This window comes from Oscillospiraceae bacterium (assembly GCA_015065085.1).
Classification (GTDB): Bacteria; Bacillota; Clostridia; order Oscillospirales; family SIG627; genus SIG627.
In genome coordinates this window covers 173,014-581,165 of record SVQW01000001.1, presented here as the reverse complement: position 1 = coordinate 581,165, position 408,152 = coordinate 173,014, and the positions used below count along the sequence as shown (strand labels likewise).

324 protein-coding genes, 3 tRNA genes, 3 other RNA genes and 2 riboswitches (1 of these 332 running past the window's edge) are annotated in these 408,152 nt (G+C 41.4%); of the genes, 160 read left to right on the top strand and 170 right to left on the bottom strand.

Annotated features, from left to right (window positions below; genetic code table 11):
• The first annotated feature begins 1,481 nt into the window (after positions 1–1,481).
• On the top strand, positions 1,482–2,126 hold the full coding sequence (locus E7588_02505) for an HAD family phosphatase (protein ID MBE6688131.1): 645 nt from the start codon (positions 1,482–1,484) through the stop codon (positions 2,124–2,126).
• A gap of 60 nt (positions 2,127–2,186) precedes the next feature.
• Here E7588_02505 and E7588_02500 read toward each other — a convergent pair whose 3' ends face one another.
• On the bottom strand, positions 2,187–2,417 hold the full coding sequence (locus E7588_02500; GenBank protein MBE6688130.1) for an HPr family phosphocarrier protein: 231 nt from the start codon (positions 2,415–2,417) through the stop codon (positions 2,187–2,189).
• A 90-nt stretch (positions 2,418–2,507) separates the two neighbouring features.
• Positions 2,508–3,377, bottom strand: a complete 870-nt coding sequence (locus tag E7588_02495) for a helix-turn-helix domain-containing protein (GenBank protein MBE6688129.1) — start codon at positions 3,375–3,377, stop codon at positions 2,508–2,510.
• Between the two features lie 135 nt (positions 3,378–3,512).
• Between E7588_02495 and E7588_02490 the strand changes: the two genes are divergently transcribed.
• The 8 genes from E7588_02490 to E7588_02455 all read left to right on the top strand — a co-directional run bounded on the left by E7588_02490 (position 3,513) and on the right by E7588_02455 (position 11,567).
• Complete coding sequence (locus E7588_02490; GenBank protein MBE6688128.1) at positions 3,513–4,532, top strand: Gfo/Idh/MocA family oxidoreductase; 1,020 nt, start codon at positions 3,513–3,515, stop codon at positions 4,530–4,532.
• Between the two features lie 218 nt (positions 4,533–4,750).
• The gene (gene yajC / locus E7588_02485; protein MBE6688127.1) at positions 4,751–5,050 is read left to right on the top strand and encodes a preprotein translocase subunit YajC; all 300 of its coding nucleotides are present in this window, start codon (positions 4,751–4,753) and stop codon (positions 5,048–5,050) included.
• Positions 5,040–5,633, top strand: a complete 594-nt coding sequence (locus tag E7588_02480) for a 5'-deoxynucleotidase (GenBank protein MBE6688126.1) — start codon at positions 5,040–5,042, stop codon at positions 5,631–5,633. Before yajC ends, E7588_02480 begins: the two co-directional genes overlap by 11 nt.
• A 45-nt stretch (positions 5,634–5,678) precedes the next feature.
• Entirely contained in the window at positions 5,679–6,476 is a 798-nt protein-coding gene (locus tag E7588_02475) for a sugar phosphate isomerase/epimerase (protein MBE6688125.1), read from the top strand.
• Positions 6,473–7,138: an HAD family hydrolase gene (locus E7588_02470; protein ID MBE6688124.1), complete on the top strand. Its 666-nt coding sequence runs from the start codon at positions 6,473–6,475 to the stop codon at positions 7,136–7,138. Before E7588_02475 ends, E7588_02470 begins: the two co-directional genes overlap by 4 nt.
• Before the next feature lies 1 nt (position 7,139).
• Positions 7,140–7,994, top strand: a complete 855-nt coding sequence (locus E7588_02465; GenBank protein MBE6688123.1) for an SDR family NAD(P)-dependent oxidoreductase — start codon at positions 7,140–7,142, stop codon at positions 7,992–7,994.
• A 172-nt stretch (positions 7,995–8,166) separates the two neighbouring features.
• Entirely contained in the window at positions 8,167–10,839 is a 2,673-nt protein-coding gene (locus E7588_02460) for a cation-translocating P-type ATPase (protein ID MBE6688122.1), read from the top strand.
• Positions 10,839–11,567, top strand: coding sequence for a hypothetical protein (locus E7588_02455; protein ID MBE6688121.1), 729 nt, complete (start codon positions 10,839–10,841; stop codon positions 11,565–11,567). The genes E7588_02460 and E7588_02455 overlap by 1 nt, the downstream gene beginning before the upstream one ends.
• A 44-nt stretch (positions 11,568–11,611) precedes the next feature.
• Here the strand turns inward: E7588_02455 and E7588_02450 are convergent, their stop codons facing one another.
• Genes E7588_02450 through E7588_02440 form a run of 3 tightly spaced genes read right to left on the bottom strand, consistent with a single transcriptional unit; the run spans position 11,612 to position 15,295 of the window.
• The gene (locus tag E7588_02450) at positions 11,612–12,325 is read right to left on the bottom strand and encodes a sulfotransferase (GenBank protein ID MBE6688120.1); all 714 of its coding nucleotides are present in this window, start codon (positions 12,323–12,325) and stop codon (positions 11,612–11,614) included.
• 25 nt (positions 12,326–12,350) lie between these two features.
• Positions 12,351–14,387: a polyphosphate kinase 1 gene (gene ppk1, locus E7588_02445; protein MBE6688119.1), complete on the bottom strand. Its 2,037-nt coding sequence runs from the start codon at positions 14,385–14,387 to the stop codon at positions 12,351–12,353.
• A gap of 2 nt (positions 14,388–14,389) precedes the next feature.
• Positions 14,390–15,295, bottom strand: a complete 906-nt coding sequence (locus E7588_02440; GenBank protein ID MBE6688118.1) for a hypothetical protein — start codon at positions 15,293–15,295, stop codon at positions 14,390–14,392.
• 169 nt (positions 15,296–15,464) lie between these two features.
• On the opposite strand from E7588_02440, the gene E7588_02435 reads away from it, so the two are divergent.
• The gene (locus E7588_02435; protein ID MBE6688117.1) at positions 15,465–16,166 is read left to right on the top strand and encodes a sigma-70 family RNA polymerase sigma factor; all 702 of its coding nucleotides are present in this window, start codon (positions 15,465–15,467) and stop codon (positions 16,164–16,166) included.
• 3 nt (positions 16,167–16,169) lie between these two features.
• Here the strand turns inward: E7588_02435 and E7588_02430 are convergent, their stop codons facing one another.
• Positions 16,170–17,078 (bottom strand): LD-carboxypeptidase, encoded by a 909-nt coding sequence (locus E7588_02430; GenBank protein ID MBE6688116.1) that lies wholly within the window; start codon positions 17,076–17,078, stop codon positions 16,170–16,172.
• 125 nt (positions 17,079–17,203) lie between these two features.
• Between E7588_02430 and E7588_02425 the strand changes: the two genes are divergently transcribed.
• From E7588_02425 to E7588_02415, 3 genes are all read left to right on the top strand, one after another.
• Positions 17,204–19,141: an ABC-F family ATP-binding cassette domain-containing protein gene (locus tag E7588_02425; GenBank protein ID MBE6688115.1), complete on the top strand. Its 1,938-nt coding sequence runs from the start codon at positions 17,204–17,206 to the stop codon at positions 19,139–19,141.
• Between the two features lie 52 nt (positions 19,142–19,193).
• Positions 19,194–19,712 carry a DUF4830 domain-containing protein gene (locus E7588_02420; GenBank protein ID MBE6688114.1) on the top strand — a complete coding sequence of 173 codons (519 nt, stop codon included), beginning with the start codon at positions 19,194–19,196 and terminating at the stop codon, positions 19,710–19,712.
• A 203-nt stretch (positions 19,713–19,915) separates the two neighbouring features.
• Entirely contained in the window at positions 19,916–20,629 is a 714-nt protein-coding gene (locus E7588_02415) for an rRNA pseudouridine synthase (GenBank protein ID MBE6688113.1), read from the top strand.
• Here the strand turns inward: E7588_02415 and E7588_02410 are convergent.
• Entirely contained in the window at positions 20,612–21,271 is a 660-nt protein-coding gene (locus E7588_02410; GenBank protein MBE6688112.1) for a ComF family protein, read from the bottom strand. The genes E7588_02415 and E7588_02410 overlap by 18 nt on opposite strands.
• 122 nt (positions 21,272–21,393) lie before the next feature.
• On the opposite strand from E7588_02410, the gene E7588_02405 reads away from it, so the two are divergent.
• The 9 genes from E7588_02405 to E7588_02365 all read left to right on the top strand — a co-directional run bounded on the left by E7588_02405 (position 21,394) and on the right by E7588_02365 (position 35,388).
• Positions 21,394–21,466, top strand: a tRNA-Pro gene (locus E7588_02405).
• A 275-nt stretch (positions 21,467–21,741) separates the two neighbouring features.
• The gene (locus E7588_02400; GenBank protein ID MBE6688111.1) at positions 21,742–22,638 is read left to right on the top strand and encodes a glycoside hydrolase family 32 protein; all 897 of its coding nucleotides are present in this window, start codon (positions 21,742–21,744) and stop codon (positions 22,636–22,638) included.
• Between the two features lie 585 nt (positions 22,639–23,223).
• Positions 23,224–26,376 (top strand): extracellular solute-binding protein, encoded by a 3,153-nt coding sequence (locus tag E7588_02395; GenBank protein ID MBE6688110.1) that lies wholly within the window; start codon positions 23,224–23,226, stop codon positions 26,374–26,376.
• Positions 26,377–26,451: 75 nt separating this feature from the next.
• Positions 26,452–27,354 carry a sugar ABC transporter permease gene (locus E7588_02390; protein ID MBE6688109.1) on the top strand — a complete coding sequence of 301 codons (903 nt, stop codon included), beginning with the start codon at positions 26,452–26,454 and terminating at the stop codon, positions 27,352–27,354.
• Positions 27,355–27,356: 2 nt separating this feature from the next.
• Positions 27,357–28,229 carry a carbohydrate ABC transporter permease gene (locus E7588_02385; protein ID MBE6688108.1) on the top strand — a complete coding sequence of 291 codons (873 nt, stop codon included), beginning with the start codon at positions 27,357–27,359 and terminating at the stop codon, positions 28,227–28,229.
• A 15-nt stretch (positions 28,230–28,244) separates the two neighbouring features.
• Positions 28,245–30,434 carry a hypothetical protein gene (locus E7588_02380; protein ID MBE6688107.1) on the top strand — a complete coding sequence of 730 codons (2,190 nt, stop codon included), beginning with the start codon at positions 28,245–28,247 and terminating at the stop codon, positions 30,432–30,434.
• A 24-nt stretch (positions 30,435–30,458) separates the two neighbouring features.
• Positions 30,459–33,329: a hypothetical protein gene (locus E7588_02375; GenBank protein ID MBE6688106.1), complete on the top strand. Its 2,871-nt coding sequence runs from the start codon at positions 30,459–30,461 to the stop codon at positions 33,327–33,329.
• A 16-nt stretch (positions 33,330–33,345) separates the two neighbouring features.
• Positions 33,346–34,326, top strand: a complete 981-nt coding sequence (locus tag E7588_02370) for a sugar ABC transporter permease (protein MBE6688105.1) — start codon at positions 33,346–33,348, stop codon at positions 34,324–34,326.
• Between the two features lie 15 nt (positions 34,327–34,341).
• The gene (locus E7588_02365; protein ID MBE6688104.1) at positions 34,342–35,388 is read left to right on the top strand and encodes a carbohydrate ABC transporter permease; all 1,047 of its coding nucleotides are present in this window, start codon (positions 34,342–34,344) and stop codon (positions 35,386–35,388) included.
• A gap of 55 nt (positions 35,389–35,443) precedes the next feature.
• On the opposite strand, the gene E7588_02360 is transcribed toward E7588_02365, so the two are convergent.
• A complete protein-coding gene (locus E7588_02360) occupies positions 35,444–36,148 on the bottom strand; it encodes a tRNA 2-thiocytidine biosynthesis protein TtcA (protein ID MBE6688103.1) in 705 nt (234 codons plus the stop codon).
• A gap of 246 nt (positions 36,149–36,394) precedes the next feature.
• On the opposite strand from E7588_02360, the gene rplM reads away from it, so the two are divergent.
• The 17 genes from rplM (at position 36,395) to argH (ending at position 55,225) form a co-directional block, all read left to right on the top strand.
• A complete protein-coding gene (rplM, locus tag E7588_02355) occupies positions 36,395–36,820 on the top strand; it encodes a 50S ribosomal protein L13 (GenBank protein MBE6688102.1) in 426 nt (141 codons plus the stop codon).
• Between the two features lie 18 nt (positions 36,821–36,838).
• Positions 36,839–37,243 (top strand): 30S ribosomal protein S9, encoded by a 405-nt coding sequence (rpsI, locus tag E7588_02350; protein MBE6688101.1) that lies wholly within the window; start codon positions 36,839–36,841, stop codon positions 37,241–37,243.
• Positions 37,244–37,276: 33 nt separating this feature from the next.
• A complete protein-coding gene (locus E7588_02345; GenBank protein MBE6688100.1) occupies positions 37,277–38,281 on the top strand; it encodes a DUF348 domain-containing protein in 1,005 nt (334 codons plus the stop codon).
• Between the two features lie 66 nt (positions 38,282–38,347).
• The gene (gene mscL, locus E7588_02340) at positions 38,348–38,767 is read left to right on the top strand and encodes a large-conductance mechanosensitive channel protein MscL (GenBank protein ID MBE6688099.1); all 420 of its coding nucleotides are present in this window, start codon (positions 38,348–38,350) and stop codon (positions 38,765–38,767) included.
• A 79-nt stretch (positions 38,768–38,846) separates the two neighbouring features.
• Complete coding sequence (locus E7588_02335; protein ID MBE6688098.1) at positions 38,847–40,034, top strand: hypothetical protein; 1,188 nt, start codon at positions 38,847–38,849, stop codon at positions 40,032–40,034.
• A 6-nt stretch (positions 40,035–40,040) separates the two neighbouring features.
• Complete coding sequence (gene rlmD, locus E7588_02330) at positions 40,041–41,399, top strand: 23S rRNA (uracil(1939)-C(5))-methyltransferase RlmD (GenBank protein MBE6688097.1); 1,359 nt, start codon at positions 40,041–40,043, stop codon at positions 41,397–41,399.
• Positions 41,400–41,401: 2 nt separating this feature from the next.
• Complete coding sequence (gene rlmD, locus E7588_02325) at positions 41,402–42,550, top strand: 23S rRNA (uracil(1939)-C(5))-methyltransferase RlmD (protein ID MBE6688096.1); 1,149 nt, start codon at positions 41,402–41,404, stop codon at positions 42,548–42,550.
• The gene (locus E7588_02320; GenBank protein ID MBE6688095.1) at positions 42,551–43,135 is read left to right on the top strand and encodes a hypothetical protein; all 585 of its coding nucleotides are present in this window, start codon (positions 42,551–42,553) and stop codon (positions 43,133–43,135) included.
• Between the two features lie 38 nt (positions 43,136–43,173).
• Complete coding sequence (locus E7588_02315; GenBank protein MBE6688094.1) at positions 43,174–45,120, top strand: LTA synthase family protein; 1,947 nt, start codon at positions 43,174–43,176, stop codon at positions 45,118–45,120.
• 29 nt (positions 45,121–45,149) lie between these two features.
• Positions 45,150–46,526, top strand: coding sequence for an FAD-dependent oxidoreductase (locus E7588_02310; GenBank protein MBE6688093.1), 1,377 nt, complete (start codon positions 45,150–45,152; stop codon positions 46,524–46,526).
• A gap of 69 nt (positions 46,527–46,595) precedes the next feature.
• Positions 46,596–47,702: a polyprenyl synthetase family protein gene (locus tag E7588_02305; GenBank protein ID MBE6688092.1), complete on the top strand. Its 1,107-nt coding sequence runs from the start codon at positions 46,596–46,598 to the stop codon at positions 47,700–47,702.
• Positions 47,703–47,717: 15 nt separating this feature from the next.
• Positions 47,718–49,049, top strand: coding sequence for a D-alanyl-D-alanine carboxypeptidase (locus E7588_02300; protein MBE6688091.1), 1,332 nt, complete (start codon positions 47,718–47,720; stop codon positions 49,047–49,049).
• Positions 49,046–49,909 (top strand): 16S rRNA (adenine(1518)-N(6)/adenine(1519)-N(6))-dimethyltransferase RsmA, encoded by an 864-nt coding sequence (rsmA, locus tag E7588_02295; protein ID MBE6688090.1) that lies wholly within the window; start codon positions 49,046–49,048, stop codon positions 49,907–49,909. Before E7588_02300 ends, rsmA begins: the two co-directional genes overlap by 4 nt.
• 115 nt (positions 49,910–50,024) lie before the next feature.
• Positions 50,025–51,800, top strand: a complete 1,776-nt coding sequence (locus E7588_02290; protein ID MBE6688089.1) for a Na/Pi cotransporter family protein — start codon at positions 50,025–50,027, stop codon at positions 51,798–51,800.
• Between the two features lie 106 nt (positions 51,801–51,906).
• Positions 51,907–52,476: a glycerol-3-phosphate responsive antiterminator gene (locus E7588_02285; protein ID MBE6688088.1), complete on the top strand. Its 570-nt coding sequence runs from the start codon at positions 51,907–51,909 to the stop codon at positions 52,474–52,476.
• A gap of 121 nt (positions 52,477–52,597) precedes the next feature.
• The gene (locus E7588_02280; protein MBE6688087.1) at positions 52,598–53,818 is read left to right on the top strand and encodes an argininosuccinate synthase; all 1,221 of its coding nucleotides are present in this window, start codon (positions 52,598–52,600) and stop codon (positions 53,816–53,818) included.
• 18 nt (positions 53,819–53,836) lie between these two features.
• On the top strand, positions 53,837–55,225 hold the full coding sequence (gene argH, locus E7588_02275) for an argininosuccinate lyase (GenBank protein ID MBE6688086.1): 1,389 nt from the start codon (positions 53,837–53,839) through the stop codon (positions 55,223–55,225).
• 67 nt (positions 55,226–55,292) lie between these two features.
• Here argH and E7588_02270 read toward each other — a convergent pair whose 3' ends face one another.
• Positions 55,293–56,678, bottom strand: coding sequence for a citrate synthase (locus E7588_02270; GenBank protein MBE6688085.1), 1,386 nt, complete (start codon positions 56,676–56,678; stop codon positions 55,293–55,295).
• A gap of 113 nt (positions 56,679–56,791) precedes the next feature.
• On the opposite strand from E7588_02270, the gene spoIID reads away from it, so the two are divergent.
• Complete coding sequence (gene spoIID / locus E7588_02265) at positions 56,792–57,787, top strand: stage II sporulation protein D (GenBank protein MBE6688084.1); 996 nt, start codon at positions 56,792–56,794, stop codon at positions 57,785–57,787.
• A gap of 65 nt (positions 57,788–57,852) precedes the next feature.
• A complete protein-coding gene (locus E7588_02260) occupies positions 57,853–58,560 on the top strand; it encodes a M23 family metallopeptidase (GenBank protein ID MBE6688083.1) in 708 nt (235 codons plus the stop codon).
• Positions 58,561–58,611: 51 nt separating this feature from the next.
• Here E7588_02260 and coaW read toward each other — a convergent pair whose 3' ends face one another.
• Genes coaW through E7588_02230 form a run of 6 tightly spaced genes read right to left on the bottom strand, consistent with a single transcriptional unit; the run spans position 58,612 to position 65,552 of the window.
• Positions 58,612–59,433, bottom strand: coding sequence for a type II pantothenate kinase (gene coaW, locus E7588_02255; GenBank protein MBE6688082.1), 822 nt, complete (start codon positions 59,431–59,433; stop codon positions 58,612–58,614).
• Positions 59,434–59,448: 15 nt separating this feature from the next.
• Complete coding sequence (locus E7588_02250) at positions 59,449–60,720, bottom strand: aminotransferase class I/II-fold pyridoxal phosphate-dependent enzyme (protein MBE6688081.1); 1,272 nt, start codon at positions 60,718–60,720, stop codon at positions 59,449–59,451.
• A 38-nt stretch (positions 60,721–60,758) separates the two neighbouring features.
• A complete protein-coding gene (asnS, locus tag E7588_02245; GenBank protein MBE6688080.1) occupies positions 60,759–62,159 on the bottom strand; it encodes an asparagine--tRNA ligase in 1,401 nt (466 codons plus the stop codon).
• A gap of 4 nt (positions 62,160–62,163) precedes the next feature.
• Positions 62,164–63,030, bottom strand: coding sequence for an NAD(P)/FAD-dependent oxidoreductase (locus E7588_02240; protein ID MBE6688079.1), 867 nt, complete (start codon positions 63,028–63,030; stop codon positions 62,164–62,166).
• A 24-nt stretch (positions 63,031–63,054) separates the two neighbouring features.
• Positions 63,055–64,305, bottom strand: coding sequence for a replication-associated recombination protein A (locus E7588_02235; GenBank protein MBE6688078.1), 1,251 nt, complete (start codon positions 64,303–64,305; stop codon positions 63,055–63,057).
• Positions 64,305–65,552, bottom strand: coding sequence for a serine hydroxymethyltransferase (locus tag E7588_02230; GenBank protein ID MBE6688077.1), 1,248 nt, complete (start codon positions 65,550–65,552; stop codon positions 64,305–64,307). Before E7588_02230 ends, E7588_02235 begins: the two co-directional genes overlap by 1 nt.
• Positions 65,553–65,737: 185 nt before the next feature.
• Here E7588_02230 and E7588_02225 point away from each other — a divergent pair, with 185 nt between their 5' ends.
• Both E7588_02225 and rpmE read left to right on the top strand, forming a co-directional pair.
• Positions 65,738–66,760, top strand: coding sequence for a hypothetical protein (locus E7588_02225; GenBank protein ID MBE6688076.1), 1,023 nt, complete (start codon positions 65,738–65,740; stop codon positions 66,758–66,760).
• A gap of 100 nt (positions 66,761–66,860) precedes the next feature.
• Complete coding sequence (gene rpmE / locus E7588_02220) at positions 66,861–67,061, top strand: 50S ribosomal protein L31 (GenBank protein ID MBE6688075.1); 201 nt, start codon at positions 66,861–66,863, stop codon at positions 67,059–67,061.
• A 72-nt stretch (positions 67,062–67,133) separates the two neighbouring features.
• Here the strand turns inward: rpmE and E7588_02215 are convergent, their stop codons facing one another.
• Positions 67,134–67,343: a hypothetical protein gene (locus tag E7588_02215; protein ID MBE6688074.1), complete on the bottom strand. Its 210-nt coding sequence runs from the start codon at positions 67,341–67,343 to the stop codon at positions 67,134–67,136.
• Between the two features lie 29 nt (positions 67,344–67,372).
• On the bottom strand, positions 67,373–68,392 hold the full coding sequence (locus tag E7588_02210) for a hypothetical protein (GenBank protein ID MBE6688073.1): 1,020 nt from the start codon (positions 68,390–68,392) through the stop codon (positions 67,373–67,375).
• Positions 68,393–68,455: 63 nt separating this feature from the next.
• Between E7588_02210 and E7588_02205 the strand changes: the two genes are divergently transcribed.
• The 10 genes from E7588_02205 to E7588_02160 all read left to right on the top strand — a co-directional run bounded on the left by E7588_02205 (position 68,456) and on the right by E7588_02160 (position 79,167).
• Positions 68,456–68,698, top strand: a complete 243-nt coding sequence (locus tag E7588_02205) for a hypothetical protein (GenBank protein MBE6688072.1) — start codon at positions 68,456–68,458, stop codon at positions 68,696–68,698.
• A 2-nt stretch (positions 68,699–68,700) separates the two neighbouring features.
• Complete coding sequence (locus tag E7588_02200) at positions 68,701–69,933, top strand: hypothetical protein (protein ID MBE6688071.1); 1,233 nt, start codon at positions 68,701–68,703, stop codon at positions 69,931–69,933.
• On the top strand, positions 69,908–70,903 hold the full coding sequence (gene phoH / locus E7588_02195; GenBank protein ID MBE6688070.1) for a phosphate starvation-inducible protein PhoH: 996 nt from the start codon (positions 69,908–69,910) through the stop codon (positions 70,901–70,903). Before E7588_02200 ends, phoH begins: the two co-directional genes overlap by 26 nt.
• Positions 70,900–71,364: an rRNA maturation RNase YbeY gene (gene ybeY / locus E7588_02190; protein MBE6688069.1), complete on the top strand. Its 465-nt coding sequence runs from the start codon at positions 70,900–70,902 to the stop codon at positions 71,362–71,364. Before phoH ends, ybeY begins: the two co-directional genes overlap by 4 nt.
• A gap of 1 nt (position 71,365) precedes the next feature.
• A complete protein-coding gene (locus E7588_02185) occupies positions 71,366–72,268 on the top strand; it encodes a GTPase Era (GenBank protein MBE6688068.1) in 903 nt (300 codons plus the stop codon).
• A 2-nt stretch (positions 72,269–72,270) separates the two neighbouring features.
• Positions 72,271–73,035, top strand: coding sequence for a DNA repair protein RecO (gene recO, locus E7588_02180; GenBank protein MBE6688067.1), 765 nt, complete (start codon positions 72,271–72,273; stop codon positions 73,033–73,035).
• Complete coding sequence (locus E7588_02175; protein MBE6688066.1) at positions 73,022–75,397, top strand: endonuclease MutS2; 2,376 nt, start codon at positions 73,022–73,024, stop codon at positions 75,395–75,397. Before recO ends, E7588_02175 begins: the two co-directional genes overlap by 14 nt.
• Positions 75,398–75,549: 152 nt before the next feature.
• Positions 75,550–76,410 carry a sugar phosphate isomerase/epimerase gene (locus tag E7588_02170; protein ID MBE6688065.1) on the top strand — a complete coding sequence of 287 codons (861 nt, stop codon included), beginning with the start codon at positions 75,550–75,552 and terminating at the stop codon, positions 76,408–76,410.
• Positions 76,411–76,437: 27 nt separating this feature from the next.
• Positions 76,438–77,895 (top strand): rhamnulokinase, encoded by a 1,458-nt coding sequence (locus tag E7588_02165; GenBank protein MBE6688064.1) that lies wholly within the window; start codon positions 76,438–76,440, stop codon positions 77,893–77,895.
• Between the two features lie 21 nt (positions 77,896–77,916).
• A complete protein-coding gene (locus E7588_02160; protein MBE6688063.1) occupies positions 77,917–79,167 on the top strand; it encodes an L-rhamnose isomerase in 1,251 nt (416 codons plus the stop codon).
• Positions 79,168–79,226: 59 nt separating this feature from the next.
• On the opposite strand, the gene E7588_02155 is transcribed toward E7588_02160, so the two are convergent.
• Positions 79,227–80,270, bottom strand: coding sequence for a hypothetical protein (locus E7588_02155; GenBank protein MBE6688062.1), 1,044 nt, complete (start codon positions 80,268–80,270; stop codon positions 79,227–79,229).
• Positions 80,271–80,438: 168 nt separating this feature from the next.
• Between E7588_02155 and ilvB the strand changes: the two genes are divergently transcribed.
• Both ilvB and ilvN read left to right on the top strand, forming a co-directional pair.
• Positions 80,439–82,100, top strand: coding sequence for a biosynthetic-type acetolactate synthase large subunit (ilvB, locus tag E7588_02150; protein MBE6688061.1), 1,662 nt, complete (start codon positions 80,439–80,441; stop codon positions 82,098–82,100).
• A 1-nt stretch (position 82,101) separates the two neighbouring features.
• Positions 82,102–82,602 carry an acetolactate synthase small subunit gene (gene ilvN / locus E7588_02145; protein ID MBE6688060.1) on the top strand — a complete coding sequence of 167 codons (501 nt, stop codon included), beginning with the start codon at positions 82,102–82,104 and terminating at the stop codon, positions 82,600–82,602.
• A gap of 28 nt (positions 82,603–82,630) precedes the next feature.
• Here ilvN and E7588_02140 read toward each other — a convergent pair whose 3' ends face one another.
• Entirely contained in the window at positions 82,631–83,413 is a 783-nt protein-coding gene (locus tag E7588_02140; protein ID MBE6688059.1) for a helix-turn-helix domain-containing protein, read from the bottom strand.
• A 116-nt stretch (positions 83,414–83,529) separates the two neighbouring features.
• Here E7588_02140 and E7588_02135 point away from each other — a divergent pair, with 116 nt between their 5' ends.
• Entirely contained in the window at positions 83,530–85,605 is a 2,076-nt protein-coding gene (locus E7588_02135; GenBank protein ID MBE6688058.1) for a hypothetical protein, read from the top strand.
• 58 nt (positions 85,606–85,663) lie between these two features.
• On the opposite strand, the gene ychF is transcribed toward E7588_02135, so the two are convergent.
• On the bottom strand, positions 85,664–86,767 hold the full coding sequence (gene ychF / locus E7588_02130) for a redox-regulated ATPase YchF (GenBank protein ID MBE6688057.1): 1,104 nt from the start codon (positions 86,765–86,767) through the stop codon (positions 85,664–85,666).
• A 251-nt stretch (positions 86,768–87,018) separates the two neighbouring features.
• On the opposite strand from ychF, the gene E7588_02125 reads away from it, so the two are divergent.
• On the top strand, positions 87,019–88,329 hold the full coding sequence (locus E7588_02125; GenBank protein MBE6688056.1) for a metallophosphoesterase: 1,311 nt from the start codon (positions 87,019–87,021) through the stop codon (positions 88,327–88,329).
• A 283-nt stretch (positions 88,330–88,612) separates the two neighbouring features.
• Here E7588_02125 and E7588_02120 read toward each other — a convergent pair whose 3' ends face one another.
• Positions 88,613–89,431, bottom strand: a complete 819-nt coding sequence (locus tag E7588_02120; protein MBE6688055.1) for a helix-turn-helix domain-containing protein — start codon at positions 89,429–89,431, stop codon at positions 88,613–88,615.
• 113 nt (positions 89,432–89,544) lie between these two features.
• On the opposite strand from E7588_02120, the gene E7588_02115 reads away from it, so the two are divergent.
• From E7588_02115 to E7588_02090, 6 genes are all read left to right on the top strand, one after another.
• On the top strand, positions 89,545–90,564 hold the full coding sequence (locus E7588_02115; GenBank protein ID MBE6688054.1) for an NAD-dependent epimerase/dehydratase family protein: 1,020 nt from the start codon (positions 89,545–89,547) through the stop codon (positions 90,562–90,564).
• A gap of 585 nt (positions 90,565–91,149) precedes the next feature.
• The gene (locus E7588_02110) at positions 91,150–93,798 is read left to right on the top strand and encodes an S-layer homology domain-containing protein (GenBank protein MBE6688053.1); all 2,649 of its coding nucleotides are present in this window, start codon (positions 91,150–91,152) and stop codon (positions 93,796–93,798) included.
• 648 nt (positions 93,799–94,446) lie between these two features.
• Positions 94,447–95,313 carry a hypothetical protein gene (locus E7588_02105; protein MBE6688052.1) on the top strand — a complete coding sequence of 289 codons (867 nt, stop codon included), beginning with the start codon at positions 94,447–94,449 and terminating at the stop codon, positions 95,311–95,313.
• Positions 95,314–95,326: 13 nt separating this feature from the next.
• Positions 95,327–96,805, top strand: a complete 1,479-nt coding sequence (locus tag E7588_02100) for a DUF2075 domain-containing protein (protein ID MBE6688051.1) — start codon at positions 95,327–95,329, stop codon at positions 96,803–96,805.
• A gap of 910 nt (positions 96,806–97,715) precedes the next feature.
• On the top strand, positions 97,716–98,057 hold the full coding sequence (locus E7588_02095) for a hypothetical protein (GenBank protein ID MBE6688050.1): 342 nt from the start codon (positions 97,716–97,718) through the stop codon (positions 98,055–98,057).
• A 69-nt stretch (positions 98,058–98,126) separates the two neighbouring features.
• Complete coding sequence (locus E7588_02090) at positions 98,127–99,971, top strand: hypothetical protein (protein MBE6688049.1); 1,845 nt, start codon at positions 98,127–98,129, stop codon at positions 99,969–99,971.
• Positions 99,972–100,516: 545 nt separating this feature from the next.
• Here E7588_02090 and E7588_02085 read toward each other — a convergent pair.
• Entirely contained in the window at positions 100,517–108,310 is a 7,794-nt protein-coding gene (locus E7588_02085; GenBank protein MBE6688048.1) for a hypothetical protein, read from the bottom strand.
• A 167-nt stretch (positions 108,311–108,477) separates the two neighbouring features.
• On the opposite strand from E7588_02085, the gene E7588_02080 reads away from it, so the two are divergent.
• The gene (locus E7588_02080) at positions 108,478–109,230 is read left to right on the top strand and encodes a helix-turn-helix domain-containing protein (protein MBE6688047.1); all 753 of its coding nucleotides are present in this window, start codon (positions 108,478–108,480) and stop codon (positions 109,228–109,230) included.
• A gap of 473 nt (positions 109,231–109,703) precedes the next feature.
• Here the strand turns inward: E7588_02080 and ssrA are convergent.
• Positions 109,704–110,052, bottom strand: a transfer-messenger RNA (tmRNA) gene (ssrA, locus tag E7588_02075).
• A gap of 154 nt (positions 110,053–110,206) precedes the next feature.
• On the opposite strand from ssrA, the gene E7588_02070 reads away from it, so the two are divergent.
• Positions 110,207–111,133, top strand: coding sequence for a hypothetical protein (locus E7588_02070; GenBank protein MBE6688046.1), 927 nt, complete (start codon positions 110,207–110,209; stop codon positions 111,131–111,133).
• Between the two features lie 15 nt (positions 111,134–111,148).
• On the opposite strand, the gene E7588_02065 is transcribed toward E7588_02070, so the two are convergent.
• The 5 genes from E7588_02065 to E7588_02045 all read right to left on the bottom strand — a co-directional run bounded on the left by E7588_02065 (position 111,149) and on the right by E7588_02045 (position 117,846).
• A complete protein-coding gene (locus E7588_02065) occupies positions 111,149–113,353 on the bottom strand; it encodes a hypothetical protein (protein ID MBE6688045.1) in 2,205 nt (734 codons plus the stop codon).
• A gap of 62 nt (positions 113,354–113,415) precedes the next feature.
• Positions 113,416–114,387 (bottom strand): 50S ribosomal protein L11 methyltransferase, encoded by a 972-nt coding sequence (locus E7588_02060; GenBank protein MBE6688044.1) that lies wholly within the window; start codon positions 114,385–114,387, stop codon positions 113,416–113,418.
• Between the two features lie 115 nt (positions 114,388–114,502).
• On the bottom strand, positions 114,503–114,913 hold the full coding sequence (locus E7588_02055) for a hypothetical protein (protein ID MBE6688043.1): 411 nt from the start codon (positions 114,911–114,913) through the stop codon (positions 114,503–114,505).
• Positions 114,914–115,059: 146 nt separating this feature from the next.
• The gene (locus E7588_02050) at positions 115,060–116,412 is read right to left on the bottom strand and encodes a glucose-6-phosphate isomerase (GenBank protein ID MBE6688042.1); all 1,353 of its coding nucleotides are present in this window, start codon (positions 116,410–116,412) and stop codon (positions 115,060–115,062) included.
• Between the two features lie 63 nt (positions 116,413–116,475).
• The gene (locus tag E7588_02045) at positions 116,476–117,846 is read right to left on the bottom strand and encodes a hypothetical protein (protein MBE6688041.1); all 1,371 of its coding nucleotides are present in this window, start codon (positions 117,844–117,846) and stop codon (positions 116,476–116,478) included.
• A gap of 220 nt (positions 117,847–118,066) precedes the next feature.
• On the opposite strand from E7588_02045, the gene E7588_02040 reads away from it, so the two are divergent.
• From E7588_02040 to E7588_02005, 8 genes are read left to right on the top strand one after another with little or no spacing between them, the layout of a single operon-like run.
• Positions 118,067–118,828 carry a WecB/TagA/CpsF family glycosyltransferase gene (locus tag E7588_02040; protein MBE6688040.1) on the top strand — a complete coding sequence of 254 codons (762 nt, stop codon included), beginning with the start codon at positions 118,067–118,069 and terminating at the stop codon, positions 118,826–118,828.
• Positions 118,829–118,841: 13 nt separating this feature from the next.
• Positions 118,842–119,369 carry a DJ-1/PfpI family protein gene (locus tag E7588_02035; protein MBE6688039.1) on the top strand — a complete coding sequence of 176 codons (528 nt, stop codon included), beginning with the start codon at positions 118,842–118,844 and terminating at the stop codon, positions 119,367–119,369.
• Positions 119,369–119,953 (top strand): 5-formyltetrahydrofolate cyclo-ligase, encoded by a 585-nt coding sequence (locus tag E7588_02030; protein MBE6688038.1) that lies wholly within the window; start codon positions 119,369–119,371, stop codon positions 119,951–119,953. Before E7588_02035 ends, E7588_02030 begins: the two co-directional genes overlap by 1 nt.
• Positions 119,946–120,896 carry a CPBP family intramembrane metalloprotease gene (locus E7588_02025; GenBank protein MBE6688037.1) on the top strand — a complete coding sequence of 317 codons (951 nt, stop codon included), beginning with the start codon at positions 119,946–119,948 and terminating at the stop codon, positions 120,894–120,896. Before E7588_02030 ends, E7588_02025 begins: the two co-directional genes overlap by 8 nt.
• Complete coding sequence (gene mltG / locus E7588_02020) at positions 120,886–122,325, top strand: endolytic transglycosylase MltG (protein MBE6688036.1); 1,440 nt, start codon at positions 120,886–120,888, stop codon at positions 122,323–122,325. The genes E7588_02025 and mltG overlap by 11 nt, the downstream gene beginning before the upstream one ends.
• A gap of 14 nt (positions 122,326–122,339) precedes the next feature.
• Positions 122,340–123,506: a DNA recombination protein RmuC gene (gene rmuC / locus E7588_02015; GenBank protein ID MBE6688035.1), complete on the top strand. Its 1,167-nt coding sequence runs from the start codon at positions 122,340–122,342 to the stop codon at positions 123,504–123,506.
• Positions 123,457–123,951, top strand: coding sequence for an NfeD family protein (locus E7588_02010; protein MBE6688034.1), 495 nt, complete (start codon positions 123,457–123,459; stop codon positions 123,949–123,951). Before rmuC ends, E7588_02010 begins: the two co-directional genes overlap by 50 nt.
• 22 nt (positions 123,952–123,973) lie before the next feature.
• Positions 123,974–124,906, top strand: a complete 933-nt coding sequence (locus tag E7588_02005) for an SPFH/Band 7/PHB domain protein (protein MBE6688033.1) — start codon at positions 123,974–123,976, stop codon at positions 124,904–124,906.
• Between the two features lie 62 nt (positions 124,907–124,968).
• On the opposite strand, the gene E7588_02000 is transcribed toward E7588_02005, so the two are convergent.
• Together E7588_02000 and E7588_01995 are read right to left on the bottom strand one after the other, a co-directional pair.
• Positions 124,969–125,634: a DUF4956 domain-containing protein gene (locus E7588_02000; GenBank protein ID MBE6688032.1), complete on the bottom strand. Its 666-nt coding sequence runs from the start codon at positions 125,632–125,634 to the stop codon at positions 124,969–124,971.
• Positions 125,627–126,361, bottom strand: a complete 735-nt coding sequence (locus E7588_01995; protein MBE6688031.1) for a polyphosphate polymerase domain-containing protein — start codon at positions 126,359–126,361, stop codon at positions 125,627–125,629. Before E7588_01995 ends, E7588_02000 begins: the two co-directional genes overlap by 8 nt.
• 154 nt (positions 126,362–126,515) lie before the next feature.
• Between E7588_01995 and E7588_01990 the strand changes: the two genes are divergently transcribed.
• Positions 126,516–127,070 (top strand): hypothetical protein, encoded by a 555-nt coding sequence (locus tag E7588_01990; protein MBE6688030.1) that lies wholly within the window; start codon positions 126,516–126,518, stop codon positions 127,068–127,070.
• 185 nt (positions 127,071–127,255) lie between these two features.
• Here the strand turns inward: E7588_01990 and E7588_01985 are convergent, their stop codons facing one another.
• The 15 genes from E7588_01985 to E7588_01915 form a co-directional block, all read right to left on the bottom strand.
• A complete protein-coding gene (locus E7588_01985) occupies positions 127,256–128,314 on the bottom strand; it encodes a LytR family transcriptional regulator (GenBank protein ID MBE6688029.1) in 1,059 nt (352 codons plus the stop codon).
• A gap of 37 nt (positions 128,315–128,351) precedes the next feature.
• Positions 128,352–129,671 carry a tRNA (N(6)-L-threonylcarbamoyladenosine(37)-C(2))-methylthiotransferase MtaB gene (mtaB, locus tag E7588_01980; protein ID MBE6688028.1) on the bottom strand — a complete coding sequence of 440 codons (1,320 nt, stop codon included), beginning with the start codon at positions 129,669–129,671 and terminating at the stop codon, positions 128,352–128,354.
• The gene (locus E7588_01975; protein ID MBE6688027.1) at positions 129,668–131,950 is read right to left on the bottom strand and encodes a cation-translocating P-type ATPase; all 2,283 of its coding nucleotides are present in this window, start codon (positions 131,948–131,950) and stop codon (positions 129,668–129,670) included. The genes mtaB and E7588_01975 overlap by 4 nt, the downstream gene beginning before the upstream one ends.
• Before the next feature lie 6 nt (positions 131,951–131,956).
• The gene (locus E7588_01970) at positions 131,957–132,964 is read right to left on the bottom strand and encodes a carbohydrate kinase family protein (GenBank protein ID MBE6688026.1); all 1,008 of its coding nucleotides are present in this window, start codon (positions 132,962–132,964) and stop codon (positions 131,957–131,959) included.
• Positions 132,961–133,839: a CPBP family intramembrane metalloprotease gene (locus E7588_01965; GenBank protein MBE6688025.1), complete on the bottom strand. Its 879-nt coding sequence runs from the start codon at positions 133,837–133,839 to the stop codon at positions 132,961–132,963. Before E7588_01965 ends, E7588_01970 begins: the two co-directional genes overlap by 4 nt.
• 1 nt (position 133,840) lies before the next feature.
• The gene (locus E7588_01960) at positions 133,841–136,003 is read right to left on the bottom strand and encodes a DNA topoisomerase III (protein ID MBE6688024.1); all 2,163 of its coding nucleotides are present in this window, start codon (positions 136,001–136,003) and stop codon (positions 133,841–133,843) included.
• A 162-nt stretch (positions 136,004–136,165) separates the two neighbouring features.
• On the bottom strand, positions 136,166–138,124 hold the full coding sequence (gene hflB / locus E7588_01955; GenBank protein ID MBE6688023.1) for an ATP-dependent zinc metalloprotease FtsH: 1,959 nt from the start codon (positions 138,122–138,124) through the stop codon (positions 136,166–136,168).
• Positions 138,125–138,196: 72 nt separating this feature from the next.
• A complete protein-coding gene (gene hpt / locus E7588_01950) occupies positions 138,197–138,733 on the bottom strand; it encodes a hypoxanthine phosphoribosyltransferase (GenBank protein ID MBE6688022.1) in 537 nt (178 codons plus the stop codon).
• Entirely contained in the window at positions 138,730–140,088 is a 1,359-nt protein-coding gene (gene tilS, locus E7588_01945; protein ID MBE6688021.1) for a tRNA lysidine(34) synthetase TilS, read from the bottom strand. Before tilS ends, hpt begins: the two co-directional genes overlap by 4 nt.
• Positions 140,081–141,427 (bottom strand): replicative DNA helicase, encoded by a 1,347-nt coding sequence (gene dnaB, locus E7588_01940; GenBank protein MBE6688020.1) that lies wholly within the window; start codon positions 141,425–141,427, stop codon positions 140,081–140,083. The genes tilS and dnaB overlap by 8 nt, the downstream gene beginning before the upstream one ends.
• A 23-nt stretch (positions 141,428–141,450) precedes the next feature.
• The gene (locus tag E7588_01935) at positions 141,451–141,900 is read right to left on the bottom strand and encodes a 50S ribosomal protein L9 (protein MBE6688019.1); all 450 of its coding nucleotides are present in this window, start codon (positions 141,898–141,900) and stop codon (positions 141,451–141,453) included.
• Between the two features lie 23 nt (positions 141,901–141,923).
• Positions 141,924–143,933 carry a hypothetical protein gene (locus E7588_01930; GenBank protein MBE6688018.1) on the bottom strand — a complete coding sequence of 670 codons (2,010 nt, stop codon included), beginning with the start codon at positions 143,931–143,933 and terminating at the stop codon, positions 141,924–141,926.
• A complete protein-coding gene (locus E7588_01925) occupies positions 143,930–144,904 on the bottom strand; it encodes a hypothetical protein (GenBank protein ID MBE6688017.1) in 975 nt (324 codons plus the stop codon). Before E7588_01925 ends, E7588_01930 begins: the two co-directional genes overlap by 4 nt.
• 22 nt (positions 144,905–144,926) lie before the next feature.
• Positions 144,927–147,146 carry a topoisomerase IV gene (locus E7588_01920; GenBank protein MBE6688016.1) on the bottom strand — a complete coding sequence of 740 codons (2,220 nt, stop codon included), beginning with the start codon at positions 147,144–147,146 and terminating at the stop codon, positions 144,927–144,929.
• Between the two features lie 23 nt (positions 147,147–147,169).
• A complete protein-coding gene (locus E7588_01915) occupies positions 147,170–149,218 on the bottom strand; it encodes a DNA topoisomerase (protein ID MBE6688015.1) in 2,049 nt (682 codons plus the stop codon).
• A 180-nt stretch (positions 149,219–149,398) separates the two neighbouring features.
• Here E7588_01915 and E7588_01910 point away from each other — a divergent pair, with 180 nt between their 5' ends.
• The 10 genes from E7588_01910 (at position 149,399) to E7588_01865 (ending at position 167,662) form a co-directional block, all read left to right on the top strand.
• Positions 149,399–150,565 (top strand): hypothetical protein, encoded by a 1,167-nt coding sequence (locus tag E7588_01910; protein ID MBE6688014.1) that lies wholly within the window; start codon positions 149,399–149,401, stop codon positions 150,563–150,565.
• Positions 150,566–150,702: 137 nt separating this feature from the next.
• Positions 150,703–153,063, top strand: coding sequence for an ATP-dependent DNA helicase PcrA (locus tag E7588_01905; protein MBE6688013.1), 2,361 nt, complete (start codon positions 150,703–150,705; stop codon positions 153,061–153,063).
• A gap of 6 nt (positions 153,064–153,069) precedes the next feature.
• Positions 153,070–155,304, top strand: a complete 2,235-nt coding sequence (locus E7588_01900; GenBank protein ID MBE6688012.1) for a hypothetical protein — start codon at positions 153,070–153,072, stop codon at positions 155,302–155,304.
• Positions 155,301–156,644: a CapA family protein gene (locus E7588_01895; GenBank protein ID MBE6688011.1), complete on the top strand. Its 1,344-nt coding sequence runs from the start codon at positions 155,301–155,303 to the stop codon at positions 156,642–156,644. The genes E7588_01900 and E7588_01895 overlap by 4 nt, the downstream gene beginning before the upstream one ends.
• A gap of 86 nt (positions 156,645–156,730) precedes the next feature.
• Positions 156,731–157,543, top strand: coding sequence for an ABC transporter ATP-binding protein (locus E7588_01890; GenBank protein MBE6688010.1), 813 nt, complete (start codon positions 156,731–156,733; stop codon positions 157,541–157,543).
• Positions 157,527–160,295 carry a hypothetical protein gene (locus E7588_01885; protein ID MBE6688009.1) on the top strand — a complete coding sequence of 923 codons (2,769 nt, stop codon included), beginning with the start codon at positions 157,527–157,529 and terminating at the stop codon, positions 160,293–160,295. Before E7588_01890 ends, E7588_01885 begins: the two co-directional genes overlap by 17 nt.
• Entirely contained in the window at positions 160,285–161,634 is a 1,350-nt protein-coding gene (locus tag E7588_01880) for an ABC transporter permease (protein MBE6688008.1), read from the top strand. Before E7588_01885 ends, E7588_01880 begins: the two co-directional genes overlap by 11 nt.
• 132 nt (positions 161,635–161,766) lie before the next feature.
• The gene (locus tag E7588_01875) at positions 161,767–165,519 is read left to right on the top strand and encodes an S-layer homology domain-containing protein (protein ID MBE6688007.1); all 3,753 of its coding nucleotides are present in this window, start codon (positions 161,767–161,769) and stop codon (positions 165,517–165,519) included.
• A gap of 87 nt (positions 165,520–165,606) precedes the next feature.
• Complete coding sequence (gene cysK, locus E7588_01870; GenBank protein ID MBE6688006.1) at positions 165,607–166,545, top strand: cysteine synthase A; 939 nt, start codon at positions 165,607–165,609, stop codon at positions 166,543–166,545.
• Positions 166,496–167,662, top strand: a complete 1,167-nt coding sequence (locus tag E7588_01865) for a GNAT family N-acetyltransferase (protein ID MBE6688005.1) — start codon at positions 166,496–166,498, stop codon at positions 167,660–167,662. The genes cysK and E7588_01865 overlap by 50 nt, the downstream gene beginning before the upstream one ends.
• Before the next feature lie 59 nt (positions 167,663–167,721).
• On the opposite strand, the gene E7588_01860 is transcribed toward E7588_01865, so the two are convergent.
• The 7 genes from E7588_01860 to E7588_01830 form a co-directional block, all read right to left on the bottom strand.
• A complete protein-coding gene (locus tag E7588_01860; GenBank protein ID MBE6688004.1) occupies positions 167,722–169,125 on the bottom strand; it encodes a hypothetical protein in 1,404 nt (467 codons plus the stop codon).
• A 167-nt stretch (positions 169,126–169,292) separates the two neighbouring features.
• Positions 169,293–171,605 (bottom strand): hypothetical protein, encoded by a 2,313-nt coding sequence (locus tag E7588_01855; protein MBE6688003.1) that lies wholly within the window; start codon positions 171,603–171,605, stop codon positions 169,293–169,295.
• Between the two features lie 79 nt (positions 171,606–171,684).
• Positions 171,685–172,653, bottom strand: a complete 969-nt coding sequence (locus E7588_01850; GenBank protein MBE6688002.1) for a sugar phosphate isomerase/epimerase — start codon at positions 172,651–172,653, stop codon at positions 171,685–171,687.
• A gap of 20 nt (positions 172,654–172,673) precedes the next feature.
• Positions 172,674–172,991 (bottom strand): hypothetical protein, encoded by a 318-nt coding sequence (locus tag E7588_01845; GenBank protein ID MBE6688001.1) that lies wholly within the window; start codon positions 172,989–172,991, stop codon positions 172,674–172,676.
• Positions 172,992–172,995: 4 nt separating this feature from the next.
• Positions 172,996–174,066, bottom strand: coding sequence for a 6-phosphofructokinase (locus tag E7588_01840; protein MBE6688000.1), 1,071 nt, complete (start codon positions 174,064–174,066; stop codon positions 172,996–172,998).
• Positions 174,067–174,201: 135 nt separating this feature from the next.
• Positions 174,202–175,371 (bottom strand): aminopeptidase P family protein, encoded by a 1,170-nt coding sequence (locus E7588_01835; GenBank protein ID MBE6687999.1) that lies wholly within the window; start codon positions 175,369–175,371, stop codon positions 174,202–174,204.
• 27 nt (positions 175,372–175,398) lie between these two features.
• On the bottom strand, positions 175,399–176,298 hold the full coding sequence (locus E7588_01830) for a hypothetical protein (protein MBE6687998.1): 900 nt from the start codon (positions 176,296–176,298) through the stop codon (positions 175,399–175,401).
• A 423-nt stretch (positions 176,299–176,721) separates the two neighbouring features.
• Here E7588_01830 and E7588_01825 point away from each other — a divergent pair, with 423 nt between their 5' ends.
• From E7588_01825 to E7588_01775, 11 genes are all read left to right on the top strand, one after another.
• Entirely contained in the window at positions 176,722–177,003 is a 282-nt protein-coding gene (locus E7588_01825) for a co-chaperone GroES (protein MBE6687997.1), read from the top strand.
• A gap of 23 nt (positions 177,004–177,026) precedes the next feature.
• Entirely contained in the window at positions 177,027–178,667 is a 1,641-nt protein-coding gene (gene groL / locus E7588_01820) for a chaperonin GroEL (protein ID MBE6687996.1), read from the top strand.
• Positions 178,668–178,890: 223 nt separating this feature from the next.
• Positions 178,891–180,738, top strand: a complete 1,848-nt coding sequence (gene glgB / locus E7588_01815) for a 1,4-alpha-glucan branching protein GlgB (GenBank protein ID MBE6687995.1) — start codon at positions 178,891–178,893, stop codon at positions 180,736–180,738.
• 15 nt (positions 180,739–180,753) lie between these two features.
• Positions 180,754–181,965 carry a glucose-1-phosphate adenylyltransferase gene (locus E7588_01810; protein ID MBE6687994.1) on the top strand — a complete coding sequence of 404 codons (1,212 nt, stop codon included), beginning with the start codon at positions 180,754–180,756 and terminating at the stop codon, positions 181,963–181,965.
• Entirely contained in the window at positions 181,956–183,086 is a 1,131-nt protein-coding gene (gene glgD, locus E7588_01805) for a glucose-1-phosphate adenylyltransferase subunit GlgD (protein ID MBE6687993.1), read from the top strand. The genes E7588_01810 and glgD overlap by 10 nt, the downstream gene beginning before the upstream one ends.
• Positions 183,083–184,513 (top strand): glycogen synthase, encoded by a 1,431-nt coding sequence (locus E7588_01800; protein MBE6687992.1) that lies wholly within the window; start codon positions 183,083–183,085, stop codon positions 184,511–184,513. Before glgD ends, E7588_01800 begins: the two co-directional genes overlap by 4 nt.
• A gap of 1 nt (position 184,514) precedes the next feature.
• Entirely contained in the window at positions 184,515–186,938 is a 2,424-nt protein-coding gene (locus tag E7588_01795) for a glycogen/starch/alpha-glucan phosphorylase (GenBank protein ID MBE6687991.1), read from the top strand.
• Positions 186,935–188,830, top strand: a complete 1,896-nt coding sequence (locus tag E7588_01790; GenBank protein MBE6687990.1) for a glycoside hydrolase family 13 protein — start codon at positions 186,935–186,937, stop codon at positions 188,828–188,830. The genes E7588_01795 and E7588_01790 overlap by 4 nt, the downstream gene beginning before the upstream one ends.
• 89 nt (positions 188,831–188,919) lie before the next feature.
• Complete coding sequence (locus E7588_01785; GenBank protein MBE6687989.1) at positions 188,920–190,281, top strand: MATE family efflux transporter; 1,362 nt, start codon at positions 188,920–188,922, stop codon at positions 190,279–190,281.
• Complete coding sequence (locus E7588_01780; protein ID MBE6687988.1) at positions 190,278–191,129, top strand: patatin family protein; 852 nt, start codon at positions 190,278–190,280, stop codon at positions 191,127–191,129. Before E7588_01785 ends, E7588_01780 begins: the two co-directional genes overlap by 4 nt.
• A complete protein-coding gene (locus E7588_01775) occupies positions 191,122–191,769 on the top strand; it encodes an HAD family hydrolase (protein ID MBE6687987.1) in 648 nt (215 codons plus the stop codon). The genes E7588_01780 and E7588_01775 overlap by 8 nt, the downstream gene beginning before the upstream one ends.
• 644 nt (positions 191,770–192,413) lie before the next feature.
• Here E7588_01775 and ruvX read toward each other — a convergent pair.
• The 9 genes from ruvX to E7588_01730 all read right to left on the bottom strand — a co-directional run bounded on the left by ruvX (position 192,414) and on the right by E7588_01730 (position 201,443).
• Positions 192,414–192,833: a Holliday junction resolvase RuvX gene (gene ruvX / locus E7588_01770; GenBank protein ID MBE6687986.1), complete on the bottom strand. Its 420-nt coding sequence runs from the start codon at positions 192,831–192,833 to the stop codon at positions 192,414–192,416.
• Positions 192,814–195,054 (bottom strand): polysaccharide pyruvyl transferase CsaB, encoded by a 2,241-nt coding sequence (csaB, locus tag E7588_01765; protein ID MBE6687985.1) that lies wholly within the window; start codon positions 195,052–195,054, stop codon positions 192,814–192,816. Before csaB ends, ruvX begins: the two co-directional genes overlap by 20 nt.
• A 28-nt stretch (positions 195,055–195,082) precedes the next feature.
• Positions 195,083–195,724, bottom strand: coding sequence for an HAD family hydrolase (locus tag E7588_01760; protein ID MBE6687984.1), 642 nt, complete (start codon positions 195,722–195,724; stop codon positions 195,083–195,085).
• Positions 195,725–195,781: 57 nt separating this feature from the next.
• Complete coding sequence (locus tag E7588_01755) at positions 195,782–197,179, bottom strand: oxaloacetate decarboxylase subunit alpha (GenBank protein ID MBE6687983.1); 1,398 nt, start codon at positions 197,177–197,179, stop codon at positions 195,782–195,784.
• A 22-nt stretch (positions 197,180–197,201) separates the two neighbouring features.
• Positions 197,202–198,392 (bottom strand): sodium ion-translocating decarboxylase subunit beta, encoded by a 1,191-nt coding sequence (locus tag E7588_01750; GenBank protein MBE6687982.1) that lies wholly within the window; start codon positions 198,390–198,392, stop codon positions 197,202–197,204.
• 54 nt (positions 198,393–198,446) lie between these two features.
• Positions 198,447–198,827 carry a biotin/lipoyl-binding protein gene (locus E7588_01745; protein ID MBE6687981.1) on the bottom strand — a complete coding sequence of 127 codons (381 nt, stop codon included), beginning with the start codon at positions 198,825–198,827 and terminating at the stop codon, positions 198,447–198,449.
• 18 nt (positions 198,828–198,845) lie between these two features.
• Positions 198,846–199,205: a hypothetical protein gene (locus E7588_01740; GenBank protein MBE6687980.1), complete on the bottom strand. Its 360-nt coding sequence runs from the start codon at positions 199,203–199,205 to the stop codon at positions 198,846–198,848.
• Positions 199,206–199,220: 15 nt separating this feature from the next.
• On the bottom strand, positions 199,221–200,699 hold the full coding sequence (locus E7588_01735; GenBank protein MBE6687979.1) for a hypothetical protein: 1,479 nt from the start codon (positions 200,697–200,699) through the stop codon (positions 199,221–199,223).
• Between the two features lie 123 nt (positions 200,700–200,822).
• Positions 200,823–201,443 (bottom strand): hypothetical protein, encoded by a 621-nt coding sequence (locus E7588_01730; protein ID MBE6687978.1) that lies wholly within the window; start codon positions 201,441–201,443, stop codon positions 200,823–200,825.
• 180 nt (positions 201,444–201,623) lie between these two features.
• Here E7588_01730 and E7588_01725 point away from each other — a divergent pair, with 180 nt between their 5' ends.
• On the top strand, positions 201,624–202,469 hold the full coding sequence (locus E7588_01725; GenBank protein ID MBE6687977.1) for a helix-turn-helix domain-containing protein: 846 nt from the start codon (positions 201,624–201,626) through the stop codon (positions 202,467–202,469).
• Positions 202,470–202,511: 42 nt separating this feature from the next.
• Here E7588_01725 and E7588_01720 read toward each other — a convergent pair whose 3' ends face one another.
• The 11 genes from E7588_01720 to E7588_01670 form a co-directional block, all read right to left on the bottom strand.
• The gene (locus E7588_01720; protein ID MBE6687976.1) at positions 202,512–203,438 is read right to left on the bottom strand and encodes an exonuclease domain-containing protein; all 927 of its coding nucleotides are present in this window, start codon (positions 203,436–203,438) and stop codon (positions 202,512–202,514) included.
• Between the two features lie 233 nt (positions 203,439–203,671).
• Positions 203,672–204,403 (bottom strand): hypothetical protein, encoded by a 732-nt coding sequence (locus E7588_01715; GenBank protein MBE6687975.1) that lies wholly within the window; start codon positions 204,401–204,403, stop codon positions 203,672–203,674.
• 151 nt (positions 204,404–204,554) lie between these two features.
• Positions 204,555–205,619: a hypothetical protein gene (locus E7588_01710; protein MBE6687974.1), complete on the bottom strand. Its 1,065-nt coding sequence runs from the start codon at positions 205,617–205,619 to the stop codon at positions 204,555–204,557.
• A 134-nt stretch (positions 205,620–205,753) separates the two neighbouring features.
• The gene (locus E7588_01705) at positions 205,754–206,485 is read right to left on the bottom strand and encodes a hypothetical protein (protein ID MBE6687973.1); all 732 of its coding nucleotides are present in this window, start codon (positions 206,483–206,485) and stop codon (positions 205,754–205,756) included.
• Positions 206,486–206,534: 49 nt separating this feature from the next.
• Positions 206,535–208,049 (bottom strand): hypothetical protein, encoded by a 1,515-nt coding sequence (locus E7588_01700; GenBank protein MBE6687972.1) that lies wholly within the window; start codon positions 208,047–208,049, stop codon positions 206,535–206,537.
• A 35-nt stretch (positions 208,050–208,084) separates the two neighbouring features.
• On the bottom strand, positions 208,085–209,092 hold the full coding sequence (locus tag E7588_01695) for a hypothetical protein (GenBank protein MBE6687971.1): 1,008 nt from the start codon (positions 209,090–209,092) through the stop codon (positions 208,085–208,087).
• A 112-nt stretch (positions 209,093–209,204) separates the two neighbouring features.
• Positions 209,205–210,755: a recombinase family protein gene (locus E7588_01690; GenBank protein MBE6687970.1), complete on the bottom strand. Its 1,551-nt coding sequence runs from the start codon at positions 210,753–210,755 to the stop codon at positions 209,205–209,207.
• The gene (locus E7588_01685) at positions 210,739–211,317 is read right to left on the bottom strand and encodes a KilA-N domain-containing protein (GenBank protein MBE6687969.1); all 579 of its coding nucleotides are present in this window, start codon (positions 211,315–211,317) and stop codon (positions 210,739–210,741) included. The genes E7588_01690 and E7588_01685 overlap by 17 nt, the downstream gene beginning before the upstream one ends.
• Before the next feature lie 60 nt (positions 211,318–211,377).
• The gene (locus E7588_01680; protein MBE6687968.1) at positions 211,378–211,839 is read right to left on the bottom strand and encodes a hypothetical protein; all 462 of its coding nucleotides are present in this window, start codon (positions 211,837–211,839) and stop codon (positions 211,378–211,380) included.
• 330 nt (positions 211,840–212,169) lie between these two features.
• The gene (locus tag E7588_01675) at positions 212,170–213,048 is read right to left on the bottom strand and encodes a Gfo/Idh/MocA family oxidoreductase (GenBank protein MBE6687967.1); all 879 of its coding nucleotides are present in this window, start codon (positions 213,046–213,048) and stop codon (positions 212,170–212,172) included.
• Between the two features lie 11 nt (positions 213,049–213,059).
• Positions 213,060–214,130 carry a Gfo/Idh/MocA family oxidoreductase gene (locus E7588_01670; GenBank protein MBE6687966.1) on the bottom strand — a complete coding sequence of 357 codons (1,071 nt, stop codon included), beginning with the start codon at positions 214,128–214,130 and terminating at the stop codon, positions 213,060–213,062.
• A gap of 144 nt (positions 214,131–214,274) precedes the next feature.
• Between E7588_01670 and E7588_01665 the strand changes: the two genes are divergently transcribed.
• The gene (locus tag E7588_01665) at positions 214,275–215,108 is read left to right on the top strand and encodes an AraC family transcriptional regulator (GenBank protein MBE6687965.1); all 834 of its coding nucleotides are present in this window, start codon (positions 214,275–214,277) and stop codon (positions 215,106–215,108) included.
• 69 nt (positions 215,109–215,177) lie between these two features.
• Here the strand turns inward: E7588_01665 and E7588_01660 are convergent, their stop codons facing one another.
• Complete coding sequence (locus E7588_01660) at positions 215,178–216,938, bottom strand: Na+/H+ antiporter NhaC family protein (GenBank protein MBE6687964.1); 1,761 nt, start codon at positions 216,936–216,938, stop codon at positions 215,178–215,180.
• 690 nt (positions 216,939–217,628) lie between these two features.
• Between E7588_01660 and E7588_01655 the strand changes: the two genes are divergently transcribed.
• Positions 217,629–218,636 carry a helix-turn-helix transcriptional regulator gene (locus tag E7588_01655; GenBank protein MBE6687963.1) on the top strand — a complete coding sequence of 336 codons (1,008 nt, stop codon included), beginning with the start codon at positions 217,629–217,631 and terminating at the stop codon, positions 218,634–218,636.
• Between the two features lie 281 nt (positions 218,637–218,917).
• On the opposite strand, the gene E7588_01650 is transcribed toward E7588_01655, so the two are convergent.
• The 4 genes from E7588_01650 to E7588_01635 all read right to left on the bottom strand — a co-directional run bounded on the left by E7588_01650 (position 218,918) and on the right by E7588_01635 (position 222,274).
• Positions 218,918–218,993, bottom strand: a tRNA-Thr gene (locus tag E7588_01650).
• A gap of 56 nt (positions 218,994–219,049) precedes the next feature.
• Positions 219,050–219,679, bottom strand: coding sequence for a formate/nitrite transporter family protein (locus tag E7588_01645; GenBank protein MBE6687962.1), 630 nt, complete (start codon positions 219,677–219,679; stop codon positions 219,050–219,052).
• Positions 219,676–220,338: an HD domain-containing protein gene (locus tag E7588_01640; protein MBE6687961.1), complete on the bottom strand. Its 663-nt coding sequence runs from the start codon at positions 220,336–220,338 to the stop codon at positions 219,676–219,678. The genes E7588_01645 and E7588_01640 overlap by 4 nt, the downstream gene beginning before the upstream one ends.
• A 649-nt stretch (positions 220,339–220,987) precedes the next feature.
• Entirely contained in the window at positions 220,988–222,274 is a 1,287-nt protein-coding gene (locus tag E7588_01635) for a hypothetical protein (GenBank protein MBE6687960.1), read from the bottom strand.
• 254 nt (positions 222,275–222,528) lie between these two features.
• On the opposite strand from E7588_01635, the gene E7588_01630 reads away from it, so the two are divergent.
• A complete protein-coding gene (locus tag E7588_01630) occupies positions 222,529–224,766 on the top strand; it encodes a hydratase (protein ID MBE6687959.1) in 2,238 nt (745 codons plus the stop codon).
• A gap of 48 nt (positions 224,767–224,814) precedes the next feature.
• Here E7588_01630 and E7588_01625 read toward each other — a convergent pair whose 3' ends face one another.
• The 4 genes from E7588_01625 to E7588_01610 all read right to left on the bottom strand — a co-directional run bounded on the left by E7588_01625 (position 224,815) and on the right by E7588_01610 (position 232,480).
• On the bottom strand, positions 224,815–227,820 hold the full coding sequence (locus E7588_01625; protein MBE6687958.1) for a hypothetical protein: 3,006 nt from the start codon (positions 227,818–227,820) through the stop codon (positions 224,815–224,817).
• A gap of 155 nt (positions 227,821–227,975) precedes the next feature.
• Positions 227,976–229,088, bottom strand: coding sequence for a sn-glycerol-3-phosphate ABC transporter ATP-binding protein UgpC (gene ugpC / locus E7588_01620; protein ID MBE6687957.1), 1,113 nt, complete (start codon positions 229,086–229,088; stop codon positions 227,976–227,978).
• Between the two features lie 253 nt (positions 229,089–229,341).
• Entirely contained in the window at positions 229,342–231,486 is a 2,145-nt protein-coding gene (locus E7588_01615; protein MBE6687956.1) for an RNA-binding transcriptional accessory protein, read from the bottom strand.
• 121 nt (positions 231,487–231,607) lie between these two features.
• Positions 231,608–232,480 carry a hypothetical protein gene (locus E7588_01610; protein ID MBE6687955.1) on the bottom strand — a complete coding sequence of 291 codons (873 nt, stop codon included), beginning with the start codon at positions 232,478–232,480 and terminating at the stop codon, positions 231,608–231,610.
• A gap of 144 nt (positions 232,481–232,624) precedes the next feature.
• Here E7588_01610 and E7588_01605 point away from each other — a divergent pair, with 144 nt between their 5' ends.
• Complete coding sequence (locus tag E7588_01605) at positions 232,625–233,512, top strand: 30S ribosomal protein S1 (protein ID MBE6687954.1); 888 nt, start codon at positions 232,625–232,627, stop codon at positions 233,510–233,512.
• Here E7588_01605 and E7588_01600 read toward each other — a convergent pair.
• The 6 genes from E7588_01600 to E7588_01575 are packed head-to-tail and all read right to left on the bottom strand — an operon-like array spanning position 233,487 to position 239,964.
• On the bottom strand, positions 233,487–234,320 hold the full coding sequence (locus E7588_01600; protein MBE6687953.1) for a hypothetical protein: 834 nt from the start codon (positions 234,318–234,320) through the stop codon (positions 233,487–233,489). The two genes, E7588_01605 and E7588_01600, sit on opposite strands and share 26 nt — an antisense overlap.
• Positions 234,317–235,555, bottom strand: a complete 1,239-nt coding sequence (locus E7588_01595) for a hypothetical protein (protein ID MBE6687952.1) — start codon at positions 235,553–235,555, stop codon at positions 234,317–234,319. The genes E7588_01600 and E7588_01595 overlap by 4 nt, the downstream gene beginning before the upstream one ends.
• Positions 235,548–236,555 (bottom strand): M42 family metallopeptidase, encoded by a 1,008-nt coding sequence (locus tag E7588_01590; GenBank protein MBE6687951.1) that lies wholly within the window; start codon positions 236,553–236,555, stop codon positions 235,548–235,550. Before E7588_01590 ends, E7588_01595 begins: the two co-directional genes overlap by 8 nt.
• Entirely contained in the window at positions 236,552–237,580 is a 1,029-nt protein-coding gene (locus E7588_01585; protein ID MBE6687950.1) for a M42 family metallopeptidase, read from the bottom strand. Before E7588_01585 ends, E7588_01590 begins: the two co-directional genes overlap by 4 nt.
• Complete coding sequence (locus tag E7588_01580; GenBank protein ID MBE6687949.1) at positions 237,573–238,616, bottom strand: M20/M25/M40 family metallo-hydrolase; 1,044 nt, start codon at positions 238,614–238,616, stop codon at positions 237,573–237,575. Before E7588_01580 ends, E7588_01585 begins: the two co-directional genes overlap by 8 nt.
• A gap of 19 nt (positions 238,617–238,635) precedes the next feature.
• Entirely contained in the window at positions 238,636–239,964 is a 1,329-nt protein-coding gene (locus E7588_01575) for a UDP-N-acetylmuramoyl-L-alanine--D-glutamate ligase (GenBank protein MBE6687948.1), read from the bottom strand.
• Positions 239,965–240,096: 132 nt separating this feature from the next.
• Between E7588_01575 and rnpB the strand changes: the two genes are divergently transcribed.
• The 18 genes from rnpB (at position 240,097) to E7588_01485 (ending at position 257,736) form a co-directional block, all read left to right on the top strand.
• Positions 240,097–240,438, top strand: an RNA gene (rnpB, locus tag E7588_01570) — RNase P RNA component class A.
• Positions 240,439–240,461: 23 nt separating this feature from the next.
• Positions 240,462–240,986 carry a crossover junction endodeoxyribonuclease RuvC gene (ruvC, locus tag E7588_01565; protein MBE6687947.1) on the top strand — a complete coding sequence of 175 codons (525 nt, stop codon included), beginning with the start codon at positions 240,462–240,464 and terminating at the stop codon, positions 240,984–240,986.
• Positions 240,987–241,592, top strand: a complete 606-nt coding sequence (ruvA, locus tag E7588_01560; GenBank protein MBE6687946.1) for a Holliday junction branch migration protein RuvA — start codon at positions 240,987–240,989, stop codon at positions 241,590–241,592.
• A 3-nt stretch (positions 241,593–241,595) separates the two neighbouring features.
• On the top strand, positions 241,596–242,660 hold the full coding sequence (gene ruvB, locus E7588_01555) for a Holliday junction branch migration DNA helicase RuvB (GenBank protein MBE6687945.1): 1,065 nt from the start codon (positions 241,596–241,598) through the stop codon (positions 242,658–242,660).
• A 4-nt stretch (positions 242,661–242,664) separates the two neighbouring features.
• The gene (locus E7588_01550) at positions 242,665–243,516 is read left to right on the top strand and encodes an SAM-dependent methyltransferase (GenBank protein ID MBE6687944.1); all 852 of its coding nucleotides are present in this window, start codon (positions 242,665–242,667) and stop codon (positions 243,514–243,516) included.
• Between the two features lie 21 nt (positions 243,517–243,537).
• Positions 243,538–244,395, top strand: a complete 858-nt coding sequence (locus tag E7588_01545; GenBank protein MBE6687943.1) for an energy-coupling factor transporter ATPase — start codon at positions 243,538–243,540, stop codon at positions 244,393–244,395.
• Positions 244,358–245,257 carry an energy-coupling factor transporter ATPase gene (locus E7588_01540; protein MBE6687942.1) on the top strand — a complete coding sequence of 300 codons (900 nt, stop codon included), beginning with the start codon at positions 244,358–244,360 and terminating at the stop codon, positions 245,255–245,257. Before E7588_01545 ends, E7588_01540 begins: the two co-directional genes overlap by 38 nt.
• A 3-nt stretch (positions 245,258–245,260) precedes the next feature.
• Entirely contained in the window at positions 245,261–246,088 is an 828-nt protein-coding gene (locus E7588_01535; protein ID MBE6687941.1) for an energy-coupling factor transporter transmembrane protein EcfT, read from the top strand.
• 5 nt (positions 246,089–246,093) lie between these two features.
• Complete coding sequence (gene truA / locus E7588_01530) at positions 246,094–246,825, top strand: tRNA pseudouridine(38-40) synthase TruA (protein MBE6687940.1); 732 nt, start codon at positions 246,094–246,096, stop codon at positions 246,823–246,825.
• Between the two features lie 163 nt (positions 246,826–246,988).
• Positions 246,989–248,008 (top strand): hypothetical protein, encoded by a 1,020-nt coding sequence (locus E7588_01525; protein ID MBE6687939.1) that lies wholly within the window; start codon positions 246,989–246,991, stop codon positions 248,006–248,008.
• A gap of 1 nt (position 248,009) precedes the next feature.
• Entirely contained in the window at positions 248,010–248,741 is a 732-nt protein-coding gene (locus tag E7588_01520; GenBank protein MBE6687938.1) for a CvpA family protein, read from the top strand.
• Positions 248,742–248,759: 18 nt separating this feature from the next.
• Positions 248,760–249,335 carry a CDP-diacylglycerol--glycerol-3-phosphate 3-phosphatidyltransferase gene (gene pgsA, locus E7588_01515; protein ID MBE6687937.1) on the top strand — a complete coding sequence of 192 codons (576 nt, stop codon included), beginning with the start codon at positions 248,760–248,762 and terminating at the stop codon, positions 249,333–249,335.
• A gap of 21 nt (positions 249,336–249,356) precedes the next feature.
• A complete protein-coding gene (locus tag E7588_01510; protein MBE6687936.1) occupies positions 249,357–251,645 on the top strand; it encodes an ATP-dependent Clp protease ATP-binding subunit in 2,289 nt (762 codons plus the stop codon).
• On the top strand, positions 251,642–254,209 hold the full coding sequence (locus tag E7588_01505) for a cation-transporting P-type ATPase (protein MBE6687935.1): 2,568 nt from the start codon (positions 251,642–251,644) through the stop codon (positions 254,207–254,209). Before E7588_01510 ends, E7588_01505 begins: the two co-directional genes overlap by 4 nt.
• Positions 254,210–254,277: 68 nt before the next feature.
• Positions 254,278–254,481: a DUF1858 domain-containing protein gene (locus tag E7588_01500; GenBank protein MBE6687934.1), complete on the top strand. Its 204-nt coding sequence runs from the start codon at positions 254,278–254,280 to the stop codon at positions 254,479–254,481.
• Positions 254,459–255,193 carry an SAM-dependent methyltransferase gene (locus E7588_01495; protein MBE6687933.1) on the top strand — a complete coding sequence of 245 codons (735 nt, stop codon included), beginning with the start codon at positions 254,459–254,461 and terminating at the stop codon, positions 255,191–255,193. The genes E7588_01500 and E7588_01495 overlap by 23 nt, the downstream gene beginning before the upstream one ends.
• Positions 255,194–255,203: 10 nt before the next feature.
• On the top strand, positions 255,204–255,971 hold the full coding sequence (locus E7588_01490) for a Nif3-like dinuclear metal center hexameric protein (protein ID MBE6687932.1): 768 nt from the start codon (positions 255,204–255,206) through the stop codon (positions 255,969–255,971).
• Positions 255,972–255,984: 13 nt separating this feature from the next.
• A complete protein-coding gene (locus E7588_01485; protein MBE6687931.1) occupies positions 255,985–257,736 on the top strand; it encodes a fibronectin/fibrinogen-binding protein in 1,752 nt (583 codons plus the stop codon).
• On the opposite strand, the gene E7588_01480 is transcribed toward E7588_01485, so the two are convergent.
• Positions 257,733–258,038 (bottom strand): YlmC/YmxH family sporulation protein, encoded by a 306-nt coding sequence (locus E7588_01480; protein MBE6687930.1) that lies wholly within the window; start codon positions 258,036–258,038, stop codon positions 257,733–257,735. The genes E7588_01485 and E7588_01480 overlap by 4 nt on opposite strands.
• A gap of 87 nt (positions 258,039–258,125) precedes the next feature.
• On the opposite strand from E7588_01480, the gene E7588_01475 reads away from it, so the two are divergent.
• Together E7588_01475 and E7588_01470 are read left to right on the top strand one after the other, a co-directional pair.
• Positions 258,126–259,268 (top strand): AI-2E family transporter, encoded by a 1,143-nt coding sequence (locus E7588_01475; protein ID MBE6687929.1) that lies wholly within the window; start codon positions 258,126–258,128, stop codon positions 259,266–259,268.
• Entirely contained in the window at positions 259,249–260,442 is a 1,194-nt protein-coding gene (locus E7588_01470) for an AI-2E family transporter (GenBank protein ID MBE6687928.1), read from the top strand. Before E7588_01475 ends, E7588_01470 begins: the two co-directional genes overlap by 20 nt.
• A gap of 43 nt (positions 260,443–260,485) precedes the next feature.
• Here E7588_01470 and E7588_01465 read toward each other — a convergent pair whose 3' ends face one another.
• A complete protein-coding gene (locus E7588_01465; GenBank protein MBE6687927.1) occupies positions 260,486–261,454 on the bottom strand; it encodes a recombinase XerC in 969 nt (322 codons plus the stop codon).
• Between the two features lie 143 nt (positions 261,455–261,597).
• Between E7588_01465 and E7588_01460 the strand changes: the two genes are divergently transcribed.
• From E7588_01460 to rpmB, 10 genes are all read left to right on the top strand, one after another.
• Positions 261,598–262,122 carry a hypothetical protein gene (locus tag E7588_01460; protein ID MBE6687926.1) on the top strand — a complete coding sequence of 175 codons (525 nt, stop codon included), beginning with the start codon at positions 261,598–261,600 and terminating at the stop codon, positions 262,120–262,122.
• Between the two features lie 45 nt (positions 262,123–262,167).
• Positions 262,168–262,914: an N-acetylmuramoyl-L-alanine amidase gene (locus E7588_01455; protein MBE6687925.1), complete on the top strand. Its 747-nt coding sequence runs from the start codon at positions 262,168–262,170 to the stop codon at positions 262,912–262,914.
• A 16-nt stretch (positions 262,915–262,930) separates the two neighbouring features.
• On the top strand, positions 262,931–264,310 hold the full coding sequence (gene radA / locus E7588_01450) for a DNA repair protein RadA (protein MBE6687924.1): 1,380 nt from the start codon (positions 262,931–262,933) through the stop codon (positions 264,308–264,310).
• A gap of 247 nt (positions 264,311–264,557) precedes the next feature.
• Positions 264,558–265,253: a hypothetical protein gene (locus tag E7588_01445; protein MBE6687923.1), complete on the top strand. Its 696-nt coding sequence runs from the start codon at positions 264,558–264,560 to the stop codon at positions 265,251–265,253.
• A gap of 93 nt (positions 265,254–265,346) precedes the next feature.
• Complete coding sequence (locus E7588_01440; protein MBE6687922.1) at positions 265,347–266,660, top strand: phenylacetate--CoA ligase; 1,314 nt, start codon at positions 265,347–265,349, stop codon at positions 266,658–266,660.
• Positions 266,661–266,682: 22 nt separating this feature from the next.
• On the top strand, positions 266,683–268,428 hold the full coding sequence (gene iorA, locus E7588_01435; protein ID MBE6687921.1) for an indolepyruvate ferredoxin oxidoreductase subunit alpha: 1,746 nt from the start codon (positions 266,683–266,685) through the stop codon (positions 268,426–268,428).
• Between the two features lie 16 nt (positions 268,429–268,444).
• Positions 268,445–269,017: an indolepyruvate oxidoreductase subunit beta gene (locus tag E7588_01430; protein ID MBE6687920.1), complete on the top strand. Its 573-nt coding sequence runs from the start codon at positions 268,445–268,447 to the stop codon at positions 269,015–269,017.
• Positions 269,018–269,026: 9 nt separating this feature from the next.
• On the top strand, positions 269,027–269,443 hold the full coding sequence (locus E7588_01425; protein MBE6687919.1) for an ACT domain-containing protein: 417 nt from the start codon (positions 269,027–269,029) through the stop codon (positions 269,441–269,443).
• A 58-nt stretch (positions 269,444–269,501) separates the two neighbouring features.
• A complete protein-coding gene (locus E7588_01420) occupies positions 269,502–270,377 on the top strand; it encodes an RluA family pseudouridine synthase (protein ID MBE6687918.1) in 876 nt (291 codons plus the stop codon).
• Between the two features lie 132 nt (positions 270,378–270,509).
• Positions 270,510–270,701 (top strand): 50S ribosomal protein L28, encoded by a 192-nt coding sequence (gene rpmB, locus E7588_01415; GenBank protein ID MBE6687917.1) that lies wholly within the window; start codon positions 270,510–270,512, stop codon positions 270,699–270,701.
• Positions 270,702–270,790: 89 nt separating this feature from the next.
• On the opposite strand, the gene nadC is transcribed toward rpmB, so the two are convergent.
• From nadC to E7588_01340, 15 genes are all read right to left on the bottom strand, one after another.
• Positions 270,791–271,621 carry a carboxylating nicotinate-nucleotide diphosphorylase gene (gene nadC, locus E7588_01410; protein ID MBE6687916.1) on the bottom strand — a complete coding sequence of 277 codons (831 nt, stop codon included), beginning with the start codon at positions 271,619–271,621 and terminating at the stop codon, positions 270,791–270,793.
• A gap of 15 nt (positions 271,622–271,636) precedes the next feature.
• Positions 271,637–273,190: an L-aspartate oxidase gene (gene nadB / locus E7588_01405; GenBank protein ID MBE6687915.1), complete on the bottom strand. Its 1,554-nt coding sequence runs from the start codon at positions 273,188–273,190 to the stop codon at positions 271,637–271,639.
• Positions 273,191–273,362: 172 nt separating this feature from the next.
• Positions 273,363–276,434, bottom strand: coding sequence for a hypothetical protein (locus E7588_01400; protein MBE6687914.1), 3,072 nt, complete (start codon positions 276,432–276,434; stop codon positions 273,363–273,365).
• Between the two features lie 16 nt (positions 276,435–276,450).
• The gene (locus E7588_01395) at positions 276,451–276,906 is read right to left on the bottom strand and encodes a DUF4430 domain-containing protein (GenBank protein ID MBE6687913.1); all 456 of its coding nucleotides are present in this window, start codon (positions 276,904–276,906) and stop codon (positions 276,451–276,453) included.
• A gap of 119 nt (positions 276,907–277,025) precedes the next feature.
• On the bottom strand, positions 277,026–278,234 hold the full coding sequence (locus E7588_01390) for a Gfo/Idh/MocA family oxidoreductase (protein ID MBE6687912.1): 1,209 nt from the start codon (positions 278,232–278,234) through the stop codon (positions 277,026–277,028).
• Positions 278,235–278,356: 122 nt separating this feature from the next.
• Positions 278,357–280,753 carry a phenylalanine--tRNA ligase subunit beta gene (locus tag E7588_01385; protein MBE6687911.1) on the bottom strand — a complete coding sequence of 799 codons (2,397 nt, stop codon included), beginning with the start codon at positions 280,751–280,753 and terminating at the stop codon, positions 278,357–278,359.
• A gap of 12 nt (positions 280,754–280,765) precedes the next feature.
• Positions 280,766–281,785 (bottom strand): phenylalanine--tRNA ligase subunit alpha, encoded by a 1,020-nt coding sequence (gene pheS / locus E7588_01380; GenBank protein MBE6687910.1) that lies wholly within the window; start codon positions 281,783–281,785, stop codon positions 280,766–280,768.
• A gap of 45 nt (positions 281,786–281,830) precedes the next feature.
• The gene (locus E7588_01375) at positions 281,831–283,018 is read right to left on the bottom strand and encodes a homoserine dehydrogenase (GenBank protein ID MBE6687909.1); all 1,188 of its coding nucleotides are present in this window, start codon (positions 283,016–283,018) and stop codon (positions 281,831–281,833) included.
• 173 nt (positions 283,019–283,191) lie between these two features.
• Positions 283,192–284,349 carry a 3-phosphoglycerate dehydrogenase gene (locus E7588_01370; protein MBE6687908.1) on the bottom strand — a complete coding sequence of 386 codons (1,158 nt, stop codon included), beginning with the start codon at positions 284,347–284,349 and terminating at the stop codon, positions 283,192–283,194.
• Complete coding sequence (serC, locus tag E7588_01365; protein ID MBE6687907.1) at positions 284,349–285,428, bottom strand: 3-phosphoserine/phosphohydroxythreonine transaminase; 1,080 nt, start codon at positions 285,426–285,428, stop codon at positions 284,349–284,351. Before serC ends, E7588_01370 begins: the two co-directional genes overlap by 1 nt.
• 119 nt (positions 285,429–285,547) lie before the next feature.
• The gene (locus E7588_01360) at positions 285,548–286,312 is read right to left on the bottom strand and encodes a hypothetical protein (protein MBE6687906.1); all 765 of its coding nucleotides are present in this window, start codon (positions 286,310–286,312) and stop codon (positions 285,548–285,550) included.
• A 32-nt stretch (positions 286,313–286,344) separates the two neighbouring features.
• The gene (locus E7588_01355) at positions 286,345–289,302 is read right to left on the bottom strand and encodes an S-layer homology domain-containing protein (protein ID MBE6687905.1); all 2,958 of its coding nucleotides are present in this window, start codon (positions 289,300–289,302) and stop codon (positions 286,345–286,347) included.
• 15 nt (positions 289,303–289,317) lie between these two features.
• Positions 289,318–290,061 carry a hypothetical protein gene (locus E7588_01350; protein MBE6687904.1) on the bottom strand — a complete coding sequence of 248 codons (744 nt, stop codon included), beginning with the start codon at positions 290,059–290,061 and terminating at the stop codon, positions 289,318–289,320.
• A gap of 372 nt (positions 290,062–290,433) precedes the next feature.
• Entirely contained in the window at positions 290,434–293,496 is a 3,063-nt protein-coding gene (locus E7588_01345; GenBank protein MBE6687903.1) for a hypothetical protein, read from the bottom strand.
• Between the two features lie 19 nt (positions 293,497–293,515).
• Complete coding sequence (locus E7588_01340; GenBank protein ID MBE6687902.1) at positions 293,516–294,811, bottom strand: aminotransferase class V-fold PLP-dependent enzyme; 1,296 nt, start codon at positions 294,809–294,811, stop codon at positions 293,516–293,518.
• 342 nt (positions 294,812–295,153) lie between these two features.
• Here E7588_01340 and E7588_01335 point away from each other — a divergent pair, with 342 nt between their 5' ends.
• The 3 genes from E7588_01335 (at position 295,154) to E7588_01325 (ending at position 296,890) form a co-directional block, all read left to right on the top strand.
• Positions 295,154–295,681: a 50S ribosomal protein L10 gene (locus tag E7588_01335; protein MBE6687901.1), complete on the top strand. Its 528-nt coding sequence runs from the start codon at positions 295,154–295,156 to the stop codon at positions 295,679–295,681.
• Positions 295,682–295,742: 61 nt separating this feature from the next.
• Entirely contained in the window at positions 295,743–296,123 is a 381-nt protein-coding gene (locus tag E7588_01330) for a 50S ribosomal protein L7/L12 (GenBank protein MBE6687900.1), read from the top strand.
• 80 nt (positions 296,124–296,203) lie between these two features.
• Positions 296,204–296,890: a DNA alkylation repair protein gene (locus E7588_01325; protein MBE6687899.1), complete on the top strand. Its 687-nt coding sequence runs from the start codon at positions 296,204–296,206 to the stop codon at positions 296,888–296,890.
• Positions 296,891–296,928: 38 nt separating this feature from the next.
• Here the strand turns inward: E7588_01325 and E7588_01320 are convergent, their stop codons facing one another.
• From E7588_01320 to E7588_01185, 28 genes are all read right to left on the bottom strand, one after another.
• Positions 296,929–300,174 (bottom strand): hypothetical protein, encoded by a 3,246-nt coding sequence (locus E7588_01320; GenBank protein ID MBE6687898.1) that lies wholly within the window; start codon positions 300,172–300,174, stop codon positions 296,929–296,931.
• 196 nt (positions 300,175–300,370) lie between these two features.
• A complete protein-coding gene (locus E7588_01315) occupies positions 300,371–301,594 on the bottom strand; it encodes a tyrosine--tRNA ligase (protein MBE6687897.1) in 1,224 nt (407 codons plus the stop codon).
• 22 nt (positions 301,595–301,616) lie between these two features.
• Positions 301,617–303,299 carry a DNA repair protein RecN gene (gene recN / locus E7588_01310; protein MBE6687896.1) on the bottom strand — a complete coding sequence of 561 codons (1,683 nt, stop codon included), beginning with the start codon at positions 303,297–303,299 and terminating at the stop codon, positions 301,617–301,619.
• A gap of 21 nt (positions 303,300–303,320) precedes the next feature.
• Positions 303,321–303,776: an arginine repressor gene (gene argR, locus E7588_01305; protein MBE6687895.1), complete on the bottom strand. Its 456-nt coding sequence runs from the start codon at positions 303,774–303,776 to the stop codon at positions 303,321–303,323.
• Between the two features lie 3 nt (positions 303,777–303,779).
• A complete protein-coding gene (locus E7588_01300) occupies positions 303,780–304,652 on the bottom strand; it encodes an NAD(+)/NADH kinase (GenBank protein MBE6687894.1) in 873 nt (290 codons plus the stop codon).
• The gene (locus tag E7588_01295; protein MBE6687893.1) at positions 304,652–305,380 is read right to left on the bottom strand and encodes a TlyA family RNA methyltransferase; all 729 of its coding nucleotides are present in this window, start codon (positions 305,378–305,380) and stop codon (positions 304,652–304,654) included. Before E7588_01295 ends, E7588_01300 begins: the two co-directional genes overlap by 1 nt.
• Positions 305,377–307,227: a 1-deoxy-D-xylulose-5-phosphate synthase gene (dxs, locus tag E7588_01290; protein ID MBE6687892.1), complete on the bottom strand. Its 1,851-nt coding sequence runs from the start codon at positions 307,225–307,227 to the stop codon at positions 305,377–305,379. The genes E7588_01295 and dxs overlap by 4 nt, the downstream gene beginning before the upstream one ends.
• A gap of 4 nt (positions 307,228–307,231) precedes the next feature.
• The gene (locus E7588_01285; protein MBE6687891.1) at positions 307,232–307,825 is read right to left on the bottom strand and encodes a hypothetical protein; all 594 of its coding nucleotides are present in this window, start codon (positions 307,823–307,825) and stop codon (positions 307,232–307,234) included.
• Positions 307,826–308,597: 772 nt separating this feature from the next.
• Entirely contained in the window at positions 308,598–308,816 is a 219-nt protein-coding gene (locus E7588_01280; protein MBE6687890.1) for an exodeoxyribonuclease VII small subunit, read from the bottom strand.
• Entirely contained in the window at positions 308,803–310,101 is a 1,299-nt protein-coding gene (locus E7588_01275; protein ID MBE6687889.1) for an exodeoxyribonuclease VII large subunit, read from the bottom strand. Before E7588_01275 ends, E7588_01280 begins: the two co-directional genes overlap by 14 nt.
• Positions 310,055–310,981, bottom strand: a complete 927-nt coding sequence (locus E7588_01270) for a peptidase M22 (GenBank protein MBE6687888.1) — start codon at positions 310,979–310,981, stop codon at positions 310,055–310,057. The genes E7588_01275 and E7588_01270 overlap by 47 nt, the downstream gene beginning before the upstream one ends.
• Positions 310,978–311,394, bottom strand: a complete 417-nt coding sequence (nusB, locus tag E7588_01265; protein ID MBE6687887.1) for a transcription antitermination factor NusB — start codon at positions 311,392–311,394, stop codon at positions 310,978–310,980. The genes E7588_01270 and nusB overlap by 4 nt, the downstream gene beginning before the upstream one ends.
• 36 nt (positions 311,395–311,430) lie before the next feature.
• The gene (locus E7588_01260) at positions 311,431–312,588 is read right to left on the bottom strand and encodes a hypothetical protein (protein ID MBE6687886.1); all 1,158 of its coding nucleotides are present in this window, start codon (positions 312,586–312,588) and stop codon (positions 311,431–311,433) included.
• 14 nt (positions 312,589–312,602) lie between these two features.
• Entirely contained in the window at positions 312,603–313,202 is a 600-nt protein-coding gene (gene recR / locus E7588_01255; GenBank protein ID MBE6687885.1) for a recombination protein RecR, read from the bottom strand.
• Positions 313,202–313,549: a YbaB/EbfC family nucleoid-associated protein gene (locus E7588_01250; protein ID MBE6687884.1), complete on the bottom strand. Its 348-nt coding sequence runs from the start codon at positions 313,547–313,549 to the stop codon at positions 313,202–313,204. Before E7588_01250 ends, recR begins: the two co-directional genes overlap by 1 nt.
• Before the next feature lie 26 nt (positions 313,550–313,575).
• Positions 313,576–315,168, bottom strand: a complete 1,593-nt coding sequence (gene dnaX, locus E7588_01245; protein ID MBE6687883.1) for a DNA polymerase III subunit gamma/tau — start codon at positions 315,166–315,168, stop codon at positions 313,576–313,578.
• An RNA gene (ffs, locus tag E7588_01240) (signal recognition particle sRNA large type) lies at positions 315,165–315,429 on the bottom strand. Before ffs ends, dnaX begins: the two co-directional genes overlap by 4 nt.
• A 98-nt stretch (positions 315,430–315,527) precedes the next feature.
• Complete coding sequence (rpiB, locus tag E7588_01235) at positions 315,528–315,959, bottom strand: ribose 5-phosphate isomerase B (GenBank protein MBE6687882.1); 432 nt, start codon at positions 315,957–315,959, stop codon at positions 315,528–315,530.
• Between the two features lie 13 nt (positions 315,960–315,972).
• Positions 315,973–316,653, bottom strand: coding sequence for a tRNA (adenosine(37)-N6)-threonylcarbamoyltransferase complex dimerization subunit type 1 TsaB (gene tsaB, locus E7588_01230; protein ID MBE6687881.1), 681 nt, complete (start codon positions 316,651–316,653; stop codon positions 315,973–315,975).
• Positions 316,650–317,078: a tRNA (adenosine(37)-N6)-threonylcarbamoyltransferase complex ATPase subunit type 1 TsaE gene (gene tsaE, locus E7588_01225; protein ID MBE6687880.1), complete on the bottom strand. Its 429-nt coding sequence runs from the start codon at positions 317,076–317,078 to the stop codon at positions 316,650–316,652. Before tsaE ends, tsaB begins: the two co-directional genes overlap by 4 nt.
• Positions 317,078–318,745 (bottom strand): formate--tetrahydrofolate ligase, encoded by a 1,668-nt coding sequence (locus E7588_01220; GenBank protein ID MBE6687879.1) that lies wholly within the window; start codon positions 318,743–318,745, stop codon positions 317,078–317,080. The genes tsaE and E7588_01220 overlap by 1 nt, the downstream gene beginning before the upstream one ends.
• Before the next feature lie 101 nt (positions 318,746–318,846).
• Positions 318,847–319,542, bottom strand: coding sequence for a DNA/RNA nuclease SfsA (gene sfsA / locus E7588_01215; protein MBE6687878.1), 696 nt, complete (start codon positions 319,540–319,542; stop codon positions 318,847–318,849).
• A gap of 3 nt (positions 319,543–319,545) precedes the next feature.
• Positions 319,546–320,529, bottom strand: a complete 984-nt coding sequence (locus E7588_01210) for an ABC transporter permease (GenBank protein ID MBE6687877.1) — start codon at positions 320,527–320,529, stop codon at positions 319,546–319,548.
• Entirely contained in the window at positions 320,526–321,641 is a 1,116-nt protein-coding gene (locus E7588_01205; GenBank protein ID MBE6687876.1) for an ABC transporter permease, read from the bottom strand. Before E7588_01205 ends, E7588_01210 begins: the two co-directional genes overlap by 4 nt.
• On the bottom strand, positions 321,634–323,163 hold the full coding sequence (locus E7588_01200) for an ABC transporter ATP-binding protein (GenBank protein ID MBE6687875.1): 1,530 nt from the start codon (positions 323,161–323,163) through the stop codon (positions 321,634–321,636). Before E7588_01200 ends, E7588_01205 begins: the two co-directional genes overlap by 8 nt.
• A gap of 24 nt (positions 323,164–323,187) precedes the next feature.
• Positions 323,188–324,426 carry a BMP family ABC transporter substrate-binding protein gene (locus E7588_01195; protein MBE6687874.1) on the bottom strand — a complete coding sequence of 413 codons (1,239 nt, stop codon included), beginning with the start codon at positions 324,424–324,426 and terminating at the stop codon, positions 323,188–323,190.
• A 56-nt stretch (positions 324,427–324,482) separates the two neighbouring features.
• Positions 324,483–325,052 carry a xanthine phosphoribosyltransferase gene (locus E7588_01190; GenBank protein MBE6687873.1) on the bottom strand — a complete coding sequence of 190 codons (570 nt, stop codon included), beginning with the start codon at positions 325,050–325,052 and terminating at the stop codon, positions 324,483–324,485.
• A 130-nt stretch (positions 325,053–325,182) separates the two neighbouring features.
• On the bottom strand, positions 325,183–326,391 hold the full coding sequence (locus E7588_01185; protein ID MBE6687872.1) for a DNA polymerase IV: 1,209 nt from the start codon (positions 326,389–326,391) through the stop codon (positions 325,183–325,185).
• A gap of 138 nt (positions 326,392–326,529) precedes the next feature.
• Between E7588_01185 and E7588_01180 the strand changes: the two genes are divergently transcribed.
• The 6 genes from E7588_01180 (at position 326,530) to E7588_01155 (ending at position 334,342) form a co-directional block, all read left to right on the top strand.
• Positions 326,530–327,612 carry an ATP-grasp domain-containing protein gene (locus E7588_01180; GenBank protein MBE6687871.1) on the top strand — a complete coding sequence of 361 codons (1,083 nt, stop codon included), beginning with the start codon at positions 326,530–326,532 and terminating at the stop codon, positions 327,610–327,612.
• A gap of 14 nt (positions 327,613–327,626) precedes the next feature.
• Positions 327,627–328,406, top strand: coding sequence for a hypothetical protein (locus E7588_01175; protein MBE6687870.1), 780 nt, complete (start codon positions 327,627–327,629; stop codon positions 328,404–328,406).
• A 2-nt stretch (positions 328,407–328,408) separates the two neighbouring features.
• The gene (locus E7588_01170; protein MBE6687869.1) at positions 328,409–329,629 is read left to right on the top strand and encodes a hypothetical protein; all 1,221 of its coding nucleotides are present in this window, start codon (positions 328,409–328,411) and stop codon (positions 329,627–329,629) included.
• A 155-nt stretch (positions 329,630–329,784) separates the two neighbouring features.
• Positions 329,785–330,045, top strand: coding sequence for an IreB family regulatory phosphoprotein (locus E7588_01165; protein MBE6687868.1), 261 nt, complete (start codon positions 329,785–329,787; stop codon positions 330,043–330,045).
• Between the two features lie 13 nt (positions 330,046–330,058).
• Positions 330,059–330,343 (top strand): hypothetical protein, encoded by a 285-nt coding sequence (locus E7588_01160; GenBank protein MBE6687867.1) that lies wholly within the window; start codon positions 330,059–330,061, stop codon positions 330,341–330,343.
• A gap of 159 nt (positions 330,344–330,502) precedes the next feature.
• A complete protein-coding gene (locus E7588_01155; protein ID MBE6687866.1) occupies positions 330,503–334,342 on the top strand; it encodes an S-layer homology domain-containing protein in 3,840 nt (1,279 codons plus the stop codon).
• A 66-nt stretch (positions 334,343–334,408) separates the two neighbouring features.
• Here the strand turns inward: E7588_01155 and E7588_01150 are convergent, their stop codons facing one another.
• Together E7588_01150 and E7588_01145 are read right to left on the bottom strand one after the other, a co-directional pair.
• Positions 334,409–334,891, bottom strand: a complete 483-nt coding sequence (locus tag E7588_01150) for a YbaK/EbsC family protein (protein ID MBE6687865.1) — start codon at positions 334,889–334,891, stop codon at positions 334,409–334,411.
• Positions 334,892–334,898: 7 nt separating this feature from the next.
• The gene (locus E7588_01145; protein ID MBE6687864.1) at positions 334,899–336,287 is read right to left on the bottom strand and encodes a M20 family metallopeptidase; all 1,389 of its coding nucleotides are present in this window, start codon (positions 336,285–336,287) and stop codon (positions 334,899–334,901) included.
• A 148-nt stretch (positions 336,288–336,435) separates the two neighbouring features.
• Between E7588_01145 and E7588_01140 the strand changes: the two genes are divergently transcribed.
• Entirely contained in the window at positions 336,436–336,780 is a 345-nt protein-coding gene (locus E7588_01140) for a type II toxin-antitoxin system PemK/MazF family toxin (protein ID MBE6687863.1), read from the top strand.
• Positions 336,781–336,862: 82 nt separating this feature from the next.
• Here E7588_01140 and spoVAE read toward each other — a convergent pair whose 3' ends face one another.
• The 6 genes from spoVAE to E7588_01110 all read right to left on the bottom strand — a co-directional run bounded on the left by spoVAE (position 336,863) and on the right by E7588_01110 (position 347,663).
• The gene (gene spoVAE / locus E7588_01135; protein MBE6687862.1) at positions 336,863–337,219 is read right to left on the bottom strand and encodes a stage V sporulation protein AE; all 357 of its coding nucleotides are present in this window, start codon (positions 337,217–337,219) and stop codon (positions 336,863–336,865) included.
• Positions 337,212–338,213, bottom strand: a complete 1,002-nt coding sequence (locus E7588_01130; protein MBE6687861.1) for a stage V sporulation protein AD — start codon at positions 338,211–338,213, stop codon at positions 337,212–337,214. The genes spoVAE and E7588_01130 overlap by 8 nt, the downstream gene beginning before the upstream one ends.
• A complete protein-coding gene (spoVAC, locus tag E7588_01125; GenBank protein MBE6687860.1) occupies positions 338,201–338,698 on the bottom strand; it encodes a stage V sporulation protein AC in 498 nt (165 codons plus the stop codon). Before spoVAC ends, E7588_01130 begins: the two co-directional genes overlap by 13 nt.
• A gap of 39 nt (positions 338,699–338,737) precedes the next feature.
• A complete protein-coding gene (locus E7588_01120; protein MBE6687859.1) occupies positions 338,738–342,436 on the bottom strand; it encodes an S-layer homology domain-containing protein in 3,699 nt (1,232 codons plus the stop codon).
• Positions 342,437–342,600: 164 nt separating this feature from the next.
• Positions 342,601–345,363, bottom strand: a complete 2,763-nt coding sequence (locus E7588_01115) for a hypothetical protein (protein ID MBE6687858.1) — start codon at positions 345,361–345,363, stop codon at positions 342,601–342,603.
• A 98-nt stretch (positions 345,364–345,461) separates the two neighbouring features.
• Positions 345,462–347,663, bottom strand: coding sequence for a cupin domain-containing protein (locus E7588_01110; GenBank protein ID MBE6687857.1), 2,202 nt, complete (start codon positions 347,661–347,663; stop codon positions 345,462–345,464).
• A 557-nt stretch (positions 347,664–348,220) separates the two neighbouring features.
• On the opposite strand from E7588_01110, the gene E7588_01105 reads away from it, so the two are divergent.
• Positions 348,221–349,093 carry a DMT family transporter gene (locus E7588_01105; protein ID MBE6687856.1) on the top strand — a complete coding sequence of 291 codons (873 nt, stop codon included), beginning with the start codon at positions 348,221–348,223 and terminating at the stop codon, positions 349,091–349,093.
• Here the strand turns inward: E7588_01105 and E7588_01100 are convergent.
• Complete coding sequence (locus tag E7588_01100; GenBank protein MBE6687855.1) at positions 349,061–350,254, bottom strand: nucleotidyltransferase family protein; 1,194 nt, start codon at positions 350,252–350,254, stop codon at positions 349,061–349,063. The two genes, E7588_01105 and E7588_01100, sit on opposite strands and share 33 nt — an antisense overlap.
• Before the next feature lie 134 nt (positions 350,255–350,388).
• Here E7588_01100 and E7588_01095 point away from each other — a divergent pair, with 134 nt between their 5' ends.
• The 3 genes from E7588_01095 (at position 350,389) to E7588_01085 (ending at position 353,758) form a co-directional block, all read left to right on the top strand.
• Positions 350,389–351,621, top strand: coding sequence for an acetate kinase (locus E7588_01095; protein MBE6687854.1), 1,233 nt, complete (start codon positions 350,389–350,391; stop codon positions 351,619–351,621).
• A 207-nt stretch (positions 351,622–351,828) separates the two neighbouring features.
• A complete protein-coding gene (locus E7588_01090) occupies positions 351,829–352,569 on the top strand; it encodes a hypothetical protein (protein ID MBE6687853.1) in 741 nt (246 codons plus the stop codon).
• 46 nt (positions 352,570–352,615) lie between these two features.
• Positions 352,616–353,758, top strand: a complete 1,143-nt coding sequence (locus E7588_01085; GenBank protein MBE6687852.1) for a class I SAM-dependent RNA methyltransferase — start codon at positions 352,616–352,618, stop codon at positions 353,756–353,758.
• 37 nt (positions 353,759–353,795) lie between these two features.
• Here the strand turns inward: E7588_01085 and E7588_01080 are convergent, their stop codons facing one another.
• Together E7588_01080 and E7588_01075 are read right to left on the bottom strand one after the other, a co-directional pair.
• Positions 353,796–354,545 (bottom strand): alpha/beta hydrolase, encoded by a 750-nt coding sequence (locus tag E7588_01080; GenBank protein MBE6687851.1) that lies wholly within the window; start codon positions 354,543–354,545, stop codon positions 353,796–353,798.
• Between the two features lie 21 nt (positions 354,546–354,566).
• Positions 354,567–356,114: an alanine:cation symporter family protein gene (locus E7588_01075; GenBank protein ID MBE6687850.1), complete on the bottom strand. Its 1,548-nt coding sequence runs from the start codon at positions 356,112–356,114 to the stop codon at positions 354,567–354,569.
• A 95-nt stretch (positions 356,115–356,209) separates the two neighbouring features.
• Positions 356,210–356,287, bottom strand: a riboswitch (glycine riboswitch).
• Positions 356,288–356,290: 3 nt separating this feature from the next.
• Positions 356,291–356,374, bottom strand: a riboswitch (glycine riboswitch).
• Between the two features lie 72 nt (positions 356,375–356,446).
• Here E7588_01075 and uvrC point away from each other — a divergent pair.
• Positions 356,447–358,315 carry an excinuclease ABC subunit UvrC gene (gene uvrC, locus E7588_01070; protein ID MBE6687849.1) on the top strand — a complete coding sequence of 623 codons (1,869 nt, stop codon included), beginning with the start codon at positions 356,447–356,449 and terminating at the stop codon, positions 358,313–358,315.
• Between the two features lie 49 nt (positions 358,316–358,364).
• On the opposite strand, the gene prs is transcribed toward uvrC, so the two are convergent.
• The 10 genes from prs to yunB all read right to left on the bottom strand — a co-directional run bounded on the left by prs (position 358,365) and on the right by yunB (position 369,318).
• Positions 358,365–359,522: a ribose-phosphate diphosphokinase gene (gene prs / locus E7588_01065; GenBank protein ID MBE6687848.1), complete on the bottom strand. Its 1,158-nt coding sequence runs from the start codon at positions 359,520–359,522 to the stop codon at positions 358,365–358,367.
• A gap of 15 nt (positions 359,523–359,537) precedes the next feature.
• Positions 359,538–360,629 carry a hypothetical protein gene (locus E7588_01060; protein MBE6687847.1) on the bottom strand — a complete coding sequence of 364 codons (1,092 nt, stop codon included), beginning with the start codon at positions 360,627–360,629 and terminating at the stop codon, positions 359,538–359,540.
• 38 nt (positions 360,630–360,667) lie between these two features.
• On the bottom strand, positions 360,668–361,951 hold the full coding sequence (gene purD / locus E7588_01055; GenBank protein ID MBE6687846.1) for a phosphoribosylamine--glycine ligase: 1,284 nt from the start codon (positions 361,949–361,951) through the stop codon (positions 360,668–360,670).
• A complete protein-coding gene (purH, locus tag E7588_01050; protein ID MBE6687845.1) occupies positions 361,951–363,495 on the bottom strand; it encodes a bifunctional phosphoribosylaminoimidazolecarboxamide formyltransferase/IMP cyclohydrolase in 1,545 nt (514 codons plus the stop codon). Before purH ends, purD begins: the two co-directional genes overlap by 1 nt.
• Position 363,496: 1 nt before the next feature.
• Entirely contained in the window at positions 363,497–364,123 is a 627-nt protein-coding gene (locus tag E7588_01045) for a phosphoribosylglycinamide formyltransferase (GenBank protein ID MBE6687844.1), read from the bottom strand.
• Between the two features lie 27 nt (positions 364,124–364,150).
• Positions 364,151–365,560: an amidophosphoribosyltransferase gene (locus tag E7588_01040; protein ID MBE6687843.1), complete on the bottom strand. Its 1,410-nt coding sequence runs from the start codon at positions 365,558–365,560 to the stop codon at positions 364,151–364,153.
• A 4-nt stretch (positions 365,561–365,564) separates the two neighbouring features.
• Entirely contained in the window at positions 365,565–366,275 is a 711-nt protein-coding gene (locus tag E7588_01035) for a phosphoribosylaminoimidazolesuccinocarboxamide synthase (GenBank protein ID MBE6687842.1), read from the bottom strand.
• Positions 366,276–366,313: 38 nt separating this feature from the next.
• A complete protein-coding gene (gene purE / locus E7588_01030; GenBank protein MBE6687841.1) occupies positions 366,314–366,811 on the bottom strand; it encodes a 5-(carboxyamino)imidazole ribonucleotide mutase in 498 nt (165 codons plus the stop codon).
• A gap of 69 nt (positions 366,812–366,880) precedes the next feature.
• Complete coding sequence (locus E7588_01025) at positions 366,881–368,425, bottom strand: hypothetical protein (GenBank protein MBE6687840.1); 1,545 nt, start codon at positions 368,423–368,425, stop codon at positions 366,881–366,883.
• 194 nt (positions 368,426–368,619) lie between these two features.
• The gene (gene yunB / locus E7588_01020) at positions 368,620–369,318 is read right to left on the bottom strand and encodes a sporulation protein YunB (GenBank protein MBE6687839.1); all 699 of its coding nucleotides are present in this window, start codon (positions 369,316–369,318) and stop codon (positions 368,620–368,622) included.
• A gap of 190 nt (positions 369,319–369,508) precedes the next feature.
• On the opposite strand from yunB, the gene nifJ reads away from it, so the two are divergent.
• From nifJ to E7588_01000, 4 genes are all read left to right on the top strand, one after another.
• Positions 369,509–373,057 (top strand): pyruvate:ferredoxin (flavodoxin) oxidoreductase, encoded by a 3,549-nt coding sequence (nifJ, locus tag E7588_01015; GenBank protein ID MBE6687838.1) that lies wholly within the window; start codon positions 369,509–369,511, stop codon positions 373,055–373,057.
• 150 nt (positions 373,058–373,207) lie between these two features.
• Positions 373,208–374,509: an SPFH domain-containing protein gene (locus E7588_01010; protein MBE6687837.1), complete on the top strand. Its 1,302-nt coding sequence runs from the start codon at positions 373,208–373,210 to the stop codon at positions 374,507–374,509.
• Positions 374,506–375,579, top strand: coding sequence for a hypothetical protein (locus tag E7588_01005; protein MBE6687836.1), 1,074 nt, complete (start codon positions 374,506–374,508; stop codon positions 375,577–375,579). Before E7588_01010 ends, E7588_01005 begins: the two co-directional genes overlap by 4 nt.
• Before the next feature lie 12 nt (positions 375,580–375,591).
• Entirely contained in the window at positions 375,592–376,422 is an 831-nt protein-coding gene (locus E7588_01000) for a hypothetical protein (GenBank protein MBE6687835.1), read from the top strand.
• A gap of 132 nt (positions 376,423–376,554) precedes the next feature.
• Here E7588_01000 and E7588_00995 read toward each other — a convergent pair whose 3' ends face one another.
• The 5 genes from E7588_00995 to E7588_00975 all read right to left on the bottom strand — a co-directional run bounded on the left by E7588_00995 (position 376,555) and on the right by E7588_00975 (position 380,916).
• Positions 376,555–377,397 (bottom strand): sugar phosphate isomerase/epimerase, encoded by an 843-nt coding sequence (locus E7588_00995; GenBank protein MBE6687834.1) that lies wholly within the window; start codon positions 377,395–377,397, stop codon positions 376,555–376,557.
• Between the two features lie 31 nt (positions 377,398–377,428).
• A complete protein-coding gene (locus E7588_00990; GenBank protein MBE6687833.1) occupies positions 377,429–377,989 on the bottom strand; it encodes a hypothetical protein in 561 nt (186 codons plus the stop codon).
• A 141-nt stretch (positions 377,990–378,130) separates the two neighbouring features.
• Positions 378,131–378,709: a hypothetical protein gene (locus E7588_00985; protein ID MBE6687832.1), complete on the bottom strand. Its 579-nt coding sequence runs from the start codon at positions 378,707–378,709 to the stop codon at positions 378,131–378,133.
• A gap of 10 nt (positions 378,710–378,719) precedes the next feature.
• On the bottom strand, positions 378,720–379,985 hold the full coding sequence (locus E7588_00980; protein ID MBE6687831.1) for a D-alanyl-D-alanine carboxypeptidase: 1,266 nt from the start codon (positions 379,983–379,985) through the stop codon (positions 378,720–378,722).
• 7 nt (positions 379,986–379,992) lie between these two features.
• Positions 379,993–380,916 carry a bifunctional riboflavin kinase/FAD synthetase gene (locus E7588_00975; GenBank protein MBE6687830.1) on the bottom strand — a complete coding sequence of 308 codons (924 nt, stop codon included), beginning with the start codon at positions 380,914–380,916 and terminating at the stop codon, positions 379,993–379,995.
• Between the two features lie 151 nt (positions 380,917–381,067).
• Here E7588_00975 and ligA point away from each other — a divergent pair, with 151 nt between their 5' ends.
• From ligA to E7588_00955, 4 genes are all read left to right on the top strand, one after another.
• Complete coding sequence (ligA, locus tag E7588_00970) at positions 381,068–383,047, top strand: NAD-dependent DNA ligase LigA (GenBank protein ID MBE6687829.1); 1,980 nt, start codon at positions 381,068–381,070, stop codon at positions 383,045–383,047.
• The gene (gene proC, locus E7588_00965) at positions 383,047–383,856 is read left to right on the top strand and encodes a pyrroline-5-carboxylate reductase (protein MBE6687828.1); all 810 of its coding nucleotides are present in this window, start codon (positions 383,047–383,049) and stop codon (positions 383,854–383,856) included. The genes ligA and proC overlap by 1 nt, the downstream gene beginning before the upstream one ends.
• A gap of 172 nt (positions 383,857–384,028) precedes the next feature.
• On the top strand, positions 384,029–384,460 hold the full coding sequence (locus E7588_00960) for a hypothetical protein (protein ID MBE6687827.1): 432 nt from the start codon (positions 384,029–384,031) through the stop codon (positions 384,458–384,460).
• 21 nt (positions 384,461–384,481) lie between these two features.
• Positions 384,482–385,453: a DUF624 domain-containing protein gene (locus E7588_00955; GenBank protein MBE6687826.1), complete on the top strand. Its 972-nt coding sequence runs from the start codon at positions 384,482–384,484 to the stop codon at positions 385,451–385,453.
• Positions 385,454–385,582: 129 nt separating this feature from the next.
• Here the strand turns inward: E7588_00955 and E7588_00950 are convergent, their stop codons facing one another.
• A complete protein-coding gene (locus E7588_00950; GenBank protein MBE6687825.1) occupies positions 385,583–389,320 on the bottom strand; it encodes a hypothetical protein in 3,738 nt (1,245 codons plus the stop codon).
• Between the two features lie 346 nt (positions 389,321–389,666).
• Here E7588_00950 and E7588_00945 point away from each other — a divergent pair, with 346 nt between their 5' ends.
• The 5 genes from E7588_00945 to E7588_00925 all read left to right on the top strand — a co-directional run bounded on the left by E7588_00945 (position 389,667) and on the right by E7588_00925 (position 394,649).
• Positions 389,667–390,254, top strand: coding sequence for an adaptor protein MecA (locus tag E7588_00945; protein ID MBE6687824.1), 588 nt, complete (start codon positions 389,667–389,669; stop codon positions 390,252–390,254).
• 1 nt (position 390,255) lies between these two features.
• Positions 390,256–390,822: a uracil-DNA glycosylase gene (locus tag E7588_00940; protein MBE6687823.1), complete on the top strand. Its 567-nt coding sequence runs from the start codon at positions 390,256–390,258 to the stop codon at positions 390,820–390,822.
• An 87-nt stretch (positions 390,823–390,909) separates the two neighbouring features.
• Positions 390,910–392,049 carry a methionine adenosyltransferase gene (locus E7588_00935; GenBank protein ID MBE6687822.1) on the top strand — a complete coding sequence of 380 codons (1,140 nt, stop codon included), beginning with the start codon at positions 390,910–390,912 and terminating at the stop codon, positions 392,047–392,049.
• A 46-nt stretch (positions 392,050–392,095) separates the two neighbouring features.
• Entirely contained in the window at positions 392,096–392,437 is a 342-nt protein-coding gene (locus E7588_00930) for a hypothetical protein (GenBank protein MBE6687821.1), read from the top strand.
• A complete protein-coding gene (locus tag E7588_00925) occupies positions 392,388–394,649 on the top strand; it encodes an ATP-dependent RecD-like DNA helicase (GenBank protein MBE6687820.1) in 2,262 nt (753 codons plus the stop codon). The genes E7588_00930 and E7588_00925 overlap by 50 nt, the downstream gene beginning before the upstream one ends.
• Before the next feature lie 40 nt (positions 394,650–394,689).
• Here E7588_00925 and E7588_00920 read toward each other — a convergent pair whose 3' ends face one another.
• From E7588_00920 to E7588_00895, 6 genes are read right to left on the bottom strand one after another with little or no spacing between them, the layout of a single operon-like run.
• Positions 394,690–395,412: a hypothetical protein gene (locus tag E7588_00920; protein ID MBE6687819.1), complete on the bottom strand. Its 723-nt coding sequence runs from the start codon at positions 395,410–395,412 to the stop codon at positions 394,690–394,692.
• A gap of 33 nt (positions 395,413–395,445) precedes the next feature.
• Positions 395,446–396,168: a hypothetical protein gene (locus tag E7588_00915; protein MBE6687818.1), complete on the bottom strand. Its 723-nt coding sequence runs from the start codon at positions 396,166–396,168 to the stop codon at positions 395,446–395,448.
• Positions 396,169–396,184: 16 nt separating this feature from the next.
• Positions 396,185–396,898 (bottom strand): hypothetical protein, encoded by a 714-nt coding sequence (locus tag E7588_00910; protein MBE6687817.1) that lies wholly within the window; start codon positions 396,896–396,898, stop codon positions 396,185–396,187.
• A gap of 10 nt (positions 396,899–396,908) precedes the next feature.
• Positions 396,909–397,277 carry a DUF1667 domain-containing protein gene (locus E7588_00905; GenBank protein MBE6687816.1) on the bottom strand — a complete coding sequence of 123 codons (369 nt, stop codon included), beginning with the start codon at positions 397,275–397,277 and terminating at the stop codon, positions 396,909–396,911.
• Positions 397,278–397,286: 9 nt separating this feature from the next.
• Positions 397,287–398,543, bottom strand: a complete 1,257-nt coding sequence (locus tag E7588_00900) for a pyridine nucleotide-disulfide oxidoreductase (protein MBE6687815.1) — start codon at positions 398,541–398,543, stop codon at positions 397,287–397,289.
• Between the two features lie 14 nt (positions 398,544–398,557).
• Positions 398,558–399,991: an NAD(P)/FAD-dependent oxidoreductase gene (locus E7588_00895; GenBank protein ID MBE6687814.1), complete on the bottom strand. Its 1,434-nt coding sequence runs from the start codon at positions 399,989–399,991 to the stop codon at positions 398,558–398,560.
• A gap of 216 nt (positions 399,992–400,207) precedes the next feature.
• On the opposite strand from E7588_00895, the gene E7588_00890 reads away from it, so the two are divergent.
• Positions 400,208–402,124 (top strand): hypothetical protein, encoded by a 1,917-nt coding sequence (locus tag E7588_00890; GenBank protein ID MBE6687813.1) that lies wholly within the window; start codon positions 400,208–400,210, stop codon positions 402,122–402,124.
• A gap of 48 nt (positions 402,125–402,172) precedes the next feature.
• On the opposite strand, the gene E7588_00885 is transcribed toward E7588_00890, so the two are convergent.
• From E7588_00885 to E7588_00870, 4 genes are all read right to left on the bottom strand, one after another.
• Entirely contained in the window at positions 402,173–402,604 is a 432-nt protein-coding gene (locus E7588_00885) for an ACT domain-containing protein (GenBank protein MBE6687812.1), read from the bottom strand.
• A gap of 20 nt (positions 402,605–402,624) precedes the next feature.
• A complete protein-coding gene (locus E7588_00880; protein MBE6687811.1) occupies positions 402,625–403,932 on the bottom strand; it encodes a phenylacetate--CoA ligase in 1,308 nt (435 codons plus the stop codon).
• A 468-nt stretch (positions 403,933–404,400) separates the two neighbouring features.
• A tRNA-Leu gene (locus tag E7588_00875) sits at positions 404,401–404,484 on the bottom strand.
• Positions 404,485–404,588: 104 nt separating this feature from the next.
• Positions 404,589–405,395, bottom strand: coding sequence for a helix-turn-helix domain-containing protein (locus E7588_00870; protein MBE6687810.1), 807 nt, complete (start codon positions 405,393–405,395; stop codon positions 404,589–404,591).
• A 283-nt stretch (positions 405,396–405,678) separates the two neighbouring features.
• Here E7588_00870 and E7588_00865 point away from each other — a divergent pair, with 283 nt between their 5' ends.
• The gene (locus E7588_00865; protein MBE6687809.1) at positions 405,679–407,376 is read left to right on the top strand and encodes a DUF4091 domain-containing protein; all 1,698 of its coding nucleotides are present in this window, start codon (positions 405,679–405,681) and stop codon (positions 407,374–407,376) included.
• A gap of 70 nt (positions 407,377–407,446) precedes the next feature.
• On the opposite strand, the gene E7588_00860 is transcribed toward E7588_00865, so the two are convergent.
• Positions 407,447–408,152 carry the 3' portion of a metal ABC transporter permease gene (locus tag E7588_00860; protein ID MBE6687808.1) on the bottom strand. 137 nt of this gene lie beyond the right edge of the window, so the window shows 706 of its 843 coding nt (coding positions 138–843); its start codon lies beyond the right edge, outside the window; it ends in the stop codon at positions 407,447–407,449.

The window sequence follows — 408,152 nt, the reverse complement described above, 5'->3', positions numbered from 1 at the left end:
GATTAGCGGATTTTCATAGTTTTGGATATGCTGTAGCTGAGGCTATGGGAGGGTACGGAAAATGCTTTAATGAGTGTATAGCTAGAAACAAAGATATACAAATGGAAGTAGTTGACGAAAACTTTGACATAGTAAGAATAGTGATAGATTTTCTAAAAGAAAATGACGGAGAATGGTGTAGTACCGTAAGTATGTTTTATAAATCACTTAGGGATTTTGTCATACTTGCAGAAGATGGGAAATATGATAAAAAAGCTATGCCTAAAGCTCCTAACAAACTATCACTAGCACTTAGTAATCACGAAGCCCATTTAGCAAAAAGGGGTTATCGGTATGAAATAAAGAAAAACGGTATCGGAAACCACGTTATAACTTTCCATACTGACGTTATGATTCGTAAACCTATTACTGGAATTAGAAAACCTATAATACTAAAAGACAGTACAAGAGAGTTGACCTCTCAACTTATAGACAGCTTGATAGCTGATATAGAGGAATCCGAAGAATGAGAGGGATACCCTAATTAAATTTTAAAATTAACCCCTTTAACCATTAAAAGTGTTTAAGAAACACAAGGCTACCATTAAATACGGCTTAAACTGACTTAAAAACCGTTAAAAATGGTAGCCTTTATTTGTGGGCTGAGTATTAAATTTGATACCCGATAAAAAACTTTTACTCACCTTTTGTTGTTCCTTACAGCGTTTTTATAGTGCAATCGTAAACTTTTAAAAAAACTTTTGGGGAACCACTTTACTTTTCGTAAGACTTTAGATATAATTACTATGAAATGAGGCAAAACGTTCTTGGTGGAATGCGAATAAGACTTTCCTCAGGAATCGTGAAGTCTTACGAGTGAAAAAGCGTAATAGTCTTACGCAGGGTTACATTATAGGTACAAAATTTTTCGGATAAGTGGTAGGATAGAACACTCGTAAAATTCAGGTTTTTACACCATTTTTGACGAGTTTCCGAACCGCCGAAATATCCCGAAAAGACTGGCATTCTCAGCAGAAAAGCGGTGTGCGGTTGGCACGTAAGATTCAGGTTCTAGTGAGCTCGCGCTCATACAGGTTCAAGTCCTGCTACCCGCATTTAAAACTGACGGACTGTGTCTGTCAGTTTTTTGTTATTATTGCGGATGTATTCAGCGAAAATATTCCGTTTCATCCGCTTTACGATATTTTAAGACTGGTATTATTGGAAAAATGCCGCAGATGAGGTGTTCGAGGCTTCAAATGGAAAGTATACCGTTGTCAATCACGGGTTCGGCGGTGCGACTGTCGATAGCTTTTGTTGGCAGTTATGAGGGCTTCCGTGATATTTTCTGTCCCGACGGTTTGCATTTGCGCCCTGAAATATATCGTGAATTTGCAGCCTATTTTGTGAAAAAGCTTGAGGCATTGTCGATATGAACCGAAAATATTTCATATCGGTATAATGCATGGACATGAGTAAATTGTAATTGGAGGGTGATTTTTATGGAACATTCGGTATATATTTTTGATTTTGACGGAACTCTCGTGGATTCGATGCCGCATTGGGCTGAGCGCATGCTTGACATACTGCGTATGAACGGGGTAGAGTATCCCGACAATGTAATTAATATAATCACTCCGCTAGGAAATGTAGGAACGGCTGAATACTTCAGAAAAGAGCTGGGCGTTACCATGAGTGTCGAAGAGATACTCGAAATCATGGCAAAGATTGTCTTTCCGGATTACCGTGATGTTATCGGTTTCAAGCAGGGAGTTGAAGAATATCTGCGCAAAATGAAAGCGCAGGGATGCAGTCTGAACATACTTACTGCAAGTCCTCACAGATCTGTCGATGCTTGCCTTAAACGCTTGGGAATGTTTGATATATTCGATAATATCTGGAGTACGGATGATTTCGGTATGCCAAAATCCAATCCGGACATTTATCGCCTGGCAATCAAACGTATAGGCTGCAATATTGATGATACTGTATTTTTTGATGATAATTACGTTGCTCTTGCGACTGCTTCACAGGCAGGAATGTATACTGTGGGCGTTTATGATTCTTTTTCCGAAAGAAGTATTGAGCAAATCAGAAAAATAAGTAATATTTACATAAACACCTTTGACGAAATTGGCAGGGTGTAGGCAATTACGTATAAATGAAAACAGCGTGCGGTTTTCCGCACGCTGTTTTTCGTCGTTCTGTTACTTAACTATGAATTTGTCCAAATCTGCAAAAAGCTTGTCTGTATCCTCTGAATGTGCGGTGAGTTCTATCGGTTTTAAAAGATCGAGACTGAAAATACCCATGATGGATTTTGCATCAACCGTGTAGCGTCCTGATGCAAGGTCTATATCCATATCGTAAGCGGTAACGGTTTCAACGAATTTGCGCACATCTTCGATGGTGGATAATTTAATGGAAACTGTTTTCATTGTGTATCATCCTTTCAAGAAAACTTTTATTCTTATGAGTGCTGACATGCATAGCCTACACGCATATTATACCAAAAAAAACAGTGTTTGTCAATCTATTTTTACAGAATTTGAGTACTCACGGGGTGACATACCGCTTACTTTTTTAAAAACCAGTGAAAAGTAATGCGGATTGTTGAACATCAGCATATTCGATATTTCGGTAAAATTGTAATTCTTTTCGCGGATAAGCTTTTTAGCTTCTGCAATTTTAAGCATGTTGTAGTATTCGATTATGGAATATCCGTTCATGTTTTTGAATAATGTACACAGATATGTTTTACCGTAGTTGATTTCTGAGCAGATCTGAGAAATGGAAATATTGTTGTAAATGTTCTTTTCAAGTATTGCCAGAATTTCCGCATTTATGTGATCGTTCATGGTTTCACGGGAGGAAAAGTATATAATTTCGTTCTCCAGACGCAGAATTTCTATAAGTAAAGCTTCAAGGTTAATGCGTATAAGCTGCTCACCGCCGAATACGGGGTTTTCGATAAGCTCCAGCTTTACGTTTTCGCTTCGCACCATTGGCTGTGTAAATGTTTTTTTCGCTTCTTGTATGATCTTTGAAATATGAGTGCGTATGGCTTTTGGAAGCGTTATGTATTTGCCGATTAATCCGTTTATTGCAGAGGAACGGCACTCGAATGATATTATAAAAACGTTCGGTGCGGTAATACCGTTGGCTTGTATATTATGATACTCGCCCGGCGGATGAAAAATAATTTCGCCCTGCTTCATGCGAATATCGTTTTCGCCTGCCGTTACAACAATTTCACCTTTATCAACGTATACCATCTCCCAGAAATCATGCGCTTCTCCGCTGAATTTGTAGTCTTTGTTGAACTCATAATAATGAATAGTGAATATTTTTGAAATGCTGATTACATTTGAAATTTTGTGTGTAGCATATATAGACAAGTTTGTCACCTCGGCTCTTGCGAACGATTTTGTACTTTTTGCGGAAAATAGTGTGTATAATGAAAACCATTATTAGTATATCATAATATCAGGCAAAAAACAAGTCAAAACTTATAAATTCAGGAGGAAATAATTATGTTAAAAGCAGGACTTATAGGCATTGGATCGATGGGCAGAGGTCATTTGGATAACTATGTAAGACTCATTAATGAAAAATCCGACATCAAGCTTGTCGCTATCTGCGACATCAGACCCGAAAAATTCCAGAATTCCAAAGGTACACTCAACATCAAGGGCGTAGGCGATTCCAATTATGACTTCAGCCAGTTCAATACATATACGGATATGGACGAAATGCTGGAAAAGGAAGAGCTTGACCTTGTTTCCATTGCGCTCCCCACATTCCTTCACTGTGAAGCGACCGTTAAGTGCCTCAATAAGGGTATAAACGTATTCTGCGAAAAGCCTATGGCTCTCAACCCCGAGCAGTGCCAGCTTATGATCGATACCGCTAAGAAGAATAACAAAAAGCTTATGATTGGTCAGGTGCTTCGCTTCTGGGGAGAGTATGAATATCTTAGAAATGCTGTTAAGAGCGGTGAATTCGGCAAGCCTGTTGCCGGCTACTTCTTCCGTGGTGGTTCCACTCCTTCCGAAAGCTGGAATCAGTGGATTATAAAAAAGGAATGCGGCGGCGGTGCAATTTACGACCAGCACGTTCATGATGTAGATATAATCCAGCATATTTTCGGTAAGCCCAAGGCTGTTTCCACAATCGCTCAGAAGCTTATCGAATCAAGTAGTTATGACACCGTTTCCACAAACTATTTCTACGATGGAATGGTTATCAACTCTCAGAACGACTGGACCATTGCCGGAACTCCTTTCATGCATTCCTTCCGCGTTAACTTCACCGGCGGTACAATCATTATGGACGAAACCGGTTTTAAGGTTGCAAAGACAGGTGAAGAATTCCGCACACCCGAATTTTGCACCGAAAACGGTTACTACAAGGAAATCGTATACTTTGCAGACTGCATAATGAACAATAAGGAAAATACCATTAATGCTCCAGAAAGCTGCATGGAAACCATCAAACTTGTTCACAAAGAGCTTGAATCTGCGGATAATGGCGGTAAGATAGTAGAACTTTAATTTTAGCTTTTGAAGTGTCGGCGCTTTTGCGCCGATACTTTTTTTATTTTTTATTGAAAAGGCTTGATTTTGTCATAAATTTGAAGTATAATAATATAAATCAATATTTGGAGGAAATTATGAAAAAAATTTTATTGACATTTGCTTTGGTTTTGTCCTGCACTGCAGTGCCTGTTCTTGCTGAAGGTGAAGTGGGTGCTGAAATGGGCGCAGGCGGTATGATGGCTTCCTTTTCCAGCCTTCTTATTCCTATCGGACTTCTTGTTGTTATGTACTTTTTCCTTATCCGTCCGCAGAAAAAGCAGGAAAAGCAGATTGCCAGCATGAGAAATAACCTGGTTGTGGGCGATGAAATATCCACCAATGGCGGTCTCATCGGCAGAATTATCAAAATTAACGAAGAAAACGATATTATTACAATAGAAACAGGCTCCGACAAGACAAGACTTAAAATTTTCCGTTGGGCTGTAAGAAATGTTGAAGTTCCATTCAACACTGACGATTCCGATGGCAAGTAAGGATAATACCGGCAATTTTTTTGCCTTGCTTTTTCGTATGAAAAATATTGCGCGTTGGGGGCTTATGCAGTGTACCCGAACGGAAAACCTCAGCGAGCATTCTTTGGAAACGGCATTTCTGGCTCATTGCCTTGCGGTAATAGGTGTTACAAAGCTGGGTAAAGATTATGATCCCCAGAAGATAGCTGTGGCGGCGATGTACCATGATATGAGCGAAGTGCTCACCGGCGATATGCCTACTCCCGTTAAGTATTACAACGATGATATAAAGAAGGCATATAAGCAGATTGAAGCTGTGGCGGAAGAAAAGCTTTTTTCTCTTATGGAGCCTCAGTTCCGTGAGTATTTTGAGTCGGTCGTAAAATCGCTGACAGGCGAAGAACGCAGCGTTGTTAAATCGGCTGACAAGCTTTCCGCACATATAAAATGCCTGAATGAGCTTAAAGCCGGAAACAAAGAATTTGAAACGGCATGTGAGTCAACGCTCCGTTTGCTTAACGAAAATTGTACTCCGGAGCTTAAAATTTTTATTGACAATTATCTTGATGTGTTTACCAAAGAGCTTGATAAAGTGACAATTTAGAACATTAATCTGAAAATAAAAAATGTTAGAGGTAGTGTTATGGCTATGAAAATAGGTGTTAGAATTGAATCTTTCAGGCAGGGCTTCGAGGGCGGTGTCAAGGCTGCTGCGGCTCTCGGTATAGAAGGAATTCAGGCTAACGCGACTTATAATGAACTGGCGCCCGAAAATATGACTCCCGAGCGAATAAGGGAGGTTAAGGATATTCTTAATTCCAACGGCGTTTGTTTTTCTGCTGTCTGCGGCGACTTGGGTAAGGGATTTACCAATGCTGAACTTAATCCACAGCTGGTTGAAAAATCAAAACGTATTCTGGATCTTGCAAAAAAGCTTGACTGCAATATTGTTACAACTCATATAGGCAAAATTCCTGCAGAAGAAAATGAAGTTAAGGAAACAGCGCGGAAAGCTTGCCGTGAGCTTGCACTTTATGCGGACAGCATCGGTTCTTGCTTTGCGGTCGAAACAGGTCCTGAAAAAGCAGAAATTCTGGCAGATTTTCTTGACAGTCTGGGCGCAATGGGCGTAAGAGTGAACCTTGACCCTGCAAATCTTGTAATGTGCTCTTGTGACGATCCCGTAAAAGCTGTATACACACTGAAAAAATACATTGTTCATACCCACGCCAAAGATGGTGTAAATCTTTGTATGGATCCTGTAAGCTGGAAAGAAATGCCACTCAGCCAGGGGGATGTAGACTTTGATAAATACCTGATGGCACTTCATGATATCGGTTTTGACGGCTTTTTGACTATCGAGCGCGAGTGTGGCGAAGACCCTGCTGCGGATGTCAAGCTTGCTATGGACTTTTTGAATTCAAAAAAGGCGCAGTATAACATATGAAAATCAAAGGTGTACTTTTTGACCTCGACGGAACTCTTGCAAATACTCTTCAGGACCTCAAGGACAGCCTTAACATGGCTATGTCTGATCTGGGTTTACCTTTGCACGACGATGAAGGCGTTATAAAATGTCTCAATAACGGCATGAAAATGTTTATCATGCGTTCGGTGCCGGAAGAGCTCAGAACCGACGAGTTGCTGGAGCGGGTCTCGGAGAAATATCATCATTATTACAGCCTTAATCATATAAAAAAAACATACTTTTATGATGGAATTAATGAGCTGCTGCACCGTCTTAAAGCTGTTTACGGCATGAAAATTGCCGTAATCTCAAATAAGGATAACCTCTATACCAAAAATATAGTTAACGCGCTTGATACGGAACACTGCGTTGATATTGCGTATGGCTTCAGAGAAGGAATTCCGCATAAGCCGGCGCCCGACAGTGTTTACGGAATTATCGAGGAGCTGGGCTTGAAAAAGGAAGAGGTTGTTTTGGTTGGGGATTCCAACGTGGACGTGAAAACTGCCAGAAACGCTGGAATAACTTCGTTTGGTGTGCTTTGGGGTTTTAAAGGAGCACAATCTTTTACAGATGAACAACCTGATTATTTACTTGAAAAACCGTGTGAAATTGAAAAATTTTTATTGGAGATGAAATAAAATGATACCATTCAAAATTGATTTGACAGGCAAAACAGTAGTTGTAACCGGCGGCGGTGGAGTGCTTTGCTCCGCTTTTGCCAAGGCTCTCGGTGAGACCGGCGCTAATATCGCTGTACTCGACCTTAGACTTGAAGCCGCACAAAAGGTTGCTGATGAAATCGTAGCGGCGGGCGGAAAGGCTATCGGTCTCTCTGCAAATGTTCTTGAGAAAGCAAGCCTTGAAGCCGCTAAAGCAGAGGTTGATAAGGCGTTCGGCGGATGCGACATTCTCATCAACGGCGCCGGCGGTAACAACCCCAAGGGTACTACCACAAAAGAGTATCTTTTCCCCGAGGATCTCAAGGGTGTTGATAAGGATATTACAACTTTCTTTGAGCTTGATCCCAACGGAATTCAGTTCGTGTTTAATCTCAACTTCCTTGGCACTTTGCTTCCAACTCAGGTATTCGCAAAGGACATGGCTGACCGTGAAGCACCCGTTATTCTCAACGTGTCTTCAATGAACGCTTTCCGTCCTCTTACCAAAATTCCCGCATATTCTGCGGCTAAAGCAGCAATTTCCAACTTTACTCAGTGGCTTGCAGTCCACTTTTCCAAGGTTGGCATTCGAGTAAACGCGATCGCTCCCGGTTTCTTTGTAACCGACCAGAATCGTGCGCTTCTCTTTAATGAGGATGGCACTCCCACAGCGCGCAGTAAAAAGATTCTTGACCATACACCCATGAACCGCTTCGGAGACCCGTCTGACCTTATCGGAACACTTCTGTGGCTGTGCGACAACAAGGCTTCCGGCTTTGTAAATGGTGTTGTGGTTCCTGTTGACGGTGGTTTTGCTGCATATTCAGGTGTATAGTTTTTAATTATAATTTAATACCCATGAGGGAGTAATTCTCACCGCTGTTTTGCGGTGTGGTAAATCAACATCATGATGGCAATAATATTGCTGTCTGGTTTACCTTAATGAATGAGACTCATGTACGAGGTGACCCGTACATGAGTCTTTAATTTTAGAAAGGAATTAAGTTATGAAACATTACCTTGAAGAAAAAGAAAATGTGCTTCGCGAGTGCGGTACGGATGCCGATGGGCTTACTTCCGCTGAGTCTGCGGAACGTCTTGCAAAGAATGGAAAAAATAAGCTCATTGAGGGCAAAAAAGAATCACTCTTGCACAAATTTTTTAAACAGCTCGCCGAACCTATGACGATAATTCTTCTCGTTGCTGCGGCGATTTCTGCCGGAGTTGAGATATATGAGGGTATCGCTTCGGGTCACATGGGTTTCCCGTCCGACGTAGTTATAATACTTGCAGTTGTTCTTATTAATGCAATTCTTGGCGTTTTTCAGGAAAGCAAGGCGGAAAAAGCTATTGAGGCACTTCAGGAAATTGCCGCTGCAACTTCCAAGGTTATCCGTGATGGAAAGCTGATTGCGGTAAAGAGCGAAGACCTTGTTGTGGGTGATATAATTGTTCTTGAGGCAGGTGATGCTGTTCCTGCAGATGCACGTATTATTGAATGTGCAAGTATGAAGATTGAAGAGGCAGCACTCACCGGTGAGTCGGTGCCTGTCACTAAGCAGGAAGAGGTGATTGCTCCCAACGCAAACGGCGACGTTGCACTTGGCGACAGAAAAAATATGGTTTTCATGGGCAGTACGGTTGTTTACGGACGTGGTAAAGCGGTTGTAACTGCTACCGGAATGGAAACTGAAATGGGTAAGATTGCGGACGCTCTTGCACAGGCAGAGGACGGAAAAACTCCTCTCCAGATAAAGCTAGCCGGTCTTTCCAAAATACTGACCTACCTTGTTATAGGTATCTGCGTTGTTATTTTTGGTGTCAAGCTTATTCAGGATGGTCTGGCATTCACAACGGTGATTGATTCGTTCATGCTGGCCATTTCTCTTGCGGTTGCAGCTATTCCCGAGGGACTTGCAACAGTTGTTACCATCGTTCTTTCCATCGGTGTTACCAACATGTCCAGAAGAAGTGCAATTATCCGTAAACTCACGGCAGTTGAAACGCTGGGATGTACACAGATAATTTGCTCGGATAAGACGGGTACACTCACACAGAACAAAATGACGGTTGTAGACCATTATGGCGAAGATGAGAGCCTGCTCGCAAATGCAATGTCACTTTGCTCCGATGCGGAATTTGATTCCGAAATCGGAACTGCAGTAGGTGAGCCTACCGAATGTGCACTTGTAAACTATGCGGAAAAGCTGGGCCTTTCAAAAAACGAAAAGAAAAAAGAATTTGTACGTGTGGGCGAAGTACCATTTGACTCCATGAGAAAAATGATGTCCACCGTTCACAGAACACAGGACGGCGCACTTGTACAATTCACAAAGGGTGCCCCCGATGAAGTACTCAAAAGATGCACCAAGGCGCTTATTAACGGTACTGTCAGTGATGTGACGGATGAAATAAGAACTCAGATTCTTGCGGCCAATAAAACTATGGCTGATAAGGCGCTCAGAGTTCTTGCTGCTGCTAAAAAGGATCTTACCGCAGAGCCTGCCAAATATGAGCCCGAAGAGGTTGAAAATGACCTTTGCTTTATCGGACTTGTTGGTATGATAGACCCTGTGCGTCCGGAAGTTAAGCCTGCGATTGATGAGTGCCGTTCTGCCGGAATACGTCCGATTATGATTACAGGCGACCATAAGGATACCGCTGTTGCTATCGCTATGCAACTTGGAATTATCGAAAGTGCGGACAACGCAATAACCGGCGCAGAGCTGGATAATATTGCGGATGAGGACTTTGATACCGAAGTTGAAAAATATTCCGTATACGCGCGTGTTCAGCCCGAGCATAAGACAAGAATTGTAAATGCCTGGAGAAAAAAGGGCAGAGTTACTGCTATGACAGGTGACGGTGTTAACGATGCACCCTCTATCAAAAACGCCGATATCGGCGTAGGTATGGGTATCACCGGTACAGATGTCACTAAAAACGTTGCCGATATGATTCTTGCCGACGATAACTTTGCAACGATAGTTTCTGCAGTGGGTGAGGGCAGAAGAATTTACGATAATATCCGTAAAGCAATTCAGTTCCTGCTTGCTTCAAATCTGTCTGAAGTGCTTTCCATATTCTTTGCAACACTTCTTGGCTTTACAATATTCCAGCCTGTTCATCTTTTGTGGATCAATCTTATAACCGACTGCTTCCCGGCACTTGCGCTGGGCATGGAAAAGCCGGAAGCAGATGTTATGAACCGCAAGCCGCGCGAATCCAGAGAAGGTATTTTTGCAGGTGGTCTTGGTGTAGCGGTTGCATACCAGGGCGTACTCGTGACCTTGATAACCCTTGTTTCTTATTTTGTAGGAAGAGACATCCTGTTTGCACAGCATCTTGCCGAAAGTGTTGAGCTGCACTATACCGCCGAGGGACTGGGCACGAGCATGGCATTCCTTACACTCTCTATGTGTGAAATTTTCCACGCTTTCAATATGCGTTCCCTTCATGGCTCCATTTTCAAAATGAAACACCAGAATATGTGGCTGATTGGTGCGGGTCTCTTGTCATTTGTTCTCACCACCGCGGTTGTTGAGATTGATTTCTTGGCAAAAGCATTTGATTTAGCGCATCTTAATCTCACTGAATATGTAATCGCGATGCTTCTTGCGGTTTCGATTATACCCATTGTTGAAATAGTAAAGCTTATACAGAGAAAGCTGAATAAATAATGGCGTATACATTACAAAAAAAGATATATTCCTATGAGCTTTGCCATAACGGTACCATAAAACCATCGTACCTTATGAGGTATATGCAGACTGTCGCAGGCTTGGACAGTGACTCGTTCGGAGCCACATACAAGCTTTTGCGTGAGCATGATATGGTGTTTATCATAACCAAGCTCAAGTTGGAAATGTTTGACAAAGTAAAAACAGGGGATATTATAGATATCAAAAGCTGGCAGAAAGAAATCAAAGGTGTCACATTTATACGTGACTATGAGATATCATGCGGCGATAATGTCGTTGGGTATGCCTCGGCACAATGGGCTCTTATGAGCTTCAGCCGAAGAAGTCCCGTACGTCCGTCTCAACTGCCGGTTCCTGTTGCAGGCAATCCGGAAATACCCGCAAGGGATGTAGAGCTTGAACGTCGTATAGTTCACCCTGATGAGGCCGCTTTCTGCGGTACGTTCAGCAGAAAGGTTATGCTGTCTGACCTGGATGAGAATATGCATCTTAACAATACCAATTATGCCGATATAATGCTGGATTTTATCCCACGAGGTATTGGAGCAGATTATTTTAAGCTTCTGCAGATTAATTTCCGCGGTGAGGCATTACTGGATGATGAACTTGAAGTCAGTGTGTATTCCTTCGGCAAAGAAGTGTATTATTATGCTGAAAACCTTACCAAAGGGCACACTTGCTTTGAGGGAAAATTTGTTCTTGAATAAAAAAGTGCTGAGTCAAAAGACTCAGCACTTTTTTTGTTTTATATTCAATATTCGTATCCGCACTCATCCATGTCATCTTTGAAAAAGTCAAACATATGAATATCGGTATCGTTTTTGTATCTTCCTACGGAATCGGGACGCATTTCAATTTTTGCAAGCGGAGTGCCCAGAAATTCGCCTATTCGCTTAAGCTGGTTGTCCTGGTCAAAAACAAAATCCTCGAATCTTACGCTGATGCAGTTTTTGGGCTCAGGTGTTGCGTGCATTATTTCACGTTGGTATTTCCAGCTGATGGCACGTTTTATGCGAATATTGTCGGTAGTATCATAATCAATGTTGAAGTCGTGCAGGTCGTCGGTGACGTGACCGGAAAGAATACTGTCACGGGGGTCGCGTACCCACTTGATATACTTAATATCCGGGAACATTTTAAGTATCCATGGAAAACACAATACGGTTTCCGGAAGCTTCCAGCCTTTGTTTGGATTATCGGACTTGAGAACGCTTGATAAAAAGCTTTCTACCAGTCTTACAAATTCTGGGGTGGGATCCATTTCAAGAACCTTTGAAAAATCCCATTCGAAATTACCTTTATATGTTACATATTTGCCAAAAACACGGCAAGCCTCGTACATATCGTCGGGAGGTATAAGATCTCCGGATTTGTTGATATTAGCACCCATATAGTATCCGCTCTGGGTAAGAGTATGCGACATGGCACGTGTACCGCCGTGTCCGCGTCCGATGATAGTTACCATTTTTTAAAATTCCTTTCCGGTGAAGTTAGTGATTGTAAAATTCCATTTGAGAATTGATTTCCTCTCCGTCCTGCGGAGCACATATTTTTTCATAGCTCTTGTCCGATAACAGTCTGTGCGCTTTAACATTGTCGCTGAATTGTAATTCCAGCATTTCTTCGAGACGGTCAGCTATATCGGAATCAAGTATTGGAGCAGCTATTTCAACTCGTCGAGATGTGTTTCGCGTCATAAAGTCGGCGGAACTTATATAAAGCTTGCGTGAGCGCTTTTCACCAAAGACATATATACGTGAATGCTCGAGATAACGGCCGACAATACTGATAATATCAATATTTTCCGTAACATTTTCAATGCCGGGGCAAAGACAGCATATACCGCGTACGAGCATTTTGATTTTTACGCCGGCCTGTGCGGCGGCAATGAGCTCAAGCATAATCTCTTTGTCAGTAATACTGTTCAATTTCAGCTTTATGATACCTTTTCTGCCACGGCGTGCTTTGTCTGCTTCGGCACGTATCAGCGAAATGATTTTTGTTTTAAAGCTGTGTGGGGCAACAAGAAGTTTTTTATACCTTCCGTTAAGGTTTGAAATTGTAAGATCATGGAAAAATCGAACTGCATCTTCCGCTATTTCCTCACGTGAAGTGAGAATGCCGACATCTGTATACAGCCGTGCGGTCTTTTCGTTGTAATTTCCCGTTCCTATATGAACGGTATATTTAATGCCATCGTCCGTTTGACGGGTTACAAGTGTTATTTTTGAGTGTACCTTGTAGCCCTCGATTCCGTAAATAACACGGCATCCGGCGTCCGAAAGGCGCTTTGACCAGTGAATGTTGTTGGCTTCGTCAAAGCGCGCTTTAAGTTCAACCAGTACCGTTACTTCTTTGCCGTTTTCAGCCGCATCGCAAAGATGCTGAATTACCTGAGAAGAAGAGCTGAGGCGGTAAAGTGTGATTTTGATACTTACCACCTGTGGGTCAAATGCTGCTTCGCTGAGCATATTAAGATATGGCTTCATGCTGTCATACGGGTAACGCAGCAGAAAATCTCGCTCATCAACCTGATTTATGACCGACATTTTTTGGCGTATTTCCTGCGGCCATTGAGGAGATAGCGGTTTATGAAGTAATGAAATCTTCATGCTTTCGGTCAGCTTGTCCTCAAGCGACCAGATATAACTCATATCAAGCGGTGCGCGGGCAGTGTAACACTGAGCAGGGGAGAGCGAAAGCTTGGAACGTAAATATTCCTCAAGTTTTTCACCGCCTTTTACAATTTCAAGACGTACAGGCGCAAGCTTTTCACGTTTTTTCAGTATTTCTTTCATATATGCACGGTAATCTATGTCGTCGTCCGAAAAAGTATCGGCAACGGCAATATCGGCATTACGTGTTACACGGATTATAGCAGATGAAGTTACCTTGTATACCTTGAAAATCTGCTTGATGAAATACTCTAAAATGTTTTCCGCAAGGACATATTTTATTCTGTCCTTGCTTGTGTCAAGGAAAAACAATCTCGGTATAACATTGCTGAGCGGTATAATACCCACGCTTTTTTTATCACCCGATAATAGGTCAGCGACAATGTATATTTTTTTGTTTTCAAGATGCGGAAATGGGTGGGTAGGGTCTATTATCTGAGGTGAAAGCAGTGGGAAAATATCTTTCTTAAAAACCTTTTTTATCTCTTCCTTTTCATTCTTGGAAAGAGAAGGAATATCGCAATATTCGATGCCGTTTTGTTTCAGTTCTTCGCTGACTTTTTCAAAGCAGTTGTCGTATTCCTCGTACAACGGCTTGACTGCTGAAAATATATCTTCAAGCTGTTCAAGCGCATTGAGTCCGGTTTTATTGTCTACGGGGATTTCGCTGAGAAGCGAACGGTCGTGAAGGCTTCCTACGCGTATCATGAAAAATTCATCCAAATTTGAATTAAAAATTGAGACGAATTTAATTTTCTCAAATGTCGGGTTGGTGGGGCAGAGGGATTCTTTAAGAACCCTTTGATTAAATTTCAGCCAGGAAAGCTCACGGTTTATAAAAGAATTATACACATTTACCTCCTGAGTTTGTCAGATAAATAACCCTCGCGCACGCCTTCGGTGCTTATGATTATTTTATCGCAATTTATAAAATCTGAAATGGCTTTTATGGCCACAATGCCTGGGTATATAGTTTTTATTCTTCCGTTCAGCGCCCTGAAAATAAAGTCGGTATATTTTTTGTCAAAAGAAGTAAAAGCGTTGTAAAGAGCGTTGAATGCTTCTTTTGTGAGAGTGTAATTGGAAAGCGGAAGAGCTTTTTGATTAAAAAAGTTATCCATCTGAGCGACTGCTCTGGCGGTTCCGCCGGTCATAATAAGAACTGAATTGTCTTTTAGCCAGCAGGTTTTTTGTATTTCGTTTGTTACGTGATTGTATATATCGGTTATTTCTTCACTTTTCGGGAATTCGTCTCCGCTTACAAACATTTTAAAGAGCTTTACGCACCCGAATTTGAAACTAGTATGCTCGGTGGGAGTGCTTTCGGAAAAACGGATAAATTCGCACGAGCCGCCGCCAAGGTCGGAGACAATTCCGCGGCTGCAACCGGAAATTGAACTAATTACGCCTTTGAATGAATACAGAGCTTCTTTTTCCTCTGAAAGAACTTCAATTTCTATGCCTGTTTCGTCAACAATACGCTGTATGACCTGCGCAGAATTGGAAATTACTCTCATAAATGCCGTTGCGAAAGCCATAATAACGGCACCTTTTGGAGAGCTGTTTTTGAAAAAAGCCAGGGTTTTGCAAAGCTCATCGACAGCTTTTTCCTTGAGTACATCGTTTTCGATTTCCGAAACAAGCCCCAAGGCTCTGTAATCTGTGTATACCGCTTTGCAATTATTCTTTGACAAATCGTATGTCACAAGTCTGATGGTGTTGGAACCTATATCTATTACAGAATATAATATTGTAATCACATCCCGATTGTTTCATATATATTTATTATATGTCAAATCACGAATAAATGCAATAGTTTTGCAATATTTTTAAAGCAAATAACGAAAAAAAACAAATCACATAAAAAACGGTGTATTTTCTTTTCGACGCGGCATAAGATATTACTAACTATTTCGGAGGTGAAATGCTATGCTTATCGGTGTTATGGCTTCTTTGCTCAGCAATTTTTTGTTTCTGTTTCTAAAAATTACGGGTAATTCCGCATTTCCGCCACCTCTCAGTGCGGAAGAAGAAAGAAAATTTTTTGTGTTAGCACGGCAGGGGGATGCTGACGCGCGCAGAATATTGATAGAGCGCAATCTTAGACTTGTGGCGCATATTATAAAAAAATATTACACTTCCTGTCGCGATCAGGAGGATTTAATATCCATAGGAACTATCGGACTTATAAAGGCAATTGATTCATATGATATCAATAACGGAACAAGATTTGCAACATATGCAGGCAAATGCCTTCAAAATGAAATTCTTATGTATTTCAGAAGTCAGAAGAAAATTTCAAATGAAACCTCTATCAATGAGCCAATAGAAGTCGATAAGGATGGGAATCCGCTTACATACATGGATATTATCAGCTATGATGACGATATTGTCGAAAACATTGATATCAAGAGTAAAAGTGAACTTATAATCCGTGGAATAAGTACAAGGCTCACCGAGCGCGAAAAAGATATTGTTACGCTTCGTTACGGGCTGGGTTCTTCACCGCCCATAACTCAGCGTGAAGTTGCTAAACGACTGGGAATATCGCGCTCTTACGTATCACGATTGGAAAAATCGGCACTGGACAAACTAAAAGAATATATCAATAAGACGCGAAATTATATATAGATATCAATCTGCATTTACTGCAGACGATGTATATAAAACATGGTTTTTTATATATCCCGCAATTCCCATTGGAATTGTGGGATTGTTTATTATATGCCCGAACATGGCACCCGTCATAATCGGCTTACCGCATGGCACTACAATATCTTCGATAATCTGACCGACAGATATATTTCCGTCTTGAATATGGTCGTCCCCTTCAGTGAATTGTCCGAAGATAACAGCACGACATTTGTCAAAATAACCGGCCATTTTCAGGTGGTTCAGCCGACGGTCAATGGAGTAGTTTTTTTCACCTACATCCTCAAGAAGCAGAATTTTATCTGATACATCAACTTCGTACGCAGTTCCGATCAGGGACTCGACAAGAGTGAGATTGCCTCCGCATATGATTCCACGCACCGGCTTGTAATTGTATTCATGTTTCCACTTTAAATAAGAATTTCCGCCGCTCAGAACACGTATGCATTCTCTGAATCTGAAATCATAGCTGCCCCATTGGCAGTTTGTAACCGATGGCCCGTGAAATGTCACAAGCTTGCAAAAACGGTTTATTGAATTATGCAAAGCTGTAATATCGCTGAATCCCAAAAAAATTTTCGGATTGTTTTTTATTATTTCAAAATCAATCATTTCCAGTATTCTCGTACATCCATAACCGCCTCTCAAACAAAATACCGCGTTCACTTCGGGATTTTCAAACATATTCATCAGGTCGTTGGCACGCACCTTGTCACTTCCTGCAAGGTACCCGTTGCTGGCTAAAGAGCTTTCTCCCAGAAGTACGTTGTAACCGCAGGAAGATAGCATTTTGCAGTATTTTTCTGTTATATCCTGCGCTCTGGGACTTGCCGGGGCAATCACTCCTATTGTGTTTCCTGGTTTCAACATTTTCGGCTTGATAATGCTCATTTTCTCCTCCGTTGTTGACAAAAAATAATAATTGTGATAAAATAATAAATCGGTATAATAATGTATATACGTTTTTAATCGTTTGAATTACATTATTGTTCAGTAACACGAAAGGCAACATCTCTATGATAAGATTAAGCGCAAGCGACGTTTCTTTGTCCTACGGTGTGGACGTTATACTGGATAAAATCTCTTTCTCAATCGAAGAAAATGATAAGCTTGGAATTATTGGTGTGAACGGCGCCGGTAAGAGCTCGCTGGTTAAAATAATAACAGGCGAATATAAAATGACCGACGGCAGTGTATATATTGCCAAGGACAGCAAGGTTGGTTTTCTGGACCAGTATGCAGTAGGGGACTCCGAGCGTACGGTTTTTGAAGAAATGCTGTGCGTTTTTTCGGAGCTTTTGGAGCTTGAGGCACAGATTTCACAGCTTGAGGAGCAAATGCGCTTGGAAGCAGACGGCGAAGAACATCTCAAAAATGCCCGCCGTTATTCCGAGCTTACGGAAAAATATGCCCGTGACGGAGGATACGAGTTTCGTTCAAAAACGCGCGGTGTGATTAAACAGTTGGGACTTGAAAAGTATATTGATTCTCCTGTAAGTATTTTGAGCGGCGGTCAGAAAACAACAGTGGCTATGGGCAGGCTTTTGCTCGTAGAACCGGAACTTCTCATTTTGGATGAGCCTACAAACCATCTCGATATGAGCAGCGCGGAATGGCTGGAGGAATATATAAAGAATTACCGCAAAACGGTTATAATTGTATCGCATGACAGATATTTCCTTGATAACACCGTGAATAAAATCCTTGAAATAGAAAACACTCACGGTAAAATGTACAACGGAAATTACACAAGTTTTACCGAGCAAAAGAAAAAAGACCGTGAAGTTCAGATGCACCACTATAATAATCAACAAAAGGAAATAGCTCGCATAGAGGCGTATATCGAGCAACAGCGCCGTTGGAACCGTGAACGAAATATAATTGCGGCGGAAAGCCGACAGAAGGCTCTTGACAGAATGGTAAAGGTGGATAAACCCGAAAATCTTCCCGATAAAATAAGATTTTCATTCAATAATGCGCCACCGTCGGGTAACGATGTGCTTTCTGTGCGCGGACTGGGCATGAGCTTCGGAGAAAAATGCCTTTTTCGTGATTTCTCCCTGGAAGTAAAAAGGGGAGATAAGGTATTTGTGATTGGTTCAAACGGTAGCGGAAAATCTACCTTTCTTAAGCTTTTGCGTGAAAAATATAAACCGGAAAGCGGTATGTTTACCTTTGGTACAAATACGGTTATAGGGTACTATGACCAGGAGTATCAGGGCTTAATTCCCGAAAACACCGTGCTTGACGAGCTTTGGAACTCGTTCGAAGATATGACCCAGACACAAGTGCGTAATCTGTTGGCACTTTTTCTGTTCAAGGGTGACGATATAGAAAAGAAGGTCAAAAATCTTTCGGGCGGAGAAAAAGCAAGACTTACTCTTGCAAAACTTATTTCATCCCGCATAAACGTATTGCTTCTTGATGAGCCTACCAACCACTTGGACATTAACTCCCGTGAGGCGCTCGAAGAGGCTCTTGAAGGATTCGAGGGAACGGTTATTGCAGTTTCACACGACAGATACTTTATAAAGAAGTATGCTACGAAAATAGTCGAAATGATTCCTGCCGGTTCGCCGTTTGAATACAGCGGTTCATATGTTGATTTTGTTGAATATAAAAAGAGAATAAACGATTTTTCCCGCACTTGCGGAGAAAAAGGTAACACAGCAGATAATATCACGTCAAAACAACAATATATTCTCTCAAAGGAACTGAAGTCAGCGCGCAGTAAACTTGAAAAGCGTCTGGCAAAACTGGAGGATGCAATATCCGAAACCGAAAATAAAATTTCAGCTTCGGATGCTGAAATGATTGAACATGCCACAAATTATGTCAAGCTGGCGGAAATCGAGAAAGAAAAACAGGAATTGGAAGCGAAGCTTGCGGAGCTGTACAGTGAGTGGGAGAACACCTCGATTGAGTACGAGGAATTTTTAAAAACATCGGAATAATTTTCTTTAACCCGAAATAAAATGTAACAACAAAATTTCGGGAGGAAAAGAAATGTTTGTATATTCAATCAAAGCCGCCAACGCTAAAATGTTCGGACTTCTTCTGCTGTCCGTGGCGGTGGTTATTGCGGTTGTAGCTGTTATACCCGGTTACCGTTCCGGAAGTGTAAATGCTTCCGACACATTCGAAATACCTGTTATAAAAGAGGTTTCGCCAAAATCCTTCAAGAATGTAAAATCCAATAATGACAGAGTTGCGTTTCTTAAAAATTATGGTATCGAGGTTCAGAACGACCCGTCGGAAATACTTGAAGTAACCGTTCCGGGCGAATTTGACGGTATATATTCAAAGTATAATGAAATGCAAAAGGTAGAGGGGCTTGATTTGGAAAAATACCGTAATAAACAAGTAAAAAGGTATACTTACATCGTGACCAACTATAACTACGACGGTACGGTATACGCCAATTTGCTGGTTTATAAAAACAATATAATCGGTGGAGATATCTGCTCGGCTGATATTAATGGGTTTGTGAGAGGCTTTACCGAGGGTAATAACATATTAGGTTGATATTTAACAGGAATGTAACCTTAACTATTGCGCATCGGCATACAATAGTACAGGGTGATGCTGTGAGACAGTTTGCTTTGGCGTTTGCGATTGCCGCAATCGTATTTATGATATGCTTCGGCGCGGCAGTGTATCATCTTAGTGTGTTCTGGTGAATAATTAAACGGAGAAAGCAGCGCGGTAACGCGCTGCTCTGTCAAAAAATGAGACTTGATAAATTTTTGTCAAATATGGGGATTATATCCCGTCGTGAGCTGAAAGGCTACATAAAAAAAGGAAAAGTAAGCGTTAATGGTATTTCTGCCGACAGTGCTGACATGAAAATAGATGAAAAAAACGATGTTGTTGTGTTTTGCGGCGAAAGGATTGAGTACAGCGAGTTTGTTTACGTAATGCTGAATAAGCCGTCCGGTTATCTTTCGGCTACCGAAGATTTCAGGGATAGAACCGTGCTTGAACTTCTTGACGAGCGCTTAAGAAAGATAGAGGTTTTTCCGGTGGGACGTCTTGATAAAGATACCGAAGGTCTTCTTATAATGACAAATGATGGCGAGCTTTGCCACAAATTGCTGTCTCCCAAATTCCATGTTCCAAAAAAGTATTATGTCGAGAGTGAAAAGCCGTTGACCGATGATGAGGTTGTCAGATTCCGTGAGGGTGTGTATATTGACGGCGGTTATAAAACAATGCCTGCAATACTGGAAATCTGTCGGGATGCTCAAAAATCCTTTGTCACCATTCACGAAGGTAAGTTTCATCAGATTAAGCAAATGTTCCGCGCGGTGAACAACACTGTCGTGTATTTGAAACGTATGGAGTTCGGCGGAATAAAGCTTGATGAAACACTTGCGAAAGGGGAGTGGAGGTATCTTACCGATGATGAGCTGGAGCTTTTGCGCTCAGTCCAGAATAAATAATGCCGAAACCTGACGTGCACCTGCGCGTTTTAATACACTTGCGCATTCAATGGCGGTTGAACCTGTGGTTATTACGTCGTCTACAATGAGCACACGTGTCTTTTTTACCGGGTACTTGGTATTGTGAAAGAATTTGTTCTTTACATTTTTCTTTCGTGCTGATACACTTTTCATTTTCTTTTGTTCTCCGCCTGTTTCGCGCCGCTTTACAAGTTCAAGATAGGGCTTACCCAGCATTTGAGCAAGGTACTTTGCAAATAACTGAGAATGGTCGTAGCCGTTGATACGCTTCTTGGCGGGCTTTCTCGGACAGTGCGTTACCACGTCGAAATCCGGAAATGTTACGTCTTCGGATATGCATTTGGCTGCAATGGTGGCAAACAGCTTGCAGGCTTTGCGTATGGTATGGCTTTTCATCTCCAGCACCATTTCAAGAGCAGTGCTGTTCGAGTAACTGAAAAGGAACTTATCAGCGGTAATATTTATATCATTGATTGAAATTACACCGTTTTTTAGTTTTTGATTAAGCAGTTCAATACACTTTGCATGTGCGAGGGAACTGTCAGTGATCTCCATTGGCTGTCTGCACACCGGACATATGTTTCCGAAAATAATATTATTGAGAAGTTTGATAATATCCATGTAAACCCTTTAAATAAAATTAAAAAAACATTTTGAAAAATTTTCAAAAACTATTGACATTTGCATAAAGTTGTGATATAATAATCACGTTGCGAAAAAAGCAACATAACCCCATTAAGTATCTGGGTGTGGCGCAGCTGGTAGCGCGCTACCTTGGGGTGGTAGAGGCCGCTGGTTCAAGTCCAGTCACTCAGATCGGAATCCGCTGACAGCCGTAAGGCAGTCAGCGGTTTTCTTTTTACATTTTAACATTTTTTTATGTTTTTGTCAAGCGCATGATATGCCGAAAACTTTTCAAAAGTATTGCTTTTTTGCGTTTTTTATTGATAACGCTTGACAAATACATACGATTATGTTAATATATTCTTGTATGAACAATTTACATTATTATTTTACAGAAACGAGGAAAGACAATGCTCAAAGATTTTAATATTGCTTTGAAAAACTCAAAAATTCCCACAAGGAAAAGAATGGTGAAAAAAGGTACCCTTGCAATAAATGTTGTTGAGGCTACACCGGTTGTGTGGCAAGGTCAGCTTTACAGATTTGAATGGGTTAGAAATGAACAGTGGGGAGGAAGAGGTGGTATTACCAGAAAAGAAGGTGCTTACCACTTTGTAAATATGGAGACTGACGAGGCTACTCCCGAGTTTGCGCTCGACCATTCTTTCGGTTGCTGCTATACCGAAAACGGTGTGATGTACGCCCATGGAACACGCGGCCCCGGCGGCGGACATATTCTGGATGCGTTCTGGTCAAAGGACCTTGTAAATTGGGAAAGTAAGCAGATACTTGAATTTCCCGAAGATATCAACCTCTATAACACCTCCGTATGCAAAGGCCCCGATGGCTATATAATGGCGATCGAGATAGGCGGTTCAAATCCTATTGTGGGACGTCAGTTCACTATTGTATTTGCTAAGTCTGCCGACTTGATCAACTGGGAGCTTCTTCCTATGGAAGACCATATTTACGCTCAGGACAGATACACAGCTTGCCCGAGTATAAGATATTACGACGGATATTACTATATGGTATACCTTGAGGGCGCGCCCTGTCACAGATGGATACCTTATATAGTACGCTCCAAGGACCTTTCTGAATTTGAACTTGGAATTACCAATCCCTTTATGGTCTTCGACGATGATGACAAAATCGTGCAGCATCCCGAAAAGTATACTGCAGAACAGCTTGAATACATCGAAAACTCCGTTGACTGTAATAACAGTGATGTAGATTTCTGTGACTACAACGGAAAAACCGTTATACTTTACAGCTGGGGTAACCAGTACGGCAAGGAATTTCTCGCGGAAGCAGAGTATGACGGCACACTTGAGGAACTTTTGAAATCGTTTTTTGCAGATTGATAATTTTTGCCGAAAATAACAACAAATTCATAAAAAGTTAATTTTTTCGAGAATTGTCGATGTAGAAAAAATATATGTTTTTTTGTGCAATGTGCATAACGCACATTGCACAAAGTTATATATGACGTTAATAATCTGTGACCGACTGACTTTCAGAAGTGACAGATGATATATTTTGCGTGTTGATAAACACACTGACAAAATATATAACTCAAAATTTAACTCGATTTACTTTTTTGAAAAAATCCTTGTTTTATCGGTGTAAATTTCAAATGTATAACTGTGTCGAAAAATGCATTATATTATTAATCAGTGTTTTGTGCATTTTGAAAAAGTATAAAATTTACTTGTTAACAGAACGTAAATTCGAGCTTGGAAAGCAAAATTAATTCCGTTTTTTCACACAAAAAAATTTAACTTTTATAGTCATGCTTGACAAAAAACGTACGTTATGTTATGATAAATGTATAAAATTATGGGGGTGGACGTGTACTAAATCACTAAAGCGTCCGCTTCTTCAATTTGTGTCCGTACGAAGATTACGGATTTTAAACCATGAAAATATTAATTCAGGAGGAACTGTAAATGAGATTTTCCCAATTTAAGCGGATTACGGCGTTTGTGCTGGCGTTGCTTACGGTGATTCCGTGCTTTGTGTTCACTTCACTTGCTGTTGAAGACACAGGCAAGGAAAGCAACGTTACTTCTGCAACCTTTGACGAGTTTAAAGATTTGCTTAACGCTGTTTCCTACGACGAGTATCTGAAGGAACATTCCGATACTCCTGACGGCAGCGATGTCATTGTTATCAAAGGCTCCGACTATAATGCAGAGCTTTCCACTGACAACGCGGACGATGTTTTTATCATCGAGAAGGGGACAGCGCATTATGATGATATAATTGCTACCGATCCCTCGAAAGATGGTGAGAAGTTTGCGTACACTTCCGAAAATGACGGTGTCAAGATTACTTGGGATTTCACTATTAAAAAGGAAGGTATGTACAATATCGCCATCGAATACTTCCCGATAATAGGACGTCATTCTGCCATTGAGCGCAAGATAATGATTGACGATGAGTATCCTTTCAAGGAAACACGTTACATTACTCTTACAAACATCTGGACATTTTCATATCTTTCCGATGTACGTGACGGCGCGTTCTTTATGGATATGACCGGAAACGAAATTCGTCCTTCCGAGGCACCCGAAGGTCTTACTGCGAGAGAAGCTACTGAAAAATTCGGAAAATCTTATCGTGAAGAAAAGCCTGAGTGGAGAACTGTTTATATCGGCGACTCCACCGGCTATTATAATGAGCCCTTCAAATACTATCTTGATAAGGGCGAGCATACCATTTCATTTATTACTTCAAAGGAACAGCTTGCTGTAAATGAAATCAGAATAGAAGCGGCAGAGTATGTTCCTACATATGAAGAATACTTGGCGGAACACAAGAATGCCAAGGATGTTGAATGCGAGCCTATAAAGATTGATGCCGAAATGCCTTCGGCAACTTCTGAAGCATACATCGTACCTCAGTACGACCGCTCATCCGCCATAACCGATCCTCAGGACGCTTCCCGTATTCGTCTGAACACCATCGGCGGTTCCAAGTGGGCTAACGCGGGTCAGTGGATTCGTTGGGAAGTTGAAGTACCTGAAGATGGATTTTACTCCATCGTTCCCCGTTCCAGACAGAATGTATACGCAGGTATCTACGCTACTCGTATGCTTCGAATAGATGGAGTTGTTCCTTTTAAGGAAGCCAACCTTCTTCGCTTTAATTACAGCGATGAGTGGAAAACAGGTCCTCTCACAGACGGCGTTACCGATTTCAAATTCTACCTTACTAAAGGTAAGCATGATATTGAAATGGAAGTAACTCTCGGTTCCATGGGTGACTTACTGCGTCAGCTGGATGAATCGCTTGTTAACATCAACTCAATGTATCGTCAGATACTTATGATCACCGGTGCAAGCCCTGACTTGTACCGTGACTATGAATTCGGTAAGCTTATTCCCGAGGTTCTTGAGGGAATGATAAACGAAGCCAAATTCCTTACCAGCGTTTCCAAACAGCTTGAGGAAGCAATCGGTCAGAAAGGTGAACATTCCGTTACACTTGACAAGGTCGCTTTCATTCTTAACAGAATGGGTGGAGATACCGATAAGGTTGCTTCCAATCTTGGCAATCTCAAGGATAATATCGGTACACTGGGTACTTGGATTAACAACTCCAAGAACCAGCCGCTTGAGCTTGACTATATTATGATTCAGCCTGTTTCTGCTGAACCTCCTCGTGCGGAAGCAAACTTCGGCGAAGCTTTCATGCATGAAATTATCGCATTCATTAAGAGCTTCTTTGATGATTACAGCAGCATGGGCTCCAAGGAAGAACTCTCCGAATCCGATAATGAGATACTTCAGGTGTGGGTTGCCGCAGGACGTGACCAGTCTCAGATAATTCGCGAAATGATTGATGATGACTATACGCCCGAAAGCGGACGTAAGGTTAACCTTAAGCTTATCGTTGCAGGAACTCTTATGCCGGCTACTCTTTCCGGAACCGGTCCCGATGTTTCTCTTATGAATGCTCAGTCCGAGCCTGTTAACTACGCTATCCGTAAAGCTGTTAAAAAGCTTAACGATATGCCGGATTTTGAAAAGATAACAAGCGAAAGATTTACCGAAGCGGCTCTTGTTCCCATGACATTGTATGGTGACACCTACGGTCTGCCGGATACCCAGAGCTTCTCAATGCTGTTCTATCGCAAGGATATTTTTGCTGAGCTTGGTATTGAAGTTCCCAAAACATGGAATGATTTGTTCGACATAATACCTATCCTTCAGAACAATAACCTTGAAGTGGGTCTTCCTAAAGATTTGGCTGGTACAATACTCCAGCTCTATCAGCGCGATGAACCGCTCTACACACCGGCGCTTACTCACGAACAGGTTGAAGCGTATGCCTCCGAATATGGCTTTGATGCTCAGGCTGTTATTGATAAGTATGATATGAAGCTTGATGACAACGGGGTATATCCTACCACCGAGGGTATGTCCATAAATCTCGATTCCAACGTTGCTCTTGATTCGTTCAAGACGATGTGCGAATTCTTCACATTATATCAGTTCCCGCCTACTTATGATTTTGCAAACCGTTTCAGAACCGGTGAAATGCCACTGGCGGTAGCAGATTACACCGCATACAACCAGCTCCAGATATTTGCTCCCGAAATCCGCGGCTTGTGGGAGTTTACCACGCTTCTCGGACATGAGAGGGAAGATGGTACTATTAATAACAGCTCTCCGGCAACTGTTACCGCAATCATGATGATGAAGGATGCCAAGGACGAGCTTGCCGCATGGGACTTTATGACATGGTGGACTGACAAGGGTGCGCAGAGCCGTTATGGTAATGAACTCGTTGCGTTGCTGGGCGCTTCCGGTCAGTATGCAACTGCAAACAAAGAGTCTCTCGAAGAACAGCCCTGGGCTACTTCTGATATGAGAAAACTTCAGGCACAGTTTGAGAATCTCGCCGCAACTCCCGAAATGCCAGGCGGCTACATTATAACACGTAACGTACAGTTCGCTTACAATGCGGTTTATAACGAAGGCGACGATCCTGTTGAATCCATCCAAAATTACATTGAAGCTATTAACAAAGAGCTTTCTCGTAAGCGCCAGGAATTCGACCTGCCTGTATTGGAAGACTTTGTTCTACAGTCTTAAATAATAAAAAAGGAGTGAATTGTCTTGTCGGCTAAAACAGATACAAAAATCGAAAAAGCTGTTCACAGAGGCGAAATGACAAAATGGCAGGCTACCGTCAGAGATATGAAGGTAAACCGTGTTGCTTATCTCATGGTTGCTCCGTTCTTTCTGGTGTTCTTCATATTCACCGTTCTCCCTGTAATTCTGTCGGTCTTCTTCAGCTTTACAATATTTAATATGCTTGAAGCGCCGAAATTCATCTTTATGGATAACTACATAAGATTGATTTTGGACGACGATATATTCTTGCTTGCAATCAAGAATACACTTATTTTCGCGGCTATTACAGGTCCTGTATCTTATCTTCTTTCTCTGTTGCTCGCATGGTTTATCAACGAGCTTACTCCCAAGATAAGAGCAGTTGTAACCCTTATATTCTATGCCCCCAGTATTTCCGGTCAGATTTACTTGATTTGGACAATCCTTTTCTCGGGTGACCAGTACGGCTATGTAAACGGTCTCTTGATGAAAATGAACGTTATCACTTCTCCTATCCAGTTCTTCCAGAATCCAAGCTACATAATGCCGTTGGTAATCATAGTTGCATTGTGGACTTCGCTGGGTACAGCGTTCCTTTCCTTTATCGCAGGTTTCCAGACCATCGACCGCTCACTGTATGAAGCGGCGGCTGTGGACGGCGTAAAGAACAGATGGCAAGAGCTTTGGTATGTTACACTGCCTACTATGAGACCTCAGCTGATGTTCGGTGCTATCATGGCTATTACTCAGTCTTTCGGTTTCGGCGGCGTTATTACCGCACTCTGCGGATTCCCAAGTACCGATTATGTTGCGCACACAATAATGCATCATTTGGAAGACTACGGCGGACAGCGTTTCGAAATGGGTTACGCTTCAGCAATAGCTACCATATTATTCTTCTTCATGGTGGGTGCTAACCTGCTTGTAAGAAAAGTCTTGTCGAAGGTAGGTAATTAAGTATGAGTAAGTTAAGAATCAGAAAATCTAATCATGCTATGAACCGTTCCCTCGGCGGCGACGTAGCCATTAACGTTATTCTTATAATTTTTGGTGCATTCATGTTTCTTCCTATGTTCTATGCGATATGCCAATCCTTGAAACCTCTGGAAGAATTATGGTTGTTCCCCCCGAGATTTTACGTTGTAAATCCTACGTTGAAGAACTTCAGTGACCTTTTTAAATTGATGTCTTCTTCTTGGGTTCCGTTTTCCAGATACATTTTCAATACTGCATTGATTTCTGTATCAGGTACATTCGGAAACGTTATCTTCTCTTCCTTTGCGGCTTATGCTCTTGCAAAGATTAAATTTCCCGGACGTAATTTCCTGTTCCAGGTGGTTGTTTACTCTCTTATGTTTAACTCCACCGTTACTTCTATCACAAACTTCATCACTATGTCTACCTTAAATCTCGTTGATACCTATTGGGCAGTTATAATTCCTGCTTGGGGTTCTACCACAGGTCTTTACCTGATGAAGCAGTTTATGGAAACCTCCGTTCCGGACTCTGTTCTTGAATCTGCGCGTCTTGATGGCGCGAGCGAACTTCGTACCATGTGGACCATCGCAATGCCTATGGTAAAACCTGCATGGCTCACACTTATCGTGTTCTCTTTCCAGGGCCTTTGGAACAGTGGTGCTTCCATCTACGTGCACTCCGAACAGCTCAAAACCTTTAACTACGCTATCAACCAGATACTTGCCGGCGGTATCGTTCGTGCAGGTGCCGGTGCAGCTTCAACGGTTATTATGATGCTTGTTCCTGTTACCGTATTCGTAATTACACAGAGTAACATCATTGAAACAATGTCCTCATCGGGCATGAAAGATTAAGGAGGGTAATATAATATGAGCAAAATATTCAGAACTGTTGTATTAGCGCTCCTGATTTGCGTAATGGTGCTTCCTTATGCATCGGCTATCGTACCGTATACCACATATACATACGATATTGATGGTGAAATGATGCCATCACCTCACGCATTCGTTCCCGATAAAATAATCGGTTCTTCCGATATTGCTCTTCGCGATATGCCGGAGGACGAAAAGGCTGCTTCAAAGATCGGTATCGGTCTTGCTACACCTTTGAATGACCCTCAGGATATTGTGGTAGATGCTGATGAAAACATCTATATTGCGGACACAAAGAATAATCGTATCGTCATTCTTGATACTAATTTCCAGCTTATTGGTGTGTTGGACACATTCCTTAATGAGTTTGGTGTTCCGGATGCCCTTGATCAGCCCAATGGTGTGTTCGTGACGGAAGACGAAATCTATGTTGCGGATACCGAAAGTAACCGTGTTGTTATTTTCAATCGTAATGATTACTCTTTCTCGAGAATAGTACCTGAGCCAAAGTCTCAGGTGTTCCCCGAAGGTCACATCTATAAGCCGGTTGCACTTTCGGTTGACCGCGCAGGCCGTATTTACGTTGTTTCTTCTACCACGCATTACGGTATCATTTCCATGAACAACGATGGTGGCTTCAATGGATTTTTGGGAGCACAGAAGGTCAAAGCCAGCGCTTTTGACGTATTGTGGCGTCAGCTCATGACCGCTGAACAGCGTTCTTACTCCGAAAAATTCGTTCCTACCGAATATAACAACATAACCATTGACTCTACAGGATTTATTTACGTTACCACCTCTTCCATTGACGCTGCTGCACAGCAGAACGCTATGGACAGTAAGAGCCGTGCTGCCGATTATGCTCCTGTAAAGAAGCTTAATCCTCTTGGCGAGGACGTCATGGCTCGTACAGGTTTCTATCCGCCTTCCGGTGAAGTTACCGTAAATAATTTTGCAACACCTCAAAATACCATTTTCGGTGCTTCTAAAATTATCGATGTAGCTCTCGGCCCCAACGGTATGTGGAGTATTGTCGATGAAAAGCGTCAGAAGATATTTACATATGATGAACAGGGTAAACTGCTGTTTGTATTCGGCGATATCGGTATGCAGGTTGGTAACTTCCAGTCAATTTCTGCAATCGCCTACAAAGGAAATGACCTTCTTGTTCTTGATGATACTTTTGACAGCATAACTCTTATGAAGCGTACCGAGTACGGCGATATAATCGCAGGGGCTCTCCAGAATCACAGAGACCGCGAATATGACAAGGCCGTTACATTCTGGCAGGATATTCTCCAGAGAAACTCCAACTTCGATATGTCTTACGTAGGTATCGGTGATAGCTTGTACCGTGAAAGAAAGTATACCGAAGCTATGGAAACTTACACTTATGCTTACGCAACCGAGGATTACTCCAACTGCTTTAAGAACATTAGAAAACAGTGGGTTGAAAAGTGGATACTTCTCGTTCCCATCGTAATTATAATTGTTTGCGTTGCTTGCAGTAAGTTCCTTGGCTATGCTGCTAAAGTGAACAAAGCAGGTCAGGTCATTAAGGAAAAGAGAACCTTTAAAGAAGCGTTCCTTTATGCTTTCCATGTAATCTTCCATCCATTTGACGGTTTCTGGGATTTGAAGCACGAACGACGCGGTAATCTTAAAGCAGCGTTGTTCATAGTTCTGCTTACAATACTTGGATTTATTTATAATTCACTTGGTAAGTCCTACATATTTAATCCGAATATGGAAGGCAACGGCATACTCATGGAAGTTCTGGCGGTTATTCTGCCTTACGTTTTGTGGTGTGTTGCCAACTGGTGTCTTACAACACTGTTTGACGGTGAAGGCAGTCTCAAGGATATTTTCATAGCAACAGGCTACGCATTGCTTCCTATGCCTATTATGCTCGTTCCGGCTACAATGCTGACAAACTGTCTTGCTCTTGATGAAGGCGGTATCATAACATTGCTTGTTTCCGTCGGATATGTTTGGGCAGGCTTCCTGATTTTCTTCGGAACAATGGTAACTCACGACTACTCACTTGGTAAAAACGTGCTTACCGTTATCGGAACAATCGTTGCAATGGCTGTTATCATGTTTATTGCGGTGCTGTTCTCAGGTCTTATAACCAAGATGTTCTCGTTTGTTTACAATATTTATATTGAGCTTTCTTACCGAATGTAATTACAGAAAAGGAGAGATATAGAAATGAAAAAGAATTTGTTATTATTCATTCTCGCGGTTGTTATGATAACCGGCTGTGTTTGCTCCATTCCTGTTTTTGCAGCGGATGATGAAGAAGAAACAGTAGATTATCTTAACCTCGGTTTTGAGGATTTGATGCTCACAAAGGGTATCAGAAATGTTGAAACACTTACAGATAAGGACTTGGAATCAAGACTCAGCTCACTCTTTGTCGGCAGCAAGATCGATAATGAGGCTGATAAACTGGAAGACATGTATCTGGTTTATTCCGCGTATGGTTACGATATGTACTACGACAGAATTTCTGCCGAAGTTGCAGTCAAAAACACCAAAACAGGTCAGATACTTTTCACAAACCCCTATGACGTTAACACCGGCATTTCTTCTGAAGCTGTAAAGCAGAAGCTTATGTCGCAGATAATTATCAAGTATACCGATATGTCCAGTGGTAACGAATTTGAAATGCTTTCGTTCGTTGATGCGGCTATCAAGCGTCAGGTTACTGCTAAGCGCATTAGAGGCGGTATCCGCGTTGAGTATACCATGGGTCGTGAAGAAACCCGTAAGTTGGTTCCCAGACGTATTGAAAAAACCCGTTTTGAGGATATAATTCTCAGCAAGATTAAGGATACTAAAGAAAAAGAATATCTCGCAGCATTCTTTACTCTTATGGACCTTTCGGACCCTACACTGCCTGAAACCGCGCGTGCCGAGATCCGTGCCAAGTATGAAGTTGCTGACCAAATGGCACTGTATGTTATTGACCCTAACATTAAAGAGCGTGAGCTTCTCATACTTGAAGATACTATCAAAAAGTATACCCAGTATTCTTTTGATGATATGCTGGATGACCACTCTCAGACGATGTACGAGGGTACTGAAAATGCTTCCGCACTTTTTAAACTTGCTCTTGAGTACTACATTGACGAAGATGGTTTGCGTGTAAGACTCCCTGCAAAGGGTATCAGATATGACTCTGCAAGCTTCACTCTTAATAACATGGTTATTCTTCCTTACCTCGGTGCAGGAAGACAGGGTAACACCGGTTATACGATGATTCCCGACGGATCCGGTGCTTTAATTAGATTTGAAGATCTTGGAGTTAGCTCTGCGGCTGTTACCGGAAAAATCTACGGTCAGGATTACGCATTCCACGAAATCTCCGGTCAGAATATGGAGACATGGCGTCTCCCCGTATTCGGCGTAATCGAAGATTATGTTTATGACGAAAGCGGAGAGCAGATCCTCGACGAAAACCTTGTTTATGAAGAAGAAGGTATTGATGACGAGGAAGAAGACGATGAGGACGAGGAAGACGAGGCAGAAGAATCTGCAGCGTTCAAGACAGAGAGCAGGGGATACGTTGCCATCCTTACCGAGGGCGACAGCCTTGCCGAAATAACTTCTGAACACGGCGGTGCACTTCATAAGTATCACTCTGTATATACAACATTCTATCCTCGCCAGAAAGACTCTTACATGCTTGACGGTGTTTCGGCGACCGGTGCCAATGCAATGTGGACCGTCGAATCTCCCAGAAAGTATGTCGGAAACTACACTCTTAAATTTATAATGCTTTCGGGCGAAGAGGCTAACTACACCGGAATGGCAACCAAATACCGTGAGTATCTCGAAAAGAACGGTTATTTGACCAAGCTTGAAAAGGATGACAGTGATATTCCTTTGTACATCGAAAACTTTGGTGTTGTTCAGACAACCGAAAAGCGTTTCGGACTTCCTGTTGAAGTTGATACTCCTCTCACCACATTCGAGCAGTCCGTTGAAATTCTCCAAGCTCTTAAGGACAAGGATATCAACAACATCAACCTTATTCTCAGAGGATGGAGCAACGGTGGCTTGAGAACTGAACCTGTTTCCAAGCTTAAGGTTGAAAAGGTACTTGGCGGTGAGAAGGAGCTGAAAGCTCTCAATGCATACGCAAAAGAAAACAATATCGGATTATTCCCCAGCTTTGATTTTACTTATGCAAGACGTGGTACCGACGGAAGTTTTGACGGCTTTAATGCAAAGGAAGATACTTCTAAGACCATTGATAACCGTACCGCCGGTAAAAAAGAGTACGATCCTCTGTACCAACAGTTTGATAAGACAGGCCTGATGCTTATTTCTCCCAACAGAATACTTCCTTTCTATGAAAAGATAAGCGATAAGTATCATAAGCTTGGTATTGCGGGAATCTCCGTTCCCACCCTCGGCTCGGATATCAACTCCGACCACAACGAGGACGATCCTCTCAATCGTGAAGACTCCAAAGAGCTTATAGTTGAGCTTCTGCAGAGATTCAAGAATGATGAGTACGAGGTTATGGTCAATGCAGGTAACTCTTATGCGTTTAAGTACGCAGACCACATAGTTGATGTACCTCTGGATAGTAGTGAAAGACAGACAACCAGCGAATCCATACCTTTCTTCGGAATGGTTCTTCACGGCTATACAGACTTTGCCGGTACAGCCATCAACCTTGCAGGTGACTACAAATATAACCTTCTCAAGACTATTGAAAATGGTGCAAACCCTTACTTCATACTTTCTTACGACAACACATCAAATCTTAAGAACACTGTATTCAATGAGTACTATTCTGTAAGATTCGGTACATGGTTTGGCGAAGAAACCGATGATGAGGGCAATGTTACTTACACAGGCGGCGATGTTCTGGAAACATATAACACCTTGAACGAAGCGCTTAAGCCTGTAAGAAATTCTGTAGTAGTTTCTCACGATTATATTGCAAATAATGTTGTAAAGATGATCTACGATAATGGTATCAGCTACATCCTCAACTACAACAACAACCCTGTTGAAGTAGAAGGCTATGAGCTTGGTGCTCTCGATTTCGTAGTTATTAAGTAAGGAAGGGGTGTTAAAAATGAACGGTCAGGCAATAAATAATACAAAGGTGGCTACACCAAAAAAGAAGAAACCTAAGTCCCTTGAACGCAGCAAAGCAAGGGCAGGATGGCTTTTCGTATTACCGTTTTTGGCAACTTTTGTTGCTGTTTACATCCCGATAATTTACGATTCCATCAAGTTCAGCTTTAACCGCATTGAAATGCTTAAAGGTGGCGGATACGCACTTAACTTTGTAGGTTGGCAGAACTATTCCGAAGCGCTGTTCGTTAATCCCAACTTCGTTAAAGTTCTTACGTCAGGTATTCAACAGCTTATTTTCGATATCCCCGCAATAGTAATATTTGCACTCTTTATCGCAGTTATTCTTAACCAGAAGATGCCCGGACGTGCGGTATTCAGAGCAATATTCTTTATCCCGGTTATAATTTCTACCGGTATTATCGAATCTATTGACTCTTCCAACGCAATGTTGGACTATATGGGTTCTACATCCAGTATTGATACCGGTACCGATACCCAGGCTCAGGCAGCAGAAATTATTTCCGCAATGGATATCCAAAAACTGCTTTCAAACATGAAAGTAGGTACCGAACTGGTTGATTACGTTGTTCAGCTTGTTAACAACATCTACAGTATTATCAATCGTTCCGGTGTACAGATGCTTATTTTCCTTGCAGGTTTGCAGAGTATTTCTCCTGCTATTTACGAATCCTGCAGTATTGACGGTGCCTCCGCATGGGAAACCTTCTGGAAGATTACTTTCCCCATGATTTCCCCTATGATTCTTGTTAACACGGTTTACACAGTTATCGACGCCTTCACTTCGGAAAGCAACCAGGTTATGACGTTTATCAACAGTGTTTACAACGGTGGCGAGCCCAACGGAGACGTTATCAGTTCAGCAATGTCGTGGATGTACTTCCTGATAGTAATACTTATTCTGGCAATTGTAGCACTTGTTCTGTCCAGCTATGTATTCTATCAGAGACGAGACTAATAAGGGAGGAGGATAATGATGAACAATTCAATAATGAATAAAACAAAAGAGTTCTTAACTCGTAATAAGAAACCGCGCGTTGAATTTGAACGTACACCTTTACTGGAACGTTTGAAGCTCAAATTGCTTTCGGCAAGATTTGCTCAGCAGGTTGTCTGGGTTCTGTTCAGATTCATACTCCTTCTTGGTATTTCCTATGTTATTCTGTTCCCGTTCTTTGTTAAAATTTCTGCATCATTCATGTCTCCCGCTGACTATACCGACGTAACGGTAAAACTTATCCCCAAGTATCCCACTTTGGATACATATAAGGCGATTATAAGCGAAAACCAGTACTTCAAGGCTATGTTCAACACAGCAGTCCTTTCACTGCTTTGCGCTGTTGTTCAGACTTGTATTTGTTCCATAGTCGGTTACGGTTTTGCAAAGTTTAAGTTCAAGGGACGCGGCATCCTGTTTATGTGTGTTATGCTCACAATGATCGTACCTCACGAAACACTTATGCTGTCAATGTTCATGAAGTTCAGATACTTTGACGTGTTTGGCATTTACGGCGGTTTGAACACCTTGTTCGGTTTTGCAAAGGAAAACTATATTAACCTTATCAACTCTTACTGGCCTCTCGCAGTGCTTTCTTTCGGCGGTCTGGCATTTAAGAACGGTCTTTACATATTTATGATGCGTCAGTTCTATCGTGGTGTACCTGATGAACTTGAAGAAGCCGCTTATATCGACGGCTCCGGCGTTTTCAAAACATTTGTAAGAATTATCGTTCCCATTTCCGTTCCTATGATGATTACCATATTCCTTTTCGCTTTCTCTTGGCAGTGGACTGACTCGTTCTATACAACACTGTTCTTTACAAAGCAGGGAATATACCTTATGCCGAACATTATCGAAATCCCCAGAAGCTTAAATACAAACTTTGCGGCAACTGCCCTGTATAACTCGGGTATCAGAAATGCCTGCGGTTTGTTGATACTGCTTCCTCTGTTGGTTGTATATCTCTTCTGCCAGAGATATCTCATCCAGGGTATCGAACGTTCCGGTATCGTAGGTTAATTGAACAAAAAAACAAGCCTCATGAGAGGCTTGTTTTTTTGTGTTAAAACAAATATCAGAATAAATTGCTGCGTTTCATGGCGTTGAAAACTTTTTCTTTTATATCATGATTTTCACGCTGCAGCTCTGAAATAAAATCTTTCATCTTTTGTCTGTGTGTGTTTCCGTCGGCTTTGCAGGCGCTTCTTTGAACCGGCAGATTTTCTTTAATCGCAAACGAGCGTATATCTTTTTCATCTACATAAAGCATGGGGCGTAACACGGTAAGGTCTTTACGACTGAGGTATGTGACTGCCGAAAAACATCCGAGTCTGCCTTCCTGGAAAAGATTGAGAAAAAATGTTTCCACAGCATCATCGTGGTGATGTCCGAGGGCAACCTTGTTGCACCCCAGCTCTTTTGCGGCATCGTTCAGTGCACCGCGTCTCATGTTTGCGCAAAGTGAACATGGGCTTTTTTCCTGACGTATATCAAAAACAACTTCGGCAATGTGAGTGTGTATAACGTGATAAGCAACATCAAGCTGTTCACAAAGAGCTCGAATGGAAGCAAAATCATCCTGCTTGCCGTCGAAACCCATATCAACAGTAATCGCAACAAGCTCAAATTTTTCCGGGTAGAAGCGAGATAATGCCGCCATTGCACATAAGAGTGTAAGCGAGTCCTTCCCGGCAGAAACGCCAATTGCTATTTTGTCGCCATTTTTTATCATGTCAAAATCCTGTACGCATTTGCGGACGGGGCTGAGTATTTTTTGTATATTCATATGCTCTCCGATTTTCAGAATGATACTTTTGATATATTATACAATAATATTTCCGAAAAAGCAATAAAATTTTTTTAAAATTTAAAACGAGTAAACTTTAGAAAAAAAGAGTAAAAACGAGTAAAATCGAGATATAAATTCTTAAATTAAAAAAATGCGAAAAAACTATTGACAAAACAGAAAAAACAGTGTATAATATGCCCGTTGTAAAAAATATATATAATTACGGAGGTTAACGTAATGTCAACATTTATGGCAAAACCCGAAAGCATTAAGCGCCAGTGGTATGTTATTGATGCTAAGGGTAAAACTCTCGGCGACGTAGCCGTTGTTGCTGCGAACATTCTTCGCGGAAAACATAAGCCCGAATTCACTCCTCATGTGGACTGTGGCGATTATGTAATTATTCTCAACGCTAAAGATGTAGTTCTCACCGGTAAGAAGCTTGAACAGAAAAAGTATTCTTATCACACCGGTTATATCGGCGGTCTGAAGCAGATTTCCTACAAGGAACTCATGGCGAAAAACCCCGAAAAGGCTGTTTGGCTGGCTGTTAAGGGCATGCTTCCCAAAAACTCCATCGGTGCAAAGAGCATCACTCGTGTAAAGATTTACGCTGAAGGCGAACACAACCAGCAGGCTCAGAAGCCTATTGAAGTTAAATAATCAGAGGGGAGAACGAAAATGAATTATCAGAGCGCAAAACCGTATTTTTACGGTACAGGAAGAAGAAAAAGTTCGGTAGCACGCGTTCGTGTATATCCCGGAACCGGTGCTATCACTATAAACGGAAGAGATATTGACGATTACTTTGGCTTGGATACTCTTAAGCTCATCGTTCGTCAGCCTTTCGGTGCTACTGCAACCGAGGGTAAGTTTGATATTGTTTGCAAGGTTGTAGGAGGCGGTGTTTCCGGTCAGGCAGGCGCTATACGCCACGGTCTGGCACGTGCACTTCTGCAGGCTGATGAAGCTTTCCGTCCTGCACTTAAGAAAGCGGGCTTCCTCACCCGTGACCCCAGAATGAAGGAAAGAAAGAAGTACGGCTTGAAGGCTGCAAGACGTGCATCCCAGTTCTCCAAGAGATAACACCCGAATGGGTTTTCTCAAAGAAGCAATTTGATGTCTTTTTTAAAAAAAGCATCCACCACCCGCGCATTTTACCTTATTTTAATTTGTATCACCGTTGCTATACTCGCAGCCGTTATATTGTTCGGTCTTGCATTTATTAATGCTGAGGAAGAAGTACCTGCCGATCCCGCTCCGTTTTCGTTACGGAGCGGAGTCGCAGAAGTAATAAGTGATTTTAATTTCAGAGTAACGCTCTCGTATCACGGGGCGTCGCGTGAAGTTATTGTCAATAAGTACACTGTTGAGCAGCTCTTGAAAAAAGAGGGTATTGTACTTGAAGAACAAGATGTTATTAACGTTGATCTGCACGCCGAATTGACGCCGGATATGTTTATCTGCATCGATAAGGTGCGATTTGAAACGGAATACGAAGAAATTGTACTGCCGTTTAATCGAGTTGTAGAAGCTTCAGGCGATGTGCCTGAAAGAACAAATGTCACTATCGCCAAGGGCGAAAGTGGCTTACGAAAAGACACTTACAGCACAAAGTTTGTCAATGATGTTCCCGTTGAAAGAAAATTGGTTTTCCGTGCAATTACTAAAACACCTGTTGATGAAGTTATAAGGTGCGGTACGATGGCTAAACAGCCTTCCGCGGTTGTGACTACAAATACTGCAGGTGCAGGTGTTGGGTCCGTACAAGGAACCAGTGCCGGAGGTGTGTTTACAGCACCTGACGGTACGGAATATAAATACCGTTATTATGTTGATGTCAAAGCAACAGCTTACAGCGATAATGTTGGAGATATTACATACACCGGAAGACATGTTGAACTTGGTATTATTGCGGTTGACCCCAGGGTCATACCGCTTCATTCCAAAGTGTATGTCATTGGTGATTACGGTGATTACGGGATTTGCGACGCCCAGGATATAGGCGGAGGAATCAAGGGCAACAGAATTGATGTTTATCTTAAATATGAAGATGTGTGCCGTCAGTTCGGAGTTCGTCAGATGCGTGCATACGTACTCGATGTACCGGAAAAAGCAAAATGAAAAGCGCCGAGCGACACAGGTTGTTGCTCGGCATTATTTTTGTAAAATATTGAAAGGATTTACCAAATGGGAAAGTTTTTTGCTGATTTCAAAAAATTTGCCATGAAAGGCAACATTGTTGATATGGCTGTCGGTGTTATTATCGGCGGCGCATTCGGAAAAATAGTTACTTCTCTTGTAAATGATATTATAATGCCTACTGTCGGAATGCTTATGGGCGGTGTAGATTTCACCTCTCTTAAGTATGTTATCACCGAAGCAAACGAAGAACTCGGTATCGTTGAGGCTGCAATTAAATACGGCAGCTTTATTCAAACCATTGTCGATTTCCTTATTATTGCACTTTCTGTTTTCTTCTTTGTTCGTCTTATGGGCAAGCTCCAGAGAAAAAAAGAAGCTGCACCTCCTCCTGCACCGCCAAAGCCTACACTTGACCAGGAACTCCTTACTGAAATCAGAGATCTGCTCAAGAATAAGAACGATTAATTTTTCAAAATGTATTGCATAATATGGCTGAGTATGTTATAATACCGATATATGCGATAGCTATTAATTTTATTAAGGAATGGTTAAATCAATGAAAAAGAAAAATTCTGTTATTGTCACACTTATAGTGACATTAGTTATTCTGGCACTTGCCGCATTTATTTTCGTTCAGCCTTATCTGAATACTACCGCTTTTACCGCTGATGAAAATATAGCTTCCTTTTTGGGACAGGCTTTCGGCAAGTATCCTCGTTTTATAAACGAAAAGGATTTTGAAAAAGTTGAAGTGCTGGAAATCGGATCCAGCGATGGATATCAGTTCGTTTCCATCGGTCTTGATGGTTTTATAGAAAAACGCGATGCATACCTTGAAGCATATGATAATGCGACTGCGGAAGGCCTTGAAGCTCCTGAAATGCCCGACTTTTCCAAAGAACTCTTCAGCTTCCAGACTGATGCGGGTGTTGAAAACTTTGTAGGTATTGAAAAATTCAAAAACCTTGTTGAAGTAAGTGTTATGGCTGAAGCTTTCCCTGTAACTGCAAATCTTGAAGAATTCAAGGGTGCGGCTAAGCTTGAATCTCTCAGCATTACTTCTGACCCTGCAGAGGACGCGGTTAAAATTGACGATATATCAGCGCTCGCAGACAAGACCGCCCTCAAAACCCTTTCTCTCGCAAATAACAATATTTCCGATATCAGTGCACTGTCCGGTCTTGTAAATCTTGAAGCTGTTGCTCTTGACAGCAATGCTATCTCCGATATTTCTGCTCTTAGCGGAAAGGACAAGATCACCTCACTTTCTCTTACTACCAATGACATCTCCGACATTTCTGTATTGTCCACCATGCCGGCGCTGGAAACCGTTTCTCTTGACGAGAACCAGATTACCGATATTTCCGCAATCAGCAATATTGAGACTATAACCACACTCTCCGTTGGTAACAACAGCATTACTGATATAACTCCTATTACAACACTTAAGAATCTGTACATTGTAAGCCTCAGTGGTAACGCAATTACCGATATTTCTCCTTTGTCTGCTTTTAAGGACAGCACCGCCCAGATGTATATCCTGCTCAGCGAAAATGAGGGCATCAATGATTGGAGCGTTGCAGATGCACTTCCCGAGAATATTATGATTGTTGGTAAACCCGAGGCGCAAGCAACAACCGATGAAACTGTTGCACCCGACGAAACCGCCGAAGCACAGCCCGAAGCAGAAGCGACTGAAGAACAGGCTGAACAGACCGAGGTTAACGAGTAATTTATTATGAACAAAAACCAAACGCTTACCGTAAGAATTGAATCGCTGACCGGTAAGGGGGTAGGTATAGCCAGATGCGACGGACAGGTCATTTTTGTGCCTGCCGTCGCACAGGGCGACCTGTGTGAAATCAAGATTATCAAGCTTACATCGTCTTACGCCGTTGCGAAGCTTGAAAAAGTAATTGAATATTCACCCGAAAGAATAATGAACAGTTGTTCCGCATTTCCAAGATGCGGAGGCTGTTCTTTTCGTCATGTTTCATACAATGAAGAATTGCACGTAAAAAAACAAACTGTTGCGGATGCACTAACCCGTATCGGCGGTCTTGAGGTCAGCGTCGATGATGTAGTATCGACAGGTGAAACCGATAATTACAGAAATAAAGCACAATACCCGATAGGCGTCAAGGATGGAAGAATTGTATTTGGCTTTTACTCAAACCACTCCCACAGAATCATTCCGTGTGATGATTGCAAAATTCAGCCGGATATTTTTAACGAAATTATGCGGTACGCAACAGTATTTTTTAATAATAACAAACTTTCAGCCTACGATGAATTGACAGGTAATGGATTACTGAGACATTGTTATTTGCGCATAAACAAATCAGGCGGTGTTATGTTTTGCCTGGTTGTAAATTCAAATGGCTTTAAATACGAAAAAGAGTTTGCCGAATATCTTTCAAAACGAAAAGAAATTGTCAGCGTTTTTATTAACTTCAATCAGATGAATTCCAATGTTATATTATCCGACAATTTCAAATGCATATACGGCAATGAATATATAGAGGACGAGTTTTTCGGACTTGCACTCAGAATGTCACCGGATTCATTTTATCAGGTGAATCGCAAAGCTGCGGAAATTCTTTATAAAACTGCTTTTGACAAGCTTGAACGAAAAGCGTTTGAAAATGTCTTCGATTTGTACTGTGGTGTGGGTTCTATTGGACTGTCGCTTGTGAAGTATGCCAAGGAGAATGGTATATCCGTAAAACGTGTTATTGGCTACGAAGTGGTGGAAAAGGCAATTGCAAGCGCTAAGCAAAACGCTGCCAATAACGGTATACAAAATGCAGAGTTTTATGTAGGTGACCTGAATAGCGCTCCCACTCGGATTATGGAAGAAATTCCGCCTTCGCTGGTAATAGTCGACCCGCCGCGAAAGGGATGCTCTAAAGAACTTGTTGATATGTTCCTTGAGCTTGATGTGCCTTATATACTCTATATTTCCTGCGACCCCGCAACGCTTGCGCGGGATTTAAAAATTTTGAGCGAAAAGTACAATATTTCATCTGTCACCCCTGTTGACCTTTTCCCCAGAACCGCTCACGTAGAGTGCACAACCCTCCTTGAAAGGAAATAATGATGGAATTAAATTTCACTTGCACTTCATATAAAAAATGTGGCGGGTGCCAGCTTGACGTACCATATAAGCAACAGCTTTCATATAAACAGAAAACTATAATTAAAATGCTTGGACGTTATTGCCGCGTTTCTCATATTATCGGTATGGAAAACCCAAACAATTACCGTTGTAAGGTATCAGCTGCTTTCGGATATACACGTGGTCAGGTGATATGCGGTGTGTGGCAATCCTCTTCGGGAAAAATTGTGCAGGTAGGACAATGTAATCTTGAAGATGAAAGAGCCGCAAGTATCATAAAAACCATAAAGCGGCTTTTGCCGGTTTTTAATCTCCGAACATATGATGAGGTTTCGCAAAAAGGCTTTTTGAGATTTGTGACTGTCCGTGTTGGTAAGGCTACGGGAGAGATTCTTGTTGCTCTCGGAACAGGCAACGGTAAATTTCCTGCAAAAAAAGATTTTGTAAACGCGCTTGTCAGGGAGTGCCCGTACATTACTACTGTTACGCAAAATGTCAGTACCGATAAACTTAATCTAATGCTTGGAAAAAAGGAAAATGTTCTTTACGGACGTGGTTTTGTCACTGATAATCTTTGTGGACGTTCATTCTGCATTTCCGCCCGTTCGTTTTTTCAGATAAATCCCATTCAGACCGAAAAGCTTTATTCGATAGCTGTGGATTTTGCCGGGCTTGACGGAACGCAGACTGTCATTGATGCCTATTGCGGAGTCGGCACTATCGGCATAATCGCTGCTTCAAAGGCTAAAAAGGTTACAGCCGTGGAGCTTAACAGTGATGCGGCAAAGAATGCCTTGGAGAATGTAAAACTTAACGGTATCGAAAATATGGATGTTCTTACGGGCGATGCGGGTGAGTTCATGAAAAAAATGGCGAAAAACGGTGAAAAAGCTGATGTTGTATTCACCGATCCGCCCCGTGCCGGTTGTACAAAGCAGTTTTTAAAATCCTTAATTGAGCTTGCACCGCAAAAAATAGTATATGTTTCCTGCAACCCGGAAACTCTTTCACGCGACCTGTATTTCCTGACCAATAACGGGTATAGTGCAGAAAAAATCCAGCCGGTTGATATGTTTCCTAACACAAAACATGTGGAGTGTGTTGTACAGCTTTCTCGAAAGGAGCACTAAATGAAGAAAAAATTAAGCGGTCCCGCTGTTTTTATGTACAGTACAATCTTATTAACTGTACTAACTTCTCTTTTGTGCTTTTTACTGTATTACTCAGGAATACATAAAAACAATGTCATTTTGTGGACAGGCATTGTATCGTTTATGATATTATACCATTTTGGTTTAAGAATTCTTATGGGTAAATGGACTGAGCACTTGGAAATCAATTATTCTCATCCTTGGTACAGGACGCGTAAATTTGAAAAATCTCTGTACAAGCTTCTTAAGGTCAGAAAATGGAAAGATAAGGTTCTCACTTTTGAACCCGACAAATATGACTTCAAAAACAGAACTCTCGAACAGCTTGCAACCACCATGGCAAAATCTGAACTTGACCACTGGATAAATCAGATAATTTCACTATTAAGCATGCTCTATGCGTTTTTATGGGGATGTGCTCCGGCTTTTGTGATTACCGCTGTTCTGGCAATGCTTTTTGATGCGCAGTTTATTGTTGTTCAAAGGTATAACCGTCCGATTGTGCTTCGTCTGATGAAAGCGAAAGAGCGCATAAACCACCAATTAACCGATGCACGTATCTGAAGTACAGATTTTTACAGAGTGTAATGAAAGGGATATAAGTGAATTCGATTAAATCAGTAGTTAAATTCAATAAACGCAAGGGAATTGCAGGTATCATTATTGCGTTACTTTTCCTTGCTGTAAGCTTTACCTGGTTTGACCGGCAAACAGGTTTTAAGTTTGCGTTAATGTTTGTTGTGGTTGGACTTTTGGAGTTTGACTTTAAGTTTGATATAATAAACATCGCCGCTAATTTCATATGGGCAATGGGCGTGATTGTAGCTACATGGTATATTTCATACACTTCCACATGTACTTTGAGTGACATTTCCAAAAGTGATGAAAAAATGCTTCTTAATTCGCTGTGCATTGCCGCAGTGTGTATGTTCATAATGGCAATAGCGAATAACTGGAAATTTTCAATAAGCTGTGCTTCTGCATTGTTGTGTCTGCTTGCGACAGCCAGCGGTTTTTTAAATCAGTTCCGTGGCAAGGAGCTTTCCCCGGTAGACTTTCTTTCCTGGTCGACAGCGTTGAACGTGGCTGATAAATATACACCGAAGGTGCACGCTGAGATGTTTTTCGGCTGGATGCTTTGCGCCTTGCTTATATTTGCGTCACTTTCCTTGCCGACTATGCCTAAGCTTCACAGAGTATGGACGCGCGTTGTTGCACTGTTTTCTTCGGTTGTTTTACTTGGCTTAATGTTCCATGGTGCACGTGATGTGAAGATACAAAGCTGGGGCGATTTCGGTGCACGCTTTAACGGATATTACCTTAACTTTGCTTTGGGAATAAGGGACCTTTCCTTCAATAAGCCCGAACAATACAGCATACGCACTGTTAATCAGCTTGAGAGCGAATATACTGCCGATGCAGGAAATGATGCTAAACTTCCGAATATAATTGTTATTATGGATGAGGCTTATGCCGATTTTCGTGTATATGAAAATGCTCCGATGACAAATATCCCCGTGACGCCGTTTATTGACTCTTTGAATGATAATACTGTGCGGGGATTTGCACTTGCATCTGTTTTTGGCGGAAATACTGCAAATTCCGAGTTTGAATTCCTTACAGGCTGTTCTTTGGCATTTTTGCCGCAGAATGCTATACCGTATCAGCAGTACATAAAAGGCGAGCTTCATACACTTGCGTGGTTTCTCAACAAAAAAGGGTATATAAGTACTGCTACCCATCCATGTCCTGCAGGCAACTGGTCACGCGGGCGCATTTATCCTTATTTCGGGTTTGAAAATAACACCTTTGAGGATAGTTATCCCGATGGCGGGCTTGTCAGAGAATATGTCGGCGATAACGCCGTGTTTGAACATATACTTGAAAAGCTTTATGCAAACGACAGCGGAAAACCTATGTTTGAATTCGCCGTGACGATGCAAAACCACAGCAGTTATAATTACAGTGGCGATAATTACATTAAAACTGTTGATTTAGAGGGATATGACAGGGAATACCCCGCTGCTGAACAGTATCTTTCACTTCTCAATGAAACCGATAAAGCGATGGAGCGGTTTATAACTTCTTTGCAGGAATATAAAGAAGATACAATTGTTCTTGTGTTCGGCGACCATCAGCCATCGGTCGAAAGCGAATTTTACGAAAAGCTTAATGGTGGAGCTATTGATAATCTCAGCGAGCAAATGCTTAAATATACCGTTCCGTTTTTTATTTGGGCAAACTTTGACATAGAGGAAGATTATATTGACTGTACTGCCCTTAACTATCTCCCTTTACATTTGCTTGAAGCCGCAAACATTGGTTTCTCGCCTTATTATAAATTCCTCTCTGATATCCAATCGGTTGTTCCGGCTGTAAATTCTTTGGGCTATTACTCGAAGGAAAATGGTGTTTTTAAAACGCTCGAAGAGGCAAAAAATGACGAAGCAGATGCACTTAGTAAGTACTCAGTTATGCAATATAACAATCTTTTTGACACAAAAAACAGAAGCGACTTTTTCTTTGACAGCTACATTGAATTTAGGTAATATTTTTTCGTTTGAAAGGTGAAGTGATTATGAAAAATTACGATGTCCTGATAATCGGTGGCGGTATAGGCGGTCTTATGTGTGCCTATCGCCTTTTGGAGCGCAAACCAAATCTTAAAATAGCAATACTTGAAAAGGGTAAAGCAATTACCCAAAGAAATTGTCCCATCGTAACAAAAGCTGTTGAACGTTGTATAAACTGCAAATCATGCTCTATTATGGAGGGCATGGCAGGAGCAGGAGCTTTCAGCGACGGCAAGTATATTATTTCAACTGAATACGGTGGATGGCTTACCGATTTCATGGAGCCTGATAAGGTTATAGATTATGTAGAACAGGCAGACGCAATACTCGTGTCGTTCGGCGCCACTACCGAGCGTTACATGCCAAGCGAAAAGCTTCGTACCAAATGTCTGCAATATGACCTGCATATGAGCAGAGCAATGGTTAAGCATTTGGGTACAGATTCCAATTTCCAGACGATGAAGAAACTTATCGAATCACTTCAGGACAGATGCGATATAATCACCGAATGCGAAGCACGTGAAATAGATAAGGACACCCATAAAGTTACAGCTTTTAAAGGCGGCAATATGGAAGAATTTACGGCGGAACATATAATTTTTGCCGTGGGTAGAGTTGGAAGCGGTTTTCTTGCGGAATGGTGTCGTAAAAACGATATTGAGCTTAACAATAACCAGGTCGATATCGGTGTGCGCGTTGAGCTTCCTGCATGCATATGGGAAGATTTTTCGTCTCAGGTCTACGAGCCGAAGATTTGGTACCGAAGCAAGCAGTATGGTGATGTAACAAGAACCTTCTGCTTCAACGAGCGAGGTAATGTTGTTACCGAAAATACAGGCGGCATACTGTCAGTAAACGGCCATTCCTTCCGCGACCCTAAGCTTAAAACCGAAAACTCAAACTTTGCACTTCTTTCAACAATGCGTTTTACCAAGCCTTTCCGTGAGCCTATTGCGTATGCAAAACATGTTGCCGGTCTTGCTAATCTTATAAGTGGTGGAAGTGTGCTGGTTCAGCGACTGGGGGATCTTGAAATAGGACGCAGAACCGAAGAAAAGCGACTTGCTCAATCTACTACACGTCCTACTCTCAATGCTGTTGCTGGTGATTTGAGTCTGTGTCTGCCCAAACGTCAGCTTGATAATATCATCGAGACTTTACATGCTCTTGATAAAATTGCACCCGGAACCGCAAATTACGATACACTGCTTTATGGTGTTGAGTGTAAATACTATTCCGCACGTCCGCAGACAGAGGACTTTGTTCTCAGCGGATGCAAGAACATTTATGCGCTGGGTGACGGTGCAGGTATAACACGTTCTTTGGCGCAAGCGGCTGCAAACGGATTATATATCGGCGATAAAATCACTTCGGGTAAGTGATATATCGGAACATTAAGTAATTACCATTGTCTAAGTTTATTATTTGATAACAGAATCGGGGAGTGTAAAGTGAAGCCTGAACTTAAAGCGTATATTAACGAAAAAATAGAACAAGTGAATAACTATCTCAAAACGTATAACATAGAATTCTTTGCACCGCAAGATCTTTTTGATGCAGCTGTTTCATATCCAATGAGCGGTGGCAAAAGACTTCGTCCTGTTGTGGCAATGCTTTGCGCGGGTATATTTGGCGGAAAGGAAGCTGAAACTACTGCGCTGCCGGTAGCCTGCGGAGCGGAACTGTTTCATAATTGGACACTTATCCACGATGACATAATTGATAACGACGATTTTCGCCGCGGTCAGCCTACGGCTCATAAGAGAATATCCGCCGACAGCTTAAAATACGGAATGCCGCAAGATATTACAGATGAGTACGGACGAGATATTGCCATTTTGGCAGGAGATCGCCTGCACGCGTTAAGTATTTGCATGATGAGCGAGCTTCGCAAGAACAGCAATGTCGATCCCCGCGTTGCACTGGAAATCATTTCAATGGCTGAAAATGAATATGTGGGCGAGCTTATTACAGGCGAAGCACAGGATGTCTGCAACGGTATGATGTATGACACTTCTTATGAAGCGCTTGAACACTTTTCTTCCAACGAAGATGAAATTATTTCTATGATGCGCGGTAAAACAGGTATTTTATACGCATTCTGTTGTGTTGCGGGCGGTATGATAGGTCTTAACACATATGATGCGGAAACACCTGTTCTGAGAGCTTTAAAGAAATTCGCGATAGATTGCGGAATTGCTTTTCAGCTTCAGGATGATATACTTGGCATAGTTTCTGATGAAAAGACACTGGGTAAACCTGTCGGTTCGGATATTCGCGAGGGCAAAAAGACCACGATTCTCACCGAAACATTCCGCAATTCCGATGAGTGCGAACGTGCCCTGATTGCTCGCACTGTCGGAAATAAAAACGCTACAAAACAGGATGTTGAGGCTATAAAATCTTTGTTTTATAAAAAAGGCGGTATTAAATACACGGAGGAACTTGCCCAAAAGTATATCAGAACTGCTCTTGAAAGCTTGAAGCTTGTGCCTGACAACGAGTATAAGGAACTGCTTGTTCAGTGGGCAGATTATATGACCAGCCGTAAATATTGAGGCGGAAGGAAAACAATGAAAAAAACTCTATTTTTTGCATTTCTGCTGTTTTTACTTTGCGTTACATGCCTTGCAGAGGGGATAGATGAACTTGAGATTAATTCCAAAGCAGTTTACATGGTGAATTTGAATAACTCTCAGGTTATGCTCTCAAAAAATGCTGAACTTGAGATGGAGCCCGCATCACTGACAAAGATTATGACAACCCTGATTGTGCTCGAAAACTGCAAGGATATTGAAAATGAAAGAATATATATTTCCGACGCTTCATTATTCAACGAAATTCGCCGGGAAGGCGGCTCAAATATTTCTCTCAAGCAGGGCGAAACACTTACCGTTAAGGATCTTTTGTACGCAACCATGCTTCCTTCAGCCTGCGATGCGGCAGAATTGTTGGCTTATCATTTTGGCGATGGTGACATTGATTGCTTTGTCGACAAAATGAATGCCAGGGCACAAATGATTGGTGCTGCCGATACGCATTTTGAAAATGCACACGGACTTAGTGCAAACGGACACACTACTACTGCGTATGACATGTATCTGATAGCGGCAGAAGCATTAAAGAATGAAACGTTTAGAGAAATAATATCTTCCGCTGCGTACACGATTCCTGCAACCGAGGTAAGCGCCCAGCGAAACATCAAATACAGTGTGGAACTTGTCAACAAAAGCAGCTCCAACTATTACAGATATGCCTCCGGAATTAAGACCGGTTTTACGGACCAGGCGGGAAGGTGTCTTATAACAATGGCGACGAAAGACGATGCATCATATCTTATCGTTCTCATGGGAGCTAATCTTGATGGTGTTTCAAGCCCGATAAAAACATTTCCCGATGCAACAACACTTTTTGAATATGTTTTCAATGCATATTCATTAGTACATTTGGCAAACAGCAATGAGGTTATAGCGCATACCGAACTGGTATTCAGTGAAGATAATAGAAAGACACTTGATATTCTTGCAGAAATGGATATGGAACTGCTTCTTCCTCATGGCGTTTCACCAGATATGCTGCAACGTGATTATAAATTTTACGACAATCCGGAGCTCCCGATTTTAAAGAATGACAAAGTCGGAACTGTTACTTATTCGTACGATGGCAAAGAAATCGCATCCTTCGGACTGCTGAGCGGAACCGACATATATGATACGCTGCCTGAAAACGGAAATATTGTGTTTTATCCCGCAAAAGGTATTAATCGTATTTCGGTGTATAAGATGTTGCTTATTGCCGGTGTGGTATTGTGTATAATCGGCATTGTATCTCTCCTGAGACCAAAGAAAAGCAAAAGAGCCGTCAGGCGTTTACCGCCGGCTCGGAAAAGGAACATCAACAGATGAAGTTGTCAAATCCGACTGAAATAAAAGCCTTGCTTGAAAGACACGGCTTTGAATTTCAGAAAAAATTCGGTCAGAATTTTCTTATAAATGAAGCAATTCCACAAAAAATAGCCAATGCATCTTTACCCTATGATGCCTCCGAGTGTGCCTGCCTTGAAATAGGGCCGGGAATAGGTGTAATGACAGTAGAACTTTCAAAACTCTACAAAAAGGTCTGTGCGGTAGAAATAGATAAAAATCTGCTGCCTTTGTTGGATGAAACGCTTGACGGAGTCGATAATGTTGAAATAATTAATTCCGATGTCTTGAAGCTTGATATTGCTTCTGTGGCAAAAGAAAGATTTGGAAACATGCCCTGTGTTGTATGCGCAAATTTGCCGTATTATATAACTACTCCGGTTTTGATGCATCTTCTCGAATCGCGGTTTCCGTTCGATAATATAACGGTTATGGTTCAAAAAGAGGTTGCTGACAGAATATGCTCTCCGGCAGGCAGTGATGGTTATGGCGCTATTACTGCTGCAATATCCTATTATGCCAAGCCTAAGAAACTGTTTAATGTCGCTGCGGGAAACTTTATTCCGCGCCCCGATGTCACCTCTGCTGTTTTGCGTCTTGACTTGCATAAAACACCGCCTGTATGTGTTGAAGATGAAGAAATGCTGTTCAAGGTTATACGAGGTGCTTTCGCGAGAAGACGTAAAACACTTCTCAACTCAATGCCCGGTGAATTCCCCGAGCTTTCTAAGGAAAAACTGCAACATGCTTTTTACATGTGCGGTTTGAAGGGAAGCGAGCGCGGTGAGACGCTTGACTTGGATACCTTTGCCAATATTGCAAACGCTATCTGTAAAATTTAAACCTGCTAAGTAAAATTGCAGTAAAACCACTTGTTAAAATTAATTAAATATGTTATACTAAGTGTGTGTGGAGTCCATACACACTTTTTACATATTCATAAGAGAGGTATAAAATTTGGACGTATTTCAGGTATTAAATGCTTTCAGCGGTCTTGCGTTGTTGCTTTTTGGTATGGAGGTAATGGGAAGCGGACTTGAGAAGGTTGCGGGCGGTAAGATGCAGCGTATATTGGAAAAGCTTACCGGAAGCCGTTTCAAGGGATTGCTTTTAGGTACGTTTGTTACGGCAATAATTCAGAGTTCAAGTGCCACCACCGTCATGGTTGTAGGTTTTGTAAACTCGGGTATAATGAAGCTTACACAGGCTGTGGGCGTTATCATGGGTGCCAATATCGGTACTACTATGACTTCTTGGATTTTTTCGCTTGCAGGAATAAAAGGCGGCGGAAATGTATTTTTGAATTTGCTTAAACCTTCTTCATTTGCCCCCGTTTTTGCCGTTATAGGCGTGGTACTTTATGTTTTCTGCAAGAAATCCGAAAGCAAGAAGAATGTCGGACAGATCATGATAGGTTTTGCCGTTCTTATGATAGGTATGAACACCATGTCCGATGCGACAAGCTCACTCTCGGAGATACCTGCGTTCCGTGATATCATGGCCGCTCTTTCGTATAATCCAATTCTCGGACTTCTTGCGGGTTGGGGAATAACAGCTGTTATTCAGTCCTCTTCGGCATCTGTCGGTATCCTACAAGCACTTTCGGCTACTGGACTTATCAGTTTTTCTGCCGCTATTCCGATAATTTTGGGACAGAATATCGGTACTTGCGTTACTGCCATGCTTGCCAGTGCAGGCGCAAACAGAAACGCAAAGAGAACTGCAATGATTCATTTGTATTTTAATGTTATCGGTACAGGATTGTTTTTACTCCTTTTTTACGGTGTATATGCCATATTCCCTCATGTTATGCCGTTTTACCACGATACAATCAACACAACCCAGATTGCGGTTGTTCACACACTGTTTAATGTGCTTTCAACACTTATTTTGTTCCCGTTTGGCAATCTGCTTGTAAAGCTTGCTACACTTACTCTTTCTGATACTAAGAGTAAAGCGGATGAAGTTTATGAGCTTCTTGATGACCGTTTTTTGAACATGCCCTCTGTCGCTCTTGAACAGTGCAAGAAAACTCTTATCGCCATGGCGGAAATGGGTTGCGAAAACATCAAAAAAGCAATCGGACTTCTTAATTCCCACAATGCGGATGAATATCGCAAAATATATGAAATGGAAGATTTGGCCGACGGGATAGAGGACAAGCTCAACACATATCTTTTAAAGCTTACCGATCGCGATCTTACAGCTATGGAAAGTAAACAGGTTTCAAAGCTGCTTCATTCGGTTTCCGACTTTGAACGTATTTGCGACCATTCTATAAATATAGCTGACCTTTCTGTAAGAGTTAAGGAAAAGGAAATCGTGTTCTCCGAGGGCGCGCTTAAAGAAATTAAGGTTTTGCGTGATTCCATGAATGAAATACTTGATTTGACTTACGATGTATTTACACGTGACGATTACATTATGGCGGAAAATGTAGAGCCCCTTGAAGAAACTATCGACCAGATGACCGATTATCTGAGAGAAAATCATATTTCACGTCTAAAATCCGGATTGTGTACAATTGAATCTGGAGTGGTATTCCTTGACCTTCTCAATAACATTGAGAGAGTTGCGGATCATTGCTCGAACATTGCGGTTTATGTTATTGAGCTGAAGAATTCCAGACTTGACGCCCACGGATACCTCAAAGAGGTTAAGAGCGAGGGATCTGAGGACTATCGACAGATGCTTGAATTTTATAAGAATAAGTATATTGCGGAACTTGATTAAAAAAATGTAAAAAGCGTGTGATAAAAACCACACGCTTTTTTATGTTAATAAATTTATGTAGATTTATGCGCGTAACTGTGTTATAATACTGTGGAATAGAGGTGTTATGATGAACGCTGAAAAAATACTTATGCAGATTAATTCAAACCCTGTGATAGCCGCTGTGCGGAGTTGCGAAGAACTTGAACGTGCTGTCGCTTCGCCTGTCAAAATTATATTCCTGCTCAATTCTGAAATATCGAAAATCGGTGAATATATTGAGCTTTGTCACTTGAATAAAAAGATTATACTTGTTCATTTTGATCTCGTTTCAGGATTGGGAAATGACGAGGAAGCTGTGCGGTTTCTGTGCTCTTTTAATCCGGACGGAATTATTTCGACCAAGAATAATATATTGAAAATTGCTTCGGAACAAGGCGTATTTACCGTTCAGAGATTTTTTATTGTAGACAGCCGTTCCTGCGACACCATGCGACGTGCTTTGAATGTATACAGGCCCAACATGGTTGAAATCATGCCGGGAGTTATTTTCAAGGAAATTGAAAGAATTATTTCCGACGGTGTGGAAAACGTTATCTGCGGCGGAATGATTGACGATAAGCAGACCGTCATAAAATTGCTTTCTGTCGGTGCAGTAGGTGTTTCTACATCACACAGTGATTTGTGGACAATATAATGTTTATTTATGCAAATAAACTTATTTTAATGCAAATTTATGCATAAATATGTATTGACAAAAATGTATTTTTGTGATATAATATCCCTTGTTAATATAAATATTAAAGGAGAACCACACTATGGAAAACAAAATCAAAAAAATCGTTCTTGCATATTCCGGCGGTCTTGACACTTCTATCATTATTCCCTGGCTGAAGGAAAACTATGAGGGCTGCGAGGTTATAGCTGTTGCCGCTAACGTAGGTCAGGCTGATGAACTTGACGGCCTGGAAGAAAAGGCTATCAAGACAGGTGCCTCCAAAATCTATATTGAAGACCTTACCAAGGAATTTATCGAAGAGTATATTTATCCCACCGTTAAGGCGGGCGCAAAGTATGAAAATCAATATCTTCTCGGTACTTCATTTGCACGTCCTGTTATAGCTAAAAGAATTGTTGAAATTGCAAAAGCTGAGGGTGCTGATGCTATCTGTCATGGTTGCACAGGTAAAGGTAACGACCAGGTAAGATTTGAACTCACCATCAAGGCTTTTGCTCCTAATATGAAGATAATCGCTCCCTGGCGCGAATGGAGCATTAAGAGCCGTGATGAAGAAATCGATTACGCTATAGCTCACAATGTTCCTCTTAAGATTAATCGTGAAACCAACTATTCCAAAGATAAGAACATTTGGCATCTGTCTCACGAGGGTCTCGATCTGGAGGATCCCGCAAATGAACCTATGTTTGATAAAATTCTCGAAATGGGTGTGTCTCCCGAGAAAGCTCCCGATAAGGCAGAGTATATAACTCTTAGCTTTGAAAAGGGTATTCCAGTTGCACTCAACGGTGAAAAAATTGGCTCTGTCGAGCTTCTCAAAAAGTTGAATGAATACGGCGGAAGAAACGGTATTGGTATTCTTGATATGGTTGAAAACCGTCTTGTAGGCATGAAATCTCGCGGTGTTTACGAAACTCCCGGCGGAACCATTCTGTATGCCGCTCACGATGCTCTTGAAACTCTCACTATCGACCGCGATACAATGCACACCAAGCAGATGCTCTCCGGCAAATTTGCTGACCTTGTTTACTTTGGTCAGTGGTTTACACCTCTGCGCGAAGCTCTTTCAGCATTTGTTGATAAGACTCAGGAGGATGTTACCGGCGATGTAAAACTTAAGCTTTACAAGGGTAATATTATTATTGCATCTCTCACTTCTCCCAATTCTCTCTATGACGAAGATATTGCCACTTTTGATGAGGATGAAGTATATGACCAGAAGGATGCTAACGGATTTATCAATCTTTTCGGTCTTCCTATCCGCGTAAAAGCGCTCAGAGACGAGAAAAACAAGAAATAATAAGAGGTACACTGTTTTATGAAAATGTGGCAGGGACGCTTTAAAAAAGAAGCGGACAGCTCGGTCAACGATTTTAACAGCTCCATTTCCTTCGATTCGCGAATGTACCGCGAGGATTTGCAGGGCAGCATGGCGCATGCTGAAATGCTTGGCAAATGCGGTATTATTGAAAAAAGTGAAGCTGACGCGATTATAGCAGAGCTTAAGAACATCCTTTCTGATATTGAAAATGGAAAGCTTATGTTTTCCTCCGATGCAGAGGATATACATATGTTTGTTGAGCAGGTGCTCACGGAACGTATAGGCGACACAGGCAAGCGTCTTCATACAGCGCGCAGCAGAAACGACCAGGTTGCACTTGATATCAGAATGTATATTAAAAACCGTATTGCGGATATAAGCGGCTCAGTCGTGAATTTGCTGGAGATTATATACAATAAAGCATGCGAAAATACAGACACCGTCATGCCCGGTTATACCCATCTTCAGCGTGCTCAGCCTATCACATTTGCACATCATCTCTGTGCGTATGCATTTATGTTTATGCGCGATATGGAGAGAATTTGGCAGACATATGACCGCTGTAATGTTATGCCTCTTGGCTCGGGAGCAATTGCGGGAACCACATATCCTATCGACAGAGAATTTGTTGCCAAAAAGCTTGGATTTGACGGCGTTACACTCAATAGCATTGATGGTGTCTCTGACCGTGACTTTGTTCTTGAGCTTTCCGGTAATCTTACACTTCTTATGATGCACCTCAGCCGATTCTCCGAGGAAATGATTCTTTGGTGCTCGAGTGAATTTGCGTTTGTGGAATTGGATGATGCTTTTTCTACCGGTTCTTCCATAATGCCTCAGAAAAAGAACCCGGATATCGCTGAGCTTGTAAGAGGAAAAACCGGTCGTATTTACGGTAATAATACGACTTTGCTTACCATGATGAAGTCTTTGCCGCTCGCTTACAACAAAGATATGCAGGAAGACAAGGAAGCAATTTTCGATTCGATTGACAACGTTTTGATGTGCGTCGATATGTTCGCGAAGATGCTTGATACAGCACAAGTCCGCAAGGATAATATGCGTCGTGCTGCGGGAAAGGGATTTATCAATGCCACCGATTGTGCAGATTATTTGGTGAAAAAAGGCTTACCGTTCCGTACGGCGTACAAAATTGTCGGACAGTTGGTTGCATACTGCATTGACAATGACAAAACTCTGGAAACCCTTACATTGGATGAGTATAACATTGCTTCCGATGTTTTCGCACAAGATGTGTATGATGCTATTAATCTTGAAAACTGTGTTTCCGGACGAGATATCATTGGCGGTCCCGGTAAAACATCTACCGAAAATCAGCTTTCTTCCATAAAGGCATCCATCGATAAATACAAACAGAATATCTGAAACAAATATTAAAAGAGCTGATACACCATATGGTGTATCAGCTCTTTTGAATTGTCTGTAATATTTATTATTCTCTGTCTTCCAGTGCTATATAATTCTTGGCTTTAGAAATGGACTTGTAAGCAGGACGGATAATTCTTCCACCCGTGGTTATTTCTTCCATACGGTGAGCGCACCAACCTGCAACACGTGCAATGGCAAAAAGTGGTGTGTAGAGCTCAGCAGGTATTCCCAGCATTCTGTAAACCATACCGGAATATAAGTCCACATTCGCGCATATATTTTTTGTAGAGTTACCTTTGAATTCCATGAAGGCTTGAGGAGTAAGCTTTTCAACTAACTCGATAAGATGGAATTCATCTTCAAATCCGCGTTCAATGGCAAGCTTTGAAGCATATTTCTTGAGTGTGACGGCACGAGGGTCGCTGTAAGTATAAATGGCATGACCCATTCCGTATATTTTTCCGCTTTTATCTCCTGCTTCACCTTTAAGAATTTTTATCAGATAATTATAAACCTCTTCTTCATCAGCCCAGTTTGAAACATTAGCTTTAATATCATCAAACATCTTCTCAACCTTGATATTGGCACCGCCATGCAATGAACCCTTGAGAGAGTTGACAGCACCGCTGATAGCAGAATATGTATCTGTACCGGCTGATGAAAGTACACGGCAAGTAAAAGCGGAGTTGTTACCGCCACCGTGTTCTGCGTGAAGAACAAGGCAAAGGTCAAGAAGCTTTGCTTCCTCATCCGTAAAGGAACTGTCCGGACGAACAATTCTTAAAAAGTTCTCAGCAGTAGATAGCCCGGGCAGGGGATAGTGCAGAGTCAAACTTTCATTTAAAAACGCATGTCTTGCAACTGAATATGCCTGAGCGGCAATAACAGGCATTTGTGCCATTATCTGAATACTTTGACGCATAACATTCTCGAAAGAACAGTCATCCGGATTTTCGTCATAAGCATAAAGTGAAAGAATGCTGGAAGAAATTTTATTCATTATATTCTGCGTTGGAACACGCATTATAACGTCCTCGGAAAAATGAGCAGGAAGCTGTCTGTTTTCGTTGAGAATGGTGTTAAATACCTTAAGCTGCTCTTTTGTAGGGAGTTCACCGAAGAAAAGAATATAAGAACATTCCTCGTAACCAAATCTGTTTTCACGAACATATGCATCTACAAGATCTTCGACACTGTGTCCGCGGTAGTAAAGCTTTCCTTCAATGGGTTCAACCTCGCCCTCATTGAGCAGATAACCGTGAACCAGCGCAATTTTTGTAATGCCCGCAACAACACCCGTACCGTCGATGTTTCTGAGACCTCTTTTTACATTAGTCGTCTGAAAAGAAGCGGGGGGAATTGAGTAATGGTCGCGTGCTGTGGCAATTATATCTTTAAGCTCATTCGCGGAAAATTCATCATGAGTAATTTCGTTTATTAATTTTTGCATACTTATACTCCTCGTCATGTTTATTAATAGTTATATTATAGTATAAAATGTATATTTTTGCAAGATACAAATTGTAAAAATTCAAAAATAATATTTTGGATGTTAAGTGTAATATGAACAAAAAAATTCTGTTTTTAATATTTTGCTTTATTTTTATATGGAATACAGTGCTGTTGCTGTTCAAAGACAGTGTGAAAGTTGAAAAGAGTTTTGAGATTCTTGCAAAAAGTACACCGGATACAGAAATGAATGGTGTGGCAGAGCTAATTGCAGTTTATAACCATACAAACGGTGTGGTAGAGGATATTCCACTTGAAGAATACATAGCTCGCGTGCTTTCTGCAGAAATGCCTGTTTCATACGGTCTTGAGGCCTTAAAAGCGCAAGCCGTAGCGGCACGCACTTATACGCTCTATTGTATGAATAAAAATCGCGAAAATATACACAGTGCAGACGTTTGCACAGATTACAAACACTGCCAGGCGTATAAATCTTCAGATGAATTTTCAGAACAATTTAACAAATCGCAAATAGATCTGATTTACAGAGCCGTTGAGGAAACGAAAGGCGAAATACTTACTTTTGAAAATCGCCCGATAAACGCCGTATATCACGCCTCTTCAGACTGTTACACAGAGGACGCGGAGCAAGTGTGGGGGAGTGAGGTGCCTTATTTGCTGTCAGTCTCTTCTCCTAACGAAAACGGTATGCCGGGTTTTTACAGTAAAATTTCGCTCTCGTTTGATGGTTTTATAGAAAAACTGGAATATGCCGGATATGAGTGCCATTTCCCAACCGGGAATATTAATTTGCATAGAAACGACAGCGGAAGAGTAAAGTATATTGTTGTTGAGCAAATTGGAGGTAATAATGTAACAGTACCCGGAACAGAGGTTCGCAAGATTTTTTCGCTTCGATCTTGTACATTTGATGTTACAATTGATGAAAATAACGTTGTGTTTGATGTGAGCGGGTACGGGCACGGTGTAGGAATGAGCCAGTATGGTGCAAAGATAATGGCGGAGTCGGGAATTGCTTATAGTGATATACTTAAACACTATTACAGCGGATGTGAAATTGTTAATATGGATACCATCGTAAATATTTGATATTTGCGTATATTTTCCCTTTTAAGTGTTAACAATATTGACAACAACTTGAAAGGGTGAATAAAATGGAGAATCGCAAAAAGAAAAACTTGCTTGCAACAGGAATTTACATTATCATATCCTTCTGCTTCCTTATTTTTCTAGGTCTGGGGATTTTTGCATCACTGAGAGCGGCGTTTACACAACCGCCTGAAGAACAAATTTCGTCACCGGATACTCGTGCGGAAGATATAAAACTTGCTCCGGTAATTCCCGATATACCTCAGATTGCGGAAAATAACGAGGTTTTCGAACCTGAGCTCGTCCCCGAAGAACCGATTGCAGATATCGTGGAAGAACCTGTAATCATCGAAGAAAAAAAGTACTACTTTCCTGTCAGCGGTGATGTGACAAAGGATTTTTCAAAGGATGTACTTGTGTTTTCAAAAACAATGAACGATTACAGAACTCACGCAGGTGTTGATATAGGCTGCGAATACGGTCAGGCGGTCATGAGTTTTACAGATGGAACCGTGGAGGAATTTTACGACGATCCTCTTAACGGTATGACACTGGTAATAAGCCACGATGATAATATTATAACACGCTACTGCAACCTTTCTTCAGAACTTCCCGAAGGTCTCGGGGCGGGTGTTGCCGTCAGTGCGGGTCAAAATGTGGCTTTTGTCGGAGACCCGGGTATACTTGAATGTGCCGAGGGATATCATCTTCATTTTGAAGTTATAAAAGACGGAAATTATGTAGCCATAAATGATTTCAATCTTGAAGAATGAAAAGACAGCAGAACGCTTATGCGTTCTGCTGTTGTTTTTTTGCGTTGGTCTTTACGCCAATAATGCAGCACCTATTACGGTACCATATTGAGATTTATCAGGAATTATAAAGTTAATGTGAAACATTTCGGAAAGATCTCTGAAGGTATCACTGCATTGAGGTATACGCGTGAGATTACCCGTGAGCACAATATCCTTTGCATTTCTGCTTCGTGCGGCAAAAATAGAAATAACGGCAATGGTTTCAAACACAAGATTTATAGTTCCTCTTGCGATATCCGCATTTGTGGCTACGTCACTTACTTTTCCAAAGTTTGAAGCAGTGGTGTGCCCCGGAAGATTAGGGATAATATCCTTTTTTGTAATATCGGCTATTCTGAGATCGATATTTGAAATGTCACCCTCGCATGCAAGCGCGGAAATATGGTCAATGCTTTCGACATTTATGAGAAGCTTAGAAAGACCCAGCAGAGTGCCGCCACCCATTCCTGTACCACCCAGGTAATCGGTAGAATTTCCGTTCACATGTACTATGGCAGTTCCTGTGCCCATACTTACGACAATGGCGTTCTCTAAGCGTGAAAGAAATTTTCCTCCCAAACCGATTGCATTGAACTCTTCAACGTGCTGAGTGGGCAGACCATAGACAGTGTTCGAGGATATGAATGACGAACCTACGCCGGTTATCATTACCTTGTCTATTTCGCTGAGGGGAATTTTGTTTTCGTCGGTGAACTTTCCGAAGGCACCGTAAAATGAAGCGAGAGGATCGGTTGCTTTCACAAAAAGCGGTGTGATGAGTTTTTTGTGAGAATCGAAACCGCAAATTTTAGTTGTAGAACCACCGATGTCAACGCCGATAACAATACTCATGAAGTGCTCCTTTTATTATTTCGTTTTTTGCTCAAGATAAGCAAGACGTGCGCACAGACAAAGTACGTTCATGGCCTGCTGAAGCTCATCATTGGGCGGGAAAGAGGGGGAAATACGCAGATTGCTGTCATCCGGATCGATACCATAGGGATATGTCGCACCTGCGCCTGTAAGTACAACACCTGCCTGTTTGCATAATTCAGCGGTGCGCTTTGCACAGCCACCTGGCAGGAAAAGGCTTACAAAGTAACCGCCGTTAGGACGCTTCCAATTGCCCAGTCCATACACTTTAAGCTTACTCTCAAGAGTGTTGCAGACTATGTCAAACTTAGGCATAAGTATCTCTGCGTGCTTTTTCATGTGAATAATTATGTTATTGTATGTTTTGAAGAATCTCACATGACGGAGCTGGTTGATTTTGTCATGACCGATGGTCTGGAAGAATAAAAGCTTTTTCAACCATTCAAGGTTCGCCTGCGAAGCACCCATGAATGCGACACCTGCACCCGGGAAAGTAACCTTGGAGGTGGAACCGAACATGAAAATCATATCCTGCTTGCCGTTCTTTTTAAGCTCGTCAAATATATTCATGAGAGTATCGGGGTCAGAAAAATCATGAATAGCATATGCGTTGTCCCAGAAAATTCTGAAATCTTTTGCTTTGGGCGAAAGATTAGCCATTCTCTTGACGACAGTATCGGAATAAGTAATGCCGTCCGGATTACTGTACTTGGGGACGCACCAAATGCCTTTTATGCTGTCGTCTTGTGCGACCAGCTTTTCAACAATATCCATGTCCGGCCCGTCGTTTTTCATGGGCACATTTATCATTTCGATACCCATTGCTTGACAAACAGCAAAATGACGGTCATAACCGGGAACAGGACAGAGAAATTTTACTTTATCCAGTTTACACCAGGGGGTGTTTCCCATGATGCCGAATTGCATTGCTTTTATTATGGTATCATACATTATGTTGAGAGATGAGTTGCCGAAAATTACAATTTCATCTTCGCTTACTCCGAGAACCGGGGCAAACAGTTTTTTGGCTTCGGGTATACCGTCTAAAATTCCGTAGTTCCTGCAATCAAAGCCGTTTTCAGCGCAGAGGCTGTCACTGGCAGAAAGTGTGTTAAGCATTTCATTGGTAAGATCAAGCTGTGCTTTGCAAGGCTTACCGCGCGACATATCAAGCTTTAGACCCTTTTTGACAATCTCGCTGTAATCAGCACTGACCTTTTCATATTCCGATTTCAATTCTGCAGGGGACATTTGAAGATAATTCATTCTTTTTTTGATTCCTTTCTGGATTTTGAATGTTTATATTAGAAATCCGCACTGCCAACTGTACGGGGGAAAGCTTCGACATCTCTGATATTGGTTATACCGGTGAGGTACATAATGAGACGCTCAAAGCCCAAACCGAAACCGGAGTGCTTAACTCCGCCGAATTTGCGAAGTTCCAGATACCACCAGTAGTCCTTGGGATCAAGCTCGAGTTCCTGCATACGCTTTTCAAGAAGCTCCAGACGTTCTTCACGCTGGCTTCCGCCGATGAGTTCTCCTACGCCCGGAACCAGCATATCCATAGCCGCAACAGTCTTTCCGTCATCGTTAAGACGCATGTAAAATGCTTTTATATCCTTTGGATAATCGGTAACAAAAACAGGCTTTTCAAATATTTTTTCTGTAAGATAACGCTCGTGCTCGGTTTGCAAGTCAATACCCCACTCGACGGGATATTCGAATTTCTGACCGCTGTTTTTGAGGAGTTCAACCGCTTCAGTGTAGGTTACGTGAGCGAAATCAGACTCGACCAGCTTGTTGAGTCGTTCGATAAGGCCCTTGTCAACAAAATTGTTGAAGAAAGCCATGTCCTGAGGACATTTTTTAAGTACATATGAGATTACGTATTTGATCATATCCTGTGCCAGCTGCATATCGTCCTCTAAATCGGCAAACGCAATCTCAGGCTCCATCATCCAAAACTCGGCCGCGTGGCGGGGAGTGTTGGAGTTCTCAGCGCGGAAAGTAGGACCAAAGGTATATGTTCCCGCATAAGCCAGCGCAAAGCACTCTGCATTGAGCTGACCCGAAACGGTAAGATTTGCTTTTTTGCCAAAAAAGTCCTCGGAATAATCAATGTCACCGTTTTCCGTTCTGGGAGGATTTTCCATATCGAGAGTGGTTATCTTGAACATTTCGCCGGCACCTTCACAATCACTGGCGGTAATGATGGGAGTGTTTGCGTATATAAAGCCTCTTTCCTGGAAGAAGGAATGTATTGCAAAAGCCGCTACCGAACGTACTCTGAATACTGCATTGTAGGTGTTCGCACGTGGACGCAGATGCGCAATTGTTCTGAGAAATTCGGGAGAGTGGCGCTTGTTCTGAAGAGGATAATCAGGGGTGGAGGTTGCTTCAATGCTTATTTTTTCAGCTTTGATTTCAAAAGGCTGTTTTGCTTCGGGGGTAAGAACCAGTGTACCCTCGCAAAGAATGGCTGCACAGATATTCTGTTTTTCAATTTCGTCGTAGTTGGATATAAACTCACGCTCGAAAACTACCTGAATATTGCTGTGGCAACTTCCGTCATTAAGCGCAATAAAACCAATTGCGTTATTTGCGCGCATGGTTCGTATCCAGCCTGCAACGGTTATTCTTTTGTTTTCGTATGCTTGGGGGTCGGCGTATATTTCCGAAATTCTTGTTCTTGTAGGAAACATTGTGTTAATCCTTTCTGATGCTTCTGATATATTTTATCATTTCAGTTCCGGCTAAAGCGCCTTCGTAAACTGCTTTTGAAATTTGTAAGAGACCGCCTGTACAATCTCCTGCGGCATAAATTCCGGGAAAACCGCAGGACATGTTATTGTCAGTTATTATTTTACCGTTTTCAACGGCAATGCCGAGCTTTCGTGCTATATCAGAACTGCCTGCTGTTCCGCAAGCAACAAACAGCCCGTCTGTTACAAGTGTTTTTCCGCTTTCGAATGCAATACTGTCCACTTTGTCATTTCCGCATATTTCCACAATTTTATCGGTTATGACGGGAACGGAAAAATCGGTTTCCGGCTGTGAACCGTCTGTAAGAACGGTGACGGAAGAGGCAAGGGGAATGAGCTCGGCAGCTTCATGCTTGGCATATTCCGAATTGCCCAGTACAGCAACATTTTTACCTCGGAAGAAAAACGCATCACAAACAGCGCAGTAGCTGACACCGCGCCCTTCAAACTCGGTAATACCTTTGATCAAGGGGGCTTTACGTGAAGTACCCATTGCAATTATGACACCGTCGGCGTTAAAGACACCGCCGTCTGTGCTGACGGTGTAGTTGCCGTTGTAGCTGACGTCAAATACCTCAGCTTTTACAAATTCGACACCGAGTAAAGATGCCTGTTCAACACCATTTTTTAGTAAATCCTGACCGCTGATAGGGTTTGGAAATCCGTAATAATTGTTGACCCAATGTGCTTTTTCAAGCGCGCCTGAGGATTTTGAAATTACTATGGTGCGTATGCCGGCACGCTTTGTATAAAGCGAAGCAGATACGCCCGCGGGTCCTGAGCCTATAATGATAACGGTTTTGTCATTCATTGAAGTTCCTCACATGTAAGAAGATTATGCATCGGAATCGGTAATTTTTTTTCTGTATTCGTAAGCCGCTTGCTCGGTTTTGTTGTCACCAAAGGTATAGTAAACCCTATTCTTTAAATCGTCCGGCAAATATTGCTGCTTGACGTAATGATTCTTAAAATCGTGCGGATATTTGTATTTATCGTATGTTGTTCCCTCGGAAGGACAGTGATTGTTTTTTAAGTGCTCCGGCATGTCGCGACCCTTACCGGATTTGACATCCTCAAGAGCCATATCAAAAGCAAGATATGAACTGTTTGATTTGGGAGAGGTGGCGAGAAGTACAACAGCCTGAGCCAATGGAATTCGGGCTTCAGGCATTCCAAGGCGTATCGCACTGTCTACACAGGAATTAACGATGGTTGCCGCCATCGGGTAAGCAAGCCCGATATCCTCCGAAGCTATAACCAACAAACGTCGGCATGCCGAAAGAAGATCTCCGCCGTCCAAAAGACGTGCAAGATAGAACAATGCCGCATTCTCGTCCGAACCGCGTATGGATTTCTGCAATCCCGAAAGAAGTTCGAAATGAACATCGTCATCTCGGTCAAAGGTCATGTAATTATTGCCGGATACGCTTATTACATTTTCAACTGTGATTTCGTCACCGCTGATGTAATACGAAAGCTCCAGAATGTTGAGCGAGCACCTGACGTCTCCGCCGCTTCTTTCACATAAAGCCTTGAACGCATCATCGGAAATGATTTTTTTCGTTGGATTGTCATTATTGAGAACATCCAACGCACGCCGTACGGCAAGAAATATATCGTCCCTTGAGACAGGCTTGAATTCAAATACACTGGAACGTGAAAGAATAGCCTTGTGTACGTAGAAATATGGGTTCTCGGTGGTAGAGGCTATAAGTGTGACTCTTCCATCTTCAATATATTCGAGTAAGGTTTGCTGTTGTTTTTTGTTAAGATATTGAATCTCATCAATATACAGCAAGATTCCGTCGGCTCCGAAAAAAGTGTTACTCTGCTGAAGCACTTCTTTTATGTCACTGCCGGAAGCTGAGGTGGCATTTAATTTTTGAAACGTTATTTTTGCCTGCGAAGCGATAATCTGCGCAACGGTTGTTTTGCCGGTTCCTGGAGGACCGTAAAAAATCATATTGGGCAGAATACCGTTGTCAAGCAAGCGCTTTAACGGAGCGTTATCATCCAGCAGATGCCGCTGTCCCACAACCTCATTGAGATTTTGCGGTCGGAGACGGTCTGCAAGCGGTGTGTTCATCAATAAAGGGGATGCTTACCGCAAAGCTCGGTTACAGCGGAACGTATCTTGTCTTGACTTGCTTCAAAGTCAGTAGCAGCAAGCTTTATAAGGTGAGCGATGCATTTCATGTCTTCGGTATCAAAGCCGCGAGAGGTGGCTGCGGGAGTACCTATACGAACACCACTGGTTACAAAGGGCTTTTGAGGGTCGTTGGGAATAGCGTTCTTATTAACGGTTATATAAACTTCGTCAAGGCGATGCTCGAGTTCCTTTCCGGTGATATCCATATTGCGAAGATCGAGAAGCATAAGGTGATTGTCAGTACCGCCGGAAAGCAGGTTGAAGCCTTCTGCCATCAGAGCGCCTGCGAGAGCGTCGGCATTGGCGCGCACACGGCTCTGATAATCCTTGAAAGCGGGTTTAAGTGCTTCGCCGAGGCAAACAGCTTTTGCGGCAATTACGTGCATAAGGGGACCGCCCTGAATGCCGGGGAAAATTGCTTTGTTTATCGCCTTGTTCATTTCTTCGGTGTTGCAAAGTATCATACCGCCTCTGGGACCGCGAAGAGTTTTGTGAGTGGTGGTGGTTACAACATCGGCATAGGGGACGGGCGAAGGATGAAGCCCTGCTGCAACAAGACCTGCGATGTGAGCCATATCCACCATGAGATATGCACCAACCTTCTTGGCAATATATGCAAATTTTTCAAAATCAAGAACCCTGGGGTAAGCACTTGCGCCTGCAACAATAAGTTTAGGCTTGGTTTCTGTTGCAATACGCTCTACTTCGTCGTAATCTATAACAGCGGTGTCGGGGTCAACGCCGTAAGAAACAAAATTATAGTAAAGACCGGATATGTTTACGGGGCTTCCGTGTGTAAGATGACCGCCATGCGCAAGATTCATACCGAGAACGGTATCACCCTGCTTAAGTAAAGCAACATAAACAGCAGTGTTCGCCTGAGAACCGCTGTGAGGCTGAACATTTGCATACTGAGCGCCGAAAAGCTCCTTTGCACGTTCGATAGCTATGTTTTCGACAACGTCAACTTCTTCACATCCGCCGTAGTATCTCTTGGCCGGATATCCTTCAGCGTATTTGTTGGTGAGAACTGAGCCCTGAGCCGCCAAAACAGCGGGGGAAACAAAGTTTTCGGATGCGATGAGTTCAATATTTCTGCGCTGTCTTGCAAGCTCGCGCGTAACGGCGTTTGCAACATCTTCATCGCATGATTTCAAGTAATCAATATTTTCTTCTATAAACATTAGAACCTCCAAATAAATATATAATAACATCATACATTATACTTCATTTTTTTCATTTTATCAATAGTATTCTCAAATATTCGTGCCTTTTTTTGCTAAAATAATAATTTGTTTTCAGTTTGTTAACAGAACATATAAATAGAGATGATAAAATACCCGTTGATTTTATTGAATAGGAGAAGGCTTTGCTTAGTACACATATATCTGAAAGATACAATAATACGATATACCCTACAATGGTTATCACCGGTCCTGAAAACAAAATGAAAATTCAGTGGCTTGTAAGGCCCGACAAACGCTTTTGCGATTTGTGTCGCTTGTACGGTACGGAGCTTAAAAAAATAGCATCAGATAATCCTCGTAAAATTGAAAATATTTTGATGGATGATGTAAGGTATTACTTTTTTACCGAACATTTTCGTGAAGGTCTTGTCAATTACTGCGTTTTTGTATTTCTTTATTCAATTCCGCGCAAAAATGAGGAAGTAGTCACATCGGTGGATTTTGTTCAGAAGCTGTACAGCTCATGCACCATTCCGTCATTAGCTCCGATTTCATATCACAGTTTAAAGCTTTCCGAATATGTTCGAAATTCCGGAAAGATTTCAACCAACATTTCCGAACTCATGTCGGTAGCTCTGGACGAGCGTGCCGATAACGAAAAAGAGTATTTTTATCCGATTGAACAAGTGGGAAACAGAATTATAAAGACGTGCTTCGATAAAGAGGGTTCACCGTGCCGCTTTAAAACAGTGCGGTCAGACAGCAATATGTACATACAAGTTGCTTTGATGAAATTCAGTTTTTTTCTGACCAACGTTATGCTTATGATTGCAAAGTTTTCACTGCGCACCGTAGAAGTGTCGTTCAAGAACGAGATCGAAACACTGAGAATACTTTTCAGATGTCCGTTCCATAACTCATTTTTCGGTTTTGAAAATGACAGAAACAGTGATGTTAATTTCGGTGAAATTTGCGAATTGAATTGCTCTCATCCTGCGTTTGTCGACTATGAGCTTTTAAAACGTATTGCAAATGATTTTGGCGCTGCATTTACACTTAGGTTTGACGGCAAAAACTATGGTCTTGTGGAAATTGTGTTTTCCAAAGCTGATGTTCTTTTTAAGAATGTCCTGCATGCCGCATGTATACCGGAAGGGGAAACCGATATACCGATTTATGCAGTAGATGTTGATAATTTACTGTGAAAAGCAAAAAAAATAAAAAAATTTCATTAAACTCTTGATTTTTTACCAAATGTGTGATATAATGCAAGAGATGTAGTTATTTTTAAGTGAGGTGTAAAGTATGAAAGCAGGAATTCATCCCGAGTATAAAGAAACCAAAATAATTTGTGCTTGCGGCGCGGAGTATCCCACCAGATCCACCAAAGAGGATATTCACGTTGAAATTTGTTCCAAGTGCCACCCGTTCTTTACCGGCAAACAGAAATTTGTTGATGCCGGCGGACGTGTTGACAAGTTTAAGAAGAAATTTAACCGTGCATAATAAGCATAGGGCATCTGCGTCGCAGATGCCCTATTGTTTTAATTTTTGATTTTTTGGCGTGAGTGACCGATTTTATATTTTGAAATCACTTTCATCAAATGCAGTGTTGGCAAATCGGACGGAAATATCTTTTTTCAGCGGGTCAAAGATAAATGCAGAGCATGAAAAATCGGGAGTTACTACTCCTTTTTTTTTGCACAAAAAGCTTTCGCCGTCAAGTATTGCATTTGAGTATTCACAATAATAACAACATTTATCGTATTTTTTGTTAGCTTTTTTCATCTTCGCAACCTCATGCATATTATTCGACATTATTTTACACTATTATTCTGAAAAATGCAATAGATAATAATAAAAATTGTCAATAAAAACAAAATTCCGCAGTTTTTTGTATCGTATGTGTATGAAACGCTTTCATGATATACACGTACGGCCGTGTCGATAGGTACAATCATTGCAGTGAGCATTGATATCGCCATATGGATAAGCTTTCCCGTGAAATACGGTCTCATGGAAAGCTCACCCGTAACGGCGCGTACCTGCATGTGAACGCTCAGGCCGCCCCAGGATAAAAGACCGTTTGCTGCAACGAGCGAATATCTGTCAAATGCACCCGTTAATTCGCTTGATGCTGAAGTGATTTCGCATATACCCTTGACGATAAATGAAAGGCTACCGGGGAGAAAAAACATCACTACTTCTGTAAGAACCGCAAAGAAAACAATATATCCGCATATGTATGCCATGTTGATCACAGAGGATTTTACAGATTTGACAATAATGGGAATTATAGGCTGATTTGCGGAATCTTGAAAAGAGAACTCCGTAAATTTTGCTTTTTTGTTTTTAAGAATTATTCCTACCAACAGTGAAGAAATCATTTGAATAAGAAATATAGAAATACCTGCTTTTATACTTCCGAAAACCGCTCCGCCCAGAAATCCGAATATGAATGATATCCCGCTGTTAGAGCAGAAAGAAAGCAGATACTCCGCTTCACCTTTTGTTATTTCTCCTTTTTTGTAAAGCTCATGGCAAAATGAGGCACCGATGGGAAATCCTGCTGTAAGTCCAAGAATTATTGCTGTACTGCTGCATTTACTGGTGCCGAATATAAATCTGAACAGCGGGTAAAAAGGCTTTCCTATTATTGCCGCACTGCCGCTCAAAACTATCAGTGAGGAAATAATGAGGAAAGGGAATACCGATGGAAGAATAGAATTAAGGCAGGCAAAAACCGTATTTTTAACTGATGCCTGTACGGCTGTATGGTTGATAACAATCAAAAGGGACATGACTATCATTATAACGGCCATAAAATATTTTTTCAATCAAATCACCTGATGAATTATATTATTCCGATATACATAAAATGTTAAAACGAGGTGATAATCTTGAAGAATATTTTTAAAAACAGTATGTGCTTTATGAAGGAGAGGTCGTTGATACAGATATGCGGTGATTGTGAAATGTTGGCAGAAGGGTGCGGAAAAGTTATTGGCTACGATGAAAAACAAATAGTGTTTGTTGCGGGAAGAACAATAGTGGTTGAAGGCGAAGGACTGACTATGACCAACATGGAAAACGGTGCTGTCCTTGTAAAAGGAAAGTTTTCTGCCATAAAGTTTGAGGGGTAGCTATGCTTTTATATAGTTTTCTGAATTTTATTTTCGGTTATACTCTTGTATCCGTGGAACGCGGGATGGGATGTGAAAAGCTGTTGAGCTTTCTCGTTAACAAAAATATTTCATTTTGGGATATGGAAAACGTACATACAAGAGCTTTTTTTAAGGTAAAACCGTGTTACAGGTCAACTCTTCTTACTGCGACTAAAGAGCTGGGATTGCCCTCGGGTGATATTACGTTCATGAATATGGGTCTGCCGTTCATTATCATGAGGCATAAGCTGCGTGTAGGCATGATAATAGGTGCTTTTTTCGGGGTAGTTGCTGTAATATTTTCCACAATGTTTGTGTGGAAAATAGAGGTCAGCGGAAATGTTAAACTGAATTATGCTCAAATTTCTCATATGCTTGATAAGCAAGGCTTCTGCGAGGGCACATTTTTGCCGGGAAAGAAGCTGAAGCGCATTGAAACAGCAGTGATGGCGGAAAATGAAGATGTTGCATTTATTGCCATCAACATGCGCGGAACAACTGCTAAAGTTCAAGTACACGAAAGGGTATTGCCCGGAGATAAAGAGGATCTTACTACTCCCGTGAATTTGGTGGCTTCGTATCCCGGTCAAATTGTTAAAACTGAGGTTGTTTCCGGAGAGACGGTGGTAAAGCGGGGAGATGCGGTGACCCAGGGACAGCTTCTTGTCAGCGGAGTGATTGACAGCAATACAGTCGGATATCGTGTAAGGCGTGCTTCCGGGAAGGTTATGGCTTCCACCCGGCATAGTCTTGAATACAAAATTCCGCTTTTGCAGACCGAAAAACACTATACCGGTAAGGAAATTAAAAGAAAATCTATAAAAATTTTAGGAAAATATATTAATTTTTTTATAAATAGTGGAAATTTATATGAAAAATATGATACAATATATGACGAAGAGTCGGTAATCGTTTTTGATACTGTTGAGTTGCCGATTTATTATGCGGTTACAACATATGCAGAGTACGAGGAACGCGAGATAGAAATTGACATTAAGCGCGCCAGAGAACTTGCGTACGACTGTTATGCTTCTTTCATAGGAAGCCGCAAATCCGTTTCTGTGGAGAGCGAAAATCTTAACGAGGAAGTTCGTGACGGATATTTTGTGCTGAGCGGAACGGTCGATTGTATTGAAGATATAGCGCAGGAAAAAATATTTTATTATAATCAGGAGCAAAACACCAAAAATGACGGAACAAATAATAACGTTTGAAAATCCCGATATTCTTCCTAAAATCCTGGGTGACTTTGACAAAAATCTGGAAATTATTGAAAATGAATTTAATGTAACGCTTGTAAGTAGGGGACCGGAGTTGAAAATCTCGGGATCATCTGAGGATGTTAAGGCAGCGTCTGATGTTGTCGGTTATCTGAAAAAAACGGCGAAGCTCAGTGAAAACATAACCGAGCAAAATGTAACCTATGCTGTCAGCATGGTGCAAAGCTCCAGAACTGATGAACTGATGAGCTTCGACGGCGACTGTATATGTATTACCACAAAGGGTAAGCCTGTCAAGCCAAAAACGTTGGGGCAAAAGCAGTATGTGGATACCATCAACAAAAATACGATAACAATAGGAATCGGACCTGCGGGCACGGGTAAAACTTTTCTTGCGGTTGCGATGGCCGTAACTGCACTGCGAAATAAAAGGATAAACCGTATAATTCTTACCCGTCCTGCAGTTGAAGCTGGCGAAAAGCTGGGCTTTTTGCCGGGTGATTTGCAAAACAAAATAGACCCATATCTTCGCCCGCTTTATGATGCACTTTACGAAATGATGGGAGCTGAGAGCTTTAACAAGAACGTCGAAAAGGGCGTTATAGAAGTTGCACCGCTTGCTTATATGAGAGGACGTACACTGGATGATTCATTCATCATCCTTGACGAAGCACAGAATACTACTCCCGAACAGATGAAAATGTTTCTTACACGTCTCGGTTTTAATTCAAAAGCAATTGTGAACGGCGATATCACACAGATAGACTTACCTGACGGTAAAAGCTCCGGCTTACGTGAAGCGGTCAAAATATTGCAGGATATTGACGATATAGGCATAGTGACACTGAGCGACAAGGATGTGGTCAGACATACGCTTGTAACCAAAATAATACGTGCGTATGCCGGCTATGAGGAAAAGAAAAAAGCAGCTATGAATATGAAATACAAGAGGGTAAAAAAATGAAAACATATGTTTACTTCGGCGGAAAGATAAAAGCAGATGCCGACATGAAAAATCTTATAAGAAAAGCTGTGCGTACAACGCTCAGGAGTGAAAAGTTCCCGGACGATGCCGAGGTTTCGGTGACACTGACGGACAACGAGGAAATTCATGTTATGAACCGGGAATACCGCGGCGTGGACCGTCCGACCGATGTACTTTCCTTTCCCATGGCGGAGGATGATGATAACATCGGTGATTTTGACATGGATAAAGGCGCAGTTCTTTTGGGGGATATCGTTATTTCGGTAGAGAAAATAGAGGAACAGGCCAAGGAATATATGCACAGCTTTGAACGTGAGCTTGCGTACTTGACAATTCATTCTACGCTTCACCTTTTGGGTTACGACCATGTTGACAACGAGCAGGATGAAAAAGAAATGACGGAAAAACAAGATAAAATTATAGAAAGCATGGGATTATAATATGGATTTAACACCTAAAACCTCTTTTATAGCAATTGTCGGACGCCCCAATGTCGGCAAGTCCACATTGCTCAATCATCTTCTGGGCGAAAAAATTGCAATAGTGTCGAATAAGCCCCAGACAACCCGAACAAGAATAACGGGTATACTCACAAAAGAAGACACTCAGTACGTATTCTTGGATACTCCGGGTATGCATAAGCCCAAAACAAAGCTCGGCGAAACAATGATCAAAGAGGTCTCGCAGGCTGTCGGTGATGTGGATTGCGCTCTGCTTCTGTGTGAAGCTGATTCATCTGTTCATCCTGCCGACCGTGAGCTGCTTGAACGTTTTGACCGTGACGGCACGCCTGTGATACTTGTAATAAACAAGACCGATATTACAAAAAAGGAGCTTATACTGGCCACCATTCAGGCTTATACAAGTGAGTTTGAGTTTAGTGCTGTTATACCGATAAGCGCGCTCACGGGTGACGGTGCAGATATAATTTTTGATGAACTCAAGCCTTTTGTTCATGAGGGTGACTGGTTCTTCCCTTCAGATTATGTTACCGACCAGCCCGAAAGACAGATTGTGGCAGAGGTTATACGTGAAAAGATGCTCCGATTGCTCAGCGATGAAATTCCTCATGGTACAGCCGTTGTCATTGAAGGGTTTAAGGATGTACGCGGCCATCTGCTTGATATACGTGCTGAAATCTTTTGTGAACGCGAGAGCCACAAGCGCATAATAATAGGCAAAAACGGCTCAATGCTGAAAAAGATAGGTTCATATGCCAGAGAGGATCTTGAAGAATTCTTTGGGGTCAAAGTCAATATTAATTTATGGGTTAAAGTAAAGGAAAATTGGCGCGACAGTGACATTATGATAAGCAATTTCGGATTTAACAACAGGGATGACTAACCGTGCTGGTATCTTTTAACGGTCTTGTTGTACGCGAAGAAAAAAGTGGAGATTATGGTAAATTTATAACTGTTCTCACAGACAACTGCGGACGTGTGCAAATGAGCGCAAAGGGTGTAGGATCGGTGAAAAACCGTAATGCCGCTGCGTGCTCAATTTTCACATACGGAGAATTTGTTGCATATTACCGTGACGGCAGATACACCCTTAAAAGCTCTTCTCCCGAAAGATATTGTATAAGACATGACGGCAAGCTTGAACAGCTTGCCCTGGCATCGTATATCGCAGAGTTGGCGGATATTTTCGGACGCGGTGAGAATGACACCTCTGAAATAATGCATTATTGCATAAATGCACTGCACATCCTGTATAAGGATGACAGACCCCGCAGAATGATTAAAGCAGTATATGAGCTTCGCATGCTTTGTGCGGCAGGATATATGCCAAACCTTGAAGAATGTGCGGTATGCGGCGGTGAGTTATGTGATGAAGAAATGTATTTTTGCTTTGTTGACGGTGTTTTTGTGTGCAAATGTTGTACCACAGAACCGTATGTGAAAAAAAGACTTGTCAGCTTATCCTGTTTTAATCTTATGAAATATGTTATAAGCTCTCCGGAAAATAAAGCTTATGCCGTAAAGGTGCCGGAAAAAACGGAAAAGGAATTTTGCAGTGTTTGCTGTGATTTCCTGCTGGCACAGCTTGAAAAAAAGCCGGATACATTGGATTTTTACAATACTGTAGAGGATAGCAATGGAAAATTTTAAAAAAGCAATAAGTGTGCTGGAGTTTGATAAAATACTTGGTATGCTTGCTGAATGCGCTTCGCTCGAAGGCGCAAAAAATGTAATTTCGGGTATAATGCCCGATACTGATGTTGCTGTAATTAAAAAGCTGCAAAATCAGACGAGCGATGCAAAGGCTATGATGGTTACCAAAGGCACTCCTTCGTTTATGGGAGTAAAACCTGTGGAGAACAGTGTCGCAAGAGCAGAAAAATCTGCTGTTCTGACCGTAAAGGAGCTTTTGAATATTGAGGCACTTTTGGGAGCAGTAAGAAATCTGCGAACCTACTCAAATGATATGAGTTCGGAAAGCAGTCTTTATGATTTTTTCAATGTGCTTGTACCCAATAATGCTCTTGAAGATAAAATCAAAAAAACATTCATGAATGAAGAGCAGATTGCCGACGATGCCAGCGAAAAGCTTCATGAAATACGTATAAAAATCCGCCGCTCACATAATAAAGTGCGTGAGAATATGCAAAAATATATTACAGGAACGGCGTACAGCAAATATTTGCAAGAAAACATCATAACAACACGCGGCGGCAGATTTGTAATTCCTGTCAAGGCAGAAGCTCGCAATGAGATAAAGGGCCTTGTTCACGATACTTCTGCTTCGGGTGCAACGTTGTTTATCGAACCACTCAGCGTGGTGGAGCTCAATAACGAAATTAAAGTGCTGGAGAACGAGGAAAAGCATGAGGTAGAGCGTATTCTCTACGAACTGTCCGCCGATTGTGCCGCGTTTTCCGAAGGCATAAGACTAAACTATTCCATGCTGGTTGAAATATGTGTAATATTCGCCAGAGCTGAGCTTTCATACAGACTGGATTGCGTTTCACCGATTATATCTGATAAAAAAACGGTAGACTTTATACATGCCCGTCATCCTCTTCTTGATAAGAAAAAAGTAGTACCCATAGACGTAAAGCTTGGAGGTACTTTCAGCAGTCTTATTATTACCGGTCCCAACACCGGCGGTAAGACGGTTACCCTTAAAACTTTGGGGCTTTTGTCAATGATGGTGCAGTGCGGCTTGCATATACCTTGCTCTGAAGGGTCGAAGGCGTGTGTCTTTGATAATATTCTTGCGGATATCGGTGACGAACAGAGCATTGAACAATCCCTTTCCACTTTTTCTTCACATATGAAAAATATAGTGTCAATGCTTGATGAAGCTACCGAAAATACACTGGTTCTTTTCGATGAGCTGGGCGCGGGTACTGATCCGGTAGAGGGAGCGGCTCTTGCTACTGCTATTCTTGACGGTATCCGCCAAAAGGGAATACTTTGTGCGGCAACTACACATTATGCCGAATTAAAGGCGTATGCCATAAACACCGACGGTGTTGAAAATGCATCCTGTGAATTTGATGTGGACACATTAAAGCCTACCTATAAGCTTGTTATAGGTACTCCGGGTAAGTCCAATGCATTCCTTATTTCTTTGAAGCTCGGTCTTTCAGAAGATATAATCAATACCGCAAAAGAGTATATTTCTTCTGAAAACCGACAGTTTGAGGGTACTATCGAAAACCTTGAAAAGAAGCGATTTGAGATGGAGGCATTGCGTGCTGAAGCACAGCGTATGCGAGATGAGATTAAGCGCACTCATGACGAAACAGTTGCCGAACGTGACAAACTTCTCAACGCGGCACAAAAGGAAGTCGATCGCGCTCGTGCCGAAGCAAACCGTATTCTGAAAAGTGCCAAAGCTACAAGTGATTATGTACTGGACGAGCTTGACGCCATTAAAAAGAAACGTGAGGAAGAACGCTATAACGAGGAATATGACAAGGCAAAGGAAGAAATGCGGCGCAGGATTCGCACCAGCGAAAAAGATGTAGATAATGTGTCGGTGGAGCACGAGGAAGAATATGAGCTTCCGCGCGAGCTTCGTGAGGGTGACAAGGTTATTATCGCAGGTGTTAATCGAGAGGGCACCGTAATTGCCGTTTCGGGAGATGATGTTCAGGTTCTCAGCGGCAGTGTTAAAATGAAGGTCCCTAAGAAAAATCTAAGACTGGTTACGGGTATTGATACATCAAAAACAAAAAAGCAGGTTAAAAAGACATCGGGTATGATGGGACAACGCTCGGAAATCCGCAGTGAAATAGACCTGCGCGGACAGATAGGCGACGACGCATGGTTTTTGGTTGATAAGTACATTGATGACCTCCAGATGGCTGGATTGCACAGCGCCACTTTGATTCATGGCAAAGGAACGGGCGCACTGCGTGCCGCACTGTGGCGTTATCTGAAAAATGACAAGCGTATTTTAAGCTACCGAATGGGCATGTACGGCGAGGGAGACAGCGGTGTAACCGTAATTGAAATCAAATAATCTGTACGTGATAATGCAAATACCTTAAAATGCTTTCAAATAATGTTAATAAAATATTAATTTATGTTTTAACCTCTTTTAATTCCGAGATTTATTTGATATAATTACTGTGATATGTTGTAAATTTATCATTTTTTACGAAAGGCGACAGAATGAAGAATTTTATTTTCAGCGGTTTCGGCGATGAAATATGCAGCAACTTCCGTGAGCAGGCTCAGAACCTAAAGAAAATGGGTGTTTTTTGTATTGAGCCACGTAAGCTTGACGGAAAATCGATTATTGATATTACAAAAGAAGAAGCAGTGGGCTTTAAAAAAATTCTTGATGAAGAAGGCGTTGGTGTTTCTGCCATCGGTTCCCCGATAGGTAAAATTGACATCACAGATGATTTTGAGGAACATTTTGAAAAATACAAGCACATTCTTGATCTTGCCGAGATTTTCGGTACGAAGAATATAAGAATGTTCAGCTTTTTTATTCCTGAGGGACAGGAGCCTGTGAGATACCGTCCTGAAGTGATGAAAAGATTGCGTAGGCTTCTGGATGAAGCTAAACGCCGCGGAATGGTGTTGTGTCACGAAAACGAAAAGAGTATATATGGCGAAAAACCCGAGTATTGCCTCGATATTCTTCGTGAGTTCGGCGGTGAAATGCGTGCCGTGTATGATATGTGCAACTTTATAATGGCAGACGCGCAACCTTATCCTTATGCATTTGAGCTGGTCAAGGATTATGTTGAATATATCCATATCAAGGATGCGGATGCAGAGCATAATATCTGTCCGGCAGGTGAGGGCATAGGCGGTGTTTACGAAACCCTGTGTGCAGTCAGCGAACTCAGACAAGGTAAGCCTACATATGTAACCCTCGAGCCTCATCTGACTGTGTTTGACGGTTTGGATCAGCTTTCGGCCCACGAGGTACTCAAAAGAAAGTATACATATTCCTCTGCATATGAAGCATTTGAGACAGCGGTTAAGGCTTTGTTTGCAATCAATGAAAGAGTAAAATAAAATTTGTATAAATGAAAGGGAATTATTATGGCTAATTTAAAAATGCTTGCTATCGACCTGGGCGCCTCCAGCGGACGCGGTATAATCGGTAGCTTCGACGGCGAAAAGCTTCACCTTGAAGAAAATCACCGTTTCCCCAACGAACCTGTTTTGGTTAACGGTACCTTCAGATGGGATATACTGAGAATTTTTCACGAAATCAAGACTTCTATCCGAAAAACCATTAACGATAATGTCGGCATTAAGAGTATTGGTATTGACACATGGGGTGTTGACTACGGTTTGATTGACAAAAACGGTCAGCTTATGGAAAATCCCTATCACTACCGAGATGTTCGCACTGCCAATTTTGAGGATGCATTCAAAATCGTTCCCAAGTCCGATGTTTACGGAATAACAGGAACTCAGTTCATGAATTTCAATACTCTTTATCAGCTTATCAGCGCTGACAAGGATGCACTTAGCCGTGCTGAAAACATGCTGTTTATTCCCGACCTTCTCAACTATTTCCTCACCGGAAAAATGGCAACCGAGTATACAATTGCTTCCACTTCTCAGATGCTGGATGCCAAGAAAAGGGATTGGTCCTATGACCTTCTTGATAAATTCGGCATCCCGACCAAGCTTCTCGGAGATATAGTTAAGCCCGGCACAAAGCTTGCACCTCTTTCTCAGGCAGTTATCGATGAAATCGGTAAGACTGATGCAACTGTTATCAATATAGGTGCACACGATACTGCTTCTGCGGTTGTTGCCGTACCCTCAAAAACAGAAGATTTCGTATTTATCAGTAGTGGAACATGGTCTCTTATGGGTACCGAAATTCCCGAACCTATCATCAATGAAGGTTCCGAAAAGTATGACTTCACAAACGAGGGCGGTTACGGTAATACCATCCGTTTCCTCAAAAATATTATGGGTCTGTGGCTTGAACAGGAATCCAAGCGCCAGTGGGAACGCGAGGGTGAAAAAACCACCTACGACGAGCTTTCCAATGCAGCAATGGCAAGTGAACCCTTCAAGTGCTTCATCAATCCCGATGATGCGTCCTTTATGGCACCCGGCAACCTTCCTAAGAGAATTGCCGAGTTCTGCGAAAAGACAGGCCAGTACGTTCCTCAAACCAAGGGCGAGATAATCCGTTGTATCTTTGAAAGCCTTGCGCTTAAGTACAGATATACTGTTGAAAAAATCGACGAGCTCAAGGGCAAGAAAACTCCCTTTATTAACATTGTCGGCGGTGGAACAAAAGAGGCTCCTCTTTGCCGTTTCTGTGCAAGTGCTTGCGGACGTCCTGTATTTGCAGGTCCCGTTGAGGCAACAGCTATCGGTAATATTGTTGTGCAGGCTATTTCCATGGGTGAAATCAAGGATATCGCGGAAGCGCGCCATATAATCAGAAATTCCTTTGAAATAGTAAAATACGAACCCGAAAACACCGAGGCATGGGATGCCGCATACGAAAGATTTATTAAATTGATATAAAATTAAAGGAGAAACAAAACAATGAGCAACCAGGCTTTTGAACTCGCTAAAGCGAAATATGCCGCATATGGCATAGATGTCGAGAAGGCTTTCAAACAGCTTTCTGAAATTCCTGTATCTCTGCACTGCTGGCAGGGCGATGACGTTATTGGTTTTGACCATGACGGTCCTCTCAGCGGTGGAATCCAGACAACCGGTAACTATCCCGGTAAAGCAAGAACTCCCGAGCAGCTTATGGCTGACATGGCTAAGGCAATGTCTCTTTGCCCCGGCAAGAAGAAGCTTAATGTTCATGCTTGCTACGCTATTTTTGAAGAAGGCGGTTATACCGACCGTGACAAGCTTGAACCCAAGCACTTTGCTAAATGGGTAGAGTTTGCAAAGGCGAACAACATGGGTATCGACTTCAACCCCACTTTCTTCTCTCATCCCAAGGCTGATGGTCTTACACTTGCAAGCTCCAATGAAGAAATCAGAAAATTCTGGGTTGAACACGGTAAGGCGTGCGTTCGTATTTCTCAGTATTTTGCTGAAGAAACCGGTATCCCTTGTGTTATGAACATCTGGATCGGCGACGGTCTTAAGGATGTTCCCGCTGACCGCATGGGTCCTCGTATGCAGTACAAGAAGTCCATCGAGGAAATTATGTCCGAGCCTTTTGATCCCGCTAAGGTTAAGATTTGCGTAGAGTCCAAGGTGTTCGGCATCGGTGTTGAGTCCTATACCGTAGGTTCTGCTGAATTCACTCTTACTTTTGCTGCTACCCACGAGGGCTGTCTGCCTCTCATGGATAACGGTCATTATCATCCTACCGAGGTTGTTTCCGATAAGATTCCTGCACTTCTTTGCTACTTCCCTGAGGTTGCTTTACATATTACCCGTGGTATCCGTTGGGATTCCGACCATGTACTGCTCCTTGATGACGAAACCAAGGAAATGGCTAAGGAAATCGTTCGTTGTGATGCTCTCAACCGTGTTTACATGGCGCTTGACTATTTTGATGCAAGCATAAACCGTGTATCCGCATGGGTTGTAGGTTTCAGAAGTTGGCAGAAGGCGCTTCTCATGGCGCTTTGCACACCTCATGCGATGCTTAAGGAACTTCAGGAGAAGGGCGAATTTACAAAACTGATGGTTCTTCAGGAAGAACTCAAGATGATGCCTTTCGGCGATATCTGGGCACAGTATTGTGAAAACTGCGGCGTTAAGGCTGATGCATCATGGTTTGACGAAATCGAAAAGTACGAAAAAGAAGTACTTTCCAAGAGATAATTACACATACAAAAATCGGTCAGGTTTAACCTGACCGATTTTTATATACTGTTAATCGCTTATTTTCCGCTTGCTGTTTCAATTTTCTGTCTTACTTCGTAATCGCTGCCGCCTATGGTGACGCTAACACCGGGAGCACAGAGCAAATTTCCCTGCATGTCATAAATCGTTCCTTCCATGCCGTGGTACATTATTAAATCAACATTTCTGCCATTTTTGTCAATTTTCTCAATATCAACAAGAACGCGGTGACGCAGACCGTATGTGTCTACGACTTCAACGTACAATTCGTAAATACTATCGTAAGGTATTGCTGCAGTTTTATCATAAAAATAGTAATACGGGTCAGTTGCTTTATAACCGTCGACAGGCACAGCAGCTTCTTGCGTTGCGTGAATGGTACTACCCGAAGTTGAAAGAGTACGCTTGTGATTTTCGGGGATTTCTGTTGTTGCTATGAGCTCGCCGTTGATGTACTCGAGAAGCATGATTTTTTCAGCTTTAACCTCTCTGCCTTTGGATTCAAGTCGGATTTCAATGTCACCGTTATATTTTTTCTGATACACTTCATTTGCGTACACGCCTCTGCTGTTGCCGATATAATGAGCATAGACGCTGGGAATGAAATCATATTTTGGAGAGTAGTAATCTCTCACGGATTGTGTACGTATAGTGCCGTTGTCGTCAAGCTGTACGGCTGTGATTTGTGATTCTTCAAACAAGGGCAATGTAATATCGGCAATATACTTACCATTTTCGTATGTCATAGGGTAAGGTGTATCGTTACAAATAACACACACGGCGGTTGTATCGGGGGCGAACTGCTTGGGAAGTACAGAATAACGAAGAACCACGGTTTTGTTGGGAATGTCGGGCTTGATATACTCACTTTCCGTAGATGAAAGAAGATTTGCTTGCTGTTCGAGTTTATTGTCAATTGAGGAATGTATATTATTTATTGATCTCGAAATGTCATTGATAGAATTGTTATATGCTGTTTTAAGATTTTTCACTTCATCATTCAATTCACTAACGTGAAACAGTGAGATTATACTAAATAAGCAGGTTAGAACAAGAAGTGCTATCGGAATGTACTTTTTCATAATATCTCCTCGAATTTTATTAATTTTAACGTGTTCATTATAACATGTGAAAAAAGATAAGTCAATATTTATACATAATTTGTTACAAAATATTTAATTTAGTTGTGATATACTATTGAAAATTGTGGTATTTTTGAAGTTTATAAAACTATGTAAAGGAGAAGCGCAATGGTGCTGTCAGGAGCTGATATAATTGTCAGAACGCTTATTGAGCAGGGTGTTGACACCGTTTTTGGATATCCCGGCGGTCAGATAATAGATGTATATGACTCGCTGTATAAATATCAGAACGAAATAAAGCATATTCTCACGGCACATGAGCAAGGTGCGGCGCATGCCGCAGACGGATACTCACGCACTACGGGTAAGGTGGGTGTTGTTATTTCCACCTCGGGTCCGGGTGCTACAAATCTTGTTACGGGAATCGCAACCGCTCATCTTGATTCTGTACCACTCGTGGCAATTTGCGGGAATGTTCCTACTTATCAGCTCGGCACCGACGGATTCCAGGAAATAGATATCACGGGTATTACTCTTCCCATTACAAAGCATAACTACGTTGTTGACTCTGTTGATAAATTGGCAGATACTATCCGCGAAGCCTTTTTCATTGCAAACTCCGGCAGACCTGGCCCTGTTCTTATTGATGTACCTAAAGATGTACAAACAGCAGAATGCGAGTATGAATCGAAATCAGCCGTTAGTCAACAGGAGAAGTATGGTTGTGAGGATATTTCGGACGCCGTTAAGTGTCTGAGATCTGCCAAACGTCCTTTTATATACTTTGGCGGCGGTGCAATAATTTCGGGTGCAGAAAATGAGATAATTCGGCTTGCTGATTTGATTGATGCACCGATAGGGTGCTCTTTGATGGGTATTTCGGGTGTTCCGTCCGATCATCCCCGTTTTCTTGGTATGCAGGGTATGCACGGCAGATATGCTTCTTCGGCGGCTATGGCAAGCGCAGATTGTATACTTGCACTGGGTGTGCGTTTCAGTGATCGTGCCACAGGTGATGCATCCAAATTTGCTCCGTCTGCAAAAATAATACATATTGATGTCGACAGTGCCGAGTTTTCTAAAAATGTTTTTCCTGCATTTGAATTAAAGGGCGATGTTAAACTTACACTTGAAAAATTCATATCTGCTCTTAAGAAGAAAAAGCGCACTGAATGGATGATGCAGGTGTCAAAATTCAAAGAATATGAAAACTCTTGTGCGGATAACCGCAATTTTCTTACACCTCACATTGCTCTTAGTGCTTTAAATAAATATCTTGACGCAGACACTCCTGTTGTAACCGACGTGGGTCAGCATCAGATGTGGGCAGCACAGATAGTGAAATTTTCAAAAACCAGAAGATTTGTTACCAGCGGGGGTCTGGGAACTATGGGCTTTGGCATCGGTGCGGCAATTGGTGCATATTTCGGAACAGGTAAGAGGACAGTTCTGATTACGGGAGATGGAAGCTTTGGTATGTCGCTCAATGAAATTGCAACTGCGGTTTCAAACAAGATACCGGTTGTTATACTCATGCTGAACAATGGTGTTCTTGGAATGGTGCGGCAGTGGCAGACATTTTTTTACGATAAACACTACTCTGCTACTGTTCTTGACCGAAAAACAGATTTTATTGCAATCATGAAGGCTTTCGGCGCAGATGCTGTTTGTGTGAACAGTCCTGACGAATTAGGTCGCGCATATGAAAAAGCGTTTGCTTCCGACTGCCCGTTTTTGATAGACTGCAGAATTGATAAAGACGAACTGGTTCTTCCAATGATGCCGCCCGGCGGCACGGCGGAAGAAATCATAGTAAAGGTTGGTGAATAATATGCCTAAATACACAATAGCTGTTTTGGTAAAAAACCAGGCAGGTGTTCTTAACCGTGTGACCAGCATGTTCCGCAGAAGACAGTTTAACATTAACTCTCTTACCGTAAGTGAAACCGAATCGGATGAGTATTCGCGTATCACGGTTACATATAACGGTGAAGAAGAGTTAAATAATCAGATTATAAATCAGCTCTGCAAGCTTCCGGATGTGCTTAAAGTCAAGGAACTTGAGAACGAAAACAGCGTTAACTGTGAGCTGATGCTCATTAAAGTGAAAAATGAGGCTTCCACACGTGAAGACATACGTGCGGCGGCTGAAGCGTTCAAGGCAGAAACCGTTGATTACACGTTGGATTCTATGGTGATGCGCATAACCGGCAATAGCAAGCGAATTGATGCTTTTATTGCACTCATGAGAGAATTTACTATTCTGGAAATATGTCGCACAGGAGTTGTCTCACTGGAACGCGGTAGCAAAACCATTTCTGAGGCTGATTAAAAAAAGCTGAATTGTCTGTAATGACAATTCAGCTTTTCTGTTTGATTTTGGAAAATTTTGCAGGTGTTGTTCCGACAACGGCAGTGAACACCTTTGAAAAATGATATACATCGCAGTAACCAAGCTCATATGCCGTCTCTTTTATTGAAAATAAATGACTGGAAAGCATTTCTTTTGCAACCGTAATTCTTAATGAATCACGATAACCGGTAATATTCGTACCAATCTGTGAACGAAACCTCATGCGAAGATTTGATTGGGATACACCGCAGTAAGATGCAAGTTCTTTTCCGGAAAAATTGGTTTTGAAGTTTTCGCGTATAAACTTTACTGCCTTAGAAACAATTTCATCACATGTGTTTTGCGTGTTTTGGATGCTACTCATTAAATCCAGATAAAAATTAAGTATGCACAGCTTGCAACGCATGTAGCTGTCGAGATTTCTGGATTGCCAATGGTCAAGTATTTCCTCAATTTCGTATTCCTGAGATTTGGAACAGGTAATAACTTTAGGCAGGGGAGCGAATGTATCATTGTCTTTTGCCATAAAACTAAATGCACTTGTTATATAGCTGTACTCACCAACGATGTCAAATCTGTATTTGTCACCAATTTTTAATAGAACAAGCGTCGAATCACCGACACTGTACGCGTGACCGCTTTCATCCGTGAATGTACCATTTCCTTTGGTGAAATATACAAACCCATCGGCTTCACGTCGAGGACAATCAAATACAAATCCTTCACTGCCACCGCTTTTACGTATAATAGTCAGGATGTTATTAATATAAAAATCAATAGCATTATCCATTTAATCACCCGAAGGAATTATATCACAAAGTGTATTATTTTTCAATATAAAAATCGTTTTATACAAAAAAATGTCGTTGTATATATTGCTTAAGAAGCAAATATGCTGTATTATTAATGTGTAAAAACGGGATGTTAAATATTATATATTTTTGTAATAAGCGGTTAAATCAGGGAGGAACTCAAATGAAAGAAAAAGTTATGGCACCATGGACCCCCGTAACGGTAAATGAAGATGGCAATTCAATAAAAGCCGGTGTATGGGGAAGGGAATATGCTTCGGGCAATTATTCGTTTTTGCAATCTGTAATCTCACAGAATCAAGAGATTCTTGCAGGTCCTGTTCGCTTCGTTGGAACAGAGGACGGCATTGACTGTGAATGGAAAGATTGGATGAACTTTGTAATGGATGACTCCGACGAATCCTTTGCTGAAATTTGTTCCACATCTCAAACAAGCCGTTTTATCATTAACACGGCTATGCACATTGAATATGACGGTTGCATTGATACCACTGTGAAAATTGCGCCTCGCGGAAATCTTATCAATGTAGAGACAATGGGTCCTTACGATTACCGACTTACGCGCTTGTGGTTGGAAATACCTATTAAGACTGAGTGTGCAACATACTTCCAAAATCATGTCTGGGGCAATGACGAGGGCATGGAAGCCTTTGAACGAGCGGGACTTCTCACCAAGGATCTATCATTGCCGTTCAGAGAACAGATATTCCTTTCCAATGATAATCTCGGCTTTTTTATCTGCTTCGACAGCCAGGTGAACTTTGAACCGTTTGATAATAAGGACTGCATGGAAATCCTTAAAAAAGAAGATCATGTCTTACTTCGCATAAGGCTTTTTGATGAAGAACCTCATTTCTGGAAGGAGCATACACAGGCACAGGGTATAAATCTGTTCCCCATAACATTCCGTTTCGGCATGATGGCGACACCGATAAAACCAATGCCTAAAAATATTTTCAAGGAAAAAGCTGTTCACATCGATTGCTTCAAAAAAATCCCCGATGACTATGAAGAATTCCTTTCCAAGCCTTTTGGCGACACGGATGAAATCACGTTTGACCGCCTTGAAAGACTGGGAGTTAATGTACTTTATCTCCATGAAAAGTGGAATGATATGCAAAATTCTCCAAGGCTCACGACACGTACCGCACGCAGAATCCGTTACATAGTCGATGAAGCACACCGTAGAGGAATGAAAGTTGTTCCGTATTTTGGATACGAAATGTCAACGCTGGCACCGTATTTTCATGAGAAATACCACGAAACGATAGCGTTGTCAACCGAGTCAAACAATCGGTGGTATTGGAATCGCAGACCTCCGCAGAGAGATATACAGGTTTGCCAGAATTCCGATTGGTCAGAGTATTTTACGGAAAATCTGGAAAAACTCATAGATGAATTTCACTTTGACGGTGTTTATCTTGACGGAACGCCTTATCAGCGCGTTTGTCTCAACACTAAACATGGTTGCGGTTTCCGCACACCCGACGGTAAATTGCACTATACGTACCCTGTTTGGGGAACGCGCAAAACCATGAAGAAATTGTACGAAATTATTGTAGAAAAACGAGGCGGTATCATTAACTGTCACGCAGGCTCGGTGTTTAATCTTCCCGCACTTTCGTTTGCCACCTCTCTTTGGGATGGTGAGGCATTCCAATCGGCATTTATGAATGGTAAGCTTGAAAAGTTGCCGGATGATTATTTCAGGGGTCTTTACACCGGCAGAAATATGGGTATTCCCGTTTACATGCTTTGCTATCTTAATCCGCCTGTATGGGATTTCAATATGGCTCTTGCTACCTGCCTGCCTTTCGGAATCATTCCTAAATCTAATGACGCCGGTGAACCGCTTGAAATCATGTCGAAAATATGGAAGATCTACGATCGATTTGATGTTGAAAAAGCGCAGTTTATATCATATTACAGTGATATAAAGCCTGCCATTAAGTGCAGTAACCCTAACGTCAAGGTGAGCGTTTTCCAATTTGATGATAAGCTTTTGGCAATATGCGCATCGTTCGAAAAAGCTTTTGATGCATCCTTCAAATTGGAAAGTGAATATAAAAACGTAACCAATGCAATGACCGACGAAAAACTTAGCTCAGACGGTACGTTTGAAGTGTCGCTTAAGGGCTTTGATTATATCATCATCGAAGCTCACAAATAATTATCTTAACAAAACAAATACCTCACCGTTTTCGGTGAGGTATTTGTTTTATCACGAATTAAACATTGAAACGGAAGAGGACCACATCTCCGTCTTTCATCACGTATTCTTTTCCTTCACTGCGTACAAGACCTTTTTCCTTTGCCGCGGTCATTCCGCCACAGCTCATGAGGTCGTTATATGAAATAACTTCGGCACGAATAAAACCACGTTCAATATCCGAGTGTATTTTACCTGCTGCCTGTGGAGCTTTTGTGCCGTTTGTAATTGTCCATGCACGAACTTCAGGCTGACCCGCCGTCAAAAAGCTGATGAGACCAAGAAGCGAATAACTTGCTTTAATAAGCTTGTTGAGACCGGATTCCTTAAGTCCCAGGTCGGCGAGGAACATTTCTTTTTCATCATCATCAAGCTCTGCCAACTCAGCCTCAATTCCTGCGCAAATCGGAATAACACCCGAGCCTTCCTCACGTGCATGTGCAACAACTGCGGCGTAGTAGGGATTTTTGTTCTCAAGGTCATCAATGTCCGCAATTTCATCTTCGTTAATGTTTGCGGCGTAAATAACAGGTTTGCGGCTGAGCAAAGGAACGGTGTCAAGAATTTCCTTTTCGTCTGCAGTCAACTCGATTGTACGCGCAGAAACACCGCTATCGAGCACTTCCTTAACGCGTTCGAGTAATTTAAGCTCGGGCTCTATCGTTTTGTCACCCTTAAGAACCTTGCGGTCCTTGTCAATACGTCTGTCTACAATTTCAATATCAGACAGTATAAGCTCCATGTTGATTACGTCTAAGTCACGCTTTGCGTCGATTGAGCCGTCGACATGAATTATATTGCTGTTTTCAAAGCATCTGACAACATGAACAATTGCGTCAACCTCGCGGATGTGAGAAAGAAACTTGTTTCCCAGGCCTTCACCCTGAGAAGCGCCTTTTACAAGCCCTGCAATATCCACAAATTCAATAATAGCCGGAGTGATTTTCTCGGGAGAATACATTTCAGCTAACTTATCAAGTCTTTCGTCAGGAACACACACAACACCAACATTGGGGTCAATAGTGCAAAAAGGGTAGTTGGCGCTTTCAGCACCTGCACCTGTTATCGCATTAAAAAGAGTACTTTTTCCCACATTAGGGAGTCCTACTATACCAAGTTTCATTTTTTGCATCTCCTTTATTTTAAGGAATTACCCTTACTTTTACAAATGGTTACTTTTTGATATTATAACACATTATGCCGTTTTTTTCAATAGATAATATATTTTTGATTGTAAATTTATTAAAATCGAAATCTCAATATATCATAATTGTTAAAAGTGATGTGTTACTCATTTTCGTATTGAATTTAAACTAACAGTATGCTATAATATTTGTATTAGATTTAAATTACGCGCTTGGAAGGAGAAACAGCATGGATACCGGTAATAAATTAAGAGTAGGAATAATAAGCGATCTGCATATTGGCTTTAACGGTCATAATGACCCTAAATACTTTGGTCATTTGGGAAAAATCGGATACTACGGTGAAATGCAAAAGGAATGGTGGAGATACACGCTTTATTGGTTTAAAAACCGCGGTGTGGATCTTATTCTTGTTCCCGGTGATATGTCAAATGCCTGCGATTACGAGACTTGGTCACATGAAAAAGGAACATTGAATTCGAGGAAAGAAATCGGCACATTAAAGGCGATTTTTGATGAAGTGTTTTCAGGAACATCAACCGTACTTATGTGTATTTACGGCAACCATGATAATCGGGTTCAAATGCAGGAAAAACTTAATGGCGGTGATTTTGAACACTGGCTTGCTGTCTTCAGCGAACAATACAGTCCGGTTGTCAAAAAAGAAGTTGGTGGGTACACTTTTATAGGTGCACATTGGGGAAAAGAAACGCTTGCAGAACCATTTATCGAACAAGCCTGCAGAGAAAATGCGGGAAAGCCGGTGTTCTATATTCAGCATGATATTTTAAAGAATACAACACCAGGTAAATATAAACTGGCATCCGATCCCGAAAACGTGCGTGATTTTGAGAACCTTGTAATTTTTACAGGTCATACCCATACTTCAATTGTAAACGAAGCCGCTATATGGCAGCCAAGCGAAGAGGGTGCACCAAATTATACTACCGTAAACTGTTCTACTCTGAATTACGGACATGACGGTGAAAAACCTATAAATGGTGAAAATTTAAGAACCAAACATGCTCTTTATATGACTGTTGAAGATGATGTGGTAAATCTTGAGCGTTTAAGCTTCTGGACGGATGAAATGATAGCGCTTACCGAAGGTAAAAAGAAGGAACAGGATTTTTCGGTTTGCACCAAATCATGCGGAAAAGACTGGCATTTTAAAATCGGTGAAAAAGTATATGACGTCAATAGCAGAAAGGCCGCATCTGTTCCTGCAGAATTTGCGAAAACAGCATATATGGGAATAGATAAAAAGGATACATATGCAACGCTTTATTTTCCGGCTGCGGAAAAGAAAGACAATATACATTCATATCTCCTTGAGGTATACGATATGGACGGTAACTTGGTTGGTGAAAATTCCGTTAATGCAGAATTCCACATAGATGCTTCCTGCGAGTTTTACAGTGATTACTATTCTATTGCAATCGGCGGACTTAACCCCGGAACAGCATATGAATTTAAGGTGTACGCAAGAGATTGGTTCTTTAACAAAAGCAAAACACCGCTTGTTGTGAAAGCAAAATGAGTATTTTATAAAATCAGCAATAGGCATTGAAGAGTGAAGAAATTTGAAGATTTGTATTGAAAAAATTTTATGTCAAATGAGCTCTCTTGAATTTTCAAAACAATAATGACAGCTGAAAAATCACACACCCCGAGGCTTGATTTGCCAAAGGGTGTGTGCATTTGTTTTAGTTTCGGTTTTCGAAGATTTCAGTTGAATTTCTGTTCAAGGCTATCGGGGCAGGGAAAAGCGATGCGCCGCATGCAAGTAAAATATGTGTTGGATTTGATTGAAAAATATGTTTTTACATTTCGTCTTTATACATCATATAGTTTTTCGGCAACACTCCTGTGTGTTCCTTAAAAGCCTTGAGAAATGCAGAATAGGAATTGTACCCGCATTCAAAGGCTGCCTCGGTTGAATTAAATCCGTTATATTTCATCAGTTTTACAGCATACGTTATTCTTAATTCCGAAAGATATTTTTTAAAGCTTTTTCCAATTCTTTGGTGGAATATTTTTGAAAAATACTGTGGAGTGAATCCAACATGTCTTGCAACGGATGTAAGGTCTATATGGTCACAGAAATTCTCGGAAATAAAATGAAGTGCATCCGCAAGCTCGTCCTGTCGTTTTGGGGTAAAATCCCAGTCCATTTTTCGCATTATAATTCTAAGTATTACATTTGCACACCCCTGCATAATACCTACGTCGGGTTTACCTTTTTGCTGTTCATTCTCCATTACCATAAAAACCGACAACACCATATTTATGTCTTCTTCATCCAAAACAGCAATGTTTACTTTTTTGCCAAAAAGCACGGGAACAGATAATTCCTTAAAAAAGGTGCCCTCAAGAAAGGAAATGTTCATTATTTCAAGGCTTTTATCCGGCAAAGCACAAAGGCTGTGAACATCGGAAGGCTTGAGGATATACACGCTTCCTCGTTTCAGTTCGATTTTTTCGCCATTAAGCACCGATTCACCACTTCCGCTCGCAATCATTTCCAGCTCATAATGATTATGGGAATGTGGTATACTTTTACAAGTGATTCTTTTATCAGCAAATAGATTTATAGGTTTTTTCTGTTTATCATCAAATTTTGCGATGGGCACACTTTTCATATGTTTCACTCCTTTTTGGTTAAAAAATAGGTATTTTACATTAAAAAAACAATATACAGAAGCAGTATAAATGTTTATAATAGAAGTACAAACAACATGGGAGGTTTTAAGAAATGAAAGGTAAAATACTTATTCTCTGTGGCACCGGTTCAATCGGTTCACATACAGTCCGTGAACTTTCGGAGCTTGGATACTCAATTGATGTAACAACCCAAGATAGTCTTGAAAACAGCAGTCAGGTAAGATACTTCAAAGTAAATTCATACGACAACAACGTATTGAAAGATATTTTGCAAGGTGAAAAATACGATGCTATCATCGACTTTCATCACTACAATCCCGAAATGTACACTGAAAGACTGAACTTGCTTGCAGACAACGCTTCACAGCTTATCTTTCTCTCATCATATCGTGTTTATGCCGATCTTGAACACCCGATAAAGGAAACTTCACCCCAACTCATTGATGTTACAGATGATCCGTATTTACTCAATGAAGAAAATTATGCAATGTACAAAAGCCGTTGTGAAAGAATTATAAACGCTTCACCGTATAAGAACAAGGTGACAATCATAAGACCTGTTATATCGTTTTACTACCGCAGTCTTTCTCTCATTACAACACCTGCTCCCATTCTGATACCGAGAAGCTTAGAAGGAAAGAAGGTTCTATTGCCAGTTGAAGGCAAAGACGTAGTAGCAGGTTACAACTGGTCAGGCAACACCGCGAAATACATTTCTCGCCTTGTCCTGAATCCGAAGGCTTACGGTGAAGCTTTTACCTTGGCAAGCCACGAAAAACTTACATGGGGTGAATTTGCTGAATATTACAGAGAATACTTAGGAACAGACTATGAATGGGTCGACAAAGAAACCTATTTGAAATACGGAACTTCAAACACGAGAGGGGACATTTTTGGTCTTGATCAGGACAGGCTTCTTGACAGAAGTGTTGATATTTCAAAAGTATTATCAGCAACCGGATTGTCAGTACAGGATTTAACTCCGCTGAAGGATGCGATAAAGCTGGAGTGCGAAAAAATCAAGGAAAGCTACAGCTCGATTTCCGACATCTTCATTAATGAATCGGCAACTAAAATCAACTGTAAGCTTGATGAATACTTCAACAAATAATTTTACATACCGCATGTCCGCAGGATGAGCTTATGAAGCCGTCTTTCATATTCATTAAAAAATCTTAGCTCATCGCGCAAAAATGAACATTTTAAAGTGAAGGTATCGTTGAATTCACCTCTTATTACGATTATCAAGAGGCTTGATTTCCACGGTACCTTTTTTCGCTTGCCTAAATGCTTCTGTGTTTCCGGTCGTCTGTTTCGGCACTGCAGCTTTTTGAAACACAGTTTTCATATTTCAAACCATTATCTGTGAGATTTTAATTTTTTTCATAATTTTTGCTGACGCATTTTTTAATTTTAAGTGCACACTACTTGACTTTAAAAGGCTTTTTTATTTTGATACAAATATTCTTTTTTTAACATTATACCTCAACACAATAATTTTGTCAACATGCACAGCCACCTTTTAAAGCGTTCTATATACTGATGTGCGTAAATGGTATAATATAGGGATATACATTCTTTTAAAGATGGGTTGACACTTTTACGCTATGGTGGTATAATATGAATTGATAAATATTACAGTAACATTTTTAGCTGATTAAACATTGTTTGATTAAAATTTAGGAGAAATTATGTTATGAAAAGAAGAATTTTTAGTATGCTTTTATGTGCATGTATGCTTATGGGGATAGTAAGTGTTACAACTATGGCAGCTTCTCCTGTGAGCATTTTCAATGTTACGGTAGAGGCGCCCAAAGCAGGTGCAAAGCCTGCGGAAACCGCATCTGTGCCCGAAACCGCAAGCACATATGTAACAGATGTTGAGTGGAAGGGGACATTCGACAATAACGGCAACTTTATGAAAGGAAAAACATATGTAGTACGTGTTACCATCCGCATTAAGGATGGTCAGGATAAATACATAAAGTTTGTTTCCGGAAAAGCAAAAATCAACGATTTAACTGCGAATGTTATTGATATATCCGCCGATAAACAGCAGGCGGTAGTAACCCGCTCCTTTGCTGTGGGAATAAATTATGATAAAGCGGCGGAGCTTATGGCAGAGGCTGACGTTAATCTGATGACGATTACCGTTCCCGAGCCTACCGCCGGTCAGCTTCCCTCAAAGACTGCCTCGCTTCAGAAAGGAGCAAAAACAACAGTAAGCAATGTTGAATGGACAGGAAGATTCAGTCACGACGGCACATTCATTGCAGGTGCGGAATACTCCGTTAAATTCAAGGTTGTCATAAAGAGTGAGTTTAAAGAAGATAAGTATACCTTGACCGATGCTTCAAAAATCACCGTAAACGGCAATCAGGCGACCGTAAAGAAGGAAAACAACCGTGAGGCATATGTAACATATAAATTTACAACCCCTATTCCTGAGGGTCAGATTGATATGAGCTACGTGCTTACCAAGGAGCAGGCAGACCATTATTGTGTGGACAATCATAATGACGATTTAATATTTAACGATGAATTTGTTGACTACATAATGGACAATCCTTATGTTTTTGGTCTTGATATGCCGCTTGACCGTTATCTGGCAAATGCGCATAATTACAAGGATCCGGAATATCAGTTGTCTTACATAAAACGTATACTGCTTGATTTTGAAAAAAATGCTCAATACAGTGGCGGCTTTGCCGAATGGACCCATGAACTGAAAGAGCTGTGGATTGCTCCGAATATTAACATCGATATAATAATCAATATTAATGCAGCAGTAGGCGACAGCTATTACGGCAGCGGCGGAGCAAATGTCGGAACATTTAAACTCTTTTTGTCAAAGGATGTTTATCCTGACGGATGGTATTCCATCATGTCGCAATCAATTAAGGAGATCGATACCGATGAGATAAGAAACTATTCGTACTCCAACTACCAGCTTTATCTCTATGAGGGAGATGTGTATGAGGCATTCAAGAAGGGTGAATCAGCCGCAGAGCTGTGGTGTCCCGGTCATAAGTTTATCAATCCCTTAATCACCGCCGACCGCGTGGCAGAGTATGTGAACTGTCAGCACCCCACAACCTATTACTATTCCTGCAAATTCTGCAATATCTGTGAATATGACCCCAACCACACCTTTAAGGAAGCCGACGAGTATGACGTTTACAGCATAGAGCGGATGGAACACGTATACGGCGACAGAGTGCTTGCCGATAAGAACTACGCAGGTCTCAATGCCGACGGCGAAAAAGTATACTTCAAGCAATGTGTTTACTGCGGAATCAATCCGAAAGAGGACTTTTTCAACTATTCCGAAGAGGATTTCAAAAAGGAATTTGCTGAGTTTTACGGTAAGCCCGGATATGAGTACGTAACGTATGAATGGCACATGGATCGTCTTAACACTCAGTGGAATGATTATTGTTCAAAAATGGTTATGAGTGCAACCACTAAGAAGGCCGCACCTCATGGCTTTGCGGTATATCCCGATAGAGAAACCACCGCGAAAATAAGCGACTGGGCAACAGATGAGGTACGCTGGGCAACCCAGCTTCAGCTTACCGACAAAGCACTCCTCGGTGAAAACTATACAGCTTCCTGCACAAGAGAACAGTTTGTTTCGGTTGCAGTTAAAATGACCGAAAGAATGCTGGGCAGAGAGATTGAAGCCGCTCCGTCAGGTTCATTCTCCGACACAGACAGCATATATGTAAGAAAGGCTGTCATGGCAGGTATTACCAACGGTACCGGCCCCGATACCTTCTCACCCAACGATACTTTGACCCGTGCGCAGATGGCTACTTTCCTCTACCGTGCACTTCAGTTTGTCCGTAATAATTCGGATATAAGATATACTGTATATGATTCTGCTCTGGGCAATTACTCGGACGGTAATCAAATTCCCGACTGGGCAAATAAAGCAATGGCATTTATGAATGCTTTGGGACTCATCAAAGGCACTACCGCTACCACCATAGCTCCGAATGATACCTGTACCATCGAGCAGGCACTTGTCGTGGCATACAGAAGCCTTGATGCAGACGATATAGGCTGGTACCAGTCGCTTAACGAATTCCATAACAACTCCCGCGGCTATCTCGGCGGTACATTAAATAAGTTTTTCTCGGTAGGTATAGGCGGCACGGCGGCTTTTTCCAGTTACACCAACGCAGATCGTTATTGGAGCAATAAGCCCCATACCCCTGCAAATCTTCTGGATGGCGAGGATACGTGGAGAGAGAGCAATGCCCTTCCCGTGCTCGAGCCTTACACAGGCATCCAGAGTGCGGTACCGTTGGAAGATTTTATGCCGATTAAGGATGTTGACTGATTGTACCGGCAAAGCAAATGGCATGATGACGAACTATGACACATTGATAATTACTAATGCCGTTTTAAAATGAATCACAAACAGCGCATAAACGCACACATCCCAAGGCTTAATTTGCCAAGGGATGTGTGCGTTTGCTTTAAGCTCAATTTCCATAGATTTTTGTAAAATTACTATCCAAGGCTATCGAGGGTAGGGAAAAGCGATGCGCCGCATGGCAAGTAAAGCTTGCTTGTGCGACGCATTTTTTGATTTTATCAATTACTTGATATTGAGTTATGGAGGCGAGGCATACAATATCACTTTCAAGTAAAAAATATATACCTTTACTTGCCATCTCGGATATCGTCTCAGAAATGGCGACTAAAACCATAACCGTATTTTATCGTGATTTACTTGATTTATAGTGATATTCAACTTACACTGAAAGTATCCTGTATTGAAACCGATGACTGTCACCCCCCGCACCCTTGCAGTTTCAATACAGAAACTTTAAATGATATATTGACACATAACGACAATGATGGTATAATACTATTGAAGAATATGTTGCATGAAAGTTTACTAGTGTTTTGATTATAAGGTAAAGAATAATTGTTGATTAAAAAAGATTAAATGGAAATTTATAAACAAAAATGAAGGTGTATTATGGCTAAATTGGTAAAATTAGAAAAAGTATCATTAAAAAACAATGCAGAAATAAAAGAAGATATGATTCAGAGTTATATATTTAACAATCCGAGTGTCTTAGGCTTGGGAGATTTAACTCCTATACAGAGAGAAAAAATCCAACCAATGGGTGGTAGATTGGATTTATTGATGGCTGATGAAAACGGAACAAGATATGAAATAGAAGTTCAGCTCGGCGCGACAGATCCAAGTCATATTATTAGAACAATAGAGTATTGGGATACAGAGAAAAAGAGATATCCACAGTACGATCACTGTGCTGTAATAGTTGCTGAAGAAATAACCGGGAGATTTATGAATGTAATCTCGCTATTTAATGGTTCGATTCCTTTGATTGCCTTACAAGTATCTGCATACAAGATGGATGGCGATAGTATTTCTCTGGCATTTACAAAAGTTTTGGATAGATTAACAATGGGAACAGAGGAAGAGGAGGCTTATGAAATTACAGACAGGAATTATTGGGAAAGCAAAGCCACAATAAAAATGATGAAAAATGTCGATAGCATTTTTGACGATTTGCAAAATGTTTTCACCGGATATGAGCTGAAGTATAATAAGTTTTACATTGGTTTAGCTAAAGATGGTGTTGCTAAAAACTTTGTTGCATTTAAACCTAAGAAGAATTATCTTTACTTTATAATTAAGGGAGAAGAAGACTCCAAACGAATTAAGTTGATTGAAGAAGCAGGTCTTGAAGTTACATATTACGCTCGTTGGAGAGAATTTGATATTAGACTTAAAGATTACGATGATTATAAAAAGCACAAAGAACTTATTGATAGTCTAGTTAAGGAATCTATGGAGTATTATAATTTGATATAAAACATTATACTATATGAAAAACAAAGTTTTCTCATTAATGGATATTATAAAATTATCTCATGATCCTGTATTGTCTGAGAATTATGTAAGATATTTGTGTGGTTTTACTAAGCAATACAGACACCAGGAAATTATTGATATAAAGTTATTGGTCGATAGCATCGGAAAAAACGATGTTAACTTTGACGGCTTTATATACGGATATAGTGTCCCACAGTTAAACAGGGAATTTGATTTGCTCAAAATAACATCATCGTACTGCTTGAACATCGAATTAAAAAGTAGCGAAGTATCCGATGAAAAAATCAAACACCAGCTATTGCAAAATTTACATTACTTAAAACTAATTAACAAGCCAAACACTTTTGCATTCACTTTCGTATCATCTAGTAACAAACTTTATACTGTTACGAACACAAGAGAACTTGTTGAAACGTCAATAATCCAATTGAAAAATATAATGGCTTCTATGGAGGAAAACGAAAAAATAGATCTTGATAAAGTTTTTCTTCCAGCAAATACTCTTGTCCCTCCTTTAAATTCTCCAGAAAAATTTTTGAAACGTGAATATTTGCTCACCGAAAATCAAGAAAACATTAAGAAGGCAATAATTGAGTTATTTTGGAATAATACGCAGGGGTGTTTTTCTGGTATAACAGGTGGTCCTGGAACTGGAAAAACACTTTTGGTATATGATATTGCTCGTGATTTGTCAGCGTTCTATAAGGTACTGATTGTTCATAGTGGTATTATATGTGAAGGTCATCACACTCTAAATGCGTGCTTAGATAATATTAAAATCATTCCGGCCAAGGAACTGCTTTTCAGAGAAATTAGAGATGTAGATGTTGTTATTGTGGATGAAGCACATCGTCTTTATAGCGATACTTTTAACGAGATACAACGCTGGGTGTCAAAAACAAAAGCCTTATGTTTATTTTCATATGACGGTGGACAAGTACTTTCTAAGTCCGAAGTGAGAATGGAGACTGCGAAAAAAATTGAAGAATTGTGCAAGAAACATGTCTATAAACTAACAAATAAGATAAGGACTAATCCTGAATTGGCATTATTTATTACATGCCTTAGAGATTTGACGAAATACAGAAGTGAATATGCTTTTCCCAATGTGAGGCTGTTTTATGAGAATGATAAGTTAGCTGCTCACTTAAGAGCACAAAGTTTAGCCGAAGAGGGTTATACGTATATTTCGTATACACCTTCGCGATATAAACATAAGTTGGATTATCAGGCAAGCAAGTACAACACACACAATGTTGTCGGACAGGAGTTTGAGGCTGTTTGTATGGTGTTGGATGATAATTGGCGTTATTTGAATGGCAAGCTAATATCTAATTTACACCCAAATCCTAACTATCTGTTTGAACAATTGTTGTATCAAGGACTAACGAGAGTTAGGAGTAAGTTAGCCATAATAGTTTGTACTGAGAATTTGCTAGAAAATATTATTAAATTAATGAATTGTACTTGACAATTTACAACATATAGCTTTTATAGTCACAATTACTCGTCTTGAACCCCTGTCGGAAAAGCAGGTTAGATTAGTGCAAAAAGACACACATCCCAAGGCTTAATTCGCCAAGGGATGTGTGCTTTTGTTTTAGTCACAATTTCCATAGATTTTTGTAAAATTAATGCCCAAGGCTTTTTAGGCTAAGAAAAAGCGATGCGCCGCATGGCAAGTAAAGCTTGCTTGTGCGACGCATTTTTTGATTTTACAATTACTTGATATTGAGTTATGGAGGCGAGGCATACAATATCACTTTCAAGTAAAAAGTTATATGACTTTCCTTGCCATCTCGGATACGTCATCCGAAACGGCGTCTAAAACCATAACCGTATTTTATCGTGATTTACTTGATTTATAGTGATATTCAACTTACACTGAAAGTATCCTGTATTGAAACCGATGACCCCTTGCAGTTTCAATACTCAAACTTTAAATGATGACTTGACACTTAATTCCAATAGTGGTATAATGTGAGTGCATCTTTAAGATTATTATAGCAGATGAGTTCTTAGAAATTAATACACTTTCATGTTTTGATTAATTACTTGAGGTTGTGGAGAAAGAAGTTGGTGAAAAATGAAGAGAGCAAAGAGTAAATTATCATCTGTCTTGCCTGAAGATATCAAACAGTATTTACATAAAAGAAAAATCTGTGTGCTTTTAAAATGTATCGGTGTGGATATTTTAATAACTATTATTTATATTTTTTGTTGTGGTTACAGCAATTTATTACGGAACGAAATAATACACATTTGTGTATTACTTGCCCTGCTGAGCACAACCATGGTTATCTAAAAACACGTTAAATACGCTTTTTGTAACCTCGTGGAGGGGTGTAATTGTTGATGTTTGTATAAAAAGCTGTATAGGTGTGCGTAGTTTAGGAAGATTAACACGGCAATATGCCCAGGTTGATAATGTTATAGTTCTTGTTATAAAAAAGGATAATGGAAAAATTATAGAAAAAGAAATTTTATCATCAAATGAAAAAGAAATTAAGAATTATATACAGAATCCCGAAAATAGTGAGAATTATGCGTGTGAATATTGTGTTGGGGATGTTGTGTATTTTTTTAGTGCGCTTAAAGAATTGCTGGTAGATCATAATAGAAAAATAGAGAAAAACAGATGTGTTATATGTGGGACAGAGAATCCAAAAGAAAATAATATGTGCTTGTTATGTGGCCACTCACTGTTTAAATTTAAAGAATAATGTAATGAAGATTAGTCTTAAATCTGATTTGATATGAATCAAATTACATCTAAACATAGAGGTGTTTATATGAAAGAAATTGCTATTAAGGATATTTATTCTGGAAAACCAGACGCAAAAGATGAGATAAATTTCAGTGTTTCTGATGAGTTTATTAGGACGTTTGTTGTTGCTGAACATTTTAATTTAGACTCTTTGCTAACGGGTTCTAATTGTTTTATTACTGGTTTCAAAGGAACTGGAAAAACGGCATTATTGTATTACTTAGATAATAGGTTTAAAGAAATGGATGAAGCCTCATGTTCTTCTTTTATATTTTTTAAGGACGATTTTACAGATATAAAAAGAAGTGAATTAAATGAAATTTCACGGCGCATTTTAACTTCAATAACTGTTGAAAAAAATGCATTGGTCGATAGTTGTGATTTTGAATATATATGGAGATGGTTATTTTTTAAAAGAATTGTTTCCGACAACGAAGACTGTAGTAGAAATTTATTTGTTGATGATGAATATTGGAAAATGTATGAAAAATTAGTCAGTAGTATAAAAGATCCAATAAACACAAAGAAAAGTATCATCCCTAATAAAATTAAAATGGCTTGGCCTTTTAAAGATAATTCTACTATGACAGAAACGGGTCCTGAATTTGAAGTTGATTTAGAAAATATATCTGAAGAAAATTATAAAAAATTTACCTCTCTAATCGATGAAGCTGAAAAAGCTTTTTCTAAAGTAAATAGGACAGATATTCCTTATAATATATTTGTTGATGAATTGGAGGCATATTTTGGCGATGAGAAAATATTCAAGAGAGATTTGTGCTTAATAAGAGACTTGATTTTTACAGTTAAACGTTTAAATTCCGTTATTACTAAATCTCGGCATTTCAAAATGAAAATTATATGTTCCGTTAGAAGTGAAATTCTTAATGCAATTTCAAGATTTGTTATTACTAAGGAGATAAACAAAGTAATAACAGGTTTTTCCATGCCGTTAAATTGGAATTATAGTAATACAAGTTCGTATGCACACCCTATAATTCAGATTTTGTTGAAAAGAATTGCTGTATGTTCAGATTGCGAAGAAGTTGATAGTTTTGAAATATATAAAAAATGGTTCCCCGAGGAAATACATGGCGTAGAAGCGGCGGCATATATATTGAACAATAGTTGGTGTAAGCCTCGTGATATGGTTAGACTTATCACATCTGCGCAGAATTGTATCTATAACAATAATAAATCTTTTTCTGTTGCTGTGTTAAATAGTTTGACTAAATCGTATTCGGATGAGAGCTTGGGTGAAATAAGAGAAGAATTACGTGCCTTGTACAGTTCAGCTGACATTGATACAATTATTAGTTGTTTTACAGGGTACAAAACCGTGTTTTCTGTCGCGCAACTTAAAGAAAGAATATCAAAATATTATTCAAATACTATTTTACAAACAGATTTTCTTCAAGTATTAAATGATCTTTATCGCTTGGGTTTTATTGGGAATTTTTTACCTAAAAGCAAAAGTTATCATTGGCAACATAAGGGAGATGGCATGCTGATTTTATCTGATGAATGGAGATTAGCAGTACATTTTGCATTACACAGAGCATTGTCTTTGGGAAGTAGAAACAACATTGGATTAAATATCAATCAAAAGCCAGAAATTGGAGATGTTACATGTGCTGTAGTTACAAAGATAATCAAGTACTTTGTGTTGGTTAAATTCGATTTATATGGCAAAGAGTTTGTAGGTAGTATTCATATTTCAGAATTTAAAAAGCTTGGTCATGGATTTATAGAGAATTTATCTAATATAGTTAGCACTGGTGAAGAGTTTGATGTTGTTGTTGTTGGATATAACAATAAATATGAATCATGGAATTTAGAAATCAATGCACAAACAGATAAAATAGATTAATAATTATTAAAAACAAACAATAGTTTGTTTTTTAATGTGTCCATAAGTTTGGGAAGATGAACGAAATGCGATGTTTTTTCTTCTGTGATTTGTTGCACAAATGGGGTCGTACATTTTCTGTCATCTTTTAATCGTATTGAACTCCTGTTGAAAAGGCATGGGAAAACAACACAAAAAAGCACACATCCCAAGGCTTGATTTGCCAAGGGATGTGTGTTTCTGCTTTAGCATAGACTTCCATAGATTTTTGTAAAATTAATGTTTAAGGCTATCGAGGGTAGGGAAAAGCGATGCGCCGCATGGTAAGTAAATGTTACCGATGCGACGCATTTTTTAATTTTATCAGTTGCTTGATATTGCGATAAACGAGGTTTACACACCTCTTACTTTTAACTTAGAACACCTCATTCGACGATTGCTACGCAAAACCCACATTTCCCTCAAGCGGAAAGCTTATATATGTTAAAAACAGCGGACTAAGTCCGCTGTTTTTAACAGAAAGCTCACTCGTGAGATTTCGTGATTAGCTAATTGCGCATTGTTTATCAGTCTGCGTTTACAAGATCGTTCATGGAGCAGGTCAGAGTCTTGTAGCTGTACAATCTCTGTACCTCGCCGCCGTTTACAGTGTAGTCAACGTATGCTCTTGCCATAATCTGTCTGGAGTATGCAGCTTCGGTTTCGGGTATGCCGTGGATAACAACGGTAAAGTCTGTTCTGTTTTCGTCGTTATAGTACATAGCATCGCTGCACTCTTCAACTACAACCATATCTTCAAGCTCTGTGCCTTCGAACATATCTGCAGTTACTTCAATGCCTTCTTCAACTACGTCTGCGGGAACAAGTACCATACCGTAACCCTGAACCTTGATTTCGTCGTCAAAGTTTTTGTAGCTCTTGGAGAGTGTCATCTTGAAGCGCATACCGAGATTCTGGTTACTGCCTGCTTCTCTAAGCTCGGTGCCGACTACATTGAGTGCGGGCTTGGCTTCAATATCCTTGATAGTATGTGTCTGCTCATTTACAGAGCGGAAGAATGAATCGTGGAGAGGAGAATATACGTAGGTGTGCATGGTCTTGCCGTCGTCCTCGAACAACATCATGAAGATAAGTCCCTCGTCTGCACCGAAAGCAGCTTCGTTAGCCTTATCGGAGCCGTAAGCATAGGTTACGCCGTCGGGATAGTTGAGTGCGTATGCGGAGCAGTCGGCAAGTATCTGTATAGCATCGCCGCCGAAGTCGTTGGCGGTGGGAGAATCCGGGTAGTCGCTGCCGCGGTTGTGGGGATGCTGCTTGGTTTCGGGGCCCTGAGTGTGTCCGCAGGTAACAATGGCTACGTTGGGATACTTGGTAACTATCTTGTCGTAAATATCCTGACCCTCGTTGGCATCGGCAAACTGTGCACTGGAGCTTGCGGTGGTAAGTGTACCGTCCATGTTGAGGTAACAGTGAGTAGCAATAATTGCATATCTGTCGGGATACTTGGTAAGCACCTCGCCTGCCCAATCCAGCACTTCATCACGGGGACCGAATTCCAGTGTGAGAATAATGTAATCCACTCCGCCGACGGTAAACAGGCTGTAAACGTTGGTAATATCCTTTTCGCCACGGAAGGTGCCGCCAAAAGTGTTCTTGGCATTACCGACACCGTTTTCGCCGTGGATGGAAACATACTCATCATACGGGAAAGCATAGCGGTACATGGAAGAATCACGGAATTCTGCACCTACACCGTGTGAAGTAGAAGGATAGTCATGATTTCCGAGAGGTATGGAGTAAGGTGCAACGCCGTCGATGTGAGCATGCGCTTCACGTACTACATCCCACTCGAAGTAGGTGTTGTTCTGAGTTGCGTCGCCCAGAAGTGATATATAACCGATATTGTATTTCTGCTGATTTTCTGCCATCCACTTGAACATTTCGGGCAGTCTGTTGTAATCGCGGGGAGCGATTGCAAAGTAGCTCTGGGTATCGCCGAACTGAATGATGGAGTAATCGCCCTGCATGCCTGCTTCCATCTTGTACCAGCCTGTACTCTTGAAGGTTGCGTTGTTTTCGTTTGCAGAGGAATCGAAGTATTCCAGCCATTTATAGCTTGCCGCATTCAGCATCCAGTTTGCCAAAAGTCCGTCGCTGTCGGTACGGGCTTCCATGTTAGCCTTGATTTCAGCTTCGGTGCGTATATCGCTCCAGAAGCGTACGTCATACAGGTGACCCGCGTACTTTTCACCGATAACGGGTGCGGTTGTAGAGAACGCAACTGCACTGCCGGTCTTATCAAGTACACCGTTGATGTACAGCTTGCCGTCTGCGGTGATTGCAACGTGTGTCCAGGTATCAGCTTCAAGTACAGTATTTGCAACCAGAGAACCAACGGTAAGCTTACCGTCAACCAGTTTGACTACGATGGGACCGTTCTTAAGAATGTTCATTTCGCCGATTAAAAGACTGCTTTCAGCCATCATTTGGAATTCAAGAGTCTGAGGAACAGCGGAGAAGTCATTCTGAGCAGTGATGGTGTCATAGCCCAGGAAGCGGTGACCCTTGCTGGTTTCAACTTCATCAGCTTCATAGGGGTCAACTGCCAGCTTTGCAGTATAGGTAACGTCTGTGTAGTAGGTAGCTGTTCTGTCGCCGTAAGACAATGTAACCGTTATGTCAACCGAGCCGCCCTTGGTGGCAGTGGAAGCAACATATTCGCTGTAGGTAAGCTGTGCGAATCCAACGTCGGTGCCGGAAAGCTTTTGGGGAACGTAAGTTCCGTAGGTGTATGCCTTTGCATCAGCAAGAGTCTTGCTGTCTGCAGCTGCATAGCTGTGAGAGCCGTTGAATGCCGCCTTTGCATCGGTAAGTGCGGTGGGAATTGCATCAAAGTTGTAAGCATCAGCTGCGGTATCGTCTGCGAAGAAGCCAAGTGCAACAATCTGTGCGTCTGCATCCTCGAAGGTGAACTCAACAGTGTCGATTGCATCGGTAACTGTGCTGATGTCAAAGTATCCGTCGGCATCCGCATTAACAGTAACTGTACCGTTGATAAGTGCGGTAACGCTTCCTGTGTAGGTTGCGTCAAGTGCCATAACAGCGTAAGCCTCGGAAACGTTGGGATTATCTGCACCTACTTCCAAGGTGAAGCTGTTGCCTGTAAGCTTCATAGACTTATAGTCATATTCAGCCTTTGCGCCCTTGATGGTTTCTATAAATGCAGGGTTGGTAAATCTGTATACAACTGCGCTGTTGTCAGCGTCCTTACCAATGGTAAGAGTAATTTTGTCAGTGGTGTAAACAGTTTCGCCGTCAAGAGTTACCTTTGCGGTGAATACGTAGCTTCCGTCGGTTTCGCCAAGTACAGGTGCGGTGTAGCCTGCGGTGATTACGGCTACTGTTGCATCCTTGTGAGAAAGCTTATCCTCAATGATAGCCTTCGCCTTAGCTTCGGCTATTGCCTGAGTGTTACCGTCGTAGTAGGATACGATGTCGGCGGTGTAATTCTTGAGTTCAACAGTGGTATCGCTGATTGCGTCCTCAAGTGCTTCCATGTTCTGAACATAGTTTCTCGCATCCGCCATGGAGGGGAAGAATGCGATGTATTCAACTTCCGCGCCACGCTTTGCAAAGATACGGTTGCCGAGATTAAACGTAAAGCTCTTCGCCGTTCCTTTGAACGCAGGTGCGGCAGGATGAGGATACAGAGGAGTTGAGGTAAGCTCTTCAAGCTTATTTGTAGCAAGGTTGTAGCTGAACGTCCAGGGTGTCACATTATCACGGATGGAGGCATCGTACAGAGTATAATACCATTCGTCCGCATACCAGCCTATGCCGATATAGTTAACAGTTCCGGTTGTTCCCTCCTGAGTGTTAAAGGTGAAGGAAGCAGGGGAGGTATCGCCCAAACGCTTATGCTTCATAAGTATGAAGGAATAGTTTTCCAGGTCAAAGGGAGCGATTCCCAGCTTCTGAATATCAACCGTCACATTGAACTGTGAACTGTGTCTGGGATCGGTGAGGTCAATCTTGAGAAGGTTGTCCTCAACCGTTGTTTTGTTTACGGTGGGAACAGACAGCTTGGAAACAATCGCGGGGTCATTGAAGCGGACCATAATGTAATCGTCCGGCTTTTTACCAACGCCGACACGTACATTTTCTACGACTTTTCTCTGATAACCGCTTTCCAGAGCAACGTCGAATACATATTCGCCGTTGGTGGTTGCGGTAGGAGCTACATAGCTCTTTATATCAGCAACGGCGCCAACGCCGAGATAAGAATCTACCCACGCTGCAAGACCGTTGGCTGCAGTAACCGTCTGTGTCTTGACACCGGCATAATCAAAGCTGCCGTCGGGCTTATAGGTTGCTCTTTCGTCGCCGATTTCGGTTCTTTCCATGGCAACCTTACCCCAGTTAATTACAATATCCTGAGGATTACTGTTTTTGAGTGCCTGTTCAGCTTCGGTGAATCTTCTCTGTGTGTCGGTAACGGAGTCGAAATTCTTTGCCTCGTCGAAGGAAGCGAAGAATGCCACGTATGCAACCTCTGCTTCACGGGGAAGATTTGCCTCACGTGCTAAGTTGAGACGTATCTGGGTATAATTGGTGTTGGGAGTTCTCTTTACATTTTCACAACCCTCTTTATCGTACTCGTAACGGGGGCTGGAGAATTTGTAACCGGTGTACTCGGTTTCGCCCTTGGTAATATTTCTTACCCAGAAACCGTTTGCTTTGCCTTTTTCCGTTGCAGGCACATAGGAGGTATCCATGATAAGCTCTATTTCATCGCCGTCCTCAAAGCTGCCGCCGTAGGGACGGAAGCCGAGGCAGGGAATCTGAGCGTTGGCTATGGCAGGATTGGTGGAGTCAGTCATCCAGAAGAAGAACTGTGCATAAACGGTTGCAGGGTCAACAGGATTGCCGTTGGCATCCTGACTGATACCGCTTATCTTATATCTCATCTTAAGGTAAGGAAGCTGTGTGGCGCTGAAGCGATCGGCAGTGCCGGGGAATCGGGTCAGCAGGAAGAAGCCGTCGTCATTTTCGGCATTATTTACGGTCATCTTGATTACGCCGTCTTCCAGAGTGAGAGCGGCATTATCGCCGGTGATTGTGTCAAGCACCGTATAAGAATCCAGATATACAATAGTGGGCTCGGGAAGCTTAGCCATCGTTACGGTAACAGTAACAGTGTACTCTTCTTTTCTTTCACCGCCGAACCATACGTCAACCGCATAAGTACCTGTGCTTGCAGAAGAAGGCGCAGTAAATCTTGCGTTTGCAGTATCAATATTGTAGTTGGTTGCAAATACGAGGGTCTTGAGGTGTTCCTCAACCAGCTCCTGAGCCTGAGATTGAGTTATAACACCTTCGGAAGCGGTGAGAGTGTTTGCCTTGGAAAGTGTTTCAACGTCGTAGGTTGCATTTTCCGGAAGTGCCTGAGGATACATCTTAGCCTCATCCTCGGAAGCGAAGAATGCTATGTATTCATAGTCTATCGTACGGTTCTGAGTGCCATAACGGCTCAATCGGATTCTAACAGGATTATTGTCTGTAACCTTTAATTGATCCCATATAGAATTAGCAGGACTCTTTTGAAAGGTTCCGTATACGGGAGCAACAGCACCATCTTTATAGAATGCAATCTGCTTAGTAGTTTCATCGCGTAAATCGATTATCATCTCTTCCCAATATGGATTGTCATAATCGGAAACAGGGTATATCATATAATAAGAAGAATAGTTAGGACCGTACATGGTTATTGCCTCAGTTGCAGCTTTTCCGTCGACACCGGTAAGATTTGCAGGGACCTTACGTCTATAAGACATTTTTACATAAGGATAATCTTGGAAATTAAACTTCTTATTAGTGTTTTCGTAGAACTTGGAATATTCAAGGTCAACATCGGAAGTACCGTTACCGGGAGAAACGCTCATAAAGGAACGGTCGCCTTCGGTCACGAAAGTTGCACCACTTACGCTTGCTGCGGTAACCTGTTCCTGAGAATCAAATCTCATAACAACAGGAGCGGGCTTTTCCTCAAGGTTCATGGTAACACTTGTAGAAATAAGAGAGCACTTGAAGGGCTCGTTACCTACGAGAACCTGTGCATCGAGAGTATACGTACCCTTGCCGGTAGGAGATGCACGGGTGTATTTAGCATTTGCAATGGCAAAATCAACGATGCTGTAATCAGACTTAAGCTCTTCAACAGCGCTTGCGGTCAGCTCGTTAATCATGGTAAGTGCGGTCTGAGCGGCAATATCTTCCTTTTCAGCCTGGCTGAACTTGATGGAGAATTTACCGTCCACTTCAGCCTTTTCAATAGCATCGATAATAGGCTGAGCCGCGTCGTCATCAGGCATTTCACCTGCATATGCCTGAGCCACTTCCAGTGTGGGGAAGAAACCTATGTATTCAACATAAACAGGCTTGCCCACATTGTACTCACCGTTTGTAATGTCAAAGCGAAGAGCAGTCAGTTTTCCTTTATACGGCTTATCAAAGCCACTCGCGGGAGTGAGTTTGGTGGTATCGACAATTGTCTTGGTAAAGCCGCTCTTGCAGGCGGTTGCAATACCGGTGTATGCAGTGGAGAAACCGTAGGTGGTACTGGTATCGTAAATGTCGGTACCCATATATACGTCAAGATTGTTGTAATCATGCTGAGGGTAGCTTGCGCTTACTACGATGTAGGGATATGCCTGAACGTAAAAATCATTTACGTAGTTTGCAGCCAGAGTGAGCATACCGTCGTAGTTGGGGGTGGGCGAAGCACCGTCAAATTTGAGCGCAGTCTTGCCGTCGATATTTACAATTTCCTTGCCGGTAGCGGAGAAGTATTGCAGGTCCTTATCACTGTTGAATTTGAAAACAACAGGCTCGGTTGGATAACCGACCGTAACAACAGCAACACAGCTAAGTGCTTCGTCACCGTTTACAACTACCTTGTAGTAGCTTGTGCCGACTGTTTCACTGCCGGCTACGGTATAGGACGCACCATCGGCACCGACAATTTCAACGGGATTTGTTCCCTCTGTATCGGTGCAGGTGTACCATTTGTATGTCTCGGCGATCACGCCGTCCTTAAGCTCCGCAGTGAGAGTTACACCTTCGCCGATACCTACCGAAACGTCGGGCAGGAATACATCTGTCTGGGGCTTAGCCGCCAGAGTCATGGTGAATTCCTTTTCAACGATGGTACGGCGGAATGTCTTATCACCCACAACCAGCTTTACGCAGAAGGTGTATTCGCCTTCCTCGGTACTTACGTCAGAGGGCTTGTACTCACCGCCGTTAAAGGTAAGAACGGTGGTAGCGTCAATACCGTCGATAATATCTGCGGTAAGAGTCTCAACCAGCTCTTGGGCATAAGCCTCCACGGTCGCTTTGTCGGAGGCGGTACCATAGGGCATGGAAAGCGCACCCTCTTCTTCGAGAGCCGCAAAAATGCTTGCTGCATCGTCGTCATGAGGCATTTCGCCTGCATAATTAAGCGCCATATCTTTTGTGGGGAAAAAGCCTACATATTCAATGTAGCAGGGCATGCCGGTGTTATTGTTGGAAAAGTCGACACGCAGCTTTTGGTCTCTCAGCATACCCTTCCAGGCGGAACCGCCGTCGGCAGAAACATTTCCGCTGTTTTTAATTACTCCGTCAACATAGCATTCGTATTTATTGTTGAGTACGTCCAGAACAATAGTGGCAAAGCCCTGGTTGCAGGGTACGCCGCTATCCATGGAGAAGCCGGCAGTAATATTGTACTGATTGGGCTCAAAGCGGTCAGAGTTAATATAAACCTGTATGCTGTTCCATGTGTAATCGGGATAGCTTGCCTTGATTACAACATAGGGGTAGCCCTGAAGATAAATGTCATCAACAGAGGCGGTGAAATTGGTAATACCGTCACTTGCGGGAACGTAAGTAAAAACGTCCTTGCCGTCAATGTTGGCGATAGCTCTGCCGGAGCCGGAAATGCTCCATTTTGCAAGGTCAGCCTCGTTATTGCACATAAGTACAACAGGCTCGGTAGGCATAGTCGCAGTAACGGTTGCGACATCGGATTCGTCACCTGCCACTACCTTGTAGTATGTCTTACCTGCCACATCAAGATAATTTGTGGTATACACGGAACTTGTCGCGCCCTCAATGATAACAGAGTTTGTTCCCTCTGCGTCATCGCAGGTATACCACCGGTAAGATTCTGCTTCGCTGCCGGTTGCCTTCAGGGTGACCTGAGGTCCTACCTGAGAGGTAACATCCTCAACGCTTACTGCCGCAGAGCAAAGGCTCATAAGGCACAGCGCCAGCAATGAAACAATCAAAAGTGTGCGAAGTGTTTTAGTTTTCTTCATTGTTTTTTCCTTTCCTGAAAAAATTTTTTTATTTCCAAGTTCATTATAGCATAGCGACAGAAACAGTACAATGGATATTTTAGACTAAAATATATACAAAACCGACTTTTTTTACATTCAGCCTATTGACAAAATGAAGTTTTTGTGTTAGTATTCAAATCATAATAATGTACGAAAGGCAGAGAAACTGTATGAATTATATCGGTGGCTACTGTTCATCCAAACCGACTATTAATTGTCATTTTCATTCCCATACCGTGTGGGAATTTATCTATCAGGAAAAAGGACACACAAATATTACAATCGGCGATAAGGTTTGGAAGTTGGACGAGGGAATGCTTTTGGTGTTACCGCCTGATACAGTACATAATGCCGAATCGGATGTCCTGTTTGTTTATTTGCATTTCCAAATTAAAAAATGCGATTTTCCGGCTCATCCCTTCACAGTCAGGGATACGGACGGAAACCTCAGAAAGCTTTTTTATATGTTGGTATCCATGGATTCCGAGAATGCGCCAATCAAAGAAGCATTGCGAGAAAAAATCGCGGATCTTATCTGTCTTTATATCCAACAAGCAGTAAGCGACAGTAATTTTCCCGAATTTATTTTGAAGTTCAAAACGGTGTTGACGGAAAATTTGGGTAATAACGATTTCAAGCCAAGCGATTATATTACCGCATCGGGCTATAATCCGGATTATTTCCGCAGAATATTTAAAAAATATACCTCTTTTTCTCCGGTTGAATATCTTAACCGTATGCGGATAAACAGAGCAAAGGAGCTAATCCGCCTTGACAGATACCTCAGCATGGCGGAGATAGCCGATCAATGCGGATTTTGCAACAGCTTTTATTTTTCAAAAGTATTCAAAAAGCAAGAAAAAATTTCACCGCGCGAATATAAAAAGCTCTTTGAATGACGTGCATAATCGTTTAATTGAATTTTATAATAACCCGAGTATTTGGCTTTTGACAACGCCCGTCTGTTATGGTTGCATAACTATCAATATCAATTAAACACGCTCGCCTAAAAGCAGAAGTATATATACTAATGTGAACATCGACTTGAACTCCTTCCGCATGATTTATTGTGATTTAACAAAAATCGCGCAGAAACAACGCTAAAATCGCGTAGATTTTGCGTGAAAAAACCTTGTAAAACAAGGCGAAAAACGTTATCGCGCGTTTTCTGAGATTAATAAAGACAAAAATACACAGCTTATGGCTTTACTTGCCGTAAGCTGTGTATACCTGTTTCAGCCTCAATTTTCATAGATTTTGGTGAAATTATTATCCAAGGGTATCGAAGCTAAGAAAAAGTGATGCGCCGCATGGCAAGTAAAGCTTGCTTGTGCGACGCATTTTTTGATTTTATCAATTACTTGATATTGAGTTATGGAGGCGAGGAGAATTGAACTCCTGTCCGAAATCCTATTCACAAAACTTTCTCCGGGTGCAGTCATTGTTTTAAATTCCGTAACCGGGACGTCCGATGACAGACTTCACGGTGCGTAGCTTCATTAAATCATGACCGAGGGCAAAGCTTAACTCAGTTCACGTTCATCGCTAAGTGACGCCCTTATCCGAGCCGCGATACTCTCGGGAAGGACGGCTGCCTGTAATTAGGCAGCAGCTAACTGTGTTCTATTAGCGTTTAATTTTAAGTTTGCAGTTTTGAAGAGTTCCTGCCACTCTACCCGCTTATCTTGCTTCAAAAACCCCGTCGAAACCGTTGCGCCCCCACGAAATTTGAAACAAGTAAATTATATATTATTATTATTGCACTGATATTTTTAATTTATTAAAAAATTGATAATATTTATGTTTTTGATTTTATTGCAATGTACTGTAATATGTGTTATAATATGTTGTATTTTGAGGGGAGCGGGTGAAACCATGAGCATTTTTGTGCCAAATCATTATAATGAATTCAGATGTATAGCCGGTGACTGCAAGCACAACTGCTGCATAGGCTGGGAAATAGATATAGACTACCAAACTCTTCAAAAATATAAATGTTCGGAAGACGATATAGGGGAACGTATACGTAAAAACATTTCATGCTGTGGCGATGCTTACTGTTTTACTCTTGATGCGAATGAACGTTGTCCCATGCTGAATGAAAATGGATTGTGTGATATAATTATAGAGCTTGGTGAAGATGCGCTTTGCGAAATTTGCACCGAGCATCCCAGATTCAGAAATGATTTTACGCATTTTACTGAAAAGGGGATAGGCTTGTGCTGTGAGCAGGCAGCGCGTATCGTGCTCACTCATACCGATGCGTTTTCATTAATTTGCTCGGATGGGAGCTTCCTGCCACGGCTGACAGACCATGAAAAAATCATTTTTGAGCTACGTGAAAGCTCGTTTGCCATATTGCGTGACCGAAGCAAAAGCGTAAAACAGCGTTTTGAATTACTTGCTGAAGAATACGGCTTTTCACTGAGTGAAATGCGGCTTGAAAAAATACGTCCTTTGTTTCTTTCACTGGAAAGGTTGGATGAACGATGGACACATATTCTTAACAGTGCCGAGGAAGACCATTCGTTTTTGGAAAATGATACTTTTGCTATCGCGTTTGAACAGCTTGCCTGCTATTTTATTTACCGCCACTTCATGGCGGCTGTTTTTGACGGTGATTCACTTTCAAAGGTTCGGTTTTGTCTCGCCGGGTGCATTCTTATAGCTTGTATATGTGCAGGTCAGGTTCGCGAAAATGGTAAAATTTCAATTGACGATATTATTGAATATGTGCGCATGTTCTCGTGTGAGACCGAGTATTCCGAGGAAAATATGCAAGCACTGTTTGAACTAATATAACAAAACGCAACCGATTTATTCGGTTGCGTTTTTATATAACCATATAGTATAGTCATGTGAAGCCTGCTCTGCCAGATAAGAGGTGGCAAAAGCCGAAGCGTCAACCGCATTCATAAATACTTTAGGATTCATAAACTCATCGAAAAGCCACATTGTGTAGTTGTACGACGGGATTTCTGCGATGTATCCCGGGGTAAAAGCGACAGAACTGTCAATGGGATGAGCGTTGGCTTTCAACTCATTGAAGGTCCACAACGTGTAGTCATATGCAGGAGCATCGGCAGTGTACGTTGTATTGAAAGTGACAGTGTTTACCGCGTTTTCAAACGGTGTTGCTTTTGCTGTTTTGTATAACCACATGGTATAATCGTACGCCGCATCATCGGCAATATACGACGTTTCGAAAGGCACATAGGTCAGCGCATTTGAAAATCTCTGGACTGGATTATAGAACCGCCATACAGTATAATCATATGACGCTTTTTCAGCGGCATAAGTTGGAGTAAATGTGCTTGAATAGAGCGATTCGGAAAATGCGCATGGCGGATTATTGTATGTCCACATGGTATAATCATATGCTGCTTTATCAGCAAAATACGTTGGCGCGAATGGTGCATATTTCAGCGCGTTTGAAAATCTGGAAACGGGATTGTAATACAGCCATATGGTATAATCATAAGACGCTTGCTCTGCAATGTAAGTGGGAGATGCGTTGATACTGTTTGCATAATCAACAATATTTGTGTATGTGGCATTGGTTTCGGGGACAGTATCATCCGGCAGGGGAGTTTCGTTATCTCGGATGGGCGTATCTGTTTTAAGCTTATTGAAAATAAACCAACCGCTTTCGTTATCATACAATGTGAGGACACCGCCGGAGCAACGTGAAATCTCATCAAACACCATTGGCACGACGAACTCACCGTTTTCATCTACAATACCCTTGGATCCGTCTTTGTATCCGATAACACCCAGACCTTCAATAAATGGTGTGGCATATGTGTATACAGGCTGGCATATCCATTCCCCCAGATAATTGAAATATCCGTATTTTCCGTTTTTGGAGAGTAGAAAAACACCGTCAAAATATGATTCGATTTTATAATCACGCGGGATGAAAAATTCCTTGTTGCCGGGCGTTATTACATATTCGCGTTCGTAGGTTTTAACGCCCAACCAGTTGAATTTCAGCTCTCTCACGCGCATCAAGCCATGCTCAAAGGAATAAAAACCCAGATTTTCAATTCCGTTGTGCTCGGGGGCATAGAAGGTGTGATCGGTGAAACGTGTATATCCGTTTACGTTGTGAAAGGACATGCGACCGTTTTTGTTTTGCACAACACCAAATCCCTGTGAAAACTGATAAGCATAATTGTAAATTTCTGATACGATTTGGCGTCCGTCCGTGTGTCTGAAGCCCCATGTACCGGGTGAACCTGAATTTGCACGATAAACATTCTCTTTTGGAGCATTAAAATATGAGGGTGAATCGAAGGAAACACCGTACACATCGAGCGACGGATTATAATTTGAGGGGAGAAAAGCACTTTGCTCGGCAGAATAGTAAAAATAGTTTCCATGAAGACTGAACACGGGGTTTCCGCTTTCATCTCTCGCGGAGAGAAGAATGGTTTCGGGAGGCATATTACAGATGAATCTACCGTTAGAATTGAGTAATGTGAAGGAAAGGTCTTCGTTCTGCATTACAATAAAACCCATTCTCGCGTGCAGTGCAGGGCGTTTTTCGGTGTGAGTTATTACTCCTCCGTCACTCAGCGGGATTTGCCTTGTTATATTGCTTAATGAAAAATATTTCGGAAGTACAGTGTCGGTATCAACTTTCGCAAGAGTGAACGAAGCTTTGCTGTACGGTAAGTCAGAAATATAATAACCTGAATCGACAGCTTCGTCCAACTTCATGGCATTTTTGATAAAATCCGACGAAGTAGGCTGAGGTACGACAGTATCAGCGGTATCATTTTCGGGCGCGATGGGTGTCATTAAATCGGGAGCAATAACAGAAGGTATATCCAATTTGTCAGAAGAGGTAAAGCTCTCCGAGTAATCGTACAGTTTTACAGAGTCAAAAAAACCAAACCGGTTATTAACAAAAAGCACAAGAGCAAAGCCGAACAGCGCAGAAATAACAACGCAGATCAGCTTTGCTAAAATACTTTTTATGAATGAAAATAATCCAAAATGACTTTTATCAGAAAACATACTATACACCGTTTGTGAAGCAGTTGGTTTATTATTTTGTTATTTCAGTATTTCATGCCTTATCAACCGTTCATTAATTCCAGGGCTACCCAGTCCTCGTCCTCGTAACGCTTAAGTAATGTGAAGCCTGCGTTTTGCAGTTCGGTAAGAACTTCATCTGCACGCGGACCAATTATGCCGGAAGCCACCAGAACGCCGTTTCTCTTGAGAAGAGTTTTGAACAGGGGAGCCATAGCGATTATAACTCCTGCCACAATGTTCGCGGCAATTAGGTCGTATTTCATATTAATACGGCTATCCGGTGTCGTATCGGAAAGGACATCGGCACAAAGAACGGTGTAGTCCGTTGAGCTGAAGGAGGGCGCATTAATGTCAAGATTTTCTTTGGCGATTCTGGCAGAGTTTTCGTCAATGTCAACCGCAACAACTTTTTTTGCGCCTAAAACCATTGCACCGATGGAGAGAATACCGCTTCCTGTTCCCATATCCAGCATTACGGTTTCATTTGTTATATGCTTTTCAAGAACACTGAGACAAAGGCGGGTTGTTGCGTGAGTACCCGTGCCGAAAGAAGAACCGGGATCAAGTTCGATTATCTGTCTGCCCCTCTTCATTTTATCATCCAGACTTTCCCACGAGGGCTTGATCACAAGCTTTTCACCGACAGTGAAGGGTTTAAAATATTTTTTCCAGTTGTTTTCCCAATCTTCTTCTTTTATGCCGTTCAGTGTGAATTCAAGCTGTGCGTATTGCGGGAGTTGCTTATAAGAGAAAAGCTCTTTTTTCAGCTGTTCCAGCATTTCATGACCTTGCGTGTTTTCCGGGAAGTAAACTGTTATTATCGGGTTTTGTCCTTTTTTATCAAAGAGAGAGTCCTCGACATAATCATAGAAAAGTCTGGTGTCGTCAAGAACCTCCTCGAAATCTTCAAAGTCATCAACTGCAAAATTCTTGATACCGGCAGCAATCAGAACGTTTGAAAAGAACTCTGTAGTCTTTTGAGGAATGGTAATTTTAAACTCTATCCAGTTCATATGGCAGTCCTTTCGTGAAATCGGCGTTGAATAAACAGCTATACACTTCTTCGGGACTGCCGAAAGCTTTATACTTACGGCAGTCCCGTCGGAAACAATATAAGTTGTTTTTTGCTTAATAGATGTACTTGCTCAAGTCAGAGGGAAGATCTTCGGGAGCGATAGAGCAGGTAGTGACAAGATTTACCTCAGCCTTTGCGGTGAGTTTGTCAAGTTTTTCGACGAAGGTTTTGAAAGCATCAATATCGTTGTTGCAGATTTTCAATGAAGAATCAATGAAAAGATCTTTAATGTCATAGTTGGTAGCCATGATACCACAAACCAAACCGTAAAGCTTTTCGGCGCCGGCTATATCGTATTCCTCCGTGTCAATAAGACGAATCTGGTGTTTAACGTCAAAAATGAGCTTGTTACCTTTTTCGATGCAAGCTACGTGACCGGGAGATGTTTCAACAGCTTTGTTTGCGAGTTCGATAAGAGTTTTGGTTTTTCCGGTTCCTTTGAGACCTATTATCAATCTTACCATGTTGCTGTTCCTTTCCGCCCTTTCGGGACTTTGAAGAATTTATTTAAATGGAAAATTTACTTTGTGAGTATATAATACTATATTTTGAATCCTTTTGCAAGAGGAAAATTGTAAATATATTATAGATTTTTCAAATTTTTGGAAAATTATTTATTCAAAAGCGCCAGTTTTTCTTCGAGTTCCAACTTTCTTTGGGCGTTTGCACCGTTTTTGTCCGGCTTTGAAAGCAGAGCAAACATATTTTTCTTGTAAGCTTCCACACCGGGCTGGTCGAAGGGGTTTACTCCGAGGATGTAACCGGATATGCCGCATGCCTTCTCAAAGAAATAAACGAAGTAACCAAAGTTTTCTTCATCAAGAGCATCCAATTCCAGGACTACATTGGGAACACCACCCTCTGTATGAGCTAAAATTGTGCCGAGAAAAGCAGTTCTGTTAATTTCGTGAATTGTTTTGCCGGAAAGAAAATTCAGACCGTCAGTGTTCTTTTCGTCGAAAGGAACACAAATATCAGAACGAGAATTTTTAACATCTATAACGGTTTCGAAAATATTACGGCGTCCTTCCTGAACGTACTGGCCGAGAGAGTGAAGGTCGGTGGAATAGATAACCGAAGCAGGGAAGAGACCTTTGTTGTCTTTTCCTTCACTTTCACCGTAAAGCTGTTTGAGCCACTCGGAAGTGTAAAGCATATCCGGCTTGTAGGATGCATAAAGTTCAAGAGTTTTACCCTTTGAAAGCATTATATTACGGATAGCCGCATATTTGTAGCAGTCATTTTTTTCGATATCACACTCCGCGAAATCCGCGCGCGCCTGAGCAGCACCTTTCATCATTTTGTCGATATCACATCCTGCGGCGGCAATGGTAAGCAGACCCACGGCAGTAAGGACACTGTAACGACCGCCGATGTTGTCGGGTACAACAAAGGTCTCGTAGCCTTCGTTCAGAGCCAGTGCTTTAAGCGCAGTGGCAGGATTTTTGTCGGTGGTAACAAAGATACGCTTTTTAGCCTCTGCTTCACCATATTTCTTTTCAACAATCTCCTTGAAAATTCTGAATGAAATAGCGGGCTCGGTAGTAGTGCCGGATTTTGAAATGACATTAATACAAACATCCTTGTCCTTGCACAGCTCAATGAGTGATGCAAGAGAATCAGGATCAATAGAATTGCCCGAGAAATACACGTCGGGAGTCTTTTTTGCCATTGCGTTATATGATGCGCCTTTTACAAATTCAATGGCAGCACGCGCCCCAAGATAAGAACCTCCGATACCGATGACAATAAGAACATCGCACATTCTTTGAATATCCGCGGCGGCCTTTTTAATTCTGTCAAACTCGTCTCTGTCATAGTTTACGGGCAAATCCAACCAACCTGTCCAGTCGTTAGGGGAGTGGAGAGTGTTGTGAGCCGCTTCGACAAGCGGCTTCATGGAGTTATATTCATTTTCACCTATAAAGCTTTTTAAAAATTTGGTTTCAAGTTTTATCGACATGTTTTGTCCTTTCGATTAAAAGTAGATATCTGTATTTAGTATAACGTCTATTTGAATTTGTAATCATGCTTTCGCAGTGCCAAGTAAATCAAGATGTCTTGAAATGTGGTTGTAGAGAGCTTCTTTGTATTCCGCAGCGTGAACTCTCCATGCTTTGTAAAGCAAATCACGGAACTTGAAAGAACCGTCAGAATTCTTTTCACTCAGTATAAGACCATAGGTAATATGTATGAGCTGACGTGCATCGTTCATGGTAAACAGGCTGGGGAGTTCAGCATCTGTAAGAGTATCAAGCGCGGGAATTTTGTTTATATCGGTCGTAACGTGGTAGTACTTGGTTGCTTCGCTGAAATTGGCAAGTGCAAAAGCATGTATTTCGCGGTAAAGAGCGGGTTCTGTCTGAGCAATGACTTTCATGGCTTCCAGCCAGTTTGTTCCTGCGGTTTTAACATGGAAGTTTCCGTTGGTATATTTACCGATTATAGGGAATACAGAGAATTTGTCAGATCCGGAATGAACACTGATCTTGTAGCCGAAGTGGCGCGCAATGGTACAGTGAAGCTTCATTTCTTCCTCGAACTGTCCTATATTTCCGATGTAATCGATACCCTTCTGAAATTCACCGCAGAAACGCGGAGCAACTGTTGTAACCTTGACACCGCGTCGGATTAATTCGTTTGCAGCATAGAAATGCTGAAGTGGAGTGGTGGGAGTTTCGGTTTCATCGATTGAGACCTCAAAATCAACTTTGTCAGTGATATATTTATTGAACATATCGCATGCAAAGTCAATGGCCTTGTGGTATATGAGGTAAGTCTGAGCAAGCGTGGTTTTATCAAAGGTGAGAACAAGTCCTTCACCAACGTCAAAATTCTTTTCGAGGTACAGCTGTGCGATTTCGGCGGGGATTTCTGTTTTATCAAGCTCATCCTTTGAAAGTTTTGCGGCAGAGTTTGAAATGTGTTCGCTGCAGTCCAAGGTTATCATTGTAAATCCGAGGCCGAGTGCGTATTCAATGTCCTCCGGTGTTTTGAGATGGTCACCATCCGCACCGAAGGGCTTTTTAAAGCCGTTTTTAAACACAGAAAAACTTGCACAGTCGAGAACATTTTCATATGTCCTTCCCGTGAGATTGAGTTCACGTATTGACTGCTGAACAAGCACGGGATATGCGTTGTAATTTTCAAAAACACTGATGTGTCCGTCAGTTGCAAGACCGAGTCTGTCGCCCACACCGAAGGAACAATTTTCTCTGAGGACGGGTTTGGGACAAGTGAAATCAAAAAGTTCACGTAAGATTACGGCATTTTCGTGAGTGAGCGGGCTGAGAGTAAACTCACCGCATTTTTCGCCTGAGAATTTTTCTATTCCGTTATCCAGCAGATAGTCATTGTTGTCATCGCTGACCATGCATATGGTATGTCCGTCAATCATGTTAACGGATGCTTCGTATAGTTTGAGTTTTTTCTGCGCCAGAAATTCGTTGATATTCATATTTTTCTCCTGTGATTGCATAAATAAATTTTCATGAATATATTTTATCATGTTTATACGCAATTGTCAAGCAAATAATGGGAATAATTTTCTTTTTTGGTATTGATTATTGTACGATTTTGTGGTAAAATAACAATAATATGTCTGAAAGGATAATGATATGACAAAAATAAACATAAGAGGCGTGCTTTTCGATAATGTCGATATGTGTGAAGCCATGGAAAAAGCCGTTGAATTCATCAATGCACCTACCGCTTCCGTCATTTTTACGCCTAATTCTGAAATTGTACAGTTTTGTGTTGAGGATGCAGATATGCTGAGTGTCATAAACTCTGCTGATATGATAATTCCGGATGGCGCAGGGGTTGTTTTGGCTTCAAGGATTCTTAAAACACCTCTTAAGGGTAAGGTCGCAGGATGCGAGCTTGCCGAAAAAATTGTTGAGTATTGCGCGGCAAACGGTAAAAAGATGTTCTTCCTGGGGTCTAAGCCTGAGTATACCGACGAAAACGGGAATGTAGTCATTTCGACCGCGGAACAGGCGGCAATTAATCTTGCCAATAAGTATCCGGGACTTGATGTTTGCGGAACGGCAGACGGCTACTTCAAGGATGAGGAAAGCGGAAAAATTATAGAACTTATAAATAGATCGGGTGCCGATGTTGTTTTTGTATGCCTTGGCTGTCCGCGACAGGAAAAATGGATTCATGAGCACAAAAATGACACAACCGCAAAACTGCTTATTGGTTTGGGCGGAAGTCTTGATGTGTATGCGGGACGTGTGAACCGTGCGCCTGACTTTTTTGTTAAGAATAATCTCGAATGGTTTTACCGCCTTGTCAAACAACCGCAGAGACTTGGAAGAATGATGAAAATACCGAAGTTTTTGTTACAAACAATGATAAGAAAGAATAATATCTGAAAGGACACAAAGTATGGTATATATGTTTTTGGGTGACGGCTTTGAAGAAATTGAAGCTGTTGCTGTAATTGATATTCTGCGCAGATGCGGCGTGGCATTAAAAACCGTAAGCGTCATGGGCAACACCGAGGCTTTGGGTGCACATGGCATAAGAGTAAGAACCGATGCGATGATTGAAGATATTACAGATGATGCTCAAATGTATATTCTTCCCGGTGGAACATTAGGTGTTGAAAATCTGTCTAAATCTAAAAAGCTGTGTGACATATTGAGCGCTACGGATGCAAAAATCGCAGCTATATGCGCCGCTCCCACTTTGCTTGCATCTTTGGGATTGCTGGACGGAAAAAAGGCTGTATGCTATCCATCGCTTATCTCTGAGCTTAAAGACGCTGTTGTTGCCGACGGCTGTGTTGTTATTGACGGAAATTTTATAACTTCAAAAGGCCCCGGAACCTCATTTGATTTTGGATTTGCGCTGGCATATGCGCTCTGCGATAAAACCACAGTGGATAAAGTAAAGAACGGAATGTTGATATAATGCACATAACAATTCAAAAGAAAGAGTTACGGCGTACTCTCAAGGCGAATCGTTCATCTGTTGCTGCGGAAAAGAAAAAAGCCGATGATAAAAAAATTCTGGATATTTTATTAAAAACTACTACATTTCGCCTGACTGATACGTTATTGATATATCATTCGGTTGGCAGTGAAATTTCAACGATGGACATAATAAATGTTTCTCTTGAACGAGGTATCACGGTGTGCCTTCCTCGTTGCACAAAGAACGAAAATAATGAAGATATTATGATTTTTCATCGTATTGATTCCCTTGAGGATTTACACATCGGAATGTATGATATTCCCGAGCCTGCGGATGATTTTCCTTTGTATGAACCCAAGGGCCACTGCGTATGTATTGTTCCGGCGCTTGCTTTTGACAGACGCGGTTACCGTATAGGATACGGTAAGGGTTACTATGACCGTTTTTTGCGTGATTTCCGGGGTACTAAGATAGGATTGTGTTATTCCGATTTCCTTCTTGATACAATTCCGGTGGGCAAGTACGATTCAAAAGTTGATATGATTATAACCGAGAAAGGAATTTTTACACCAAATGCGTGAAAATGAAGCTGTTTATGCCCCGATATTCGTAAGTGTCATAATGATACTTCTTCTGATTTCGGACAACATAATAAACACAGCGGTACTTAACGGTGCTGATTATTATTTATCTTTTACGGTTGTTCAGCTGATTGTGTACATGTTACCGCTTGCTTTTTATTGTAAAGTGCGTAATGTGATGTTTTTTAAGTCACTTAAGTTTAATTTGTTTTCATACCGCAATTTGTTGTTGACGGTTTGTCTGGCATTATTGTTTTTGCTTGGACTTTTGATGTTTGTGGCATTGGATTTGTATTATTTTCAAGGCATTATATACTCTTCCCGCGTTACGGCGTATTCTTTTGTGGGTGAGCAGCATATATATTCTGTTCTTGGGCTGATAATTGTCCCTGCGTTTTTAAAAGAGCTGCTTTTCAGGGGGGTGGTTCTCAGTGAATACAGGACATTCGGAATAGTCTGTGCAGTTATAATGTCGACATTACTGTTTTCGTTTTCTGAGATGTCTTTCGCCTTGTTGCCAAAGCACTTATATGTGGGTATCTTTTTTGGAACGATTTGCGCTGTTACAGATTCTGTAATCCCTTCGATAGTCTTACACATGATTTATAACACATATAATATTTATGCCGAGAATATGGTTGTAAACTATATCGGAAAAATCTCGGATTCTGCAATGCCGTTATTTATTCTGGGTGTGCTTTTGCTGATTACTGTGTTTTTTACTTTTTCGGTTTTGGAAAGTATATACCGGAAGAAAGCCTGCGATTGTGAGGAAAATGAAATTATCAAAAAACTCAACGCATTAGAAAACGGTAAAACTGTAAAAAATGTTAAAGAACACAAGAATGATGCAACCGCGGTTTTTTCAAAGCTGATACTTTCGCCCGCATTTCTTGTTACTGCGGCTATCTTTCTTATAACTGCCACCATTAATGTACTGTGAGGTAAATATGGAAGAAAATAAAAACACAAATAAGCAGGATGAATTGGATGTACTTGTTACGGATACGTTTCACGTTCAGAACAGTCCGGCACGCACCCGTGCAATACCGGCTGTAAATGTCCGCAAGGATTCGAGTATCAAAGAAACTTCCCCAAAAGAAGCTCACGTGCCTGCTGAGCAAGAATTAACCGAGAACAAAGCGGAGCACATTGCAAAGAAAGGTAATACACTCCCCAAAAAGGATTTGGAATCAAAAAGTGAAAATGATAATATTTCAACTGATGGCTCAAATGGCAGTGGATTGATTTTTGGTATTGCAAAGGCTCTTATATATATTGTGGCTGTAATTGCGGTGTCGGGTATACTTTCTTACTTTGGAATTATTTACGCTAACGACATTTTCGCTTTTGTAAAGCCAGAAAAAAGTGCTGTGATTACGGTTTCGGATAACACAACCGTGTCGGAATTGGCGGACATTTTGCACGCCGAGGGAATGATCGAGCATCCTGAGGTGTTTAAATTCTATACCTGGTACAGACATCGCAACAATAAAACACCTATTGAACTTAAGGCGGGGACTTATGAAATTTCTTCCATGCTCAACTATGATATGATGCTGTCTACCTTCAAGAAAAAAAGCGGTGGAAGAACTATCGTTACACTTACATTCAAGGAGGGTTTGACCGTTGACGAGACTATAAAAATATTTACCGACGCAGGAGTTGGAAACAGAGAAGAATTTGTTGAAGCCATAAACAATTACGACTACGATTACAAATTTGTGAAGGCTCTTGAAAATTGGCGTGATATACCGGGACGAAAATATCGTCTGGAGGGTTATTTGTATCCCGATACCTACGATTTTTATACCGATAGCGACGAAAGTTTTATAATTTCCAAGCTTCTGTCTAACTTTAATCAAAAATTTGAAGAGGAGTATTACGATCGCTGCACAGCACTGGGTTACAGTGTTGATGAAATTGTAAATATCGCTTCTTTGATTGAAAAAGAAGGTTATTTGCAACAGGATTTAGAGAATATTTCTTCTGTTTTTCACAACCGACTGAATAACTGGGATGCGCCTTATCTCCAATCCGATGCTACAATTCAGTATTCGTTTGCAGAACGTAAAAAAGAAATCACACCCAAGGATCTCGAAGTGGATTCACCGTATAACACATATCTGTACAAAGGTTTACCTCCCAGTGCGATTGCAAATCCGGGTCTTGAAAGCATACTTGCGGCGTTGTATCCCGCAAACACAAAATATTACTACTTTGTAACTCGCAGTAATGGAGCGGCTGTATTTTCGCGTACTTTGGGCGAGCACAATAATGCTGTTGCTGAAATTAAACGCGAATCTGCAAATCAGGCGCCACCTGAGCTTTCCGACGAAGTACTTGCCGAAAGCGAAAATATCATAGGATAAATAGTGGTGAGATGATGGAAATTGTTATCATAATTCTTGGATCCGTTGCGGTGTTATTGCTTATTTTATTGCTTCTGCGCCGACCTTCTTCGCGCGATATGAGTGCGAATGATATACAGGCTATCAGTAACATTATTTCTGAACAAAATCGTAATACCATAACTGCTATGCAGCTAAGCCTGAATACCCTCACCGAGTCTATGACTCAAACTCAGCGTCAGCTTGTGGATGTACAGGATAAGCGTCTTAACGATTTTTCAGAAAGAATATCCCGCCTTACCCAGCAAAACAAGGAAAGTCTTGATAAAATGCGTGATACCGTAGATGAAAAGCTTCAAAAGACGTTGGAGGAGCGTATTGCCAGGTCCTTCGCTACGGTTAATGAGCGCTTGGAGCAGGTTTATAAGGGACTTGGAGAAATGCAAACACTCGCAACAGGAGTGGGGGATCTTAAAAAGGTTCTGTCAAATGTAAAAACACGCGGTATTCTTGGCGAGATTCAGTTAGGCAGTATTCTCAGCGATATTCTTTCACCCGAGCAGTATTGTGAAAACATTTCCACCAAACCCGGTTCTGCTGACCGAGTTGAGTTTGCCGTTGTTTTACCCGGCTCGGGAGACGGGGAAGTCTATCTTCCTATTGATGCTAAATTTCCGGCTGATATATACGCACAGCTTATGGAGGCATACGATAGTGGCGATGCCACACTTATAAAGAGTCAGTCGGCACTGTTTGAACGCAGGTTGTGTGACTTCGCAAAGGATATAAAAACTAAGTATGTATATCCTCCGGCAACGACCGATTTTGCAATAATGTTTTTACCTACCGAAGGACTGTATGCCGAAGCTATAAGGCACGGAATGATTGAGCGCTTACAGAGAGAATATAAGGTGAATATCGCCGGTCCTACTACAATGGCAGCGCTTCTAAACAGCTTGCAAACAGGCTTTAGAACACTTGCAATTCAAAAGCGCTCCAGCGAGGTATGGGAGGTCTTGGGAGCTGTTAAGACAGAATTTGAAAATTTCGAAACAGTTCTGCAAAAGGCACAGGAGAAAATTACCAGTGCCAACAGCGAGCTGGATAAGCTCATAGGTACAAGAACCCGCGCAATAAATCGAAAGCTCAAAAATGTCACACAAATTTCTGCCGATGTGGCTAAGAATTTATTGGAGGAGTAAAATTATGAATCCTTATACAATTATGTGGTTAATTGTATTTGCCGTCATGTTGGTAATAGAGGCTTGCACTTCAATACTTGTGTGTATTTGGTTTATGCCCACTGCACTTATTTGCGCTCTTCTGGCTTCACTTGGTGTTCCTTCGCTGTGGCAGTACATTTCTTTTTTTGTGATTTCAATAGTTCTACTGGCGGTTTTCAGAAAACCTTTCGGGAAGTTTATTTATTCAAGAAAAAAGGATACACTCACAAATCTTGACGTAATTATCGGTTCAGAAGCAAGGGTTGAAGAAGAAATTGATAATTTCAAGGGTGTCGGACGTGTTGTTGTGGGTTCTCAGAGTTGGGCGGCACGTTCACTGAACGGTGAAGTAATTCCTGTCGGTTCAAAGGTAGTTGTAAGAAAAATCGAAGGTGTAAAGCTCATTTGCGAATACATACAATAATTTAAAAGCGAGGTATATATTCATGGAAGCGTTGATCATACTCATTTCTGCTATTGTTATTGTCATACTTATTTCTTGCATTAAAATTGTCCCGCAAGCAACAGCATTTGTGCTTGAGAGATTGGGCGCATATAAAATGACGTGGGATACCGGACTTCATTTTCAAATTCCGTTTCTGGAAAGAGTTGCAAAAAGAATTTCTCTCAAAGAGCAGGTTGTGGATTTTCCGCCCCAGCCTGTCATTACCAAAGACAATGTTCATATGCAGATTGATACAGTTGTTTATTATCAGATATCCGACCCAAAGCTTTACACATACGGTGTTGAAAAGCCGTTGCTTGCAATTGAAAACCTGACTGCAACTACTTTAAGAAACATAATAGGTGAATTGGAATTGGACAGCACACTTACGTCGCGCGACATAATAAATGTAAAGATGCGCAGTATACTCGATGAAGCCACTGATCCATGGGGTATAAAGATAAACCGTGTTGAGTTGAAAAATATAATACCTCCGCGTGATATACAGGACGCCATGGAAAAGCAGATGCGCGCTGAGCGCGAAAGACGTGAAAAGGTGCTTCAGGCAGAGGGAGAAAAACGTGCTTCCGTTCTTGTTTCAGAAGGCCTTAAAGAGTCTAAAATTCTTGAAGCTGAGGCGGAAAAACAAGCGGCAATACTACGTGCCGAAGCAGTTAAAGAAGCTCGAATCCGCGAGGCCGAAGGTGAAGCTGAGGCTATATTGCAGGTTCAAAAAGCCATTGCCGATGGTATACGACTTATAAATGAAGCCGCACCCGGAAAAGAGGCTTTGATGCTTAAGAGCTTTGAAGCTCTGGAAAAGGTTGCTGACGGTAAAGCGACAAAACTGATTATTCCTTCCGAGTTACAAAATGTTGCGAATATAGCTTCTGTATTCAAGGAAGTAATCGGCGACAACAAGAATGACAAATAAGTCTTAAATTAAAATGTGCATTAAACTCTGCGGAGTTTAATGCACATTTTTTAGTGAAATAATTAAAGATCGGTAGGGCTGTGGGTTGACTGGCACATTATCGTAAGGTTGCCGTTACGGCATCGTAAGTCATCTATAAAGCTTTTTTCTTTTTTTACGTCTTTTAGTCTGATATTATAAGTGAGCTCAAACATGCTTCCGAGATTTGTTGTGCGGACCCGTTCTAATTTTACATATTTTAGGTATTTTTCAAAAAGGTCATCAAACATATCGGAATAGTCAAGATTTTCGGGAATATTGATTTTTAACTGGCGTGTCGATGAAGAGGCTTCGAGTATGGAAAGCTTAGAAAGGATAATTACCAGCAGTCCAACAACTAAAACAAATATAATCGCAAATAATACATAACCCATTCCGCAAATAAGACCTGCTGCCATTGCATAAAAAACAAATGTAATCTCTTTGGCACTTCCTGCTAAAGAGCGGAAACGTACAAGGCTGAAAGCGCCTGCAACAGCAACGGCGGTCCCGAGATTCCCATTGACAACCAGTATTACAGCTTGTACAACTGCCGGAATCACAGCCAACGTGAGCATAAAACTACTCGAATAGTACCCCTGAGTTCGGTATATAAGCATTATTACAATACCGAGCACAACCGCTGCCGACATACATATAAGCACAGGTAGTGTTGTTACCGGATTATAGGTAAGAATTGAGTTAAACATATGTACAGTTCTCCTTTTGATGGTCTAAATTAACTTTATTTACATGCTTTTCGTACACTCTTCCGTACTTTGAAAACGAGGTTGGGTAGACCTCGTTTTTGCTTAAAATTCGCGTGAGCCAAAGCGGTATTGAATTTAGTGTTTTGATTTCAAGCAAATATTTTGCTTCATTGTCAATAAGCAACTCTCCACTGTCTCCGTAAGCGAGATTCAGATCGTGAAATCTGCTTCGGATGTTGGTGTCGAATGTCATGCGCAGTTCCGGATCCTGTATACCGAACATGGCAATTCTGTCATAAGCAAGAAATACAGATGGCGAAAGCTCATATAGCCTGAAAAAATAATCAATTTCGCGCATTATCTGGGAATCATAAGGTTTAATATTGTTACTCAGATATTTAAGCGACTGCTCATGTGTCATAACTGCACGCCGCTTGTATACGACATTTTTATATTTCTTTTTTATTTCAAGGAAGACGTCACTGTCGCTTTGTGGTACCCCGTAGCTTCTTACTCTGAATTTTTCTTTATACCTGGGCTTTTCAAGCGAAGTTCGGATAAGCCTGAAATCGCTGGTGTCGTAGTAGATGTTGCAAATGGTGGTAAGACCATATTTGTCGGTTTGCATATATCCACTTAAATCCTTGCATAGATTATGATATTTATCTTCTGTAAGCAGATACTTTTTCTCGTATCGCTGAAAAACAAAACCAAAATTTTCCTTCAAAAATTCACCACCATTCAGTTTTACAGATTATACATAACTTATATTATGTCGATTTGTTGATTTTGTAATTTTTCTGTGAAGTGTTTTTTTTAAAAAAAAGGGAACAATATTTGAAAACCATCGTCTAATAAATAAAAAAATTGGAGGAAAAATAATGAAAAAACTTTCACTCATTCTTTTAGCACTCATTCTTACCCTTGCACTGGTGTCTTGCACCAACAATGATCAGAAGCCTGCTGACGATCAGACAATCAGCCCAGATGAAACAATCGGCGACGCAACAACCGAAAACAACGATGCACAGCAGAGCGAAGACAACACACAGTCTTCTGCTGAAGATCTCAGAGCTACATTCGATAAGGTTATTGCAGGCATTACTCCTGAGGAACTTATGCTTGACACCGTTGAAGTAAACAACGATCTTTTCCCCGGTGTATTCTTTGTTGATGCCCCCGCAGAAGCTTATGAAGCGTATGTATCAATGCCTCTCATATCTTCCATCGCACATCAGGTGGCTCTTGTTCGCGTAAGCGAAGGTACAGATGTTGCCGCTCTTGCTGCTAACATCGAGGCAAATCTTGATCCTCGCAAGTGGGTATGCGCTGAAGCGGAAAAGACAGCTGTTCTCACCAAGGATAACATGATTCTTGTTCTCATGTCAACTCCCGAAGTTGTTGATGCAGCTACCGCAAACTTTGAGGCTCTTTGATCGGATTGATTTTTAAAATAATGATCTCCGGATGAGAAGTTATTAAAAAATTAATATTTACCGCAAAAGGAACAATGATCTGATTTGGATTATTGTTCCTTTTTGAATAATTAAAACCCGAAACAAATTTAGTTTCGGGTTTTAAAGTGTAAATATTAATACTCTAAATCTATGTCAAATTGTATTTACACAAGTTTTCCGATTTCGGTTGAAATTTTTGCAACAGAAGCTTTAATTTGCTCTTTGTTTGGCTCGTAATCCGAATACTTTTCCGTGATATGGCTATTATAAGTCTCAGAATACACGAGATTTACATGTGAATAATTCTTGTAAGAGAATATGAGGTCAACGTTGTCCTTTACAATTTCTAAACCAAAGTTTGTTATAGTTGATTTGAATAAATCCGGTATCCAAATCGGAATAGAAATAATGTTTTCGGCTGTAAGCATTTTTTCAAACAGTTCATTGACAAAACTCATGTGTAACTGAGTACGCAATGCTTCGCTTTTTGCTTTTTCAAAATTGAATGAATTTTCAGATGCTTCATTAGGAGAATTATAGGTTACAAATCTCAGCATTTTCAGTATATCAGATGCTTTTGTGAGTTTTTGATTCTTTTTAAAAGAAATTGTGAGGTCCTGCTCGGGATCCTGATATTTCATTTCAGTCGGAACGTTATAACTTATGCCTCCCAGGTTATCAAGGGCTTCAACAAAGCTTTCCATGTCGATAAAAGCATGATAATTAATTTTCAACCCTGTAAGAGCAGTGATTTCGTTTATCAAAAGATTAAGTTGATCGGGGTCGTTGATATTCAAAACTTTTGTAAGCTGCCCCAACGGCATATTTTCACCTTTGAAATTTATGATAAAATCCGTGGGCAGGGAAATAAAAATAAACTTCTCCTTTTCCTTGTCGGCTCTCACTATCATTATCGCTTCCATTGTGCTGTAAGGGATATCATCATCGACGTGATTTATAATGTATTTTTGCGAGGGTGGAAATTTATCAAGCCCGACCGCAAGAAAATTAAAGCTCTTGCCTTTGAATTCAGTTTGAGAATTATCGTTTAAATCGTTTTTATCAACAAAACTTTTGTCATCTTCCAAGTTGTTCACAACTTGTCCGGTAAGTATGTCTTGGCTCATATTTTTTAAAGAACCTACAACACTCCATGCGATTGCACCAAAAATTATAAGTGAAATCAAAAAAGTCAATGCAAAATTTCGTAAAGAATATTTCATATTCAAAGCACCTCTCAGCACAGCAATTTAGTAAGATTTATTCAATTATAAAACAATATTCGTCAGATATGAAATCAAAATTGTTTTCTAAAGTTACCTGAACAAATTCACCCGGTTTGCAATCTTTCTTGATTGCGACCGGCAAGAATTTTTCTGTATGCCCAAACCAGTAACCGCTTTTGAAATTTTCAATCAGTACTGTGACTTTTTTTCCGACTTGAGCTTCGTAAATATATTTCTTTTTTTCAAATGCGATGTGCGATAAAGCCGCACATCGTTCTTTTTTTGTCTTGTTAGTGTGTTGATTGGGAAACTCAGCGGCGGGAGTGCCCAGACGCTTTGAGTATGGAAAAATGTGGGCGTGTATAATTTCGTTTGATTTGATAAAAGCGGCAGTCTCTTCAAAATCTTCAGTTGTTTCTCCGGGAAATCCGCAGATGATATCGCATGAGAGTGTGACGTGTTCAAAATATTTGTAGATGTTTTCAACACATTTTTTTAACTGTCCGGAATCATATTTTCTTCCCATTACAGATAAAACCCGTGAGCTTGCACTTTGGACGGAAAGGTGGAAATGCGGCATCACAACTTTGATTTGGCTGAGCTTCCTCGTAAAATTTTCGCTGAAAACGATAGGGTTGAGCGAACCGAAGCGTACACGTTTAAATCCCAGTTCCTGAGCAAGTTCCGCAAGTGTCAACAGACTGTCTCCGCCGTCATTGCCGTAAGACGAAATCTCTATGCCGCAAAATACAACTTCTTCATAACCGCTGTTTCTCAAGCCGATAAGGTCATTTTTGACGTTCTCAATCGATTTTGAGCGTATACGTCCGCGAACGCGCGGAACAATGCAATATGTGCAAAAATTATTACATCCATCCTGTACCTTCAAAAAAGCGCGCACATTATTGCTCTTTTTTACCGTTATGTCTTCAAAGTCACCAACATTATCAATGTTGGTGAGAATATTAACCTTTTGATTGTTCTGCGAACTGATATACTCATGAAGAAGCTGCGGCAACCTGGATTTATCTGTGTTTCCACCGATAAAATCGATGCCATCTTTAAAAAGAGCTTCTGCGTTTTTTTCGATTTGCATCTTGTTCTGAGTGTAACACCCTATGACGCAAACAATAATTTCACTGTTATCTTTTTTTCGTGCAAGTGCACGTCCAATCATCTGCTTGCTTTTTCTATCGCTTTCTGAAGTTACAGTGCAGGTGTTGATTATGTAAACATCGCAATCATCAGAAAAAGAAACAATGCAATAGCCTAAACGTTCCAGCCCCTCAGCTATTGCTTGTGATTCGTATTGATTTACCCGGCAACCGAGTGTCATAATTCCGATTTTTTTCATTTTATTACCCTTGATGCGATAAATTTTAGAAATCTTTGCGATGCTTCAAACAAGAATATTGATACAAACATCAGTATTAGGGTGATTGCTAATAGTGGAGTTGTTAGGGGTACAAACTCAAACACTTCGGCAAAAAGCAATGTTGCTCCAAAAAATCCAATTGTCATGGCAATTGTCAAGAAAATACGCTGTCTGTTGAAAGGAATGCATAATTTGAAAAGTAGATACAAACCGCAAAAGCCTGTTACCGCTGTTGCTATTGTAGACGTGGCATAAGATGGAATTGTTCCGTTTAACGTCAATAAAGAAATGATCACAACATTAAGTGTTACGGCTAACGCGGTTGGAAATGCTTTTTTTAGTATTTCGGATAAAAAAGCTTCGCTTACTCTTTCGTTGGAAGGTTCAAGTGCCAACACAAACGATGGGATGCCTATTGTCATCACGGAAATCAAGGTAAGCTGTATCGGTATAAACGGATAGGGAAGCGCTAAAAAGAGATATACCAATGAAAGCATAAATGTATAAAGTGTTTTTACAAGAAAAAGTGAAGCGGAACGGCGAATATTGTTAATTGAACGTCTGCCTTCGTAGACGATATCCGGCAGAGAATCAAAATCAGAATCAAGCAGAATCAGATGGGAAACATTTCGTGCTGCTGCACTTCCGTTTGCCATAGCAACAGAACAATCAGCCGCTTTTAGTGCTAAAACATCGTTTACACCGTCGCCAGTCATTGCTACGGTGTGCCCATTCTTCTGAAGAGCGCGTATAAGCATTTCTTTGCCGTTGGGCGTGACTCTGCCGAAAATTGTAAATTTTTCCGCTGCGTTTTCAAAATCATGCTCGTCAGAAAATTTTGAGGTATCTGTATAACTGTCAAAATTCTTAACCCCAAGCTCTTTCGCAATTGCTGAGACTGTTTCTGCGGAATCGCCTGAAATTATTTTGATATTTACTTTTTGGCGAGTGAAGTACTCAAGTATATTTTTGGCATTTTTCTTAATTTTATCCTTGATGACAATAAAACACAGCGCTTCGTTTTGACGGCATAGTGCGAGAATGCGTCGTCCTTTGGGAATGCCGGAAGTGTGTTCTGCAAACGAATCGGGACAAATTATTTCGCCGGCTCCGAGGTAATACGTTTCACCGTCTTTAACTAATGCAGAATATTTGCGTGACGAAGAAAACGGATAAAATGTATAGCCAGAATGTATTTGTGTAGGCTTAAAACGAGCTTTTATGGCATCAAAAGTCGGATTTGTGTCGGTTGCAGATGAAGTGAAGCAGAGGAGTATTTCGTCTGCAAAACACTTTTCCGAAACATAAATAATGTCTTCAATGGTCATATTGCCCTCGGTAAGTGTCCCCGTTTTGTCAAGACAAAGTGTGTCAACACGTGCAAGTGTTTCAATACAATATAGTTCTTGTACCAAGACCTTTTTATGCGCCAGACGTACAACACTTACGGCGAGGACGGTGCTTACCAGCAGCATAAGTCCCTCGGGAATCATACCGATGACTGCCGCCGCCATGGATTCAACTGAATCTTTAACGCTGAGCCCCAAAGATAAATAATTGTTGGTAAACAGTATTACTCCTATGGGAAATATAATAACTGCGACGGTTTTGATTATTGAATTCAAGGCACCCATTATCTGGGAATTGACTTTTTTTATATATTTTGCTCCGCTTGAAATTTTAGATGCGTAGTGGTCATTACCTATATTCTCAGCTTTGGCACGACACGTTCCGCTTACAATAAAACTGCCGGAAAGAAGCATGTCACCGGATTTTTTAAAAATCGGATCACTTTCACCCGTTATAAGTGATTCATTAACTTCACATTCGCCATCCAATAAAATACAGTCGCATACAATTGAATCTCCGCGGTGGAAAAGTAACACGTCATCTATAACAACAGCATCGTTTTTTACACTTAACTTGTTACCCTCTCTGATAACAGTACACTCATTCTGTGAAATCAGTGTAAGTTTATCTGTGGCAATTTTTGCGCGTATTTCCTGAACAATTCCAATAAACAGATTTGAAATAACAACACCGCAAAACAGCATATTGCGATACGAACCGACAAAAAACAATGCCAAAGCGATTATGAAATTCACAGCATTGAACAGAGTCAGAATATTATCGGAAATGATTCTGAAAACAGATTTAGTTTTGATGGGCGAATCGACATTGACTAAACCCATTTCAAAGCGCTCGTTCACTTCGTCTGATGAAAGACCGCGGTCGGGCAAAGGTGTACGTCTTGTCATCAAAAATTATTGCACTCCGTAAAATGCTTCAAGCTTCATCATTTCATCAAAGGATCTTAGTCCGTCAATGGAGTTTTGTTCAGTGAGATTGCAGGCAGCAGCCGCGCCGGCAACACGTAAAGAGTATTTCGCATCAAAACCTTTGTAGAGAGAATAAAGCATACCGGCGCAGAAAGCATCTCCTGCACCCACTTTTCCTTTTATATCGCTTTTGGGAATGTTTACTGAAGACATGTAAGTACAATTTCCGTCTTTATCAACATAGTAACCACCTTCGGGGAAATGGATACACACAACTTCTCCGACGCCTTTCTCAAAGAATACCTTGCAGGCTTCTTTGATGGCGTTTTCACTCATCTTACCGTCAGTATCGCGAATAGTGATTCCGGTTATAAGTTCAGCTTCGACCTCGTTAATAATGATATATGTGCAGTATTTAAGCGCAGGTGTAACGATTCTGTTGAAACGGTCGCTGCTTTCGCTTACAACATCTATACATGTTTTGATACCTTTTGCCTGAACCTTGGCAAGAGTTTTAGCCATTACGGTTCCGTATTCCGGATCTTCTGCATCAAATCCGTCCAGCAGAAGAGCATAACCAATATGAAATATATCAGCTTCAAGATTATCAAAATCAATATCATCAATGGAGAACTCGGCGTTTGCGCCACGCGCGTGGAAGAAAGTACGCTCTTTGGCAGATATGGCAGACATAACGTCTGTGAAAGAGGTGGGTTGTGTTTGCGAAGTCTTTACACCGTCAATATTTACGCCAAGAGAAGTCAACAGGTTTTTGATATAAGTACCGTCAGCATCATTTCCGACTTTTCCGAAACACTTGAGCGGAACAGAGGGGTCAATTTTTGCTATGTCGCAAATTGTGTTGCCGGCGCATCCGCCAATGCAGTCAGAAACTTCGCGTATGTTTGTAAGTAAGCCTATCTTGGGGTAATCATCACAAACTTTAACATGGTCTACGATAAGATTTCCTGCAATAATAATACCTTTGCTCATTTTGAATTATCCTTTCTAAGTAAGACGGCGCAGTATACGCCGAAAATTATTATTCCTATACCGCCGATTATTCCCGATGGGGAAGGACCGATAAATGGATTGGGCGATGCTTCGCTGCTGAACAAAACACCTGTTTGTGCAAGAACACTGTATGCACTGCTCATGAGCACTGCTGGGAATACGCTTTTTGTTTTGTATGTGTAATACGATTTAATAAAGCCGATGAAAATACAAGATATAATCATGGCAACAATGCCTGCTAAACGATTGTCTATACCGTAACAGTAACCCATATAGATGAAAGGTGCATACCAGATGCCACGGACAGCGCCGCATATAACAGACGCAGTTAAAGGTGAAACGATGTTGCAAAGTTTGGGGAATAAATACCCGTGCCAGCCGTATTCTTCTCCAAAAGAGAATACTATGTTGAAAAACGGTCCTGAAATAACTGAAAATACAATTTGAATAAGCATCAAACTGTATATACCGCTTGTGTCAACATCCTGCCCGTACTCCAGGCGTAAAGCTTCTGCCATGGAATGAAGGCCGTTGTCAAATTTATGTGGAAAAATGCAAAAATAAATAATTGTTCCGAAAACAATCAGAAACTGGATAAGGAAATAACACAGCGTGTAGTTACCAACGTTGTGGCTAAAATTCAGCTTGAGGTACGGACTTCTGAATTTTTCATGCGTAACAAACTGAGTGATTATAACGCAAAATGCCGGCATCATCATTGCAAGTTGCAAAAAAGATTCCGCATTTGGATTTGCAAGACCATCCTTTGCCATGAGAAAAAAATCGATTATAAAACTGAAAATGAAAGTGTTTACAAGGAAAATAAGTATTTTTCTTTTTGAATCCTGCTGCATTTTACTGTTCCTTTTTGTCTTTTTGGGCTTTTTGCATGGCTATGGCAAACGGGCTTAGTGAAGGATCGTTTTGTGGCTTTGTATTCATATACTTTCGAATATCCTGCTTGCTAACATGCGAGCTTTTCAGTTTATCATGCATTATTGAGGCTTTTTCACGAAAACCGCATTTGCAAACATACATTTTCTTTTCACCGTCACCGCGAAGTTCCATTTTTTTGTGACATTCGGGGCAACGAATGTTGGTTTCGGTAACAACGTTTTCACGCCAACCGCAATTTCTGTCCTGACAAACAAGCAATTTGCCTTTTTTGCTGTTGACGGAAAGCATGTATTTTCCGCATTCGGGACAAATATGAATGGTTATGTTATCATGATTATAGGAATTTTCACTTTCGCAGATATCCTTTATAAGCGATTTTGTATATGCCTTGATATCATTCACAAAAGCATCTGCCTTAAGTTCACCTTTGTGTATAGCCTCAAGCTTCATTTCCCATTGAGCTGTCAGTAAAGGTTGACGAAGGTCTTTTGGGACAATTTCTATGAGTTGCATGGCTTTAGAGGTGGGGTAAATCGTATTGCCTTTTTTCTCAATGTAAAAGCTGTTGTAAAGCTTTTCTATTATATCTGCACGGGTGGCAGGCGTTCCGAGACCGCCACCAATATATTCACGCATTGATTTATCTTCGATGAATTTTGCAGGGTTTTCCATTGCAGAAAGAAGGGTAGCTTCTGTATAACGCGATGGGGCGCCTGTTTTAAGTGCCTTTATTTCCACCGTTTGCGCTTTAAGTGACGTAACATCGTCCAAGGTTGGGAGTATCTGCTCGTCTTCTTCGATATCGTCGTGCACGGTGTAAATTTTTTTCCAGCCTATATCCGTTATTTCTCGACCGGTTGCATAAAATCTATCCCCGAATTCATTTGTGAACTCTGCTGTGATTTTTCTGAATTTGTGCTTGGGATAGAAGCAAGTCAAAAAGCGTTTAACCACCATATTATATATTCTGCGTTCTTCGATAGATAACGAGGATAATGAAACACGCTGTTCAGTTGGGATAATTGCGTGGTGATCAGTTACTTTTGCATTATTGAAGCATAGCTTTGAAAGCGTAAAACCTTGTCTGCTGATTTCAGAAGTAAATTCCGAAAAATCCGGTATACTTATAGCTTTAAGTCTTTCTTTGATAGTGGGAAGTATATCGTCAGTGAGATAGCGCGAATCAGTACGGGGGTAGGTGAGGGCTTTGTGTGTTTCATAAAGCCGTTGCATTATGGAGAGGGTTTGCTTGGGGGAATAACCATAGGTTTTGTTTGCATCGCGCTGGAGCTCGGTCAGGTCATAAAGCATCGGCGGTGCAGTGTGCTTAAGATCGGAATCCAGTTTTATAAGCCTGAGGGTACCATTTTCAGTGCGTTGCGCAATGGTTTCAGCTGAATGTGCATCAAAAACCATCGAATTACGGTTTTTGTCAATGTAACGGGCAGTGAATTTACCCAAATCTGCGACAATATTGAAATAATTCTTAGGTACAAAATTTTTAATCTCATTTTCGCGCTCTGCGATAATTGCAAGGGTAGGGGTCTGAACTCTGCCTGCGGAAAGCTGAGCATTATATTTACATGTTAAGGCGCGTGTTGCATTAAAACCGACTATCCAGTCTGCTTCAGCTCTTGATTTTGCAGATAAATATAGGGAGAAGTATTCATTTCCGTTTTTAAGATTGGCAAAACCTTCTTTTATGGCTTTATCAGTCTGGGAAGAAATCCAAAGCCTTTTAATGGGCTTTGAAAAACCGGCTTTTATCAGTATCCAGCGCGCAACAAGTTCACCTTCGCGTCCTGCATCTGTTGCGATTACAAGCTGTGAAACTTCGTTGCTGTGCAAAAGTGATTTTACAACACTAAACTGTTTTGCGGTTTCGGGAATAACGCGAAGCTCCATTTTTTCAGGTAACATAGGCAACGATTCGATTGTCCACTTTTTGAATTTGTCCCCGTAATGTTCGGGCTCACAAAGTGTAACCAAATGACCCATTGCCCAAGTCACAATATATTTTTCGCCTGACATATATCCGTTTGAAGATTGACGGCATCCCAGGACACGCGCTATTTCTTTTCCGACAGAGGGTTTCTCTGCAAGTATAAGTGTTTTCGACATTTTTACCTTACCGTTAATTATTGTTATAAATACCTGATATATATTATAACACTTAAAACGCTCGATTTCAATAATAAATTATGAAAAAATAAAAAAAGATAGAAGGAAAAATATTCGCAGACAACAGAAACCGCAGGTACAAGCTGTACCTGCGGTAAAAAATTAATCTTCGGAGGCATCGCTGCTTTGCGCTGACGTATCAGAGTCATTTTCAGATGCATTATTCCGAATCTCTTCGGCTTTTTCTTGAGATTGGTCACGTTCGATTTCTTCTCTCTTGATGTCATTTTCGTTTTTGCTTTTTTCTTTCTTTTTGTCTCTGATTGCGTCAAGCTGTTCTTCTGTGGAATCGGGTTGCATTGCGCACTCAAACTGCTCAGCATCCATGGTTTCGTTCTTAACGAGGTAACCAGCTACAAAATGCAATTTATCCATATGGTCAGTGAGTAAACTTTCTGCCTTTAAATTTGCATTCTTGATGATATTCATTACCTCATCATCAATTTGCGCGGCAATTTTTTCCGAGTAATTTCTTGAAGAACTGAACTCTTTGCCCAAAAATACTTCGTCATGACCGGTGCCGTAAACAATAGGACCAAGATCGTCACTCATGCCGTAGCGCATTATCATTTTGCGCGCGATTTCGGTAGCACGTTCGATATCATTAGAAGCGCCTGTGGAAATATCATTTAAAACAAGCTTTTCGGCAACACGTCCGCCGAGAAGCGTAACAACATCTTCGAGCATCTCGGACTTATATTTGTAAGAACGGTCTTCCTGCGGAATAGAAAGAGTGTAACCGCCTGCTCTGCCACTGGGTATTATTGAAATCTGATGGACTGGGTCTTGAGTAGGTGAAAAATAAGTTGCAATGGCATGACCGGCTTCATGATAAGCAGTTATTTTTTTCTCTCTTTCGCTTATCTTTTTGGATTTTTTCTTAGGACCTACAATTACCTTCAGCATTGCTTCTTCGATTTCGTCTACACCTATAAGTGATTTGCCCGAACGCACGGTAATAAGAGCGGCTTCGTTAAGAAGATTTGCCAAATCTGCACCGGTAAAACCGACAGTTGTACGGGCAATGACCTCGAAATCCACCGTTTCCTCAAAGTGCTTGTCCTTGGCGTGCACTTTGAGAATATCAACTCTTCCTTTGATATCGGGATAATTGACGGTAACCTGTCGGTCAAAACGTCCGGGACGGAGAAGAGCAGGGTCAAGTATGTCCGGACGGTTTGTGGCTGCAATTACAATTACGCCGTCATTGCTTCCGAAACCATCCATTTCCACCAACAACTGATTTAAAGTCTGCTCACGTTCGTCATGACCACCGCCGAGACCGGCGCCTCTGTGACGACCTACTGCATCAATTTCATCGATGAAGATTATGCTGGGAGAAGTTTTTTTCGCGGTTTCAAATAAATCTCTAACTCTGGAGGCACCGACACCAACATACATTTCGACGAAATCGGAACCGGATATTGAATAGAACGGAACGCCGGCTTCACCTGCAACGGCTTTAGCAAGCAGGGTTTTACCGGTGCCGGGGGGACCTATGAGCAAAACACCACGAGGAATACGTGCACCCATGGCAGTGTACTTCTTGGGGGCCCTGAGAAAATCCACAATTTCGGTGAGTTCTTCTTTTTCTTCATCTGCACCCGCAACATCACTGAAAAGTACTTTTTTCTTTTCATCAGAACCCATTTTCGTTCTGGCGCGTGAAAACGAAGCAATTTTTCCGCCACCTTTACCGGTTGCTTGATTCATAACGAAGAACCAAAGTGCAATAAAGATAACAGCAAGAATTATAAACGGAAGATAACTTACCCACCAGGCGACAACCTGTGGCTCCTCATAATTGTAGTACTGAAGATTTCCGGTTTTGTAATTATTATCAATGTACTTGCCTACGTGACTTTCAAAGAGATATAAGTCACGCAGTCGATATTCAACAATTTCTTCTTTGCCCGTTTTGTCATTAATAATACTCGCAGTGAGAACATTATCCTTTGTGATAATGAACTCAGTTACTCTGTCGTCCTTGAAAGCGGAAACTATATCGCTGTATACCATGGGCTCAGTCGTATCCTGAGAAAAGAGCCACGCGGCAGACATTATGATAAGAACGATGGTAATTATATAAAAAACTACGATTTTACCATTGTTTTTCATAAAATAAATATCTCCTTAGCTATTGTAAATTTCTGGTTTAAGAACACCTATGTATGGGAGATGACGATACTTCTGGTCGTAGTCGAGACCATAGCCGACTACAAATTCATCGGGGATAACCGCACCAACGTAATCACCCTCGAGCGGAACTTTTCTTCTTGAAGGCTTATCCAGCATTGTGCATATCGCAACTGAAGCGGGATTGTGTTTTTTCAGGAATCCTACCAAATTAGAAAGTGTGTTCCCTGTATCAAGTATGTCCTCGACTATGATAACATCGTATCCTTCGATACTCTCTTTAAGGTCACCCAATTCAACACTTCCGCTTGTGACGGTTGAGCTCTTGTAAGAAGAAGCGCTCACGCACATCAGTTCAAGAGGAATATCTATTTTTCGCATTAAATCCGCGCAAAAAATCAAAGAGCCTTTTAAAACACAAAGTAAACAAAGTTTTCTGCCACGGTAATCATTTGATATTTTGTTTGCGAGCGAAGAGACGATTGCATCAATCTCATCTTTCGTAAACAGAATTTTTTCAACATCCTTATTCATTCCGTATACTCCGCAATTATAGTAATAGTATTTCCGCCTTTTGACGGCAAAGCTCGGTCACAAACTTTCATTCCGGGTACCCATATAATTCCTTTTTCATCGCAAATTACGGGAATATATGGACGAAGTTCTCGACTGATTTTGTTTTCAGAAAAGAGCTTTTTTAAGCTTTTTGTCATGCCGCAGCATGAGTAGCGGTCTCCGTCAATTTTCATGCGTGCAAAAATATCACCATATATTTTATCAGAATTAAACGTCGCTGTCTTTGTTAAATTGTTAATATTTTTATAATTAATGCAATTTTCACCATTTAAAAGTGTAATTTTATATCTTGGATTCACCTGCACCGATGTGGCTGTTTCCAATTTGCATTCGTAGTAACTGGGCTTGTTTGTTATACTTTTAATTTCTATTTTATCGTAATTAATAACAAGATATACATCGTCAAATAAATTAACTTGCTTTCCGACTTTTTTTGAAATAATAATGTCGCGGCACTGCGAAAATATTTCAAAAGGTAATGTCTTACCGCATTTTTGACTTAAAATGTGATGAGCACACGAGACGAATTTGGTTTCGGCAAAAAAATCGGCAGTTTCATTCAGCGGCAACTCTCCGTTGTGCTTTTTGAGAAACTCAGATGCAGCATATTCAATCAGCTCTCTGTCACATCTTGCAAGATAAGATAATCTTGCAGAAGAACGGTCGATAGAGGGATTCCTCTTTTTAATATGAGGTATTATATTTAAACGTATATTATTCCTGTCATAAACATCGTCATTGTTTGTCTTGTCAATGCAAAACGATACATTCCTGTTAACACAGTATTCCTGCGTTTCCTCTTTTGTGCACAATATCAGCGGTCTGACGATATTATCTCTTTTTGGGGGGATACCGCAAATCCCTTGAGTGCCCGTTCCACGCATGATGTTATATATAACAGTCTCAGTGTTATCGGAAGCTGTGTGCGCGGTGGCAATTTTGTTTATTCCGTATTTCTCGCATACAGAGTTAAAATAGCTGTATCTAACATTACGTGCAGCTTCTTCGAGAGAGGTGTTTGTAGTCTTGGCAATTTCGGGGACGTCAAAACTTTGCGTAAAATACGTAATACCAAGCTTGTTGCAAAGCTCTTTGCAAAATTTTTGATCTTCATCGGCATCATTTCCGCGTATCATGTGATTTACGTGAGCGGCGTAAAGCTCAATGCTCAGATATTTTTGGAATTCACACAAGAAAAGCAACAACGCAACAGAATCCTTACCGCCCGAAAGGGCGATAAGGACTTTGTCGTTTTTATTAAACATACTGTACTCTTTGATTGCCTCGAGTGCGAGGGAAGAAAATTTATTCATGATTGATATCAATATCCAAGAATTTAGTATAAGGCGCTTGCCATCCCAGCGTTACTTCACCTGTAGAACCGTGACGATTTTTTGCCACAATAATGTCAACGGTGTTTTGCTCTGCGGATTTTTCTTTGTCGTAATAGTCTTCTCGGTAAATAAACATAACAACGTCCGCATCTTGCTCAATTGCACCGGAATCGCGCAAGTCGCTCAGCATAGGCTTCTGGGTTTTACTTCTGTCGGTAGCACGCGAAAGCTGTGCGCAGGTCATGACGGGAACACCGAGTTCCTTTGCGAGAAGCTTAAGACCGCGGGAGATTTCTCCTATTTCCAGCGCACGGTTTTCAATTTTTCTGTCCGCCTGCATAAGCTGGAGATAATCTATAACCACAAAACCGAGGTTGTTAAGGCGGCGCAATTTTGCTTTCATACCCGAAACGGAAATACCTGTGGTATCATCAATGTAAATCTCTGCACCGGAAAGCGCGGTGGCAGCGGCGCACAGACGCTCCCAACCATTTTCAACATCATCAAAACGACCGTTTCTGAACTTATAAGAGTCAATAAGCGCCTCACTGGAAAGCATACGGGAAGCAACTTGCGTTTTAGACATTTCAAGTGAAAATATTGCGACAGCACAGCCTTTGCGCTTGGCTATTTCAATGGCAATATTGACCGCAAAGCTTGTCTTACCCATACCCGGACGTGCTCCGACAATTACCAGGTCTCCGGCTCCCATACCGCCCAAAACACTGTCAAGACGGGAAAAGTACGACGGTGTGCCTTTAGCGAGCTCGGGATCGTTCTTCATCATTGTGAGATAATTGTATGTTTCAAGAATTACATCACGTATATGAACAAAGTCGTTGGTTATATTTCCCTGAGCAAGACTGAAAATCTTACTTTCGGCTGCATCTATTATCTGCTGTACATCATCTGTCTGAGCATATGCACTTTCTGTGATTTCAGAAGCCACTTCAATTAAACGTCGCAAAGTCGCTTTGTCACGAATGATTTTGGCATAGTCTTCGATATTTGACAAAGAAGGCACGGCGTCGCCGAGGTTCTTGATATAGCTGCGCGCAGATTCATCTGTATATTCGCCTGTTTCTACAAGTGCCTCAATTATGGTGACGAGGTCAATGCTTTTGGATTGTAAAAAAACGGATTGCATTGCTTTGTAGATGGCTTTGTGCTGAGGGACATAAAAATCGTCTGACTTGATTTTTTCGGCTATATCAGCAAATTTTTCGCCGGATAATATAACGGCACCCAAAAGTGCTTGTTCGGCTTCAAGAGAAAAAGGCGGTTGGGAGTGCACGAGGCCCTGATCCAGATTTTCCATAATTCATTTAACTTTCTTATAGTTTATTTCTTTTCGGAAACGAGAACATTGAGTTTGCCGGTTATACCCGCAAACAGCTTCACGTCAAGCACATATTTTCCGTAGGCCTTTATAGGGGAGTCGAGGACTATTTTGCGCTTGTCGATTTCAATTCCAAATTGTTCGGAAAGCTGCTGTGCAATTTCCATGCTTGTTACAGAACTGTACAATCTTCCGTCGGCACTTCCTCCGACAGCAACTTTTACAAGAATACTTTCGAGCTTTGCGGCGGTATCCTTAGCCTGAGCCTTTTCAGTTTCCTTTTTGAACTTTTCTGCTTCCTCACGGTTCTTGAGTTCATTCATAGTTGCTTTATCAGCTTCAACCGCAAGCTTTCTTGCAAAAAGAAAATTGCGTGCGTATCCATCGGAAACTTCAATAAGATCTCCTTTTTTGCCCTGACCTCTTACATCCTGTGTTAAAATCACTTTCATATGTTTTCTCCCTTTCAAGGTTATTAACCTAAATATTCATCTATTACATTTTTTAATTTTATCAGCACTTCTTCAAGTGTAGAGTTCGTTATCTGAGCGCCTGCTGAGTCAAAGTGACCGCCGCCTTGAAATCTTTCAAGTATAAGCTGTACATTAACGGTACCCAATGAACGTGCGGAAATATGAACCGAATCGTTAATAACAAAAAGTACAAAGGAAGCAAGTATTCCCTCAACCCCCAAAAGCCTGTCGGCTGCTTTGGAAGCTGCGATTTTGTCATTGGTATCAGCAGGACCGTCATACACAGAGATAGCTACAACAGAACGGTATACTATGACATGGCTCTCAAATTTTGTTTCACGCAGAAATTCGCCAAGCTCGGTTTTGAACAACATCTGAGCTTCCGCAGGGCTTGCACCTTCACCCCGCAGGTAAAGCGCTGCGGAAAAAGTACGTACACCTGTGTTTCGCGTGAATTGCTTAGTGTCAAGCAGTATTCCGGAAAGCAATAACTCGGCTTCTTCTTTTATAAGTGTTCCGCTTTCCAGGACCAGCTCCAACATTTCTGAAACCAACTCGCACGTTGAAGAGCTGGAGGGCTCTATATAGTCAATGGCGGGTTCTATAGCGTATTCCTCTGTTTTTCTGTGGTGATCGATTATAACCACCTTGGAAGTGTTCATGTAAACATCAGGTGCTTCAAAATAGTTTTTGTTGTTTACATCAAGGACCACAAGCAGTGTTTCGGCTTCTATAAGCTCTTGCGCCCCTGCGGAATCAACAAATGCCTCGTTGTAATCCTGAATCTTGGCAAGCTTGCCAAATATGTTTTTCAGATTGACATCTGCGGCGTTGACAACAATACTGACCTTTTTACAATACTGCTTAGCCATTCTGAAAATTCCCACGCAAGCACCGATTGAATCGTGATCGGCAAAACGATGCCCCATTATAATAACATTCGATGCGTTGCGCATAAGACCTGATAGCTCATTAGCTACAATTCTGGAGCGTATTTTTGTACGTTTCTGGACTGTCTTTGTTCTTCCACCGAAAATCTCAATTGAGTTATCAGATTTAAGAACCGCTTGATCGCCGCCTCTTTGCAGGGCGAGGTCTACAGCAGCTCTTGCGGATTGTTCTTTCTCGGGGAATGTAACACCAACACGTGAGGCGCCTATGGAAACAGTAATCGGTACACTGTTTTGTATTCCGGAAAGCTCACGGATTTTATCGAGAATATCAAACTTCTTTTCGATGATTTCGGGTAAACTGCGTGCCTGAATTATCATAATGTATTTATCACGTTCATACTCTTTTAAAATACCGCCTAAGGAATCAGACCATTCCTTTAGCGTTACGGCTACCTGAGCGGTAACGGATAAATGCTGTGTTTGCGAAAATTTTGCAACTTCGGAAGCATTGTCAACAGTGATATATACAATCACCGGATCACGCATTTTAAATTCCTCGGATAATAATATGTGATCTGTTTTGTCAATGCAAACTGCAACGCAAAAAATCTTATTGCCGTTTTTTATTGTATTTGGAACAACATCGTAATACGTATTTAATATTCTTTCTTCGGTGGTGGAGTAGTTGCACTGCTTTATTTTGACTATGGAAACCGCTCCTTCGGTAATATCTGATATGCTTTTTCCGTAAAGGGGAGTGCTTGAACCGAATATTGCCGAAAACGCCTTATTATACCAGACTATGCAGTCACCGTCATCAAATATCACAACCGGGGAAACATAGTTGGTGAAGAAATCAAGTGTTATATTGCCGAAAACCAGACTTTCTTTATCATCCGAAAGATTACGTTTCCGGTAAAATACGAAATACAGCGCCGAAACAGCGACATAAAACGCGGCGAACAAAGCTCCGACAAACAGGAGCCTCAAATCATATGCACTGCATATTACGGCAAACGAAAGTAATACTATTAAGCCTATCAATAATATTATTATACGCGTGGGAATACGGCTGACAATGAATCTTGGCGAACTACTGTTCCTTTTTGGAAATTTCATTGTTTTCCCCCTTTAAAACGATTGATTTTTCGGTTTTTAATTCCGTTGACTATGCAATAATAAGCGCCAATCAAATAAAACAAATTTGAAATAACAGTGCCGATAACGAAAAATATGATGATAAAAACAATCAGTAAAAACAAACCGGATCTGTTTTTGAAAAATCTGCTCAATGAATCAAATACAACGCCTGAACCTATTACAAAAAAGAGCGGAGTCAAAACCATTGTAAATGATGCTATCAGTATTGATAAATAGGATTTCAAACTGCCAAATGTTCCGAAAAATGTGCAAAGTATAAAGAATATTCCCAGCCCCCAGTGTAAAACCACACGGTAAGTACTGTTCTCAATTATCTTTGTCTTTTTCAGTATCAGATTCAGAACGCAAATTGCTATATATGACGCAATTACAGCAACGGTAGCCATGGCGGCGGGAAGGAGAGGCTTGGAAAGGAAGAAAACTTCTTCGATAAGCTCGTGGTCTACGGAAAAATCACCCGCCTGCATTAACGAAAGCTGAGCTGTCATATATTCCGTAAAAGCCGGTAATTGCGCATCAATCACAGAGTTCAGAATTTGAGGCGTAAAGGCGCCCTGAGTAAGCAATATCCCGATGAGTGCAAGAATGCATGTGTACAGAAATATGCCGATTGCACCGTTGATGACGATCATTGCCTTGGTTTGTTTTTTAAAATATCCCCATGCAATAAGCACAGACGGAAGAACATAAAAAATTGATGTGGCGCAAGTGAAGATTAAAACTTCGGTATCGCCACTGCGATTAATGAAAAACGTCGCGACAATGCTTATGATCGGCGCAATGGGCAAAAAATATGAAGGAAACCCTACGCAAAGCGCTGAAAAGCTTATGATTGCGGGAAGTATAAAAACACCGGAAAGAAGCGAGCACGCGATAGTAGCGACAAATAACAGGATAATTACTATAATGGATAAATTCGTTTTTTGCATTACTGCTCCTTTCAATTCAAAATCACATTTTAATTTGATTTTCGTTAATATCTATCGGATTGTAAATAAATCCGGGAGAGGGGACAGAAGTTTTGCGGTATTTGGAAATTTTTGTGTCTGAAGAATCTTCAGCAAACATTACCGATTCCACAAAATCACCCGCACGCAATTTAAATACTTGAACGCCTGCCGAATTGCGCTTTTGTTTTTGAGGTATGAGAGAACTTTTAATCAGCATTATGCGGTTGCTGTGACTGCGCAAAAGTATATCGCGTTCCTCATTTTCGTTAAGCTTCAAAAGTTTGACAAGTGGTGATTCACCGGCAATTGCAGCAAGAAGTTTTTTTCTGTTGAGCTTTGTCTGATACGAATCTGCAGGAACAATAACAGCCTTTCCGTTTGCATAAGCGAACAATATACGGCCTTTAAAATCCGTTTCCGGCAAAAATCCAACAACTTTTTCATCTTTGTCGAACATAAGCTTTGACGGGATATATTCGCCCAAAGCCGCAGATTTTACCGGCTCAAAGTCAGACATTTTTGCTTTGTATAAATTGAAATCGGAAGTGAAGAACAGTAATTCAGATGAATTCAGTATTTCACCCGAGTATACAATTTCGTCTCCATCTTTCAATTTTTGTTCATCGTTTCCACGGATGGATTGCATAGTTATCTTTTTGAAGTAGCCATCCTTGGTCATAACGGCAAATACCGGGTAATCCTCGATTTTTTCGCTTTCGGGTTCGTACGTTACGGTATCTTCGTAAACTATTTCGGTTTTTCTCGGGATACCGAACTTGTTTTTAACGTTGGAAAGCTGCTTTATGATTATATTATCAATTCGCTTACTGCTTTTCAGCGTGTCCTCCAGATCTTCGATTTCTTTTTCAAGCTTTTCGATTTCTGCGGTTTTATTAAGTATATATTCTTTGTTTAGGCTTCTGAGTTTGATATCCGCTATAAATTCGGCTTGAATAATATCAATATCAAATCCATTACAAAGGTTAGGTATAACATCGCGGTCATTCTCGGTGTGTCTTATGATGCTGATCGCCTTGTCAATATCCAGTAGTATCTTTTCAAGACCTCTGAGTAAATGAAGTTTGGATGTTTTCTGTTCAAGATCGTAATAAACCTCACGTTTGACGCATTCTGCTCTCCAGGCATGCCACTCGCTGATTATTTCGCGTATGCCCATAACTTTAGGATGACCGCAAATTAAAATATTGAAGTTGCAGGAAAAATCGTCTTCAAGAGGAGTAAGCTTAAAGAGCTTTGCCATAACTTTATCGGGATCTGCGTTCCTTTTTATGTCTATTGCGATTTTTAAACCATTTATATCGGTTTCATCACGGGCATCTGTGACCTCTTTCAGCTTGCCTGCCTTTACCAATTCCTCAATCTTATCCATTATTGCATCGCTGGTGGTGGAATAAGGGATTTCAGTGACTTCTATGCAGTTGTCGTCTTTCTGGTAAGTGTATTTAGAACGCAGACGTATATTTCCGCGCCCTGTTTCATAAATTTCCTCAAGCTTTGATTTGGAAACAAGAAGCTGAGCTCCGGTAGAAAAATCAGGGGCTTTTAAAACCTCTCTGAAATCACCCGCCGGGTCTTTAATGAGCATTATGGCGGTGTCACATATTTCCGCCAGGTTGAAAGAACAAATAGAGCTTGCCATACCTACCGCAATACCGGTGTTTGGGGAAACAAGTACATTAGGAAAGGAAGTAGGCAGTAGTGAGGGCTCTTTCATAGTACTGTCGTAGTTGTCTATCATATCAACGGAATCTTTGTCAATTCCGTTGAAAATCTCGGAACAAATCGGATCAAGCTTAACTTCCGTATAACGCGAAGCTGCATATGCCATCTTGGAATACTGCTTGCCAAAACTACCTTTGGATTCAACAAAAGGATGAAGAAGAGCCTCGTTGCCGCGCGTAAGACGAACCATTGTTTCGTAAATGGCAGCGTCACCGTGAGGGTTTAGCTTCATGGTTTGTCCCACGACGTTTGCGGATTTTGTGAGCTTACCGTTGAGTAGCCCCATTTTATGCATTGTATACAGCAATTTTCTGTGCGAAGGCTTGAAACCGTCAATTTCAGGAATGGCACGTGAAATTATGACACTCATTGCATAAGGCATGTAGTTGACTTCAAGTGTATCGGTTATAAGCTGGTCAACCGCGGCAGCGTGAATTATTTCTTTTTCAGGCTTTGCATTTTTTGATTTTTTAGCCATGTGTATTCTCCGTTATCGTAATATTATAAATCTGCCAGGTCAATATATCTGTAACCGTTTTCAGCAATAAATCGCTTACGCGCTGTTATATTATCACCGAGAAGCGTGTCAAACATTATTTCAGTGCTTATTTTATCGGTGGGGGTAACACGTATAAGACGCCTTGTTTCGGGGTTCATGGTGGTTTGCCACATCATGTCCGGCTCGTTTTCACCAAGACCTTTGGAGCGCTGAATGCTGTAATTGGTATTCCCCAGCGAAGAAATGATCTGTGCTTTCTCTTTTTCGTCGTAAGCAAAAAGGATTTTATCCTTGGCTCTGATTTCGTAAAGAGGGGAGAGTGCTATAAAAATTTTACCCTCTTTTATAAGAGTCGGAAGCAAGCGATAGAAAAGTGTGAGAATAAGTGTTCTGATTTGGAATCCGTCTTCATCCGCATCGGTGCAAAGAATTATTTTACTCCACTTAAGGTTGTCGAGGTTAAAATCTACCATATCCTTGCTCTTGGTTTTGATTTCAACACCACAACCGATAACTTTGAGCAAATCGATTATAATATCACTTTTGAATATGCGGTCGTACGAAGCCTTAAGGCAGTTAAGCGTTTTACCTCTTACAGGAATTATCGCCTGAAATTCCGCGTCTCTGCCAAGCTTGCACGACGTGAGAGCCGAATCGCCCTCTACTATAAACAACTCGCGCCTGGTTGCATCTTTGGTTCTGCAATTTGCAAACTTTTCAACACGGCTGGTTATATCGGTGGCCGCCGTGAGCTTTTTTTTGATATTTGTACGCGCGCTTTCAGCGCTTTCACGGCTTCTTTTATTGATAAGTATCTGTGCGGCTATTTTTTCAGCTTCTGACTTGTTCTCGGCAAAATATACCTCGAGTTTTTCAAGGAAGAACGCCGTCATTGCCTCGGTTATAAATGTATTTGTTATAGCTTTCTTTGTCTGGTTCTCATATGAAGTGGATGTGGAAAACGAACTGACGACCAGAATAAGGCAATCCTCTATATCTTGGAAGCTTATTTTTGCTTCTGTTTTACCATATTTTCCGTTGTTGCGCAGATAGGTGTCGCATGCCTTCAAAAAAGCACTGCGTACAGCTTTGTCGGGGGATCCGCCGTGCTCAAGAAAGCTGGAATTGTGGTAGTATTCAATTCTTGAAGAAACATTTGAAAAACAGAGTGCTGCCTGCATTTTTAATTTATACTCAGGTAAATCCGCACGATCACGTCCAATAGCTTCCCCTTGCCATATAACGGGTTTGGTGGTTACTATGCTGCCGCTGCTTTCTTCCGAATCATCGTTATCAGGTGCTTCTTCAGGCTGATTTTCGTGTATCAGCTTGTCGGCACCCGAAAGCTCATTTACGTGCTCCAGAATACCGCCGTTGTAGGTGTAAGAGTATTTTTCAAAGCCGGAATCATAATTTTCAAATGCCAGATTTATTGTAAGTCCTGCATTAACAATTGCTTGCTGTTTGAGTATACTTGTGAAAAAGTCAAGAGGCATGTTGGTATCGGTGAAAACCTCAACATCAGGTTTCCAGCGTATGATTGTGCCGGTACGGCGCTTGTTGTATTCTTCTTTTTGGAGTTCTCCGACCGGTTCACCTTTTTTGAAATGCATTTCGTACTTATATCCGGTTACGTATGCCGTAACGTCCATAAATTCGGAACTGTACTGAGTTGCGCACGCACCCAGACCGTTAAGTCCAAGTGACCATTCGTAGGCGCCACCGTCATTATTTTCGTATTTTCCGCCTGCGTATAATTCACAAAATACCAGATCCCAGTTATAGCGCTGTTCTTTTTCGTTCCAGTCCAAAGGAATACCACGGCCGAAATCCTCGACCTCGACGGTTTTGTCCTTGTAAACCGTGACATTGATGACATTGCCGAAGCCCTCACGCGCTTCGTCAATTGAGTTTGACAAAATTTCAAAGAACGAATGCTCGCAACCCTCAAGACCGTCGGAACCGAAAATAACAGCAGGGCGTTTTCTGACACGGTCCGCACCCTTTAATGAAGTGATATTCTGTTCGCTGTACTCTGCTTTCTTTGCCATCAGGCGACCTCCGAAATGTTTTTTATACATCTTTCAGAATATTATACACCATTTCGAAAAAAAATGCAAGAGGTGTTTTAAGCTATTGATTTTTTTTTAAAACTGTGATATAATATCCGAGTATGTATGAATACGGCACGTAAAAATGCCGAATTATTTTATTGCTAGGAGAATGAAACAATGAAAAAAGTTGTTGTTTTCGGCGGTGGAAACATCGGACGAGGACTTGTGGGACGTATTTTTTGTGAAGCCGAGTTTGAAACTGTGTTTGTTGATGTAAACCAGGATCTTATCAAAAACCTCAATTCTTCCCATTCATATCCTCTTTATGTTACAAACGGCTCCGAATATGACAAACGTCAGGTGACAAATGTTTCAGCAGTAGACGGTCGCGATATGGAAGCCATAATAAAAGCCGTAGACGAAGCGGATATTTGTGCCACTGCTATCGGTGTTAATGTGCTCCCCATCATTGCAAAAACAATCGCAAATGTAATTCGCCATCGTTTTCAGGCAAACAACACCGAATACCTCAATTTTGTACTCTGTGAAAACAAAATTGATTCGCATATATACATGAGAGAGTTGCTTAAGGGCCTGCTCAGCGAAGATGAATATGCTTTTTGCGATAAGTATATCGGTTTTTGCCAGAGTTCTATCGGATGCATGGTTCCAGCACCTCCCAAGGAGCTTCTGGAAGAAAACCCCCTTATTGTTTGCGTAGAAGACTATAATAAGATTTATACTGATAAGAGTGGCGCACGAGGTGAGCTCCCGGAAATCAAAAATATAATTGCATATGAGCCGTTCTCTTATTACATCAACAGAAAGCTTTTTATGCATAATATGAGTCATGCGCTGGTTGCCTATATGGGCTTCCTGAAAGGCTACAAATACATTTGGCAGGCCGTTGAGGATGAGGAAATCGCCGGATTTGCCCTGAAAGCGCTTGATGAAGCCGAAAAAGCATTATCACGTCACTACAAGGCTGATATTGACGAACTCAAGGCTCATGGTGACGACCTTATTAATCGTTACAAAAACAGGCTTCTTGGTGATACTGTTGCACGTGTCGGCGCAGATCCGATCAGAAAGCTTTCACCGTCCGATCGCCTTTGCGGTGCTGCTCTGTTCTGCCTTGAAAATGGTGTTGATCCCGTAAATATATCTATCGGTATTGCCGCAGGTTACCTTTTCTCTTCAATTGACGATAAGTCTGCAGTTGAAATACAGGAATATATTGCTAACGCAGGAATCGAAAGCGCAATCGAAAAGTACAGCGGCGTAAAACGGGATGACGCGCTTTATCCGCATATCAAAAAAGCATTGCAGATGCTTACAGTATAATGAATCTGAATTGCACCACTCGGTGCAATTCTTTTTTGTCAAAACGTTTAAATGTTTCATATATGTGTTGACTAAAGCATTTAAATGTGATAAACTAATTGTATTGTAAATTATCATTCAGACAATATGGAGAAATTATGCTTAAAGAAAGCGAAATTATAAGGTTTAAAAACGTAAAGCGAAAGCTTTTTGACAGTTACTATTCCGGTCTCAATGACATGCAGCGCGAAGCTGTTTACTCCGTAAAAGGACCGTTACTGGTACTTGCGGGTGCGGGTAGTGGTAAAACAACCGTGCTTGTAAAAAGAATATCTCACATAATAAAATTCGGTGATGCGGTTTACACCGATGATGTCCCGACAAACATAAGTTCCGCCGAACTTACTGCGCTTGAAATGTACAGCAGGCAGGGATTGGATAATGCTACTCTTGAAGCACTTCTCGGTGGCTTTGCGTATGACAATGCATCGCCGTACTCGATACTTGCGTTCACCTTTACCAATAAAGCGGCGGGCGAAATCAAAGAACGACTTGAAAAGGTTTTGGGTGAAAGTGCAAAGGATATATGGGCAGGTACGTTTCACTCAATCTGTGTGCGTATACTTCGCAAATACATAGACCGATTGGGCTATACATCGGATTTTACAATTTACGATACTGACGATTGCCGCAAGCTTGCCGGTGAATGTATTGAAAAACTGGAGCTTAATGCTGACAGATACACACCAAAGTACGTAACAAGCGTGATTTCACGTGCAAAAAACAGTTATATAAATGCGGAAAACTATTTCACGGGTGATGGTGAGCTTGCGGACGTTTACAATCTTTATCAAAAAAGATTGACAGATGCTAACGCTGTTGATTTTGATGATATTATTAATCTTTGTGTTCGTCTGCTCAGTGAAAACGAGGACATAAAGGAATATTACAGCGGAAAGTTCAAATATGTTTTTGTTGATGAGTATCAGGATACCAACAGAACCCAGTATATGCTTATGAAACTTTTGGCTTCAAAATACCGTAATGTAATGGTAGTTGGCGATGATGACCAGAGCATATACAAATTCAGAGGTGCAACCGTCAAAAACATTCTGAATTTTGACAAGGAATATACTGATGCGAAAACCGTTTATCTTGAGCAGAACTATCGTTCCACCGGTACAATTCTTTCTGCCGCAAATGCAGTTATCAAGCATAATTCCGTACGCAAGGGTAAAGAACTGTGGACGCAACATTCCGAAGGTGACAAGATAACGGTAGAGCAACTTCCGAATCAGGAAGCGGAGGCTTCATATGTTGTTGAAAAGATACAGGAACTTGTTATGCGCGGAAACTGCAAATTCAGCGATATTGCAGTACTGTACCGTACCAACGCCCAATCCATGACACTCGAAACAACATTTTCAAAAAGCGGAATACCGCACCGCCTGTTGTCGGGTACGCGGTTCTTCGATCGTAAAGAAATCAAGGATATCGTGGCGTATCTTGCTGTCATAAATAACAACAATGACAATTTGCGTTTGACACGCATTATAAATGTTCCCAAACGAGGCATCGGAAAGACCACTGTAGATAATCTCAACTCTTTTTCTCAGAGCACCGGACGTTGCATCCTGGATTTGATAAAGAATCCGCCGGTTGAACTTCAGCTAAAAAACAAAGGTCTAATAGAATTTGCACGTTTTATCGAGAAGTATACCTACATGAAGCATGAGATTTCTGTTTCAGAGCTTATAAAAAGCGTTGCGGTGGAAAGCGGATATATCCGTATGCTGGAAGATAGTCTGGAAGATCAGCAGGATAAGATAGATAACATTAATGAGTTGATTTCAAGCGCAATTAAGTACCAGGAATCCTCTGACGCCCCATCACTGGCGGGCTTTCTCGAGGAAGTAGCGCTTATCAGCGATTTGGATAATTACGACACATCTTCAAATGCTACTGTTCTTATGACAATACATAGTGCAAAAGGACTTGAATTTCCTGTTGTTTTCCTCGTCGGGATGGAGGAAAATATTTTTCCGTCTTCACTCAGCGCCAATGAAAATGATGATCTGGAGGAGGAACGCAGGCTTGCATATGTTGCAATAACACGTGCAAAAAAGAAACTGTATATGACTTGTGCCGCTTCACGTCTGTTGTACGGACGAACAAACTGCAATCAGATTTCACGTTTTGTTTCCGAAATTCCGGAAAAATTTTATGTAACCTCAACTGTTAATTCGCGTACGGTTAATGCGCATTCGGATTTTGAATTTACCCACAGAAATGTCAATAAAGATTTTCTCAAACCGACTTCTGCACCTAAAATTCCCAAAAATGAAGAATGTGAAACTTTCGGCGAAGGTGACCGTATTGTCCACCGCGTGTTCGGAAAAGGTACCGTAATCAGTGCCAAATCTGTTGGTGGTGACATGCTGTATGAAATTGAATTTGATAATCAGGGAACTAAAAAATTACTCGGAAAATATGCAAAATTGAGAAAAAACGAGGTATAAATTCGTATGAAGCTTGAACAACTTTTGAATACTGATTTGCTGCCCGAGGGCACTTTTCAAAACGGAATATGTATTCCTTACGGGACTATCCCGCTTTGGTTTTTGAATGATGACCTGAAGGAAGAAGAGCTTGAACGTCAGATAGAGGATTTTTCTCAAAAAGGTATAAGCGGAGTCATGCTCCATCCGCGCTGTTACATGCCAAAGACATTGGAATATATGTCAGAAAGATATCTTGAACTTTGCAAATTTGCAACCGAATGTTGCGCAAAACGCAAAATGAAGGTTGTGCTTTACGATGAAGCAATGTATCCTTCCGGTTCGGCTCACGGTGCTGTTGTTAGAGAAAATAAAGATTTTTCCGCGCGCGGACTTGGATTTAAGCTCATAACTGAATATACACCCGAAGACACCGATGTGATTATCGCATATTTTGACAGCGACTTGAAACTTAGTGAAACATCCTCCGACTATGTTCTTTTTGAAACATATTCCGGCGGTACAGCCCGCGGTATACACGAAGGCGAGGATGACAATGAGCCGTTCGCTCCCAAATCCTCCGACTTGCTTAACCCGGAAGCGGTTGCTTGCTTTATACGGCATACACACGATAAGTACTATTCCGCAATGCCTGAATACTTCGGTAATACCATTATTTCATTTTTCACAGATGAGCCTTCCATACTCGGGCGTAGTTCAAAAAAAGGTCTTCTGCCTTGGGGGAAAAATTTCATTGATTATTATCTTGAAAACGACGGCAATACTGAAGAATTGCCAATATTGTTTAACAAAGACAATCCCGAATATGCCGAAGTGCATAAGAAGTACAATTCAATTATTAACAAGCGTCTTTCCGAAAGCTTTTTCGGTCAGCTTTCGGATTGGTGTGTTAAACACGGTATAGTTTTGTGCGGTCACCCGCATGCCAGCGAAGATATAGAGGCACTTAAGGATTTCGGCATCCCGGGTCAGGATGTAGTCTGGCGCTATGTTTCTCCCGAAAACCCGATTAAAGGTGAACATAGCACTATGGGCAAATGTTCTTCAGATGCCGCGCGCCATCTTGGTCTCAAGAGAAATCTCAATGAAGTTCTCGGGTGTTGCTCAGTCACACCAAATAAGTGGGATTTACCTTGTTCCGACATGAAGTGGTATTTCGACTGGCTTTTCGCCCGTGGTGTTAATATGCTTATGGTGCATGCTTTTTTCTATTCAACAGATGGTAAGAGAAGCGGAGAAAGGCCGCCGGATGTCGGTCCAAACAGCTCGTGGTGGGAATACTATAATCTTTTTTCGGATTACATAAAGAGATATTCATATGTTCTTTCTGAAAGTGTAAACCAGACATCGAATGCTGTCCTTTGCACAGGGAATCATCTTCCGCATGAAAAAATAAATAAGTTTTATGAAAAACAGATCGAATTTAATTATCTTGAAGAGAATATTCTTTGCGGACTTGACTTGACGGACGGTAAACTCTGCATACAGCAACAGTGTTATTCGCGTCTTATCATTGAAGATATTTCGGTTTTCAAGGCACAGACCGTAGATAAAATCAGACAACTCGAAGAAAAGGGCTTTGAAGTCATATATTTTGACGAAAATACAGTAGATAAGCTTGATGAAAAGTTGATACAGCCTGCTAATGCAAGCGTTCGCGCTGAAAGAATAATTAAAGATGGCAGAAATATTATTCTTCTGTTTAACGAAGGAGAGGCTTCTGCGGAATTCAGCGTTGATTTTTCAAATTCATTTATTTATTTTCCGTTTGAAAATAAGATTTACGATTTTAACGGAAAGGTTTGTCTTGATATGCGTCAGTCTGCCATGCTTATTGAAAAGCAGGCGGGTGATGCGGTATACCCGGTTTATGAACACAGAAAACACCGGTTTACCGTTAAAACAGATATAACCGATAACTTCCGCGGTGAACCATTGGGTGATTTTTCAAAACGCAAACCGGGATTCTTTGGCAAGACGGTTTACACTGCTGCTTTCACTTTGGAAAATATTGATAACACATGGCTCGACTTGGGCGAAGTATATGAGGTTTGCAATGTCAAGCTAAATGGCAAGGATGTCGGAGTGAAGATGTGGAATCCGTATGTATTTAATATCAGTGAATTTGCGGCTGAAGGTAAAAACATACTTGAAATATGTGTTACTAATCCGGCCGCCAACAAGTTTGACAAAGAAGGAGCAAAGTCGGGTCTTTGCGGTCCCGTTTGTATTCTGAAATGAAAAAAATATATTTGATTTTACCGCTGGTTGTGTTGCTGATTGCTATTTTAATAACCTCTGTTTGTATATTACTTTCAATGCGTCCGTCCGAGCAGGTTCATGTTGGTGAAAGCGCATCATTAATAGAAGATGGTGAGCCATTGGCAGCGGTAAACGAAGATTTGGTCGATGTTATACCATTTGTTGATATGAGCGGTTATGAGGCACTGCACGGTATCCCCGCACCTCACGGCTCGGTTAATGACCCTGTATACGGTTTCGGTTTAGAACCTTCCGTTTCTGACAACGGAAGCCGTTTTGAATACGAAGTCAGTAAGATTTCCTTTCTGGCTGTAGGTGATAATCTTATCCACAGTTCGATTTACGCAGATGCCAGTGATGAAGCAGGCGGTAACGGATATCTGTTTGAACATATGTATGAAAATGTCGCAGAGCCTATACGAAATGCCGATTTAAGTTTTATCAATCAAGAGTCTCCTTTGGCGGGGAATGAATTTTCACCGTCAGGATATCCGATGTTCAACACACCCAACGAGATGGGCGACATTCTTCTTTCGCTGGGATTTGATATTATCTCCATTGCAAATAATCACATGCTGGATAAGTACGAAAAGGGGTATAAAAACCACATTGAATACTGGAGTGAAAAACCTGTTACGCTTATCGGCGGTTACACCGACAAGGATGATTATGACAATGTGCGCGTGGTAGAGAAAAATGGGATCTCAATCGCACTTCTCGCATACACCTACGGTACTAACGGAATGACACTGCCTTCCTCAAGCCAAATGGTAGTTCCGCTTATTGATGAAAATGACATCAAAAGACAAATCGGTATTGCGAAACAAAAAGCAGATCTTGTTTTCGTGTCAATACACTGGGGTGATGAAAACGCCTTCTCGCCTAATTCACGACAACGCCAGCTGGCACGTCTTATGGCGGATAATTGTGTTGATGTAATTCTGGGACATCATTCTCATACCATTCAGCCAATAGAATGGTATGAAAGACCTGATGGTAAAAAAACGTTGGTAGCATTTTCGCTTGGCAATTTTATGTCAGGTCAGGAATACGCAAGAAATATGCTGGCAGGTATGCTTACGTTTGATGTAGAGAAGCTTGATAGTGCCGAAACATACATATCAAACGTTTTGTTTACTCCCACGGTTACGCACTATAACTATTCCTGGAGAAAATTTAAGCTGTATTACCTGAAAGATTACACCGCAGAGCTTTATAAGACAGCGAGATGCTCGCAATTTGAGCCGGACTTTAACTATTACACAAGCAAAATAAAATCAACCGTATCTGCTGAATTTTTACCCGACTATTTAAAATAAAATATTTGCGATTTTTTATTTACACGGAACAAATCCATTGCTGAACTGTCTATTTAAGCAGTAACAACCAAGGAGGTAATGCCGGATTGGAACCAATTATTAAGATTGAAAACTTAAGAAAGGTATATAGGCTTGGTACACAAAGAGTTGTGGCACTGGATGGAATTAACCTGGAAATATTTCCGGGTGAGATATGCTGTATTCTCGGTACATCGGGCTCCGGAAAATCGACACTTCTTAACATGCTTGCCGGACTTGAAAAGCCGACAAAGGGCTGTGTATATATAAAAAACTCGCCAATATCCGAAATGAGTGAGCGAAAGCTTGCTCTTTTTCGTCAAAAATATCTTGGCTTTGTGTTTCAGTCATATAACCTCATAAATTCACTTACCGCGGAAGAAAATGTCGCCATGCCGCTAATGTTTAAGGGCATTGGAAAATCAAAGCGTACAAAGGCGGCCGAAAAAATACTTAAAACAGTCGGTCTTTCCACACATATGCGGCACAAACCTTCTCAAATGAGTGGCGGTCAACAGCAGAGGGTGGGTATTGCACGAGCGTTTGTCTCACAGCCCGCTGTTGTTTTTGCGGATGAACCCACGGGAAATCTTGATTCCAAAACAACCGACGAAATTATGCAGATTATGCTCGAGGTTGCTGGCACCGCTAACCAGACACTCATAATTGTTACACACGACCGCGACATTGCATCTTACGCTGACAGAGTTCTTTTTTTATTCGACGGGAAAATAACTAGAGACCTTAAAATCGAAAAAAACAGCTTCTGCGCGCGTGACGAAATTGTGAAATATATACAGGATATATTTGACAGCGAAAAACGTAAAATCAGCGATTCAAAGTTAAACAGTGAGGTAATTAACGATGAAAAGACAGTTTAGAAAATCAATAATATCAGTAATTTTTTTGTTGGTTGTGCTTACCGCTTCGGCATTTGCGGTTGACCAGGTAGGTAATATCACGCATGCTCCACAGATGGCAAGTGACCCGGGATTGGGCATCATTGCGGATGCCGATGTTCCTGTTTTTAAAGCCGGTGAAAGCGCAGTACTGGAAATACCGGTAAAAACATCCTCGATTTATACAGCTTTTGATGTGGTTGCACATCTTACACATAATGAAGCTGAGGTGCCTTTTGAACTTGAAAGCATGTCTCCTTATTCCAAAACCATACAGGTTTATTATCAGATTCCGGCAAAAATTCTTTATAATATTTTTGTGCCCATTAATACAGTACCGGGTGTTTATCCGATAAATATTGATGTTTCATACAGCGATATGTTTGGCGGTAATTACAACAAAAGTTTCACTTTTTATATTAAAATCGAAAACCCGAACTTTGCCGCCTCCAATTTGGAATATCTTACAGTTAGTGATTTCGTTATCCCCGAAAAAGCGGAAAAGGACAACAATTTTGTTGCGGAAATAGAGCTTAAAAATACATCCGGAATGCACATTAATAAGGCAACCGTTGAAATTATTACCCCTTCGGGTTTGAATGTTGTAAACGACACTTCAATAAAAGGTGGTTCGTTTGCACAAGACGCTTTGTCTAAATTCAAATTCAATATACGTGTCTCCGATAAAGCCGAGAGTGGCGCGCAACCCATAAACTTTAAAATAACTGTATTTGGCAAAGATAATTCAACTGCAATACAGGAGTTTACATTCAGTTCCGTGGTAAATGTTTCGGACGATAATTACTACTATAATCCGATTCTTGAAATAACCGATATTGTTCTTCCGGAAAGTGTGAAGCCCGGTGAACAGTTTGATGTTTCTGTTACATATAGAAACGAAGGTGATTGCGAACTGCGATACATCAGAACAGAAATTATTTCCGATATTTCTTCGGAAACATTTGTCAACAAAACTGCCACCTCTCAGCTTATTCAGAGACTTTCTTCCGGTGAAAGCGTAACCAAGGTGTATACATTCAGTGTTTCTGAAAAAGCAAAGGGTGACTTTTATGACTTGCAGTTCAACGCAAAGGCGCAATACGATATTTCAGCGCATGAAACCGGAGAAATCAGTGCCACCCAATACAATGGCTTTTATGTTATGCGGGATGCTGATTCGGCGATTCCGTATACGATTTCAGACATAGTCATTGACAATAACGTTACACCTGATAAAGAATTTATTTTGAAATTCAATGTTTCTGTTAATGCATATGCGGAAGGGCTGAAAATCGAAGCAGTTCTTCCCGACGGTATTATCAACACCACTCCTTGTATTTTTTGGTATGACGCTGCAGCGAATGGCAGTATATACGCAAATGAGATAAAATTGAAGTGTGCAGACACTACCTCCGACGGTTATAAAAATATAAAGATATCAGTTTCGGCACAGGATAAGAGCGAAGTTTCCCAATACATCGGCACTTATGTTTCGGGAACTTCCGATTCCAAACCGTATTACAGCATTTCAGATATTAAACTGCCATCTGAAATTGATGTTTCCGACTCTAAGGAATTTAATCTTGAGTTTACTTTGACTTGTCTGAATGCTGATGATAAAAATGTGGGTGTCAATGTTGACCTTCCGGCAGGAATTGTCAATCGCACCATTTCCAGGTTTTACATAGGTGACATGAAAGCCGGAGAGGCTGTCAAAAAGCAAGTTACTTTGTTTGCTACTGACGCTGCCACAGACGGCTTTGCGAATATAGAAATATCTGTCAGCTCTGCGGGTACCGAGAAGATAGGGCAGTACACAGGCTTGTCAATCAAAAATAAAACGACGGACAAAGATGATATCCCGGTTGTAATTATTGATGAATACGACTATGGTTCGGAATATGTTCTTGGCGGTTCTACTTTCCCGCTGAAGCTTAAGTTTTTGAATACAAGTCTTTCCGGTAGTGTAAAAGATTTGAAAATCACACTTGCTTCAGATGAAGATGGAGTATTTACACCCGCGGCAAGCTCAAATACATATTTTGTTCAAGGCCTTGCACCGGGGCAAAGTGCGGATTGGAACCTCGATATACAAACCAAATCTGATATACAGCCTCAGTCGTACGGATTGATAATAAATATTTCCTACAAAAACGAAAACGGAATTGAAAAAACTTCCATTGAAACTCTCACCATACCGGTACGTCAGGAAATGCGTTTCAACATAAGCGACTTGCCTGTCTTTAATGATATATCAATGAACGAGGATGCGATTCTCACGCTTAACTGCGCTAACCTTGGTAAGAGCACTGTTTATAATGTGCTCATCAAAATACAGGGTAATTTCTACAGTACTGAACATGAAATATTCGCAGGCAATATTGAAGCAGGAAAAGGATATTCAAATACTGTTTATCTTACACCTACTATGGAAGGCATGCAGGAAGGAACTGTCACCTTTCAATATGAGGACGCCGACGGTGTTGTCACCACCGAAGAAAAAGCTATTTCCTTCAATGCGTACAGCATGGATATGAACGCAGGAATGTTTCCCATGTATCCGGACGATGAGCTCCCTGAGGGAGAGTTACCTGCCGAACAGAGCGAAGGTCTGCCGTGGTGGATATGGTATGTTGTCGGAGCACTTGGCGTGGTGCTTGTAGTCGTTTGTGTAATTGTTGTTGTAAAAATTCGTAAAAATGCAAAGATGAGAGAGTTGGAAGATGAAGATTAAGGATATCATTTTCATGTCGCTTCACAATCTTTTCCGCAGAAAGATGAGAACTCTCCTGACTGTAATAGGTGTTATTGTGGGCGCGGCTGCCATTATTGTAATGATAAGTCTCGGAATAGGTATGGACAAAAGTCTTGATGATACAATAGCTGAAATGGGTGACCTTACTGTTATTGAACTCAACACATATTCTTATGTTATAGATGATGACGGGAATTATCAGGATCGCCGCAATGTTCTTAACGATGATTTGGTGGAAAAGATTAAAAAATTAGATGGTGTTATAGCGGTTTCGCCCTACATTAGTTTGTATGAAAACCGCATAGTCGCGAACAGGCTGTATGAATTGCAGGGACAGCAGATATACGGTGTTGATCCCGAAGCGCTTGAAAAATTTGGATATGAGCTTGAATATGGCACATTCCCTGAAAAAGGTGAGTCGTTTCTTCTTTTCGGAACAGATACATATTTCCAATTTCGCAATCCGGACAAGCCAATTCGTGATTATTATAAAGAATTTTACAACAGCGACGGAACTCCAAAACCACCTAAAGTTGATATAACAACTGCAAATATTCAGCTTTCCGGATATACTTGGAATCAGGACAGACCGTTCAATTTTAAGAAATACCGTATCGACAATGTTGGTATACTTAAGCCGATGGATAATGATTGGATGACGCAATACTGCATTTTTGCCGATATTGAAACTGTAAAAAAGATTGTTCTGGAGAATGCCAAAGCTAACAATAACAGAGATATAAAAGCGGATGAATATGAAACAATAAAGATAAAGGCAAAGGATATTGAATCTGCCGAAAAAATACAGAACGAACTTGATGAAATGGGAATAACCACGTATGGACTTTCGGACATGCGAGAAAGTATGCAGAAGCAGCAGGGAACACTGCAGATGATTCTTGGCGGGATTGGAGCCATGTCACTGATTGTTGCCGCTATTGGTATTGCGAACACAATGATAATGTCCATATATGAGCGCACGAAGGAAATTGGCGTCATGAAGGTTTTGGGATGTAAGCTATCCAATATAAAAGCAATGTTTCTGATAGAATCCAGCGCTATTGGGTTAATTGGCGGAATATTCGGAGTCGGTTTGAGCTTTTTGGCCTCGTTTTTGATGAACAGATTTATGAACGCCTCTGCTTTAGGAAGCACGGCGGGGTGGGGAGGAGCAACCGAAAGTGCGGTATCAATAATTCCGTTGTGGCTTGTACTTCTCTCGGTTGTATTCTCAACCGTAGTCGGACTCGTTTCCGGTTATCTTCCTGCCAGACGCGCTACCCGCATAAGTGCGCTTGAAGCAATTAAATCGGAATAATACTCTGTTGAATTTTCGAAAGTGTTGCAAATTATTAATTTGCAACACTTTTTGTGAATATCTTCATATTGACTGTTGGTGTGAAATATGATATAATTATTTTGCGATTCCTGTGATTTGAGAGGGAAAAATATGAAAAAAATTATAATGCTTGTATTAATTTCCACCTGTATTTCTATGCTATTGTGCAGTATCGTCGGCGCCGCAGTATTTAACGTAAAATTTGACGACGAAGAAAGTGTTTCATCATGGATAAACACAAAACATGAATTGGACTTTTCCTTTGATGAAATAAATAAAGCTTTAAAAATTGTAACAAAAGGTGTTGACCCTTATTTTTCACACAGATTTGCAGACGGTATAAATGCTTCAGTATACAAGTATGTTTATTATCGATTTAAAATTACAGATGGCGCGAACCATGCCCAAAACGGACAGTTTTTCATTGACAAATCCGATATTACAATGGGAACTTCGGGCACATATACATCTTTTTCCATCGATAACACCGCAGAGTGGCAGGATGTGTGCGTTGACCTTTCGGAATTGACCGCTTGGAACGGTATTATCAACGGATTTCGTATCGACCCCGTGCATCAGGGTGAGTTTAATGCTGTGACTTTTTTGGTAGATACTGTTGCTTTTTGTTCCACTAGTGAAGAAGCTGAGTTTTTAAAATCTGAATGCAAAGAAATGAATGGTGGTTTGAAGTGGACTTTCGACAGCTATGAAAATTTTAAACGCCATATTCATAACCTCGCTTCAATTGATTACAACTCGGAAAACGGATATGTTGTTCTTACTCCCGAGGGCGCTGATCCTATGCTTGGTATCATGCTGACGGAAAGCGAAAAATTTACAGCCGAGGAGTTTCCATATGTAGCTTTCAGAATGAGAGCACATACAACGTTTGATTTCGGTTCCGTACTTTTCAGCACAGATAAGTATTCGATGGCTCATACAAGAGTTAATTTTAAAGTTATCGGCGATGGTGAATGGCATAATTACATTATCAATATGGAAGACGCACACGAGTATTGGGATGGAACCATTAAGGAACTGCGCTTTGATTTTATTGACCACATGTCTGACGGTAAAAATCCGCTGGAGGAACACCTTAAATCTAAGATTGTGGTGGATCGTATAGGCGTTTTAACTTCTTACGATGATGCTGTCGGATTCCTCAACAAAGAATTGGTATGCAATGTCAAATTTCCGTTTGATGAGTACATTAACACCGGTGCGGAAACGCCAGTTTGGGATTTTCATAACGATACGAACATATCTTCGAAGTGGCACATAGGTCAAGGATCTTTTTTCAGAGAGCATGGCCTTTGCGGAATAATCGCTTCTTCCACAGATATGACTTTAACAAGTCAATTCACCGAAGAAGACTGTTTTTCTGCCGATGAATTCAAGTTTTTCGGTATACGTGTCAAAAATATTTCTACCAAGAAGACAGGTGGTATGTTTTTCAAGAACGACGTTGATATTTTTGATTTTGCCGACAGCGATTTTTCCAATTTCAACTACAAAACCGACGGCGAGTGGGAGAACATTATTGTCAATAACAAAAAACGATTTCCCAATACATGGACCGGTAATATAACATCCGTTCGTTTGGATTTGCTCAACCCCAGCTACGGCGATGCCGTGATTTATATTTCCAGAGCAGGTTTTTTCCGATCCGAGGCAGAAGCTTTGGAATATCTGAATGCTGCAGTTGACACTCCGGATTACTCACAGCCTGCTGTTTTCAAAGATGCTTATCAGCGTGTTTATATTCCCGGCGGAACTTTGAGCGAAGGCTACAGCAAAAGTAATTATATGCTTTCTTCCGCATCATCGCTCGGAGAAGGAAATGAGCAGTTGGTTATATATACCGACAATTCAGGATGCAACTCCGTTGTTGCTTTATCAGATGTAAACTCTGCCGGTTTTGCCAGATTCGTATCTCAAAAGCCCGGTATATACACAATTGGTAATAATACACGTACTTTTTCGGATATCAGCGACCATTGGGCCGAAAGCCAAATAAATTATGTTGCCCGGCGCGATATTCTATTGGGAACATCGTGTGATAAATTCGCTCCCGATATGCCTCTCACGCGTGGCATGTTTGTTGCGGCACTGGGACGCATGCATGGCATTGACAACACAACCAACGATTTTACGAACGTGACCATTCCGGATGTTGACAACACAACGTATTACGCGCCGTATGCCGTATGGGCTCTGAATAATAATATAATCAGTTTACGTGAAAATAACTCTTTTATGCCTGAGGAACCTATAACGCGAGCAGAAACAGTCACTGCGATTTCTAATTATGCTTCTGTTTATGGATTTAACCACCTGTTTTATAATGACACTTCCGAGTTTACTGATATTGATGAACACTGCCCGGATGGCTTTGAAGCATCATTGAATAAGCTGCAAAGATGGGGTATTATTGAAGGTATAAACGATACGCAATTCGACCCTAACGGTATCCTCACCAGGGCTGAAGTATCAGTTATATTCAAAAATCTTATAAAATCACTCACCGGTTCTGCTATTATAGACAGTAAGTTTACAAATGAAGAAATAACCAAAAAACGTTTAAGATTAGGTGTGTGGGGCTTCGCCTTCAGTGAAAAAGAAGAGGTCGATCGCTTGAAAGAGTTGGGGGTTAACCTTATATGCAGCGGAAGCGGAGTTAACAATGAGATCGTATGGGACTTATGCGACAAATACGGCATTGAGATCATGATGCAGGACTATCCGCTTGCAGGAACACCGGTAATTGAAAACGGAAAAACAAAACTTGATGAAAACGGATATGTATACAAGCAATATACACCCGTTGACCTCGATACACTTATCGCCGAATATGCCGAGCATCCCTCTTTTGGCGGTCACTATTTTATCGATGAACCCGGTACGTTTGAAATGCCGTGGATTGGTGATGCGATTAAGGAGTATAATAAGCGTTTTCCCAACAAAAAGGCTTTTGTAAACCTGCTTCCGATGTATGCAAATGCGGCACAGCTCAAATACAATGCAGGTGCAGATAAGATAGATTATTACGACCCGGATCCCGATCTTTACAGGAAGTACTGCCAGACCTGGTTTGAAACAAGCGGTGCTTCGTACATCTGTACAGATATTTACCCTCTTAACTGGTTAGACGGTATAAAAGATAATGCACATAAGCATACTTACAGAGATTACGTCGAAAGCATTAATCAAATCGCAACGGTTGCACGTGAAAACAATGCTGAATTCTGGTGCTGTATACAAACACATGCTTGGACTTCCACCAAAAGAACACCCAACGAAGCGGAATTCCGTTGGCAGGCGTATTCTATGCTGTCTTTCGGTGCGACAGGCATATTGCTTTGGAGTTATACGTCCGGAAATCTTGCCTACCCCTCAATGATCGATATACCCACTCGAAAAGTAAATCAATCATACTACGATTGTCAAAAAGTTTTCAAAGAGTTGAATGCAATTTCTGATGTCTACATTACGTACAGGAATCTCGGTGCGTTTACTCATAACGCTTCGGAAACCGTTCCGTATCTTCTTATGAGTGACGGTACGGAGTACGATAAGACCAAGACCGTTTTCAGCGATATACAATGCGATAACCCATTACTTTTCGGCTATTTTGTAAAAGACGTTGACGGTACAAATGCATTCACCGTTGTGAATATGACAGAGTTTAGCGGTAACAAATCCTCGGTTGTTAAGTTCAAGCTTGACGATTCAGCAGGAGAAGTTGTATCGTATTACCGCGGAGTCCCTACTGTCCTAACCGCTGTTGATGGCTACTACACACTCGATCTTGAATGTGGTGACGGCGTGTTTGTAACAGTTGATGTAAAGACAGCTTGCCTATAAACGGCAAGCTGTCTTTACATATTATTTGGATATTATCATTGACAATGTTTAAAAATAAGTGTATAATTGTAAAAAAAGGAGGTTATTATGTCAAAAATATATACTTCAATCGATCAGCTTGTGGGTAATACCCCCATTATCAGATTTAAAAATATAGAAAAGAAATATAATCTTAAAGCGAACTTATTGGCAAAACTGGAATATTTTAATCCCGCCGGCTCGGTAAAAGACCGTGTTGCAAAAGCAATGCTGGATGATGCTGAAAAGCGCGGCATTTTAAAAAAAGATTCTGTCATTATTGAACCCACTTCCGGCAATACGGGTATTGGACTTGCAGCTATTGCCACTTCTCGCGGTTACCGCACTATAATTGTTATGCCCGAGACCATGTCTGTTGAAAGAAGAAAGCTTATGAAAGCGTATGGAGCGGAACTTGTTTTAACAGATGGTGCATCCGGCATGAAAGGTGCTATTGAAAAAGCACAGGAACTAAGTGAAACTATTCCTGACGCTCTTGTCGCCGGGCAGTTCAGCAATCCAAATAATCCTAAGGCACATTATGATACAACCGGCCCTGAAATTTACAGTGACACTGACGGAAATGTTGATTGTTTTATTTCAGCTGTCGGAACCGGAGGAACTATAAGTGGCACAGCAAAATACCTGAAAGAGAAAATCCCCAATATCAAAATTGTAGCGGTTGAACCCTCTGCATCTCCCTTTTTGTCCGAGGGAGTGGCAGGCCCACATAAAATACAGGGTATAGGCGCAGGGTTCATCCCGGAAACACTGGATACATCAGTTTATGATGAAATTATAACTGTGGACGATGAGCAGGCACTCAAGATTGGGCGAATGGTAGGCGCGACAGAGGGGATTTTAGTCGGTATCTCGTCCGGTGCTGCTCTGCAGGCCGGTATAGAAGTTGCGCGTCGTAAGGAATTTGAGAATAAAACAATTGTTGTACTTTTAGCCGATGCAGGTGACAGATACCTTTCTACAGAGATGTTTGATTACGATGAATGAAAACGTTATTGTAAGGTCACTGCGTGACAATGACAAAGAACAGGTAAAAGAATTGTGGAAAATATGCTTTGATGATACAGATAAGTTTACCGATTGGTTTTTTAGCGAACGCTGGTGCGCAGGGTGCGGTGCAACAGCAGAACTGAACGGTAAGATTGTCAGTGTTATTCAAGGTTTTCATTACACTCTTAATATTCGCGGTAAAAGAATTCCCGCCTGTATTATGTCGGGCGTTTCCACTCTTCCGGAGTACCGAAAACGCGGTTTTATGTCAAAAGTGCTGGTGAAATTCATGCAGAATGCGCGCGATAGGGGAGAAAGTGCTGTTTTTTGTAAACCGGCAAAGCACACTGCATATTTTAATTATCTGCACTATACTTCGTCAGAAATTTGCCTCGCCGGACTGAAAAATAGTTCAGCCGCGTTTTCTTATGATGAAGTAAAGATCTGCGAAGCGGACCGCATTTCACCTGATTTACTGCTGGATACTTACAAAAGCTGCATCGAACCATTCTCAAATTCTGTTTGTCGCTCTAAAAGAAATATGGCATTGAAATTACATGACTATGCCTCGTCTGACGGCAAAGTTATGTACATCACCGAAAGCGAAAGAATCGTAGCTTATTGTGCCTTTACAGAGTCTGTTGAAAGCATCATCGTTGAAGAAGTGTGTGCACCAAACACTGAAATGCTTGAAAAGTTTTTCAATAAACTAATTTTTCTTTGTAACGGAAAAGAGTGTTTAATAAAACTGCCCTGCGATATGTCGGATAAACTTCCTGCCGGTTTCACTTCGGAAATTGTCCCGAATGGTGCGATGGGAGCCGCCGATATTTCTTTTCTCTTGCGTGAATTAGCAGGTTTTAATGACATTACAGTTAGTGTCGTAGATCATATTTTGCCTTCAAATAACAATATTTTCAGTTTTGACGGTCGCCTTTCGTCTGAACCTGATATGATTATTGATTCCGGACACTTGCTGCAATTGTTGAACGGTTTCTTGTCCATTGACGAATTGATTGAAAGAGATTATTGTCGCATCATAAACACAAGTGTTATTAAAAAGTTACGTGAACGGTTACCCAAGCTTAAATGTTATACAGCGGAAGAATATTAAAATACGCGCTGAAATATATTCAGCGCGTATTTTTAATTTTAACCGACGTCTTTTGCTTCTTAATCATTTTTTATATCAATTATATCGTCAAAAAGTTCGCTTGCTTTTTTGTTGGCTTTAATTGTTAGTTCGGTGTAGTATTTATCACAGTTCAACACATCATCGGTTATGTCTTCGGGAAAGAGCTCTTTTGTCTCATCATCGCTATGCGAAGCAACAAAATCCGTCAAAATATAATTTGGCTCGTTATCGGTATATCTTTCCTCGAACGTAAGCTTTGCTGGGAGAAATGTGCTGTCAATTGTTTCAAATGTTCCGCCGTCCACTTTGTATGTACGATGCATAAATACAATGTATACAGTGACATAATCACTGATTGACGTGGCTTCTGATATAGGCGGCGTCGGACTGAACTTCTCTTCTTTCAGTATTACATGGCTCTCGGCACGCATGAGACCGTCGGGAGACTCTGTGTCGTATTCTGCAAGAACAGCCCTTCCTACCGCATTGTCAACCGTGTTTCGCTCTGTTACCTGTATGTCTTGTGCCTCGATATATGACTGGGCGACCGAACGGCTAAAAATTGCGCCGTCCGGTACGGGGGACTGGGCTTCGTATGAATCTGCCGAATATCTGAATTTGGGTATCGGAGATGATTTTTGTGCATCAAAAACAAAATCTTCGCCGCTTGTCTTGAATACATAAGTATTTCTCTCGTCGTACAACGTCAGATACTCTTCCGTCAATTCGTATGTACCCCTTCCGATGTGACTGCTGTATAACGAATATGTAAACTGAAAAGTGTTATCAGCTTTTGACAGAATGATATTAGGTTTAAAAATCTTTTCAACTGAATCGTAATAAGAGTATATTTCATTTTCAGAAAAATCAAAAGATTGTAATGGAACCGACTCTTGGATTTTAAACATGTATCTGACAAACGAATCATCTGAATGTTCATCGGTTACACGTTCAGAATCAGCATACCACAGCACTGCGTACATATCGTTATTGTTCTGTAATAAAAAGTATACACTGTAACCGTTGATATTTTCGTAAATGAATTCCCACGACATTTTATTGCTTTTTCTGATTTTCTCAGGAGTTTCGGTACTCGACCAAGCTTTTTTGTCGCCTCTGAAATAATTGTCAAAGTTCTTTTTTGTAAGCTTTACTTCTTTGAGCTTTCCCAGCTTTTCAAAATCAAAACTCCCCAGTCCGGTCCCACTTGCTACCATATTGTAGTTCTTAATTAAAGCTGTTCCGTCTTCATCAATCTTAAAAGATGGTTTTAGGGTATGAGCCGTGTACACACCGGAAAGAAGAGAGTTATGGTAAATAAGCTCTGTTGAACTATATGTTTTTCCGTAAATATTTACATCATTTTCGTCATACAATTTTGAAAACAGAAATATTGCAGAGAAACCGCACGCAAAAATCAAAAGCGCCAATATAATAAACAAAAATCTTTTGCTTCTCAAGATAGTTTCACATCCTTTACCGAAGTTTGATCAATAACCGCCTTGAATATATTTTCAGTTTACAACGCGAATCCACATTTGTCAACGGTTTTAATATAATAGTTACAAAAGCGTCGCAGTTTATTTGCTGCGACGCTTTTGTCGAATCATTATTTTTTAACAACTATTCCGTTTTCAATGCTAACGCTGATTTTGCCGATGGGTGTAAGTACGTTTCCGCTTACTGTCTGTTTGAGTGGAACAGGATTGATCACAAATTCCTCATAACCGGGCTTTGTAGGACGTATTCCCAACAGATATGCATACATAAAGTATGCGGGGATTCCAGCCCAGCCATGGCAAAGACTTCCTGCATTTTCAAAATCGTCTGCACCGTTTATTGTTTCCCAAAAGGTTTTACTTCCGCTGTACAGCATTTTTCCCCATTTTGCGGCGATATCCTTAAATACGGCATCGGCATATTTGTAATCCTGCAGAAGCGCCTGATATTTGAAAATACAAAAACTCAGTGTGCATGGAGTAAGGGAACCGTCGCCCAGAGCAAGCAGCTTCCTGAAACCGTCTTTGTGTTCGTCCGGGATTAAATTTGCCAATAACGCCCACGCATGTGTGAGTTCATGATTTCCGTTGTGTTTTCCAAAGTCAACATATGAAGAAATCATTTTATTTTCGGGGTTGTAAAACGCTTCAAAGAAGTTATTTCTTATACATTGCTCTATATCATCACAAATATTCCATTTTTCACCAAGCCAATCTGAAATTGAGTGCATTGCGTCCATGGCAAGGCAAAACAATGCGTTTAACGAGGCATCGTACTGACGAAAAACAGTGCGGTGTTGATAGAGACCGTCATAATCATCAAGACCTTCAACCCATTCGTAAAAATTCCAAATGGTTTTTTCATCCGGTGGCACAAGCAATTTACCATCAAAATATTTTGCGACGGCGATAAGTATGTTTTTGGCTTTATCAAACAAAGGATGTGCATCATCTTTTCTTCCGGTATACAAGATAAAGTCTCTGAGCGACAATACCCATTCTAGCGAAAAAGAAGGCATAGTTGTAGGCCAGGATGAAGGCGAGCAATTTTGCAATAAGCCGTCCTTACGGGCATTGTCGGCAGATAAAGACAGGCCGGCAAGCGAAAAATCGCTGTTGTTGTACATGTAGTATCCCGATAACATCTGATTTCTGGAATCCATTGCATACAGTCCTTGCTCACGCCAAGGGCAGTCTTCGTAGTGCTCATGCATACACAGCTTTAACGTCTTATCGCACCCGATCATTATCTCGGTGAAAAGATTGTCAGAAATATTAAGAATCCCTGTGTTTTCCACGGGATAGTACATAGGTCTTATGCCGGCATAGTATAGGATAGTAGGCGCAGTCATATTGTAAATGTGAAGCTGCATATACCGACCGCCAACACGTCTAAAATAGTGTGAAAACGATTGACGTCCTGCTTTACATATATAAGAAAAGGCATAGCTTCTTCCACCGACCGAAGCTCTTACGCGGAGGTCATCAAGATGCTCTCCGAATGCCACATCAATTTGTGTACCCTTCGATGTGTCAATGTCCAGAACAAAAGGACCGGAAACCGGATCCTCTAAATCCAACATGATGTATACGCTTTTAAGACTGTCATTGATCTTAATGCTACCTGGCAATCTATACGGTTTTTCAGCATATGGAACGGCGGGGGAGAGCCCATCAAATACAACGCTTTCTTCGCGTGCACTCAGGAATGCAGTCTGCATGCGGTCGCCTAGAGTACCATTAATGTTTTTATCATACGAGAAAATCCCCTGTGCACGGAATTTAACAGGAACAATTTCACCAAAAAGTTGTTTTTTAACAGGTCGTTTATAAAACTTAATTCTCTCTATCAAATCATTACGTATTATTGGTTTTTGCCAGTTCTCATCAGTTAAATAGCCGGGCATCAACCAATCATCATCAAGTGAAGCATCATAATGGAAGCTGAAACTTACCTGCATTGTGATTTTATCAACGCTTTCTCCTGATGTGTATCCTTTTGCAGAACGACATAAATCGTGCTCGGAAGAACTGTAAAATTCCTCGTTGCCATTACTGAGAGAATACATCAGCATAGGCGTACCTGTAACATATTGCATACTGTCCTCACCTTGAAAATATGCTCTTATGCAAATACGGTTTGAACCTTTTTTCAAAAAACTGCCAATGCTTAAAACATCATATGCTTTATGCTCGGGGTAGTCATCATACTGTCCACAGTCAACAAACCGACCGTTAATATACAACGTATATTCAGAGTCGACACATATTGTAAAGGTTGCTTTTTCATCGACGAGTTCTATTTCAATATCTCTCAAAAAGTCTACATACTGATTTTTAACTATTTTACCGTTAAGCCATATTGGGGTACTATTAGTACTAGGGAGACGTTTTCCCGAATCAACGCAATTAAAAGAATTCATAGATTCCTCCAAAGTGAAAGCTCTTACTATGCATCGCGGAGAAGCATTTGCTTCTCCGCATCAAAAATGAATTATGCAATTATGCCCAGAACATTCCCGTAGGCTTAGGTTCCTTTACCATAGCCTGTTTAAGGAAGTAAACAGCTTTCTCAAAGCCTTCCTTGTTTGTCATAAGACTGTCTTCGTGCTCGATACTGAGAACATGGTCATATCCTACAAGACGAAGCATCGAAATCATATCACGCCAGGTTTGCATATCATGACCGTATCCGACTGAGCGGAATACCCAAGCACGGTTAATTTCATCCGAATAATGCTTGGTGTCCAGTACACCACTAACCTCGGTATTTCTTCTGTCAATTCTGGTATCTTTTGCGTGGAAGTGATAAATTGCATCTCCGAGATAGCGAATTGCTTCAACGGGATCAATTCCTTGCCAGAAGAGGTGAGACGGGTCAAAGTTGGCGCCCATTGTAGTTCCGACGGCATTGCGGAGTTTCATCATTGTTTCTGGGTTATATACGCAGAATCCGGGGTGCATTTCAAGTGCAATTTGAGTTACACCGTGATCCTGAGCGAATTCTGCTGTTTTCTTCCAGTAGGGGATAAGCACATCGTTCCATTGATAGTCAAGAACTGCCAGAAAATCTTCAGGCCAGGGACAAGTAACCCAGTTGGGATATTTTGATTCCGGACAGTCTCCCGGACAACCCGAGAAAGTAATGATTTTTTTAACCCCCAACTTTTCAGCCAACAAAATAGCTTTAACCAGATCATCGTTTTGCTGTTCTGCTATTGTTTTATTGGGATGTACAGCATTAACATGGCAAGCAAGTGCTGAAAGTTCAATTTCGTTCTTTTCAAATGTACTCTTGAATTCATCAAGCTTTTTTGAATCAGAAAGAAGAATTTCGGGATTGCAGTGTGCTCTGCCGGGATATCCGCCACAACCTATTTCAGCTGCATCAAGACCGACAGATTTGAGATATTTCAGCGTATCGTCAAGCGGCATATCGCCGAAAGGAACGGTTAAAACACCTAATTTCATACGATTTCCTCACTTTAGATTTATTTTCTGTAGTATAAGTAATATGCAACCAATGTGCGTTCTTTTTCTGTTTCAAGGTCGAATCCGTTGATAATAACACCCGCAAGACTCAATAAATCGGCACAATCCGTAGCATCTATATCCGAGCGGAAAATGTTTTTGCCTTCGCAAAAAATTATCATTTGGCCGTCACGTACGTTTATATATCCCGACTTCCCGACAACAATTTCTCCGTCAGGAAGTCGTTCGGTGACATATTGAAGCTTACGGTTATCAAGCTTCGAGCAAATTTCCCTCTTAGTGGGTTTTGCTCTGAAAACTTTTTTAAAAAACGACATTCTGTCAGATGGAAACAGTCTCGTTAATATCGTACATCATGTCAAAATGAGCACGCTTTACGGCACATATTTCTTCCATTTTCTTAATATCTTCTGCACTGAGCGCAGCACGTTCTTCGGGGGTCATTTTACCCTTATACATGCGGTCGAGTTCAAGTGCAAAGTCGATATCCATATAGGTAATTATGTCATTGCGATAGCAAACAACAATATTACTCTTGCCCTCGTAAAGAAGTTCAACTGCCTTCTTACCCATCATTGTTGGGATAACGCGGTCACGGTAAGTAGGGACGCCACCACGCTGTACATGAGCAAGACGAGCAAATTTTGTTTCGATTCCTGTGCGGTTTTCAATAACTTTAACAAGATCTTCTGAGAAGCCCTTGGGCATATTCTCGGAAACAAGAATGATAAAGTTACGCTTGCCGCATTTTTTGCTGTTGATCATTTTCTCGATGAGTTTGTCCTCGTTGTAAGGCTTCTCGGCGAGAATAACAGCGGTTGCACCAACTGCCATACCTGCGTAAAGAGCAAGATAACCTGCTCCTCTGCCCATTATTTCAACTACGTTACATCTCGCGTGACTTTCACAAGTGTCACGAAGACGGTCAACCATATCAATAACTGTGTTGAGAGAAGTGTCGAAACCAATGGAATAGTCAGTGCTGGTGATATCGTTGTCAATAGTAGCGGGGATACCGATGCAGGGAATGCCAAGCTTTGTAAGGTCACGTGCACCTCTGAAAGTTCCGTCACCGCCAATTGCAACTATACCGTCGATGTTATTTTTGCGGCAAGTGTCAGCAGCTTTTTGCTGACCTTCAAGATAGCGGAATTCATCGCAACGGTCGGAATAAAGCTTTGTACCGCCAATGTTGAGTAAGTTGGAAACGTCACGTTCGTTCATGAGCTTGAGCTCATTGTCAATGAGACCCTTGTAGCCCATAAAAATGCCCATAACCTCTGCGCCACTTGCAAGTGCCGCACGTGTAACAGCGCGTACCGCCGGGTTCATACCCGATGCGTCACCGCCGGAAGTCAAAACACCAATTCTTCTGATTTTCTTTTCTGCCATGATAAAATCCTCCTAATTTTTTCAACAAATATAGTATACATCTGCAAACGCAAAAAGTCAACAATTTAATTCAAAAAATAAATAATTTTACATAAAAATACCGGGCAACCGTGTGATTGCCCGGTAAAAGGTGTGTTAGAATGTAAGCTCGTAAATTTTTCCGATCTGTTCGCCCAGCATCTGGATTCCGTTTTCTGCAATTGCGATAGGCTTTTCCCATCTCAAACCAAAATCGGAGCCCATAGCGAAGGTGTCGATCTGGAAAGTCATATTCTTCTGAAGAACGTAGTCGGAAATTGTTTCCATCCAGGGTGCTTCAACCTCGATAAGACCGAGACCGTGGCAGGGACCATACAGGAAGTTGTTTCCGTGTCCCGTTTCATCGTAAAGCTTTTTGAATCCCTTTGCAACATCACCTGCGATGATACCGGCGCGTAACTGTTTTTCAGTCCACATGTGTGCGTCAAGGCAGAAGTCAACAAGCTCCTTCTTTTCACCGGTGAGTTTACCCATGCTTACAGGCATACCGATGCTGGGGCTGTAGCCGTTAATCTTGGCAGAAAGGTTAAGCTGAACAATATCGCCCATCTGGATCTCTTTGTATGAAGAACGGGAGATGGCATGCTTAGTGCTCTTTTGGCTGAAGCAGTACATGGGCAGACCCTCGTATTCAGCACCATTTTCGTAAATTGTCTTCTGCGCTATACCAACCAGCTGAAGTTCGGTCATACCGGGACGGATTGCATTTACAACTGCTTCTGTCGCAAGCTGAGTGATTCTGGTTGCTTCTCTGAGACACTCGATCTCAATGTCAGACTTGACAGAACGGAGCTCTGTCATAATTTGGTCGGCGCGTACGATTTCAGCTTCGGGATAAGTTTCTTTAAGGCCTTCCATCATGACAACATTGGTATCAAGCCAGGCAGCAACGCCTATTTTTATTTTCTTTCCGGATACACCGAGAGCCTTGAATACATCACTGTACTTAGAGGGGTTCAGCTCGGGATAAGCGGGGTTGGCGGATTCGCGGTATTCGCGGAGAACGAAAATCTTCTCAATTACACCGAAGTCGGCAGCAAAAATTTCGCTCTCGGGGCCTACCATCAGCGCGCAGTCTCCGTTTGCGGCGATTGCAACACCGCATCTTTCAAATACAGGCCAGAAATTGCTGAAATATCTTGTGTTTGCGTAGTCGCTCTCAGAACCGTTTACAACCAGTACGTCAAGTCCCCACTCGCGTACCTTTGCCGCAGCATTCTGTACTCTGCGCTGGAATTCTTCTTTGGGTATAATGATTCTTGGCATTACTATTCCTCCAAAAAATATTTAAATTTATTTATTGATTTCTTCCCATTTGTCGGCGAAATCATTCATACGATGAAACTCCGAACCGTGCTCTTTAAGCATTTTTACAAGCTTATCAAGCTCTTGTTCTGCTTTGCTACCGGTATTCTTTACGATAAATTCATCAACAAATATGCCGCCTTCACCATAAAAATACTGTGTCTTACACTCTTCAAATTCCCAAGGATGAATATAGAAGCACAGAACGGGAACGATGCCTTTATCCTTCGCAAATTCCTCGTATTTTGTTATACGCTCCATCATATAGTCCGCGCCTTCAGTTCTGAACAAAGGCCACTGGTCGCGGTCTCTTTCAAGACCGGGATCCTTGGATTCCATTGTCATATCGGCAAAGTTGGGAATTTCAAGAAGCTTGAGATCACCTTCTTTTGTCCAATCATCTTTGGATGGATGATATGGAGCAAATCTTTCGCGATAGAAGTACATAGGGTAGGATGCATCTACTTTGAAGCCTAAACCCTCCAAAGCGTTACACACATGAGTGGACCCCCAGAGTCTGGGACAACGCCACGATGTTGCTTTCTGACCGGAAACCGATTCAACACACTCGACAGCTCTTTTTACTCTGAGCGGAACCTCCTCCGGAAGAAGCGGCTTCACTCCGGGAATAGGAAACAGCTCATCGCCTACAGTTTCGTGGTATAACGAATGAACTCCAACCTCGTGACCGGCGCTTTGCACCATCTTTACAACTTCGGGATTTTCCTTGGCACATTCACCCGTGAAGAAAAAAGTTGCTTTGACATCATGCTTTTTAAAAATATCTAATATCTTTTGAGTACCTGACTTGGTGTAGTTGTAGAATGGGGTGAAACTTCCAACATCGGTTTCCATATCAATACCGAACAAGACATGAGATTTAGTCATAAAATCACTCCTAAATTATAAAATAAATACACTAAAATTATACTTTATGGCTTCGAAATTGTCAATAGCTCATTTGTGTGCAAATGAGACAATATTTTTTGAATTTATTTGTTCACAAGTGCTGATTCGTGATAAAAAAAGTATGAAAAAAACATTATATGTTAAAAAAGATGCATTATAACATCGGTATGGCAGTATGTTAATTTACAAAATGTGAAAAAATACAGCGGGTTTTCATGTTTTCTGCTTTTTACCAAATATTACGCTGTGTGTTATATTGTGTTAAATAAATGTGAATATTGCTTAAAAGGTATTGATTTTTTTGTAAATGGTGCTAAAATATTACCATCGCTTAGCACTCTCGCATTAAGAGTGCTAACAAGTAAAGCTTAAAATTTTATTTTTATATGGGAGGAAACAAAAATGTTAAAGCCCCTTACCGACAAAGTAATAATCAAGATGGTTGAAGCCGAAGAAACCACCAAGAGCGGTATTATTCTTACCGGTACCGCAAAAGAAAAGCCCTCTGTTGCAGAAATAGTTGCAGTAGGTCCCGGCGGTGTTATCGACGGAAAGGAAATTATTATGACTGTAAAACCCGGTCAGAAGGTAATAACCAGCAAGTATTCCGGAACCGAAATCAAATTCGAGGGTCAGGATTACATTATAATCAAACAGAGCGATATTCTCGCAATTGTTGAATAATTATTTTCAGGAGGTAATTCATAATGGCAAAGGAAATTCTTTATGGCATAGATGCCAGAAATAAACTTATGTCCGGTGTTAATCAGGTTGCTGACACCGTTAAAATCACGCTTGGTCCCAAAGGAAGAAACGTTGTACTTGATAAGAAGTACGGTGCACCCCTTATAACCAATGACGGTGTTACCATTGCTAAAGAAATCGAGCTCGACGACGCATTTGAAAACATGGGTGCACAGCTTGTAAAAGAAGTTGCAACCAAGACAAACGATGCGGCAGGCGACGGTACTACCACTGCTACCATTCTTGCTCAGGCATTTATACGCGAGGGTATGAAGAATGTTACCGCCGGTGCAAACCCCATGATAATCAGAAAGGGTATAAAGTTAGCTGTCGACACTGCTGTTGAAGCACTGAAAGCAAATGCTAAGAACGTAAGCGGAAGCGCTGATATTGTTCGTGTTGGCACTGTTTCTTCCGGAGACGAAGTTATCGGTAAGCTCATTGCAGATGCTATGGAAAAGGTTACTTCTGACGGTGTTATCACCGTTGAGGAATCCAAGTCTGCCGATACCTACTGCGAAGTAGTTGAAGGTATGCAGTTTGACAGAGGTTACTGCTCTCCTTACATGGTTACCGATACTGATAAGATGGAGGCTGTTCTTGATGATGCTCTCGTTCTTATAACCGAGAAGAAAATTACTAACATCCAGGAAATTCTCCCTCTGCTTGAGCAGATTGTTCAGAGTGGCAAAAAACTTCTCATAATCGCTGAAGACATTGAAGGTGAAGCACTTTCCACTCTCATTGTTAACAAACTTCGCGGTACCTTTACCTGCGTAGCTGTTAAAGCTCCCGGCTTTGGTGACAGAAGAAAAGAAATGCTTAAGGATATTGCGATTCTTACCGGCGGTGAGGTTATTTCGGAAGAACTCGGTCTCGAACTCAAGGATACCACCGTTGAACAGCTCGGTCGTGCAAGACAGATTAAGGTTGACAAGGAGAACACCACCATCGTAGGAGGTGCGGGTGACTCCGAGAATATTAAGGCAAGAATTGCACAGATTCGTGCGGCAATCGAAATCACTACTTCCGATTTTGACCGTGAAAAACTCCAGGAAAGACTTGCTAAGCTTTCCGGCGGTGTTGCAGTTCTCAAAGTCGGTGCCGCTACCGAAACCGAAATGAAGGAAAAGAAACTCAGAATCGAAGATGCTCTCAATGCTACTCGTGCAGCAGTTGAAGAAGGTATCGTACCCGGCGGCGGTGTTGCAATCCTCAACGTAATACCCGCTGTAAAGAAACTCCTCGATACTGTTGACGGAGATGAAAAAACAGGCGTTAAGATCGTTCTCCGCGCTCTCGAAGATCCTGCTCGACAGATTGCTGAAAATGCAGGTTTCGAAGGTTCTGTCATTGTAGATAAAATCATGAACTCCGGCAAAATCGGTTACGGCTTTGATGCTTACAACGAAACATACTGCGACATGATTGAAGCAGGCGTTGTTGACCCTGCAAAGGTTACACGCAGTGCACTTGTAAATGCTTCTTCTATCGCTTCCATGGTTCTTACTACCGAGAGCCTTGTAACCGACAAGAAAGAAGAGACTCCCGCTGCTCCGGCAGCTGGCGCTCCCGGTATGGGTGGCATGGGCGGTATGTATTAATACAGTATTGCGCTCCCATAACTCAAAAATCAGTTTCAAGCGGTACAGCAAAATTGCTGTACCGCTGTTTTTATTGGAAACCATAGGGGATTTAATACGTGAAAAACGGAAATGCTTTAAAATGCATTTTCGTTTTTTTGACGATTTTTCCTACAATTTTCTAGCATTTTTCTAATCTATGGGTGATATAATAGAAATATAATACTGTTTTGAGGTGTTTAATATGGATGGATATGCCGCTTATCTTTTCCATCAGGGAACAAATTACTACTCGTACAAGTATCTTGGTGTCCACAAAACCGAAAAAGATGTGTATGTTTTTCGTGTTTTCGCACCAAATGCTGAAAGCGTACATGTAGTCGGAAATTTTTGTAATTGGCATAGTGGTATAGCTATGAATAAAATTACAGACCAAGGTATATGGGAATGTTGTGTGCAAAGTAAAACTTTAGAGGGTCAGCTTTATAAATTCCTTGTAAAATCTACTTCTGGAAAGCATTATAAGTCAGATCCGTATGCACGTTTTTCTCAGACACGTGACAAAAACGCATCAATCGTATACACGGTAAGCCATTATAAATGGAATGACGAAAAGTGGTTAGCTTTACGCAGTAAATCGAAAAAGAACGACATATATAATTCCCCAATAAACATTTATGAAATAAATCTCAATTCGTGGCTTAAAAATAACGATGAAAATTTAAACTACCGTCGTATTGTTGACGAATTGATACCATATGTTGTTCAAATGGGGTACACACACGTTGAAGTTATGCCGGTTATGGAGCACCCGCTTGACGCTTCATGGGGGTACCAGATATGCGGATATTATGCTCCCACTTCTCGTTATGGTACACCTGATGATTTTAAATATTTTATAGACGCACTACACTGTAATGGCATAGGAGTAATACTTGATTGGGTACCTGCTCATTTTCCAAAGGATGAGCATGGACTATTTGAATTTGATGGAGATAAGCTGTACGAGTTCAAAGGCGCAGACCGTATGGAGCACGCCGGTTGGGGAACGCGAAAATTTGATATTGCCCGTTGTGAGGTGCAATCGTTTCTAATTTCAAATGCACTGTTCTGGCTTGGTGAGTATCATGCAGACGGCTTAAGAGTTGATGCAGTTGCATCAATGCTGTATCTGGATTACGACAGAATGCCGGGGGAGTGGAATCCTAATATTTACGGAGGTAATCAAAGCCTTGAAGGCATAGCTTTCTTCAAAAAGCTTAATTCGGTTATTACGAAAGAGTTTCCACACGCTCTGATGATTGCTGAGGAATCCGGAGACTGGCATATGATTACTAAACCGGTTTCGCAGGGTGGCATTGGATTTGACTTTAAATGGGATATGGGCTTTGCCAACGATATGTTTGAGTACATGTCATCTGATCCTGTATACCGACAATATATTCATGAAAAAATCACTTTTTCCATGATGTATGCCTTTAATGAAAAATATATTTTGCCTCTTTCACACGATGAAGTGGTTCATGGCAAAAAATCACTGTTAAATAAAATGCATGGAAGCTATGAACAAAAATTTGCCAACCTTCGTGCTTTTATGGTTTTTTATATGACACATCCGGGTAAAAAAACGGCATTCATGGGATGTGAGTACGGGCAGTTCAGCGAATGGGATAACAGCAAGGAGCTTGAATGGTTCATGACTGATTTTTCGATGCATAAAAAGCTACAATACTTCAATGCTGATATAAATCATCTTTACTTAAACAATGCTCCGCTTTGGGAAAACGATTGCTCTTGGGACGGATTTAAATGGATTTTTTCTGATTTGAAAAATGAAAATTTAATTGTTTATTCACGGTTATCAGCTTCAGGAGAACTTCTGGTCGCAATTAATTTTTCCGGTGTTGAGCGCAGTAATTTTGAAATACCTGTTTCTCACAAGGCATATACCGAGCTTTTAAACAGCGATGGCGTGAAATATGGTGGAAGCGGTGTCGCAAATCAAGGAGCATTGTGTGCCGTAAACGGAAGGATTTGCGTCAATCTGCCTGCGCTATGCGGCATAATTTTTAAACCAATGGCAGAGTTGTAGAAAGGAGTCGGCGTAATGTACAAACGAAAAGAATGTCTGGCGATGCTTCTGGCAGGCGGGCAGGGAAGCAGACTTTACGCATTAACGGAAAGCACTGCTAAGCCTGCAGTTACTTTCGGCGGGAAATACAGGATAATAGATTTTACTCTCTCTAACTGCATTAACTCAAACATTGATACGGTTGGGGTTCTTACACAGTATCAGCCGCTTGTTCTAAACGAATATATCGGAAACGGTCAACCATGGGATTTGGACAGAACTTTTGGCGGCGTAATGGTTTTGCCTCCATATCAAGCGAAAAATTCCGCAGATTGGTACAAGGGTACTGCCAACGCCATTTATCAGAATCTTAACTTTATAAACAGGTATTCGCCCGAATATGTAATAATACTTTCCGGGGATCATATTTATAAAATGGACTACAGTAAAATGCTGGATTTCCACAAGTCAAAAGGCGCTGATTGCACAATCGCAGTCATAGAGGTGCCATTAAATCAAGCTTACAGGTTTGGTATTGTCAATACCGCAGAGGATGGCAGAATAACAGAATTCGAAGAAAAACCAAAATTGCCAAGTAGTAACAAAGCATCTATGGGCATTTATATTTTTAACCGAAAAACGCTTGAGGATTTTTTAGAGCAGGACGAAAAAGACTCCGAATCATCAAACGACTTTGGAAAAAATGTTATACCGAACATGTTGAAAAATAATGCAAAACTCTATGCATATAAGTTCGAAGGTTATTGGAAGGATGTAGGTACTCTGGAAAGTCTCTGGGAAGCAAACATGGACATTATAGGTGTGAATCCGGAGTTTAATATTCACGACAAAACCTGGCGCATTTACAGCAGAACCTACGCGATGGCAGCTCAGTTTATAGGTGATAACGCTTCGATAAAAAATTCACTGATAACCGAGGGATGTGAAATAGACGGAATGGTGGAAAACTCTGTTATTTCCAGTGGAGTTTGCATTGAAAAAGATGCAGTTGTGCGGAATTCCGTGATAATGAGCGGATGCAAGATTAAATCCGGCTGCACTGTTGATTATTCAATTATTGACAGCGATACAGAAATTGGCTGTTATGCTAAGATAGGCTGTAAAAACGGGGGAAAAGATAGCATATCTGTAATAGGTGCTTCAATGAAAATAGCAGCGAATACTGTAATCAACGGCGGAAAAATGGTGAGTAATGGAATGGGTAAGGAGAGAGAAATATGTCAGTAGCCGGTATTATATTTTCAAATTTGCACGATAAAAATATTTCGGAGCTGACGCATCTTCGAACCATAGCTTCAGTTCCTTTCGGGTGCAGATACCGTCTGGTAGACTTTGCACTGTCAAATATGGTAAATTCCGGTATACAAAATATAAGCATCATCACGCACTATAACTATCATTCTCTCATGGATCATGTCGGTTCCGGTAAAGATTGGGATCTTGCGCGACGTTCCGGAGGTATACGAGTTTTGCCACCGTTTATTACGGCTTATGCAAGCGGAACCAATACATTGTATAATTCAAGGCTTGAAGCTTTGAAAAATGCCAAACATTCAATCAGCCTTATGCAGGAAGAATACATCGTACTCAGTGATTGTGATGCAATATGCAACATAGACCTAAAAAAAATGATTGACCGTCACATTGATTCTAAAGCTGATATTACTATTGCAGTAAAGCGTATGAAACTAACACGCGAAATTGCTGCGAAGTGCACGGTTGTGCGATCGGATGAAAGTGGTGTCATTACGGATGTTGCCGTTAATCCTTCAGATTACCGCGGTGAACATGATGTTAATATCAATATTTGGGTCATCGGAAAAAAGTATCTTTCTGCTGTCATCCACGATTCAGAAGCACACAATTACAAAAGCTTTATGGTAGATATTATCTCGAAGAATATCGGCCGAAACAAATTTATGACATACAGATTTGATGATTATTATGCTAATGTCACTTCGCTTGCGGATTATTTTTATCTTAATATGGAGATACTAAAAAAAGAAACAAGAGAAAAGGTGTTTAATATAGCAGGACGTCCAATCCTCACAAAAGTCCGTAACTCTGCGCCAACGCGTTATGGTAAAAATGCCGTTGTTAAAAATTCTATGATAGCAGACGGGTGCACCATTGAAGGTATCATTGAAAACTCTGTTCTTTTCCGAGGAGTGACAGTGGGAAGAGATTCTATTATTAAGAACTCGATACTTTTTCAAGATACTTTCATAGGTCAAAATGTGTTTTTAAATTGTGTTATTTCGGATAAAAACACCATACTTCGTGATGCAGTTATGCTATCGGGGCATAATTTGAAGCCTTATTACGTTGAGAAAGGAAAAATGCTGTGAAGAAAGTTTTATACGTCACCGCGGAAGCATCGCCGTTTATCGCCAGCGGAGGACTTGGAGATGTTGCAAGTTCACTGCCACAGTCTATAAACTCTTGCGGTGATGTGGATGTGAGAGTAATTCTTCCATTGCACTCAGCAATTGAAAAGAAATACCGTGAAATTTTGAAATTTGAATGTGAATTCAACGTCAAGCTTTCTTGGCGCAACTTGTATTGCGGTATTTATTCTTGTGAGTATAACGGCGTGATTTATTACTTTGTGGACAATAAATACTATTTCGAAAGAGAAATGATTTACGGAAGTTTTGATGACGCAGAAAGATATGCTTTCTTTTGCCGCGCTGTCACAATTGGTATCCATCATTTAAAATTTGTGCCGGATATTCTTCATGCAAATGACTGGCACACAGCTTTAACTATTGTGTATCTCAGATTATGCCATAGCGAATTGAACAGTGTCAAAACAGTATTCACAATTCACAATATAGAATATCAGGGAATATATGATAGAAATATATCAAACGATGTATTCGATATTGAAGAAAAAAACTTGCAGATAATTGAATATGATGGAAAAATCAACTTGCTTAAAGGAGCAATAGCATGCTGTGATGTTTTGACTACCGTAAGCCCAAAATACGCAGAAGAAATAGAAAATGAATATTATTCCGCAGGCTTGCACCATATAATTCGCAGTGAAAAAAATAAACTCCGCGGAATAGTTAACGGAATTGATACATTACACTATAATCCCTTGTACGATAATGATATTCCATGTAAATATTCGCATGAAGATTTAAGCGGTAAAAAGAAATGCAAAAGTAAGCTCCAGTCGGAGCTCAAACTAAAGCGATCAATCAGGACACCTATTATAGCGATGATATCCCGCCTTGCGGAGCATAAAGGGTTTGACCTTGTAAAGTGTGTTGCGAATGAACTGATGGAATTGGATATACAGTTTGTTTTACTCGGTAAAGGAGACAGCGAGCTTGAAAACTATTTTCATGAGTTATCTTTCCGTTATCCCGATAGGGTAGGGGTTGTACTTGAGTTTGACAAAAAGCTTTCCAAAAAGATTTATGCAGGTGCTGATATTTTTCTTATGCCGTCAAGAGTAGAGCCGTGCGGACTAAGTCAAATGATAGCCGCACGTTACGGAACCATTCCCGTTGTAAGGCGAACAGGTGGTCTATATGACACCATTGTGCCATATGATACTGAAACTTTCAAGGGGAATGGTATCACTTTTAGCTCCTATAATGCACACGAAATGCTTGAATCGGTAAAATGTACGCTTGAATTGTATAAATCGAAAAAGCACTGGAACGCGCTGATATATAATGCAATGACATCCGATTTTTCATGGGAAAACTCGGCGGGTAAATATATCGAAATCTATGAAAATCTTTGTGATCGAAGGAAATGATATGGAAGCAACCAGAACAGATTTTAAAATCAACATTGAGAACAAATTGCTGAGATATTTTAATGTTCAGCCTTGTGAGGCTACCGAGGATCAGTTTTATAAAGCGACAGCTCTTGTTATAAAGGAAAAACTTACCGCACAACGTGCGGAGTACCAAAAAGCAGTAAAAAACTGTTCTGCAAAGAAAGTCTACTACCTGTGCATGGAATTTTTGGTCGGAAGACAGCTCAAAAACAATCTTATGAACCTCGGTTTATACGATGACTTTTTACAAGCTGCAACCGACTACGGCTTTGAGATTCAAAAAGTATTCGATTGTGAACGCGACCCGGGGTTAGGCAACGGTGGATTGGGAAGGCTTGCGGCGTGCTATATGGATGCACTGGCAAGCCAAAATTATCCTGCAACCGCATTTTCAATTTGCTACGAATATGGATTGTTCAGACAGAAAATAGTTGACGGTGAGCAAATTGAACTGCCGGATATATGGCTGCCCGGCGGAGAGGTATGGCTCGTGCCGCGGAGCGATAGGGCATATACCGTAAAGTTCGGCGGAAAAATCAGGGAAAACTGGTCTAAAGACGGAAAATGTGAAATTATCCATGAAAATTATGAGGAAATACAAGCAATGCCGTATGACCTTTTGATTTCGGGCGCTCAAACAAATACAGTAAACAATCTGAGATTGTGGAAAGCTCAAAATACCAGCAAGTTCAATATGCACTTGTTTTCACAGGGTGAATATGTAAAAGCGATGGAGGAGAGCACAAATGCAGAAATAATTTCAAAAGTTTTATACCCTTCAGACAATCATAGCGAAGGAAAACTGTTACGCCTTACACAGCAATATTTTTTAGTAAGTGCTTCTCTCCAAAGCATTATAACAGACCACCTCAGAAAATACGGAACTTTAACAGGATTTGAAGAAAAGAACGCGATTCATATAAATGATACTCACCCTGCGCTTGTAATTCCCGAGCTTATGAGAATTTTCATAGACACCTATTCCTACGGCTGGGATGATGCATGGAACATTGTGAAAAGAACAGTATCGTACACTAATCACACAGTTCTTCCCGAAGCTCTTGAATGCTGGGATGAAGCTTTATTCAAGTTAAAACTACCCAGAATTCACATGATTGTTCAGGAATTAAATAAAAGGTTTTGTGAAGAGCTTTGGAAAAGCTATCCGGGCGACTGGGACAGAATATCCAACATGTCAGTACTTGCCTGCGACAAAGTGAGAATGGCGAATTTAAGCGTTGTGGGTTCATATTGCGTTAATGGTGTTTCCAAATTACATTCAGATATATTAAAAAAATCTATTTTTCATGATTTTTACAAGCATACACCTCAAAAATTTACCAACATCACAAATGGTATTTCGCACCGCAGGTGGCTGTGCTATAACAATGAAGAATTATGCAAATTACTGGATTGTTGCATTGGAGATGGTTATCGCAATTCACCACACTTACTTTATGAATTCGGAAACTATGCAAATGACAAAAATATACTATCTAAGCTCCACGAAATAAAGCTGAATAACAAAATTAAGTTTTCTAACATGATATATGAAAAAACCGGTGTGAAAATCAATCCGCACTCCTTTTTTGACGTGCAAATAAAAAGGATGCATGAATATAAGCGCCAACTTTTAAATGCCCTGAAAATCATGTATCTTTATAATGAATTAATTAAAAATCCAGATTTGGCTTTGCCACCGCAGACCTATATTTTCGGTGCCAAAGCCGCAAATAACTATTATATGGCTAAGAGAATTATAAAGCTTATTCACCTTATTGCGCGCCATATAGAAAAAGATAAAAGAATTAACGAAAAGCTTAAGGTAGTTTTTGTCGAGGATTATAATGTAAGTATTGCTGAAGTATTGATACCTGCCGCAGAATTAAGTGAACAGATTTCACTGGCGGGCAAGGAGGCCAGTGGCACAAGCAATATGAAACTAATGATAAACGGTGCTGTAACAATAGGTACACTTGACGGTGCGAATGTAGAAATATGTGAAAAAGCGGGCAAGGAAAATTGCTATATTTTTGGATTAAACGCTGCCGAGGCGGATGAATTGTGGCGCAAAGGGTATGCCTCAAGCGAATATTACAAAAGAAGCACAGCTTTAAAGGAGATAATGGAATTACTTCATGAAGGACTAGACGGTGTGTGTTGTGACGAATTTGTGAATTACTTTTTGTACAGCGGTGATGTGCCTGATCCTTATATGTGCTTTGCAGATTTCGAGTCATATATCAACTGTTACAAAAAAGCTCTTTATGACTACGGATGCACACAGGAATGGTGCAAAAAATCATTGTATAATATAGCGTCTGCGGGATACTTTTCTGCTGAACGAAGCATAAACGAGTATGCTGATAAAATTTGGAAGGTTAAACCTGTGATTATATGAAGGTTTATAAGAGTTTCACTGAAATTGAAAATGTCGGGGAAATGCAGATTTTTTCAGAATTACTCGGCAAGCAAGTATATGGAGCTGTAAAATACGGAGATGTTTTGCTTTTTAAAATAATCGTGAACAGCAGACTGCTGTGTAAAAATGTTGAATTAGAATTCTTTGAGGAAGAATTTGACAAAACTTTTATTGTGAATACAAAAAGACAGAACAACACATTCACTGCAAGAGTTAATACACGCGATATTTGTAAACACAATGATGGCCTGTTATTCTTAAGCATAAAGCTTGGTACAATTTACGGACAACTTTATATGATATATAAAAACAATGGTTTTCTACTGACGGAAAACGCTGCGGGTGAAGAAAAGCTTCAGTTAACCGTCTATGCTGCTGATTATGAAACGCCGGAATTCATAAAAGGCGGAATTATATATCAGATAATGGTAGACCGTTTTTGTATTGGTGGAAAAAGAATTTATAAAATCGGCACAGTAAATCTGGAAAATTGGAATACTCCAATACCGCAGTACGCAAAATTCCCGGGAGATCATGTCGAGAATAACTGCTTTTACGGAGGAAATCTTTTGGGTGTAACCAGCAAAATACCGTATTTGAAATCACTGGGTGTAACATGTATATATTTGTGCCCGATTTTTGAGGCATATTCAAATCACAAATACGATACAGGCGACTACATGAAGGTTGATGAGGCCTTCGGTGGTGATGCGGCTTTGGAAATGTTAATTAAAACAGCACGCGAAAATGGAATATTTGTAGTACTGGACGGCGTATTTAACCATACAGGGATTGACAGTGTTTATTTTAACGCCAAAAACAATTATCCAAGCCTCGGGGCGTTTAACTCAAAGGATTCACCTTATTACGATTGGTATACCTTTACTGAATTTCCGCATGAATATAAATGCTGGTGGGGGATAAAGATACTTCCGACCGTAAAAACATCTAACAAAAACTATATTAATTTCATCTCCGGAAAAAACGGTGTTGTTAGAAAATATATGGATATGGGTATCAAAGGTTTCAGGCTGGATGTGGCAGATGAGCTTTCTGACAATTTTTTGGAAGTCTTCAGGAAGAGCGTTAAAGAGTATGATGCCAACGCAGTTATCTGGGGCGAAGTTTGGGAGGATGCTTCGAATAAAATCGCGTATGATAAGCGGAGAAAGTATTTCAGAGGAAAACAACTGGACGGTGTTATGAATTATCCGCTCAGAGAAGCTGTAATCAATTTTTTACTATACTCTAATCCTCACGAGCTTGCAGATGTATGCAGAACATTATGGTATAATTATCCTGAATTTGTCAGCCATTCTTTGATGAATTTTCTTGGTACACATGACACTCCACGCATTATTACAGTATTATCAGGCGTTGATATTTCAAAAATGGATAACCGACAGATTTCTTTGTTCAGATTATCTGACAAACAAATAGATGAAGCGAAAGAACTTCTGAAGCTTGGATTGGTATTGATAATGACATTGCCCGGAATACCTTGTGTTTACTATGGTGATGAGGCAGGCGTGCAAGGTGGCTCGGATCCGTTCAACAGAACTACGTACCCATGGGGAAAAGAAGACGAAGAGTTGCTGTCATATGTTCGTTTGCTGTCAAAAATACGTCAAAATAACAAAGATGTTTTTAAAGATGGTGGCTTTAAAATAATTGATTGTAAAAACGGTGTTTTTACCTTTTTACGCGATAAAGATTCAAAAAAAATGCTCATATGCGTAAATAGGAGTGACTATGTATACGATTTGTACTTTGGTCATGTCGGAGTAGACCAGATAAGTTTTCAAAGTCATAACGGATTTGCACCGGTTCAGTCCAAAAAAGCTGTGATAATATCATACACATCAAATTAATTTAACAAAATACCGACAAAAAGTATTTATTTTTTTACTTTTTTGTGATAAAATTGTAGTAACAACATAATTTGATGATAGGAAAAAAGATGAATTTTCAGGAATTGCAAATGCAAAAGCATACTCAAATGACCCAAACCCCTATACCCACGCTTATAAGACGTCTCTCTACTCCCACACTTGTTACAATGATGATAACATCAGTCTACAACCTTTGCGACACTTATTTCGTGGGAAATTTAGGTACAGAACAGTCTGCTGCGATAGGAGTGGTGTTTTCCGTAATGGCTCTCATACAGGCGATAGGTTTTTGTATGGGAATGGGGGCGGGGAATTATTCTTCCAGATTATTGGGGCAAAAGGATCATGAAACTGCACAAACTGTCGCTTCCATCGGCTTTGTCACATCACTTTTTGCGGGTGCTGTTCTTACTGTTTTCGGGCTTATCTATATAGATGAACTGGTGTTTATAATCGGTGCCAGCGAAAGTGTTGCTCCATATGCTGTTTTGTACGGTCAAATCATTCTAATCGGCGCACCTTACATGGCTGCTTCATTTGTTTTGAATAACCTTCTGCGTTCACAAGGAAACCCGTTTCTGGGGATGGTTGGTATAGGAGTAGGAGCAGTGCTGAACATTGCACTCGATCCGTTGCTAATATTCACTTTCAGGATGGGAATTGCCGGAGCTGCCGTTGCAACTATAGCCAGCCAAGCTGTTTCTTTCATTGTTCTTCTTTTTCTCGTAAACGGAAAAAACGGTCTAACCAAAGTGTCTTTTAGACGTTTCAAATTCGATTTAAGGCTTTATAAAGAAATTTTCCGAACGGGTCTTCCTTCTTTTTATAGGCAAGGATTAGCTTGCTGTGCAACTATATTAATGAATATTGTAGCACGCGGATTCTCGGATGCCGCAACCGCTGCGGTGGGTATAGTAGCACGAGTATTTCATTTCATGTTTTCAATTATGCTCGGTATTGGGCAGGGGTCTCAGCCTATAAGCGGTTTCAATTACGGCGCCAAACGCTACGATAGAGTTTTGGAGGCTTTTTGGTTTTGCGTAAAATGGACAACGATAATACTCACCATTGTCGGCACTATTGCTTTTGTATTTGCTCCACAAATCATTTCAATTTTCAGAGACGACAATGAAGTTATAAAAATCGGCACCGTATCTTTAAGGCTTCATTGTGTAGCTCTTCCGGTAATAGGTTGGACGGTTATGTGCAATATGCTGTTTCAATCAATCGGAAAAGGGTTGTTTTGCTCTATACTCTCCTTGGCTCAGCAAGGTTTTTGCTTTATTCCTCTTATTTTCATATTACCTAAATATCTTGGCATATTCGGGTTGCAAGCAAGCAATCCGATGGCTATAATTCTTACGTTTATAATTTCCGTTCCCTTAGGCATAATTGTTCTGAAAGAACTGAGAAGGGGGGACGAAAAATGAAAACCGGGCTGGTACTTGAGGGTGGCGGTATGCGCGGAATGTTTACTGCCGGTGTTTTGGACGTTTTTTTAGAAAATAACCTAAAATTTGATGGTGCAATCGGGGTTTCTGCGGGAGCCGTCTTCGGGTGCAACTTCAAATCTCAGCAAATAGGACGCGTCATCCGATACAATACCAATTATTGTCGCGATTACAGATATTGCAGTCTTCGTTCGCTTATCACAACGGGCAACTTATTCGGGGCTGATTTTTGCTATAATAAGCTTCCGAATGAACTTGATATTTTTGATATTGACACATACAAAAGAAATCCTATGAAGTTTTGTGTTGTCACAACAGATATTGAAAAAGGCGTGGCAATATACAAAGAATGTGATAACGGGGACCAAAACGATCTCGAATGGTACCGCGCATCAGCTTCACTGCCTTTGGTTTCACGCGCGGTAGAAATCGACGGATTGAAGCTTATGGACGGAGGCATTGCAGACCCAATACCGTTAAAGCATTTTGAGGAACTTGGATATAACAAAAATATAGTGATACTTACACAGCCTGACAACTTTATAAAACGTCCCGATAAATCGGTACGTCTCATAAAGCATGTATATAAACATTATCCCGAACTTATCAAAGCTATGGAGCGCCGTCATAACGTTTACAACGAACAACTGAATTATGTTTCGTGCAGAGAAAAAAGCGGTGATGTTCTTGCTATTCGTCCACCGGTTATATTACCTGTGGGACGAATTGAACATAGCAGTAAAAAACTATATTTGGCATACTCGATGGGTAGGGAAGTGGCAGAGAATAAAATTAAAGAAATCAAAGGATTTTTAGGATATGTATAATACAGTGATTTTTGATTTCGATTATACATTGGGTGATACCACTCGCGGGATAATCGAATGTGCAAATTTTGCATTTTCGCAAATGGGTTACGACAAGCAAAGCGATCAAAGTATAATCAACACCATAGGGCTCACTTTAAAAAACACCTTTAAAGTTATAACAAAAGAAGATAATGACGAAAAGTCAACACAGTTTGCAAAGTTGTTTATTGAAAAAGCTGATGAAGTGATGGTTCATAGCGCTACACTGTATGACAGTGCCGTGCGCTTACTTAATCTTCTTAAGCAAAAAAACGTAAAAACAGCAATCGTCACAACCAAATTCAGGAGACGTATTGTTGCGATTTTTGAAAAATTCAGTTTAACGGAAGCAATTGATGTCGTAGTCGGTTCCGACGATGTTAAAGAATCAAAACCATCGCCCGAAGGACTTCTGTTGGCAATTGATAAGTTAAATACAGAAAGACATAAAGTACTGTACATAGGAGATAACGTTGTTGATTCGCTTGCAGCACAGAAAGCTGGTGTAGATTTCGTGGGCGTTCTCACAGGAACGACAACAAGTGAAGAATTCAATAAATTGCCAAATATAAGAATAGTTAACTCACTTGATGAAGTGGGTGATTTGATCTTTAAATAATTTTAAATTCATAAAAGGGTGCACCGGCTTTCTATATATCCAATTCGGTAAAACTGAAATTTTACCGAATTGGGAGAAGATATTTAAATTAGTAGCCGGTTCCATACGTTTTCCGACAATATAGCTAAGATTTTCACGATAAATATCTGCACTTTATATTTCTGCTGGTTCAGTTAAAATTCACAACCATTATTTTTTATCTTAAATACACTTCTGACCTTTGTATGGCTGTTTTACTTACATAAGGTTAAATTATTACTTGTAGTTAGTTTTTAGGTTTTAGTTTTTAGAGAGAAATTCTATTTTCGTTTGGCATTATATTTATGTTTAATTTATCGCTGATATCTTGAGTTGCATTTTCCTAATATTTTTCACTTAAATGCCAAATTTGGTGCTTACATTAACCCTTAGATGTTGATTGGCCGTTTTTAACTTCGACTTTAGTATTGTCAACTTTGTCTGTGTTTAAATTTTTCTTTGTAAAAAATAGCCCCTATTTTTCTTTTTTTATTGATTTTTTAGGTATTCAAGTAGTTCTCTCATTTTTTAATGCATTTGCACACAATTATTTCAAGCTATAAAATAATTATAACCATTGACAGTAAAATAAGCGGTATTTGCAAAATTAACCTCAATGTTATTCTCTAAGCCCTATTCTTTTTCATGTCCAGATAGTCCTGAAGAATGATTGTTGCAGAAAGGGTGTTTACAACACCCTTTTTCTTTTTTGCTGATGCTCCGGTGGCATTAAGATAGGTATAAGCTTCAACGGTTGTGTATCTTTCATCCATTGTTTCGACAGGAATATCGCAAATTTCACCCAAGTACTGTATGAGCAGTAAAGTTTTCTCCACCCTATCACCTTTTCTGCCATCTACATTAAAAGGCATACCGATTACTATTTTTTCTGCATTTTCTTCTTTTGCAGTTTCAGCAATTATCTCAGCAGCATCATGGAGCCCCTTAACCTTAGCAGTTCGCAAACCGCTTGCCAGAAATTCATTAACGTCACACACGGCCATTCCCATATATACATCGCCGTAATCAATGCCCAGTATTCTCATCTTTGTCCTTCCTTAAAAAATCTGCAGTTATAACAGAGTTCTGTTTCGCAGCATCCGACAGTATTTTCATTCGTTTTGCGAGTCTTTCTTTCTCATCGAGTAATTCATCGTGTAGCATTTCTAAAGCATTTGTCAGTTTAATTTCACTGTCCGGTCCAATACTTATAATGTACTTTTCAGGCGTTTCAGCAAGTCGCATAAAAGCAGAAACTTTAGGGTCATACACCAGTCCAATCATAGGAACGTTGGCACACGCGGAAAAAATCAAGCTGTGCAACCGAACCGAAACAGTCATTTTAGCCTCAGCTATTACCGATGTTAGCTGTTCACCGCTCATTTCTTCACCGGTGTGTAGAATCTGTACAGGTACTTTCACAAACCGGCTGAGTTTTTCGGTAAGGACGGCATCATTTTTGCTTTCCATCACAACAAATAGTATTGCCAAGTTTTTTTTCAAGCAAAATTCAGAAACCGCTTGGATACACTTGATATACTCCGCATCTTTTATCCCTTTCCATTCACGGACCGAAACACATATAAACCCTTTTTGTCTTATTTCAGGACGCACCAAATCGCATTTTTCACCACAAGAGGTTGTGAGTGCCTCGTCGGCAGTAAGATGCATATTTACGTCGCAGTTCAATTCTTTGATATAATCAAAGCTTTGACGATCACGTGCAGTTATAAGGCTTAAATACGGTAATATTTTTTTGATTCTTTGGCGGTTTTTCTCTTTTTTTATTGGACCTATTCCGTTGGCATACAGAATAACATCTGAATTATGGTTACGCGCGTACTTAATCATAAACAAGTAGTATAACAGAGATTTTGTACTGGTATTATCCTGTAATAAAGTACCACCGCCAAAAATCAGATTATCAGATTTCTTAATCACCTTTCCAAAGCAAAATGGGTTAAAACGGTTATAAACATCAACTTTAAGTGCGGACAACTTATGCCTCATCTTTTTTACATTATGTGATAAAACGGCGATGCGCAGGTAAGGCAGTTTGTCTCTGAGGTTACTAATCACGCTCTGAAGCAATGCATCATCACCCATATTTCCAAATCCATAATATCCGAGGAGCACGCAGTCGTAATCTCCCTTTTCACGCATTGCGGCATGATAAACATTTTCCGTATCATCTGTCATACGTTTTGCAGAAAGATTATTAATAACATATTCGCGTAAAAAAGAAGAGGTGTTTTTTACATCTTCGGTTGCATCCAGAACATGAAAAATATCGCTGATAAATCTATCCTTGTCAAATCCTTTAATACCTCGGCAAGTAAAATTATAGCTTTCGGCAAGCGAAAGGTTATCTTTATTCAAAACACCAAAATATGCGCCATCTCCTGCAAGAAGAATGGATTTGCCGCTTGACGCGGCTTCCATAGCCGCACGCGATACACCGCAAAACACATCCGCGATAGTGCAAATGTCGCTAATATCAGTACGCCGCCCGGGCATTATGATATAATTTATCCCCAGTTTTTTATTAACCGCGTCAGCGTTCAGTTTGATTGCATCGTACAAATCACCGCTTCCGATTATGAGTATACGCGTATCATTGTCGTGTGAATAAATCTTTTCTGCACACTCAATAAGCTCTTCGGCGCAACGGAAAGCTGTGCTGTCCAGGCGTGAAACAGTAAGAATAACTTTAGATTCTTTTGGTATTCCAAACTCTTCAAGCAACGAATCGCATTTTGGTTTATACGGAGAAAAAGTGTCGGTATCGATACCGTTGATAGTCAGATAGACATTTTCTTCTTTAATTTTGTAGTTAGTGAGGAGATACTCCTTCAAATCTTCACTGACTGTAAGAGTTTTATCTCCCCAACGGGTCATAAGAGTTGTCATAAGAGAAGTGTCAAACTTGCCGTGGTCTGTTGTCACAAACGGTATATTGAACTCTTTTGCAACATAATGAGAAACCAATGCCGGTATCCTTGCATGACCATGAATTATATCCGGTCTTTCCGATTTAACAGCATTGCGCAAAATTATATAAGAATCAATGATAGACTTGATTGAGCGCACATTCATTGGCGCATATATGTGCTTTATGCCCTTTTCGATAAGTTTGGACATAAAATCACCGCCGGCAGAAACAATTGTGACATCGTGTCCGCGTTTCAGAAGTGAGAGAGACAATTCAAACACATGGGTTTCGGCGCCGCCTATACCCATGGACATGGTAGTAAGAAAGATTTTCATTTTATACCTCAAAAAAGTAATATATCGCTTAAAGATTATACAATATCTTTTTTAATTCGTCAATATCTTCGGCAATATATTCCGGATTCTCAGCCTCAAGCTCTTCACGGCTCCCGTATCCGTACAATACGCCAAGAGAAGTTATGCCGTTATCTTTGGCACCTATAATATCATACTTTCTATCCCCTACCATAACGCATTCGTCAGATTTGAGCTTTTCTTTTTTTATCAAATGGGAAATAAGTTCTCCCTTTTCAACATGTGAACCATCCAACGAACTGCCATATACAGCTTTAAAAAATTTAAGCAAATCAAATTTTTCTAAGATACGCAGTGAATAAATCTCAGGCTTCGATGTGGCAACATATAGGTTGTATTTCTTCAATCCATCCAACAAGTCGTTTATGCCTTCGTATGGGTTATTTTCAAACAAACCGACGGTGGAAAATCGTTCTCTGTAGAATTTCAATAAACGCTCCCCTTCCGCATCTCCAACATTGAAATATGACATAAACATTTTTTTAAGTGGCGGACCGATAAATGAAATGAATTCGTCGGGAGCATGCTTACCGAGTCCTTCTTTCTCGGCGGCATAGGCAACGCAGGTGGTTATACCGACTTTAGGGTCAGTAAGTGTTCCGTCCAGGTCGAATAAAATATTTTTAATCATAACCTACTCCAACAAAATATAAATAATTCGGGGCACTTTTCAGCGCCCCGATTGATTTTAAACCGGATGAACTTGTTTTTCGATATCTCCGTTTTCAGCATCAAGCTTATATTTCTCCGCGCGGCGCTTTTCAAAGAACTTGAGCGCAACTTGCTCAAAAAGTGCGTAGGACAATACGTCCTCATCCTGCTCGATATATTCTTTGATTTCTTCGCGGAGCTTGCTGAGCTCAGGCTTGAGTGCATCAGCCGGGCGACCTGTCGTGAGTGGTTCTTCTTTTGCAATTTTCTTTACAAATTCGTCATCGATTTTAACGGGAGTTTTACCGTATTCACCCTTGACGAGTGCTTTGAATTCTTTGGTTACCATTTTATAGCGCTCGCCATTTATAACGTTGAAAACAGCCTGTGTACCGACAATCTGGCTGGAAGGTGTAACCAGAGGTGGATAACCTGCGTCTGCTCTTACACGCGGAACCTCCTCAAGCACCTCACGGAGCTTGTCAGATTTTCCCGCCTGCTTGAGCTGAGAAACCAGATTGGAAAGCATACCACCGGGAACCTGGAACATAAGAGCATTTACATCAACCTTAAGAACTGCGGGATCGAGAAGTCCACTCTTTATATATTTATCTCTGAGGGGGGTGAAATACTTACAGATTTCATCAAGAGCCGCAAGATCAAGTCCGGTATCGTATTCAGTACCCGCAAGAGTTGCAACAAGTGACTCGGTAGGAAGCTGAGAGGTACCCATCGCCATTGGAGAAATAGCAGTATCGATAATATCACAGCCAGCTTCAATAGCTTTAAGTGCGGTCATGGAAGCAAGACCGGAAGTGTAATGTGTGTGAAGTTCGATTGGAAGCTTGGTATTTGCCTTAAGGCTCTTTACCAATTCATACGCGTCATAGGGCTTTAAAAGACCTGACATATCCTTTATACAAATTGAATCCGCACCCATTTCTTCAAGCTGCTTTGCATATTTTGCAAAATATTCGTTATTGTGAACAGGGCTTGTTGTATAGCTGAAAGCGGCCTGGACATGACCACCCTCTTTTTTAGTGGCGTCAATGGCAACCTTAAGATTTCTGGGGTCGTTAAGAGCATCGAATATACGAATGATATCAATGCCGTTGGCAATGGATTTCTGAACAAAGTATTCGACAACATCATCAGCGTAATGACGATATCCGAGAATATTCTGACCTCTGAACAACATTTGAAGCTTAGTATTTTTGGCGACCGCTTTTATCTTACGCAGTCTTTCCCAAGGATCCTCATTGAGAAAGCGAAGGCAAGCATCAAATGTCGCACCGCCCCAGCATTCAAGAGCGTTATAGCCAATTTTATCTAATTTATCAAGTATAGGAAGCATTTCTTCGGTTGACATTCTGGTCGCAATAAGTGACTGGTGAGAGTCACGAAGAACGGTTTCCGTAAGTTTTACTTTCGGCATAATTACTTATCCTTTCATATGATTATTTGAATAATGCGAGGAAAACGCCCGCCGCAACTGCGGACCCTATAACACCGGCAACATTAGGTCCCATTGCATGCATCAGCAAGAAGTTGGAAGGATTTTCCTTTTGTCCCACGGTTTGAGCAACGCGTGCTGCCATAGGAACAGCAGACACGCCGGCAGAACCGATAAGCGGGTTGATTTTACCTTTGGTGAGATGGCACATAATTTTGCCGAAAATAACACCACCGGCAGTAGAAAAACAAAATGCAGCAAGACCCAAAACAATGATATAAAGAGTCTGAGGGTCCAGAAAAGTTTCTGCATTTGCAGTAGCACCAACCGAAACACCAAGCAAAATTGTAACAATATTCATGAGCTCATTTTGAGCGGTATTGGAAAGACGGTCGGTAACTCCGCTCACTTTCAGGAGGTTGCCAAGCATCAGCATACCTACAAGTGCAGCGCAATCAGGCAGAATAAGTGAAACCACCAGTGCTACAATTATGGGAAACAAAACCTGTTCAAGCTTCGAAACGGGTCGCAACTGTGTCATAACAATAGAACGTTCTTCCTTTGTAGTGAAAAACTTCATTATCGGTGGCTGAATAAACGGTATCAATGCCATATACGAATATGCGGCAATTGCAATTGGCCCAAGTAGGTCAGCGGCCAATGTCTTGGTTACATATATTGCAGTAGGTCCATCGGCACCGCCTATAATACCGATCGAAGCAGCGGCTTCAGGGGCAAACCCCAACAAAAGCGCGCCGATAAACGCGGCAAACACACCCAACTGTGCAGCTGCACCCAAGAACAGCGACTTTGGATTCGCAATAAGCGGTGAAAAATCGGTCATTGCACCTACACCAAGGAAAATAAGTGGAGGGTAGATACCGAGTTTTACACCAAGGTACAGAAAATCAATCAGACCGCCTTCTTTAACAATACGTACTATGTCAAGAGGCGCCTTAGGATTTCCGGGGTCAATGAATAACTCCATGTGTATAAGACCTGCACCCGGAAGATTGGCAAGTAACATACCGAATGCAATGGGAAGCAGCAACAGCGGTTCAAACTTCTTTACGACAGCCAAGTAAAAGAGCACACCGATTATGGCATACATAACTAATATTTTCCAACCGGCTGTATCAGCAAGGAGCTTTGCAACGCCTGTACTGTCCAAAAATTGTATTACAGCTTGAAGCATTTTAAAGGCAGGTAATATAAATTACAAAACCTGCATCCTCACTTTCTTAGTAAATTACGCTATTGTGAAAAGTAAATCTCCGGAATTGACAGTAGCACCCTTCTGTGTATTTACAGAAGAAACAGTGCCATCCTCTGGAGCAACTATATCATTTTCCATCTTCATTGCTTCCAGTACGCAAAGCACATCACCCTTTGCAACCTTCTGACCGGATGTAACATTAACCTTAAGAATTGTTCCGGGCATAGGAGATGTGATTGGATTTCCGGAAGCAGGAGCTGCAGACTTTGCAGCAGGAGCAGGTGCAGGTGCGGGTGTCGCTGCAGGAGCGGAGGGAGCGGCGACAGGCGCAACGGGCGCTGTATATGAACCGCCTACTTCTTCAACTTCAACCTCGTATGTTTTACCATTAACGGTAACATTATATTTTTTCATAGCTAATTCTCCTTAAAATTATTTTCTGTTCCAAGGTGTTTTTTGACGTTTTTTACACGATATCATACGCAAAGTTCCGGGAGCAGCACCGCTGGCAGCGTAAACAGCAGCCATGATTACAGCCACAAGTTCATTCTCGTCTTCATGTGGTGAAGCATCCGAAACGGCAACCGTTAACGGTTTGTTTTCCGGCTTATTATTCACAACTACTTTATTTGCTTTATTTTGGGGTTTCGAGGCAAAAACAAGCCTGAAAATTGTCAATACCAAAAAAAGAATAAGCAAAATCGAAAACACGGTGCCCATGCCCAGCAGCATGATTTTAAATCCGTAACCAAGCTTTTCGAAAACCGATGCATTTTCTGCTAGATATAACATAATAACTCCCCTTTCTTACAAAGGAAGATTTGCGTGCTTTTTTGTGGGAGCTATATCGCTTTTGGATGAAAGCATTTCAAAACCGCTTATCAAAGCTGTTCTTACTTCGCATGCAGAAATGATATCATCAACGTTTCCCTTGTAAGCCGCCTGGATGGGAGATGCCATTTTAATGCACCATTCTTCGCACAGTTGTTTGCGAGCCAGAGCCGGATCGTTTGTACCATCAATTTTGTCATGCCATACAAAATTAACGGCTTTTTCGGGAGACATAACGCTTATCTCGGAAAATTCAAGAGCGAATACAAGGTCGGCACCGATGGATTTGGAGCCCAACGCTGTAAACAAAGTGCCGTAAGCTTTACCCAATTCAAGGGTAATACAAGGCACACTTGCCGTAGCAAAGGCGGCAGCAAGTTTAGCAGCGGCACCGGCGTTATTATCAACTTCCGCAAAGCCTTCGGAGTTCACAATTGTAAGGAAAGGAATTCCAAACGCATCGCAATAATTAATGTGACGTGCTGTTTTCATGCAAGCGTCGACAGAAGTAAAACCGCCATTCTCGGAAATATCACAAGCCGCAAAACCTACGGTTGAACCCGCAAGAGTCATAAAGCCGCATTTGATATCCTTTCCGAACGTTTCACCTATTTCGATATATAAGCCGTTATCGGCAATATCAGCAAGAACATTATTTACAGAAACACCGTTAACGTCTGTGACAGAATCAATATATGCGGTGGTACGGTTAATATCGTCTCCAACCTCACAATCATAAACAGGGCCTTCAAGGTTATTAGCCGGCAGATACGACATAAGTGTACGCGCATATTTCATGCACTCGTCATCACTGTCGCATACTTTTGCAGCAATGCCGTTCACAAGTGCATCATCGGCGCTGCCGCTATCCTTTCCACAAGTATGCTTAACAACTGAAGGCGGTGTGAGATAAAGTTTACCGTTATTTTTTTCAATAATAAGATAATCTGCCGATTGTGCAATGAGAGCCATTGCACCAGTGCAAGGGCCGCAGATAACTGCAATTTGAGTTATAATGCCCGAGAGAGATGCGACCTTCTTCAAAATTTTGCCGTAAGCAGCAAGTGCATCTGTCCCCTCTTCAATTTTAGCGCCCGATGAATCAAGAACAGAAATTACAGGTGCGCCGTTTTTAGCCGCGAGTTCATAAAGAGACAAAATCTTCTCAGCGCCGGATATACCCAAAGCTCCGTTGAGCTTGGAAAAATCCTGTGAGTATGCAAATACCAATCGTCCATCGATAAGACCATAACCCGTGATAACGTTTTCAAGTTCATCAATATTACCTTTGATTTCGTATGCGGTGGGTTGTGCCTTGATATATGCACCGGTTGCTTTGAAGGTGCCCTCGTCAAAAAGTGCGGCAAGGCGCAAATTAGCGGCAGAATTCTTAATACTTTGGTCGTATTTAGCCTTGGCAGCCGCTATCTCGCCAATACGCTTTTCTTTGTCCATTTGGTTACCTCCATTGGAAAAAATATTTCGTATTATTATATCACAATTAAAACTTAAAATCAAATACAATTATCGTTAAAAATGTGTTCAAAATGTTAATTTAGAGGTTTTTTTACATGTTTCTTACATTCCATGCTTATTATTACCAAACATTTCAACCTTATCGTCTATAACTACAACGGAATCATCATTGGAAAGCGCGTATACAGCATATTCACCACGAGCTTTCAACTCGGCATAATGCAGACTTCGCTCCTCGGTATAATGGCAAACGAAAATTCCGCTAAACAGCCCGAGTGCTGTAAAATCGTTCATTTGTGCAGTGTTGCAGTCATACTTTAAAACATGCTCGATATTAAGTGAAGCAATGTGTGCCCCCGCACTTCCGCCGATGTATGTGACACCGTTTTTGACATATCTGACTATTTCTGTATCAAATCCTCGTTTCTTTATTCGGTCAAAGGTCTGAAAAGTATTGCCACCGCTGATATATATGACATCGATATCAAGTCCGTAAAAATTCTCCGGAGCATAATAATCAAAAATATATATGTTTTCATGCAAAAAGCCAAATTCCTGCAATCGCAAATAATATTTTTCACTCCTGATAGCTTTTTTTGAAGCACGTTCGTTGGGGATAAACAGTATGCGAATACTGTCAATTTTTTTATCCAAGTTATCTATTATACATTTTCGGGAAAATTCATTGTGGAAATCACACGAAGAAAGTATAAGTTTCATCATTCATCACCTTCCGGAAAGTTGTAAAATGTACAATATTTTTTATAATTCAGCCTATTGACTTTTCTGTGAATTCGTATATAATAGTATATACAACAAGGTAACTCTATCAACATTTATATACCAAGTTTGGCCAAATATGTTGACTGTTTCCCAAAAAACAAAAAACACGGAGGCACGCCTATGCAGAAACCTCAGCTTTCAAAACTTTCAATAACCCAATCAAATATAAAGTATAAGACCTCACGTATCAATACACACAGTACACCCGAAGCAAATACGGACGAACTTCACATGCATAATTGCTATGAAGTATACATAAACACATCCGGAGATATTTCATATTTTATAAATGATACTCTGTACAAAATTAAAAACGGAGATATGGTTTTTGTGCGTCCCTATGATCTGCACATGTGTATTGTCAACTCACCATGTGTTCATGAAAGCTTTTGCATGTGGTTCAAATGCAATTTTCCGCAACTTCAAAAATTTGTTGAAAGAGATGATTTTGTGCCTGTTTACTCGTTGGGAGAAATGGACATAAACTGTATTTTTGGAAACCTCGGTTGCCTGCAGGAGGCGGAGACCATCGACAATGAGGTTGCAAAAGCAACCTGCTTTTTCAATGTACTTAACGTTATACTCGCTCAGAAAAAGGGTACCGAATGTTACGAATCGGCAAAATTTGTAAAAATCCCCAGTGAAATGCAGAAAGTGCTGGACTACATAAATGAAAAATACACTCAAATAGAATATATAAGTGAAATTGTAGATAATACATATGTAAGCACAACTACACTCAGCAGATGGTTCAAAAAGTATCTTCACACAACTCCGCGAGAATATCTGCGCTCAAAAAAGCTCGCCTATGCACGTAAGCTGTTGGACGAAGGTGAAACTGTTACAGGCGCTTGCATGGCATCCGGCTTTTCTGATTGTTCTTACTTCATCTCCATCTTCAAAAAGAAATACGGTGTGACTCCGGCTAAGTATTCAAAGCCTGATACACCCGACGAACTTGAATAATTAATTAAGCCGCTTGAGATACAGGCGGCTTTTTAAATTCAGTTATCCGCGCTTTCGGAATTTGCGTTGTTTACTGTATTTATTCTTCGCATGCACTTTACTGTAATATTCACGATAATTATCATCGAGCTTGTAAATCATTTTACCGACACGCAGAGAGGAATCTTCGTTTCTTCTGAAATTCAAACGGACAAAGTAACCGTTTCCGCATGAGCATTCCGCCATGGCTATGTATTTATTACCACTTTGAAGTGCCCAATCGACGCACTTTATGGAATTGCCACAGTTTTCGCACTTAAGTACGCAACATTCAGGGGCACAAAAAGCATTCTTTCTGGAAGTGAAACTTTTTTCAAGTATATTTGAAGCATTGATCTCTGTCTTGGCTTTTGGAATACTTTTCATTATTTCGTGTTCCGCGATAGCTTTATGCATATCAAGATACGAACATACAATCGCCGTATTCATGGCATCATTGAGTGCATCGTGCTCTTTTCTGGGTAACTCGCCTACCCTCTCAACGGCGTATGTAAGAGAGTATTGTCTGTTTTCTTTAGTGATCTGATTGTCGAAAATCGGCTGAGCATCGTAGCACTTTGGAATCCAATCTTCCGAAAGATTGTGAAGCCGCAAATTATCGCGAAGCATCGGTATATCATCTCTGCCCCAAGTGACAATCGAGTATTCGCTTCCGCACCACTTTTTAAATTCTTCTATCGCCTTTTCAAACGAATAACCCGACCGCAAATCAGAATTACTTATGCCGGTTAATTTTGCTATCCTGTAATTCATTCTGCGGTAGTAGACCGGGTTGATGATAATAACAAAGGAATCGGTCATTTCAAAATCAGCATTAAGCTTGACCGCACCAATCTGCACTATTTCCCCCACAAGATGAATCGGTTTTTTTATGACTTTATCAGGAGTCTGAGCCTGATTCCATTCCATATCCAAAACAATATACTGCATTTTACACCACTGGATTATTTTTACAATTACATTAGACTACATTTTATAAAAATGACATAACCTTGGATGCCTGTTAATTGAGTTCAAATTATTTCAACGGCAATTTGATATACGAAGCCTCATCGCAATCAATGTATACAAGCGAACATTATCACGCATTGTAAAAAACTCTTCATTAAATATTACATTCATTTTGCAAATATTTTCTCCTTAGTTTTATTAGATGACTCGTATTAAAAAATATCCTCACAAACCTCAGGGACATATTCAAAATTTTCTCTTCTTCTTTCTATCAACCAATCAATTACTTTGGTATTTCTGTATGCAAAATCAATGCCGTCATTGTGTCCATATCCATCCAAACTTATAAGTTCTGCGCATCCGCCTCTACAATTAACACCGTCTACCATGATCTGAGAATAAAAAATAGGTACTACATCATCGTCAACTCCATGCACTGCAAGAACAGGTGTTGTTTTCAGTTTTTGTGTTCTCCAAACCATTCCACCGCCTGCAACAGGTGCAGCTCCTGCAAAAAATGAAGGATATGTTTTTGCCATCATCCAAGTTCCAAAGCCACCCATGCTGGAACCTGTTATGCATATGCGGTCTTTTTTGATTTCATATTCATCTGACACAAGGTCAATAATTCTTTTTGTTTTCTCTACAACATTATCCCACACATACTGCTTAGGACACTGAGGACATAATATAATTGCATTAAATTCTTTACCTTCAGCAATTAATTTAGGTATTCCATGGCGGTATAAATGAGATATATTTTCACCTCGCTCACCGGCACCATGAAGATATACAATTAATGGTAACTCTTCGTATGCGTCAGGATAGAAAACCTTATAATTCATACCAAACTCATTTTCGCTATACATACAATCCTTAACATTCATACAACTCGTCTCCCTTTTTGTTTTAATTATATTCATTGTAATATGATATAAATTCATATTCCTGTTCTACAGACACATATCGCATACGCAGTATATATCGCAAATTCCGTAAGGAATTTACATTGCTGAGTTCAAGTTTCACTTGAACTCATTATAGAATCAGTGAACGATTTAGATGCCACTGTTTTTTATCAATGCAATTAATAGCTTATAGTAATCTATTTGACTTTTGTTCCCATTGATATAATATCCAATACGGATTCTCTTTCGTCATATTACTAATTTCGAAAAACTGTTTTATTCCATTATAAATGGTCGTTCCACCTACTACCGAACTTAAAACTTTAGGATCAAAATAATCAAATCCTACCTGTTCTAAAGCAACCGGAACAATTGTACATACCGCACCTAATGCCACATCTAATCCTTTATTTTTTAATAAAGCTTTCTGTTTTACCATTGTATTACGTATTTCCAGTGCAGCCTCATTATATTCCTTTGCCAAAAGAACCTCTATCCCCTTACCATCTTTTGATGCCAACATCAATTTATCTGTTTGTATCAAAAAAAGTTCATATTCTGTTTTGTATTTTTCACGCAACTCAATAAAGTCTTCTATACGAGCATTTTTTAGCCAGGGAAGCTCCAGTATTAAATTAAGATGGTTTGTCTTTGGTATTATCTCTAACTTATTTCCTATCATATCAAGAAAACATTTGTTTTTTTGCTTAGCAAGATTAGGAACACTAACATATTTAGAGGATTTAGACATATCAAAGACAGATTGAGGAAATATAAAAAAATCCTCATTTTTTAATAACTCTTTATGTCTAATATAATATCTTATCAAACTAGTTCCTGAAGCAATATTTATTCCCAATGTTTTTTTAGATTTTTCAATTGACAATTTACCATTAAGATATATATCTGGTGTATATAAGACGAATCTTCCAGGAAAAAGTGTTGCATAAGTGTTGATATAATCAGTATTTTCATCAAAATATAGAGACTTATGAAAGAAAAAGTGTTTTTTGTTCGCATGTGCCTCTATTGCTTTTTTAGTTGCACATTTACACGCTAAATACAACAATATTTTTGTTGATTCATCTATCAAACCTTGTTCTATAAATCCACGTTCATCCAAATCAAGATTTTTATCTATATCATCCTCGCAGGAGATACACAAAGAATTCAATATTAAATCCATAATTTCACTAAATGGCATCGATTCCATTTCTTTAATAATTTTATTAATAGAAATATCTTTATCCATTGTGCCCATCCTTTACTTTCAATTTTTTTCACATAGTGGCTTAGATAATTAGAATTAATCCTTATTAATTTTTACAGAATTAATATACAAATTAGATGCCAATGTTTTTAGCATGAGATACTCTAATTAGCCTTTTACAATCTTAATTCGTTAATTATCCCTCTTAATCCACTTGTCAAAGAGTTTCGATAATTGACAATGCATTTATATACTTCAATGTACTTCCCCATTATATTTATTAATTCTCTATTTATCACATCATCATTATATATTAACACACCTTGTGGTTGTCCAAATTCATTTTGCTTTCTTGTGACATATACTCCTGGTTTATTTATCGCATATTGCTCCACAAAGGTTCTTAATTGAAGTTGTTCTATTTCAAGCAAGATATCAATCGTTTGCTTCCCTAAAACATTTAATGATATCAGTTCTAAAATCTCGTTATGTATCTTTTGTTCATTCTCCAGCAAAGCATCTATAATAACAATTTCTTTTTTATTTCTTACAACAAATGAACCATCAGTGAAAATATCTATCTTGTGAATATTGTTTTCAATTTTTCTCTTTGTTTTTTCATAATCATCACTACATCGTTCTCTCGCTAAAATATAAATCGTATCATTCATATATGTTTCTACTTCTGCTAACTTTAGATGAATATATTTATTATATTTTACTTTTCTTTTAATAAAGGAAGGTAATGTTTGAATTATATAAATAATGTAAGCACCTATTATGCTAAGGCATATGTTATAAATCAAGGTGTTATCATGTACTAAAAAATTCATATTGCAAACAGCAGGTATATCACAACAATAAACAATACTTATTGCGAATGCTATAAATAGTAATATATCAGTCATGTTAACCTCTCTCTTTCCTTATAGAATAAGTACACTCAAGTTATCAATTTCAATTCATTTTTCCTACCAAAGATCCATCCGAATGATTTGACCTAATTGAATAACTAATTTTTATATCCGTATTTTCGGTGGTTAACAGAAGAACACCACCAAGCCACTTTGTTTCTTGTGGCTGCAACGAACTAATTTTAAAAATATAAGAATTTCTACTGTTTGGAGTAGCCACAAAAGCTTTTAATTCATTTTCATAATCTTCTTCATCATACTCGCTTAAATCTCCCCAAAGTCCAATTTTAGGACGTGTGTCTATAGCTGGAACCGCAACCTCAATCTCGTCACTATCATATTTAACACTAAAATCTTCCGGAAGTCCAAACAATTCCGGTATAAAACCATATTCGCAAATAGCACCTTCGCTACCTATCAAATTTTCCGAAATAATTTTTTGAGTTGGGGTTATAAGCTCAAATTTTTCTCCCTCAACCACAATCTCGATATTTATATCCTTATCAACTTCTGATGAATCATTGGTTATTGCCAATGGTACAAAAGACATATTGTCAAAAGTTTTTATATACTCATCAAAAACTTCGATTTTTAAAAGTGTGCTTTCTAATTCCATATACAATTCATGTTTATGAATTTCCAATTCTTCTCCAGAATAATCACATCTATTTAGAACATCATATTTTCTTTTCAATTTTCCCATAAAAAAGAACTCATCGTCCAAATCTATTCCCAACAGCGTCTTTACCTGTTCGGATGTTTCTGCTTTTGTTTTATCATCAATTTTAACCAAGTTGTATTTACCAAAAAGTTGAGGCAACGATACAGACTTTTCTAGTTTCTCTTCTATGTCTACATCTTTTTGTGTATAATCAAATCTAATTTTACTAATATTTTTAACCAATTCTTTGCTTGCATCAATTAATTCTGATTTTATATTGCAAAAATCCACCGGATGATACAAATAAACTTTATCCTCGATTTTATTTTCATTAAAATTATATCCAACAATTTTATGATGCGATTTGCCATTCTTAGCTCTAATCAAGTTTCCGCACTCTGCTAATTTATTTATTGTTTCTGATAAAATCTCAACTATGATATCTTTTGATTTAGATTTTCCATCCTTTTTTATAGAATAACTAGTTATTCTATGCTGTCTCAAATCAAACGGAAGCGAATCCAAAGGTGAATAATCAGTATTATACACACATATTATTCTTTCCCATCCCAAAGTTTTCGCTGCATATCCTAATTCAATAAGTACATTTGGGTTTGGAGTTGCTCTTTTTTTATCTCTCAAGAATTTATATTTAGATTTATTTATCATTGTGATATCCGCTATAAACAAATCGCTTTCATCTATTTTTTCAAAAATAGTTTTTGTAATGTCCGGGGAGCCTAATTTACTTTTTGTGTCTCTATCGGCCTCAATTTTAATTATGTTACTAAATTTCTTTACTGTTTTGTCTATGCTTCCTTGAATTAAATTTCTATTGTTGGAATTCGGCAAATCAGATTGCCAAGAATAAAAAATTTTCATTTGGGTTGAATCCATAAATTTCTCCTTAATCAAATTTCAAAAACACTTTATTATTTTTCAACATCAGTTAAAATACTTTCATCCCATAATGGTTCGTCATCAGGAAAAACTTCATCATGAGTCTTAAAATATTCCTCTCTAACCACGTTCACCCAATCACTTATATTTTTCATTCTAAGAAGAATATCAGCATCAGGAAATACAGAAAAATACATTGCAGACATTTGAGATAGCGATATTGCTGAGTGTTCTGCCGCTGTCGTTATACCATAATCGCTTCTTCCTACAGGTATAACATCTTGAACTCCCATATTTCCTAATCTTTTAAATGTTCCTTGTGCAGAAGCATGTACAACTTTATTTGCTAAGTTATATTGCTGTTGCCAAACTTCAGAATTCAAATCACATTTTCTTTGAATATCATTAAAAGTTATATGTTTTTTATAGTTTTTGAACACTTCGCTTGTTTTTGCCCAATCATATCTATCTTCACTATCCGCCGATTCATAAAAAGCCTTGGCTACTTTCTCTCCTTGTTCTAAAATAAAAGATGCAATTATAGTTAACTCGTACATTGATCTCCATCTTGCATATGCACAATCAGCAAATCCGTTTTTCATAAGTGTAATAATTTCAAGGAATTCCTGCAAAGTTCTGCCGTGAATATGACATAAGACAGTGTGTGTCCATATCTTTTCCTCTACTTCATTTTTGTCCAAATTAGAAACATATTCTGAATAATCTTCAGCTGCATTGAGAGTCATAATATACATTGCTTCAGAAGCAACAAAAGCACTACACCACTTTTGTTCTTGCCTTGCCAAAAATTCCTGCTCTGACGTTCTGAAATACATCACATCTTCATACATGGCATTTTTTATGTTTACGAAAGTTTCTCCGGATATATCATTAAGAAAATCTTTAAAGAGTTCCTCTATATTTAATTTATCAAATTTGTCCAATATCTTTTTCTGTTCTTCTTCTGTTCCAGCACTTTCAATATTATCTTGCAAAACTTTTAATAAAGTGTCTTTAAACATTGTTGTGATACTATTCATCCTCAAACCCGCTTTTCAACTTTTTAAATATTATACCATAATTCGCCAAATATTGCAATTGGCAATAGGGAGAAATATAAAGTATATATTTTAGCATCCTGCAACATAGTGTTTAAATTGATTTTGTTATTTCAATTTCACCTACATATTTGATTTTAATTCTATTTGGTGAAATCACCATAACTGATTCAACTGTATTCCTTACTACTGCATCAAAATATTCAAGCATGTTCATTTCATTCTCATTTATAAAAGCTTCAATGTCATTCATTTCACCTTTCGAAGATTCTTTAAACTTTAAGTTCAATTCCATAAGCTCATTTTCATGCACTTTAATTTTATCCAGATAAACTTGATTATCTTCTGCTTCATTCACGATTTGATTTAATACTTGAATTTCCTTTTCAAGTTTCTTGATTTTTGATTTAATAGTATATTCATTCTGATCATCATTCTTATTTACTACAGTTCCAATTTCGCTCATAATCATTTCAGTTGCATTAGCAACATCCGGTACTATTTGAGATAAACCTGACAGAATCGCTTGTTTCAATTTATCTTCGGGAATTGACGGAGAATTCTTGCAATTTTGTGTTCCATTTTCAAGTCTCTCTATACATCTCCAAACAATGGTCTTCTTCCCTCTTTTGCTCCAAGTCACTCTTCTATATCTCGCACCGCATTCTCCACAAAATACAATTCCGGTTAAAGCATAATTAGAGGAAAATGAAATTGACTTACATCCTGAATAGTTTCTTCTTCGTTTTATTTCATCCTGAACCATATCAAACATTTCTCTGGATACAATTCGCTCATGACTGTTCTCAACATAATACTGAGCAACTTCACCTCTATTCCTTGCAACAGTTTTAGTTAAGTAATCAACTGTATATGTTTTCTGTAATAGTGCATCACCTTTATACTTTTCATTTTTGAGAATTCCACTTACCGAATTGGAACTCCACCTCTTATTACCCTTTGGAGATTCTATCTCATTTTCTTCAAGCCATTCTATTATATCATTTATTGAATTCCCCTCAAGGTACAAATAAAATATTTTACGAACTATTGTAGCTTCTTCCGGAATGATTTCAGGTTGTCCATTCTCTCCTCTTTTATAAGCATACAACGAAAATGGAAATGGGAATTTACCTTCCTTGTATCCCATTCTCTTTCCTCTTGTAATATTCATGCTAAGTGATTCACTTTCTGCCTGAGCAAAAGCACTGAACCAGGATAGAAAAATTTCACTTGATGGATCAAGAGTGTTTATTCCCTCTTTATCAAATCTGATTCCAATATTCTTAAGTTTTAATTTTCTTATGTAACTCAAACAATCTAGTTGATTCCGTGCAAATCTCGAAATTGATTTTGTAAGAATCAAATCAATTTTGCCTTTTTCACACATTTCAATCATTCGCATAAATTCTGTTCTCTTTGTATCATTTAAACCACTCACACCAAAATCAACAAATACATCTACCAAAGTCCAATTTGGATTTCCTTCAATTTCATTTTTGTAATGTGTTGTTTGAATTTCAAGACTATTTTCTTGTTCTTCTTTTTCTGTACTTACTCTGCAATATGCTGCGACATTAAGCTTTGCTTTATCATCTTTGATTTTAGGAAATATTGTGGCAGGTATTTCAATTACTTTCTTCATCACTAATAACCTCCATATATTTCTCTATCATTTTTAGCATCATTTCAGCAGAAATCCAACACATGAAATGCATTGCAATTTCCTTGTGTGCATAGGTGCCACCACCCCTACCTTGCCTTGATACAATACCAATAGCTTTAGTTCTGTCAATCCAAATCTTCGGTGTAAGAGTCATTCTTTTACCCAGAATTAAATCAACAAAATTCTCGTTGTGCTTTTTCTCCCAAAGAGCAAGAAACCTAACTGTATTTTCATCCCTTAACCAACTGTGAATTATGTATCCGGCTTGATTATCTCTACAACCTTTTGATAATTCTGTCAATGAAATGTACCCGGGATTCTGCTTCGCAATAGTTTGTTTAGTTTCTCGTTTCTTTTTATTAAATTCTACTCTGGGATTTTTTATCTTACCAAATTTCCAGAGTTCGCATTCATTATACAGATTTTCTAACACTTCATTGTATACCTCAATGCTAATCTTTCCTGAATTTAATAATGGTTTTAAATATTGTTCATTCGCAATAACATATTGAAGCTGGTTTTGAATTGCTGATTTGCTCATATATAATTACTCCTTTCTTATTTACGAAATAATTATATACTAAATCTTCAACTCAACCTATTACCACCTTCTTCTGTCGTTCCTTGCTCTAAACATTTTCTCCTTAATTGCAATACGATAGTCTTCATCAGACACTATGTAGCAATTATTCTTGTTATCTATGGTTTTACTAATTGTCACAACAGACCATTCTTCTTTACCGGTAGGAGAATTGATTCCCATTCTGATTAATTCTGCTTGAATTTGCAATAAACTCAAGCCTTGAATGCACATCTTATACATCCACCTAATTATTTCCGCTTCATCTTCTTTGATGTATACTATGCCTTTGTCATCTCTTACAAAACCGTACGAAATTCTACCGAATGTTCTTGATTCATATAAACCTAATTTTGTCATTTTATTATCCTCCATTTCCTTTCCATTTTCACATTTACATTTTAAATTCATTTCATTGTCAATTCCAGTTTTCATTTCATCACCCTCATTATTAAAATTACTTCCAATTTTATTTTGCAACATTTTTTCATTCTCTTCATTCCTCCTTTCCGCAAACAAAAAAACACATTTTGATTTCACTCAAAATGTGTTTTGAAATTCTATATAAAATTTAAAAGTTAAGCATACTCATATTTAAACACTTTTTTCAATCCACCAAGCTCGACTTTGTCTTGTGCAACTTTTCTATTTTATCTCGCCTGATTTTGTTTGCTTTTGCCAACATTCATTCTAAACCTATGCATTCTCAGGTTAATTAACTATGTTAATTAATTATAACACAATACAATATTTTTTTCAATATATTCCGAGCAATTATAATAAAAAGCGAGACGGAATCCGTCTCGCTTTTTATTATTCCACAGTCACTTCTTTATTCAGCTTTAACGACTTATCAATCGCATCAATAACATAAACGGGTTTAACCATCTTTTCGAAAGAAAGAGGTTTTTTTCCTGTTTTCAGCATTTCTGCAAACTTTTCGAACCCAAGCTTGTAGATGGTTGAAATGTCCAAAGTGACATTGAAGCTCTTTTTATCGCCGTAAACAGTAAGCATGTAATCAGGTGAAGGCACAAAATTAAGCGTAACCTGGAAACTGTCATATTTTGCAATCACAGAAATACGGTTACTTAATGTTTTTGAAGCTATAACACTCTTTATATCATAGCCGAAAACCGTAAGCATAATTTCCACAGCATGAGAAGCATAGAAAAATATGCCGTCATAAATGCTTTCTGTGTCACCGGGAAAATTAAGATTACCACCAAGAACATTACCAAAAAATCCGGAGTTAGTACGGTTAACTGCTGTAAGTACATCATAGCAGTACTTCACGGTTGAACCGCCCGTAATAAGCGTATTGTGCCGCTCACACGCAGCCTTAAGCATTTTGACATCCTCAATGCTTGCAGCGATAGGCTTATCTATCCAGACCGGCATTCCGGCAGCCACAAACGGTAAAATATCCGCTACATGGTACGAACCGCGTCGGTAGACTACCATCACCGCATCAACTTTACCGAAGAAATCCTCCAATTGATTGGCGATAAACTCTATTTTACCCTGCTCAGCAACTTCTTTTGTGTGTGCGGGGTCATCATCTTTGCCGTATATAGCAGTTATTCTTATATCATCAAAATTATAACTTCCGTCGTCATTCGGAATGTTACATAATTTTGAAAAAGCAAGTGCGTGAGAATTATCCGAACCTAAAATACCTACTCTTATCATAACTTCACCTATTAATACTCAATTGACAGAGGGTTCTGGGCATGAACAGTTTCAATTATTCCGATAAGCTTAGCGAACATTTCAGGCTTGAGAACAAGTTCTGCCCCCTGGGTCAGATGCGCATAGATGTTTTGATATACACCGTTTACCGCGACGTCGAATGCTGTGCCCACAACTTCGCCTTCTTCTTCATGGAAGTTAAGCTTTTCTGAACAATAAATAGGATTGTACTCTTCGTCATGAATAAATTCTTCAATAACGGGTCTTTCAGGGTTTTCACCTTCAACTATGTACTTATACTTGTATTTCTGAGTTGTGGTTTTAAGCGTACCCTTAGTGCCTATTACTTTGAGATTATAGTCGCTGTAAGCATCGGAAGAGTTAATTTCTATATCAACAACAGGTTTTCCGGGAGCGGTAAGAATAATCTTTGCTATATCTTCCGCATCGCCACTGGTCATCGCACGTGAGAGCTTGGAATAAACAACCTGAATGTCGTCACCGAAATCAAGGAAGTCCATAGCAAGGCCGAGAGGATGAGGACCTGTATTATATACGTTACCGCCCATTCTCTTCTGGAGAGTCTGCCAATCCCAACGACGGGAAAATCCGCTGTAATGAATGTTAACGATCTGAGGTTCACCTATTACACCGCTGTCTATCACAGACTTTGCATGTGTGTAGAAAGGTGCAAGCATGGTCTGCTGGAAAACACAAAGCATAACATTATTTTCCTTAGCCGTCTTAATAAGGTCATCGCATTCATATCTGTTACGCGCCATAGGCTTTTCCACCAGTACGTTTTTACCGTGCTGAAGCAGATCCTTGGTAATAGAATAATGCATATCTGAATAAGAGGAGTTTACCACAAGGTCGATGTCTTTGATATCATAAAGGCTCTCATAGTTTTCAAAGACAGTGCAACCATCGTACTCATTTTTGGCAATTTCACGTCTTTTTTCATTTGCATCAACCACGTACTTGACAACGTAATGGTCGTTGAGCTCTGACTTGAAATATTTGCCGTGAATACTTCTGCCGCTTCTGCCCTGACCGATAATGGCAACATTAAGTTTTTTCATAGGTCTCTCCTTAAATAATTGATTTTACGCACATAGTATAACATTCAAGACTATAAATGACAACACAAAAACTACAAAAAACATTGCAAAAACTCAACTCATGTGTTATAATTAGTGTATTATTACATTATAGGCGGAAGATTTATGAGTCAACACACTTCACATTTCAGCATAATGGATGAAAACTTTAAATTCAATCATTCTTATATACCTTCTCCGAACAACAACGACTTCTGTTTTCATACACACGACAATACCGAAATTTTATTTATAAAGCGTGCAAACGGTTGTCACGTAATTGAAGACAGAGAATATCCACTTTCAGAGCTTGACCTCGTACTCGTTCCTCCGGCTACTTATCACCACCTGAGGTTTTATGACAATTCGCCGTATGAACGTTATAACGTGATCTGCACTTCAGAATTCTACAGTGACATAGATATACAAAAAGTGTATCGCAATATAACCGTGATTAACTGTACTCACCACAATATTATAACCGATATTTTTAAAAAAGCAGACTACTACGTACAAGTTTTACCGCCGAAAGATTGCAAACAGGTCTTGAAGTTACTCATAAAGGAGTTATTTTTCAACCTTAGTATATACGATGGGACGGCAGGAACTCAGCCCAATTTTGTAAGTTCAACACTTTCACGGGCAATAGAGTTTATTAACGAAAATCTTTACAACATCGAAACGGTAAGCGATGTAAGCAACGCACTGTACATAACCGATAGCTACCTTTATGAGATTTTCAAAACGCAGCTTAAAACAAGCCCCAAAAAGTATATTACCGCCAAACGCTTGCATTCCGCAAAGAATGCACTTTCGAACGGCGAAAAGCCTATGGAAGTATACGGAAAATTCGGTTTTGGCGACTATGCATCTTTCTACAGAAGTTATGTGAGATTCTTCGGTCACTCTCCTTCTGAGGAAAAAGAAGCAAAATTTACTGATGCGAAATTCGGAATGTAAACCCTATAAAAAGAAATCCCCTCAGCAATTTTTGCCGAGGGGATTTTCACGTTGTCGTTATAATACAGATTAGTCAGCCTTTTTTGAGGTCAGTCCCTTGATAGCAAAGAGTGTTGCAATCATAAGTATAATTGCGATAGGAAGAACGATAAGTGCATTGGGAACAAAACCTGCGATTATGTAAGAAACAAAGGAAACAGCTGCAACGGTAAGAGCGTAAGGGAGCTGTGTGGAAACGTGGTTTACGTGGTCACACTGCGCACCGGCGGAAGCCATAATAGTGGTGTCAGAAATGGGAGAGCAATGGTCGCCGCAAACAGCACCTGCCATACAAGCAGATATTGCAACAACAGTTGTAGGATTGGTAATATCCCCCAGTGCAGCGATAACAATGGGAATGAGGATACCGAATGTTCCCCAAGAAGTACCGGTGGAGAAAGAAAGTCCAACAGCTATAAGGAATATAATAGCGGGCAGGAAGTTGATAAGTGCGCCTGCGGAGCTTCTAACAAGTTCGGCAATGAACACCTTCGCGCCAAGGCTGTCAGTCATACCCTTAAGAGTCCAAGCAAAAGTAAGAATGAGAATAGCGGGCACCATTGCCTTGAAGCCTTCGGGAAGACATCCCATACATTCGGTAAATTTAACAACTCTGAGACGAATAGCAACAAAGTAAATAACATTAAGTATAATAGCAACAAGCGAACCAAGTGCAAGACCAACAGAAGCATCACAGCTTGAGAAAGAAGTAATTATGTTGTGATAGCATTCGGTGTTTGCAACATCGAAAAATCCGCCGGAATAAATCATACCTATCATGCAGCAGATGATAAGAACCGCAACAGGAATGATAAGGTCAATTACCTTTCCTCTAGCATTGCCATCGGCCATTGCTTCAGCTTCTTCAACCTTTTCATTGAGCGTAGTGAACAGGTCACCCTTTTCCTCCGCGTTCTTTTCATGTGTACGCATCGGGCCAAAATCAAACTTGCAAACAGCAAGTATAATCATCATGATAATCGTAAGAATTGCGTAGAAGTTGAAAGGTATAGCGCTTATAAACAGTTGGAGTCCCTGTCCCTCGGGTGCGAAGCCGGAAACAGCTGCAGCCCAGGAAGAAATGGGAGCAATTATACAAATGGGAGCTGCGGTGGCATCAATGAGATATGCGAGCTTAGCGCGGGAAACCTTCTTGGAATCTGCAACGGGGCGCATAACACTACCAACTGTAAGACAGTTAAAATAGTCATCAACAAAAATCAGACATCCGAGTGCGATAGTGGCTAACTGAGCGCCAAGTCTTGTTTTGATGTGAGTCTTTGCCCATCTGCCGAACGCGGCAGAACCGCCCGCTTTGTTCATCATGGCAACAAGTGTACCGAGAAGAACCAAGAATATAAGTATGCCTACATTGTAAGAATCGGCAAGACTCGCAACGAAGCCATTGTTAAGAACGTGCATGAAAGTTCCTTCAAGATTGAACATTGCATACATAAGACCGCCGGAAAGAATACCAACGAAGAGTGAAGAATAAACTTCTTTTGTTATTAGCGCAAGAACGATTGCAATAACAGGGGGAAGAATAGACCATATAGTGGCGTAAACAGGTGTTACATCCTCACGAATCTGTTCAACAGCCTGCTTGTAGTTTGTTTCTACGTCAGGGTCATTGGTGACCGCAGAATCGTAATTATCAACATATGTCTGTGCCAATGTGCCGAGATCATCTTCGAGACTTGCTTCGAGGTTTTCAACAGCGTAAACAGCGTAACCGGGAAGTTCATCGGTCACCTCTTCAGTAGCGAATGCAAATGTGTTAAAGAAGCACATTACACAAACAACCAAAGCAAGAAACGCTGCGATTCTTTTGCTTTTCAACATGTTTTTTCCTCCAAAAAAGTTTTTTAAAATGGATTTAATGAATTATACGCTTTTTCGACAAAAATGTCAATAAAATCCATGTGTTTTTCACACTTTGTTAACATATAGTGCTTCAAATAGAGATAAAAGACGAAAAATGGTGCGGAAGCAAAAATTACACACATTGTAAAATAAATGGTAGAAAAAAACAAGCCCTTATCTGCGGAAGTAAAATGCGCAGACAAGGGCTTGTAAACATTTGGAGCTGGTGATGCGACTTGAACGCACGACCTTTTGATTACGAATCAACAGGTCTAAATAGCCCATTTGACACTCTTAATATTGGTCTTTACAACGTTTTTTTCGGTCGGCATTGGCCGAAACGGTAATTAATGAACGAAAATCTCGCCATTAGGTGCTATTGATTACGTATTTATTGTATAATAAGATTATGAACATTTCAAGGCAGATTGAAATATTCACATTTTTGTTCTATAATTAGTTAAAAGAAATTTTTAAACAGTTCGATAAATTTTGAATAGGTCGAACTGTTAGAAATACTTGAATTTAACTCCACCATACCAAAAATGGGAGGTGGCTTGACAGTCCATTGACGGCTAAGCTTGCTTGCCGTAGAATGATGGGCGGAGGTGAACCGATATGACTGATAAAAAAACATTCGGCTCGTTTATAAAAGCCAAACGAACTGAGAACAATTACTCACAAAAGGATTTGGCAGAAATGCTGTTTGTTACCGAGGGTGCGGTGAGCAAATGGGAACGAGGTGTGTCATATCCCGATATTACTTTGATTTCCGATATTTGCCGTGTCCTTGACATAAGCGAACACGAATTGATTACCGCATCAACAGATACGAACACGCGGAAGATGCAGCACGAAGCACGGAAATTCCGCGTGATTCGTGGCACATGGTTTTGGGTTCCTACTATCTCCTATACCGTTGCATTGCTGACCTGCTTTATTTGCAATCTTGCAGTAAACCACACTCTTTCCTGGTTCTTTATTGTGTTGGCCGCATTGATTTGTGCCTATACATTTGTACCAACAGTGACTTGTTTTTTTGAGACAAAGAAACTTCTTGCATTTACTGTTTCAACATACCTGTCTATTTGTTTACTTTTGTTCGCTTGTGCAGTATATACGAATGGTTTATCGTGGTTTTTAACTGCCTGCATAGGCATCTTGATGGGGTATGTACTATTGTTTGAGCCTATCTTGTTATCAAAAACAAATTATTTTCGCTATAAGTTCATCATTTCCTTTACAGTCACACTTGTATTGACAGTTTTGATGATGATACACATCCGTATCTGGCAGTCGTTTGTGCTTGGTAAAGCAATTCTAATGGCTGTATACGGCTTTGTACCTGTAATTGCTTGTGCGGTGATATGTGCCTTCCGTTTTAACGCATTTCTTAAAACGGGAATCTGTACCGCCGTCAGTGGAATTACGCTCTATTATGCAAATCATGTGGCAACAGTCTTGTTTGGCACATCTTCCAGCAATTCCTATCAAGTAGATTTCCGCAACTGGGAACAATGCTTAAACGGAAATGTTCAACTCATAGTGTTATTATCATTTTTGTTTGTTAGTGCCGTCTTTTTTGCAATAGGATTCTTTAGAGTTATAAGAAACAATAGACGATAAATTCCAATTTGTCGAACAGATGAGAGCGGAGGATTTTCCTCCGCTCTTGTTATATTTCGGGAACAATCGACAGTAAAATATAACAAACAAATCCAAATGGAAAGAATATAGAAAGGCAGGAAAAAAGATGGTCGGAAAGAAAAAGGCAACTGAAAGGACGGTTTGACAACAAGGTTATGAGACTTGTATGTCAAACTTTACTTTCTACCAATTGATTACACAAAAAACAAACCCCTTTCTGCGATTGTAAAAACCGCAAAAAGAGGCTTGTTATAAGGATTTGGAGCTGGTGATGCGACTTGAACGCACGACCTTTTGATTACGAATCAAATGCACTACCGACTGTGCTACACCAGCATATGAGTGGGCAAGATATGCCCACTCGGGTATTATATCACAAAACGTGTATTGTGTCAAGATTTTTTAACATTTTTTCCTAAAAATTTGTAGAGGGAAAATACAATAGACCCCGCTGCGTTTCCGAGCACAGTAACCGTAATGCAATACAAAATTGTTAATGTCGGTGTTCCGGCGAGTGTAAAGTAAAACATATTAGCAATTGAATGCTCAAATCCGCAGATTATGAATAATGGCACAGCAAGGAACATTCCCAAAAATTTAGCGGGAGATTCCTTAGTTTTGTGGAACTCTACCGCAACAAACATCATAATGCCGCAGAAGAACGAAAGCACAAAATTCTGGAAAAGGCTTTCAGATATTTTAACAGTGCACAGTGTCTGTGCTACTTCAACCAAGCCGGGTTTAACAAAGGCTGTGAGATTACCCATAATGAGGCAACCGGTCAAATTACCGAGTAAAATTACAAGCAAGTCAGTGATATATGAAATTCCTTTAAAAAGGGCATATCCAACCCTACCCGTAAACAAGCAGAAACCAAATTCACATATTGTAAAAAGACCGAGCGTAAATATCAGAGCACCAACAAATTTCACATCACTGGCGAGATAGACGAATCCGCCAAAGGAAACCATAGCACCTCCATATATGGCCTTTATGTATAATTTTAAATATTTACGTATCATAACAGCACATTCCCATTTATAATTAATCTGAAGCGAAGTTTGAAAAATTCTGCAGCTTTTGTGCAAAGAATCATTCTGTCCAGGAATATTTCAAAATATTCCATAACTGAGCAAATTGCAGGATCAACAGTTAAAAGCAAAGATATTTCCTTTTTATCCATATCAAGTTCAACTTCAGATTTTTCAACTGCGAAATTAACTCTGTCATGAATATCTTCCGAAATTTTCGCACCTTTTCGTACTCTTGTGCGGCGCACATCTGTTTTATCCCCGAGTATGACGGCGGCGGCAATGGCGTTTACAGGAAAACCTGTGCCTTCATCGTGGTTTCCTATTGCGGTAACAACACTGGCAACATCTTTGGGCGTCATACCAATTTTATCCAAAATACGGAACGCCATAATTGCACCGCTTTGAGCGTGTTCAGCACGATTAACGACATTACCTATATCATGCATGTATGCGGCGATTTTTGCAAGTTCAACTGTACGTTCGTCATAACCCAGCTCTTGAAGTATGTATTCGACAACGCTGACGCACTTTCCCACATGAGCAAAAGAATGCTCGGTGTATCCTATTGCATCAAGAGATTTATCAGCTTCCGAGATATAAATATTAATTTCTTCGGAAGCTTTAATTTGTTCAAAAGTAATCATAATTATCAGCTCCACAGCACAATCTTTGTTTCTATTATACCATCTGATGCATGTTTTGTCAATATAAAAATCCGCCAAAGGCGGATTTTTATATAATCAAAGTATTCGGATTACAAATTCACTATTGCACAAAGGACATTTAACAGTATGTTTGCCTCTTTTGCGTGTCATACGTAATCTTGCACGGCATTTGGGGCAAGTGCGATACAGCACCCTGTTTCTGTAGCGAACAGAGTTATAAAGTTGTTTAGCTCGGTTGATAAGCTTGTTAAAAAGCATCATAAACTTATCATTTTCACTTTTTCGTTTATAGATATTTTTTGAAAACATTCTGAAGAAGGCATATACAAGCAATAAGCATTGTAATGTTGAAATGATAACATCGCTTGCAATACCCTTAAAAAAGAGTTGAGCCAGGGACAGCAACAAATACAGGCAAAATAATGCGATGTTAAGCTGATCATTGCCGTACATACTTTTTAAAAGCTCAATAATTCTGTGTCTTAAATTCATTTTTACCACCATTATCATGTTATGTGCATATTATTCTAACACTCATATTTTAATGATGTAATAAAAAATTATAAATATTGAGACAACATATTTTTAAAATAAATATGTGCGGACAAAATGTCCGCACATACAAAGTGAATTATTTTTCGAGCACGTATTCAATATCAAAAGCTTCTTCCGATGTTTTCTGAACACGGTAAAGAACAGCATCGGCAGGCTCGAGGTTCAACTTGATCTCGTTTGCGGATTCTGCGATGACGTACTGTTTTCCGCTTTCCTTGCAAACCTCATACAATCTAAAATAATCTTTAAGCTTGATTTCGGCAGGACGACGGCGTATATAGTCACGATTCATAATCATTATATACTTATTACCTTCACAATCAGAAAACTCTGCTGCTGAAATTCTATTCGGAAGTTCGCCGTCAAAAATACCGCTGTCTGCTATATTATCACAGTAATTCGAGCGGAATTTCGGGTCATCCTTAAGTACCTCGGGAGAATGGTAAACAGCATCGCTTTCCACGGACATAAGAACAGGAGACCACATAAGTATCTGGCGGTTAAGCTTCTTCACATCTTCAAAATATTCACCTTTACTTCCGTCAGCTCTGCAAACAATGCCGTTTGTAATATTGTAATACTGAAGACCTTTTGTGCCGTAAAGTAATGAGAGATAAACCTGGTCACGGATATGACGGAAGTTAACGCCAAGCATACTGCCGTCAACCACGCTTAAATCTCCCGAAGACTGGAAATAAAACCACATCGGCATCTTCTTCTGGCGGCAAAGACGTCTCATTACAAACAAATCCTTGTAAATGTTCTTCTGATCGATTTGATCTGTTTCGTTCAAACCGCGTATACAGTAAAAATCCAACGAGAGGACATTAGGCTCAATTGTTTTACAATATCTGTCCATATATTCGTCAAACAGGTCGTTTTCATAACGATACTCCTTATTGTAACTGGGAATAGCCACAACAAAAGGAAGTCTTTCGGGGTCAAGCTTCTCCATGATGTCAACCTGTGCACGAGCTTTTTCAATATCAGACTGGTAGTACGGCTCGTCCCAAACATAATAGCCTACTATATGACGGTATTTCTTGGTGAATTTTACATATTCCTCAAGATCTGCCATGTCAATAACCTTTTCGCGGGTTTCCTGGAATCCGCCAAAGTGACGCCAGTCCTGAATCATAATATCCATTCCCACTTCCTCAGCTATGGGAATAGCTCTGTCCAACTCTTCGGAGGTAGCCCATCCGAATTCAAGCATATTGAAACCTGCTTCTTGAGCATTAAGAAAACCTATCTTCTGGTTTTCATCCGTAACACCGTTAAAAGCTGAAAAGATAAACTTATCCTGCTTCCAGGGGCGCACGGGATTACCAAGAGGGTGACGTTTAATAATCTTCTTTTCCATTTTGCTGTCCTTTCAGTAAAATACTTTAGTCAAAAAGTAAAATTATGTAATGCGCAAATTGTTTTCTATACTGTTAATTCTAGCACACCCATTTCAATTTGTCAACAGTTTTTCATGTAATTTTTTGCCTTACTATCACTAATATTAAAATTTTGTTCCTGAGGTATTTCATTTATTACATTGCTGTTCTTGACTTTTATTCTGTTTTAGTGTATAATAGCAATGTTTATATTTAACTTCCGGAGGAATACAAAGTGGTCAAAATTTTAGATGGCGGTGTGTTTTATCACAATGGTGGCATCGCCGAAGCAAATGATATTACAAAAGGTATAATAGGTAACCCGGATGAGCTCAGAAAATGTACGCTCTCCTACCCTATTCTTCAAAAGCACAACATATCCGATAACGACAAGAAGCTCAAAATCAAATTTGATGCCATGGCTTCTCACGACATAACTTATGTTGGTATTATCCAGACCGCCCGTGCAAGCGGATTGGATAAGTTCCCGATCCCGTACGTTTTGACAAACTGTCACAATAGCTTATGTGCGGTTGGCGGAACAATAAATGAAGACGACCACATGTTCGGTCTTTCTGCTGCAAAAAAATACGGAGGCATGTATGTTCCCGCACATATAGCGGTTATACACCAGTACATGCGCGAGGTAATGAGCGGATGCGGTAAAATGATACTCGGTTCCGACAGCCATACACGCTATGGTGCTTTGGGTACCATGGCTATCGGAGAAGGCGGTCCGGAGCTTGTAAAACAGCTTTTGAACAAAACATATGATATAAATGCCCCTCAGACGGTGTGTGTTTATTTACACGGGGACGTTCAGAACGGTGTAGGTCCGCAAGACGTAGCGCTTGCGATCATAAAAGCAGTGTTTCCAAATGGGTTCGTTAAAAACAAAATTCTCGAATTTGTCGGCCCCGGTATAAAAAATCTTCCGATTGAATTCAGAAACGGCATAGATGTAATGACGACTGAAACAACTTGCCTCTCTTCAATATGGGAAACCGACAGTGTCGTTGAAAATTACTTAAAAATGATGGGACGTCCGGATGCTTATGCCGAAATGAAGGTGAAAACGGCATATTATGATTGCGGCGTTGATGTTAACCTATCTGCAATTAAGCCAATGATTGCACTTCCGTTCCATCCCAGCAACGCATTCACAATTGATGAATTCAAAAAGAATGCAGCCTACATCCTCAATGATGTCGAAAATAGTGCCATGTCGCAACTTGGTGTAAAGCTTGATTTGAAGAGCAAGCTGAAAAATGGCAAAATGATTATTGACCAGGGTGTAATAGCCGGATGTGCAGGCGGAACTTTTGATAATATGTGTGCCGCTGCCGCTATTCTTGCCGAATCTTCCATCGGAGCGGATGAATTTGCACTCAGTCTCTATCCCGCGAGCCAGCCCGTGTACATGGAGCTTGTAAAAAACGGATGTGCGGCTAAGCTTCTTGAATGTGGTGCAACCATACGCACTGCTTTCTGCGGTCCATGCTTCGGTGCAGGTGATGTACCTTCAAACAACGGTCTCAGCATACGTCATTCAACACGTAACTTTCCCAATCGTGAGGGATCCAAGCCCGGTGCAGGTCAGATTGCTTCGGTTGCTCTTATGGATGCACGTTCAATTGCCGCAACCGCAAGAAATAAAGGTGTTCTTACGCCGGCTACCGAGCTTGACATTGACCTTTCCGTTCCTCAGTATCATTTTGATGATAAGATATACCGCAACCGTGTTTACAACGGCATTGGCAAACCGGACAGCAATGTTGAATTAAAATTCGGTCCCAATATTACAGACTGGCCCAAAATGAGCGCGCTTACGGATGATTTACTTCTTAAAGTTGTAAGCATTATCACCGATCCGGTGACCACTACTGATGAGTTGATTCCATCCGGCGAGACTTCATCCTACCGTTCAAATCCACACAAGCTTTCTGAATTTGCACTTTCAAGAAAAGATCCCAAATACGTTCCCGCCGCAAAAGAAGTACGTTCACTGGAAGAAAAAAGAGTTTCGGGTGATATTCCGACTGAGTTGAGGTCTGTTTACGAGCTTATAAAATCTGTAAACCCAAATGCCGATGAATCAAAAATCGGCATTGGCAGTACAATTTTTGCAAACAAGCCCGGGGACGGCTCTGCACGTGAGCAAGCCGCTTCCTGTCAAAAGGTGCTGGGCGGCTGGGCAAATCTTGCACTCGAATATGCCACAAAACGTTATCGTTCTAACCTTATAAACTGGGGTATGCTTCCCTTTACAGTAAAAAATAATGTATTTGAGAATAATGACTTTATCTATATCCCTGACATTAAGAATTCTGTAAAAAATGCTGTAAATGACATAACCGCATATCTCATAAGAGGCTCGGAAGCTACCAAAATCAACCTTGTGCTAAGCGACCTCACACCCGACGAACGTGACATTATACTCGCGGGCTGTCTTATCAATTACTACAACGTTTAATAACGTATATACATAAAATCCCGGAGATATACTCTCCGGGATTTTTCTTTAAATCCTGAATTTTTCCACTTTGATTTTGTCTGATATATCGGCACATACCAGTGTTCTTTCGGGTATATCGACGTTAAGCTTATTGCAGTCGTTAACAATATTTACTGATTTAACATTATCCTTTGTCGACCAATCAGTATTGAGTATATATAATTTTGTTTTTTCGCCATCTTTCCAAACTGTCCAGAAAACTTCTCGGCTGAAATCCTCAACATAGACCCCGCCCAGCGTTTCGGATGAGAGCTTGGCAACCCATGCAGCGCAAAACTCACGGAATTTTTCGTGACCCGGGAAAGCCCAGATTGTAAATGTGTACACATATCCTTTGCCAATACTATTTCGTACAAGTAAAGGCAAGCCAGTATAAGTATCCCACGCAACAATTTCTGCACCACATAGTTCTACATCCGCCATATATGCCTTTCCGTCCTCTTCGGTGCTGTCGCTGGGCATTGCCGAAAGCTCAGGTTCAGGCATTTTTTCTTTTTCCTTGCAATTGTATTGACCACAATATTCTTCGCCTCTGCCAATCACTTTGACACCGCAGAATTCACTTAAATCTCCATCGTTCATAAGCATAAGATCATTCATATCAGCTAAGAAATCTCGTTTTATATGCTTACTGAACTGAGTAATACCGGTGAGCAATACACCGCCACCATTCACAAACTTTTTGAGCTTATCAACATCTTCCGGAATGGCAGTATTCCAACCGAGATTCAAAATTAGTTTGTAATTATTGAAGTAGTCAGCATCGGCTTCAATCGGAATACAGTCGAAATCACCGTATGGTGTACCCGAGAAAAAGAAGCGGCGTTTATCAAATTTCTGCCGAAACGGATGCGTGCTTGCACCGGGCATAAGAACATCAAGTACTTGACGGCATTTTTCAGGCTGTCCATGGCCCCAGGTCGGGTCATTGTTACCAAACAATCCCCAAACGCTGTAATGCGGATCCTGCTCGTAATCACAAATAAATCCGTTGAATGGTGCGGCATATCTTCCCTCGAGAAAAGCTATGTTTCTCACGCAATTTCCGTTTCTTGGATGAGTTTTAACAAATTTGAAGAAATTTCGGGACATATCTCGCTTGCCTTTTGTGAGGGCATCATCCCATGTCTGATGTTCTTCCTTCCACATTTCAAACAACGAATCTTCTTCATAAAGAGTGTTTGCCCCCATTACCCAAGGTTGCATGAGCGAAAGAAAATATAATCCGAGATGATTCTCGTGATATATCTGATGATTGTGCTGCATTGCAATATGTACGCCCCATCTGCCATTTCCTAATGCTTCCGAAGCAGGGCGTACCTGGCTAAGTAAAGTCATGGTATGTCCCACCATAGTTTCGGCGCGCACAAAATCAACACCCGCGATGTATGAATGTCGTACACCCCCAGAAGCATCACCGTATGCAACACAGTTTGAAACGGTGTGAGTTTCGTCAATATCCGCTTTCAAAAAACTTATAAACTTTTCTGTTGCTTCTTTCATGTCTTGTGATGCATGTGGTTCCTTAGGATCAAAAGCATAAACTTTACCGGGAAACTCATGTTTTCCGCAATCGCTGAACATTTCCCCAGCACCATTTATAAGACTTCCGTCCATGAATTTTTCACAGGCAGACACGTAAATACCATGGGTACGGCAAAACGCTCCCCATTTACGATATAAATCTTTTTTATTGTTTTTGTATTTGGCATCGTCGTTTGTGAAAGAAAGAAGACCTTGTCCTTCCTCTTCTTCCCCTTCTTTTACAACCGGATTATCTCTCATGAAGTCACGAAAAACAACATAATTACCAAGTCTTGTTCTGTGGGTATAATCCAGAAGCCAATCCATGTATCCGTTGTCGTCGTGTGGCACAACGGTCATATCGTAACCAACCTTGACAGGGTTCTTTTCTTCAGGAATATCGTATACATCGATCGCAGCAACGTTTTTAAGGCATTTAAACTTTAGCTTTCCACCATTGTCAGTCGGAATCTTGAATTCATTCCAACCCTGTATGCAATCGACAAACAGCTTATTTTTGCCGCAAGAAATCAATAAACGGTCATCACTTGCCGCAAAAACCTTACCCCAAATTGTCTCACCGACAAGTGCCCACTCAGGGATAGAAAGCTGTCCGTGAGTATATTCGCAGTTTCTTAAAGTAAGCTTTGATATACCTATTCCCAGATTGTCATTGAGATTTTTAAGAGTAAATGTATGACGACCGGGATTAACCTTAAAACGCCTCCAATCATCCTCCAAAAGCTGTAAAAAAGCGCCATGATTGCGGTAATAACGGGTAAAATCCATAATCTTTTTCCCGTCACAGCATAATTCAAGAGTAATATGTCCGTTCACCAATTCTTCTGTGATCATAGTACCTGGCTTTAATTCCGGTGCATCCGGGTTAAACTTAGCAGGAAGTGCCATAGCCACCAGATGAAGCAGTTGTTCGCAGTAGTCAGCACCAGAACTCATAACATTTGCATCCCATGTGATGCTTTGCCCCGGTTCAATCCAGGCAAGCTTCATTCGTTCCCAATAGTGGACTTGAACACCGAGTTTTTCAATATCAAATGTTTGCTCGCCATAGACAGGCTCAGGTCTGAACCAAAGATAATCTGTTTTAGTAATTACAACAGAGCAGTTTAGATACTTAGGACCCACCATAACATCAATTCTGCCGTTTTCAATAATTTCCGATGCATTGAAACTGAAGTCAAAATTCACCGTTTTAAGGTGGAATACAGTGTTTTCCCCGACATCGGCAACAAATCGCATAGCTGCAACACCGCGCTTAGTGCGTAGTCTCCAATTTGGTGAGGAGAGCTTCGTTTCCTTTGGAGTTTGTCCGGGACCGGATATAACAATAGGATAAAACAGTTGATAAGTTTCAAGTATTTCGCCGTTATCACATTCGAGGCATCCGTCCCAAATGTAAAACGGATGATAATGCCTTCTTGAATAAAGATACATATACCCAAAGTCAATTCTGAAATCGATTATCATTGTTAGACCTCCAAACTATAATAAAAGGATTATATCAGAAAATTATTATTAATTTATTAATGAATCCATAATAAAACTTTACGCATCTAATTTTCGAGCGGGCAAAAAAGACAGCTTCGTGATGAAGCTGTCTTTCATAATACACATATGTAATATTAGTGTACGACACACTTTTCAGTGTCCTTATCAAAGATATGAACACGGGACATATCAAATGCAACCTTAATAACATCGCCGGACTTAGCCTTGGAACGAGAAGAAACGCGAGCAATAATGTTCTGTTCTTCAGCAACCAAGTAAAGGTGAATTTCAGCACCCATAAGCTCGGTGATTTCAACATTAGCATCGATAACCCATTCAGAGAGAGAGGAAAGATACATAGGCTCGTCGTGGATACACTCGGGACGAACGCCCATGATGATTTCCTTTCCGACATAGTCAGCAAGCTCGGGGCAAGCTGATTTTTCGGCAGGAAGCTTAAGCTCGATTTCACCGAACTTAACAAAGTAATCTTCACCCTTCTTGATAAGAGTGGAATTTATAAAGTTCATCTGAGGTGTACCGATAAAGCCGGCAACGAAGATATTAACAGGGTTGTCATACAGATTTTGAGGAGAATCAACCTGCTGAATGAGACCATCTTTCATAACAACGATTCTGGAAGCCATAGTCATAGCCTCGACCTGGTCGTGAGTAACGTAGATGAAAGTAGTTCCCAGACGCTTGTGGAGCTTAGTGAGCTCTGTTCTCATCTGAGCACGGAGTTTAGCATCGAGGTTGGAAAGAGGCTCGTCAAGAAGGAACACCTTCGGTTCACGAACGATGGCACGTCCCAGTGCAACACGCTGTCTCTGACCACCGGACAGAGCCTTAGGACGTCTGTCAAGCAGATGAGCAATGTCAAGGATACGAGCAGCTTCTTCTACTCTTCTCTTGATTTCTTCCTTGGGGGTCTTGCGGAGTTTAAGACCGAACGCCATGTTCTCGAAAACGGTCATATGGGGATACAGAGCGTAGTTCTGGAACACCATCGCTATGTCTCTATCCTTAGGAGCTACATCGTTTACCAGGCGGTCGCCGATGAACAGTTCACCCTCAGTAATTTCTTCCAAGCCGGCAATCATACGAAGAGTGGTGGATTTACCGCAACCGGAAGGTCCTACGAGAATGATAAACTCCTTGTCTTTTATTTCCAGGCAGAAATCGCTAACAGCGGTAACACCGCCCGGATATTTCTTAAAAATGTGTTTTAAAGATACACTTGCCATTATTATCCTCCTTATATAGCTAAACGTGGCTCCGTTTTAACTTACAAACTTTAATGCATATATTTTAACAGAAAACAATGAATTTTTAAAGTGGTTTCATCAACAAACTTTCGGCACGCCTTTTGTGTATTATGCACAAATTATGTCACAACAATTAAATTTAGCCAATTTTTGTCGCTTATAAGGGGTGTTTTACGCTCCGAAAATTAGTTTTTTTATACATTTTACATAAAACAGCACTCAAAAAGCGGCTTTATTTTTTCATCGTGAGTGATATTCTTTTCTTGTTTAAATCAACGGACAGTATTTTGACGTTGACTATATCCCCAACAGATAGTACGTCACTCGGATGTTTTATATATTTTTCGGTGATTTGTGAAATATGAACCAATCCGTCCTGATGAACGCCAATGTCAACAAAAGCTCCAAAGTCACAGACATTGCGTACCGTTCCGACAAGTTCCATACCTTCTTTAAGGTCTTCCATATCAAGAACATCATCACGTAATATCGGCTGTGCAAAGTCATCTCTTATATCTCGTCCGGGCTTTTCAAGTTCCTTTATTATGTCTATGAGAGTCGGAGTACCGACGCCAAGCTTTTCCGCCACACCGTCTTTGCCCTCTTTTTCAACTTTTTCCATAAGACTACTTATTTTTCCGTATGCTACATCTTTTTCATCGTATCCAAACATTTCGAGTAGCTTGAACGCGGCATCATAAGATTCCGGATGCACACCGGTATTGTCCAACGGATTATCGCCAAAGGGTATACGCAGAAATCCCGCGCACTGTTCAAATGCCTTAGCGCCGATCTTCGGAACCTTCTTTATATCCTTTATGAAATCAAACTCACCATTTTCCTCGCGGTACTTCACAATATTTTTGGCTGCTGTTGCATTGATACCGGCAACGTAGGAAAGCAATGAATGACTCGCGGTATTAAGGTCAACACCGACAGTATTAACACAATCCTCTACAACGCCTCCAAGCACTTCGTTAAGTCTTGCCGGCTTCATATCATGCTGATACTGTCCCACACCGATAGCTTTAGGCTCAATTTTAACAAGTTCAGCCAAAGGATCCTGCATTCGGCGCGCGATGGAAACCGCACTTCGCTGCGTAACGTCAAAGTCCGGGAATTCCTCTGCCGCAAGCTTAGATGCCGAATATACCGAAGCGCCCGCTTCGGATACCATCATATACTTGATTTCAAGAGAATTATTCTTTATGAGGTTTGCCGCAAATATCTCGGTCTCCTTTGAAGCCGTACCGTTTCCTATTGCAAGCATATCAACATCATGCTTCTTTATAAGCTTCATAATTACTGCTTCGGCTTCTGCAATTTTTTCATACGGCTTAGCAGGATATATAACCGCAGTATCCAAAACTTTACCGGTTTTATCTACAACCGCCACTTTACATCCCGTACGATAACCCGGGTCAAGACCAATAACCGTCTTACCCTTGATAGGTGCCTGCATAAGTAGATTATGAAGATTGTCCGCAAAAACTACAATGGCACTTTCGCAGGCAGTCTCAAAAATATCGGAACGTATTTCACGTTCAATTGAAGGCTTTATCAAACGTGAATATGCATCATCTGCGGCGGTTTCAATGCATTTTGAAAAAATGGACTTACCGGTGATGCATTTATTGTACAAGTAGTTAAGAATCATGTAATCATCAATTTCCAGACTAACCTTGAGAAACTCCTCTTTTTCGCCTCTGTTGATTGCAAGAATTCTGTGTCCGGGAAGTTTTGAAACAGCCTCGGAATAATCATAATACATAGAATAAACAGAATCCTCTTCTTTTGCCTGCCTGGTCTTGATAACACCATAAGTAAAGGTCATACGTCGAATATCCTTGCGGAACTCGGCGTTGTCCGAAATATTCTCCGCTATGATATCCAGAGCCCCCGCAATTGCTTCATCCTCATTTGCGACGCCTTTTTCTTCATCGACATATTCGGAAGCAATATCATTGATGTCTCCGTTTGTCAATTCCTGAGCAAATATCAAATCAGCTAAAGGCTCAAGACCTTTTTCACGCGCCAACGAAGCACGTGTCTTACGATGGGGCTTGTACGGACGGTATATATCCTCGACTTCGGTAAGAGTTTCCGCCTTTTCCAAAGAAGCTATAATTTCATCGGTAAGCTTACCTTGCTCCTCAATGCTCGCTTTCACCTCTTCTTTACGCTTTTCAAGGCTTCTCAGGTAATTAAGGCGATCGCAAAGGTCTCGCAGCAGTTGATCATCAAGTGAACCTGTCACTTCCTTACGGTATCTGGCTATAAACGGCACCGTATTTCCTTCATCAAGAAGTTTCACGGCGTTTTCTGTCTGATACGGCTGAATTTTAAATTCTTCCGTTATTTTTTTCAAAATATCCATATCTTAAAGAAATATGCTCCTTCATAAGTTTTCAAACTGCTGAATATTATATTATAAATACCGATTTTTGTCAAGTGGTAAGTAAAAATATAAAGGCAGAGCATGCCGCTCTGCCTTTATATTATTCATAATCTTTAGGGTCGATTTCGCGGCCGCCTTGCGAGTGCGAGCATCCGCAAGAGTTACAACCGCTTCCTTCCTGCGGAAAGAATTCCTCAACCGGAAAATTCATCGCGCGGAACAGAGAGCATGCATCCTCAAAGCTTGCAGTGCTGTTACATTCCTTATCGGGAATTCGGTATTCACCGGCAGGGACAATAATCTGCGTTGCTCTCTGGAGACGGATCAACGCAAAAACGCCAAGACTGATAAATGCAGACTTTGCATCAGCTTTATCAATCACATCGCCATCGAAGCATGCACATACTTGATCCGGCATATCTTCTGTTGCACCTGCACATCCCACTTTGAGCGGACAGTTATCCACCACCTTGAGGTTAAGCACAATGGGATCCACAACATCAACAACAATCTGTGGCTGATGACCCGAAAAATAACCCGAATTTATGAGCGGAGAGGAACAGAATGTGGAGTTTACATCCGACTTGAATGTTGAAACATTGCTTTCGCCTCCGCACAGAACGGTTGTCTGGTCGTAAACTGCAACACCGGGAATTTCTCTAGGGTTTCCGTTAACACAACCCTCAAGCAAAACATAGAAGTAGTAACGTATTCTTACCTGGTAGTATCCACGATTAAACGGCATTTCATCCGGTGTTATTTTAAGCCAAATAACCTTAGCCATTTTGACCCTTACGTCATTTGAGGCTTCAAGTGTTTCATGAGCACGACCGGTCATATATATTTTGAGATCTTCAAGACACATCTGATCGCGACATGAATCAAAAATTTTATAAGTATCTATACAGCACACGTCGTTTTCAACGCAACTGTTACATGCAGATCTGTCGGATCTGCAGTTCTTTTCGTTCATATTGGTTTCCCCCTGAATAGAATTACACTTTCGTGTTACTATATTTTATGCCTTATGGGAATATTTGTTAATTTGGATTAATATAATTCATTAGGCAAAATAAATATGCAGAAAGGACACAGCGGACTTTTCCGTAAACTTAAAATGAATAATTACAAACCGGAAGGATACAATTTCAATTCAGCAGCAAACAAAGAATACCTGAATTCACCGCAGCTTCTTGAAAAAGCAATGCAGAATAAAACCATTATCGAAGCAAAAGCCGTACTTTGCGATAACTGCTTCAACCTGATTGTAGAGATCCCGGGCTTTCATGCCGTAATACCGCACGAAGAGGTCGCACTCACTCCGGATGGTGCTCCCTGTAAAGAAATAGCCGCAATCACACGCGTGGGAAAATCGGTTTCTTTCATAATAGAATCCATCGAAAAAGATAAAATGACATTATCCAGAAAAAAAGCACAGGAATTATGTATTGAAAAATACATATCAAAGCTTGAAACGGGTGAAGTGATAGATGCACGTGTCACGCATTTTGAGCCATTTGGTGCTTTTTGCGATATCGGGTGCGGTGTAACCGCTCTGCTCTCAATAGACAGCATTTCCGTTTCGAGGATTTCACATCCAAAAGACAGATTTCGCATTGGTCAATACATAAAAGCGGCTGTGCGTAATATAGAGGAAAACGGCAAGCTTATAAAAATTTCCCTCACGCACAAGGAGCTTCTGGGAACATGGCGCGAAAATGCCGATAGATTTTCCGTAGGACAAACCGTTGCAGGAATAGTACGAAGTGTGGAAAGCTACGGTATTTTTGTAGAACTCACCCCTAACCTTTCGGGTCTGTCGGAATTAAAGGAGGGCGTTGAACCGGGCCAAACTGCTGCCGTATATATTAAAAATATAATATATGAAAAAATGAAAGTCAAGCTTGTTATAGTTGACTTTCATTCATGCGAAGGTATTCAGGAAAAGAAAAACGATTATTTTATAACATCAGGTAATATTAATGGTTGGGATTATTACAATTAATTTTAAAAAGCTTAGCGGCATTGGTATAAAAAATTTTTTCAAGTTCCTCATCGGTAAGGTGCGCTTGCTCAAGCAACATACGCGCCGTCTGCTCTGCAGAATAAAGAGGATAATCACTTCCGAAAAGTATTTTATCAACACCATGTCGATGTATCATATCCACCAGCTCATCAGCACTCATGTAGTTATGCCACTCGGAGCAATCAAAGTACACGTCGGTTCCGACAAAATACTTTTCTGCCAGATCTTTGGTTGAGTAGCCGCCCATATGGGCGGCTATTATTATCAAATCCGGAAATCTTTGCTTAATATTGTATAACTTATCCGCTCTGGAGTGGTTACATTTTGGGTCACCAACATGAAAAAGCACAGGAAAGCGATATTTTTCGCACAGCTTATATGCAGTAAACATCTTCGGCGTGTCGATGTCAAACCCCTGAAAATCAGTGTGAAGCTTTATTCCTCGCATATCCATCTGTATCATGCGTTCAAATTCCTTTTCGTTATCATTGTAATCCGCATGAGTGGTACCCAGACCGATAAGGTTATTGTGGGATTTTACAGTATTATAAATAAAATCGTTAGCATGTTCAACATTCACAGCCTTTGTTGCAGCTGAGCAAATGACAAATTTACAGATATTAATTCCTTGCGACAGATTTACCATGCCCGCCAGTGTTCCGTCGCCGTTAACGGGGAGAGTGTAATATGCGCCGATGTTGTTTGCGGCGGATTGAGCTATTTTTTCCGGAAAAACATGACAATGCACATCGATAATTCTATATTCATTTAAATTCTTTTTTGTCATTTACCGATTGCCTCCTCGACAGCACGAACGGCTTCTATAAGTCCGATTTTTCCGCTTTCGTAAGTCAGTCCACCCTGGAAGTACACCGTGTACGGCTCGCGTATTGGGGCATCCGCCGAAAGCTCTATGGAAGCACCCTGCACAAATGTACCCGCTGCCATAATTACCTGAGAAGCATATCCGGGCATATCCCATGGCTCGGGAGTCACATGACTGTCAACCGGAGAGCCTTTTTGTATACCTCTGCAGAAAGCGCATATCTGTTCGGGAGAATTGAGAGAAACGGTCTGTATGATATCATAACGTTCTTCTTTTGGCGATGGATTTACATTAAAGCCCATTTCTTCAAACAATCCGGCAGCAAGTATTGCTGTTTTCAGAGCCTGTGCAACTGTATGTGGGGCATAAAACAAGCCTTTAATTATGTTTTTATTCTGTCCAAGCGAAGCTCCGCACTCCAGTCCTATTCCCGGAGAGGTCAAACGGTAGGCGCATAGTTCCACTGCTTTTTTCGTTCCGGCAATATACCCACCGGACTCAGCCATTCCACCACCGGGATTTTTAATAAGAGAGCCAACGATAATATCCGCGCCGTAATATGTAGGTTCGTGAAGTTCAACAAATTCGCCGTAGCAGTTATCCACCACAACGTACGCGTCGCTGATGCTCTTTACAAATCTGACAAGTTCTCCGATTTCGCCGCTTGAAAGTGTTTTCCGTGTTGAATAGCCCTTTGAACGCTGTACGTATACAACTTTTGTCGAGGGCGTAATTCTTGCTTTGATTGCCTCAAAATCAAAGGTCCCGTCTTTCAGCTCAATTTGGTCGTATGACACACCGAAATCCCTCAGTGAGCCGTTGCCCGGAGTACCGCTCAGGCCGATGACCTCATCCAGCGTATCATATGGTTTGCCGGCAACCGAAAGCAGTGTGTCTCCCGGACGCAGTAAACCGAAAAGTGCGACGGTAAGTGCATGTGTTCCGCTCACGATATTATGACGCACAAATGCGCTTTCACATTCAAAAATATCAGCATACAGAATGTCAGCGGTATCTCGTCCTATATCACCGTATCCGTAACCACTGGAAGCTCCAAACATGGCATCGCTCACTCTGTTCTTCCTGAACGCCTCCATTACACGTAGCTGGTTTTTTAACGCAACATCGTCAATTTTTGTAAACTGTTCACAGAATCCCCTTTCAAGTTCAGCAATTCTTTCAAATATATCACGCATTTATTCTACCCTCCAAAGCACAAACCAAAAGCTTGAGACAAGCCGCGTAGTCTTTCATATCTATCGTTTCAACACTTGTGTGTATATATCTCGTAGGAACGGAAATCGCACCGGCAACAGCACCACCGGCTGTCATGAGTAACGATTTTGTATCAGTACCGCCGGCAAGAAGTATCTCGAGTTGGTAAGGTATTTTGTTCTCCGTTGCAATCGTTTTTAGATACGAAACCATTTGTGGCGAACAAATAGCCGAAGAATCCTTGATTTTAACGGCAGCGCCCTTACCAAGCTTCACCTCCATGGGGTCACAACCGGGTACATCCCCCACATCGGTAACATCAACAGCTATACCGTAATCGGGGCGCACTGAAAATGAAGCTGTCTGCGAACCACGCAGTCCAACCTCTTCTTGCGAAGTGAAAACAAAATACAGGTCATACGGGCTGTTTTCAACGCGCTGTGCTGTTTCAAGTAAAAGTGCGCATCCCACCTTATTATCCAAAGCGTGAGAAGAAATTTTTCCACCCGAAAGCTTTGTAAAGTTCGGTCTTATCGTACATCTTGCACCTATTTGTACAAGCTTTTCAGCTTCTTTTCTGTTCTTGGCACCCACGTCGACATAAAACTTTTTAACTGACAAATCAGCATTTTTGGTGTTTTCTTCCGCAACCAGCACACCCTGAACTCCGTTGTCAAACACTACATTTGTAAATGCCGCTGAAGCACAATTGATACCACCAATGCCACTCACTCTCAGCCAACCGTTGTCATCAATGTAATGAACAATAAAGCCTATCTCATCCATATGAGCGGCAAGCATAAATTTCTTGGCATCCGAAAAAGCAGATTTTTTACACGCTATTATGTTACCCATAGGGTCAATTTCAACCGAATCGGTATATCTTGAAATCTCATTATAAATAAAGCTGTCTCTTCCGTACTCGGCGCCCGAAACGGAAATCTCGTTTGTAAGTTTCTCTATAAGCTTTTCAGAATTCATATTTCCATATCTCCGTATTCTTCAATCAGTTTTAGACATAACTCCTGCATATTTTCCGCATCGCGTAAATCCACAACACAACTTGGTGTATGCAAATAACGACAAGGTGCAGAAACCGCTAACACTTTTGCACCATTTCCCGCTCTCTGAACGGCACGTGAATCATTTCCGCCCGAAACATATGTTTTGGTTTGCCATTTAATCCCGCTTCTTTCGGCACACTCCACTGCGGCATTATATATATTCCTGTCGTAAACAGTTCCGTTGTCAATAATGGATAACACTGCACCGCCATCCTGCAGGCAAACTCTCTTATCCCCACTCACACCGGAAATATCTGCGGCGGTAGTAGTTTCTAGAATCACTCCGATATCAGGCTTTATGTGCGCTGCCGCACTCATTGCACCCCGGCAACCTACTTCTTCGCATTGTGTAAACGCAAAGTACGCATCATACTTGGTTTCACATTTGATTAAATTGCACATCAGCCAACAGCCCAAGCGGTCATCAAGCGCTTTAGCTTTAATTTTGTTTTCTCCAAATTTTGCAAATTCCGTAAAAAACGTAACTGTATCCCCTATTTTAACATACTGCTGTGCCTGTTTTTTTGAGTTTGCACCAATATCAATCACGAGTTCCCTGTAGGGTGTGGCTTTCTTGCGCTCTTCAGCGGTTTTACAGTGTATTGGTTTTGAGCAAATCACACCCGGTAATTCGCCGACACGAACTCTCTTGGCGCTTAGAACACGCGAATCTATACCACCCACGGGCTCGAATGTCAGTGTACCGTCATCAAGTATTCCCGTGATCATAAGTCCTACTTCATCGGTATGCGCAGAGAACATCATTTTGTTTTTTGGTGTTTTTTCACCTTTTTTATAAGCTATCAGATTTCCGACCTTATCAACGTAAAGCCGTTCGCAGTAGGGCTTTATTTCTCTTATAATTATGTTTTTTACTTCGTCGTCGTTGCCGGATACACCTTTGGCATCACAGAGTTCTTTGAGCAGTTTGATATTATCCAATTATACGCATCTCCTCTCCGCGATACAAACCATCAGTTATAAAACAAGCAATAAGTTTGCTTGTATTCTTCACATCTTCAAGAGAAATAACTTCACAGGCGGTGTGCATGTTTCTCAATGGGACAGATAAAACGGTACATGGGATACCTTCCAGTGCCACCTGTATATTATGAGCGTCCGTTCCGGTGTTATTGGCTTCGCTGACACGCCGGAACTTTAATTTGTGTTTTTCGGCAGTCGTACATATTGCATCGGAAAGCTTTCGTGAGGTGGTAGCGGAATAAGATACAGCCGTGCCACACGAAAGTTCAAGTGCACCAATCTCATCGATACCCTTCATCTTTGCGTGACCTACATCTACGACAATAGCCATATCCGGATTTATGTCGTATACACCGGTTGAAGCGCCCAAAGAAGTTACTTCTTCTTGTGAAGAAAACAAAGCATATATATCAAAATCAATAGTTTTTTTCAGCATTTCAACGGCTTTAATTATTGTTATAACACCAATTTTGTCATCCAAACCGCGTGAAGAAATTCTGTCATTCAAAAGATAATCCACGCCATTGGCCAATACTGCAGGCGTTCCAATATCAACAAGTTCATCCAGCTCTTTTTTTGTAAGGCCGGTGTCGATGACCAATTTTGTTATCTTATCAAGGTCAGTGGATCCGTTACCAAGATGAGGCGGTGTGGAAACAAAAACGCCTTTAATCGGACGTTTACCGTAAACTGTAACTTGTGAAGCATACAAAATGTTGGTATCTATACCGCCGATATTTGTAACACTCAGAAAACCACCCTCATGCACAGCGGTGACATACATACCTATCTCGTCCAAATGCGCATTAAGAAGTATAACAGGTGCATTGGGATTACCGCATTTTTTTACTGCAACCACGCTTTGATTTTTTAAAGCATAGGCAGTATCAAATACACCTTCACACAAAGAAAAAATCCGGTCGTGTAACAAATGTTCATAACCCGAAACGGATGGCAGTTCTGTCAAAGTTTCAATGGCTTTTTTTATGTTCATGTCTAACCTTTCCTCTAAATCATTCTAAATTATTGACTTGTTCTTTGAAAAAATTGCCTCGGTGCTCAAAATTCTTAAATGCGTCAAAGCTTGCACTGGCAGGTGTAAGAACTACTGTATCTCCGCTTGTTGAAATATCATGTGCCTTCTTTACGGCAGAGGCAAGATCTTTCTCAAAATATATCGGATAATCATGGTCGACTTTCACTACGGCGTCATATATCTTCTGTGAAGTTGCACCCGTAAGTATAAGTACCTTAAGCTTTTGCGCAAAAACATCGGCAAGCGGTGAATAATCAAGATTTTTGTCATAACCACCGCAAATGGCAATAATTTTACTCTTGAAAACACCAACAGCTGCAATAGTACGGCTGGGGCTGCTGTCAATAGAACTGTTATAATACTTTACCCCGTCCTTTTCCCTTACAAATTCACATCTGTGAGGTACACCCCTGAACTCGCGTGCCACCGAAATTACATGCTCCGGCAAAACAAAATCCAAAGTCGCGGCTATGGCTGCCTGAAAGTTCTCCACGTTATGCTCTCCGGGGATAAATATGTCACTTCTGTTAAGAATTTTTTTACCACGCACGCAGATCGCCTCATCCACAGCATCTTCTTTTCTTGAGAAGAAACGCACCCGCTCTTCGGATAACTCATCAGCCATTTTACGGGTAATTTCATTATCCTTATTCAAAACAACAATACTGTTATCCGAAAACTTAAATATATTTTTCTTTGCCACTACATATTCTTCAAAATCCGTATGCCAATCAAGATGGTTCGGAGAAACATTTGTAATTATACATATATCCGGAGAAGATGTCATAGACATAAGCTGAAAACTGGAAAGTTCCAGCACAACAACATCGTTTTCGGTAATACTTTCCGTCTTACAGAAAAGCGGTGTGCCAATATTTCCGCCAAGCCATACGTTGTACCCGGCTTTTTTAAGAATTTCCGAAATGAGGGTAGTAGTTGTCGTTTTACCATCACTGCCGGTAACGGCGATTATTTTTGCGGGGCAGACATCAAAAAAGAGCTGCATTTCATTTGTAAGTACGGCAACATTTTTGAACTCTTCCAAGTCAGGGCGTATACCCGGCGATTTTATGACGATATCTTCAGTTATATCCTTGAGATAATCTTCACCTGTGAAAATCTCGGCTTCTACGGATTTAAGCTTATTCAATATGTTTTCCTCAGGAACTTTTTTGTCACGCGCAACAATTGTTGCTCCGCATGAATCCAGCAAGTCAATCAGCGGACTGTTGCTTATTCCGACACCCGCCAAGCCTACCCGTTTGCCGTGTATCCATGTTTTAAAATCACTGAAAGTGTATTTAATATTTCTCATAGCGGCTCCAAAAAAAAAAATAATTTATGCTATATTATACTCTTTTTAGAAAAAATAATCAATATATTCCTTAAAAATATTTGACAAAAATAAAATATTAGTATATAATATATATCGTATTTGCAACCGGGCGGGACGGTCGCGCAGAATTCGAACTCTGTGAGGAAAGTCCGGGCTTCATATGGCAGGATAGCGGATAACGTCCGCCGAAGGCGACTTCCGGGAAAGTGCAACAGAAATATACCGCCTCTTTTGAGGTAAGGATGGAAAGGCGAGGTAAGAGCTCACCGGCGTGCAGGCGACTGCATTGCCCTGTAAACCCTATCTGAAGCAACACGTGGAACGTTTAAATCAGCCTGATAGTTCCCTAGTGGCTTGAGCCGTACGGCAACGTACGGTCGAGATAGATGACCGTCATCGATCTCAGGATCGGTACAGAACCCGGCTTACAAGCCCGATTGCAAATCTTATTTTACGGAGTGTGTCTGATGATTATTCTGGGTATCGACCCCGGTATCGCAACTATGGGGTACGGCATTATAAACTATTTTGGCAATTCATTCAACTATATCACTTGCGGTGCAATTACCACTGCTGCCGGTGAACGCGTTGAACGCAGATTGGCACTGATATATGACCGATTGAACTGTCTTATCAAAACATATACTCCAGATGCCGTGGCGGTTGAAGAACTTTTTTTCAACACCAACCAGAAAACCGCAATTAACGTCGCACAGGCACGAGGCATAGTGCTTCTTTCGTCAGAAAGAGCGGGAATACCGCTGTTTGAATATACACCACTGCAAGTAAAGCAGGCCGTGGTTGGCTATGGACGAGCCGAAAAGCATCAGGTTATGGAAATGACAAAAGTGCTTTTGGGGCTCAATGAACGCCCTAAGCCGGATGATGCCGCCGACGCACTTGCACTTGCAATATGTCACGCACATAATTCTTCTTCGAAGCTTGCAGGACTTAACAAAATTAATCCAACAAAACGTACCGGAGGAAAATAAATGTACTACTATATAAGCGGCACGCTTGTTCACGCCGCATCTGGCATGGCTGTTATCGATAACAACGGAATCGGCTATAAGATGACCGTCAGTGATAAAACCATAGGCAAGCTGATGAATACCGAAGGTAACGTAAAGCTTTACACTTATCTTGTCACTCGCGAGGATTCAAGCGAGCTGTACGGCTTCTATGACACCGAGGAATGTCACACATTCCAAATGCTTATAACTGTTTCGGGAGTGGGCCCAAAGGCCGCAATGTCAATTCTTTCTGAATTAACTCCTACACGATTTGCCATGGCGGTTATTTCCAATGACCCCAAAGCCATAAGTGCCGCTCAGGGAATCGGACTTAAAACAGCTCAGAAAATCATACTTGAACTCCATGACAAAATGAAAAAGAATCAGACTGCCGTTGCTGTCAAATCGCCCATCATTGCCGGTGACAGCATGACAGGTTCAAGCGATGATGTAACCGCCGCGGCGGATGCACTGGTAGTACTCGGATACACACGAAAAGAGGCTTATGATGCATTGGACGGCATTGCGGATGATACACCGCTTGAAGAAATGATACGCCGGGGTCTCAAAAAACTGATGAGGTAAAAAATGTCAAAAAAACACGAATACGACGACGATACATTTGATGAGCGAGTGGTTGACCCTTCGCCCATTGAATACGACAACGAGGCTTCTATAACGGACAATTCACTGCGCCCCAGAACATTCGACGAATATGTAGGGCAGGAAAAAGCAAAAGAAAGTCTTAAAATCTATATTGAAGCGGCAAAAAGCAGAAGCGAGGCACTGGATCACGTTCTGCTGTACGGTCCGCCCGGCCTCGGAAAAACTACTCTTTCCGCAATCATCGCTTCTGAATTGGGCGTAAATATCAAAATCACTTCCGGGCCCGCAATCGAAAAGCAAGGAGATCTTGCGGCACTTCTCTCGGGCCTTCAGCACGGCGATGTGCTTTTCATCGACGAGATACACAGACTCTCCCGTTCAATTGAGGAGGTCCTCTACCCTGCCATGGAAGATTATGCGCTTGACATAATAATCGGCAGCGGTCCTTCAGCAAGAAGTATACGGATACCGCTTGAAAAATTCACACTTATAGGTGCCACCACTCGAGCAGGTCAGCTTACCGCACCGCTGCGTGACCGTTTCGGTGTTCTTCTGCGACTTGAACTTTACACTACGGAAGAACTGGCTTCAATCGTAACCCGCAGTGCGGATATCCTTGGCATTGACATAACCCCGGAAGGTGCCGATGAAATTGCCAGACGATCACGCGGAACACCACGTATAGCAAACCGTATTCTGAAAAGAGTTCGCGATTTCGCTCAAGTGAAGCACAATGGAATAATAGACCGCGCCACAGCTGATGAAGCCTTAAAAATGCTTGAGATCGATGAGCTTGGTCTTGATATGGTAGACCGCAGGATGCTCACTTCAATCATCAAATTCTTTGGTGGCGGTCCCGTAGGTCTTGAAACGCTTGCCGCGACCATAGGAGAAGAAGCGATTACGCTCGAAGATGTATACGAACCTTACCTGCTTCAAATCGGTTTTCTCAACCGTACTCCGCGTGGCAGATGTGTAACACAGCTGGCGTATGAACATCTTGGCATTGACCTAAAAAAAGACAGACAAATTTCTATTGAGGACTGAATTTATGTATACAACAAACAACTGGGCGGATTATGAATTATTGGACACATCCGACGGTGAACGTCTTGAACGTTGGGGTAAGTATATACTCATACGTCCCGATCCACAGGTTATCTGGAGCGGTGTAAAACGCCACAAACTCTGGGACAAAGCCGACGGTCATTATGTACGTTCTCAAAATGGCGGGGGGCATTGGGAAATTAACAGATTTCCGGAAAAATGGCAAATTGATTACAAAAATCTCACTTTTAACATCAAGCCGATGGGATTCAAACACACAGGTGTTTTTCCTGAGCAAGCTGCAAACTGGGATTGGTTTGGTGAAATGATCCGCAACTCGGGACGCAAGATTTCCGTCCTCAACCTGTTCGCTTACACCGGCGGTGCAACAATAGCAGCTGCGGCAAACGGTGCCAGCGTGTGTCACGTGGACGCTTCAAAAGGCATTGTTGCAATGGCTAAGGAAAATGCCGCTTCCAGCGGTTTAGAAAGTGCTCCCATACGATATATCGTTGATGACTGTATCAAATTCTGCGAAAGAGAAATACGCCGTGGCAACAAGTACGATGCTATAATCATGGATCCACCTTCCTACGGACGCGGTCCCGGCGGAGAAATGTGGAAACTCGAAAGCAACATCGGCGATTTTATTCGCCTGTGTTCAAACCTTTTATCCGACAATCCTCTATTCTTTTTACTAAACTCCTACACAACTGGGCTTTCCGCTTCGACAATGGGTTACCTTTTGAGGCTTCATCTTAAAGGCGGAAAGGTAGAATGTGATGAAATCGGTCTTCCGGTTACTCAAACGGGTGGCTTTCTTCCCTGCGGTGCGGCAGCAAGATGGTACTTGTAACATAATCATGAAAGGTTAAAAATGTCAAATATAGTTTTTGAAAACGTTTCCTACACCTACAACTCTCAGCCGGTTATAGATAAAACACACTATGCCGTAAAAAATGTATCACTAAAAATTGAGGACGGCACTTTTGTTGCAATTCTCGGGCACAACGGTTCAGGAAAGTCCACATTGGCAAAACTGATGAACGGAGTGTTGTTGCCAACCGAAGGAAAAGTAACAGTCAACGGCATTGAAACCTCTGACGAGTCGCGGATACTTGAAATACGCCAATCGGTAGGTATGGTTTTTCAGAATCCCGACAATCAAATTGTTGCAACGGTTGTTGAAGAAGATGTAGCGTTTGGTCCGGAGAATATGGGGGTCGATCCCCAAACTATACGTGAGCGTGTTGATTATGCTCTTGATGCAGTAGGCATGACTGATTTTCGTCTCCACTCCCCTCACCAGCTTTCCGGTGGTCAAAAGCAACGTGTCGCGATAGCGGGTGTAATAGCAATGCTCCCCGAATGTATTATTTACGACGAATCAACCGCAATGCTTGATCCATACGGGCGGCGTGACATAATCAATACCGCCAACAAACTGAATAGAGATAAAAACATAACAACTGTTCTCATTACGCATTATATGGAAGAAGCTGTTTATGCAGACCGTGTTATTGTTATGAATGACGGTGAAATATTTATGGACGGCTTACCACGAGATGTGTTTTCCGACGTTGAAAAGCTTAAAGCAATTGGGTTGGATGTTCCTCAGCCGACGGAGCTTATGTATATGCTGGCAAGAGACGGATTTAATGTTCCCAAAGGCGTAATGACTGTGGCAGAAGCAGCCGATGCTATTGAAAAGCTTATTATTGAAAGGCGAAAGTAAATTGACAGATATCAAACTTGAAAATGTAACCTATGTGTACAGCCCCAACACCCCTTTTCGAAAGGAAGCTCTTGAAAATATAAATATTACATTTCACGGCGGAAAACTGACGGGGCTTATCGGACACACAGGTTCGGGCAAATCAACCCTTGCACAGCTTTTAAACGGTTTATTGAAACCAACAAGCGGCAGAGTGTTGCTCGGAAATTGTGACATATGGGAAGAACCCAAAAATATAGGTCTTATTCGTCACAAAGTCGGGCTGGTATTTCAATATCCGGAGTACCAGTTGTTTGAGGAAACCGTATACTCGGATATTGCATTCGGCCCTAAAAACATGGGACTGAGCGGTAAAGACCTGGACACGGTCGTACGTCAGGCTGCGGAGTTCGTGGGGCTATCCTCCGAGCTTCTCGAGAAATCACCTTTCGAGCTTTCCGGCGGTCAGAAACGTCGCGTTGCTCTTGCGGGCGTAATCGCCATGGAACCGGAAGTTCTTGTACTGGATGAACCCGCGGCGGGACTGGACCCGCGCGGACGCCAAGAAATCCTCACCGGAATCAAAGCTTACCAGCGCACAAAAAATAACAGTGTTATTCTTATTTCTCACAGCATGGAGGACATTTCCGAATATGCCGATGAAATAGTGGTGCTGAAGAATTCCAGAATTCTTTCAAGCGGTTCGGTTGAAGATGTTTTTAATAATGCTCAGCTTATCAGCTCCAACGGTCTTGCGCTTCCGAGTGTGACGGAAATAATTCTGGAACTGAAAAGGCGCGGTATTGATCTAAAAACCGTATATACGACAAATGACGCAATAAAAGAGATAAAGCAGCTTTTACAACAGCAATTTCAGGAGTAATCAATGCTTAAAGATATGACGCTGGGACAATTTTTCCCAGGTAATTCCATACTACACAAAATGGACCCGAGAATGAAAATCATCGTTTCGGTTATTTTCATTGTCTCAGTATTTTCCGCTAAAAATATTTTTTCGTTCGCCTTACTGCTTGTTTTTACTTTTGGGATGGTTGCCGTTTCCGGCATCAAGCCTTCTGTTGTACTCAAAGGTATAAAGCCCATAATGCTTATAGTAATATTCACAGCAGTCATTAATCTTTTCTGGACACAGGGGAATATCCCGGTGCTGGAGCTTGGAATTGTTAAAATATACCTGGAGGGTATTGTAAACGCGGTTTTTATGATGGTGCGTATTCTGACACTTATAATGGGTACATCTCTGCTTTTGAGCTATACCACCTCACCCATTTCACTCACAGACGGGCTCGAAAATCTTATGAATCCGCTCAAAAAGATTAAAGTTCCCGTTCATGAATTCACAATGATGATGACCATCGCACTGCGTTTTATACCGACCTTGATTGAAGAAACGGAAAAGATTATAAATGCTCAAAAGGCACGAGGAGCAGACTTTGAAAGCGGAAATATCCTCAAGCGTGCCAAGGCGCTTGTTCCCATTTTGATTCCCCTTTTCATTTCTGCATTCAGAAGAGCCGACGAGCTTGCTGTGGCTATGGAATGCCGTTGTTACCACGGCGGTGAAGGCAGAACTAAAATGAAATCGCTGCATTTATCAACTGCAGATTTTGTGTGTCTTACAATTATCGTTGCGTTTTTATGCGGTATTATAGTTCTTAATTACATTTCAACCACCTATACATTGAGTTTGTAAACGATATGAATATACTTGTCACCATTATGTTCGACGGAACAGCTTATCACGGTTGGCAGTTCCAGAAAAATTCTCCAACCGTTCAGAGTGAAGTTTCAAAAGCTGTTGATATAATCTTCAACACGCATTACGACATTCACGGATGTTCCAGAACAGATTCGGGCGTTCATGCCAATAGGTTTTGTTTCAATTTTTTATGTGATAAGCCCACTTTTGACGTGGAACGTCTTCCGCGTGCGCTTAATACTCTGTTGCCATTCGATATTTCTGCAGTAAAAGCCGAAGTTGTTGATGATGAATTTCATGCGCGATATTCATGCAAAGCCAAAGAATATGAATATCTCATTTGGAATGAGTTTTACCGCAACCCGTTTTACAGAACGAAAGCTTGTTTTTATCCAAAGCCACTTGACGTCGATTCACTCAATGAAATCTGCAGTCATTTCGTGGGTGAGCATGATTTTGCATCTTTCATGTCAGACGGCTCAAAAATTATTGACACGGTACGAAAAATCGAATATTTCACTGCAAAACGCGACGGCGGTATAATTAAATTCAGTATTTGCGCCAATGGCTTTCTGTACAATATGGTGCGAATTCTGGTAGGCACCGTTTGCGATATTTATCATGGTCGTATCAAAGAAAAGCCCGAAGAAATAATCAGGTTAAAATCCAGAAAATCTGCGGGATTTACCGCTCCGGCACATGGATTATACTTAAATAAAATAATATATTGAGGTGATTCCAATAGACGGAAACAGCCAACTCAAAAACCATTACAACAAAATATCGCGTTATTTCACCTATGCAAAATTTATAACACTTATTGTGCTTGTTTTCTTTTTGCTTTTTGCGTTTCAGTTTTATCGCGATGATATTACAATTGAAAACTTCAGGTACATGATAAAGTATCTTGACTTTGCCGCCCCTGAAAACTCCGCAGCAGTCAGTAATACTACTATAAACTTCGGCGGTGATGCGGATTCAGTGCTTACACTATACAGGAATGACTTAGCCGTTGTAAAACGTATGGGACTCGATTTGTTTGATCTTGAAGGCCAAAAAATATTTTCTTCCGAGCATACCATGTCTTCTCCCTCTGTCGCATGCGGTAATAAGTTTATGCTTGTATTTGATTTGGGCGGAACTCATATTTCACTTTATAATACATTTTCAAAAATCTGGGAAACCGATTGCAGCTATCCGATTATTGACGCCACTATTAATGACGAGGGCGAATTCTGCATTGCGACATCGGAAAAAGGTTATACCTCCGTTGTTTATGTATACAACAGCAACTTTGAACCCGTATATTCATGGCGTTCGGGTGATAAATATATTACAGATGTTTCCATGTCCTCAAACGGAAATTTTGTAATTTCAACCATACGTGCGCAGGACGGTTTCTATATCAGCGAAGCAACACTTCTTTCAGTTAACAAATCGGAAATTATAGCCTCCGTAACATTGTATGACCAGATAATTATGGAGGTTTCCGGTTTTGAGAAATTTATAACAATACTTACCGATAAGGCGATTACATTTTTTGATGCATCCGATATGAAGGAATTGACTTCAGTACATTTTTCGCGTGATTCATTGCATGATTTCGTTTCCAACGACAATTACAGTGCTTTGGTCCTTTCTAAAAAAATCATAGGAAGCGAAAACGAAATTTCCGTTTATAGGCGCGATGGTACGCATGTTTCGACATTTGCTTCCCAGGGACATATTATTGATGTTTGTTTGACAAGTAACAGCTTATACAAACTGTCATCGGGTAGCCTGACTATTTATAACCTAGAAACCCTTGAAGAAAAAACTTTGACCGTTGACAAGCGGTTTGACGAGCTAATTTCCGATAACAACACGGTAATCCTCGCTAACGCTTCGGAAGCAGTGACAATAGAAGGAGAATAATATGAATATAGTACTTGATATCATAGCAGTTATCGTATTTTTATTTGCGATTTACAGAGGATACAAAAAAGGTTTTGTTAAAACCGTTCTCAATTTATGCGGTGGTATTGTATGCCTGATACTCGCAATAAGCTTTTCACCCACATTCGGTCAGTTTATCAACCAAAATTATATGGAACCGGCGGTGGAGCGCATTGTAACCGATCGTATGTCTCAAATTGCCGTCGATGAAGCCACCAATCAGCCGGATGTTGATAAAATTGTTGAAGATAAGCCGGGCGAATTCAGCGATATACTTGAAAAATTCAATATTGATTTTGATGCTTTCAAGCAAAGCTTTGAAAATTTCAAAAACGAAAGCACCGAAAATGCTTCACAAGCTGCTGTTGATTATATCGCCAAGCCACTAAGCCAGACTGTTTCTTACGTAATCGCTTTCATTCTGATACTTGTAGCAAGCTTACTGGCTGTAAGCGTATTAACATTCCTTTTGGATAAGCTTGTAAAACTTCCTATTCTCAGAACCGCTAACAAATTCCTCGGAGTATTATCCGGAATACTTTTTGGCTTGCTTTGGGTTTATATTGTAGCGATGATAGTAGAAATCGCTCTCCCTTACATGAAATCGTCAGAATACCCGCTTCTCGCACAGACTTCTCCGGAAAACAGCATGGTTTTCAAATACTTCTTCGCATACAATCCGATTTATGAAATGATAAAAGCAATATTTTAAGTTGAGAAAGGTCTCTGCATGAAACACTTAAAAAAAGAGTATATTCCAAATTATCTTTCATTGTTTCGAATACTCCTTATCCCATTGTTTATATACCTGTTTTTATACGACGGATACAGTGGTATGCTGTGGGGAGGAGCCGTATTTGTACTGGCCGGCATAACTGACATTGTTGACGGCTTTCTGGCAAGAAAATTCCGTTGGGTTACCAATATAGGAAAATTACTTGACCCCCTTGCGGACAAGCTCATGCAAATAGCTGCCATTATCTGCTTGTACATCAGACATATGATCCCCGGTTGGCTTATTGTTACGATTATCTTCAAAGAGCTTCTCATGATGGCAGGCGCAGCCCTGATTCTCAAACGCGGAAATATATATGTTCATTCCAATTGGTACGGTAAACTCGGAACCACCGTGTTCTACGCAGTTGTCGTGATTATAATACTCATCGATAACAGATACGAGCAAATATCAAATTTGCTTTCTGTTCTCCTTTTTGCTCTTACACTGTTTACACTTGTTATGTATTATATTAAAACATACCGCGGAATATATGTTAAAAATAAACGTGAAAATAAGATAAATTCCTAACACTCGAAAGGCTGATGAATTTTGAAATTACCTATTTGCGTTAAATGTAATAAACGACCTGCTGTTGTATTTGTAACAAAGCTTGAAAACGGCACTGCCAAAAACGAAGGATATTGCCTCGTGTGTGCAAAGGAAATGGGCTTTAAGCAGGTCGATGACATGATTAAAAATATGAATATTTCAGACGAAGAACTGGAAATGATGTCTGAGCAACTCATGCCGCTCACCGATGAAAACGACGAATTATTGTGTGATATTAATGACGGCGATGCAACTGCGCCGGTACAGGATATCCGTTCTTTCTTTTCTTCTTCGCCTCTTCCGGGAGAAGAAGCAACGAAAAATGACACTTCTTCACAAAATCAAAAAGATGCAAAGAAAAAGGATAATGCAAAGAAATTTCTTAACTCATATTGCATTGACCTTACAAAAAAGGCGCAAGAAGGAAAGATTGACAATATAGTAGGGCGAGAAAAAGAAATCGAACGTGTTATACAGATTTTGTCAAGACGCCAGAAAAACAATCCTTGTCTGATAGGCGAACCGGGTGTCGGAAAAACTGCTATCGCAGAGGCACTGGCTACAAAAATTGTAAATGGAGATGTGCCATACAAGCTAAAGAATAAAGAAGTTTTCATGCTCGACCTCACCTCCCTCATTGCGGGAACTCAATTTCGTGGACAATTTGAAAGCCGTATGAAAGCTTTAATCGAAGAAGTTAAAAAGTTAGGGAATATCATCCTCGTAATCGATGAAATCCACACTATTGCCGGTGCGGGAGATGCAGAGGGCGGAATGAACGCAGCAAATATTCTCAAGCCTGCCCTTTCGCGCGGTGAGGTACAGATAATAGGTGCTACAACCCTTACAGAGTACAGAAAGCACATAGAAAAGGATTCTGCTTTGGAGCGCCGTTTTCAGCCCGTTGTTGTCAATGAGCCTTCCATTGATGAATCCGTGAAGATACTGTATGGCATAAAAAACTATTACGAAGTTTTTCACGGAGTCAATATTCCGGATGCTCTGTTGAAAAAAATTGTTATTCTTTCCGAACGGTACATTACTGATCGTTTTCTGCCGGATAAAGCCATTGATATTTTGGATGAAGCATGTGCTCATCTCACTCTCTCCAATGCTATTTTTACCAAAATCGGCATTTTAGCTGATGAAATAAACAAGCTGAGAGCCGAAAAGGATAGCCTTGAAAATCTTACGGAAAAAACTAATGAAACGTACGAACGACTTGCTGAACTTAAAGTGCGTGAATTGAACCTCAATAATGAGTTCAACACACTTTCTGCCCAAAAGGACAACATATTCCTTTCCGAAAAGGAAGTTGCTCATGTAATAGAAATACAAACAGGTATCCCCAAAAGCTGCATAACCGACGATGATGTGGCGTCCATTGTGGACCTTGACAAACGTCTTAAAAAACGCATTATCGGCCAAGATCACGCAATCGAATCGGTGTACCGTGCCATAAAAAGAAATCGTACCGGAATTTCTTATAAGCGTAAGCCTGTGTCCTTCATATTCGCCGGACCAACCGGTGTCGGAAAAACAGAGCTTGTAAAAACGCTTGCATCCGAGCTGTTTAATTTTCCCGAAGCGCTTATACGCCTGGATATGTCGGAATTCATGGAAAAACATGCCGTATCTCGCATAATTGGCTCTCCTCCCGGCTATGTCGGCTACGATGATGCCGGTCAGCTTACCGAAAAAATCCGCCGTAAGCCTTATTCAGTTATTCTGTTTGATGAAATTGAAAAAGCGCATCCCGATGTTATGAATATACTTCTTCAGATTTTGGATGACGGTCGAATCACTGATGCGCATGGAAAAGAGGTCAACTTCGAAAATACGGTTATTATAATGACCACCAACGCCGGCAGCAATTCCTCTTCCAATCTTTCCGGTTTTGCAACAACCTCTCTGCTCATTGACAAGGATAAAACTCAAAAAGCTCTGGAAGAATTTTTGCGTCCTGAGTTTCTTAACCGCGTTGATGAAATAATTACGTTCAATCGCTTAAGCGTAAAAGACTTCATTTCCATCGCCGACATAAGCCTGACGGATCTGAAAAACGCAATGGAGCAACGTGGAATATCCCTGGCTTTTTCTAACGATGCAAAAGTGTTTATTGCTGAAAAATCGTACAGTGAAAAATACGGTGCGCGTAATTTACGCCGTTTTATCCAAACGGAGGTCGAAGACAGAATAGCCGCCACTATAATCGAAAGTTATCCCAAACGAATAACCGCTTTAAATATAGATTTTGACGGTCAAAATCTCACGGTCAGCCTATTATGAATATACTCAATAAACCGCTCGATGAGCTGAAAACCGCCTTAGGAACAGACTTTACAAGAGGTCTTACAAAAAAAGGCGTAGATAAAAACACTGCGGCTTTTGGCCGCAACATTCCTTTTGGCACATCCGAAAATGTAATGTCCTCATTTTTTAAATCTCTGTTGTCTGATGTAATGCCATGGCTTTTCTGCGTAATATGCATTCTTTCATTTTTTTTACAACAAAATGCATCATTAACTGCAAGCGTGGTTCTTTTCGGAGTGTATGTACTTGCCAGACTCGGAACACACCTTTATATTCACTATGTGAATAGGCGTATTCTTTCACACAAAAGGCTCACTTCTGCCGTAATACGGGATAACAAGAGGCAGGTTGTAAATATTAAAAACCTGGTTCCAGGTGATATACTTCTTCTCTCGCCGGGAGATTTTGTCCCGTGTGACTGTATAGTGATTGAATGTGATGATTTTTCTGTATTCGAGTCTTTTATCACTTCTGACTGTTCTCAAATAACCAAATTATCCCAATCGCATTTACCGCAGGATGCTCCGTATCATTCATGCATAGTTTTTGCGGGAAGTGTTGTGTGTGGAGGTCATGCAAAAGTTTTGGTATGTCACACAGCCAAGAACATCTTTAACATCGAAAACATCCCTTTCAAAAAGGTTTTTACAAACGAGATGCCAAAAGTCCACAAAAATAGTCTTTTTGTAGGCAAGCAGCTTTACCTTTTGTGGATATTAATGTGTTTTATTGTTTTTACAATCGGCGTTCTTTTAAAGTACGACGTATTTGGCATGCTTTTTACCGCAATCACTCTTTCCATAGCCGCTCTGGGCGACTGTATCTCGATTTTCAGCGAGGCAACAATTGCTTCAAGTGTTTTGAGATTGGAAAAAAAACACGGATGTATTCTTAAAAACTATAAATCAATTGATACATTCAACTCCACCGATACTGCTTTCATAGAAAATTTTGACTATTTCCTCAGTGCTATGCCTGAAATCAAAGGTTTCTATATAAACAATGATTATCGTACTCCATCGGACGTAAACCCATATCAAAGAGATGAACTGCTGAAATTTGCTGTTGCTTCGACAACAGCGACACAAAAAAAGCGCCATTATACTGATATATCCTTAATAAAATATTCATCACAATTCGGAATAACAAAGAAAACCGTTCAGGATGAGTTTGTGTTTCTAAACCAATATGCCGGTGAAATCGATGCGGTTATGACATTCAGGAACGGCGAATACTCTGTAATTTCTCGCGGATTTGCCACCGATATGCTCGCACGATGCACTTCCGTAAGTATACGCGGAACGATACGTAATTTGTCAAAAAACGAACGTTTTTCTCTGCAAAACCAAATCCACAATATGGAAATGGATTCACAAACCGTAATAGCGATTGTAAAAAAATCCGTGGATTTTTCTTCAGAAAGTCAAGAATGTTTCGTCGATCTTGATCGTATGACCTTGCTGGGGTTCATCGGTTTTTATAACCCGATAAGCGCTGACGCTGTGAAAGCTCTTTCTCTGTGCAAAAAAAGTGCTGTTAATACGGTTCTGATGGAAAACGCACCAACCGGTACTTTTCTTGACCTTGCGCGCAGTACTTCCCTACTTGCGAACGATGATCTTACGGCGGACAGTGAGTCGTTGGCAAATTGCGACGTGGGTTTATTACGTGCAGAATTGAGTAAGTATAAAGTTTTTTCGCATTTAACGCAAAATCAACGTATTTTTCTTGCCAAGCTTTATAAAGAAAACGGCAGTGTCATAACATCTTTTCCGCGTTCCCTGCACGACTTGCCGTTACAAGCCGTGTCAGATGCCTCGATTGCTTCTCATGATACCAAAACCACGGCTTCAAAATACTTTGCGGACGCTGAACTTACTCGCAAAAACTTTTCCGTTTTTCCCGAACTGATAAAGAATTGCAGAGCGGTTTACCACAATGCCAATCATATGCTTCTTTATATTCTTAGCGGTCAGTTTTTCATTTGTACTTTGATACTGCTGGGTATGATATTTGAAAAAAGACTTATTTTTGATCCCGCGGTACTGTTTTTATACGGCATTTTTTCCATTTTACCTTCCGCACTTGCCATATGCAGTGACACACCTAATGAAACCGGAATAATACCACCGCCAAATTACAACAAACATATGTTCAGCTTGGTATCACTCATTCCACCACCGTTTATTATAGGTCTTACGGGAGGTATAGTTACGGTACTGGTTCACAGAATGTATAACGGGGCTCCCGCCACGGCTTCCGCTGCAGCACTTGTCACGATTTTCACCAGCACATTTCTAATTGCCGTCTCTTTGCGGAGCGATGATATTTTCATACGCAGAAAAATTTCGCCTATGTTCTTTGTTCCGCTTGCCACAGGTATTCTTGCGTTGCTTGCGGTTTTTTCGATAGAGCCGCTCGGCAATGCTTTGGGACTTTACATGCCAAACGCAGAAGTGGCCTTTGTAAGTGCGATTTTTGGTGTTATACCGTTTGGTATAAGTGAAATAATTAAAAAAGCGAAAAATTTAACAAAATAATGTTGCATATTATTTCTTACAATGCTAGAATATATATGTAAAATAAATTCAAAAGGAGATATACAAAAATGAACGAAGTAACCAAGGACACAATAATCGGCGATATTCTTGATTTTGACAGAGAAACAGGAAAATTCTTTTTGGAAATTGGCATGCATTGTCTGGGTTGCCCCTCTGCACGCGGTGAGACCATTGAACAGGCTTGCGAGGTTCACGGCGTTGATTGTGACGAGCTCATCAGCAAGATAAATGAGTATCTCGCCGCAAAATAATTCCGGCAGCGGTAAAACAGAACTGAACAAACGTCTTTTTAAACTTGATCAGCGTTTGTCAACTGTATACGGTTTTATCAGAGATGGGCGTGTCTTTGCCGATATAGGCACTGACCACGCCTATCTTCCTTGTTATGCAGTACTTACCGGAAAAACGCCTTCTGCGTTCGCCTGTGACGTGAAGGACGGACCGCTGTTGCATGCTGCCGCCACTGTGAAAAAATATAAGCTGGAAAAGCAAATCTCATTTGTCAAGACGTACGGTCTTATCAATATGGACAAGTATGATTTTGACGATATTGTAATCGCGGGAATGGGCGGAGAGCTCATTTGCGATATAATCAAGTTCAGCCCTTATCTCAAAAATCCGAAATACAATTTCATATTGCAGCCCATGCTTTCGAAGGATAAGCTTCGCGAATTTTTATTTGATAACGGATTCAATATAATCAATGATGTTTACTGCGTATCGCAAGGACGCTTCTATACAGTTATCAACGCAGTTTACGACGGCCAATGTCGTTCGCTCACCCCGTTTCAGTCTTTGATGGGAGTTTGGGATAAGAATAATCCGCCAAAATTCTCAAAGGAATATGCACTCAGACAGGTGCATGTTCTGAAAAAACGAATTGAAGGGCTTTCCGTTGCAGGGAAAAATTACGATGCAGATATGGAGTTGCTCAAGGAATTAAGAGATTTCATTAAATCATAAGGAATTAATTATGGATATTAAAAGAATTACAGATTATTTCGATGAAATCGCCCCATCATCCCGAAGTGCTGAATGGGACAACGACGGAATAATGCTGATGTGTGCAAAGGATATTCAGCGTGTCGTGGTGACTTTGGATGTTACTACCGAAGCTGTGAAGTGTGCATTGGAAAACGGCGCACAGCTTATTATAAGCCACCACCCTATTATATTTCACCCAATAAAGAGCATATGCGACGACTATGTGAGTGAAAACATAAAAAGACTTATAAAAAGCGATATTTCCGTACTCTCCTACCACACGCGAATGGATGCATCGGACGTGGGAATTAATCAGTATATTCTGAACAGATTAGGACTTGGCAGTATAACACCCTTTGGTCTTTTTAATGGTGACATGACGGGCAGAATCGGTTCTTTCGTGATGCCTTTATCATTTGAAGAAGTTTGCCAAAGAATTAAGCACCTGTTCAGATGTGATAATTTCACCTACACCGCCACGGATAAAATGATCAAAAGCATTGCCGTTGTCTCCGGTGGGGGTAGCGAATACATGGACAGTGCCGCCGATCATGGTGCTGACTTATATATTTCCGGTGAATTCAAACATCACCACTATTTGAAAGCGCAAGAAATTGGCTTCCCGCTGATCGGTATTGACCATTTCCATTGTGAAAATGTATTTACAGATTTGGTCTGCGAGATTCTGAAAGAAAAATTCAACGAACTTGATATTATTAAAAACACATCAAAACCACCATTTAACACTATGAATTGAGAAAGGTATATGTATGGCATTTGATGCAGGTATGGTTTGCGCCGTTGCAAACGAGTTGAATACTGCTTTAAACGGTGCAAAAATTGAAAAGGTTTTTATGCCCGAAAAAGATGAAATACATTTTCTCGTTCATTCGGGACGTGAAAGCCGACGTCTGCTGATTTCTGCGAGTTCTTCAAATCCGAGAATTCTTATCACCGACAAGACTAAGGAGAATCCTCCATCGCCACCGATGCTTTGCATGCAGCTCCGCAAACATCTTACAGGCGGAAGAATAGTTCGTGTGGAACAAATAGACTTCGAACGCGTCATAAGAATAGAAATAGAATGCTATGACGAGTTGGGATTTCTGACAAAACGAAATATTTATTTCGAAATTATGGGAAAACACAGTAACATTATTTTTTGCGATGCAAATGATAAAATACTTAATGCTGTAAGACCTGTTGATTTTTCGGTTTCCCTTTTACGTCAGATACTTCCGGGTATAAAATATGAGCTTCCTCCCAAGCAGAATAAGGCTAATCCTTTGGAAGCTTCAAAAGAAGTTTTTTTCACTGCATTTACAGAATATCCGCAGGACCGTCCTGCTGAAAAATTCATAACGGATACTTATCTGGGTATATCTTCGCTGATTGCGCGTGAAATTGTATTCCGTTCATGCGGTAATTCGTCTGCAATTCTTTCTCTATGCAGCTCAGATAAATTATGGTTCTATTTTACAGATATTATTAACATCATCCGCACGAAAGAGTTTTCCCCCACTATACTTTTCAAAACCGCCGATTCAACTGCGCCCTTTGAATATGCTTTTTGTGCTATACGACAATACGGAAGTGCGGCGCTTGTTAAATCAGCTGATAACTTCAGCTCACTTTTAGATGAATTCTTTTCAACTCGTGACAAGAACGACAGAATAAAGCAGCGTTCGCAGGACATTTTTCATCTGCTTTGCAATACACAAAACCGACTTTTGAAAAAAATAGAGCTTCAACAAGCAGAGATATCGGATTGCTCCGACATGGAGCAGGTGAAGCTTTACGGAGACCTTATAACGCAGAATATATATGCAATCAAGCGCGGTGACAGCATTGCGAAATGTATAAATTATTTTGAGGAGGCTTGCCCGACTCTTGACATTCCGCTTGATGTCCAGCTCTCACCTTCGCAGAACGCGCAAAAGTATTACAAAGCCTACAATAAGAAAAAGTCCGCAAAATCCATACTTGCAGGTCAACTTGAAAATGCGCGCAAGGAGCTCGAGTACATTGACACCGTTTTTGATGCTCTTACGAGAGCACAGAGCGAACGTGACCTTGATGAAATACGCGAAGAGCTGTCATGCTGGGGTTATGCAAAACGGATACGTTCAAACCTTAAAATGGCTCAAAAGCCAAAAAAGGTCGTAATTACCGAGTTTACCTCCCCTAACGGATACAAAGTACTCATGGGCAAAAACAATGTGCAAAATGACTATCTAACCACACAATTAGCGGAAAAGTCCGACTATTGGTTCCACGTCAAAGATTTTCCCGGCTCGCATGTCGTACTGTGTACAAACGATGAAGAACCGCCGGCAGAGGATTTCACCTTTGCCGCCGCACTTGCTGCTGAGAATTCCAAAGCAAAGGGTGGAGTAAATATTGCTGTGGACTATGCATTTATTCGAAACGTTAAAAAGCCCGCAGGCTCAAAGCCGGGATATGTAATTTATGACAATTACTGGACGGCATATGTCACCCCTTCCAAAGTACTCGGCAACTAAAATATTTTTCTTTTCCTATCACACTCTTTTCGTTCGCACTTGACTATCGGGGCACATTTCACAAGTATAATATCCTTTCCGATTTTTTCGATGTTTTCCCATGATATAATTATTTCATCGGATTTGGCACTCAATCCAAAGAAACCTCCGCAGGCAGGAAGCACAATTGCCACTATTCTTCCGTTGCATAAATCCATATGCACATCACACGGATATCCAAGTCTTTTTCCGTCCGCAATACTTATTACCTCTTTTTCGTGTAATTGCTCCACTGTTACTGTTTTTTCGCTAAAATTTTCCATATTCGGCTCCTATCTTATTGTTTTATATAAAATCAATATTACGATTGTTGCCAAAATATGAGTGACATTTTTTAAGGGAGGGATTTTTTGAAGAACAACTTTAACAGAGATTGCCTGCGTGCGGCAATTCTTCTGCTTTTGTTTATTATTGCTGTCATGCTTTTTTACACTGTAATCAAATCCCCCACCGCTGTTTTTGAAAATTTGCTGGCATTTTCTGAAGTCTTTAAGAGTATAACCATAGCATTTATCATCGCTTATATTCTGAATCCGGTGGTAAACTTTTTCAAAGACAAAATATTATCACCGATAAAAAACGAAAAAGCTTCAATGGCTGTTTCCGTTGCGTTGACATATTTAATTGTCATTGTACTGATTGGCATTTTTATATGGCTTTTATTGCCCGCATTAGTCAAAAACATACATGTTTTTGTTTTAAACTTTAATCTTTATCTTGAACGTTTTAATTCACTTGCAGATAGTTTATCCCGCAATATATATTTCGGAGGTAAATTTTTCGTTTCAATAAAAGACATACTGGCAAGTGCCGCTACGGCCGTGACCGGCTGGATCAGCGGAAATTTCCTTAATCTTGTTAATTTTGTTTTTAAAACCACCGATATTTTTATTGAATTGATTGTTTCTATTTTCATTTCGATATATATGCTGTATTCCCGCGTCGAACTCACCTCGCAAATTAAAAAAGCGATGCTTGCACTGCTGCCAAGAAGCCTATGCGACGGCATTATGCGGATTACCGCCATCATTCATGAGAGCTTTTCGAGCTACATGTCGGGTGTGTTCGTTTCCGCCTTTATTACAGGCGGCTTGTGCTGGATTTGTATGTGGATATTCGGTCTTGAATACGCACCTCTTATAAGCCTGATTGTGCTTATTACTGACATTATCCCCTACTTCGGGCCGTTTATCGGTGCCGGCTTAGGTACCCTGTTGATATTTCTGGCTAAGCCAACCGATGCTTTATATTTTTTAGTCCTCATAATTATTTTGCAGCAAATAACATCAAATGTAATCAACCCCGGTATAATCGGCAAGGCTACCGGTCTTGATTCAATATACGTTATAATTTCTATAATTATTATGGGCGGTTTTTTCGGTATAACAGGAATGCTTATCGGAGTCCCCGTATTTGTCATACTTCTGAAAGCCACCAGAAAGTTTATTTCTTACAGAACAAAGGAGAAAAACTGTGAAAACACCACTGCGTGAAAACAAAAGTATTATCGTTTCCCTTTACGCATTCGGCGTCATTGCCGCAAGTATTTTGTTTTGGCTTCTGCTTAACAATTTCGGCGCGATCGGATCGGCATTTTCATTTTTAACGGAAATACTAAGTCCGTTTCTTTATGCACTGGTTATTGCGTATCTTCTTAACCCTGTCATGATTTTTGCTGAACGGGTGTTATTCAACTTTAAGAATTCAAAGAAAGACCGCAAATCAATACGGCGCATACTTTCACTTGTTTTTGCCTACATTGTCGGCGCGCTTATAATCGCTGTATTTTTGGTAGCTATTATCCCTCAGCTCACAAAAAGCGTTGAAACACTTATTGAAAATTTCAACTCGTATTCAGCAAATATTGAGCAATTCAGTGAATCTTTGCTGGAGCGCTTCGGCGGAATAAGTTCGGTTTTCGGTGAAGGTATTGAATCATTCGGAGATATTATAGATCAATTGCTTCTGGTTATTAAAGATTCCCTGCCGCTTATAATGAACACTATGAAGCAGGGTGTTATTGAAGTGAAGAATTTCTTCTTAGGGCTTATCATATCTATATATCTGCTTTCGGGAAAAGAAAAATTGCTTTCACAGCTCAAAAAGCTTCTTTGTGCTCTTTTACCCAAGAATTTTTTCTCGCATCTGTTAAAAGTCGCCACATTTACGCACGAAACTATTTCGGATTTTATCGTCGGAAAAATACTGGATTCTGCAATAGTCGGGATACTTTGCTTTATTTCTATGTCAATACTGCGTCTGGAATACGCACTTCTAATAAGCTTTGTGGTAGGTATAACCAACGTAATTCCTTACTTCGGTCCTTTTATCGGTGCAATACCTTCAATAATAATTCTTCTCATTGTTGAACCGATGGATGGTCTATGGTTTGCAATACTTATTCTTATTCTCCAACAACTTGACGGAAATGTTATAGGTCCAAAAATACTCGGAGAGTCTCTTGGTCTTTCCTCTTTCTGGATAATATTCGCAATCATTGTTATGAGCGGATTCTTCGGCCTCTGGGGTATGTTTCTGGGAGTTCCGATATTTGCGGTAATTTACAACCTGGTATCCGGCTTTATCAACGAAAGACTGACTGACAAAAAGCTTCCCACACAAACTTCGTATTATGCGAATTACAAAGGGAAAGATGCGCAACAATAGTTAAAAAATCCCGCAGCAAGATCAGTACTGCTGCGGGATTTCGTTATTTTTTGATTTTTTTAATGTTTGAAAGAGGGTTACTGTTGACAGCGTCCTCCATGCTTTTATCGCTTATGTGGGTATAAATCTGTGTAGTATTAAGCTGTTCGTGACCCAAAATGTCTTTCAGTACTCTTATATCCACTTTTCCGGTAGAATACATTAGCGTTGCCGCGGTGTGTCTTAGCTTATGAACCGAGTAACCGCGTTTGGAAAGTCCCGAAAGAATAAGGTATTTTTCAAGCATCTTTTGAACGGTGCTGTTGCTGACCCGTCTGCTGTTACGGCTTATAAACAATGCATCAGAATCTTTACTGTGCTCCGCACTGCGAAACTCAATGTATTCATTCAAGGCGTCACGGCAGGCATCATTAAGATAAATGACTCGTTCCTTAGAACCTTTTCCGGTAACCTTTAACTTGGACATATCACTTTCTATATCTGAAAAATTAATATTCACAAGCTCAGAAAGACGCATACCGCAATTAAGAAACAAAGTGACTATAGCGTAATCACGCACGCGGTATTGCTGATTGGAGGTACGGATGGCTTCGAGAAGCGCAATGCATTCATCGAGCGACATGTACTTAGGCAGTTTATTTTTGACACTTGGCGCATCAATATTAACAGCAGGATTCTCGTCCAGTACTTTTTCCTTGTTGGTCAAAAATCTGAAAAAGCTCTTTATGGAAGAAAGATGGCGCGCCCTTGTAGCAGGCATATTTTCCAAATCAATGGCATTGTAAAGCAAATAATCATATATGTCAGACGAGCGGATGGAGCGAATAAATCTTAAGTCCGCTTCTGAAAGATCTATTTCATCACCGTGTTCATACCCTTTCTTTTTGACAAGCAAATACTTGAGAAAATTTTCAAGATCATTACGGTACTTTGCGCACGTAAGACGGGAGCGCCCCTGAACATTTAAAGCATATGAAATATAATTATTGATAATCTCTGAGCTTTGCTTCACTTTAACGCCTCCTTTTGCACATCAAGTATACAACAATTTTTCTTATTTGTAAATATAATTCGATAAAATTTCACTTTTTGCTATTGAAAAAACTTCAAATTAGACTTATAATTATTGTAATCAACTGTTGAAAGGTGAATATCATGAAAAGCAATACTCCAATTATTGTAAGAATGCTTCTGAATCAATTTGTAATGTCAATCTTCGGAATTATGATTACCCTGTCCACACTTGCGATCAGCGAACAGTTCGCATCGCTTGCAAGCTGTATACCGATTTTTCTGTATTTTTTCCTGATTTATCATAATCTGTGGGATAAAGGTGCACGAGATGTTCTGACTGCGCAGCGCACCGGCGTAAGTACACCCTTAAAAGGTTTTCTTTATGCTCTGTACGCTTCAATACCCACCATCGTTTTGACCGCTGTTTTCTCCGTAATAACAAAGGAAATGACTTATACAAGTTATTTTGCAGATGTGGCTTACACTGCTGCAAAGCTTATACTTACCTTCTGTTTTCAGGGCATGTATCACGGCATCGCACTCATATTTTCCTATCACTTTGTTTTTTATATATTAGCAATATTTCCCGCAATAATCGTAGGCGGACTGGCTTATGCCATGGGTTATAGAAATATACGCATTATTCCCGAAAATAAAAAAGACTAACATATCCGTTTTCCCGTCGGCATAAAATGTTGACGGGTGATTAATATGAGCGACAGAAAAAACGCAAATATATTTATTGTCAAATTCTTACTGTTCCTGATTATCTTTACAGCGATATTTATATTGATTTCGCGCACGGGATATATAACTGCCGGAAAAAGAATGTTTCCTGATTATAATGCCGTTCTTACCGTAAATAAGACCCCGCAAAAAAAACGTCAGGTGATTGTTATTGATCCGGGGCACGGTGGTCCCGATAACGGAGCGAGCGGCATAAACGGTATTGCGGAAAAAAACATCAACTTAGAGGTTTCAAAAAAACTTGGGGAAATACTTTCAATTATGGATTTTGACGTTAAATTTACCCGTTCTGAAGATATTTCTCCCGGAAATTCCGACAAATTCATTAAGCGCAACGACCTGTTATACCGTGTTGAATTCACACGCGGGTTTGAGGAACCGTTGTTTGTAAGTATACATATGAATAAATTCGGTATTGAAAAATACAGTGGAACACAAGTGTTTTTTTCGAAAAATAATCCATCTTCCGAAATACTGGCAATTAAAATCCAACGTACAATACGACGTCTTATTCAACAGCACAACCACCGTGAGGTAAAAAAAGCAGGCTCTTCGATTTTTATACTTGACCGTCTTGAAACGCCTGCCGCACTTGTTGAATGCGGTTTTTTATCAAATGTCGCCGAGTCACAGCTGTTATCACAGGACGATTATCAAAAAAAATTGGCATTTTGTTTAGCAATGGGAATTGCAGACTATTTTAATCAATAAATCAAAGGAATTTAGTATGGTAAACGGTAACAAAAAAACTGTATTTGTGTGCTCCGAATGTGGAAATGAGCACAGCAAATGGTATGGAAAATGTCAAGCTTGCGGTGCATGGAGCAGTCTTATTGAAGAATCACGCATTACAAAAGGTTCTTCAAAAATTTCCGCAAAGGAATCCATAGTCAGAAGTACGGAAAGCGTTAAAATCAACGATATTGAGCTCAATCAAAGCGAAACTCGCTACAAAACCGGAATTAATGAATTTGACCGCACTTTGGGTGGCGGCATTGTCAAAGGTTCGGTTTCACTGATAAGCGGTGAGCCCGGCATCGGCAAGTCCACATTACTGCTTCAGATTTGCCGTACCATGGACAAAAAAGTTTTATATGTATCCGGTGAGGAATCTGCCGAGCAGATCAAAATGCGTGCTGTACGCCTTAACGTAGACAACGACTCTCTTTACGTGATGTGTGAGACAAATATTGAAGGTATTATGGGTGAAATTGATAAAATACACCCCGACATACTGATTATAGACTCAATACAGACAACCTATGACCCGGAAATATCATCTCCCCCGGGAAGCATAACCCAGACTAAGCAAATTGCACTTTCTATTATAGAAAAGACAAAAAATACCGGCATGGCTTCTCTGATAGTCGGACATGTCAATAAAGATGGTGCGATTGCAGGCCCCAAGGTGCTGGAACACATGGTAGATGTTGTTATCTATTTTGAAGGCGAGCGTTCAAACTCATTCAGGATACTCCGCACAATCAAAAACCGTTTTGGCTCCACAAACGAAATAGGTGTATTTGAAATGAATGAAGCAGGACTGTGCGAGGTTGGCGACCCAAGCCAGGCACTGCTTTCCGGACGTCCCAAAAATGTTCCCGGCAGCTGTACGGTATGCATCATGGAAGGAACACGCCCAATCATAGCCGAAATACAGGCTCTCGTAACAAAGTCTGTTTTTCCCTCTCCGAAAAGGCTTTCGCAAGGTGTGGATTTCAACCGTATGTCACTGATACTTGCAGTACTGGAAAAACGTCTGGGTTACCATCTTTCAACGCAGGACGTTTATCTGAATATTGTGGGAGGTCTGAAAATCGACGAGCCTGCTTGTGATGCGGGGATCATGCTTTCTCTCGTGTCGGGATTCAAAAACATTCCCATTTCGGACGAAGTTATTGCCATTGGAGAAATAGGTCTTGCGGGTGAAATCCGTTCTGTCAGTTTTTTACAAAAACGCATCAATGAAGCGGCGCGTCTTGGCTTTAAAATTATACTTATACCCAAGCGTAATATGAGCAAGATCACCTGTCCCGATGGTGTTAATCTTATTGGTGTAACCAGCATTTTTGAAGCAATTGAACTTTTCAATGTTCATAATGAATAATTTCACCGCTTTGCGCTTCAATATAATACAGACAGTTATTTATCATTGAAAGACGTGATATTTCGTATTTTTCTTTATCTTCTTCTCGGGTACAGTACCCTTCTTTCTGATAAATACAGTTATCAGAGCATCTTATAAGTGTCATGAATACCTCCGAGGTTTTATTTGATAATAATATTCCTTGAAGTGACGCTGACAATAACTCAAGCAAACACATTTAACACAAATGAAAGATATATTACAAACTATGCGATACGTTTTTTGCAGTAAACTAATAGACAGTGATATCAACACCGCTTTTGTAAAAAGCGGTGTTGATGTTATACATATCCCCTATCACAGTAGACTTGATGGGCCGGTATCTTCTCACGCAGATATGCTTTGCTTTAAACTCAGAGAAGATTTTTGGGTCATTGAGCGTGAAACATACGATAAAATTTCATCTTTAATCCCATCACACGTAAAAGTCATAACTGATTCGTTTGAACAAAGCGGTTCAATCAAATATCCGTACGACATAAGGTTTAATGCCGCTGCTGTTTCAGAATTCCTTTTTTGCCGTGAAAAGTACGTTTCACCAGTTATTCTTGAAAACACAAGTCTGAAAGTAGTCGATGTGAAGCAAGGATACGCGAAATGTTCAATATGCAAAGTAAATGAATATTCCTTTATTACATCGGATATTTCACTCAAAAGAGCGGGCGAAAAGTGCGGTCTCGATGTGCTTCTCATTTCACAGGGGCACATTTGTATTGACGGGTATAACTACGGATTTATAGGCGGTGCATCCGGTTTAATTGACAACAAGCTTTTATTTTTTGGCGACATAACGCTTCATCCGGACTATAAAGCGATACACAAATTCATATATGACCGCAATGTTGAAGAAATCTGCCTTTCGAATAGAAAGCTTTATGATTTTGGCGGTGTTCTTTTGTTGTAAGCCATTGACACAAACGGAATTATGTGATATAATTATAGTGTCGTTTTTTATATTAAAATGTAAGTATTCAAAATAGCGAGGTTTAAAATGGGCATTAATTTTTGGCAAAAAGACATTGAAACCATGAAAAGATCAGATATCGAGGCTCTCCAGCTGGCAAAGCTGAAAAAGCTGGTAGACTACTGTTACAATAATGTTCCCTTCTACAAGAAAAAACTTGACGATGCAAAGGTTACAGCCGATAAAATAAAACAGCTTTCCGATATAAAGTACATACCCTACACTACCAAGGAGGATATACGCGACAACTATCCCTTTGGGTTGTTTGCCGTACCTAAAAAAGAGGTAGTAAGAATTCATGCTTCTTCCGGCACAACCGGAAAACCTACCGTTGTCGGTTACACAAAAAATGATGTGGAGCTATGGACAAACCTTGTTTCTCGTATTGTTGTTTCCGCAGGTGCAACCGCGGATGATGTTGCGCAGGTTTCTTTCGGGTACGGACTTTTCACAGGTGCTTTGGGTCTTCACTATGGTCTCGAACGCATTGGTGCCACCGTTATTCCCGCTTCAAGCGGCAACACTGAAAAGCAGATAATGCTCATGGAGGATCTTGGAACCACAACCCTTATTTCCACCCCCTCTTATGCTCTGTATATGTCCGAGGTCGCTAAGGAAATGGGCAAAAGCCGTGAGAACTTCAAGCTCCGTCTCGGTCTTATGGGCTCAGAGGGTTGTACCGATGAAATGCGTGATAAGCTTGAAGAAGCTTGGGGACTTTTTGTAACAGATAACTACGGAATGAGCGAGCTAACAGGTCCGGGTGTTTCGGGTGAATGTATATACCGTTGCGGTCTGCACATTGCCGAAGATCACTATATTCCCGAAATTATATCTTCCGAAACCCTTGAGGTTCTTGACGATCCTTCGCAATCGGGTGAATTGGTGTTCACCACACTTTCCAAGGAAGCGTTCCCGCTTCTCAGATATCGTACCAAGGATATTTCAAGCTTAAACTACGAAGTATGTCAGTGCGGAAGAACACATGTACGTATGAAAAAAGTTACAGCACGCGCGGACGACATGCTAAAAGTAAAGGGTGTTAATGTATTCCCTTCACAGATTGAAAGCATCCTTGTTAAAACACCTCATATCAGTCCCAACTACCAGCTTGTTCTCACCACCAAGAATTACATGGACAGCATCGAAGTCCGTGTTGAGCTTACCGACGGTTCACTGCTTGAAAAGTATTCTGAGCTTGAAAATCTTCAGAATTCCATACACCAGAACATCAAAACAATTTTGGGAATAGATGTTAAAATCACCCTGCTTCAGCCCAAGACAATCGAGCGTACAGCAGGCAAGGCGAAACGCATCGTTGACATGCGCGGAAAGAAAACAATTTAATTTATTAATAGAGGAAAAAGTTATGTCTAAAACAATTATGCTCGGCAATCAAGCCGTCGCGCGCGGATTGTACGAAGCCGGATGCGTACTGGTTTCCAGTTATCCCGGAACTCCCAGTACCGAAATTACCGAATTTGCTGCAAAATATGATGAAATTTATGCAGAATGGGCACCAAACGAAAAGGTGGCGCTTGAGGTTGCACTGGGTGGTGCAGTTGCAGGCGGAAGAACATTTTGCGCCATGAAGCACGTAGGTCTGAATGTTGCCGCAGACCCGTTGTTTATAACTGCTTACACAGGTATCAACGGCGGAATGATTATTGCGGTAGCTGATGACCCCGGAATGCATTCTTCTCAGAACGAGCAGGATTCTCGCCATTACGCTGCCGCTGCCAAGCTTCCCATGATTGAGCCTTCTGACAGCAAGGAATGTCTTGAGTTCATAAAGATGGCTTATGAGTATTCTGAAAAATATGATACTCCATTTGTTCTGAGACTTTCCACCAGAGTTTCACACTCTCAGAGTATTGTCGACACCGCAGAAAGAGTCGAAGCACCTGTAAAGGAATACGTAAAAGATGCCCAGAAATACGTAATGATGCCCGCAAATGCCAAAAAACGTCATGTTGTTGTAGAACAGCGACTTGATGATATGGTGAAGTGGGCTGACGAGGGCTGTCCTTTCAACAAGGTTGAATACAACTCCAAGAAAATAGGTATCATAACTTCGGGAATTTCTTATGATTATGCCAAAGAAGTATTCGGCAATGATGCTTCATACTTCAAGCTGGGTATGGTTTATCCTCTGCCCGAAAAAGCACTTATCGAATTCGCTTCTCAGGTTGAACGTGTTATCGTAATTGAGGAGCTGGATGATATTTTTGAGACACAGCTTAAGAAGCTTGGTATTAATTGTGACGGCAAGAATCTTCTTCCTAAAATTTCAGAGTTTTCTCACGAGCTTCTTCGTGAAAAATTGCTGGGCATCAAGGCAGACTACGTAAAGCTTGACGAAGAGCTCCCAAATCGTCCGCCTGTAATGTGCCCCGGATGTCCCCATCGCGGTCTTTTCTATACCCTCAAAAAGATGAAGCTTACGGTTTGCGGAGACATAGGTTGCTACACCCTCGGCGCCGTACCCCCGCTTGGCGCAATTGATACCACATTCTGCATGGGCGCTTCCGTTTCCTCTCTTCACGGTTTTGACAAGGTTAGAAATAATCCCAGAAATACCGTTGCTGTAATCGGCGATTCAACATTCATGCATTCGGGTATAACCGGTCTGTGTAATATTACATATAATCAGGGGATTTCTACGGTGCTGATACTTGACAACAGTATCACCGGTATGACCGGACATCAGCAGAACCCCACAACCGGATTCACTCTGAAAAATCAGCCCGTGAAGCCGATTTCCATAGAAAAAATATGCGAGGGTGCCGGAATAGATCCCGAACATATCCGCATTTGCGATCCTGCCGACCCTAAAAATCTTGAAAAAGTTATCCGTGAGGAAATAGACAGCGACACTCCTTCTGTTGTTATTGTACGACGTCCTTGCGCTCTTCTCAAGCAGGTACCAAAAGACACTTACTACACTATTGATTCCGAAAAATGCCGTGCCTGCCGTGCTTGTATGTCAATTGCATGTCCCGCTATTTCCACAATCGGCGGTGTTAAGCCTTCTATCGACACCTCTTTATGTATCGGTTGCGGTCTTTGCAAAAACATGTGCAGATTTGACAGCATAATACATGTAAAGAGATAAGAAAGGAGTGCTGAAAATGATTAAGAACATAATGATTGTAGGTGTCGGCGGTCAGGGCTCCCTGCTCGCCAGCAGAATTGTCGGAAATGCCGCTATGGCACTCGGATACGATGTAAAAGTCAGTGAAGTACACGGTATGTCACAGCGCGGAGGTTCTGTTGTGACATATGTACGATATGGTGATAAGGTACATTCCCCCGTCATTGGTCAGGGTGAAGCTGATATTATACTTTCTTTTGAACAGCTCGAAGCTGCACGCTGGCTGTCATATCTCAAAAAGGACGGTGTTCTTATCACTTCAACTCAAAAGGTTATGCCGATGCCTGTAATTACCGGAGCTGTCGGTTATCCTGATGAAATAATCAGTAAAATCGAAGGTAAAAACATCAAAGTTGTTGCAGTGGATGCACTTAAGAAAGCTGAAGAGGCAGGTTCTATAAAGGCTGTTAACGTTGTACTCATAGGTCTCATGGCGCATTACAGCGATTTCACCAAAGAACAGCTGCTTGAAGCTTTGGAAAAATCAGTGCCTCAAAAGCTTCTTGATGTTAACTTGAAAGCTTTTGAATCCGGATATAATTGTATATGAGGAAAAGACATGATAATTAAACAGATTTCAATTTTTGTTGAAAACAAGCACGGACGCCTTGCAGATATCACAGAAATTCTCGCAAGAAATAATATTAACATTCTGGCATTGTCGATTGCCGATACTACCAATTTCGGTATTCTGAGAGTCATTGTTGATAACCCCGAGCATGCCGAAAATGTATTGAAGGAAGCAGGGCTTACCGTTTCTATCACAAGCGTTCTGGCTGTAACCATTGACGATACGCCGGGTGGACTTGCCGGTTGTCTCAGACTTCTTGCCGACAACAGCATTCCCGTTGAGTATGCTTACGCATTCGTTTCACAAACTGCAAACAAGGCATGCGTTATCCTGAGAATAGAAAAGGATTTCAAAGCTTTGACAGTATTGCAGGAAGCCGGTTATACAGGCCTTGAAGTACAGTAGTTTTGTAATTAACTCCAACGACAGTGGCCAACGTTTGGATAAATATATATCCAAGGTAATGCCCACATTGCCGTTTTCGCTTCTTTACAAAGCAATACGAACAAAAGATGTCAAAGTTAATAAGAAGCGCACCACGCAGGATTATCGCCTCAAGGAGGGCGATGTTGTGGAGTTGTATCTAAAGGATGACTTTTCCAAACCACAGGAATACAATTTTAAAGATATAACGCCCAACCTCAATATCGTGTATGAGGACTGCAATATTCTTCTGACTAACAAGCCTCAAGGTATGTCTGTGCATCCGGATGCTGTGCAAACACGGAACACACTTATTGATAACATCAAAGCGTATTTGTACCAAAAGGGCGAATATATTCCCGAAAATGAAGCCTCGTTTGCGCCGTCGCTTTGCAACCGCATCGACCGCAATACAGTAGGTATTGTTATTTGTGCAAAAAACGCCGCCGCTTTGCGCGAAATCAATGCGATGATAAAAGAAAACCAGGTAAAGAAGAAGTATAAGTTGATTTGCCACGGTATTCTTAAGAAAAAATCGGGCAAGCTTACAAACTTCCTTGAGAAAAACAGTACCGAAAATATGGTGCGTATTCTTCCGTCGCCCACTCCCTCAACAGTGACAGCGATAACAAAGTACAGAGTTTTGCGTGAAAATGAAAGTCTTGCTTTATCATATTGTGAAGCTGAACTTGCCACAGGAAGAACTCACCAAATACGCGCACAGTTTGCACATATGGGGCATCCTTTAATGGGAGACGGAAAATACGGTGTGAACCGTGACGACATCAAAAAAGGCTTTAAATACCAAGCGTTATGCTCTTACAGTCTGGAATTTACCCCCGATGATGGCAGCGTTCTCAAATACCTTTCAGGAAAAGTATTTGAAATAGTTCCTCCGTTTGAGGATTTTATCTGAGTAGTACACGGTTTTATTCAGATTTTAATTAAAAATTCCAAAATATTTTTGCAAAAGTATTGATTTTATTAAAAAGTTGTGATATAATATTCTAGTATATTGAGTTAGTAGCTTATAGGAGGTGTGTTATAGATGGCAAAATGCGAAATTTGCGGAAAGAGTGTAGCTTTCGGTCTTCAGGTTTCCCACTCCAATAGAAAATCCGGAAGAACTTGGAAGCCTAACGTAAGAAAAGTTAAGATGACTTTAAACGGTGCAACCAAGAAAGTCAACATCTGCTCTCGTTGTCTGCGCACAATGAGCAAGGATTCCAAAGCGGTTTAATTTATCGCAAGAAACAGGCTGTCTGTCGACAGCCTGTTTTTATTTTATATTTAAAAATGCGCTGAAGGTTTTCTTCAGCGCATTCATGATTAAATCATTTTAAACTTCAAACTGATATCAAGTGCCTTTACCGAGTGTGTAACAGCGCCGATGGAAATCAAATCAACACCAGTCTGCGCAACTTCTTTAAGACTTTTTTCACCCATATTACCCGATGCCTCCGTTATGGCTCTTCCGTTAATAAGCATTACTGCCTTTGCCATATCTTCGTTGGACATATTATCAAGCATTATTATATCGGCGCCTGCTTCAAGTGCTTCGTTAAGCATTTCAAAGTTTTCGACTTCAACTTCAATTTTCAAAGTATGCGGCGCATTCTTTCGCGCTGCTTCAACAGCATTTTTGATACCGCCCGCCGCCACAATATGGTTATCCTTTATGAGAACACCATCCGCCAGATTAAAGCGATGATTTACACCGCCCCCCACCTTAACGGCACGTTTTTCAAGAACACGTAAGCCGGGAGTTGTTTTTCTTGTATCGGCAATTTTGGCATTATAACCTTTAATCTGTTCAACAGCTTGATTGGTGCGGGTAGCAATTCCGGAAAGATGCTGCAAAAAATTGAGAGAAACTCTTTCTGCAGTAAGAAGACTAATTGCTTTTCCGCTTACCTCGCATAACACATCACCCTTTTTTACACTATCTCCGTCTTTTACAAAAAATTTGATGACGGTATCATCGTCTATGAGCTTAAAAGTTCTCTCAACCACATCTGTGCCGCAGATAATACCATCTTCCTTAGCAATAAAACGACCATGGGCTTTTTTATCAGCAGGAATAGTGGAAAGGCTGGTTATGTCACCTGTTCCGATGTCCTCACTGAGAGCATTAAGAATTATATCATCCAGTCCGAACATATTATGTAATCTCCTTCAATCTTCGATGTAATGCGCTCCTACGCTTTCCTTACGAGCGAGTGCATCACAAATAACTTTATATGAAACCTCAAACATATTTACAAGTTCCAGTTTCTCTGGAGTATCGCAAATTATATTATCGTATTCCTTCCAAAGAGTGAGCAAATCCTTCTTTGCATTTTGCATATCGGCAGTATGCCGTATAGCGCCAAGATTATTGGTCATTATATCTTTTATTTTCTGCTTATCTTGTTCAACCTTTATTTGAGAAACAGAAATTTGAGCAGTAATATTGCGTTTTACGGCTTCCAAATCATACACTTCGGGGACAGAACGAAAATTATTATTTATATGTAAAGCACTTCGTCTGCCAAATACGAGGCATTCAAGCATAGAATTAGATGCCAGTCGGTTTGCACCGTGAATACCAGTGTTAGCGACCTCACCGCAGGCATACAACCCAGTTAAATCAGTCATACCGTCAAGATTGGTTTTCACGCCGCCCATGAGATAGTGTTGTGCGGGGCGAACAGGTATTGGTTCACCGGGAAGGTTGATGCCGTGCTTTGTGCATTCTGCGTATATGGTAGGGAAACGATGGGAAAAGAATTCTTTATCCATACTGCTGACGTCAAGAAAAACGTTGGAATCACCGCTTTCTCGAAGTTCAGCAAGTATACCTCTTGTAACGATGTCGCGCGGAGCAAGCTCGGCCATTTCGTGACGTCCCTTCATGAACTGCTCGCCTTTTTTGTTGCGCAATACTCCCCCTTCACCTCTTACAGCTTCTGAAATCAGAAAAAGTCGAGGAGACGCTCCATAGGGTATCAGTGTGGTAGGATGGAACTGAATCATTTCCATGTTTGTAACCCGTGCACCGGCACGTAAAGCGCATGCGATGCCATCCCCTACCGCACCCACAGGATTTGTGGTGTAATTATATATCTGACCTATACCGCCTGTAGCAAGAATTATATTTCCTGATACAAAAAGCATATATTTTTGCTGCACAAGATTGTAGCATATTGCTCCCCAGACACCGCTGTCATCGGTAAGAATATCTACAAGAATAGTGTGAAAATATGGCTGGATATTGTCACGAAGCATAACAATTTCACCAAGGCGCTTGGTTGTTTCACGTCCTGTCGCATCCCCACCGCAATGAACAATACGTCGCATTCTGTGTCCGCCCTCGCGAGTGATGGCAAGTTCACCTTCACTGTTAAGGTCAAAAGGTACATCCATATCAACAAGCGCACGAATATTTTCCGGTCCTTCGTTAACCAGGACTCTTACCGCTTCTTCGTCACAAAGCCCTGCACCCGCTTTGAGAGTATCAGCAATGTGAAGCTCCGATCGGTCCTCTTTTGACATAACGGCGGCTATCCCGCCCTGTGCCAGCCAGGAATTGCTTTCGTCTATACCAACCTTTGTTATGAGTCCTACCGTCTTATTCGCATCAATATGAAGCGCAGAATACAATCCCGCAATACCGCTGCCGATAACTAAAACGTCGTACTTAAATATGTCCAGCTCTGAAATATTTCCGGAGAAAAGATATCTTCGCATAATATGCCTTTCTGCAATAAAATGATTGTCGAATTATATGTTTATTAACTATTATTTTACTCCAAAATCTTTTGTTAGTCAATAGTTTTTTGATAATTTGTGCAATAACACGAAACAAATATGCCCGATTTTTAACATTAAAAGCGATTGTTTAAAAATCGGGCATTAGATTTTAAATATACTTCTGTTGTGCTGCAAAATAGTTTAGTACACCGTCTGCTAGTGATTTTCCTGCAAGGTCAACATTTTCAGGCTGTGTTATTTGCTCATATTCCTCAGCTGAGGTAATGAATCCAAGCTCAATGAGTGTTGAAGGGAACTTATGATTTCGGCACATTGCAAGCTTCTGAGCGGAAGGTGTGCGTTCATATCTGTTCAATCCTTGCGCGGCAGAAGCCGAAATGCTCTTTGTAAGCAAGCGTCCGCTTTCATTCCACCACAAGCCCAAAAGACCGCGTACACGGGTGACATTGGAAGTATATTCCAGAGAATTATGATGAACCGATATTACAAGATCACTTTGATTTTTATTAAGAAAATCCATTCGTTCATCAAGCGAAACAGTGGTGTCATCACTTCGAGTCATAATAACCGAAGCTCCGTAGGCAACTAAGTATTTTTGAAGCGCTTTTGCCACAGACAAATTCAAATCTTTTTCATTCATTGCCCTGTCACCTTCAGACACAAATCCCAGGGCGCCTGTATCAGTTCCGCCGTGACCTGCGTCAACAATAACGGTAATACCACGCAGTGGATTATCTGATTCAAGGTTGAGTTTTACGGGATTTCTAAAAGTTAAAACTATATAACCGTCTACATATTCAACATTAAAGCCGTAATAATTATCAGCGTTTTTAAGCCTAAATGCATATGTGACACAGTTATCCTTGTCTGCGTTTATCTCAACTTCTTCAAACAGCGGATTTTCAAACATTTCAATAATGGGATTGTGTTCCGTATCAACATTATAAATTTCCAGTGTAAATATACCATTCTTACAGAATCCGTTCACAGGCACATTTTCGGTCACCTCAAACTTTATTGACGTTGATTTATTATCACAATACCCCTCTGCAGATATAATCATGCCATCTGAAAGATTGCCTTCGACAAAATTCGCATTTTTCTCAGCGATATATCCACCGAAACGCAGTTTATAATACCCGTTAGCCAGACTTTCAACATAATCACGCATTCCCACAGATGCAGGCAAATAATCATCATAAAAACTGGAGTCGGGTGAAATTTTTAGGTACGAATAATCGTCAACAACCTGCACAAATGCATTGTAGCCATCAGGCTTCAAAACTACTCTTGAGCCGACAGCATCAGCACTTTCGTCCGAGCGCTTAGCCGTAAATACAATATTTCCCAAATCGGTCATTTTGTCCTGTGGCACATCCACGGGAAGCTTAAATTCGCCGACATAGGTCTGTGCTTCATAGGCAGGCCACGTTTTTACATTGCCTTGCGGTTTTAAAGTCACAGAAAATTCGCCTAACGTAGCTACAACAGCACTTCCTGCAGGAGCAGTACATGAAATAGAAATGCTCTTTCCGGGAGAAGTGATAATATCTGCCGTAGGTACAGCTTTTTTGATAATCATACCGCCGAGGTTAGTATCCTTCGGGGTTACGGATGAATCGGCAGTTTTTAGTGTAATAACGGTATCAATGCCATTCTGAGTAAACTTAAAACTGTTACTGCCACTTTTTATGTCAGCATATATATTAAAATAGCCGTTTTTTGTCTTGGCAAGCTTTTTGCCGTTATAATAAAGCGGATATCCCGGATCAGCTTTTCCGAGAATATAACTTTTGCCAACTCTTACAAAATCAGACGAGTGTGGACTGCCGAATGTTACACTTTCATCAGTAGCATCGACATCGGGGTAAAAATAGTCCTCATAAAACACACTTGCTATTCTGTCACACATGCCATCAATATTGTCGGAAAGCTGGTCAAAACCAAAAAACACACTGCCCTTATATCCATGCCAGCTGCGGGCAAATTCAATCTGACGGGCAATCTCTGTCTTGTCGCTCCAATCAGGATTTTTGTAAAGTGCATGACCGATATACAAATCAACATCAGTACCATCAACAACACTGCTCCACCATTTGCAAACCACATCAAAAGGAGCGGTTTTATGTGACATTTCCCAATAAATCTGAGGACAGATATAATCTACAAGCCCATTTTCAATCCAGTACTTTGAATCTGCATATGTATCAAAATAGCTTTGCATACCATTGGTATCGCTGCCAGCCTTAAGAGAAGATGAATTTGCCCAGATACCCGCGCAGGAAACGCCAAATTCGCACTCACTGTCCGCCTGCTTAACTGCGTTTTTCAAATCACGCACAAACGCATTGATATTTTCTCGTCGCCAGTCGCCACGGTCGGCACCGTTGCCGTACTTTCCGTAACTGTAATCATCTTTAAATTCAGCCGGGACACGTTTGCCGTTTTCATTTGTGATGTAAACGGGATACGGATAGAAATAGTCATCTACGTGTATTCCGTCCACATCGTAGTTATTTACTATTTCAACAGCCCCGTCTATAATCAACTGCCTTACTTCAGGTATTCCCGGGTCAAAATAGAGCTTTCCGTCTTCATATGGTACCGTCCACTCTTTATGTACCACAGCAGGATTATCTTCAGAAAGAGCGTTTACATCTGACTCGAAGGTAGCCTTTGACCCCGGCGTAATGCGAAACGGATTAATCCAGGCATGAAGCTTTATACCATTCTGATGGGCTATTTTTGTCAAGTATTCCAACGGATCAAAATCATCCATGAGCGTTGCCCCCTGTTCACCCGTCAGGAATGCGGATGTAGGGTATATTTCCGACTTATATAATGCATCGGAAGTTGGGCGCACCTGGAAAAAGATAGTGTTAAGATTAGATTTCTTAGCCGTTTCAACTATTGCATTCAGCTCAGCCATCTGCTGTATTTTATTAAGACTCGGTTTACTTGGAAAGTCAATGTTATAAACGGTTGAAATCCAGACACCACGTATTTCCTTATCTTTTTCACAGCCGGCGCGCTTGACGGATATGTAATTCAAATCATTGACAGTGTTTCCGACTGTAATTGTATTTTCATCGTCGTTTTCCGCCAGAGCACCCGTCACATCGGAATTGGCAGTAAAATAATAAACGATTGACCCAAGAAATAGCGTAAGAACAAGTGAACACGAAATGAGCAGTAAAAAAATCGCTTGTCTTCTTTTCATTAAATATTCCTTTCTTTTATTTCGGGAAAGCTTCGCTGTACTTCATATACTTAAACTCTATTGTATTGTCATAGCCTTTAACAATATTATAGTCCGAAGCGGGAGCGGTCGGCATCTCTCCGTTGAAGAAATACAGCCAACCGCGTTCAGCTGAATTATTATAGCCGGCTATGGAATTAACGTAACCATCCAGATGAGCGTATTCAAGTGCATTATCCTCACAAAACTTCTTAAGGAGTTCAAAAGCGGTAATACTTTCGTTATTTTCATATTTTCCGCTGTATTTAACCTCACCGTCAACAATGATGCTGATTGTGTTAAATTTTGCATTAGGGTCAAATACTGCACCCGATGTCCCCACTTCCGAAGTAATATCACCATTTTCGATGCTTGTATTTTCTGCATTACTGCAAGAAGCAAGAAATAGCATGGTTAACAATATAAATATCACCAAAAATAAAAATTTCTTCATTTTATATTCCTCTTATTCATTTTATACATTCAGTATACAGTATATTTATTAAGATTTCTATATAAATTGTGTAAAAAGAAGTCGGGAAAACTTCCCGACTTCTAAAATCCACATCATATTCAGTTGATTTTTTTCTGCTCACCATATGTGCCTTCGGTATCAAGTACTCTTTCGTTCACATTGGACTTTTCTTTTGAGCACTCTATTTTTTCATTGAGCTTTTTGAGGAAAAGCTCTTTATCGATAGGAAGATTAACCCATGCATCCGTCCAGGAAGAAAGCATTGCGGCATTGGAAATCGTAAGACCGTTTATGCCATCGTAACCGGGTGCAATTAACTCTTCGCCCTTGAGAATAGCATTGACGAAATTCTGAGTGATGCCTTTATGCTGTTTAAGAGTGGTATATTCACCATAATCAACATCAATGACCTCCATATCTTCTCCTGTAATACTTGTAGAGGAAGAATTGGCATTGAATTCACGTTCATCAACCTTTAGGCGGTAAAAAGTGAGCTTTGCGTTTTCTGAAACCAGCTTACCCCTTGTACCGGAAATCTCAAGGCGGTTTGTACCGGGGGCCTCACCGGTTGTGGTTATAAATGTACCAACAGCACCATTAGCATATTCGGCATATATTGTGGCGTTATCTTCAACCTCTATATCGTGGTACTGGCCTTCGTTAAGAAAACCTCTTATTCTGCAGGGCATGCCGGTAATCCATTGCCAGAGGTCGAGATTGTGAGGGCACTGATTAATCAGAACACCACCGCCTTCGCCTTTCCATGTAGCGCGCCATCCGCCGGAATTGTAATAGGACTGTGTGCGATACCAGTTGGTGATTATCCAAATAATACGCTTAAGTTCTCCCAGTTCACCACTTTGCACAATTTCGCGCATTTTTCTGTACATTGGATCGGTACGCTGGTTGTACATAATACCAAAGACTTTGCCGCTCTTCTTCGCAACCTCGTACAGTTCTTCAACCTTTTTGGTATAAACGCCAATAGGTTTTTCACTAAGGACATGAATACCTCGATTGAGAGCTTCAATGCCTATAACAGGGTGCAGATAATGCGGTGTGGCAATAAGCACAGCGTCAACAAGTCCGCTATCGAGAAGTGACACGTAATCTTCAAAAACAGCGACATCATAACTTCCGCCGTTTTCATTTTCGAGCTTCTTTTTTGCTGCCGCAAGTTTTTCCGGGGCAATGTCGGCAATAGCAGTAAGCTTAACGCCCTCAATTTCATGTTTACAACCGATATAGTTAAGATGGGCTGTTCCCATGCCTCCCACACCGATTATACCAAGTCTGACTATATCCATAGTTAAGACCTCCATATATAATTTTGGATTAATTATACTCTCGATTTATGAAAATTGCAAGACTTTTTTTAAAAAACCATAATATAATGTGAGTGCACACTATATTATGGTTTTTTTGCTATTTACGAGCGCAAGACTGCGCTATGGTCAAATTCCATACCGCGGATAACCTTTGCGGTAATTTTGTCGGCATCTTCATCGGTAAGAGTTTTATTGTCATCTCTGAGTGTAAGGCTGAAAGCAACACTCTTCTTACCTTCTCCGAGGCGGGCGCCTGTAAATATATCAAACAGCGTTACCGCTACAAGCTTATTACCTGCATACTTGGCAATACATTTTTCAAGCTGTCCAATTTCGACAGAATCATCGCACACGAACGCAAGGTCTCGTGTAATTGCGGGGAATTTGGGAAGAGGCTTATACTCCTTTGTAACCTTGGCATTGGCAAAGAGCAGATCAATATCAACAACAGCAAGATATACAGGGATATCGATAGAATAGTTTTTAAGTACAGTGGGATGTATTTCGCCAAGAGTAGCATATACATTATCCGAATCCTTGACAACCGCACATCTTCCCGGGTGGAAGGTAGAATCGTCAGCACAAGAAATATACTCGTACTTAGTCACACCGCTTTGCTGCATAACCGCATCCATCATTCCCTTGAGGTCGTAGAAGTCGCCGTTATCGTAAAACGCCATAACAAGTGAGGTTTTCTCTACGGGAAGATTACCATCCGAAAGTGTGGGATTATCGGTAATATATGTCTTTGCAAACTCATAAAGAGACACAGCCGGATTTCTGAAATTACGGTTATGAGAAATAACCTCCAGCATCGAGCCAACAGCAGTTGTACGCATTACACTGGTATCCTCGCCGAGAGGATTAATTATCTTAACTGCACATCTGCGAGGATCGTTTTCTGGCATGTTGAGCATATTGAAGGTTTTGGGGCTTATGAAAGAATAAGTCTGTATTTCGGAAAGTCCCAGCGCCTGAACAACCTCCTCCACAGTGTTACGGAATTCAGCCAAGGGGCTGTATCTGCCGCGCTTAACCTCACATTTGAAGTTAGCTGAGGGGAAATTGTTATATCCGTACATTCTGGCAATTTCTTCCGCAATATCCGCAGTCTGCTCAACATCGGCACGGTAAGACGGAGGAATAAGATAATCACCCTCTATTTTGAAATAGAGAGACTTAAGGATTGATTCCATTTTTTCACGGCTGAGACCAAGACCGAGAAGCTTATCGATTTTTTCCGGAGAAAACTCCACTTTTCTTTCCTGATACTTAACGGGATAAACATCAATAAAGCCGTCAACCACATCGCCTGCTTCCAGCATTTCAACAAGCTCACAAGCACGCATAAGTGCGGGCATGGTATACTCGGTATCGATGTCCTTTTCATATCTGCCCGAAGCATCGGTACGAAGACCGAGTGCGCGGGAGGTAAGACGGATAGAGGTTCCGTTGAAATTAGCGGATTCAAACACAACAGTAGTTGTATTTTCATTGATTTCGCTGTTTTCACCGCCCATAATACCTGCAAGGCCTACCGGCTTTTTGCTGTCGCTTATTGTAAGCATATCAGTGGTAAGCTCACGTACATTGCCGTCAAGAGTTGTAACCGTTTCGCCTTGAGCAGCACGGCGGACTACTATCTTACCGCCGTCGATGTAGTTATAATCGAAAGCATGCATAGGCTGACCGTATTCAAGCATTACATAGTTTGTAATGTCAACTATATTATTTATGGGGCGCACACCCATTGCGCGAAGTCTTGAACGCATCCACTTGGGTGACGGCTTGATCTTTACATTCTTTACAACCTTACAGGAATATCTGGGACAAAGGTCAGGATCGCGTACTTCAACGCTGACATAATTATTGACATCGTCACCCGAGCCCTTAACCATAGGTTCCTTAATATTCAACGGCAGGTCAAACGAAGCCGCAGTTTCGCGTGCAAGACCAATTATAGAGTTGCAATCAGGTCTGTTGGGAGTAATTTCAAATTCAACAACAGTATCCCACAGATTAAGAACATCGCGTATATCATCGCCAACCTCGCAGGATTCCTGAAGAATGAGTATGCCGTCTTCAACAGCATATGGAACATCACGAAGCGTAAGATTAAGTTCACCAATGGAGCAAAGCATTCCGTTTGAAGGTACACCGCGCAGTTTTCCTGCTTTAATCTTGACTCCGCCGGGAAGTGTGGATCCGTCCTTTGCAACCGGAACCAAATCGCCTGCTGCAATATTGGAAGCACCGGTAACTATCTGAACAGGATCACCCTCACCTACCGCTATCTGGCAAATGGTAAGGCGATCAGCATCGGGGTGCTTTTCTGTCGAAATAATTCTGCCCACAACAACATTTTCTATATCGTTACCAAGAATTTCAAAGCCTTCTACCTTAGAGCCGGTATCGGTCATACGATCACAGTACTGCTTAGGCGCGGGAAGCTTATCAACATCAACAAAATCACTAAGCCAATTGAAAGATAAATTCATGTTCTTTACCTCCTAAAACTGCGACAGGAAGCGCATATCGTTTTCATACAAAAGGCGCATATCGTCAATGTTATATCTTCTCATTGCAACACGCTCAATACCAAGACCGAACGCAAATCCGGAATACTCTTCGGGGTCTATGCCACAGTTTCGAAGCACATTGGGATGTACCATACCTGCACCGAGTATTTCGATCCAACCCTCACCTTTACAAACGCGACAGCCTTTACCGCCACACACAAAGCAAGAGATATCAACCTCTGCAGAAGGTTCGGTGAAAGGGAAATGATGAGGACGGAAACGAATTCTCGCATCTTCACCAAACATGCTCTTGGCAAACACTTCAAGTGTACCTTTAAGGTCACCCATAACAATGTTTTTGTCAACGACAAGACCCTCCATCTGGTGGAACATGGGAGAATGGGTAGCATCAACCTCATCCGAGCGGTAAACTCTGCCCGGGCAAACAACGCGTATCGGAGGCTTTCCGGAGCGCATTATTCTTGCCTGCATAGGAGAGGTTTGTGTGCGCAGGAGAATTTCGGGATTTATATAGAATGTATCGGTAAGATCGCGGGAAGGATGGTTATCGGGCGCATTGAGAGCATCAAAGTTGTTACTTACGTACTCGATTTCGGGGCCTTCCAGAACATCAAATCCCATACTGAGAAATATTTTCTCGATCTCGCGGGAAGTAGCAGTAAGCGGATGAGTGTGACCGAGTTGACGCTTTTTACCGGGGATGGTAACGTCAATCTTCTCCGCCTTGAGCTTTTGCTTCATGACAACATCAGCAAGTGAGATGCGTTTTTCTTCAATAAATTTTTCTATATCGGCTCTTACTTCATTGGCAAACTGACCGATAACAGGACGTTCCTCAGCACTAAGTGTACTCATCGAACGCAAAATTGCGGTAAGCTCACCCTTTTTGCCCAGATACTTGACCTTTAATTGTTCAAGCTCTTCGGGATTCTGAATGTTATTCAGTTCATCCTTAGCGGCAAGCCTTATCTGTTGTAACTTGTCTTTCATTTCATCTATCCTCTTTAAATTATTTTATTCAACACGAATATATAATCACAGGCATCTGATAACTCTATCAAGCTTGAGATTGTATTTTTCAGCCTTTTCTTCGAGCTGATGTTCTGTCATCGGTGCAGTAATAACAACCGCGCCCTGTGCGTTCTCGCAAAGAATTTCACTATCAGCGAAAGCATCCGAAATATTGCCGCTTGCCTTAACATAAAACGAGAATGGTTGGGTCTTATGGTCACAAATATTGATATTTACTCTGCCAAACTCACGATTGGGAAACGCGGGATGGTTTACCGCCTCAATTATATCGCCAACCATTGCCGAAGCAGTAGGCAATTTACCTGCGCCTCTGCCGCAGAAGGTAACATCCTGAACACAATTGCCGTAAACGGTTACAGCGTTGTAAACATCATCCACATTGGAGAGAATAAAGTCTTTTGAAACCATAAAAGGTGCCACAAGAATCACAATTCCGTCATCGCGCTTCTCGGTATAACCCAAAAGCTTTATGGAGCATCCTCTGCTTTCGGCATAGCTCACGTCCTCTGCAGTAACCGCGGGAATACCCTCTGTGTGAACCTCGTTGGGATCAACAAAAGCACCGAAAACAATATCGGAAATAATACAAATCTTACGGCAGGTATCTATGCCTTCAACATCTGCACGAGGGTCACGCTCGGCATAGCCCTTCTCCTGAGCTTCTTTGAGTGCGTCTGCATACGACTTCTGGTTTTTGAACATTTGCGTAAGGATGTAGTTGGTTGTTCCGTTAAGAATGCCGAACACCTTTGTAATATCGTTACCGCTGAGGCATTTATGCAGAGGACGAATTATGGGTATACCACCGCCAACACTTGCCTCATAAAGATAACGCACGCCGTTTTCGTTGGCGCATTTAAGCATACTTTCACCAAAAGTAGCAACCACTTCTTTGTTGGAAGTGATAACACTCTTTTTAGCATTAAGGCACGCCATGGTATATTCATACGCCGGGTGAGAGCCGCCCATAGCTTCAACTACCACAGAAACCTCATTATCATTAAGAATAATATCTATATCCTTTACGAATTTTTCAGCCGACGGATGGGATGAAAAATCTCTGATATCAAGTACATATTTTACATTAATATCATCACCGCAGGATGTCTTTAAAGCCTCGCTGTTTTTTGTCACCATTTCAAACACTCCGGAGCCTACAACCCCAAAGCCTATCAATGCAATATTTACCACTTGAACACACTCCTGTCAATTAACTATCATAACAGATATTATATCATAATATATTATAAATTTCAAGTAAAATACAACAATTATTTTCAAAAAATGCTATTTTTATTAGAATATAACGTCATTTAAGCAAAAAGCTCCGATGAAAACCATCGGAGCCTTTTTAAATCGAATTCTTATTTAACAAACGCTTTGATAACGCCTTCAATTGCGGAAATATCAGCGATTATCTTATCCGCCACATCTCCGTTAACCTCAATCATGGTATAAGCATATTCCTTTTTGGATTTATTCTGCATGTTTTCGATGTTCACCTTATCTTCGGCAAGAACAGTGGTAATCTGAGAAACCATGGAAGGAATATTTTTGTGAAGAATGCAAATACGCTTATCGGTAGAACGAGGAAGAATTACAGTGGGATAGTTTACGGAATTTCTGATATTACCGTTTTCAAGAAAGTCAATAAGTTCCTCTGCCGCCATGACTGCACAGTTGTCCTCGGATTCGGGAGTAGATGCGCCCAAATGAGGAATAGCAATAATATTATCGACATTGATAGTTTCGGCAGTCGGGAAGTCAGTAACATAGGTTGCTATCTTACCGGATTTTACTGCATCCAGTGTATCTGATGTGTTGAAAAGGTCAGCGCGGGAAAGGTTAATAATTCTCACGCCGTCTTTCATCATAGAATATGTTTCCTTGTTGAACATGCCCTTGGTTTCGGGGGTGGAAGGAACATGCACAGAAATATAATCGCAGTTTTCGTAAATGGTCTTAAGTTCATTTGCTTTTACTATGCTGCGTGAGAGATTCCATGCTGCATCAACAGTCAGATAAGGGTCATAGCCATACACAGTCATACCAAGGTGGGCAGCTGTGTTGGCAACCATAACGCCGATTGCACCCAGACCAATTACACCCAGCTTTTTGCCTTTAAGCTCGGGACCTACAAACTGACCCTTGCCTTTTTCAACAGCTTTCGCAACATCTTCGTTGCCCTCAAGAGTTTTTGCCCATTCAACACCTGCAGTTATCTTTCTGGAAGAAAGAAGCAGTGCGCAGATAGCAAGCTCCTTAACAGCATTTGCGTTAGCACCGGGGGTATTGAAGACAACAATTCCCTTTTCGGCGCAAACATCCAGCGGAATGTTGTTGACGCCCGCACCGGCGCGTGCAATTGCACACAATTCCGGCTCAAACTCCATTTCATGCATGGAGGCAGAGCGAACCATTATCGCAGAGGCTTTTTCTACATTTTCACCAACATTGTACTTTGCATCAAAGAGGTCTGTACCGCATGAAGCAATTTTATTGAGAAGTTTGATATTGTACATTATTTATTTTCCTCCTCAAATTTCTTCATGAAAGCAACAAGCTTTTCTACGCCTTCGATAGGCATAGCATTGTAGATTGAAGCACGCATACCGCCGACGGAACGGTGACCTTTTATATTTACAAAGCCGTTAGCTTCTGCTTCCTTGCAGAACTTCTTGTCCAGATCAGCATCGCCGGTAACGAAGGTAACGTTCATCATGGAACGGGAGCCTTTTTCGACAGGAGCTATAAATCTCTTGGAATTATCAAGGAAATCGTAGAGGATTTTACATTTCTTCTCATTGATTTTCTTCATTTCGGTAAGACCGCCGAGGCTTTCAACCCATTCAAACACAAGCTTTGCAATATAAATTGCATAGCAAGGAGGTGTATTGTACATCGAGTCGTTATCAGCCATAATTTTGTAGTCAAACATAACAGGAGAATTCTCTCTGATATTGCCGATAAGATCTTCTCTTACGATAACAACAGTAAGACCGGAGGGACCCATGTTCTTCTGTGCGCCCGCGTAAATAAGACCGAACTTTGTAACGTCAACCGGTTCGGAAAGAATACAGCTGGAAAGGTCTGCGACAAGAGGAATATCTCCGGTGTCGGGGATTTCGGGGAATTTTGTACCGAAAATAGTGTTATTGAAGCAGATATGAACATAGTCTGCATCGGGACGGATATCTTCTTTCTTGAAGGTAGGAATATATGTAAAGTTTTTGTCTTCACTGGAAGCAAGAACTCTTACGTCACCAAACTTTTTAGCTTCCTGGTAAGCCTTTTTGGAGAACTGACCGGAAATAACATAGTCTGCCTTCTTGTTCTTATTCATAAGGTTAAGAGGTACAGCAGCAAACTGGGTGGTCGCACCGCCCTGCATAAAGAGAACCTTATAGTTATCGGGAATATTCATTACTTTTCTGAAAGTAGCCTGAGCATCTGCAATTATCTTTTCGTACACGGGTGAGCGATGGCTCATTTCCATAACGGACATACCCGAATCCTGATATTCAACCATTTCAGCGGCTGCTTTTTCAAGCACCGGCAAAGGGAGAGAGGAAGGACCTGCGGAAAAATTATAAACTCTCATAGTGTAACTCCTTTAAACAATATATAGATGATAGTATTATACGCCTATTTTTCGTTATAGTCAATAGGTGAATTTTGAATTTTTTGTTATTTTGTAAAAATGTGACTATATTTCAGTAATTATCCGAAATCATATTCAGAAGCTTCAATTCCGTAAATACTGCGTGCGAAATTGATTTCCTCTAACATGTACTTTATGGTATTCTCGCGGACACAAAGTTCTTGTATGTCATTCAGGTAGTCCGCCAGCACTTCAACGGGTATCTCTGTGAAAGCACCGTTGGAATTTTTGATTTTATCAAAGGTGTACACATTACCGTTGCAATATAGCGCATTGGGATTCATAAGTGCTTTTTTAACATCTTCCACATCATCAAGATATAAAGCATCTATCATTTCAGGGGTTAAATCTCCACTGCCATACTCATTGTTAGCTTTGATAAGGTCTTCTTTGGAAATTCCCAGGTCTACAATCATCATATAGATATTGGGAAGGGCATCCATCTCTTGCGGTGTTTTTTTCAAAAACACCTCGTTAACCCAGTTTTCGCTTGATTCTCTGCCAACAACCACGGAAGCAATATAAAGATTATACGTCTCATCCATCCACTCTCTCGAAAAAGTGTAGTCCGAGCCGCCGACAGGTTGAGAAGCAGGGGGTTCCTTTTCAGTGACAACCGCATTATTCTCATTTTCATCTTCGACAGATTCATTTTGCTTTTCCGTTTCGGCGCTGTTGGGAGCTTCGGGGGTCGGAGCGTCCAAAGCTTCGTTGGGCTTAGAATAATCAATTATAATCTCGTCTCTAAAATCCTCATCCTTTTGGCAAGAAACCAGACACAATACAGCGATCATTAAAAGCATAAAATAAATTGTTTTTTTCATACTTTTGTCCTTTCATCATTTATCAAAAAAATTCATTCAGTTATAAAAACACCCTGACCTGCGCCGAGAGTAAAGCAGAAGTATCCGTCCGAATCACAGGTAAGCTGTTGTGCAACGCCATCTAAATAGGCGGTAATGGTTTCAGCGGACAGCTTGATTTTCACCTGTGCAGCATCACTCTCAGATGAATTTACAAGGCTGTACGCCCTTTCCTTTCCGTTTTCACCGTCAAATACTCCCACAACAATCGTCCGATCTGAAATAAGATCAGAAATATAGGGATGCGATAGCGAAATATTGGTGAAATATTTGTTATCATATGTTTTTTCGGCGTTATATACCACAGTGGAAGCATATTCATATTCCATAAGCACATCGGAAATCGCGTTCAACTCTTTGTTGGCAGACTGAACGGCATAGTAGGTGGGTGTGATATTGCTGTTTGCATCGCATATACCCTCTGTCCACAGCCAACAAATGAAGTTATGGCACCCGAAAGAAAGAAGAGTATAATACTGACGCAGAACCATGTTCTTTTCCGTAATGCCGGAATCGGTCTGAACGATGCACCAAAGCTCTTTTCCGTTTTCGCGGGCTATTGACGAAACGATACTTACCGCTTCAATATAGCTTTCATACAATCCGTTTTCGGTATACGGAAAAATACTTGTCATGAGCACATCGGTGTGTCCGAGTTGTGCATACTCACGGCAATATTCGGAATACAACGCCAAATCGGCATCATAATAATCAGGGAAATCAGCCATTGTACCGTATTTAAGCTGATTTCCGGAAGAATACAGTGGCAAAAGATTGATAAACGACTTTTTACCCTGCACGTAAGAATGATATTCTTCAAGCAAAATTGATGTCTCGGTCAAATCTTCGCTTCCTATCTCATTTGCCAAAAGACTGCCGTAAAACGAAGGTCTTTCGCTATATTCAAGAAGGTTTGAATCATACGGACTTTGCTGAGTAGTAATAACATTTATCCCATTTCTATCGCAGTAATCAAATGTCATATTTATCTTTTCGCTTTGCAACATTTCGTTGCTCATCAAAAGTGTATTGAAGCCTGCCGTGCCATATGCCTCAAGAAGATTTTCATTAAGTACTTCCGTGTCAAAATTACCTAATGCTCCGATATGAAGCTTTTCGCCGGCAAAATATTCGTCTGTGTAATAGGTGTCATGATAAAGCCCGAGAATTGATTTGATAAGCCTGGTCATAACGGTGCATGCTTCCGCACGGGTAAAAAAGCCGTCAGGGTCAAAAATGTACAACGCCTTGCCCTTAATGATACCCAAAGACTGTACAAATATAATTGCATTCTTTATTTGCTCCGAGCAATGGTCAATATCGTTAAAAGAGAAGTCGGCGGAACGTTTGGGGAAAGTATATCCGCTGTATGAAACATAATTTGAAATTACCAATGACATTTCACCGCGGGTTATGGGACTTTCCGGACAAAAAAACATGCCATCGGGATTAAATATGCCATTCTCTCTCCCCCATTTTATGTAAGGAGCATAATACTGTTCAGGAGCCACATCTGCATACCCGCTGTCGTTACCGACAAGCGAAGCATCGACGCCGTGCATACGTCCGAGCACAGTAATTAACATACCGCGTGTAATCGTCATATCGGGTGAGAATTCCGTTTCGGATGTACCGCCGAAAAGTGTACGCGCAGAAACGTAGTCAATATATTCGCTTCCCCAATGTGAATCGGTGTCGATATACTGCTTTTTATTCTGCTTTATTGTGTATAAACCTTTTTTGGAAGCAAAATACACTACATAACCGTTCTTTGTGACCTCAGAAAGTGACAGCGGTGTGCCGTCACAAAGCACAACATCCGTGCACGTACCGCTTTTAATATCCGCAACTCCTGAAGGCATAATGTCATGCTCGGTATAAGGCTCACTCATCTTATCCGGCAGAACAGTTATTTTATAATTACTTCCCTTATATACCGCTCCGTCGGAAAAATTATCAAAACTTGCACTTTGAAGAAGAAAAGCAGAAGCATCGTAGTAGTTCGAAAAAAATCCTACACGTTCAATATCAATTTCTCCTCCGCCGTCAAATATCAACGCAAGCTGATGTATACGGTCTTTCCAAGCACGGTGAGAGTATTTTGACATATCCACAATGACATTGTGCCATGCACCGTCGGATTGCAAAACAAAGTGAGATTTAGGTGAATCCATGCCATTAAAGCTCAAGTAGGTTTGGGAAAACTCGGTTGAAGTTTTATATCTGAACGCAAAATAGGCAAACTCAAGAGCATTAAAGGAATGCGAAAGTAGATGTTCCGCCTTGATAGTGCCATCTGCTTTAATGTTCAACATTCCGACTTTATTGAATGTTTCGCCGCTTATATTCCACACGGAAGTATCCGCAATACCCGAAAACACCCAGCTTGGCGGATTTATTCCGTCCGGAGAAAAAAGCTTTTCATTTTCCTTTAGTGAAATGAGAGAACGACCTAAAAACTGCTGTGTTTTTTCCTCGGTTTCAAAAAGACCAATTCGGTCTATAACAATATGTGCATCACCATGCACACCATCGGAACGCAAAAAATACAATGTTATTTTATTAAGCGTTCCTTTAAGTTCAGTATTAAAAACAACATTTTCCCACTCACCGCCACTGCCGATCGGCAATTCACTCTGATATTCAGCCTCGGTAGTTTCAATAATGAATCTCAGGGTGCAGCCTGCCGAATCGCAACTAACACGCACCGCGGCATATTTATAATCAGCAACATCCATATCAGTTTTTCCAAAGCTTCTGGAAATATACGGTTTGTTACCCATGGGGATAAATTCACATTTTCCGTTTTTAATATCGAATTGCAGCATATCCGAATCTGAAGTCCACTGTAAAAGCTTATCCATGGTGTCAAACGCCCATTCATTATCAGCAGCTGAAGCAAAACACACACAAATTAAAATCAAAAACGGAATTACAAACTTAAATTTCACAAAAATCCTCCGAATTCAAAAGGAAAGCTCACAATAATAAGGCAGATGGTCCGAAACTCGCACCTGTGGAACTAAAACATTTTCGGCTTTAATTTCACCTTTTGCAAATATGTAGTCAATCTTTTTCCCCAATGTATCACAACAGTCATCCTCTCCCCAAGACGGGTAAGTTATTGGAAGGGTTTTAAACAAAGTGGCACTGTCGTTCAAATGCAGCGAAAGCTTTTTGATAAGCGGATTGTCGGGTTTCATATTCAAATCCCCGCTGAAAATCGTGGGAAGTGCACTGTTTTCAAGCTCTTTGAGAGTGCATTCCACCGCATTTTCCTGTTCAGCCGGACTAAGTCCGTAATGTGACATCATAACGCGCAACTGTCTTCCCTCAACATCAAGAACCGCGGAAATAATAACACGCCTTTCCAACAATCTTCCCGTGCAGTCAAAGCAGTCAGGAATTCTTATCATTTGTGCTGAAATTATATCATACTTTGAAAACAACGCAATGCCGTAATGTCCGCCTTCCAGTTCAATAGAAGGCGCAAAATAATAATTATAACCCAGCGCATCGGAAATTAATTTTGGCTGATTAACATTTCCTGAACGCTTGGTATTTTCGTCAATCTCATTAACGGTCACAATATCGGCATCAAAGTCACGTATTGCATCCAAAGTACGCTGCTCGATAACAGTTCTGCTGTTTTTATCAAATTCATAGTTTCTGCACGCGGCAATATTGTATTGTAAAAACTTAACCCTCATGTGAACAACCCCCTCAAGTGGTACAATGTTAAATTTATAAATTTATTTATTCAACGTAAATACATATGATTTTAACACACGCAGTGTATAATGTAGTATAACCACATCACAGAGGTGCAACAATGTTTAAATATTTTTCAAATACAGATTTTAAAACAAAAGCATTTCTTAATTGCTTTTTACATATAATTTTCTTCACTACCGTAGCTATGCTGTTTTATGGTATCGCTTCCGCCAAAGCACTCACACCGCTGGAAAACTATATCCTGTGTCAAAATATGATTTTAACATTTGAATACTTATTTATTTCGCTGTGTGAGTGCATATGCGGTACATTGATTCTTGATTACGTTTTTAAAAACCCGGGAAAAATTATTTAATCAATTCAAGTATACCCTGAGCATAAAGACGTATAAGAAAATCGTTGGGGTGGTTGATATTACTGGAAGTAAAATCAACAAATCTTTTTCGTGTGAGCATATAGTTATGCATAGACGTAAGCTTGAATATCTCAGCCTGAGAGCCATATTTACGAGAAAGATCCTGAAGTAAAGGTTCATAGCTGTCATGATAAGAGGTGCCATCGTCGAGGTATTTTGCAAAGCTGGATGCCGGATTTGGGATGGTTGTGGAAATAAGCAAAATCTCACAATCCGGATTTATTACCCATGCAGCCCTCATTATATCTTCTATATAGTCACGGTACACAATACCGTCAACCTTGAGTGTACCATCATTCATACCAAAAGCGATAACAAACAAATCAAAGCTGTCATTCTTGAACAGTTCAGACACATTATCCGCACCCCACTGTGCATACATACCGCCCTTTGAGCGATTGATAACATTAACCTTTCCGCCGTATTCGTTTTCAAGGCATTCTGCGACAAGGTCGATAAATTTCGGCAGGAACGGTGGGAGATTTACTGTCTCAAGACCGCTGCTGTCGCATCCGGTGGAGATACTGTCGCCGAACATAGCGATAGTAACCTCTTCGCCATTACGCACTTTTTCTTTGAACCCGGTCAGTTTTTCGGGATTGGAAACAGGATAATCCCCTTGCCAGCTGTCACTGTGGGTGTAGGTAACAGCACACTGCCTTGAATGGGATTTTCCTCTGTCACCCGTAAAAAGGAATCCGCCGTTGATAACGTCAAGATAAGTGCCTTCAATCGGGTGCAGCTCACTATTGGTCATGCAGACGATAGAGCTGTCGACCGGAATATAAAGCTTTCCGTCTCGGACTGTATAGTCCTTACCGTAAATATATTCCGTATCGAGAAGCCCGTTTTTTAGACTTATAACCTCGTCAATATCATAAAGAAGCTGAACTTCGATCTCCTCACCCTCTTTTTCGCGTGTCGGGAGGAATGATTCATAATATACCTTGTCACCTTTCCAGTACGGAACGGTCATCTCAGCCGCATTGTAACGAACATAATCCTTGACCGCCGAAATATGAAGCAGAGACTTGGTAAGACGAACAAAGACGGTACAAGCTTCGGCACGTGTAAGTTTTCCGTCGGGGTCAAATTTGCTGTTATTTTTGCCTTTAATGATGCCCGCCTCGGCAATACTTACAACTGCATTTTTTTCCTGCTGTGTAAGCGCGGAAATATCGTCAAAATTACACTCTGAAAAAAGTGCACTGTCAAACAGGTATCCGCTCTTCTTCATGAATGCATCCGTTATACATGCCATCTGTTTACGTGTGATTGCTTCCTCGGGGCAGAAGCGGTCGGAGGATTCGATTATTCCCTGCTCTGCCGCCCAACAGATGTAAGGTGCATAATATTCTCCACTGTTAACATCCGAGAACTTCTGCATGTTCATATAGTTAGCGGCATCCACACCTGCAAATCTACCCAGGACAGTGATAAACATGCCGCGACTGAGTGGCATATCGGGTGAAAACTCGTTTTCAGAAGTACCGTTGAACAAACCGTTCAAAGCTGCAATGCTTATATCATTTTCGCCCCAGTGGTTCTCAATGTCACCAAAGGAAATACTCCGCGGGGAATATGTAAGCTCTCCTTTACCTTGCGACATAAATGAGACCATTTTGCCGTTGTAATAGCTTATGGGAAGCGGTATTCCCTCTGCGTTTACGGTTTTGTTGAAATCGGCCAAATTCACATCGTCATACGGAACAACATATTGAAAAGCATCGAAATACTTTTCTTTAGAATTGGCGGGAATTACAACTCTCTGCTTATTGTATCTCAAAACGGAAATCGCATCCTTGCCAAACTCGGTATTTCGGTCCGCTGCGTAAGCATTAGCGTCATTTTCTGTTTTAAAAAAGCCTATGTAGTCAATATAGAATTCACGTGGATTGTTCTGCTTGAATTCGCGCATAGGGTCAAATCTAAGCGAGGTAAGCACACCATCCCAGGTGAATCCCGATACCATTCCCGCACCTGTGCCGGCAGAGTAATTCAATGTGACAGTTTCCCAATCCAGAGCATTTTCAGCTCTGACATTGATATATGGGTTGCCGCTTTGAAGGGTGTTCCAGAAATATATCTGCATATCTACGCCGGAAGCATGGCTCTGACGGTATCTGATTTTTACAAACGGGAATTTTGAGAGAGTAAACCGCTCATTCTCGGGAAGAGTGTATTTAAAGAAAAAATTATCGTCATCATCCCAGAGACCGAGAATGCCGTTGGAAAGACCTACGATTTGATGGGTTTTATTCTTGTTAATTTCAATGCCCGCAGGCAACCATTTCTCGACTTCCTGTTCGGTTTCAAATTCCCAAACTATATAATCGGAGTCATCGGCGGGAGCTATGTCGGTTTCGGGCTCAATTCCCTCAGGGCAGACCCATTCGTCCGCGGATTCACCGTTATAAGCCTGCGCTTCCGCCATTGTGGCAAACAGTGCAATATATTCCACATATACGGTGTCACCTGCATTAAATTTTGAACGGTCGTGGGCTTCCAGTGGGTCAAACCTCAAAATTTCCAGCTTACCGCCCCACAGCTCGCCACCAAGCTCTTTCATATCCACAATCACTTCCTGCCAATCTTCACTGCCGGTAAGCGCTCTGCGGACATAAGTGTTCTTCTCACCCATCGTTGTAAACTTCTCGGTTTTATAATAAAACTCGTAGCAGTACATTGTTGGCTGAGCGGTAGTCTTGAAGCGGTATTTCAGATAGCGGTAATCATCGGCATAGGAATTGTCACCCGAAAAGCTGTGAGTTACGTACGGGTCACAGGTAGTGCCGGCTTTTACAACCGCTTTTAGAGTAGAATTCTCAAAGCTGACCTCTGCGGATGAATAGCCGTTTTTAAAGCTATCCACCGCATCCTGCGTGTCAAATCTGTATATAAGCGCGGGTGCCATCTGCTGTTGGGCAACAGCGGCAAATGACATTGATAATGCAAGTAAAACAATGAAAAACAGCAAAGAAAGTACTTTTTTCATTATGACACCTCTTGTTATTTTAGTTGAGTGCCTGTTCGATATCAGCTATTATATCATCTGCGTTTTCAATACCAACCGAGAAACGAATAAGGTCCGGGGTGATTCCTGCAGCAACAAGCTGTTCGTCGGTAAGCTGGCGGTGTGTCATGCTGGCAGGATGAAGTGCGGAGGTTCTGATATCGGCAACATGAACAACGATAGCGGCAAGCTTAAGCTTATTCATAAACTGCATTGCCTTTTCTCTTCCTCCCGCAACACCAAAGGAAATTACACCTGCCGCACCTATAAACTCACCATCCTCGGTAAGCATATACTTCTTGGCAAGTTCATAATCCTTACTGCTTTCAATGCCGGGATAATTGATCCATGAAATCTTGCCTTCTTTAATTTTGGATTCGAGATATTTTGCGACTTTTACAGCATTTTCGCAGTGACGCTGCATACGCAGAGCAAGTGTTTCAAGTCCAAGATTGAGAATATACGCATTAAACGGGCTTGCAGCCACACCGAAATCACGCATAAGAACCGTTCTTGCTTTTGCAATAAATGCGGATTCTCCGAAATCTTCTGCAAAGACCACACCGTGATATGCCTGGTTGGGCTCTGTAAATTCGGGAAATTTGCCGTTTTTCCAGTTGAACTTTCCGCTGTCGACAATGCAACCGCCCAATGCAGAGGCATGACCGTCCATATATTTGGTGGTGGAGTGAATAACTACATCACAACCAAACTCGATGGGACGGCAAAGAACAGGTGTAGGGAAAGTATTATCCAGCATCAGCGGAATGCCGTTTGCATGTGCAACTTTTGCAAATTTTTCTATGTCAAGCACAGTAAGCGCCGGGTTGGCAATCGTTTCACCGAAAATCATTCTGGTGTTTGGCTTGATTTTCGCATTAAGCTCCTGTTCGGAAATATCAGGATCAACAAATATAACTTCAATATTAAGGCGTGAAAGTTCAGCGGTGAGAAGTGTTACCGTACCACCATAAATAGCAGTTGTAGAAATAATGCTGTCGCCGCTCTTGGCAACATTAAGAATACAAATGAGTATAGCAGACATACCTGAAGCTGTAAGCATCGCTCCCACGCCGCCTTCAAGAGCTGCTATTTTGTTTTCTACACACTCGAGAGTGGGATTTGAAATTCTGGTATACATATGACCAGCTGCCTTAAGATCGAAAAGATCTCCGACGTGCTCTGCACTGTCATATTTAAATGTTGTGGACTGATAAAGCGGCAATACACGAGGTTCGCCGTTTTTGGGTTTATATCCTTCCTGAACGCATTTTGTGTTGATGTGCTGCTTTTTCATAATTTTATATCTCCTTTAACTTTTTTCAATCAAACTTAAATACTAATACAGTGTATATTATATAATAGTTTTTCGTGCAAATCAAGTATTTTTTGAAATAGAAAAAAATTTTTTTGATTTTTTTCGTAAAACTATTGACAAAATTGAAATACCGTGGTATAATGTCAGAGTTGATGTAAGTCAATCCTAAGACAGTAGGTAAGAAATTATAATGGCACTGCCGCCTACCGAGGAAAGATGCTTTATTAATGTTGCATTTATACTTGTGATATTTTTATGCTCTTTTATCGGTTAGGTAAAAGAGCATTATTTTTTCTCATTTTTTATAGGAGGTGAAATATTATGCCAAGTGCAGCTATTCTTGAACAGAAGAAAAAAGATGTAGAAGCTCTGGTACAGAAAGTTTCCGAGGCTTCCGCAGGTGTTATAGTTAACTACTATAAGACAAACGTTGAAGACGACACCAAGCTCCGTGCTGATTGCCGTAAGGCAGGCGTTGAGTACGCTGTTATCAAAAACACCATGCTTCGTTTTGTTTTTAACGCTACAAATTACTCCGAACTTAACGATCAGCTCAACGGCATGACTGCTTTTGCTTTTTCTAAAGACGATGCAGTTGCTCCCGCTAAGGTTATGTCGGAATTTGCAAAAGACCATGATGATTTTGTAATCAAAGGTGGTTTTGTTGACGGAAAGGTAATTTCCGTTGCAGAAGTTAACAACCTGGCTTCGCTTCCCTCGAAAGAAGTTCTCGTTGCAAAAGTGCTGGGCAGCATGAACGCTCCCCTTTCCGGTCTCGTTACCGTTCTCAACGGCAACATTCGCGGTCTGGCTTGTGTTCTTAAAGCTATCGCAGACAAACAGGCTTAAATCAAGCCACAAGACATTAGTTTAAAAAATAATTTATATTTAATTTACGGAGGATACTAAAATGGCATCTGAAAAGACACTTGCTCTCATTGAAGAAATTAAAGGTTTAACCGTTCTCGAACTCTCTGAACTCGTTAAGGAACTCGAAGAAGTATTCGGCGTTTCCGCAGCAGCTCCCGTTGCAGTTGCAGCAGCTCCCGTAGCAGGCGGCGCAGCAGCAGCTGAAGAAAAGACTGAATTCGACGTAGTTCTTACCGCTGCAGGCGACAAGAAGCTCGACGTTATCAAGGTTGTTCGCGAAATCACCGGTCTCGGTCTGAAGGAAGCTAAGGACCTTGTTGAAGCTACTCCTAAGGCAATCAAGGAAGGCGCTCCCAAGGCTGAAGCTGAAGATCTCAAGGCTAAGCTCACCGCTGCAGGCGCTTCTGTTGAACTGAAATAATCAGATACTTCATCAGGACTTACATTAATTCAGAGAAACCCTCGGATTTTCCTTGGGTTTCTCTTTTTTGGTGAATTGATATGACTAAACAAAGCATTACCTCCACCCTATTATCATTTGCAGACGCTGACTACAAGCGCTTTCATTCCTCACTGATGCCGGAAATCGAAACAGACAGAATTATTGGTATAAGAATTCCGGTTTTACGTAAATATGCTGTTCAAATATGTGGCAGTACCGAAGCAAAACTCTTTATTAACACCCTTCCCCACTTTTACTACGAGGAAAACAATCTACACGGCATATTAATCGAGTATAACGGTGATTATCATGAAACCGTTCAGCTTTTAGACAAATTTCTACCGTATGTTGACAACTGGGCAACCTGCGACCTTATTTCGCCGAAGGTTCTCAAAAGTTACACCGACGAATTATATGCCAAGATATGTGAGTGGATAAACACAGATAAAACATACGCGGTGCGGTTTGGCATTAAAACGCTTATGAATTTTTTATCAAATGACAGTTTTTCACCTGCGCACTTAGAATTAGTTGCAAATATAACTTCACAGCAATACTACGTAAATATGGCAAGAGCCTGGTATTTTGCGACCGCGTTGGCAAAGCAATATAACTTTACCATCCATTATTTGAAAAGTCAACATCTTGACGGGTGGACACACAACAAAACCATACAAAAAGCAATTGAAAGCTTTCGTATCGACAGCGAAAAAAAGGAATATTTAAAATCATTGCGTAAAAAATAACGGACTCAAATGAGTCCGTTATTTTTTGCCAGTATTTATTATTCTACGGTTACGAATACGCCCTGTCCGTCGCCAAGCACAACAGTGTATACGCCGTTAACAGCGGTGATAACCTGAGGTTCATCATTGTCATAAACGGTAACTGTCTTTGTGGTATCGGAGAGAGTAAAGTTAACAGTGGTAGAAGTCATGTTCTGCCATTCAATCATGTTAACCAGTGTAAATGCATAGCCGTCGGTTTCCTTTGATTCGAAGCATCCAACAAGCAGAGGATCCTTACAATCAATATTGGAAATAATGTCGAAGTTCTCGTACTCTCCGGACATCTTCAGATAAGGTGTTGCCTCGGTGCAGTTGTGAGTAAACGCGCCAACATTCTTATACTTAATAAAGGTATCGGAAAGTCTTCTTATTTCCCACATTACAGGCTTAGCAGCATCATAGTTGTAGGTGGGAGTTCCGTCGTTGTAAACAACAGCGGGGCTATCGTCATTACCGGACCAGTATGTCCAAAGGAGAATACCGGTACAACCAAAGGACAGCATAGCATAAGTCTGCCAACGGAATTCTTCCTCGGAAGGATCGCGTTTGCTATTACTGCTTGTCCAGTCAAAGGTCTGGATGCAGCAGAAGAATTCTCTTCCGAACTCGCGTGCGGAGGTTGCAATTATATTGATAGACTCAACATAATCTTTGTAGGTAGTCTTAATACCGGAAGCCCAGCTGAGAGGATAAATATCGGTACAAATGTAGTCAACATTGTGTGTCGCATTGAAGGAGTCACAGTATCTCTTATAGATGTCACCGGTATTATCGTAGTACTGGATGGACTGAACGTTAGCGCCGTACTGAAGCTGTGCATCACTTGCATACATAGGAAGCAGGTTGATGAAAGGACGCTTATCGGGAAGCATTTCGGTATACTCATTACAAATCTCTGCAAAACGCTCGTAATCAACCATACCGGGCTCGTCGATGATGTAGTGACCGCCGAAAGAAGGATGTTCATAGTAATCGGAAGTCATTTCGAGAGGATTGTAGTCGCTCGCATCATTAAATACATCGTCTTCAGCATTGGGGTCATTATAAAGATTTCCGACGAGATCCAAGTTAACTTCCATACCGTATTTATCGGCGAGGTTGAGGAAGCTTTCGCGGATGTAAGGAACGCTTGTGCTGGGGGCATTGACAACATAGTCTACACCGAGGTCAGCAGCAAGCTTGAATGCTTCATCACTGTTGAACTTGTTAGCATTGAAGTTCCAGATACCGACACGGATACGATCACGGGTGTGATAGCCTTCGCCGTAGGGATTGTTATAAGTGGGAATACCAAGAATGCCCTTGATAACTCTCTGCATAACAGTGGCAACTTCTGCACGGGTAGAAATGCCCGCGGGGTCAAATATGCCATTGCCCTTGCCGTTTATAATACCTGCCTTCTGTGCGGCTTCGATAGCGGCAACGCTGTCAGCGGAAAGAGATGTGATATCATTGAACACGATAGGTTCAGCGTTGGAAACAAACTTGTAGTCGAAAGCTTTTACGTAGTTTGCAATTACAACCGCCATAACTTCACGGGTGATGGGAGATTCAGGTGCAAATTCGGTTTCGCTTACGGGAGCGAAAATTCCGATTTCCTTAGCCCACTGAATATAGGGTGCATAATACTCGGTTGCAGGAACATCTGCGTAGCCGGTGTTTCCGTCATAAGCAGAGGTATCTACACCATGCATACGGCCAAGAACGGTTACAAACATACCGCGTGTCATGGTGTCTTCGGGAGAGAATTCGGTGGGAGAAGTACCGCCGAACAGTGCTCTTTCGGAAACGAAATCTATATATCCTTCGCCCCAGTGACCTGCGATATCAGAATACTCCTTATTATTGAAAGCGACAGTGTAAGTACCTGCCTTCTTAGCGATATATCTGGTGTAACCAACAGGGTTGGTATAGCAGAGAGGCACAACAGAACTGTTGCCGGAAGCATCAGTAAAGTAAACTACAGGAAGCTTACCATCTTCGCTCTTGAGCACTTCATCCGCAGAAAGCATGTACTGTGCTTTATCAAAGCCATCGGAAAGAACGCCTGAGGGAACGATTGCTCTGTGGGTTTCACCATAGAAATGAGTTTCGCCATACTTGTCGATTTCTTCACTGAGGAAGTTATTTGCGTCAATGACATTTTTGAATATGCCGAGACGTTCAACATAGATAACCGCATTGGTATCATTACCGTTAATGGGGTCAAGACGGAGAATTGTAAGCATACCGCCTTCTGCCCAATACTTATTGTAAGTCTGCATATCCAGAATTATTCTCTGCCACTCACCATTATTGGTAAGAGCAAAGGAGTTATGACCTTCTCCGGAGAGTGTAGGCTTATTTGTAGTACCTACAAACAGTGCGCCGTTAGAAACCTCGGAAACGGAGCTCATTCTTATTGCAACATAGCGATAATCAGAGGTGTCAGGACCTTCACCTTCGGGGAAGTTGATGGTCATCATGGGGTCGCTGTTGGTAGGCAGTACTTTAATTGCACCAAACTCAACCGCACTGTCAATACCTGCCATTGCAAAGTTATTGGACGCAGCTGTATTGTAAACCCATGCATACGTCTTATCCCAGTCGCCATCATTAGGCTGATCGGCATCACTGACAAAAGTATGAGCCTTCGCAGCTTCTTCCGATTCAAAGAAACCTATGTACTGAACATCCATTTCAGAGCCTGTGGGAACCTGACCGGAGGGCTCGGCAATCCACATAAAGTCATAACGAAGGGTAGAAATTTTACCGCTCCAAACAGACTTTTCGAGCTTTACATCTGCATTGACATTCTGAGAAGACATATTACACTCAGGAATGTTGAATATGTATTCCTTGAATTCGGTGTCGTTTGCAGTTATGGGGAAATGTGTGCAGGAATCTGCAACAAGCTTGCCGCCTGTTCCATCGGAAACAAAATGGAACTCAAAAACCTCAGCCGCACTGCGGTTACGGATTCTCAATTTAATCCACTGATACTTGTCACCATCAAAAGGAACTTCGGGTTTAGAGGTGCCGTAAACGTCACCATTAGATTTTTCAGTCTCACCAGGACCGTTTTTGGAAACAACAACCATATGATCCTCGTTATAGATGAAAACGCAGTCGTTTCCGCCCTGGAACACCTGGTTGAAAACAGAGGGCATGATTTCATAAACTGCCTCTGAAGCTGTTGCGCCAAGGCAAAGAATCACTGCGAGGCAAACAACAGCCAATGCTGTTAAAAGATGTTTTTTCATATTATCCTCCTTATGAAAATGTACGAATATTATAGCATATAAAAACCAAATTGTCAATCTTTTTACCTTTTAAAATAATTATTTTTGACAAATTCATAAGCCATTTTCACTTAAACTCACGCCATTTTTATATAAAAACAGAGCAGTTTGTACAAAAAGCACAAACCGCTCTGGATATTATCGTCACAATAAACAATCAAGCTTTGACTATCTTGTGATATATTTTTTTACCCTTTTTGATTATGACATCACCGTCAAATTCCGCCTCGGTTATTACCGCATCAAAAGTTTCAACCTTTTTATCGTTAACCGCAATACCGCCTTGAGTAATAAGGCGCTTTGCCTCCCCTTTCGAGGGAGCAAGCTTTGCTTTTACAAGGATATCGGTAACTCTTACAGCACCATCAACAAAATCATCCTGCGTGAGCTCAGTTGTAGGCATATCCTCGGAAATGCCACCGTTTTCAAACAAAGCACGCGCCGCCGCCAGTGCCTTATCTGCTTCCTCAGCCCCGTGAACGAGCTTGGTAAGCTCATACGCCAGTACTTCCTTCGCCTTGTTGATTTCGCTTCCCTGGGCATTTTCATACTGTGCGATTTCTTCAAGAGACATAAATGTAAGCATCTTCATGCACTTGATTACATCGGCATCATTTACATTACGCCAATACTGGAAGAACTCATAGGGCGAGGTTTTTTCCGGGTCAAGCCATACAGCACCTTTAGCGGTTTTACCCATCTTCTTACCTTCACTGTTAAGAAGAAGAGTAACAGTCATGGCATATGCGTCCTTGCCGGTCTTTTTGCGGATAAGCTCTGCACCGAAGAGCATGTTGGACCACTGGTCATCGCCGCCAAACTGCATGTTACAACCATATTCATTATTGAGATGATAGAAATCATAGGATTGCATGATCATGTAGTTAAATTCAAGGAAGCTGAGCCCTTTTTCCATTCTCTGCTTATAGCATTCAGCACGAAGCATGTTATTAACCGAGAAGCATGCACCTACATCGCGTAAAAGCTCAATATAGTTGAGCTTCAGAAGCCAATCGGCATTATTTACCATGATCGCCTTATCTTCGCCGAATTCGATGAAACGTTCCATCTGCTTTCTGAAGCAGTCACAGTTATGCTGAATGGTTTCAGGCGTCATCATGGAACGCATATCACTTCGTCCTGAGGGGTCGCCGATGTATCCGGTACCACCACCGATAAGTACAACAGGTTTGTTACCTGCCATTTGCAAACGCTTCATAAGGCAAAGTGCCATAAAGTGACCTACATGCAGTGAATCGGCGGTAGGATCAAAACCGATATAAAAGCGTGCTCCGCCGTTGTTAATAAGGTCGCGTATTTCCTTCTCGTCAGTTACCTGAGCTATAAGGCCGCGAGCCTGTAATTCTTCGTAAATTCCCATTATATTTAACCTCTCTGATAAATTAATATTTTTTTCCTTGTTCTATAAGTTCTCTTGCAGTCGCAATAACAGATTCTGTCACATCTATACCACCAAGTATGCGTGCAATTTCATTTTCACGTTCTGCATCGCACAGCTCTTTCACATGTGTTTGCATCCGTCCGTCAGTAAGAAGCTTTTCTATTTTATAGTGATTTGTTGCAAGAGAAGCAACCTGAGCGGAATGCGTAACGCAAAACACCTGCATGGAATCTGCGAGTTTTTTAAGATTTATGCCAACCTTATGAGAAGTTTTACCCGAAATTCCCGTGTCAATCTCATCAAATATCACGGTAGGTATATCATCATTTAAAGCAAGAACGCTCTTTATCGCAAGCATTATTCGCGAAAGCTCACCGCCTGATGCTATTTTTGCCATGGACTTAAGCGGCTCGCCAATGTTAGTTGAAATCATGAACTCAATTTCATCAGCACCGTTATCACCGAAACCATCTTGCGCAATCGGTCTCAAATCCACCTTAAAAATCACACCCGGCATATCGAGAAACACAAGCTGTTCCTTTATCTTTTTTTCAATTTCAAGTGCCGCGCTTTTTCTCTTTTTTGTGAGTTCACCGGCTACAGAAAGCACTTTCTTCTTTTGCTCAGAATATTCAAGGTGAAGCTTTTCGATGTTTTCAGCCGAGAGTTCTATATCATTCATTTCCTGCTGAATTCTTCCAAAATGCTCCATTATACCGGCAACCGGAAGAGCGTATTTTTTCTTCAGGCGATATATAAGATCAAGTCGTTCTTCTATATCATCCAAAAGCTTGGTGGGGTCATCATTCAAATCAGGCTTAAAAGCAATTACTTTTTCTGCAATATCTCTTATTTCGTACAGATACTCGGTAAGCTTTTCGCTGTCTTCCGAAAGTGAAGGAATTATGTCCGACAAATCATCAATACTCTCTATGGCAGTGTTTATACAGCTGTATGCACTTTTTTTATCCGAGCCGTAAAGTGCAAGGTACGCCGTTTGAGCAGATTCTGAAATTTTTTCAAAGTTCTGAATACGATTTTTTTCCTCTAACAGACTCTCTTCTTCACCGACGGAAAGCTTGGCGGAGGAAATTTCAGCTATCTGAAACCTGAGAAAATCAAGTCGTTGTGCCTTTTCGCTTTCATCCATTTCAAGAGAATCCATTCTTCTCTTTATGTCGCACAGCGTCTCATATTGCCTGCGATACTCGTTTTTCAAAGCTTCGCAATCAGCAAAGCCATCCACATATTCAATATGTCCCGAGGCATCGGTAAGGCTGTAAAACTCATGCTGACCGTAGATGTTTATGAGTACCGAGCATATATTTTTCAACACAGACTGCGGAACTGTCCGTCCGTTGACCTTTGAAACTGATTTTCCGTCAAGTGTCATGGAACGCTGAACCATTAACATATTGTCGTCGTCAACGCTGATGCCGTATTCTTCAATTTTCTTTGCGGCAGACGCACTGATATCGGAAAACACTGCACTGACCACGCAAGAATCCGTTCCGGTACGTATGATGTCCTTGTTCATACGTGCGCCGGAAACCATATTTATAGAATCTATAAGTATCGATTTACCCGCACCTGTTTCACCTGTAAAAGCGGTAAAGCCGTCGGTAAAATCAACATCCAGTTTGCTTATTAGTGCTATATTTTCAATGTGTACTGAGGACAGCATTTTATTATGCCTTTCTTTTAATCAGCGTGATGACATTTTCATAAGTTTTTCCATGAAATCGTTTGCTGTATGATTATCACGAAAAATAAGCATCACGGTATCATCTCCCGCTATTGAACCCACTATTTCCTTATAATTCAGAGAATCCAGCGCAGCAGCCGCCGCCTGTGCCATACCGGAGTAAGTTTTGACCACAAGTATATTTTGTGCAACATCAATTTTTTTAATTGTGTCACGCAAAATTCCAAGCGCTTTTCCGGTGGAAGTTTCCGTGTCGTCATTATCGGAAACAGCATATACATACTTACCATCCTGTGTCGCGGATTTTGTAAGTCTCAACTGCTTTATGTCACGCGAAATAGTTGCCTGTGTGACCTCATATCCCTCTTCTATAAGCAATTCTGCAAGGGCATCCTGTGTCTCGACATCATACTTTCGGACAAGCTCGAGAATTTTGAGATGTCTTTTTGTTTTCATATTTTACCTTCTTTCAGACAGCTTTTTATATACTACATCATAAAAACCGGTATTTTTGATTCTTATCAATTTACAGGTCAAAGATGACTTTTTGATTCTGATTTCATCGCCGTAAAGTATCCTTACATTCTCAAGGCCATCCACTGTCAAAAAAACCTGGTCATCGCGTTGCCTGGAGGTTTTCAATGTCAATGTTGTTTTAGGCGAATATACCATAGGTCTGGAATTCATAAAAGAATGAGGACTTACCGGAGTAACGCAAATACACTCAAGCTCCGAATCCACAATCGGACCACCTGCGGACAGTGAATATGCCGTGGAACCGGTAGGTGTTGCAACAATAAGACCATCGGTACGATAATACGTGACCTCTGTGTCACCGCTGTACAAATCAATTTCAATGAGCTTTGAAATAACACCTTTTGAAAGGACGGCATCGTTAAGCGCACTGAAATTGGAAATAACCGTTCCTTCTCGTATGACTTCAACATCCAGCATCATTCGTTCCTCAACCGAATACTCGGAGTTAAAAACAGAATCCATAAGGTCAATCTCGGAAACTTCCAATTCTGTCATAAATCCGACCGTACCCATATTTATACCCAGAATCGGCAGATGTGCGGGGGCAGCCTTATGAGATATTTTAAGTATCGTTCCGTCTCCGCCTATCGAAACAATCATTTGGGCAGTGTGATATATCTCATCTTCGTCCGCAAACCGGACTTTCGTATTATCGGCATAAACACTGAGCGGATTTGAATATTCAATTGGAATATAAATGGTGCAATACTTTGTAAGAAGATATTTCATTACCTTACAGGTACATGAAAGGTCGATATCCTTAAAAAGATTGGGAACAACTGCAATTTTTTTCATCAATTCACCTTTTTAAAAACCGCAAGATACTCTGTATTACCGTCACCGCCTTTTATAGGCGAACATATGACCGAAAGCATTCCAAGTCCATGTAAAAATGCGGATTTTTTAATTCTGTCGATAATTTCCGAATGTACACTCCTATCGCTGACAATACCACCAGAAGAAATATGCGCTCTGCCCGCCTCAAACTGCGGCTTTATAAGAGAAATAAACACTCCTTCATCTTTAAGATGGAAGCGCACTGTTTTATAAAGCAATGTCTGTGAAATAAAAGAAACGTCCATGACAACAATATCGCACTTCTCATTTACAGCCGCGATGCACTCTCGGGCATTACACTTTTCAAGAGAAACAACACGTTCGTCATTTTGCAATGATTTGTCAAGCTGAGCAGTACCGACATCTACAGCATAAACCTTTCGGGCACCGTGTTTTAAAAGACAATCGGTAAATCCACCTGTGGAAGCACCTATATCCAACGCTGTAAAACCACGAACATCCACATTGAATTCCTGCAAAGCATGCTCCAGTTTAAGACCGCCTCGGCTGACATATTTATTTATCACACTTTCTGCAAGTGTAATAATGCTGTTTTCGTCAAAATCCTCGGAGGGTTTATTTACAGCCTTGCCGTTTATAAAAACAGCATTATCGTTTATAAGCTTTTTGGCATTTTCCCTGCTTTTTGCAATGCCCTTCTTGAAGATAAGTACATCAGCTCTCATTTAAGTACATCCATTCCGAAAATATCATCGGCTATTTTTGAAGCGGAAAATCCGCAATATTCATATAATTCTTCAGTACTTCCAAATGTAATAAATTCTTCATCGATGGCTTTGATTACAAATGAAAAGCCGGTGGTCAGAGAATTAAGGTGTTCGCCAAATCCACCCGTTTTCATTCCCTCTTCAACCACGTAAATCAGCTTGGGAGAAAGATTTATGAGCATTTTTTCAAATGAAGCATAATCAAAGGGTTTTAACCTTGCAATACGGTATACTGCGGCAGATATCCCCTTTTGCAAAAGAAGCTCCGATGCTTCAATCGCATTAGCTGTTATGCATCCGTAAGTAACTATCAGCACATCTGCATGAGGTGAACGCGAGTACAGTTCATCCGCTGCATTACAGCTTAATTTGCTTTCGCAAACACCTGCCCTTACATTTTTCGGGTAACGCACAACAACTGTATTTTCAGATGAAACAGCCAGTTCAAGGCAAGTACATAATTCCTCCGTATTAACAGGCGAATACAATTCAATCCCGGGCACATTCAGAAGCATAGATACATCAAATACGCCATGGTGAGTAGGTCCGTCCTCACCCACAAGACCTGCACGGTCCAGAGCAAGAATTATTTTTAGATTTTGAAGTGCAACATCATGTATAAACTGGTCATAAGCTCGCTGAAAAAAAGTACTGTACATTGAAACGCAAGGCAAATATCCCGCAGCAGCAAGACCCGCAGCAAAAGTAACGGCATGTTCCTCGGCTATACCCACATCAAAAAATCTTTCGGGGTACAAAGATTCAAATTTGTCAAGTCCTACACCGGTGCTCATTGCGGCGGTGATGGTACAAATTTTTTTATTCTTACCTGCCAACTCGACAATTTTTTCGCCAAAAGCAGATGACATTTTATCATATTTATTGCACGATACCGATGTGCCGGAAACGCTGTGATACGTTGACGGATTAGCTTCTGCCGGTCCGTAACCCTTGCCCTTCACAGTACAAAAATGAACAAAGGACGGCCCCTTGTGCGCTTTAGCTTCGCTGAGCAGAAGCTCAACAGTCTCAAGGTCATTACCGTCAGCGGGGCCGTAATATCTAATACCAAGCTGCTCAAACATATTACTGTTAGTGAGCAAACGGCGCATAAGTGTTTTAAAAAATTCGATCATTTTCGCCGCAGGAGCACCGATAACAGGTATGCGACAAAGAAAATCTTTTGTTCTGTGCTTAAGTGAAAAATATGATTTTCTGTTTCTTATTTTCAAAAAATATTTGGAAATTTTACCCACATTTTTTGATATTGACATTTCATTTTCGTTAAGGACAATTATTATATTATCATCCTCTGCACAGTTATTGAGCCCCTCGTATGCCATGCCACCGGTAAATGCTCCGTCGCCTATCACGGCAATCGCATGTGCATCGGAGCCGTTCAGCTTTGCAGCCTTTGCAAAGCCCAGTGCTGCAGACACCGATGTGCTGCTGTGACCTGCGCCAAACGCGTCATAATCACTTTCGCTGATTTTTGTAAATCCGGACAATCCACCGAATTTACGCATTGTTGAAAAGCGTCCGCTTCTTCCGGTAAGTATTTTGTGTACGTATGACTGGTGGCCGACATCGTAAATGATTTTATCCTCAGGCGGATCGAAAACACGCATAAGCGCGACGGATATCTCGCAAATACCGAGATTGGAAGCAAGGTGTCCTCCTGTGGATGATATATTATCTATCATGAACTTACGTATCTCGCCACAATACTCTGCAGCCCTGGAAACGCTGAGAGCTTTCAGTTCATTCGGGGTATAGCTTGTGAATCCGGAATTTTCCATATGCATTCCTTTATTTACGTTTTGCAGAAAAATCGAACAGGCACAAAAACTTTGCGACTATCCTGACAACATCGTTACTGTAACGCAAACCTATACCTTTAAGTGCTGCCTTAGATCCGATTGTCAATGTGGAAATAAGTGCGGTCAGAATAAGATTACCCACAAAATTTGCAGTACTGCCGGGTGAAGTAAAAAGTCTTACTGCTATTACGGCGCCTGTCGCACCGCTTATGACTCCGCAGATATCGCCGATAACGTCATTACAGAAGCTGGAAACCTTTTCGGCATTTTTAATTAGACTTACAGCCTTTTTGCCTGCAGGTATCCTTCGCGCCGCCATAGAATGAAACGTCTTTTCATCGGCTGTTGCTACCGACAATCCGACGAAGTCAAACACAACACCTATCGATATGAAGATAATAAGCACTGCAAAGGCAAGGTAAATATTGAGTTGGTCTATGTCACTCGAAACGACACCCATTACGAGGGAAATAAAAAAAGAAATAACCGAAACCTTAAAGACCCATACTTTGTCAACTACGGATTTTTTCTTTTTATCATTCTTTTCTGTTTTTTCGTTCTTTCGCGTTCGACTGTCGTCCAAAACTTCCTCCATTAAATTAAAAGAGCCGCATCGGAAAAAGTACGGACACAGCTCTGAATTAAATTCGTTGATGGTGATATATCAAGTAAACCTTGCGGCATTAGGTCAAGTTGGCTTTCCCCAATCGCTGCTCCTCGTCGCCGATGAAGCGGTTTCCCATTAAAGCAAAAGACGGCACGTCACCGATACCGTGACTTGATTGCCTTACAAGCTCGCACTGCAATCCCTGATATATCTATAAATAACAGCCTAGGAGTTTTCCTCGGCAGAATTCCGTCGTTCTCTATCCTCTTTTGCAATCGTGGTTTCAAGCAGCAATAACCGTGATTTCTGGCCAAAGAATACCACGGTCCGGTCCGCTATTCGCTCGCGCTCACTCAAGGCAGGCTACTCTATCCACAGCAACTATGCACCGCGTGATAGGTTTAATCTTTATCCGTAAAAATCATCCCGTAAGACATTTCTACGCAATAAAGCCTCCAGGAGTAAACGGGTCGAGTTCCGTATGCCATTACAGTCCGCCCGTGAACCCACAATCTCTCAGCACCCACCCCTTACTGGGCGTAAAAAGCAAGCACCAAGAGCTTCATCGATATGCCCTTTCACGGATTTTTAGGCCCGTTTTCAAGAACACGAATTCTGACTAGGATACTGCACCATCATTCTAATTTACAAATAAAATTCTATCATATTATTACGTATAATATATGAACACACAATTAACATTGTGCATAAATTATCAAATATTCACTGTTTTCTGTATATTTTAATATTATGAATCTTCGTTTTCCTGTTCCGTTGACGGTACAGCACAAGTCAATTCTTTAATTTTAAGCTTTGCCTCATCAAGCATTTTAGTGCAGGAATTAATCAGTGAAATACCGTTCTCGTAGAGCTTGAGCGATTCTTCCAGCGAAATTGCCGGATCCTCAAGGCTTTTTACGATGTTCTCAAGCTTTTCTATGGATTTTTCGAAGCTATCCTTGCTCAACTTCTTTCACCTCCGCTTTCACGTAACCTTCATTCATTCGTATTGTTATATTATCTTTTTCCGACAGCTCATCGGCACTGCTTATGATTTTTTCGTCCTTAACAACAAGTGAATAACCGCGTGCAAGCACCGCCAACGGGCTTAGCGCATCCGCCTTTACAACCAAAGAATGCAAATTGTTCTCCTTGCGCTCGCAAATACGCTCAATATGATCTTTGAGTTTTTCATTCGAAAGCATCAGTTCTTTGTGAGCTATTACACCATCAACACAATTTCTGAGACTCGCGGTCACTTCCAGAAGCTTGCAGTTCATTTCTTCAACCTTTGCAAACGGTTTTGAAAGCACATGGCTGTTGGCTGATTTTTCAAGTGTTGCAATTTTTATTGACAGCATATTTGATATTTTAAAGTCAATATTTTTCTTAAAGACTTTGAGTTTATTTCTTATTTCATCTGCCGACGGCAGTGCAAGCTCGGCGGCGGCAGAGGGCGTCGGTGCGCGCAAGTCACTTACAAAATCACAAATTGTAAAATCGGTTTCATGTCCCACTGCCGAAATAATCGGCTTTTCACATTTGAATATTTCACGTGCCAGCTTTTCGTCATTAAATGGCATGAGGTCTTCAATAGAACCTCCGCCTCTTGCAATTATAACAGTATCCACATCGGTTTGTTCAAAATATCTAAGCCCTTGTATGAGCTGTTTTACAGCGTTCTCTCCCTGAACCGAGCAAGGGTACAAATCAATCTCACACAGCGGATATCGTCTGGAAGATACGTTGACAATATCACGTATAACCGCACCCGTAGCCGAAGTAAGAACACCGATTTTGCTTGGAAAGCCGGGAATTTCTTTTTTGTGCTCTACATCAAACAATCCTTCCTTTTCAAGCTTATTTTTAAGCTGTTCAAAAGAGACATATACCGAGCCGACGCCATCGGGAACTATGTCATCCACCTTGAGACTGTAAGTACCGTCACGCACAAAAACATCTATTTTACCATGTGCAATTATCTTCATTCCGTTTTCTGGTATAAAACCGATTCCGCGCGTATACATACGGAACATAACAGCTTTCAGTGCACTGCTTTCGTCCTTTATGGTAAAATAATAATGACCTGTTTTGTAATGATTTGTAAAGTTGGATATTTCGCCCTTGATATAAATGTCACGTAGTATTTCGCTCTGGTCAAATGCTATTTTTAAAAACTCATTGAGTTCACTGACAGTGAACGCTTCATTCATTATGTTTCCTCCGTGTAAGTTCGGCAATACCGCAAGCATTGTCACTGGAAAACTCAGGCTTTGCAAAAAAGCAGTTGTATTTTGCAGACAGCTTTTCGCGAATTATGGAATTTGACATTACGCCGCCTACGAACACCACAGGAAGCTCCGCCGGTACACTGCTTTGTTCCAGCATTGCAACAACCGTTTGGTAAACAAAATTCAAAGTATACAGTGCAATATTCTCTTTTGACTCCCCTTTTTCAAAAAGCTCACGGCATTTATTTTCCGCACCCGAAATATTACAATGTCCGTCCTTGACACAAATATGCGGCTTTATCACCTTATCTGCGTTAAGCGCCAATTTTTCAAGTTCTTTGCCGCAAGGAAAACTAAGTCCCAGCATTACACCGCAACGGTCTATAAGCTGACCTGCTGTAATATCCTTTGATGCGGCAAGCTGGGTAATGTGTAAATTTTTATTCCAATTAACTCTGAGCATATCGTTTGTGCCGCCTGAAACATGGAACGCAACAAAATCAGGGATATCATCAATTACGTGACCGCTTTCGCAAAAAGCAGCCATGACATGCCCATCCTGATGAGAAAACTCATACAAAGGAATGTCCATCATCTGTGCACAAGCGTGAGCGGCACTTACACCCGCTAAAAAACACGGCATATACGAACCGTCGACACTGCGCGGACGTGAAGAAACACCGACAGCAGCAATCTCCGCTTTTCCGAGAGCATCGCGAAGCTGTTTAACAGCTGAAGGAATATTCACCGTATGCATGAACAGTGCCTCACTCTGGCGCACTCCTTTTTCGCCCGGTTTTACGGTAAGAGGTATTTTTACACTCACCGTACGTCCGTCCTCAAACACAGCCGCCGCAGAAGTAGTATAATTACTTGTATCTATTCCTATGTACGCTTTCATAATGCCTCGGTAAGTGTTTTGGAGATGCTTCCCAGAACACCGTTAACATATCCGGGCACATCGTCATCCTCGTATTTTTTAGCCAGTTCTACCGCCTCGTTTATAGCGATATTCACAGGTACGGCATCAAAATATTTCATTTCATATACCGCAAGACGAAGTATAGCCATAGTAGCTTTGGAAATGCGCTCATTCTTTCGTCGGATGGACGCTGCGGAAATAAGCCCGTCTATCTCCTCGAGGTTATCAAAAACACCCAGGAAAACAGTTCTTATGTAGTCGTTTCCCTCAATTTCGTTATTGTCCAGGTACTCGATATAAACATCGACAGCATCCTCGTCGTGCTTAAAGCTTTTTTCAAATATTAATTTAAAGGCGGTTTCGCGTGATTCGCGTCTGGTAAGTTTACCCATAATATGGCTCGCTTTCAATTTTTTTGGCTGATATACTCAGAAATTTACAATTACTGCTGAAACAATTGCCGACAGTATCAATGAAAAATACATCGGCGCAGGGTTTACTATTAAACAAGACAACACAAACACTGCCACGTTTATAACAACAGCAGCATTTAAGAGTACGTACTTGAGGGATAATTTTTTCAAGAGTTTATTTATAATATTTCGTGTATCATCTTTAGAAAGTGAAAAAGTAAATATATCGTATTTCGCAATATCTCCGCTTTCGAAAAGCTTTTCGGAATCTGCAATTTTAGCGTCTACGGAAATATTCTCTTTCAATGGAAAAATACTAAAGCCGTTAAGCTTTGACAAAAAGTCAACACGGCAAGCTTTTCTGCAAGTGGCAATCAAGGCGGTTACACTCAGCAAAGCAAATAAAACCGCCAGAAAAGAAAGTCTGTCAAATGCACCAAAGCATAATGCCGATGCAGCGAAAACAAGAAAGGCGACTGTCTGCGCAAGTCTGAAGACATCAAAATAGCTTGCTGAAGCATTGTTATTTTCGCATGTCAGGATGTTAAAAAAACATTTCTTAACAGTGCTGTATACAGATTTATCTGTTTTTCTGTACGGAGCATAAACGATACTACCGCTTACAATTTTACATGAAAAAGGTAAATTATCACCGCTTTGCACTGTAATCAATTCATCATTTGCGCTGACAAGAGAATCATCGGCAAGCGCCGAACCGCAAACAACTTTTCCCTCTGCAGGAGTAAACTCGTTATTGGAAACAATATAGTTGCCATCTTCATCAACTCTGTATTCAATCGGATTTTCAAAAACAACCGAGTTTTTGATGCATTTTTCAATTGCTTTTAAATGAACGCAAAAAATCAACGCATCAAAAGTATGGTACACCATTAAAAGTTCCAAAGCGCTTTTGACGTCTTTCAACGCCAACAGCAGAATGACACCCGAAAACACGGAAAGTGACTCACATGCACAGTGTTTGTCAAAAATATTGACAGCGATTTTTTTCACAAGCGGTACACACATAATAACAAGAGAAGCACAAGCAATGAGACCGCTGTGACAAAAATATGCCACCAGATTTCCAACAAGAAAAAGCGTTTTATTAAGGACAAAGCCTGTACCTGCGCTGTTATACTGCAAATAGTTGGCACCGATTCTGGAGTTTATCAATTGTACCCTCTTCTCTAAAGTTCGCGTCTGCCTTCTATGGCACGCGAAAGTGTAACTTCATCCGTAAATTCAAGCTCGCCGCCCGCAGGTATTCCGTATGCAAGGCGTGTAACCTTTATACCCAGCGGTTTTATAAGCTTGGAAATATACATTGCAGTCGCCTCACCCTCTATATTGGGGTTGGTTGCTATAATTATTTCCTTTACGGTATCATCATTAAGACGCGAAAGCAATTCTTTGATTTTAAGCTTATCGGGAGTAACACCGTTGATGGGCGAAATGAGACCTCCCAGTACATGATAAAGACCATTGTAGTCACGTATTTTTTCTATAGCGGCAACATCTTTCGAATTTTCGGTAACACATATGGTGCTTTTATCTCTGGAATCGGAAGAGCAAATATCACACACATCGGTCTGACTGATGTTCTGACATACACTGCACAGCTTAATTTCACGTTTTGCATTCATTATTGCCGCGGCAAAAGCCTCAGCATCTCCGGCAGGCATATCAATAACATGAAAAGCCAATCGTACAGCTGTTTTATAGCCTATACCGGGTAAGCGTCTGAAGGATTCTATAAGTCTTTCAAGAGGCTGAATGAACCCTGCCATCAGAACAAACCGGGAATATTGAGACTTCCCGTAATTTTAGACATTTCTTCATTGTTGGTGGTTTCAACCTTCTTGATTGCCTCGTTGATACCTGCAGTGAGTATATCCTGAAGCATTTCAATATCATCGGGGTCTACAACCTCGGGCTTGATTTCAATGGAGAGAACTTCTTTTTTACCGTTGATTTTAATATTTACAACACCACCGCCGGCAGATACATCATATTCGCGGTTATCCAAATCCTCTTGCAAAGCCGCCATATCTTCCTGCATCTTCTGTGCCTGGCGCATCATGGCATTCATATTTGAGGGGCCGCCTCTCATTCCATCGGGCAATCTTACTTTCATTTCTTTATTCCTTTCAAATTCAAGAATTAAAAATCATCATCACTGTTATCGGTCTGAGGAGCAACCTCTTTTTCTGTAACCGTAACATCACTTATATCGGGAGAAATCTCCCCAACTATGGCTTTAATCTTAGGCAAATTCACATTATTGGAAAGTATCATTTTGACAAGCATATCACTGCACTTGATAAATAAACGCGTGCCACGGCACTCGGTAGAAGCTTTCTCAAAGAACGGGGAAATCTCCGGAATTCTTTTTGCAATTTCCTCACGTAAAATCTCATGACCTGAGTATCCGTCTGAAACTGCGTCTGCAGGATGTGATACTTTTGCAGCTTTGGAAACCGCAAGCTCTGTTTTATCATTTTTCAACGCATCGGTTTCTGTTTCCCACGGCACATCATCACTGCAATCAGCAGGAGACTCGGTAATCTGAGCCGCATTCTTGACAATATTCTGTGCGGGCTTTGGCGGAGTTACAGGTGCAGAATTATAAATCGGTTTTTCGCACAATTTCACGATAGTGACCTCAAAAGCCGCACGTATTGTGTTTCCGTACCTGTCCATATTCTCCATAAGCTTCTGTATGGATTCAGAATGTCTGCAAAGCTCGCTGTAATCTGTTTTTTGGCATATTTCTTTGAGTGTAGGTAGCTCATTATCGTAGCATTCAAGATAATTTTCACACGAAGGAACAGATTTGAGTATTAAAATATCCCGGTAAATTTTCAGAAGTTCATTAAGTATATTACCGAAATCATTTTGCGCCTCATACATGTCTGCAATCAACCTTATGGCACCGGCGCTGTTTGATGAAGAAATAAAGCTTATGAGCTTTATAAGCGACTCACGATTTGATATACCTAAACGATTTATCATTATATCAAGTGTAACCATGCCATCAAAGCCCATGCAGCTTTCCAGCATACTGTAGGCGTTGCGCATTGCGCCGTCCGACATTTTTGCTATTATTTTAGCCGCATCACGCTCTATGCTTATACCCTCGGCACCCGCCACAGACATAAGACTTTCAGTTATATCCTCCACGGGAATACGCTTAAAATCAAACCGTTGACAACGTGACATTATAGTTGCCGGAATCTTATGTATTTCAGTAGTAGCAAGTATAAACACTACATGCTCCGGCGGTTCTTCAAGAGTTTTGAGAAGTGCATTGAATGCCTGAATGGTAAGCATGTGAACCTCATCAATTATATACACCCTCTTACGAAGCTCAACCGGAGTATACCTTACCTCTTCAACAAGGCTTCTGATATTCTCAACACCGTTGTTACTGGCGGCGTCTATTTCAATAATATCTACCGAGGTAGAACCATTGACGATTTTACAAGCCTCACATTCATTGCAAGGATTTCCGTCAACAAGATTTTCACAGTTAACAGCTTTTGCGAGTATGCGTGCACAGGTAGTTTTACCTGTACCGCGAGTCCCGCAAAACAGATAGGCATGAGAAAGCTTTTTTGAATTGATCTGTCCCTTAAGTGTCTGAACTATATGACGCTGACCTACAACCTCATCAAAATTCTGCGGTCTGTATTTTCGATATAACGTCTGATACAACGTTTTCCTCCAAACAAACAAGGTGCAAGATAAGACTATGCAACATGCTTCGAACACAAGACTACATACGGTATCCCTCATTCAGACTCAAAACAGGCTTCCCTGCGGCACATCGAATAAACTGCTTAATGCTGCTTGGTTCCCCACCTGACATGGTTCACAGCCTTCGATTGCGCAAGACCCATTTCTCAACACCCGAAAAAGGGAGCAGCTATACACTCTTGTTCCTCAAGTCATGTATTCTCCCCTGCTACAGCGGATTGCAGGTACAAGGCACCGCTAACTCCCCGGATAGCATAGTCTTATCTCACACCTTGTGAAATAATCTTCAATTATTTTAGCACAAATTCATGTTTTTTTCAATACTATTTTCAAATATTAAAACATTTTTTACAACATTAAAGTATCTTGTCATACATCTCGACGCGCTTTGCATGTCGTCCGCCTTCAAACTCGGTTTTCAAGAATGTATCAACCAGTCTGATTGCAAGACCTGCACCCATCACACGTCCGCCGAGTGTAAGTACATTGGCATTATTGTGCATACGTGAGAATTCAACGCTGAAGATATCAGACGCACATATCGCACGTACACCTTCATATTTGTTCGCACAAAGCATCATACCAAGTCCGGTGCCACAGAAAAGAAGTCCTTTTTCCGCCTTTTTTTCCGCCACTGCCTCAGCAACTTTTTTTGCATATACGGGATAATCTACGGACTGTGTATCGAAACAGCCGAAATCCTCATACTCAATCTTATTGTCATCCAGATACTTTTTAACGGCTTCCTTCAGTTCCCAGCCGCCGTGGTCACATCCTAATGCTATCATTGTTTTTCTCCTTTTATCCTTTATATTCCCGTTCCGCCTGAGGTTTTCTCAGATAAACGGGGGAAAGTTCATACGAGGAAACAGTTTCCCCGTTTTTATACTTTTCGTATCCGCAAATCCCAACCGAAGCAGCATTCTGCAAAAGTGATGTCGGATTTGCAAGTCTCACTCCCGGCAATCGGTTATTAAGCCAGGTGTAAAGTTTTACGGCACCGTCTCCGCAAAGAATTACTTCACCGTAATTTTTAAGTTCGCTTTCGAGTTCTTCCGCAGTCACTGCTCTATCTTCGCACAAACGCGTCATATCCGAGTCAAACAGCGCATTATAATATTCATTGCGCCGTGCATCCATAACAGGACACACTATGGCATTACTGTTTTTGTTAAGAAACGCCATAGCTTCGAGAGCGCTCACTGAAACGCAAGGAATATTTCCGGCAAATGCAAGTCCTTTTATGGTGGCAATTCCGATACGCACACCGGTAAAAGAACCGGGGCCGGCGCTCACGCAAAACAACTCAACGTCATCGATGGTGTAGCCCGACTGCGTCAACACGGCATCAATCATGGGCAACAACTTTTCGGAATGAGTAAGCTTATTATTCACATTAAAATCAGCTATTATTCCGTTTTCATTCACAAGAGCCGCCGTTGCCGTAACAGCGGTGGTATCAATAGCAAGTACTAACATCAAAAACCTACCGTTTCAAGAATTATCACTCTTTTATCCGCGCAATCGTCGGATTTATTGATTACGACCTTCAAATATATGTCCGGCAAAGCATACTCAATGTTTTCGCTCCATTCGGTAAGGATAATATTCTTTCCGTCATCGTAATCAAAAAAGCCTATGGAATACAAATCATCCTCGTTTGTAATGCGATACATATCAAAATGATATATGTTTCCGTACACATTTACAAGATTGTAGGTAGGACTCATAACAACAGCATTTTTATCATGGAAAGATGTAAAACCGCGTACAAACGCAGTTTTGCCTGCTCCCAATCCGCCATACAGCGCCACAAAGGTTATACTATTCTCGCTGACAAATCGTGCTGTTTCAAATCCAGTCTTTTCCGTGTCCTCAACACAGTTGCAAACAATTTCTTTTTTCATCAGAACAAGCCTTTTATAACGCCATTTTCGTCAATATCTATAATTTCCGCACTAGGCACCTTGGGAAGACCGGGCATGGTCATTATTTTACCTGTTATTGCCACTACAAATCCCGCTCCAGCCGAAAGCGTTATTTCTCGTACGCTAAGTGTAAAGCCGGTGGGACGTCCGAGAAGTGTCTGATCGTCGGAAAGTGAATACTGGGTCTTTGCCATGCAGACAGGCAGATTGCCTTTACCCATCTCGGTGATGTTTTTGATTTCACGTTCAGCTGCCGCCTCATAAATCACATTGCTTGCACCGTATATTTCTTTTGCAATTGTGGAAATTTTATCCTTAATTGAAAGCTCATCGTCATAAAGCACTTTGAAATCACTGGGCTTATTTGCCGCTTTGATAATTTTTTCAGCAAGCTCAACAGCACCGTCTCCGCCCTCGGCGAAGCCTTTGGAAAGACCGAATTCAACGCCTTTGGCTTCGCACATATCCTTTATGACCTGAAGCTCAGCTTCGGTATCGGTGTAGAAGTGATTTATGGCAACAACAATATTTACACCGAATTTTTTAAGATTATCGATATGTGCCTCAAGGTTCACAACACCTTTTTTGAGTGCTTCGACGTTTTCTTTGGAAGTATCTTCTTTCTTGACACCACCGTTATATTTCAGTGCACGTGCAGTAGCTACAAGCACAACGACAGAGGGCTTCAATCCGCCCTTACGGCATTTTATATCAAAGAACTTTTCGGCACCCAAGTCTGCACCAAAACCTGCTTCGGTGATGGTATAATCACAAAGCTTAAGAGCAAGCTTTGTAGCTCTTATAGAATTACATCCGTGGGCAATATTCGCAAAAGGTCCGCCGTGAATAATGCAGGGAGTGTTTTCCAATGTCTGAACAAGATTGGGCTTTATAGCATCTTTGAGAAGCACGGTCATCGCACCGTTAACCTTAAGATCACGGCAGTAAACAGGCTTGGAATCATATGTGTAGCCGACAAGTATATTACCAAGCTTCTCTTTAAGGTCGCTAAGGTCTTCCGCAAGGCAAAGTATTGCCATAACCTCGCTGGCGACGGTTATTTTGAATCCGTCCTCGCGTACAACACCATCGGTACGTGCACCGAGTCCCACAACAATGTTTCTGAGAGCACGGTCGTTCATATCCACAACGCGCTTCATTATAACTCTTTTAGGATCAATATTGAGCGCATTACCTTGGAAAATGTGATTGTCGATCGCCGCGCAAAGAAGGTTATTTGCGCTTGTGATTGCATGAAAATCGCCCGTAAAATGAAGATTTATATCCTCCATGGGGACCACCTGACTGTATCCGCCGCCTGCTGCACCACCCTTAATGCCGAAAACCGGTCCAAGGGAAGGCTCACGGAGCGCAATTATAGAATTAACACCCAGTTTTCCAAAAGCCTGACCGATAGCAATAGATGTGGTGGTTTTACCCTCGCCCGCAGGTGTAGGGTTAATTGCGGTAACAAGTATAAGTTTACCATCCTCTTTATCCTTAAGGCGGTTAATACAATCATCTGAAATCTTTGCTTTATATTTTCCGTAATACTCAAGCTCATCCTCAAGTATCCCAACCTTTTCCGCAACCTTACCTATTGGAAGCATTTTAGCTTCGAGAGCTATTTCTACATCGCTTTTCATCGCAAGTACCTCGCTTTCGTAATTATAAAACCTTTAGTACAATTATATCATATTACAAAATATTTTTCAATAGCCAATTCAATTTTGAGAAATTAATTCTATCAAAGTTCAACGGGTATCTCACTCGAAAGTCTAATGCTGTCGGGAGTAACATCACAATCATATGCAATTACTTTAACACCATGTTCCACAGCATTTCTTAATGCGGTTCCGAATGCTTTGTGTGTAATATCGTTCGTGGTGAACGTATTTACGCCTTTCATCTGTATAACAAACAAAATCAAACCCATATATCCTTCAGACACACAATTGACAAGTTCATTAATATGCTTCACACCACGCTCGGTTGGAGCATCGGGAAACATGGCAGTACCGTCGGATTCAAGAGTTACACCCTTCACTTCAAGAAACGCACGCTTTTCGCCATCTTCAATATAAAAATCGAAACGTGAAGAATTATAGGTCACTTCACGTCGTATTTGTGCGCACTCCGAGAACATTCCGCACTCTTTCAACCATTCAGCTACTGCATCGTTGGGAACCTGTGAGTCCATATTGATAAGAAGCGGAGGTAAATTTCTCCGCTTCTTATACACTGCGATAAGATCATATTTTGTTTTTCTGCCGGGGTTATCCGAAGCAAATAGAACGACATCCGAGCCGGGCAACAACAATTCCTTGCAACGACCTGTGTTTTTTACATGAACATGTTCTCTTTTTCCGGCTATATCCACAACAGCAATAAAACGGTTAGGGCGATTTACAAATACACCTTTTACCACTTTGTTATACGTCACAGCTCAGCGCTCCTCGCGATAATAATTGATACCGCAGGCAGTCGGCTGGTTTCCCTCGCGTTTTTTGGACACAGAAGCAAACACAAGGACAAGCGCCGTGATAATGAAAGGAAGCATTTTATAAAATGCCGTGGGAACATTGCTGAGAAATGAAAGTACCGAAAATTCATTGGCAAAGTCGTTTGCGCGAATCTGCAGTTCAGTAAACATACCAAACACAAGTGATCCAAATATAGCCTTTGCGGGAGACCAGGAAGCAAATATAACCAAAGCAACCGCTATCCAGCCCTGTCCGTTTACACAGCCATTATTCCACACGCCACCGCCGTTGATGAGAGAAACATATGCGCCGCCAAGGCCGCAGATACCGCCGCCAAGCATAATGTTGGCATATTTTATAAGTGTAACATTAAGTCCCGAGGCGTCTGCCGCAGCAGGATTCTCACCTACACTTCTGGTCTGAAGGCCAAATTTTGTGTATTTAAGATATATCCAACATACAACAGCCACTCCGACAGCCAAATAAACAAGTATATTGTGAGAGAACAAAAGCTTGCCAACATACGGGATATCACTGAGGTATGGTATTCTGATTTCAGTAAGGGCCGAAAGCAATTCCTCAGAAAGTTTAGGGTTGCCGCCCTGCGTGTTTTTAATCATCATTTCGCCGAAAAATACGGAGAAACCGCCACCGAAAATAGTCAAAGTAAGACCGGTCACATTCTGATTTGCCTGCAAAGTAACAGTCAGGAACGCAAACACGAATGCCGCGGCGACACCCGTCAGAAAAGCCGCCAGCAGTGCCATAACAAGACTGCCGGTTTTAAAGCCTGCGTAAAAACCAACAAAAGCACCCATGTACATCATGCCCTCAACGCCCAGGTTAAGGCTTCCCGACTTTTGAGTGATTATTTCACCGGTGGTACCGTAAAGAAAAGGTACGCCTGCTTTTATTGCGGCAAAGAGAAAATTAATTATTGTATTCATACCTGTTCCTCCCCACCGTTATTGTTTGAAGAAGATTTCTTTTTTTCAGGCAGATTGAAAGTAATCTTATACCTCATAAAGAAATCAAATCCGAGTATAACAAAAAGTATAAGTCCCTGTACAATGTCAGCAACAGACGCAGACAGCTTAAATTTACTTTCCGCAACACCGCAACCTTTTTCAAGCGTCGCGAACAAGATAGAAACTACCGTTATACCGATAGGATTGAGTTTTGCAAGCCACGCAACAATTATCGCCGTAAAACCTACGCCATTGGCGATACCTGTGCTGAGGGTGTAGCTCGTTCCCTCGCCTGCCACCTTAAGCATACCGCCGATACCGCTTATTGCGGCACTGATAAACATAGTACGCATAACCACACTGCCAACATTAATTCCTGCATATCTTGCTGTATTCTGGCTGTCGCCCACAACCGATATCTCATAGCCATGCTTAGTGTAGCGCAGATAAACATAAACCGCTACAATCAGCACCAGCGCCAGCATCCAGCTTACGTCTATCTTACCAATGCGGTCGACTCTTGCCGCAACAGGAAGTTGCTTTATGTTACTAAATCCTTTAAGCTCGGGATCGCGCCAGGGGCCGTCACTAAGCCACTGAACAAGGTACAGGGCAATATAGTTGAGCATAAGCGTCATAAGGGTTTCGTTTGTACCGAATTTGCATTTGAGGAACGCGGGAATGAGTCCGAAGATACCTCCTCCCACGACTCCCGCAAGAAACATGACAAGCATCAGAAGCCAATGGTTCCACACATTTCCAAACTGAAGCCCTACCCAGCAGGCACACACGGCACCCATTATAAACTGACCCTCTGCGCCTATGTTCCAGAACTTCATTTTGAATGCCACAGAAACACCCAGAGAAGCGATAAGAAGCGGAATAAGCTCACGTACAAAGCCTCTGAAGGACATATATTTTCCGAAAGCACCCTGTATTACAGCCACATAATAGTTAAACGGATTCTGGCCCAATACAAATATGAGAAGTCCGCCAACCGCCACTGCACACACAATTGCAATCATATACCACAGGAGTGCCTGTGTTTTGGTAAGGTCGGGGCGCTTTGAAAGATGAAGCAGATTATTCATTTTCCGTGCCCTCCTTTACCGAATTGGTCATAAGTAATCCGATTTGTTCCTTAGTAGCGGTTTTGGCATCAACTATGCCGGTTATCTCGCCGTGACAAAGCACCATTATACGGTCGCAAAGCTCCAGCATTACATCAAGGTCTTCGCCGATAAATAAAACTCCGGCTCCCTTTTTTTTCTGGTCATTGAGTGCGTTATAAACGGTGTAAGATGAATTTATGTCAAGTCCGCGCACGGGATACGCCGTGATTATAACATTGGGTTCTGCCTCTATTTCACGTCCCAAAAGAACCTTTTGAACATTTCCGCCCGAAAGACGGGAAACAGGGGTCACAATATCAGGAGCGGAAATATCATACTGTCCAATCACACGCTTAGCCTGAGCCGATGCCGTTTTCCTGTCTACAAAAGGTCCCTTGGCAGAACGGTAATTCTTGAGCATCATATTATCACGTATTCCCATTGAAGCAGAAAGACCCATTCCGAGTCTGTCCTCCGGAATAAAGCTCATGCTTATTCCGAGTTTTATGATTTCACGGGGTGTTTTCTGGACTATGTTTTCTTTTTCGTAAAGAATTGCGCCCTTTTTGACTTTCTGAAGTCCTGCTATCGCCTCACACAATTCCTTCTGTCCGCTTCCGGCGACACCGGCGACACCCAGTATCTCTCCGCGGTACAGCTCAAAGGATATATCATTTATGGCATTTATCTTTTCCTCGTTTTCTACCACCAGATGATGTACGGAAAACAGGGATTTATTTTCAATCTCAACCTCAGGTCTGTCTATGGAAAGCTCCACCGCATGTCCCACCATAAGTTCGGTAAGCTTCTGTGCATCGGTTTCAGCCGTATTTACGGTAGCAACACTCTTTCCCTTGCGGAGAATGGTTACACGGTCGCTTATTTCCATAACCTCGTTAAGCTTGTGCGTAATAATAACTATCGCACATCCGCTTTTTTTCATATTGCGCAGTATATCAAACAGAACACGTGTTTCCTGAGGAGTCAATACAGCGGTAGGCTCATCCAGAATAAGTATCTTTGCTCCGTTGAACAAGACCTTTATTATCTCTACGGATTGCTTTTCGCTGACCGACATATCATAAACTTTTTTAGACAAATCAACGTTCAAGCCAAACTGCTTGACTGATTCAGTTACGGTTTTAACACGTTTTTTTGTCAGAAATAAATTATCTTTATTACTGCCCAACAGTACATTATCAACGCCGCTGAACAGTTCTATCAGCTTAAAATGCTGATGTATCATGCCTATTCCGAGTTTTTTTGAGTCTTCGGGTGAATTGATATGAGCCTTTTGCCCATTGACAAAAATAGAACCGCCGTCGGGCTGATAAATTCCCGAAAGCATGTTCATCAATGTAGTCTTTCCCGACCCGTTTTCGCCAAGGAGGGCGAGAATCTCGCCCTCCCTGACTGACAGGTCTACCTCGTCGTTGGCAACTACGTTACCGAAAACTTTTCGTATACCTTTTAATTCAATAGCCGTATTTGTCTTTTCCATGGCGACCTGCCTTTTCAAAACTAATTATTTCTTTTCTACGTTTGCGTAGTACCAGTTGATAGCGCCGGTGATAGTAGCATCGTCAAGGCAAGCGCCGCCTGCTGCAACGATTTCGTTACCTGCGTTGTCAACGAGAGCTTCGTCGATTACAGTTGCATTGCCTTCAGCATCAAAGGAAAGCTGTTTGCCATCGAATACTGCGAAGCTGCCGTCAACGATAGCCTGTCTTGCGGAAGCTATGTACTTATCAGTGCCTTCTGCGCAGTTCTCGGACAGAGGAGAAATATCAACAAAGTTGATGTCCAGACCGCCGAAGAAGTTGCCGAATTCTTTCCATGTGCCGTTCATAGCTGCTTCGGTAGCTGCAGTGTAGTATACACCCCAGTTCCAAATGGGAGCAGTAAGGTGAGCCTTGGGAGCGTCCTTAGACATGTCTGTGTTATAGCCGCAGCCCCAAACACCTGCCGCTTCAGCTGCAAGCTGAGGAGCAGTGGTATCGCAGTGCTGACCGATAACATCACAACCCAGGTCGAGAAGAGCCTGAGCAGCATTTGCTTCGAGAGTGGGGTCAAACCAAGAGCCGGTAACCTTTACATATACCTTTGCATCGGGGTTAACCGCTGCAACACCCTTAGCGAAAGCGTCAAGACCGCCGGTAACCTCAGCGTTTTCTTCGCCCCATGCTGCAACGTAACCAACAAGGTTAGACTGGGTCTTGAGACCTGCAGCGATACCGGAGAGGTATCTGGGCTGGTAAATACGTCCGAAGTAGTTGTTGAAATTGGTATCATTGGATTTGTAGCCTGTACCGTGAGAGAAGATAACTTCGGGATATTCTGCTGCGAGTTCTTCCATGGTGTTCATGTAGCCCCAGCTGGTACCGAAGATAATGTTACATCCTTCTTCGATGCACTCTTCAATAGCGGTTTTGGTAGCATTTGCATCAGCATCAGCGATGTTGAGTTTACGTACGATCTGATCGTCGGTAAAGCCAAGGTTCTGCTGCATAGCAACGATACCCTGGTCATGAGCGTAGGAGTAGCCTGCGCCGTCGGAAGGATTACCGATGTGAATAACACCGACTTTGAAATCAGCCTTATCAGCAGTTTCTTCGTTGTTGGTCTCATCTGTGTTTGTTTCTGCGCCGACGTTTTCTTCGCCGGACACAGGGGTTTCGTCAACGGGTGCCTGAGTGCAGGAAACAAATGCCATTGCGAAAACCATTACGGTTGCGAGAATGAGTGCGAGTAATTTCTTGTTCATAATGTCCTCCAAAAATTTTTTTATATACAAGCGGTAATCCGCTTTTATATACTCTCCTATTCCAATACTACCTTTTCGTCATCCATTGAAATTATGCGTGCAAGCGATTCGACCCTTATACCTTTTTTTCTCATATTGTTTCCGCCGTTCTGGAACACCTTTTCTATTACTATTCCGGCGCCTGCAATATCCGCACCTGCCTGAGAACATATGTCCACCAGTCCGGCAAGCGCCATGCCTTTGGCAAGAAAGTCATCTATTATCAGCACTTTATCCTCAGGCGAAAGAAATTTTTTAGAAACGACAACGTCGTATGTAATGCCTTTTGTAAAGGACTGCACTTTTGATGTAAATAACTCACCGTCAATATTTTTGGATATGGTTTTTTTTGCAAACACAACGGGGCAATTAAAATACTGAGCCGCAATGCACGCTATGCCTATTCCGGATGCCTCTATGGTGAGTATTTTGTTTATACCTTCATCGGGAAACAATCTTCGGAATTCCTTGCCTATTTCGTTGTAAAGGCTTATATCAATGCAATGATTAAGAAAACTGTCAACCTTAAGAATACCGCCCGGCTTAACAACACCGTCTTTAAGTATCCTCTGCTTCAAAAGCTCCATTCGTCAAGAACCTCTCAAGAAAAAATTAAAACTTTTCATCATTATAACACACTTTATTTAAAAATTCAATAGAAATGATAAATATTTTTACAGCATTGCCAAAATATCGACTTTTTTCACCGCCTATCACCTAAACCCCTATATCGTTAACTATCTGTGAAGCAAAAGAAATAATACTTCTGCCATATTTCTGTCTTATTTCATCAACCGCCGCATCAACCCGTTCATGGCGACGTATTGCATCCGTCCTGTTTTGCGTGCCGAAAATATCAAGTTGTTCCCCGAAGCATGAAAAGGATAATAAGTGAGTGCAGGTAATGGTTATACTGCGTATGGGAGCATCACTTTTCCACAGGCTGTCCATAACGTACATACTCTCATCGTAAATATCTTTTTTTGAATTCAAGGCAGCGGAAAGCATTTTTTGCTTTGAAACTGTTTTGAAATTTGAATTCTTCACGGACACCTGCAATGTACGGCATCTGAGCCCGTAATGTCTGAGACGTGTGCTGACTATATCCGAAAGTGCCGCAACTCCAACACATATATCGCGGCGGTCCACAAGGTCTCTTTTGAAGGTCATGCCGTTGCCCACGGATTTCGGTTTTTCGGCAGAATACATCGACACAACAGGCGAAAAATCCAATCCGTTGGCATAATCATGTATTGTGGCTCCGTGCTTACCTAATTTGTGAATCAAAAAATCCTTAGATGTCATGGCAAGCTCTCCGATAGTGACTATTCCCATCCGTCTCAGCTCATCAGCTATATTCCCCCCTACCATAAACAGTTCCGTAACCTTAAGCGGGTGCACAAGTTCACGATAGTTTCCGCGCGTTATTTCGGTAACCGCGTCCGGCTTTTTATAATCACTTCCCAGCTTTGCAAAGACCTTGTTGAAGGAAACTCCCACCGATACCGTTATTCCGAGATTGTTACGTATACAATTTCTCAGTCGGTGTGCTATTTCGGTACCGTTTCCGAACATCAGATAACTCCCTGTCACATCCAACCAACTTTCATCTATTCCGAAGGGTTCCACCAAATCGGTAAATTCCGTATATATCTGATTTACCGCGGCAGAGTATTCAGAGTATTTATGATAGTGGGGCTCCACCAAAACAAGCTCCGGACATTTGCGTCTTGCCTGCACTATCGTTTCGGCTGTTTTTATATCGTACTTTTTAGCCAGCTGATTTTTGGCAAGAATTATTCCGTGACGGTTCTCGGCACTGCCGCAAACCGCCATGGGATAGTTCTTCAATTCGGGGCGTATTGCTTCTTCTACACTTGCAAAAAAGCTGTTACAGTCACTATGCAGAATAACTCGTTCTTCCATACTTCCTCTTTCGTAAATTCGTATTTTGTTACTATTTTTCGATATTATATCATGTTTTCGTACTTTTGTCAACAGTTTTACGAAAAAATGCATTTTAGTGATATTGACATTTAAAATATTTTATGATAAAATTTACGCATGAAAAACATTATAATTACAGATGCCAAGTACCGTTCGTCGCTCGCGGCGGTGTATTCTCTGGCGGGAAAAGAATACAATATAATATTGTGTCAGACAGACGATTACAAAAAAACACCGCTTTCTTTCAGCTCAAAATATGCAAGCAAAACCGTTTTTCTCAGTGAACGGAATTACTCCGAAGAGCTTGAAAGCTTAATACGGATGTATGACCGCCCCGTTATTATACCCATAGGCGCAAACACAACCGAGTTGTTAAGCCGGGAACGCGCAAAGTTTTCTGAAATTTGTGATTTTCTTGTTCCCTCTACTGAAGCGCTGGATGCTGCAAACGATAAAAAAACGGTGGCAGACACCGCACGCAGGCTGGGTATTCCCGTCCCCGAAGAAATAACGGAAGAGCCGGAAACCTACCCTGTAATAATAAAACCTTCCTGCGGTGAAAAATTCGGACTTCACGCCGAGGAAAGATATATACGCGCAGACAGCCGCGATGAATATATTGCGGCAATGGAAAAGATGAAAAAGTATGATCCGTCCCCCATCGTTCAGGAGTATATACAGGGCGACGCAGTAGGAGTGTGTCTTCTCATTTCTCCGAACGGGTGTACAGCAGGAACCGTTTGTCACAAGCGCATACGTGAGCTTCCTGTTACGGGAGGACCGTCAACCTGCTGTGAGACCATCAATGACGACAAGCTTTTTAACTATTCCTGTCAGCTTCTCAAGGAACTGAATTTCCAAGGCGTTGCCATGGTAGAATTCAAAAACGGACGGCTTCTTGAAATAAATCCACGTGTATGGGGCAGTTTTCCTCTCACATATCATTGCCGAAGCAATTTTACCGAAAATTGGATAAGGTGTGCAGCCGGCGAAAAATTTGAAGCACCCGAGTACAAGAAAAATGTAAAAATGAACTTTATTGTCAATGACACAGTAGCAGCTTTCAAGTATCTGTCTCACGGAAAATTTTCCAAGTTCTTCGGTGCTGTAAAAGACATTTTGAATCCGTGTGTAAAAGAAGCACTTTTCTCTTTCAATGATCCTTTACCGTTTTTTACGTACATCAAAAACCTTTTCTGAATACGGAGAAGCAAATGAAGCTAAAAATAGATTTTCATGTTCATTCGTATAAATCGTTTGATTGCTTTATGTCATATGACCAAATCATAAAAGCCGCAAAAAAACGTGGTTTGGACGGTGTATGCATATGCGATCACGCATGTACGGACATAAGCGAATCGTTGGGAAATAACAACGATGATTTTATTATAATACCTGCAGTGGAATTCACCACCGGAAAAAATCACATCATCGGGATGTTTCTTGAACACGAACCGGTTACAGTCTTCGGCGATAAGCTTGACGTTCCGATTGACGAAATAATCGCAAAAACACATCAAAGTGGCGGTATCTGTATATTGGCGCATCCTTTTCAGCGCTTGAAAAGCGGAGTGTCAGACGTATCACTCCAAACAGATAACATAATGAAAAAGACCGACGGCATGGAGGTATACAACTCCCGTGCCCCTTATAAATACCCGCGAGCAAACAAGCTTGCAGCAGAAAAAGCCGACATTCTCGGAACAGTTTGCCGTGTTGCCGGAAGCGATGCGCATCTGCCCGACGAAATCGGAAACGCATATTGCACAGTCGACACACCGTCGCGCTCGCTTTCAGATATAAAAAAAGCCGTGCTGGACGGCAAAGTTGAAATTACAGGTTCTCATTGCAAACGTACCTCTGTGACACGCAGTGAGCTTAACAAGTCCATAAAGACAGGCGGTTCGTTTGTCCGCAAACTCAAACTGTATATATCATATCCCCTGCGTTACGCCGTGGATATATTCGACTCAATCACGGGGAGGAAACTGTAATTATGTCCGCAATAATAAAAGCCGCAAAGAAAGTCAAAAAAATACTCCACCCTTCTCCCGCTTTCATAAGTTTTTCGAGAAGGATAAACTACGTAAAAACCGACAAACGCATATGTGCCATGACATTTGATGATGGTCCAATGCTGCTGCCGGCTTCCCCGGACAGCTTCTCGGGGAAACCTCTGACCGAAATACTTCTTGACACACTGGATAAATTCGGAGCAAAAGGTACATTTGATATTATCGGAACCACAAGATACAATTATCCTGACTCGGCAGGGGCGACAGGCTCTCCGTCATGGAGCGGCATTAAATACGACCATTACCCCGATTTTAATCTGGATAACCACGGCGGTGCGCTGTTTTCGCATAAACATTTGCGCCGAATGATTAAAAACGGGCACACCCTTTCCAATCACGGTTACCGACATATCATTTTCGGAAAAAAGCCGTTTGTATACGGTTCGCGTGTATATCTGAATGGCATAAACGAGGTTGTTGACGATACAGTGGCATTGAACGACTACATCTGGTATAATTTGGGATATAAAATAACTCTCGGCAGACCACCTCACTACGTCGACAAAATAAAAGGCGGCTTCACCTCTTACGATGCTTATTCATTCCTCGGTATGCAATATATGGGTGCCAGTTACGACGGCGGAGGATGGTTGCCGGAAGGTACATTGGAACATGAAATAGATGCTATGGTAAAACCCATGGCGACACTTCTCGAAAAAGATCCCGATGCATTCTGCGGTAAAATAATCTTTCAGAAAGACGGCTACAACATGGCAAAAAGAACGCCCGTTGCGTTTGCACTGGAAAAGCAGCTGGAGCTTCTTTACAAGTACGGATACACCGTTGTAGGTGTTGACAAGCTTATGGAACACTCCCGTTTTTCGGACGTTTCGCCGGAGCATCCGTTATACAGCAAATTTTGCAAGTTATCCGAAACCGTCCCTTCCGTTTTCTCTGACAACTGCATAAAGCCCCAAAAAACGATGACAAAGGGAGAATTAGCATTATTGCTTGTACCACGCACCAATAAACTTATATCCTCAAAACAAATGCAATCAGAAGCAGTGTCAAGCGTTTTCGGAAAGAAAACAAATCCGTCGGCGCCTCTTGAAGAAAGCGATATCAAGCTCGTCAAACAGTTTTTTAATGATATGCCCCGCTCCATGTTACGCGAAAATGTTATAGCTGAAATCATTATTTAATTTAGTTATTTCACCCTTTACGGCAACGATTTTAAGTACAAATTGTAAAGTTTAATGCTTTTTTTAATAAAAATTCCAAATTTCTATTGAATTATTAGTTTTTTTGATTTATAATGTTCCTTGTATAATTCAATCTGTATAGGAGGGTTCCGAGAATGGCCGACAGCAACAGAAAGACAATTACATTCGATATAAAGCAGGACCGCGAAAATGAAATACGCGAAATAATCGGGAGTGTTTATAACTCTTTGATGGAAAAGGGCTATAATCCCATCAATCAGTTGGTCGGTTATATTATGTCAGAAGACCCGACCTATATAACAAATTATAACAACGCCCGCGGTCTCATCCGCAAGTTTGAGCGCGAGGAGCTTATGAAAGTTTTATTGAAAAACTACCTTAACAACATCAAATGAGAGGAAGATATTAATGCCGGAAAACACCTGCGTTATGTATAAGAACAAGCCACTGGTACGCAATAACAATGTTATATGCTACGGCTACCCCACCGACAAGGCGGTGCTTATTCTGACCGCTTTCATGACTAGAAATTTTGAAGGTCATGAATTGTCGGACAAAATACTTGTTCAGGTCATGAGCACAGACAAATCCCTTTCCCCTACCGAGCGTCTGCTTAAGCAGACCGACAGAGCCACTCTTTCGGAGGCTTTGGAAATCGGAGCGATCTGGTTGGAGCGCGAGCTCAGCAAATAATCGAATCTCAACGGCTGACTTCATAGTCAGCCGTTGTTTTTTGTATACACTTTGCACAAATATAGCCCATTATTTTTTTCGGTCGCTCTTTGATTTTTTTCTTGACTTAAACATTCGTTTCCACTATAATATAGTGTATAAAACTACTCGGAGGTAACCATGAAAAGAGTTATTTTTATTTTTGCGGTTGTTCTTGCAATATTCATCACCGCCGTGAGCGCCAATGAACCCGTGGTTTTCACATTTAACAGCCAGGAGGATATTGATGCAAACATTCTCACCCCCCAAAATATAACCGTCGTTTTTGAGGATGGCTGTGCAAAGTTAACCAATTCTACGATCGACCCCAATTTTTATCTTCCTCTCCCTACCGAGGGTCTCGACACTAATGTGTACAAGTATGTAAAAATACGTCTTAAAGCCCCCGACTCCGCCGGTCTTACGCTGACAGGTCAGTTTTTTGTTTTGACCGATGCCGTAACTACGTTGGGTGAAGCGGGATCATTTGTCAACTACGAATTCAAACCATCGAATGATTTTATCGATGTAAATGTAAACCTGGACAGGCTCAATCTGTACAAAGGTATGCTTAAAGAACTCAGATTTGATCCGTTTGTCGGAAGTAGCGAAATACCTAACGCCTCTATTTACCTCGATTTTATTGCAATATTTGATACTGTTGCGGCAAGAGACGCTTTTGGTGGCGGAAATCTTGCACCTGCGCCCTCCGATAAGATTGAAGAATCCAATAATAAACCTGCTCCTGCTCCCATTCAAAGCGCATCTTCGGCGTATGCAGAGGGAGAGTATGTAAAAGATCCCATAGTTTTTACTTTCAACAGCGAAGACGATCTTGCAAACAACATAAACAAGCCACTGGCAATGAACGCAGTTTTTGAAAACGGTTACGCAAAAATTACAAACAAAACCTCGGATCCCAATTTCTTTCTTCCCGTAGAGTCTCTCGCACTTGACACGTCGGTATACAAGTATATGAAAATAAGGATTAAGTGTGACGAGTGGCAGGGTGAAAATATAATGGGACAAATTTTCACTGCAACGGATAAAAACACGACATTGGGTGCTCCGGGCTCGTTTTCAAACTTCACATTTGCAAGTAACGGTGATTTTACAACGGTAGAGCTTGACCTTTCTTTAATGTCTGCCTACAAAGGCACTCTTACCACACTGAGATTCGACCCTTTTGTCGGAAGTGATGATCGGCCCAATGCCACAATATACTTAGACTATATTGCGCTTTTTGACAATGAACAATCCATGAAAAATTACCCGGACCCTCTCACTGACGAACAGCTCCAAAAAATAATCGACCAAGTTGAAAGCACGAAAATTAAGGTTTCACGCTCCGAAAAGCCGGAAAACCTGGTTTATAAGTTCAGAAGCTATGCTGATTTTACTGCCTTTGCAACAGGCACCAACCAGATGAATTATGAATTTACCGAAGGCAGTATAAAAATTACCAACCTCGGAACAGATCCTTTTATAAACAGGTCCTTATTACGCGAAGAATATTTCTATGCCAACGACCTCACGGTACTCAAAGTACGCTTCAAGCCCCTTGTTGATTTAGGTGAAAACGCCACACGGCTTGCGCAATTTTTCTTTACGACCGACAATGCACAAATGGGCGAACCCGGAACGTACATAAATATTAAATTTCCCGTTAATGCTCAGTGGCAGGAACTGGTTATTGATCTTAAAAACGATATAAACAATTCAAAATGGGATGGAATAGTCACTAAAATCCGCTACGATACCGTGGTTGCGGAAACAAAAGATGAAGTTATTCCCATGCTTCTCGACTATTTCGGTCTGTTCCCCGACAAAGAAGCTGCTATGGCATATTCACCCGAAGCACTTCTTCCTGCCGAGGGTCACGATACCGTTACGATGAGCTACGGCATGCAGAATATAATTCTTCCCGCAGATACAGTTAAAGCAGGTGACACAATATCTGACTTTGCTCTTATTTCCGAAACAGCAGAAAATCCGGATAAGATAATAGGAGGCGCGGTAGTAAATTATACTTCACCCGACGGAAAAGAAGAACTTGTGGCGCTTTCTTATAATGACACAGGCGTTTCCACATACGTCGCACGACGTCCCGGTAAATATTCCCTTACCTACAATACAAAGAACTACGTTGATATCGCAGGGCACTGGGGATATCCGACTATCATGTTTGCCTCTAACCGCAAGCTGTTTGGCGGAACAAGTCCTACAGAATTTTCACCCGATCTTACCATGACCAGAGGAATGTTTATCACCGTGCTGGGAAGAATGCACGGTATTGATACTGCTTTATACAGCAACATTACCGGTTATACGGATGTAAGCGAATCGGAATATTATGCCCCGTACATTTCATGGGCTAAAGAAATGTCTCTCATGGACGGCGCAACAGATTCCGCATTTGCTCCCGAAGAGCCTATAACACGTTCTGACATGGCGCTTGTAATTTCAAATTACGTTGATAAATACGGATATGAATTTAAGTCATCCGAAAACGTTGATGAATTCAATGATATCTCTGCACTCTCCGACAATGTTAAAAAAGCAATCAAAGAGGTTCAGGCTGTCGGTATTATAAACGGCAAGGGAGAGGGCAGATTTGATCCCAATGGTGTATCCACCCGTGCAGAAGTTGCAACCGTAATGTCACGCCTCATTAAATCAATTCTCGGACTTGAATTGAATTTCTTCGAGACCTCTGAAGAGTCAATGGAATTTAAAAAGCTCGATCCCAACCGCCTTATTATCGGTGCATATGTCCCCCACCCTGCAAGCATGAATACCCTCAGTGAGCAGGAAGTAAAATACATCGCCGATGCAGAAATAGATTTCGCCATTCTGGGCTACGATAACTTCAACGCAATTCCGGTTGAAAAGCAGAAAAACGCCTTCAAGTGGTATGAGAGGTACGGAATTGAATTTGTAAACAGTGACATTAACGGTGCTATGAAATATGCCGCAGACGGCAGAACAGCCATATATGATTCCGAAAAAGCCATTAACGTATTTTACAAAGACGAAACCTCTTTTGCAGGTTTTTCACTTGCGGATGAGCCGGGATATATTCCTTTTGAAGAAATGGGAAAAAGTGTCGCTCAAATGGCACAGGATTATCCCGATAAAACAGCTTTTATCAATCTTCTCCCCATGTATGCCAACGAAAAACAGCTCATGTCAGGTGCATGGGCTGACACCATTGCATACTATGATGACGAGCCCGCTACTTATCAGAAATATCTTGACGAATATGTAAAGCATGTTCCAACTCACTACATCTGTGCAGACGTTTACCCATGCTATTCCAACAAAAAAACATACGAAGATTACGCGAGATCTCTTGAAATCATCGCTGATACCTGTCGCGCTTCGGGAAGAGATTTCTGGATAGTCAACCAATCATGCTCGTGGAGCGGCGGAATCAGAATAATTGACCTGGATGACATGTACTGGCAGACCTATACGGTTCTTTCATTCGGTGCCAAGGCGATTATGTATTACATGTTCGCGAATCGCGGCAACCACATCGGAACACCACTTGATGCAAACGGCAACAGAACGGATACGTATTACATATTGCAGAAGGTGCATCAGGAGCTGAGACGCTTCGAGGATATTTACCTGAGCTACGACAACATAGGCGCTTTCAACCACAATTCCTCACCCGAAAAAACCCCTTGGCTGGAGCTTGCAAATCCCTGCAAATTTGATACTATCACAGAAATAAAGTGCGACAGTCCGTTGCTTTTCGGTTGTTTTGATGCAAAGGACAAAACCTCTAAAGCATTCACTGTCGTAAATTACAATGACCTTGCAAAGCCTGCGGCAGCTGATGTTTCACTCAAAATCAGCGGTAATATTGTAACAGCTTACTTCGACGGCAATCCCACAATTCTCACTCCTGATGCAGATGGCTACTACAATATTCATCTTGAAAGCGGACGCGGTGTATTTGTAACCGTAAGATAAAAGTACAATTTACAAAAACAACCGATTGTGTGCTCCACAATCGGTTGTTTTTTATTGTCGGTTAAGTTAAACAACGGGCTCTTTTGGCTTACATACATCAACCCATCCAAGTGCTCCCGACAATTCAAAAAGAATATCGGGCGAAAGCTTTACTGCGCTGTTTGAGCTTCCGCAAGCCGGAAAAACAGTATCAAAGCGCTTGAGGGATTCATCAAGGTAAATCTTTACACCGCAATTAACATCAAAGGGGCACACACCGCCCATGGCATATCCTATACGTTCCACAAGAAGATCCGGAGAAAGCATTTTTGCCTTGAATGAAAAACTATTTTTGAATTTGCCGTTATCGATTTTCACATCTCCTGCCGCAACCACAATGATACATCCTTCGGGAGTCTCAAATGACATTGACTTTGCTATTCGGCAGGGCTCGCACCCCAAAGCCTGCGCCGCAAGCTCAACCGTAGCACTCGAAACATCAAATTCGTATATGTCATTCAGAGCGACGCCTCTTGACAAAAGAAATTTCTTTGCTTTTTCAAACATGATTTCCACCTCAGGAACAAATATCTATTACAGCCTGCGTAAATATGGCAGTGGCTCTTATAATATCATCCGTTTCCATAAATTCATTTGCACCGTGAATATGTGCATCACAATCCTGCATAAGCGGTCCGAATGCAACAGCATTTTCTATTCCGTGTACGTAGGTTATGCCACCCATAGCTATGCATTCACTCTTTAAGCCGGTGTATTTTTCGTACGCGTTACCCAGTATTTTTATAAAATCAATTTCGGAATCCACATGATGTGCGGGCATCATGGTATTATTTTTAAGGTGGATGCCTGCATCATCCATTTTCTCTTTTATAGGCATAACCGTATTTTCCTCGTTTGCACTGAGCGAGGTACGGGAATCGAATGAACCGTCTATACGTCCGTTTTCTATATTAAGAACATCGAGCGAATACGTGGATTTTCCGCTCAATTCATCACTGACCTCCGCATTAAGCGCTTTTCCGTAATAATCACCGTGCGGAAACATAGCATTTATCCTCTTGGCAAATGCGAATGCTTGTCCGTCAAGCGGAAGTATATTTATGAGAGTAAGCATTGCCGTAACAGCATTAACGCCTTTTTCGGGTGTTGAAGCATGAGATGAACTTTCCTCAAAGCTGATATTTATATCTGTCTTTTTGACGTTATATTTATATGTCAGATTAAAATTTCTTTTTATTTTTTTGAGAGCTTTTTGCAAAGTTTCTTCAGAAATATCGCGAACCGTGGCAGTGCAGTTTTGAGGGACAACATTAACAGTTGAACCACCATTGAATCTCACAAGTTGAGGACCATCTATACAGTTATCGTAAACCACGCTGAATTCTCCGCAGTATCTCCCCTTTTCTGTGTTTATTATGGGGAAATGCGCATCGGGAGAAAAAACATACGGCGGCATTTTTTCTTTTGACATATAATACTCAAGGTCCTTGCACCCTACCTCTTCCCCGGAGCCAAACACAAGTCTCACACCGTGCTTCAGAGGTATGCCCAGTTCCTTTATTGCCTTAATTGCCCAAAGTGACATTACGGCACAGCCCTTGTCATCAGCGACACCTCTTCCATAAATTCTGCCACAATGTCTGGTCATGAAAAACGGGTCGAAAACCCACCCGTTGCCCTCAGGAACAACATCAAGATGGGTAAGAATTCCGAGCTTTTCGGGAGTGTCGCCGTAGGTGGCAGTGGCAGCATAATAATCAAAATTTTTCGTTGTCATTCCATATCGGCCCGCAAGTTCAATAATATAGTCCACCGCACGGGCACAAGCCTCTCCATATGGCTTATCGCCGGTTGCCTCGGTTGCAACAGACGGAATTTTAATAAGGTCGAACAGATCATCAAGGATATCTTCTTTATGTTCATTCAAATACTCTAAAATTTCCATAATATCTACCTTTCTTATTGAATCAATGCATATTATACAACATTACTCGTTGTTTTTCAATAGATAGCAAAAATTTTTTGCTGTATATTATAATATTCCGCTTTTATGGTAAAAATATTACCACAACAATAAAGGAGGAAACAAGCACATGACCGTCAAAAGAGGAGATATTTTTTACGCCGATTTAAGTCCGGTAGTAGGCTCCGAGCAAGGCGGTATACGACCTGTTGTGATAGTGCAGAACGATGTGGGAAACCGCCACAGTCCAACAGTTATCGCCGCCGCAATAACAAGCCAGACCTCTAAAGCAAAGCTACCAACTCACATAGAAGTTTATGCCGATAAATACGGCCTCGCCAAAGATTCGGTAATTCTGCTGGAGCAAATACGTACCATCGACAAAACAAGACTAAAAGAAAAAATGGGACACCTTGAGGATGAACTTATGACTAAGGTCGATACGGCCATTAACGTGAGTTTCGGGCTTATGTGAAACTAAAGCGCCCTGAGCTTTGAAAGATGCGGCTTAAAAACCGTGCTTTCGGCTCATGGCGCTTTTCTTAAGCGGGAACCTGTTATTTGGATTTCCCCTTAAATATTATTGATACGGCAAGTGAAAAAAATATTGCCGCAGTGATGCCGCCCGCCGTTCCGGTGAGACCGCCTGTAATCACCCCTACAAACCCATCATTTTCAACCGCTTTTCTAACTCCCTCCATGAGAGCGTATCCGAAACCGGTAAGCGGGACAGTAGCACCGCAACCCGCAAAATCAACCAGCGGCTTATATACCCCGACAGAGGTAAGAATTACACCTGCCGTAACATATCCTGTCAATATTTTCGCAGGTGTCAGCTTTGTTTTATCTATCAAAATTTGTGCAATAACACACAGTATACCGCCACACGCAAAAGTTTTTAAATAATCAAACATGTGTCAACCTCACCAAATGTGCAATGCCCGGAATAGTAAGACCCTGCATTGTAGATGTTGCGCTCAAAAGAGCACCGGTAGATATAATAAGTGCATCCCTTATTTTGTTTTTCTTAAATTGCTCCATAAAATACCCGGCCGTAACCACCGCAGAGCATCCGCATCCGGAGCCACCAGCATATTTTTCCTGCTTCATACGGTTGTAAATCAGCAAACCGCAATCGGTATAATTGTCTCCAAGTTTTATGCCGTCCGCTCCCAACATTTCTTTCAAAATACCGTATCCCTCATATCCCAGGTCTCCCGTGGCAATAACATCAAAGTCGTCGGGGGATTTACCCGATTGTTCAAAATAGCGTTTCAAGGTATCGGCTGCCGCGGGTGCCATTGCCGCCCCCATGTTATTCACGTCGTTTATCCCCGGGTCAACAATTCGTCCTGCCAGAGCTTCATTTACGTACACTCCGTAACCGGACTCTTCGATATCGGACAACAGTGTACATGCCGAGCCTGTAACCGTCCATTGAGAAGTCGGAGCCCGTTGACTGCCGTATTCAACGGGTGTTCTGAACTGACGTTCCGATGAGCAAAAATGACTTGACGCAGTGGAAGCGCAGCGCTTTGCATATCCGGCATTTACGCACATTGCGGACAGTGAAAGCCCCAGCGTAAATGTAGAGCAGGCACCGTAAATGCCGTAAAATGGTATTTGGGAATCGTTGATTCCGAAGGTGGTGGCACAGCACTGATTCAGAAGGTCACCACCGAAAATGAGCTCAACATCATGATTTTTCAGGTTTGCTTTTTCAAGGCATATTCGCAGTGCGTGTCTTGTCATTTCGCTTTCGGATTTTTCCCAGGTATCCGCACCGAATCTGTCATCACTGTCAAACATATCAAGATACATTCCCAACGGGCCTTCCTTTTCGTGCTTTCCTCCCACAGCAGCAACAGATACTATCCGAGGCTTGTTTTCAAATTTTATAACATCCATTTTACTATCACCTCAATCAACCCACATATTACCGAAGTAACTGTTCCGTAAACAATGACCGGGCCGGCAACAACAAACATTTTTGCACCCACACCCATAACGTAGCCCTCACTTTTGTTATCAATCGCCGGCGAAGCCACAGCATTGGCAAAACCGGTAATAGGGACAAGTGTTCCTGCACCAGCATGTTTTGCGATTTTATCAAAAACACCCGTTCCCGTAAGAATCACAGCTATGAAAACAAGTGTTACCGGAATAAGTGTTTTCACATTTTCTTCATCAGCGCCAAGATATTTATACAAATCACCTATTCCCTGTCCGATACAGCATATAAGACCGCCTACCGCAAAAGCCCATACGCAGTCCTTAAACAAATTTGATTTTCTTGCTCTTTTGTCTGTGTATGATTTATAAGCCTTTTTATCCGTACAAATCACTCCTTTTACATTAGTTTGATACAAGAAAGCAAAAAATATCCACTGCATATCATATCACATGCAGTGGATATTTTATAAAATTTTCAGTTATTCAACGGTTACAAACACACCGTCACCGTTTTCAAGACTAAAAGTGTAAACGCCCTCAACAGGAGTTATAACAACAGGTTTACCGCGATAGTATGAAGTTACTGTCTTCACTGTGTCCGCGAGTTTTATGTTAACAACGGCGGATTCGCAGGTTGAAAAATCTGCCATATTTACAAGAGTAAATGCCGCGGCACCGCTTGCATCCTCTTTTTCAAAGCAACCTATCAGCAGCGGTTGAGTGCAATCGATGGATTCAATGACATCAAACTCCGCATATTCTCCTGACATTTTAAGATACGGCATATTCTGAGGGTTATGAGTGAAGGCTCCAAGATTTTTGTACTGTACAAATGTATCTGAAAGAGCCCGCATTTCCCACATAACGGGCTTGCAATCATAATACGCCTGTGTGGGCTCACCGTTACTGCTTCTTACGAGCGATGCTTCACCACTCATATATCTCCAAAGCAGTATTCCCGTACAACCAAAGGAAAGCATGGAATAACACTGCCAGCGATATTCCGCTTCATTTGGTGTACGCTTGCTGTCGTTCCAGCCAAAAGTCTGGATACAGCACCAGAATTCCTTATTATTCTCACGTGCAACAGTGGCTATCTGATTTATTGATTCCACATATTCGTTATATGTTATCTTGTTTATCGCTTCTCTGCCGACACCGTTCCAGCTGAATGGATAAATGTCGGTACAGATATAATTGCAGTCAAAGTATTCAAACCACTGCTGGCAGTACTTTCTGTACAAATCGGGGTCTGAATCATAGTATTCGATAGCCGCAGCGCCCGCACCCATTTTGAGCTGTGCCGCATTTGCGTACATGGGAAGAAGATTTGTAAATGGAATTTTACCGGGAAGAGCCGCCATGTAATCGTTTGAAATTTTACCCAGCTCAGGATAGCTGTCCGTTCCCGGCTCGTCAATTATATAGTTGCCGCTGAAAGACGGATGATCGGCATATTCCGCAACAAAATTTCTGTAATCAAACCCCTCCGCACTTGAAGGAACAACGGGTGAGCTCTGGATAAATACCTCTATACCGTTTTTATCAGCGTAATTGAGAACATAATTTTTATTTGAGCCGTTGGTCGCAGTTCCGCTAACGATAAGATCCACACCCAAATCTTTCAGAAGATTCATACCCTTTTCATTTGCCTGAGAGCCCTCAAAGCCCCAAACACCAAGTCGGATACGCTTACGCTGATAGAACTCAGGAGCATACTGTGTGCTGACCATATTAACACCTAACACGCTCTTGATGGTACGTTCCATAACAGTTGCAACCTCTGCACGTGTGGATACACCTTCCGGGTCAAATCTTCCTTCGCCTTTACCATTTATAATACCGGCGGTCTGGGCATTGTTTATCGCCTGAACAGTTTTAACATCGCAATCGGTAAGGTCCGTAAACTCCAGTATATCATTGACGGTGTGCAATTCATATCCGAAAGCTGTTATGTAGTTGGAAATTACAAGTGCCATAGTTTTGCGGTAGATCGGGTCCTCAGCACCAAAGGTAACATCGGAAAGTCCATCCATTAATCCGTATTCCTTAGCCCACTGAATATAAGGCGCATAGTATTCTGCTGAATTTACATCACCATAACCCGTGTTGCCGTTATACTTCGAGGTATCCACCCCATGCATGCGTCCCAGCACAGTGATAAACATACCGCGGGTCATGGCGGCTTCGGGACTGAATTCAGTGGGAGAAGTGCCGCCAAAAAGGGTTCTGTCTGACACGAAGTCAATATACTTTTCAGCCCAGTGACCCGAAATATCGTCATAAACCTTATGATTGTAACCAAGAATGTAGTTACCGGGTCTGTTCACCGAAAAAGTAGTATAGCCGTAGGAGTTGGTATATCCCAGTGCAACAACGGTTTTATTACCATTTTCGTCCAATCTCATCACAACCGGAGACACGCCCTGTGCCTCGCCCTGAGGGATAGTGGAAGAAAGCATGAAATCCTCCTTCTTATAACCCTCATACAAAGAACCGGGAGCGATTATTACCTTCTGGAGAGTGTCATTATAGGATGCTCCAAGAGAGTAATCGGGTACGGTTTGTGATTTAGCAAGAAATTCCTGCGCTTCCTCAATAGTTCTGAAAAAGCCCATGCGCTCTATCATTATTTCCGCATCGGTATCATTTCCATTGATAGGATCAAGTCGTATGCTATAGCATGTGCCCTTCCAGTTTTGCTTTGGGTACTTTGAAAGGTCTACAATAACATCTGACCACTCGCCGCGGTTATTGATTGCAAATTCGCTGTACGAGGCATCTGTTATCGAAGGAATTTTATCCGTGGTATAAAAAAGACCGCCTACTCTTACGTTTGACTTTATATTGTAATGCATTGCAAAATATTTAAACTCTGCAGTGTCAACAGGATTGGAGAGACCGATGCTCATAGTAGGGTCCGAACCGGTCGGCTTAAGCTTCACCAAGCCAAGCTCCGCGGAAAAATCAAGTTGACCTAAATTCCACTTTTCCGCATCCTTCAGATTCTTCAGCAGAATCGTTTCGCAGGGTTTGCCGGAATTAACGGTCACAGCTTCACTGAGTTTAGGCTGATATTCTTCTGCCGCTTCTTTGGTAGGCAGAAAAGCGATGTAGTCAATGTACATCTGACTGCCGGTCGGCATCTGACCCGACGGCTCAGCCAGCCACATACAGTCAAAGCGAAGGAGATTTGCCTTACCTTTCCAAACGGATTCAGTGTTTTCTATATTATTAACAGCCATGGATTTCAGATTGTAATCCTTGACGTTGAAAACATATTCTTTAAACTCTGTATCATACGCAGTAATGGGAAAATGTGTACAGCTGTCGGCTGTTATTTTCTTTCCGGTAGCTTCTGTGGCAAAGTGAAACTCAAACACATTTGCAGCAGAAAGATTTCGTATGCGCATCTTTATCCAAGGGTAATTATCTGCGCTGAAATCCACTTTAGCGGTAACATTACAGTCACCGTTGCCGCCATCCTCCGGACCGTTAAGAGAAGTTATAACAGCATATCCATTGACATAATCTATATCAACATATGCATTGCTTGTGGTATAACCAAAAGTATAATTCCCCGTGCCCGGCTCAGTGACATAGCCCGGTTGGGTAAAAGCTTCCGGGTTTTTGGCTTTCATATATTCATTATACGCATCTTCAGTGGAAAAAAGTCCCACAAATTTAATGGTGACGCTTCGCTTTCCCGCTCCGCGTATAGGGTCAAAACGCAGTCTTTCGACTGTTCCCTTCCAGCATGCGCTGGCAGGGGCATCATCCTTCATGTTGAGCATAAAGATATGTTCGCCCGTGCTGAGCGGAATATCAATTCTCGGATTACCGCTGCTTCCCTCCGTCCAGTGGTAAAACTGCGCTCTCCTGTCGCTTCCTCCGCCATTTGTGTCAGAATATTCAACGGCAAAAATCTCATAATCGCTCAAATCAAGAGAACCAAGACTTTTCCTGTACGTCAGCTGCATATCGTTGTTATCTTTTTCCGTGGCAGAAAAAACAGTTCCGTCAGGTGTAATCTCATACGCAACAGAGGCGTTTGCGCTCCACTCGGAAATACCCTGCTGTGTGGTAAAATCCCAAATTTTATCCTGAGCGGCATTTACGGACACAATCGCCAGCCCAGCCAGAATACAGGATGAAAGGAACAGAAAAATCCTCTTCATATTTGACCTCCATACAATTTATTTTACAAAGATTATAGCATCAAACTCAATCATTGTCAACAGTTTGGATCAAAAATACAATTTAATTATTTATTCAATACACAGAGGGCAATGCTTAATATAGCACTGCCCTCATTATTTGGTTATTTAATTATAGTTTACGTTCAAAATCCCTGTTTGAATATTTTCTTCCAGGTCTCTTCATTCACCGCTCCGTTGGGATAAAGTCCGTTGTTTTGCTGGAATTTTTCAACCGCCTGCTTAAGTGATACGCCGAAAACCGGTGTGTTTATACCAACAGACGGCATATACCCCATTTCGTTAAGGCGTCGCTTCAATGCTATAATGCGGTTATCCATGCTTCCCAATTTCAGCGATGCAAAGGTATCGGTGAAGTTTTGGGAGGGAGAATTATAGTATATTTCAGGCGACTCAATGCCTTGCGGAACATCGAAGGTAATATAATCATCCACATTCTCGTTTGCCTCAGGATTTTTTGGATAGTAGCTGAATCCGCTATCTATAATGTTATCCGGCTCGTATGTCGGTTCTTCAAAGGATAACTCGGGAAATTCATTCCCTTCTGACGCGAGTGCAGTATTACCGCATACTCCCGAATAAACATCATTAATTCTGTTCCATGTAATCCGTCCCACAATACCGTCGGCATCCAATCCGAATATGCGCTGGAATGTACGCACGGCAGATTGGGTTACGCTTCCGAAGATCCCATCCTCGGAAAGTGACGGAATATCGGTATAGGAATTTCTGATGGTATTCAAAAGCTGTTGGATATAGAGCACATTGCTTCCGCCGGAGCCAATCCTTAAAGCCGTACCGGGATAGTTTCTTGTCGGTATACAGCTTGAAGAAGTGTTGTTATATGCATTATTAAGTGCATTCCACGTAACACGTCCCACAATGCCGTCAGCACTTATTCCGGACAGATTCTGGAAAATCCTTACAGCTTCCTGTGTTCCTGTACCGTATACGCCATCCTCTGTAAGAAAAGGCAACTGAGGATAACGGCTTCTTATGGCGTTGATTATGCGCTGAACATACAAAACATCGGGACCTCTGGAGCCAAGCTGCAAAACTGTGCCGGGAAAAGGACGAACTGTGATGGATGTGTCACCGCTGCTCTGCCGATATACGGTATTAAGCTGATTCCATGTATTTCTGCCGACCACTCCGTCTGCAGCAAGTCCGAAAAGCTGTTGGAATCTTATTACCGCTCTTTGAGTTGCTGCACCAAATTCTCCGTCCACGGTTACGCTTGGTATCTGGTTATAAGTACCTGAAATGCCGTTAAGCAGCTGCTGGATATATCTCACATTAGTTCCTGCATCTCCGTATGATACGGGATTGCCGGGATAAACGCGATATCCCAGTCCTGTGCCGGGAACATTTACGTTTTCTTTTATTCCGCCAAAGATGTCGATAATCTTATCCCACGTTACTCTTCCCACTACTCCATCAACCGGAAGAACATATTCCTTCTGGAAATTCCGAACAGCCTGCTCAGTTGTTGCACCGTATCTGCCATCTATCGAAACCTGAGATATATTTTCGTTGTACTCTCCTATAATGCTGAGGTAGTACTGCAATTCCACAACCTCTATACCCTGAGAGCCACGTCTGAGAGGTGTGCCGGGGTATTGCTGTATACCGTAATCTTCGCGCTCACCTTCACTGGTTAACTCAGCAAGTTTTTTAACACCTACATATATACGGGAAATCTGATACCAGGTTCCCTTGCCTACTATGCCGTCAGGAGTGAGATTGAATATCTGCTGAAATTTTCTTACAGCCTGAGTAGTATCCGGTCCGAAAACTCCGTCGGCTGTTATGAGAGGTATCGAAGGATAGTTGATTGCTATTCTCACAAGCTGTAATTGAAGTGTTCTGACCGCATCACCCGTGGAGCCTTCGCGAAGCGGTGTTCCCGGATATGATTCCTCTGTTCCTCGTATATCATTTGTTTCAACAAACTCAAGCTCGCCGTAATAATTTGTCAGAATCTGTCGTGCACTGGCACCGCCCTGTGCCAATTCATACGATCCCCACTGAGACATACCGGGACAGGTAGCAGTGGTGCCGTTGCAGTACTCCGCATAAAACGGCTCCACTCTTCCCGGCTTTCTCAGATATATATTAAAAATATCATTCACAAGGTTATTTATGTTATCGTATATATTTCTGCCGGGCACAAAATACTGGTCGTATGCTGTGGAATTGGTAATATCATATTCATAACCTCGGCTACGGTACCATTCGGTAAACACTCTGTTCAATGCAAGAGATATCTGCGCGTAGATATTTGCCTTAAGTGCTTCCTCCGGCCAGGTTGGATATATCTCACTGCAACAGACATTTTTTATGTAATCAGGAAAACGTACAGTTACATTCTTAGCCGCCGTATTTGAAGGTCTTCCCAAATGAACGGTTATATATTCGGGTATAAACGGTTCTTCAAACACCTCAGGGCGAGGGCCTGCTTCGGGAAGTTCACCTTCTGCCTCTTCCGGAGGACGTCGCAGTGCAGGAGGCTCTATTTCAATATAATTCGGTCCCGTACCCGACGGCAGTGAAAGCGGAAGTGCCAGCATTTCAACATTAAGAATTGATTCACGCATAGGAAACACCTGCACACCGTTTACAAAAGTATCACGAAAATTTGGTGCAAACACCTCAACATGGTAAGTAGCATAAGGAGATTCCGGATTGTCCGGTATTTCCGAATTTACAATATCAGGGGTTAAAAGGTCGATAGATCTGCTCATACCCGAATCCGATGCCGTAAGGGTGGCTTCGTAAATGACGGGGCCTGACGGAGACTTTATTCTCACAAGTGCTTCTTCAATAGGAAGTGCTTCTCTTGCGGCACGTACTTCAATTATAAGCTTGCCTGTTTGCATATACTTCATCCTCTCGTATTTTGTGGTTATTCAAAGTATATGCATTTTAGGTGTCAACTGACAACAAAAAACTGCCTTGCATTTATGCAAAGCAGTTTTTATAAATATTATTTTCTCAAATCAACACGTCTGATTTTACCGCTGATGGTCTTGGGGAGCTCATCAACAAATTCTACTATTCTGGGATATTTGTAAGGTGCAGTGTGAGTCTTGACATATTGCTGGATTTCCTTTTTCAGCTCGTCTGTTCCAACAGTTCCTTTGGTAAGAACTATCGTTGCCTTTACTACCTGTCCGCGTATTTCATCCGGAACACCTGTAACGGCACATTCAAGCACATAGGGAAGCTCCATGAGAACGCTTTCGATTTCAAACGGTCCGATGCGGTAGCCCGACGATTTGATAAGGTCATCAACACGTCCCACATACCAGTAGTAACCATCCTCATCACGCCAAGCGGTATCGCCTGTATGGTAAACATTATCGTGATAAGCCTCCTTGGTGCGTTCCGCGTCGCGATAGTAACAACTAAACAGACCGAAAGGTACTCTCTTGTTGGTGCGTACAACTATCTCACCCACTTCACCCACTGCGGCGCTTTTGCCGTCGGGAAGAACTATGTCCACATCATACAGAGGTGAGGGTTTACCCATGGAACCCGGCTTGGGAGTCATACCAACAAGGTTTGCAACCGAAAGTGTGGTTTCTGTCTGACCAAAGCCCTCCATAAGTTTAAGGCCTGTTGCGTTATAGAACTGCTGAAACACCTCGGGGTTAAGCGCTTCGCCTGCGACATTTGCATATTCAAGTGAGGAAAGATCGTATTTCTTGAGGTCTTCTTTTATAAAGAAGCGGTACATAGTAGGCGGTGCGCAGAAGGTAGTGATATGATACTTGGCAAACATGGGAAGAATATCCTCTGCCGCAAATTTATCAAAGTCATAGGTAAACACCGGAGCCTCGCACAGCCATTGACCGTAAAGCTTACCCCACAATGCTTTGCCCCAGCCCGTGTCGGAAATTGTGAAATGCAGACCATTGGGGTTGACATTATGCCAGTATTTTGCGGTGATGAGATGACCAAGTGCATATGTGAAGGTGTGAACAACTATTTTGGGATATCCGGTTGTTCCCGAGGAGAAGAACATCAGCATGCTGTCATCGCCTCTGAGCTCGGGGCGCTCAAATGTATCGGGAAATGCTTCGAATTCACTGTCGAAATCATGCCAGTCGCCGCGTACTCCATTGCACATGACCTTGACCTTTACGCCGGGGCATTCGGCGATTGCAAGGTCCGCTTCCTCAGCCACATTGCCGTGGGATGTACAAAGTATTGCATTACATTCGGCAAGATCAAATCTGTACACAAAGTCTTTCTTCATCAGAAGATTGGTAGCCGGGATGACGATGGCACCTATCTTATGAAGGGCTACGATACTTATCCAGAACTGATAATGGCGTTTAAGAACAAGCATTACCTTATCGCCTTTTTTGATACCAAGCGAAGTAAGATAATTCGCCGCTTTATTGGAAAGGCGGGAAATATCGCCAAAAGTAAATCTTCTTTCGTTATGCTCGCGGTCGACATGCAGCATTGCAAGCTTATCGGGGGTCCTCTGTGCAACCTTATCAACAACGTCATAAGCAAAATTGAAGTGCTCACAGTTTTTGAATGAAATCTCTTTCAGATGTCCTTGTTCGTCTTCAACAAGGTCAACAAAATCAGCATAAACCGGCTTTGCTTTATTGGTGTCGTCGGATTTTTTGAATTCCTTTTTCTCCAGTTTGACAGGCTCGGAATATTCCTGAACATTTCCGCCCGGATCCATAACAAGTGCTATGAATTTACATTCCTTTCCGCCTGTTGCAATCATACCGTGAGGGGTCATACTGTCATAATACATGGAGTCGCCCGCTTCAAGAACGGTTTCGTGACCGCCGATATTGACCTTGAGCTGACCCTCAAGCACGTAATCAAATTCCTCACCATTATGAGTTGACAGTGAAATAGGTGAATTCTGCTCGGTTTCAAAGTAAGGAGCGGTTACAACAAAGGGTGTGGAGTACTTACTTTTAAAGTTACCTGCAAGGTGGTTATAGGAAAAGCCGTTTCTGCGGTGAATGGGCATTCCGTCACCGTGTCTGACAATGGTGAAACGTGAAAGCTTAGCCGCATCACCTGTCACAAGGTCGGTAATGTCTACGCCCAATGCAAGTGCGCATTTATGAAGAAAAGTAAAAGAAAAATCACTTTCGCCGTTTTCGCACTTTTCGTATTCGTCAAGAGAAACACCAACGATTTGCGCCATTTCTTCACAGGTCTTTTCGGAAATGAGTCTTAATTCTCTCACTCTTCCTGCGATTTCTTTGAGTTTGTTGTCCATTTTGTTACCTCCGTGAAATAAAAAGTATAAAGTTATATTCACGCGATTATTGTCTGAAAACAAAAATCCGTCCCAAATTAAAATTTGGGACGGATAAATTATCCGCGGTACCACCCGAATTGGCAATTAAGCTTGCCCTCTTGTGCGATTCTTGGAAATCAAACAATTTCGCAGCCTTAACGTGGCGACCGTAGCTGTCTGATTATTCAACAGCTCCGCTGGTAGGGTGATATGCTGCCAACCCGTGTTATCTGCTCGCACCAACCGCAGACTCTCTGCAAACCGTGGAAAACAACCGTCCCTGTCATAGCGTTTTAAATATTGGGCTAATTATAGACCTGTAAAACCAATTTGTCAAGTGGTTTGATGCAAAATTCATATTTTGTTTACATTTATCCTTTTCGCTTCTGCCCGGTAAGCGGTATTGACTTTTTTCTCAGCATATGCTATAATTCAGCAGAAATATCAAACAGGAGTACGAAATGGAAAGTACCGCAAGAAAAAGAAACATTGCTTCACTTCAAATGCTGACCTGCGCCGCTTTATGGAGCATTGCAGGTATATTTATAAAGCTGCTGGATGCAAACGGCATGGTCATTGCAGGCTTCAGAAGTCTCATAGCTTCACTGGTGTTTTTAGTTTACATAAAGAAAAAAAGGATTAAGATTGTATTTAACAAAGACGTACTTATAAGTGCTGTTTTTCTGGCAGTGACTTTCTTTGCATTTGTGTGGGCAAACAGACTTACCACCGCCGCCAACGCAATAGTTCTGCAATTTACTGCACCTATTTTTATTATAATTCTTTCCGCTGTTTTTTTCAGGCAAAAGTATGCACTTTGCGATATAATCACCGTTATATTCACCCTTGGCGGTATTTCTCTTTTCTTTTTAGACCAGCTGAACGGCGGTCAGATGCTGGGAAATTTAATCGGTCTGTTTTCAGGATTTACGATGGCGGGAATGTTTATTGCCGTCAAACAGAACTCCGCCTCGGATAGAATGAGCGGTATGCTGTTCGGGCATCTTCTCACGGCAATTATCGGTATTCCTTTTATCTTCTTCACTGAAAATACAATTAACACAAATTTCGCAATGTGCATACTGATACTGGGTATTGTTCAGTTAGGAATCCCATACCTTCTCATGGCTTTGGCAACAGAGCACTGTCCCCCATTGACCCTTTCACTGCTTTCTGCCGTGGAACCGCTCCTTAACCCCGTGTGGGTCGCAATATTTTACGGTGAAATGCCCGGAATATTTGCTTTCATCGGTGGCATTATCGTAATTGTTACCATAACGGTGTGGTGCATTTACAAGGAACTAAAGCTGAGAAACAACAGGTCCGCGTCTTAATCCCCACCCGGCCCTTTCCGGCTCGGGCAATGTGAGTGCAAACACATCATCTGCCGTAACCCCTGCCATATACTGTCGGTACACCTCTGTACCGACGTATTTTTTTATGTGCGCCGGCTTTGTGATAACTGCGATACCGCTGTTTTTGCGTGCAATTGCCAAAAGCTCGGCTCCTCTTGAATTAAGGGCCAGTACCGAAGTATAGGCCGGCGATTCATAAGCATAACTCTTTTCCACACCCAGATACGCACAGGTAATACAACGACGAATACGGGAACGGGTATAACTCTTCGTGGAGCATTTATCGTAGAGTTCCTCAAGTGTTACGGAATCCGCAGCCGCCTTTTTAATTATATCCGCAACGGGAGCGCAGTCGTAATAATCTTTCAGCTTTTCCGCAGGTGTCATGCGCAAAAAGGCAAGTATTCCGTTTTCAATATTTTTCATATCAGACGGCATTTTTTTCTGTTCTGCAAGAGAGGTGTACATGTCATATGCTTGAGGCGGTACCAGGCTTTTTATATCCGCCTTTGAAGCAATAAGCTTGCGTATGTTACCAGCCGAAGCAAAATTACCGGTGGGCATATCATCATGATAATCTGCGCAATGACGCATGAGTGTCACAGGTATAATATGGGAATTTTTCTTCTTAATTGCTTTTATATACTCAACGCCGAGAATATTATTCGGTTGTTTTATAATTTGTGCATATTCCTCACCAAGTGTCTGTAAAATCGCCAATTCACGTGCCGACGCATACGAAAGCTGAGGCTTACAGGTGATTATGCTCTTAAAATCCTCTTCATATTTTTGACTCACCAGATATTCAGCAATATGTTCCAGGGATTCTGTTTGTCCGCATTCACTCCCGAAAGAAAGATATTCGGCAAATCCAAGAGCAGTCAGAATTTCTATGCCCGCAGTTGCGTAATACTCTGCCGACATTGCCGAATACGGAAACGGAATTTCAAGCACCAGATCAGCTCCGCATTCAACAGCGGCACGTGCTCGGCTGTACTTATCACAAACAGCAAAACTCCCCCTCTGAACCACGTTAGAGCTCATAAGACACACAACAGTGTTCGGCTTGAGAGAATCTATCTGATATTTATGCCCGTTATGAAAAGGATTGTATTCGCAGATAATTGAATATACCGACATATAAAACGTTCCTTTAAATTTTTTATTAATAATATTTTAAAGTTATTGAAAAAATTCAACCGGTGATGTATAATATACCAGTATATGTATTTTACATCAAAAATATAAATAAATCAATATACGGAGGACCTAAAATGAAAATTTTAGTTGTCAATGCCGGAAGCTCTTCACTTAAGTATCAGCTTTTCGACATGGAAACCAAATCTGTTCTCGCAAAGGGTAATTGCGAAAGAATCGGTATCGACGGCAAGCTCGTTCATACCAAAATCGGCCAGGACAAGTACATTGAAATGGTTGAAATGAAAAACCATTCCGAGGCTACACGTCAGGTAATGAGAATGCTTATCGACAAGGAGCAGGGTGTTATCTCTTCTGTTGCAGAGATTTCCGCTATCGGTCACAGAGTCGTACAGGGCGGTCCTTACTTCTCCAAGTCTGTTCTCGTTGATGATACCGTTATAGAAGATCTTGAAAAGTGCATCGACTTGGCTCCCCTGCATACCAAGCCCCACCTTATGGGTATCGCAGGCTGCAAGGAAGCTATGCCCGACACTCCTCAAGTTCTGGTATTTGATACCGCATTCCATCAGACCATGCCCGAGGAAGCATACTTCTATCCCATTCCTTACGAGCTTTACAAGAAGTACCAGATCAGAAGATACGGCTTCCACGGTACCAGCCACCGCTATGTTTCCAAGCTTGCCATTGATTTTCTGGGTCTCGACCCCGATAACAGCAAAATAATCACCTGCCACTTAGGAAACGGTTCCTCTATTTCGGCTATCAAGAACGGCAAGGTTATAGATACTTCCATGGGCTTCACTCCCCTTGAAGGAATTGAGATGGGTACTCGCTGCGGCAGCATGGACCCTGCAATCGTAACCTTCATCATGGAAAAGGAAGGCTATTCACCCAAGGAAATGTCCGACTTCATGAACAAGCAGTGCGGTATTCTGGGTGTATCCGAAGTATCCAGCGACCTTCGTGATATCGAGAAAGCACTGGAAGAGAAGAATCCCAAGGCCGAGCTTGCGTGCAAGATTCTTGCTTACGGAATCAAAAAGTACATCGGTTCCTACACCGCAGCCATGAACGGTCTGGATGCTATCGTATTTACCGCAGGTGTAGGTGAAAACACTCCTATTGTTCGTCAGTGGGCTATGGAAAACCTGGAATTCTTTGGTATTAAGATTGATGCAAAGAAAAACGAAGTTACTCACCACATGCCTACCAACGAGTTCATTTCTGCTGATGACAGCCGCGTTAAGATTATCGTTGTTCCTACCAACGAAGAGCTGGTTATTGCGGAAGACACTCAGGAAGTTGTTTCCAAAAATATCAGATACGAACGTAAATTCTTTAACTAATAATGGTGATTCGGGCGACATAAGTCGCCCGAATTTTATAAAACTATGAAAAAAATCGCTTTATCAATATTTATATTTTTAATTCCTGTGTTATTCTCCTGTACTGCAAATTTTGCCAAGGAGACTGAATATATAACATCTTACTATTCCAAGCAGGAAATTTCATCATTTTGGGACGTAACGGCACTGTGTTATGTGGGTGAAAACATGACTGAGTACAATATTCGGCCATTTTTGGATGCTGATGTTTCCCACAATGATTTTGCCGGTATCAGTGAAAAAATAATCGGTCTTAAAATGCTGGAAATCAGCGGATATGACATCAGTCCTTATAATTTGGAATATCTTAAAGAAGCACTGACAGAACTTACAGCCGAGGACGATAAAAACGGATATAAGCTCCCCATTTTTGAACGCATATTTGGATTATACGCTTTCAAGCTTGCGGGAATTGAATACAGCGAAGATGCTATTGAAAGCTATGCACGCCACATACTGACTTTTCAAAAAGAAGACGGCGGATTTTCCGCTCACTCGGATACAGGAGACACAGATACAACCTCAGCAATTGTTCCGCTTCTTGTGTATTTACGAGACAAAGACGGTTTTTCTGAAGCTATTTCATCTTCATCGGGCTTTCTGCGCCGCGCCAAAAATAAGGATGACACCTATTCCTACTCCGGCACCGCCAACAGCAGTTCCACTGCAACTGCTCTCTCAGCATTGTTGGCGCTTGGTTTTACAAACCAAGACGAGGACATAGGTGACATTTCACTTGCTTTGGCAACTTTCCGCCTGCCGGACGGCTCATATTCCTATGACAAGTACGGAAGAACAGACTTACTTTGTTGTGCACAGGCGCTTATCGCCTACCATGACTTTGCAACTGAAAGTTCCCTTTGGCTATCCGTACTGCAAAATGAATTGCAAATCACACCCACAGAATAAAGATATACTCGATTTTCAGACATACAACCAAATGTGAGGATAACTTATGAAATTTGTAGCAACCTGCCTCTTCGGTCTTGAACGATTTGTAGGCGAACAAATAGACGCTTTAGGATACAAGCGTCTCGAAACCATTGACGGGCGTGTTATATTTGAGGGCGACGAAAATGCTATTGCGCGTTGCAATATCAACTTCAGATATGCCGAACGTCTCTTTATTCTCATGGGTGAATTTCGTGCTTCAACTTTTACAGAGCTTTTTGACGGCACCAAAGCATTACCATGGGAAGATTTTATAGGCGAACGCGACGCTTTCCCTGTTAAAGGGCATAGCATTAAGTCAGCCCTGTTCAGCATCCCGGATTGCCAAAAAATCGTAAAAAAAGCCGTTGTAGAACGTTTAAAGACGAAATACAACGTGTCTTATTTTGTGGAAAGCCGAACGAAATACCAGATTGAGTTTTTCATACTCAATGACAAGGCATATCTTATGATAGATACTACCGGTGAAGGTTTGTACAAACGAGGTTACCGACTCAAAGCCAACGAAGCACCCATACGTGAAACACTGGCAGCTTCTATGTGCAATGTAGCAAGACTTCGCAACGATGTGCTTTTATGGGACCCCATGTGCGGTTCCGGAACAATCGCGATAGAGGGTGCATTGATGCTCTCCAACACAGCCCCCGGTATACGCCGCTCGTTTGCCGCTGAATCGTTCGGGTTTCTCCCCTCTTCTTCATGGCAGAGCGCACGCGGTGAAGCAATTGACAACATAAAGCAAGACCACTTTGAAATCTACGGCTCTGATATTGACACAAATTCTCTGGAAATTGCAGCTGAAAACGCAAAGCGTGCAGGTGTGGCAAATCGAATAAAATTTTTCAAAATGGACTTTAAAGATATTGACACGCGCGGAAGACGCGGAACCATCGTTACAAATCCGCCTTACGGAGAAAGGCTTTCGGATATTGCCGGAGCAGAAGAATTATATCGTCAAATGGGCAAAGCTTTTTCAAAGCTTGAACGGTGGCAGATATATGTTATCACTTCTCATGAAAAGTTTGAATACTTTTACGGCAGACGTGCTGACAAAGTGAGAAAGCTTTATAACGGTATGATAAAGTGTAATTTTTATCAGTTTTTCAAAAATGATAAAGGTTTTGAAAAGAAAAAAATTACTAAGTAATACAAAAATGCAAACCGCATAGCGGTTTGCATTTTTATTATTTATTATAACGTAATATGAAATTTGCAATAGGAGTAGGATCTTCAAGACTGTGAGGGTGATGATCGCAATTTGGTTTTTCGTAAACCTCAATCGTCCCTCCGCCTTTGCGGTATATGTTGGCAAAAACCAGTCCGTTTTCGTCATACGGAACACCTGTGTCGGCGCAGCCTGCAACCAGAATTACGGGGATTTTATTCTTTAATAGTGCATCCGTCTTATCGATTGGCTGATTTCTGTAACTGAACGCTTCGCCGTCGGTGAGTCCGTAAATTTCGAGGTACTCCTTCCATTGCTGTTCATAGCACTTTGCCTTGCCCTTGCCTGCGGGCCAACTCAAAGAATTCATCACAGGCGCATCCAAATATACAGCAGATATATCCTGAGGATATTTTGCAGTGTAATTCATGGTGTACATAGCACCGCGGCTGAACCCGAACATAACTGTCTTATGGAAAAATCCATATTTTTCGCAAAGATAATTTTTAAATCTGTGCATTTCATCAACAGCGCTGTCATGTCCATACATGTTGGATTTATCAAGATACACAACATAATATCCGAGCTCACACATTCGTATATCCGCCTGAGGGAACGAACCGAAAAATTCGGCTCGGAATATCCATTTCTTATCCACGGTCGGTTCTTTGGGTTCCGCTATTGTTGCGGTGGTACCAAAAATATCAAAATCGTATCTTTTAAAGCCTTCCCACTCGGAGATTTTTACATTTTTTTCACTTGAAAACATAGTAACATCCCCACAAATCAATTACTTATCTTCTTCATCGGATATTGCTTTTTCCTGAGCTTCCTGTACATCTGCAAATACAGAGTACATAGGCTTTACATCCTTATGCTTCAAAACACGATCTACGTAGTTCTTGGTAATCTTACATACAAGACCAGAGAGCACAATTACACCAATAAGGTTGGGGATCATCATAAGACCGTTGAAGGTGTCGGAAATATCCCATGCAAGAGACGAAGTAAGAAGAGCACCAAACATTATCATTACAAGGTGAATAACCTTATAAACCTTTGTTGTTTTGGTACCAAACAAATATTCCCATGCCTTGGTACCGTAATGGTCCCAACCGAGAACAGTGGTAAATGCAAACAAAAGAATCGCAATTGCAATAAACTTTCCGCCTATATTACCCCAAGAGAAAACGGAGTTAAATGCTTCCGCAACCATTGTAGCATCATTGGTATATGTACCGATAGGCGCATAAAGATCTGCATAAACACCGGAGGTAAGCACAACAAGCGCTGTCATTGTACAAACCACCATTGTATCTGCGAACACTTCAAATATGCCCCACATACCCTGCTTAACGGGTTCCTTGATGTTGGAGTTGGAGTGAACCATTACAGAAGAACCGAGACCTGCCTCGTTGGAAAATACGCCTCTCTTAAAGCCCTGAACCATAACGGTTTTAATTATAGAACCTGTCACACCACCGGCAACTGCAACGGGGCTGAATGCGGTAACGAAAATAGCCTTGAGCGCGGGAATAATCATATTGTAGTTAACACCGATAATAACTATACTTCCGGCAACGAACAGTACAACCATAAAGGGAACTATCTTTTCTGCAAAGGAAGCAATTCTCTGCAAGCCGCCGAGAACTATAAGAGCGGCAATTACAACAAGCACAACGCCAATAACAACAGAATATACACTTACACCGTCATAAAGCTGTATATCAGCCAGTGCATCTATTCTGAACGCAGATTCTATATTAACAACAATTTTGTTTATCTGACCCATTGCTCCGATACCGAAGGAAGCAAGCAACGTAAAAATTGAAAACAAAACTGCAAGAATTTTACCTATGTGTTTGCAACCCTTTTTGGAACCAAGACCATCCTGCAGATAGTACATAGCACCGCCGGACCATTCGCCATCCTTATTGCGGCGGCGGTAATAAATACCCAAAACATTTTCGGAATAGTTGGTCATCATACCGAAGAATGCTGCAACCCACATCCAGAAAACAGCACCGGGACCGCCTATGCAGATAGCGGCGGCAACACCGGCAATATTACCTACACCGATAGTTGCAGCGAGGGCAGTGCAAAGAGCCTGGAAGGGAGAGATGGATTTTTTGTCCTTGGAATGACTGATAACGTCTTTCTTGAAAAGACTTCCTATGGTGTTATTCCACCAGTGCGCAAGGTGGGATACCTGGAAAAATTTGGTGATTATTGTGGTCAGCACTCCTGTGAACAGTAAAAGCACGAGACCGAGTGTTGTCCATACAAAGGTATTAATTTCACCATTGTATTTTTCCAACACTTCAAAAAACTGATTCATGGTTTAAAACCCCTTTTCAAAAATAATAAAAGAGAACTCGCCGAAAGACAAGTTCCCTTAGTAAAAGGCAAAATACACCTGAATAAAGCATATTTCTCTGTCCTTTTGCCTGAGAGATTGAGCAAAAAAGCTCTTGCACCTTCGGCACCCGCAAAAAGCGGGCTTCTCCAGAGTGTCATCCGCGAACAGTCTTTTTCACAAAGTGAAGCCTGAGAGTGTTACTCCTTCGGCCGGAACAAGCCGTTTCCTGTTCGTTTCAACTGACCTGTGTATTATACTACATTTTTTGACATTTGTCAATAGTATATACAAAAATTAAAAGTATAATTGACATGTCGATGTTTTTTTGTTATAATAATGTTACTAAAACCAAGGAGTATTTTGTGAAAACAGAAAAGCTATACGAAAAAGCTCGATTACTTCCAAAAAAACCCGGCGTGTATCTTATTAAGGACAAAAACGGCAAAGTAATTTACGTCGGAAAATCAAAGACTCTTCAAAACAGAGTTTCACAGTATTTTACACAAATAGAGAACCATCCTGTCAAAACCCGCAAGATGGTTATGTCGGCAGACGATTTTGAGTGTTTATTCACCGACACGGAAAACGAAGCTCTGGTATTGGAAAACGAGTTTATTAAGAAATATAAGCCGCGATACAACATAAAACTCAAGGATGACAGGCGTTACCCTTATCTCAAAGTGGAAACGGAGGGTTATCCGAAGCTCAGTGTTGTAAGAAGCAGAAGCTCGCAAAAGCACGATACGGCGAAGTATTTTGGCCCGTATTCCTCTTCTTCCACCGTTTATAATCTAATTGAGACAATACAAAAGACATTTAAAACTGCCACCTGCAATAAAAAATTCCCACAGGACATATGTAAAGGCAGACCTTGCCTGAATTATCACATTGACAGATGCGTGGGGCCTTGTACAGGTAAAATAACTTTGGAAGAATACAGGGAGATTTTCGATAAAATTATCTTGTTCTTAAAAGGTGATATCAGGCAAGCATCAGATAATATTAAGCAAGAGATGCTTAAGGCTTCGGACGAACTCAACTTTGAACGTGCCGCCAAGCTGAGAGATATGTATATCGCTCTTGAAAAACTAAGCCAGAATCAAAAAATAATTGCCTCTCCTGAAACCGATCAGGATGTATTCGGAATTTACACCGATGAAGTTTCAGCCTGCATAGCTGTGCTATTTATACGTGGTGGAAAACTCGCGGATATGGACAGTTTTATTTTCGGGGCTGACGAAATTCCGGATCCATCATCTTTTTCCGCGTTTCTCATTGAGTTTTACAAAAAACGTGAATACGTACCACGTCAGATAATTATATCCAATTCACTGAAATGGGATTGCGAACCGGAAAAACAATATCTCACTTTGCAAAGCGGATATAATGTAAAGTTCGTTTTTCCCGAGCGCGGTGAAATGAAAAAGTTAAACGACATGGCGTGCGAAAATGCCAAAAGCATAGCTCTTCATTCACGCGAAGTCAACCAAAAAAGCGACACACTGCTCATTGAGCTTGCCGATATACTTCAGCTTGAGGTTATACCCGAAAGAATCGAAGCATACGACATTTCAAACACGGGTGATGCGCACATTACATGCGGAATGGTAGTAATAGAAAACGCAAGCTTCAGGAGGCGTGACTACCGCTCCTTTAACATACGAAGCGATTCTCAGGATGACTACGGGGCAATGGCAGAAGCTTTAAAGAGAAGGATTTCGCATGCCGATGATGAAAACTTCCCTCCTCTGCCGGATCTTATCCTGCTTGACGGCGGAAAGGGACACGTATCGGTTATCCGCCGGCTGTTTAATTCGCTGGGGGTTGAAATCCCCGTGTTCGGTATGGTGAAGGACAGTTTTCATAAAACCAGAAGTCTTACAGACGATAATTACGAAATCAGTATTGCAAAAAACATCCCTATTTTCAATTTCATTTATAAAATTCAAGAGGAGGTTCATCGTTTTTCATTCAGCAAAATGGACAGCAGACGCGCCAAGCATATGACGTCCTCCAAGCTGGAGAGGATTGACGGTATAGGCGAAGTAAAAGCAAAAAGACTTATGTCGCATTTCAAGAGCATCAAAGCCGTTTCGCAGGCAAGTAAGGATGAACTTTGCGAAGTAAAAGGTATTACCGCAAAGGATGCCGAAAATATCAAAGAGTTTTTCAATAAATAAATAATACCGGGTTGGTTCAACCCGGTATTATTATTTATATTTATCGTGTTTAATTATTCTCAATAGACATTTGGTTGACATTAACACTGGTATTTCGAGCCTTGAGTTCGGCCAGCAGTGCATTGATTCTTTCGCTGGAATCAAGCAGCTTGCTTACAGAATTATGTTTATTAAGCGCTTCAATGTAATAAGCAACATATTTAAGCACGTTAACCTCAGTAAACCACTTTTTAGACTTAAGTTCGTCCGTTACATAAACAGAGTTTGTGGTGTAAATACGGTCAAAAAGGTTCTTTTCATAGTATTGGTCGAAAATTTCAAGACCGTTGGTGAAAAGACCAAACGAGAAGAAGCCAAAAATACGCTTTGCTCCCATACCCTTAAGCTTATCGATAATGTGAAGGAAGGAGTCACCTGTGGAAAGTATATCATCTACAACTATAATGTCCTTGCCGTTAACATCATCACCCAAATATTCATGGGCAACTATGGGGTTTCTGCCGTTTTCAACTACCGAATAGTCACGTCTCTTATAGAACATACTGAGCTTTATACCCATAACATATGCATAATACATTCCACGGTTGAGTGCTCCTTCGTCAGGAGAAACAACTATAAGGTTAGAGAGATCGACATCGTCGTAATCGTGAACAAACGCCTTAAGATTCTGATATGTAGGCATAAGGTTATCAAAGCCTATAAACGGGACAGCGTTTTTTATTCTGTCATCGTGTGCATCGAAAGTAACAATGTTTTCAACGCCCATATCCTCAAGTTCTTTGAGTGCCATCGCACAGTCCAGCGACTCACGTCCGCTGACACGGTGCTGACGACCTTCATAAAGCATGGGCATGATTACGGAAATACGGGATGCTTTACCGCCGATTGCCGAAATTATACGTTTAAGGTCCTGAAAATGGTCGTCGGGACTCATAGGAACATTTCTGCCGTACATTTTGTACTCAACACCATAATTGAAACAGTCGCAAAGAATATAAACATCTTTATCACGAACGGATTCTTTTATAAGTCCCTTACCTTCGCCGGAGCTGAATCTGGGGCAAGAAGTCTGAACTATAAAGTTTTCATCCGGTGTGCAACGCCACTCTCTTATATAACCCTCTATTTGCTTGAGCATATTTTCTGTGCCTGCAGTACCCATAATAACAAGTTTATTGCCAAGCGAGTTGTTAGAAAATCCCTGCATATGCTTAATCTCCCTTTACTCATCAAAAATTATTTTTAAATCCTCTGTTTTAATATCCAAAGGGTTAATATCTGCTTCGTATGTTCTGAAAAGCAAAGCGGCATCGGCATTGCCCCTGAGCCACCTTGACAATTTGGTAAAAATCAAACGCTTATCCCGCAAAATATTCATACCAAAAACATCATTCTCGGGTATATAATCGCCGTATGGACGAACCGATATAATTTTTGTCGTTTCCTGAGCTTCACTGCAATACTGCAATGAATCCGCAGTTTTTACAAGCTTTATTAATTCGTCTTTGGTGTTTATGGTCAGTTCCTCTGCACCATACGTTTTTTTATATTCCAATTCAATACAAACAGTGCGTCCGGAATCGGAAAACGTCATGGTAATAGACGGGTGTTCGGAATAATCGTTGGCAACTTTAACGGTATAAACATTACTGCCTGTGTCAAAAACAATATTCTCCGAAATGATTTTCCCGCCTACTATGCTTCTTTTATGAATCAGTGCAGCCTCCTCGTACGGAATAAGCACATCGGCATAACGCAACATATCATCAGAGGTATATTTGCAATCATACACGTCATTAACAAGCGAAACGAAATCATCAGAGCCCAAAAACTTCTTTATACCGCTAATAACTGCGGAGCCTTTTACATTCAGCGTTACAGTATCACACTTTTTTCGCAATGATCCTATCTTCACGTACGTACTCTGTTTTCTGAAATCATCCTCGGTTACCGAATTTCTGATTACCGATTCATAAAACTCAAAAACACGAGAGTACTTGGTATGCCGAATTGAACTATTGAAAAAAAAGCTTATAACATCAAATGGAGCAAGAATTTCATCATCGCTTCCATCTGTTAATATCGTATAGCCGAAGTTGTCCGGGCTTTCAATAAAATGTTTTTCGCCGTCACTGTAAACATAGTAGCGTATGTCTGAAGAATCAGTTTTATCTTCGACAAAAAACTCTGTTATTTTACCTTTTTCGCAGATGCCGTCAAAAATTTTGACGACATCTGCATCCAGAAATGACTGAGCGTCGAAAAAGTCTTTCTTCAAGCTGTCGGTATTGGCATAAGCAATCAAAGAAAACACAATCACTACCGACAGTAACGTTAAAAAATACCTGAGCTTCACTTTATACCAATATCCTTGCGGTAGAACATATCAGTGAACGAAACTTTTTTAATTGCTTCGTAAGATTTTTCAATTGCAAGGTCAAGTGTAGGTGCGGTAGAGGTTATTCCGAGAACACGTCCGCCGCCTGTTACGATTTTACCGTCAGCAACTTTTGTACCCGCGTGATAAACCGTAGCACCGAAATCCTCGCATTCCTTAAGACCGCTTATCTCATATCCGGTTTTATAAGAGCCGGGATATCCACCGGAAGCCGCAACAACGCAAACCGCCGCGTTATTCTCCCACTCTATATTAATTTCGTCAAGTTTTTCATCTATAACAGCATTAATGATATCAATAAAATCTGTTTTAAGTCGAGGCAGAACAACCTGTGTTTCGGGATCGCCGAAGCGTGCGTTATATTCTATTACCATAGGACCTTTTGCGGTAAGCATAAGTCCGAAATAAAGTACGCCTTTAAAAGGTCGTCCCTCTTTCGCCATCGCTTCCACCGTAGGCTTGAAAATGGTTTTCATGCACACATCGGCAATATCCGCGGTGTAAACTCTGCTGGGAGAGAATGTACCCATTCCTCCTGTGTTGGGGCCCATATCATGGTCAAATGCACGCTTATGGTCCTGCGCGGAAACCATGGGGACAACTGTTCTTCCATCACAGAAAGCAAGCACGGACACTTCGGGACCTGTAAGAAACTCCTCAACCACAACGCGGTTGCCGGAAGCACCGAAGATTTTATCCTCCATAATGGTTTTTACTGCGCTCTCAGCCGCGGCAAGATCCTCGGCAATAATAACGCCCTTACCAAGTGCAAGTCCCTCTGCTTTTATTACAGTCGGAAAGCTGTTTTTTGTTTTTATGTAATTCATTACATCGGCGGGATTTTCGAATACCTCATAACCGGCAGTGGGAATATTATATTTTTTCATAAGGTCCTTTGAAAAGACCTTACTTCCCTCTATAATAGCCGCGTTCTGACGTGGTCCGAATACTCTGATACCCTTTTCCTGTATCTTGTCAACCATGCCCAGCATAAGCGGGTCATCGGGGGCTACAAAAACCAGGTCTACATCCGAAGTTTCAAGAAAACCGAGTATTCCATCAATATCGGTAGCCTTCACATTAACACACTCAGCAATCTGAGAAATGCCGCCGTTTCCGGGTGCGGCATAAAGCTTACCGCATTGCGGACTCTTTTTCATTGCACAAAGTATGGCGTGCTCTCTTCCGCCCGAGCCGATAACAAGTATATTATATTTTTGCATTATAATTCCCCTCATCAGTGCTTAAAGTGACGCTTGCCGGTAAATATCATAGCAATACCATATTTATTGCAGAGGTCAATGGATTCCTGGTCTCTTATGGAACCGCCCGGTTGAATTATAGCATTAATACCCGCCTTGTGAGCTGCTTCGACACAGTCGCCGAACGGGAAGAAGGCATCGGAAGCAAGAACAGAATTCTTTGCCTTGTCACCGGCATATTTTATAGCAAGTTCAAGTGCGGTGATTCGATTGGTCTGACCGGGACCTATGCCTACGGTACGGTCGCCAAGAGTAAGCACGATACCATTGGACTTTGTATGTTTTACAACCTTCATTCCAAAAAGCATAGCTTTCTTTTCCTCTTCGGTAGGCTGACGGTCGGTAACGCATTTAAGATCAGCTTCGTCATAAAGCTCGTCATTATATTCCTGAACAAGAAGACCGCCCGCAACCTTTTTCATGTCGAGGAAGGATTTTTCGTTGGGCTTGGAAATATCTTCGAGAACAAGAATACGGATATTCTTTTTCTTTTCGATTATTTCTATTGCTTCCGGTGTAAAGGAAGGAGCAATAACGATTTCAAGGAATATTTTGGATATCTCTTCTGCGGTAGCCGCATCAATCTCACGGTTCGCCGCAACAATGCCGCCGAATATGGAAACAGGGTCTGCTTCATACGCCTTAACATAAGCATCGTAAATATTATCCGCAACACCTACACCGCAGGGGTTTGCATGCTTAACCGCAACAACGCAAGGCTCCGAGAATTCCTTAAGAAGATCCAGTGCGCCGTTGGTATCATTGATATTGTTGTAAGAAAGTTCTTTGCCATGCAGCTGCTTTGCGGCGGAAAGAGTACCGCTGAGATGGGTTCCGATTTCCTTATAGAATGCCGCCTGCTGGTGGGGGTTTTCACCGTAACGCATGCTTTGCACCTTTTCGTAAGTAAAGGTGATGTTGTCGGGGAAAATCTCCGAACCGGTCTCTTTGCGGAGATACGTGGAAATCATGGCATCGTACTGAGCGGTGTGGTTGAACACCTTATATGCCAGCTCAAGCTTCTTTTCAACGGTTACGCCGCCGTTTTTAAGCTGTTCTATAATAACCGGGTAATCCGCAGGGTCAACAATAACAGCAACATCCTGATAGTTCTTAGCTGCCGCTCTTATCATGGTAGGACCGCCGATATCGATATTTTCGATAGCTTCGGCACGGGTAACACCATCCTTAAGAATAGTGTTCTTGAAAGGATAGAGGTTTATTGCGACAATATCAATAGGGTCAACGCCCAATTCCTGTATCTGTTTCATGTGCTCAGGGTTGGAGCGCATTGCAAGTATACCTGCATGAATATTCGGATGAAGTGTCTTGACTCTGCCGTCCAGACATTCGGGGAAGCCTGTAACATCCGAAACATTTATTACATTAACGCCGTTGTCTCTGAGAATTTTGGCAGTACCACCGGTGGAAAGCACCTCATAACCCAGTGCTTCAAGTTCTTTGGCGAATTCAACCGCTCCGGTTTTATCGGTAAGACTGATAAGAGCGCGTTTTTTCATGTTATTCTCCTTTAATTTCACATTTATTGTTATTAATTATAAGCTTATCCGCACAGAAAAGCTCTGCCGCATACGGGAGTATTTTCCACTCAGCCTGCTCCATGACACGTTTTTGCAGGATTTCGGGAGTATCTCCGCTTTGTATTTCGACCGCTTTCTGTAATATTATTGCACCACCGTCCACGATCTCATTGACAAAATGTACGGTCGCTCCTGTCACCTTAACACCTTTCGAAAGCGCCGCTTCGTGAACATGAAGTCCGTAAAAGCCGTCACCGCAGAAGGAAGGTATAAGTGAAGGGTGAACATTGATTATACGGTTTGCATATGGCTTGAGAACGACATCTGTAAGGATGCACATAAAGCCTGCAAGTATAACCAGATCACACTCAAGCTCATTGAGCTTTTCGCAAAGTCGTTTATTGAACTCATCCTTCGTACATCCTTTTCGAGCAACCACGCAAGACGGAATTCCCGCATTTGCTGCTCTTGTGAGTGCATACGCATCATCACAGCTGGAAACAACGGCAGCTATTTTTCCTGACTTGAGTATTCCGCTGTTCTGAGCATCAATAAGAGCCTGCAAGTTAGTTCCGCCGCCCGATACAAGGACGGCAATTTTTTTAATCTGGGACATTTTTATCCTCGTAAACTTTTATTTTATATTGCAGTGTTCACATTTATGGTCTTTATCGGATGGATACTTTCCGGTGAAGCAACCGTCGCAGAAGGTGCATTTACCGTTATCAGCAAGATGGTTTACAGCATCAATGCTGAGATAGCCCAGTGAATCTACACCGATGGTATTACGTATCTCCTCAATAGACATACGGCAAGCGATGAGTTTATCCTTACTGTCTATATCCGTTCCGTAGTAACATGGATACATAAACGGAGGGGAAGATATTCTCATGTGAACTTCTTTCGCTCCCGCTTTTCTTAAAAGCTCTACGATGTTGGCGCTGGTTGTTCCGCGCACGATCGAGTCATCAACCATTATAACGCGCTTGTCCTTTACAGTCTCGGCAATAACATTGAGCTTTATTCTGACAGCGTTTTCACGCTCTTTCTGAGTGGGAAGAATAAAAGTTCTTCCAATGTATTTATTCTTAAGAAATCCGATGCCGTATGGTATTCCGGAAGCAAGAGAAAGTCCAAGTGCAGCATCCAGACCCGAATCGGGAACACCAATTACTACATCGGCATCAACAGGATGCTCTTTCCACAGAAACTCACCTGCCCTCAGTCTTGCGCGATGAACACTGTTACCCTCAATAACGGAATCGGGACGTGCGGTATAAACGTATTCAAAAACGCAGATGTGCGGTTTTCTGCCGCAATGGGTAGTTATGGACTTCATATTTTTGCCTTTTATAACAAGAATCTCGCCCGGCATTATATCACGCAAAAATTCAGCACCGATAGCATTGAATGCACAGGACTCGGATGCCACCACGTATGCGCCGTTGGGCATCTGACCGAGACATAAAGGGCGGTAACCAAACGGGTCACGCACAGCAATAAGCTTGTGTGTCGTCATTATAGCCAGAGAATATGCGCCCTCAAGCTTATACATTGCTTTTTCTATTGCTTCCTCTATGACGTTCGAAGTGAGCTTCTGCTCGGTTATGGTATATGCGATAACCTCGGTGTCACCAGTGGTATGGAACATTCCGCCTCTCAATTCATGACGCTCACGGAGCTGTGACGCATTGGTTATGCTTCCGTTAAAAGAAATCGCCATAGGGCCTTTTACATGACGGGTAATAAGCGGAAGATTATTTGCTTTTATAGCCTGGCTTCTTGTGGAATAACGAGTATGTCCAACGGCAATCTGACCGTTTCCCAACTTATCAAAGGCTTCCTTTGTGAAGACATCGGGAACAAGACCTAAATCGCGGTGATAGGATATTTCGCCGTCATTATTTACTACTATTCCGCAACTCTCCTGTCCTCTGTGCTGAAGAGCAAACAGTGCGGTATATGCTGCGTGTGCAACATCGGTTTCGCCGCTGGGGTCACAAATTCCAAAAACACCGCATTCTTCATGAATAGTGTCGAACATGCTGTTATTCCCCCAGAAGTCTCTTGAGAATCTCTTTATACGCATCCTCTACGTTGCCAAGATCACGGCGGAATCTGTCTTTATCCAGCTTTTCCTTAGTTACGCTATCCCAGAAACGACAGGTGTCGGGAGAAATCTCGTCCGCAAGAATAATGGTGCCGTCGGCAGTTTTACCAAATTCAAGCTTAAAGTCAATGAGCTCAATATTGAGGTCCTTAAGGTAATCACCCAGAATTCTATTAATCTTGAGAGAATACTCTTCAATGGTCTTAAGTTCCTCGGGAGTTGCAAGCCCCATAGCAAATACGTGGTAGTTGTTGATCATGGGGTCGCCCAGAGCGTCATCCTTGTAACAAAGCTCAAGCACGGTTGTCTGGAGCTTTGTGCCCTCAGGAAGACCCAATCTCTTTGAAAGCGAGCCCGCTGCTATATTTCTTACGATAACCTCGAGAGGAACGATTTTTACGCGTTTAACAAGTGTTTCGCGCTCGGATATCTCTTCTACAAGATGAGTGGGAATACCCTCTTTTTCAAGCATTTTCATAAGGTGGTTTGTAACGCGGTTGTTTATGATACCCTTATTGGAGATGGTACCCTTCTTTTCACCGTTGAATGCGGTAGCGTCATCCTTGTAGTATACCATGTATACATTTTCATCATCGGTCTTAAAAACCTTTTTTGCTTTTCCTTCATAAAGCTGTTCTAATCTTTTCATTTTGAAAACCTCCGTTTATGATAATATTAATTTCAAACTTATATTTCAGCTATCTTCTCTTGAAGTGCAGCATCCTTTTTCATAACACCTTCAACCATAGCTCTCTTTTCATCAGCAAGCTTTTGTTTAAGAGAAGCATCGGACAGCGAAAGTATCTGAGCCGCAAGTATAGCCGCATTCTGTGCACCATCAATGGCAACGGTGGCAACAGGTATACCTGACGGCATCTGAACCATGGAAAGAAGAGAATCAAGGCCGTCCAAGGTAGAGGATTTTATCGGAACGGCAATAACAGGGAGCGTTGTATATGCTGCAATAACTCCGCCAAGATGAGCCGCTTTACCTGCGGCAGCTATGATAACACCAAAGCCGTTTTTCTCAGCATTTGATGCAAATTCTTCTGCAAGTGCGGGAGTGCGATGTGCCGAAATAACTCTGACTTCAAAGGGCATATCGAAAGCCTTAAGCTTTTTGATGCAAGCCTTCATTGTTTCAAAATCACTGTCACTGCCCATGATAACTGCTGTCTTTAACATAATTTTTCATTCCTTCATATATATTTGCAACGCAAAAAGGCACTTGTTCCGAGTGCCTTTTTAGTTTTATTATTCGCCGATTCGGATATATTTTACTTCCTGCTTTGCGGGATTGGATTCCTTTGCAAGGCCGTATCTTGTGCAAACACATGCTTTTTTGAAGCTTTCGATGATATTATCTGCCTGAGCATCAAAAACAAGTCTGGGAGTAAAGTCATTCTTATCCCCTGCCGAAGTGGACATAACCGGATAGAATGTGATATCTGCAGGTACAAGTGTACCGTTTGTATACTTATAATCCTGAGAAATAATAAGTGCACCCGGATTGGCTACTGTATCGGAACCGAGTATATCGGTTTTTCCGTTGAGTATATCGTTTGTGCTGTATATAAGGGTTTTACCCTTGTAGATATCTATTGCCTGGATATACTGAGGGAAAGTACCGACAACCATATCAGCACCATTATCAACAGCCGTTCTGCCCACACTTACCTGATAATCCGAAATTTCACGGTTTTCATTGCCCTTCCAGCTGAACATGGTTATTACCATAACAGCACCGCGGCTGCGCGCCAGAGATATGGCTTCTTTGACGGTATTGTTAACCGCATTGGCGTTATTTGAAACCGCGGAAGAATTGAGGTCGTAAGAAATAAGTGCAACAGGTCCTATGGAAGTGTTATACTCACACACCTCAGCATTGAGCGCGAAATTTATACCCGCACCGCTGAGTGCAATTTTTGTATCTGCAAGACCCTTATCACCATAATCACCCATATGATCGGAAGCGAGATTAACCGCATTTATCCCTGCTGCTGAAAGCATGGAAACATACTCAGGCTTACCTTTGACAGCAGTTCTGGTGTCATCGGAGGTTGCTTCGGCGGTGAGAGGGTTGCGCAGTGTAACTATGGAATAATCGTCAGAAGAAAACACGGGAGAAAGACCGCCCAAAGGGAAAGAGTTGGTCGCACGTTTTTCAACCTCTGATGCGAAGGTGTTTTCGGAAGCACCCACAACGTCGCCCAAAAGAACTCCGCCGCCTACGGAAACGGTAAACACATCCGAGGGCTTCTTTGTGTTGTTAACAGCCACCATCGCCAATGTAAATGCGCCGTTGGCATCGGTATCTACGGACGGATAAAGCTCCGCATCGGCAGTAACACCGGGTACGAGTGTCTTGAGCCTGGTAAGGTTTCCGCTTACAAAAGAAGACAGCTCAGTGGTACTCATGTAAGGAGTTGTAAGAACATTCCTAAACACAGACGCTATCTCGGAAAGATATGCTTTACCGGAGGCATCCTGCTTTTCAGTGCCCAGATATTCCGCACTGCGTTCAAGCTGATCTATGTAATCCTGCATTTTTACGCTGTAATTCTTGTCATTTTCGTATGCAAGTGTATTGATAAACGCGCTTACATCTGCAGAAAGCTTTTTAATGCTTGTTTCGGAAAGCGGCTCTGTTCTGTTGTGATCGTTCTGGATTATATCATCGCCATTATTCTCTGCAGGAAGTTTGGGTTCAGCTTCGGTATTGTAGATATTGAACATCAGCACCAAAGACACCGTAAATGCGATAAGGCAAAATACGATGCTTATAATACGCATTTTCATAAAATCCTCCACTCAGCGCCCGGCAAAACAGCCAAAGCGGTTATTAATCATTATTTTTGCCGTATTTTGACAGCTTTTTACAGGGTATTACATCATTAGACAAAATAACTATATAGATTATAGCACACTTTTTCAAAAAAGTGAATAGCAAAATCACATAATTAATAATTTTTTTATAATTTATTTTTTCACATTCAGTACACATCGTCTATTCTGCTTTGAAAATCATTCAGCACACCTATCATATCGTCATTCTGTTCAATCACTTCAGTATACGCCGACGGCACACGCCCCACGATAACAGTCTCGGCTATGCATACAGAGTTCACTATATCGACATTTGTACTCAATGTGGGCATTATGAGTGATATTACCGCCCGCACTTCCATATTGATTCTGTGAAGTGTCTGGTTTATGCCGGCCGAAGCGAATGAATTTGTTATATCTGTCGACACAGAGCCTATGGGAATAATTTTAATTTTAATTTTAAAGCCTCTCCCCGAAAACAGATCGCTGTTTACAACACTCCCTATGGGAATGGCAAGCTCATCTTCGGTAGTTTCCGACAATCGATTGAGAATATTGACCGAAAGTGCCGATTTGAGCTGATTAACCTTAACTATGTTGGTTTTGACGGCGCTTATAGTTCCGTCCTGTGTTTTTTCAAAGCTCACCAAATCGTCATACGTTATCCCCTTGTCGCTTATGGTCTCTTCGATTGCCTCGCTTATCACCCTTGTTGCAATAGTTCGCGAACGAGCTGTCGCCATTTCGCGTACTACCGGCCTTAACCTTACATTGAGGTACAACGCAAGCCATATTACCGCAAAAAATATAAGAAATACTGCCAGAATTATCTTTCTTTTGAGTTTTTTCTTCTTTCCCTCATACATTTTATCGCCCCCTGATACATTATATTTCACTCACCTCTGCTTGGTGATGGTCGAAAATTGTGAAATAATTATAAATTTAATAAAAAAATGATTTTTACTATTTACTTTTTCATTGAAAAGTGGTATTATATATATTGTGAATTTTTACGCGGCCGTTTTCGACCGCTCATATTTAAGGAGGATACTTTAAATGGCAAGAAAGAAAATTACCATGGACGGTAATAATGCTGCGGCTCATGTATCGTATGCATTTACCGAAGTTGCCGGCATTTATCCTATTACTCCCTCGTCCGTAATGGCGGAAGTAACCGATAAATGGTCCAGTGAAGGCAGAAAGAACATTTTCGGCCAGGAAGTCAAAATCATGGAAATGCAGTCCGAGGCAGGTGCCGCAGGTACCGTTCACGGCTCCCTTTCCGCAGGCGCTCTGACCACAACTTACACAGCATCTCAGGGCTTGCTGCTCATGATTCCCAACATGTACAAGATTGCCGGTGAGCTTCTCCCCGGTGTTATCCATTGTTCCGCACGCGCACTGGCTTCTCACGCACTCTCCATCTTCGGAGATCACAGTGACGTTATGGCATGCCGTCAGACCGGCTTTGCTATGCTGTGCGCTAACAACGTTCAGGAAGTTATGGACCTTGGCGCTGTTGCTCATCTGAGTGCTATCAAGGGCAGAGTTCCCTTCCTGCACTTCTTCGATGGCTTCAGAACCAGCCACGAAATCCAGAAGATTGAAGTATGGGATTATGACGATCTGGCTGAAATGGTTGATATGGATGCTGTTGAAGCATTCCGCCAGCGTTCTCTCAACCCCGATCATCCCACCCTCAAGGGTACAGCTCAGAACCCCGACATTTTCTTCCAGGCACGCGAGGCATGCAACACTTATTACAATGCAGTTCCCGAGATTGTTGTTGACTATATGAACCAGGTTAACGCAAAAATCGGCACCAACTACAAGCCTTTCAACTACTACGGTGCTCCCGATGCAGACAAGATCCTTGTTGCTATGGGTTCCGTATGTGATACCATTGAAGAAACTATCGACTACCTCAACGCTAAGGGTGAAAAGGTAGGTCTTCTCAAAGTAAGACTTTACCGTCCCTTCTCCGTTTCCCACATGCTCAGTGAAATCCCCGCTACCGTTAAGAAGATTGCAGTTCTCGACAGAACCAAAGAACCCGGTGCTCTGGCTGAGCCTCTCTATCTTGACGTTGTTAACGCTCTGCGCGGTACCAAGTTCGAAAATGCTCTTGTTATCGGCGGCCGTTACGGTCTGGGCTCCAAGGATACCACTCCCGCTGACATCATTGCTGCATACAGAAACCTTGATGCAGATCAGCCCAAGACCATGTTCACCCTCAGCATCAACGATGACGTTACCAGCCTTTCTCTCGAAGTTAAGGAAAGCCCCAACACCTCTCCCGCCGGAACAATCTCCTGCAAATTCTGGGGTCTGGGATCTGACGGTACCGTCGGTGCTAACAAGAATTCCATCAAGATCATCGGTGACCACACTGACAAATATGTTCAGGCTTATTTCGCCTACGACTCCAAAAAGTCCGGCGGTATAACCATTTCTCATCTGCGTTTCGGTGACAGCCCCATCCGCTCCACCTATTACGTTTCCAAGGCAAACTTCATCGGATGCCACAATGCATCTTATGTTAATAAATATGACATAACCGCAGATCTTGAAGAAGGCGGCACATTCCTTCTGAACACCATCTGGTCTCCCGAAGAAGTAGAAAAATATCTCCCTGCAAAGATCAAGAGAGACCTTGCAACCAAGAAGGCTAAGTTCTACACCATCGACGGTGTAAACATCGCGCGTGACCTGGGTCTGAGAGACAAGTTCTCCATGGTTCTTCAGGCAGCATTCTTCAAGCTGGCTAACATCATTCCTCTGGAAGAGGCTGTTGATTACATGAAGGCGGCTATTGTTAAATCCTTCTCCAAGAAGGGCGAAGCTATCGTTTCCATGAACCAGCAGGCTGTTGACAAGGGTATTGCAAACCTTGTTGAAATTCAGGTTAAGCCCGAATGGGCAAATGCTCAGGACGAAGCTTCCGACAAGGGCGCTATCTCCGGCAGACCCGAGCTTGTTGAATTTGTTGAAAAAATACTCAATCCCGTCAATGCTCAGAAGGGTGACTTCCTGCCCGTTTCCACCTTCGTTAAGGACGCTGACGGTCTGTTCCCTCAGGGCTCTGCGGCTTACGAAAAGCGCGGTATCGCAGTTGACGTTCCCGAATGGAACTTCACCAACTGTATCCAGTGTAACTTCTGTTCTCTGGTTTGCCCTCACGCCGCTATCCGCCCCGTTGCTGTAAAGGACGGCGAAGTTGTTCCCGAAGGAATGAAGCTGGTTCCCATGACAGGTATGCCCGGATACCAGTTTGGTGTTACCGTTTCTGCGCTTGACTGTACCGGTTGCGGCTCCTGCTCTCAGGTATGTCCCGGCAAGAAGGGCGAAAAAGCTCTCGTTATGAAGCCTATCGCTTCTCAGCTTGACCAGCAGAAGTACTTCGCAGAATCTTACAAATTTGCTGACAACGACGAAATCAATGCCAAGTTCAAGGAAACCACCGTTAAGGGCAGCCAGTTCAAGCAGCCTCTGCTCGAATTCTCCGGTGCTTGCCCCGGATGCGGCGAAACTCCTTACGCAAAGCTTGTTACTCAGCTGTTCGGCGACAGAATGTATATCGCAAACGCTACCGGTTGTTCTTCTATCTGGGGCGGTTCTGCACCTGCTACCCCCTATACCACCAACAAAGAAGGAAAAGGTCCTGCTTGGGCTAACTCCCTGTTCGAAGATAACGCAGAGTACGGTCTTGGTATGGCTCTGGCTGTTGCACAGCGCCGTGAAAAGCTGGTAGAGCTTCTCACTGCTATTGCTGCAAATGACGAAGCTGATGCTGCTCTTAAAGACGCTTGCAATGCATGGCTTGCAGGCAAGGATGATGCCGCTGCTTCCAAGGCTGCCGCTGTTTCTCTTACCGCTGCTCTTGAAGCTTGCAAAGCTTGCCCCTGCTGCGATCTCGGCAAGGCTGTTAAGGAAGCTCTCGCAAGAAAAGACCTCTTCATCAAGAAGAGCATCTGGATCTTCGGCGGTGATGGTTGGGCATACGACATCGGCTTCGGCGGTGTTGACCACGCTCTTGCTTCCGGTCTTGACATCAATATTCTCGTATTCGACACCGAGGTTTACTCCAACACCGGCGGTCAGGCTTCCAAGGCAACTCCTACCGGTTCTATCGCACAGTTCGCTGCTTCCGGTAAGGTTATGAAGAAGAAAGACCTTGCAGCTATAGCAATGTCTTACGGTTATGTTTACGTTGCTCAGGTTGCAATGGGCGCTGACTACAACCAGTGTATCAAGGCATTTGTTGAAGCAGAAAACTACGCAGGTCCTTCCATTGTTATCGCTTATGCTCCTTGTATCAACCACGGTATGAAGTCCATGGGTACCAGCATGAACGAAACCAAGAAGGCCGTTGCGGCAGGTTACTGGCACAACTTCAGATTCAACCCCGCTGCTACCGAGGGCAAATTTACTCTCGACTCCAAGGAGCCTACCGAGTCCTACAAAGACTTCATTCTCGGCGAAACCCGTTACAGCGCTCTTACACGCTCTTTCCCCGAAAAGGCGGACAAGCTGTTTGACGAAGCTGTTGGATATGCTAAAGAAAAGTACGACAGACTCACCAAGCTGGGCGAATTGTACAACTAATATTCTGAATGCATTTTTTATGGAGGAAGTTCATATGAACTTCCTCCATGTTTTATTTTAAAGGTATTGACATTGAGATGATAATAAAGTATAATTATATCGGCAGTTATACTACCAATTTTGAATTATATTTTATCGGAGGATATTGTTATGGGACTTATAAAGGCAGGAATTGGTGCACTTGGCGGAGTGCTGGCTGACCAATGGAAAGAATTCTTTTATTGCGATTCCATTGATTCCAATACTCTTATGGTTAAAGGTGAAAAACGCACAAGCAAGCGCTCCTCCAACAAAAAGGGAGAGGACAATATCATTTCAAATGGCTCGGTAATCGCTGTTGCCGACGGTCAGGCAATGATGATTGTTGAGCAGGGTAAGGTTGTTGAATTCTGTGCCGAGCCCGGCGAATTTACTTACGATACATCGACTGAACCCAGCATATTTACGGGTTCTTTAGGAGACAGCATAAAGGAAACCTTCAAGACCATCGGCAAACGTTTCACCTTTGGTGGTGATACAGGCAAAGATCAGAGAGTTTACTACTTCAACACCAAGGAAATAATGGGTAACAAATACGGAACAGCCACACCTATTCCTTTTAAAGTTGTTATCAACGAACAGATGGGTCTGAAGCTATCCGTGGATATCAGATGCAACGGAGAATATACATATAAACTCACTAATCCCCTGCTGTTTTACACGAATATCGCAGGTAATGTCACCGACTGCTATGAAAAAACCGAATGGGAAGATATATTGAAAGCTTCTCTCCTGGATGCACTTCAGCCTGCTCTGGCTCAGATTTCCGCAAAGAAGATTGAATATTCCGAGCTTCCCGCTCATACCGTTGAAATCAGAAACGCTCTTACCGAAGTATTAAAAACCGACTGGACAGAGACACGTGGTATTGAGCTTGTAAAACTGACCATCAATTCTCTTTCCATCCCCGAAGACCAGCGGAAGAAGATTACAGAGTGGGAAGAAAACGCAATGACCACCAACCCCATGATGGCAGGCTCCCGTCTTGTAGGTGCTCAAGCCGACGCTATGAGAACCGCCGCGGCTAACGAAAACGGCGCAATGCAGGGCTTTATGGGTATGGGTATGGCAATGAATGCAGGCGGAAGCAATGCTCAGAACCTCTTTGCCATGGGTCAGCAGGTAGCTCAGCAAACCGCTTCCGCTTCTTCAGCGGACAGTTGGAAATGCACATGCGGCACCATAAACACCGGAAAATTCTGTGTTAATTGCGGTACGGCAAAGCCATCGAACAACAGTTGGACCTGTACATGCGGAAAAACAAACACCACAAAATTCTGTTCGGAATGCGGAAAACCCGGTCCGCAGGGCTTTAAATGCGATAAATGCGGATGGGAGCCCAAGGACATGAACAACATCCCAAAGTTCTGCCCCGAATGCGGAGATAAATTTGACGGAAATGATATAAAATGAGTTCAGAAATAAAAACATATAAGTGCCCATGCTGTTCCCATCCGTTGAAGTTTGACAGCGAAAAACAGACACTGTCCTGCGAAGCTTGTGACAATTCATATACCGCAGAGCAAATGCAGGACTATGAGGATTTCGAAAAGATAAGTGACGCCAATGAATTCCGATGGGAAGATAAAAGCGAGCACGACACCGTAGATACAGAAAACATGTGTGTTTATTCTTGCCCTTCCTGCGGAGCTGAAATTATCGGCAACGAAGGTATGGCAGCAAGTGAGTGTGCATATTGTTCAAATCCTGTCATAGTTGAAAGCAAATTGAGCGGTATGCTTAAGCCTGACCTTATCATCCCCTTCTCAATCAGCAAGGATGAAGCAAAATCGGCATATAAAAACTATATTTCAAAGCTGAAGCTTCTGCCTGATTTGTTTTTTGAACAAAACCGTATTGAAAAAATGACCGGCATATACGTTCCGTTCTGGCTGTTTGATTGCACTGCAAACGGAAAATTCACTTACAACGCGACAAATACCCATATCTGGAGCGACAGCAAATACAGATATACAAAGACTGACCATTTTTCCATAATACGCGAGGGCACACTGAAATTTGACAAAGTGCCCGTGGATGCATCTGCAAAAATGGCTGATGAGTATATGGACGCATTGGAACCATATAATTATGATGAGCTAAAGGAATTTGATTTGTCATATATTACAGGCTTTTATGCCGACAGATATGATGTGGCCGCTTCCAAAAGCCGTGAACGTGCAAGCACACGTATAGCTGATACAACGTCGAGCACATTCCGCTCCACTGTAAACGGATATTCAAGCGTTGTACAAAAAAGCGGAAATATACATACTGATGTGAATGCCACGAAATACGCACTTTTACCGGTTTGGATTCTCAACACAAAATACAACGGAAAAAATTATCTTTTTGCTGTCAACGGTCAAACAGGAAAATTTATTGGTGAATTTCCCGTCGATCGCAAAAAGTACTTTAAATGGATGTTTGGAGTGGCGGGAATTACAGCAGTATTGGCACAGCTTTTGCTGTTTTTTATATAAGGTGGTGACGGAATGAAAAAAATACTTTTCGTTATTATACTTATTATTGCTTTGGCTGTTCCGACTTACGCGAATGTCATTGACGAGGCAAATATACTTTCCGAAGCTGACGAACAAGAGTTGAATAAGATAATTGAAGTTCTGCGTGATTTATATGAATTTGATGCAGTTATACTGACTGTAAATACAATTGACGGTGAAGAGATATTCGATTTTGCCGACAACTATTATGACTTCAACGGTTACGGTATTGGCGAAAACCACGACGGTTTGATATTTGTCATTGCTATGGAAGAACGGGAATTTGCCACATCCACCTGCGGAAGAGCAATTTCGCTTTTCAATGACAGCTTGCTGGATGACATACATGCCGAAATAACGCCATATCTGTCTGAAGGCAGCTACAAACAAGCCTTTGAGCAATACATTGGCAGAATTGAACGTACAATTCTGTTAACCGGCAGTACTTCTGTTGATGTTGCAGGCACCTACGATTACAGCGATTACTACTACGATGACACAGATTACACTCGTGAAGTTGTGCGCGGTTATGATTTTTACATCACATTTGAAGTCATAGTTGTCATAGTCGCATTAATAATCGGTTTAATCGTTGTTTCTGTTTTAAAAGCGCCCATGAAAAACATAGGTATAAAGAAAAACGCCGACAGTTATACAAACTGCGGCAATCTCCTCATGGCACGCAGTGTCGATCGATTCATGTACAGCAATGTCACTAAAACACGTATAAATAACGACAGCAACAATTCCGGCGGTTTGAGAAGCACCACGCGAACAGGTAGCAGTGGAAGAACTCACGGCGGAAGAAGCGGAAGATTTTAACGGTGCACTAACACGAAAATCTTTCACCATGAATTCCGGCAATATGAAAAAACGCCGTCGGCGTTCTTATTTCGAAATATTAAAAATAAAAATAAACTCCGCTTAACGCGGAGTTTATTTTTATTTTTATGCTTATTTCATTGAAATTATTCTATCCATGGAAGCAGAGGTGTTATAGATTATCTGGTCGGAATAGTTGTTATAGCAAGGAATCATTTCTCCGGAAACCCAACCGTCATAACCGACTGCCTTGAGCGCCTTAATAACAGCAGGATAATCAACGTCGCCTGCGAGAAGGTCAACAAATCCGTGCAGACCGCCTGCGGCTCTGCGGTAATCCTTGAAATGAACTGCCTTTATTCTGCTGCCGAGAATCTTTACCCAATGTTCAGGATAACCGTTGAATAATACGTTACCGATATCAAGATAAGAACCTACGTAAGGATTATTGATTTTGTCAATAAAGTCACGAAGCTCCAAGGGAGAAACAAGGAACTTATTCCAAACGTTTTCAAGACCGATATTTACCTTGTACTGTTTTGCGATTTCGCCAAGCTCACTGATTGCATTGAAGGCACGGTCATACGCAACGTCATACTCAACAACCTCACAGCCATCAACAAAGTCGGCATTTACAAGACCGGGAATCACAAGGATTGAGCTACATCCGAGGATTGCGGCGCTTTCAATTTCTTTCTTTACAATTTCCTTTGCTTTTGCTGCTTTTGCGGCATCATTGGATGTTATAGGGAAATCCCAGAACAAACCGGTTGCGAGGCTGTACATCTCAAGACCTTTGTCTTCAATATTCTTCTTAACCTCAAGAAGCTGCTTTTCGGTAGATTCAAGGGAAACCTCACCCGTCATATCAAGTGAAAGCTCGATTCCATCAAAACCTGCCTTCTTTGCAATATCAACCTTTTCGTAAAATGTTTTGGAGCCGTCAAATGACCAAATGTTAATACCTTTTTTCATAATATGTAAATCCTTTCTGAATTATAATTCATTATTTAAGTGTTTTGGCAACCTCTTTTATAATGTCGGCCACCTGCTTTGCGCAGACATCGATACCCTCCTGCGAAAGATGAATCTTGTCATCGCATATATATTTATCAATATCCTTTGCGACGGTGCTGTACAGGTCGTTGATGATAATTCCCTTTTCTTTCAGTACGGGAACAATCAGACTGTTATATCTTTCGGCGACAGGGTTTTTGTTAAACTCATGCTTGGGAGAAACCGGGGTCGTGGTAGCAAAAATTACCTTGTCATGTCTTTTTAGCAGAATATCGGCAATTTTGCACATATATTCGATGTATTCGTTTTCGGGAGTGAATGGCCCCTCACCAAAAAGATTACATGTATCCCAAAGTCCATTATTCCAGTGAACGATACGGCTTCCTGCCATGTCATTCTTCATATCAAACAAAGTTCGATAGGTGTATTTAGCAAATCTGCCGTTATCACCCGATTGGAAAACCTCGTAATCATCGCCCAAAAGCTCAGGAACCTTCAATCCGTACCCGATCATACGTATTGAATCTCCAAGCAAAGATATTTTAATCATATATATCTCCTTTATATCTCCTTTTTTTATGCACTAAGCCGTCAAAATGCACGAACAACTTGTACTGTAATTATAATATAATAAACCTGAAAAATTTAAAATCCCATTTCTTTCGCAAAACGTATAAATTTGTTCGTTCGGTTAATCGGATTGTTTTTTTAACATGGTTTTAAGCGAAACCGTTTTATGATACATACTTGAAATGTCGGGTGCGACCAGTGTAAGTGTTGTGAAAAGCTGACCATCAGCGGTAAAAACATCAAGAAAAAGCGAATCATCCTGCGTAAAATTAATATTTTGGGCAGAAAAGCGCAAATAGCGGAAAATATATCTGTCTTGAGTAACACTGTATATATCTTCTATTACCCTCTCCTCTTCTCCCGATACACAGCGAAGCTTGAAGTCAAGAGGAACGTTGTTCTCAAAATATCCGATATTGTATTTTATGGTAAACTGAAAATCGTCCGTTTCGCGTATATGAGTTACGTAACGGGTCTGTACTTTTCCCAGCTCATCCATCGTTATGGGGGGAAAATACTCATAGACATTGTAGGACAGCGGATTTTTTTTAAAATCCTCGAGTATCTGCTCATCCAATATTATCTTATTGGTGATGGGTGCATCACAGGAAATAAAAATACGGCCCCATATCAAAACATTGAGCAATACAACAATAGAAATAAACACAATCTTGATTATCGTTTTTAATACTTTTCCCATTATTTCCTCTCTATTTTCGCTTTGTGGGCATTGCCAGAATAGCGATTATCAGATAAATTATAAATGCCGCAAGTATTCCGAGTACAACAAGCATAACCTCTTTACGTTTAAAAAACTCGCCGATCAGGAACAAAAGATATAGGAAATTACTCCTTTCTATATTTGACTGTGTAACAAGCGCCACAGTACCCAGTTTTTCTTCACCAAAAAAAATATCGGCGTAGCCCACCACGGAGCCTGATTTTACGGGTGCATCCAATGTATCTATTTTCAGCAAAGCGTCAATATGCACATCTGCTTTAAGGTCTGCATCTGCCGGCAAAATGCTTTTAAGCGTTTGAGCCGAAACAATAACGGCGTTGTCAACAGTCCCTGAAAATCTGACCGGAACCTGTGATACGGAAGACGAAGCGGTAAAAACATCCGTAAGACGATAATTGGCAAAAACATACTCATAAAGATTATCGGTATCTATGTAAGAAAGTATTCTTTTATCCTCGTCTTTTTTGCTTCCGGAAACGATGCAAAGATAAACAAGTCCGTCATTTTCCTTGGTTGTGGCAAGACAAAATCCTGCCTGTTCGGTGCTGCCCGAATTCATACCGCGTATTTCGCCGTCATAGTAGTCACCGCCAAAAATTTTTGAAAGCATAAGATTGCGTGTAATAAGCGAACGAAGTGGTGATTTGTTTGTTTTTGGCATATCATACTTAGGCATTGAAGAAATTTCCATATACTCATTTATATGATACGCATAACGGCACAGCTTAAGCATATCACTGACAGTGGTTTCCATAAACCCGTCATGCATTCCTGTGGGATTGGTAAAATGAGTGGCTGTCATACCAAGTTCCTTCGCCTTGGCATTCATCATGTCGACAAATCCATCTACGGTAGTTCCTATGTGCTGAGCAAGCACTAATGCGGCATCATTGGCACCCGCAACTATAAGTGCCTTCAAAAGATCGTCATACGGTACATATTCGCCAATCTTAAGCCCTGCATAATTTCCCGTCAAGCCTTCCAGCGCAGAAGAGGTAACCTCAATACCCGAGGGCTTATTTTCATATTCCAAAGCCAACACAGCTGTCATTATTTTGGTGAATGATGCAGGAAAAACAGGTTCATCAATGTTTTTCTGGTAAATAATACGATCGTACTCTACGTTGTACACAACTGCAGAATTACAGCTTACCTCAGGTGCATCATCAACAGCAATACACACCGTTAAAGTAAAAACCATAATTAAAAACGGAATGAGTAATTTTTTCAACACTGTACCCTCAAAATTTAAGATTAAAATATTCTCTTGTCCTGTCTATATCATTTCTTATGACACCTTTAAGTTCTTCGAGTGAGGAAAATTTCTTTTCATCACGAAGTCGTTTGAAAAAGCAAACCTTTATGTTCTTGCCGTAAAGGTCGCCGCAGAAGTCCAGAATATGTGTTTCGCATGAAATGTGATCTCCTTCTACCGTAGGCTTGGTGCCTACATTGGCGACGGCGATATACGGTTCGCCATTAATGTAAACAGCACAGGCATATACTCCCTTCATTGGGATAATGTGGTCCGGCGGAAACTCCTGATTTATTGTTGGAACACCTATTTCGCGTCCCAGATGTCTGCCCTGAACAACCGGAAAGTTTATATAAAACTCCCTGCGCATAAGGCGGGCAACCATCTCCATATCGCCTTTTTCGATAAGAGAACGGATATAAGTGGAGCTTACAATCTTGTCGTCATATATTATCGGTGAAATAATACATGTCTGTACGCCGTGCAATGCAAGGCGCTCTTTAAGATACTCTGCATCGGCGCTGTTTCCCTTTCCAAATCGAAAATTGAATCCGCATACCACAAATTTGACATTGAATTGTTCGATGAGAATCCGATCTACAAACTCCTCCGGTGTACAGTCACGCACAAGACGAAAATCCTCAATATACATCAGATCAACCTTTTTTTCAGACAAAAGTTCGACCTTTTCATCAATAGTAGTTATACTCTTCGTGACATATTTACCGGAAATGATATTTTCCGGATGCTCGTTGAAAGTCCAGACAACACTTTTTAGCTCATGGCGTCTTGACAGAAACAAAATTTCATCCATAAGCTTCATATGACCGATATGAAGACCGTCAAAATTTCCTATTGCAAGAGCTGTTGCGTGCCGTAGCGGAAGATCTCTTTTTGATAATAGTTGCATAGTTACTCCGTAATTTTTTATGTTTAGGATAGTATAGCACTATTTTGACAAATTTACAATGCAATATATGTAAAAAATTTAATATAATAATGTTGAATTAAAATCTAATTTATGTTATACTGAACAAAGAATAATGAACGGTGGAAATATTATGGACAATACACTTTCCAGAATTGAAGAATTAAGAGAATTACTCACATATCACAGCAAAAAGTATTATATTGAGGATTCACCGGAAATATCTGATTTTGAATATGATAAGATGTTTCGTGAACTGAAAAAGCTGGAGGAATTACACCCGGAATATGACTCCCCTGTCTCACCTACCAAGCGTGTGGGCGGTGCAGTGCTGGACAAATTTGAAAAAGTCACCCATACTGTTCCTATGCTGAGTCTGTCAAATGTTTTTTCAAAAGATGAGCTTAATGATTTTATATCTAAACTGGATGACTCCACACCCGAGCTTGTTGTTGAATACAAAATCGACGGGCTTTCAGTGTTGCTTGAATATGAAAACGGTATATTCGTGCGCGGTTCCACTCGCGGAGACGGAGTGGTCGGGGAAAACATAACCGAGAACCTTAAAACCATACCATCTATTCCTCTGGTTCTGTCAAAACCCGTGCCACGTCTGGAAGTGCGCGGAGAGGTTTTCATGCCCAAGAATGTATTTGAAAATCTGAATGAACAACGCGAGCTGAATGGCGAAACGGTTTTTGCCAACCCGCGGAATGCCGCAGCAGGATCGTTACGTCAGCTTGACCCAAAGATTGCTGCACAAAGAAAGCTTGATATTTTTGTTTTTAACGTTGAAGCATATCAAGGGATTGAATTTGACTCACACACGCAATCACTGCAAGCACTCAAAGAGTTGGGGTTTAAGGTTTCTCCCATGTATCGTACTTTTTCGGATGCAGAACAGGTATACAATGACATTATGCTCAGAGGTGAAACAAGAGACGAACTCTCCTTCGACATTGACGGTGCGGTTATAAAGGTAAATGATTTTGAACTAAGAAAAGAGCTTGGTGAGCTCACAAATACACCGAAATGGGCGACAGCATACAAGTATCCCCCGGAAGAAAAGGAAACTCTTTTGACTGATATTGTCATTCAAGTCGGCAGAACCGGTGTCCTTACGCCAAATGCCGTTCTTGAACCCGTACGTCTTGCAGGCACAACCGTGTCCCGTGCAACACTTCACAACCGTGATTTTATCAGAGAAAAAGATATACGCATAGGTGACACGGTTTGTGTCAGAAAAGCGGGTGAAATTATTCCCGAGGTTTTGTGTGTAAACAAAGACAAACGTCCTTCCGAAAGCACCCCGTTTGAGTTTCCGAAGCTTTGCCCGTCTTGCGGTCAGCCTGTGTTTTCTGATCCCGAGGTAGCTCAGATACGCTGTACAAATGCTTCTTGCCCGGCGCAGCTCATGAGAAACATTATCCATTTTGCAAGCCGCGATGCCATGAATATTGAGGGTTTGGGCGAGGCCGTAGTCATAACTCTATGTCAAAAAGGCATTATTTCCTGCATTACCGACCTATATACACTGGATGTTAATGCCATTGCGGAATTAGATCGTTTCGGTAAAAAATCAGCAGAAAACCTTGTAAATGCAATTGAAATTTCCAAAGGCAACTGTCTTTCAAAGCTATTATTCGGATTAGGAATCCGTCAAGTTGGCGAAAAAGCTGCTCAAATTCTGGCAAAGCACTTCAGAACAATCGATGCATTTATGACCGCCACAGCCGAACAGCTTACCGAAATCGAAGATATTGGTGAAATAACCGCTCAGAATATTGTTAATTTCTTCAACGTTGAAAACAATATAAAAACCATTTCGGATTTAAAACTGTTGGGAGTGAACACCGAATTTATCAGCACCTCTGCTTCAGAAAAGCTTGCAGGGATGGTTTTTGTTGTAACCGGTACGCTCCCGACCCTTAAACGCAGCGATGCTGAAAAAATGATTTCAGATAATGGCGGAAAGGTTTCATCAAGTGTTTCAAAAAAGACCACATATGTATTGTGCGGCGAAAATGCCGGTTCCAAGCTGACAAAGGCAACTGAACTGGGCATTGAAGTTATTAACGAAGAAAAGTTTCTGCAAATGTTAGGAGATTTATAATGATTGGCTTCATTGGTGTCGGAAATATGGCGGGCGCCATTATTTCAGGTGTACTCAAAAAGAATTTATACAATAAGAATGAAATTCTTATATATGACAAAGATAGCTCGAAATACGATAAATTCGACATTGCACCTGTTCAGAGCACGAAAGAAATATGTGAAAAGACTGATTTGATTTTTTTGTGTGTAAAGCCGCAAGTTTATAATGTCGTTCTGCAAGAGATTTCACACGACGTTCCCAAGGAAATTATCGCAAAAAAAACATTCGTTTCAATCGCGGCCGGAATTTCAACAACACACATCTGCAACATGCTTGGCGTAAATGCTGCTGTTGTACGCGTAATGCCAAACACGCCTTTGCTTATCGGCGAGGGTGCCAGTGCATTGTGCTCAAACGATTTCGTTTCGGACGAAGTTTTTACCGGTGTTTGTGATATTTTCGCTTCTATGGGTGCTACAAAACGGCTGACTGAAAATATGATGAACCGCATTATAGCAGTTAACGGCTCTTCACCAGCGTATGTTTATCTGTTTGCAAAAGCTATTTGCGACGGTGCGAAAGAACAAGGCATAACCGATGATGTATTACCGTTGGTTATCAAAACCATACTCGGCTCTGCAAAAATGATGGAACAAAGCAATATGTCTCCTGATGAATTGATAGCAATGGTCACTTCCCCCAACGGTACCACACTTGCGGCATTACAAAGTTTTGAAGCAGATGATTTTTGCGGTACTATAAAACGTGCTATGCAAAAATGCACTGACCGTGCAGAAGAAATTGCAAAAGAAACCGAAAGAAGCTGACAAATGAATAACTCATCCGCTCGTTTCATACAATTGAACGGGTGATGTTGAAATGGCTTTTCGAAACAACAATGGTTTTTTCAGATTATACCGTATATTTTTTGTTATAAATTGCACGACTTTTGTTATCGCATTTGTTTTGTGCCTTTTGCTGCCATCGGAATTCGGATTTATGAATCACACCCTACGTACATGCAGCCGTGAACAAAGCTTTTTTGACGCGCTTCTAAAGTTTTGGCTTTGGGATATTATTCCCGTATGCTTTGTTTTTCTTTCGGGACTGACCATATATATTCCGGTAATTTCCGTTTCGTGCAGTGTTTTTCAGGGCTTTGTGCTGGCGCTTGATGTATATGCATTCTTTAGCAACTTCAGCGTTTTTTTCGCAATCACGATGACATTTATCAGAATTTGCGCTATGTGGATGTTTATATGGTATTTATCATATATTTCTTCATCTTCCGTGAAGATATACACATCGCAAATGCCTTTTATACATGCTCTCAACTATGTGTTTGTAGGTAAATACATAGTTTGGTTTACGGTATTTGCTTTTTCTGCACTTTTACTTGATGCGGCGCAATGCTTGATGTACAGAATTTAATTAAATTAAGAGGATTTTAAAATGGGAAAGATTTTTAAAGCATGGGATTACAACAAGCCCGGAAAGGGCGTCAAAAAAAGCTCCGTGAAAGAAGATTACTCTTTCGGGAACTTTTTTAAAATCTATATACGTAAATTTTGGAAAATTTGCAGTGTAAATCTTTTATACTTTTTATTTAATTTTCCATTTTTTGCTTTTCTACTCGGATTATCGGGAAATTTCAATATACCGTTCAAGCTACCGGCAGGTCCAATGTATCAGCAAATCAAATCGGTTGTTCTGCACACGGGAATGACGCCCGCAACGGCGGCACTGATGGGCTTTGAGCGCAATGGAAGATTGTTGGAAAGCTCATACCCCAGCACTGTTTCTGCGGTGCTTATGTGGGCAGGAATATTAATAGTTCTAACCTTCGGGCTTGCCAACTGCGGAATGGCATATATTTTCAGGAATTACGCACGCGAGGATCATGCATATGTTTGGAGCGATTATATAACGACAATTAAGCGTAATTTTTTGCAGGCAATTCTGCTTGGAATCGTTGATATTGCTTTCGGTGCCGTTATAGTGTATGACATTATTTTTTTCCTTCAAAACACGGGCATAAGCTTCGTGACTGATGTAATGTTCTGGATAGCACTGCTATTGGGGCTTGTTTATTTCATAATGAGATTTTACATGTATATTATTCTTGTAACATTTAAACTCAGCATATTCAAGATTATCAAGAATTCATTTATTTTTACGTTTTTGTGCATTAAGCGAAACATAGTCGGTGTATTAGGTGTTGTCGCAGTACTTATCATTAATTACCTCGTTTTAAGCTATTTTGCTCCATTGGGCGCAATACTCCCCTTTCTTTTTACAGCATCGTTATTAGGGTTCATAGGCGCCTATACGGCGTATCCCGGAATTAAAAAATATATGATAGATCCATATTATACCAAAGACGAAACGAATGATGAAACCCCCTCTATATTTACGGATAACTAATTAATTGCACTCAAAAATCACAAAACAACAGGCAGGTCGTATGAACTGCCTGTTGTTTTGTGAATTAAATAAATTCAGATAATATATAAAAGAAGCAGGTCATACGACCTGCTTCTTTTTGTTATCAGATTATTTCTTTTTAGCTGCTGCCTTTTCAGCCGCTTTTGCATCCGCAACACTTGTGAATGCTTCCGCAGCTTCAACAGATTCGAAGAATCCGATGTACTCGATTATGATTTCTCTTTCTTTTGCAGTTCTCATGGGGTCGAATCTGAACTTGGTCAGGGTTCCGTCCCATGTTCCGCTTGCCATTGAAGCGGATGAGTAATCGAGAATCAGTTCATTCCACTCATTTGCGGTCGCAAAGGGGAAATCAACTCTGGGGTTACCGCTCTGGTTATCCTGCCATACATAGAACTGGCTGTTTACACCAGACATGGAGGGCTTAGCTTTTATCTTGAGTACAGGGTAATCCTTGAGGCTGAACTGCTCATCATCGCTAAGGCTTCTTGTAAGGTTGTACTCACCGTCTGCGTCCTTGGACCAGAAACCTTCTGCTGTGTTCTTGGTTTCAGTCTTTACAGGGAAAGAGTCGCTACCGGGATGCAGTGTAAACTTTGCGGTTTCGTTCTTATCAAGGAAGTCGAAAACAATGTAAGCGGGCTTGGGTCCCTTAGCTGCTTCTTCTGCAGCTTTAGCTTCTGCGTTTTCATACTCTTCAATCTTGGTTCTTGCTTCAACATACTTTCTAGCCTCTTCTTCTGTCTTGAAGAATGCTATGTATGCCATATCAACGCTTACTCCGGCTGCGCCTGTGCTGAAGTCAAGACGGTATGCAACCATGTTACCCTTGAACGGGAATGCCTGTCCGCCACTTCTCTTCGAACCGGGAGCTTCATTCCATTCTTCGCTTACTCCAAGTCCGGATGCTTTCATGCTTTCAAGGTTGGTGTAATTGATCACCCTGGTCTTCCAGCCGGTGCTCTTTTCGAATATGGAACCTGTGCTATAGTACGAGTAGCCGCCGAGCCAAGTATATCCTCTGGTGGTATCTGCTGTATAGAAATCAGTGGAAACGTAGTTTGCAGCTGATGTGCTGTAGTTGCCGCTGGTCTTATACTTGATTACCATTACAGGATATTCGGATGCTTCAAAGGTTTCAGTAAATGTGAATACCGACTCAATTCTGGTGGTAGAGGCAGAGGTTGCTCTCTTGAAGGTGACACCGTTTTCTGTCAGGGTTTCTACTATTGCATTGTTCGCCTTGTAGGTAAGCTTGCTGTCGGCATCTGCACCGAAGTCATACAGCTTAACATCCCATGCGGTGTTTTCATAAGTCTCATATGCTTCCGCACGTGCGATTTCTTCTGCAGTAGGCTGATAGCCACTGTTTACTATCGCGATATCACCGCCGAGCGTGCCGATAGAAACTTTTCCTTCTTTTACAGGTGCTCTTTCGGTAATTGCTACCGTGTTGGTTCTGGGATCATACTTGTATACGTCGAGATACTTGCCTTCAAGCTCTTCGGGCATGTCGAGTATTAACTTACCAACAAACGGGAAGTCGGTGTTCTTTACGAACTTATGTACGAAATGTACACCTACAATGTATTCGCCTTCGGTAATAAGTTCCTTGATGGTTTCACGGTAAACGTCACCGGAGAAGCCTGCTGCAAAATATGCATCAAGGTCATAGTACCAAGTCTTAAGTTCAGGCTTTACATGGCTAGTATTAAACTGATACTTATAGCCGTTTCCAAGTATGCTGATTACTTTGTTTGCGTGATATTTCTTGAGCTCATTAAGAGTGATTCTGGAGATTCGGCTATAATCTTCTATTTTGAACTCAATATTATCAGCTGTCATGTCGAGATCAGCAAGAGTTACATACTCATTCTTAATTGTATCTTTTACCGCCCAAGATGCAGGGATAAAGGTCTGAGGAGGCAACTTCTGTTCGCCTTTGAATTCATTTGCCTGTCCGTCGTCTTTGAAGAAGAGTATGTACGCCATATCAAGCACGTCGCCTGCTTTGGCGTCAACTATTCCGAATTCAAATTTATCAAGCGCTCCGCGGAATTCATCAGTTACAGCATCATCTATTGCTTGGAGAGAGGTAAGAGAAGAGAAATCCAGGGATATTACATCATAGCCCTTGTTATCTACATCTGTCTTTACCAGATCAAAGTTAACAGTTGCTGCACTACGATCAGTTGTGAATTTAATATATGCCTTGGCAGGAGCTGCACCGCTGTACTTATATCCTATCTTTATGAACGGATACTCTGCTGTGTCAAGCTTATGCGCAGCTTTCATGTTCACTTCATTGTATTCAAGCTTAATTTCTCCATCTGCTTTTGCAGTGTATTTTCCATGTGCTATATCCTCGTCGGTTACGCCAACATAGTCAACACTTGCGTTAACGGGAGACATATTATCGGTGGTCCAGGTATCTGCAAAGTTCCACCAAATTGCGTCTTCATACTTCAAAGGCTTTGTGGGGCAAACACAAGGTGCCTGTCCGCACTCGTCACAGAAATATGCCTTTGCTGTGTAAAGCTTTGCATTTTCTTCGCTTACAAAGAACGCAATCGCTGTTACTGTCATGTCCTGGCTTGCTTCGATCTTGAGATTGGTAAATTCACCCTTCCAGTTGGGGAAATCTGCTTTATTGCTGAAGTTTGCAACATTTCCCTCTGCAAGGTTTATTTTACCGAGCTCTGTTTCTCCGTCAAAGAATGTTACGGTTCCTTCGTCTGCGCCAAGAACCTTTACTACGGAGTACATATCAAGGTCGAACTTATTTCTGGACATCAGAGAAGTGGTTGTCTTTACACCTGCCTTAAGATTTGCGCCGTCGGTAACATCTGTATCGGGAAGGAATGTTGCCGCAAATGCAGGGTCGTTCTTGAATTCCCATGCAACCATGTCAAGGTTGTCGGGCTGTTCCGGTACATTATTTGCGCTGTCCTTTGCAATGTATTCATCGCAGTCCTGCTGAGTTGCAAAGAACATAACGCTCTCAATGTACATTACAGAGCCAACTCCGGGAGAATCGTTGTAGTAGTCAAAACGACCGCCGTTGAATAAAACGGGACCATTAGGGAAACCGTCACTCATGACACCGCCGTCAAGATGTTTGATATCTTCATCTACGATGTACTGCCACTGACCATTTGCGCCGGTATAACCAAGATTCTTTTGGAAATATCCGCTACCGGGATTGTAAGCTCCATTTTTATCATCGTAGGTGGGATACAAAACTACGCTTCTGCTACCTTCAATCATAGGCATAACTTTGTAAACAGCGATTTTATAATCAGCTACAGGGACAGCAAGGTTAGTGAAATAAACGTTAACGTCATTACTTCCGGTGGTATGTTTAACCATTAAAACTTTTTTACCGTCATCCAATGTCGCAATTGATTTTTCGCTATTCGCTGCGCTACCGGTATGGTCGTTCATCTTTGTTTCACTGTCAAAGCGGAAAATTGCAGGATCCTTGGTGTATACATAAGGTGCCTTAACAACAGTAATCTTGATAAGTTCGGACTTAGCGCCGTTTACTGTTGCATAGAAAAGATTAAGACCCACTTTTGCAGTATCGTCTGCAGTGAGGGTATAGTCAGCAGCTGTAGCTCCTGCGATAGGCTGTGCAGTTACGCCGCTTCCGTATACTTCTTTAAACCACTGGATAGTGGCTTCCTCCGGAGCTTCTACTGAAAGAACGGTATCTGCGCTTCCGACATATACTTCTTCTGCTGTAATGTTTACGGGAAGAAGCTCGTCAGCAAGAACCATTGATGTTACCGCGAAAATTGCAACGATAACCATCAGCACTGTTAAAAATGTGAGTTTGCGGTTCATATGTGTTTCTCCTTTAAAATTTTTTCCGGTTGACCGAAAAAATGTACAGTCAACCATTGTTGTATATAATATACCACAAAACGCGAGAAATGTCAACCGTTTATGAGCACGTTTGTCATTTTGCATTAATATTTTTGTTTTTCTTGTACAAGTTTGACAATCTGCAAAATTTCATATATATTGTAGAATTTATTTTGTGAAGCTATTGCATTCGTGAAAGTTTTGTTATATAATATGCACAGAGGAAAAAAATGTCCTGTGTGCCATAAATTCATCAGTTACTTTTGAGCGGCTTGTGTATTATAATATAGCATACCTCAAAATTTCAAGACAGGAGCACACAGCCATGAAATTACAGCAGCTTAACGAGAATGAGATAAAAATCACGCTTTCGAAGGAAGACCTTTCGGAGCTTGATCTGACGCTACGTACGATAGACTACAACACCACTAAAACCCGCAAAGCCATTTGGGAAATTTTTGACCGTGCAAAAGATCAGACCGGATTTGATGCGGCAAAAAACAAAATATACATAAAGCTATACCCTCTTTCGGACGGCGGATGTGAAATGTATGTATCCAAGCTTACAGGCAAAAATGATATTTCTTTCGACCGTCTTCCGGCATACAGTGCGTCGCGTCGTGATTTAAGGGCATCCGGCACAGATGCTGCATTTCGCTTCAATGACTTTAGTGAGTTGTACGACGCCTGTGTTTCAATCAAACCGCATACCGACACAGCGCTTTACGAGGATAAAAACGGATGTTTTATATTGCTTTTAAAAAAAGCAACCGTTTCATCCGCCCATCTTCATCGCTGGGAGGAATTCGGCAATCGGATAAAAACAAAATACATAACGGCGTATCTGGACGAACACTGCAAAAAGATAATTCAGTCCTGTGCCGTACAAAAAATAATCGGAAAAGGAATTTGAAATGTCAAACGAACTGCTTTTAAACCAAGTGCTTGAAGAATGTAAAGGTTGTACAGCCTGCGAGCTTTACAAAACAAAGACAAACACTGTATTCGGTGTCGGCTCTCCCGAGGCAAAGCTTATGTTTATAGGCGAAGCGCCCGGCGAAAAAGAGGATCTTTCGGGAATACCGTTTGTAGGCGCCGCAGGTCAGCTTCTCAATAAGTATCTGGAATTTGCGGGAATTGACCGTGACAGCGTTTACATAGCTAATATTCTGAAATGCAGACCGCCCAAAAACCGTGACCCTCTGCCGTCTGAGGAAGAGGCTTGCATAGGATTTCTGCGCAAGCAGGTTTCCGTAATACGTCCGCAGGTAATTGTATGCCTGGGTAGAATTTCAGCCATGAAAATTATCAAACCGGATTTCAAGATAACGGCCGAGCACGGAAAATGGTTTAAAAAAGGCTCGTTTAAAATGATGGCTGTATATCACCCTGCAGCCTTGCTGCGTGATCCGCGCAAAAAAGAAGATATGGCACAGGATTTTTTGAAGATTGCCAAAGAACTTAATGAAAATCCGTTATGATTTTACAAATTAGTGTTGAATAATATCAAAAATTGTGATATAATTACGTGTTACAGTAGAAGTATAAAAATTCAAGAGGTATAAATCATGTCAAAAATGCTTTTCACTTCGGAATCGGTTACCGAGGGACATCCCGACAAAATATGTGACAGAATTTCCGATGCCATTCTGGATGCCATTCTGGAAAAAGACCCCATGGCACGTGTGGCCTGTGAGACCACCGCGACTACGGGTATGATATTTATAATGGGCGAAATCACTACCGAAAGCTATGTTGATTTCCAGTCAATCGCGCGTGAAACGGTACGTGAAATCGGTTATGACCGTGCAAAATACGGCTTCGACTGCGATTCCTGTGCAGTTATCAACACTATACACGAGCAATCGCCTGACATTGCAATGGGTGTTGACACATTGGGCGCCGGAGATCAGGGTATGATGTTCGGATATGCCTGCAACGAAACGCCCGAGCTTATGCCGCTGCCTATTTCTCTTGCTCACAAGCTTGCAAAAAAGCTTACTGAAGTAAGAAAAAGCGGCATTCTGAGTTATCTCAGACCGGATGGTAAATCGCAGGTAACGGCTGAATACGTTGACGGTAAGCCGGTGCGCATTGATGCCGTTGTAATATCCACGCAGCACGATGCAGTTGTGGAAACGGAGCAGCTCCGCAAGGATATAACCGAAAAAGTTATAAAAACCGTCATCCCCGCAAATCTCATGGACGAAAACACAAAAATATACATAAACCCTACCGGACGTTTTGTCATCGGAGGTCCTCAGGGCGACTCCGGTCTTACGGGCAGAAAGATAATTGTTGACACCTACGGCGGATATTCCAGACACGGTGGCGGAGCATTCAGCGGAAAGGACCCCACAAAGGTTGACCGCAGTGCTGCTTACGCCGCAAGATACCTTGCAAAAAACGTGGTTGCTTCGGGTGTTGCCGACAAGTGTGAAATTCAGATCGCATATGCAATCGGTGTAGCACAGCCTGTTTCGGTTATGGTAGATACCTTCGGAACCGGAAAGGTTACGGACGATAAAATTTCCCAAGTAATCTGTTCGCTGTGCGACCTCTCCCCCGCCGCAATCATTGAAAGATTCGATTTAAGAAAGCCCATTTACAAACAGCTTTCCTCTTACGGTCACATGGGCCGCGAGGATTTGGGCGTTAAGTGGGAAGAAACAGACATTGCAGACAAAATAGCAAACGCATTGCTTTAACAACAACAGCTTCGCCCGCATATACTTCCTGTACGGAGGTGATATTGTGGGCGAAAAGCTTATTATAGCGGGGGAAATAATTCTGTCATTTCTTGCGGTAGTCGGAATGGTTTACATTTGTATTGAATTGACGGAATATTTCAGATATGTATGCAGAAAATGCCACATTCCCGTCATCATTCAATCCGCTGATTACTCGTATGAGGAAATACTTAAAATACTGAAAGCGTTTTCGGTCGTTCTAAACTGCCGCGCGGCGGAATTCTTATTTGACAAAATAACGATTCTCACCTGTTCCAATGACGAAGCTAACCATCTGACACGTTATCTGGGGCGGTATGCGGGATTTGCCGAAATACATGAAAAAGAGCCAAATGAGCAACAATGAAAAAGACCTGCTGATTCTGCAAGGTACGGTTGATACAATTGTATATCACAACGACGATAACGGATATACCGTTTGTCTGATAGATGCCGACGGCGAAAACTATACCGCTGTCGGCATAATGCCGTATGTAAACGAAGGAGAATATGTTGTTCTCAAAGGCAATTTTACCGTTCATCCAACTTACGGTGAACAATTCAAGGCTGAGTATTTTGAAAAAAAGCTTCCTACCGATTCACGAGCCATCCAACAGTATCTTTCTTCCGGAATTATACGAGGCATAGGCCCCAAAACAGCCGCAAGAATAGTACAGGAGTTCGGTAACGACACATTTGATGTGATTGAAACAAGCCCTCATCTTCTGGCGGATATAAAGGGAATCACCATGAAGCGTGCTCAGGAAATAAGCAATGATTTCAAAGAGCAGTTCGGCTCGCGCGCGGTCATTCTTTTCTTCCAGAACTTTTTCGGCATTTCACTTTCTAACACGATATATAAAAAGCTGGGTCCCGGTGCTGTTGACATTGTTAAAGAAAACCCCTATATTCTCTGCACAAGCATCGACGGTATAGGGTTTGAACGTGCGGACAAGTTGGCGCTTTCAATCGGCTATGACATGAATTCCCGAAACAGAATCGCCGCTGCAGTCAAATATATTTTATCATTCAACGCGGCATCAAACGGTCATGTATATCTTCCGAAAAATAAGCTTACCGAAGCCACATCAAAGCTTATCGGAGTAAGCGAAAACGATGCGGTCGATGTCATAACCGACATGGAAACAAAGGGTAGCCTGATAATTGCAAATGGTACCAAAGTATATCTCCCCAGCTCCTACAATGCAGAAAAGTACAGTGCAATGAAGCTTAGTATGCTGTCAAAGATAAATCTCATCCACACAGTGGAAAGTGTTGACGAGGTTATAGAAGCAACTCAGCGCGAAGAAGGCATTGTATATGCCGATGCGCAAAAAGAAGCAATCAAAAACGCAATCAAAAATGCTGTTTCTGTTATTACAGGTGGACCGGGAACGGGGAAAACCACAATAATAAAAGCGGTTATGCGCATATTCGACCGCTTGGGTCTGAAAATTGCGCTTGCCGCCCCTACCGGACGTGCTGCCAAGCGTATGTCGGAAGCAAACAGCGTTGAGGCAAAAACCGTACACCGTCTTCTCGAAATAGAGTTTTCCTCCGAAAGCGGTGAAGATACGATGCGATTTTTCAGAAACGAGAACAATCTTCTGGAGCAAGATGTAATTATCATAGACGAAGCCTCCATGATTGACATTTTCCTGCTAACAGCATTGCTCAAAGCAATAAAGCCCGGTGCGCGACTTATACTCATAGGAGACAGCGACCAGCTGCCAAGTGTAGGAGCCGGAGAGGTCTTGAATGATATTATTAAGAGCCGGAGATTTGCGGTGTGCTCACTTAATCAGATATTCAGGCAGGCAAAAGAAAGTCTGATAATAACAAACGCCCACAAAATCAACCGTGGAGAGCATCCCGACATTGATCAGAAAAGCGGAGATTTCTTTTTTCTGGCGCGAAACGATGCGGAAAGCAGTGTGAAAACCATTGCACAGCTTATAAGCACACGGCTTCCGCGCACATATGGTGACAGCATCAAAAACAAAATTCAGGTCATTACCTCCACAAGAAAGGGGCCTGCCGGAACCAATTCGCTGAACACTGTTCTCCAATCGGTTCTCAATCCACCGTCTCCCGAACTTTCGGAGCATGCGACAAGAGATGTTATTTTCCGCGAAGGAGACAAGGTTATTCAGATACGCAACAATTACGATATAGAGTGGTACAAAAACGACACGGTCGGAAACGACATAGACGGAATGGGAATCTTTAACGGCGACATCGGAACGATTGAAGAAATTGACACCGAAGAGGAATATCTGAGAATAAATTTTGACGGCAGAATCGCAAGGTATGATTTTGATATGCTGGAAGAATTGGAGCATGCTTACGCCATAACAGTTCATAAGAGCCAGGGCAGTGAGTACCCCGTGGTAATAATGCCGGTATGTGCAACAGCACCCATGCTTCAGACGCGCAATCTGCTGTATACCGCCATAACACGTGCACAGAACATGGTTATACTTGTAGGCGAACGTGGTATAATACAGCACATGGTGGATAATAACCGGCACTCAGAAAGATACACGGGACTGAAAGATTTTTTAAGCAATAATACGTAAACCAAAAGCGCTTGTGAATAAACTTCACAAGCGCTTTTAATTATTTATTCAGTTCTTCCATTATAAGCGCAGGGCAATTGGTAATAACCCCATCTACCCCCAATGCAACAAGCCTTTTTAAGGTATCGTTATCATTTACCGTCCAGGGAACAACGTTAAAATTATTGTCGTGAGATTTTTTCACAAAGCTATCATCGACAGCTCCAAAATAAGGCGAAACCGCAACACATCCTGCGCAGGAAAGAGCGTTTGAAATATCCGCATCATCATAAGTTTGCGGAAGCATGGAAACAGGTAAATCGGGGTGTTTTTCATTGAACCATTTGAATGTTGAGTCGCGTGCGGTAGAAAAAATAACGCGGTGTGTCATTCTGTACTTTTTGGTAATCTCCACTACCCTTTCAAGAAGCGGGGCACCTATTTCATCACCCTTGGTTTCGACGATAACATCCTTTTCCGGGTAATCCTTCATAAATTCATAAACTTCTTCAAGTGTGGGAATCTTAAGCCCCTTGAACTTGTCGCCGAAATCATACACAACATCAAGCTCCTTTAGCTGTGCCATTGTAGATTCCCTTATAACAAGATGTTTTCCGCAAGCCTGTTCGGTGTTAAAATTATGTATAACCGCAACTTCGCCATCCGCTGTAAGATGAACGTCAAGCTCTATGCCGTGGCATCCGCTTTCAAATGCTTTCTTGTAGGATTCGAGTGTGTTTTCGGGAGCAAGTGTAAGTGCACCGCGATGTCCGTATACTTTCATATCGGTCTCCTTAATTATTTTTTATAATATTCCTTAATTATTTTTTATAATATCAAGTACCATGCCGGGATTATTCGAAATTATGCCATCCACGCCTATGGATATAAGTCTTTTGACTTCCTCCGGGTCGTCAACCGTCCATGGTGTCACCTGAAGATGGGCGGCATGGGCGTTTTTTACATAATCGGCATCTACCACCTTGAAATACGGCTGAACCACCACACAGTTACAATTATACTGAAATCCCCTGGCATAGTCCGTATCTTCAACTGTAACAGGTGAAAGTGAAAACGGTATATCGGGGTGGTATTTGCCGAACCATTTAAGCGTATGAGGGTCAGATGCAGAATAAATCACGCGGTCATTCATCCTATACTGTGCGGTGGTTTTAACCACCATATCATAAAACTCCTCGTTCTGTGTTTTCAATTCAACATTCATATCCACCTCGGGATACTTTTTCATAAGCTCATAAAGCTCCTGAAGCGTGGGAATAATCTCATTTTCAAAGCTTTTATGCTCGGTGGTAAGTCTTAGTGACTTCAGTTCTTCCAAGGAAGTTGCCTCTAAGTGAACCTCTTTTCCCCACATCTTTCCTACCTCGTAGTCGGTATGCATAATCACAAGCTTTTTATCTGAGGTAAAGTGAACATCGCATTCCACTGCATGACATCCCATTTTACAAGCTATTTCAAAGCACGCAAGTGTATTTTCCGGAGCGACAGCCGCCGCACCTCTGTGACCATATACTTTCATACGACACCTCACAAAATTATTTTCTGTTGTAGAGGGCTATCCAGTCCATCGCAACATTGGGGCAGTCGGAAATAATACCGTCAACGCCGAGTTCAATCATTTTGTTAATCTCATGAACAGCATCAACTGTCCATACATTTATTTCGAGATTTGCCTCGTGAGCAGCTTTTACATACTCAGGAGTTACATTGTACTGGTGGGGATGTATCGCAACACAGCCGTATTTAAGTGCCGTGGAAAAATCCTCGCTCTGGTTAAGAAAAGCAGTAGGAATGTCCGGGCGGTTGGCGTGAAGCCACTCAAGGTTAGCCGCGTTAAAAGTAGAATAAATCACACGGTGTGTCATTTTGTACTTCTCGGTAACCTCCAGCACCTTCTTAAGGAAAACCTCTCCCGCAGATTTGAGTTCCACATTTATATGAGTCTCGGGATATTTTTTCATTAATTCGTAAGTTTCTCCAAGGGTAGGTATTTTCTGTCCTGTGGGATTGCCGTTTTTGTCAATGATATCAAGCGCTTTGAGTTCTGCAAGGGTCGACTGCTCGGGGATAAGCTTTACCCCGCACATTTCCATGGTGTCGCCGTTGTGCATAACAACAATTTCGCCGTCAGCGGTGCAGCGTACATCATTTTCGACACCGTAAGCACCCATCTTGAATGCCATTTCAAATGATGCCAGTGTGTTCTGAGGGGCATAAAGAGAAGCTCCTCTGTGTCCGTATACCTTCATAATATCCTCCTTATTCGGTCAAGGTCTTGCATGATACAAGATTTATACCGTTTTCTATAAAATTACTTACTATAACCGTTCCGGTTTTGATAGGAAGCTTTACTTTACAGGAATTTATTATTTTCATTGCTTCGTTCATCTTTCCCTTTGGAATCGGTTTGTCGCTTTTAACAGGGAGCAGTACAATTTCATCCTCGGAATTATAAGCTGCCACTGTGCTTGTTATAGTTCTTTCGGGAGCGGTGATTTCCTTAACGGCATATTTTTCTCCTCTTTTGCAGGTGAAGCCGCTTACGGAAATAATCTCGCCTCCATCGTATTCCACCTTAAGTCTGCAGCCCTGCGGGCAAACAATACAGGTCATTTCTTTTGTCGCCATACATTCACCTCATTCAAGTCCGACGGTAATGTCGGCATTGATATTCTTTATCATTTCCGTTTCTTCGGTGGTAAATTTCACAACCTCCATCTCACCCGGTGCAAGATGAGGACGCTTTACCTTTTTTATAACGGTATCACCGCACTTGACGTAAATCGACTTATTCTTGTAAATATTGGCCACACGCATGAAAATCTTATTTTCCGCTGTCATTGATGCGGTATCGATTTTCTGTGGAACCGTATATCGTACACCGTCGGTAGCAGTTACGTTGACGGTTTTCGCTGTGCCTTTCTTGATTTCGAGATATTTAACGGCACTTTTCGCGGCATGAGCTGCTTCCAGACTTACATAATCCACAAGGTCATGAACATGAAGCACGTTTCCGCAGGCAAAAATGCCCTCCATTGAGGTCTGCATATCCTGGTCAACTACCGCACCGCCTGTTATTCCGTCGAGAGTTATGCCTACGTTTTTGGAAAGCTCATTTTCCGGAACGAGACCGACGGACAAAAGAATTGTATCACAATCGATATCACGAGCTGTTTCCGGTATGGGACGGCGATTTTCATCCACCTTGGCAATAGTGACGCCCTCTACCCTTTCCTTGCCTTTAATATTTACAACAGTTGTAGAAAGGTAAAGAGGTATTCCGAAATCATCAAGACACTGCGCTATATTTCTCGCAAGTCCTCCGGAATACGGCATAAGCTCGCACACGCATTCCACCTTTGCTCCTTCGAGAGTAAGACGACGCGCCATAATAAGTCCTATATCTCCCGAGCCGAGAATAACAACCTTTTTGCCAACCATATAGCCCTCAACATTAACAAAGCGCTGGGCTGTACCCGCAGAAAACACTCCGGAGGGACGGCTTCCGGGGATATTAAGTGCACCGCGTGTACGTTCGCGACATCCCATTGCGAGAATTATCGCACCGGCCTTAACAGTTTTAAGTCCGTCGGCGCATACATAACTTACTTCTCGTTCGGCAGTTATATCTATAACCATGCTGTCAAGCGTATACGGTATTTTATATTCGATCACTTTATCTATATAGCGTGCGGCGTATTCCGGACCCGTAAGCTCCTCGCCAAACATATGAAGTCCGAACCCTGCATGGATACACTGGTTGAGTATTCCTCCCAGTTCCCTATCACGTTCGATTATCAGTATATCTTCTGCCGATACTCCTTCTTCAAAAGCCTTGCACGCCGCCGCAAGTCCGGCAGGTCCGCCGCCGATTATAACAATTTTCTTTTCCATTGCTTTATCCCCCGTTAATCCTTGGTTCTTTGTGTGAGTATATAAGAGCAGCCGCCGTTTTTGGTAACCTCGTTCATGGGGATACCCAGTTCTCTGGACAAAATCTTACACACCTTGGGAGAACAGAAACCGCCCTGGCAACGTCCCATACCCGCACGTGTACGGCGTTTTACCGCATCGACCGTATAAGCTCCCGCATTACGACGTATAGCCGAAACTATTTCAGCCTCGGTTACCGTTTCACAACGGCAGATTATATTGCCATACATGGGATTTTCGGCAATCATAGCATTTCTTTCCTCGTTATTCATATCGCGGAACCGATTCATTTTTCTGCGAAAAGGATTAAAGTCGGGGTTTTCCTCAAGCTCCAGACCCATGTTATCCAGGTTTTCAACCAGATATTTTGCCATTGCCACACTGCTTGCAAATCCTGGGGATTCTATTCCCGCCGCATGCAATAATCCCTGCATATGTCTTGAAGGCTCAACAATAAAGTCTTTTGTGGAAGACGAAGGACGTACACCCGCAAACGAAGTTATAACAGAGCGGGTATTTATGGGCATAAGGCGCTGTGCACCCTTGAGTATTTCTTCAAGTCCCTGTGCTGTAACGGTAGTATCATCCTTTTCAACTCGATGTGAGTTGGGACCGATGATAACATTATCATCCACCGTTCTGGAATATAGAATTCCTTTTCCCTTTTCGTTTGGAAGTGTGAACAGCACGGTATTAGGCTTAAATGGTGAATTTTTGTCACCTATCATGTACTCACCGCGATTCGGGATAATTTCAAAATGGTCATCTCCTGCCATTTTTGCAATCTCATCTGCAAAAACACCCGCGCAGTTTACAACAAAACGAGCCTTTATTTCACGCTTTGCCTCTCTGTCAAAAAGAGAGATTCCGTCATTATCACGTTTTAAAGAGCATACCTCAAATTCTCTTATTATCTGAGCACCGTTGTCAGCCGCATTTTCGGCAGCAGCGATAGTCATTTCGTAAGGGCAGGTAATTCCGGCGGTAGGTGCATACAGTGCCGCTATCGCTTCGTCCGTAAGCTCCGGTTCAAGCTTATGAAGTTCTTCCTTTTCAATTATTCTCAATTCCGGCACGCCATTGGAGATACCGCGTCTGTAAAGCTTTTCAAGCTGCGGTCTTTCGGATTCATCAAAAATAATTACAAGTGAGCCTACCTTTTTAATGTGTACATCAAGTTCCTTTGCCACGCGATACATCATTTCGCATCCGGGGGCATTAAGCTTTGCCTTAAGCGTTCCCTCTTCGGCATCATAACCTGCATGCACTATGGCAGAGTTGGCTTTGCTCGCTCCGCATGCAAAGTCGCTGCTTTTTTCAAGGAGTACGGTTTTAAGCTTATATCGTGCCAATTCACGCAAAAGCATGCATCCGGTAACTCCTCCGCCTATAACTGCAACATCATACAACATAGTCACAAACCCTTTCATAAAAACAAAAGGCCGCAACCACAAAACCGCGTTTGCCGCATAACGGAAACACAGCCATGCAATTACGACTCAAATTCTCTGGTGAGAGTATAACACTTTTTTACGGCTTTGTCAATAGTTTTCTTTAAAATCATTGACATACATATAAATTTATGGTATAATTTAATCTATATAAACAGAAAGGATACTGTAACAATGAATATATTCAATGACGGCAGTTTTTTTATTGGCGTAAACTACTGGGCTTCTCACGCCGGCACATATATGTGGCGCGACTGGCAGCCACAGGTAATTGAAAAAGACCTTGAAGTACTGGCAAAGGCGAATATTAAAAATTTGCGTATTTTTCCATTATGGTCGGATTTTCAGCCGATTTGTATGTTATACGGTGTACAGGGCAATCAAAAAGAAATACGCATGGGTGACATGCCTCTCCCACACACAACTGCAGGTCGCGCCGGGGTAGACAAAGAGATGGTAGAGCGTTTCCGCTTCTTCTGCGACTGCGCCCACAAAAACGGCATCAATCTTGTCGTGGGGCTTCTCACGGGCTGGATGAGCGGAAGACTTTTTGTTCCGCCGCTTCTTGAAAATATAAATCTTTTCACCGATCCCACAGCGTTAAAATGGGAAACAAAATTTGTTCGCTACATGGTAAGTGAATTCAAGTACCATCCTGCGATTTCGGCATGGGATTTAGGTAACGAGTGTAACTGCCTGAGCCGAGGTGCAACCGCAGATATTGCTTACGCGTGGGCAAGTGCCATCACTATGGCAATCAAAGCAGAAGACAACTCCCGACCCGTAATTTCGGGAATGCACGGAACATTTCCCGAAGGCGATTTCAGACCTCAGGACCTTGGTGAAATACTGGATATCCTTTGTACGCACCCCTACCCTTGTTTCACTCCTCATTGCGAAACAGACCCCATTACAGAGCAGAAGCCTGCAATGCACGCCGTAGCCGAAACCCTTATGTACAGGGGGCTTTCCGGCAAACCGGCTTTTGCGGAAGAAGTAGGCAACCTGGGGCCTTTGATGTCAAGCAATGAAAATGCAAGTGAATATGCCAATACCATTCTGCACCTTCTATGGGCTCATAACTGCATGGGCTTTATGTGGTGGTGTGCATTTGAACAGAATCACCTTTCGCATCCACCGTATGATTGGATACACATAGAGCGTGAGCTGGGTGTTATGTATGCCGATTATACTCAAAAGCCTATTATGCCTGTCATGAGTGACTTTGCCAAATTTATTGACACTTTCGAATATGATGCTCTTCCGAAACGTATAACTGATGCCGTGTGCATAATTTCACAGAGCAACGAAAGCTGGCTATCGGCTTATGGTACTTTCACACTGGCAAAGCAAACGGGATTGGATATAGAATTTGCATACAAAGATTGTGAAATACCTCATTCCCGTGCTTACATAATCCCATCACTCGAAAGCTATTCTTCTATAAGCAGACATGTATCCGATGAAATATTCAAACGCGTAGAAGACGGTGCTGTTTTATACATTTCGCTCAAAAACGACGGCGGATTCTCCGAATTTGAAAGAATTTTCAAGCTAAAGCTCCTCTATCGATACCAACCCACATCAGGTGATAAAGTTGAACTGGACGGTACAACCTTCTCTTTAAGCAAGGCAATGAAAAACGTATTTAAGTCCTGCGGTGCCGAGGTGATCGCATGTGACAGCGAAGATAACCCTGTGATGATAAAAACACCATACGGCAAAGGTACTATTTATCTTTTGGATTATCCCATTGAGAACATTGCCGCTTCCCAGCCCTGCGTCATCAGCGGACGTAATGAAACACCATACTACAAATTTTATGAAAAGATGCCACTTCTCAGGAATCCCGAAAAATGTGCAAAATGCGACAACGTGCATGTTGTCATAACCGAGCACATCGTTGATGACAACACGCGAATTATTATCGCCGTTAACTGCGTTCCCAGAACATCGGATGCTGTTATTTCTCTGGATGGTTTGAAATTATCACGTGTTCTGAAAAATCAGCAGGCGACAATAAACGGTACGGACAAAATCACTCTCAGCATGAAGCCCAACAGTGCCGCAGTACTTGAAATAAAGAAATAAGAAACAGGGACACCCGTTTTAGTGGGTGTCCCTGTTTTATGTGTATCTTTATAGTTTATTGATATCAGCCTCACCAATGAGGTGAAAGCCCGCATTTTCAAGTGCCGATTCAGCCGCATAATTGTCCTCTACTCTCAAAACAACATACGCGTGCTTTTCGGTACGTGCCATAAATGCATAAAGGTATTCAACATTGATGTCAGCCTTATCAAGAACATCAAGTGCTGCAGTAAGCTTACCGGGTGCGTCCCCTATTTTTACACCTACTACGTCAACCGTCTTAATGAGATACTCCTGTTGCTGCAGTACCTTTTCTGCCGAGGCTTCGTCACTTACGATAAGACGCAGAATTCCGAAGTCCTCCGTTTCCGCGATAGAAAGCGCTCTGATATTGATGCCTTGCTTTGCAAGGATATCCGTCACCGAAACAATTTCGCCTTTTCTGTTAGGGACAAAAACCGTCAACTGTTTAATAGCCATTTTCCAATCTCCTCCCGAAGTTAAATCAACTTACGCTTATCAATCACACGAACTGCTTTGCCTTCGCTTCTTACTATGCTCTTGGGTGCAACAAGATGAACGGCAGGATTGATGCCCAGCATTGTCTTCATTGCGTTCGCGAGTGCTTTTTCCATTGAAAGAACATTGCTGACCTTATCCGTAAACTGTTCAGGTGACATTTCAACATTGACTTCGAATGTATCTGTATTGTTCAGTCTGTCTACAACGATCTGATAGTTAGGCTGATAACCTTCGTTGAGAAGAACCGTCTCTATCTGGCTGGGGAACACGTTAACGCCTCTGATAATAAGCATATCGTCTGTTCTGCCCATTGGCTTAGCCATTTTTATAAGCGTTCTTCCGCAAGAGCATTTCTTTCTCGACAGAACGCAAATATCTCTTGTTCTGTATCTCAAAAGTGGGAAAGCTTCCTTATCAAGAGAAGTGAACACCAATTCACCCTTTTCACCCTCGGGAAGAACCTCACCTGTATCAGGATCAATGATTTCGGCAATAAAATGGTCTTCGTTTATATGCATACCTGTCTGCTCACTGCACTCGAAAGCAACGCCAGGACCTGTTGTCTCGGTAAGACCGTATATATCGTAAGCTTTTATGCCGAGAGTAGCCTCAATATTTCTGCGCATCTCATCCGTCCAGGGCTCAGCACCGAAAATACCTGCCTTAAGCGGAATATCCTCGGGCTTATAGCCTTGTTCTTTAAGGCTCTCGCCAATGTAAGCCGCATAAGACGGAGTACAGCAAAGAATTGTTGCATTAAGATCCATCATAAACTGAACCTGGCGCTCGGTATTACCCGATGACATCGGAAGTGTAAGACATCCAACCTTCTGAGAACCGCCGTTAAGGCCGAAGCCGCCCGTGAAGAGTCCGTAACCGTAAGCTACCTGACAAACATCCTTTTTGCTTCCGCCCGCTGCCACAATGGCACGTGCACAGCAATCATCCCAAAGATCAATATCTTTTTGTGTATAAAATGCAACCACGCGACGTCCCGTCGTACCCGAAGTCGAGTGAATACGCACGCAATCCTCCAAAGGTGTTGCCAACAGACCGTACGGATAAGCATCTCTCAGATCCGCTTTTGTGAGGAACGGCAGCTTATGCAAATCCTCGATCCCCTTGATATCTTCGGGTTTAACACCCTTTTTGTCCATGAGGTCACGGTAATAAGCTACGTTTTCGTAAACATGCTTAACCTGTTTTACCAATTTTTCCGATTGAAGCTTTTTCATTTCTTCAACCGGCATGGTTTCGATTTCTTTCTGATAGTAGTTCTGAGCCATTGTTCTTCATCCTTCCTTTAATTAGTTTTTTTGACCTGCGAATCACGGAAGAAATTGCCGACCGACAATTTTGGCTCGCGCATTCTGAACAAAAAATACGCCCTCCGCAATCCCTTAAGGATACAGAGGACGAAAATAACATTTCCGTGGTACCACCTCAGTTCGCCGTTATTTCACAATAACGACCTTGTCAGGTACAAATATACCTTAGTTCTGTAACGGGAACGCCCGTTGCATCCTACTTAAGATAAATCTTGTTCAGTGCACTGCTGACAGAAGGAATTCGAGAAGGAAAACCCCATTGTCTCGCACCAACCGACAACTCTCTCCAGGTTATTCCCAACCTACTGGTTTCTGCTCATCGCATTTACTGTGACGTATTATATCACAGTAATTTGATAAAGTCAATAGTTTTTTAAAAATTCGCAAAACAAAAATTAAAACCGACAAGCATAAGCTTGTCGGTTTTGGTGCGAGAAACGGGACTTGAACCCGTACGATGAAATCACACGCCCCTCAAACGTGCGCGTCTGCCAGTTCCGCCACTCTCGCATTGCGGTGTGCTCTAGGCAACGATATATATTATACACATTTTTTTTAATTTGTCAAGGGGTTTTTGAAAAAAAGTCAAAAAAATTTGTTTTTTTGCTATCATGTCATTTAGTTCTGCTGAGCTTGCCGGGAGATATGCCGTATTCTGCCTTAAATCGTCTGCAAAAATAGCTCACATCATTAAAGCCCAATGAACTTGCGCACTCGCCAACCGACATTCCTATATCGCAAATCATGGTTCTGGCACGCTCCATACAAACCTTGATACGGTATTTTTCAGGAGGATATCCGACGCATTCTTTAAAAATATGGTTAAACCTGTCTCTGCTCACAAAACAGCCTGCAGCACACTTATCCCAGTCGAAGTGAGCATAAGGCTTGGTATGTATGTCGTTCAGCACATCGTCAAGACAGTTTTTTGTTTTAGCCGAGCGAACGCGGCTTTCGTTCATCTGTTCTTCATAGCATATTTGCGCTATAACAGCCCTTAAATATGCATCGCAAAGCATATTGCTCTTATCTAAGGACGTATATCGGTAACGAACAAGACGTTCTATATTGCTTTCAATTTCATTTCTTCCCGAAAACGAAACAATACGTGCGCCTTTTGAGCACAGCACAGAACAAAAGGTGCCGCTGAAATGAATCCACATGTTTATGCTTATCTGTTTGTCATCAAATCTGTACTTCTGCTTTGTTCCGGGCGTAAACAGCATGGCATCACCCTGAAAAACATTCTCAATAACACCATCGATTTCAACCTGCGCATGTCCCTTTAATATGTACATCACCGTGAAATCCTTACGGACACGCTGTGTAAATTTCAATGAACCGTGTACGTGCTGTATTCCGCAGTTATTAAGTCTCAGTTCTTCAACCGCTTCATAATCGGATGTAAATTCACTCACCATTTTTGGCCCCCTTTATGTACTTTCGTTCATTATACCATGAAGTAAAAATGCTTGCTTGCAAGGGCATTTTTACGAGGCCGTAAATATCGCAGTGCACGAAAGTGCACACAGAGGCGAAGCCTCGGAGACTTGCATAGCAAGGATTCTTGCGGATATTATACCACAAACGTGCCACAAAAATCAACTACAAGCAAAATAGTACCGTAAATTAACAATTTTTTCACTTGAATCAAAGCACTTTTAATGTTAAAATAGCAATATGCTTATAAAAGGAGGTTTGTAAGTGGATATCTTGAGAGTTGTATCTTCGCAATTAAAAATCAGACCGGAAAGCGAAGTAGGTGAAATAGAAAAATATACTATCAGCAAAGCAACCTGTCTCAGAAATGAGCCGTTTTCGTTTCAGATAGCTTATCGTCTTTTAACAAACATCAGATGGCGCGCTGTAAGCATCTGTGTAAAATGCAATTTACCGATTCAGGCTTACAGAGTTGATTACGCATCTGTTATCAATACCGCAAACGACTACAACGAAGAGGGATACATCGGCAGTACACCCGGGCTGTACCCCAACCCGCTGATGCCGCGTCCGGCTGTACCCGAAACGGAAAAGCTTTCGGGGGAAAGAGTTTATGAAAAGGACACGCTGTTTCATCTGGATGCCGACACAAGTTTCCGTTCGTTATGGGTGAGTGTAAATCCCGAAAGTGAAAAGCTTCAAAGCGGTATTTATGAATTTGACATAACCTGTACTGCATTGGAGACAGGAGAGATAGTAGGAAACACATGCTTTACTCTGGAAATAATCGATGCTTTACTGCCGGAGCAAAAAACCTTTTACACAAACTGGTTTCATGTTGACTGCTTGTGCGATTATTACAAAGTTGAGCCTTACACTGAGGAATTTTATAAATACTTCAAGAGTTTTATTCGCAATGCCGTCATGCACCGTCAGAACACACTCTTAATTCCTGCGTTTACTCCACCGCTCGACACCCCACCCGGTGGCGAACGACGCAACGTACAGCTGGTGGATATAAAAAAAGAGCGAAACGGGTATACGTTTAATTTTGATAAATTGAATCGTTTTCTCAAAATCGCGCAGCAATGCGGTATAGCTTATTTCGAGCATTGTCATCTATTCTCCCAGTGGGGAGCAAAATCTGCGCCAAACATATACGATGTTAGCGGAAAACGTTTATTTGGCTGGGAAACCGATTCGAGTAGCCCGGAATATTCTGACTTTTTAGAAAACTACCTTGTTGAATTATTAAAATTCATCGACGCAAACGGATATAACGGTAGTTTTATTTTTCATATGTCCGATGAACCTTCGAACGACTGTGTAGAGGAATTTCTCCAAATCACAAAACGCGCTCGTGAAATTCTGAACAATCAGATAATTGCAGATGCACTGTCGCATATAGAATTTTACCGCGAAGGTATTATCGATACTCCCATCGCATTCATGCCTCATGCAGATAAATTCTCCTCGGAATGCGAAAATTTTTGGCTTTATTATACAGGTGGGACATATGCAAGAAGCTGCACAAACAGGCTTATAACAAACACTGCCGCACGCACGCGTGTGCTTGGACTGCAGCTTTACCTCTACGGTGCAAAAGGATTTTTGCACTGGGGCTATAACTATTACTACAACATATTAAGTACCGGATTTTTCGATCCCATGGTAAACCCATGCGGATATGAAAACCTCCCCGGCGCCTCTTTTTTGGCATATCCTTCACCATGGGGTGCATTACCTTCCGTCTGTGAAAAACACATGTGCGAGGCGTTTGACGACATCAGGGCATTACAACTGCTTGAAAGCCATATCGGCAAACAAGCTGTTATGGATACATGCCGAAAGTTATTGGGCGACAAAATAGACTACACTTTTATTCCCGAAAACAACAATTTATTCAACTGGCGCCAAGCAATAAACGAGGAAATACGAAAACACTGCAAAAAAGAAAAGTAATAACACAAAAGGCACTGCGTTGCAGTGCCTTTTCATCTGTCAAAAAGCCGCGCTACCGCGGCGGGAATATTTATTTCAAAAAGCTGTATGTCAGGCGGCATACAATATAAGCGATTATATTGACCGCCACCACCGTGGGACCGACAGGGGTTTCCGCAACAACAGACACCGTGATTCCAACGACGGCGCACACAACCGACAAAACAGCGGAAAATACCGTAACAGACTTAAAGCTTCTGAAAATGCTCATTGCAGACAATGCCGGAAAAATCAGGAGTGCCGACACCAGCAGAGAGCCCACGAGGTTCATTGCAAGAACAACTATCACAGCAATCATTACAGCCATTATAAGATTGTATTTATTGCACTTTAAACCAACAGCCGAGGCAAATTCTTCATCGAATGCTACTGCAAAAAATCTGTTATAGTACAAAACAAATACAGTGATCACAGCAACTGAAAGAATCACACACGCAAGCACCTCGGTTCTGCCGAGAGTAAGAATTGAGGATGAGCCGAAAAGTGTAGTGCATACATCTCCACTGATGTTTGAAGACGCGGAAAAAATATTCATTGCCAGGTAACCAACAGCCAAAGCACCGACAGAAACCATTGCGATGACAGCGTCGCCGCGTATTTTCGTATTGGTTCCCGTGCGCAATATAAGCACGGCGCATAATATGGTTACCGGCAGGACGACAAACATGTTATCTGTCAATCCCACTACCGCAGCAACCGAAACGGCACCAAAAGCGACATGGGAAAGTCCGTCGCCT

Excerpts from the sequence above, each read along its gene's own strand:
- pheS (MBE6687910.1), bottom strand. The coding sequence starts at position 281,785 with ATGAAAGACAAGTTACAACAGATAAGGCTTGCCGCTAAGGATGAACTG.
- prs (MBE6687848.1), bottom strand. The coding sequence starts at position 359,522 with ATGCAGGGATTTTCTAACAACTCGCTTGGCAATAAACTTGTTATTATG.
- E7588_01145 (MBE6687864.1), bottom strand. The coding sequence starts at position 336,287 with ATGGAAATTTTAGAGTATTTGAATGAACATAAAGAAGATATCCTTGAT.
- E7588_01965 (MBE6688025.1), bottom strand. The coding sequence starts at position 133,839 with ATGCAGCAGGATTCAAAAAGAAAAATACTTATTTTCCTTGTAAACACT.
- E7588_00995 (MBE6687834.1), bottom strand. The coding sequence starts at position 377,397 with ATGAAAAAAGGTATTAACATTTGGTCATTTGACGGCTCCAAAACATTT.
- E7588_01745 (MBE6687981.1), bottom strand. The coding sequence starts at position 198,827 with ATGAAAAAATATAATGTTACCGTTAATGGTAAAACATACGAGGTTGAA.
- E7588_01275 (MBE6687889.1), bottom strand. The coding sequence starts at position 310,101 with ATGCTTGCGGTATTGCCGAACTTACACGGAGGAAACATAATGAATGAA.
- E7588_01535 (MBE6687941.1), top strand. The coding sequence starts at position 245,261 with ATGCTTAAAGATATGACGCTGGGACAATTTTTCCCAGGTAATTCCATA.
- E7588_02415 (MBE6688113.1), top strand. The coding sequence starts at position 19,916 with ATGAGACTTGATAAATTTTTGTCAAATATGGGGATTATATCCCGTCGT.
- nusB (MBE6687887.1), bottom strand. The coding sequence starts at position 311,394 with ATGGGTAAACTTACCAGACGCGAATCACGCGAAACCGCCTTTAAATTA.
- rlmD (MBE6688096.1), top strand. The coding sequence starts at position 41,402 with ATGGAATTAAATTTCACTTGCACTTCATATAAAAAATGTGGCGGGTGC.
- E7588_01885 (MBE6688009.1), top strand. The coding sequence starts at position 157,527 with ATGAAAAGACAGTTTAGAAAATCAATAATATCAGTAATTTTTTTGTTG.
- rpsI (MBE6688101.1), top strand. The coding sequence starts at position 36,839 with ATGAATTATCAGAGCGCAAAACCGTATTTTTACGGTACAGGAAGAAGA.
- E7588_01760 (MBE6687984.1), bottom strand. The coding sequence starts at position 195,724 with ATGATTAAAAATATTTTATTCGACCTGGACGGAACACTTACTGACCCT.
- E7588_02140 (MBE6688059.1), bottom strand. The coding sequence starts at position 83,413 with ATGGATAATGCTATTGATTTTTATATTAATAACATCCTGACTATTATA.
- E7588_02235 (MBE6688078.1), bottom strand. The coding sequence starts at position 64,305 with ATGAACACACCGCTTGCAGACCGTCTCCGACCGCAAAATCTCAATGAG.
- hpt (MBE6688022.1), bottom strand. The coding sequence starts at position 138,733 with ATGAATAAGGATGTTGAAAAAATTCTGTTTACGAAAGATGAGATTGAT.
- E7588_01670 (MBE6687966.1), bottom strand. The coding sequence starts at position 214,130 with ATGAAAAAACTTAATGTTGCCATTATCGGTCAGGGCAGAAGCGGCAGA.
- E7588_02060 (MBE6688044.1), bottom strand. The coding sequence starts at position 114,387 with ATGAACTGGATAGAGTTTAAAATTACCATTCCTCAAAAGACTACAGAG.
- E7588_01600 (MBE6687953.1), bottom strand. The coding sequence starts at position 234,320 with ATGACAAAAAAGAATTTAAATGAATATAGAATTATCGATGTGCATTGT.
- E7588_01300 (MBE6687894.1), bottom strand. The coding sequence starts at position 304,652 with ATGAAAAAAATTGCAGTTGTTCCCAATCTTTTTAAGGATATCGACCTT.
- ruvX (MBE6687986.1), bottom strand. The coding sequence starts at position 192,833 with ATGAGAATACTGGGCATTGATTACGGCGATGTATATATGGGAATGGCC.
- E7588_01660 (MBE6687964.1), bottom strand. The coding sequence starts at position 216,938 with ATGTGCTTCTTTAACACATTTGCATTCGCTACTGAAGAGGTGACCGAT.
- E7588_02050 (MBE6688042.1), bottom strand. The coding sequence starts at position 116,412 with ATGTCGATAAAACTTGAAACCAAATTTTTAAAAAGCTTTATAGGTGAA.
- E7588_01350 (MBE6687904.1), bottom strand. The coding sequence starts at position 290,061 with ATGAGGGTTAAGTTTTTACAATACAATATTGCCGCGTGCAGAAACTAT.
- pgsA (MBE6687937.1), top strand. The coding sequence starts at position 248,760 with ATGAAACACTTAAAAAAAGAGTATATTCCAAATTATCTTTCATTGTTT.
- E7588_01935 (MBE6688019.1), bottom strand. The coding sequence starts at position 141,900 with ATGAAAGTGATTTTAACACAGGATGTAAGAGGTCAGGGCAAAAAAGGA.
- E7588_01110 (MBE6687857.1), bottom strand. The coding sequence starts at position 347,663 with ATGGCGCAAATCGTTGGTGTTTCTCTTGACGAATACGAAAAGTGCGAA.
- E7588_01700 (MBE6687972.1), bottom strand. The coding sequence starts at position 208,049 with ATGGATTCAACCCAAATGAAAATTTTTTATTCTTGGCAATCTGATTTG.
- E7588_02165 (MBE6688064.1), top strand. The coding sequence starts at position 76,438 with ATGGCTAATTTAAAAATGCTTGCTATCGACCTGGGCGCCTCCAGCGGA.
- E7588_02455 (MBE6688121.1), top strand. The coding sequence starts at position 10,839 with ATGGCGTATACATTACAAAAAAAGATATATTCCTATGAGCTTTGCCAT.
- E7588_00990 (MBE6687833.1), bottom strand. The coding sequence starts at position 377,989 with ATGATTAAAATATCTTTGCTTGGAGATTCAATACGTATGATCGGGTAC.
- E7588_02005 (MBE6688033.1), top strand. The coding sequence starts at position 123,974 with ATGGAAGCGTTGATCATACTCATTTCTGCTATTGTTATTGTCATACTT.
- dxs (MBE6687892.1), bottom strand. The coding sequence starts at position 307,227 with ATGCATATGGAAAATTCCGGATTCACAAGCTATACCCCGAATGAACTG.
- ilvB (MBE6688061.1), top strand. The coding sequence starts at position 80,439 with ATGGTGCTGTCAGGAGCTGATATAATTGTCAGAACGCTTATTGAGCAG.
- E7588_01490 (MBE6687932.1), top strand. The coding sequence starts at position 255,204 with ATGGATATTAAAAGAATTACAGATTATTTCGATGAAATCGCCCCATCA.
- E7588_02460 (MBE6688122.1), top strand. The coding sequence starts at position 8,167 with ATGAAACATTACCTTGAAGAAAAAGAAAATGTGCTTCGCGAGTGCGGT.
- spoVAC (MBE6687860.1), bottom strand. The coding sequence starts at position 338,698 with ATGCAGTGGATATTTTTTGCTTTCTTGTATCAAACTAATGTAAAAGGA.
- E7588_01360 (MBE6687906.1), bottom strand. The coding sequence starts at position 286,312 with ATGAAAAAAACAATTTATTTTATGCTTTTAATGATCGCTGTATTGTGT.
- E7588_01635 (MBE6687960.1), bottom strand. The coding sequence starts at position 222,274 with ATGGAAAAGAAGATTATTAAACGTCACCCTCTTGGTAATCCCGTGCGC.
- E7588_02430 (MBE6688116.1), bottom strand. The coding sequence starts at position 17,078 with ATGAGCATTATCAAGCCGAAAATGTTGAAACCAGGAAACACAATAGGA.
- E7588_02390 (MBE6688109.1), top strand. The coding sequence starts at position 26,452 with ATGACAAAATGGCAGGCTACCGTCAGAGATATGAAGGTAAACCGTGTT.
- E7588_00915 (MBE6687818.1), bottom strand. The coding sequence starts at position 396,168 with ATGAAAGTATATGGTCACAGAGGTGCGGCGGCTGTCGCTCCGGAAAAT.
- E7588_01090 (MBE6687853.1), top strand. The coding sequence starts at position 351,829 with ATGACTGAGTACAATATTCGGCCATTTTTGGATGCTGATGTTTCCCAC.
- E7588_01590 (MBE6687951.1), bottom strand. The coding sequence starts at position 236,555 with ATGAATTCTGAAAAGCTTATAGAGAAACTTACAAACGAGATTTCCGTT.
- E7588_02055 (MBE6688043.1), bottom strand. The coding sequence starts at position 114,913 with ATGGTAAGATTGATAATAGGTCTCAAAGGAACCGGAAAAACCAAAACT.
- E7588_02100 (MBE6688051.1), top strand. The coding sequence starts at position 95,327 with ATGAAAAACAAAGTTTTCTCATTAATGGATATTATAAAATTATCTCAT.
- groL (MBE6687996.1), top strand. The coding sequence starts at position 177,027 with ATGGCAAAGGAAATTCTTTATGGCATAGATGCCAGAAATAAACTTATG.
- glgB (MBE6687995.1), top strand. The coding sequence starts at position 178,891 with ATGGATGGATATGCCGCTTATCTTTTCCATCAGGGAACAAATTACTAC.
- E7588_01790 (MBE6687990.1), top strand. The coding sequence starts at position 186,935 with ATGAAGGTTTATAAGAGTTTCACTGAAATTGAAAATGTCGGGGAAATG.
- E7588_02030 (MBE6688038.1), top strand. The coding sequence starts at position 119,369 with ATGCACATAACAATTCAAAAGAAAGAGTTACGGCGTACTCTCAAGGCG.
- E7588_02185 (MBE6688068.1), top strand. The coding sequence starts at position 71,366 with ATGGATTTAACACCTAAAACCTCTTTTATAGCAATTGTCGGACGCCCC.
- E7588_01740 (MBE6687980.1), bottom strand. The coding sequence starts at position 199,205 with ATGTTATATCTAGCAGAAAATGCATCGGTTTTCGAAAAGCTTGGTTAC.
- E7588_01120 (MBE6687859.1), bottom strand. The coding sequence starts at position 342,436 with ATGAAGAGGATTTTTCTGTTCCTTTCATCCTGTATTCTGGCTGGGCTG.
- E7588_01665 (MBE6687965.1), top strand. The coding sequence starts at position 214,275 with ATGAGTCAACACACTTCACATTTCAGCATAATGGATGAAAACTTTAAA.
- E7588_01750 (MBE6687982.1), bottom strand. The coding sequence starts at position 198,392 with ATGCTTCAAGCTGTAATACAATTTTTGGACAGTACAGGCGTTGCAAAG.
- E7588_02135 (MBE6688058.1), top strand. The coding sequence starts at position 83,530 with ATGTGTAAAAACGGGATGTTAAATATTATATATTTTTGTAATAAGCGG.
- E7588_02065 (MBE6688045.1), bottom strand. The coding sequence starts at position 113,353 with ATGTTTTCTGATAAAAGTCATTTTGGATTATTTTCATTCATAAAAAGT.
- E7588_01710 (MBE6687974.1), bottom strand. The coding sequence starts at position 205,619 with ATGGATAAAGATATTTCTATTAATAAAATTATTAAAGAAATGGAATCG.
- E7588_01505 (MBE6687935.1), top strand. The coding sequence starts at position 251,642 with ATGAATATACTCAATAAACCGCTCGATGAGCTGAAAACCGCCTTAGGA.
- E7588_02090 (MBE6688049.1), top strand. The coding sequence starts at position 98,127 with ATGAAAGAAATTGCTATTAAGGATATTTATTCTGGAAAACCAGACGCA.
- serC (MBE6687907.1), bottom strand. The coding sequence starts at position 285,428 with ATGAGAGTTTATAATTTTTCCGCAGGTCCTTCCTCTCTCCCTTTGCCG.
- glgD (MBE6687993.1), top strand. The coding sequence starts at position 181,956 with ATGTCAGTAGCCGGTATTATATTTTCAAATTTGCACGATAAAAATATT.
- E7588_02240 (MBE6688079.1), bottom strand. The coding sequence starts at position 63,030 with ATGAATGACAAAACCGTTATCATTATAGGCTCAGGACCCGCGGGCGTA.
- hflB (MBE6688023.1), bottom strand. The coding sequence starts at position 138,124 with ATGTCTGCCGCGTGGCTCTTTTCTCAGGATACGACTGAGCCCATGGTA.
- E7588_02035 (MBE6688039.1), top strand. The coding sequence starts at position 118,842 with ATGGTATATATGTTTTTGGGTGACGGCTTTGAAGAAATTGAAGCTGTT.
- E7588_01115 (MBE6687858.1), bottom strand. The coding sequence starts at position 345,363 with ATGAAGTATATGCAAACAGGCAAGCTTATAATTGAAGTACGTGCCGCA.
- E7588_02170 (MBE6688065.1), top strand. The coding sequence starts at position 75,550 with ATGAAGAATTTTATTTTCAGCGGTTTCGGCGATGAAATATGCAGCAAC.
- E7588_01130 (MBE6687861.1), bottom strand. The coding sequence starts at position 338,213 with ATGGATGTTATAAAATTTGAAAACAAGCCTCGGATAGTATCTGTTGCT.
- E7588_02160 (MBE6688063.1), top strand. The coding sequence starts at position 77,917 with ATGAGCAACCAGGCTTTTGAACTCGCTAAAGCGAAATATGCCGCATAT.
- E7588_01025 (MBE6687840.1), bottom strand. The coding sequence starts at position 368,425 with ATGAAAATGCGTATTATAAGCATCGTATTTTGCCTTATCGCATTTACG.
- E7588_02490 (MBE6688128.1), top strand. The coding sequence starts at position 3,513 with ATGTTAAAAGCAGGACTTATAGGCATTGGATCGATGGGCAGAGGTCAT.
- E7588_02425 (MBE6688115.1), top strand. The coding sequence starts at position 17,204 with ATGATAAGATTAAGCGCAAGCGACGTTTCTTTGTCCTACGGTGTGGAC.
- E7588_01755 (MBE6687983.1), bottom strand. The coding sequence starts at position 197,179 with ATGCCGAAAGTAAAACTTACGGAAACCGTTCTTCGTGACTCTCACCAG.
- mltG (MBE6688036.1), top strand. The coding sequence starts at position 120,886 with ATGTACTGTGAGGTAAATATGGAAGAAAATAAAAACACAAATAAGCAG.
- E7588_00985 (MBE6687832.1), bottom strand. The coding sequence starts at position 378,709 with ATGGGAAAAGTATTAAAAACGATAATCAAGATTGTGTTTATTTCTATT.
- E7588_02370 (MBE6688105.1), top strand. The coding sequence starts at position 33,346 with ATGAACGGTCAGGCAATAAATAATACAAAGGTGGCTACACCAAAAAAG.
- E7588_01170 (MBE6687869.1), top strand. The coding sequence starts at position 328,409 with ATGTCCGCAATAATAAAAGCCGCAAAGAAAGTCAAAAAAATACTCCAC.
- E7588_02395 (MBE6688110.1), top strand. The coding sequence starts at position 23,224 with ATGAGATTTTCCCAATTTAAGCGGATTACGGCGTTTGTGCTGGCGTTG.
- recR (MBE6687885.1), bottom strand. The coding sequence starts at position 313,202 with ATGGCAGGGTTCATTCAGCCTCTTGAAAGACTTATAGAATCCTTCAGA.
- E7588_01190 (MBE6687873.1), bottom strand. The coding sequence starts at position 325,052 with ATGGAGCTTTTGAAGCAGAGGATACTTAAAGACGGTGTTGTTAAGCCG.
- E7588_01085 (MBE6687852.1), top strand. The coding sequence starts at position 352,616 with ATGAAATTTGTAGCAACCTGCCTCTTCGGTCTTGAACGATTTGTAGGC.
- E7588_00960 (MBE6687827.1), top strand. The coding sequence starts at position 384,029 with ATGAATCACACCCTACGTACATGCAGCCGTGAACAAAGCTTTTTTGAC.
- E7588_01615 (MBE6687956.1), bottom strand. The coding sequence starts at position 231,486 with ATGGATATTTTGAAAAAAATAACGGAAGAATTTAAAATTCAGCCGTAT.
- E7588_02465 (MBE6688123.1), top strand. The coding sequence starts at position 7,140 with ATGATACCATTCAAAATTGATTTGACAGGCAAAACAGTAGTTGTAACC.
- E7588_01430 (MBE6687920.1), top strand. The coding sequence starts at position 268,445 with ATGATTAAGAACATAATGATTGTAGGTGTCGGCGGTCAGGGCTCCCTG.
- E7588_01295 (MBE6687893.1), bottom strand. The coding sequence starts at position 305,380 with ATGAGAGCTGATGTACTTATCTTCAAGAAGGGCATTGCAAAAAGCAGG.
- E7588_01105 (MBE6687856.1), top strand. The coding sequence starts at position 348,221 with ATGGAAAGTACCGCAAGAAAAAGAAACATTGCTTCACTTCAAATGCTG.
- E7588_01345 (MBE6687903.1), bottom strand. The coding sequence starts at position 293,496 with ATGAAAAAAGTACTTTCTTTGCTGTTTTTCATTGTTTTACTTGCATTA.
- nadC (MBE6687916.1), bottom strand. The coding sequence starts at position 271,621 with ATGTTCGGACTGGATGATATAATTCTTAATGCTCTCAGTGAGGACATC.
- E7588_02310 (MBE6688093.1), top strand. The coding sequence starts at position 45,150 with ATGAAAAATTACGATGTCCTGATAATCGGTGGCGGTATAGGCGGTCTT.
- E7588_00880 (MBE6687811.1), bottom strand. The coding sequence starts at position 403,932 with ATGGCTCAGAACTACTATCAGAAAGAAATCGAAACCATGCCGGTTGAA.
- E7588_01830 (MBE6687998.1), bottom strand. The coding sequence starts at position 176,298 with ATGACTAAATCTCATGTCTTGTTCGGTATTGATATGGAAACCGATGTT.
- E7588_00900 (MBE6687815.1), bottom strand. The coding sequence starts at position 398,543 with ATGGAAAAGAAAATTGTTATAATCGGCGGCGGACCTGCCGGACTTGCG.
- E7588_01550 (MBE6687944.1), top strand. The coding sequence starts at position 242,665 with ATGTATACAACAAACAACTGGGCGGATTATGAATTATTGGACACATCC.
- E7588_00935 (MBE6687822.1), top strand. The coding sequence starts at position 390,910 with ATGTCAAAAATGCTTTTCACTTCGGAATCGGTTACCGAGGGACATCCC.
- E7588_01340 (MBE6687902.1), bottom strand. The coding sequence starts at position 294,811 with ATGAAAAAGCAGCACATCAACACAAAATGCGTTCAGGAAGGATATAAA.
- E7588_01915 (MBE6688015.1), bottom strand. The coding sequence starts at position 149,218 with ATGGCAAAGAAAGCAGAGTACAGCGAACAGAATATCACTTCATTAAAG.
- E7588_01040 (MBE6687843.1), bottom strand. The coding sequence starts at position 365,560 with ATGTTCGACACTATTCATGAAGAATGCGGTGTTTTTGGAATTTGTGAC.
- coaW (MBE6688082.1), bottom strand. The coding sequence starts at position 59,433 with ATGAGTATTGTTATCGGCGTTGACATCGGTGGTTCTACAACTAAAATT.
- E7588_01845 (MBE6688001.1), bottom strand. The coding sequence starts at position 172,991 with ATGTCGTTTTTTAAAAAAGTTTTCAGAGCAAAACCCACTAAGAGGGAA.
- E7588_02335 (MBE6688098.1), top strand. The coding sequence starts at position 38,847 with ATGGTTAAATCAATGAAAAAGAAAAATTCTGTTATTGTCACACTTATA.
- E7588_01920 (MBE6688016.1), bottom strand. The coding sequence starts at position 147,146 with ATGGCTAAAAAATCAAAAAATGCAAAGCCTGAAAAAGAAATAATTCAC.
- E7588_00910 (MBE6687817.1), bottom strand. The coding sequence starts at position 396,898 with ATGAAGGTATACGGACACAGAGGAGCTTCTCTTTATGCCCCTCAGAAC.
- E7588_01395 (MBE6687913.1), bottom strand. The coding sequence starts at position 276,906 with ATGAAGAAATTTTTATTTTTGGTGATATTTATATTGTTAACCATGCTA.
- E7588_01095 (MBE6687854.1), top strand. The coding sequence starts at position 350,389 with ATGAAAATTTTAGTTGTCAATGCCGGAAGCTCTTCACTTAAGTATCAG.
- E7588_02115 (MBE6688054.1), top strand. The coding sequence starts at position 89,545 with ATGAAAGGTAAAATACTTATTCTCTGTGGCACCGGTTCAATCGGTTCA.
- yunB (MBE6687839.1), bottom strand. The coding sequence starts at position 369,318 with ATGTATGAGGGAAAGAAGAAAAAACTCAAAAGAAAGATAATTCTGGCA.
- E7588_01455 (MBE6687925.1), top strand. The coding sequence starts at position 262,168 with ATGAGCGACAGAAAAAACGCAAATATATTTATTGTCAAATTCTTACTG.
- E7588_02080 (MBE6688047.1), top strand. The coding sequence starts at position 108,478 with ATGTACGAAAGGCAGAGAAACTGTATGAATTATATCGGTGGCTACTGT.
- E7588_01445 (MBE6687923.1), top strand. The coding sequence starts at position 264,558 with ATGCGATACGTTTTTTGCAGTAAACTAATAGACAGTGATATCAACACC.
- E7588_01460 (MBE6687926.1), top strand. The coding sequence starts at position 261,598 with ATGAAAAGCAATACTCCAATTATTGTAAGAATGCTTCTGAATCAATTT.
- E7588_02450 (MBE6688120.1), bottom strand. The coding sequence starts at position 12,325 with ATGGTAACTATCATCGGACGCGGACACGGCGGTACACGTGCCATGTCG.
- E7588_01610 (MBE6687955.1), bottom strand. The coding sequence starts at position 232,480 with ATGAACGAAAAGAACTGCAGATCCGACAGATCTGCATGTAACAGTTGC.
- rpmE (MBE6688075.1), top strand. The coding sequence starts at position 66,861 with ATGAAAGCAGGAATTCATCCCGAGTATAAAGAAACCAAAATAATTTGT.
- E7588_02070 (MBE6688046.1), top strand. The coding sequence starts at position 110,207 with ATGAGCATTTTTGTGCCAAATCATTATAATGAATTCAGATGTATAGCC.
- ybeY (MBE6688069.1), top strand. The coding sequence starts at position 70,900 with ATGAAAACATATGTTTACTTCGGCGGAAAGATAAAAGCAGATGCCGAC.
- E7588_02155 (MBE6688062.1), bottom strand. The coding sequence starts at position 80,270 with ATGAAAAAGTACATTCCGATAGCACTTCTTGTTCTAACCTGCTTATTT.
- E7588_01165 (MBE6687868.1), top strand. The coding sequence starts at position 329,785 with ATGGCCGACAGCAACAGAAAGACAATTACATTCGATATAAAGCAGGAC.
- E7588_01810 (MBE6687994.1), top strand. The coding sequence starts at position 180,754 with ATGTACAAACGAAAAGAATGTCTGGCGATGCTTCTGGCAGGCGGGCAG.
- E7588_02475 (MBE6688125.1), top strand. The coding sequence starts at position 5,679 with ATGAAAATAGGTGTTAGAATTGAATCTTTCAGGCAGGGCTTCGAGGGC.
- E7588_02085 (MBE6688048.1), bottom strand. The coding sequence starts at position 108,310 with ATGAAGAAAACTAAAACACTTCGCACACTTTTGATTGTTTCATTGCTG.
- E7588_02385 (MBE6688108.1), top strand. The coding sequence starts at position 27,357 with ATGAGTAAGTTAAGAATCAGAAAATCTAATCATGCTATGAACCGTTCC.
- tsaE (MBE6687880.1), bottom strand. The coding sequence starts at position 317,078 with ATGAAAAAAGAAATTGTTTGCAACTGTGTTGAGGACACGGAAAAGACT.
- E7588_01780 (MBE6687988.1), top strand. The coding sequence starts at position 190,278 with ATGAAAACCGGGCTGGTACTTGAGGGTGGCGGTATGCGCGGAATGTTT.
- spoVAE (MBE6687862.1), bottom strand. The coding sequence starts at position 337,219 with ATGTTTGATTATTTAAAAACTTTTGCGTGTGGCGGTATACTGTGTGTT.
- argR (MBE6687895.1), bottom strand. The coding sequence starts at position 303,776 with ATGAAAACAAAAAGACATCTCAAAATTCTCGAGCTTGTCCGAAAGTAT.
- E7588_01960 (MBE6688024.1), bottom strand. The coding sequence starts at position 136,003 with ATGTCGAAAACACTTATACTTGCAGAGAAACCCTCTGTCGGAAAAGAA.
- radA (MBE6687924.1), top strand. The coding sequence starts at position 262,931 with ATGGTAAACGGTAACAAAAAAACTGTATTTGTGTGCTCCGAATGTGGA.
- E7588_00870 (MBE6687810.1), bottom strand. The coding sequence starts at position 405,395 with ATGGTGAGTGAATTTACATCCGATTATGAAGCGGTTGAAGAACTGAGA.
- E7588_02215 (MBE6688074.1), bottom strand. The coding sequence starts at position 67,343 with ATGAAAAAAGCTAACAAAAAATACGATAAATGTTGTTATTATTGTGAA.
- E7588_01210 (MBE6687877.1), bottom strand. The coding sequence starts at position 320,529 with ATGAATACAATAATTAATTTTCTCTTTGCCGCAATAAAAGCAGGCGTA.
- E7588_01080 (MBE6687851.1), bottom strand. The coding sequence starts at position 354,545 with ATGTTTTCAAGTGAAAAAAATGTAAAAATCTCCGAGTGGGAAGGCTTT.
- recN (MBE6687896.1), bottom strand. The coding sequence starts at position 303,299 with ATGCTGTCCTCAGTACACATTGAAAATATAGCACTAATAAGCAAACTG.
- E7588_01325 (MBE6687899.1), top strand. The coding sequence starts at position 296,204 with ATGACTAAACAAAGCATTACCTCCACCCTATTATCATTTGCAGACGCT.
- E7588_01695 (MBE6687971.1), bottom strand. The coding sequence starts at position 209,092 with ATGAATAGTATCACAACAATGTTTAAAGACACTTTATTAAAAGTTTTG.
- tilS (MBE6688021.1), bottom strand. The coding sequence starts at position 140,088 with ATGAATAAATTTTCTTCCCTCGCACTCGAGGCAATCAAAGAGTACAGT.
- E7588_02000 (MBE6688032.1), bottom strand. The coding sequence starts at position 125,634 with ATGTTTAACTCAATTCTTACCTATAATCCGGTAACAACACTACCTGTG.
- E7588_01655 (MBE6687963.1), top strand. The coding sequence starts at position 217,629 with ATGACTGATAAAAAAACATTCGGCTCGTTTATAAAAGCCAAACGAACT.
- E7588_01680 (MBE6687968.1), bottom strand. The coding sequence starts at position 211,839 with ATGTTGCAAAATAAAATTGGAAGTAATTTTAATAATGAGGGTGATGAA.
- E7588_01100 (MBE6687855.1), bottom strand. The coding sequence starts at position 350,254 with ATGTCGGTATATTCAATTATCTGCGAATACAATCCTTTTCATAACGGG.
- E7588_00905 (MBE6687816.1), bottom strand. The coding sequence starts at position 397,277 with ATGGCGACAAAAGAAATGACCTGTATTGTTTGCCCGCAGGGCTGCAGA.
- E7588_01970 (MBE6688026.1), bottom strand. The coding sequence starts at position 132,964 with ATGAGCAAAGGTATTATTATTGCAGGAAATCTTATCGTAGACCATGTT.
- E7588_01880 (MBE6688008.1), top strand. The coding sequence starts at position 160,285 with ATGAAGATTAAGGATATCATTTTCATGTCGCTTCACAATCTTTTCCGC.
- E7588_01155 (MBE6687866.1), top strand. The coding sequence starts at position 330,503 with ATGAAAAGAGTTATTTTTATTTTTGCGGTTGTTCTTGCAATATTCATC.
- mtaB (MBE6688028.1), bottom strand. The coding sequence starts at position 129,671 with ATGAAAAAAATCGGAATTATGACACTCGGTTGCCGGGTAAATCAATAC.
- E7588_02260 (MBE6688083.1), top strand. The coding sequence starts at position 57,853 with ATGGAGAATCGCAAAAAGAAAAACTTGCTTGCAACAGGAATTTACATT.
- E7588_01785 (MBE6687989.1), top strand. The coding sequence starts at position 188,920 with ATGAATTTTCAGGAATTGCAAATGCAAAAGCATACTCAAATGACCCAA.
- E7588_01140 (MBE6687863.1), top strand. The coding sequence starts at position 336,436 with ATGACCGTCAAAAGAGGAGATATTTTTTACGCCGATTTAAGTCCGGTA.
- E7588_02320 (MBE6688095.1), top strand. The coding sequence starts at position 42,551 with ATGAAGAAAAAATTAAGCGGTCCCGCTGTTTTTATGTACAGTACAATC.
- rpiB (MBE6687882.1), bottom strand. The coding sequence starts at position 315,959 with ATGATAGCATTAGGATGTGACCACGGCGGCTGGGAACTGAAGGAAGCC.
- E7588_01075 (MBE6687850.1), bottom strand. The coding sequence starts at position 356,114 with ATGAATCAGTTTTTTGAAGTGTTGGAAAAATACAATGGTGAAATTAAT.
- E7588_01855 (MBE6688003.1), bottom strand. The coding sequence starts at position 171,605 with ATGAATTCTTTTAATTGCGTTGATTCGGGAAAACGTCTCCCTAGTACT.
- E7588_01525 (MBE6687939.1), top strand. The coding sequence starts at position 246,989 with ATGATAAAGTATCTTGACTTTGCCGCCCCTGAAAACTCCGCAGCAGTC.
- E7588_02285 (MBE6688088.1), top strand. The coding sequence starts at position 51,907 with ATGATGAACGCTGAAAAAATACTTATGCAGATTAATTCAAACCCTGTG.
- E7588_01730 (MBE6687978.1), bottom strand. The coding sequence starts at position 201,443 with ATGATGAAACTTATACTTTCTTCGTGTGATTTCCACAATGAATTTTCC.
- nifJ (MBE6687838.1), top strand. The coding sequence starts at position 369,509 with ATGGCAAGAAAGAAAATTACCATGGACGGTAATAATGCTGCGGCTCAT.
- iorA (MBE6687921.1), top strand. The coding sequence starts at position 266,683 with ATGTCTAAAACAATTATGCTCGGCAATCAAGCCGTCGCGCGCGGATTG.
- E7588_02365 (MBE6688104.1), top strand. The coding sequence starts at position 34,342 with ATGATGAACAATTCAATAATGAATAAAACAAAAGAGTTCTTAACTCGT.
- E7588_02270 (MBE6688085.1), bottom strand. The coding sequence starts at position 56,678 with ATGCAAAAATTAATAAACGAAATTACTCATGATGAATTTTCCGCGAAT.
- E7588_01690 (MBE6687970.1), bottom strand. The coding sequence starts at position 210,755 with ATGAAGAAAGTAATTGAAATACCTGCCACAATATTTCCTAAAATCAAA.
- E7588_01195 (MBE6687874.1), bottom strand. The coding sequence starts at position 324,426 with ATGAACAAGAAATTACTCGCACTCATTCTCGCAACCGTAATGGTTTTC.
- E7588_01930 (MBE6688018.1), bottom strand. The coding sequence starts at position 143,933 with ATGAAATTTCCAAAAAGGAACAGTAGTTCGCCAAGATTCATTGTCAGC.
- E7588_01685 (MBE6687969.1), bottom strand. The coding sequence starts at position 211,317 with ATGAGCAAATCAGCAATTCAAAACCAGCTTCAATATGTTATTGCGAAT.
- E7588_01545 (MBE6687943.1), top strand. The coding sequence starts at position 243,538 with ATGTCAAATATAGTTTTTGAAAACGTTTCCTACACCTACAACTCTCAG.
- E7588_01910 (MBE6688014.1), top strand. The coding sequence starts at position 149,399 with ATGAAAAAAGTTGTTGTTTTCGGCGGTGGAAACATCGGACGAGGACTT.
- mscL (MBE6688099.1), top strand. The coding sequence starts at position 38,348 with ATGGGAAAGTTTTTTGCTGATTTCAAAAAATTTGCCATGAAAGGCAAC.
- E7588_01825 (MBE6687997.1), top strand. The coding sequence starts at position 176,722 with ATGTTAAAGCCCCTTACCGACAAAGTAATAATCAAGATGGTTGAAGCC.
- E7588_01160 (MBE6687867.1), top strand. The coding sequence starts at position 330,059 with ATGCCGGAAAACACCTGCGTTATGTATAAGAACAAGCCACTGGTACGC.
- csaB (MBE6687985.1), bottom strand. The coding sequence starts at position 195,054 with ATGAAAATCTTTCTTACTACCATGTCCATGGGTATAGGCGGCGCCGAA.
- E7588_01735 (MBE6687979.1), bottom strand. The coding sequence starts at position 200,699 with ATGGACAAAGAAAAGCGTATTGGCGAGATAGCGGCTGCCAAGGCTAAA.
- E7588_02345 (MBE6688100.1), top strand. The coding sequence starts at position 37,277 with ATGTCTTTTTTAAAAAAAGCATCCACCACCCGCGCATTTTACCTTATT.
- E7588_02010 (MBE6688034.1), top strand. The coding sequence starts at position 123,457 with ATGTCACACAAATTTCTGCCGATGTGGCTAAGAATTTATTGGAGGAGT.
- E7588_00885 (MBE6687812.1), bottom strand. The coding sequence starts at position 402,604 with ATGGCTATTAAACAGTTGACGGTTTTTGTCCCTAACAGAAAAGGCGAA.
- truA (MBE6687940.1), top strand. The coding sequence starts at position 246,094 with ATGAATATACTTGTCACCATTATGTTCGACGGAACAGCTTATCACGGT.
- E7588_01495 (MBE6687933.1), top strand. The coding sequence starts at position 254,459 with ATGAGTATCTCGCCGCAAAATAATTCCGGCAGCGGTAAAACAGAACTG.
- E7588_01580 (MBE6687949.1), bottom strand. The coding sequence starts at position 238,616 with ATGAACATAAAAAAAGCCATTGAAACTTTGACAGAACTGCCATCCGTT.
- E7588_02110 (MBE6688053.1), top strand. The coding sequence starts at position 91,150 with ATGAAAAGAAGAATTTTTAGTATGCTTTTATGTGCATGTATGCTTATG.
- E7588_01250 (MBE6687884.1), bottom strand. The coding sequence starts at position 313,549 with ATGAAAGTAAGATTGCCCGATGGAATGAGAGGCGGCCCCTCAAATATG.
- proC (MBE6687828.1), top strand. The coding sequence starts at position 383,047 with ATGATTGGCTTCATTGGTGTCGGAAATATGGCGGGCGCCATTATTTCA.
- E7588_02040 (MBE6688040.1), top strand. The coding sequence starts at position 118,067 with ATGACAAAAATAAACATAAGAGGCGTGCTTTTCGATAATGTCGATATG.
- spoIID (MBE6688084.1), top strand. The coding sequence starts at position 56,792 with ATGAACAAAAAAATTCTGTTTTTAATATTTTGCTTTATTTTTATATGG.
- E7588_02200 (MBE6688071.1), top strand. The coding sequence starts at position 68,701 with ATGCTTTTATATAGTTTTCTGAATTTTATTTTCGGTTATACTCTTGTA.
- E7588_00975 (MBE6687830.1), bottom strand. The coding sequence starts at position 380,916 with ATGCAACTATTATCAAAAAGAGATCTTCCGCTACGGCACGCAACAGCT.
- E7588_01540 (MBE6687942.1), top strand. The coding sequence starts at position 244,358 with ATGCTATTGAAAAGCTTATTATTGAAAGGCGAAAGTAAATTGACAGAT.
- E7588_01005 (MBE6687836.1), top strand. The coding sequence starts at position 374,506 with ATGAGTTCAGAAATAAAAACATATAAGTGCCCATGCTGTTCCCATCCG.
- E7588_02435 (MBE6688117.1), top strand. The coding sequence starts at position 15,465 with ATGCTTATCGGTGTTATGGCTTCTTTGCTCAGCAATTTTTTGTTTCTG.
- E7588_02025 (MBE6688037.1), top strand. The coding sequence starts at position 119,946 with ATGCGTGAAAATGAAGCTGTTTATGCCCCGATATTCGTAAGTGTCATA.
- E7588_02300 (MBE6688091.1), top strand. The coding sequence starts at position 47,718 with ATGAAAAAAACTCTATTTTTTGCATTTCTGCTGTTTTTACTTTGCGTT.
- E7588_01595 (MBE6687952.1), bottom strand. The coding sequence starts at position 235,555 with ATGCGTGATATATTTGAAAGAATTGCTGAACTTGAAAGGGGATTCTGT.
- E7588_01205 (MBE6687876.1), bottom strand. The coding sequence starts at position 321,641 with ATGAATAATCTGCTTCATCTTTCAAAGCGCCCCGACCTTACCAAAACA.
- E7588_01985 (MBE6688029.1), bottom strand. The coding sequence starts at position 128,314 with ATGAAATATTCTTTACGAAATTTTGCATTGACTTTTTTGATTTCACTT.
- E7588_01625 (MBE6687958.1), bottom strand. The coding sequence starts at position 227,820 with ATGATAATCGATTTCAGAATTGACTTTGGGTATATGTATCTTTATTCA.
- E7588_01905 (MBE6688013.1), top strand. The coding sequence starts at position 150,703 with ATGCTTAAAGAAAGCGAAATTATAAGGTTTAAAAACGTAAAGCGAAAG.
- E7588_01865 (MBE6688005.1), top strand. The coding sequence starts at position 166,496 with ATGCAGGTGACAGATACCTTTCTACAGAGATGTTTGATTACGATGAAT.
- E7588_01975 (MBE6688027.1), bottom strand. The coding sequence starts at position 131,950 with ATGACAAGACGTACACCTTTGCCCGACCGCGGTCTTTCATCAGACGAA.
- E7588_01420 (MBE6687918.1), top strand. The coding sequence starts at position 269,502 with ATGCCCACATTGCCGTTTTCGCTTCTTTACAAAGCAATACGAACAAAA.
- E7588_01185 (MBE6687872.1), bottom strand. The coding sequence starts at position 326,391 with ATGGAAGAACGAGTTATTCTGCATAGTGACTGTAACAGCTTTTTTGCA.
- E7588_01385 (MBE6687911.1), bottom strand. The coding sequence starts at position 280,753 with ATGAATTTATCTTTCAATTGGCTTAGTGATTTTGTTGATGTTGATAAG.
- E7588_01330 (MBE6687900.1), top strand. The coding sequence starts at position 295,743 with ATGGCATCTGAAAAGACACTTGCTCTCATTGAAGAAATTAAAGGTTTA.
- yajC (MBE6688127.1), top strand. The coding sequence starts at position 4,751 with ATGATGGCTTCCTTTTCCAGCCTTCTTATTCCTATCGGACTTCTTGTT.
- E7588_01400 (MBE6687914.1), bottom strand. The coding sequence starts at position 276,434 with ATGAAAAGAAGACAAGCGATTTTTTTACTGCTCATTTCGTGTTCACTT.
- E7588_02420 (MBE6688114.1), top strand. The coding sequence starts at position 19,194 with ATGTTTGTATATTCAATCAAAGCCGCCAACGCTAAAATGTTCGGACTT.
- E7588_01180 (MBE6687871.1), top strand. The coding sequence starts at position 326,530 with ATGAAAAACATTATAATTACAGATGCCAAGTACCGTTCGTCGCTCGCG.
- E7588_02105 (MBE6688052.1), top strand. The coding sequence starts at position 94,447 with ATGGCTAAATTGGTAAAATTAGAAAAAGTATCATTAAAAAACAATGCA.
- E7588_02380 (MBE6688107.1), top strand. The coding sequence starts at position 28,245 with ATGAGCAAAATATTCAGAACTGTTGTATTAGCGCTCCTGATTTGCGTA.
- E7588_02375 (MBE6688106.1), top strand. The coding sequence starts at position 30,459 with ATGAAAAAGAATTTGTTATTATTCATTCTCGCGGTTGTTATGATAACC.
- E7588_01390 (MBE6687912.1), bottom strand. The coding sequence starts at position 278,234 with ATGGATATAGTCAGACTTGGTATAATCGGTGTGGGAGGCATGGGAACA.
- uvrC (MBE6687849.1), top strand. The coding sequence starts at position 356,447 with ATGTCGATGTTTTTTTGTTATAATAATGTTACTAAAACCAAGGAGTAT.
- E7588_01200 (MBE6687875.1), bottom strand. The coding sequence starts at position 323,163 with ATGGAAAAGACAAATACGGCTATTGAATTAAAAGGTATACGAAAAGTT.
- rpmB (MBE6687917.1), top strand. The coding sequence starts at position 270,510 with ATGGCAAAATGCGAAATTTGCGGAAAGAGTGTAGCTTTCGGTCTTCAG.
- phoH (MBE6688070.1), top strand. The coding sequence starts at position 69,908 with ATGACGGAACAAATAATAACGTTTGAAAATCCCGATATTCTTCCTAAA.
- ychF (MBE6688057.1), bottom strand. The coding sequence starts at position 86,767 with ATGAAACTTGGTATAGTAGGACTCCCTAATGTGGGAAAAAGTACTCTT.
- E7588_01720 (MBE6687976.1), bottom strand. The coding sequence starts at position 203,438 with ATGCAGTATATTGTTTTGGATATGGAATGGAATCAGGCTCAGACTCCT.
- rsmA (MBE6688090.1), top strand. The coding sequence starts at position 49,046 with ATGAAGTTGTCAAATCCGACTGAAATAAAAGCCTTGCTTGAAAGACAC.
- E7588_01835 (MBE6687999.1), bottom strand. The coding sequence starts at position 175,371 with ATGCCAAGAATCATTATACCCAAAGAAGAATTCCAGCGCAGAGTACAG.
- E7588_02280 (MBE6688087.1), top strand. The coding sequence starts at position 52,598 with ATGGAAAACAAAATCAAAAAAATCGTTCTTGCATATTCCGGCGGTCTT.
- E7588_01320 (MBE6687898.1), bottom strand. The coding sequence starts at position 300,174 with ATGAAAAAACATCTTTTAACAGCATTGGCTGTTGTTTGCCTCGCAGTG.
- E7588_02045 (MBE6688041.1), bottom strand. The coding sequence starts at position 117,846 with ATGATTGACGGACATACCATATGCATGGTCAGCGATGACAACAATGAC.
- asnS (MBE6688080.1), bottom strand. The coding sequence starts at position 62,159 with ATGTTTCCTACAAGAACAAGAATTTCGGAAATATACGCCGACCCCCAA.
- E7588_02470 (MBE6688124.1), top strand. The coding sequence starts at position 6,473 with ATGAAAATCAAAGGTGTACTTTTTGACCTCGACGGAACTCTTGCAAAT.
- rmuC (MBE6688035.1), top strand. The coding sequence starts at position 122,340 with ATGGAAATTGTTATCATAATTCTTGGATCCGTTGCGGTGTTATTGCTT.
- E7588_00945 (MBE6687824.1), top strand. The coding sequence starts at position 389,667 with ATGAAATTACAGCAGCTTAACGAGAATGAGATAAAAATCACGCTTTCG.
- E7588_02480 (MBE6688126.1), top strand. The coding sequence starts at position 5,040 with ATGGCAAGTAAGGATAATACCGGCAATTTTTTTGCCTTGCTTTTTCGT.
- E7588_01925 (MBE6688017.1), bottom strand. The coding sequence starts at position 144,904 with ATGCAAAAAACGAATTTATCCATTATAGTAATTATCCTGTTATTTGTC.
- E7588_01500 (MBE6687934.1), top strand. The coding sequence starts at position 254,278 with ATGAACGAAGTAACCAAGGACACAATAATCGGCGATATTCTTGATTTT.
- E7588_01715 (MBE6687975.1), bottom strand. The coding sequence starts at position 204,403 with ATGAATTTATATCATATTACAATGAATATAATTAAAACAAAAAGGGAG.
- dnaB (MBE6688020.1), bottom strand. The coding sequence starts at position 141,427 with ATGGAAAATCTGGATCAGGGCCTCGTGCACTCCCAACCGCCTTTTTCT.
- E7588_01675 (MBE6687967.1), bottom strand. The coding sequence starts at position 213,048 with ATGATAAGAGTAGGTATTTTAGGTTCGGATAATTCTCACGCACTTGCT.
- E7588_00940 (MBE6687823.1), top strand. The coding sequence starts at position 390,256 with ATGTCAAACGAACTGCTTTTAAACCAAGTGCTTGAAGAATGTAAAGGT.
- E7588_01795 (MBE6687991.1), top strand. The coding sequence starts at position 184,515 with ATGGAAGCAACCAGAACAGATTTTAAAATCAACATTGAGAACAAATTG.
- E7588_01010 (MBE6687837.1), top strand. The coding sequence starts at position 373,208 with ATGGGACTTATAAAGGCAGGAATTGGTGCACTTGGCGGAGTGCTGGCT.
- E7588_02120 (MBE6688055.1), bottom strand. The coding sequence starts at position 89,431 with ATGAAAAGTGTGCCCATCGCAAAATTTGATGATAAACAGAAAAAACCT.
- E7588_01605 (MBE6687954.1), top strand. The coding sequence starts at position 232,625 with ATGAATAATTACAAACCGGAAGGATACAATTTCAATTCAGCAGCAAAC.
- rlmD (MBE6688097.1), top strand. The coding sequence starts at position 40,041 with ATGAACAAAAACCAAACGCTTACCGTAAGAATTGAATCGCTGACCGGT.
- purE (MBE6687841.1), bottom strand. The coding sequence starts at position 366,811 with ATGTTAAAGACAGCAGTTATCATGGGCAGTGACAGTGATTTTGAAACA.
- E7588_01850 (MBE6688002.1), bottom strand. The coding sequence starts at position 172,653 with ATGAAATTAGGTGTTTTAACCGTTCCTTTCGGCGATATGCCGCTTGAC.
- purH (MBE6687845.1), bottom strand. The coding sequence starts at position 363,495 with ATGAAAAAACGCGCTCTTATCAGTCTTACCGATAAAACCGGAGCGGTT.
- ligA (MBE6687829.1), top strand. The coding sequence starts at position 381,068 with ATGGACAATACACTTTCCAGAATTGAAGAATTAAGAGAATTACTCACA.
- E7588_01335 (MBE6687901.1), top strand. The coding sequence starts at position 295,154 with ATGCCAAGTGCAGCTATTCTTGAACAGAAGAAAAAAGATGTAGAAGCT.
- E7588_02250 (MBE6688081.1), bottom strand. The coding sequence starts at position 60,720 with ATGAATTATCTTCAAATGTCCCCTGCAGAATTGAAATCGGAATATGAA.
- E7588_01840 (MBE6688000.1), bottom strand. The coding sequence starts at position 174,066 with ATGGCAGAAAAGAAAATCAGAAGAATTGGTGTTTTGACTTCCGGCGGT.
- E7588_01875 (MBE6688007.1), top strand. The coding sequence starts at position 161,767 with ATGAAAAAAATTATAATGCTTGTATTAATTTCCACCTGTATTTCTATG.
- E7588_01900 (MBE6688012.1), top strand. The coding sequence starts at position 153,070 with ATGAAGCTTGAACAACTTTTGAATACTGATTTGCTGCCCGAGGGCACT.
- cysK (MBE6688006.1), top strand. The coding sequence starts at position 165,607 with ATGTCAAAAATATATACTTCAATCGATCAGCTTGTGGGTAATACCCCC.
- E7588_02400 (MBE6688111.1), top strand. The coding sequence starts at position 21,742 with ATGGTGAAAAAAGGTACCCTTGCAATAAATGTTGTTGAGGCTACACCG.
- E7588_01645 (MBE6687962.1), bottom strand. The coding sequence starts at position 219,679 with ATGATACGTAAATATTTAAAATTATACATAAAGGCCATATATGGAGGT.
- E7588_01990 (MBE6688030.1), top strand. The coding sequence starts at position 126,516 with ATGAAAAAACTTTCACTCATTCTTTTAGCACTCATTCTTACCCTTGCA.
- E7588_00890 (MBE6687813.1), top strand. The coding sequence starts at position 400,208 with ATGAATATATTCAATGACGGCAGTTTTTTTATTGGCGTAAACTACTGG.
- E7588_02500 (MBE6688130.1), bottom strand. The coding sequence starts at position 2,417 with ATGAAAACAGTTTCCATTAAATTATCCACCATCGAAGATGTGCGCAAA.
- E7588_01895 (MBE6688011.1), top strand. The coding sequence starts at position 155,301 with ATGAAAAAAATATATTTGATTTTACCGCTGGTTGTGTTGCTGATTGCT.
- E7588_01220 (MBE6687879.1), bottom strand. The coding sequence starts at position 318,745 with ATGAAAAGCGATGTAGAAATAGCTCTCGAAGCTAAAATGCTTCCAATA.
- E7588_01035 (MBE6687842.1), bottom strand. The coding sequence starts at position 366,275 with ATGAAAAGATTAGAACAGCTTTATGAAGGAAAAGCAAAAAAGGTTTTT.
- ilvN (MBE6688060.1), top strand. The coding sequence starts at position 82,102 with ATGCCTAAATACACAATAGCTGTTTTGGTAAAAAACCAGGCAGGTGTT.
- E7588_01425 (MBE6687919.1), top strand. The coding sequence starts at position 269,027 with ATGATAATTAAACAGATTTCAATTTTTGTTGAAAACAAGCACGGACGC.
- E7588_01370 (MBE6687908.1), bottom strand. The coding sequence starts at position 284,349 with ATGTACAATATCAAACTTCTCAATAAAATTGCTTCATGCGGTACAGAC.
- E7588_01000 (MBE6687835.1), top strand. The coding sequence starts at position 375,592 with ATGAAAAAAATACTTTTCGTTATTATACTTATTATTGCTTTGGCTGTT.
- ruvA (MBE6687946.1), top strand. The coding sequence starts at position 240,987 with ATGTACTACTATATAAGCGGCACGCTTGTTCACGCCGCATCTGGCATG.
- E7588_01705 (MBE6687973.1), bottom strand. The coding sequence starts at position 206,485 with ATGACTGATATATTACTATTTATAGCATTCGCAATAAGTATTGTTTAT.
- E7588_00955 (MBE6687826.1), top strand. The coding sequence starts at position 384,482 with ATGGGAAAGATTTTTAAAGCATGGGATTACAACAAGCCCGGAAAGGGC.
- E7588_01775 (MBE6687987.1), top strand. The coding sequence starts at position 191,122 with ATGTATAATACAGTGATTTTTGATTTCGATTATACATTGGGTGATACC.
- E7588_01725 (MBE6687977.1), top strand. The coding sequence starts at position 201,624 with ATGCAGAAACCTCAGCTTTCAAAACTTTCAATAACCCAATCAAATATA.
- E7588_02175 (MBE6688066.1), top strand. The coding sequence starts at position 73,022 with ATGGAAAATTTTAAAAAAGCAATAAGTGTGCTGGAGTTTGATAAAATA.
- E7588_02505 (MBE6688131.1), top strand. The coding sequence starts at position 1,482 with ATGGAACATTCGGTATATATTTTTGATTTTGACGGAACTCTCGTGGAT.
- E7588_00925 (MBE6687820.1), top strand. The coding sequence starts at position 392,388 with ATGCGGGATTTGCCGAAATACATGAAAAAGAGCCAAATGAGCAACAAT.
- rplM (MBE6688102.1), top strand. The coding sequence starts at position 36,395 with ATGTCAACATTTATGGCAAAACCCGAAAGCATTAAGCGCCAGTGGTAT.
- E7588_01270 (MBE6687888.1), bottom strand. The coding sequence starts at position 310,981 with ATGAAAGCGTACATAGGAATAGATACAAGTAATTATACTACTTCTGCG.
- E7588_02125 (MBE6688056.1), top strand. The coding sequence starts at position 87,019 with ATGGATACCGGTAATAAATTAAGAGTAGGAATAATAAGCGATCTGCAT.
- E7588_02230 (MBE6688077.1), bottom strand. The coding sequence starts at position 65,552 with ATGTTTATAGAAGAAAATATTGATTACTTGAAATCATGCGATGAAGAT.
- E7588_02410 (MBE6688112.1), bottom strand. The coding sequence starts at position 21,271 with ATGGATATTATCAAACTTCTCAATAATATTATTTTCGGAAACATATGT.
- ugpC (MBE6687957.1), bottom strand. The coding sequence starts at position 229,088 with ATGGCAAGTGTATCTTTAAAACACATTTTTAAGAAATATCCGGGCGGT.
- argH (MBE6688086.1), top strand. The coding sequence starts at position 53,837 with ATGAAAATGTGGCAGGGACGCTTTAAAAAAGAAGCGGACAGCTCGGTC.
- E7588_01175 (MBE6687870.1), top strand. The coding sequence starts at position 327,627 with ATGAAGCTAAAAATAGATTTTCATGTTCATTCGTATAAATCGTTTGAT.
- E7588_01480 (MBE6687930.1), bottom strand. The coding sequence starts at position 258,038 with ATGGAAAATTTTAGCGAAAAAACAGTAACAGTGGAGCAATTACACGAA.
- E7588_00920 (MBE6687819.1), bottom strand. The coding sequence starts at position 395,412 with ATGAAAGTATACGGACATCGCGGTGCACTTACACTTGCTCCCGAAAAC.
- ruvC (MBE6687947.1), top strand. The coding sequence starts at position 240,462 with ATGATTATTCTGGGTATCGACCCCGGTATCGCAACTATGGGGTACGGC.
- E7588_01315 (MBE6687897.1), bottom strand. The coding sequence starts at position 301,594 with ATGGGAATTTACGAAGAATTACAGGCTCGCGGCCTTATAGCTCAGGTA.
- purD (MBE6687846.1), bottom strand. The coding sequence starts at position 361,951 with ATGAGGGGAATTATAATGCAAAAATATAATATACTTGTTATCGGCTCG.
- E7588_01485 (MBE6687931.1), top strand. The coding sequence starts at position 255,985 with ATGGCATTTGATGCAGGTATGGTTTGCGCCGTTGCAAACGAGTTGAAT.
- E7588_01520 (MBE6687938.1), top strand. The coding sequence starts at position 248,010 with ATGAATATAGTACTTGATATCATAGCAGTTATCGTATTTTTATTTGCG.
- E7588_00950 (MBE6687825.1), bottom strand. The coding sequence starts at position 389,320 with ATGAACCGCAAACTCACATTTTTAACAGTGCTGATGGTTATCGTTGCA.
- nadB (MBE6687915.1), bottom strand. The coding sequence starts at position 273,190 with ATGCGAAGATATCTTTTCTCCGGAAATATTTCAGAGCTGGACATATTT.
- ruvB (MBE6687945.1), top strand. The coding sequence starts at position 241,596 with ATGTCAAAAAAACACGAATACGACGACGATACATTTGATGAGCGAGTG.